At 44.1% G+C, this 461,373-nt stretch carries 361 protein-coding genes and 9 tRNA genes (2 of these 370 running past the window's edge); 239 read left to right on the forward strand and 131 right to left on the reverse strand.

The window, feature by feature from the left end; genetic code table 11:
- The 10 genes from QEP08_RS07495 to mobA form a co-directional block, all read left to right on the forward strand.
- Positions 1–204: the 3' portion of a D-TA family PLP-dependent enzyme gene (locus QEP08_RS07495; protein ID WP_285056998.1), read on the forward strand. Its footprint begins 918 nt before the window's first position; 204 of the gene's 1,122 nt are visible here — the last part of the coding sequence; its start codon lies off the left edge, out of view; its stop codon occupies positions 202–204.
- 108 nt (positions 205–312) lie between these two features.
- Positions 313–1,263, forward strand: a complete 951-nt coding sequence (gene moaCB / locus QEP08_RS07500) for a bifunctional molybdenum cofactor biosynthesis protein MoaC/MoaB (RefSeq protein ID WP_285057000.1) — start codon at positions 313–315, stop codon at positions 1,261–1,263.
- Positions 1,264–1,265: 2 nt separating this feature from the next.
- The gene (locus tag QEP08_RS07505) at positions 1,266–2,450 is read left to right on the forward strand and encodes a molybdopterin molybdotransferase MoeA (RefSeq protein WP_285057002.1); all 1,185 of its coding nucleotides are present in this window, start codon (positions 1,266–1,268) and stop codon (positions 2,448–2,450) included.
- Positions 2,451–2,929: 479 nt separating this feature from the next.
- Positions 2,930–4,243 (forward strand): MFS transporter, encoded by a 1,314-nt coding sequence (locus tag QEP08_RS07510; RefSeq protein WP_285057004.1) that lies wholly within the window; start codon positions 2,930–2,932, stop codon positions 4,241–4,243.
- A gap of 17 nt (positions 4,244–4,260) precedes the next feature.
- Entirely contained in the window at positions 4,261–7,755 is a 3,495-nt protein-coding gene (locus tag QEP08_RS07515; RefSeq protein ID WP_285057006.1) for a nitrate reductase, read from the forward strand.
- An 11-nt stretch (positions 7,756–7,766) separates the two neighbouring features.
- Complete coding sequence (locus QEP08_RS20870) at positions 7,767–9,236, forward strand: rubredoxin (protein ID WP_349019026.1); 1,470 nt, start codon at positions 7,767–7,769, stop codon at positions 9,234–9,236.
- Positions 9,237–9,328: 92 nt separating this feature from the next.
- The gene (locus QEP08_RS07530; protein WP_285057008.1) at positions 9,329–10,246 is read left to right on the forward strand and encodes a GTP 3',8-cyclase MoaA; all 918 of its coding nucleotides are present in this window, start codon (positions 9,329–9,331) and stop codon (positions 10,244–10,246) included.
- Positions 10,247–10,250: 4 nt separating this feature from the next.
- Positions 10,251–10,484, forward strand: coding sequence for a MoaD/ThiS family protein (locus QEP08_RS07535; protein WP_285057010.1), 234 nt, complete (start codon positions 10,251–10,253; stop codon positions 10,482–10,484).
- Complete coding sequence (locus tag QEP08_RS07540; protein ID WP_285057011.1) at positions 10,444–10,962, forward strand: molybdenum cofactor biosynthesis protein MoaE; 519 nt, start codon at positions 10,444–10,446, stop codon at positions 10,960–10,962. The genes QEP08_RS07535 and QEP08_RS07540 overlap by 41 nt, the downstream gene beginning before the upstream one ends.
- A complete protein-coding gene (gene mobA, locus QEP08_RS07545; RefSeq protein WP_285057013.1) occupies positions 10,952–11,521 on the forward strand; it encodes a molybdenum cofactor guanylyltransferase in 570 nt (189 codons plus the stop codon). The genes QEP08_RS07540 and mobA overlap by 11 nt, the downstream gene beginning before the upstream one ends.
- Here mobA and QEP08_RS07550 read toward each other — a convergent pair.
- Positions 11,505–12,380 (reverse strand): 1-aminocyclopropane-1-carboxylate deaminase/D-cysteine desulfhydrase, encoded by an 876-nt coding sequence (locus QEP08_RS07550; protein ID WP_285057015.1) that lies wholly within the window; start codon positions 12,378–12,380, stop codon positions 11,505–11,507. The genes mobA and QEP08_RS07550 overlap by 17 nt on opposite strands.
- Positions 12,381–12,685: 305 nt before the next feature.
- On the opposite strand from QEP08_RS07550, the gene QEP08_RS07555 reads away from it, so the two are divergent.
- Together QEP08_RS07555 and QEP08_RS07560 are read left to right on the forward strand one after the other, a co-directional pair.
- Complete coding sequence (locus QEP08_RS07555) at positions 12,686–13,720, forward strand: RluA family pseudouridine synthase (protein ID WP_285058347.1); 1,035 nt, start codon at positions 12,686–12,688, stop codon at positions 13,718–13,720.
- A 13-nt stretch (positions 13,721–13,733) separates the two neighbouring features.
- Positions 13,734–14,567 (forward strand): aminotransferase class IV, encoded by an 834-nt coding sequence (locus tag QEP08_RS07560; protein WP_285057016.1) that lies wholly within the window; start codon positions 13,734–13,736, stop codon positions 14,565–14,567.
- Here the strand turns inward: QEP08_RS07560 and fmt are convergent, their stop codons facing one another.
- A complete protein-coding gene (gene fmt, locus QEP08_RS07565) occupies positions 14,568–15,476 on the reverse strand; it encodes a methionyl-tRNA formyltransferase (protein WP_285057018.1) in 909 nt (302 codons plus the stop codon).
- A gap of 207 nt (positions 15,477–15,683) precedes the next feature.
- On the opposite strand from fmt, the gene QEP08_RS07570 reads away from it, so the two are divergent.
- Positions 15,684–16,760 carry a DNA topoisomerase IB gene (locus tag QEP08_RS07570; RefSeq protein WP_285057019.1) on the forward strand — a complete coding sequence of 359 codons (1,077 nt, stop codon included), beginning with the start codon at positions 15,684–15,686 and terminating at the stop codon, positions 16,758–16,760.
- A 19-nt stretch (positions 16,761–16,779) separates the two neighbouring features.
- On the opposite strand, the gene QEP08_RS07575 is transcribed toward QEP08_RS07570, so the two are convergent.
- Both QEP08_RS07575 and QEP08_RS07580 read right to left on the reverse strand, forming a co-directional pair.
- The gene (locus QEP08_RS07575; protein ID WP_285057020.1) at positions 16,780–16,992 is read right to left on the reverse strand and encodes a hypothetical protein; all 213 of its coding nucleotides are present in this window, start codon (positions 16,990–16,992) and stop codon (positions 16,780–16,782) included.
- A 186-nt stretch (positions 16,993–17,178) separates the two neighbouring features.
- Complete coding sequence (locus QEP08_RS07580; RefSeq protein ID WP_285057022.1) at positions 17,179–18,444, reverse strand: exo-beta-N-acetylmuramidase NamZ family protein; 1,266 nt, start codon at positions 18,442–18,444, stop codon at positions 17,179–17,181.
- A 98-nt stretch (positions 18,445–18,542) separates the two neighbouring features.
- Here QEP08_RS07580 and QEP08_RS07585 point away from each other — a divergent pair, with 98 nt between their 5' ends.
- From QEP08_RS07585 to QEP08_RS07650, 14 genes are all read left to right on the forward strand, one after another.
- On the forward strand, positions 18,543–21,425 hold the full coding sequence (locus QEP08_RS07585) for a PVC-type heme-binding CxxCH protein (RefSeq protein ID WP_285057024.1): 2,883 nt from the start codon (positions 18,543–18,545) through the stop codon (positions 21,423–21,425).
- Positions 21,426–21,734: 309 nt separating this feature from the next.
- Positions 21,735–22,955, forward strand: a complete 1,221-nt coding sequence (locus QEP08_RS07590) for an ABC transporter permease (RefSeq protein ID WP_285057026.1) — start codon at positions 21,735–21,737, stop codon at positions 22,953–22,955.
- 345 nt (positions 22,956–23,300) lie between these two features.
- On the forward strand, positions 23,301–25,883 hold the full coding sequence (locus QEP08_RS07595; protein WP_285057027.1) for a TonB-dependent receptor: 2,583 nt from the start codon (positions 23,301–23,303) through the stop codon (positions 25,881–25,883).
- Positions 25,884–25,913: 30 nt separating this feature from the next.
- Complete coding sequence (locus tag QEP08_RS07600; RefSeq protein ID WP_285057029.1) at positions 25,914–27,257, forward strand: PepSY-associated TM helix domain-containing protein; 1,344 nt, start codon at positions 25,914–25,916, stop codon at positions 27,255–27,257.
- A gap of 58 nt (positions 27,258–27,315) precedes the next feature.
- The gene (locus QEP08_RS07605; protein ID WP_285057030.1) at positions 27,316–28,029 is read left to right on the forward strand and encodes a DUF4198 domain-containing protein; all 714 of its coding nucleotides are present in this window, start codon (positions 27,316–27,318) and stop codon (positions 28,027–28,029) included.
- Between the two features lie 528 nt (positions 28,030–28,557).
- Positions 28,558–31,806: a SusC/RagA family TonB-linked outer membrane protein gene (locus QEP08_RS07610; RefSeq protein WP_285057031.1), complete on the forward strand. Its 3,249-nt coding sequence runs from the start codon at positions 28,558–28,560 to the stop codon at positions 31,804–31,806.
- 11 nt (positions 31,807–31,817) lie between these two features.
- On the forward strand, positions 31,818–33,719 hold the full coding sequence (locus QEP08_RS07615) for a RagB/SusD family nutrient uptake outer membrane protein (protein WP_285057033.1): 1,902 nt from the start codon (positions 31,818–31,820) through the stop codon (positions 33,717–33,719).
- 23 nt (positions 33,720–33,742) lie between these two features.
- Positions 33,743–34,915, forward strand: coding sequence for a DUF5000 domain-containing lipoprotein (locus QEP08_RS07620; protein ID WP_285057035.1), 1,173 nt, complete (start codon positions 33,743–33,745; stop codon positions 34,913–34,915).
- Positions 34,916–34,923: 8 nt separating this feature from the next.
- Positions 34,924–37,689, forward strand: a complete 2,766-nt coding sequence (locus QEP08_RS07625) for a glycoside hydrolase family 2 protein (RefSeq protein ID WP_285057036.1) — start codon at positions 34,924–34,926, stop codon at positions 37,687–37,689.
- Positions 37,690–37,750: 61 nt separating this feature from the next.
- Complete coding sequence (locus tag QEP08_RS07630; RefSeq protein WP_285057037.1) at positions 37,751–38,926, forward strand: LacI family DNA-binding transcriptional regulator; 1,176 nt, start codon at positions 37,751–37,753, stop codon at positions 38,924–38,926.
- A gap of 191 nt (positions 38,927–39,117) precedes the next feature.
- Positions 39,118–40,833, forward strand: coding sequence for a sodium:solute symporter family protein (locus QEP08_RS07635; protein ID WP_285057038.1), 1,716 nt, complete (start codon positions 39,118–39,120; stop codon positions 40,831–40,833).
- Between the two features lies 1 nt (position 40,834).
- The gene (locus tag QEP08_RS07640; RefSeq protein ID WP_285057039.1) at positions 40,835–43,111 is read left to right on the forward strand and encodes an FAD-dependent oxidoreductase; all 2,277 of its coding nucleotides are present in this window, start codon (positions 40,835–40,837) and stop codon (positions 43,109–43,111) included.
- A 30-nt stretch (positions 43,112–43,141) separates the two neighbouring features.
- Entirely contained in the window at positions 43,142–44,545 is a 1,404-nt protein-coding gene (locus QEP08_RS07645) for a sialate O-acetylesterase (protein ID WP_285057041.1), read from the forward strand.
- A 47-nt stretch (positions 44,546–44,592) separates the two neighbouring features.
- Entirely contained in the window at positions 44,593–46,899 is a 2,307-nt protein-coding gene (locus tag QEP08_RS07650) for a TIM-barrel domain-containing protein (RefSeq protein WP_285057042.1), read from the forward strand.
- Between the two features lie 95 nt (positions 46,900–46,994).
- Here QEP08_RS07650 and QEP08_RS07655 read toward each other — a convergent pair whose 3' ends face one another.
- The 4 genes from QEP08_RS07655 to QEP08_RS07670 form a co-directional block, all read right to left on the reverse strand.
- Complete coding sequence (locus QEP08_RS07655; protein WP_285057044.1) at positions 46,995–48,077, reverse strand: winged helix DNA-binding domain-containing protein; 1,083 nt, start codon at positions 48,075–48,077, stop codon at positions 46,995–46,997.
- Positions 48,078–48,117: 40 nt separating this feature from the next.
- Positions 48,118–48,912 (reverse strand): SDR family NAD(P)-dependent oxidoreductase, encoded by a 795-nt coding sequence (locus QEP08_RS07660; RefSeq protein WP_285057046.1) that lies wholly within the window; start codon positions 48,910–48,912, stop codon positions 48,118–48,120.
- A gap of 88 nt (positions 48,913–49,000) precedes the next feature.
- Positions 49,001–49,273 carry a 4a-hydroxytetrahydrobiopterin dehydratase gene (locus tag QEP08_RS07665; protein ID WP_285057048.1) on the reverse strand — a complete coding sequence of 91 codons (273 nt, stop codon included), beginning with the start codon at positions 49,271–49,273 and terminating at the stop codon, positions 49,001–49,003.
- A 48-nt stretch (positions 49,274–49,321) separates the two neighbouring features.
- On the reverse strand, positions 49,322–50,644 hold the full coding sequence (locus QEP08_RS07670) for a MutS-related protein (RefSeq protein ID WP_285057050.1): 1,323 nt from the start codon (positions 50,642–50,644) through the stop codon (positions 49,322–49,324).
- A gap of 45 nt (positions 50,645–50,689) precedes the next feature.
- Here QEP08_RS07670 and QEP08_RS07675 point away from each other — a divergent pair, with 45 nt between their 5' ends.
- Positions 50,690–52,225 carry a L,D-transpeptidase family protein gene (locus QEP08_RS07675; protein ID WP_285057052.1) on the forward strand — a complete coding sequence of 512 codons (1,536 nt, stop codon included), beginning with the start codon at positions 50,690–50,692 and terminating at the stop codon, positions 52,223–52,225.
- A 47-nt stretch (positions 52,226–52,272) separates the two neighbouring features.
- Here QEP08_RS07675 and QEP08_RS07680 read toward each other — a convergent pair whose 3' ends face one another.
- Positions 52,273–53,100, reverse strand: coding sequence for a murein L,D-transpeptidase catalytic domain family protein (locus QEP08_RS07680; protein WP_285057053.1), 828 nt, complete (start codon positions 53,098–53,100; stop codon positions 52,273–52,275).
- Positions 53,101–53,384: 284 nt separating this feature from the next.
- On the opposite strand from QEP08_RS07680, the gene QEP08_RS07685 reads away from it, so the two are divergent.
- Positions 53,385–54,689: a DEAD/DEAH box helicase gene (locus QEP08_RS07685; protein WP_285057055.1), complete on the forward strand. Its 1,305-nt coding sequence runs from the start codon at positions 53,385–53,387 to the stop codon at positions 54,687–54,689.
- Between the two features lie 17 nt (positions 54,690–54,706).
- Here the strand turns inward: QEP08_RS07685 and QEP08_RS07690 are convergent, their stop codons facing one another.
- The 5 genes from QEP08_RS07690 to QEP08_RS07710 form a co-directional block, all read right to left on the reverse strand.
- Complete coding sequence (locus tag QEP08_RS07690) at positions 54,707–55,273, reverse strand: DUF4256 domain-containing protein (protein WP_285057057.1); 567 nt, start codon at positions 55,271–55,273, stop codon at positions 54,707–54,709.
- A gap of 9 nt (positions 55,274–55,282) precedes the next feature.
- A complete protein-coding gene (locus tag QEP08_RS07695) occupies positions 55,283–55,666 on the reverse strand; it encodes a DoxX family protein (protein ID WP_285057058.1) in 384 nt (127 codons plus the stop codon).
- A 6-nt stretch (positions 55,667–55,672) separates the two neighbouring features.
- Positions 55,673–56,140, reverse strand: a complete 468-nt coding sequence (locus tag QEP08_RS07700) for an SRPBCC family protein (RefSeq protein ID WP_285057060.1) — start codon at positions 56,138–56,140, stop codon at positions 55,673–55,675.
- 6 nt (positions 56,141–56,146) lie between these two features.
- Positions 56,147–56,470, reverse strand: coding sequence for an ArsR/SmtB family transcription factor (locus tag QEP08_RS07705; RefSeq protein WP_285057062.1), 324 nt, complete (start codon positions 56,468–56,470; stop codon positions 56,147–56,149).
- A gap of 99 nt (positions 56,471–56,569) precedes the next feature.
- Positions 56,570–57,193: a M23 family metallopeptidase gene (locus QEP08_RS07710; RefSeq protein WP_285057063.1), complete on the reverse strand. Its 624-nt coding sequence runs from the start codon at positions 57,191–57,193 to the stop codon at positions 56,570–56,572.
- Between the two features lie 149 nt (positions 57,194–57,342).
- Between QEP08_RS07710 and efp the strand changes: the two genes are divergently transcribed.
- Positions 57,343–57,903 (forward strand): elongation factor P, encoded by a 561-nt coding sequence (gene efp / locus QEP08_RS07715; RefSeq protein ID WP_285057065.1) that lies wholly within the window; start codon positions 57,343–57,345, stop codon positions 57,901–57,903.
- Positions 57,904–57,950: 47 nt separating this feature from the next.
- Here the strand turns inward: efp and mazG are convergent, their stop codons facing one another.
- The 5 genes from mazG to mnmC2 form a co-directional block, all read right to left on the reverse strand.
- Positions 57,951–58,757 carry a nucleoside triphosphate pyrophosphohydrolase gene (gene mazG / locus QEP08_RS07720; RefSeq protein WP_285057068.1) on the reverse strand — a complete coding sequence of 269 codons (807 nt, stop codon included), beginning with the start codon at positions 58,755–58,757 and terminating at the stop codon, positions 57,951–57,953.
- A 52-nt stretch (positions 58,758–58,809) separates the two neighbouring features.
- A complete protein-coding gene (locus tag QEP08_RS07725; protein ID WP_285057069.1) occupies positions 58,810–59,109 on the reverse strand; it encodes a hypothetical protein in 300 nt (99 codons plus the stop codon).
- Positions 59,110–60,222: an AI-2E family transporter gene (locus tag QEP08_RS07730; protein WP_285057071.1), complete on the reverse strand. Its 1,113-nt coding sequence runs from the start codon at positions 60,220–60,222 to the stop codon at positions 59,110–59,112.
- A gap of 19 nt (positions 60,223–60,241) precedes the next feature.
- Positions 60,242–61,195 carry an aldo/keto reductase gene (locus QEP08_RS07735; protein WP_285057073.1) on the reverse strand — a complete coding sequence of 318 codons (954 nt, stop codon included), beginning with the start codon at positions 61,193–61,195 and terminating at the stop codon, positions 60,242–60,244.
- Between the two features lie 221 nt (positions 61,196–61,416).
- A complete protein-coding gene (gene mnmC2, locus QEP08_RS07740; RefSeq protein ID WP_285057074.1) occupies positions 61,417–62,085 on the reverse strand; it encodes a tRNA (5-methylaminomethyl-2-thiouridine)(34)-methyltransferase MnmC2 in 669 nt (222 codons plus the stop codon).
- A gap of 70 nt (positions 62,086–62,155) precedes the next feature.
- Here mnmC2 and QEP08_RS07745 point away from each other — a divergent pair, with 70 nt between their 5' ends.
- The 3 genes from QEP08_RS07745 to QEP08_RS07755 all read left to right on the forward strand — a co-directional run bounded on the left by QEP08_RS07745 (position 62,156) and on the right by QEP08_RS07755 (position 64,560).
- Positions 62,156–62,491 carry an MmcQ/YjbR family DNA-binding protein gene (locus QEP08_RS07745; protein WP_285057076.1) on the forward strand — a complete coding sequence of 112 codons (336 nt, stop codon included), beginning with the start codon at positions 62,156–62,158 and terminating at the stop codon, positions 62,489–62,491.
- Positions 62,492–62,626: 135 nt separating this feature from the next.
- Complete coding sequence (locus tag QEP08_RS07750; RefSeq protein ID WP_285057078.1) at positions 62,627–63,751, forward strand: Gfo/Idh/MocA family protein; 1,125 nt, start codon at positions 62,627–62,629, stop codon at positions 63,749–63,751.
- A 161-nt stretch (positions 63,752–63,912) separates the two neighbouring features.
- Complete coding sequence (locus QEP08_RS07755; RefSeq protein ID WP_285057080.1) at positions 63,913–64,560, forward strand: TetR/AcrR family transcriptional regulator; 648 nt, start codon at positions 63,913–63,915, stop codon at positions 64,558–64,560.
- 533 nt (positions 64,561–65,093) lie between these two features.
- Here the strand turns inward: QEP08_RS07755 and QEP08_RS07760 are convergent.
- Positions 65,094–65,981, reverse strand: coding sequence for a DMT family transporter (locus QEP08_RS07760; protein ID WP_285057082.1), 888 nt, complete (start codon positions 65,979–65,981; stop codon positions 65,094–65,096).
- A gap of 93 nt (positions 65,982–66,074) precedes the next feature.
- Here QEP08_RS07760 and QEP08_RS07765 point away from each other — a divergent pair, with 93 nt between their 5' ends.
- Entirely contained in the window at positions 66,075–68,225 is a 2,151-nt protein-coding gene (locus tag QEP08_RS07765) for a S9 family peptidase (protein ID WP_285057084.1), read from the forward strand.
- Positions 68,226–68,270: 45 nt separating this feature from the next.
- On the opposite strand, the gene QEP08_RS07770 is transcribed toward QEP08_RS07765, so the two are convergent.
- Together QEP08_RS07770 and QEP08_RS07775 are read right to left on the reverse strand one after the other, a co-directional pair.
- Complete coding sequence (locus QEP08_RS07770; protein WP_285057086.1) at positions 68,271–70,952, reverse strand: valine--tRNA ligase; 2,682 nt, start codon at positions 70,950–70,952, stop codon at positions 68,271–68,273.
- A gap of 59 nt (positions 70,953–71,011) precedes the next feature.
- Complete coding sequence (locus tag QEP08_RS07775) at positions 71,012–71,473, reverse strand: type I restriction enzyme HsdR N-terminal domain-containing protein (RefSeq protein ID WP_285057088.1); 462 nt, start codon at positions 71,471–71,473, stop codon at positions 71,012–71,014.
- A gap of 43 nt (positions 71,474–71,516) precedes the next feature.
- On the opposite strand from QEP08_RS07775, the gene holA reads away from it, so the two are divergent.
- From holA to QEP08_RS07790, 3 genes are all read left to right on the forward strand, one after another.
- On the forward strand, positions 71,517–72,542 hold the full coding sequence (holA, locus tag QEP08_RS07780) for a DNA polymerase III subunit delta (protein WP_285057090.1): 1,026 nt from the start codon (positions 71,517–71,519) through the stop codon (positions 72,540–72,542).
- 88 nt (positions 72,543–72,630) lie between these two features.
- Positions 72,631–75,192, forward strand: a complete 2,562-nt coding sequence (locus QEP08_RS07785) for a zinc-dependent metalloprotease (protein ID WP_285057091.1) — start codon at positions 72,631–72,633, stop codon at positions 75,190–75,192.
- Positions 75,193–75,260: 68 nt separating this feature from the next.
- Positions 75,261–77,933 carry an outer membrane beta-barrel protein gene (locus tag QEP08_RS07790; RefSeq protein ID WP_285057092.1) on the forward strand — a complete coding sequence of 891 codons (2,673 nt, stop codon included), beginning with the start codon at positions 75,261–75,263 and terminating at the stop codon, positions 77,931–77,933.
- Between the two features lie 6 nt (positions 77,934–77,939).
- Here QEP08_RS07790 and QEP08_RS07795 read toward each other — a convergent pair whose 3' ends face one another.
- Both QEP08_RS07795 and QEP08_RS07800 read right to left on the reverse strand, forming a co-directional pair.
- Complete coding sequence (locus tag QEP08_RS07795; RefSeq protein WP_285057094.1) at positions 77,940–79,169, reverse strand: carboxypeptidase-like regulatory domain-containing protein; 1,230 nt, start codon at positions 79,167–79,169, stop codon at positions 77,940–77,942.
- A gap of 14 nt (positions 79,170–79,183) precedes the next feature.
- Positions 79,184–80,590 (reverse strand): carboxypeptidase-like regulatory domain-containing protein, encoded by a 1,407-nt coding sequence (locus QEP08_RS07800; protein WP_285057096.1) that lies wholly within the window; start codon positions 80,588–80,590, stop codon positions 79,184–79,186.
- Between the two features lie 321 nt (positions 80,591–80,911).
- On the opposite strand from QEP08_RS07800, the gene QEP08_RS07805 reads away from it, so the two are divergent.
- Positions 80,912–81,316, forward strand: coding sequence for an EVE domain-containing protein (locus QEP08_RS07805; RefSeq protein WP_285057097.1), 405 nt, complete (start codon positions 80,912–80,914; stop codon positions 81,314–81,316).
- A 13-nt stretch (positions 81,317–81,329) separates the two neighbouring features.
- On the opposite strand, the gene QEP08_RS07810 is transcribed toward QEP08_RS07805, so the two are convergent.
- The 4 genes from QEP08_RS07810 to QEP08_RS07825 are packed head-to-tail and all read right to left on the reverse strand — an operon-like array spanning position 81,330 to position 86,295.
- Complete coding sequence (locus tag QEP08_RS07810) at positions 81,330–82,523, reverse strand: cation:proton antiporter (protein ID WP_285057099.1); 1,194 nt, start codon at positions 82,521–82,523, stop codon at positions 81,330–81,332.
- Positions 82,524–82,541: 18 nt separating this feature from the next.
- Positions 82,542–83,063 carry an acyl-CoA thioesterase gene (locus QEP08_RS07815; RefSeq protein ID WP_285057101.1) on the reverse strand — a complete coding sequence of 174 codons (522 nt, stop codon included), beginning with the start codon at positions 83,061–83,063 and terminating at the stop codon, positions 82,542–82,544.
- A gap of 41 nt (positions 83,064–83,104) precedes the next feature.
- Positions 83,105–84,370: a type IX secretion system plug protein gene (locus QEP08_RS07820; RefSeq protein WP_285057103.1), complete on the reverse strand. Its 1,266-nt coding sequence runs from the start codon at positions 84,368–84,370 to the stop codon at positions 83,105–83,107.
- Positions 84,367–86,295, reverse strand: coding sequence for an ABC-F family ATP-binding cassette domain-containing protein (locus tag QEP08_RS07825; RefSeq protein ID WP_285057105.1), 1,929 nt, complete (start codon positions 86,293–86,295; stop codon positions 84,367–84,369). Before QEP08_RS07825 ends, QEP08_RS07820 begins: the two co-directional genes overlap by 4 nt.
- A gap of 39 nt (positions 86,296–86,334) precedes the next feature.
- Here QEP08_RS07825 and QEP08_RS07830 point away from each other — a divergent pair, with 39 nt between their 5' ends.
- The gene (locus tag QEP08_RS07830) at positions 86,335–87,372 is read left to right on the forward strand and encodes a quinone-dependent dihydroorotate dehydrogenase (RefSeq protein WP_285057107.1); all 1,038 of its coding nucleotides are present in this window, start codon (positions 86,335–86,337) and stop codon (positions 87,370–87,372) included.
- A 240-nt stretch (positions 87,373–87,612) separates the two neighbouring features.
- The gene (locus QEP08_RS07835; RefSeq protein ID WP_285057109.1) at positions 87,613–88,239 is read left to right on the forward strand and encodes a hypothetical protein; all 627 of its coding nucleotides are present in this window, start codon (positions 87,613–87,615) and stop codon (positions 88,237–88,239) included.
- A 58-nt stretch (positions 88,240–88,297) separates the two neighbouring features.
- On the opposite strand, the gene QEP08_RS07840 is transcribed toward QEP08_RS07835, so the two are convergent.
- The 3 genes from QEP08_RS07840 to QEP08_RS07850 form a co-directional block, all read right to left on the reverse strand.
- Entirely contained in the window at positions 88,298–88,474 is a 177-nt protein-coding gene (locus QEP08_RS07840; RefSeq protein WP_285057110.1) for a spore protein, read from the reverse strand.
- Between the two features lie 26 nt (positions 88,475–88,500).
- Positions 88,501–88,574: transfer RNA gene (locus QEP08_RS07845), tRNA-Cys, on the reverse strand.
- A 49-nt stretch (positions 88,575–88,623) separates the two neighbouring features.
- Positions 88,624–89,373, reverse strand: a complete 750-nt coding sequence (locus tag QEP08_RS07850) for a TrmH family RNA methyltransferase (RefSeq protein WP_285057112.1) — start codon at positions 89,371–89,373, stop codon at positions 88,624–88,626.
- Here QEP08_RS07850 and tamL point away from each other — a divergent pair.
- The gene (tamL, locus tag QEP08_RS07855) at positions 89,364–91,763 is read left to right on the forward strand and encodes a translocation and assembly module lipoprotein TamL (RefSeq protein ID WP_285057113.1); all 2,400 of its coding nucleotides are present in this window, start codon (positions 89,364–89,366) and stop codon (positions 91,761–91,763) included. The genes QEP08_RS07850 and tamL overlap by 10 nt on opposite strands.
- Here the strand turns inward: tamL and QEP08_RS07860 are convergent.
- Genes QEP08_RS07860 through QEP08_RS07870 form a run of 3 tightly spaced genes read right to left on the reverse strand, consistent with a single transcriptional unit; the run spans position 91,760 to position 95,105 of the window.
- On the reverse strand, positions 91,760–92,290 hold the full coding sequence (locus tag QEP08_RS07860; protein ID WP_285057115.1) for a hypothetical protein: 531 nt from the start codon (positions 92,288–92,290) through the stop codon (positions 91,760–91,762). The genes tamL and QEP08_RS07860 overlap by 4 nt on opposite strands.
- Positions 92,287–94,602: a patatin-like phospholipase family protein gene (locus QEP08_RS07865; protein WP_285057116.1), complete on the reverse strand. Its 2,316-nt coding sequence runs from the start codon at positions 94,600–94,602 to the stop codon at positions 92,287–92,289. Before QEP08_RS07865 ends, QEP08_RS07860 begins: the two co-directional genes overlap by 4 nt.
- 29 nt (positions 94,603–94,631) lie before the next feature.
- On the reverse strand, positions 94,632–95,105 hold the full coding sequence (locus QEP08_RS07870; protein ID WP_285057117.1) for a TspO/MBR family protein: 474 nt from the start codon (positions 95,103–95,105) through the stop codon (positions 94,632–94,634).
- 145 nt (positions 95,106–95,250) lie between these two features.
- On the opposite strand from QEP08_RS07870, the gene QEP08_RS07875 reads away from it, so the two are divergent.
- From QEP08_RS07875 to QEP08_RS07895, 5 genes are all read left to right on the forward strand, one after another.
- Positions 95,251–95,565, forward strand: coding sequence for a hypothetical protein (locus QEP08_RS07875; protein WP_285057119.1), 315 nt, complete (start codon positions 95,251–95,253; stop codon positions 95,563–95,565).
- Positions 95,566–95,861: 296 nt separating this feature from the next.
- On the forward strand, positions 95,862–98,246 hold the full coding sequence (locus tag QEP08_RS07880) for an ATP-binding protein (RefSeq protein ID WP_285057120.1): 2,385 nt from the start codon (positions 95,862–95,864) through the stop codon (positions 98,244–98,246).
- Positions 98,247–98,587: 341 nt separating this feature from the next.
- A complete protein-coding gene (locus QEP08_RS07885; RefSeq protein ID WP_285057122.1) occupies positions 98,588–101,842 on the forward strand; it encodes a SusC/RagA family TonB-linked outer membrane protein in 3,255 nt (1,084 codons plus the stop codon).
- A gap of 10 nt (positions 101,843–101,852) precedes the next feature.
- Positions 101,853–102,143 carry a helix-turn-helix domain-containing protein gene (locus QEP08_RS07890; protein WP_285057124.1) on the forward strand — a complete coding sequence of 97 codons (291 nt, stop codon included), beginning with the start codon at positions 101,853–101,855 and terminating at the stop codon, positions 102,141–102,143.
- Between the two features lie 35 nt (positions 102,144–102,178).
- Positions 102,179–103,519: a RagB/SusD family nutrient uptake outer membrane protein gene (locus QEP08_RS07895; RefSeq protein WP_285057125.1), complete on the forward strand. Its 1,341-nt coding sequence runs from the start codon at positions 102,179–102,181 to the stop codon at positions 103,517–103,519.
- 41 nt (positions 103,520–103,560) lie between these two features.
- Here QEP08_RS07895 and QEP08_RS07900 read toward each other — a convergent pair whose 3' ends face one another.
- Positions 103,561–103,869: a hypothetical protein gene (locus tag QEP08_RS07900; protein ID WP_285057127.1), complete on the reverse strand. Its 309-nt coding sequence runs from the start codon at positions 103,867–103,869 to the stop codon at positions 103,561–103,563.
- Between the two features lie 482 nt (positions 103,870–104,351).
- Between QEP08_RS07900 and QEP08_RS07905 the strand changes: the two genes are divergently transcribed.
- From QEP08_RS07905 to QEP08_RS07920, 4 genes are all read left to right on the forward strand, one after another.
- Positions 104,352–104,717 carry a hypothetical protein gene (locus tag QEP08_RS07905; protein WP_285057128.1) on the forward strand — a complete coding sequence of 122 codons (366 nt, stop codon included), beginning with the start codon at positions 104,352–104,354 and terminating at the stop codon, positions 104,715–104,717.
- A 98-nt stretch (positions 104,718–104,815) separates the two neighbouring features.
- The gene (locus QEP08_RS07910; RefSeq protein ID WP_285057129.1) at positions 104,816–105,898 is read left to right on the forward strand and encodes an efflux RND transporter periplasmic adaptor subunit; all 1,083 of its coding nucleotides are present in this window, start codon (positions 104,816–104,818) and stop codon (positions 105,896–105,898) included.
- 28 nt (positions 105,899–105,926) lie between these two features.
- Positions 105,927–109,094: an efflux RND transporter permease subunit gene (locus QEP08_RS07915; protein WP_285057131.1), complete on the forward strand. Its 3,168-nt coding sequence runs from the start codon at positions 105,927–105,929 to the stop codon at positions 109,092–109,094.
- On the forward strand, positions 109,087–110,520 hold the full coding sequence (locus QEP08_RS07920; RefSeq protein ID WP_285057133.1) for a TolC family protein: 1,434 nt from the start codon (positions 109,087–109,089) through the stop codon (positions 110,518–110,520). The genes QEP08_RS07915 and QEP08_RS07920 overlap by 8 nt, the downstream gene beginning before the upstream one ends.
- A gap of 44 nt (positions 110,521–110,564) precedes the next feature.
- On the opposite strand, the gene QEP08_RS07925 is transcribed toward QEP08_RS07920, so the two are convergent.
- Both QEP08_RS07925 and QEP08_RS07930 read right to left on the reverse strand, forming a co-directional pair.
- Entirely contained in the window at positions 110,565–111,626 is a 1,062-nt protein-coding gene (locus QEP08_RS07925; protein ID WP_285057135.1) for a glycoside hydrolase family 43 protein, read from the reverse strand.
- Between the two features lie 22 nt (positions 111,627–111,648).
- On the reverse strand, positions 111,649–111,987 hold the full coding sequence (locus QEP08_RS07930) for a cupin domain-containing protein (protein WP_285057137.1): 339 nt from the start codon (positions 111,985–111,987) through the stop codon (positions 111,649–111,651).
- A gap of 276 nt (positions 111,988–112,263) precedes the next feature.
- Here QEP08_RS07930 and QEP08_RS07935 point away from each other — a divergent pair.
- From QEP08_RS07935 to QEP08_RS07970, 8 genes are all read left to right on the forward strand, one after another.
- Positions 112,264–112,338, forward strand: a tRNA-Val gene (locus tag QEP08_RS07935).
- A 106-nt stretch (positions 112,339–112,444) separates the two neighbouring features.
- Complete coding sequence (locus tag QEP08_RS07940; RefSeq protein WP_285057138.1) at positions 112,445–115,138, forward strand: glycoside hydrolase family 78 protein; 2,694 nt, start codon at positions 112,445–112,447, stop codon at positions 115,136–115,138.
- 35 nt (positions 115,139–115,173) lie between these two features.
- Complete coding sequence (locus QEP08_RS07945) at positions 115,174–117,834, forward strand: glycoside hydrolase family 78 protein (protein WP_285057140.1); 2,661 nt, start codon at positions 115,174–115,176, stop codon at positions 117,832–117,834.
- Between the two features lie 98 nt (positions 117,835–117,932).
- On the forward strand, positions 117,933–118,964 hold the full coding sequence (locus QEP08_RS07950; protein WP_285057142.1) for a GntR family transcriptional regulator: 1,032 nt from the start codon (positions 117,933–117,935) through the stop codon (positions 118,962–118,964).
- A 99-nt stretch (positions 118,965–119,063) separates the two neighbouring features.
- A complete protein-coding gene (rhaT, locus tag QEP08_RS07955) occupies positions 119,064–120,158 on the forward strand; it encodes an L-rhamnose/proton symporter RhaT (protein ID WP_285057143.1) in 1,095 nt (364 codons plus the stop codon).
- 26 nt (positions 120,159–120,184) lie between these two features.
- Complete coding sequence (locus tag QEP08_RS07960; protein WP_285057144.1) at positions 120,185–122,305, forward strand: bifunctional aldolase/short-chain dehydrogenase; 2,121 nt, start codon at positions 120,185–120,187, stop codon at positions 122,303–122,305.
- A gap of 13 nt (positions 122,306–122,318) precedes the next feature.
- Positions 122,319–123,593, forward strand: coding sequence for a sugar isomerase (locus QEP08_RS07965; RefSeq protein ID WP_285057146.1), 1,275 nt, complete (start codon positions 122,319–122,321; stop codon positions 123,591–123,593).
- A 16-nt stretch (positions 123,594–123,609) separates the two neighbouring features.
- Complete coding sequence (locus QEP08_RS07970) at positions 123,610–124,974, forward strand: FGGY-family carbohydrate kinase (RefSeq protein ID WP_285057147.1); 1,365 nt, start codon at positions 123,610–123,612, stop codon at positions 124,972–124,974.
- A gap of 23 nt (positions 124,975–124,997) precedes the next feature.
- On the opposite strand, the gene QEP08_RS07975 is transcribed toward QEP08_RS07970, so the two are convergent.
- Both QEP08_RS07975 and QEP08_RS07980 read right to left on the reverse strand, forming a co-directional pair.
- Complete coding sequence (locus QEP08_RS07975) at positions 124,998–125,936, reverse strand: EamA family transporter (protein WP_285057149.1); 939 nt, start codon at positions 125,934–125,936, stop codon at positions 124,998–125,000.
- Positions 125,937–126,010: 74 nt separating this feature from the next.
- Positions 126,011–127,033: a basic secretory protein-like protein gene (locus QEP08_RS07980; protein ID WP_285057150.1), complete on the reverse strand. Its 1,023-nt coding sequence runs from the start codon at positions 127,031–127,033 to the stop codon at positions 126,011–126,013.
- Positions 127,034–127,133: 100 nt separating this feature from the next.
- Here QEP08_RS07980 and QEP08_RS07985 point away from each other — a divergent pair, with 100 nt between their 5' ends.
- The 5 genes from QEP08_RS07985 to QEP08_RS08005 all read left to right on the forward strand — a co-directional run bounded on the left by QEP08_RS07985 (position 127,134) and on the right by QEP08_RS08005 (position 132,523).
- Positions 127,134–127,721, forward strand: coding sequence for a Crp/Fnr family transcriptional regulator (locus QEP08_RS07985; protein WP_285057152.1), 588 nt, complete (start codon positions 127,134–127,136; stop codon positions 127,719–127,721).
- Positions 127,722–127,798: 77 nt separating this feature from the next.
- Positions 127,799–128,278: a DoxX family protein gene (locus QEP08_RS07990; protein WP_285057154.1), complete on the forward strand. Its 480-nt coding sequence runs from the start codon at positions 127,799–127,801 to the stop codon at positions 128,276–128,278.
- A complete protein-coding gene (locus QEP08_RS07995; protein ID WP_285057155.1) occupies positions 128,275–129,375 on the forward strand; it encodes an oxidoreductase in 1,101 nt (366 codons plus the stop codon). The genes QEP08_RS07990 and QEP08_RS07995 overlap by 4 nt, the downstream gene beginning before the upstream one ends.
- 61 nt (positions 129,376–129,436) lie before the next feature.
- Positions 129,437–130,804: a sulfatase-like hydrolase/transferase gene (locus QEP08_RS08000; protein WP_285057156.1), complete on the forward strand. Its 1,368-nt coding sequence runs from the start codon at positions 129,437–129,439 to the stop codon at positions 130,802–130,804.
- A gap of 21 nt (positions 130,805–130,825) precedes the next feature.
- Positions 130,826–132,523 carry an arylsulfatase gene (locus tag QEP08_RS08005; protein ID WP_285057157.1) on the forward strand — a complete coding sequence of 566 codons (1,698 nt, stop codon included), beginning with the start codon at positions 130,826–130,828 and terminating at the stop codon, positions 132,521–132,523.
- Positions 132,524–132,774: 251 nt separating this feature from the next.
- On the opposite strand, the gene QEP08_RS08010 is transcribed toward QEP08_RS08005, so the two are convergent.
- The 4 genes from QEP08_RS08010 to QEP08_RS08025 all read right to left on the reverse strand — a co-directional run bounded on the left by QEP08_RS08010 (position 132,775) and on the right by QEP08_RS08025 (position 138,544).
- Positions 132,775–132,846: transfer RNA gene (locus tag QEP08_RS08010), tRNA-Arg, on the reverse strand.
- Positions 132,847–132,919: 73 nt separating this feature from the next.
- Positions 132,920–133,816 carry an aldo/keto reductase gene (locus tag QEP08_RS08015; RefSeq protein ID WP_285057158.1) on the reverse strand — a complete coding sequence of 299 codons (897 nt, stop codon included), beginning with the start codon at positions 133,814–133,816 and terminating at the stop codon, positions 132,920–132,922.
- Positions 133,817–133,997: 181 nt separating this feature from the next.
- Positions 133,998–135,506: a RagB/SusD family nutrient uptake outer membrane protein gene (locus QEP08_RS08020; protein ID WP_285057160.1), complete on the reverse strand. Its 1,509-nt coding sequence runs from the start codon at positions 135,504–135,506 to the stop codon at positions 133,998–134,000.
- A 17-nt stretch (positions 135,507–135,523) separates the two neighbouring features.
- Positions 135,524–138,544, reverse strand: a complete 3,021-nt coding sequence (locus QEP08_RS08025; RefSeq protein WP_285057162.1) for a SusC/RagA family TonB-linked outer membrane protein — start codon at positions 138,542–138,544, stop codon at positions 135,524–135,526.
- 567 nt (positions 138,545–139,111) lie between these two features.
- On the opposite strand from QEP08_RS08025, the gene mgtE reads away from it, so the two are divergent.
- Entirely contained in the window at positions 139,112–140,482 is a 1,371-nt protein-coding gene (gene mgtE, locus QEP08_RS08030) for a magnesium transporter (RefSeq protein WP_285057164.1), read from the forward strand.
- Positions 140,483–141,024: 542 nt separating this feature from the next.
- Here the strand turns inward: mgtE and ychF are convergent.
- Complete coding sequence (ychF, locus tag QEP08_RS08035) at positions 141,025–142,119, reverse strand: redox-regulated ATPase YchF (protein ID WP_285057166.1); 1,095 nt, start codon at positions 142,117–142,119, stop codon at positions 141,025–141,027.
- Positions 142,120–142,225: 106 nt separating this feature from the next.
- Between ychF and QEP08_RS08040 the strand changes: the two genes are divergently transcribed.
- Positions 142,226–142,732 carry a DUF5362 family protein gene (locus QEP08_RS08040; RefSeq protein WP_285057168.1) on the forward strand — a complete coding sequence of 169 codons (507 nt, stop codon included), beginning with the start codon at positions 142,226–142,228 and terminating at the stop codon, positions 142,730–142,732.
- A 197-nt stretch (positions 142,733–142,929) separates the two neighbouring features.
- Here QEP08_RS08040 and QEP08_RS08045 read toward each other — a convergent pair whose 3' ends face one another.
- Positions 142,930–143,613 (reverse strand): SRPBCC family protein, encoded by a 684-nt coding sequence (locus QEP08_RS08045; RefSeq protein ID WP_285057170.1) that lies wholly within the window; start codon positions 143,611–143,613, stop codon positions 142,930–142,932.
- A 227-nt stretch (positions 143,614–143,840) separates the two neighbouring features.
- Between QEP08_RS08045 and QEP08_RS08050 the strand changes: the two genes are divergently transcribed.
- The 4 genes from QEP08_RS08050 to dnaE all read left to right on the forward strand — a co-directional run bounded on the left by QEP08_RS08050 (position 143,841) and on the right by dnaE (position 150,575).
- Positions 143,841–145,277: an alpha-L-fucosidase gene (locus QEP08_RS08050; protein ID WP_285057172.1), complete on the forward strand. Its 1,437-nt coding sequence runs from the start codon at positions 143,841–143,843 to the stop codon at positions 145,275–145,277.
- Between the two features lie 106 nt (positions 145,278–145,383).
- Positions 145,384–145,830: a KTSC domain-containing protein gene (locus QEP08_RS08055; protein ID WP_285057173.1), complete on the forward strand. Its 447-nt coding sequence runs from the start codon at positions 145,384–145,386 to the stop codon at positions 145,828–145,830.
- A 412-nt stretch (positions 145,831–146,242) separates the two neighbouring features.
- The gene (dinB, locus tag QEP08_RS08060) at positions 146,243–147,400 is read left to right on the forward strand and encodes a DNA polymerase IV (RefSeq protein WP_285057175.1); all 1,158 of its coding nucleotides are present in this window, start codon (positions 146,243–146,245) and stop codon (positions 147,398–147,400) included.
- Between the two features lie 88 nt (positions 147,401–147,488).
- Positions 147,489–150,575: a DNA polymerase III subunit alpha gene (gene dnaE / locus QEP08_RS08065; RefSeq protein ID WP_285057177.1), complete on the forward strand. Its 3,087-nt coding sequence runs from the start codon at positions 147,489–147,491 to the stop codon at positions 150,573–150,575.
- A 199-nt stretch (positions 150,576–150,774) separates the two neighbouring features.
- Here the strand turns inward: dnaE and QEP08_RS08070 are convergent, their stop codons facing one another.
- Positions 150,775–151,251, reverse strand: coding sequence for a MarR family winged helix-turn-helix transcriptional regulator (locus QEP08_RS08070; protein ID WP_285057178.1), 477 nt, complete (start codon positions 151,249–151,251; stop codon positions 150,775–150,777).
- A gap of 63 nt (positions 151,252–151,314) precedes the next feature.
- Positions 151,315–151,824 (reverse strand): GNAT family N-acetyltransferase, encoded by a 510-nt coding sequence (locus QEP08_RS08075; protein ID WP_285057180.1) that lies wholly within the window; start codon positions 151,822–151,824, stop codon positions 151,315–151,317.
- Positions 151,825–152,052: 228 nt separating this feature from the next.
- Here QEP08_RS08075 and QEP08_RS08080 point away from each other — a divergent pair, with 228 nt between their 5' ends.
- Positions 152,053–154,434, forward strand: a complete 2,382-nt coding sequence (locus QEP08_RS08080) for an ABC transporter permease (RefSeq protein ID WP_285057181.1) — start codon at positions 152,053–152,055, stop codon at positions 154,432–154,434.
- 3 nt (positions 154,435–154,437) lie between these two features.
- On the opposite strand, the gene QEP08_RS08085 is transcribed toward QEP08_RS08080, so the two are convergent.
- The 3 genes from QEP08_RS08085 to QEP08_RS08095 form a co-directional block, all read right to left on the reverse strand.
- On the reverse strand, positions 154,438–154,620 hold the full coding sequence (locus tag QEP08_RS08085) for a hypothetical protein (protein ID WP_285057182.1): 183 nt from the start codon (positions 154,618–154,620) through the stop codon (positions 154,438–154,440).
- 11 nt (positions 154,621–154,631) lie between these two features.
- The gene (locus QEP08_RS08090) at positions 154,632–155,789 is read right to left on the reverse strand and encodes a PepSY-associated TM helix domain-containing protein (protein WP_285057184.1); all 1,158 of its coding nucleotides are present in this window, start codon (positions 155,787–155,789) and stop codon (positions 154,632–154,634) included.
- A 97-nt stretch (positions 155,790–155,886) separates the two neighbouring features.
- A complete protein-coding gene (locus QEP08_RS08095; protein ID WP_285057186.1) occupies positions 155,887–156,366 on the reverse strand; it encodes an Lrp/AsnC family transcriptional regulator in 480 nt (159 codons plus the stop codon).
- A gap of 284 nt (positions 156,367–156,650) precedes the next feature.
- Between QEP08_RS08095 and QEP08_RS08100 the strand changes: the two genes are divergently transcribed.
- The 12 genes from QEP08_RS08100 to QEP08_RS08155 all read left to right on the forward strand — a co-directional run bounded on the left by QEP08_RS08100 (position 156,651) and on the right by QEP08_RS08155 (position 170,019).
- Entirely contained in the window at positions 156,651–157,511 is an 861-nt protein-coding gene (locus tag QEP08_RS08100; RefSeq protein WP_285057188.1) for a sigma-70 family RNA polymerase sigma factor, read from the forward strand.
- 12 nt (positions 157,512–157,523) lie between these two features.
- Entirely contained in the window at positions 157,524–158,477 is a 954-nt protein-coding gene (locus tag QEP08_RS08105; RefSeq protein ID WP_285057190.1) for an NAD-dependent epimerase/dehydratase family protein, read from the forward strand.
- Positions 158,478–158,578: 101 nt separating this feature from the next.
- On the forward strand, positions 158,579–159,073 hold the full coding sequence (locus QEP08_RS08110) for a DinB family protein (RefSeq protein WP_285057192.1): 495 nt from the start codon (positions 158,579–158,581) through the stop codon (positions 159,071–159,073).
- Positions 159,074–159,204: 131 nt separating this feature from the next.
- Complete coding sequence (locus QEP08_RS08115) at positions 159,205–159,984, forward strand: NYN domain-containing protein (protein ID WP_285057193.1); 780 nt, start codon at positions 159,205–159,207, stop codon at positions 159,982–159,984.
- Between the two features lie 25 nt (positions 159,985–160,009).
- A complete protein-coding gene (locus tag QEP08_RS08120) occupies positions 160,010–161,110 on the forward strand; it encodes an acyltransferase family protein (RefSeq protein ID WP_285057195.1) in 1,101 nt (366 codons plus the stop codon).
- A 95-nt stretch (positions 161,111–161,205) separates the two neighbouring features.
- Positions 161,206–163,773, forward strand: coding sequence for a DNA ligase D (ligD, locus tag QEP08_RS08125; protein ID WP_285057197.1), 2,568 nt, complete (start codon positions 161,206–161,208; stop codon positions 163,771–163,773).
- 103 nt (positions 163,774–163,876) lie between these two features.
- A complete protein-coding gene (locus QEP08_RS08130; RefSeq protein ID WP_285057199.1) occupies positions 163,877–164,482 on the forward strand; it encodes a TetR/AcrR family transcriptional regulator in 606 nt (201 codons plus the stop codon).
- A 78-nt stretch (positions 164,483–164,560) separates the two neighbouring features.
- Positions 164,561–164,992: a DoxX family protein gene (locus QEP08_RS08135; RefSeq protein WP_285057201.1), complete on the forward strand. Its 432-nt coding sequence runs from the start codon at positions 164,561–164,563 to the stop codon at positions 164,990–164,992.
- A gap of 46 nt (positions 164,993–165,038) precedes the next feature.
- On the forward strand, positions 165,039–165,638 hold the full coding sequence (locus QEP08_RS08140) for an LEA/WHy family protein (RefSeq protein ID WP_285057204.1): 600 nt from the start codon (positions 165,039–165,041) through the stop codon (positions 165,636–165,638).
- Positions 165,639–165,734: 96 nt separating this feature from the next.
- Positions 165,735–168,176 carry a PIG-L family deacetylase gene (locus QEP08_RS08145; RefSeq protein ID WP_285057205.1) on the forward strand — a complete coding sequence of 814 codons (2,442 nt, stop codon included), beginning with the start codon at positions 165,735–165,737 and terminating at the stop codon, positions 168,174–168,176.
- Positions 168,177–168,187: 11 nt separating this feature from the next.
- Positions 168,188–168,328, forward strand: coding sequence for a hypothetical protein (locus tag QEP08_RS08150; RefSeq protein WP_285057206.1), 141 nt, complete (start codon positions 168,188–168,190; stop codon positions 168,326–168,328).
- The gene (locus QEP08_RS08155; protein ID WP_285057207.1) at positions 168,325–170,019 is read left to right on the forward strand and encodes a sodium:solute symporter family protein; all 1,695 of its coding nucleotides are present in this window, start codon (positions 168,325–168,327) and stop codon (positions 170,017–170,019) included. Before QEP08_RS08150 ends, QEP08_RS08155 begins: the two co-directional genes overlap by 4 nt.
- 40 nt (positions 170,020–170,059) lie before the next feature.
- On the opposite strand, the gene QEP08_RS08160 is transcribed toward QEP08_RS08155, so the two are convergent.
- On the reverse strand, positions 170,060–170,908 hold the full coding sequence (locus QEP08_RS08160) for a DUF2911 domain-containing protein (RefSeq protein WP_285057209.1): 849 nt from the start codon (positions 170,906–170,908) through the stop codon (positions 170,060–170,062).
- 92 nt (positions 170,909–171,000) lie between these two features.
- Between QEP08_RS08160 and QEP08_RS08165 the strand changes: the two genes are divergently transcribed.
- Positions 171,001–173,628, forward strand: a complete 2,628-nt coding sequence (locus QEP08_RS08165) for a M1 family metallopeptidase (RefSeq protein ID WP_285057211.1) — start codon at positions 171,001–171,003, stop codon at positions 173,626–173,628.
- Here QEP08_RS08165 and QEP08_RS08170 read toward each other — a convergent pair whose 3' ends face one another.
- On the reverse strand, positions 173,629–174,414 hold the full coding sequence (locus QEP08_RS08170; RefSeq protein WP_285057212.1) for a hypothetical protein: 786 nt from the start codon (positions 174,412–174,414) through the stop codon (positions 173,629–173,631).
- Between the two features lie 115 nt (positions 174,415–174,529).
- On the opposite strand from QEP08_RS08170, the gene QEP08_RS08175 reads away from it, so the two are divergent.
- The 12 genes from QEP08_RS08175 to QEP08_RS08230 all read left to right on the forward strand — a co-directional run bounded on the left by QEP08_RS08175 (position 174,530) and on the right by QEP08_RS08230 (position 195,725).
- Positions 174,530–175,858, forward strand: coding sequence for a cytochrome ubiquinol oxidase subunit I (locus tag QEP08_RS08175; RefSeq protein WP_285057214.1), 1,329 nt, complete (start codon positions 174,530–174,532; stop codon positions 175,856–175,858).
- A gap of 3 nt (positions 175,859–175,861) precedes the next feature.
- Positions 175,862–176,881 (forward strand): cytochrome d ubiquinol oxidase subunit II, encoded by a 1,020-nt coding sequence (locus QEP08_RS08180; RefSeq protein WP_285057216.1) that lies wholly within the window; start codon positions 175,862–175,864, stop codon positions 176,879–176,881.
- 253 nt (positions 176,882–177,134) lie between these two features.
- Positions 177,135–178,007, forward strand: coding sequence for a hypothetical protein (locus QEP08_RS08185; RefSeq protein WP_285057217.1), 873 nt, complete (start codon positions 177,135–177,137; stop codon positions 178,005–178,007).
- Between the two features lie 38 nt (positions 178,008–178,045).
- Positions 178,046–180,910 (forward strand): TonB-dependent receptor, encoded by a 2,865-nt coding sequence (locus QEP08_RS08190; protein ID WP_285057219.1) that lies wholly within the window; start codon positions 178,046–178,048, stop codon positions 180,908–180,910.
- A 92-nt stretch (positions 180,911–181,002) separates the two neighbouring features.
- Entirely contained in the window at positions 181,003–183,912 is a 2,910-nt protein-coding gene (locus tag QEP08_RS08195) for a ligand-binding sensor domain-containing protein (RefSeq protein WP_285057221.1), read from the forward strand.
- Positions 183,913–184,133: 221 nt separating this feature from the next.
- Positions 184,134–187,259 carry a SusC/RagA family TonB-linked outer membrane protein gene (locus QEP08_RS08200; RefSeq protein ID WP_285057222.1) on the forward strand — a complete coding sequence of 1,042 codons (3,126 nt, stop codon included), beginning with the start codon at positions 184,134–184,136 and terminating at the stop codon, positions 187,257–187,259.
- 96 nt (positions 187,260–187,355) lie between these two features.
- The gene (locus tag QEP08_RS08205) at positions 187,356–188,891 is read left to right on the forward strand and encodes a RagB/SusD family nutrient uptake outer membrane protein (protein ID WP_285057224.1); all 1,536 of its coding nucleotides are present in this window, start codon (positions 187,356–187,358) and stop codon (positions 188,889–188,891) included.
- Between the two features lie 294 nt (positions 188,892–189,185).
- Positions 189,186–190,586: a glycoside hydrolase family 30 protein gene (locus QEP08_RS08210; protein WP_285057226.1), complete on the forward strand. Its 1,401-nt coding sequence runs from the start codon at positions 189,186–189,188 to the stop codon at positions 190,584–190,586.
- Positions 190,587–190,596: 10 nt separating this feature from the next.
- Positions 190,597–192,360: a cellulase family glycosylhydrolase gene (locus QEP08_RS08215; RefSeq protein ID WP_285057228.1), complete on the forward strand. Its 1,764-nt coding sequence runs from the start codon at positions 190,597–190,599 to the stop codon at positions 192,358–192,360.
- Positions 192,361–192,449: 89 nt separating this feature from the next.
- Positions 192,450–193,559, forward strand: a complete 1,110-nt coding sequence (locus tag QEP08_RS08220; RefSeq protein ID WP_285057230.1) for a cytochrome c3 family protein — start codon at positions 192,450–192,452, stop codon at positions 193,557–193,559.
- Between the two features lie 8 nt (positions 193,560–193,567).
- The gene (locus tag QEP08_RS08225; protein ID WP_285057231.1) at positions 193,568–194,749 is read left to right on the forward strand and encodes a multiheme c-type cytochrome; all 1,182 of its coding nucleotides are present in this window, start codon (positions 193,568–193,570) and stop codon (positions 194,747–194,749) included.
- Positions 194,750–194,960: 211 nt separating this feature from the next.
- Complete coding sequence (locus QEP08_RS08230; protein WP_285057233.1) at positions 194,961–195,725, forward strand: PI-PLC domain-containing protein; 765 nt, start codon at positions 194,961–194,963, stop codon at positions 195,723–195,725.
- Between the two features lie 115 nt (positions 195,726–195,840).
- On the opposite strand, the gene QEP08_RS08235 is transcribed toward QEP08_RS08230, so the two are convergent.
- Positions 195,841–196,170, reverse strand: coding sequence for a DUF3276 family protein (locus QEP08_RS08235; protein ID WP_285057235.1), 330 nt, complete (start codon positions 196,168–196,170; stop codon positions 195,841–195,843).
- Positions 196,171–196,243: 73 nt separating this feature from the next.
- On the reverse strand, positions 196,244–198,034 hold the full coding sequence (locus QEP08_RS08240) for an ABC transporter ATP-binding protein (RefSeq protein ID WP_285057237.1): 1,791 nt from the start codon (positions 198,032–198,034) through the stop codon (positions 196,244–196,246).
- Between the two features lie 113 nt (positions 198,035–198,147).
- On the opposite strand from QEP08_RS08240, the gene QEP08_RS08245 reads away from it, so the two are divergent.
- The 9 genes from QEP08_RS08245 (at position 198,148) to QEP08_RS08285 (ending at position 204,247) form a co-directional block, all read left to right on the forward strand.
- Positions 198,148–199,236: a Glu/Leu/Phe/Val family dehydrogenase gene (locus tag QEP08_RS08245; RefSeq protein ID WP_285057239.1), complete on the forward strand. Its 1,089-nt coding sequence runs from the start codon at positions 198,148–198,150 to the stop codon at positions 199,234–199,236.
- A 34-nt stretch (positions 199,237–199,270) separates the two neighbouring features.
- Positions 199,271–200,221 carry a transcription antitermination factor NusB gene (nusB, locus tag QEP08_RS08250; protein WP_431844607.1) on the forward strand — a complete coding sequence of 317 codons (951 nt, stop codon included), beginning with the start codon at positions 199,271–199,273 and terminating at the stop codon, positions 200,219–200,221.
- Positions 200,222–200,224: 3 nt separating this feature from the next.
- The gene (locus QEP08_RS08255; protein WP_285057241.1) at positions 200,225–200,680 is read left to right on the forward strand and encodes a DUF1573 domain-containing protein; all 456 of its coding nucleotides are present in this window, start codon (positions 200,225–200,227) and stop codon (positions 200,678–200,680) included.
- 13 nt (positions 200,681–200,693) lie between these two features.
- Positions 200,694–201,038, forward strand: coding sequence for a preprotein translocase subunit YajC (yajC, locus tag QEP08_RS08260; RefSeq protein ID WP_285057242.1), 345 nt, complete (start codon positions 200,694–200,696; stop codon positions 201,036–201,038).
- Between the two features lie 95 nt (positions 201,039–201,133).
- Positions 201,134–202,081, forward strand: coding sequence for a CdaR family protein (locus tag QEP08_RS08265; RefSeq protein ID WP_285057244.1), 948 nt, complete (start codon positions 201,134–201,136; stop codon positions 202,079–202,081).
- Positions 202,081–202,677: a dephospho-CoA kinase gene (coaE, locus tag QEP08_RS08270; RefSeq protein WP_285057246.1), complete on the forward strand. Its 597-nt coding sequence runs from the start codon at positions 202,081–202,083 to the stop codon at positions 202,675–202,677. Before QEP08_RS08265 ends, coaE begins: the two co-directional genes overlap by 1 nt.
- Entirely contained in the window at positions 202,678–203,619 is a 942-nt protein-coding gene (locus QEP08_RS08275) for an MBL fold metallo-hydrolase (protein ID WP_285057248.1), read from the forward strand. It abuts the gene before it with no gap.
- A complete protein-coding gene (locus tag QEP08_RS08280; RefSeq protein ID WP_285057250.1) occupies positions 203,619–203,780 on the forward strand; it encodes a C1orf53 family protein in 162 nt (53 codons plus the stop codon). Before QEP08_RS08275 ends, QEP08_RS08280 begins: the two co-directional genes overlap by 1 nt.
- A gap of 17 nt (positions 203,781–203,797) precedes the next feature.
- On the forward strand, positions 203,798–204,247 hold the full coding sequence (locus QEP08_RS08285) for a MarR family winged helix-turn-helix transcriptional regulator (RefSeq protein WP_285057251.1): 450 nt from the start codon (positions 203,798–203,800) through the stop codon (positions 204,245–204,247).
- Here QEP08_RS08285 and QEP08_RS08290 read toward each other — a convergent pair.
- Genes QEP08_RS08290 through QEP08_RS08300 form a run of 3 tightly spaced genes read right to left on the reverse strand, consistent with a single transcriptional unit; the run spans position 204,244 to position 206,260 of the window.
- Positions 204,244–204,969: a ZIP family metal transporter gene (locus QEP08_RS08290; RefSeq protein ID WP_285057254.1), complete on the reverse strand. Its 726-nt coding sequence runs from the start codon at positions 204,967–204,969 to the stop codon at positions 204,244–204,246. The genes QEP08_RS08285 and QEP08_RS08290 overlap by 4 nt on opposite strands.
- Positions 204,969–205,532, reverse strand: a complete 564-nt coding sequence (locus QEP08_RS08295; protein WP_285057256.1) for a phosphatase PAP2 family protein — start codon at positions 205,530–205,532, stop codon at positions 204,969–204,971. The genes QEP08_RS08290 and QEP08_RS08295 overlap by 1 nt, the downstream gene beginning before the upstream one ends.
- Positions 205,529–206,260 carry a class I SAM-dependent methyltransferase gene (locus QEP08_RS08300; protein WP_285057258.1) on the reverse strand — a complete coding sequence of 244 codons (732 nt, stop codon included), beginning with the start codon at positions 206,258–206,260 and terminating at the stop codon, positions 205,529–205,531. Before QEP08_RS08300 ends, QEP08_RS08295 begins: the two co-directional genes overlap by 4 nt.
- Positions 206,261–206,432: 172 nt before the next feature.
- Here QEP08_RS08300 and glmM point away from each other — a divergent pair, with 172 nt between their 5' ends.
- The 5 genes from glmM (at position 206,433) to QEP08_RS08325 (ending at position 212,455) form a co-directional block, all read left to right on the forward strand.
- Positions 206,433–207,821, forward strand: a complete 1,389-nt coding sequence (glmM, locus tag QEP08_RS08305; RefSeq protein WP_285057259.1) for a phosphoglucosamine mutase — start codon at positions 206,433–206,435, stop codon at positions 207,819–207,821.
- 3 nt (positions 207,822–207,824) lie between these two features.
- Positions 207,825–208,973: a cysteine desulfurase family protein gene (locus tag QEP08_RS08310; protein ID WP_285057261.1), complete on the forward strand. Its 1,149-nt coding sequence runs from the start codon at positions 207,825–207,827 to the stop codon at positions 208,971–208,973.
- A gap of 69 nt (positions 208,974–209,042) precedes the next feature.
- Complete coding sequence (locus tag QEP08_RS08315; protein WP_285057262.1) at positions 209,043–209,246, forward strand: hypothetical protein; 204 nt, start codon at positions 209,043–209,045, stop codon at positions 209,244–209,246.
- Between the two features lie 192 nt (positions 209,247–209,438).
- The gene (locus QEP08_RS08320) at positions 209,439–210,134 is read left to right on the forward strand and encodes a basic secretory protein-like protein (protein WP_285057263.1); all 696 of its coding nucleotides are present in this window, start codon (positions 209,439–209,441) and stop codon (positions 210,132–210,134) included.
- 23 nt (positions 210,135–210,157) lie between these two features.
- Positions 210,158–212,455 (forward strand): GH92 family glycosyl hydrolase, encoded by a 2,298-nt coding sequence (locus tag QEP08_RS08325; protein WP_285057264.1) that lies wholly within the window; start codon positions 210,158–210,160, stop codon positions 212,453–212,455.
- Between the two features lie 312 nt (positions 212,456–212,767).
- On the opposite strand, the gene accD is transcribed toward QEP08_RS08325, so the two are convergent.
- Complete coding sequence (gene accD / locus QEP08_RS08330) at positions 212,768–213,613, reverse strand: acetyl-CoA carboxylase, carboxyltransferase subunit beta (protein ID WP_285057265.1); 846 nt, start codon at positions 213,611–213,613, stop codon at positions 212,768–212,770.
- Between the two features lie 208 nt (positions 213,614–213,821).
- Between accD and fbaA the strand changes: the two genes are divergently transcribed.
- Positions 213,822–214,901 (forward strand): class II fructose-bisphosphate aldolase, encoded by a 1,080-nt coding sequence (gene fbaA, locus QEP08_RS08335; protein ID WP_285057266.1) that lies wholly within the window; start codon positions 213,822–213,824, stop codon positions 214,899–214,901.
- 167 nt (positions 214,902–215,068) lie between these two features.
- Positions 215,069–215,494, forward strand: a complete 426-nt coding sequence (locus tag QEP08_RS08340; protein WP_285057267.1) for a GNAT family N-acetyltransferase — start codon at positions 215,069–215,071, stop codon at positions 215,492–215,494.
- 13 nt (positions 215,495–215,507) lie between these two features.
- Here the strand turns inward: QEP08_RS08340 and QEP08_RS08345 are convergent, their stop codons facing one another.
- The 4 genes from QEP08_RS08345 to QEP08_RS08360 all read right to left on the reverse strand — a co-directional run bounded on the left by QEP08_RS08345 (position 215,508) and on the right by QEP08_RS08360 (position 220,874).
- Positions 215,508–216,365, reverse strand: coding sequence for a hydroxymethylglutaryl-CoA lyase (locus QEP08_RS08345; RefSeq protein ID WP_285057268.1), 858 nt, complete (start codon positions 216,363–216,365; stop codon positions 215,508–215,510).
- A gap of 108 nt (positions 216,366–216,473) precedes the next feature.
- The gene (gene secDF, locus QEP08_RS08350) at positions 216,474–219,443 is read right to left on the reverse strand and encodes a protein translocase subunit SecDF (RefSeq protein WP_285057269.1); all 2,970 of its coding nucleotides are present in this window, start codon (positions 219,441–219,443) and stop codon (positions 216,474–216,476) included.
- 154 nt (positions 219,444–219,597) lie between these two features.
- Positions 219,598–220,083, reverse strand: a complete 486-nt coding sequence (locus QEP08_RS08355) for a dihydrofolate reductase (protein WP_285057270.1) — start codon at positions 220,081–220,083, stop codon at positions 219,598–219,600.
- On the reverse strand, positions 220,080–220,874 hold the full coding sequence (locus QEP08_RS08360; RefSeq protein WP_285057271.1) for a thymidylate synthase: 795 nt from the start codon (positions 220,872–220,874) through the stop codon (positions 220,080–220,082). Before QEP08_RS08360 ends, QEP08_RS08355 begins: the two co-directional genes overlap by 4 nt.
- A 342-nt stretch (positions 220,875–221,216) precedes the next feature.
- Here QEP08_RS08360 and ispE point away from each other — a divergent pair, with 342 nt between their 5' ends.
- The 3 genes from ispE to QEP08_RS08375 all read left to right on the forward strand — a co-directional run bounded on the left by ispE (position 221,217) and on the right by QEP08_RS08375 (position 223,781).
- Positions 221,217–222,020, forward strand: coding sequence for a 4-(cytidine 5'-diphospho)-2-C-methyl-D-erythritol kinase (gene ispE / locus QEP08_RS08365; RefSeq protein WP_285057272.1), 804 nt, complete (start codon positions 221,217–221,219; stop codon positions 222,018–222,020).
- 115 nt (positions 222,021–222,135) lie between these two features.
- Positions 222,136–222,561: an OsmC family protein gene (locus QEP08_RS08370; protein ID WP_285057273.1), complete on the forward strand. Its 426-nt coding sequence runs from the start codon at positions 222,136–222,138 to the stop codon at positions 222,559–222,561.
- A 53-nt stretch (positions 222,562–222,614) separates the two neighbouring features.
- Complete coding sequence (locus QEP08_RS08375) at positions 222,615–223,781, forward strand: trans-sulfuration enzyme family protein (RefSeq protein ID WP_285058349.1); 1,167 nt, start codon at positions 222,615–222,617, stop codon at positions 223,779–223,781.
- Between the two features lie 14 nt (positions 223,782–223,795).
- Here the strand turns inward: QEP08_RS08375 and QEP08_RS08380 are convergent, their stop codons facing one another.
- The 5 genes from QEP08_RS08380 to tgt all read right to left on the reverse strand — a co-directional run bounded on the left by QEP08_RS08380 (position 223,796) and on the right by tgt (position 230,484).
- Entirely contained in the window at positions 223,796–224,092 is a 297-nt protein-coding gene (locus tag QEP08_RS08380) for a LapA family protein (RefSeq protein WP_285057274.1), read from the reverse strand.
- 58 nt (positions 224,093–224,150) lie between these two features.
- The gene (locus QEP08_RS08385; RefSeq protein WP_285057275.1) at positions 224,151–226,817 is read right to left on the reverse strand and encodes a TolB-like translocation protein; all 2,667 of its coding nucleotides are present in this window, start codon (positions 226,815–226,817) and stop codon (positions 224,151–224,153) included.
- A gap of 541 nt (positions 226,818–227,358) precedes the next feature.
- Entirely contained in the window at positions 227,359–228,249 is an 891-nt protein-coding gene (locus QEP08_RS08390; RefSeq protein ID WP_285057276.1) for a DMT family transporter, read from the reverse strand.
- A complete protein-coding gene (locus QEP08_RS08395; protein WP_285057277.1) occupies positions 228,250–229,353 on the reverse strand; it encodes an LptF/LptG family permease in 1,104 nt (367 codons plus the stop codon).
- Positions 229,354–230,484, reverse strand: a complete 1,131-nt coding sequence (gene tgt, locus QEP08_RS08400) for a tRNA guanosine(34) transglycosylase Tgt (protein ID WP_285057278.1) — start codon at positions 230,482–230,484, stop codon at positions 229,354–229,356. It abuts the gene before it with no gap.
- A 232-nt stretch (positions 230,485–230,716) separates the two neighbouring features.
- Here tgt and QEP08_RS08405 point away from each other — a divergent pair, with 232 nt between their 5' ends.
- Both QEP08_RS08405 and rsmG read left to right on the forward strand, forming a co-directional pair.
- Positions 230,717–231,736: a glycosyltransferase gene (locus tag QEP08_RS08405; RefSeq protein ID WP_285057279.1), complete on the forward strand. Its 1,020-nt coding sequence runs from the start codon at positions 230,717–230,719 to the stop codon at positions 231,734–231,736.
- Positions 231,727–232,359: a 16S rRNA (guanine(527)-N(7))-methyltransferase RsmG gene (gene rsmG / locus QEP08_RS08410; RefSeq protein WP_285057280.1), complete on the forward strand. Its 633-nt coding sequence runs from the start codon at positions 231,727–231,729 to the stop codon at positions 232,357–232,359. The genes QEP08_RS08405 and rsmG overlap by 10 nt, the downstream gene beginning before the upstream one ends.
- An 18-nt stretch (positions 232,360–232,377) precedes the next feature.
- Here the strand turns inward: rsmG and QEP08_RS08415 are convergent, their stop codons facing one another.
- Positions 232,378–234,093: a M56 family metallopeptidase gene (locus tag QEP08_RS08415; protein WP_285057281.1), complete on the reverse strand. Its 1,716-nt coding sequence runs from the start codon at positions 234,091–234,093 to the stop codon at positions 232,378–232,380.
- Positions 234,090–234,461, reverse strand: a complete 372-nt coding sequence (locus QEP08_RS08420; RefSeq protein ID WP_285057282.1) for a BlaI/MecI/CopY family transcriptional regulator — start codon at positions 234,459–234,461, stop codon at positions 234,090–234,092. The genes QEP08_RS08415 and QEP08_RS08420 overlap by 4 nt, the downstream gene beginning before the upstream one ends.
- Positions 234,462–234,620: 159 nt before the next feature.
- Between QEP08_RS08420 and dprA the strand changes: the two genes are divergently transcribed.
- Entirely contained in the window at positions 234,621–235,712 is a 1,092-nt protein-coding gene (gene dprA / locus QEP08_RS08425) for a DNA-processing protein DprA (protein WP_285057283.1), read from the forward strand.
- 153 nt (positions 235,713–235,865) lie between these two features.
- Positions 235,866–237,227: a pyridoxal-phosphate dependent enzyme gene (locus tag QEP08_RS08430; protein WP_285057284.1), complete on the forward strand. Its 1,362-nt coding sequence runs from the start codon at positions 235,866–235,868 to the stop codon at positions 237,225–237,227.
- Positions 237,228–237,317: 90 nt separating this feature from the next.
- On the opposite strand, the gene murA is transcribed toward QEP08_RS08430, so the two are convergent.
- The 5 genes from murA to QEP08_RS08455 all read right to left on the reverse strand — a co-directional run bounded on the left by murA (position 237,318) and on the right by QEP08_RS08455 (position 243,907).
- On the reverse strand, positions 237,318–238,643 hold the full coding sequence (gene murA, locus QEP08_RS08435; protein ID WP_285057285.1) for a UDP-N-acetylglucosamine 1-carboxyvinyltransferase: 1,326 nt from the start codon (positions 238,641–238,643) through the stop codon (positions 237,318–237,320).
- A gap of 32 nt (positions 238,644–238,675) precedes the next feature.
- Positions 238,676–239,347 carry a DUF4290 domain-containing protein gene (locus QEP08_RS08440; RefSeq protein WP_285057286.1) on the reverse strand — a complete coding sequence of 224 codons (672 nt, stop codon included), beginning with the start codon at positions 239,345–239,347 and terminating at the stop codon, positions 238,676–238,678.
- A gap of 95 nt (positions 239,348–239,442) precedes the next feature.
- Positions 239,443–241,770 carry an ATP-dependent helicase gene (locus tag QEP08_RS08445; RefSeq protein WP_285057287.1) on the reverse strand — a complete coding sequence of 776 codons (2,328 nt, stop codon included), beginning with the start codon at positions 241,768–241,770 and terminating at the stop codon, positions 239,443–239,445.
- 110 nt (positions 241,771–241,880) lie between these two features.
- A complete protein-coding gene (locus QEP08_RS08450; RefSeq protein ID WP_285057288.1) occupies positions 241,881–243,386 on the reverse strand; it encodes a PH domain-containing protein in 1,506 nt (501 codons plus the stop codon).
- A gap of 2 nt (positions 243,387–243,388) precedes the next feature.
- Positions 243,389–243,907 carry a PH domain-containing protein gene (locus QEP08_RS08455; RefSeq protein ID WP_285057289.1) on the reverse strand — a complete coding sequence of 173 codons (519 nt, stop codon included), beginning with the start codon at positions 243,905–243,907 and terminating at the stop codon, positions 243,389–243,391.
- Between the two features lie 110 nt (positions 243,908–244,017).
- Between QEP08_RS08455 and QEP08_RS08460 the strand changes: the two genes are divergently transcribed.
- Positions 244,018–245,391: a dipeptidase gene (locus QEP08_RS08460; RefSeq protein WP_285057290.1), complete on the forward strand. Its 1,374-nt coding sequence runs from the start codon at positions 244,018–244,020 to the stop codon at positions 245,389–245,391.
- 74 nt (positions 245,392–245,465) lie between these two features.
- Positions 245,466–245,600: a hypothetical protein gene (locus tag QEP08_RS08465; protein WP_285057291.1), complete on the forward strand. Its 135-nt coding sequence runs from the start codon at positions 245,466–245,468 to the stop codon at positions 245,598–245,600.
- 102 nt (positions 245,601–245,702) lie between these two features.
- Here the strand turns inward: QEP08_RS08465 and QEP08_RS08470 are convergent, their stop codons facing one another.
- From QEP08_RS08470 to QEP08_RS08480, 3 genes are all read right to left on the reverse strand, one after another.
- Entirely contained in the window at positions 245,703–247,328 is a 1,626-nt protein-coding gene (locus QEP08_RS08470) for a M56 family metallopeptidase (RefSeq protein ID WP_285057292.1), read from the reverse strand.
- Positions 247,329–247,342: 14 nt separating this feature from the next.
- Positions 247,343–248,794, reverse strand: a complete 1,452-nt coding sequence (locus QEP08_RS08475) for a M56 family metallopeptidase (protein WP_285057293.1) — start codon at positions 248,792–248,794, stop codon at positions 247,343–247,345.
- Between the two features lie 146 nt (positions 248,795–248,940).
- Positions 248,941–249,312 (reverse strand): BlaI/MecI/CopY family transcriptional regulator, encoded by a 372-nt coding sequence (locus QEP08_RS08480; RefSeq protein ID WP_285057294.1) that lies wholly within the window; start codon positions 249,310–249,312, stop codon positions 248,941–248,943.
- A gap of 239 nt (positions 249,313–249,551) precedes the next feature.
- Between QEP08_RS08480 and QEP08_RS08485 the strand changes: the two genes are divergently transcribed.
- The 16 genes from QEP08_RS08485 (at position 249,552) to QEP08_RS08560 (ending at position 269,691) form a co-directional block, all read left to right on the forward strand.
- Complete coding sequence (locus QEP08_RS08485; protein ID WP_285057295.1) at positions 249,552–252,284, forward strand: TonB-dependent receptor; 2,733 nt, start codon at positions 249,552–249,554, stop codon at positions 252,282–252,284.
- Positions 252,281–253,045, forward strand: coding sequence for a GLPGLI family protein (locus QEP08_RS08490; RefSeq protein ID WP_285057296.1), 765 nt, complete (start codon positions 252,281–252,283; stop codon positions 253,043–253,045). Before QEP08_RS08485 ends, QEP08_RS08490 begins: the two co-directional genes overlap by 4 nt.
- A gap of 21 nt (positions 253,046–253,066) precedes the next feature.
- Positions 253,067–253,951 carry a glycoside hydrolase family 25 protein gene (locus tag QEP08_RS08495; protein WP_285057297.1) on the forward strand — a complete coding sequence of 295 codons (885 nt, stop codon included), beginning with the start codon at positions 253,067–253,069 and terminating at the stop codon, positions 253,949–253,951.
- A 69-nt stretch (positions 253,952–254,020) separates the two neighbouring features.
- Positions 254,021–254,926, forward strand: a complete 906-nt coding sequence (locus QEP08_RS08500) for a helix-turn-helix domain-containing protein (RefSeq protein WP_285057298.1) — start codon at positions 254,021–254,023, stop codon at positions 254,924–254,926.
- A gap of 262 nt (positions 254,927–255,188) precedes the next feature.
- Positions 255,189–255,953 (forward strand): SDR family NAD(P)-dependent oxidoreductase, encoded by a 765-nt coding sequence (locus tag QEP08_RS08505; protein ID WP_285057299.1) that lies wholly within the window; start codon positions 255,189–255,191, stop codon positions 255,951–255,953.
- A gap of 288 nt (positions 255,954–256,241) precedes the next feature.
- On the forward strand, positions 256,242–258,335 hold the full coding sequence (locus tag QEP08_RS08510; RefSeq protein WP_285057300.1) for a HEPN domain-containing protein: 2,094 nt from the start codon (positions 256,242–256,244) through the stop codon (positions 258,333–258,335).
- On the forward strand, positions 258,332–259,120 hold the full coding sequence (gene cobA, locus QEP08_RS08515; protein WP_285057301.1) for a uroporphyrinogen-III C-methyltransferase: 789 nt from the start codon (positions 258,332–258,334) through the stop codon (positions 259,118–259,120). The genes QEP08_RS08510 and cobA overlap by 4 nt, the downstream gene beginning before the upstream one ends.
- A gap of 5 nt (positions 259,121–259,125) precedes the next feature.
- Positions 259,126–260,622, forward strand: coding sequence for a TSUP family transporter (locus QEP08_RS08520; protein ID WP_285057302.1), 1,497 nt, complete (start codon positions 259,126–259,128; stop codon positions 260,620–260,622).
- A gap of 2 nt (positions 260,623–260,624) precedes the next feature.
- Entirely contained in the window at positions 260,625–261,329 is a 705-nt protein-coding gene (locus tag QEP08_RS08525) for a phosphoadenylyl-sulfate reductase (RefSeq protein WP_285057303.1), read from the forward strand.
- A 14-nt stretch (positions 261,330–261,343) separates the two neighbouring features.
- A complete protein-coding gene (cysD, locus tag QEP08_RS08530) occupies positions 261,344–262,249 on the forward strand; it encodes a sulfate adenylyltransferase subunit CysD (protein ID WP_285057304.1) in 906 nt (301 codons plus the stop codon).
- Positions 262,249–263,496 (forward strand): sulfate adenylyltransferase subunit 1, encoded by a 1,248-nt coding sequence (locus QEP08_RS08535; protein WP_285057305.1) that lies wholly within the window; start codon positions 262,249–262,251, stop codon positions 263,494–263,496. The genes cysD and QEP08_RS08535 overlap by 1 nt, the downstream gene beginning before the upstream one ends.
- Positions 263,497–263,752: 256 nt before the next feature.
- Positions 263,753–264,622: a carboxypeptidase-like regulatory domain-containing protein gene (locus QEP08_RS08540; protein ID WP_285057306.1), complete on the forward strand. Its 870-nt coding sequence runs from the start codon at positions 263,753–263,755 to the stop codon at positions 264,620–264,622.
- Between the two features lie 2 nt (positions 264,623–264,624).
- Positions 264,625–265,296 (forward strand): hypothetical protein, encoded by a 672-nt coding sequence (locus tag QEP08_RS08545; RefSeq protein WP_285057307.1) that lies wholly within the window; start codon positions 264,625–264,627, stop codon positions 265,294–265,296.
- Positions 265,297–265,404: 108 nt separating this feature from the next.
- The gene (locus QEP08_RS08550; RefSeq protein WP_285057308.1) at positions 265,405–266,898 is read left to right on the forward strand and encodes a glycoside hydrolase family 43 protein; all 1,494 of its coding nucleotides are present in this window, start codon (positions 265,405–265,407) and stop codon (positions 266,896–266,898) included.
- 103 nt (positions 266,899–267,001) lie between these two features.
- On the forward strand, positions 267,002–268,408 hold the full coding sequence (locus QEP08_RS08555; protein WP_285057309.1) for a glycogen synthase: 1,407 nt from the start codon (positions 267,002–267,004) through the stop codon (positions 268,406–268,408).
- Positions 268,409–268,419: 11 nt separating this feature from the next.
- Positions 268,420–269,691: a glucose-1-phosphate adenylyltransferase gene (locus QEP08_RS08560; protein ID WP_285057310.1), complete on the forward strand. Its 1,272-nt coding sequence runs from the start codon at positions 268,420–268,422 to the stop codon at positions 269,689–269,691.
- On the opposite strand, the gene QEP08_RS08565 is transcribed toward QEP08_RS08560, so the two are convergent.
- Positions 269,692–271,050, reverse strand: a complete 1,359-nt coding sequence (locus QEP08_RS08565) for a sensor histidine kinase (RefSeq protein WP_285057311.1) — start codon at positions 271,048–271,050, stop codon at positions 269,692–269,694.
- A complete protein-coding gene (locus QEP08_RS08570) occupies positions 271,050–272,420 on the reverse strand; it encodes a sigma-54-dependent transcriptional regulator (RefSeq protein WP_285057312.1) in 1,371 nt (456 codons plus the stop codon). Before QEP08_RS08570 ends, QEP08_RS08565 begins: the two co-directional genes overlap by 1 nt.
- A gap of 182 nt (positions 272,421–272,602) precedes the next feature.
- Here QEP08_RS08570 and QEP08_RS08575 point away from each other — a divergent pair, with 182 nt between their 5' ends.
- Genes QEP08_RS08575 through QEP08_RS08635 form a run of 13 tightly spaced genes read left to right on the forward strand, consistent with a single transcriptional unit; the run spans position 272,603 to position 297,630 of the window.
- Positions 272,603–273,847, forward strand: a complete 1,245-nt coding sequence (locus QEP08_RS08575) for an efflux RND transporter periplasmic adaptor subunit (protein WP_285057313.1) — start codon at positions 272,603–272,605, stop codon at positions 273,845–273,847.
- Positions 273,848–273,857: 10 nt separating this feature from the next.
- Complete coding sequence (locus QEP08_RS08580; RefSeq protein WP_285057314.1) at positions 273,858–274,556, forward strand: ABC transporter ATP-binding protein; 699 nt, start codon at positions 273,858–273,860, stop codon at positions 274,554–274,556.
- Positions 274,557–274,577: 21 nt separating this feature from the next.
- On the forward strand, positions 274,578–276,929 hold the full coding sequence (locus tag QEP08_RS08585) for an ABC transporter permease (RefSeq protein WP_285057315.1): 2,352 nt from the start codon (positions 274,578–274,580) through the stop codon (positions 276,927–276,929).
- A gap of 11 nt (positions 276,930–276,940) precedes the next feature.
- Positions 276,941–279,313, forward strand: coding sequence for an ABC transporter permease (locus QEP08_RS08590; RefSeq protein WP_285057316.1), 2,373 nt, complete (start codon positions 276,941–276,943; stop codon positions 279,311–279,313).
- A gap of 11 nt (positions 279,314–279,324) precedes the next feature.
- The gene (locus QEP08_RS08595; RefSeq protein WP_285057317.1) at positions 279,325–281,703 is read left to right on the forward strand and encodes an ABC transporter permease; all 2,379 of its coding nucleotides are present in this window, start codon (positions 279,325–279,327) and stop codon (positions 281,701–281,703) included.
- A 17-nt stretch (positions 281,704–281,720) separates the two neighbouring features.
- A complete protein-coding gene (locus QEP08_RS08600) occupies positions 281,721–284,093 on the forward strand; it encodes an ABC transporter permease (protein ID WP_285057318.1) in 2,373 nt (790 codons plus the stop codon).
- Positions 284,094–284,111: 18 nt separating this feature from the next.
- On the forward strand, positions 284,112–286,481 hold the full coding sequence (locus QEP08_RS08605) for an ABC transporter permease (protein ID WP_285057319.1): 2,370 nt from the start codon (positions 284,112–284,114) through the stop codon (positions 286,479–286,481).
- A gap of 11 nt (positions 286,482–286,492) precedes the next feature.
- Complete coding sequence (locus tag QEP08_RS08610; protein ID WP_285057320.1) at positions 286,493–288,856, forward strand: ABC transporter permease; 2,364 nt, start codon at positions 286,493–286,495, stop codon at positions 288,854–288,856.
- An 18-nt stretch (positions 288,857–288,874) separates the two neighbouring features.
- Positions 288,875–291,259: an ABC transporter permease gene (locus tag QEP08_RS08615; protein ID WP_285057321.1), complete on the forward strand. Its 2,385-nt coding sequence runs from the start codon at positions 288,875–288,877 to the stop codon at positions 291,257–291,259.
- A 22-nt stretch (positions 291,260–291,281) separates the two neighbouring features.
- Complete coding sequence (locus QEP08_RS08620; protein WP_285057322.1) at positions 291,282–293,675, forward strand: ABC transporter permease; 2,394 nt, start codon at positions 291,282–291,284, stop codon at positions 293,673–293,675.
- Between the two features lie 35 nt (positions 293,676–293,710).
- Complete coding sequence (locus QEP08_RS08625; RefSeq protein WP_285057323.1) at positions 293,711–294,400, forward strand: ABC transporter ATP-binding protein; 690 nt, start codon at positions 293,711–293,713, stop codon at positions 294,398–294,400.
- Between the two features lie 16 nt (positions 294,401–294,416).
- Positions 294,417–296,795 (forward strand): ABC transporter permease, encoded by a 2,379-nt coding sequence (locus tag QEP08_RS08630; RefSeq protein WP_285057324.1) that lies wholly within the window; start codon positions 294,417–294,419, stop codon positions 296,793–296,795.
- A gap of 37 nt (positions 296,796–296,832) precedes the next feature.
- Positions 296,833–297,630 (forward strand): ABC transporter substrate-binding protein, encoded by a 798-nt coding sequence (locus QEP08_RS08635; RefSeq protein ID WP_285057325.1) that lies wholly within the window; start codon positions 296,833–296,835, stop codon positions 297,628–297,630.
- 26 nt (positions 297,631–297,656) lie between these two features.
- On the opposite strand, the gene QEP08_RS08640 is transcribed toward QEP08_RS08635, so the two are convergent.
- On the reverse strand, positions 297,657–298,190 hold the full coding sequence (locus QEP08_RS08640) for an OmpA family protein (RefSeq protein ID WP_285057326.1): 534 nt from the start codon (positions 298,188–298,190) through the stop codon (positions 297,657–297,659).
- 24 nt (positions 298,191–298,214) lie between these two features.
- On the reverse strand, positions 298,215–300,692 hold the full coding sequence (locus QEP08_RS08645; protein WP_285057327.1) for a M1 family aminopeptidase: 2,478 nt from the start codon (positions 300,690–300,692) through the stop codon (positions 298,215–298,217).
- Positions 300,693–300,858: 166 nt separating this feature from the next.
- Here QEP08_RS08645 and QEP08_RS08650 point away from each other — a divergent pair, with 166 nt between their 5' ends.
- From QEP08_RS08650 to QEP08_RS08665, 4 genes are all read left to right on the forward strand, one after another.
- The gene (locus tag QEP08_RS08650; protein ID WP_285057328.1) at positions 300,859–301,362 is read left to right on the forward strand and encodes a hypothetical protein; all 504 of its coding nucleotides are present in this window, start codon (positions 300,859–300,861) and stop codon (positions 301,360–301,362) included.
- Positions 301,363–301,416: 54 nt separating this feature from the next.
- A complete protein-coding gene (locus tag QEP08_RS08655) occupies positions 301,417–301,974 on the forward strand; it encodes a hypothetical protein (protein ID WP_285057329.1) in 558 nt (185 codons plus the stop codon).
- A gap of 168 nt (positions 301,975–302,142) precedes the next feature.
- Positions 302,143–304,278, forward strand: a complete 2,136-nt coding sequence (locus QEP08_RS08660; RefSeq protein ID WP_285057330.1) for a prolyl oligopeptidase family serine peptidase — start codon at positions 302,143–302,145, stop codon at positions 304,276–304,278.
- A 116-nt stretch (positions 304,279–304,394) separates the two neighbouring features.
- A complete protein-coding gene (locus QEP08_RS08665) occupies positions 304,395–305,417 on the forward strand; it encodes a WD40/YVTN/BNR-like repeat-containing protein (RefSeq protein WP_285057331.1) in 1,023 nt (340 codons plus the stop codon).
- A gap of 18 nt (positions 305,418–305,435) precedes the next feature.
- Here the strand turns inward: QEP08_RS08665 and QEP08_RS08670 are convergent, their stop codons facing one another.
- Positions 305,436–306,323: a VOC family protein gene (locus tag QEP08_RS08670; RefSeq protein WP_285057332.1), complete on the reverse strand. Its 888-nt coding sequence runs from the start codon at positions 306,321–306,323 to the stop codon at positions 305,436–305,438.
- A 910-nt stretch (positions 306,324–307,233) separates the two neighbouring features.
- Here QEP08_RS08670 and QEP08_RS08675 point away from each other — a divergent pair.
- The 11 genes from QEP08_RS08675 to QEP08_RS08725 all read left to right on the forward strand — a co-directional run bounded on the left by QEP08_RS08675 (position 307,234) and on the right by QEP08_RS08725 (position 317,196).
- Positions 307,234–308,502, forward strand: a complete 1,269-nt coding sequence (locus QEP08_RS08675) for a pepsin/retropepsin-like aspartic protease family protein (RefSeq protein ID WP_285057333.1) — start codon at positions 307,234–307,236, stop codon at positions 308,500–308,502.
- A 77-nt stretch (positions 308,503–308,579) separates the two neighbouring features.
- Positions 308,580–309,182, forward strand: a complete 603-nt coding sequence (locus tag QEP08_RS08680; protein WP_285057334.1) for an RNA polymerase sigma factor — start codon at positions 308,580–308,582, stop codon at positions 309,180–309,182.
- Positions 309,179–309,637 carry a hypothetical protein gene (locus QEP08_RS08685; RefSeq protein ID WP_285057335.1) on the forward strand — a complete coding sequence of 153 codons (459 nt, stop codon included), beginning with the start codon at positions 309,179–309,181 and terminating at the stop codon, positions 309,635–309,637. Before QEP08_RS08680 ends, QEP08_RS08685 begins: the two co-directional genes overlap by 4 nt.
- 43 nt (positions 309,638–309,680) lie before the next feature.
- Positions 309,681–310,976, forward strand: a complete 1,296-nt coding sequence (locus QEP08_RS08690) for a hypothetical protein (protein ID WP_285057336.1) — start codon at positions 309,681–309,683, stop codon at positions 310,974–310,976.
- A gap of 47 nt (positions 310,977–311,023) precedes the next feature.
- A complete protein-coding gene (locus QEP08_RS08695; RefSeq protein WP_285057337.1) occupies positions 311,024–311,458 on the forward strand; it encodes a hypothetical protein in 435 nt (144 codons plus the stop codon).
- Between the two features lie 48 nt (positions 311,459–311,506).
- Positions 311,507–311,995 (forward strand): nuclear transport factor 2 family protein, encoded by a 489-nt coding sequence (locus QEP08_RS08700; RefSeq protein ID WP_285057338.1) that lies wholly within the window; start codon positions 311,507–311,509, stop codon positions 311,993–311,995.
- Positions 311,996–312,163: 168 nt separating this feature from the next.
- Positions 312,164–312,245: transfer RNA gene (locus QEP08_RS08705), tRNA-Leu, on the forward strand.
- A 99-nt stretch (positions 312,246–312,344) separates the two neighbouring features.
- Positions 312,345–313,691: a trigger factor gene (gene tig, locus QEP08_RS08710; protein WP_285057339.1), complete on the forward strand. Its 1,347-nt coding sequence runs from the start codon at positions 312,345–312,347 to the stop codon at positions 313,689–313,691.
- A 207-nt stretch (positions 313,692–313,898) separates the two neighbouring features.
- A complete protein-coding gene (gene clpP, locus QEP08_RS08715) occupies positions 313,899–314,594 on the forward strand; it encodes an ATP-dependent Clp endopeptidase proteolytic subunit ClpP (RefSeq protein WP_285057340.1) in 696 nt (231 codons plus the stop codon).
- 2 nt (positions 314,595–314,596) lie between these two features.
- Positions 314,597–315,838: an ATP-dependent Clp protease ATP-binding subunit ClpX gene (gene clpX / locus QEP08_RS08720; protein ID WP_285057341.1), complete on the forward strand. Its 1,242-nt coding sequence runs from the start codon at positions 314,597–314,599 to the stop codon at positions 315,836–315,838.
- A gap of 494 nt (positions 315,839–316,332) precedes the next feature.
- Positions 316,333–317,196 carry an AMP nucleosidase gene (locus QEP08_RS08725; RefSeq protein WP_285057342.1) on the forward strand — a complete coding sequence of 288 codons (864 nt, stop codon included), beginning with the start codon at positions 316,333–316,335 and terminating at the stop codon, positions 317,194–317,196.
- 17 nt (positions 317,197–317,213) lie between these two features.
- Here the strand turns inward: QEP08_RS08725 and QEP08_RS08730 are convergent, their stop codons facing one another.
- The 5 genes from QEP08_RS08730 to sppA are packed head-to-tail and all read right to left on the reverse strand — an operon-like array spanning position 317,214 to position 322,950.
- The gene (locus QEP08_RS08730) at positions 317,214–317,717 is read right to left on the reverse strand and encodes a SixA phosphatase family protein (RefSeq protein ID WP_285057343.1); all 504 of its coding nucleotides are present in this window, start codon (positions 317,715–317,717) and stop codon (positions 317,214–317,216) included.
- Positions 317,710–318,861, reverse strand: a complete 1,152-nt coding sequence (locus tag QEP08_RS08735) for a glycosyltransferase family 9 protein (RefSeq protein ID WP_285057344.1) — start codon at positions 318,859–318,861, stop codon at positions 317,710–317,712. The genes QEP08_RS08730 and QEP08_RS08735 overlap by 8 nt, the downstream gene beginning before the upstream one ends.
- A gap of 5 nt (positions 318,862–318,866) precedes the next feature.
- Positions 318,867–319,469, reverse strand: coding sequence for a DUF4254 domain-containing protein (locus tag QEP08_RS08740; protein WP_285057345.1), 603 nt, complete (start codon positions 319,467–319,469; stop codon positions 318,867–318,869).
- Between the two features lie 19 nt (positions 319,470–319,488).
- Entirely contained in the window at positions 319,489–321,165 is a 1,677-nt protein-coding gene (locus QEP08_RS08745; RefSeq protein ID WP_285057346.1) for a DNA polymerase/3'-5' exonuclease PolX, read from the reverse strand.
- Positions 321,166–321,174: 9 nt separating this feature from the next.
- The gene (gene sppA / locus QEP08_RS08750) at positions 321,175–322,950 is read right to left on the reverse strand and encodes a signal peptide peptidase SppA (RefSeq protein ID WP_285057347.1); all 1,776 of its coding nucleotides are present in this window, start codon (positions 322,948–322,950) and stop codon (positions 321,175–321,177) included.
- Positions 322,951–323,010: 60 nt separating this feature from the next.
- On the opposite strand from sppA, the gene folK reads away from it, so the two are divergent.
- The gene (folK, locus tag QEP08_RS08755; RefSeq protein WP_285057348.1) at positions 323,011–323,505 is read left to right on the forward strand and encodes a 2-amino-4-hydroxy-6-hydroxymethyldihydropteridine diphosphokinase; all 495 of its coding nucleotides are present in this window, start codon (positions 323,011–323,013) and stop codon (positions 323,503–323,505) included.
- An 18-nt stretch (positions 323,506–323,523) separates the two neighbouring features.
- The gene (locus tag QEP08_RS08760; RefSeq protein WP_285057349.1) at positions 323,524–323,901 is read left to right on the forward strand and encodes an Hpt domain-containing protein; all 378 of its coding nucleotides are present in this window, start codon (positions 323,524–323,526) and stop codon (positions 323,899–323,901) included.
- A gap of 7 nt (positions 323,902–323,908) precedes the next feature.
- Here the strand turns inward: QEP08_RS08760 and pssA are convergent, their stop codons facing one another.
- Both pssA and rho read right to left on the reverse strand, forming a co-directional pair.
- On the reverse strand, positions 323,909–324,601 hold the full coding sequence (gene pssA / locus QEP08_RS08765) for a CDP-diacylglycerol--serine O-phosphatidyltransferase (RefSeq protein WP_285057350.1): 693 nt from the start codon (positions 324,599–324,601) through the stop codon (positions 323,909–323,911).
- A gap of 4 nt (positions 324,602–324,605) precedes the next feature.
- Positions 324,606–326,306, reverse strand: coding sequence for a transcription termination factor Rho (gene rho, locus QEP08_RS08770; RefSeq protein WP_285057351.1), 1,701 nt, complete (start codon positions 326,304–326,306; stop codon positions 324,606–324,608).
- Positions 326,307–326,575: 269 nt separating this feature from the next.
- Between rho and pyrF the strand changes: the two genes are divergently transcribed.
- The 6 genes from pyrF (at position 326,576) to QEP08_RS08800 (ending at position 332,111) form a co-directional block, all read left to right on the forward strand.
- Positions 326,576–327,406 (forward strand): orotidine-5'-phosphate decarboxylase, encoded by an 831-nt coding sequence (pyrF, locus tag QEP08_RS08775; RefSeq protein ID WP_285057352.1) that lies wholly within the window; start codon positions 326,576–326,578, stop codon positions 327,404–327,406.
- 134 nt (positions 327,407–327,540) lie between these two features.
- Positions 327,541–327,762, forward strand: coding sequence for a PspC domain-containing protein (locus QEP08_RS08780; RefSeq protein ID WP_285057353.1), 222 nt, complete (start codon positions 327,541–327,543; stop codon positions 327,760–327,762).
- A gap of 226 nt (positions 327,763–327,988) precedes the next feature.
- Positions 327,989–330,526, forward strand: coding sequence for an FtsK/SpoIIIE family DNA translocase (locus QEP08_RS08785; RefSeq protein WP_285057354.1), 2,538 nt, complete (start codon positions 327,989–327,991; stop codon positions 330,524–330,526).
- Positions 330,527–330,543: 17 nt separating this feature from the next.
- Positions 330,544–331,203: an outer membrane lipoprotein periplasmic chaperone LolA1 gene (lolA1, locus tag QEP08_RS08790; RefSeq protein WP_285057355.1), complete on the forward strand. Its 660-nt coding sequence runs from the start codon at positions 330,544–330,546 to the stop codon at positions 331,201–331,203.
- A 39-nt stretch (positions 331,204–331,242) separates the two neighbouring features.
- On the forward strand, positions 331,243–332,007 hold the full coding sequence (locus QEP08_RS08795) for an MBL fold metallo-hydrolase (protein ID WP_285057356.1): 765 nt from the start codon (positions 331,243–331,245) through the stop codon (positions 332,005–332,007).
- A gap of 20 nt (positions 332,008–332,027) precedes the next feature.
- A tRNA-Leu gene (locus QEP08_RS08800) sits at positions 332,028–332,111 on the forward strand.
- Positions 332,112–332,259: 148 nt separating this feature from the next.
- On the opposite strand, the gene QEP08_RS08805 is transcribed toward QEP08_RS08800, so the two are convergent.
- Positions 332,260–332,883: a serine hydrolase gene (locus QEP08_RS08805; RefSeq protein WP_285057357.1), complete on the reverse strand. Its 624-nt coding sequence runs from the start codon at positions 332,881–332,883 to the stop codon at positions 332,260–332,262.
- A 311-nt stretch (positions 332,884–333,194) separates the two neighbouring features.
- Between QEP08_RS08805 and QEP08_RS08810 the strand changes: the two genes are divergently transcribed.
- On the forward strand, positions 333,195–333,524 hold the full coding sequence (locus QEP08_RS08810; protein ID WP_285057358.1) for a four-helix bundle copper-binding protein: 330 nt from the start codon (positions 333,195–333,197) through the stop codon (positions 333,522–333,524).
- 123 nt (positions 333,525–333,647) lie between these two features.
- On the opposite strand, the gene QEP08_RS08815 is transcribed toward QEP08_RS08810, so the two are convergent.
- Both QEP08_RS08815 and QEP08_RS08820 read right to left on the reverse strand, forming a co-directional pair.
- Positions 333,648–335,945, reverse strand: coding sequence for a TonB-dependent receptor (locus QEP08_RS08815; protein WP_285057359.1), 2,298 nt, complete (start codon positions 335,943–335,945; stop codon positions 333,648–333,650).
- A gap of 181 nt (positions 335,946–336,126) precedes the next feature.
- The gene (locus QEP08_RS08820; RefSeq protein ID WP_285057360.1) at positions 336,127–336,546 is read right to left on the reverse strand and encodes a hypothetical protein; all 420 of its coding nucleotides are present in this window, start codon (positions 336,544–336,546) and stop codon (positions 336,127–336,129) included.
- Positions 336,547–336,799: 253 nt separating this feature from the next.
- Here QEP08_RS08820 and QEP08_RS08825 point away from each other — a divergent pair, with 253 nt between their 5' ends.
- The 11 genes from QEP08_RS08825 (at position 336,800) to QEP08_RS08875 (ending at position 348,105) form a co-directional block, all read left to right on the forward strand.
- On the forward strand, positions 336,800–337,531 hold the full coding sequence (locus QEP08_RS08825) for a hypothetical protein (protein WP_285057361.1): 732 nt from the start codon (positions 336,800–336,802) through the stop codon (positions 337,529–337,531).
- 5 nt (positions 337,532–337,536) lie between these two features.
- Positions 337,537–339,561 (forward strand): plastocyanin/azurin family copper-binding protein, encoded by a 2,025-nt coding sequence (locus QEP08_RS08830; protein WP_285057362.1) that lies wholly within the window; start codon positions 337,537–337,539, stop codon positions 339,559–339,561.
- Positions 339,562–339,702: 141 nt separating this feature from the next.
- Positions 339,703–340,134, forward strand: a complete 432-nt coding sequence (locus QEP08_RS08835; protein WP_285057363.1) for a DUF2147 domain-containing protein — start codon at positions 339,703–339,705, stop codon at positions 340,132–340,134.
- A gap of 1 nt (position 340,135) precedes the next feature.
- Complete coding sequence (locus tag QEP08_RS08840; RefSeq protein WP_285057364.1) at positions 340,136–341,155, forward strand: WD40/YVTN/BNR-like repeat-containing protein; 1,020 nt, start codon at positions 340,136–340,138, stop codon at positions 341,153–341,155.
- Between the two features lie 153 nt (positions 341,156–341,308).
- Positions 341,309–341,926 (forward strand): TetR/AcrR family transcriptional regulator, encoded by a 618-nt coding sequence (locus QEP08_RS08845; protein ID WP_285057365.1) that lies wholly within the window; start codon positions 341,309–341,311, stop codon positions 341,924–341,926.
- Positions 341,927–341,981: 55 nt separating this feature from the next.
- The gene (locus tag QEP08_RS08850) at positions 341,982–343,265 is read left to right on the forward strand and encodes a TolC family protein (protein WP_285057366.1); all 1,284 of its coding nucleotides are present in this window, start codon (positions 341,982–341,984) and stop codon (positions 343,263–343,265) included.
- Between the two features lie 11 nt (positions 343,266–343,276).
- Positions 343,277–344,170, forward strand: a complete 894-nt coding sequence (locus QEP08_RS08855; protein ID WP_285057367.1) for an HlyD family secretion protein — start codon at positions 343,277–343,279, stop codon at positions 344,168–344,170.
- A 31-nt stretch (positions 344,171–344,201) separates the two neighbouring features.
- Positions 344,202–345,116 carry an ABC transporter ATP-binding protein gene (locus QEP08_RS08860; protein WP_285057368.1) on the forward strand — a complete coding sequence of 305 codons (915 nt, stop codon included), beginning with the start codon at positions 344,202–344,204 and terminating at the stop codon, positions 345,114–345,116.
- Positions 345,117–345,118: 2 nt separating this feature from the next.
- Positions 345,119–345,877: an ABC transporter ATP-binding protein gene (locus QEP08_RS08865; protein WP_285057369.1), complete on the forward strand. Its 759-nt coding sequence runs from the start codon at positions 345,119–345,121 to the stop codon at positions 345,875–345,877.
- A gap of 6 nt (positions 345,878–345,883) precedes the next feature.
- Positions 345,884–346,990 carry an ABC transporter permease gene (locus QEP08_RS08870; RefSeq protein ID WP_285057370.1) on the forward strand — a complete coding sequence of 369 codons (1,107 nt, stop codon included), beginning with the start codon at positions 345,884–345,886 and terminating at the stop codon, positions 346,988–346,990.
- Positions 346,987–348,105, forward strand: a complete 1,119-nt coding sequence (locus tag QEP08_RS08875; protein WP_285057371.1) for an ABC transporter permease — start codon at positions 346,987–346,989, stop codon at positions 348,103–348,105. The genes QEP08_RS08870 and QEP08_RS08875 overlap by 4 nt, the downstream gene beginning before the upstream one ends.
- Before the next feature lie 268 nt (positions 348,106–348,373).
- Here the strand turns inward: QEP08_RS08875 and QEP08_RS08880 are convergent.
- Positions 348,374–348,447 (reverse strand) — tRNA-Cys (locus tag QEP08_RS08880).
- 229 nt (positions 348,448–348,676) lie between these two features.
- Between QEP08_RS08880 and QEP08_RS08885 the strand changes: the two genes are divergently transcribed.
- The 4 genes from QEP08_RS08885 to QEP08_RS08900 all read left to right on the forward strand — a co-directional run bounded on the left by QEP08_RS08885 (position 348,677) and on the right by QEP08_RS08900 (position 355,922).
- Positions 348,677–349,243, forward strand: a complete 567-nt coding sequence (locus QEP08_RS08885) for an RNA polymerase sigma factor (RefSeq protein WP_285057372.1) — start codon at positions 348,677–348,679, stop codon at positions 349,241–349,243.
- 86 nt (positions 349,244–349,329) lie between these two features.
- Entirely contained in the window at positions 349,330–350,397 is a 1,068-nt protein-coding gene (locus tag QEP08_RS08890) for a FecR family protein (protein ID WP_285057373.1), read from the forward strand.
- A gap of 168 nt (positions 350,398–350,565) precedes the next feature.
- Complete coding sequence (locus QEP08_RS08895) at positions 350,566–354,009, forward strand: SusC/RagA family TonB-linked outer membrane protein (RefSeq protein ID WP_285057374.1); 3,444 nt, start codon at positions 350,566–350,568, stop codon at positions 354,007–354,009.
- 26 nt (positions 354,010–354,035) lie between these two features.
- A complete protein-coding gene (locus tag QEP08_RS08900; RefSeq protein ID WP_285057375.1) occupies positions 354,036–355,922 on the forward strand; it encodes a RagB/SusD family nutrient uptake outer membrane protein in 1,887 nt (628 codons plus the stop codon).
- A 78-nt stretch (positions 355,923–356,000) separates the two neighbouring features.
- On the opposite strand, the gene QEP08_RS08905 is transcribed toward QEP08_RS08900, so the two are convergent.
- The 4 genes from QEP08_RS08905 to QEP08_RS08920 form a co-directional block, all read right to left on the reverse strand.
- Complete coding sequence (locus QEP08_RS08905) at positions 356,001–356,852, reverse strand: bifunctional helix-turn-helix domain-containing protein/methylated-DNA--[protein]-cysteine S-methyltransferase (protein ID WP_285057376.1); 852 nt, start codon at positions 356,850–356,852, stop codon at positions 356,001–356,003.
- A gap of 82 nt (positions 356,853–356,934) precedes the next feature.
- On the reverse strand, positions 356,935–357,525 hold the full coding sequence (locus QEP08_RS08910) for a DUF502 domain-containing protein (protein WP_285057377.1): 591 nt from the start codon (positions 357,523–357,525) through the stop codon (positions 356,935–356,937).
- Positions 357,526–357,545: 20 nt separating this feature from the next.
- Positions 357,546–360,071: a bifunctional UDP-N-acetylmuramoyl-tripeptide:D-alanyl-D-alanine ligase/alanine racemase gene (locus QEP08_RS08915; protein WP_349019028.1), complete on the reverse strand. Its 2,526-nt coding sequence runs from the start codon at positions 360,069–360,071 to the stop codon at positions 357,546–357,548.
- A 179-nt stretch (positions 360,072–360,250) separates the two neighbouring features.
- Positions 360,251–360,937: a substrate-binding periplasmic protein gene (locus QEP08_RS08920; protein WP_285057378.1), complete on the reverse strand. Its 687-nt coding sequence runs from the start codon at positions 360,935–360,937 to the stop codon at positions 360,251–360,253.
- 265 nt (positions 360,938–361,202) lie between these two features.
- On the opposite strand from QEP08_RS08920, the gene QEP08_RS08925 reads away from it, so the two are divergent.
- The 3 genes from QEP08_RS08925 to QEP08_RS08935 all read left to right on the forward strand — a co-directional run bounded on the left by QEP08_RS08925 (position 361,203) and on the right by QEP08_RS08935 (position 362,044).
- Positions 361,203–361,691 (forward strand): regulatory protein RecX, encoded by a 489-nt coding sequence (locus QEP08_RS08925; RefSeq protein WP_349019029.1) that lies wholly within the window; start codon positions 361,203–361,205, stop codon positions 361,689–361,691.
- 131 nt (positions 361,692–361,822) lie between these two features.
- A tRNA-Gly gene (locus QEP08_RS08930) sits at positions 361,823–361,895 on the forward strand.
- Between the two features lie 64 nt (positions 361,896–361,959).
- Positions 361,960–362,044: transfer RNA gene (locus tag QEP08_RS08935), tRNA-Leu, on the forward strand.
- A gap of 142 nt (positions 362,045–362,186) precedes the next feature.
- Here the strand turns inward: QEP08_RS08935 and QEP08_RS08940 are convergent.
- From QEP08_RS08940 to QEP08_RS08955, 4 genes are all read right to left on the reverse strand, one after another.
- The gene (locus QEP08_RS08940) at positions 362,187–362,591 is read right to left on the reverse strand and encodes an alpha/beta fold hydrolase (RefSeq protein ID WP_285057379.1); all 405 of its coding nucleotides are present in this window, start codon (positions 362,589–362,591) and stop codon (positions 362,187–362,189) included.
- Complete coding sequence (locus tag QEP08_RS08945) at positions 362,591–363,076, reverse strand: SRPBCC family protein (protein WP_285057380.1); 486 nt, start codon at positions 363,074–363,076, stop codon at positions 362,591–362,593. Before QEP08_RS08945 ends, QEP08_RS08940 begins: the two co-directional genes overlap by 1 nt.
- Before the next feature lie 7 nt (positions 363,077–363,083).
- Positions 363,084–363,401 carry an ArsR/SmtB family transcription factor gene (locus QEP08_RS08950; protein WP_285057381.1) on the reverse strand — a complete coding sequence of 106 codons (318 nt, stop codon included), beginning with the start codon at positions 363,399–363,401 and terminating at the stop codon, positions 363,084–363,086.
- A 138-nt stretch (positions 363,402–363,539) separates the two neighbouring features.
- Positions 363,540–364,748, reverse strand: a complete 1,209-nt coding sequence (locus QEP08_RS08955; RefSeq protein WP_285057382.1) for a S41 family peptidase — start codon at positions 364,746–364,748, stop codon at positions 363,540–363,542.
- A 270-nt stretch (positions 364,749–365,018) separates the two neighbouring features.
- Here QEP08_RS08955 and QEP08_RS08960 point away from each other — a divergent pair, with 270 nt between their 5' ends.
- Both QEP08_RS08960 and QEP08_RS08965 read left to right on the forward strand, forming a co-directional pair.
- Positions 365,019–366,266 carry a hypothetical protein gene (locus QEP08_RS08960; RefSeq protein WP_285057383.1) on the forward strand — a complete coding sequence of 416 codons (1,248 nt, stop codon included), beginning with the start codon at positions 365,019–365,021 and terminating at the stop codon, positions 366,264–366,266.
- Between the two features lie 242 nt (positions 366,267–366,508).
- Positions 366,509–366,581: transfer RNA gene (locus QEP08_RS08965), tRNA-Gly, on the forward strand.
- A gap of 78 nt (positions 366,582–366,659) precedes the next feature.
- Here the strand turns inward: QEP08_RS08965 and QEP08_RS08970 are convergent.
- Positions 366,660–367,367, reverse strand: coding sequence for an LOG family protein (locus QEP08_RS08970; RefSeq protein ID WP_285057384.1), 708 nt, complete (start codon positions 367,365–367,367; stop codon positions 366,660–366,662).
- 18 nt (positions 367,368–367,385) lie between these two features.
- Positions 367,386–368,894 carry a sodium:solute symporter gene (locus tag QEP08_RS08975; RefSeq protein WP_285057385.1) on the reverse strand — a complete coding sequence of 503 codons (1,509 nt, stop codon included), beginning with the start codon at positions 368,892–368,894 and terminating at the stop codon, positions 367,386–367,388.
- An 84-nt stretch (positions 368,895–368,978) separates the two neighbouring features.
- On the opposite strand from QEP08_RS08975, the gene recR reads away from it, so the two are divergent.
- The 6 genes from recR (at position 368,979) to trpA (ending at position 374,252) form a co-directional block, all read left to right on the forward strand.
- Positions 368,979–369,596 (forward strand): recombination mediator RecR, encoded by a 618-nt coding sequence (recR, locus tag QEP08_RS08980; RefSeq protein ID WP_285057386.1) that lies wholly within the window; start codon positions 368,979–368,981, stop codon positions 369,594–369,596.
- 4 nt (positions 369,597–369,600) lie between these two features.
- Positions 369,601–370,416: an SDR family oxidoreductase gene (locus QEP08_RS08985; protein ID WP_285057387.1), complete on the forward strand. Its 816-nt coding sequence runs from the start codon at positions 369,601–369,603 to the stop codon at positions 370,414–370,416.
- Between the two features lie 266 nt (positions 370,417–370,682).
- Positions 370,683–371,675: an anthranilate phosphoribosyltransferase gene (trpD, locus tag QEP08_RS08990; protein WP_285057388.1), complete on the forward strand. Its 993-nt coding sequence runs from the start codon at positions 370,683–370,685 to the stop codon at positions 371,673–371,675.
- Positions 371,672–372,304 (forward strand): phosphoribosylanthranilate isomerase, encoded by a 633-nt coding sequence (locus tag QEP08_RS08995; RefSeq protein ID WP_285057389.1) that lies wholly within the window; start codon positions 371,672–371,674, stop codon positions 372,302–372,304. Before trpD ends, QEP08_RS08995 begins: the two co-directional genes overlap by 4 nt.
- Complete coding sequence (gene trpB / locus QEP08_RS09000) at positions 372,301–373,482, forward strand: tryptophan synthase subunit beta (protein WP_285057390.1); 1,182 nt, start codon at positions 372,301–372,303, stop codon at positions 373,480–373,482. The genes QEP08_RS08995 and trpB overlap by 4 nt, the downstream gene beginning before the upstream one ends.
- Before the next feature lie 2 nt (positions 373,483–373,484).
- The gene (trpA, locus tag QEP08_RS09005; protein WP_285057391.1) at positions 373,485–374,252 is read left to right on the forward strand and encodes a tryptophan synthase subunit alpha; all 768 of its coding nucleotides are present in this window, start codon (positions 373,485–373,487) and stop codon (positions 374,250–374,252) included.
- Here the strand turns inward: trpA and nhaA are convergent.
- Both nhaA and QEP08_RS09015 read right to left on the reverse strand, forming a co-directional pair.
- A complete protein-coding gene (nhaA, locus tag QEP08_RS09010) occupies positions 374,242–375,414 on the reverse strand; it encodes a Na+/H+ antiporter NhaA (RefSeq protein WP_285057392.1) in 1,173 nt (390 codons plus the stop codon). The two genes, trpA and nhaA, sit on opposite strands and share 11 nt — an antisense overlap.
- 18 nt (positions 375,415–375,432) lie before the next feature.
- Positions 375,433–376,053: an L-threonylcarbamoyladenylate synthase gene (locus QEP08_RS09015; RefSeq protein WP_285057393.1), complete on the reverse strand. Its 621-nt coding sequence runs from the start codon at positions 376,051–376,053 to the stop codon at positions 375,433–375,435.
- A 75-nt stretch (positions 376,054–376,128) separates the two neighbouring features.
- Between QEP08_RS09015 and QEP08_RS09020 the strand changes: the two genes are divergently transcribed.
- The gene (locus QEP08_RS09020; RefSeq protein ID WP_285057394.1) at positions 376,129–377,787 is read left to right on the forward strand and encodes an FMN-binding glutamate synthase family protein; all 1,659 of its coding nucleotides are present in this window, start codon (positions 376,129–376,131) and stop codon (positions 377,785–377,787) included.
- Positions 377,788–377,859: 72 nt separating this feature from the next.
- Here QEP08_RS09020 and asnS read toward each other — a convergent pair whose 3' ends face one another.
- The 5 genes from asnS to QEP08_RS09045 form a co-directional block, all read right to left on the reverse strand.
- Positions 377,860–379,308, reverse strand: a complete 1,449-nt coding sequence (asnS, locus tag QEP08_RS09025) for an asparagine--tRNA ligase (protein ID WP_285057395.1) — start codon at positions 379,306–379,308, stop codon at positions 377,860–377,862.
- 610 nt (positions 379,309–379,918) lie between these two features.
- On the reverse strand, positions 379,919–381,109 hold the full coding sequence (sucC, locus tag QEP08_RS09030; protein WP_285058354.1) for an ADP-forming succinate--CoA ligase subunit beta: 1,191 nt from the start codon (positions 381,107–381,109) through the stop codon (positions 379,919–379,921).
- Between the two features lie 94 nt (positions 381,110–381,203).
- Entirely contained in the window at positions 381,204–381,953 is a 750-nt protein-coding gene (locus QEP08_RS09035; protein WP_285057396.1) for a ferritin-like domain-containing protein, read from the reverse strand.
- Between the two features lie 150 nt (positions 381,954–382,103).
- Positions 382,104–382,400: a winged helix-turn-helix domain-containing protein gene (locus QEP08_RS09040; RefSeq protein ID WP_285057397.1), complete on the reverse strand. Its 297-nt coding sequence runs from the start codon at positions 382,398–382,400 to the stop codon at positions 382,104–382,106.
- 2 nt (positions 382,401–382,402) lie between these two features.
- On the reverse strand, positions 382,403–383,038 hold the full coding sequence (locus QEP08_RS09045; protein ID WP_285057398.1) for a hypothetical protein: 636 nt from the start codon (positions 383,036–383,038) through the stop codon (positions 382,403–382,405).
- A gap of 145 nt (positions 383,039–383,183) precedes the next feature.
- On the opposite strand from QEP08_RS09045, the gene QEP08_RS09050 reads away from it, so the two are divergent.
- The 4 genes from QEP08_RS09050 to QEP08_RS09065 are packed head-to-tail and all read left to right on the forward strand — an operon-like array spanning position 383,184 to position 386,386.
- A complete protein-coding gene (locus QEP08_RS09050; protein WP_285057399.1) occupies positions 383,184–383,834 on the forward strand; it encodes an ABC transporter ATP-binding protein in 651 nt (216 codons plus the stop codon).
- The gene (locus QEP08_RS09055; protein WP_285057400.1) at positions 383,831–384,145 is read left to right on the forward strand and encodes a hypothetical protein; all 315 of its coding nucleotides are present in this window, start codon (positions 383,831–383,833) and stop codon (positions 384,143–384,145) included. Before QEP08_RS09050 ends, QEP08_RS09055 begins: the two co-directional genes overlap by 4 nt.
- Positions 384,146–384,162: 17 nt before the next feature.
- A complete protein-coding gene (locus QEP08_RS09060) occupies positions 384,163–384,777 on the forward strand; it encodes an HAD hydrolase-like protein (RefSeq protein ID WP_285057401.1) in 615 nt (204 codons plus the stop codon).
- Between the two features lie 46 nt (positions 384,778–384,823).
- Positions 384,824–386,386, forward strand: coding sequence for a S41 family peptidase (locus QEP08_RS09065; RefSeq protein WP_285057402.1), 1,563 nt, complete (start codon positions 384,824–384,826; stop codon positions 386,384–386,386).
- Positions 386,387–386,389: 3 nt separating this feature from the next.
- Here the strand turns inward: QEP08_RS09065 and QEP08_RS09070 are convergent, their stop codons facing one another.
- Positions 386,390–387,325, reverse strand: coding sequence for a M20/M25/M40 family metallo-hydrolase (locus QEP08_RS09070; protein ID WP_285057403.1), 936 nt, complete (start codon positions 387,323–387,325; stop codon positions 386,390–386,392).
- Between the two features lie 156 nt (positions 387,326–387,481).
- On the opposite strand from QEP08_RS09070, the gene QEP08_RS09075 reads away from it, so the two are divergent.
- Positions 387,482–387,748 (forward strand): hypothetical protein, encoded by a 267-nt coding sequence (locus tag QEP08_RS09075; protein WP_285057404.1) that lies wholly within the window; start codon positions 387,482–387,484, stop codon positions 387,746–387,748.
- A 203-nt stretch (positions 387,749–387,951) separates the two neighbouring features.
- On the forward strand, positions 387,952–389,148 hold the full coding sequence (locus QEP08_RS09080) for a glycosyltransferase WbsX family protein (protein ID WP_285057405.1): 1,197 nt from the start codon (positions 387,952–387,954) through the stop codon (positions 389,146–389,148).
- A 143-nt stretch (positions 389,149–389,291) separates the two neighbouring features.
- Here QEP08_RS09080 and QEP08_RS09085 read toward each other — a convergent pair whose 3' ends face one another.
- Positions 389,292–390,152 carry a sigma-70 family RNA polymerase sigma factor gene (locus QEP08_RS09085; protein ID WP_008242129.1) on the reverse strand — a complete coding sequence of 287 codons (861 nt, stop codon included), beginning with the start codon at positions 390,150–390,152 and terminating at the stop codon, positions 389,292–389,294.
- A gap of 374 nt (positions 390,153–390,526) precedes the next feature.
- On the opposite strand from QEP08_RS09085, the gene QEP08_RS09090 reads away from it, so the two are divergent.
- Positions 390,527–390,703 carry a helix-turn-helix domain-containing protein gene (locus QEP08_RS09090; protein ID WP_431844611.1) on the forward strand — a complete coding sequence of 59 codons (177 nt, stop codon included), beginning with the start codon at positions 390,527–390,529 and terminating at the stop codon, positions 390,701–390,703.
- 76 nt (positions 390,704–390,779) lie between these two features.
- On the opposite strand, the gene QEP08_RS09095 is transcribed toward QEP08_RS09090, so the two are convergent.
- The 3 genes from QEP08_RS09095 to lpdA all read right to left on the reverse strand — a co-directional run bounded on the left by QEP08_RS09095 (position 390,780) and on the right by lpdA (position 393,579).
- Positions 390,780–391,109, reverse strand: coding sequence for a YegP family protein (locus QEP08_RS09095; RefSeq protein ID WP_285057407.1), 330 nt, complete (start codon positions 391,107–391,109; stop codon positions 390,780–390,782).
- Between the two features lie 89 nt (positions 391,110–391,198).
- Positions 391,199–392,047, reverse strand: coding sequence for an MBL fold metallo-hydrolase (locus tag QEP08_RS09100; RefSeq protein ID WP_285057408.1), 849 nt, complete (start codon positions 392,045–392,047; stop codon positions 391,199–391,201).
- A 143-nt stretch (positions 392,048–392,190) separates the two neighbouring features.
- Complete coding sequence (lpdA, locus tag QEP08_RS09105; RefSeq protein WP_285057409.1) at positions 392,191–393,579, reverse strand: dihydrolipoyl dehydrogenase; 1,389 nt, start codon at positions 393,577–393,579, stop codon at positions 392,191–392,193.
- A gap of 335 nt (positions 393,580–393,914) precedes the next feature.
- Here lpdA and QEP08_RS09110 point away from each other — a divergent pair, with 335 nt between their 5' ends.
- Positions 393,915–397,070, forward strand: a complete 3,156-nt coding sequence (locus tag QEP08_RS09110) for a TonB-dependent receptor (protein ID WP_285057410.1) — start codon at positions 393,915–393,917, stop codon at positions 397,068–397,070.
- Positions 397,071–397,119: 49 nt separating this feature from the next.
- Here QEP08_RS09110 and QEP08_RS09115 read toward each other — a convergent pair whose 3' ends face one another.
- Entirely contained in the window at positions 397,120–397,920 is an 801-nt protein-coding gene (locus QEP08_RS09115) for a hypothetical protein (RefSeq protein ID WP_285057411.1), read from the reverse strand.
- 450 nt (positions 397,921–398,370) lie between these two features.
- On the opposite strand from QEP08_RS09115, the gene QEP08_RS09120 reads away from it, so the two are divergent.
- Positions 398,371–398,589: a hypothetical protein gene (locus QEP08_RS09120; protein ID WP_285057412.1), complete on the forward strand. Its 219-nt coding sequence runs from the start codon at positions 398,371–398,373 to the stop codon at positions 398,587–398,589.
- On the opposite strand, the gene QEP08_RS09125 is transcribed toward QEP08_RS09120, so the two are convergent.
- Positions 398,586–400,028: an aminotransferase-like domain-containing protein gene (locus QEP08_RS09125; RefSeq protein ID WP_285057413.1), complete on the reverse strand. Its 1,443-nt coding sequence runs from the start codon at positions 400,026–400,028 to the stop codon at positions 398,586–398,588. The genes QEP08_RS09120 and QEP08_RS09125 overlap by 4 nt on opposite strands.
- A 105-nt stretch (positions 400,029–400,133) precedes the next feature.
- Here QEP08_RS09125 and QEP08_RS09130 point away from each other — a divergent pair, with 105 nt between their 5' ends.
- Positions 400,134–400,655 (forward strand): GNAT family N-acetyltransferase, encoded by a 522-nt coding sequence (locus tag QEP08_RS09130; RefSeq protein ID WP_285057414.1) that lies wholly within the window; start codon positions 400,134–400,136, stop codon positions 400,653–400,655.
- Positions 400,656–400,660: 5 nt separating this feature from the next.
- Positions 400,661–401,458: a PhzF family phenazine biosynthesis protein gene (locus tag QEP08_RS09135; protein WP_285057415.1), complete on the forward strand. Its 798-nt coding sequence runs from the start codon at positions 400,661–400,663 to the stop codon at positions 401,456–401,458.
- A 61-nt stretch (positions 401,459–401,519) separates the two neighbouring features.
- On the opposite strand, the gene QEP08_RS09140 is transcribed toward QEP08_RS09135, so the two are convergent.
- Positions 401,520–401,870 carry an SPW repeat domain-containing protein gene (locus QEP08_RS09140; protein WP_285057416.1) on the reverse strand — a complete coding sequence of 117 codons (351 nt, stop codon included), beginning with the start codon at positions 401,868–401,870 and terminating at the stop codon, positions 401,520–401,522.
- A 3-nt stretch (positions 401,871–401,873) separates the two neighbouring features.
- Complete coding sequence (locus QEP08_RS09145) at positions 401,874–402,236, reverse strand: vitamin K epoxide reductase family protein (protein ID WP_349019033.1); 363 nt, start codon at positions 402,234–402,236, stop codon at positions 401,874–401,876.
- A gap of 183 nt (positions 402,237–402,419) precedes the next feature.
- Here QEP08_RS09145 and QEP08_RS09150 point away from each other — a divergent pair, with 183 nt between their 5' ends.
- Both QEP08_RS09150 and tal read left to right on the forward strand, forming a co-directional pair.
- A complete protein-coding gene (locus QEP08_RS09150) occupies positions 402,420–404,282 on the forward strand; it encodes a transketolase (protein ID WP_285057417.1) in 1,863 nt (620 codons plus the stop codon).
- Between the two features lie 48 nt (positions 404,283–404,330).
- The gene (gene tal, locus QEP08_RS09155; protein ID WP_285057418.1) at positions 404,331–405,434 is read left to right on the forward strand and encodes a transaldolase; all 1,104 of its coding nucleotides are present in this window, start codon (positions 404,331–404,333) and stop codon (positions 405,432–405,434) included.
- A 107-nt stretch (positions 405,435–405,541) separates the two neighbouring features.
- On the opposite strand, the gene QEP08_RS09160 is transcribed toward tal, so the two are convergent.
- Positions 405,542–406,621, reverse strand: coding sequence for a universal stress protein (locus tag QEP08_RS09160; protein ID WP_285057419.1), 1,080 nt, complete (start codon positions 406,619–406,621; stop codon positions 405,542–405,544).
- 274 nt (positions 406,622–406,895) lie between these two features.
- On the opposite strand from QEP08_RS09160, the gene QEP08_RS09165 reads away from it, so the two are divergent.
- Positions 406,896–407,255, forward strand: coding sequence for a response regulator (locus tag QEP08_RS09165; RefSeq protein WP_285057420.1), 360 nt, complete (start codon positions 406,896–406,898; stop codon positions 407,253–407,255).
- 33 nt (positions 407,256–407,288) lie between these two features.
- On the opposite strand, the gene QEP08_RS09170 is transcribed toward QEP08_RS09165, so the two are convergent.
- Entirely contained in the window at positions 407,289–408,449 is a 1,161-nt protein-coding gene (locus tag QEP08_RS09170) for a YncE family protein (protein WP_285057421.1), read from the reverse strand.
- 230 nt (positions 408,450–408,679) lie between these two features.
- Here QEP08_RS09170 and QEP08_RS09175 point away from each other — a divergent pair, with 230 nt between their 5' ends.
- Positions 408,680–409,534: a universal stress protein gene (locus QEP08_RS09175; protein ID WP_285057422.1), complete on the forward strand. Its 855-nt coding sequence runs from the start codon at positions 408,680–408,682 to the stop codon at positions 409,532–409,534.
- Between the two features lie 9 nt (positions 409,535–409,543).
- Here the strand turns inward: QEP08_RS09175 and QEP08_RS09180 are convergent, their stop codons facing one another.
- Together QEP08_RS09180 and QEP08_RS09185 are read right to left on the reverse strand one after the other, a co-directional pair.
- On the reverse strand, positions 409,544–410,233 hold the full coding sequence (locus QEP08_RS09180; RefSeq protein ID WP_285057423.1) for a zinc metallopeptidase: 690 nt from the start codon (positions 410,231–410,233) through the stop codon (positions 409,544–409,546).
- 172 nt (positions 410,234–410,405) lie between these two features.
- A complete protein-coding gene (locus QEP08_RS09185; protein WP_349019034.1) occupies positions 410,406–410,720 on the reverse strand; it encodes an SAM-dependent methyltransferase in 315 nt (104 codons plus the stop codon).
- Positions 410,721–410,857: 137 nt separating this feature from the next.
- On the opposite strand from QEP08_RS09185, the gene QEP08_RS09190 reads away from it, so the two are divergent.
- The 7 genes from QEP08_RS09190 to QEP08_RS09220 all read left to right on the forward strand — a co-directional run bounded on the left by QEP08_RS09190 (position 410,858) and on the right by QEP08_RS09220 (position 421,199).
- Positions 410,858–412,141 carry a glycoside hydrolase family 99 protein gene (locus QEP08_RS09190; protein ID WP_285057424.1) on the forward strand — a complete coding sequence of 428 codons (1,284 nt, stop codon included), beginning with the start codon at positions 410,858–410,860 and terminating at the stop codon, positions 412,139–412,141.
- Between the two features lie 18 nt (positions 412,142–412,159).
- Entirely contained in the window at positions 412,160–414,352 is a 2,193-nt protein-coding gene (locus QEP08_RS09195) for a GH92 family glycosyl hydrolase (protein ID WP_285057425.1), read from the forward strand.
- 158 nt (positions 414,353–414,510) lie between these two features.
- Positions 414,511–414,897 carry a c-type cytochrome gene (locus QEP08_RS09200; protein WP_285057426.1) on the forward strand — a complete coding sequence of 129 codons (387 nt, stop codon included), beginning with the start codon at positions 414,511–414,513 and terminating at the stop codon, positions 414,895–414,897.
- Between the two features lie 91 nt (positions 414,898–414,988).
- A complete protein-coding gene (locus QEP08_RS09205; RefSeq protein ID WP_285057427.1) occupies positions 414,989–415,720 on the forward strand; it encodes a ThuA domain-containing protein in 732 nt (243 codons plus the stop codon).
- A gap of 43 nt (positions 415,721–415,763) precedes the next feature.
- Positions 415,764–417,983 carry a DUF7133 domain-containing protein gene (locus tag QEP08_RS09210; protein WP_285057428.1) on the forward strand — a complete coding sequence of 740 codons (2,220 nt, stop codon included), beginning with the start codon at positions 415,764–415,766 and terminating at the stop codon, positions 417,981–417,983.
- Between the two features lie 13 nt (positions 417,984–417,996).
- Positions 417,997–420,489 carry a glycoside hydrolase family 95 protein gene (locus tag QEP08_RS09215; protein ID WP_285057429.1) on the forward strand — a complete coding sequence of 831 codons (2,493 nt, stop codon included), beginning with the start codon at positions 417,997–417,999 and terminating at the stop codon, positions 420,487–420,489.
- A gap of 14 nt (positions 420,490–420,503) precedes the next feature.
- Positions 420,504–421,199 carry an SGNH/GDSL hydrolase family protein gene (locus QEP08_RS09220; RefSeq protein WP_285057430.1) on the forward strand — a complete coding sequence of 232 codons (696 nt, stop codon included), beginning with the start codon at positions 420,504–420,506 and terminating at the stop codon, positions 421,197–421,199.
- A gap of 200 nt (positions 421,200–421,399) precedes the next feature.
- Here the strand turns inward: QEP08_RS09220 and QEP08_RS09225 are convergent, their stop codons facing one another.
- The 3 genes from QEP08_RS09225 to QEP08_RS09235 form a co-directional block, all read right to left on the reverse strand.
- Complete coding sequence (locus QEP08_RS09225; RefSeq protein ID WP_285057431.1) at positions 421,400–422,581, reverse strand: AIR synthase related protein; 1,182 nt, start codon at positions 422,579–422,581, stop codon at positions 421,400–421,402.
- Positions 422,582–422,661: 80 nt separating this feature from the next.
- Positions 422,662–424,836 (reverse strand): glutamine synthetase III family protein, encoded by a 2,175-nt coding sequence (locus QEP08_RS09230; RefSeq protein ID WP_285057432.1) that lies wholly within the window; start codon positions 424,834–424,836, stop codon positions 422,662–422,664.
- On the reverse strand, positions 424,837–425,142 hold the full coding sequence (locus QEP08_RS09235; protein WP_285057433.1) for a hypothetical protein: 306 nt from the start codon (positions 425,140–425,142) through the stop codon (positions 424,837–424,839). It abuts the gene before it with no gap.
- Between QEP08_RS09235 and QEP08_RS09240 the strand changes: the two genes are divergently transcribed.
- The 3 genes from QEP08_RS09240 (at position 425,141) to QEP08_RS09250 (ending at position 428,716) form a co-directional block, all read left to right on the forward strand.
- On the forward strand, positions 425,141–426,481 hold the full coding sequence (locus QEP08_RS09240) for a sugar MFS transporter (protein ID WP_285057434.1): 1,341 nt from the start codon (positions 425,141–425,143) through the stop codon (positions 426,479–426,481). The genes QEP08_RS09235 and QEP08_RS09240 overlap by 2 nt on opposite strands.
- Before the next feature lie 281 nt (positions 426,482–426,762).
- Entirely contained in the window at positions 426,763–427,782 is a 1,020-nt protein-coding gene (locus QEP08_RS09245; protein WP_285057435.1) for a carbohydrate kinase family protein, read from the forward strand.
- A gap of 88 nt (positions 427,783–427,870) precedes the next feature.
- A complete protein-coding gene (locus QEP08_RS09250; RefSeq protein ID WP_285057436.1) occupies positions 427,871–428,716 on the forward strand; it encodes an energy transducer TonB in 846 nt (281 codons plus the stop codon).
- A 36-nt stretch (positions 428,717–428,752) separates the two neighbouring features.
- Here the strand turns inward: QEP08_RS09250 and QEP08_RS09255 are convergent, their stop codons facing one another.
- On the reverse strand, positions 428,753–429,202 hold the full coding sequence (locus QEP08_RS09255; protein WP_285057437.1) for an SRPBCC family protein: 450 nt from the start codon (positions 429,200–429,202) through the stop codon (positions 428,753–428,755).
- A gap of 201 nt (positions 429,203–429,403) precedes the next feature.
- Here QEP08_RS09255 and QEP08_RS09260 point away from each other — a divergent pair, with 201 nt between their 5' ends.
- The 6 genes from QEP08_RS09260 to QEP08_RS09285 all read left to right on the forward strand — a co-directional run bounded on the left by QEP08_RS09260 (position 429,404) and on the right by QEP08_RS09285 (position 444,930).
- On the forward strand, positions 429,404–429,976 hold the full coding sequence (locus QEP08_RS09260) for an RNA polymerase sigma factor (protein ID WP_285057438.1): 573 nt from the start codon (positions 429,404–429,406) through the stop codon (positions 429,974–429,976).
- Positions 429,977–430,072: 96 nt separating this feature from the next.
- Positions 430,073–431,173, forward strand: coding sequence for a FecR family protein (locus QEP08_RS09265; protein WP_285057439.1), 1,101 nt, complete (start codon positions 430,073–430,075; stop codon positions 431,171–431,173).
- Complete coding sequence (locus QEP08_RS09270; RefSeq protein WP_285057440.1) at positions 431,174–432,643, forward strand: carboxypeptidase-like regulatory domain-containing protein; 1,470 nt, start codon at positions 431,174–431,176, stop codon at positions 432,641–432,643.
- Positions 432,644–432,703: 60 nt separating this feature from the next.
- Positions 432,704–438,010 (forward strand): carboxypeptidase-like regulatory domain-containing protein, encoded by a 5,307-nt coding sequence (locus QEP08_RS09275; RefSeq protein WP_285057441.1) that lies wholly within the window; start codon positions 432,704–432,706, stop codon positions 438,008–438,010.
- A gap of 16 nt (positions 438,011–438,026) precedes the next feature.
- A complete protein-coding gene (locus QEP08_RS09280) occupies positions 438,027–443,486 on the forward strand; it encodes a carboxypeptidase-like regulatory domain-containing protein (RefSeq protein WP_285057442.1) in 5,460 nt (1,819 codons plus the stop codon).
- 31 nt (positions 443,487–443,517) lie between these two features.
- Positions 443,518–444,930: a GDSL-type esterase/lipase family protein gene (locus tag QEP08_RS09285; RefSeq protein WP_285057443.1), complete on the forward strand. Its 1,413-nt coding sequence runs from the start codon at positions 443,518–443,520 to the stop codon at positions 444,928–444,930.
- Here the strand turns inward: QEP08_RS09285 and purL are convergent.
- Entirely contained in the window at positions 444,890–448,561 is a 3,672-nt protein-coding gene (purL, locus tag QEP08_RS09290; protein ID WP_285057444.1) for a phosphoribosylformylglycinamidine synthase, read from the reverse strand. The two genes, QEP08_RS09285 and purL, sit on opposite strands and share 41 nt — an antisense overlap.
- Positions 448,562–448,780: 219 nt before the next feature.
- On the opposite strand from purL, the gene QEP08_RS09295 reads away from it, so the two are divergent.
- Positions 448,781–449,485 (forward strand): tRNA1(Val) (adenine(37)-N6)-methyltransferase, encoded by a 705-nt coding sequence (locus QEP08_RS09295; RefSeq protein ID WP_285057445.1) that lies wholly within the window; start codon positions 448,781–448,783, stop codon positions 449,483–449,485.
- A gap of 9 nt (positions 449,486–449,494) precedes the next feature.
- Here QEP08_RS09295 and QEP08_RS09300 read toward each other — a convergent pair whose 3' ends face one another.
- The 3 genes from QEP08_RS09300 to QEP08_RS09310 form a co-directional block, all read right to left on the reverse strand.
- Positions 449,495–450,052, reverse strand: coding sequence for a dihydrofolate reductase family protein (locus tag QEP08_RS09300; protein ID WP_285057446.1), 558 nt, complete (start codon positions 450,050–450,052; stop codon positions 449,495–449,497).
- Between the two features lie 14 nt (positions 450,053–450,066).
- A complete protein-coding gene (locus QEP08_RS09305) occupies positions 450,067–450,942 on the reverse strand; it encodes a glycoside hydrolase family 43 protein (protein ID WP_285057447.1) in 876 nt (291 codons plus the stop codon).
- 293 nt (positions 450,943–451,235) lie between these two features.
- On the reverse strand, positions 451,236–451,439 hold the full coding sequence (locus QEP08_RS09310; RefSeq protein WP_285057448.1) for a hypothetical protein: 204 nt from the start codon (positions 451,437–451,439) through the stop codon (positions 451,236–451,238).
- Positions 451,440–451,614: 175 nt separating this feature from the next.
- Between QEP08_RS09310 and QEP08_RS09315 the strand changes: the two genes are divergently transcribed.
- From QEP08_RS09315 to QEP08_RS09345, 7 genes are all read left to right on the forward strand, one after another.
- Positions 451,615–452,106 (forward strand): metallophosphoesterase family protein, encoded by a 492-nt coding sequence (locus QEP08_RS09315; protein ID WP_285057449.1) that lies wholly within the window; start codon positions 451,615–451,617, stop codon positions 452,104–452,106.
- A 21-nt stretch (positions 452,107–452,127) separates the two neighbouring features.
- Positions 452,128–453,159 (forward strand): class 1 fructose-bisphosphatase, encoded by a 1,032-nt coding sequence (gene fbp, locus QEP08_RS09320; RefSeq protein WP_285057450.1) that lies wholly within the window; start codon positions 452,128–452,130, stop codon positions 453,157–453,159.
- Positions 453,160–453,561: 402 nt separating this feature from the next.
- The gene (locus QEP08_RS09325) at positions 453,562–456,690 is read left to right on the forward strand and encodes a SusC/RagA family TonB-linked outer membrane protein (RefSeq protein ID WP_285057451.1); all 3,129 of its coding nucleotides are present in this window, start codon (positions 453,562–453,564) and stop codon (positions 456,688–456,690) included.
- Between the two features lie 12 nt (positions 456,691–456,702).
- Positions 456,703–458,610, forward strand: coding sequence for a RagB/SusD family nutrient uptake outer membrane protein (locus QEP08_RS09330; RefSeq protein ID WP_285057452.1), 1,908 nt, complete (start codon positions 456,703–456,705; stop codon positions 458,608–458,610).
- A gap of 39 nt (positions 458,611–458,649) precedes the next feature.
- On the forward strand, positions 458,650–459,822 hold the full coding sequence (locus QEP08_RS09335) for a DUF5000 domain-containing lipoprotein (RefSeq protein WP_285057453.1): 1,173 nt from the start codon (positions 458,650–458,652) through the stop codon (positions 459,820–459,822).
- Positions 459,823–459,854: 32 nt separating this feature from the next.
- Positions 459,855–461,054: a DUF4998 domain-containing protein gene (locus tag QEP08_RS09340; RefSeq protein ID WP_285057454.1), complete on the forward strand. Its 1,200-nt coding sequence runs from the start codon at positions 459,855–459,857 to the stop codon at positions 461,052–461,054.
- A 63-nt stretch (positions 461,055–461,117) separates the two neighbouring features.
- Positions 461,118–461,373 carry the start of a GH36-type glycosyl hydrolase domain-containing protein gene (locus QEP08_RS09345; protein ID WP_285057455.1) on the forward strand. The gene runs 1,052 nt beyond the window's last position, so 256 of the gene's 1,308 nt are visible here — the first part of the coding sequence; it begins with the start codon at positions 461,118–461,120; its stop codon lies off the right edge, out of view.

Here is a 461,373-nt window from a genome sequence, read left to right on the forward strand (position 1 = left end):
CTTAATATCATTAGCCAGAGCGAGGAGCATCTGGTGCTGGAAGCAGGTGAACATCATCAATGGAAAATCGGAGACCTCCTTTATGCTTTGCCCTTTCACATCTGCCCGACCTGTGCTTTATATGAATATGCCACATTGATAGAAGAAGGAGAGTTGTCGGGTACCTGGAAAATTATCGCACGTGACAGAAAAATAACGATTTAGCTATTTATTGATTTTTTATTTGTGATTTATCAGATTTTAGTAGTTGTTTTGACAATGTGATTTTAAATGATCACCTGAATTTCAAAAAGACCGAATCAACACAGCTACATGAGAGACATTACGGGTAAGCAGATCACTTTAAGGACGGCAGATGCAGTAGGGATAATTTATTGCTCTCCCGAAACATTGGACCTCATCTCCAGGGATGAGCTCCCCAAAGGCAATCTCTTTGGCGTGGCCAAAGCCGCTGGGTTTATTGGCGCAAAATTGACTCCGCAGCTGCTTCCGCATTGCCATCCTGTTACGATCGACGGCATGGACATTACTTTTGAATATTTGCAGAAAGACATTCATCAGGAGCTATTTGAAGAAGCTGTTTTTAGCCGGACCGGAATTGTCATAAGAGGCACCGCGAAATCGATAGGCCGTACTGGTATAGAGATGGAAATGCTCACAGGCGTATCTGTAGCGGCACTGGAAATTTATGACATGCTCAAGCCGGTAGACAAAGAACTGGAAATAGGAAATGTTAAATTACTCAAAAAAACAGGCGGTAAGTCTGACCGGCAAAAATATTTCGCCTCAGCTCCTGTATGCGCTGTTTTAGTTTGTTCAGATTCCACTGCCGAAGGTAAACGTGAAGATAAAAGCGGTAAAATTATTATAGAGATGCTCGAAGGTGTAAACGCCCGGGTCAAACATTATGCTATAGTTCCGGATCAAAAACACCAGATCCAGGAAAAGATTAAAGAATGGGTAGCTGAAGATATTCATTTTGTATTTACCACAGGCGGTACCGGCCTCGGTCCACGCGACAATACGGTAGCCGCAGTAACAGAAATTCTGGAACGTGACGCCGACGGTATTACTGAAGCCATGCGTACATTCGGGCAGATGCGCACACCTTTAGCCATGATGAGCCGGGGTGTAGCAGGTTCAATAGCGCAAACGCTTATTGTGACTTTGCCTGGCAGTTCGGATGGCGCAAGGGAGTCTCTTGAAGCCATATTGCCCGCCGTATTTCATGCCCGTAAAATGATGAAAGGCGGAGGGCACTAGCCATGATCAGTTTTGATGGGGCCATCCGGGTAATTGCAGCGCACTCCCGGATTTTAGGTGCTGAAACTGTTCCTGCTGATGACGCGGATGGCAGGGTACTTGCAGAAGACATTTTTGCCGATCGGGACTATCCGCCTTTCAACCGTGCCGCGATGGATGGCTACGCCATTATTTATGAGGATTGGGTGGGCGGCATCAGGGAATTTATCGTATCAGAAACCATTTTGGCAGGTCAGCCAGCTTCAAAAAAACTTGTAAAAGGATCCTGTTATAAAATTATGACCGGTGCAGCAGTACCCGGGCCGGCAAATGTCGTGATCAGAGTGGAGGATTCGGTCATAGCGGGTGATAAGGTTAGACTGACCGCGCTGTCAATGAAACCTTATCTGAATATTGCACGCCAGGGAGAGGATCTGCTTTCAGGAAGTACCGTAGCTCATAAATACGCAAAACTTACGCCTCAACTGATTAGTATTCTTGCAGTGGTCGGGCGTGAACGTATACTGGTGCAAAAACTTCCATCCGTTGCCGTGGTTACTACAGGAGACGAGGTAGTGCCTCTGGGACAAAGCATACTGCCTTATCAAATTCGAAACAGCAACGCTTACCTGATCCGGTCCATGTTAAAAAATAACGGCATTGTTCCCGCATTTGTCCAGCATGTCAGGGACGATAAAGAAATGATAAAAGAGGTTTTAAACGAGGCCCTGCGCAGTGATATTGTCGTCATTAATGGCGGCGTTTCCGCAGGGGAAGCAGATTATGTGCCTCAATTGCTGGAAGCTCTCCATGTTCAAAAGTTATTTCATAAAGTAGCCATCAGACCCGGCAAGCCGATATGGGTAGGGGCAAAACCCGACGGAGGTCTGGTGTTTGCACTCCCTGGCAATCCTTTTTCCTGTTTAGTCACCTTCAACCTTTTTGTCAAGCTTTTTCTGAACCTGTCCCAGGGCCTGGAAGCACCACAATATTTTAAATTGCCGTTTAAAGGGACAAGATCGAAAAAAGTAAACCTTGACGAATTTTTTCCGGCACGGATTGATGCTGACTCCATGACAGTTCAGCCTGTTTCCATAAATGGGTCTGGTGACATCAGGCTTGGTCTTAATGCAGAGGCTATTGCGCTGCATCCGTTGGAAACCGATGTGCTATCGAGCGGAGATCTGGTGAATTTCTTCTTTCTGTAGCTTTATTTTGGTGAAAATTTCCTATTTTTTTGGTAAATGTTCGATTTTGTCGACTTTTTAGGGATGTTTTGTTTTTTTTAGTTATAATTCAATGGATTTTTTCATTAAACCATGTGTTGTTGTTTATTTATGCTGTGTGATATGATCGTTAGTTGTATAAAGCTGAATTTTTTATTGAAATGTTACTAGATTTTTATTGTATTTGTCATTTTATACAAGTTTTTATTATTTAAAATTCTTTTTATATATGATTTTTAATATATTTATCGCATTAAACTTATTTATATCGTTATTTAGTTGTTAAAAATTGATAATATTTGAATGTATTTGGTTAGATGTTTGATTATTTGCTATTTTTTTGACTTATTGTATTAAGATTTATAAGTTTTTGTATTGTTTTATGTGCTGACAACGGATTTAAGTATTCAGATTGTAATGTCTGCATCAGTGTTTAAGCGTAACCACTAAATCAAAAAAATATGGCAATTACTGATATCCCACAACCGCTCAAAGAGCTGCAGATCTTTTCATGGAAAGGAATCCAGATGAAAACTTTTCACATCACATGGATTACTTTCTTTTTTTGTTTCTTTGGTTGGTTCGGCATAGCTCCATTGATGCCTGTAGTTCGGGAACAACTCCATTTAAGTAAGGAACAGATTGGTAACATCATCATTGCCTCAGTTTCTGCTACTATTTTTGCACGGCTCGTCATTGGAAAACTATGTGACAGTATTGGCCCGCGACTGTCTTATACTATTCTCTTATTGCTTGGCGCCTTTCCGGTTATGCTTATCGGCTTGTCAAACAGTTATGAAAGTTTTCTCATCTTTCGGTTTGTGATCGGGATTATAGGTGCATCTTTCGTCATCACACAGTTCCATACCTCCATGATGTTTGCACCAAATATCATAGGCACTGCCAATGCAGTTTCCGGTGGCTGGGGCAATTTGGGTGGTGGTGTAACTAATCTGGTTATGCCCCTGGTCGCTTCTGCTTTTGTTGCCCTTGGCTACAGCAGCAGTGCAGATTCATGGAGATACGCCATGGTGGTGCCCGGAGTTATCTTGCTGATCATGGCATTTATTTATTATAAATACACCAAAGACACACCCGCCGGTAATTATGCCGATATCGAAAGGGGGCCAAAAGCAGAAAAAGCCAAAGGTTCTTTTGCTGCGGCAATGAAAGACAGACGGACCTGGGTTTTGGCGCTTGCTTACGCTGCCTGTTTTGGTATAGAAATAACAGTTGATAACGTTGCAGCCATTTTCTTTGTCGATAATTTTAATGCTACCTTGATTCTTGCCGGTGCACTCGCCGCCATCTTTGGTTTCATGAATATCTTCGCCCGGGCGCTTGGGGGTATAGTGAGCGACAAGGTCGGTAAAGTCTATGGATTGAGAGGAAAAGGTATTCTTCTGGGGTCCTTCCTGGTATTGGAAGGTATCGCGATCACTTTCTTTGCGCAGGCAGGCACACTCACTGTAGCCATTATCTGTATGCTGGTCTTCGCGTTGTTTCTGAAAATGGCAAACGGAAGCACCTATTCCATAGTGCCTTTTATCAATAAAAAAGCAATAGGGTCTGTAAGTGGCATCGTTGGTGCCGGTGGCAATCTCGGAGCAATGCTGGCAGGATTTCTTTTCAAATCCAAATCCCTTACCTATGCCGATGCATTTTTATATATAGGGATAGCCGTTGCCGTAATAGGTCTGCTTGTTACCATGACCCCTTTTCACAAAGAGACCGCAAAGAGTAATAGTCTCAAAGCAGAATTACAACCGGCCTAAGCCAAAATAATAACCTTATGGAAATTGGAGAACGATCTTATAAAAGTACCTGCTGTTACTGCGGTGTCGGATGCGGAGTAATTGTCAATAAGGAGAAGAACGGTTCTGTAGTGATAAGCGGCGATGCAGATCATCCTGTAAATAAGGGCGCGCTGTGCAGCAAAGGTTTAAATCTTCAATACACTGTAAACGATCAGAGCGATCGGTTGCTGTATCCGCAAATGCGGTACAATAAGAACATGCCGCTGCAAAAGGTAAGCTGGGATGCAGCCCTGGAACGCACTGCCGCTGTATTTAAAACATTTATAGACAAGTATGGCCCTGATTCGGTAGCTTTTTACGCTTCCGGTCAATGCCTCACTGAAGAATATTACGTCATCAATAAGCTCATCAAGGGCTTCATAGGCAGCAACAACATAGATACCAATTCAAGGTTGTGTATGAGCAGTGCGGTTGCTGCTTACAAAATGAGCCTTGGCGAAGACAGCGTGCCCATCTGCTATGACGATATCGAACTTGCAGACTGCTTCTATGTCACCGGTGCCAACCCAGCCTGGTGCCATCCCATTTTATGGCGCAGGGTAGAAGCCCACAAAGCTAAAAACCCGGATGTGAAGATCATCGTCGTCGACCCCCGTGTCACCGATACGTGTTCAAACGCCGATCTTCATTTGCAGATCAATCCCGGCACCGACATTACACTCAATCACGCCATTGGCAGACTGCTCATCGAAAGAGATAAAATCGATCATAAGTTTGTGGCCAATCATACTGAAGGTTTTGAGAAATACCGTACGCTCGTATTTGAGAAAAGTCTGAAAGAATCGGCAGAGATCTGCGGACTGGATCCATATGATATCATTACCGCGGCAGAATACATATCTGATGCTAAGGGCTTCATCAGCATGTGGACCATGGGCCTAAACCAAAGCGTGGTCGGGGTGAACAAGAATCTAAGTCTGATCAATCTGAACCTCATCACTGGACATATCGGAAAACCGGGATCCGGACCATTCTCCCTTACCGGGCAACCCAACGCAATGGGCGGCCGGGAAGTTGGCGGCCTGGCCAATTTGCTGCCGGCACACCGCAACCTTAATGACCCCCTGCACCGCAAGGAAGTTCAGGACTTTTGGAAAGGCAAAGAAATCTCGCCCAGACCGGGATTAACAGCTACTGAAATGTTTGAAGCCCTGAACGATGGCCGTCTTAAAGCCATATGGATCATTTGCACCAATCCGCTCACCAGTCTGCCCAATGCGCGTATTGCAGAAGATGGGCTCAAAAAAGCCAAATTTGTTGTAGTGCAGGAGATCAGTAACAAGCCAGAAACATTGAAATATGCAGACGTGATCCTTCCTGCGGCCGCATGGGCGGAAAAGGAAGGCACCATGACCAATTCAGAGCGGCGGATCAGTTATCTGCATAAAACAACAGAGGCACCAGGTGATGCACTTCCGGATTCGGAGATCATCTGCCGCTTCGCGGAAAAAATGGGCTACCCCGGCTTTGATTTCAGTTCCTCCGAGGAGATCTTTAAAGAGCATACCCGGCTGACGGCGAAAACAACACTGCGCATGGACGGACTTGACTATGGCGTGATCAGGCGTAAGAATACCGTGCAATGGCCATACAGTAAACGTATGGATTCGGGGACCGCACGCTTGTTTACAGACAAAAAATTCCATACTGAAAGCAAAAAGGCGATCATTCATGCCGTTCCGGATGATTTTAGCAGTGAAAAGGCCGGGCCTGATTTTCCATATGTGCTCACCACCGGAAGGATCCGGGACCAATGGCACACCATGAGCAAGACGGGGAAGGTCAATAAGCTTAAAAAACACATTCCTCAGGCATTTTTAGAAATTCATCCTGACGACGCTGATGAACTTGGCATTCAGGATTCCGATATTGTAGTGGTCAGATCTCTGCGCGGAGATGTGCGTGTAAAAGCAAAACTATCACCGGCGATTAAAAAAGGAGTGGTGTTTCTGCCCATGCATTGGGGCAAAATACTGGGCAGCGACCTGAACAGGACCAATAACCTGACCAGCACGCTGATCGACCCGATCTCTAAAGAACCTGATTTTAAATATTGCGCGGTTAGCATCGAAAAATATAAGAAACCAAAACAACACATCGTGATCGTAGGGGCCGGTGCCGGTGCCTATGGCTTTGTGAAATCATACCGGGAGCTGAACACTGAAGACGAAATCACCATTTTTAGCAAGGAGAACCTTCCATTTTACAACAGAGTGATGCTCCCGGATTATATCAGTGGTGAACAAACCTGGGAGCAGCTGGTAAAAATGAAAGACGAAGAAGAGCCTGAGTACAACATTAACCTTTTGCGGGGGATCAGTATAGAAGAGATAGACCGGATAAATAAATATGTGGTTGATTCCAGAGGAATAAGAACTGCCTATGATGTGCTGATCATGGCCACAGGTAGTCGTCCGGCCATTCCTAAAAATGTGCCATCATTACCGGGCATTTTTAGTATGCGGACACGCACCGATGCCGACAATTTTAAAAAACACATCTCCAAAAAAGCAGAAGTGGTTATCGTAGGCGGCGGCCTTCTTGGACTGGAGATGGCGGCGTCATTAATTGAGACCGGAATAAAAGTGACCATCGTACAGCGCGTGTCCCGCTTTCTGAGCCGGCAACTGGATTCACTGGGCAGTCAGCTGCTTAGCGAACAGATGGCGGGAATGGGTTGCGACATCTATTACAATGAAGAAGTGCAGTTGTTTTATGGAAGATCAAAACTTACCGGCATAGGACTAAAAAGCGGTAAAAAGATCAGTTGCGATGCGGTGATCATGGCCATAGGTACCAGCCCAAATATTGAGCTCGCCAAAAAATCTGACATTTTGTGCAAGCGCGGAGTTGTGGTGGATGAAAGGATGCAGACAAGCGATCCGGCTATCTTCGCCATTGGCGAAATCGCCGAATTTGAGGACATGATGTATGGCATTACCGCGGCGGCAGAACAGCAGGCCGAAGTGGTAGCTCAATACGTCAATGGCGACATCTCCAGCTATTATGAAGGAAGCACTTTAATGAACATCATTAAGATCCAGGGCTTTGACCTGTGCAGCATTGGTTTGTCTGAGTCTCCGGACGAGAAAAATTACGAAGAGATCGTATTCATTGACAAAGCCAAACGCTATTATAAAAAATGCATTATACATCAGGACAGACTGGTAGGGGCGATCCTCATCGGCGATAAAGCAGAATTTCAGGAATTCAGGAACCTCATAGAAAACAAGATTGAACTGAGCGAAAAGCGAATCCAGTTGCTCCGGAGCGGGAATAAGCCAGACCCTGTAATGGGTAAGCTGGTATGCAGCTGTAATAATGTTGGTCAGGGCAATATCGAAACAAAGATCACCGAGGGGTGCTCCGATCTGAAACAGCTCTGTGCTTCAACTGGTGCAGGGACTGGCTGCGGATCCTGCAGACCGGAGGTGAAACGCATACTTGAACAACTGTTAAGCGCAGTGTAAATAAACAGGATATGGCCGAGGAAAAAATACATACCATCAAAATCAATCTCCCGGGAGGGGTAGTAGCTGCAGGTGATATGCTGGAAATACTGGATGCGGCAAAGAACGCAGGCATAACAGAGGTCCGTTTTGGCACACGCCAGCAGTTGTTCATCAATGCCAATGCAGAGCAGCTTGAATCGCTTGAGCATGAGTTTTTTGTCGCCAACATAGATTTTGAGCTCGATGCCGGCCAGTATCCAAACATACTCAGTTCTTATGTGGCCCAAAATTTATTTGGCAATCCGAACTGGCTTGGTGAGGGTGTTTATAAAGATGTTCTGGATCTTTTTGATTACAAACCTCAGCTGAAGATCAACCTGATCAACAGCAATCAGACCTTTGTCCCTTTTTTTACTGGCAACCTCAATTTCATCGTTTCAGCGGTAAGCAATTACTGGCACCTGCACATCAGGTTTCCCAAGACCAGTATCTTTTATGTATGGCCGGTATTGGTCTATACAGAAGACATTGCCATACTGAGTAAAGATATTGAAGAAGCGATATTAAAAAAGCCTGATATTTACTGCAACCAGGAAGATATAAATGGTACGGTACTCTATCAAAAAGTCGGGAATGAAACTAAATTTATCCAGTACCACAGTACAGTTCAGCTTGAACTTCCGGATTTTAGCCTTCCTTATTATGAAGGGTTTAACCGGTATGACAGCAATAAATTCTGGCTGGGCATTTACCGCAGAGACGAATCCTTTTCCTGCGACTTTTTAGAAGATGTCTGCACACTATGCATCAGGTCACGGATTGCCCAGTTTTACATTACTCCCTGGAAATCCATTATCATAAAAGGAATAGAAGAACAATTGCCCTGGAATATGGTCATGGCCAAACACCGCATCAATATACGCCATGCTTCTAACGAGCTCAACTGGCAGGTGGAAGACCTGTGCGATTACGGACTTGGCCTGAAGCAATACCTGGTTAAACAGTTTGATAAAGAAGACCTGCGAACCTTCAAGCTTTCATTTGCAGTTAAGGTGAATCCCAAAACCGGGTTATTCGGCTCAGTAATCATCAGAAAACAGTTGAATACCGATAAAGAAATTTTTGATATACTGCATACCCGTAATTTCAATCCAAACTCAAAAGATTTCGTAACTTTCAGAACGGATATCAGTTTGAGCGAACTCACACCGGCATTGATCACACTTTGTGATCATTATTATGACCTGCAAACAAAAGATGCCTTGCTGTTGCGTGCCGAACATATCCCTGAAGAGGAAGAAGATCACAAATCGCTGATTATGGTTCATCAGTGTAAAAACTGCAGATCTGTATACGATGAAGAATTTGGTGACGAAATCAATGAGATAAACCCCGGCATTGGGTTTGATGATTTGCCGGATACCTATAAATGTCCCATCTGTAATTCAGAAAAGATGGATTTTTTACCGGTAAGCAAATACATGCTTATGCAATGTTAAAAGAAGTATAAATAAATATTACCGATACTTGCTATTTTTACATCATGATTGAGCCAGGGGATATATACGACCGAAAATTCAAAACCCTCCGGGTGAGTTTGATCAATACCTGCAATCTGGGCTGTGTATACTGCGCCTGTGGTCAGGATGAAATGCGGGAAAGTTATATACTGCAGCAATCGCAAGCCCTGCCTGCTGAGAAAATGCTGAGCATTATCGGGCGATTGCACCAGCAGCTGGATCTGCAGACACTGCGCCTTACCGGCGGCGAGCCGCTGCTATACAGGGATCTGGCAACGATCGTTAACGGAGCGCTTCAATTTGGAATTGAAGACCTGGCATTGACTACAAACGGAGTACTGCTTGAACAGCAGGCAGAAACATTGCGAAAAGCAGGTTTAAAATCCATCAATGTATCACTGGACGCCATAGACGAAGCGACATTTTTTAAAATAAGCCGCCGCCGCGGACTGGACAAAATACTCCGTGGTATTGATAAGGCACAGGAATGCGGAATTGAAGTCAAACTAAATACAGTAGTCATGCGCGGAATCAACGAGCATCAGGTTCTGCCATTGCTCGACCATGCGTCCGGTAAAAATCTAAAGATCCGTTTCCTGGAGGTCATGGCCATGGGACATTTACATGAAAACTCCAAAGATTATTTCTTTTCCCAGCAGGAAATCCTTTCGATTATAGAGACGAGGCACAGTATTGCCAGGCTGCCGCGGAAGATAGCTGCTACAGCCAATTACTGGCAGACCGCCAAAGGGCATATCTTTGGCATCATCGCAAACGAAACTGCCCCTTTTTGCGGGGATTGCAACCGTCTGAGGCTGGATTCTTTTGGCAATATTTATGGATGCCTGAGCAGCAATACCCCGATCCCGATCGGAGGGGCTGCAGCAGACAGCGCCGAACTTACCGGTAAACTCGAACAGGCCATGTTACAGAAACAAATATTTAAATTTACAGGAAGCGATTTGAGCATGATGCATATAGGAGGATAGAATTATGAAGATTGAAGTATTTGCAGTGCTAAAGGATTTCTACGACAAACAATTTACGATCGGAGAAACATTGAAAGACATCAGTGAGCTGAAACGCTACCTGATCACACAGAAGCCGGAGGCAGAAGGAATACTTGGTGCCTGCCGCTTCGCGGTAAATGATGAATTGGTCGGTTCACACTATAACTTAAAAGCAGATGACCGGATCTCCGTTATCCCGCCAAGCAGCGGGGGCTGAAAACATACTCTCTGACCAGCCGCTGCAACTTGCAGAGCTGCTTGCTGCCTCACACCACCCGGGTGCCGGCGCAGTTGTGCTTTTTAGCGGAGACGTCAGGATCAATAACCTGGGAAAAGAAGTAGCCTATCTGGAATTTGAGGCCCAGGAAAAGCTGGCTGTAAAAATGATCCGGGAAATATTGGATCAGGCCACCCAAAAATGGCAGCTGAATATAGCGGTAGCACAGCACCGGCTGGGTAAAGTCGGGATCTCTGAGTGTGCGGTGGTGGTCATTACCGCATCACCCCACCGAAAAGAGGCTTACGACGCAAACCGGTATATCATGGACAGGCTAAAGCACGAAGTACCGATCTGGAAATGTGAATACTTCACTGATGGTACGCATAAATGGGGCGGAAACTGTAATTGCGCCGAGATCACCGGAAATCCCGCTGAGCACATCTATGAATTTAACAGCACAGCTCATGAAAAATAAACTAATGGGCGTAGTGTTGTGCGGGGGCGAAAGCAAGCGCATGGGCCTGGATAAAGGCTTGTTGCAGAAAGACGGGCAGCCATGGGCAGCGGTCATTGCCGATAAACTTGCACAACAGGACCTGGAAGTTGTCATATCTATAAGCGAACTGCAAAAGCAATCTTACCGGAACATTTTCCCTAAAAGAACGCTGATTATCGATCATATCCCGATCCGGGGACCTTTAAACGGGTTATTAAGTGTCCATCAGCGCTTCCCTGATCATGATCTTTTGTTGATGGCCTGTGACCTGACTGAAATGGACGAAGGCACCCTGAATGTCCTTATCGGAATCTACAGGCAGCAGCCCGGCCATGAATTTTATGTGTATCGTCACAACGGTTTCGCCGAACCGTTTTGCGCGATCTATACAGCCGCTGCACTGGCTGGAGTTTTACAACAGCAGGAATCCGGTGAACTCAAAAGATACAGCCTGCATGAGCGTTTTGAAACCGGAAACACAAAATATCTGACAATTAACGAATTGTCAGTTTTTAAGAACTTCAACCATCCCCTCTGAACTTTTCCTTCATTCCCCAGATACCCAACAGCCCACCCGTATGAACCGCGGCTATCTTGTCAGTGGTTTTAAAATATTGTTTCTTAACAAGATCGTCAATTGCAAAGAACAGCTTGGCCGTATATACCGGATCTATGAGCATACCTTCCTCAGCTACGAAGCGCTTTATAAATGAAATCAATCCAGGCTGTGTTTTGCCATAGCCCCCAAAATGATAATCCGTGTGCAGGATCAGCTGATCCGAGCTGCCGGTATATCTCGCAATCTCATCCGCAATGAAATCCCCGCCCTTTAATACGGGAACCACATGAAGTATAGTTTTTGACCCGGATTCTAAAATGCCTTTAAGGAGGCCAGCAGCGGTGGTTCCGGTTCCGGCAGCGCAAAAAAGGTGGTCAATATCAGGTGGAAGCTCAGCAATGAGTTCGGCACAGCCTTTCACAGCAGCTATTCCGGCACCTCCCTCATCTACAAAAAAGGCACAGGAATCTTCGGCAAAGTGTCTGCGGAACAATTTATCCTTTTCTTTATAATCCCTTCTGTCCGTGAATATAAGCCGCATGCCAAAAAGCCTGCAAAGCAAAAGCATTTCGTTTTCTACCGCCTCCCCACGCACAAACGCAGTGCTTTTTAAACCATTTCCAGCGCAGGCAGCAGCCGTAGCTACGAGGTGGTTGGAATATGCACCACCAAAAGTGACCAGATGATCTTTTTTAAGATTTTTAGCTTCTTCTAAAATGTATTTGAGCTTGCGCCATTTATTCCCTGAGATATAGGGATCAATTAAATCATCTCTTTTAACCCAAATGTTTATTCTGGAAGGATGCTTTAATTGCTGTATAGGGCTGTAAATCTTCATAACCGTGGTTACAAATATATAAGCCGGGGAGTTAACCTTGAATAATTAATGTTTGAAATAAATCTTTTTGATCAGATATGGGAAAAAGTTAAGAATTATCTTTACATTTTGAGTAAAATTTTTCATAAGCAGGGTTGTTAGGGTACAGGAAGCCTCTTAACAAAAAATAGGCCAATTTGTTTATCCGATATGTTGTTCTTAAAGATTAGCTTTGCACTATTCCTGATATTATGAAAAAAAAGCCCCTAACTACATTAAAACGCGATACTTTCCCTCGTCCGGAATTGAAAAGAGAAGATATTTTAATGGAAAATATTAACACGCTGCAAGAATCAGAAGATCAGGATCTTTATGAACATTTGAACATTGTTGTTGATAAAGGACAGTCTTTGCTGCGGATTGACAAGTTTTTAATGCACCGTGTGGAAAACGCGTCAAGGAGCCGGATCCAGAATGCAATCGAGGCGGAGAACGTCCTGGTCAACAAAAAGCCGGTAAAATCCAGCTATAAGATCAAGCCGGCTGATGAAATTTCCATAGTTTTTCCACATCCGCCACGGGATACCGAAGTTTATCCTGAAGACATTCCCATTGATATCGTATATGAAGACCAGGATCTGTTGATTGTCAATAAATCTGCAGGGATGGTCGTACACCCGGGCTTTAACAATTACACAGGCACACTGGTCAATGCGCTGGCCTTTCATTTTGAGCAGCTGCCTCATTTGCCCGGCAATGAAGGCAGGCCCGGGCTGGTACACCGGATAGACAAAGACACCTCCGGTCTGCTGCTCATCAGCAAGAACGAGATCACCATGACCAAGCTGGCCAAACAGTTCTTTGACCACAGCATCACCCGCAAATACATCGCGCTGGCCTGGGGGGATATCGCCGAAAATGGAACCGTAACCGGATATATTGGACGCAGTGCAAAAAACCGGATCATTATGGATAATTATGACGATGAAGAAAAAGGTAAGTGGTCAGTAACACATTATACCGTTTTAGAACGTTTAGGTTATGTGACTTTAATCAGCTGCCAGCTGGAGACCGGTCGCACACACCAAATCAGAGCACACATGAAACATATAGGCCATCCGCTGTTCAATGATGCCAATTACGGCGGCGACAAAATACTAAAGGGCACAACCTTTAACAAATACAAGCAATTTGTGCAAAATTGCTTCAATATTTTGCCCCGTCAGGCCCTTCATGCGCAGACATTAGGATTTATCCATCCAACTACCCGGACATACATGGAGTTTGAAGCACCTTTGCCTGCCGATTTTGATGAGGCCCTCAGCAAGTGGCGAAATTATATAGTACAAGCACCAGAATAATCCAATTGGCTTCATGGAGTATATTTTACACAACGACGAATTCGTTCCTGCGGACCAGCCCATACTAACCGCCCATAACCGTGGATTCAGGTACGGTGACGGACTATTTGAATCCATGAGGATGTGCAATGGCAAACTAAAATTTGCCGAACAGCATGCCGACAGGCTAAAAGCCGGTATGAAAGCGCTTAAAATTGAAGGGGGAAACCTTCTTGACGAATATTTTTTAAGACAAAAGACCACCGAACTTTGCAGGAAAAACAAGCTCAGGGACAATGTACGGTTCAGGCTCTCAGTTTATCGTGCAGGAGAGGGTCTTTACACCCCGGAAAACAACAAATCAGGGTACATCCTAGAAGCATCTGCCCTGACAGAAAACAACTACGAACTCAATAAAAAAGGCCTGATCGTTGATGTATACGACGAACTGACCAAACAAATAGACAAGCTGGCCAACTATAAGACAAGTAATTCCCTGCTTTACGTCATGGCCGGATTGTACAAGAAACAGCACCGTTTGGACGAAGCATTTATACTGAACCAAAATGGCTTCCTCTGTGAAAGCATCAGTTCAAATGTTTTTGTGGTTTACAATCAGCAGATTTATACCCCTGCGCTGTCAGAAGGCTGCATTACAGGTGTAATGAGGGGTGTGGTGATGAACATTGCGAAGATGAACAGCATTTCAATGGTCGAAGCACAGATCAATCCTGAGGTTTTAAAGGAAGCAGACGAAGTATTTGTTACCAATGCAACAGGTGGTGTTCGCTGGGTAATGGGCTATGGGCGAAAACGCTACTTCAATGAAGTGTCAAAAGAACTTAGCGCAAAACTGAACCTGCTGTAACTACAACCGCATCCCCCTTAAAAATTCATCAGTCCTCATTCTTTTTTTACCCTCGTATTGCAGATCGGTCAATTTAATGAAACCGTCTTTGGCGGCAAACTTCAGATAAGTCTTGCCATCAGACAGGAAGGCCCCGGCGGAAATGCCCGGCTCCTTATCCTCAAGCTCCGCCTTAAAGATCTTCAGGACCTTATCATTCAGCTTGGTAAACGCCGTCGGATAGGGACTCAGGCCCCTGATCTGATTATATATTTTTAAGGCAGGCTGGTTCCAGTCAATCAGGCAATCCTCTTTAAAGATCTTGGGCGCATGCTTCAATTCAGCGCTTTGCGGCTGCGGCTGCTCCTGATAATCACCATTGGCTATCGCCCTTACAGTTTTAACCAGCAATCCCGCCCCGGCATGCATCAGCTCATCATGCAGCTCCCCCGCAGTCTCATCAGACCTTATTTCCACCCTTTCGGAAAATATCACATCACCCGTATCAATCTCATGTTTCAGGAAAAAAGTAGTCACACCGCTTTCCTTTTCTCCGTTGATGATGGCATGATTGATGGGAGCGGCACCCCTGTATTGAGGAAGTAAAGACGCATGCAGGTTGATCGTACCACTCGGAGGCATATTCCACACCAGCTCCGGCAGCATCCGGAAAGCCACCACCACCTGCAGGTCCGCATTCAGCGATTTCAGTTCCTCCAGGAAAATAGGATCTTTCAGTTTCAGCGGCTGCAAAACCGGGATGCCTTTTAATACTGCGTATTGCTTTACAGCACTTTCCTGCAATTTCTGGCCCCTGCCGGCAGGCTTATCTGCAGCGGTAACCACGCCAACGACCTCAAAACCAGCTTCAACCAAAGCATTAAGAGATGCCACTGCAAAATCGGGAGTGCCCATGAAAACTATTTTCATAATTTTATTGTTTGGTTCTTCAGTAGTATTAAATTTTTTATTGTCTTCAAGCTGCCTTCAGGGGTTTTATTGTAATGAAGCGATCGTGATCCGGTCATTCTCTGTTTGATTTGAAAGATCCTGAGGGCTTCATATGTTTTTGTTTGAGATTAACGGCAAAATGAGCCTGCAAAATAAAAAATTAAACGCATATTTTAGGAAAACTATATGGTACAAACCATCGAGGAGATCAGATCAAGCGGATTGACATATGCAACTGATAGTCAGCCAGGCATATACAGAAAAGGGAAGCCGGGAGCGTTTTATTATGAAGATAAGGACGGAAACCGGATTGCCGGTGAGGATCAATTGGCCAGAATAAAGGCGCTCGTGATCCCGCCAGCATGGACCAATGTATGGATTGCGAGCAGAAAGAGTGCCTACCTGCAGGTCACCGGCTTTGATGCTGCAGGTAGAAAACAATACAAGTATCATCCGGAATGGACCTCAAGACGGTCTGATAGCAAATATTTCCGTTTACTGGAATTTGGCAAAGTCCTCCCGCAAGCACGGAAGCAAATAGCAAAAGACTTAAAGCGTAAAGAATTTGATGAAACAAAAGTATTGGCCATCTGCATGCGGGTGATGCTAAAAACATTGATAAGGGTAGGAAATGAATCCTACAGAGAATTGTACGGCAGCTACGGACTCAGTACCCTGAAAAATAAACACGTACAGATCAACGGGGACCGTCTTAAACTTAGCTTTACCGGGAAAAAAGGAGTGCGGCAAAACGTAGACCTCAACGACAGGACACTCGCGAAACTGGTGAAGAAATGCAAAGAAATTCCCGGACAGAATCTCTTTCAGTACTACACCGATGGGCAGGAACACCGACCGATTGATTCCGGAAAGATCAACAACTATATCCGCGAGATCACCGGAAGTGACTTTACCGCAAAGGACTTTCGCACATGGGGTGGGACACTGGAGGCCCTAAGGCAATTGGCCAAATGCAGTGTACACGATATTGAAAGGCCGAAAAAGAAAATTATCGTCGAAGTGCTGGACTGCGTGGCCGGCAAACTTGGAAACACCAGGGCAGTCTGTAAAAGTTCCTATGTCTACCCATTGCTCCTGGAAGCCTTCGAAAACGATGAGCTTTCCACATACCTCAAAAAAATCAATATTCAATCATCTATCAGCGATACTGCCCTGGAAAATGATGAAAAAGTACTGATGCAATTCTTAAGAGCCGCTCAAAAGTCAAAAACTCAAAAGCCGAAACACGGGAAGGCCGCTTAAACTACCAATGACAGCATGCTTAAATTTTTGGTGCCTTTTTTATAGGGTGCACAGGCTGCTCACCCTGTTCCCGTTGTTTGGCCGGATTTTTAAAATGAGGCTCTTTCCTGTCATAATCCATATCTTCAGGTTTTTTAACAGCCTTATCACCAGCGGATACCTTTCCTTTTGGAACTTCTTCCCTAAAGTTGCTGCTGGGTTTGTCATTTTTCTTTTTTGGTTCGCTGTTCATATTTATTGGTTGTTTAAAATAAGCGGTCGTCATCCCGATATTAACACGGTCGTCATCCAGGTATTAACACGGTCGTCATCCCGAGGAACCGAGGGATCTCTTGAATTATGCTTAACCAGGAGATCTCTCCTATCGTCGAGATGACGGGCCTGCGATCATTACCATCATCCTCTCCCGCCGTCCTCACTAAGGATACAACAAATACTTCTTGCGCATTGTTTTATAACTGCTCAGGCCCGGCTCCCAGCTTGCCCTGATTTCCTTTTCGGACTTACCATCAATAATCTGCTGGCGAAAAGCAGAGGTCCCGACCAGTTTCTCGATCGTACCCATTTCCTTGCTCAGTTTCGAATTAAAAAAATCAGCTTTATTCGGTGCAGCTTTGTACAATTCAATGATCCAGCCCAGATTGATCTGTTTAGTTTTTCTAAAAATAGAAGTATCATAATTTCTCAGGTCTAGCCCATAACAGACTTGGTTCATAAACAAAGGCGTCTCCGACATTCCCTTAATGCTCACCGGCGTATAAGAAAAATCATATTTACCCTTCAGGTAAGGCGCACCCACTACAGTAAAAGGAAACTGCGTTCCCCGGCCATGGTTCAGATAAGTCCCCTCAAACAGGCAGGTGGTTGGGTAAAGCAAGATCGACTGCGCCGTATTCAGGTTCGGAGATGGCTTTACCGGAAGCACATACGGCATATCGTGTGTATAATTTGCCACCCTGATCACCCTGATCTTACACCTCAGCTTATTGTCCAGCCAGCCCTCGCCGTTCAGCATCTGCGCATATTCACCTACTGTCAATCCATGAACAATAGGAATAGGCTTCAGACCAATTCCCGACTTGTGCTGAGGCTCTAGTATCGGCCCGTCAATATAAAAACCGTTCGGATTCGGCCTGTCGAGGATCAAAAGTTCCTTGTTGTGCTCCGCACAAGCCTCCATTACACGCTGTAAAGTATTGATATAGGTATAAAAACGGACGCCAACATCCTGGATGTCAAAGATCATAATATCGACATCAGCAAGATCCTCTTTGGTAGGCGTCGAGTGCTTGCCATACAACGAGATCGCCTTGATACCGGTTTTTGCATCCACATCATCACTCACATGCACACCCGCACTGGCGTTGCCGCGAAAACCATGCTCAGGTCCGAAGATCTTTACAATTTTCACCCCCAGTTTTAGTAAGCTGTCTACAGTTGTCTCCCTGCCGATGACCGACGTAGGATTGACCACCATACCAACCCGTTTCCCTTTCAGATAAGGAACATAAAGCCCCGTCTGCTCAGCTCCGGTGAGCAGTTTTTTCGGCTTGTCAATGTCCTCCGCTTTGACCTTATAAGGATCAGGAACACCAGGATTAAACTTGAATTTAGGAGAGCCACAGGCATTAAGCCCAAGTACCAGCAGCGTAATACTGAAAATCTGAGTTAAAGAATTTGTCATTATAGGTAAGTTCTTATCATTGTGTATCATGTACACTATAAAGGTAAAAATTTCAAGCAAAGTTTATTATATTGGGCTGACAAAACCAAATGATAACCATGAAGATCAAAATCATTGCTATTGCTGCAGCGGTTGCAGTAATTTCAGGCTATACCCTGAAAAAAAACCTCGACCTGAAAGTCCCTGACAAATACCTTTCAGATGAGACCCAGCTGTTTCTTCCGGATGACCTGGAAGGCACCCTTTGGGCAGAATCCCCAAAATTTTATAACCCCACCAATATCGACGTAGACATCAAAGGACGTCTTTGGGTAACAGAGGCTGTAAATTATAGAAAATACAACAACAAAGCACCTCATTTCAAAGACAGGGCAGAAGGTGACCGGGTAGTGATCCTCGAAGACAAAGACGGCGACGGCGTGGCCGAAACCTCCAAAATATTCGTACAGGACAAGGATCTTGTCGCACCGCTTGGCATCTCTGTGATCGGCAACAAAGTGATCGTATCCTGTGCCCCTTCACTGATCGTTTATACAGACGAAAACGGCGATGACAAACCAGATAAAAAAGAAGTATTCCTGACAGGATTTGGCGGTCTGGACCATGACCACAGTTTACATGCAGTTTTTGCCGGTCCGGACGGTAAATATTATTTCAATGCAGGCAACGCCGGACCCCATATTGTAACCGACAAAGCCGGCTGGCATTTGCGCTCCGGAAGTAACTATAACGGCGGGTCTCCTTACAACAATACCAACAAAGGTGGCCTGGTCAGTGACGACGGAAAAGTCTGGGTAGGAGGAATAGCCATGCGCGTAAACCCGGACGGAACCGGACTGAAAGTACTGGGCCATAACTTCCGTAACTCCTATGAATTTACCATGGATTCTTACGGCAACATGTGGCAGAACGACAATGACGACGACGGAAATAAAGGCGTCCGCGTTTCCTGGCTGATGGAAGGCGCCAATATGGGCTATGCCAGTGCAGACGGTACCCGCAGATGGGAAAATGACCGTCGTCCAGGCATGAGTACCCCTGCGGCACACTGGCACCAGGAAGATCCGGGAGTACTCCCTTACGGAGACAATACCGGCGCAGGCTCACCAACAGGAGTAGCCTTCAATGAAGGCGATGCACTTGGCGAGAAATACCGCGGTATGCTGCTGGCCTGCGATGCCGGACGTAACGTCGTATTTGCCTACAAACCCGGAGTCAATGGAGCCGGATATGACCTGAACCGTCAGAACCTGATCACTTCTCTGTCTGATGACGAAGTAGCCGTAGCGAAAAGCTCGGTAGGTCAGGATGAAAAAACCAAATGGTTCCGCCCGAGTGACGTAGCCATAGGCACAGACGGAGCGATCTATGTCGCTGACTGGTACGACAGTATGGTCGGTGGCCACCGGATGACAGATACAACAGGCACAGGCCGTATCTACCGCATCGTACCAAAAGGCAAAAAGCTGACCAGCCCTAAACTGAGCCTGAAAACTACAAAAGGACAGATAGAAGCCTTGTTGAGCCCGGCGATCAATGTGCGCAACTCCGGCTTTGTACTGCTTGTAGCACAAGGCAGCAAAGCTATAAAAGACGTTAAAAAACTTTTGACTGCCACCAACCCTTACCACAGAGCAAGAGCCATCTGGCTGCTTTCCAATATGGGGCCTGAGGGCGTTAGCACTGTAGAAAGCCTGCTTAAAGACAACGATCCAAACCTGCGCATCGCCGCATTCCGTGCTTTAAGAGAAGCAAAACCAGATATTATTCCTTATGCTGATCAGCTCAGCAAAGATCCATCCGCGGCAGTACGCCGTGAAGTGGCCGTAGCATTGCGCGACGTGCCATTGGATAAAACCCAAAGCATCATCACTGCCCTGGCAGAACAATATGATGGCAAAGACCGTTATTACCTGGAAGCCTTAGGTCAGGCAGCAATGGGCAAAGAAGAAGCACTTTACCCTGTTTTGAACACCAAACTCGGCGGCGATCCGTTAAAATGGAGCCCAGCATTCAGCGGCATCGTATGGCGCCTGCATCCAAAAGCAGCTTTACCTGCATTGAAGCAGCGTGCCGCATCCAGCCAGCTTTCTGCTGAGCAGCGCAAACAGGCCGTTGTAGCTATTGGCTTTGTCAAAGACCAGCAGGCAGCCGATGCCATGCAGGAACTGATGACCAATGCAGATGCCTCAGTAAAAGAACAGGCTCTTTGGTGGCTGCGTTACCGTCAGGGCAATGAGTGGGCCGATTATAAAATCACAATTCCTGAAGCCGCCTCATCGGTAAACGTAGCAGCACAAAAGAAAATGCTGGCACTGAAGCAGAAGCTCGAAAACAGCGCGACCTCACAGAAAGATAAAATAGAAGCTGCCAAAGCAATGGCCAAAGATAAGATCGGCGGAGAGATGCTGATTGGTATGGCGGTCGATAAAAAACTGTCCAAAGAACTGACTGATGAGATCAGTACCGTGATCTTCAGCAATCCTGAACAGACCGTGCGTGTGCTGGCCAGCGATTATTTCAAAAAACCAGGTGTGACGACTGTACTTTCCATTCCTAAAATTGCTAAGCTGACCGGTGATGCAAAAGCAGGCCGCCTGGTGTTCCAGAACAAATGTACCACTTGTCATAAAGTGGGCAATGAAGGTGCAAACATTGGCCCTGAACTGACCCTGATCGGCAAGAAGTTTGAAAAAAATGGCTTACTTGATGCCATCATCAATCCGAGTGCTGGTATGGCCTTTGGTTATGAGTCCTGGCTGATCACCAAAAAAGACGGAACTACGGTTTCCGGGTTCTTACAGGCTGATGGACAGACGGTAGTGCTCAAAGGCATGGCTGGTGAGAAGTACAACATCAAAGCATCAGACATTGCCTCGCGCAAGCAGTTCTCTACCTCGATCATGCCGGAGCCATCAGGCCTGCAGCTGAGCGAGAAAGACCTGGCGAATGTGGTGCAGTATTTACTGACGATTAAGTAAGAAGTTTCCGTCATCTCGACGATAGGAGAGATCTCTTGTTCAACTATAACAAGAGATCTCTTTTTTATGGCTAGGGGGCAATTTGTTTTTAACCGCTTGGAGCAGGAAAAAATAACCGTTCTCTTCGAAGACTGGACCTAGCGCGCTGAAAAAGCGCACAGAGTCCTATGTCTTCTCTGAGAAGGTGATTTTTCTGCTCCCCGCTAGCGTAAAGAAGATAAGCCTCGGATCAAATAGGATAAGCCCGGAATCAAAATTTTATTTGCATTTTTGCCCTGTCACTTTTGAACAACTTAACGGCGCATAAGATTGAATACAGAATATTTCATAGCAGGGCGCATTGCGCTCAAGTCAGAACGTACATTTTCCAAACTCATTGTCCGCATCGCTATAGCAGGAGTGATGCTCAGTCTGGCCGTGATGATGCTTTCTGTAGCGATCATTAAGGGTTTCAAGACTGAGATCCAGGAAAAGGTGAGGGGATATATCGGTGATGTGCGGATCTTCAAGTTTGACCTCAACAATTCATTTGAACTTTCTCCTTTTGTTCCTGCGCCGGAGACCATCAATAATCTGAAAAAGAACCCGGAAGTAGAATATTTCCAGCCATACGCCACCAAGCCGGCCATTATTTCAGCCAACAATGAAGTAGAAGGGATCAACTTTAAGGGCATAGATAAAACCTTCAACTGGGATTACATCCGCAAGCACCTGGTGAGTGGTACGGTCATTGACTTTAGCGATAGTACCAAAGCCACGCGGCAGATCATGATCTCGCAGTTTACGGCCAGCCGGATGAACCTGAAGATCGGCGACAACTTCATCATGTATTTCGTACAGGACCCGCCGCGTAAACGGCCTTTTAAAATTGTCGGTATCTATAATATCGGAGTAGAAGAGATCGACAAAAACTTTGTCATCGGCGACCTCAACCTGATCCGGAGGCTGAACAACTGGAAGGCCGATGAAATAGGGGGAATAGAGATCAGGATCAAAGATTTTTCCAGGCTGAAGCAAACCTCTGCCGACATTTACAAGGGCCTGGAGATCAAGCTCAAATCTGAATCTGTACAGGAATATTTTCCAGCTATATTTACCTGGCTGTCTCTCCTTGATGTCAATACGACTGTCCTGCTGGTACTGATGATGGTAGTGGGGGTTATCAACATGATCACAGCATTGCTCATTATGATCCTGGAACGTACCAATATGATCGGCCTGCTCAAATCTATGGGTATGACCGATGTGAGCATCATGAAGATTTTTCTGTACAACGCCATTTACCTGGTCGGCATCGGCCTGCTGCTGGGCAATATACTCGGCCTGGGTCTTGGTTTTATCCAGCAATATACCCATGTATTTAAGCTGGACCAGTCATCTTATTATCTTTCTTATGTGCCCATAGAAATTCATTTCCTGGATGTGCTGCTTTTAAATATAGCTACTGTGGTCATCTGTTTCCTGGTACTCATCATCCCTTCCATGCTCGTCAGTAAGATCAGTCCGCTCAAAGCCATCAGGTTTAAGTAATTCCCCCCAGTTCATTTAGCCCTTAGCTTAAGATAGGCTTACCTCACAAAGGGGTCACACCCATATTACATTCGGGATTCACCCGGGGTTGAAAGGGCCTGAAGCGTTTCGACCTTGGTTGGGATCCGGTTGTGACATGGCTTTATGGTTATTCTGAGTAAAAGCAGAATGCCTTGAGTTCAGCATCTGATCTGCACTATACCGGGAAAATATAAATGTTTTATGTTCTTATTTGGACTTGATCTAAATAGTTCTATATTTGTGGTGAAATAAAAAGCCACACGGTTCGGACCCGTGTGGCAAAAACCGGCGAAGCCGGCTCACCTTTAATCGTAGTTAAAAGTCATGCAAATTAAGAAATTTTTGCCATTGGGCATACTATGTGCCTGCGTATTTGTTACAAATGCCCAAACGACGCCAAACGGCGCATTGGATGAATCGTCCCAACATCATTCAACTGATCAAACGACTCTGAAAAAAAACGGCAGTGCGGCGCCATTCGTTGTGCAAAAACGATTGACAGATCCAGAAGACGAGCAGAAATCCGGCAGCATTAAGGGCCGGATCACTACTGCAGATGGCAGTGTGGCGCCGTATGTATCGGTTGTCTTAAAAGGAACTTCACTTGGCGCTGTCACTGATGAAGATGGGCAGTACCAGATCCGCAGGGTACCTGCCGGCGATTATACCATCGTGGTATCGGCAGTAGGTCTTTATCCAAAAGAAAAGGAAGTCCGGGTAATTGGCAGGGGAACTGTTGTAGCAGATTTTTCTTTGAATGAGAACGCTTCACAACTGGATGCAGTAAATGTCAAAGCCTATAAAAAGAAATATAAGGCAGACAAAGTTTCGCCTTCGCTGCGTTTGCAATCCCCGCTGATCGAGGTGCCCCAGAACATTAAGGTAGTGACAGGCCAGCTGATCGCGGACCAGATGGTATTTGATATTGTGGACGGGGTCACCCGTAACGTATCGGGTACGACCCGCACCGGTCACTGGGATGCGCAGTATGCCAACATCTCTACCCGGGGTACTTCTATTCCTGCATTCCGAAACGGGATGAACATGAAGATGCCCTGGGGCCCGCTGACTGAGGATGCAGCAACCATTGAGCGCGTGGAGTTTGTAAAAGGCCCTTCTGGTTTTATAATGGCCAATGGCGAGCCTGGGGGTATTTATAATATTGTAACTAAGAAGCCTACAGGTGAGAACCGCAGTTCTGCTACTTTGAGTGGTGGCGGTTTTGGCCTGGGCCGGGCTGCTGTAGATATCGACGGTAAACTGTCTAAAGACGGTCGTTTGCTGTTCCGTTTCAACGCTGCCGCACAGACCAAGGGCAGCTACAATAAATACAACTATACAGATAAATATGTGATTGCCCCGGTGATCAGCTATCAGATCGATTCCAATACTTTGATCACTGCTGAATATACGACACAGCATGTGGAAGCGCAGGCTTTGGGTACTTACGGTTTTTCTCCTAAGGGACTGGGCGATACTGACCCGAGTTTTTTCCTTGGAGATCCTACACTTGATCCTGCGAAATTGTATGACCACAATGCAACTTTGTACTTCAATCACAAACTGGACAACAACTGGAAAATAAATGGTCAGGTTGCTTATGTAAAGTATGGTCTGGCCGGTGGTACGCCCTGGATGACCACGCTTGCGCCTAATGGGGACATGAGACGTAATGTGAACATCAGCGAGGAGCTGGCGATCAATAAAAATGCGCAGCTGAGCATAATGGGCGATGCGCGTACTGGAGATGTGGTACACCGGATCATGACGGGTGTTGATTTCGGGAACCTGAAAACATGGGGGGATTTTGCGAGTGTGCAACAGCCTGACCTGCAACTGGTCGGTAATGCTACTTTCAATATCTATAACCCGACTTATGGTTCATTGGCGAATATCCCGGTTTTTGACCGTTCAAAAAGTATTCAGATCCGGTCTGCAATTCCTGCTAACCTTTCTTATCTAACCAACCTGACTTATACGGGTGTTTATGTTCAGGATGAGATCAGGATGCTGGAAGAAAAGCTGCGCCTGACCCTTGCCGGACGTTATACGCATGCAGTTACTGTAGGAAGAACCAATCTGGCCCAGGTTTCTGACAATGCTTTCAGCCCGCGTGTGGGGTTGAGCTATTCTATCCTGAAAGATTTCTCTGCCTATACGCTTTATGACCAGAGCTTCCTGCCTACTGCGGGACAGGATTATGAGGGCAACAACTTCAAGCCTGTCAGGGGAAATAATATGGAGTTTGGTCTGAAAAAAGACTTCTTTGACAGCAAATGGAATGCAACTGCTGCCGTTTATCAGATCACTAAAGAAAACGTACTTACTGCAGATCCAAGGGCTGGACTGGAGCTGTCAGCCGGCCCTCCCGCTACTTATTATCCGACAAACATCCGTGTCCAGACTGGTGAGCAGCAGTTCAGGGGTGTGGAGCTGGACATCTCCGGAGAAATCGTGAATGGTCTGAACGTGGTGCTCAACTACGCTTATACCCATGCTAAGGTGACTGAAGACAACAATCCGCTGTATGTGAACAAACCTGTTCCGGGTTCTGTGAAACACATCACCAATGGCTGGTTGTCTTACCGTTACAGAAAGCAAGGTTCATTGCTGAATGGTTTCGGCCTGACTGGCGGTTATCAGGTGCAGCTGGGCAGAAACTCAGGAACGATTGCGCTTCCGCTGCAATTGCCGGCCTACTACCGTTTTGATGCGGGTGCTTCTTATGAAAGAGGCAAATTCGGACTTTCTGTTTTGGTGAACAATCTGCTTGACCGCAGGCTGCTGACCCAGGGTTCTTTCACAGATCTGGGTGCTAAGGCTACTGCGACTTCTGTGTCTTACTATACTTATATCTACGAAGTGCCTAGAAACGCAAGGGTTTCCCTGACGTACAGGTTTAAATAATTAATGCTTAAAAATTAACTCATCAGGACAATGGTTACTGTAAACAGGCAAACGGCTGTAAAGAAAAAGGGCAGGGGTCCTCTTTTCAACAGGATCAATAAATGGCTGCACTTGTGGCTGGGGCTTAGTTCGGGGATCATTGTTCTGATCGTTTGCCTGACCGGCTGCATCTGGGTTTTTCACGATGAAATTGAAGGGCTGCTAGAGCCGGAGACGAAGGTAGAAAAACAGGATAAACCTGTACTTACACCATCTCAGCTGACTGCAATCGCTTTCCAGAATTATCCGGATAAGGTACCTGCTTATGCTAATTATCAGCAGGGACGGGCCATCAACCTGACGCTGAAAGGCCCAACGGATGAGGGCAGAAGGGGTGGTGGCACTTTAATGAAGATCAATCCGTACACCGGTGAGGTGATCAGCAAGGTAGTACGCCAGAAAGATGAGGTTGATTTTTTCAGGTTCATCCTGAATGGTCACCGCTTTTTATGGTTGCCTTTGGAGATCGGAAGGCCTGTTGTAAATTATGGAACGCTCGTTTTTGTGGTGCTGCTCATCACCGGGCTGATCTGGTGGTATCCGAAGAAATGGAATAAATCTACGCGGGATAAAAGTTTTAAGATCAAATGGGGCGCTTCTTTTAAAAGAGTGAACCTGGACCTGCACAATGTGCTTGGCTTTTATTCTTTGCTGTTTTTGCTGGCCATCGCCCTTACGGGAATGGTCTATGGCATCAAATGGTACAGCGAAGGTTTATACTGGGTCACTTCAGGTGGGGAGAAGCTGGCGGAATATAAACGCCTGGAGTCAGATTCGCTGCAGGCAGGCAAGCATTATTCGCCAAAACAGGCGATGGATCTGGCCTGGAACAAGGTCATCGGTAAACACCCGGAATCAATGGGTTTTTATTATAATTTCCCGGATATTTCGAAAGCTAAATCCAGTATTAACATTACGGTTTACCCCAGTGCGGGTCAGTTTTATAATAGTGAGGGCTATACTTTCGATCAGCATACGCTGAAGGAACTGAAGCGCGAAGACGCGTATTCGGTGGCCTATGCCAATGCTTCTTTCGGGCAGAAGCTCCGCAAGATGAACTATGACATTCATGTGGGCAGTATCCTTGGTTTTCCGGGGAAGGTGCTGGCATTTTTAGTGACACTGATCGGGGCGAGTTTGCCGGTTACGGGCTTTCTGATCTGGTTTGGCCGCAAGTTTAAGAAAAAGAAAGGCAAAAAAGGGGATGATACTGGAACAGGCGCTGCGGACGAGGTCGCTGACAAGCCTGCAGTGAAGCCGAGGCCGGGGGTAATTACCAAAGAGCAGGAGCCTGTGCTGGCTGCGAACGCCCGTATTGACCGATCGTATAATTAAATCATTTTAAAGTGGCCGTTGTGGTCGCTTCATTACCAATAAAAACAGATACAAACTCATGAAAAAAATGATCTTTTTATTGCTGACTTTATTTCTCAGCTTCGTAACTACCAGCATTTTCGCCCATGCATTGTGGATTGAGACGGCGGCAACCGGAAAAGTTGGCCAGAAACAGCCGGTAAAAGTTTTTTATGGCGAATATGCGGATCTGGGCCGGGACAGTGTCGCTACCTGGTATTCTGATGTAAAGGAATTCAGCCTTTGGCTGGTAGGTCCGGACAATAAAAAAACGCAGCTGACTTTATCCCCCGGACTGAATTATTTTGAAGGTAGTTTTACTCCCTATCAAAATGGTTCTTATACGCTGATGGTTAGTCATGAAGCTAAAGAGCTTGGCGGCACCACAAAGTATCATTTCCTCTCCAGCGCAAGTGTCAGCGTCGGTAATGTGGCACCTGCGTTAGCTCAGAATGACAATGCGCTCAGACTACACCTGGATGATGTAAGTTCACTGAAGGCAAAAAAGGCCATCAAAATGACCGCTTTCCTTCAAACGGCTGCTGCTCCAAAAAAAGTGGTAACTGTTTTCTCGCCTGTTGGCTGGTCCAAAGAATTTTACACTGACGCAAACGGCGCGTTCGAATTTACCCCGCTTTGGGCAGGGCGGTATGTGGTTGAAATAAGTGACATGGACAAGACTCCTGGCCATCACAATGGTAAGGATTATAAAGCGACCTGGAAAGGTGCGACTTATAGTTTTGAGATTAAGTAGGTTCCGATCAATATTTTAAGTCTTTTTTAGGTTTTACAGACCATCATTTATAGTTAATGTAGGAAGCCGGGCTTGATGCCCGGTTTTTTTGTAGGCGATGTGCTGGTGTTGGCCTGGTTTTATTGAAAAATGTTTTACTATCACAAGCGTTTGCGCAAACGCTTGTGATAGTAAAAATCTCTATATACATTTCTAAAGTTTGTATTTTATGCTGATGTACAATATTTTAGCATAAGTGATAACCAAAAAAAATATTGTTCCATATTTAAGACTATCTTAAAATACAGGAAATAACGGGTATAAACCAAAGATAACATTGAGCTGATGATACAAAAAAATCAGGGGATACAAATATCCCCCCGGGGACTTTTTTGTCCTTGTTGAAGCAGCTGGAGAGGAGAACTTTTATGTAATAAACGGATACAATAGGAACAATCCCCTGCCGGCCTTTGCCTGTAGTTTGTGTGAACGGCCTGCCTGCGGAAAGGATAAATGATTAACCAAGTATATAACCAAAGTAAACCAAATATGAAATTTTGTGCTTTTAATCCGCCCGTTGTTTCCGGGACGGATGAGAAATCCATTTCGAATATCAAACGACAGTTCATCCTGGCCGGCCTGATTTTCTTTTTTTTGCCGGGATTGATGCAGGTACATGCTGCTGAAATGCGGCATTTGTCTGTTGAAAAGACAAATGAGGCCATTAATGCCCGGGCTATTATCAGGGGAAGGGTACTGGATGAAACGGACCGGCCGATCCCGGGGGCGGTCATAAAAGTCAAGGGGACAAAAATTGCCACGAGTACAAACACGGAAGGGGAGTTTATGCTGGACCTGGACAATGCTGGTGTAACACTGGTGGTTTCTTTTGTAGGCTATCAGCTTCAGGAAGTCGCTGTGTCGGTGGACAAAGCTAAAGAACTGCTGACGATAAAGATGGTACAGGAAAACAATTCGCTGGATGATGTGGTAGTTGTGGCCTTTGGCAAGCAAAAGAAAACGGAAGTTGTTGGTGCCATGACCACGATCAAGCCTTCTGAATTAAAGATCCCTTCGAGTAATTTAACGACTGCGCTGGCGGGCCGCTTGTCGGGTGTGATTGCCTATCAGCGAAGCGGAGAGCCGGGTGCTGATAATGCGGATTTCTTCATCAGGGGTGTTAATTCCTTTGGATATAAGGTAGATCCGTTGATCCTTGTTGATAATCTTGAGGTGAGTAAAGAGGATTTTGCAAGGCTGACTACTGAAGATATCGCCAGTTTTTCCATTATGAAGGATGCGTCTGCAACTGCCTTGTATGGTGCCCGAGGTGCCAACGGGGTCATACTTGTGACGACAAAGCAAGGATCAGACGGGAAGGCCAAGATCAGTTTCCGTATTGAAAATACAGTTTCTACCCCTACTAAGGACCTTGAACTGGCTGATCCGGTAACTTATATGAAACTGCACAATGAGGCGGTGGCTACACGTGATCCTCTGGGAGTCAGGCCCTATTCGAGGGAGAAGATTGACAATACCGTCGTAGGGTCGGGTTCGTTTATTTATCCCAGTACGGACTGGCAGGAGGAGATATTGAAGAAATCAACGATGAACCAGCGTGCGCATCTCAATATCAGCGGCGGTGGGAAAGTCGCCAGGTATTATGTGGCCGGTGCGTTTGCGAAAGATAATGGCATGCTGAAGGTAAACGGGAACAGCAATTTTAACAATAATATTGACCTCAAAACGTATCAGCTGCGGTCCAATACCAATATCAATGTAACGCCGAGCAGTGAGATCATTGTGCGCCTTAGCGGTATTTTTGATGACTATACGGGCCCGATAAACGGGGGTACAGGGGTATATAAGAATGTGATGCAGACCAACCCGGTTCTGTTTCCCGCTTTTTACCCGGTCGATGAGGCTCATATGGGGGTAGAGCATACGCTGTTTGGAAATTATGACAGTGGCAGGTACCTCAATCCTTATGCAGAGATGGTAAAGGGATATAAGGATTATTCGAGGTCATCGATGAGTGCGACCATCGAGTTTAAGCAGGATTTAAGTTCGGTCACCAAAGGGCTGAGCTTGTCGGCGATGGGAAGTACAAACAGGCAGTCTTACTTTGACATCAGCCGTTATTATAACCCGTTCTATTACCAGTTGCTGCCGGGATCTTATGACAGGAAGACGGGTGAATACGCGATCAATGTCATCAATCCGCTTGGTGGTACCGAATTTTTAGGCTTGGGCGGCGGCTCTAAGGAGGTTTCTTCTGTGTTCCACCTGCAGTCGATCTTAAATTACAACCGGATCTTTGGTGAAAAACATGCCATCGGCGGATTGCTGGTCTACCTCATGCGCAATAACCTGGTGGGCAATGTCAGCAATCTCCAGGAATCGCTTCCTTACCGCAATTCGGGTTTGTCCGGACGGTTTACTTATGCTTATGACAACCGCTATGCGGCGGAGTTCAATTTTGGCTATAATGGTTCGGAAAGGTTTTACAAGACCAACAGGTTTGGGTTTTTCCCCTCGGCGGGTGTTGCTTGGACGGTGTCTAATGAGAAATTCTGGAAACCGGATTTTGCTTTGTCGAAGCTAAAACTAAGGGCTACCTACGGGCTGGTTGGGAATGACCAGATCGGCAGTGCGCAGGACAGGTTCTTTTACCTCTCGGAAGTCAATATGAACGATCCGAATAGGTCCGGAATATTCGGAGAGGACAGGGGGTACAGTAGAAACGGGATCACGGTGTCGAGGTATGACAACAGGGACATCACCTGGGAGACTTCAAAAAAGCTGAACCTGGGGCTGGAACTGGGCTTTTTGAAAAATAAGGTGGAGATTCTGGCTGACTATTTTACGGAACACCGGTACAATATTTTGATGACGCGTGCGTCTATACCAGCTACGATGGGCCTTTCTGCTTCTTCCAAGGCTAATGTAGGTGAGGCCAACAGCCATGGCGTCGATATTTCTGTGGATGGAAACCATTATTTCACTCCGGCTTTTTGGGTGAGTGCAAGGGGGAACTTTACATACTCGACCAGCAAATTCAAGGTGTATGAGGAACCGCTCTATCCCAATGATTATTCATCACGTGTGGGACATCCGCTGTCCCAGCAATGGGGATATATTGCGGAACGTCTTTTCATTGATGAGGCGGAAGTGGCAAATTCGCCGCGCCAGACTTTTGGTACACGTTCGGCGATGGCAGGGGATATCAAATACAAGGATATTAATGGTGATGGCACGATCACTGAGCTGGATAAAATGCCTGTCGGTTATCCGGCTACTCCGGAAATCATTTATGGTTTTGGATTGTCGGGAGGATACAGGGATTTTGACCTTTCCTTTTTCCTGCAGGGATCTGCCCGTTCGTCTTTTTGGATAGACCCGGCGGCGACTGCGCCTTTTATAGGCGGGACCAGTGATTTTATCAGACAAAATCAGTTGCTCAAGGCTTATGCTGATGACCATTGGTCTGAAGAAAACAGAAACTCTTATGCGTTGTGGCCAAGGCTTGATAATCTGGTAAACAGCAATAACAACCAGACGAGTACCTGGTTCATGAGGGATGGTTCTTTTCTGCGCCTGAAACAGGTTGAGTTTGGATATACGCTGCGAAAAAACTTTGCGAGAAAACTGTTGCTCCAGAGTGTAAGATTTTATGTGAACGGTACTAATCTGGCCAGCTTGTCTTCCTTTAAGCTCTGGGATATTGAGCAGGCGGGCCGGGGGTTGGATTATCCGGTCCAAAAGGTTTATAATTTGGGTATTCAAGTGTCATTTTAACAATAATAACTATGAAATATTTATTAATAGCGTCTGTAGTGTTGCTGAGCTTGCTGAGTTCATGTGCTAAATACCTGGATGTGGTCCCGGACAACGTGGCTACTATCGATAATGCGTTTAAAATGCGGGCAAATGCGGAGCAGTATTTATTTACATGCTATTCGTACATGCCGAGTTCAGCGTCGATCTCAGAAAATCCGGCCCTGTATGGCTCGGATGAAATGTGGCACTATGATGATACATATGCGGGGATCCGTATTGCTAAAGGGAATCAGGGTATTGTGAGCCCGCTCATGAATTACTGGAGCGGGAGTGATGCTTCGGGTACCACTTCGCTCTGGAGGGGGATCCGCGACTGTAATATCTTTTTGGAGAACATATCGAGGGTAAGGGATATGAACAAGTATGAAAAGGATCGCTGGATTGCGGAAGTGAAGGTGCTGAAGGCTTATTATCATTATTACCTGATGCGGATGTATGGCCCGATCCCGCTGGTCCGTCAGAACTTGCCGATATCTGCTGATGTGAATGAGGTCCAGGTGTTCAGGGAACCGGTAGATGAGTGTGTCGGTTATATTGTTGAATTGTTGGATGAGGCTGCTGCAGAAGATGCGCTTCCGGTGAGTATTCAGGATGTGACCACAGAGCTGGGAAGGATCAGCAAGTCAATTGCGCTGGCTTTAAAAGCAGAGGTTTTGGTCACTGCTGCAAGCCCTTTGTACAATGGAAATCCGGATTATGCCAATTTTGCGAATAAGGATGGTAAAAAGCTTTTCAGTTTGGCTTATGATGCTTCAAAGTGGGAACGTGCTGCTAAAGCCTGTAAGGAAGCGATCGACTTTTGTCACAATGCTTCTTATAAATTGTATACTTACAATTTAAGTTCCAATCCTCAGAATATCTCTCCTGAGACGTATACCAAGATGAGCGTTCGGGGCAGCGTGACGGCTAGAGGCAACCCCGAAATGATCTGGCCTGACTCACGGAGTTCGACCGGTACTTTACAGAGAGAGGCCCAGGCCAGACTCGATGCGGGTATTGCCAATGCGTCGGTAGTGGGAAAGGGGATGTCCCCGACGCTTAAAATGGCAGAGCTGTTCTACACAAAAAATGGAGTTCCTATTGATGAGGATAATTCCTGGGACTACGCTGGCAGGTACGGACTTAAAACCGCCGGTGAAGCTGAAAAGAACCTGATGCAGACCAATTACCAGACCGCGACGCTGCATTTTGACCGGGAGGCCAGGTTTTATGGTAGTCTGGCATTTGATGGTTCGGCCTGGTATGGGCAGGGCAAGTTTACAGAGTCAAGTATGTGGTATGTAAATGCAAGACTTGGTCAGTACGCGGGAGGCCCTCCGGGAGGCAACAGGTATTCCATTACTGGTTACTGGCCTCAGAAGCTGGTCAATCCGGCGAGTACTTATTCTGCTACGGTGGCTTTTGTGTCGGTAGAATATCCATGGCCGATCATCAGACTTGCAGATCTGTATTTGCTGTATGCTGAAGCGCTGAATGAATGGAGCGGGCCTGGCGAGGAGGTCTACCATTACCTGAATTTGATACGGGAGCGGGCAGGGCTGAATACGGTGCAGTATTCCTGGGAAAACAGCAGTAAGACGGCGAATAAATATCAGAATAAGGATGGCCTCAGGGAAATTATCCATCAGGAGCGGACTATTGAGCTGGCTTTTGAGGGTCACCGTTTTTGGGACCTGAGGCGATGGAAGAAAGCTGTGGAGGAAATGAACAAGCCGGTTTACGGATGGGATGTGGGACAGAGTGAGGCCAGCTTATATTATACGCCCAAGGTTATATTTAACCAGGTTTTTAAAACGCGTGATTATTTCTGGCCGATAAAGGAGAGTGATATGCTTGTGAACAGAAACCTGGTACAAAATCCAGGCTGGTAGTGAACTTCTTAAAACATATAGAGATGAAAAATATAAAATATTTGCTGTTGTCCTGTCTGGTTCTGATTTTTATTTCCTGCCAGGAGGAGAAACATACTCCTTTTGAAAAAAATCCCTGGGTGCCGGAAAGGGTGACCAATGTGGTAGTGGAGAACCTGAATGGTGCTGCTAAACTTACTTATGATGTGACCAAACATCCGGAACTGATGTATGTGACGGCGGAGTTTGAAACTCAGGGCAAAAAGCGGAATGTCAAGGCTACACATTTTAATAATTCCTTGTTGCTGGAAGGGTTTGGTGATACCATGCCGCATGAAGTTAAGCTCTATGCGGTAAGCAGGAGTGAAGTTTTTTCGGAGCCGGTTACGGTGATGGTAAACCCGCTTACACCACCCGCAACACTGGCTTTTGAGAGCCTGGACATTATAAATGATTTTGGTGGTGCATGGGCTACCTATAGCAATAGGGTCAAAGCCGATCTGGGGATTACCATTATGCATAAGGACAATGCCGGAGCATGGGTGGTGGATGAGGTATTGTATACGGAAAAGGAAACGGGCGGTGTTTCGGCAAGAGGGCTGGAAGCGAAGCCTACAGTGTTTGGCGTATTTGTGCAGGACAGGTGGGGTAATTATACTGACACTCTGGTCAGGACGCTTACTCCCTTGTATGAACGGCTGATACCGAAACCTTTCAGGGCTTTTTTGCTGCCAACAGATAATATGACTTCTTATAATTCCAACAACAAAATTGAGAAGCTGTGGGACGGTACTGTCAGTTCACAGAACATCTATTACACTGCGGTAAACAGCGGTATGCCGACCTGGTTTACTTTTGACCTCGGGGTGACCACTCAGCTGAGCCGGTTCCTTTACCAGCAGAGAAATGATGTGGCGATCGTACAGTGGGGGCATGGTAATCCGCGGTATTTTGAGATTTGGGGCAGTGCCGGTACGCCAAACCCGGACGGCAGCTGGGACGGATGGACTAAATTAATGGATGTGGAGTCTGTGAAACCCTCGGGCTTGCCTGTCGGACAGAACTCAGATGAAGATCTGGCGCTGATGTACAAAGGTGAGGACTTTAATTTCCCTAAGGGTATACCTAAGGTACGGTATATCAGGATCAAGGTAAACGAAACCTGGAACAAGACGACCTTTATGCACATTGGTGAGCTAACTTTCTGGGGGCAATAAGACGGATCATGAAAATTATAAGAACGGCGGGTATTCTTTTTTGGTGTCTTTTGTGCTGTAATGTTCATGCGGCTGGTAAGCCCATATTTGAACTGGATGATTTTTTTATTACTACGACCATGAACAGTATTCAGGTGGAGTTCTCAGTTAAAAATACCGGCGTGAATAGCAAACAGGGTTTTGTCAGCCTGACAGTTACGGACGCTTTTGGGAAATTATTTTTAGAAATATCCCGGCAGCAGGTTGTCCTGGCTGCCGGGGCTAGTAAAAAGATGAAGCTGGGCAGGATACAATTGAAGCCAAGACTTTGGTCCCCTGAACAACCTGTTCTGTATACGATGCGGGTCCTGACAGGATCTGATCATAAAAGTGATGTGGCGGATGTCCGCAAAATAGGTTTTAAGTCTTTTGAGATTCGGAATAACCTGTTTTATTTAAATGGCAATCCTTATTACCTGAGGGCCTTATCACAGTGGCCGGTATCCAGAATTGTGGATGCGAACGGTAAGGCTGCGCCTGAAATGTGGAATGACGAGCGTTTTGTAAAAAAGTTCTTTGAAAAGATGAAGGCCCTCCATATCAATGCGGGAAGGGTGGGAGACCATGAGCTTTGGGTCAGGTATGCTGATGAAATGGGGATACTGAATATAGCCGGAAGTTATTCCGGTGCAGGTGCAAGGGAAGACGAGGTCTTTGCCAGCAACAGGAGGGACTTTACGCCAAAGATCTCAAGGTTGCGGAACCATGTGTCTACGGCGATCTACACATTGTCCAATGAAATACAGTGGACAGCGAACCCGGATTTCCTGAGATTGAGCCAGGAAAATTATGAATTTGCCAGAACACTTGACGCTTCGCATCCGATGATCGCTAATGCCGGTTTTGGGAAAGGGAAGGTGGGCGATATTGAGGATATGCACGACTACACAGGCTGGTACGGAGGTACGGTGCTGGATATGGATAAATATGAGCTGCAGGATATCTATAAAAAAGACGGCGGTTCGGGGCAGCCGGTGACGTTTACCGAATGCGTAGGTACCTACACCGCTGAAAGGAGCGGTCGTTTTCATTTGCTGGTTAATAAAGGCCTTTCCAATGCATTGAGACACGTGGGCAGGGGCGGGCAGCATCCGGATGACCCGCTTTGGTACCAACGGTTAATTACCAAAGAAATGATGGAGGGCATGCGCAGGGGTAGAGGTATGGACAGTCGGCTCTCCGGCTCTTTTCCATACTCTGATTACTGGACCTGGGACGTTCCAAGCCGGACATTTTCGGCCAAGCCCGCTGCGGAGGTCTTAAGGCAGGTGTACAGTCCTGTACTGCTGTCACTGAGGTCATGGGACCGTCATGCCTTCGCTGGCTCACAGATCAGGGGTGAGCTGTATGTCGTCAATGATGATGTTTTGCTGGGTCGGCTTTCAGGGGCCACGATATCTGTACGCCTCGAACAGAATGGTAAAACACTGGACAGCCTGGTCGTACCTGTTCCGGATGTGGCCTATTACAGTACGGCAAAAATTCCCCTGAGCATTGTTGTGCCGCAGGTCATCACGGCCGGACCGGCAAAAATAGTCATGAGTTTAAACCATGCAGCAGCGAGGTCAGTTCCCAATGAGATGGATGTTTTTGTTGCTGCCAGGGATTTTGCTACTGCTGATGCCGGGGTTAAGTTTATGTTATATGATCCTGAGGGTAATACCGACAAGGCGCTGAAAGACATAGGGTCGGGCTTTGAGCGGGTGCAGGATTTTAAAGGGATGAGGGATAAGCCTCTGGTCATTGGGGCCGGAGCATTGCACGGGCTTTCGGGCGATCAGGCGGGGGATGTCATGGCATTTGTGAAAAACGGCGGACGGGTACTCGTTCTGGAACAGCAGGCAGATCAGCTGGGCAAATCGCCTTTATTGCCGCAGGGTGTGAAGGCGAGGACATATAATTCTCTTTTTGTAAATACGGAACGCCCCGGATTGCTGGATAAGGGTCTTGCTAATCGTAATTTTTTCCTTTGGAACCAGGTAAAGGGGGGGTCAAACTTTCCTGTAACGGGGGTTTTTAATATCCAGGCTGATGTGCTTAGAGAAGCGACGGTATTGGCCAATTGTGGCCCCGCATTGGAAAACCCTGTTGTTCTGGAATATTTTAAGGAGTTGGGCAGCATCACTTTTTCTCAGTTTGAGGTAGTAGAAAGGTCGGCTAATGATCCTGTTGCCGCAAAGGTATTGCAGAATTTAGTCGAATACCTCCAGTCGGGAGACCATGCTTTTGGCCGGCAGCTGACCGAAGATATTACTTTTGCCGACCTTGACTCTGAGGCGGGCCTTTTTGCAGCTTCCTTAAAGCAGGGTATGGTGCTGAACAGTCACAATTACGGAAGAGTGAGCTGGGCAAAAAATACCTGGCCGGACGGCAGGCGGGTCACCGGTGAACAGCGGATCATCAATTCTCTGGGATATACAGGTCAGGTTAAAAAATCAGATATTGCCAGCGGGTTCTTTTATTTCAGACCGCCGGTCGGTGCGAAGTCTTTCTTTTTACAGGTAAAGAACCCGGTCAGCAAGGAGCTTTGGTTTAGTGTACAGGTCAATGATAAAGCAGCTGGTGATCTGGTCTTTGTATTGCCAGGTACGGCCGGGCAATATGGTCCCTGGTCAATTCCTGAGGGTGGCGGGACCATAAAAATTACCATAAAGTCTCATTCTGATCTGCTTACACCCAAACGTGAAAAGCCGGTGATCGAAGAGCTGGTCTTTCAAAGAATGATATTTAAATAATTGAACCGGCGCCGGATTACCGGCGCTTTTTCTATTTTGCATAAATCTTTATACGATAACAATGCCGAGAGTCAAATGTAAAAAGTGCCATAAGGACGAAACAATAATCAGGTCCGGTTTTATCAGGGGAAGACAAAGGTTCTTTTGTAAGGAGTGTGATTATTATTTTACCATCCAATTAGATTTTCAGAAACGTAAGCCATCGAGATTAAAAGACCATTCGACGACGATTATTGATATAGCCAAGGTGATAGGGGTTTCGGTATCAACGGTGTCGAGAGCCCTCAAAGACCATTCTGACATCAGCCTGGAAACAAAAAATGTGGTCAAGCAGGTAGCTGCTGAACTGAACTATCAGCCAAACACGCTTGCGCAAAGCCTGACAAGAAGGGAAACGCGAACCATCGGGGTGATCATTCCAGATATAGAGACTTATTTTTTTGCTTCTATTCTTACTGGCATTCAGAGTATTGCATCTGCCGTAGGCTATAAGGTGATGATCAGCCAGTCAAGGGAATCGCATGAGACAGAAGTGGCAAATGTGCATACCTTTATCACTAATTGGGTAGATGGCCTGCTGATCTGCCACAGTAAGGAGACCAATACGTTTGACCACATTAAGCTTAACCTGAAAAGGGGCATACCTATTATTCAGTTTGACCGGGTCTGCGAGGAACTGAATACTTCCAAGGTGCTGCTTGATGATGTGGACGGATCATTCCAGGTGACGGAACATATGATCGGGCAGGGTTTTAAAAGAATTGCGATCATTGCGGGACCTGAACGCTTGTATGTGACCAGAAAAAGGCTGGAGGGCTATCTTAAGGCATTTAGGAAAGCCGGTACCTCTGCAGATCCTGCGTTGATCTGCTACACTGACCTGACGAAGGAAGCCATTTTAAAGCAGGTAGATGAGCTGCTGGAAAGGGACAGGACGATTGACGCATTCTTTTGTATTTCTGATATTGGGGCAGTGAATATTATTGTTCATTTAAAGAAGAAAGGCATCAGGATCCCACATGAAATCGGTGTTGCGGGTTTTGGCAATGATCCTACTGGTGACATCATTGAACCAAGCCTGACCTCCTTTAATCCACAGACTTACAAATGCGGAGAAACGGTCGCACAGATGTTCTTTGACCAGATCCTGGATGGCGATGATCATGTGGCGCAGACCAAAATGGTTAAGGGCAATTTGATCGTCCGTTCCTCTACTTTCAGGAGGCCTGAACCCTAGTGCCTGACGTGCAATTTTTTTTACTATCACAAGCGTTTGTGCAAACGCTTGTGATAGTAAAAAGACTTCTTAGGGTCCTCTGTTATTTGTATTTTATGCTGTTGTAGAATAATTTAGGGCAATAGTTAGTGAATGACGCTTTCAGAAATAAGTTTCAGACTATCTGTAACAATAACCAGATATAGCCTTTTATGAATTTATCCTTAGACATTATTGTCATCTTTATTTTTTCCGCTTTTATACTTTGCATAGGCTTACTTTTTTCCCGGACGGGGGTGAATATGAAGTCTTTTTTTGCCGGTGGAGAAGCTGTGCCCTGGTTTATCGGGGGACTGTCCCTTTTTATGAGCTTCTTCTCTGCGGGGACTTTTGTGGCATGGGGCTCTGTGGCTTATAAATATGGGTGGGTATCAGTCACTATTCAATGGACGATGGCGCTCGGTGCATTGGCTGCGGCCTTATTTATAGCACCCCGCTGGAAAAAAACGGGAAACCTTACCGCTGCAGAGTATATACATGAGCGGCTTGGCGCGGGGGTTCAGAAAATGTACATCTATATTTTTATGGGCGTATCTCTGTTTATTAAAGGAGCTGTCCTATATCCGGTGGCGAAGCTGGTCAGTACTTCCCTCGGATTTCCACTGGCGGAAACTACAGTTGTTCTTGGCCTGATCATGATCGCGTATACTGCTGCGGGTGGGTTGTGGGCGGTCATGGTTACAGATATCCTGCAGTTTGTAGTGCTTTCGGCTGCCGTGCTGATCATCCTTCCCTTGTCACTGGAAAAGGTTGGCGGCATCAGCGCTTTCGTAAACAATTCCCCTGATGGGTTTTTTAATGTTTTCAATGGGGAGTACACTTTGTGGTTTGTAGTTGCCTTTACCATTTATCATATTTTTTACATCGGTGGAAACTGGACATTTGTGCAGCGGTACACCAGCGTAGACAGTCCTAAATCGGCCAGTAAGGTGGCTTACCTCTTTGCCGCCCTGTATCTGATCAGTCCAATGATCTGGATGCTGCCCCCGATGATATTCAGAGTGATCGATCCCTCCCTTCAGGGCCTGGATACCGAAAATGCCTATCTTAAGATATGCCAAATGGTGCTACCTCCGGGACTAATGGGCCTGATGCTCACCGGAATGTATTTTTCTACATCGGCGACAGCCAATACCACTTTAAATGTGGTGGCTGCGGTGTTTACCAATGACATTTATAAAAATATGATCAGACCCGAAGCAAATGAGCGGCAACTGATGCGTATTGCGCGTCTTTCTTCCTGGGCACTTGGAATATGTATGATCCTCATTGCACTGGTCGTACCGGTAATGGGCGGGATGGTAGCTGTCGTACTTACCGTCGCAGCCATTACTGCTGGTCCTTTGCTGGCGCCACCGGTATGGGCATTGTTTTCAAAGCGGCTCACAGGTGCGGTTACGCTTTGGGTCACCTGTATCTCGCTGATGATCAATTTGCTGTTTAAGCTGGTGATTCCATTTCTTAGCGGATTTAAGCTGGACCGGGCAGAGGAGATGATGGTAGGAGTAGGTATTCCTGTTTTAATGCTGGTCATCAACGAGCTTTTTTTTGCAGATAAATCTGAGGCCTCAGCAGATTACCTGAACTATAAGGAAGTTAAGGCACGGCATAAAGCCGGGGCTGTCGCACGCGCAGCAGATATTGAAGAGATCATCCTGACCAGGAAGCAGAACCAGTTTGGTCTTAAGATCATCGCATTTTCACTGCTGGTTACGGCTTTGATCCTGTTTGTCCTTTGTCTGATTACTCCGGTCGGAAAGGTGCCGACCGGTATTGTGGGAGGACTGGTGCTGCTGATATCAGTGATTCCCTGGCTGGCGTCCAGGAAAGCGACAAGAGAAATAAATCAAATAACTAAAGAAGATTAATATGATCATAGGAACGCCTGCTGAAAAAAGGCGAATTAAGCAAATAGATTTAACTGCAGACCTGACGGTGATAGGAGGAGGCCTTTCGGGTACCTGTTGCGCCATCACTGCAGCACGTCAGGGCATTAAAGTCGTGCTCATCCAGGATCGGCCTCTGCTTGGTGGAAATTCATCAAGCGAGGTCCGGTTATGGGTACTGGGCGCTACTTCACATATGGGTAATAACAACCGCTGGGCAAGGGAGGGCGGGGTGATCAATGAGATCCTTATCGAAAATACTTACCGCAATGAGGAAAGCAACCCACTTGTTTTTGATACCATCCTGCTCGAAAAAGTTGTTGCTGAAGCCAATATTACTTTGCTGCTGAACACGGCGGTATCGGACCTGGATATGAATGGCGGCCATATTGAAAGGGTAAAAGCGTTTTGCAGCCAGAACAGTACTGCCTATACGGTTACATCCCCCTTGTTTTGTGATGCTTCCGGTGACGGGATTGTCGGATTTCTGGCTGGTGCTGCATTTCGTATGGGTGCAGAGTCCAAAAGTGAATTTGGCGAAAAATTTGCACCTTCTGCAGAATATGGTGAGCTGTTGGGGCATTCACTGTATTTCTATACTAAAGATACCCATCGCCCGGTCAAATTCGTTCCGCCGGCATTCGCCTTGTCTGATATCACCAAAATACCAAGATACCGGAAGTTTTCTGTTAAGGACCAGGGGTGTAACCTCTGGTGGATTGAGTACGGTGGCAGACTGGATACTGTTCATGATACGGAAAAGATCAAATGGGAACTTTGGAAGGTAATTTATGGCGTGTGGAACTATATCAAAAACTCGGGAGATTTCCCTGAAGCGGAGACCATGAGCCTGGAATGGGTCGGTACAATTCCCGGTAAACGGGAAAGCAGGCGCTTTGAGGGTGACTATATGCTGAAACAGCAGGATATTGTTGAACAAAGGGAATTTGAAGATGTGGTCGCTTTTGGCGGTTGGAGCATCGATCTGCATCCGGCGGATGGTATATTCAGCGAGTTGCCGGGCTGCAACCAATGGCATAGTAAAGGGATCTATGGTATCCCGTACCGATGCTATTACAGCAGGAATATTCAAAATCTTTTCCTTGCCGGGCGCATCATAAGTGCAACACATGTCGCATTCGGATCGAGCAGGGTAATGGGTACCTGCTCTCATGGGGCGCAGGCTGTGGGCGTGGCAACATCTCTTTGCAAGAAATACGGCGTTAGTCCTTCCGTGCTGGGCAGGGAGCATATTAAAGAGCTTCAGCTGGAGCTCCTGAAGACGGGTCAGCATCTGCCGGGTGTACCTTTGAATGACAGTCTGGACCTGGTCAGATCAGCACAATCCATTACTTCGAGTTCGACGATGGTGTTGTCACGGATACCGGGAGGAGATCTGTGGAAACCAATTGCCCAGTCTGCGGGGCAGATGCTCCCGGTACAGCAGGGAAAAATGCCTGAAATTACCTTGCGGCTCAATGTACTTGGACCTACAGAACTGAGGATAGAGCTGCGCAAAAGTTCCAAGCCGGAAAACCACACTCCGGATGTGACGCTTGATTCCTGTGTTAAATATTTAAAAGCCGGGGTACAGGACCTGGTATTGGATTTCGATGTACATTTTACAGAGGCTTGCTATGCCTTTGTCTGCATTATGAAAAATGAACTGGTTCAGATAGAATATAGTAAAAAACGAATTTCGGGTATACTCTCGGTCTTTAACAGCATTAATCCGGCGGTGTCTAATTATGGCAAACAGGAGCCGCCAGAGGATATCGGGGTGGATGCATTTGAGTTCTGGTGCCCCCAGCGCAGGCCTGAAGGTCAGAATTTCGCCCTGAGCATTAACCCGGGACTGACGGTCTTTAGCCCAGAAAACCTGCGCAATGGATGGCATCGACCGGTATCTTCGGTCAATGCCTGGGTAGCAGATTATACCGACCGGGAGGCTAAAATTACCATTTCATGGGGCCGTGAGGTCACTATAAAAACGCTTACGCTAAGTTTTGATTGTGACTATGACCATCCGATGGAAAATGTGCTGATGCGACAGAATGAAGATGTGCAGCCGTTTTGTGCGACGGAGGTGAGGGTGTATAATTGCAATGACGTAGAAGTGGGCAGGATTACACGAAACCATCAGGCGCTGAGCACCATTCATTTTGAGACGGCGGTGACGGTGCAGCAATTGAAACTGGTCGTTTCCAATTCCAATGAGGATGTGCCGGTTTCCCTGTTTGAAGTGAGGTGCTATAATTAAATATATCAATGGAGCTTTAATAGAAAGAGAATGAAACTCATTACAAAAATATTGCTGATCATGCTGTTGGCTTCACTGCCTGCTGCCGCGCAGGTAAAACTGCCTGCTTTTTTTTCAGACCATATGGTACTCCAGCAAAAGAGCAAGGTAAAAATATGGGGCACCGTGTCTGGTGACGGCCTGGTGTGCGTTGTTACTTCCTGGAGTAATAAAAGTTATAGAACAAAGGCAGGTGTTGATGGCAAATGGCTGCTGCAAATAGAAACACCGGCAGCCGGGGGGCCTTTTACACTGGAAATTAAACAAAAAAACAGGATAATCTTGAATGATGTGATGATTGGGGAGGTATGGCTCTGCTCGGGACAATCCAATATGGATATGCCGGTCAAGGGTTACCTGAATTCACCGGTACTTGGTTCCAATGACCTGCTGATAGAAGCACCCAACAAAAAAATCAGGCTTTTTCATGTCGGTAGAAATACGTCTGCGACAGCTTTATCAGATGTGAAAGGGGCATGGATGGAAGCAGACGTTTCTGCGGTTAAGGAATTCAGCGCTGTCGGTTTTCAGTTTGCAAAGTTTATACAGCAGCATCTTGGTGTTCCGGTTGGTATGATCCAGTCGACCTGGGGGGGCTCTCCAATTGAAGCTTGGATGGATAAGTTTGCTCTGGAGGAGGGACTGAAGGAGGGACTTGACGGAGACAAAGCCATTAGTAAAGCTGCACATCAAACGCCGTCCAACCTTTTTAACGGGATGATTGCGCCCATCGTCGGGTATGGCATAAGGGGGGTACTTTGGTACCAGGGTGAGCAGAACCGGCATAATTATGCTTCTTATCTGACCTTGCAACCGGCAATGGTGAGTTCATGGAGAAAGCACTGGGGCATAGGTGACTGGCCCTTTTATTATGTCCAGATCGCACCCATGCAATATTCGGAGTCGCAAAGTGCGCTGATCCCAAGGTTGAGGGAGGTTCAGTCTAAGGCGATGGGCCTGATCCCTCAATCAGGAATGGCGGTTTCCATTGACGCCGGAGAAGAGCGGAATATCCACCCTGCAAATAAAACGGTCATCAGTAAGCGTCTTGCGTACTGGGCTCTAGCCAATGCCTATCAAAAGCAGGGGATTGTTTTCCGGGGACCGGAATACGAATCTTTCAAGGTTTCAAATGATACCGTCGAACTGCAGTTTAGAAATGCGGAACTTGGGTTTTCGACATTCGGGAAAAAGCTGACCCAATTTGAAATTTCGGGGGCAGATAGAAAATTTTATCCTGCTGACGCTGTTCTGAAAGGACGGAAGGTTTTGGTATACAGTGAACAGGTAAAGAAACCTGTTGCGGTGAGGTATGCATTTAAAGACTGGGCGGTAGGAGAACTTTATAATACAGAAGGCTTACCTGCTTCCTCATTTCGTACGGACAACTGGTAGGATTCTGACAGACAATTAAAATCATATAAACATAGACACAGGTTTCAATGAAAATTTTTAAGAGCGCTTTACTGATGCTGATTTGCTTCACTTTCTTATCTGTCAAAGCAGTTAAACCGGATGATGCGGTGATTGTCATCAAAAAGAAAAGTTACAAATTGCTCATTCGCAAAGAAAAATTTGCTTTTTCTTTTCAGGATGCCAGTGGCCATCTGGTTGCTGATTTTCATCCGGTATCTGGCATAAACATAGGGTTGTCGGGAGAACCGCCAGCACCTGCACCAGTGTATATCCGGACCGTTTCTTCAGCAGACACTTTGTTCTCATGTATAGTAGCAAATGCCGTCGGGTTGAGGGCCAGGGTAGATTTTTATTTGTCGGATGCGGTGATCAATCTGAGGATTGCACCGGAAGACAGGACAGGAGTCGCTCAAAAAGCAAATCTGAGTTATACGATCGAGGCGCGTACAGCCGGATTCGGTCCGGTTTACGGTCTTGGGGATCATGGGTCTTATGGTCAAAGTACTAACCTGTTTGGCTATAGCAATGATAATTTTATGAATACCACGGACAAGTCCCGGTTTATAACAAGTTTTGCTGTGTTTCCAAAACAGCAGTTTGCTGAGGTCGTTTTTGAAAAGGCCAGTAAACGTGTTGGTATCAATAGCAATGAGAACAAATTGGGGGCTAATCAGGTAGGGTCAGTCAATATTTATTATTTCTTTGGCGATATGCAGGAGATTTATGCCGGTTATGCGAAGGTGAGAATCGCAGAAGGCTATCCTGATTTTAAGCCTAAATATGATTTTTTTGATCTCGGATATGAAGCTTTCGGCTCGCTGGGCTGGAACACTGCACAATCCACCGTGCAAAATGATGTGTCGTCATACCTGCAGCGGGGATATCCTTTAAAGTGGGTCGTGGTTGGCTCCGGGTTTTGGAAGGGAGACAGGAAATCACCGTCTGAAGGCTCCACCAATAGCTTTGGAATCTGGGATGATACTTTTCAGCAGAACAGAAAGGATGACCTGCCAAATCCCCGGTATCCAGATGTAGCGGGGTTTAAAAAGTATTTCCGTGATCGGAACATCAGCCTGATCCTGGGCATCAGGGTTAATTTTAAAGCACCTTCTGATCAGGGTGGTTTTGATAATCCGGTAAATGACGGTCCTTATACCAATGAAGGAATCAGGAATGATTATTTTATAAAGGATACGGAGGGTAAACCCAAAGTATTTTCAGCAGTCTTTCCTAAAGGGAATGTCTATATTCTTAACGGAAACAACCCTGCGGCTGTGCAATGGTTCTATAACGGGTCAAAGAAATGGGGCGTTATGGGTTATAAGGAAGATACCATGATGAAAGACGGGCGTCTTGTAATGGACGATGGAAAGGCCAATAAAGCCGATGAAATTCTGATGAAGAATGGTTACCATGTGATGGTACGCAATGCGGCTTATTCTGTGCCAGGGGAAATCATCAGGATCGAAGATACCCAGTATGGCCAGGATCAGGACCGCCCGCTGATCAATGTACTGAGTTTTGCGGCAAGTGCCGCACCCAATACTTATCCGGACATTGTTGGCGGAAAATATCATAAACTGCCTCTGAGCGAAGATGTGAAAAGATATTATGTGAGAAATTCGCTGTTTGCTGCAGTTTGCCCCGCAATGTCGCTTGGATTGGGCCCCTGGCACCTGGAAAATAAACTGTATGAACAGGTCATCAAAAAAACAGCGGACTGGCACCATCAGTTTGCGCCATATATTTACAGTGCGGCTTTGGAAAGTTATTATACGGGGTATCCGGTTACGATGACGCCTCTGCAAATTGCGTACCCTAAAGATACAGCAACTTATGATCTGGCCAGCAAGATGAAAAAACAATATTCCTGGATGCTGGGCCCGTCATTGCTGGCTGCTCCAGCTTATGGAAATGACTATGCTACCGTTGTTTCAAGAAATGTATACCTGCCCGAAGGAGTGTGGCTGGATTATGAATCGGGCGAGAAATTTAAGGGGCCTCTTGTTTTGAAAGATTATCCTTTTCCTGATGATAAGATCCCGGTCTTTGTCGGTGGTAAAGGGGTGCTGATTAAAAAATCAAATGATGCTGATGAGTTTATTGCAACGGTATATCCCGTTAGCCACCCGAATTCAACCTATAAATTCTACTACCCTGATGGTAAATCAGAATCGGTGATCAGCAATAAGAATGTAAACTGGGATGCGGAGATCGTAATTATGGATGGTATTTCAAAGAAACAGATTGCCCCGGTTTATTCTGAAAAATTTCATGCTTATAGTTTTCCTGTACAAAAAGGTCACCACTATAGCATTAAAAACAGAAACTAATACGATGATGCTGTTTAATCTTATCTCAGTGGCAGATAGGAAAGCTTTCAGAGCTTCACCTTCGGGATGGGATGATTACTGCTAAGAAATGTTTACTAATGGTGTGCGGAAAACTTTTGAAACCGCTTTACCATTTTTTCAAGTTCTGAAGTTTGTTTCTTGTTTAATGTTTTAAAGGGTGATGTCTCTACCAATACAGATTTCCCTTTTAGGATACGTTTCCAACCACCTTCAATCACGCCATCCAATATGATCAACCTGTTGAACACAGGATTGTCCCGGCTCATCCCGGCGGGTGCTTTTGACGGATCATAAATAGCACTGCGGTCTATATAGCTCATTCCGTATTCGTCATAGTCGGGCATGAGGAAGTCGCGCTGTATCTTTTCAGAAGAGAGTTCTGTTACTTTATCCAGGGTTTCCCGGTGCAGGATATAGGTTGCATCACCAACTTGCGTTTTTGCGAAAACCGTGGTATCCAGCATGGATTCCCCTTTTTTCGCGTCCGTGATGCTCAGTCCTGACCAGACAGAAAAGTCTTTTAGCGTTGCGGGCCCTCTGCTGCGGAAATACCGGCTGCCCAGCTCGTACAGGGCTTCTTCTTTGGAAAGTGATTTTGACTGTGGCGCCCTGCTGTTAAACAGGGCATAGGTAAACTGTTTACCCTCGCGGGGACCACTGGTCACCAGGCATTCGGTCTCTGCGTTCATCATCACATGGCCCATCTGCAGGCCGTCCAGTTTAATGTTGTGCTTTTCCAGTTCCTCTGAAAGGGCATTTCTGGTCATATGCCCGCCGTCTTCCAGCGATCTGCCGATGATGTCGCTACATTTGCTGAAAAGTTTGCTGTCCAGATTGAGCTCACGCTCATAATAGGCCATGGCCTGCCTGATCCGCGGAGCGCTGAGCTCAGTAAGCCACCTGATGTCCTCAGGGGATACAAAGTGCCAGGTCGGCCGCATGAGGTGTGTCCGGAGGATCAGGCCTTCATTGTAAGCCTTTTCAACTTCAGTTTCCGTCGTGTCCTTCAAGCGCAGGCCGATCGCCCATTTGGCCATCGAATATTCCTGCGCCTGCATGGCCACCATCCAGTTGACAACCTCTTCGGGTTTGTCGAGGCGGGTCTCTCCGATCTGCTGATTATATAAGCGGTAGTTGATGATGTCGGCGGGTTTCATGTTTCCAAATTACGAAACTGAAAGGAAATATCCACTTCTGCTAGAGAATCGACCTCACCAGCCCGCCTTCTGCTCTTATCGCCGCACCGTTGGTAGCCGATGCCAGCGGGCTTACATAATAGGTTACAATATTGGCGATCTCTTCGACAGATGCGAAACGCTGCAGGAGTGAAGTCGGTCTTAAATTCTTAAAGAAATCAGCTTCTACCTCATCAGTTGAAATACTGCCTGCTCTGGCCAGGTCTTCAATAAAGGTACCCACGCCTTTAGATTTTGTAGGTCCTGGCAGAATTGCGTTTACGGTAACACCAGTGCCCTTACTGAGTTCGGCAAGACCTCTGCTTACTGCAAGCTGCGCAGTCTTGGTCATTCCGTAGTGGATCATTTCATCAGGTATAAACACCGCGGATTCGCTGGAGATGAAGATGATCCGGCCCCAGTTCTTTGCCAGCATCTTTGGAAAGATATTTCTTGATAAGCGGATTCCGCTCATGACATTCACTTCAAAGAAGCGAAACCAGTCTTCATCAGGGATTTCTTCAAAGGGTTTAGGCTCAAAGATCCCGGCGTTATTGACCAGGATATCGATATCCGGCAATTGTTCTATCAGTGCGCTGACTTCTTCTGCATTTGAAAAGTCCGCCGCCAGGCCAGAGACATCTGCATCTTTTACCAGTTGCTGCAGCTCTTTTACGGCAGTAGCGACGCCTTCTTCTGATCGGCCGTTGATGACAACTTTAGCGCCTTCTTGCAGTAAACTTTGGGCTATTGCAAAGCCGATGCCGGCTGTTGAGCCGCTAATAAATGCGGTTTTATTACGAAGTTGTAAATCCATAGTTTTAAATTATAATTTCAAAACTACAGCTATATTATTCACAATGTTTCGGGGCCTTACAATTGTGGCACAAAACTGACTGCTTTCCTTATATGGCCAGGTTCAACAGTTCATCAATCTGCTTGGCAAGCTGCCTGTCTTTGTCTGTTACAATATCTCCGGCGTCATGTGTACTCAGCCAGATTTCTACTTTATTCCACTCATTGGTCCACTTTGGATGGTGGTTGTTCTTTTCAGCCACAAAGGCTACCCTGACCATAAATGCGAAAGCCTCCTGAAAATCTTTAAAGAGCAGAACCTTGTATAGCTTTCTATCTATTTCTTCCCATTGTTTCTGAACCACATTTTCCATTTTCTTCATTTTATCCGGCCACTGAATTGCAGCACTTATAAAACAAATAACCGGAGATTAGGTTTTGGCAGCTTTCCTGATGGTGTCGATAATGCCTTCATTCAATACAATATACATCCCCAGGCGTTCGGTAGAAATTCCTTTGGACAATTTATAAGTAAATACCGGTTTGTTGTTTTCAAAAAAGGTTTCCATTTGCTGAAAGGAGATATTGGGGTATTTCTGAAGTTCGTCTGCCAGCTCTACAATATGGGTGGAGATAAAAAAAGCAGAGTTTCTAATGTGGGACAGCTCTGAAATGATCATGAGGGAAGCGTCAAACGCGTCTTTTACATTGGTGCCCCGGAAAAGCTCGTCAAAGACCACAAACAAACGGTCATTTTCTGTGAGTTTCAGGGCCACGTCCTTTACCCGTTTTACCTCGCTGTAATAATGGCTCAGGCCGTCACTGATGTTGTCTGGAAGGTTGATGGTGGTCACCAGGCCATTAAAGATGGTGGTCTTCATGGCCTTTGCAGGTACTGGAAAGCCAATGTGCGCCAGGTAGATCGCCAAACCAAGCGACTTGAGTAAAGATGATTTACCGGCCATATTTGATCCGGTAAGAAAGGCCATGTTTAGACCGCCGTCAAACCGGACATCATTTGCAACGGGGTTTTTGATTCCAGGATGAAAAAGGCTCCCGACGCTAAAATGCATGCCGGGTCCGCTGATATATCCGGGGAAAGAGAAGCCTCTGTTTTTTGCCGTGAAGCCTACGTATTCAAGAACATCCAGTTCATAAACGAGCTGTAACAGTTCTAGTATATTTTGTTTTTTACTGCCGCGGAATGCATCATCCAACCAGCTCACCTGGTAAAATTTCAGGTTACTTTCATTGAGCTTCAGCGCTTGGCTTAGCTGGCCCTCCGCAGTCAGTTCAGTGATCCGGTTGAAAATAACATTTAAATATTCAGGGAGGTTTTCAGGCCGGTTTTCCGTGATAAACAGGTTCAGGTACTTCACGAGCTTGATCAGGTATTTGAGCCCTGTTTTGATGATGTAATAATCGTTGCTCGAGTTCCTGGTTACATAGTCTGACACCGCATCGATCAGGTTGCCCTTTGATCTTCGTCTGGTCGATTTCAGATAGAACTCAATGAGGTCCAGCTCTTCATTCCTGATGTCGAGCTGGATCTCCCGGTCAAAAAAATACCTGATGGCTTCGCTTCTGCGGGTAAGGAGATCTATATCTGTTGAGGGATTTGACATCATTTCCCGCAGTTTTTCCCTGCCGCCAATGGTCCGTGTACGTTTGAAGATATTGAATACGGAGCCGGATGTTTCCGAAAATACATTCAGGTCTCGGAGGGTTTGCTGGTCAATGATGAAGCCGTTCATTGATGAAAGATAAAACAAAATTGCACTAATTCTTATTAGTGCTGTATGGTGAATATAAATTATCGTTGTGGAGCAGTTCTCCTGCTCATGTTTTTTGTGGCTGCGACATTTCAATCCTGTAAAAAAAGTAAATCTGAGATTGGCAAGGAGCTTTTTAAGGAAACGAAGAACAGGGTATTTAAAAAGGTCGAAAACGAGGCTTTTGCCGGTGTGTTTAAACAGGTGCTGGCCGATAAAAAATTGGGACTGAACAACCCGAAACTGATCAGTGCTTTTTATGAGGACAATGGTTACGATCCCGTATTGCTGATGCGACACCTGCCGGTGAAAGGATTAAGCGTACTTGGAGATCATTTGAACAAAGCAGGGGCCCATGGTCTTTTGCCTGAAATGTTTGATGCTGCACGTTTTGGGGAACTGCTCGGGAAACTCTATGATAAGAAGGCCATTAAGACTGTAGAAGAAGCTTATCGTGTCATTGCAGAGCTGGAACTGGCGGCTGCCAATTCACTGATCGGCTACACCAACGCCCTGCAATACGGAATTGTAAGCCCAAGGAAGATTTACGCGCATTATTATACAAAGACCAAAAGACCGGACAGTGCCGGTATCATGTCTGTCTTTGCCGTTAATGACCTGAAAGTTTATCTGGACAGCATTCAACCCAAAAGTAAATCTTACCTGACCCTGCAAAAGGCATTGGCCGAAGGCATGACGGCTCCAGGAATGACCAAAGAGGAAACCGCACGTATTTTGGAGGTTAATTTAGAGCGCCTGCGCTGGAAAAACAGGAATGATGACCGGAAGCTGGTTTTGGTCAATATCCCTGATTACAGGCTGGATGTGATAGAAAATGGTAAATCGGTGCTGAACATGAAAGTTTGTGTAGGAGAGGGCCGTGAGATAAAAGCAACAGATCGTCTGAGGGAATATGATGAGAATGATTTGAAAAAAGACAGGCCGTTTAACCGGGAAACACCCCAGCTCGGCAGTATGATCAACAGCGTGCAGGTGAACCCGGTCTGGAATATTCCTGAAAGTATTGCTACCAAAGAGATTACTAAATATGCGGCGGCGGATCCGTATTACCTGGCCAATAACAATATAAATGTATACCGGGAAGGTAAACTGATCGAAGATCCGGAAACGATTGACTGGACTGCCGCTGATGCCGGCAAGGTTTATACCTTTAAACAACAGCCGGGAAACGACAATTCATTGGGCAAGATCAAGTTCTTATTTCCCAATGAGAGTTCTGTATATCTGCACGATACGCCTGCAAAGGAAGCTTTTAAATTGCCTGTCAGGGCGATTAGCCATGGTTGTGTCCGTGTCGAAAAACCTCTGGAACTGGCCCGTGCGCTTTTCGGGGAGGGTGATAAATTTGAGCTGATCAAAAAAGAGATGGCCGAGACCACTGCGCAAACGGCCAGGGATATTGCGCTGCCGGAGAAAGTTGCGGTGTATCTGACTTATTTTACCTGCTGGGCAGATGAAAACGGGACGCTGCAGTTTAGAAAGGACGTTTACGGACTGGATGTGGTGCTGTATTCTTACCTGGAAAGGATCAAGTCAAGCTAGACAACTGATTTTTGTGAGCCGTATCCGGCCGGATACGGCTCATATTCTTATATATCTAAAGAATCAATAGTTTCAGCAGTTTGCTGATCTGTATTTTCTGCCCCCGTGCTTTGCGCTAATGTTGCTGCCAGATGCTCGTTCAGATATTTGGAAGTATAGTCTTGTGTACTTGAATTGATGAACAAAACGGTTTTACCTTCAATGGTGTTGATTACTTTATTGGCCAGTTCCGGTGCGACAGCCGGGCAGCCCTGACTGCGGCCTAATCTGCCCAGTGCGTTTATCGTTCCCTGACTTACATAATCTGCTCCGTGAACCACAATCGCTCTTTTGCGGGCATTGTCGTTAAAGCCGTCGTCCACGCCATCCAGTCTCAGGGAACGGCCATGCTGGCCATTGTACGTCTCGCCAGTTACATAAAAGCCTATACTACTTTGAAAGGAATTATCGGTATTAGAGAACTTTACTGCTTTATCTGCTCCGCTGCGCTGTCCATGTGCTACCCAGGTATTTAGCAGCAATTCTTTTTTGTCCAGATCTACGATCCAAAGGCGTTTTTTCGTGCTGTTCATGTCCATGTCGGCAATGGTCAAAACAGACTTTTCATCGCTGATCTTACCGGAGTTTTTAAGGTTGTAAAATCCGGTCACGGCTTTTTCAAAAACATGTATGTCCAGTCCGCTCTGGGCCAGACGAGCACTGTTGTAAACCCCCTGCAAATAAGAGTTGTACAAAGTATCCTCAGATAAACTTATATTTTGTTTTCTTTTTTTTGTTTGTGTATGCCGGCCGGTGCTGTTTGGAACCCAGCTGATAAAGGTTAGGGCAAATGAAACTAAAATTAATCCTGCTATTCCTAAAATGTATCTTCTCATCCTGATTTGGTTAAAGCGTTAGCTGTAAATATTACGTTAATTCATCAAGTTTATTATATTGATGGTCATTTTGTTTAATTGTTGTTATTAAATCCTCTACAAATATACTCGGTCTGATTTATCTAAAGAACTCATTTTTAATCTATTACTTAAAAATGACTAAAAAGGGAATTAGAACGCTTAAAGACGCGCTATGCTTTAAATGACAGCAGAATATAAGTTAATGATTTTTACCTAGCTTTGCAGGATCGTTAAATTTGCATCAGCAATAAAATAAAAGAACTGTGTCGTTAGATAAACTGAAACTAAGCAAGTCACTGATATCGGCTATGACCGATGCCGGATACATCTCTGCTAAAGAGATCCAGGCCAGGACGATGTCGAGAATAATAGGTGGACAGGACATTATTGCCGTAGGCCCTGAAGGGAGCGGTAAGACCACCACCTATGTGCTTGGGGTTTTGATGAAACTAAAATACAGTACAGATGAGGCGCCAAAAGTGCTGATCCTGGTTCCGGACCAGGAACGCGTACTTGCGGTGATCGACCAGTTTAAAATGCTGAGTGGCAACAGGAGTCTTCGCATCATGGGCCTTTATGGCACAGGCGGTATGGAAGAAACTGTACTCGAACTTCTGGAAGGAATAGACATCGTGGTTGCTACACCGCCAAGGGCACGTGCGGTCTACCTGAAACTGGGACTGAACCTGAACAGGCTGCAGATCTTTATCGTTGATGATGCCGAACTGATCGTAAAGCAGGGCATGCAACTGCCCGTTGCAGAACTGGCAAGAAGTGCGGGCAAAGTTCAGCACCTGATTTTTACCACTGTGGTCCATGACAAGCTGAACCTGATGATCGATCAGTTTATGAATTTTCCCGTGACCCTTGAGGTGGAAGAACTTGGCGAAAGCAAAGCTGTGACCCATGAATTGCTGCTTTACCAGGTGTCTAATTTTAAGACCAAGATCAGTTTACTGGATTCGTTGCTGCGGGATGATGAGGTATTTGAAAAAGTGGTGGTGTTTGTAAACAGCCGCCTGACCGCACAAAAGCTAAATCAAGCACTGGTTTCCTATAAGCCCGGTACCATATCTGTACTCAATCCCCTGTTTTTTGACGAGGAAGGTTTTGATCATATCGAAGATTTTAAAGATACGCCTGAGGCGCGGGTACTTATCGTGGCCAATGAAGGTTTGACTGCTTCTGCAGCTCCGCCGGACCTCTCAGGAATCCCTTTTATCTTTCATTTTGAAGTTCCGGAAAAGAAAGAACTGTTTCTGAGCCGTGTGGTAAAATCGGGCGACGAGGAAGTGGTGGCGATTACTTTTGCTACTGATACGGAACTGGTAGAGCTGCGCAGGATCGAAGTATCGATCGGTTTCAAAATTCCGGTAATGGATCTGCCTGAAGACCTGATCATCGAAAAAACGGCGAAGCCTGCAAAGGTAAAGACTGTAAAAGAAGACAGTCTGGACGCTCCAAAAGGAGGTGGGGCATTTCATGAGAAAAAGGAAAGCAATTCAAAGAATTACAATTACGGCATAGGGCAGAAGGCCAAAATGACCATGAAGAAAAAACACGGGTAGTCCGCTGGCACAGCCAGCTAGACTCTGAGCACCCCCCGGAAACCCCTGGCAGCATAGTACGATTCTGCGCCATTGTGATAGATAAAAATGGTTCCGTAACGGTAATCTGCAAAGATAGCGCCACCGAGCTTTCTAATCCCGGCAGGTGTTTTCAGCCAGCTCGACGTCTTAGTGTCAAACTTTCCGAATTGCTGCAGCTCCCGGTATTGTTCTTCATCTAAAATCTCAATTCCCATTTCTGCGGCCATGCCGATGGCACTATTTCCGGGTTTATGTTCTTTCCTTGACTCGAGTGCTTCCGGATCGTAGCATATGCTTCTGCGGCCTTTAGGGCTCTCCGCAGCGCAGTCATAGAAGATGTATTCGCCTGTCTTTTGATCATAACCGACCACATCCGGCTCACCACCGGTGCTCTCCATGTCATCCAGTGACCACAGCTTTTCAGCACTGGCTTCCAGTTTCGCTTGCACCCTGGCCCATTCCATACCCTTATGACGGTTCATGTTTTTTTCAAAACGGTCTTTTAAAGTTTTGAGCAGTTCCTCACGCTGCTCTTGCAGCAGCTCCTTTTTATTGTTTTTCATGTTGATGTTTTATTGGTGAACTGAAATGATTTTCCGGTCTGCAGGCCGGAAATACCAGGATACAAAAGTAAGGATCAATAATAATACTGGTCCAAAAAAATCAATTGCGCCATCTCCGGCCGCTAAGTGGGAAAATACAGCGCCCGACATGACAAAGAAAAATCCCGCATAGGCCCATTCCTTTAATAATGGAAATTTAGGAACCAGTATTGCCACAACACCCAATATTTTCCAAACACCCAATAGGGTCAGCATATAGAGGGGATAGCCCAGATGTGTCATCATAGCTGCTTCTTCCTTCATTTTGATTAACTGTACGATTCCGGTTGATGTCATTCCCAGTGCAAGCCAGATGGTAGCAATCCAATAGATAATTTTGTTTGTCTTTGTCATCACGTGTTATTTTAGTTTGTTTACGATGTCCTGCAACCTGTTATGTGCCATATTGATGCCTTGCACAAAGGGCAGCTGCAGTATTTGGTCTCTGAGGGCGACTGACTTATACACGATATGCATAGTGAGCCGGCTGCCCCCTTCAGTGAGTGTTTCAAATTCCAGAAACTCGAGCTGAGGTGCAAATGGTGTATTTTCCATTTCAAATGTCCGGGTGATTTTCTGGTTGGTAACAAAGTCATGAATTACGCCGCTCATCACAAATGCAAAGTTTCCTTTAGGGCCGGATGTCTCAAACTGGTAACTGCCATGCTTTTTATTTTCCAGTTTCAGTACTTTTGTACCCATCCACTGCTCCACAATTTCAGGCGTTACATAAGCTTTAAAAAGCAATTCCACGGGCAGATCAAATTCTCTTGTAATCACCAGTTCCTGTTTGCCGTCTTCAGCATTGACTTTTGTTTTTCGTTCCATACGATGTTATTTTTCCGGTTTGTAATTTTTCATAATGGCCTCCAGTTTGTTAAACCTGTCATCCCACATTTGGCGAAATGGTTCGATAAAGTCAGCTACTTCTTTCATCTTTTTTGCATTAATGTGATAATAGATCTCCCGCCCGGCTTGCTCTTGTTTAAGCAATTCACACTCAGTAAGTATTTGCAGGTGTTTTGAAACTGTTGGCCTGGCTGTATCAAAATTCGCAGCTATGACACCCGCGGTCATGGATTGCGACGCAACCAGCATAAGGATAGCCCTTCTTGTTGGATCCGCTATGGCCTGAAATACATCCCGTCTTAAATTCATTGCGTAGTTATTTGACTACAAATATATATGTAGTTATTTAACTACGCAAATATTTGTGTATTTTTTTGCGAATGTGTCTGATGAGGCCGCAGGCGAAGATTAAAGCTTTTCCCTGAGGAAGGTCAGCGGGTTATAAAATCTGAGGTTTAACTGCTGCTTATTCATCGTAAGCCAGCTGGCGCAGCCATAGTCGTCAAAGGCTTTGCGGATTTCCAGGTGGAGGTGATGGTAATCTCCACCATACTTCTTTGATTCCTGCACCGTAAATAACCTGGCCAGTTTTGTCTTTTGATCTACCTGCTGACCTTGCTGCACATATGCTTCCTTCAAATGTTTGTAGGAAGTGAACATTGCGCTGCCATCTGCAAGCTGATGCCTTACTACCACCGTTTTCTGGTTTTCACCCAAATGCACCGAACAGACTACACCCCTTGCCATAGCGTATACAGGTACCAGTTTATCTTTAGGCCTGGCAGGATTGATGTCGATAGCGGTATGAATATGACCTTTCAGGTAACTGTCCCTGTGATCACCAAATATGCTGATTACTTTTATCTGCTTCAGGTCCTTGCGGTTGGTCACATCGAAAGGCAAAAACCAATTTGTCGCCCTGCCATTCGGCGCGATATCCAGATAATAGGGTTTCCACCTGGCCTTATCACTCTCGATGGTCGGGTTGATAAATGTAGTGATTAAAAAAAAATAGAAGAGCAGGGTGTTCATAGGAGTAAATCGGTTAATACAGGCATTGTAGTTACTAATATACAAGAATAGTCGATAGCAGAAATTGTTCGTTAGTAATCCCGGCAAAGAACATAGCTGACTTCCCCGAAAAGAATATATATTTGCGCTCAATTTTTACAGTAACATACATGGCAAAGACATCTGAAGCGAAAGTAGGAAATATTTTAAGGTACAATGGTGAACTGGTGACGGTTATAGAGCTTATGCACCGTACACCGGGTAAAGGGGGAGCTTTTTACTTAGGTAAATTTCGCAATATCAAAACGGGACGAATTGTGGAAGCCCGCTTGGGAACCGATGAGCAGATAGAAATTTGCCGGGTAGAAACCAACGATTTTCAATATTTGTACGAGGACGGCGATTATTTTGTAATTATGGATAATGTCTCTTTCGAACAATTTACTATTCCTAAATCACTGTTCGGACCGGCTGCTAAGTTTCTAAAAGAAGGAATGGATGTAATCGTATCGTTTGAGAGTGAAGAACCCATCATGGCACAGGCACCAAATTTTGTAGAGCTGGAAATTACTTATGCCGAGCCGGCCGTTAAAGGTGACACTTCATCAGGTGCACAGAAGCTGGCGACTACCGAAAATGGTATTGAAATCAGAGTGCCTTTATTTGTAAATCAGGGTGATAAAATCAAAATAGATACCCGTACGGGAGACTATGTAGAGCGGGTAAAATAGATGATCTGAGCAAGACGTCATGGCCTTCAGGTTAAAATTCAGCATCCTTACAACTTCTTCGCCTCGTTCCAATATATGTCCATCTCTGCAAGCGTCATATCCTGCAAAGCCTTACCGTTTTCTTTTGCTTTGCTTTCCAGATACTGAAAGCGCCTGATGAATTTCTTATTGGTCTTTTCCAGCGCGTTCTCCGGATTGATATTGATGAAACGTGCATAGTTGATCAGGGAAAACAACAGATCTCCAAATTCCTCTTCTGCTTTTTCGATGTCGACTTCCCGGTCACCGGTAATGTTGTATTCTTCTTTAAACTCCTGCAGTTCTTCCTCCACTTTTTCCCAGACCTGTTCCTTGTTGTCCCAGTCAAAGCCTACACCGCGGGCTTTTTCCTGGATGCGGCTGGCCTTTACCAGTGATGGCAGTCCTGCAGGCACACCGGCCAGCACAGATTTATTGCCCTCTTTAAGCTTTAGCTTTTCCCAGTTGCGCTTCACATCATGTTCGTCCTGTACCTCCACATCGCCATAAATGTGCGGGTGACGGCTGATCAGCTTGTCGCATACGCTGTTCAATACGTCTACTATCGTAAAATCATTGGTTTCTGAAGCGATGCGTGCGTAAAACACCAGGTGCATCATCACGTCACCCAGTTCTTTTTTTACTTCCTGCAGGTCACCTTCCAGTATGGCATCAGACAGTTCATAGGTTTCTTCAATAGTCAGGTGACGCAGGGTCTCCATGGTTTGTTTTTTGTCCCATGGGCATTCTGTGCGTAAGGTGTCCAGTACGGTCAGTAATCTTTGAAAAGCAGAAGATGGGTCTGCTGCGGTAATGGGAGGTATGTTGTTGGGCATTATAGTGCTTTATTTTGTATTGAATTATAATTGGATGTGCTAACGTATGTTCTTATTTGATGATGTTAAAGGTAACGATCATCGTCGTTAAAAAAAGAACAATCAGTCCGGACAAAAATAAGATATCTGCCAGTTTTTCTAAGCGGTTATTGCCGGACCCGGAATCTTTTCTCATGGCCAGGAAGGAAAAGATACAACTGCTCATGAACAGTACAATGGCGATTGCAGTAGTTTCGTCGATGACACTCACATCATCCATTTTTGATACCTTGATAGAGGTGAGCACAATAAAGCACAGACCTAGCAGGTTGGCAGAGGTATTGAGGATATGCGGGGATCTTTTATCGGCCATTTATTCCTGTTCTTCGAGTTTGATCTTTTTGGTAATGCGGTAGATCTTACGTTTTTTATGTGGTTTTTCTTCTCCGCCAAGTAGTATACCCCAGGGTTTCAATGGATCGACACGGTCAAATATGATCTTGAGCATGGCCAGGTAAGGGATGCAGAGAAACATGCCTGATATGCCCCAGATCATTTCACCTACTACAATGCCGATAAAGGCAAAAAGTGCGTTGATCTTTACTTTAGAGCCGACTACAAGCGGCATCAGGACGTTGCCGTCTATGGTATGAACAAACAGAAAGGCGACGATGACCAGCAGCATTTTGGCTGCCCCGGCTGTGGCGAAGGTAATGAGTGCGCTGATCAGCAGGGCGCTGAAGATGCCTAAATAGGGAATGATGTTGAATATCCCTGCGATGAGGCCCAGCAATACGGCATACTTAACGCTGAGGATCCAGAGTATAAAGATCATCAGGGCGGTGACGATGATCATTTGAATGAAAAGCCCGGTAATGTATTTTTTGATGATGAACTGGATGTGTCTTACAATTTCACTTACTTTTTCGGTATGCTCATCTGCAAATACTGAGGTGAGGAACCTGAAAAGTGTGCCTCTGTAGTTGAGGATGAAAAAAGTAAAGAGCAACAGGAAAGAAAGAAACAGCAGGGTGGAGGACAGGGTGAGTATTGTAGCACCGAGAACCGTCGCACTGGTGGCCAGCGCGCTGGTAGCACTATCCTTGAGGTAATCTATCTGCTTGTGGGTATTGATGTGAAAAGTGCGGGAGATCCAGTTTTGCACATCGTGAAAAGAAGTCTCTGCCTGTTTTTTTAATAGGGGCCAGTCCTGCCAGAGATCGGTCAGCTGATTGGCCAGAAAATAAAGAATGCTCGAAAGTAAAGCAATCATCAGCACCACGGAGATGATCGAGGCCAGGCTTCTTTTTAAGCGGCATTTCTTTTCCAGATAATTGGCCAGGGGCAACAGCAGCAATGCCAATAAAAATGAAGTGAGCAGGGGCGCGAGCAGCGTCTGACCCAGTATGGCCAGGTAGCCGATGCAGATGATGGAAAACAACACCATGGCAAGCCTGGTGTAAAAGGGGGTGAAAGATTGGTTCATAGGTCAGATGGTGCATGAATTACTTCCATGCACTGGCATCATCTAATATAGCAATATCTTCTGTATTTAATTTTAGTTCTGCTGCCCTGACCAGATCATTGAGTTGACCGAGACTGGTTACACTTGCTATTGGTGCGGTGACTGAGGGGCGGGCAATGAGCCAGGCGAGGGCAACGCTGGCCTGGTTGGCGCTGTATTGTTCAGAGACTTCATCAAGTGCTTTCAGGATCCTGGAACCCCTTTCGTTCATGAAGCTTTTTACCGCGCCGCCACGCTGACTTTTATCCACGTCCTCTTCTGAACGGTATTTCCCGGTCAGGAATCCGCTGGCCAGTGAGTAATAACTGATGACCCCCAATTGATTGTCGAGTACGATCTGTTCGTAATTGTTTTCGTAACCCTCGCGCTGGTAAAGATTGTATTCAGGCTGCAGGGTCTGATATTTAGGCAGGTTGAGCCGGTTGGCCAGTTCCAGTGACTGAAGCAGTCTTGCCGGTGACATATTGGAAGCGCCTATCCACCTTACTTTTCCTGATCTGATCAGCTCGTCATAGGCTTCAAGAGTTTCCTGTATCGGCGTCTCCGGGTCATCGTAATGGGACTGATATAAGTCTATATAATCTGTTTGCAGTCTTTTCAGGGAATCTTCAGCGGCCTGGATAATGTATTTTTTGGACAGGCCTTTTTTGCCGGGCCCCATGCCTCCGCCAACTTTAGTGGCGATGACCACTTTTTCGCGGTTCTTTCGTTGCTGCATCCAGCTGCCGATAATGGTTTCTGATTCGCCGCCTTTATTGCCTGGTGCCCAGGCGGAATATACATCGGCGGTATCTATTAAGTTAAAGTCTGCATCGGTGAAGCCGTCCAGTATCTCAAATGATCTGGCCACATCGGCGGTCCAGCCAAAAACGTTGCCGCCAAAGGCGATGGGGTATACCTGTAAATCTGAATTGCCCAGTTGTCTTTTGTTCATAAGATTGATTGTTGTAGTGAAGGTTTAACAATGTAGGGCTCCAGATGTTTAGGCAATGTGTCGCTCATTTGTAAAGAGTGCAGGAGAACCATGGTCGCGGTTGTTCCACGGCTTCTGCGTACTTTCTGCGCAGCTTCTGCGCTTAAAGTACCCTTTATCACAGCTGGAACGCAGAAACTGCGCAGAAAGTGCGCGGAGTAGCGCAGGAATTAGTTATAAAACTAGTTTTTCGTTGCCCTCAACATCTCTCTTTTTCCGGGTGCTCCGGGAAGTTTCTCGATCGTAAAGCCTATACTTTTTAAAGCACGTTTAAGCTTCCCTGTAATGGCATAAGTAACAAAGATCCCACCGGGTTTTAAAAACTGGCAGGTATAGGCGATGATCTCGTCACTCCACATTTCCGGCTGGTGCTGTACAGAAAAGGCATCGTAATAAACCAGGTCAAATCGCTGTTCGGTATGGTACCTGTGCAGCCAGGTATGGACAATTCTGAGCTGCTGCTCCGGCTGGATATTTACCGTCTGCTGCATGGCCTTTCCATAATTGTGGATCATGTTGTGCCAGATCTCTGCAGGGATGTAATTGTTGTAGCCTGTGGATTCGAGTTCGTCATTTGTCAGCGGGAATGCTTCTAAAGAGGTGTATTTTAGTTTGATCTTGTGCCATGCGCAGTAAGCGGCACTCAATAAGAAGTTCAGACCGGTGCCAAAGCCTACTTCCAGGATACTGATCTCCTGGCCGGGAATCCTGACGGCGGCATGTTCCAGACCTGCGGCGATAAATACATGTTTGCTTTCCTGAAGTGCACCATGTTTGGAATGGTAATGTTCGCCAATCTCTTCATTGTAAAGCGTGTTAGAGCCATCAGCGGTCGGGGTGATCTTGTTCATTGGTACAAACTTAGTAAAATTGGAGAATGGTTGCCGGATTACTGTTAACTTTAGCTATTAATGACCGGTTATGAATATTGAAACGTTAAGAGATTATTGCCTGAGTTTGAACGGTACAACAGAAGGGATGAAATGGGACCACCTTTGCTTTATGGTCGCTGAAAAGATCTTTGTGCTGGCTTCGCTGGAAGATGCTAACCTTTGTCTGAAGTGCGATCCTGAGGACTTTGATGAACTGGCTGCCAGGCCGGGGATAAAACAGGCACCGCATTTTGCACGCCGGCAGTGGATCGCGATCGAAAGTATGGATGTGATGACTGATAAGGAACTAATGGAACGGGTTGCTGAATCAAGAAAACTGGTGCTGAGCAAGTTGAGTAAAAAGCTGCAGGAAAAGTATGCTTAGTGCTGCCCGCTGTGACTGTGGTGCATGCTTTTGTAACTTATATGCGTGAAAGGCGCTGCCTTGCTTTCGATTAAGAAATTTTATTTAATCTTATATCGCCAAATTAAAGGAACACATTTTAATTCGTCATTTGATATGAAACGACATCACTTCATTACTGTATTGTTGATTTGTCTGCTGACCGTTTCAGGGTTGCGGAGTTATGCCCAGGCTGCGGGAAAGGGACCGCTGAGGGTGGCTGTAGTTGGTACAAGCCATGGCCATGTGCCCTGGATTTTGAACAGGAAGGATAAGTCAGACGTGACCCTGGTTGGGGTCTATGAGCCGGATCAGGAATTGGCGGACAAACGGATAAAAGGGTATAAACTTAGCCCTGATCTGTTTTACACCGATCTCAGTAAAATGCTGGATAAAGTGAAGCCGGAGGCAGTTGTGGCTTTTGGTTCGGTTTATGACCATGCGATGGTGGTGGAGGCTTGCGCGCCTAGGGGCATCCATGTCATGGTGGAAAAGCCTTTGGCCACTACGCTGGCCCAGGCCAGAAAAATGGAGTCGCTGGCGAAGAAGTATAAGATTCACCTGCTGACCAATTTTGAGACTTCATGGTATCCGAGTAATGCCAAAGCGTTTCAGCTGGTAAACGACAGCAATTATGTGGGTGCTGTGAGAAAGGTAGTGATCCATGACGGGCACCAGGGACCGAAAGAGATTGGGGTGGGCAAAGAGTTTTTTGATTTTCTGACAGATCCGGTGCTGAATGGTGGAGGTGCGCTGATGGATTTTGGCTGTTATGGGGCCAATTTAATGACCCATTTGATGCATGGCCAGCAGCCTGTTTCTGTAACCGCGGTAACCAGGCAGTATAAGCCGTCTATTTATCCGAAAGTGGATGATGATGCCACAATCATTGTCAATTATCCTACTGCGCAATGTGTTATCCAGGCTTCCTGGAACTGGCCGTTTAACCGGAAGGACATGGAGATTTACGGGGAGACGGGTTATGTATTTGCTTTGGATAATAATAACATGCGGCTCAGGGCAAAGAATGATAAGAAAGAGCATAGCCGGGTGGTGACGGTAAAGGAAATTCCGGTTTATGAAGATCCTTTTGCATACCTGGCTGATGTGGTGCGGGGTAAGATCACTGTGCCTGAAAATGGCTTGTATTCTCTGGAAAATAATGTGACGGTGGTCAGGATCCTTGAGGCTGCCAAAGAGTCTGTTAAAACCGGGAAGACGGTAATGCTGGATACTAAATAAAAATTAGGGGGACTCCGACGTTAGATTCCCCCTGGTTTGTTTGAGCGTTGCGAGTATTATGGATTGGACCTTGTTCGGTGTTTCTCTCTTTTCTGTAAAAATAAAGTGTGCAACTTTGAAAAGTGGTGACATATTTTATTTTTTATGTTATTTTCGAAATTATGGAAACTAAGCCGAGAAAGCGTGTCTCTGGCACGATAAGAGATAAAGAGCGTACCATGCTGAAATTGATTGAGGCGGTAGGTGAAATCATTAAAACTGAGGGCTATACGGCTCTGGGCGTAAATAATATAGCGAAAAAAGCGGAAGTGCATAAGAAATTGATCTACCGGTACTTTGATAATAATGTCAATAACCTGATCGAGGTCTATGTGAAGCGCAAGGATTACTGGCTGGAACTGGCTAAGGATATGGAGGGTATTGAAGAAGTGATCAGTACTTATGGCGGAGAGCCCTTGGTCAGGGAGATTCTGAAAACACATCTTGATCATTTCTACAGAGAGGAAGAAATGCAGAAGATCGTAATATGGGAAACGAGTGAAAGAAATAAACTGATGAAGGAGGTCGGGTTGAAACGGGAGGCTTTTGGTGAGGAAATCTTCAAATTGCTGGAGCCTGCTTTTGAAAAATCTGATCTTGATTTCCGGGGGATTATGGCGTTGCAGGTTTCTGGGATTATCTTTATGGTATTGCAGGCTAAGGCAAACGGCAATCCGTTTTGCGGAATAGACATCAATAAGCCTGAGGGGATGGCGAGGATCCATAAGGCATTGGGCCAGATTGTGGGCTTGACTTATGCAAATAGATAAGAGTCGTTTGCAGTCTTGAGTACTGGTTCAAAAAATAATAGCCTAAGAAATTAAGGTATGTTTTTCGGGCTGCATCTTTTTAGGCTCCCTGAAGGAGGAGCAAAAAAGCGCTTATGCCCGAAAAACATACCTTAATTTCTTAGGCTTTCAGGATGCTTAGCCTGTAGTACGATAAACGGAATGAAAAACTATTTATGCGTCATGCAAATTTTGTGATCTGAGAGAGGACATCAGTGTCCTTTGCCCGATCTTTTCCCGATGAAATCGTGACGGGCTATCGGGCCTAAGGAACGCAAGTCCGAATCCAGATTGCGAAATTTGTGAAACAGAAATCAGCCCCCCACATATTACTTGTTAAACCAATAGTAGATCTTGGTGAGGCCAAGTCTCCTGAAAATCGTGTTGGTAAAATAAAAAACTTTAATGGCTTTCATTGCTAAGTTAGTTTATATGTATTTAACATATTTTAACATACTTTATTGTGTGAGCGCAGAAATTTGCATGTGATATTTATGATTAACCTGAGCTTGTGATTAATTTGAGCTTGCCTTCTTTTTAAGTTTCTGCCGCTGGCCCAGATATAGACCAAAAACAACAAGAATTGTACCCCCTACGGTGTATAGCGTAATGGGTTCGTCCAGGAGCCACCAGGCATAGAAAAAACCAAAAAGGGGGCAGAGGAACAACCAGAGGGAGGCTTTGACAGTGTCTATTTTCAATAAATAGAACCAGCAGATCAGTCCGATCACGGATACCGCCAGACTGAGCCATAACGCAGAGTAAACAAAGTGGTTGTCTATGGTCAGGGTAGAGAAATCACTGAAAGCAAAAGTAAAAGGGAGCAGGAACAATCCGCCAAGAGCTACCTGCCAGCCGTTGATGAGGATGTTGGGTAATGTCCATCTGACCCGGGCATAGTATACGCTGGCAAAGGATACGGAGATCATACTGAGCATGAGTATGATCACTCCAAATAAACTGCTGCTGCTGTTTTTGAGCAGGGGATAGGTAGCTATTGCTATGCCGGTCATGCCGATGATGATGCTGAATATTTCAGCTTTGGCAGGTTTACGTCCTATGAGCCATGAAGAAAGCAATACGATAAGCAGCGGATTGGTGGAGGTGGCCAGACTGCCGATGCCTGCAGCGGTATACTTCATAGCATAGACAAACAGGCCCAGGTAAACAGTGGTGTTGAGGAAGCCGAACAGGGCAAGGTGTTTCCATTCCCCGGCAGTGGGCAGGCGGTAAGACTGATCTTTTTTAAAGGAATATCCGTAGAGCAATAAAACAATACCTGCTATGAAAAACCGGGTATTCCCAAGTATGAGGGGCGGCGCGGAAAGCAATCCAAATTTAGTTGCTACGGAGGCAGAGGCCCAGAGCATGGCAAAAAGCAGGCCGATAATGATATTTTTCACACTCAAAGGTAAGACAAGAAAACACTATATTTCGCCAGTCAATCTTAACAAATTTTTCTAAGTTTGACACAACTTATTATTCATCGAGATTTTATGAAGAGATTTATCTTGTCTGCCCAGCTGGTACTGATTACGGTTTGTGGCATTGCGCAGCAGAAACTACTGACCATGCAGGATGTCATTGGCAATGCACGCACTACTTTGGCGCCGCAAAATCTGACCCAGATACAGTTTTTATATGGTACAGAAAATTATGTGTATGCCAAACGCGCAGGCAATGAACCGGTATGGATGAAGGGGGGATTTAAGGAGGAGGAAAAACCATTTTTATCACTGGCAGAGCTGAATGTGAGACTAAAGGCTGCCGGGCTGGATTCGGCAAAGAATATGCCTTTGATCCAGTTTAACCAGGGTGCTGATTGGATCATCGGTCTGAATGGCGCTAAAGTAGCACTGAACCCGGTCAGCAATAAAGCTATTATATTGGTAGAAGCGGCACTTGCAGGCAAGGCGGGTCTGGAAGAAAGTAAGGCTGGCTATGTGGCTTATCTGGATAATTTTAATTTGTTTGTGGCCAAAAATGGAGACCAAAAGCAGGTAACCACTGACGGCAGTGCAGATATTGTGTATGCGTCATCGGTGCACCGGGAAGAGTTTGGGATTACTAAGGGCACATTCTGGAGCAACAGTGGAAAACTGCTTGCTTTTTACAGGATGGACCAGAGTATGGTAACCGATTACCCGGTCATTGACTGGACTACAAAACCGGCAAAGAATGTAAATATTAAGTACCCGATGGCGGGTGATAAAAGCCACGAGGTGACGGTAAGGGTTTATAATGCAGAAACAGGTGCTGTGGTTTACCTGAAAACCGGTGAGCCGGCGGAGCAGTACCTGACCAATATTGCCTGGAGTCCGGATGATAAATATGTGTATATAGCTATTCTGAACCGCGGACAGAATCACATGAAACTAAATCAGTATGATGCGGTGAGCGGTGCATTTATTAAAACTTTATTTGAAGAAAAGGATGAGAAATATGTGGAGCCTTTGGTGCCCATGCTGTTCCTCAAAAATGATCCGGGTAAATTCATCTGGCAAAGTAACCGTGATGGCTGGAATCATTTGTATCTGTATGACAGGAATGGAAAAGTATTGAAACAGCTTACCAAAGGTAGCTGGGAGGTGCTGGAGGTAAAGGGTTTTGATGCCAGAGGAGAACGGTTGTTTTACACCTCTACAGCGGGGTCGCCGATAAGCCGGAATTTATATGCGCTGAATGTGAAGTCTGGTAAGTCGGTTCAGCTGACTCAGGGACTGGCGGTTCATGTTACCCAGGTAAGTGCCTCCGGGAATACTGTGATCGATAATTTCAGCAGTCCGGAACAGCCGAGAGTAGTACAGGTTATAGAAACGGGCTCACTAAAGACTAAGGTGCTGCTTAAAGCAGCAAATCCGCTGGCAGGTTATGCTACTGAAAATTCCAGCATCTTTACTTTCAAGAGTAAATCCGGAGATGACCTGTATGCGAGTTTATACAAACCCGTCGGGTTTGATGCCGCTAAAAAATATCCGGTGATCGTTTACTGGTATGGAGGTTCACATGCGCAGCTGGTACTGAACAGCTGGAACGCCGGTGCCGGTGATTATTGGTTCAGGTATATGGCTGAGCATGGTTATGTGGTACTAACCATCGATACCAGGGGCAGTGACAACAGGGGAAAGGCATTTGAACAGTCTATGTTCCGACGGGTAGGTGATGTGCAGATGGAAGACATGATGGCTGCGGTTGATTATCTGAAAAGCCAGCCCTATGTGGATGCTGCCAATATGGGTTTGTTTGGCTGGAGTTTTGGCGGGTTCAATACCGTGGATTTTATGGTGAACCATCCGGGAGTCTTTAAGGCTGCGGTAGCCGGCGGACCGGTGATCAACTGGGCTTTTTATGAAGTAATGTATACGGAACGCTATATGGATACGCCTCAGGAAAATCCTGAGGGATTTGCAGCGACTTATCTGAGTAACAAGGCAGCTCAGCTTAAAGGAAAGCTATTGCTGATCCATGGTCAGCAGGATCCGGTGGTGGTCCAGCAGAATTCGGTTGATTTTGTGAAGAAAGCAGTGGATGCGGGAGTGCAGGTTGATTATATGATCTATCCGGGCCATGAACACAATGTGACCGGCAAGGATAGGGTACACCTGTATCAGAAAGTGACGGATTATTTCATGCAGAACCTGAAATAGAAAAGGGGCCGGTAGGCCCCTTTTTCGTTTTATAGTTTAAGATGCTTAGCCCTCCAAAGCCGCAAGGTTTTCTTCAATAATTCTTATCTTGCCTTCTGCATCAGCCTGCTTATTCCTTTCATTTTGGATGATTTCGGGCCTGGCGTTCTGTACAAAGCGTTCATTGCTCAGTTTGGCATTGACCGATTTCAAAAAGCCCTGCAAATAGACGAGTTCCGCATTCAGACGTTCCCTTTCCGCATCTGGATCAATGGCCTCATTCAAATGAATGAAAAATTCATCATTACCGATCATGAAACTCACGGCACCTGGGATCTTGTCATTTACAAGTTCAACCTGACTGATATTGGCCAGTTTAAAGACGATATTTAACCATTTTTCGTAATCCAGTGAAGAGTTTACTTTTATCGCCAGCGGCAATGCTTCTTTTGGAGAGATCTGTTTTGTATTTCTTATGTTCCTCACTTCCGCCACAAGACTTTTGATCACTTCCACCTCTTTGAGTATAGCCGCATCAGCAGTTCCAACTACCGGATAACCAGCAACAATACAGCAGTCCATTTCGTCTTTTTCGCCAAATAGCTCATCGTGCCACAATTCCTCAGTAATGAAAGGCATGAAGGGATGCAGCAATGTTAAGATCTTTTCAAAAAATCCAATGGTTAATTCTAAGGTCCCTGAATCGATTGGGTGCTGATAAACCGGTTTCACCATTTCCAGATACCAGGCACAGAAATCATCCCAGACCAACTTATAAGTAGCCATCAGCGCCTCAGACAAGCGGTACTGTTTAAAGTTGTCTTCGATCTCGGCCAAAGCTTCGTTAAAACGGTTTTCGAACCACGCAATGGCCTGTTGGTTCGGGTTTTCGAGATTCGCATCCACTTCCCAGCCTTTTACCAGGCGGAATGCGTTCCAAACCTTGTTTGCAAAATTCCGTCCCTGCTCACAATAGCTTTCATCGAACATCAGATCATTCCCGGCAGGAGAGCACAGCAGCATGCCGACCCTAACTCCGTCGGCACCATATTTTTCGATCAGTCCGATAGGATCAGGGGAATTGCCCAATGATTTAGACATTTTTCTGCCCAGCTTATCCCTTACTATACCGGTTAGATATACGTTGGTAAAAGGTTTCTGGCCCCTGAACTCGTGTCCGGCCATGATCATGCGCGCTACCCAGAAGAAAAGGATCTCCGGTGCGGTTACCAGGTCATTGGTCGGATAATAATAATTAATATCCGGATTATCCGGATTTTTAAATCCGTCAAATACAGAGATAGGCCATAGCCATGAGGAGAACCAGGTATCCATCACGTCAGGGTCCTGTTTAATAAATGAGGAAAGCTGATTTTTGCAGCCTGTTTGTTCTTCAGCTGTAAATGTGCCGTCCGGATCTTTGAGTTTCAAAAACTCGTTGAGCGCTTCTTCTTTGGTTTTGGCAACCACCCAGTTTCCCTGATTGTCATACCAGGCGGGAATTTGCTGTCCCCACCACAACTGCCGGCTGATGTTCCAGTCGCGTACATTTTCCATCCAGTGGCGGTAGGTGTTTACAAACTTTTCCGGGATCAGCTTCACATCTCCATTCAGCACATCTTCCAATGCAGGTTTGGCCATCTGGTCCATTTTGCAGAACCATTGCATGGACAGCTTAGGTTCGATCACCGCATCTGTACGTTCCGAGAAGCCGATCTGTGATTTATAATCTTCTACTTTTTCAAAATGCCCGGCTTCGTCAAGTAATACGGCAATCTTCTTTCTCGCCGCAAAACGGTCTTCGCCTACCAAAACAACGGCAAGCTCATTCAGTGTGCCGTCGTCATTTAAAATATCTATTACCGGCAGTTTATGTTTAACGCCAAGCTCATAGTCATTCAGGTCATGCGCTGGTGTTACCTTTAAACAGCCTGTACCAAAGTCCATGGTTACATACTCATCCTGGATCACCGGGATCTCCCTGTTGATCAGCGGGACAAATACCGTTTTTCCTTTCAGGTGTGTATAACGTTCATCATTTGGATTGACACAGATCGCTGCATCAGCCATAATGGTTTCCGGCCGGGTAGTGGCAATGGTGATGAACTCCGGTTCTGCCTGATACTTGCTGTCTGCTACTAAATATTTAATATAATAGAGTTTTTGGTTGACCTCCTTACGGATTACTTCCTCATCTGAAACCGCAGTTTTGCCCGCCGGGTCCCAGTTTACCATCCTGATGCCCCTGTAGATCCATCCTTTTTTGTATAAATGGATAAAACTGTCGATCACCGCATCAGACAGATCGTTTTCCATGGTGAAGCGTGTTCTCTGCCAGTCGCAGCTGGCACCAAGCTTTTTCAATTGGTCCAGGATGATCCCGCCATATTTCTCTTTCCATTCCCAGGCATACTTCAGGAACTCTTCCCTGCTGAGGTCTGCTTTGCTGATCCCTCTTTCCTTGAGCATGGCCACTACTTTTGCCTCTGTCGCTATCGATGCATGATCGGTACCCGGTACCCAGCATGCATTTTTGCCCTGCATACGTGCTTTGCGGATCAATACATCCTGAATGGTGTTGTTGAGCATATGGCCCATGTGCAGTACACCGGTCACATTTGGCGGCGGGATTACAATGGTGTACGGTTCACGCTCATCGGGTTCAGAGTGGAAAAAGTTTTTAGACATCCAGTAGCTGTACCATTTGTCTTCGGTTGCTGCCGGATCGTATTTTGTAGAAATGCTCATTATATCAAAAAAAGTATCAGATTGAAATGGCAAAAATAAGAATAAAAAAGATCAATAATCTATAATGAGGTATATTCCGGCAGGTCTTTAACAAAGATAAATTTTTCTTCCTGGTGGTTTATTTGCGCATAACAGTGCATCAGGCCGTTGGTGACGACCAGCCATTTGGTTTTATGTACGGAATTATACCTCGCGGCCTGGTCAAAGGTGGCCTGACTGATCTTCACTGCGGGTGCTTTACATTCAATAACCATAATCCTTTCACCATGCGTGTTAAATATCACGACATCTGTTCTTTTTTGCAGCTTGTTGAGACTCAGGCCGCCTTCTATCTGAATGAGGGATCTGGGAAATTTTTTTTCAAGGATCAGATATTGGATGAAATGCTGTCTGACCCATTCCTCAGGTGTCAGGACCAGGTGCTTTTTACGGATTTCGTCAAAGATAAAGTGCTGGCTATCTTTTAATGTGATCTTAAAAGGATAAGGAGGCAGGTTAAGCGGTCTTGGTGTAAATGACATTTGTGTAAAAGTAGACAAAATTTTTATCTAAGTTTGCCATCATATGAGTGCTGCTGAGATCATAAAAGACATTAAAGCCAGAAAATTTAAGCCTGTTTACCTGCTGCATGGTGAAGAGCCTTATTATATAGACCAGATCATTCATTACATGGAAGACAATGTGCTGAATGATATGGAGAAAGGCTTTAATCAGACGGTATTGTATGGCAAGGATACGGACATGGCTACCATTATGAATGCTTCTAAGCGTTATCCGATGATGTCCGATTATCAGCTGATCATTGTAAAGGAGGCGCAGGACCTGAAATGGGCAAAGGAAACGGAAGGCAGCAGTAAAGAAGCCGGGTTCGTACTCAGTTATTTTGAAAATCCTTTGCCTTCCACCATCCTGGTACTGGGGTACAAGTACGCCAATTTTGACAAGCGCAAGAAGATCTATAAAGCCATAGACAAAAATGGAGTTGTTTTTCAATCGGAACTGGTCAGGGATTATAAGCTGGCAGGCTGGATAGATGACCTCGTCAGGGAAAAAGGGTATAAGATCGCGCCGCAGGCCTCTGCGCTGATGGCTGAATACCTGGGTACTGATCTTTCCAAGATAGAGAATGAGGTGGACAAGCTGATTCTCAACATCACAAAAGAGACCACCATAGATACAGATCTGATCCAGAAAAACATAGGGATCAGCAAGGAATATAACGTTTTTGAGCTGCAAAAAGCACTTGCAGTGAAGAATGTATTGAAATGCAACCAGATCATCAATTATTTTGCGGATAACCCGAAGGCGAATCCAATGGTCATGGTCATGGCCAATCTTAATTCATATTTTTCCAAGATCCTTAAATACCACTACCTGAAAAATAAAGGTGATGCTGCCAAGGAACTGGGCGTGAACCCCTATTTTGTAAAAGATTTTGAGACTGCGTCACGCAGTTACAGTCTTGGTAAAACTTTCGACATCATCAGCCTGCTTAGAGAATATGATTTGAAAAGCAAAGGGGTGGACAGTACCGGAAACGTTGCCGACGGCGAACTGCTTAAGGAACTGCTGTTTAAAATGATTCACTAATGTAACTGTAAAGTTATAGGACATAATTTCTACTCCCGGCTAACTACTGTACATTTGCCGGTAACCAACTAACCACTTATCATTCAACATGAAGAAATCAGTATTTTTTGCAATGCTGGGCATCGTTGCAGCGTCTTTTGCTGTTGCCCAAACAAAGCCTACGGCACCGCCCACCACACCGCCAGCGGCAACAGACACGACAAAGAAAGTTCCCGGAGCTCCTTTTGGCCCGGGTGCTAAGCCACAACCAAAACCTTATGCGCAGGTAATTACGAACAAAGCCGTTACCCGGCGGGGGATGATCACGACGCACAGGCTGGAAGATAAATACTTTTTTGAGATCGCCGATTCAACCCTGGGACGGGATATATTGGTGGTAAGCCGTTTGTCTAAAGCAGGTGCTGAAGTTCGTTCCGCTTCCGGGTATGCCGGAGACCAGATCGGGAGCAGTGTGATCCGTTTTGAAAAAGGACCAAACAATAAGGTATTTATGCGGAAGGTGTCTTACAGGACTTACGGGCCGGACAGTACCACTGCGATGTATCAGAACCTGCAGCGTTCAAATATCCAGGCTATCTCGGCTTCGTTTGCGGTAGCAGCTTACACTCCTGACAAAAAAGGGACGGTGATAGACATGACCGATTACATCAGCAGTGACAATGACATCTTCTACTTTGGTTCGCCGGCGGTCAAAAGTAATTTTAGACTGGGTGCATACATGGCTGACAGGAGTTATATACTGGGTGTGAAAAGTTTCCCGACCAATGTGGAGATCAACGTCGTCAGAACTTATTCACTGGCGCCAGCTCCTGCGTCACCTTTTGGTCCCCCGTCTATCGGCGGCGGTGCAACAGGTTCTGCGACAGTCGAACTGAACGCATCATTGGTTATACTTCCTAAAGTACCGATGAAACCCCGTTTTTTTGATCCCCGGGTGGGATATTTCGCTGTTGGTTATACGGACTTTGATGCAAACCCGCAGGGTGTCAAAGAAATCGAGATCGTAAAGCGCTGGAGACTGGAGCCAAAAGCTGAAGATATCGCCAAATACAAAAGAGGTGAGCTGGTTGAACCCAGGAAACCAATCATATTTTACATAGATCCCGCAACTCCTAAAAAATGGGTTCCTTACCTCATCGCTGGTGTAAATGACTGGCAAAAGGCGTTTGAAAAAGCAGGTTTTAAAAATGCCATTGTAGGTAAGATGGCGCCTACTGCCCAACAGGATTCTACCTGGAGTCTGGATGATGCGCGCCATTCGGCGATCGTGTATAAACCCTCGGAGATCCCCAATGCCAGCGGCCCCAGCATTTCTGATCCGCGCAGCGGAGAGATCATGGAAAGCCATATCAACTGGTACCACAACGTGATGAAACTGGTGCATGACTGGTATATGGTACAGGCTTCGGCAATAGATCCGCGGGCGCAGAAAATGCAGTTCAGCGATGAGCTGATGGGCGATCTGATCCGCTTTGTGTCTTCACATGAGGTTGGTCATACCCTGGGACTGCGCCATAACTATGGTTCAAGTTCTACTGTTCCTTCAGAAAAATTACGTGATAAGGCATTTGTGGAAGCCAATGGTCATACGCCTTCCATTATGGATTATGCACGTTTCAATTATGTGGCGCAGCCTGAAGATAACATCAAGCCCAAAGGTATTTATCCGAGAATAGGAGATTATGATGTATGGGCAATAGAATGGGGATATAAATTGCTTCCTGAGGCCAAAACAGCTCAGGCCGAAGTGCCGGTGCTGAATAAGCTGACTATAGAAAAGCTCAAAAATAACAGGCTGTGGTTTGGAACCGAGACAAATCCAGACGATCCACGTTCACAAAATGAGGATTTGGGCGACAATGCCATGATCTCAAGTGATTATGGTATTAAAAATCTAAAAAGAATACTGGTCAAACTACCGGAATGGACGAAATCGGATAATGAAGGTTATAGCAATTTAAGCACCATGTATGGTGAAATTGCCAATCAGTTCATCCGTTACATGGGGCATGTAGCCAAAAATATCGGGGGTGTATTTGAAACGCCTAAAACTGTGGAACAGCCTGGTACTGTATATGCCCGCACTACCGCTGCGCGCCAGCAAGAGGCAATGGCGTTTTTGGATAAAAATTTATTTACTACCCCTGTATGGTTATTAAATCAGCCAATACTTGATAACATCGGCCAGAGTTCTGTAGATGTGATCAATAAAGTCCAGGCTCCGGCACTCAGCAGACTAATCAGTACGAGCACGTTGACCAAGCTGATTGCTGCAGAGGCTGCGGATGGCGCTGCTGCTTACAAAATCACAGATTTGTTTACTGACATCCAGGGCTCCATTTTCAGTGAACTGAAGGCTGGCGCGTCAATTGACGTATATCGCCGTAACCTGCAAAAAGCATATGTGGAAAAGCTGATTGCGCTTGTAAAGCCAGCTGCTCCCGCACAAACATTGGCGGTTAGCGGAGGTTCATTGAGAAGTGTCCCCAGCAGCACCTCGCAAAACGATGTGATCTCTGTGGTGAAAGCCCAGCTGCACGAATTAAATACTCTGGTAAAGACTGCTTCGGCAAGCGCCGCCGGGATGAGCAAATATCATTTGGAAGACCTTTCAGACCGGATTGATATTGCTTTGAAAAATAAAGATTAACGAAGGGTTTCATGGGTCTGACTGCGATACTGTAACATGTTAATTACGCTAAAAGCCTTTAGCTATGCATGTCGTACTTTTACGGCACACACAAACAACTCATGAAGCTCTTTACCAAATTAGCTTTGCTATTATTATTTGCCACAGGTACATTTTTCAATAGCAAGGCGCAGAATTATGTCGTCAAAGGAACAGTGCTGGATACTGCGGGCCTTCCTTTGCCCGGTGCAGTTGTCAGAATTAAGTGGGGTACGGACAGTTTGGGCATTTCAGCTGGAACCGATGGCAAATTTACCCTCGGCAAAATCAAATCGAAGCAATTTACCTTATCGGCAGCATTCATAGGGTTTCAGACTTTTATTAAACAGTACCTGATCGAAAAAGGCAATACACTGGAGGTTCCTCTGATAAAGTTAATGCCGGAATCCAATACTCTGGATGCAGTAGTGATTTCTGGTGTTCCGCCGGTAAAGGTGATGGAAGATACGGTCAGCTTTAATGCAGCTGCTTTTCCTGTCAGGGCAGGGGATGCGGTAGATGAGGTCTTAAAAAAGCTACCAGGCATAAAAGTGGATAAAGACGGGAACGTCACCAACCAGGGCACTCCGGTAACCAAGATCAGGGTGAACGGAAAGGATTTTTTTGGGACAGATGTCGCTACTGCGATCAAGAACCTTCCTGCGGATATTATCAAAAACCTGCAGTTTATTGATGATTATGGTGATCAGGCCAAGCTGACCGGGATTAAGACCGGTGAGCCCGAGAAAATCCTGAACCTGACCATTCAGGAGGATAAAAAAAAGGGATATTTTGCCAGGGCTTCAGGTGGTGTTGGTAATGCCGACAGGTACAGCACCAGTTTAAGAGGTAACAGCATGAAAGGTGAGCGTCAGATCTCCTTTGATGGAACGGTTGCCAATGCAAATATGCGTGGCGGAGGTGGTGATGGGATTACTACGCGGAATGCGGCTGGTCTGAATTATAAGAATGAATTTAGTACGAAATTGTCGGCAGATGCGGGATATAATTTCACCAACAATAAGAACAATACGATCAGTTCAACTTATACCCAGAATTTTCTGAAGGACACTTTACAGAATCCATATACAAGGCTGGAAGATTCCCGTAACAACAGCCAGAGTGATAACTATAACCACTGGTTTGGCGGTAATTTGGAATATAAAATAGATACGATGAATTATCTTAAAGTGTCCCCGAATTTCTCCTACAATGCCAATAACGGAAGTAGCAATGGGGGTTCCTTAACCTCTCAGAATGACCTGACCACCCGCAGAGCCAGCAGGAATTTCAACAATTCTGACAACCTGAGCCTTAGGACTAACATCTTCTATAATCATAAGTTTTCAAAAAGAGGCCGTAATTTCAGTTTCTGGAGTAGTGTCAATTACAACAATAGCGGAAATTTCAGAGATGTCTACAACGAATATGTGACCATTCGTGAAGTGAGTTCAGATTCCACCCTGCAAAACCAGCTTAACGATCAGAGCACTCGGAATTTCGGGTTAAATGCAGGCGGATCTTATATGGAACCGCTCTGGGCAAAGACCTTCGTCGAGTTCAATTACAACTGGAACCGTTCTGCTACAAACAGCACCAGGGATGTGCATGATATATTAAAAGGCGATCAGGTATTTAACCCTGACCTGAGCAATATTTATGATTATCAGTTTATCACCAACAGAATTGGAGTGAACTACAGGTTCATAGGCGAGAAACTGAATTACACCGTAGGTGTGAATGGACAGCCTGCAGTTTTACGCGGGCAAAATCTGAGTAAGGATGTGACCACCGTCAACAGGACTTTTAATGTGATCCCTTCAGCCAGGTTATCTTATAAATTCTCTAATCAGGAATCTTTTGATATCAATTACTGGGGCAGAAATAATCAACCGGGTTTCTTCCAGTTGCAGCCTATATCTGACAATTCAAACCTCCAGAACATCGTCACCGGAAATCCAAATCTAAATCCCGAATTTATTCACAGTATAAACGCGCATTATAAGCAGTCAGATTGGAATGCGGGACATGTCTTATTCGCCAATATGGCTTATGATAAGACCAATAACAAGATTGTAACGACAAAGGTGCAGGTGCCTGGCTCTGTAAATCAGTTGACCAGTTATACCAATACAGATGGCTTCTATACTTTAAGGGGCGATTATTATTACAGCAAACCTTTTGCGGAGCGGAAGTTCTCTATAGGCTATTCGGGCTGGGGACAATTGAACAACAACGTGGCATTTACGGACAACAACAGGATTGTAGCTAAAAATACGGCATGGAGACAAGAGGCAGAATTTAAAGTAGATATTGAGGATATTGTAAACCTGGAATTTGAAACCTCTTATGCACAGAACATGACGACCTATACGGATACTTCGTTTATAGACCGTAAAACTAACCGGGTTGAATTTCAGCTTGAGGGGCGCAACTACTTCTTTAAAGACCTGACCTTAGGATATGATTTTACGAAGCAACTCAATAACGGTTATGACAATGGCGCGGTAAGGAACCCGACGATATTCAGGGTTTCCCTGGAATACCGTTTCCTCAAGGGGGACATGGGTACGCTTCGTCTGGATGGCTTCGACCTGTTCGATCAGAACTCTGGTATTTCCAGGGATGTGTTTGATAACGTGATCGTAGATAGGCAAGTAAACCGTCTGGGCCGGTATTTTATGCTTTCATTTATTTACAGGGTGCGGAAGTTCGGCGGTTAGGGGTATCTATTTTGGAGAAATATAGTCCATTGGTACCATGTCTGCTACCTTCTCGTAGCCCCAGTATCCTTCAAATAATAAAGAACTTGGGTCAAATACCAGGCCATTCTGATAAAATGCAATAGGGGTTTTTAACTGATGTATGATGGATACCTGGCTGGATGCGAGGTCCATGGGCCTGTTTACTTTATAACTGGCCTGCTTGCTGTACTCTTTTGGCTCTTTTTCAGCAGTATAGATGACATAAAGCTTGTCTGTAAAATTTATCCATCTTAAATTGTTCATTTCTCTTTTTACCAGTGTGTCGGTCAGTACTCCGGCCCGGTTCAGCACATCTATCGAATCGGGTTCTCTTTTTATCCTGTTATAATAAGCCAGGGAGTCTTTACTGCTGGCAGTGATGCTTGCACCCCTGACGGAAATCTGTGAAAATAGTTTGATTTTCTCGCTCAGTATGCTGTCGGGGAGCTTTTTAGGGTTGGGCCTGCCCTGCATCTTATTGATGATAAAGCCGCTGGATTTGGAGATGTTGTTGAATAGTGTAGAAAAAAAATGCTGGGGAGAACCCAGATAGGCATCGTCTCTTGTGCGTTTGTACTGGCGCTGCTTTGATTTGGAGCTAGCAAGGTCTTCAAATGAAGGGTAACCATAATACATGACAAGATTGAGCCTGTCATTCTTTTCAAAATACTTTAGCAAATACTTGATGCGGTAACCCAGCGCTTTGTTTTCAACGATGATAAATTCATCAGCGGAGGCATTTAATATACGGGTATCCCGGTCATAATCAAATCGGATCACATCCGGATTGATGATCTTCGACTTTGCTGCGTTAGGGCTTGTCCCGATAAAATTGGCCTTGAAGATCTCCAACCGCTGTTTCCGGTACGGGTCGGTGCGGATCACCACTTCTTTTAGCTGATTTACATGCTCTTTCATAATGATGTCAACGACTACAGATTTATTGTTGACAATGACATTCACATTTGCGGGCAGGAAGCCGATCATTTGTACCAGTATGTCATAGTTGCCGGGTTTGAGCTGTGTGATGAGGTATTTTCCCTGATTATCGGTCACCGTGCCTTTCTGGTATCCGCTTAATAGCACATTAGCGCCGGGAAGGGTTTCGCCTTTGTGGTCTTTTACGGTACCTGAAATGGAGTAGAACTGCTGAGCAACGGCATTCGGGCCTGTTAGTACTCCGCATGATAAAAAAAGTATGATAATAAATCTCATATATATAAGTAATTTTAATCAAGTGACATATAATCCATCGGCACCATGTCCGCGATCCTTTCGTAAGCGCTGTAGCCTTCAAAGACAACAGCTGCAGGGTTGAAGATCCTTCCGTTTCGATAAAAACGTATAGGAGACTTAAGTCTGTGAATGACGGAGATCTGATAGTTTGAGTACTCCGGTGGTCTGTTGATTTTGAAACTGGAATTCTTGAAATAAGTTTTGTTTTCCTTTTCACCTGTAAAAACAACATATAGTGCATCTGTAAAGCTTATGCGTTTTAACCCTATGGAATCTTGTTTTACCAAAGTATCTCCCAAAATCTCAGTTCTGTCCAGGAGCCGTAAGGTATCAGGCTCTTTGGTGCTGTTTGCTGGTTTATTGGTATTGACTCTTTTTACCAGTTTATTAAGGAGGTAACCCTCCTGCTGATGGCTATTGTTATAGAGGGAACTAAATAAATGCTCTGGTGATCCTTTATAGGCTTCCATTCGCTTCGCCTGATAACGTATTTTATCGCGTTTAGATCCTGTCATCTCTTCAAAATAAGGATAACCGTAAAAATAGACCAGCTTATTTTTCCCGTCCTTTTTGAAAGATCTGAGCAGGTACCTGATCCTGTATCCTAATGCCTTATTTTCAACAACAATGAATTCATCTGTATGGGCAGACAACATCTGCTTTTCCTCGTCATACTCAAAATCAATGACATTTGGATTGAGGATTTTACATTTTAATGCATTGGGAGTTGTTCCTAAAAAGCTTTCTTCAAATACCTTCAGGAATTTGCTTCTGCGCGGGTCTGGTCTGACCACCACTACGTTCAGCAGTTTTATGTTTTCTGTCAGTATAATTTGGGTGTCAACAGATCCGGTGCTAATCAGAAGGCTTTTGTTTGCTGGAAAATATCCTACCATCTGGATCAGCAGGTCATACTTGCCTGCCCTCAGGTTGCTGATCTGGAACTTTCCATGAGTGTCGGCGACTGTTCCGATCTTGTAGCCCCCCAGAAGTACCGCAGCTCCGGGCAGGGCCTGTCCGTCTTTATCTTTGACCGCACCGCTGATTGTATAGGTCTGCGAGACACTGGCAACTTTAGGTTTGGCCTTAATCATAATGATTTTGTCACTAATTGTGTAAGTGAGCGGCATTCCGGCCAGAATTGCGTTCAGCGCCTCGTTAATGTCAGCATCTTTTACAGATATGTTTACCGGTTTCAGGTCTTCTGTCAGGGCATTGTTGTAAAGGAAATCATAGCCGCTCTGTTTTCGTATTTCACCAAAGACAAACTCCAGTTTAACCCTATTGAGCTGGATGTTTATTTTCTGGGCATTGCAGGCATTGCTGTACATGAGGAACAGGAGGAAGACCACAGATCCCGGCGAAAATATCAGGTTGGGGAGTTTTCCTAAATACCCCATTTCAGACAGGCAGTCTTCGTTACCATTAGTTTTTTCCGTCGGTTGGGCAATGAGATTGAGCGTTTCATCAGTTCAACTGGGTTTGTATCTAAAATTAAGATATTTTTTTCAGAATACATTATTATTCTGTATGTCTTACTGGGCATTTTTGTCAATATGTTTTCTAATCCGCACTTGTTTAGTAGCTTTGACGTTGAAAAATAGAACAAATAAAAGGCTTGTTTGGATGGTTTCATAAGATGTTTTTGTCGGCGCTTTTGTCGGCAACTCGAAAATTGACTAAAAACTTGGCTTTTTAAAATACTTTAAACATATAAAATAATGAAACATTGGTTAGTCAAATCAGAACCTTTTAAATACAGCTGGGACAAATTCAACAAGGACGGAAGGACGTTTTGGGATGGAGTGCGCAACTACCAGGCTAGAAATAACCTCAGGGAAATGAGAGAAGGCGACCTGGTTTTGTTCTATCATAGTAATGATGGTAAGAATGTAGTAGGGATTGCCAAAGTCGTCAAAGAATTTTACCAGGATCCGACTACTGATGACGCCAATTGGGTAGTAGTGGACCTGGCTCCTGTGGAAGCGCTAAAGAATCCCGTTTCACTGGAACAAATCAAGGCTGAGGAAAGCCTGAAAGACATTTCACTGGTCAAACAGGGCAGGTTGTCTGTAATGCCGTTAAGGGCGGCGGAATTTGACAAGATCCTGGAAATGGGAAGCTGATCTTTAAAAATAACTACACAGCTTTATGAACTTCTTTTCTTTTTCTTTTGGAAGTCAGCAGTCCTATGCTCATCACGAGGCTTGTACCCAGCACCACCACAAACAAAAAAGGTGTGCCTATTTCAGGTAATTTGATGGCTTCGGGAAGATTGAAATAAAGAAGAATGCTAATTAGTCCCCTGGGCGCAATGAAAATTTCCTGTCCGCTGTTTTCTTTTCTGAATAGTTTTAAATAAACCAGCCGTATCACAAAAATGCTTACCAGCAGGATAAATCCGTTGGCAAGTACAATCTGATCGTCCAGCTGGTGAATATTTATGGTAAAACCAAAGATCACGAAGAAGAAAGTCCTGATGATAAAAGCGCTCTCCGCACTCAACTGATGCAGCTGGGTTAAGTCGGTAGATAGATTCTTATAAATAAATATACCCCTGAACCAGGCGTGGCGTATGGTATCGGCATTGTTTAAAAACAGTCCAAACGAGAGTACCAGGACCAGGGAGGAAAGATGGTAAGACTGGCCGATGGCATATACCATGATCAATATGGAAATGATCAGGAAAAACTTGATGTGGTGAGCAATCTTACCCATTACATACAGCAGCAGGACACATGAGACCACCGATACCAAAAGGATCAGGAAAGTACTTAGCGCCAGTCCCGTAAATGAGGAAACAGAAATATGAGGGTTGGATACAGTAAAATTGAATAATACGATTCCGAGGATATCGGAAAAGGATGACTCATAAATGATGAACTCTTTACTTTTTTTATTTAGCAGCCCTGCTGTTGGTATCGCTATTGCGGAACTGATCACACTAAATGGTATTGCATTTGAAAAACAGGTATGGAAGTCTTTTCCCGTGATCTGGTAAATGATAAAAGTGATGACCGAAACTGTAATAAGAAGGATAACGGCAGCTGAAGCGAATGCGCCTTTGATCACTTTATTTTTGCCGGGATCGTATTTGAGTTCGAGTGAGCCTTCAAACACAATCAGTATCAGACCAACGGTTCCCAGTGCGGGCAGGATCTTTAAAAAATCAAAAGTTTGAACCTGCAGGTTATCTACCAGCAGGCGCAGTCCGATGCCCAGCAATAATAGAAGCATTACAGAAGGTAATTTCGTCTTGCTGGCAACAAGGTCAAATAAGTAAGAAAAAATGACCAGTCCGCTTAAAACGATCAAAGTGGTGTAAGTCGTCATCGAAACTTCTTTTGTTTACTAATCTTTAAAGAACAATGCTTTCAATTCCAGTGCATCATTCGGCTGCATTTTTCCGCTGAGTATCAATCTCAGCTGCCTTCTGCGAAGGGCTCCGTCAAACAAATCTTTTTCTTCCGGCGTTACAGGTTCCAGCTGGGGAACGGGTACCGTCTTTCCTTCCTTGTCCAGCGCCACAAAGGTATAATAGGCCTCATTGGATTTTGCTCTGCTGCCAGAAGGAATGTTCTCTGCCCACACATCCAGCCTTACTTCAACGGAAGTATTAAACGATCTGGTTACTTTTGCCTCGATGGTAATTACATCGCCAAGCTTAATGGGATGTTTAAAAGAAACATTGTCTACAGAGGCAGTCACCACAATACGGTTGCAATGTTTTTGAGCAGAAATAGCAGCCGCAATATCCATCCAGTGCAGTAGTCTTCCCCCCATTAAATTGTTCAGGGTATTGGTGTCATTTGGCAATACCAGTTCATTCATGATGGTATGGGAATCCTCCGGTTTTTTTACTTTTATACTCATAGCGTTGCAAAAGTAACTAATATTGAGGAGAGAAACCTAAACTAGCGCTTCAATGTATTGATATCGCCGTAGCCGATCAGCTCCTCCCAGCGTGAGCCTGGTTTTTTATAATAGGCAAATACCTGGTAGGTATTGCCAGTTTCAAAAAAAGAGCCTTCAAATATCGTCTGATCTATTTTATTCGTCTCTTTATTCAGCCATATGTACTTATAGTCGTACAGACCCTGTTTTAACTTGATGTTGGTGTAGAAGCGTTTTCTGGAGGAATCAAAATGGAGTTTTGAGACTTCGCTGAGCTGATAATCGTTGAAGCGGCCCACTACATAAGCATCGCCGTCCGGGGTTGGGGGAACGGCATTCAGGGTAAAAGCGACATTGGCGTAATCGCTTTCTGTGCCATTGTCCCTGCCGTCCTGATTCCTGATGAAAAAGCTTCCGTTTTCATCTATCTGGTTGCTGTATTTCGCCTTATTGGTGTTGACATCCTGGAACAATATGACATTGACCGCAGTATCTCTGATAATATCCTGTACGTTTTCTGCCTTAAAGCGCAGGCTGCGGATGTCAAACTTCCTGAATTCATTTCCCGCAGGAAAATCATTGCTGTTGAGTTCGTTGTACACCAGTGATCCTGGCTTGATAAACTGAGGCTTGGTATTCAGGATAGCCGTCTGGGGGTTGCCGTTTTGCATCACGACAGCCTTCAGGTCAGTGTAGGGGTTTTGTATGGGTGTTTTATGGAATATTGTAAAGTTGACTTTTTGATGGTTGAAGCGAAGTGATACCTGCGTGCTTGCCACCACGTCAATACCAATATTTACTATCTGCTCCACTACATAAAACCGCTGGGAAATTACCGGTTTTTGTTGATTCCCTTCTTCATAGACCTTTAACAAATAATTGCCTGATATCTTAGGTTTAATCTGGTTATTGGGAAGACTGAGCCGGTAATGCGTATATTTTTGCAGCGTACCAAAGGAATATTTATAATCCGTAATCCGGTCTTCGGAAAGGCTTTCCAGATAATCGAGGATTGACAGTCGTGACGACTTCCAGTCAGATGTGCAATGTTCTACCGTATACCAGTAGTTCTTGCTGCCGCCATTCAGGTCATCAAAAGAAAATATGAGCTGTTCATTCGATTTAAGCGTAATAACCGGTATCGATTGCTCTTTTTGCGCGTTATAGCACTGTACAGTTTTGATATTTGGCTGGTATACCTTGTTGTCGTATACAAACTGCTGGTTCTGTGCCACAGCAATTTGTACACTAAAACACAACAGTAGTATATAACCAGCCTTTATCATTTGCTTTCCAGTTCCATAATCTCAGATGCAAGGCCTTCCCAGCTATTCTGAGCCGCATCCAACTGTTGTTTGGCAACTTTGTATTTGTTGTTTGCTTCGGCAAGCTTACCGGCGTCAGAATAAATAGTCTCATCGGCAAGCAAAGTTTCAATTGCTTTCAGGTTTTCTTCAAAAGCCGTGATCTCCGATTCGATCTTTTTCAGCTGATCGTTCAGTTTTTTCAGTTGCTGCTGCTGGTTTACCGGAGCCGGGGCTGGCGCAGGCTTTTTTTCCTCTACCTTTTTTACTTCCTTGTCCGGCCTAACCGGGATGTTTGAAGGTTTTGCAGGAGGTCTCTTGCTGTTCCATTCCTCATATTCTGCATAAGTCCCCGGATATTCCTTAATGTCCTGGTCTTCAATGAACCAGATTTTGTTGGCTACATTGTCCAGGAAATACCTGTCATGGGAAACCGCAATAAAAGTCCCTTCATACTGCTGCAATGCCTGGATCAGGATATTTACAGATTGGATATCGAGGTGGTTGGTCGGCTCATCCAGGATCAGGAAATTGGAATCAGTGGTCAGCGATTTGGCAAGTGCCACCCTTGATTTTTCACCACCGGAAAGTACCCTTATTTTTTTAAATACATCATCACCGGTAAACAGGAAGCAGCCCAATATACCGCGCAATTCCGTGTCTGTATGTTTAGGCGCAAAAGCCTGAAGTTCTTCCAGTATGGTATTTTCCAGGTGCAGGGATTCCAGCTGATGCTGGGCAAAGAAAGTCGTGGTCACATTGTGTCCGGTCTCGCACGTTCCTTTGAAATCTTCGGTACCCGCAATAATTCTGAGCAAAGTAGATTTACCCTTACCATTGGCGCCGATCAGCGCAATCTTGTCACCCTTTTCAATAACGCCTTCCGCGTTGGCCAGGATGTCAATGTTCGGATAGCTTTTGTAGGCGTTTTCAATCCTGACAACGTGGCGCCCCGAAGGTTTGGAAAACTTAAACTGAAAGTTAACTGTGGGATTATCGTCGTCGACATCTTCCACACGTTCCAGTTTATCCAGCGCTTTCATTCTTGACTGCGCCATTTTAGCTTTGGAAGCCTTCGCTTTAAAACGCTCGATGAGACGTTCCTCTTGTTTGATCTTGGCCTGCTGATTTTTGAATTCTCCCTTCTGGATTTCGCCTCTCAATGCTTTTTCCTCAAGATAGAAGCTGTAATTCCCTGCATAAGGTGTTAGTTTTCCTTTGCGGGATTCTACGATTTTGTTCACCACTTTATCCAGGAAGTACCTGTCATGGGAAACGATCACTATGGCACCTTCAAAACTGCCCAGATAAGTTTCCAGCCATTTGATAGAAGGCAAGTCCATGTGGTTGGTCGGCTCATCCAGCAGTAAAATATCAGGAGTCTGCAACAGGATCTTAGCCAGCATCACACGCATCCGCCACCCTCCTGAAAAGGTATTGAGCGGCCTGTGCTGATCCTGTGTACTGAAACCCAGACCTGCCAGGATCTCATTGGCCCTGTATTCGATGTTGTAACCATCCAGAGATTCAAATTCCTGTTGTTTGTCGCTCAGTTTATTTAAAACCTCTTCTGAATAATCGGTCTCAATTTTCTTTAATAATTCTTCGATTTCATCATGCAGCTGGTTCTGACGCTCAAAAGCCTCCATGGCGACATGTAAAATGCTATGGTGGGAATCGTAAGAAAGCAGATCCTGGTTCAGGTATCCGATTTTTACGTCCTTAGACATAGAAATGTTGCCGGAAGTTGGAGCGTATTCTCCGACAATTATTTTAAGCAATGTGGATTTTCCGGTTCCGTTGGCGCCTATTAATCCAACCCTGTCGCCTGGCTTTATGTGCCAATCTGCTTCGTCGTATAAAGCCCTTGCGCCTATAAGAAATGTTAAGTCGTTTATTGAAATCATTTGGGCGCAAAAATACGTTTTTTTCCTATCTTCGTAGCTATGTATCGTTTGATTAAGCCCATATTCTTCAAATTTGACCCGGAAAAAGTACACTATTTTGTGGTGAAGCGCCTGAAATGGTTTCATGATCACTTTCCGTTGGGTAGCACAATTCTGAGAGGCAGTTTTGATGTTAACATTAAAGGGCTTGAACGTGAGGTGTTTGGCATTAAATTTAAAAACCCTGTTGGCCTTGCTGCCGGGTTTGATAAGAACGGCGAATATATAGAGGCGCTTAGTGATCTGGGCTTTGGATTCATCGAGGTCGGTACGGTTACCCCATTACCCCAGCCGGGTAATGATAAGCCGCGAATGTTTAGACTTGAGGCAGACAGTGCGCTCATTAACCGGATGGGTTTCAACAATAAAGGGGTAGATACATTAGCAGAACGCCTGAGATTGCTGCGGTCAAAGAACACTGACATTGTCATAGGCGGGAATATCGGTAAGAACAAAAGTACACCTAACGACCAGGCTACCAGCGATTACATCAAGTGCTTCGACAGGCTTTTTGACGTAGTGGATTATTTCGTGGTTAACGTGAGCTCACCCAATACGCCCGGGCTGCGTGAACTGCAGGAAAAGGGGCCGCTCACGGAGCTTTTAAATACCCTCCAGCAACGCAATGATATCAATGGGATATCCCGGCCAATTCTTTTAAAAATCGCACCTGACCTCACTGATGAGCAACTGGATGACATTGTGGAGATTGTAATGGAAACCAAAATTGCCGGAGTTATTGCTACCAATACCACTGTAGACAGGAATGGACTGTATACACCAGAAAAGCTCAAAAATGAGACCGGCGGGTTAAGCGGCAAACCTTTGACCCTTCGCTCGACAGAAGTGATCCGGTATATTTCTGTCAAATCAAATAACGCATTTCCAATAATTGGAGTAGGCGGTATTCATTCCCCTCAGGATGCAAAAGATAAGCTGGATGCCGGCGCCTCACTGGTTCAGTTGTATACAGGCTTTATCTATGAAGGTCCGGGCCTGATCAAAGCCATCTGCAAAGAGCTGGTCAAAAAAGCTTAGTGCTTTTGAAATTAAATGCCTGTTAAGTATATCGGGCAAGCGGCTTCAGTCCTTTTAATATGTATGTTATTAATTCTGCTGACCTATTTGAGTAAATTGAAGGCGCTGTGAAAAAGACTGGCCTGGATTTGGTTTGAAATCCTGAACCAATTCGAATCCTGATTGTTGTTTTAATGTCCGGTTAAGTTCCGGTATTGATTTTCAACCAGATAGAGAGTTTTTTCAATAACAGACAGGCAGATGAAAAAAAGCACTGAAAATAAACCCGGAGAGGAGTATGTTCCCCCTCAGCAGATTGGCACTGAAATGAATGCTGTGGAGAAAATAGAATTGCCATCGGAAGCCGAGGCCATACATTTTTTTAGGACAGTTAAAATGCGTTTGCTGGATGTGAATCGCTGGGCTGAAGTAGCGGGAGTACCCTTATCGACATTCAGGCTTACCGATTGCCACGGGAATGAGGTTCACCGGAGTGTTGTGGAAGGCGATTATCTAAAAATAGATATTCCCGGTCCCGGGACCAAAACAGGCAGTGGTTATGACTGGGTAGTGGTTGAGCAAATCAGAGAAGAAATACGAGATGGGGCTGAAATACTCACAATGACTGTCCGGCCTGCAGCAAATCCGCTAAATGAAGATGCGCATATCGCACATTTTCTAACCGATCAGGCCACATCTACCTTCCAGGTGAAACGCATTGAAAATACGATATATGCTGAAGAGCATGGCCGAAATGAAACTCCAAACACGGATACAGGACACGTTCTGGATAATGTCCGGAATGCTTTTGTCGGCTGGACCGCTAAGATCGGGTTTTCTTATCCGCAGTGGAAAAGCCTGGTTAATGGTTTAATAAATGAAGAATAAACGAAAAAAGGCACCCTGCTTTAGCAGAGTGCCTTATGTCTTTCCCTCTAAACCAGGTTTAGGCTTTTGCAGTCAATTGAAGTAAAACCGCATTGTTTTTAGCCAACTGATCTTTAGTCGATTGTTGTGATCGGCTACCTAATTCTATATTAGTAGCTAACTTCAAGTTTTTCACATCTTGTTTTGCGAAAGTCTTGTTCCTTCTGTCTTTTCTTTTTAATCTGGTAACTGCCATGTCTTTTTAATTTAAAGTATTAAATCTGGAGGTCGAGAGCGGATTCGAACCGCTGTACGAGGTTTTGCAGACCTCTGCCTAGCCACTCGGCCACTCGACCCTGTTAAAATTCAGGCTGCAAAAATAGCAATTAATACTTACTATGCAATTTATTTCTGTAAATTTCTGCTGATGTCAGCACATAATATTGCAGCGGATACAGCGACATTGAGTGATTCTGCACCGCCTATACGTGGAATGGTCACCGGATGGCTGATCAGATCCATGATTTCAGGGGATATTCCCTGGCCTTCATTGCCAAGAATAACCAACCCTTCCTTACCCCAATCTGTATTATAAATGTGGTTGCCATTTAACACTGCTCCGAAAACCGGAAGTTTGACCGCAGAGAGCAAGGTGCGCAGGTTTTCATAAAATACATTGACCCTGCTCAATGAACCCATGGTGGCCTGAACGGTTTTAGGATTGTACACTTCGACGGTGGAAGGCGAGCAAATGACCTGCCCGAACCCAAACCAGTCGGCAGTGCGGATGATCGTGCCGAGATTGCCCGGGTCCTGAACACCGTCCAGTACCAGTGAAAAGCTGCCAGCAAGTTCAGAAACAGATAAAACAGGATTTTTTGGAGTGTTTACCAATGCTAAAATTCCCTGCGGGGCCTGTAGTGTACTAATCTTATCCAGTTCAGCGTTGTTTACTTCAAATAACTTTATATTTGCAGGCAATTTTGGAAGTAAAGATTGATATTGGGGCAGATAATATATGCTGTGGACCTGGTATGGCGAATGAATAAACTCTGTAATAGATTTTATACCTTCAATAATAAATATCCCATTTTCTTTACGGTACTTTTTTTGATGTAATGATTTTATAAAACTGATCTGAGATTTTGAAAGCATACTATAATTATAAAAGCAATATCCTGTATGGTGCAATATTACTATTTATTCTTGTTTTTGTCGTAGGATGCTCGTCAACAAAGTATATTGAAGACTATCAGTCCATCGTAAAAAGGGTCAAGATAGACAGTGTCGACAAGATTTTCGAAGAGGAGGCTTATAATTATATTCAGAAAGACATTCGCCCTACATCAACAATAGGGGTCAATGTGCTCATTTATAACATCTTTAATACTAAAAACGGACGATATAAGACGAGTGGCATTAAACCACTGGGCACGCCTCCACCGATACTGGACAGTACGCTGGTAGAGATCTCCAGAAATCAGATAGAGCGGTTTTTGAACAGTAAAGGATATTTTAATGCCAGGGTGAAATCAACGATAACCGTGAAAAAGCAGCGAGCCTTAGTATATTTTGAGGCAGAACAGGGCCCGGCTTTTAAAGTCAGTAAGATAGACTATGAAATTCCTGATACAGTAGTAAAAAACATCTATTTGTCCAAAAAATCAGCATTTACACACCTTAAAGAAGGTCTCCGGATCGATGAAGATTCACTAAGTTATGAGCGTGATCAGATTTATCAGCTGATGCGGGAGAACGGTTATTTTGATTTTTCGAGGCCATATGTGAAATACTCCATAGATTCCAACTCCAATGCGAGCATGGCTAAAGTGACCTTGATTATTGACAATCCAGCCGATCAGTCTGCCCATGTTAAGTACAATATAGGCGAAGCAAATGTGATCATTGCACCGGATGCAGATGGTTTTCCGGATACTATAGTTGCCAATAGCCGGGTGTTCAGGGACATCAGGTATACCGACCTGTCGGGGAAATTCAGGAGAAACCCGATCGTAAGGTATAATTTTTTATACTCACCGGATTATTATGACATCAGGAATGAGCAGCTTACCTACGACAGAATGTATGAACTCAATGTCTTTAAGAACGTTAAGATAGACTACAACAAAGCACAGGACAGCTCAAACAAGGTGTTGCCTGTCATTAAACTCATCCCTCAAAAAATCATGAGCAACCGGATAGAGGGCGAAATACCTTTTAACGGCAACACGGTGGGCTTTAATTTGAGCAATACTTATTCAAATAATAACCTGTTCAGAGGGGCGGAGCGTTTTGAATTTCAAGTCAAAGGAGGGCTGCAGTCCCGGATAGGAGATGGTAGTGGCTTGTTCAGCGACATCAATCAGCGCGATTTTTCTTTGAGTGCCAATTTGAGCGTACCCAGGTTAATGATACCTTTTATTACGGCAAGGCCGGGCAGAAGGGGTGGTATGCCGCATACCATTTTTTCTACCAGTTATGTGTATGCACTGAATACAGAGGCATTTAGCAGGCAGGTGTTTCTAAATTCGGTGACTTATGAATTTGTAGAATCAAAGTCTAAATATCATTCCCTTACACCGTTGAATTTTGAGTACAGATTTGGTAGCCTGCTTCTGGATACGACTGTTATAGAAAACAAAAAGCTTGCAGAAGCCAACCGTTATAGCATCAACTTGCTGGACAGGAAAAACATTACACTTGGTATTAAGTATGTTTTTTCAATGAATGCAAACAGGTTACTGGAAAATAACAATTTCATCTACCTCAGGGCGAGCATGGATATGGCAGGAAATATGCTTCAGCTGGCTTCAAAAATCGGCGGTGCCCAGCATGACCCAAAGAACGAAGATTTTGCGACCATATTGGGGCTGCCCTTCAATCAGTACCTGAGACCTGAGGTTGACTTCAGGTGGTATAAAAGTTTGGGCGGCGAACGGCAAATGGTATCGAGGATAAATGCCGGTATAGGTTATGCCTATGGAAATTCAATTGCCCTCCCTTTTGAAAAGCTGTTTTTTGCCGGTGGCTCCAGCGGAGTGCGGGCATGGCAGGCCAGGACCCTTGGACCGGGTAATTACAACAGAGGCGAAAGGATTACAGATACCGCTGCCAGAAAGGCTTTTTATGGGATAGATCAGCTCGGCGACATGCATATTGAAGCCAACCTTGAATACCGGTATAAATTGTTGAACAAATTCTTTGGCGCTAAACTAAAAGGGGCCGTGTTCCTGGATGCCGGAAACGTTTGGAACGCTTCTTCCAACAGGAGCGACTACAGCGAAACTTATTTTGATATCAAAAAGCTGGGTAAACAGATCGCACTGGGAACAGGTTTTGGATTCAGGTATGATGTGCAGTATTTCGTATTCCGTTTTGACGTCGGTATTAAGCTTAAAGATCCACAGTTCCAGGGATCAGACCAGTGGGTCATCTGTAAGTTCCTAAACGGAGGTAAGGACTTTAGAAGAGCCTATGATGCAGCAAATGCACCAGACAGTTACCGTTTTGTACAATACAATTTTGGCATAGGAATGCCTTTTTAAAACAAGTTTTTTAATCCGTCAAATATTGTTTCAAAGAAAGTGGACAGGTTCATTCCGCTGCTGTGGTTGAAATAGATGAAAATCAGCAATATGATCACTGCTACTATGATGAATTTTCTGAACAGGAAGGCCAGCAATATAACAATGACAGGGAAAAGTATGAGCCAGAAGCTATTGATTGCATAAGGGTTTAGTGTACCATCCTTTTTATACACGTAGAGCAACTTACTATGTGTTCCTTTATCATTTTGATGTTTGATGTATACAAAAGCAGAACGCTCCAGTTGGAGGGGCAGTATGGCGACTCCGTCATTAAATTTGACTTCCTGCGTGAAACCGCTTACTGTAAATGTATAGACTCCGTTAATCTTTTCCAGTGGGTTTTCCAGCGAGTCGGTAGCTATAATGGCCAGCTTGCTGTTTTTGAGCAGGCTTTCCTTTACTATAAAATTATTGATCTCTGCAGTTTGGGCGAAGCCCGGAGCGATGCACAGCAAAAGTAAGATCAGCAGGTATATGGTTTTCATTCTATAGATCGTTTATTGTAAATCAGATACCCCAAATGTAATAAAACACCGTTTCTTTTTATGGGATCATCATATATATTATAACTCAGACTAACCGGACCAACAGGGGTATGATATACCAGGCCGGCAGTAGCGGCATATTGCCACGTAGTCAATGCCTTTCGATGTCCGATCCCCTGAAAATCAATCTTTCCAAATTTTTCATAAGGCAGGAACGCATAACCTTCCAATCTCAGATCCAGGTTCCGTTTTATTTTGTACACGTTTTTTATCCCTCCGGCAAGATAACTGGTAGCCCTGAAGTTTTCCAGGAATATGGATTTGCTGTCCTGAAGCGGATAAAACGCAGGGGCCGACAGCAGTGTGGAATAATAGTTGGAAAATAGTGGCTGATTTGAAAAAACACCTTCGAGAAGGTATCCAAGAGCGTATCTGCGGCCTCTCAAAAAATAGTTGTCATCGCTGATTTTGAGATTAAGCCACTCCCGGCTTTTTTTTGTTGTGGGGTTCTTGTCAGCAGCTAATGTGACGTTTTGTTCGTCCCTGATATTTCCCGGAGTATAACTTTCGCGTCCTGTATAGTAATTCAAACTCAGCAAAAAGTTTCTTCCCCGGTTGGGATACTGTTTACGATTGAAAGTGTTTTGTTCAAATGTCAATGTCGAGCGGGAACCGTTGAATACGGTCTTATCCAGTATATCACCAAGGGAAAACCGGCTGCTCGGACTATAACGGTCGAAATTATTGATGAATGCCGAGCTTAGGATAACCCTTGTATTTCTATTAAGAGGGAAACCAATCTTGAGTTCTACTTTTCTGTCTGCCTGTTCAATATAGGTAGGATGTGGGTTTTCTATAAAAATGGAACTTGTATTGTAATAATCAAAGTGATTGTAGGTCAGTTCTGCCGCAAGGAACAACGGTAGCCGGGAAGGATAATCAATCCTGCCATTTAACTGGACCGATTCGTAAAATCTCCCCGAATAAAGATTTGCTCCAAAAGTGTAGGACTTCCTGTTCAGGTAATGGTATTGTGCTCCCAGGAAAACATTGCTGATGGGCCGCGTTGCTATATTACCACCGAAATCTATTTTAAAACTTTTTTGCGGACGTGCGGCGATCTCAAAATTATAGCTGTCTGATGCAGGGTGGTAAACTATTTTTGGATAGACGGTTTCAAAGGTCTCATCGGCTACGAGTTTATAGTAGCCCTGCTTGATGTCGCCCAGATCGAAAACCTTTTTATCATGTCTAAACAACCGTTCTACATATCTTTTTTGATCACTGTTTACTCCGGTTACTGTTACTCCGCTAAACACCAGGCTCGGTTTCTTTTTGTTAAATGCATTTCTCCGGCTCATGATCTCATTAATACTTATCCTTCTGGCTATTCTTTCCTTAATCTGCGGCATTTCAGCTATTGTTGCATCATATCCCTGTTTAATGAGATCTGCTACAGGATTGAAATTGGTGGCGGAGTAGTTTTTTAGATCGGGTTGTATGTAAATCCCGTTTTCTCCAATAAGTGTAGAGTCGGATTTGGAAAGGAACATAAACCTCATAAGCCGGTTCATCAGCCGGTCATCGTCATTTTTGGGATATTCATTGTAATTTTTGGCGCTTACATTTGAGCCGATGATCACATCCGGCTTAAAGTCTTTTTTCATAATATCGGCCGGAAAATTATTATAAAGTCCACCGTCAAAAACATATTTATCGTCCAGTTTGATGGGGCGGTAGATGAGCGGAACAGTCATTGTCGCCCTGACTGCCTCTGCCAGACTTCCCTTTGCTACCGTGATACTGGTTTGGGAAAATACATCTGAGACCATACACCGGTAGGGAACAAAGAGATGATCGAAATTGTCTTTTGCGATCGCAGAAGCTTGTGAAAACAGCTCCATCAGCGCAAAATTTAACGGGATATCATTGATCAGGTTAGACCGGAAGCTCAGCCTTAGATTGGAATCTACGGAAAGCTTGGCGGTAAGCACCGACGGGTTTGTGCTTTTCTTTTGAAAAAAGAAACTGAAATCGCTGTTGTACCTGCCGCTGACCCAATCCTGAAAATCTGTACTCAGTGCTACCATTTCAATCTGGTTGGGCGAGTATCCAGCTGCGTACATGGCACCCACAATGCCTCCCATAGAAGTGCCCGTAATGTAATCTATCGGGATATTGTTCTCTTCAAGTGCTTTTATAATGCCGATGTGTGCCAACCCTTTGGCTCCGCCGCCGCTCAATACCAATCCAACCTTTTGAGCATGCAGGGGCAATGCAAAAAGGGTAAGGGCAAATATCAGCAGTTTCATTATAGGGGTCACATCTTGAGGGTTTATGGTTAGTTTAAGCTAAAGATGCTCGCAGTAAGCAGAGTGGCAAAGCCGACCCATAGTATGTATGGAACAAACAACAGCCCTGCAGTTTTATCAACTTTGTAAAATACCCGGGCATTGATGATGACGATGACCAAAAGCAGCACGATTTCCACAAGTGCGACGCCAATCTGATGTGCATAAAAGAAAATGAAAGACCACATCAGGTTTAAGATCAGCTGCATGAGATAAATGGCAATCGTGCGCGGAAAATGTAAAATCTCTTTTCTTTTCTGCCAGACCAGGTAGGCTGAGATCCCGATGAGGATGTACAGTGTAGTCCATACTGGTGCAAAGATCCAGTCGGGCGGATTGAATGCAGGTTTTGCAAGGGTGGGATACCAGGTTTTGACAGAATGGGCAGTAAAAAAGCCGCCAAGAACTCCGATTGCAAGCGGTATAACGATGTTGATGATAAAGGCTAAGGGATTGAACTTCATGGGCGGACTATAAATCAGGTATGTAAAAATAAACTATATTTAGCTTCTCAGGTTGATTTTTTAATTATTTACCTGTTGGTGTCAATTCCTATTCAGGAATTGATTACTTTTGCTAATATTTGTAGTATTCCGAGATATTAGATAGATGACCGTTACCGTACTCCCGATTATAGAACAAGATGCAAAGCCAGCCGTTCCGCTGGCAAAAGTAATGAATGAAAGGCTTAAACGCCTGGCCGCTGAGCTTGAAAGTATTCATCTCAAGGACCTGAAGTCAGTGGAGCCAATGTTTGAGGATGTGGTGATCTATATGAGCTACAACAGCAAATACAGTGTCCGCTGGAAGATTGTGAACGATGTGCCTGAGCACGTCAGCTCGCTGGTGACAGCGCAATGTGATATGCTGGGGTACATTAAATGGAAAGAGGCTTCTCTGTACAACTTTAATGGCAAATCTTAGGGGTTATTAGTTGCAGGTCTTTCATCCGGAAGATTATTCAAAACTGGAAGGCGCGATAAACAAATAAAAAAAACTTAGTTATGATTTGTATAATTCGAAAAAAGTTATATATTTTTGTATCGAGAGCGTTAATTTAATGGCCAGTCCAGTTATGGTTAGTCATTGGAGGGGTTGAATCTAATTCAACCCCTTTTTTTACATCTTTTCTCGGGGATAATTCTTTATCTTAGCAGTTAATATCCATATGTTTTAATCACTCCCTGTTTGTTAGCAAATTGAACGCTTAATAATTTCTAATGAAGATCAGAACTCTCAGTTATATTCGTTTTTTATTGCTTTTAAGTAACGCCATATTTTATGGCTGTGCCTTCGGCTCTGTTACGGTACCCACAGCAAAACGCGGGCTGCTGGATCTCAGGCAAGAGACTTTTGATGAACAGGTCGCACTTAACGGCGAGTGGGAGTTCTATTGGCAACGGCTTCTTAGACCCAATGATCGGGTTGACAGTCCTGGAGTACTGGTCGAATTCCCCTTTATGTGGCGAAATTATGTATTAAATGGTAAAAGATTGCCTGGATTCGGCTATGCCAGTTATAGACTTACAGTGCTGCTGCCAAAAAAAAGGAAAGAGCTGCGTGTGAGTATGCCCGATGCCTATACTGCGTACAGGCTCTTTGTAAATGGAAAGCAGGTGGCGGCAAACGGGAAAGTGGGTACAACACCCGAACGCTTCATACCCCACTGGCAGTACCAGGCCTTTGACGTTGATAACAACATGGATACGCTTCACCTCATTTTGCAGATAGCGAATTTTGTGCACAATAAAGGCGGAATAAAAAAACCGATTTATATCGGCGAAAAAACCGCGGTCGAACTGGGGAGGCAGCAATCGGTGGCGATCGATCTGATATTGACCGGTTGTTTATTCATGGGCGGTCTTTTCTTTCTTGGACTGTATCTGCTTGGCAACCGGGATAAAGCGATCTTACTATTCTCGCTGTATTCTATCGTTTACTGTTACCGAATCATCGGCATAGACAATTACGTCCTTCACACCATTATGCCCAATCTCGACTGGTTCATTACCGTCCGCCTCGAATACACTAGTTTGTTTCTGGGCATTGGCCTGTTTGGGCTTTACACCCGGTATTTATATCCGGAAGACGTAAGTAAAAAAGTAGTTGAAACCATAAGTCTGATGTGTTTTTCATTTACAGCAGCTTCCATTTTCCTTTCACCTGCTTTCTTCACCCAACTGATCAACCCATTTTTGGTGATCATGCTTTTTTGTATTGTGTATACACCGTATGTGTATTTTAAGGCCTATCAAAAGAAACGGCCCGGAGCAGTATACGCACTTGCCAGCTCGGCGGCAGTAATGTCTGTTTTTACCATTACCCTGCTTCATTACTGGTCTTTCATTCCACAAATGCAGGGGCTTAGTTTTATCGGATACATTGGTTTTTTCTTTTTGCAATCCCTGGTTCTTTCACATAAAGTCTCTTTTGAATTAAAAAAGGCCAGGCAGCAGGCAGAACAGGGACTGAAAGCGAAGAGTGAATTTTTGAGTACCATGAGCCATGAGATCCGTACGCCTCTCAATTCAGTAATTGGCCTGAGCCATCTTCTGCTAAGAAATGATCCACGTGAGGACCAGGTGAAACAATTCGACGTGATGCTTTTTTCTGCAAATCATTTGCTGACAATTGTAAACGATATTTTGGACTACAACAAGATTGAAGCAGGCAAAGTATCATTTGAGCACATAGATATGGATCTGGCCGGCATCGCTGACAATGTAATTGCCGGTCTCAAAGCAGATGCGGAAAATAAACACATTGCGCTGAACCTTGAAATTGATCCCGACCTGCGTGAACATGTGCTGGGCGATCCCACGCGAACTTTTCAAGTGCTGAGCAACCTGGTCCACAATGCAATAAAATTTACCATAAAAGGTTCCGTATCGGTAAGTATCAAAATCATAAGCCGTACGGAAAAATACCTTAACTTAAAGATGGAGGTCAGAGACACAGGTATCGGCATTTCAGCCGAGGATCAGAAAATTATTTTTCAGCGGTTTACCCAGGCGGATTCCTCGACTTCGAGAAGCTTCGGCGGTACTGGCTTGGGACTTGCCATTTGCAAAAGGATTTTAGAACTTCAGGGAGCGACCCTGCATTTGATCAGCAAAGAAGGAGAGGGATCTGTATTTTACTTCAATCAAATTTTTGAAAGAAGCTTAAATGCGGTCAAACAAAACAACCCGGATGTGCTGTTGCCATCCCCTAAAGAAAAGCCACTTCAGGACATAGCTATCCTCCTGGTAGAAGATAATCCAATGAATGTGCTGGTTGCTCAAAACTTTCTGACCGCCTGGGGCGCCGTGGTAGATGTGGCTGTCAATGGACAGGAGGCACTGAACGCTATAGATTTGAACCGGCACAAGCTGGTTTTAATGGACTTGCAAATGCCGCTGATGGATGGATATGAATCTGCAAGAACAATGCGGGCCAATGGGGTCACCATACCGATAATAGCGCTTACGGCCAATCTTCCAGATGAAATAGAGGAAGACGTCAGACAGGCCGGGCTCAACGATGTTGTGACCAAACCCTTTCTCCCGGATGAACTGTTCAAAAAAATAATGCGCTGCCTGTCTGATAATTCTGCTGATGTGTAGGCGGAATGCCTCTCTGCGGCCTTATTGTTACCGATGTGATGCTATTACCAGCTATTCAATAAACCAACACTTGGCCAGCGTTGCGGAGAGGTTGCACAATCCGCCGGACCATCCAACCACCTTGCAACGATGTTGGAAGGATTATGATAAGACTATGAGGATATAGTATCACTAAGGTATCAGGATAGAAGTATGAACTTAGCATACCGGGAACACATTAATTATTCTCATTGCTTTTTTATTTTTTTAATCAGTATCTTCAAAAAATGAAAACCAGGGTTGAAAAATGGTTAAGGGAACAAATAAAAGTATATTCATTCGAAGCGGGAATTAAGTAGATAATGCGGTTGATTGCGGTTTTTATGGTGTCGGCATTGTTGCTGCTGAATGTGTGTGTCTCTGCTCAGAAATTAAATTACACGAAGAAAAAAGTAACGCTTGCATGGCTTTTTAAAGAACTTAAAAAGCAAACCGGATACAGGGTGATCTGGAGCGAGGAAGTAATAGATGCAGACCAGGTTATTGATGCGGATTTCAAAAATGCTGATCCAAAGGAAGTAGTAAGAGAAGTGTTAAATCGGCTGTCCATTGAATATCTCGTTAATGACAAAACTAAATCGATTAGTCTGACGCCAAAGATACCGACTGCTGCAAAGAACACGGGTGAACAGGTTTTGGTCGCCAGGGAATTGCAGGAAGTTGAAATTGTAAGTACAGGATATCAGCAGGTACCAAAAGAACGCGCTACAGGCAGTTTTGCATTGGTAGACAAAAAGCAACTGGACAGACGGGTGAGCAGCGAAACCTTTAGCAAACTGGAGGGAATTACTTCCGGCTTACTTTTTAACAGGAATACCCGCAACAATTATCCCGGAAATTTTGATTTTTCCATTCGCGGCAGGAGTACCATCTATGCCGATGACCAGCCATTGGTCGTTCTCGATAATTTTCCTTTTAACGGTGACTTTAATTCGATCAACCCAAATGATGTTGCCGGCATTACAGTACTCAAAGATGCCGCTGCTGCTTCGATATGGGGCGTGAGGGCCGGAAATGGGGTCATTGTGATAGATACAAAAAGAGGAAAGATGAGGCAGCCTTTAAGCATATCTTTTAATACAAACCTGACTGTTTCGGCGAAGCCTGATCTTTTTTATAATCCAAATTACATCACTTCATCAGATTTTATTGACGTAGAAACTTTTCTGTTCGACAATGGGAAGTACGATGCCGCATTGACTGACGTAACAAGGTATCCGGTAGTGTCTCCTGTCGTGCAGATCCTGGATAGGCAGCGTAAAGGACAGTCTGCAGCTGAGACCAGCAGGCAGTTGAATGCCCTTCGTGGCAACGACATTAGGAACGACGAGCTAAAGTATTTTTACCGCAATCAGATTGCCCAGCAATATGCGCTGTCGCTGAGTGGCGGTTCAGCTAAGCGCAGTCACTTCTTTTCTGCCGGTTATGACAGGAGATTAGCCAGCCTGGTCGCAAACAACAACGACAGACTTACGCTGAACAGTCAAAATACTTTTAAGCCATTAAGGAACCTGGAAATTGAGGCGGGGATGTATTATATCAGGTCGAATTCCAAGGTGGACAGCACTTTGAACAGCGCTTCTGCCACTCAATTTCTGCCTTATAGGAGGTTTAAAGATATGGACGGCCAGCCTGCTGTTTTTGACAGGGACTTTAGTGCTGCTTATAAACAGGATGCTTTGGACAGAGGGTTTATGGACTGGTCATACAGGCCGCTGGATGAACTAGGTAGGTCTCCGTTTAAGATTGGAAAGAACGACCTGAGGATAAATACTGCGTTGCGGTATACGTTTATTGAAGGGTTAAGTGCAGCATTGAAATATCAGTACCAGCAGGTTGACCAAAAAACTGCCAGATATGCTGGTATTGATGATTATCAGACGAGGAACATGATCAATCAATACTCTATTTTGAGTGCAGGCAAGGTGTCCGGCTACAATCTTCCCGTCGGAGGAATTTTGTATACTGCTGATGGAAGGGGTGTTTCGAACAACTTGAGATTGCAACTGGGCTATCAAAAAGATTGGCGCCGGCATTCGGTCTCTGCAATTGCTGGTTATGAAATATCCTCATTTAAATCTGATCTGGACAGAATGTTTAAGTATGGATATGACAGGTCTGAAGGAAACCCATCTGTAGTGGATACTAACACCATCTTTGACTTGAATCCCTCGGGTACAGGCCGTATCTTTGAAAATTTTGAAGAGTTGGGAAAGGTGGATAGAATCCGTTCATCATTTGCCAATGCTGCTTATACTCTTGATGGCAAATATACGGTATCAGGCAGCGCTCGTGTAGATGGATCAAATTATTTTGGATTGAAAACCAATCAGAAGTATGTGCCTTTATGGTCGGCTGGTGGACTTTGGCACCTGGGCAAAGAGAAGTTTTACCATCTGGATTGGCTCCCGGTATTAAAGCTTCGTGCTTCATACGGCTATAATGGGAACCTTGATAAGAGTGCCACTGGAGTGACCACTTTCGGTCATTCAGGGTTGGATAAGGTTACCGGGTTGCCGTATGCAGTTATCGGGAAGATTGGTAACCCCGAACTGAGATGGGAAAAGATAGGAATTGCCAATTTCGGTTTGGACTTTGAACTTAGGAACCAGTTGTTTACCGGACGGCTGGAGTATTATTTTAAGAATGGTTCTGATATACTGGGCGATAAAGCCTTTCCATCCAATGCCGGGATCTCTGTGTTGCGGGGCAACTATGCGAAAATGAAGGCCAGGGGCGTTGACGTAGTGCTAACTGCGCAGAATTTTCGGGGTAAGCTGGGATGGAAGACCAGTTTGTTATTTTCCGCGGTGCGCGACTGGGTGAGTTCTTACGATTTGATTGAACCAGGTGTGACTTATTACCTTGGTTCTGCCAGTGTCAGGCCGGTAAAAAACAGGCCAGTTAATAGTGTTTATAGCTTTCAATGGGCTGGGTTAGATCCGATGACCGGGGATCCTCAAGGTTATCTGGAGGGGGAAATTAGCAAAGATTATCATGAAATCACTAACAGAGCGACGATAGATGAATTACAGTACCATGGCTCTGCAAGACCTACTGTCTTTGGCGGACTGAGCAATACTTTCACTTTTTTAAGGTTCAGTTTGGGTGTTAACATCAGTTATAAACTGGGATACTATTTCAGAAAGTCCTCCATAAAGTATTACCAGATGTATAACGGTCCCGGCGGTTCAATGAACGCTGATTTTTCGGGCCGCTGGATGAAATCCGGTGACGAGGCTTTTACCAGTGTACCTTCGATGGCTGAATATGGTGCTGATTCCTTTAGAGACGGTTTTTATAGCAATACCTCAGCTACAGTGGCCAGGGGTGATCACATCCGCTTGCAGGATGTCAGTTTCGGTTTTGACCTTGACCGTAACAATTGGCGCGAAATTCCTGTGAGGCACATCAGGCTCTATCTTTATGCCAACAATCTGGGAATAATTTGGAAAGCAAACGATTTTGGGCTGGATCCGGACTTTGTTCCTCTTAGTGACAGGTTTCTGAGCCCGGAGCCCAGAAGCATCGCTTTTGGGCTGAAGGTGGATTTTTAATTCCAAATTATTGGATAAAAATCCAGAAATTAGGCATAACTGCCTAATTATTATTACTGCTCCTATCGCACCTTTGAATATGGTTTTGCAATCGAATGATTCAGATGAGCTAAGGAATTTCGGCAATAATCTTCGCAGGATAAGGAAAGAAAAAGATTTGTCAATGGAGGCGCTTGCTAATCTGGCAGAAATTGAACTTTCACAGATCTTTAGAATTGAAACCGGGAAGATTAATCCAAAACTGACCACCATTCTGACTATTGCGAGGGCACTTGGCATCAATCCTAAAGAATTATTTTAGTGTATAACAGGCATTTGTTTCTTCTTATAATTGTATTGAGTTCACTGGTAGTCTGCCAGTCCTGTAATGACAGCTGGCTCGATGCGAAACCAGATAAATCAATGGTGGTACCGGAAACGATTATGGATTATCAGGCACTGTTGGACAATAGTACCCAGACATTTAATGTGTCACAACCATCAGGCCTTGGTGAAATATCAGCTGGCGATTTTTACATCAGCTTTGCTTCCTGGAGCTCCCTTTTTACGAAGCAGGAAAAGTCTGCTTATGTTTGGGCTCCTACTGAGCGGTTTTATGAGGGGGAGCTAAGTTCGGGTTGGGAGCAGGGATATAAAAGAATTTTAACGGCCAATCTGATTTTAGAAGGGATTGAAAAAATAAAGCCTTCACCAGCGGAGCGTCAGGTCTGGAACAATGTAAAAGGAAGTGCTCTGTTTTTTCGTTCCTTTGATTTTTTCAATCTTTCTCAGGAATATTGTAAACCGTATACTTCCGCTTCCGCTCATACCGATCTGGGTTTGCCGCTACGAACCGAATCTAATGTAAACAGCCAGGTGAGACGTTCATCAGTTCAACAAACATATGACCAGATTATTAAGGATCTAAAACAAGCAAGCCAATTACTCGGTAAAACACCCTTGTCTAAAACCAGACCATCGAAACAAGCTGTATTCGCATTACTTGCCCGAACCTATCTGAGCATGGAAAATTATGATCAGGCAGGAGTTTACGCCGACTCTGCTTTGCAGATTCAGAATGAGCTGATAGACTATACAACACTTAATACCAATGCAGCTTATCCCATAGGACGATTCAATACGGAAACCATCTTTCACAGTTCATTTAGTTATGGCATTTTTAATGCTTCCAGGCTGATTGTGGATCCGGCTTTGATTTCAATGTACGCTGGCGATGACCTGCGGCGGGTAATATTTTTCAAACTGGTTCCCAATGGAGGGATGACTTTTAAAGGGAATTATAGCGGCGATAAAAATTTGTTTGGCGGACTGGCCACGGATGAACTATACCTGATCAGGGCAGAATGCAAGGTGAGAGCGGGTAATCTCAGTGCTGCGCTTTCAGACCTGAACAAACTTTTGCGAAGTCGCTGGAAAGGAAAGTATCAGGACATTGTGCTGCAGGATCAAGAGGCTGTGTTGTCCATTATCCTCAAAGAAAGGAGAAAGGAACTGGTCTTCAGAGGGCTCAGATGGGGAGACCTGAGGCGCCTGAACAGAGACAGCAGGTTTGCGGTGACTTTAACAAGAACACTAGACGGCCAGGTCTACCAATTGTTGCCCCGAGACAAAAGATATGTCTTACCTATTCCTGAGCAAGAAGTTACACTCGGTGGGATAGTGCAAAACGAGCGTTAGGTATAGCAGAGGAGACTAAAATAAGTGCCCTCTGCTATTTGTTACTCAAAATGACCGGCTATTACGGAATTTGATTTGAAAATGACACCAGTTAAGGGCAGGAAGTCCCCTTCGCCAGGCGCCGGATTTGATCCTATATCCCATTGAGCAGAGCACAAGCTGCCTCCACCTTCACACCTGTCATCAGAAAAATATTGATAACCCTGTGGATCATTCGCACTTGGGTAACTGGATATATCTGTTTTATAATACCTAAAAACCATGTTCTTTTTTCGGGTTGTATACGCACTGATACCAAACACCAGCAATCCAATGAGCGTCCCCAATACTGTTTTTTTAATGTTGTTCATAATGTAAATTTTAGATTAACATATATTGCCTGATTTTCTTTATACAGGTTCCGGGCCTTTTTCCTGTAACAGGGAGGATTATATTTTTAAGATGAATACTTTAATTGATGTATCGCTGATAATTGACCTGACGATCAGGGACAATTGAACCCAGCTTTTGATTGACATGATTTGCATAACTTTAATTGAATTCCCAGTTCAAATGTGCAGCATCTTTTTATTAGTATTTGTGAAAATGTGTTAAATAATTGAGATATAGCACGATGAGGTTTTCTTTTTTATTGCTAAGACAAAAATTGAACAAATAGCTTAAGAATTAATTTGTTTCGATATCGTTTTTGTGCTTCTGACCTACTCATAAATAGACTAAGGAAGTGAGCCACAGTGGAAATGTGCCGGTCAATTGTTGACAAAATTATGACGGTTAAAAAATGTTAAGCGTACGATAACTTTCATGGCTAATATTATTTTTGCGCTCGAATATGAGAGTTGCCATTGTATTTTTCTTATCTCTGTGTCTCTTTGTGTTAAAAGGACATGGTGATGTTTATGGCAGCACCCCGCGTCTTGAAAAATTGCAGCATATCAAACCTGAACATGCTGGTCCTGGTCTCAAGCTTTCTAAAAATAATGGCCTGACTGAAAAAAAGGAAGACCTAATCGGTATTGAAGATGATGAAGATCTAGCATCTTCCAGGAAATATATGCCTCCGGTCATCTGCTTCATTATCCTAGCCTCCATTTCACTTTATTGCTACAGCTTTCTTAAAAGCAGCTTGCCCTTTTGCTGGCATTTATCTTACACTTCCTCTTATAAATATATCCTGCAAAGGGTGTTAAGGATATGATCCTCAGTAAAGACAGTTTGTTCTAAACTGTTTCCATCTTTTACTGCCGGAATCGCTGGTTCCGGATTACTGAATCGTTAAAAACCATTTTTAATATTATGAAGAGAATTGTAATGCTCGCGAGCTTGTGTGCGGTATTGTGCCACAGCAGTTGTACATCCCAAAAAGAAGAAAAAGAAGAAGCAGGTAGCTTTACAGTGACGAGTCCCATGGTCATGGATACCTCGGTCACTAAAGAGTACGTTTCCCAGATCAGATCGGTACGGAATATCGAGGTCAGGGCCCTGGAAAAAGGATTTCTCCAGAATATTTATGTAGACGAAGGCCAGCCGGTCAAAGCAGGTCAGCTGCTTTTCCGCATCGTGCCGAAAATGTATGAAGCGGAAATGCAAAAATCGGCTGCAGAAGTCAGGGCCTCAGAAATCGAACTGCAGAACACCAAATTACTGGCAGACAAAAACGTAGTTTCCAAAAATGAACTGGCTATGGCCAATGCGAAACTCGATCAGGCCAAAGCTGAACTGTCGCTGGCAAAATTTCATCTTTCTGCAACGGAGATCCGGGCCCCGTTTGACGGGACCATCGACCGCATCCCGAAAAAACTGGGCAGTCTGATCGATGAAGGAGAACTGCTGACCAGCCTGTCGGATAATGGGCAGATGTTTGCCTATTTCAACGTATCGGAACCAGAATACCTGGATTACAAAACCAATGTAAGCGGTCGCGGAAGTAACAAAGTAAGCCTCCTTTTGGCCAACAACCAATTGTTCCGGTCGAAGGGCGATGTAGAAACCATAGAAAGCGAATTTGACAGTGAAACAGGCAATATTGCCTTCAGGGCAAAGTTTCCCAACCCCGATCAGCTGCTGAAAAACGGAGAAACCGGCAAAGTAAGGATGTCTGTACCACTTAAAAGTGCAATGATCATTCCTCAAAAAGCTACCTATGAGATCCAGGACAAGATATATGCCTTTGTGGTCGGGAAAGATCATGCCGTGCATTCCCGGGAGCTCACGATTGGCAGCAAGATTCCCGATCTCTATATCGTTTCTTCAGGAATCTCCAAAAACGATAAAATCCTGCTCGAGGGTGTACAAAAAGTAAAAGACGATGACAAGATCGAATACAAATTTGTAGCACCAAAAGAGGTCGTTTCCCAGCTGCAGCTGAAGGCAGAATAAGTGTTACCATTCTTAAAGCAGAAAATCAATGTTTAATAAATTTATACACAGGCCTGTCCTGTCTATCGTAATCTCCCTGATCATCACTTTCCTGGGGCTGCTGGCCATCATGCAGTTGCCGGTAACCCAATTTCCGTCCATTTCTCCTCCCAAAGTAAACATCACGGCAGAATACCCGGGAGCAAACGGGGAGTTGATGACCAAATCGGTCCTCATTCCACTGGAGAGGGCAATAAATGGAGTCCCTGGAATGAAATATATGGCATCCGACGCCGGCAACGATGGTGAAGCTACGATCCAGGTCATCTTCAACCTGGGTACCGACCCCAATCAGGCTTCAGTCAATATCCAGAACCGTGTGGCCTCGGTAGTCAATAAACTACCACCACTGGTCGTACGGGAAGGCGTCAAGATCACCAGGGAAGAATCGAATATGCTGATGTACATCAACTTATTCAGTAAAGATCCCAAAATGGATCAAAAATTCCTCTTCAATTTTGCCGACATCAACGTTTTGTCGGAGCTCAAAAGGGTCGATGGAGTTGGTGTGGCTGACATTCTGGGAAACAGGGAATATGCCATGCGGATCTGGTTAAAACCAGACAGGATGCTGGCCTACAAAATCTCCGCAGAGGAAATCCTGGAATCACTGAACCAGCAAAGTCTGGAAGCCTCGCCGGGCAAAACAGGTGAAAGCTCCGGAAAGCGCTCTCAGGCATTTGAATACGTGCTGAAATATCCCGGCCGTTTCACCACCAAAGAGGGTTATGAGAACATCGTCGTAAAATCCAGTCCAAATGGGGAAATCCTCCGGCTGAAAGACGTTGCCGATGTAGAATTCGGGAGTTCCATGTACGATCTGTACTCCAATCTGAACGGCAAAGCATCCGCGGCGATTACCGTTAAGCAATCCTATGGAAGCAACGCCAGTCAGGTAATCAAGGACATTAAGAAAAAAATGGAAGAGATCAAGAAAAGTTCTTTTCCTAAAGGAATGGATTATGAAATCAGCTACGACGTTTCTAAATTCCTGGATGCATCTATTGAAAAAGTAATCCATACACTCGTAGAGGCCTTTATACTTGTTGGATTGGTGGTATTCATCTTTCTGGGAGACTGGCGTTCCACCTTGATCCCGGCCATTGCTGTACCTGTCTCATTGATCGGAACGTTCATGTTTATGCAGTATTTTGGGATCACGCTCAACCTGATTACCCTGTTCGCACTCGTGCTTGCAATCGGAATTGTGGTGGACAATGCCATTGTCGTCATTGAGGCTGTACACGCAAAGATGGAAGAAAAAAACCTGTCCCCGCTGGCGGCAACAGAAGAGGCCATGCACGAAATCAGCGGCGCTATTATCGCCATTACCTTTGTTATGGCTGCCGTCTTTATCCCTGTAGCCTTTATGTCCGGACCCGTCGGTATTTTCTACCGGCAGTTTTCCATCACTATGGCGACGTCCATTGTCCTTTCAGGAATCGTAGCATTGACACTGACCCCTGCGCTATGTGCCATGATGCTCAAGAACAACCATGGAAAAGCCAAAAAGAAAACCTGGCTCAACAGTTTGCTCGACGGTTTCAACAACTGGTTCAATAACCTGACAGGCAGATACCAGAACCTGTTGAAACTCATTGTCAACAGAAGGTCTGTCACTTTCATTATGCTCATTGCATTCTGTGCCGGCATTGGATTACTGAACAGTACACTGCCCTCAGGCTTTATTCCCAATGAAGACCAGGGAATGTTTTATGCAGTTATCCAAACTCCACCAGGCTCATCGCTCGAAAGGACCAACCAGGTTGCTGAAAAGCTGCAAAAGATCGCGGAAGGCGTTGAAGGCGTACAATCAGTCTCCTCGCTGGCAGGTTATGAAGTACTTACAGAAGGAACAGGAGCAAACACGGGAACCTGTCTGATCAACCTCAAAAGTTGGGAAGACCGGAAACACTCCGTGCAGGAAGTCATCACCGAACTAGAAGAGAAGTCCAAAGACATTACAGGTGCGACCATAGAATTCTTTCAGCCACCTGCTGTTCCGGGCTATGGGGCAGCGGGAGGATTCGAACTGCGTCTGTTGGACAAAGCCGGTTCCGGCGACTACAAGAAAATGGAAACTGTCAGCAGGGATTTTGTCAAAGAATTGAGCAAACGTCCTGAGCTGTCATCGGTATTTACATTCTACAGTGCCAGTTTCCCACAATACATGCTGCGGATCGACAACGACATCGCCCAGCAAAAAGGCGTCACTATAGAAAATGCAATGAACACCCTGTCCACGCTGGTCGGCAGCAATTACGAAACCAGCTTCATCAAGTTTGACCGCCAATACAAAGTGATGGTCCAGGCATCACCGCAATACCGGGCCTTACCTGAAGACATCCTTAAACTATACGTGAAGAACAACCGCGATGAAATGGTTCCGTTTTCGGCATTTATGAGAATCGAAAAAGTATACGGCCTTTCAGAAATCACCAGGCACAATATGTACAATGCCGCAGAGATCAGCGGGTCTGCAGCACCAGGCCATAGCAGTGGCTCGGCCATACAGACTGTTGCCGAAGTGGCGAAAAAAACATTGCCGCGTGGTTTTGGTATTGATTGGGCAGGTATCTCTGCAGACGAAGTTGCACGTGGAAACCAGGCCATTTATATCTTTTTGATCTGTCTGGGCTTTGTGTACCTGATCCTTGCAGCACAGTACGAAAGTTTTCTGCTGCCATTCCCGGTGATTCTGTCGCTGCCCGCCGGTATATTCGGCGCATTCCTGCTGCTGAAGCTATGCGGACTTGAAAACAACATCTACGCTCAGGTCGCTATGGTGATGCTCATTGGTCTGCTGGGCAAAAATGCCGTGCTGATCGTAGAGTTTGCCGTTCAGCGGCACCGTGCAGGAGACACCGTGCTTCAGGCGGCCATAGAAGGCTCCACAGTGCGGTTCAGACCTATCCTCATGACTTCCTTTGCCTTTATCGCAGGTCTGATACCGCTGGTATTCGCATCGGGGCCCGGAGCGACCGGTAACCGTACCATTGGTTCCGCCGCCGCCGGTGGCATGCTCATCGGGACGATATTTGGTGTGGTCATCATTCCGGGGCTCTATTACATATTCGCGAGGATAGCAGAGAAAAAAATCCTCGTCAAAGACGAAGAAGAAAATCCATTAACAGAAGAAATCGATCACAATGTATAAAATCAAGTCAATTCTATACCTCATCCCGCTGGGCATTTGCCTGGCGGCAGCCGGTTGCAAGATACCGCAGATCGTGCCGGCAAACGAAAACAAGACGATGCCCGGATCTTATGGCTTTAACACAGACACTGCCAACAGTGCAACCGGTGACTGGCACAGTTTCTTTACAGATAAAAACCTGGTCAGCCTGATCGATACCGCATTAAAGAACAATCAGGAACTGAAAATCACACTGCAGGAACTCGAAATTGCGAAGAACGAAGTCCAGGTAAAAAAAGGAGCCTTGCTGCCGGCAGTGGGTGTAAAAGCCGGCGCCGGACTGGAGAAAGTAGGGCGGTATACCAGTCAGGGCGCAGGTGATGCCTCCACAGAAATCGCGCCCGGCAAAGAAACCCCGGATCCACTGGGAGATTTCAACATAGGCGCTTATGCCAAGTGGGAAGTCGACATCTGGAAAAAACTGCGTACCGCAAAAAAAGCAGCATTGACGCGGTACCTCTCCACTATAGAAGGCAAGAATTTTCTGCTGACAAACCTGATTGCGGAAGTCGCCAATTCCTATTATGAACTTCTGGCACTCGACAACCAGCTGGCGGTCGTCAAGGAAAATATCGGCCTGCAAAAAAGTGCAATGGACATTGTCAAAATTCAGAAAGAAGCTGCCAGGACGACAGAGCTGGCTGTACAAAAGTTTCAGGCAGAGCTGTACAAATCGCAAAGCCTTGAGTTTGAGATCCTGCAAAAAATAAAGGAAACAGAGAACAGGATCAACCTGCTCCTGGGCCGCTATCCACAGGAAATAACCAGGGACGAAGCCGGCTTCCTGAATCAGAACCCCACAGTCGTTCATACAGGGATCCCCTCACAATTGCTGGCCAGCCGTCCGGATGTTAAACAGGCAGAACTCGAGCTTGCAGCTGCAAAGCTGGATGTAAAAGCAGCCCGGGCAGAATTTTATCCATCATTTGACATTTCTGCAGGTTTAGGATTTCAGGCATTCAAACCCTCGTACCTGTTTAGGACACCCGAATCATTACTCTATTCACTGGCGGGAGACCTTGCATCGCCGCTGATCAACAGAAATGCTATCAAAGCAGAATTCAAAAGTGCCAGCGCGCGGCAGCTGCAGGCCATGTACAACTATGAACGTACCATTCTCAACGCCTATCTTGAGGTGTCCACCAGCCTTTCCAGCATCAGCAACCTGGAAAAGAACTATGATCTCAAAACCAGGCAGGTCGACGCACTCAATAAGTCCATCGAAGCTTCAAATGACCTTTTCAGGTCCGCAAGAGCAGATTACTTTGAGGTATTAATGACACAACGTGATGCACTTGAAGCCAAACTGGAACTCATAGAAACCAAAAAAGATCAGCTCAGTGCCGTTACCCTTATTTACAGAAATGTAGGCGGCGGCTGGAAGTAGCAATGTTTGAATGAAAATGGCCGGTTATTGCAACCGGCCATTTTTTATTTATCACCAGGATAAGCTGCCCGCAGGGCCTTAGCTTCCGCTGCTGTTAGCTTTGAAATACTGCCATGCCTTGCATCAGGGGGCATACTGATGTCCTTTTCTATAGTCCAGTGCCTCAAGTCAGGTGATGACGAAATACCGTAGCGGTCTACCATTGGATAATCATACAGCAATAACCACCCTGGCTTGACAGGGTCCTTCATCACACTTGGGCCTTCGGTAATCACCGGGGCGATCTGGCCGCTATTCAGTGGCCCCTCATAGATCTTGTAAGGCCCTTCTATATTTTTAGATGTTGCCAGTCTGATTCCCCTGCGTTCACCCGTTTTAACACCAAATTCTTCTTCCTTGTGAAAAAGATAGTACATTTTTTTGTGCTGAATCAGCGTCCCGTCTATTACAGAATAAGGTGGCGCAAACAATACTTTGGCTGTAGTAAAGGTTTTCCAGTCACTTGTTTTGCAATACCAAAGCCTGCTTTTTTTCCATCCCGCATCTTCAAACGAAGATGACCAGAAGAGTGTATATTCTTTGCTGGCTTCATCGTAAAAGAATTCAGGAGCCCATATGTTACGTACCAAATCACCAGAGTCATTCCGTACATCTTTCATTAAGTGCAGAAAGTTTTCCACTTGCCAGTGGATTAAGTCTTTGGATGTAGCATAAAGACAGCTCGGACCAAATTTCCTGCGGTCTTCTTTACTGCTGCCGCCACCTGTCGCTATCAATCGCCACAACCCGTCTGGACCGCGGTGAATGAACTGGTCACGCATAAACTGGTTCCATATCGGTTTATTGCCATTTAATGGCGTCCAGTGACGGCCGTCTGTTGATAAAGCAATGTGCAGTTGTGCGGCCAGCATGGGATCGGGCAGAGGAACTTCAACGGTTTCTCCTTTGGCATTGATCTCGATACGTGTAGGATAACGCTGACGGAAGTAGGTCAGCATCCACGTTACTTTGTCATCATCTTTAGATTGCGCCCGGGTAGATTTTAAAGGAGCGATCAGAGAAATAAGTAGAGAAAATCTTATGATAAACAGGAGTTTTATCTTCATATTGCGGTTTCATTATGGGTTTTTAAAAATCAATCCTCACGGTTTCCATATCCGCCAGCTCAAAGGTGATGTTAACAGAACGTTCCGTAACTGGCCTGGTTCTGTGAACGGTACCCATTGGTACAGTATACATCTGGCCCTGAGACAATTCAAGAGTAGTGTTTAGAAGATCCAGTGCTATAACACCTTCGAGTACCATGAATGTTTCGTCAGAATTGGGATGCTGGTGCCAGTAAAAAGGCTCTGTCATAACACTGAGCCGGATGAGGTGATTATTAGTTCTGTCCAGGATCATATTCGTGTATTTTCCGGAAGCTGAGGCAGTCAATTTTAGTGTGTCAATGATATTTTGTGCGTGCATAAACAAGGAGTTGTTTGATGAATAGGATTCAGAATAGATCGATATGCCTGGTGCTAAAATAACCATTTTTCCTTTAAAATTTCCAAAAGAACCATCCAGACCTAGCCACAGGAGACTTGTTCACCAGCAAGTTCGCGCCGCTCCATGAAAGGGAAGAAGCGTATGTCAAGGCCTTTGGATAGAAGTATTTGACGGATTGATTTGGGTGAGAGAAAAAATATTCTCAACTTACTTGTTCAATGAGGCAACAAAATTGTATTATTGCGGAAAATTAAAGGGGACTTAGCTCAGTTGGTTTAGAGCATTACCTCGACAAGGTAAGGGTCATCGGTTCGAGCCCGATAGTTCCCACTTAAAAATCTTTTGATTTTTCCTGCAACCAGGGCGCCAGCAGGACAGTACATGATGGCCGTTTGAAAAATATTGCGGATACTAGTAGCATCCGAATATAAGACATATGAACATTATTTCTACTAAATGCTTTTTGCTTAGTGCATTACTCACCCTGAACCTTACTGTATTTGCTCAAAAGATCAGTCTGACTGACCTTGAAGTTGAACATTTGAACAATCCTTTGTCGGTAGAGACATCTGCGCCCAGGATGAGCTGGAAAATTAATGCGACAGCGAAAGAGACAAAGCAAGCTTCTTATGAAATACGTGTAGGCACAGATAAAAATGAAGTGTCAAAGGGAAAGAACATTTTCTGGAAAAGTGCAAAAAACACAGATCAGTCTGTGCTGATTGCTTATGATGGCCCTGCATTGGAGTCGAAGAAGCGCTATTACTGGCAGGTGAGAATAAAAGATAACCATGGCAACACCTCTCCCTGGAGTGCAGTGCAATATTGGCAAACCAGTTTAAAGCCTGCTGACTGGACCGCCAAATGGATCACCGTATCAGGCAAAGATACTTCTGCCAGAAGTCCGCTGTTCAGAAAGGAATTTTCCCTGAAAAAACCGTTTAAGTCTGCCATGGCTTACATCACTGCAAAGGGCTTGTATGAAGCCAATATCAACGGTCAGCGTGTAAGCGACACCTATTTTGCACCGGGTTGGACAAGTTATAAGAATCACCTGCAGTACCAGGTATATGATGTGACTGCTGCTTTAAAAAGCGGTGTCAATGCGCTGGGTGTTACACTTGGAAACGGCTGGTATAAAGGAAGGATCGGTTTCAACAATCAGAAGAACTTTTATGGGGATACCCGCGGACTGCTGATGCAGATAGAAGTGGAATATAACGATGGTACAAAGGAAACGATAAACACAGATGAAAGCTGGAAATATGCTTACGGCCCTATTATGGCTTCAGACATTTATGACGGTGAGACCTATGATGCCAGGATGGAAAAAGCAGGCTGGGCCAATACAAGATATAAAGAAGACGCTTCATGGACAGGGGTAGGGATGATGGAAAAAGGGCCTGAACGGTTGGTGGCGATGAGTGGGCCACCGGTCAGGAAACGCGAACAGTTTAAAGCGCTTAAAATTTTCAAAACTCCTGCCGGTGAAACAGTTGTTGATTTTGGACAGAACCTGGTTGGCTGGGTAATGCTCAAAGCAAAAGGTGCTGCAGGAACAAAGATTACGCTGAGCCACGCCGAGGTACTGACCAAAGAAGGCAATTTTTATACTGTGAACCTGAGATCGGCAAAGGCACAGGATATTTATATCTTAAAGGAGAATACAGAACAGATTTTTGAACCGCACTTTACTTTTCAGGGATTCAGGTATGTGAAGGTGGAGGGTTATCCGGGTGAACTGAAGCCTGAGGACCTGACAGCAGTGGCCCTCTATTCAGATATGGAGGTAACCGGTAAGTTTTCGACTTCCAATGCGCTGTTAAATCAACTGCAGCACAACATCCAGTGGGGACAAAAAGGAAATTTTGTGGATGTGCCGACGGATTGTCCGCAACGTGACGAGCGCCTGGGCTGGACTGGTGATGCTCAGGCCTTTGCCAATACGGCAGCGTACAACATGAATGTGGCCGGATTTTTCACCAAGTGGCTGAAGGATGTAGCGGCAGATCAGCAGCCTAATGGTCTGATCCCGCATGTGATCCCGAATGTGCTGGGCCCGAATGATGGTGCTTCCGCCGGATGGGCGGATGTATCGACCATTATTCCCTGGGATATGTACGTTGCTTATGGAGACCGGAGAATACTGGAAACTCAATATGAGAGCATGAAAAAGTGGGTGGGCTATATTTCATCTGTGGCAAAGGATAACTTATGGAATTCAGGCGGCCATTTTGGCGACTGGCTTTTTTACCGCCCTGATGATGATAACGATGGCAGGGCTGCGGTAACCGATAAGTACCTCATCGCACAGACTTTTTATGCGCATTCTACCCAGCTGGTGATCAATGCTGCAAAGGTATTGGGCAAACAGGAAGATGCAGACCGTTATGCGAAACTGCTGGCCGATATCAAAGCGGCTTTTGTGAAGGAATACCTGACACCGAGCGGCAGACTGGTTTCCGGAACGCAGACTGCTTATGTACTGGCACTGAATTTTGATATGCTCCCTGAGGCTTTAAGGGCTTCATCAGCGGAGCGCCTGGTAGCAAATATTCAAAATTACGGAAATCACCTGACGACCGGGTTTTTGGGAACACCTTATTTGTGTCATGTCCTGACACGGTATGACCACAATGATGTGGCTTATAAATTACTTATGCAGGAGAGCTACCCTTCATGGTTGTATCCTGTGAAAATGGGCGCAACTACGATATGGGAAAGATGGGATGGTATCAAACCAAACGGATCTTTCCAGACACCTGACATGAACTCTTATAACCACTATGCTTATGGTGCTATAGGCGACTGGATGTACCGCAATATGGCGGGGATCAATGGAGATGAATCTGCACCGGGATACAAGAAAATTACGATCAGGCCTAAACCGGGTGCCGGCATAACCAGCGTTGCCGGTGAACTGGATACACCGTATGGTTTGCTGAAATCTTCATGGAAGATAGAAAACGGCATATTTAAGCTGGACGTACTGGTCCCTGCAAACACGACTGCAACGGTAATATTACCTGCTGCGGAGTTAAAAGATGGTAAAGAAACCAGCAATAAGTCAGAAATTGGTTCGGGTGTTTATCATTTTGAATGCAGGATGGCACAGGTTGCCGCGAAGTAGCTCAAAAATTAATATTGCAGAACACACGACGAAATATGAGATATAATTATTTGCTGATGCTTTTACTTGCATTGCCATTTACCCAAAAGGTATATGGTTTTGCAGCAGTTAAACCCGCGGGTTTGCAATGTGAACATTTGGAGCGCCCTTTGGGCATAGATGCGGCAAGTCCCAGGCTATCCTGGATGATGACCGATGAACGCCAGGCGGCAAAGCAGACCGCTTACCGTGTGATAGTTGGCAAGGATTCGCTGGCTGTAGCCGGGAAAAAAGGTCTGGTTTGGGATTCTGGAAAACAGAACTCTTCTTTGAGCCTTGTGACTTATAAAGGAAAAGCACTGGAGGCTTTTACCAGGTATTACTGGCTGGTAGAGGTATGGGACAAGGACGGTAAGCCCTCCTCGTCAATATCCAGTTTTGAGACCGGGATGATGACCATGGCAAACTGGAAAGGTGCCTGGATCAGCGATGGTACGGATGTGAAGACCAAGCCTGCTCCTTACTTCAGGAAAGTATTTCCTGCGGCTAAAAAAATAAAATCCGCCAGGGCGTATATCGCCTGTGGCGGCCTGTATGAATTGTACCTGAACGGCAAAAAGGTTGGTAATCACCGGATGGATCCGATGTACACGAGGTATGACAGGAGGACACTTTATGTGACCTATGATGTCACATCGCAGCTGCAAAACGGCAAAAACGCTGTAGGTGTACTGCTGGGTAATGGCTGGTACAACCATCAGTCTACTGCAGTATGGGATTTTCATAAAGCACCCTGGAGGAACAGGCCAACTTTCTGTCTGGACATTAGAATCAGCTATGCTGATGGTACCGTAGAAACGGTGTCCACAGACCGCGACTGGAAGACAACTTTGAGCCCGGTGATTTTCAACAGTATTTATACCGCCGAACATTATGATGCGCGTCTGGAGCAGTTTGGCTGGAACATCGTGAACTTTGATGATACGAAGTGGAAAAATGCCAGTTTGAGAACTGCGCCGTCCGGCAACGTGGTCGCCCAGGTCATGCATCCGGTTAGAAACGTAGAAAGTATACCAGCCATAAGCATGAATAAGATCAATGATACGGCGTATGTATTTGATTTGGGAAGAAATATTTCGGGTGTAAGCCAGATCACTGTGAAAGGTGAAGCAGGTACTGTAATCCGGTTAAAACATGCAGAGCGTTTATATAAGAACGGCCGTGCAGATATGTCCAATATTGATCAGCACTACAGGCCGACTGATGATACTGATCCATTTCAGGTAGACATCGTTACTTTGAGCGGACGGGGTGAGGAGTCTTTTATGCCGCATTTCAACTATAAAGGTTTTCAGTATGTCGAGGTGACCAGCAGCAAGCCGGTGCAGCTGACCAAAGAAAGTCTGACAGGTTATTTCATGCACAGTGATGTTCCGGTAGCAGGCCGGATTAAATCGTCTAACCCTACACTGGACAAAATCTGGTTTGCGGCAAACAATTCTTATTTGTCCAATTTGTTTGGCTATCCGACAGATTGTCCGCAAAGGGAAAAGAATGGCTGGACGGGTGATGCGCATATTGCTGTGGAAACAGGTCTTTATAGTTTTGACGGCATTACCATTTATGAAAAATGGATGGGCGACCACAGGGATGAGCAGCAGCCAAACGGTGTTTTGCCATCTATAATCCCTACTGATGGCTGGGGTTATGATTGGGGCAACGGACCCGACTGGACGAGTACCATCGCGCTTATCCCCTGGAATATCTATCTGTACTATGGGGATGACCAGATCTTAAGGAACAATTTTCCAAATATGAAGCGCTATGTGGACCACATCACTGACATCAGCCCATCCGGACTGACCACATGGGGTTTGGGAGATTGGGTTCCGGTAAGTGATAAGCCGCCGGTGGAGTTCACTTCTTCGGTCTATTATTACGCAGATGCGGTGATCCTGGCAAAAACTGCTAAACTCCTCGGTAAAACCGAGGATCATCAGAAATATACGGCGCTGGCTGCAAAGATAAAAGCTGCTTTTAATGCCAGATTTTTAAACACGGCAACCGGCATTTATGGAGACGGAAGACAGACGGAACTGTGTATGCCTCTGTACTGGGGTTTGGTTCCTGACGACATGAAAACTAAGGTGGCCGGTAATCTTGCTGAAAAAGTGGAGGCCGGCAACAATCACCTCGACGTGGGTTTATTAGGTACGAAGGCGATCTTAAACGCTTTAAGCGAAAACGGTTATGCCGATCTGGCTTACAAAGTAGCTGCACAGGAGACCTATCCTTCATGGGGCTGGTGGATTGTGAACGGTGCTACGACTTTATATGAAAACTGGCGAATTGATGCTAAAAATGATATTTCCTTAAACCACATCATGTTTGGAGAGGTGGGCGCGTGGTTATATAAAGGGTTGGGCGGGATCAGGACAGACGAACAGCAACCGGGTTTTAAGAATGTACTGCTGAAACCAAATTTTGTAAGTGGACTGGATCATTTTGAGGCCAGGCATGATGGTCCTTACGGAGCCATTATTTCTTCCTGGACAAGAACAGGCAATAAAGTGGTTTATGAGGTAACGATTCCGGCCAATTCATCGGCTACAGTGTATTTTCCTTTGACCGGATCACAAAAAGCTTATAAGGATGGTACGATACTGACGGCAAAAACCCAAATAGCGGCGGGAAAATACAAATTCGAAATAAAATAATGTTCTCAATTATATGTTTAGGTTGCTTATTGCCGGCGGATGGCTCCCGCCGGCAATTTCTACACCTGTCGTTGCCATAAAAATCTGTACTTTTAAACATGAAATCACCTACCTTTTTCGATTTTATACTGATTGCTGAATATTCAGCTACGCCCAAATATCTTCAGCTGTCTAATGCGATCATAAAAGCTGTCGAGCAGGGAAAACTGAAAAAGGAAACCTTGCTTCCTTCGATTAATGAACTGAGTTATAAATTGGAAATATCAAGGGATACCGCCGAAAAAGGATATAAGTACCTGAAAAACATCGGCGTGATCAATTCAGTTCCCGGTAAGGGATACTACATCGCTAATATAGATTTCAAGCGGAAACTGAAGGTATTTCTCCTGTTTAACAAACTGAGTGCACATAAGAAGATTGTTTATGATGCTTTTATTGCCGCTCTTGGTAATGATGTGTCGGTGGATTTCTACATTTACAACAATGACTTTACCTTGTTTAAGCGGTTTCTGACCAACAAAAATGAAGATTATTCACATTATGTGATCATACCGCATTTTATAGAAGGGGAAGAATATGCCCGGGACATCATCAATACCCTGCCAAAGGAAAAGTTGGTTCTGCTGGATAAAAAAATTCCGGGAATAGATGGACAGTATGCGGCGGCATATGAAAATTTTGAGAAAAATATTTATGACGCGCTGGAGCAGGCACGGACTCAATTGAGCAAATATCATACGCTGAAGATCATTTTTCCTAAGGGAAGCTATTTCCCCAAGGAAATTCTGGATGGCTTTCACCGCTTTTGTCAGCAATATGCTTTCTCTCATAAGGTAGTGAGCAACATTACTGAGGAACCGATTAACGAAGGTGAGGTGTTCATCAACCTGATGGAAGATGACCTTGTGATTCTGCTGGAGCGTGTAATCGGCATGAAGTTTAAGATCGGCAGGGACATAGGTGTGATCTCTTATAACGAAACACCGCTGAAAAAGATTATACTGAATGGCATTACGACCATATCAACCGATTTTAGATTTATGGGAACTGTAGCTGCAAACCTCGTTCTGGACAATTCCTGCAGACATATAGAAGTGCCATTTTACTATACCAGGAGAGCTTCCATTTAAAAATCTTATTTTTCTTTGATCTCCCATGATGGTACATGACAGTTTTAAGGAACATCATCTATAAATTAGTCCTTCTAAACCAAATAAAACTCATTTGATATGAATGCAATCTTAGGTGTAATTTTCCATTTTATCGGCGGTTTTGCGTCCGGTAGTTTCTACATCCCCTATAAGAAAGTGAGAGGCTGGGCCTGGGAAAGTTACTGGATTGTTGGTGGCATTTTTTCATGGCTGATTGTTCCCCCATTGGCAGCGTATTTAACAATTCCGAACTTTGGTGACATCATTGTCAGCACTGATGGAAGAACCTTAAGCCTGGCTTATTTTTTCGGGATATTGTGGGGGATTGGCGGCTTAACTTATGGCCTGGGGGTCCGTTATCTGGGTGTTTCCCTTGGGAGCAGTATAATCCTGGGGCTCTGCATGGTTCTGGGGTCTATATTGCCATCTATTTATTTCGATGTTTTCCCGCAGGCAGGAAAAGATACATTTACCATGTTCCTGCATACTGACTGGGGCAGAATGGTGCTATTGGGATTGCTGGTCTGTGTTCTGGGGATTATTATCTGCGGCAGAGCGGGTATGATGAAAGAAAAGGAGATCAGTACCGGTGTAACGGATCCGCATGGATTGGAAGTTAAAACTGAATATAAGTTTGGCCTGGGCTTATTTGTCGGGATAGTTTCAGGGGTATTAAGTGCCTGTTTTAATTTCGGTATTGAAGCAGGTAAGCCGATGGCCGATGCGGCGAATGCAATATGGAAAGCTGCAAATCCATCGGAGACGGGCAATTTTTTGTTCTCTAATAATGTGACTTATATTATTGTGCTTTGGGGTGGTTTGACCACCAACTTCATTTGGTGCATGATCTTAAACGCAAGGAATAAAACATTCAGCGATTATACGAACAAGTCAACACCATTGTTAAAAAACTATATCTTTTCTGCTTTGGCAGGCACAACCTGGTTCCTGCAATTCTTTTTCTACGGAATGGGGGAGAGCAAAATGGGTAACGGCGCAAGCTCCTGGATATTGCACATGGCATTCATCATTTTAATTGCAAATGTTTGGGGACTGGTACTGAAAGAATGGAAAGGTGTTTCTAAAAGAACTTTAATAACTGTGTTAGTCGGTATCCTTACCATTATTTTGTCAGTACTTATTGTTGGTTACGGCAATTCAATTAAAGGTTAAATTATAAAAAATAAATAAATACTATAATGTCTATCGAAACGAAAAGTTATAATCACGTAAGCTATTTGTGGAATGAAGAGGAGGCGGCAAAACTGGCTGGTGATGAAGTTGCCTTATTGATCTATCGTTCAAATTTACTGGGTGCTGATTTGCGCCTGACCAATTATGGCGGTGGGAATACTTCCTGCAAAGCCATTGCTAAAGATCCGCTGACCGGCGCTGACACTGAGGTAATGTGGGTAAAAGGGTCTGGGGGCGACTTGGGTACCTTAAAGCGAAACGGTCTTGCTGCTTTGTACGTGGACAAGCTTCGCAACTTAAAGAACATCTACAGGGGGCTGGCCTACGAGGATGAAATGGTGGAACTTTTCAACCATTGCATTTACGACCTGCAGTCCAAGGCCCCTTCGATTGACACGCCGCTGCATGGTTTTTTACCATTTAAACATATTGACCACCTTCACCCGGATGCGGCCATCGCCATTGCTGCTGCAAAGGATGGTGAGCAGATTACAAAAGAACTCTTTGGCGGAACCATCGGCTGGGTGCCCTGGCAAAAGCCTGGCTTTGAGCTGGGATTGATGCTGAAGGCTTGCCTGGATGAGAATCCTGGTATCAGGGGGATTATGCTGGGGTCGCACGGTTTATTTACCTGGGGTGATACCGCCTATGAAAGTTACATCAACACGCTGGACGTTATTGAAAAATGCGCGGAATATCTGGAAGCCAACTATGGCAGGAAGGGCCCGGTATTCGGTGGTCAGAAGATAGCGAGTGCAGAATCCACCGTACGTTTGAGTCAAGCTGCGACTATTGCACCGTTATTAAGAGGCTTTTGCTCCAGCGAAAAGCACATGATAGGTCATTTTACCGATGACGCAAGGGTACTTGAGTTCATCAACTCGAATGACCTGGACAGGTTGGCTCCATTGGGTACCAGCTGTCCTGACCACTTCCTGCGCACAAAGATCAGCCCGCTTGTGCTGGACCTGCGACCCGATGAAGACCTGACGGACATGAAGGCCCTCAAAGAAAGACTTGCCCCTGAATTTGAAGCCTATAGAAAGATGTACAGTGAGTATTACAATGCCTGTAAACACGACAATAGTCCTGCAATAAGGGATGCTAATCCGGTGATCATTTTGTATCCGGGGATAGGGATGTTCTCGTTTTCTAAAGATAAACAAACTGCCAGAGTTGCTGCCGAGTTTTATACCAATGCAATCAACGTGATGAAAGGCGCCGAAGCCATATCTGAATATACTTCTTTACCGAGACAGGAAGCATTCAATATCGAATACTGGCTTTTGGAAGAGGCTAAACTGCAAAGGATGCCAAAGCCTAAGCCCCTGACCGGAAAGATTGCTTTGGTGACCGGTAGCGCCGGCGGAATAGGCAAGGCCATAGCCAAACGGTTTGTAGAAGAAGGCGGCGTCGTAGTACTGAACGATATGAATGCAGAAAGGCTTCAGGGTGCTGCAGATGAATTCAGAAGCAGGTACGGCCAGGACAGTTATACCACCGCTGTGCTGAATGTAACCAGCCCGGAACAGATCGGAGCAGCTTTTGATATAGCTGCGCTCGCTTTTGGAGGGATTGATATAGTAGTGAACAATGCTGGTCTTTCCATTTCGAAAACAATAGCGGACCATACGGAGCAAGACTGGGATCTGCTGTATGATGTGCTGGTAAAAGGCCAGTTCTTTGTCACGCAAGCGGCCGCTGCGGTCATGCAGAAACAGGGTACCGGGGGCGATGTCCTGAATATCGTGAGTAAAAATGCGCTGGTCAGCGGCCCGAATAATGCTGGATATGGCAGCGCGAAAGCAGCCCAGTTGCACCTGAGCAGGTTGAATGCAGCAGAACTGGGTGCCGATGGTATCCGGGTCAATGTAGTTAATCCTGATGCAGTGATCAGTGACAGTAATATCTGGGCAGGCGGATGGGCAGAAGGCCGTGCGAAAGCCTATGGGATAACCGTTGCAGAGTTGCCTGCGTATTACGCAAAACGTACTTTGCTGAACGAAGTAATTTTACCTGATGATATTGCCAATGCATGCTTTGCTTTTGTAGGCGGTTTGCTGAATAAATCTACAGGTAATGTGTTGAACGTGGACGGAGGAGTAGCACCTGCCTTTGTCCGTTAAAACTTATTGAAACATGAAAATAGAAAACTATCATATCAAATCGTTGAACAGCGAGCAACTCACCAAACACAACAGCAGGCTTTCTTTTGTGAAATCGGAAGTAAACGATGCGGAAGCGATCATTCAAAAACTGGTAGATTTCCAGATTGCCATACCAAGCTGGGCATTGGGTACAGGTGGTACACGTTTTGGCCGTTTCTCTTCTGGAGGTGAGCCCCGCAACATTGAAGAAAAAATTGAAGACATTGGCTTATTGCATAGATTAAACGGATCAAGTGGTGCCGTTTCCCTGCACATTCCCTGGGATACCGTAGAAAACACTGCCGGAATAAAAGCACTCGCTGCACAACATGGGCTGCGCTTTGACGCGATGAACTCCAATACCTTTCAGGATCAGCCGGACCAGGCAAAGAGCTATAAATTTGGTTCGCTGCAGCATGTCGACAAAGCGGTAAGGAAGCAAGCTGTTGACCATAATATTGAAGTGATTCGCCAGGGCGTAGAACTTGGATCAAAAGCATTGACGGTTTGGCTTTCGGACGGCTCCTGCTTTCCAGGGCAGCTAAATTTCAGAAAGGCCTTCCAAAATACACTGGAAGGTTTGAGAGAAATCTATGCCGCATTGCCTGCAGACTGGAAGGTATTTGTCGAGTACAAAGCCTTTGAACCTAATTTTTATTCAACAACGGTGGGTGATTGGGGCCAATCTTTACTGTATGCCTCTAAACTCGGGCCTAAGGCCTTTACACTGGTAGATCTGGGTCACCACCTGCCGAACGCAAATATAGAGCAGATTGTTTCCTTATTGCTCATGGAAGAAAAGCTGGGCGGTTTCCACTTTAACGACTCCAAATATGGTGATGATGACCTCACCGCAGGCAGCATGAAACCATATCAGCTGTTTCTCATTTTTAATGAGCTGGTAGAAGGAATGGACGCCAGAGGCATGAACCATCGCGAAGATCTGGGATGGATGATCGATGCTTCACACAATGTGAAAGATCCGCTGGAAGATCTGCTGCAATCTGTAGAAGCCATTATGATCGCCTATGCGCAGGCGCTGTCTGTAGACAGGGTAGCATTGCAGGAAGCGCAGGCTGTTAATGACGTGGTGCGTGCCCAGGAGATTTTACAAAATGCTTTCCGGACAGATCTTCGGGCGCTGGTTGCAGAGGCCCGTTTGCGTTCAGGTGCCGCCTTATCGCCGATCGATGTGTATAGAAAATATAATGTGAGAGAGGAACTGATTAAAAACAGAGGAGCTAAGACAGTGGCAACGGGACTCTAGTTTAATGGGATTGGAAATGAAAAGAACTCCGGTTATAGCGGTTTTTGATGTAGGTAAAACAAATAAGAAGCTGTTTCTTTTTGATGAACGTTATAAGATCGTTTTTGAAAAATCGGCAAGGTTTATCGAAACACTGGATGAAGACGGTGATGCCTGCGAGAACCTGGAGAGCCTGAGGCTGTCGGTTTTTGATTCACTTCGCGAAGTATTTAAGAACACGGAGTTTGAGATCAGGGCAATTAACTTTGCGACTTACGGAGCAAGTTTTGTGTATATCGATGAAGATGGAAAACCGTTGGCACCGTTGTACAATTACCTGAAGGAATATCCGGAGGAATTAAAGAATAAGTTCTACAGTGATTATGGGGGCGAGGAAGTCTTTTCAAACCTGACTGCTTCCCCTGTTCTGGGCAGCCTGAATTCAGGAATGCAGATTTACCGGATCAAACACGAAAAACCGGAATTGTTTAAGCAAATTAAGTATGCACTTCATTTGCCGCAGTATTTGAGTTGCCTGATTTCAGGGGAAGCTTATTCGGATATCACAAGTATTGGCTGCCATACCAATCTCTGGGATTTCAGTAAGAACAGGTACCATGAATGGGTGGAGAAAGAAGGCATTTTAGAAAAACTGGCACCTATTGTACCTTCGGACAGTGTAATGCCGGCTGCCTTTCCAGGCAACAATTATGGTGTGGGTGCTGGCCTGCACGACAGTTCAGCTGCGCTGATACCTTACCTGGTGAGTTTTAGCGAGCCATTCATATTGCTGTCAACCGGAACCTGGTGCATCAGTTTAAACCCTTTCAACTCCTCGCCGCTAACGGCGGAAGAGCTGAAGAATGATTGTCTCTGCTATTTGCAGTATGAGGGTAAACCGGTGAAGGCTTCACGCTTGTTTACAGGTTATGAACATGAGCAGCAAGTGAAAAGGATTGCTGCGCATTTTGGTACTGATGTGATCAGCTATCGCTCTGTATCTTACGAGGCAGCTTTAATTGAAGAGCTGGAAAGAAGGAACGACGGCCTGGTTGATGGGGCTTCATTTGCCGGCAGAGACCTTAATGAATATTCTTCAGACACCCTGGCCTATCATCAATTGATTCTTGATCTGGTGAACCAGCAGTATGTTTCTACAAATATGGTACTCAGCGGAACTAATGTAAAGCGGATATTTGTGGATGGTGGTTTTAGTAAGAATGCTATATTCATGAATCTGCTTGCACGGGCATTTCCTGAACTGGAAGTTTTTGCCGCCTACATGGCCCAGGCCACCGCTGTAGGAGCAGCACTGGCCATTCATAAATCATGGAATACCCAGGCATTGCCCAATGATATTGTCGACCTCAAATACTACGCGATCGCTCAAAAACAACATTAAGCAAGCCTGCTGCTTTGTTTGTTTTAAGCGGCAGGCGCTTTTTTATATTTCGAAAGGTTGATGAGCAGGACACTACCGAGAATGACCACCAAACCGGTAATCTGTGTAGCACTGATCACTTCATCCGCAAAAAATACTGCCAGCAATACCGCGACCACGGGATTCACATAAGCATAGGTGCTGACCTGGGTGGCGGGCCTGACCTGCAGCAGCCAAACATAAGCACTGAAAGCCAGTATGGAGCCAAACCCGATCAGATAGGAAACAGACCACCAGGCACTGGCAGGTACATCCTGAAAGCGGAACTGGCTCAGTTCTCCTGAAATGATACTGGCCGGGAGGAAAAAGAGCCCGGCGATGAGCATTTGCCATCCTGTAGACACAGCTGCGCTGGTGTTTGTACCAGGGTGATATTTGGAATACAGTGAACCGCCTGCCCAGCCGATTGGTCCTATAACCAGCAGGGCCATGCCCAATATAGTTCTTTTGTCTTGCCCCACTTCAAAACCAGAGAGTTGCTCCCAGAACAAAAGGATGACGCCAAGGAAACCGATGATCAGCCCGGCTACAGTAAATTTGTTGCTGAAGTTCTGTTTCCAGAGTTTTTTGTCCAGGATGACAAACCAGATGGCCGCAGAGGAGACCATGATCGCCACCAATCCGCTGGTCATAAACTGTTCGACCCAGATGACGATCCCGTTGCCCACACCAAGCATCAATACCCCGCTGATCCCGGCACTCCACAGGTTTCTCCGGTCAAAGATGGCTGTGCCGCTAAGCTTGCACCATCCCAGCAGAAGCAAACCCGCCACAATAAAGCGAAAGGTGCCTAAAAAGAAGGGCGGAAAGCCCTGAAGTGCTCTCGCTATGAAAAAATAAGTTGAGCCCCATACCGCATAAACTATGAGAAAGGCCAGGACAACAAGTAAAATAGAAGATGCTTTTTTCTGATCAGAGGGCATGATTTTTTTTCAACAAATGAACATTTATTGTAGAAAAATCATGTCATCAAAATGTTATATAACATTTCTATTACTTATTTCGCTGACCCGCTGTATTTAAGCTTTACTGCAGGGGATTTGGAATAAGCCAGCCAAAGTTCATCAACAGTTTTCCCGGTCAGGTTTGCCCAGGACTGTTCTGTATACTCATGCTTTCTCAGCTGATCGTCCAGGGTCGCAATGAGGCCTTTTTTAACATTTTGCTCCAGCCATTCAAAAAAGCGGGCAGTGATGCGGTAGCTGTTTTTATAGCTCTGTGATTCTTTAAACTCCGGCAGCGCCCATTTGGAGCCAATGTTGTCTACTCCAAATTTATAACGGACATAGTCGGCAATTCCTTCTGTAAGCCATACCGGTCCGGATCCATAACCATATCCCTGCACGATGTGCATGGTTTCGTGGGTCACTACGTCAATGTCTGTAGGGTGTGATTTCATATAAGCGGCACTAAAGAGGATTCTGTTGCCGCTGGCCTCAGCTACTCCTTTGTAGGCGGTGTCTACCACAAAAAGTACATTTCTGGTAGAACTGTCATTGAACATTTTAACAAGTTTAGGATAGATCTTGAAATAGGTCCTGATCAGGTTTTCTTTGACAGCCGGATCAAATTCAGGGGCTTTACTGATGAAGACCAGCTGGTATTTGCCTTTCTTAATGGTATCGGCTGAAACCCAGTTTTTAGAGAACTGGGACATCAGTGCCTTTTCCAGTTTATCCGGATTGTTTTTTAACCAGTTGCTATTGATGATGATTTCACCTGCCTTAGCACTAATAGCCCCCTCAAATTTATCGGATACTTCCAGTGTGACTTCGCGTTTGGTACGGTATCCGTCTGCCTGCGCAAATGCCGGATAAACCTTGTTAAACACGGTTTTTAATACCCCGTTTGCACTGGTGTCTACTGCTGTGCCGGAATTGTTGATGATGCTGAGCTGAAAGGGCCTTGGACCCCGTCTTTGCCGGGCAGGAGGATTGGTTTGGGCTGGTACTGTCTGCTGTGCGGCAACTTCTCCTGCAAGTGCTAAAAGCAACGCTGGTATCAAAAATATTCGGGCCATAATATCGGTGAGTTTATTCGGGATAAAGATATTTCATATCCGTCAATGATGATGTAAAAAAGCGGTGACTTGGCTATATTTACCTTATGAACCACAAAAGATGAGCGCGGAATTGCTTGAACATATTCATGCACATGCAGATATAGACCAGGATGAGGCGGAAATCATTCTGCGGGCATTCAAGTCAAAAACTATTCACAAGCATGAACATATCCTGTCGCCGGGTGAAATCTGCAGACATGAAACCTTTATCATCAGCGGGTGCTTCAAAATGTCCTATGTGGACAGCCAGGGTGCAGAGCATGTAGCCAGCTTTGGTGTGGAGAACTGGTATATCAGTGATTTTTACAGCTTTTTAAGTGAAAAACCTTCTATCTATACCATAACCGCCCTGGAGGATAGCCAGATTCTCCAGATCTTTAAACCTGATCTTGATCGTTTGCTCAATACCATCAGGGGAATGGAAAGGTATTACAGAATTTTGTTTCAGAATGCATTTGTCTCCCTGCAATCCAGGACCATGGAACAGATCAGCGCTACCGCAGAGGAGCGGTACAGTACTTTTCTAAAGCGCTATCCGGGATTTCAAAACCGCGTGCCTCAGTACCTGATTGCCTCTTATCTGGGTATTAGTCCGCAATTCCTCAGTAAGATCAGAAGACGAGCAGCACACCGAAAGCAGATTTAAGCCGCTCTGTTTTATTAACCTGGTTTCATGAGATTAAGATTTTAAGCCTGGAACTTTGTGGTATAAAAACACAGGTTATGCTTAATAAAATCACAAAGAACAAATTGCGGGCTGCTGAAGATTACTCAGCACTGATCATCCGTCTGACTTTAGGTTTAATATTATGGGCTCATGGTGCCCAGAAATTGCTGGGCATATATGGCGGCCACGGATTTGGTAACACCATGAATTATTTTACAGAGACAGTGCATCTGCCGGCACTGATCGGGTTTCTGGTCATCGTGATGGAATTCTTTGGTTCTATAGCCATTGTACTGGGGTTGGGAACCAGGATACTGAGCTTAGTGGTCATTATGCTGTTCACTGGTATCATCATTACCCATCACTGGCAGGCCGGGTTTTTCATGGACTGGTTTGGGGCAAACCCTCCTGGTTTTGAAGGCTTTGAGTTTGACTTGCTGATGATGGGCATGGCGCTGTCACTGGTAATCAGTGGCGGTGGTAAATATGCCGCAGATCATTTTTTTGGAAAACCTAATACAAGACCGGAACTATGAAACATCAAATTTTCTCTTCATTAAATCAAGGTAAATTAAATTTAGAAAACAGGCTGGCGGTAGCACCAATGACCCGCAATAGTGCCGAAACATCTGGTGAGCCAAATGACCTGATGGCCGCTTACTATGAAAACTTTGCAATAGGTGGTTTCGGGATGATCATCTCGGAAGGCACCTATACCGATGACCATTTCAGTCGCTGCAACCCAAATCAACCGGGTATTGTAAATAAAGGCCAGGTCAGCGCGTGGAAAAAAATCACATACCGTGTAAAAAAACATGGTGCACTTTTCATCTGTCAGCTTATGCATGCCGGATCCCTTTCAGAAATGCTGGAGCAGACCATTTCTGCGTCACCCTTTCAGCCTCAGGGAGAACGAAATACAGGCTCTGGCGGAAAGCCCGGGCCTTATCCGGTACCATTGGAAATGAGCAATGAAGACCTGGAGAAAACAACAGAAGGGTTTGTGCTTGCGGCACAGCATGCGAAAGAAGCCGGGTTTGACGGTGTGGAAATCCATGCCGCCAATGGTTATCTCCTGGATCAGTTCCTCACGGGCTACAGCAACTTCCGGACAGACAATTACGGCGGTCGGATGGCCAATAGATTCCGACTGATCGCAGCCATTATTGATGGGATCCGGGAAAGGACAGGCGCTGATTTTATCATCGGCCTGCGCCTATCAGAAAGCAAGGTCAACAATCTTCCTTACCGTTTGCCCGGTGGACCCCAAACAGCAACTGAAATCCTTGAGGAAGCAGCAAAAACGCAGCTTGACTATATACACATTGCAGCAGAAGGTGGCAATTGGGCAAGAGAATGTCTTTATGAGGATGGATCCTCCTTCAGCGGGATCGCCAGGCAGATTACCGGGCTTCCGGTGATTGCAAACGGTGGAATGCATGATCTTCATAAAGCAGAACAGCTTCTGAGCGAAGGTCATGGTGATATCCTGGCACTGGGAAGAGCCGCCCTGGCGGACCCGTCATGGCCTAATAAGATCCTGGCAGGTGAAAAGCCTCTGGCTTTTCACAAATCGATGATTCAGCCATATCTGACGATCCGGCACAGTAATTCAGTAATCAGTTCGTTGTAAGCCCGTTATTTCTTATATTTATTTTGGTATTGTTCTTTAAAGACCGATCATCCCTGATAATATGAAGAAACTTGTATTAAGCCTCCTGCTGTTGTATTGTATACTGATTCCGTTGCTCGTCATTTCCCAGACCAGGCAGCCCAATGTGATCATCATACTGACGGATGATATGGGGTATAGTGACGTCTCTGCATTTGGTGGCAACTTCGTGCCCACACCAAACATCGACCGTTTGGCAAGAAATGGTTTAATGCTTAATCAGTATTACAGCGGTGCGCCCATATGTTCTCCATCCCGGGCAAGTTTGCTGACCGGAATGTATCCAGGCAGGTGGAATTTTAGCACCTATCTTGACAATAGAAAACATAACAGGGAAGCTGAACAGGCTGATTTTCTCAATCCTGATGCGCCTTCCATAGCCCGGATTTTTCAAACCGGGGGTTATGCTACCGCTCATTTTGGTAAATGGCACATGGGTGGCGGCAGGGATGTTAAAGATGCACCCGGGTTTGAAAAGTATGGTTATGATGCGCATGCAAGCACTTATGAGAGTCCGGATCCCGATCCGTTGATTACAGCTACCAACTGGATCTGGTCTGACAAGGACAGCATTAAGCGATGGGGCAGGACAAAGTATTTTGTAGATAAAACGCTTGATTTTATGAAAAGCCGCAAGGGTAAGCCGTGTTTCATCAATTTATGGCCAGATGATGTACATACGCCATGGGTGCCGATGGCCGGAGAAGGATATAACGGAAAATTTCCAATGGGGCCGGAGACTGAAGCCGCATTTAAGCTGGTTTTGAAGGAGCTGGACAAACAGATCGGCCGGCTTATGGCGGGTTTAAAGGAAATAGGAGAGGATAAAAATACCATCATCATTTTCACCAGCGACAATGGCCCTTTGCCAAGTTTCAGAGGCAGCCGTACCGCCAGCTTAAGGGGGTCGAAGCTTTCGCTTTATGAGGGAGGAATAAGAATGCCGTTCCTCATCAGCTGGCCGGGCCACATTCCGGCAGGTAAAACAGATAGCCTTTCTGAAATCAGTGCGATTGACTTGTTGCCGTCATTGGCCAGTATGGCGGGCGTAAAACTTCCTGCAGGCTATAAGGGCGATGGGATTGACAGGAGCAAGGTATTTACAGGGCGCCCTTCTCTACGAAAAAAGAACATGTTTTGGGAGTATGGCAGAAATGATATAGCGTATAAGTACCCGAAAGCTCCGAACCGGAGCCCTAACCTCGCTGTGCGTTCCGGGGAATGGAAGTTACTGATGAACATTGACGGTTCTGATGTGCAACTCTACAATATAATAAAGGACAAAGATGAAACCACCAATGTCAGTACAGAAAACGTTGGGATTGCAAAACAATTAAAATCGGAGCTATCCTCCTGGTGGAAGTCACTCCCATCATTTAAACATTTTTGAAGCATTTTATAATTTAGAAAAATGGGGATTAAAGCACATATAAATAATTTTATCGCAGTCTGTCTTTTAACCGGGCTAACTGTCATAAGCGCTGCAGAAGCAATGGCGCAGAAAAAGAAAAACGAAAAACCAAACATTGTCCTGATTCTGGCAGATGATCTGGGATACTCTGATCTGGGTTGCTACGGCGGAGAGATCAATACACCAAACCTGGACCGTATTGCAAAACAAGGTATGCAATTTACCCAATTCTATAACGTTTCCAGATGCTGCCCCACACGCGCCTCTTTGCTTACAGGTTTATACAACCATGATGCCGGTATCGGAGATATGACCACTCCGCAAAATGACACGGGTTACCGGGGGTATCTGGGCAAAAATACAGTGACCATTGCCGAGGTGCTGAAACAATCGGGATATCATACAGCGATGACCGGTAAATGGCATGTGTCTAATACCATTGTCCAGGGCAATCATGAAGACCAGATGAAATGGTTGAATCACCAGGCCGAGCATCCCCTGTTCTCACCAGCAGATCAATATCCGGTAAGCCGGGGATTTGAGAAATTTTACGGCACGATTTGGGGGGTTATTGATTTCTATGATCCCTTCAGTCTGGTAGAAGGTACCACCCCGGTTAAAAGTGTCCCAAAAAACTATTATCATACGGATGCAATCAACGATAAAGCAGCCGGGTACGTGCGCGAGTTCAGTAAAACTGGCCAGCCGTTCTTCCTCTATATCGCGCACAATGCGCCGCACTGGCCTATTCAGGCACCTGCCGAAGACATAGAAAAATATAAGGATACCTACAAAGCCGGCTGGGATATAATCAGGGAAAACCGTTATAAAAAAATGGTGAGCCTTGGTCTCATTGATCCAGAAAAGGTAAAACTATCTCCCCGTAATCCTTCCCAGATGACATGGGAGGCTAACCCCAATAAAGAATGGGATGCCAGAGCAATGGCGGTTCACGCAGCGATGATTGACCGGATGGACCAGGGAATTGGCCGGGTCATCAAAGCCCTCGAGGAAACGGGTGAGATGGACAATACCATTTTTGTATTTTTAAGCGACAATGGTGCGAGCGCCGAACTTTCAGACAAATACGGACCGGGTTTTGACAGGCCGGGGCAAACCCGCGACGGCCAGAAAATTTCTTATGCAACAGACAAAACTGTGATGCCCGGACCGCAGACTACTTTTTTTTCAATCGGACCGGCCTGGGCAAATGTATCCAATACTCCTTTCAGGCTGTGGAAGTCCCAGTCTCTTGAGGGCGGAGTGCATACGCCGATGATCGTTTCATGGCCTGCCGGCATTAAGGCAAAAGGAAGCAAAACAGCACAGATCGGTCATGTGATGGATTTCATGGCCACATTTATTGATGTGGCAGGAGTCAAATATCCCCGGGAGTACAATGGGAATGCGATTACACCGCTCGAAGGAAAAAGTCTTGCGCCATTATTCGCCGGGAATAAAGCTCCCGGGCACGTGGCTTTATTTAACGAACATGAAGGCAGCAAGTATGTAAGGGTGCAGAATTGGAAGCTTGTAGTAGCAGGGCCGAATAAAAAATGGCAGCTATACGATCTGTCCAGGGATTACAGCGAACTGAATGACCTGGCTGCCCAATACCCGGATAAAGTAAAGGAATTGAGCGAAATGTGGAATGAATGGGCTGTTAAGCACCATGTTTTGCCGAAACCATCCAAATGACAATTCCTTCAGCAAAAAAACGCTATCCCTGGGGTAATGTGGCATCGAGTGACGATCTGCCCAGTGGCTGGAAGGTGAAAAAGGATGCGTAAGTACAGGCTAGTGCGGAAATAGATACCAGTAGTGTCATGACCGGAAAAAATGCATTACGGGTTAATATGGTTATTTAGAAAAAAGGGGTTCCGGATACAAATCCGAACCCCTTTTTTCTAAAAAACTTGTACACCATAATATTTCAGTGTTAAACTATGTGTCCCCGACGAGATTCGAACTCATATCGCTGGTACCGGAAACCAGAATTCTATCCATTGAACTACGGAGACAATGGGATGCAAATATATAAAATGATATGATTGATCTCTATGGCTTTTTCATATTTATGCAGAAGTATGCAATTTATTTAATTTGGTTTTCAACAGAAACATTATACAGGTCATACCAGTCCTGATGATCTAATTGAATGGAAAAAGCATTGACCGCATTTTTTATCCTTTGCTCATTAGTAGTACCGATCAAAGGCAGTGCACCCAGTTTTACCAGCCATGCCACCGCAAGAGACTCAATATCAGCATTATATTTAGTGCTCAGTTCCTCCAGTTTTTCCCTCACTTTAACAGCCTGCTTGTCTGTCCCGGTAGCTATTCTTCCCTCAGCCAGCGGTGCATAGGCCAGAGGCCGCATGTATCGCTGCTTGATATAGTCGATCTGGCCGTTGTCCAGCGCCTGTGTGCTCAGCAGGTTGAGTTCTATATGATTGGTTACAATAGGTTTTGTGAGGTAGGAAGTCAGCAGCTGGTGCTGGAATACAGAGAAATTCGCCACGCCGATGTTCTTGATCTTTCCCGAATCTTTCAGTTTCTCCAGGGTCAGTGCAGTTTCCTCCAGGTTCGATATCGCATCCAGTTTGTCCAGCAAAAAGATATCTATATAATCCGTTCTCAGTTTCTTTAAAGAAGACTCTACACTTTTAGTGATATGGTCAGCTGAAGTATCATAATGCCGGATCCTGATCTCCGGGCTTAGCGGATTGGGAACCTTCAGGCCGCATTTGGTGAAAAGGATTATATCTTCTCTTTTAAAGGCACCTTCACTCAGCAGGTTTCCAAAAAACTCTTCGCATTTATAGGAACCGTAATTATCTCCGTGTTCGAAAGTATTGATCCCCAGTTCCAGACAGAGGTGTACAATTTTCTTTAAGACCGTATCGGCATCTTTAACATCATTCCATCTGTAAAATCCGTAAATAGCAGGAGAAACTTTAGGGCCCACATCCCCCATATATATTTTTTGCATATACTTTTTCTATAACACAAATTTAATCAATTGCCCTCGCTTCAGCAATGTTAATTATTGGTAATCGAAACGTATCTGTATTTGCTTTAGCAAGCCAGCTGATCTTATCATAACAGATCCCGCCGGAATCAAAAAAATTAATCCCGGGACCATAAAGCCCGGGATTAATCATCAGCTCCATTTAATAACCAGGATTCTGGGTATAATTTGGATTTGCAAGCTGATTAGACGGTATCGGGAAAACAAGGTTTTTTGGATCATCAGTTGGTTTTTCCTGCCATGGAGTAAGGAATTTTCCAAAACGGATCAGGTCCTGCCTTCTTACACCTTCCCAGAAAAACTCACGGCCACGTTCATCCAATAACTTATCAAGCGTCAAATCGGCCCAAATTGTTGCACCTCTTTTCGTTCTTACCTGGTTGACTAGAGGCAAGGCCAATACAGCTTGCTGCGTTCTCAGCAGCGCCTCGGCTTTCATCAGTAAAACATCTGAATAGCGGTAATAGACCCAGTCATTTTCCGGCTTTCCTGAGCCCGAGTTGGCATAATCTATCGGATATTTGATGACACGTATTCCCGCAACTTCCAGACGGTTCTGATCCCGTTCAATGATGTTGACTTCAGGCGTGAAAATCAAATTATTGCCCCTTCTGTCCTTTAAAGCCACCCCATTTTGATTCAGCTGCTGACCAATCAAGAAACCAACCCTGACACCCGATACATTGGTCACTCCGGGATATGCACCACCTCTTCTGGAATCCGCACTTTCAAATTTGCCATAAAAGTCAGAGAGTGTACAAAAACCATTGTTGCCGCTTGGATTTTGATTGTAATGCAGAGGCGCTACCCACATGGCATTCAGGCCCCCTGCATCGGAGCCCCCCGCGTTACGGCCTGTAAAAATGTTCTCTTTTGATACGTCGTTGGCAGGCGCAAAATTGTCAAAATAATTTGGCGCTAAAATATATTTATTAGTGCCAATGATTTCGTCAGCAAGAGTAATGACTTTAGCCATATCGGCAGCATCAAACGTTGGTGCTGCGCGGTTCAGAAACGCGCCCTTATTGAGGTAGCATTTCATTAATAATATTCTCGCCGCATCTTTATTTGCGCTGGTTACCGGGCCTTCGGGTAAATCAGGAAGAATCGCCGTCAGCTCTGCGATCAGATAGTCAATCTCCGCCGCCGCATTCCTCACCCTTGATGGTTTCGTGACATCTTCCCCCGGATCACGGTAGGGCACCTGCCCCCAGCCATCCAGAACAGCAAATTCAGAAAACGCCCGGATAAACCTTGCTTCAGCAGCTTGCTGAGCTGTTGGGTTGAACTGAAGTACGCTGGTCGCCACATAGTTTGCACTGCCGAGATCCCTGAAAACGCTATGAATACGGGTATGGTCAGAATCCCATTTGTGCAAGTGAAGTGCTCTCCATGCGCCATCGTCATCCCAATCACCACCGCGGGTAGGAGCCATCGCTTCGTCCGTTGGGAATTCCTGTAAAGCCCAGAAACCGTAAGGGCCCTGAAATGGTGCGCGCATCGCATTATAGCTCGCATTTAATACTGCAGCCACGTTTTCGGAACCTACCGCACCTTCATTGATCTCGCCATTAAGTGTTTCATCAAGTTTTGTACAGCCTGCAATTGACAATGCAGCAATCAACAGGATTGTTATATATCTATTTTTCATGTCTGAGAATATTTAAATTAAAGAGAGAAATTTACCCCGAAATTGAACGTTCTGGCTGATGGATAGGGTATGTACTCAATACCGGCAGAGGGAACGCCATTCACGCTTTTGTCCACATTTACCTCTGGATCAAAACCGGAATAATTGGTCAGGACAAATAAGTTTTGACCGTTCACATAAATGTTTAAGCCTTTCACTGTATTGCCTATGTTGCCAATACTGTAGCTGATAGTAGCATTTGCCAGCTTGAGATAATCACCTTTCTCAATATACCGCGAAGAAGCAGCTATAGGATTGGCCAGTGATTCCTGTATGCCGGAATTTAACAGTGCCGATGCTACGTTTCTTGTGCCCAGATTGGTAATCGGCAATACAGAATTTGCAGTATTGTTATAAATGTCATGTCCGAGGGAACCATTAAAATTCAGTCCTAATGATAGTTTTTTATACCTGAAATCTGTACTGATGCCCAATATCACACTTGGGTTAGGATTACCGACGTAATAACGGGTAAATCCGTCATCTGTATATTTAGAGAAACCATTGCCATCCAGTCCCTCATAACGGCGGGTCACCATGGCAAACAAGGGCAGGCCGTTCTGGATCACTTCCAGAGTTACGTCACTCATCCCCTGCCCATGCAAAGCGCCCGTCTTGATGATTCCTGTAACGTCTTCCACTTTATTCTTGATAAACGTGGCGTTGCCTCCCAATGACCAGCTGAAATTCTCCCGGTCAATGATGCTTCCGTTTAATGTCAGCTCAAGCCCGTTGTTTTTGATCTTTCCCGGTAAATTTACCCAGGTTACAGAAGCACCTGCTGCTGAGGGATAAAAGGGGATCTGCGGAAACAACAGGTCTGTGGTGGTTTTTCTAAAATAATCTGCCGAACCTGTTAACCTGTTTTTAAAAAGTCCGAAGTCGATCCCAATATTAGTTTGCTCATCAGCCTGCCACTTTAATTTGTCGTTCTGGTTGTTTACACCTCTCAAAGTCTGGCCTCCCTCATAATTAAAGGCATAGCGCTCCTGCGAAGATCCGGACGGAAATTCCTGGTTCCCGGTCTTTCCATACCCGGCTCTGATCTTCAGCTGGTCCAGCCATCCGGTTTCAGAAAGAAAGGCCTCATTCTTTATATTCCAGGCTGCCGAGAAAGAAGGGAAATACCCATATTTATTATCAGCGCCAAACTTAGTTGAACCATCTGCCCTAAAAGTAGCAGTCAACAAATATTTGTCCGCATAATTGAAGATTGCCCTGGCAAAATAAGACTGCAGCTGCGTAGCAGGGTCATTATAGGAACTCATTCTCCTGTTTGCAGGTTCAGTAGCCTGTAATGCATCCGTATAATCTACAGGTATATTGCCGAAACCTGTAGCGTTCATGTTGCTGCCCTTATTGATATAATTGGTATATTCATAACCGACGAGCGCATTTAAGTTCAGGTCTGACGCAATTTCTTTATTAAAATTAAGCGTATTGGTAAACTGCTGTGTGATCAGTTCGGAATTTGAATAACTGGCATACCCACCAAGAAAGCCCTCCTCCGGTTTTTCATGCACACCCTCCACATTGATAAAATTTCGGGTAGACGACCTTCTGACCCCGGTGCTGTAATTGATGCTCGCAAGCATGCGGTATTCCAGCCAGGGAGCAATTTTATAATAAGGAGAAATACTGCCCAATATGGTCGAAGTCTTTGATTTATCACTGTAAGCTTCAGACATCGCCAGCGGATTAATGATCCTGCCCTCTTCGATGAATAAGGAACCGTCAGGATTTCTCATGGATTGAGTAGGGTTCCAGGAAAGGGCCTGACTGATCAGACTGCCCGTAAACCCAGCAGTCGTAGTTATAGGAGCAATATTTTCATTAAACTGGCTGCTCAGCAGGTTTACATCAAGCCCCAGGTTTTTACTTTCCAGGAACTTGAAATTTCCATTAAAAGAACCAGTATATTTTTTCAAACCTGTCTTCCTGATGATCCCTTGCTGGTCCTGATAGCCCAAAGACGCACGATAGGTATTGCCATCGCCGCCGCCACTCAGACCAATTGAATAATTTTGATTGTAAGCCGTACGGGTAATGACATCCATTGCGTCTACATTGTCACCAAAATCGCCACTTGTAAGGCCGTATTTTCCCAATGCCGCCCGATATTCATTGCCATCAAGCACATCAATCTGCCGCATCATATTACTTATGCCAGTAGATCCGTTTACATCCAGCTTTACCCCGCCGCTCGCACCACGTTTGGTGGTGATCAAAACCACCCCATAAGCCGCTCTGGAGCCATATATCGCAGTAGCCGAAGCATCTTTGAGGATTTCCATTGAGGCAATGTCATTTGGATTGATGAAATTTAACGGATTTCCACCAGGGGAAACTCCAATACCACCACCGGCATCGGTTTTAACACCGCCAACACTGGCTGGACTGGCCGATGGTCTCGCTGAACGGCCATCCAAAGCAATTCCATCTACCACGTACAAAGGTTGCCCCGAACCGGTCATGGCAGTATTTCCCCTGATTCTTACCGTAGTAGAACCGCCTGGCTGCCCACTGTTATTGATCATTTGCACGCCGGCAATTTTGCCCTGGATCAGCTGATCAGGAGCGATCAAAGGACCTTTGTTAAAATCCTTTGCCGCTAAAGTCGCTACAGCACCGGTCAGGTCCTTCTTCCTAACAGATCCATAACCGACTATCTGCACTTCAGTCAGGTTATTTGCCGACTGCATCACCGCGTTAATCACGCTTTTCCCACCAATATCGAGCGTCAGCGTTTCCATGCCCACATAACTGAAAACTAGTCTTTTCGCATTTTGAGGAGCATTAATGGTGTATTTTCCACTGGCATCCGTCAGACTCTTCACCGTCGTGCCCTCAGCGGTAACGGTCACACCAATCAGCGTATTCTTGTCGTTGTCCGAAACAGTTCCGGTAATAACCGATTGCGCATACGCAGCCGAACTGAGGACGATCAGGATTGACAAAGCTACTGCGCGCTGCAGTATACTTCTGAATAAATAATTCATTGTAAAATTTGATTTAGTTAATAAATAGAGTGATTTACAGAGGTTTTGCGGGTCTGCAGCAAAGACAGGACATACCAATTCAGGGACACAACGGTGCCGGAAAAATTCATACACTGAATTTTGCAGGAGATATTACCCTAGAAAATCAATACGGGGAATATCAATACAGATCCTAAGATTGGATTAGCTACTCCTTATGTGGTTTGAAAAGATAAGATAACTGAATAATCGGAATAGGCTTGGTCAGCTTCAGCTGAATAAAAGATAGATTCATAATGGTTAGATTAGGGATGATTAATAATAATTTAGGGATTTATGGGTAATACCGACGATCTTATTTAGCCATATTTGTTCGTTTTTTTTAAATAAAAATTCAGTCAATTAAAATTATAAAAAAAATCGGTATTGCACTAATATTAAATGTTTCAGTTTTCATTCAAATATATCGGTGGTATATTGCCCGGATATATTCTAATCTTTTTCGCATTATAACTGTCATTTTTAAAAATAAAAAGACACTTTTGCATCCGGCAAAGCAATAAGAGATCATGTAATAAATCAGGGCATATGGAAGAAATGATCGTTGAGGATATCGTAAAGCTTTTAGAGCAGGAAAACGACGCACAATTGAAAATTTATTTGGATGACCTCAATATTTCTGATGTTGAGCACCTCATAGATGAACTCCCCCAGTATGCCGTAAAATTCATAGATACCCTGTCCGCTAAAAGAGCCGTCAACGTATTCCGTATCCTTGATTTTCCTACCCAGGAGAAGATCATTAAAAAGCTATCCGGCAATAAACTCGCCGAACTGATCAACCTGCTGCCCCCGGATGACCGGACTTCCTTATTCAGCGAATTGAAAGGTGATGCGGTAGCCAAGCTAATCGTTCTGCTTCCTGCCAAAGACAGGGTAGAGGCCTTGTCGCTGCTGGGGTATGAAGAGGACAGTGTGGGCAGGCTGATGACTCCGGATTACGTAGCGGTGAAGAAAGACTGGACCGTAAACCGCGTCCTGAGCCATATCCGGCGCTATGGCAAAAACTCTGAAACGATAGACGTGATCTATGTGATTGATAAAGATGGTGTGCTGCTTGACGACATCCGTATCCGGGAAATACTGCTTGCAGATCCTGAAGCAAAGATTGGTGACCTGACAGACCGGCGTCTGATCGCTTTGAAAGTAAATGACCACCAGGAAGAAGCCATCAATACCTTCAGAATGAACAACCGGGTCGCCCTGCCGGTAGTAGACGACAATAACATATTGCTCGGCATAGTGACTGTTGATGATATTTTGTGGATCGCCAATGAAGAATACGCGGAAGACATTCATAAAATAGGGGGTACCCAGGCATTGGATGAACCTTACCTTGACGTGCCCGTCTTTGAACTTTACCAGAAAAGGATCGTATGGCTAATCGTACTGTTCTTTGGCGAGCTGCTGACCATTTTTGCGATGTCAAACTTCGAAGATCAGATCAAAAAGGTGGTGATCCTGGCTACTTTTATCCCGTTGATCATATCAAGCGGAGGCAATAGCGGATCACAGGCTGCTACACTCATTATACAGGCCATGGCGATGGGAGAGGTGACCATCAAAGACTGGTGGCGTGTCATGCGAAGGGAGATCGTGTCTGGTATTTTTCTGGGCACTACGCTCTGCATCCTGAGTTTCTGCGTGATCCTGGGCTGGCAGCTCATCTCCGGATCTCTCGCCCAGCCGGCATTGATAGGGCTCGTTGTCGGCTGCTCCCTGATCGGTGTAGTACTTTGGGGAACACTGATGGGGTCGATGCTTCCTTTGCTGCTTAAAAAGCTGGGCGCTGACCCTGCTGTATCGTCAACGCCATTTGTAGCGACGCTGGTTGATGTGACGGGCTTGCTGATCTATTTTACTATGGCGATGTTGTTTTTAAAAGGCGTTTTGCTTTAGTTTTTGTTGCTTATTTGGTGCAAAATTTAGTATTCTCTTCGAAGACTGGACCTAGCGCGCTGAAGAAGCGCACAGAGTCCTATGTCTTCTCTGAGAACACTAAATTTTGCTGGGCATGATGCAAAAAAAACTAAAAGGATACACTTTTAAAAGGGGGTGAAGGGAAAGGGACAAAATTTAGTATTCTCTTCGAAGACTGGACCTAGTGCGCTGACCATTGCGAAGCAATAGCTACGTCACCGATGAAAACATTAGATAACTGATGTAAACAGCGCACAGAGTCCTATGTCTTCTCTGAGAACACTAAATTTTGCTGGGCATGATGCAAAAAAAAACTAAAAGGATACGCTTTTAAAAGAGGTGAGGGAAAGGGCAAACGAAGTGTCAACCGTCATGCATAACATAAAAAGGCAGGTTGGAGCGCCCGGGTTTAGGCGAAAGAAAATAATGCGTTCTATGAAAAGGCATAAGCGCTTTTTGCTCCCCCTTCAGGGAGCCTAAAAGATGCAGCCTTTGAATAGTAATGCTTTATTTTCTAATAACTAAACGTTAAAACGGAAATGCATAATGTCGCCATCTTCAACGACATACGTCTTGCCCTCGACACCCAGCTTACCAGCATCCTTACAAGCATTCTCAGAACCGAGAGTCACAAAGTCATTATACTTGATCACCTCCGCACGGATAAAGCCTTTCTCAAAATCAGTATGGATCACACCAGCCGCCTGAGGAGCAGTAAACCCTTTGGTAATGGTCCATGCCCTGACTTCCTGCACGCCAGCAGTAAAATATGTATACAGATCCAGCAAGCGGTAAGCCGCCCTAATTAGTTTATTTACACCAGATTCCGTCAGACCAAGATCAGCGAGAAACTCCTGACGCTCTTCATAACTGTCCAGCTCAGCAATCTCAGACTCTATTTTGGCAGAAATAACCAGTACTTCGGCATTTTCATCCTTAACCGCTTCCTTAACACGCTCTACATAGGCATTGCCGGTTACAACAGAACCTTCGTCAACATTACAAACATACATCACAGGTTTCTGCGTCAATAAACCCAAATCCTGAATAAAGTCAAAATCCTCTTCAGCAAGCGGCGCAGAGCGCACCGATTTCCCGCTTTCCAAATGAGACTTTACCACAGACAAAATCTCAAAAGTACGCTTCGCGTCCTTATCAGTTTTAGCCAGCTTCTCCACCTTCTGAATACGTTTTTCAACTGTGTCCAGATCTTTCAGCTGCAATTCCGTATCGATAATCTCCTTATCACGGATCGGATCAACAGAACCATCCACATGGATGACATTGCCATCATCAAAACAACGCAAAACATGGATAATGGCATTAGTAGCGCGGATGTTTCCCAAGAACTGGTTACCCAGACCTTCACCTTTAGAAGCACCCTTAACCAGCCCGGCAATGTCTACAATTTCAATGGTATTCGGAACAACGCGGTTCGGTTTCACCAATTCCTCGAGTTTTGTCAATCTGTCATCAGGAACAGTGATCACCCCAATATTGGGCTCTATAGTACAGAACGGAAAATTAGCAGCCTGCGCTTTTGCGTTAGATAAGCAGTTAAATAAAGTAGATTTCCCCACGTTTGGTAAACCAACTATACCACATTGTAATGCCATGTATTGTTTTTTTCTTGATTTGCCCGCAAAGGTATCAATTTTTTAAAAATATTCTTTATGTTTAGAGGAGCTAAAACCCTTTTAAAAAATTAACACAATCAACATTATGCAGAATTTTGAAGAAACCAAGCCGGAAGAAAATACACCCGCACATCAGGAACCTGAAATGGAGCCCCTTGTCATTACTGAAGACATCCGGAGCTATATCTATGAATCAGCCAAATGGTCAAAGTTTCTGTCCATTGTTGGGTTTGTATTCACCGGCTTCATGGTTTTGGTGGCATTTTCGGCCGGAGGAATCATCTCTACCATGAACAGCATAGTAGGGGAAGCCAACAACCCATATGCCAAGCTTGGCGGCGGCGCACTTACAGTAATCATGCTGTTGTTTGCACTTTTGTATTTCTATCCAAGCCTTTTGCTCTTTAATTACAGCAGCGCAGCCAAAAAAGCAGTACTCTTTGGAGATCAGCCAAATCTGGCCGTTGCCATGAGTAAAATGAAATCATTTTTTAAATTCTGGGGCATCCTGACCATAGTCGGGCTCGGTTTTTATTTGCTGATTATACTGTTTGCGGTCATTGTCAACATCAGCGCTTCAGTAGCAGCATAAGAGGGGCGTTCATTGTCGCGGTGAGCCTTAACCGGTCTCTTTAGTCAGCCTATAACAGACTGGTAAGCAGCTCATTTCTCCGCAGAAATAAGCCGCAGGCCTTTCCAGGAAGGACCTATAAGGTTGATTGTATACCTATTAAGATTGACTTGTAAGATTGATTGTACGCCCGTTAAGACCAGCTGTATGCCATAAGGTTAATTATTTTCAATAACATGCTTAAAATTCCTGATCTCCTTCTTCAGTAATCCCTCAAAATAAGGATTAGCCAGCCTTGCCAGACCGATTCCCACACCACCCGCAAACGGCTGATAAGACAGTACTACCTTTAAAAGCGTTCTGCTGCCGTCCCCGATTTCCTCAAAGATCACTTTTCCGACATGATTCAGGAGCGTGTCTGAAGACGCTTTCCAGCCAATGAGCCGTCCAGGTTCATCTTTTACGATTTCCGCATCCCACTTTACCGGCAAAAGATCATTCAATATTTTAGACTTCCAGTGCGAGTGGTTTTCATCAACGACATCAACGTCCAGCAAATAGTCAATACTTCCCGGCAGGTTGTTAAGATTTCGCCAGTAATCATAAACTTCTTTTGCAGGCCGGTCTATCTCAAACTCACCCCTGATATTAACGGCCTTTGTATGCCTGGCGTCAATGCCGAGCTGTTCGTAAAAGAAACACTGGCCGGTAAAACCACGGTAGGCCAGATAAGCACCATATAAAAACTTCGATTTAAAAGGCCTTGTTATTCCCCTGCTGATCAGCACCCCAGCCAAAAACATAGACACCAGTCTTTCGGTCAGGCCTAAGTTTTGATCGTGCTGCCGTTCGATAGAAAATCTCCCGGATCTTAATTTTAAGTGATGTTGATGAACTTCCATACAGTTAATTTTCCTTTATAACAGTTATTGGGATCGGAAGTTTTTGCCGGACACTATATAATGCCAAAATCTTTTAGTCTAATGACAAATTAATATAACTATTAGTAGTTGTTATATTGCAATTTTAGGCAGCTAATAAGGCATTATGAGCCGTTATGATCTTTCAAATCACCTGATGTGATGACCAGGTCATGACAGCTCAGGCGCAAAAACAAAACTTAACCAGAATGAAAAGCATACAAAATCTTATTACGGCAGCGGTGTTTTCTTTAGTAAGCATGACAAACACCTTCGCGCAATCTGCCGCCGCACCTAAACCATACGGTGCGATTCCTACAAAACATCAGCTCGAATGGCAGGATATGGAATACTATATGTTTATCCATTTTGGCCCGAATACCTTTACCGATAAAGAGTGGGGGCATGGCGATGAAGACCCGAAAGTATTTAATCCTACAAAGCTGGATGCCCGCCAGTGGGCACGTACTGCCAAAGCAGCGGGCATGAAGGCCATCATCATCACGGCCAAGCACCATGATGGATTTTGCCTGTTCCCTAGCAAATACAGCACGCATACAGTAAGAGAAAGCGCCTGGAAAAACGGTAAAGGTGACGTACTAAAAGAACTTTCGGCTGCCTGTAAAGAATACGGGCTGAAATTTGGCGTATATCTCTCGCCATGGGACCGCAACCATCCCAAATACGGTACACCAGAATATAACGACATATTTGCCAAGACCTTAAAAGAAGTGCATACGCAATACGGGCCTATCTTTGAACAGTGGTTTGACGGGGCAAAAGGGCAGGGAGAAAAGAAGCAGGATTATGATTTTCCTTTATTCAACAGCATCGTTTATGCGCACAACCCGCAAGCAATCATATTCAGCGACATTGGCCCCGGTGCCCGCTGGATGGGCAATGAAAACGGCATAGCCGGCGAAACGAACTGGTCAACGCTGAACACTGACGGTTTTGGAGTAGGCGCCGATGCGCCTAAGGCGTCAGTACTGAATACAGGAGATGAAGACGGTAAATACTGGATTCCCGCAGAAGTGGATGTATCGATCAGACCAGGCTGGTTCTACAGCGCCAGCACAGACGATAAAGTGAAAACCCTCGAACAACTGGTGTCGATCTACAATACTTCTGTTGGCCGTAACAGCAATTTGCTGCTCAATGTACCGGTAAACAGGGACGGGCTGATCCATCCGAACGATTCTACCCGGCTGATGGAACTGAGGAGATACCTGGACGCTTCATTTAAAACAAACCTTGCCAAAGGTAAAAAAGTGACAACCAGTACCGAGGCAGGAAAAGGGTACAGTGCGCAAAATCTGACAGATGGAAACCCCAAAACTTACTGGACTACAGGCGGAAAGGTAAAAAATGCCACCATCACAATAGATTTGGGCAAACCTACCGAACTCAACCGCATCGTGTTACGGGAATATATCCAATTGGGGCAAAGGGTGAGATCATTTATGGTACAATACTGGGACGGTAAGAATTATAAGCTTCTGGACGAGCAAACTACGATAGGGCATAAAAGAATACTTGCTTTTCCTGCCATTACAAGCAGCAAGATTAAAATAACAATTACAGAGCCTAAGGCCGCCCCGGTACTTTCTGAAATAGGAATTTATAAAGCGCCACCATTGCCGTAACCCGCAGTGCCCTAACTATGTTCCTTCAGTTCAAAGTCTTTTAATATATAATTAATTGAAAATAATGTGATTAGATTAAAATTTGGACTACCTTTGCGCAAATTTTATGAAGAAGATCACTGATTACAGAAAACTATTGGGTGTACAGAAGGATGCCGAATTGAAGGAATTAAAGACCATATACAGGAATTTAATGAAAGACTGGCACCCTGATAAGTTTCAGGATAGCGAAGAAGCAAAGGTCGAAGCAGAAACGAAGAGCAAAGAGATCATTGAAGCTTATCATTTTTTGGTAAGCATAGCTCCCGAAACGATTGCCCTTTCTAAAGAAGAATACGACCAGACCACGGGTGTATGCGGTATCGCAGATTTTAACTGGGCAGGTCTGGTGCTGACCGTTCATTTCCTGGATGGCAGTGCGTATGAATATTTTGGTGTTCCTAAAGCAGTTTATGTAAAGCTGGTCAATGCAGATTCTCCGGGAAGGTTTGCCCGCAGACATATCTTTAATGAATTTCCGTATAGAAATATAGCAAAGCTGGCTACGGCTTAGTTCCTGATTAAAATATAAAAAAGGCCCTTTGATCATTCAAAGGGCCTTTTTTGTTTCGGTTTATATGCTCTAAACTGCTGCCAGAGTTCTTATAAACTATATGTAAAATTCTTATAAACTATATATAAAGACCGTAAGTAATAAGTACTAAACACAGCGCAACTATATAATTGACCTAGGGTTGGTATAGCTCTAGATATGTCAAGGCTATACCAACCCTATACCAAGCACTTGTCAAGGCTATTTTAAGATAAAAGTTTATAAGGTCTTTTTCCGTCATTTATCAGTTCTTTATTGCTGCTCATCTTTACTTTTGATCCTCTTTTAATGCTTAAAGCTAAATAATTTAGTAAATAACTTTTAATACTAATATTATTAGTTTACTTTTGTTTTAAGCTAAATTCATTTTCTTATGAGGGAGGAAAAGCAGATCATCCATATGGATCAGGATGCGTTTTTTGTAGCCGTGGAGGTGCGAAAAAACAAAGACCTGATTGGCAAACCGGTTATCATTGGCGGCACCTCCGACCGCGGAGTGGTAACTTCGTGCAGCTATGAAGCCCGGAAGTTTGGCGTCCATTCGGCAATGCCCTCACGTATGGCTAAACAGCTGTGCCCGCATGCGGTGTTCATTAGGGGTAACATGGATGCTTATTCAGAAGCTTCTCATGAAATTACGGCCATCATCAGGGAAAAAGTCCCGCTTTTTGAAAAAGCAAGTATCGATGAACACTATATCGACATGACGGGCATGGACAGGTTTTACGGCAGTATGAAATTTGCCCGTGAACTGCGGGATACCATTAAAAAAGAGCTGCACCTTCCCATTTCCTTTGGGCTCTCGGTCAATAAGACGGTCTCTAAAATGGCCACCAATGAGTGTAAGCCAAATGGTGAACTGGATATAGAAGCCCCTGATGTCCAGCCTTTTTTAAATCCGCTTTCTATCCGGAAAATTCCCGGACTGGGAGAAAAGAGTTTCATCAGGCTCAGCGATATGGGTATTAGAAAGATCTTTACCCTGGCCCAGATCCATCCGGACCAGATGAATGCGCTGATGGGAAAAAGTGGTCTGTCCCTGCTTCAGAAGGCAAAGGGCATAGATTATTCTCCGGTTGTGCCTTATACGGAGCAAAAATCGATTGGTACCCAGTGTACATTCAAAGCGGATTCCATCGACATCAATACCATCAATAACCTGCTGATCTCTATGGTGATGGACCTTGCCTTTCAGCTCAGGGATAAAAATAAGCTGGCGTCCTGTATCACGGTGACCATCAGGTACTCCAATTTTGAGGATGTGACCAAACAGGCAGTTATCCCTTATACTTCGCTGGACAGCACGCTGATCCAAAAAGCTAAGGACTTGTTCAAACAGGTCTACACGAAACGGATGCTGCTCAGGCTGGTAGGTGTTCGTTTATCCGGCCTGGTCAGCGGTTTTGAGCAGATCGATATGTACAGTGAATCTGCGGAACAGTATAGTTTGGTGCAGGCGATGGACCGGATAAAAAAGAAATATGGTGAAAAATCGATCACCAGGGCCTCTGTTTTAAATCTGGAGATTTGAGCTTTGTAAGCTGCTTTAATTTTTGCTGCTGCGGCTAATGTATACGCCAGCTAATATGTACCTCAACTAAACATACCTCAATTGAATTATGTACCTCAACGTCCACTCCCATTATAGCCTGCGTTACGGCACCATGCCAGTCGAAAAACTGGTACAGGAAGCGTTGAGCTGCGGGGTGACGCAGATGGCCATTACCGACATCAACAATTCTACCGGTGTAATGGAGTTTATGCGGGAATGCAATAAACTGGGGGTTAAACCGATCGGTGGCATTGAATTCAGAAGGGATAAAAAACTGCTGTATATTGGCATTGCCCGGAATAAAGAGGGCATGAAGGAACTTAATGATTTTCTGACCTGGCACAATTTAAACCAAAAAGAGCTGCCGGACAGGCCCGCTGGGTTTAAAAATGCAGTTGTGATCTTTCCTTTTGGCGCGTTTGGTAACAATGCTTACAAAGATCCTGGCCGGTCTAAAGACCTCTATTCAATTGACAAAAGAGATCTTAATTTGGTTCATAAAAAAGACTTTAATTCTGTTTGTAAAGAAGCGCTTAACGCTGTTGATGAAAAGGATGGTCTTCAGGTTGGTCTTCTCGAAAATGAATTTCTCGGGATCCGTTTTGATGAACTGCATGCTTTGCATGGAAAGGACATCAGCGTGCTGAAAGACAAACTGGTTGTGCTGCAGCCTGTCTTTGTCGCAGACCGGATTGAGTATCGTTTGCATGAATATTTGAGGGGTATAGACCTCAATACGCTGATGACCATGGTGGAAAAGGAGGACAAATGCAGCAGTACGGACAGGTTTCTGCCAGTTGATGAACTGGTGGCCAGGTTTGCCAAATACGCTTTTATTTTGGACAATACCCGAAAATTGATGGACAGCTGTGTAATGGATTATGCGCAGGGTAAAGTCCGGCTGAACCGCAAGACCTTTACCGGAAACCGGGAGGATGACAGGGCGTTGCTGGAAAAACTGGCCTTGTCGGGTGTGGAATACCGGTACGGAAAGGCAAATAAAAAGGCTTTGAAAAAAGTGAAAGAGGAATTGCAGGTGATCTGGGATCTGGACTTTTGTGCTTATTTTCTCATTACCTGGGACATCATCATGTATTCGATGTCTAAGGGGTATTATCATGTAGGCCGGGGCTCCGGGGCAAATAGTACGGTAGCGTTTTGCCTGCTGATCACTGATGTGGATCCCATGGAACTGGATCTTTATTTTGAACGGTTTTTAAATGCACAGCGCAGCTCGCCGCCTGATTTTGACATCGATTATTCCTGGGATGAAAGGGAGGATGTTCAGGATTATATTTTTAAGCGCTATGGCAGGGAGCATACGGCCTTGCTGGGTACGATGTCCACCTTCAAAGACCGTTCGGTGATCAGGGAGATCGGTAAGGTGATGGGTTTGCCCAAGGCAGAGATTGACAGTTTTACTGACCCTTCAAAGGTTGCGGAGAACCAGGACAATGCAACTTTTAAAAAGATACTGGCCATACAGGAAATGATGAGTTCAATGCCTAATCAGCGCAGTATCCATGCGGGTGGTGTGCTGATTTCGGAGGAGCCGATCACCTATTATACGGCCCTGGACCTGCCGCCGAAGGGAATGCCTACGGTGCAATGGGATATGTATGAGGCGGATGAGATGGGATACGACAAATATGATATCCTGAGCCAGCGGGGCATCGGTCATATTAAGGAGGCGGTCAGGCTGGTGGAGGAGAACCAGCAGCGTAAGATCGACATTCATCAGGCGAAGCTTTTTATGAAGGACCCGAAGCTGAATGAGCGGCTGAAGTCGGGGAATAGTATTGGCTGTTTTTATATTGAATCGCCGGCCATGCGCCAGTTGCTCTGTAAACTGGGATGTGACAACTACCTGACCCTCGTGGCCGCCAGCAGCATCATTAGGCCGGGGGTAGCCCAGTCGGGTATGATGAAGATGTATATCCGGAATTACCACGATCCGGCAAATGTGCAGTACCTGCACCCGGTGATGAGGGAGCAGCTGGAGGAGACTTTCGGGGTGATGGTGTACCAGGAGGATGTGATCAAGATCTGTATCCATTATGCGGGGATGGATGGTACGGATGCGGATATTCTGCGGCGCGGTATGAGTGGCAAGTACCGTTCGAGGGTCGAGTTTGACGGGCTGGTCGATAAGTTTCATGAGGGTGCTATGGCTTTGGGCAGGCCGGAGGGGGTGACCAGGGAGGTCTGGCGGCAGGTTTCTTCTTTTGCGGGCTATAGTTTTAGTAAGGCGCATTCGGCCAGTTTTGCGGTGGAGAGTTACCAGAGTTTGTTTTTGAAGACGTATTATCCGAAGGAGTTCATGGTGGCGGTGCTGAACAATTATGGCGGGTTTTATAACCGGCCGTTGTATGTGCATCAACTTAAAAAAACCGGGGCGGTAGTGCACCTGCCCTGTGTAAACCGGAGTGTGGATGTGGTCTCGATCAGGGGTAATGATGTGTTTTTGGGTTTCATAGGCATTCAGGGGCTGGATGGAAAGCTTTTTACACTGGTCCCTGAGGAGGTAAGACGCAATGGGCTATTTAAGGACCTGGAGGATTTTTTAAACCGTACCGGAATTGGTCTGGAGCAGGTGATTATTTTGATCAGGGTGGGGGCATTGAGGTTTACAGGTAAAAGTAAGAAAGCCTTGCTTTGGGAGGTGCATACGCTATTGGGTAATAAGGTAAAGCGGGTCAATCATGCGGAACTTTTTCATACGGAACGTAAGCATTATGTGCTTCCGGAATTGGTCAACACCAAGCTGGAGGATGCTTATCACGAGTTGGAATTGTTGGATTTTCCGTTGAGCATGTCGATGTTCGATTTGCTGAAAACCGATTATCGCGGGGATGTGTGCGCCTGTGATTTGATGGGGCATGTGGGGCAGGTCGTAAAGATGGTGGGCTTGTATGTTTGTGAAAAGACGGTGCGGACCAAAAATAATAAGAAGATGTGGTTTGGGACTTTTCTGGATGTAAACGGTGATTTTTTTGATACTACGCATTTTTCTTTGAATACGCCGGTTTATCCTTTTGAGGGTACGGGTTGTTATCTGATTTTGGGCAGGGTTGTGGAAGATTTCGGGTTTCCGAGTGTTGAGGTGACGAGGTTTGCGAAGCTGCCGATTGTAGAGAATCCTGTTATGGCGTAAAAAATGACCGTTCTCTTCGGAGACTCGAGTGCTCAGGCGCTCCCGATTTTTGATCGGGACAGGCTATCAGGCCTAAGGGATGCAGACTCCGAAGAGAATGGTCCTTTTTTAAAGTGGGGGAAATGAGGCTTAGGGAAACAATAGGAAAAAATGCGGTCTTCTGTAAAGCAGGAAAACTGCCAGGATCTTTGTAAAGATATTAAAGGCTTTTTTGTCTTTTGACTCTTTCAAAGAAGCTGAGTTCGCTGAGGTTTTCTTCCACTTCGGTGATGGCTTTCATGATGTTATTGGAGGTGTTGGTCAGTTCTTCTAAGGCAGAAATCATGTTTTTCCAGACTGGCTGCATTTGCTCTAATAGGTTTTTGCCTTTTTCTGTAAGCTGGATGAGACGTTTGCGTTCGTCCTGTTTGTCTTTTTTGGAGCGGATGATCTTCTCTTTTTCCAGCTCTTTTAAAAGGCTAATGGTGGAGGGGTGTGTATATCCGATTTCTGCGGCAAGTTCTACGACACTCAGAAGAGGTCTGAAATGTAGGGTATAAATCACAGGAAACCATTTAGGTTCGAAATCGATATGGTTGGCCTTGTAGATTTGGAAGCCGTCTTTTCTAAGCTGTTCGCTTAGTCGTTGCAGCCTGGTGGCAATGGCCAATATGCCTGATTCATTAATTACATTCATGGTGCCGGGTATTTGTGATTGTTCAGGGATTTGTGTATTTGATGATTCAGATTTTTTGCTCTGCTATTGCAGTTTTAAATGATAGAATTTGTTGTCTGCCATCATTCTTGGGAAAATAGCAGGGAGTTCATCCACATTGATTTCCCGGAAGCCGTTTTTTTCATAAAAGCGGTGGGCGGCTTTGAGTATTTCTACGGTGCCAAGGTAAAGATCGGTTATTTCATGAGTGTTGCAGTAGGAGATCAGGGTGTCAAGCAGGTTCTGTCCTATCCCAAATTCTTTTCCCCTGTATTCTTTTTTGACAAACATTTTCCGGATCACACCAATGTATTCGCCAACATTTATTAATCCAATAGTACCTGTCAGTTCTTCTCCATCCGGCTTGGTTTTATTCAGTGCGCCCCAAAATCCACCACCGTCTTTGTGGTAGTTTGTTTCGATATCCAGAAGGTCAGGCTGTCCTTCGAGCGTAACAGGTACATTGAATTCAATTTGCTGTATGGGCAGGATGAGTTCCTGTACTTGCTTGCAATAATTGTTGTAAATGGGACTGATTATAAGTTCATTTTCCATAATGATTTATTTATGTACAAGTATACGTAGTTAACTACATATATTCCAAATTTGAATGTCATTTTGTTCTTCCCAGACTATAAGATGGATTGTTCAATTGTGCACAAATACTGTCCAATATCGTACATTTGTTTTGTGGATGTTAATTTAAATATTTGATAAACAATGTAATATGGATTCAATTGTGGCTGGCATAGGTTTTGGCTCAGGAAGTGGAAAATTGCAGATATGTTTAGGTTAAACTTAAAAATTGCTTTGCGGAACCTTTGGAGAAACAAGGGATTTACACTAATTAATGTTGGCGGCCTGGCAATTGGACTGGCTTGCTGCCTGATGCTGCTGCTGTATGTGAACTATGAGTGGAGCTATGACAGGCAGTATAAAAATCTGGATAATATTTATATAGCCAAGTTGAAATTAAAATTTAATGGTGAGGTCGCGACCACTGAAGCGGTGCCTTATAAATTGGCGGGTGCTGTAACCCAGGAGATTCCAGGTGTGAAAAATGCGGCACGAATTTCAATGTATCATGGTGCTAAGCTGTTTAGCCATAACGAAAATAAGTTTAAACTGATATCTGCTTATGTGGACAAGTCGTTTATCGAGATCCTGACCTATCATTTTATTTATGGAAATGCCGCCACTGCACTCAATGACCTCGGTTCAATAGTTTTGACGGCTTCAACTGCGGAGAAATTGTTCGGAACTAAAAATGCTGTCGGGCAAAGTCTTAAATGGGATAATGTTAAAGTGTTGAAAGTATCTGGTGTCATAGCCGATCTGCCTAAAAATCAAAGCTTACAGTTTGAGGTTTTACAACCATGGACGTTCTTCGAACAAATCAATCCGGATATGGTCAATGCGGGCTGGGGAAGCATAGATTGCAGCACAATTTTTGAATTGAAGGACAAGGTGTCTGTGAATGATATTAATGCAAAGTTGAAGAATTTCATAGTCGCCAAAGATCCGGGGGTCAAATCTTATATGTATGAGCCTTTTCTGTTTCCTGTTGCTAAAACTCATCTGTATAACGAGTTTAAAAATGGGGAAGTAGCAGGAGGAAGGATAGATCAGGTACAACTGTTTGCTTTCCTGGCCGTGTGTGTATTGTTTATCGCTTGTGTCAATTACATGAACTTGTCTACGGCCAGATCGGAAAAAAGAGCTAGAGAAGTGGGCGTCAGGAAGGCGCTGGGTTCTGCAAGAGGATCTTTAATGGGGCAATTTATTCTGGAATCTGTTGTGCTTTCTATTTTTGCGATGATGATTGCCTTTGCGTTACTGGAGGTTTCACTGCCTTATTTTAATCGTCTGCTGGACATCACGATTCTGATTGATTATCGTTCTTACTCATTCTGGGGCGTACTGACCGGCCTTGCTTTAATTACCGGGTTGCTGGCAGGCAGTTACCCAGCATTTTATCTGTCTTCTTTTATACCAGTAAAAGTCCTCAAGGGTTTTAAAGGCAGTGCGGGTTCCCTCAGTATTCGCAGGGTGCTGGTTATTCTTCAGTTTAGTCTTTCAATTTGCATGATCATTTCCGCAATTGTGGTTTATCGTCAAATTCAATACCTTAAAGATAAGCCACTGGGTTTCGATCAGAACAATATGGTGCAACTGGACCTGGAAGGCGAGCTGAGGAACCCTTCAAAATTAGAGTTGTTCAAGAGTCATTTGATAAAGGAAGGTGCGGTTATTTCTGCCTCAGAGTTTGCAGGCAAGTTTACGAATGGAGGTACCATTACCGGAGACATCAGCTGGCCGGGTAAAGCAGCAGACGATCATTCTATCATCAATTACAGAAGTACAGGATTTGACTACACGGCAACTATTGGTGCTAAAATCGTTGCCGGCAGGGACTTCTCCCGGAAATTCCCTGCGGATACCAGTACCTCTGTTTTGTTGAATGAAACTGCCGTCAAGCTGATGAGTCTAAAGAGTCCTGTTGGAACAATAATCCGTTGGGGCGATAACCCTCCTTTGAAAATAGTTGGTGTCATCAAGGATTATTTCAATGAGCAATTGGGTAAAGCGGTTCAGCCAACGATTTTCTATTATAATGTGAAAACAAGCGGTGTGCTGTTACTTCGGTTGAATCCTGATCTGTCGTTGAGCAAGTCCATTGAGACCATAAAAAGAATTGGTCAGCAGTTTAACCCGGCTTATCCTGCCCAGATCAATTTTGTAGCCGAAGGAATGAAAGAAAAATTAGATAGTGAACGGCTGCTGAGTGTGCTTTCTAATATTTTTGGTGGTTTCGCAATTTTTATTTCCTGCCTGGGACTGCTGGGACTGGCTTTGTATATGGCGGAACAGCGAAGTAAAGAGATCAGTATCCGAAAGGTCCTGGGTGCAGATATACAGAGTATCCTGGTTTTGCTGAACAGGGATTTTATAAAACTGGTGATATTGTCTAATATGATTGCTATTCCTGTCGCTTTTATCATCGTCACCAACTGGCTGCGCAAGTACGATTTTAAAGTCGACCTGACGGCCTGGCCATTCATTGCAGCCTTAGTCTTATCCATACTGATTGCAATATTGACCGTAAGCTTCCAGACGCTAAAGGTGGCAAGGGCCAATGCGGTTGATGCGTTGAAGTATGAATAGCACTCAGGATTTGCCGGATTTCCAGAATGACCAGCAGATTGTAAGCAAAGGAATACCCAGCGTGATCCAGGACAGGACATCCCATAAGGCGTCGCCGGTAAGTGCAGATAAGAGCCCGAAAATGCTCAGCACAAAGAGTACAATAGGGATGCCCCATGTGGAGGAAAGCAGGTGTTTTGAGTTCATGATTTCGTGGGTTAAACTGTAAATTCTGGTTCCTGGACTCTTTCTTCTATGCGTGCGAGCTGGTTTTTCAGGGACCTGACGCGTGCGATCCAGAGGTATAAACCGCTGATCAGTACGATAATGGTGGCAATGTCAAACAATGCCCAGATGATCTTAAGGGGTAGTCCGCCATAGTCGCCAAAATGGAGGGGTTCGGATATGAAAAGGGCGTTCACGAACCAGGGCATGGACCGCATATCGGTTAGTTTTCCGTCTTTGGCGTCAATCAGGGCCGGTTTTAACAAGCGCGAGGTCAGGGGGGTATTGCCGCGCATAAATATGGCGTAATGGTGGTTGCTCGAAAAAAGGGTTTCGGGGTAGGCAATGATGGAAATGTTCATTCCGGGCGCCGCGTTTGAGGCAGTTTTTAGTGCATTGTCTAAAGAACTGAGCCGGCCTTTTAAAGGCGCGGCATTTTTATAGGGTGCTGTCATTTCTGCCAGTTGCCCCTGTTGCCATAGTCCCAGCACAACATCTGAGAGTGTATTGATCACTCCTGTTAGTCCTACAACAAGCGTCCAGGCCAGTACTACTATGCCCAGCATATTGTGCATATCCAGCCATTTTAAGCGTCTGGATTTGTCTTTTCTAATCATTCCGAAATCATATTTCTTCATGATCGGCCCATATAGCATCACACCAGAGATGATGGCGATGACAAACAATATACCCATCAGGCCCAGGAACAATTTACCGGGAATTCCTGCGAACATGTTGATGTGCAGCTGCAGCATGACATACATAAAACCTGATCTCGGATCCGGCCGGTTCAGTACAGTGCCTGTTTTTTCGTTCATGACAACATACTTGCTGCTGTCCGGAATTGCCTTCATGGAGGGTGCAACGTCCATCGTAACGAGATCGGGTTCGTCTTCATCCCAAAATATATAACGCACTACTTTTCCGGGATTGAGGTCGAGTGCCTTCTGGTGAAGGGCATCCAAACTTAGTTTAGGGCTGCCTTCAGCAGTATTGACCTGCGCTGACTTTTCTTCGGTCAGCTCTTCTATTTCATGGTAAAAAACCAGCGGCAGACCAGTGATGCATAACATTAACAGGAAGATGGTACAGATCAGGCTGGTCCATTTGTGCCATAAAAACCAGCGTCTTGCGCTTTTAAGAGTAATCATTTATTGCCGGAATAATGGTGTCGGTTTATTCTATTTAGACCAAATATAAATAAAAAAGACACAATGGAAAATAATAATGAATAAATCTAAGGTAAGCTCAGACCCGGTTTTTTAATGGATACGCCAGGTCCCTTTTGGCTTCTTTTACTACAAAACAGCTTTGCAAACCGCCTACGTTTTTAAGGTTTGCCAGTTTTTCAACGATGATTTCGTTGTAGCTGGTCATGTCACTTACGACGATCTTCAGCAAATAATCAAAAGTTCCGGTGGTGTGGTAGCACTCCATGACTTCAGAAAACCGGATGACCTCATTTTGAAATGCACTAAGTGCTTCGCCGCTATGGTCTTTTAGCTGCACCAGTGTAAAGGTGATCCACAGGTAATTAAATTTTTCAAGGTCAATGATCGCGACGTTTTCTTTTATAAAACCCTTGTCTTTTAAACGATTGACACGCTCAAATATGGTACTGGGCCCCTTGTGCAGTTTTACTGCAAGTTCTTTATTGGTAAGCCTGGCGTCTTTTTGCAGGAGGCAAAGAATATCCAGGTCGATCCGGTCCAAAATGGTATTGTCCATATGACTAATGTTATTGTTTTAAAATTAAAAAACGATAAAATTTAGGTAAACATGAACATGGTTTGCAGTTCAGCGCGCCGCAAATTAAGGATATATATATTAAATGCAAAAATTTTTGAGCTAACAAAATTTGGATCGGCCGGTAGCGGATTCGGTTGCCTCAAAATTAAGTTTTGACAGAGATGGCTGGTTCTGAATAATTTGCGGAAAATCCGGAACTCCATGGATTTAAAAATGGGACTGCTGACCTTAGCCGCATTAAAAAACCAAATTAACCTGTTATTATGAGAACACTCAAAATAGATAAATCTATTACCCACAGGGATCACGACACGCTGATGAGGTATCTTCAGGATATTAAGAAGTATCCTTTGCTTACCGGTAATGAGGAGGCGAAGCTTGCCCTGAAAATTAAAGAAGGGGATAAGGCAGCGTTAGACAGACTAGTCAATTCTAACCTCAGGTTTGTGATTTCTGTAGCCAAAAAGTATGAAAGGCAGGGCATATTGCTTCCTGATCTGATCGCTGAAGGTAATACTGGTCTGATGAAGGCTGCGGTCCGGTTTGATGCTACCAAGGGGTTTAAGTTTATCTCTTTTGCCGTATGGTGGATCAGGCAGTCCATCATGTTTGCCATTAATGAGTACAAACGGATCGTAAGGCTTCCCGGAAACCGTATTGTTGAGATGAATGAGGTTTGGAAAGCTGAGCAGGAACTGGAGCAAAAACTGGAGAGAGTGGCGACTTTGGAGGAACTGGCTGAGTATACGAAGCTGAACCTGGATACAATCAGGGCATGTTATTTTAATGGCTCATATACTTCGTCGCTTGATGATGCGGACCTTGAAGCTGACCAACCAGGAATGCTGGCTGTGCTGGAAGACGATATGTTTGCGCCTGCAGATGCCGGGCTGGATCCGGCAGACCTTGCTGCAGAATTGAACCGTGTTCTGCTTTCGTTACCGAACAGACAAAGGCAAATTCTTAGATTAAACTACGGTCTTGACGGAGAAAGCGCAATGTTTGTAGACGACATCGCTCTCTTATTGGGAGTATCCAGTCAATGTATATTGATGAACAAGGCAAAAGGACTGGAAGCGCTGCGTAATAATGATAAGGTAAAGCACTTGGTGGCTTACCTGTAATTTTAATTTAATATGAAACAAACTGAAAAAATGTTAGTGATAGGGGCCTGTGGCCAGATAGGCAGGGAATTGACTGTAGCGTTGAGAAAACAATTTTCCAGACATTGTGTGATAGCAGCAGATATACAGCCCGAAGATAAAATTGATCTGGAGATATATCCTTACAAGCAATTGAATGTATTGGACAAAGAAAAGCTGGAGGCGTTGATCATGGAGGAGAAGATCACACAGATCTACCACCTCGCTGCGATGCTTTCAGCAAATGCTGAGCTTAATCCGCAGGCAGCCTGGCGGCTGAATATGGACAGCCTGCTCAGTGTATTGGATCTGTCCGTAAAATATCGGGTAAAAAAGGTATTCTGGCCAAGCAGTATCGCGGTTTTCGGACCGGATTCGCCGAAGAAAAATTGTCCCCAGCAGGGCATTACCGAGCCAGCGACCATTTACGGGATCAGCAAAGCTGCCGGAGAGTACTGGTGCAAATATTACTTTGAAAAATATGGACTGGATGTACGCAGCTTACGTTATCCCGGACTGATTGGTTATACTGCCGCACCGGGCGGTGGCACTACCGATTATGCGGTTGATATTTTTCATCATGCGATAAAAGGAGAAACTTTTACGTGTTTTTTAAAAGAAGATACCGCATTGCCCATGATGTATATGCACGATGCCATACGCGCCACTTTGGAACTCATGGATGCCTCCGGAGATCAGCTTCAGGTACGGACATCTTACAATCTCGGGGCATTGAGTTTTACTCCGAAGGAAATTTATGAGGAGATTGAAAAGGAGGTTCCCGGGTTTATGATTCATTATGCTTCTGATTTCAGACAGCAAATAGCGGAGAGCTGGCCGCAAAGTGTCGATGATTCGCAGGCCACAAAAGATTGGTGCTGGCAACCCGCTTATGATCTGAAAAGAATGGTTTCAGAGATGTTGAGCAAGCTCAGTATTTTGTCATGATCACCCCCTTTGTTTGTCGTTTTGCGACCGTGTTATTTTAAGACAGGATGTCTAATTTAGAGGTAAATAATCACATCAGTTTAACCATTAAATAAAAACTTATGGAAACCAAAACCGCTAGCAGCAGAATGGAAGGATTACTAACATTATTTGACATGCAGACTACTTTTTTTGCACGTGCGATCGAAGGAATCTCAGAAGAAGATATGCACAGCCGGCTAAACACGAAAGCAAATCATATGGCCTGGCTTACAGGTTCGTTGGTGGCGCAGCGCTATTATATCATTAAAGAGTCGCATCCTGAACTTAAACAGACCGGAGCGGATCTTTTTGAAGACAATAAGGGCATTCAGGATGGAGCAAGGTATCCTTCCAATGCGGAATATTTAAAGGATTGGGAAAAAGTTAGCCCTATCGCCCGCGAGGTACTGGTTAGTGCTACCGACGAAAAACTGGACAGTGTCATTGACATGGGATTCATGAAAATGAGCTATTATGAGTTGATCTCTTTTACGATATACCGGGAGGCGAGTATCATTGGTCAGCTGGCGTTGTGGCGCAGGCTTTTGGACTACCCTGCATTGCGGTATGATTAGGATATCATAGCGCGTTACCCGTAGCCAGTTTCGCGGGCGCTTGATAGACTCCATCTTAAGATATGGCTGAAGGTTTCTGATGTAATTTAATAAAGAATGATTTATATATTGCATTACCTTAACTAAGTTTTATGGAGAAGAAAACAGAACGCATCGCAATTCTCATAGATGGTGACAACGCACAGGCAAAATTATTGAAAGCGATTTTAGAGGAGGTTGCCAAGTATGGCAAGGTCACGATCAGACGAATATACGGTGATTGGACACAGCACAATATGAATAGCTGGAAGGATCTGCTAAACGAACTGTCTTTTACGCCCATTCAAAAATTTAGCTATACCTCAGGTAAAAATTCGACGGACGGGGCCTTGATCATTGATGCGATGGATATTCTGCACAATGGGGTTGTGGATGGTTTTTGTATCGTATCTAGTGACAGCGATTATACCGGACTTGCAAAAAGAATAAGAGAAGAAGGCGTTTTTGTGATGGGGATAGGGGTTAAGACAACTCCGACGGCGTTTGTACAGTCTTGTGAGATATTCACTTTTACTGACAATATTGTTCAGGAGGCCGTTATAGAAAAGCAAATAGAGGCTTCGTCAGCTAAAAAGGTAAATAAGCGTGTGAAGGCAGTCAGTAAGGCGGTACCGGAAGCTGTCAAGTTTACCAAAGTCAAGCTTGATCTGATAGACAGGGCTTATTTTATGGCTACTCCTGAAGATACCGGAATTTTGGTTGCGGTCCTTGGAACTAATCTTAGGAAAATTGATCCCAGTTTTGATACCAGGGCACATGGCTTTCAGACCCTGACAAGGTTACTTGAAAGTTTAGATCAGTATGAGATTTATAAGCCGGATAGCAGTGGGTTGGGTCAGCCGTTTGTAAGAAGAAAGCAGCGGGGAAAGTGATCGTGCACATATGAAAACTGACAGCATGGATTTGAAACCCAACAGACTTTTATCCCTTGATTTTATGCGGGGACTGATCATGGTGCTGCTTGCACTGGAAAGTACCAGTTTGTACAGGCGATTGACAGTGCAGGCGGAGGGAACCTTTCTGCATGGCGTTATGTTGCAGTTTGAGCATCATGAATGGCATGGTTTGCGTTTTTGGGATCTGATACAGCCGGGTTTTATGTTTATTGCAGGTACTGCACTTGCTTACTCGCTGTCAAAGCAATATCAAAACGGATTGTCCTGGGGACAATCACTGATAAAAGCTTTGAAAAGAAGCGGCTGGCTGTTCTTTTGGGGTGTGCTGGATTATGCGGTTCGCGAAAACGGATTGTCATTTGAACTGTGGGATGTGCTCACCCAGTTGTCGTTCACCCTATTGATCGCTTTTTTAATCTACCGCTGGTCAGCTTTATCGCAATTGCTGGTCAGCATTGGATTTCTTCTGCTCACTGAAATATTGTACAGGTACACGCATATCAGCGGTTTTGACCAGCCGTTTACCGATCAGAAAAATTTTGGAAATTATATGGATCTGATCTTAATGAATAAGATCAATTTGGGTGGTTGGGTGGCCATTAATTGTTTGCCTACGGCAGCTCATACCATTTGGGGGATGATGGCTGGAAAAATCTTATTGAATAGCCGGTTGGTTTCAGGAAAGCTAAAGACCCTGGTCATTGCCGGCATCTGCTGTTTGTTATCGGGATACGTTTTGGATGTGGCTGACATTACCCCTATAATCAAAAAGATTGCTACAAGTTCGTTTGTCCTGGTTTCGGGTGGCTGGTGTCTGTTAATGCTTGCATTTTTATATTGGTGGATCGATGTGCTTGATCATAAAAGTTATTTGTCTTTCTTTCTGATCATCGGGATGAATTCCATCTTTATTTACCTGTTTTTCGAAATTGTCGGTGCACGCTGGTTCAATGGTTATGTTTTTGCAGTAACCGGAGGTCTGATGGAGCTGGTCAGTATTCCGGGACATATTTCGGAACTGATATCCTGTTTGTGCATTTTCGCTTTGGAATGGGGACTTTGTTATTTTCTTTACAAAAAGCGAATCTTTTTTAGGGCGTAACCGCAGGGCTTTTTGTTAATTTAGTGGTGATGGAGGTTTGGAGAATGCAAACCATAGTCTTTTTTAACTGTTGTAACTGATGTAAAACGTCGGTTATGAGCCTGGAAAAATACGTCAAAAAAAGAGATTTCACCAAGACCAAAGAGCCCGGTTCAGGGAAAAAAACGATCGGGGCTGATCAATCGGCAGCAAAATCTAAATTGATATTTGTTGTACAACGACATCATGCGTCAAGATTGCATTACGACTTCAGACTGGAAATGGCCGGAGTGCTCAAGAGCTGGGCCGTGCCCAAAGGACCTTCTTTAAATCCTCAGGACAAACGGTTGGCTATGATGGTTGAAGATCATCCTTATGCCTACCGGACCTTTGAAGGTACTATTCCTACCGGAAATTATGGTGCAGGTGCGGTGGATATTTTTGATCAGGGCTGGTATGAGGCACTGGATAAGGGATCGGAAAATGATCTGCTGAAAGATCTTCATGCGGGAAGTTTGAAATTTAAATTGCATGGCAAGATTCTGAAGGGGGAGTTTGCCCTGGTGAAAATAAAAAGCGCCGAAGATAACGCATGGCTCTTAATCAAACATAATGATGACTATGCGGTTAAAAAGGCATTTGACAGCGAAGACCTGGTCAGTGCAGCGGTAAAGAAAAAAGGACTTGATTTTAAAAAGGAAGCTAAAAAAGAAAAGAATACAGTTGTACAGGACGTAGCGGATCAGGACGCAGAAGAAAAAATTCAAGAGGCCCCTGCTGAAAATATGGAGGAGATCGATTATAGGCCTATGCTGGCGAAGTTGTCCGACAGACTGTTTGATGATGCAGCCTGGATATATGAGAAAAAGCTAGACGGATATCGTGCGTTGGCTTATGTCAAAGCTAGAGGCGGTGTGAAACTGATTTCGAGAAACGGGATAGACTTTGGAACAAAATACAAAGCGGTGTCTGATGCGCTTGCTGGATTAGGTTTGGATGCGGTCATAGACGGGGAACTGGCTGTAGAGGATAAAAATGGTCGGAGCTATTTTCAGAAATTGCAGAACTATAAGGCAGATACCGAAAAAATAACGCTTAAGTTCTATGTGTTTGATCTGCTGGCTTTAAACGGTCATGATATCAGAAATATGGAACTGCTGAAGCGCAAAGAGCTGCTGCAAAAGCTGATCGGGGGCCTGAATAATCCATCCGTAATTTATAACGGGCATATTCAGGGAAAAACCAGGGACCTTCTGGCCGAAGCTGAGAAACAGGGTTGGGAAGGAGTTATAGCCAAGCATGCGGAGAGTACTTATATAAGTAATAAGCGCACAGACCTGTGGCTTAAGTTTAAGCTTCAGAACACGCAGGAAGCCGTGATCATCGGCTATTCTAAACCTTCAGGGGGCAGGCATTATTTTGGCTCGCTTGCCCTGGGGATGTACCAGGGGTCTGAGCTGATATATATAGGAAATTGCGGTACTGGATTTAATGAGGAAACGCTAAAGGATGTATTCGGTAAAATGAAGCGACTGGTGCAGAAAAGCAAACCTGTAAAGGATGATGTGCATAAGGAAAGAGAATTTACCTGGTTGAAACCGGAACTCGTATGTGATGTGACTTATTCTGAATGGACAGAAGATGAGCACTTGAGACATCCGGTATTTAAGGGGCTGCGTATTGATAAAGAACAGGATAAAGTGGTGAGAGAGGTACCTGCTGAAAATAAGAATAACGATGCAAATGATATGGAAGGTCTAACGGATAGTATTAAGAAGGAGGAAAAGGAACTGGTTTTTGGTAAGAAAAAGGTGAAGCTGACTAATCTGAACAAAATTTACTGGCCAAAAGAGCAGATCACAAAGGGCAGGCTTATCAAGTATTACGGTGAGGTGAAGGATTACATTTTACCTTATCTGAAGGACAGGCCGCTGTCGCTGAACAGACATCCTAATGGTATTGGGGAACCCGGCTTTTTCCAAAAAGACCTGGATCTGGATAAGGTACCGAAATGGATAAAATCAGTACCGCTTTATTCGGAAAGTAATGATAAGGATATAGATTACCTGGTTTGTAATGACGAGGCAACATTGTTATGGATGGTCAACCTGGGTTGTATAGAGATCAATCCCTGGCTTAGCAGGTATAAAAAGCCCGATCATCCGCTGTATGCAGTGCTGGACCTGGATCCGCATGATATTGATTTTAAAGAGGCCGTCAAGGTGGCGCTTTCGGCCAAGTCATTGCTGGATAAAATGAAGATCACGGCATTTATTAAAACATCGGGCTCAAAAGGACTGCATATATTTATTCCCGTGGGGGACAAATATGATTACGACATTACCAAGGATTTTATAAAGTACCTTGGACAATTATTGCTGGATAAACATCCGGATACGACCAGTCTGGAGCGTAGTCCTTCCAAACGGAAAAACAAGATCTACCTTGATTTCCTTCAAAACAGAAGGGGGCAAACTATAGCCGCGCCTTATTCTGCAAGGCCGAAACCAGGTGCTATGGTTTCGACTCCGCTGGATTGGGAGGAAGTGAATGAGGACCTTGATCTGAAAAATTATACCATATTTAATACTATGGACAGACTGAAAAAGAAGGGGGACCTGTGGAAGAATATCTTGGTTATAAAAAATGATCTTTTTAAGGCTTTAAAAAAGTTAAGAGAATAAATGTGGATGATTTGTTGGATTAACGTCAGAAATCCGTAAACGCTTTTAATAATGTGATGAAGATGTTACTTTTGTTAACACTGTTAATTAATTTTAAAGTAGTATGGGCATCGCAGAACGCAAAATAAGGCAAAAGGAAGAATTCAGGACAAGTATACTCGAAGCGGCCTGGCTGCAGGTACTTGCTGACGGCTGGCAGTCTTTATCCATCAGAAAAATAGCAGATGCGATAGAGTATAGTATCCCGGTGATCTACAATCATTTTGAAAATAAAGAAGCTATTTTGCTTGAGTTCACGAAAGAAGGCTTTCAGAAGCTGGCAGATGCCTTGCAATCTGTAAAAGATCAGCACACTGATCCTTCTGCACAGCTCGAGGCCATTGCCCATGCTTACTGGGATTTTGCGTTTGAAAATAAAGAGTATTATCAGCTTATGTTTGGATTGGGAATACCCGCTTGTGACCGGGTAAATCAGGTTGTGGAGATGAAGACCATGTCCATGGTCATGATCACGACAATACAGGACGCGATAGCTGGCAGCAAGAACAGGGATGTCGATTATTTTTTAAAATACCATACTTATTTTTCTATACTTCACGGACTGGTGTCTATACAGATGATTGAAAAAGCAGGCAAGCCGGATGCGGAGAAAAAAATGATCCTTCAGGATGCAATTTCAGGCTTTATTAATTCTCTTGTTGTCAGATAGTACCTAATTTCATTATATTCCCCTTCAAAAATAATATGATACCAAATTGTCTGTTAAACCAATAAAATAAACGCCTATATGAGAAGACTATTCAATACCAATTTTAACAACGAAAGTGTGCACTTTATGCTGTTGATCCTGCGTGTAGCAGTTGGAGCTTTCATGCTTGTTCACGGTTATCAGAAACTGCAGTGGATTTTAGCGGGCGGAGAACTTCAGTTTGCTAATCCAATTGGCCTGGGTGTTCCGGTGTCTTTGTACCTAACGGTATTTGCAGAATTTTTCTGTTCCATATTACTGATCCTTGGAATGGCAACAAGACTGGCGACAATTCCATTGATCATTCTCATGCTGGTTGCAGTCTTTATTGTGCATGCTCCTGATGGTTTTGATAAGAAAGAGCTGGGCTTACATTTTCTGGTTGTCTATTTATTTCTGCTGGTAGCAGGTCCGGGAAAATACAGCATCGACCGGTTTATCAATCCGGGTCCGGGCAGACGCAGACGCTAATTTGACCTGAGCATCATTTAATGTATATTATTTCGTTATAGCTGTTATGAAGAGGATTTTATTAGTTTGCCTGACGGCTATCGCAGTTTCTGGTTGTGGAATTAACAAGCAGGCGCAACAGATCAAGGCACTTGAAAAATGTAAATACAGGATTACTTCAGCTGAGCAGATCATGGTGGCAGGTACTGATGTAAAAAAGTTGATGGGTGGACAGGATATGGACCTGGGAAGTTTACCGGGCCTGGCTTTCGGTCTGCTAAGAAAAGATGTACCCCTTAAGGCACGTCTGAACCTGGAGGTTACCAACCCGACGGCTAATGATGCAGCGATTAATGAGTTTGAATATAAAATCCTGATCAACAAACAGGAATTGGCCAATGGTTTTATAAACCAGGTGGTAAATGTCGTTGCGGGCGGCTCTACTACAGTACCGGTGGCTATGGAGGTGAATATTTATCCTTTTATCTCCAATAACAAAGTGATGGGAGAGATCAGCGAGTTCATTAAAAGCAGTAAAGGCGGCCCTGAAAAGAAGGGAATGCTTACGCTCAAAATCAGGCCTAGTATTAAGGTAGGCAATGCGCTGATCAAGTACCCCGGTTTTATTACCATAGATAAAGAAGTAAGCAGCAAAATTCTCCTATAAGAACTGTAGTATTTTTGCAGGATTGTTACGGAGTTTAATTTGCATTGAACAGGAGATTAAGGATTTTTAAGTAATTTCGGACTTTACGATCCGAATATGAGACTTAATATATACCTGTTCTTCATGATTGCAACATGCCCGCTTTTTGTCAAAGCGCAGAGCATGCAGCAATTAAATGCTGCGGAAATCAAACAAGGCCTGCAGGCCTTGAATGTAACCGGTAGTGTGCTTTACATTGCGGCCCATCCTGATGATGAAAATACCCGTTTGTTAACTTATCTGGCCAAGGAAAAGAAAGTACGCACGGGTTATTTGTCCCTGACAAGGGGTGATGGTGGTCAGAATTTAATTGGCAACGAACAGGCGGAATTGCTGGGGCTGATCCGTACACAAGAATTGCTCGCGGCACGTCGTATGGATGGTGCTGAGCAGTTCTTTACCCGTGCCAATGATTTTGGCTTTTCCAAAAATTCTGAAGAAAGTTTCAAGATATGGGGCAAGGCAAAGATTCTTGCTGATGTGGTCTGGGTGATCCGTAAGTTTCAGCCGGATTTGATCATCACCAGGTTTCCCGAAGATTCCCGTGCCGGGCATGGCCATCACTCTGGGTCAGCTATCCTGGCGCATGAAGCCTTTGCTGCTGCTGCTGATCCAAAACAGTTTCCGGAACAGCTTGCCTTTGTGAAGCCCTGGCAGGCTAAACGTATCTTTTGGAACACATTTAATTTTGGCGGCAACAATACGACTTCGGATGACCAGTTGAAAGTTGATGTGGGTTCGTATAATGCACTGTTAGGCAAAAGTTATGGTGAGATCGCCGCGGAAAGCCGTTCTAACCACAGGAGCCAGGGTTTCGGTTCATCAAGACAGCGGGGGTCCGGACTGGAGTTCTTTACCCCCGTGGCGGGTGATGCGGCTCAGAAAGATATTTTCGAAGGGATTGATTTTACGTTAAACCGGAATCCGGGAAGTGCTGCCGCACAGCAATTACTGGATGATATCAACGCGACATATGATGTGGCTGATCCCTCAAAATCGGTTATCAAATTGTTAAAGCTTAAAGCACTGGTTAAAGGTAAACCTTTTAAACAGGCGCAATTGGATGACCTCATCCTGGCATGTGCGGGCATCTGGCTGGAAAGTGCAGCAGAAAATTCGGCTTATGCAATTGGTGATGATGTTAGTGTCAGGGTGCAGGGGATAGCCAGGGTCAAAGAAGGGTTTGCATTGCCCATCAGTGTCATAGAAAGCAATTCGGGTGCTTCTTTTGCGCTTAAGCCCAATCAGTTTGTGTCCCAGGATAAAAAAATCTCTTCTGTCAATGCAAGAATTACTCAGCCTTACTGGCTGGAAAAGGAGCACGGTATTGGTGCTTATGTCGTTGATTCCCTTTCAAAAATAGGACTGGCGGAAAATCCTGTAGGTTTAAGTGGTTTGTTTGAAGTAAAGATAGGTGATGAAGTGATAGAAAAACAGTTGCCTGTTGTTTATAAATACACAGACCAGGTGCGGGGTGAGATCTATCAGCCGCTTGTTATTGCTCCTCCGGTAACAGCAACACCTGGAGACAGGTCTTTTATCTTTAATGGCAATGAACCTAAAAAGATCAGCCTGATGTTAAAGGCTTTTAAGGATAATGCTTCCGGGGTGCTTGAGCCTAAGGTTCCGGCAGGATGGAAAGTAGTACCTGCAAAGATGGATTTTACGATTGCAGGAAAAGGCGAGGAGCAGCGTGCTGATTTTACAGTTACTCCGGCCGGAGGAGTTTCGGAGGGTGTTTTTTCGCTCAATGTGGTCGTAGGTGGTAAAAATTATCATCAGGGTCTGCATGTTATCAATTATGAGCATATCCCGGTTCAGACCTTATTTCCTTTAACACAGGCAAAAATGAGCAGAATAGACCTGAAGTTTGCCGGTAAACGCATCGGATACATCGCAGGTGCGGGAGATATGGTAGCTGAGTCAATGAAACAAGTAGGATACAATGTTGAGAATTTGAGTGTAAATCAGCTGATTAACGGAGACCTTTCTATTTATGATGCGATATTGACGGGAGTGAGATTGTATAATGTGGATGAACAAATGCGGATCATACAGCCACGATTGATGAAGTATGTGGAAGAGGGCGGGACCTTGCTGGTCCAGTATAATGTGAATTCACCGCTGCGGATCAATAACCTGGGTCCTTTTCCTTTCGGATTGTCAAGAGACCGTGTGACGGAAGAGGATGCGAAAGTGACTTTACTGTCTCCGGACCATCCGGCATTGAATTATCCCAATAAGATCACTAACAAGGATTTTGAGGGCTGGGTCCAGGAAAGGGGTTTGTATTTTGTGGCCAATATGGACCAGAAATACACACCGTTGCTGAGTATGAATGATAGTGGTGAATCTGCTAAGAATGGTTCGCTGATCGTAGCAGAATATGGCAAAGGAAGATATGTATATACAGGGATTTCATTCTTCAGACAGCTGCCCGCCGGGGTGCCCGGGGCTTATCGTTTGTTTGTCAACCTGTTGTCCGGAAAGAAAAATTAACAGAACTAGCCATGAAGCCTGAAAACCAATTGCAAAATGAACAGGAACTGCCTCCATTCGTAAAAACCTGGCGCCAGTTTTACAGGCTGCTGATTAGCTGGCTGGTCTTCCTGATCTTTATATTTTACGCATTTACAAAATACTTCGAATGAGTGCTATAGACTGGGCAGTATTGGTACTTACACTCGTCGTAATTGTGGTGTATGGCATTTATAAAAGCAGGGGTGAACAGAACATTCATGGCTATCTGCTCGGAAATCAAAGCCTGCCATGGTACCATGTCTGCCTGTCTGTAATGGCAACGCAAGCCAGTGCAATCACTTTTTTGTCTGCACCGGGACTTGCGTATTCCTCAGGGATGAGCTTTGTTCAGTTTTATTTTGGACTGCCATTGGCCATGATCGTGTTGTGTATCACGTTTGTTCCTATATTCCACCGGTTGAAGGTCTATACCGCATATGAATACCTGGAGCAAAGATTTGACTTGAAGACCAGGGCGCTGACCGCTTTTTTGTTTTTGGTACAAAGAGGGCTTTCTACAGGAATTACGATCTATGCGCCTTCCATTATCTTATCTACTATATTAAATATAAATACTACTTACACCACTTTATTTATTGGCAGTCTGGTGGTATTTTATACCGTATATGGGGGGACCAAGGCAGTTTCCTATACTCAAATGCTACAGATGAGCATTATTTTTTGCGGTCTGTTTGCAGCCGGAGCCATGGTGGTGCATTTGCTGCCTGCCAATATAGGTTTTGTAAAGGCCATTAGCATTGCCGGTAAGATGGGAAGGACCAATGCAATAGACCTGACTTTTGACCCCAATAACAGGTATACCTTATGGACTGGCCTGCTTGGCGGTTTCTTTTTGCAGTTGTCTTATTTCGGAACGGACCAAAGCCAGGTAGGCCGGTATCTTTCGGGAGCATCGGTAAGTCAGAGCAGGCTGGGCTTGCTGATGAACGGGTTGGTGAAAATCCCCATGCAGTTCCTGATCCTGCTGATCGGTGTATTGGTGTTTACATTTTATCAGTACAACAAGCCTCCTGTTTTCTTTAATAGCTTCGAGCTTAACAAGCTGGAAAAAAGTAAATATAATCCTGAGCTGAATAAGATCAAAGCAGAATACAGTCTCATTCATAAGGAAAAAGAAATTGCCGTCAATAAGATGAATGCGGCGTTGGATAAGGATGATGCAGGATTGGTAGATGACCAAAGAAAGGTATTGCAGGAAGCTGATCAAAAGGAAAAATCGATTAAGAAGCAGGTTACTGACTTAATGGTTAAGAATGATAAACACGCAAACACCGATGACAATAACTATATCTTTTTGAGTTTTGTGACCCAGTACCTTCCCCGGGGCCTGATCGGCTTGCTCATTGCTATTATTTTCCTGGCTTCCATGGGATCAACCGCAAGTGCGCTGAATTCGCTGGCTTCTACAACGGTGATCGATATCTATAAAAGGCTGATAAAAAAAGACGCTTCAGACCATGAATATCTGCAGGTATCCAGACTGGCAACGGTATTTTGGGGCATAGTTTGTATTGTTATGGCTTTGTACGCAAGCAAGATTGGTAATTTACTGGAGGCAGTAAATATACTTGGGTCATATATTTATGGGACAATCCTTGGTGTTTTTCTGGTGGCGTTTTATGTAAAGTCTGTCAACGGCCGGGCAGTTTTTTTTGGTGCTGTCCTCACAGAGATTGTGGTGACCCTGTTGGGCTGGAATGAAGTGGTGGCTTATTTATGGCTGAATGTCATCGGATGTATGCTGGTGATATTTTTCTCCCTGATCATTCAGGCTGTTATAAAACATAAAAAAAGTGCCTGATGCCTTTCATAGCATCAGGCACTTTATCCTTATATTGATCTTATTTCTTTGCTTCTGTCAGCAATGCATTGTTTAGTCTGATGTACTCAGGGTTTTTAATCTCAGTAGCAATTTTCAAACCTTCTTCCGCAGTTTTCGCAGCGGCTTTTTTATCACCCATTTTAAGCTGGACACGGGCCTTCCATAGTTTAACCCATGGTGCTTTTGTGTTGTCAGCGTCAGCAGCATTCATCCACTCCAATGCTTTGTTCAGGTCTTTTCCGTTCTCCAGGTAATATTGTGCAGCTTGAAAATAGGGCTTCTTGTCTCCTTTCATGGCTTCATCTATACCGGCCATCACTTTAGTGTCAACATCGGTGCTCAGGCCAACTGAAACAGCCGTGTTTTCCCAGGACAATAGCAGTCTGGCGCTGGTTGGATATACATCAGCCAACTGAATGGTAAAAGTCTCCACTTTATCTTTGAGCTTTGCAGCTTTTACTTTAACCCGCAGCACATCATCACTTTCTTTATACTCATAAGCGCCCCACTGTTTAGCGCCTTTATTGATGATGATCGTCCATTCGTTTTGGCCTGGAATGGTAAACAAGCCATATTCGCCGGCTGCTAAATCTTTACCTTCGATCTTTACAGCTTCGGTAAATGCAATTGTAGTTGCCGAGTTTGCTCCCGTGCGCCATACCGCATCATAGGGTTCCAGTCCGCCAAAGATCTTGCGCCCTTTAACATTTGGACGCGAATAGTTAATAGAGATTGTTCCTAGTCCGAAGGCTTGGGTGAGGGTTTGAGTAGTGCTTGCCTGCGGCATTTTTAGATTTTGTGCCTGAAGGTCAAACTGTAAACCGACTGCCATTGCTACAAGCAACAGCGTTTTCAATGTAGTTTTCATACGAATTAATTATTATGAGTTTGTTTCTGCTAAAATAAGCTTAATAGATGATTAGTTGATCAAAATTTCGTGTCCTCTGATAAACTGGGGGGATGAATTATAAAATCATTACCTATTTTCGCCATATGGCTAAGCGTAATAATTATTTACTGGTCTTTCTTTTGTTTCTGTGCGCCTGCGACAGTGTCAAAAAAGGAATGATTTACAAGGAGATAGCAGTTGCTCCCGGTCCTGAATTAGAATCAGGAGTTTCCCGCCGGCTGGCAGAATACCGCAAAATGGTGATAAAAGACATCAGCTACAACCTGGCACTGGATATTCCGAGGCTGAAAAAAGATAAAATTGGTGCATTGGAGGTGATCAGTTTTCACCTGAACATTAATCGGTACCCTTTACAGTTAGATTTTAGAGAAGATGCATCAAAAATAAAATCGTTTAGGGTGAATGATAAGACTGTAGCAGTAAAATACCAGGACGAGCATCTGATCATAGCACCGGAATACATGGTATTGGGCAAAAATAAAGTTGAACTGAATTTTGAAGCTGGTGAAGGTGCGTTGAACCGAAATGAGAACTATTTATACACTTTGTTTGTTCCGGACCGGGCCAGGACTGTTTTTCCCTGTTTTGACCAGCCTGACCTCAAAGCGACTTATACACTGAAGCTGGAGCTGCCAGCTAACTGGAAAAGCATCGCTAATGCAAGCGTTAAGGATTCGATAGTAACCGGTGACAGAAAAACTGTTTATTACAATACTTCAGATACAATCAGTACCTACCTGTTTGCTTTTGCAGCAGGTAAGTTTGAAAAGGCCACCGGACAGTTGGCAAAAGGAGAAGCTGAGTATTTATACCGGGAAACAGACACTGCAAAAATAAAACAAAGTATAAAGGAAGCGTTCGCTATCCATACCTCTTCATTAAAATTCCTGGAAGAGTGGACAGGGATTCCTTATCCTTTTCAAAAGTTTGGTTTTGTCGCTATACCAGATTTTCAGTTTGGGGGTATGGAGCATCCGGGTGCGATCCAGTATAAAGCATCCGCAATGTTTTTGGACGGAGGAGCAACTAAAGATCAGCTTGATGTCAGAAGTAATGTCATTGCCCATGAGACTGCGCACATGTGGTTTGGCGACCTGGTCACCATGAACTGGTTTACTGACGTCTGGATGAAAGAGGTGTTTGCCAATTTCATGGCGGATAAAAGCATGGAATCTGTTAGGGGTAAAGCTGTTTTTGACCTGAAGTTTTTATTGGATCATTTTCCGGCAGCCTATGCAATAGACCGCACTCAGGGTTCTAACCCGATAAGACAGGACCTAAATAATCTGAAAGATGCCGGGAGCTTGTACGGAAACATCATATACCACAAAGCGCCGATCATGATGCGACAGCTGGAACGACTGATGGGTAAGGAGAGGTTTCAGCAGGGGGCGAGAGAATACCTGCATAAGTTTGCTAATGGCAATGCGTCCTGGCCGGATCTGATTAGCATCTTAGATAAATATTCGGATGCCGATCTGCAGAAATGGAACAAAGTATGGGTAAACGATACCGGCAGACCTGTCATAGACTATGTGCTGGAGCAAAAGAACAATAAAATCACTAAACTTACAATCAGTCAGACACCTGAATATGGGGATAACCGGGTTTGGCCGCAATTGTTTGAAGTTAAATTTTATTATGCTGATCATAGCAAAGAGCTCATCATAAACCTGAACACTGATAAGACCGATATAAAGGAAGCAGAGGGTATGGCTGTGCCGCTATTCGTGCAGTTTAATTCCTCAGGCCAAGGATACGGACTATGGCCGGTTGATGAAAAAATGCTTACGGTGCTTTATGATATCGCCGACCCGCTCAACAGGGCATCCGCTTATATCTCTTTGTACGAAAATATGTTGAGCCGACGGGCTGTTACACCAAAGCAGCTTCTTGATTTATTTACAGCCGGCTTAAAAAAAGAAAAAGAAGAACTGAACGTCAAACTGCTGACCGGTTATCTGGCCAATGTGTACTGGGAGTTTCTTACAATGCAAGAACGAAAAGTATGGTCTGCTAAACTGGAGGAATCACTTTGGGAGGCAATAAAATATCAGACCTTACCGAATAACAAAAAGTTGTTATTTAAAGCCTTCCAGGATGTTTTTTTATCTAAACGTGCCTGGAGCAGGCTCCATGAGGTTTGGGCTGCCCAGGAGGCTCCTCAGGGAATAAAGCTAACAGAAGATGATTATACATCGCTGGCTTTCTCCTTAGCTTTAAGAGCAGATACAGGTGCTGGAATACTAAAAAAACAATTGGCAAGAATTACAAACGCAGACCGAAGGAAACGGTTTGAATTTATAGCCCCGGCAATTTCAGCAGATGAAGCCATCAGGGACGATTTTTTCCGAAGCCTTGCGCAGAAGACCAACAGGGAAAAAGAGTCTAATGTAGTTGCTGCATTGTATTACCTGCATCATCCTTTGCGACAGGCAACGTCGACAAAATACCTGTCTGAAAGCCTTGCTTTGCTCACTGAAATACAGGCAACGGGTGACATCTTTTTCCCTCAAAACTGGCTGCAGGCCATCTTCGGTTATTATCAGAGTGCTGAAGCAGCCCAAATCATCAAAGAGTTCTTAAAGCAAAATCCCAATTATAATCCGAAGCTGAAAACGAAGATACTGCAAGCTACGGATCATGTTTTCAGAGCTCAGGAACTGTTAAGAAATTAGTTACTGCTTAAGTTCTGCGTAGGTTATTTTAAATGTTTGCTTCCTGTTATGTGTTGTGATCATGAGCTTTGATGGGTAGTTATCCGCGTTATATTCATAACTATAAGTTATATTTTCCAGGGGAGTCTCAGTTCCGGAGCTACTCAATATATTATTTTGACTGGCGCTAAAGAATGGATATCTGATTTCCAAAACCAGTCTTTCCAGACAATTAATATGTTTAAATATTCCATTTTTAAGGTCGTATGTGTACTGCAGATTTTTTGATCTGCCCGGGTAATTTGACTGGATCTGAGCCGTGACATTTCCCAACGAGTAAGTCAGGGCCGATTCGCAGAAAAGTTCTCCGTTATCCTTATAAAATCTGATTTTGCCAAGCTGCTGGTTCTGGTCATAATCGAGTATATAATAACCTGTTGGCGTGAACACCGGACCGTTTTCATCAAAGGACCTTGCTTTGGGCATCCCTTCCTTGTCTTTCACATAATCAATGAGCTGAATAGGCTTGTTGTTCTTCATTTTTTTTATTTCATAAGGCTGTTGATTTTTATAGGTGATGGTCATCATATGGCCATCGGATCCTGAAATTTCAATCAGATTCGCAGTTTTTTCCTCGTATTTAAAAGTGAGCTGCAATTCATCAGACTCAAATTTTAAGGGTACAAATCTTTTTACAGGTTGTTCGGTCGGAATCCCGGTTTCCTCTTTTTTTTTGGAAGAGATCTTTTTACAGGCTGTAAAAAATAAAAAATGCCCGGCAAGCACAAGTTTCAAAGTCAGTTTCATAGAAATTCGTTTTTTATGATAAATAATAATTCGGGTAAACTATATACAACTGGTCCAACCTGGCAAGTTTATTTAATCATTTTGTTTATTTTTGTGGCTCCAATCTTACCCTTCTATGGATGATTTCTTAGCTGCCCGCCTTCAGATGGCTTTTTCCCTTGGCTTTCATATCGTATTTGCTTGTATCGGGATGGTCATGCCCTTTTTTATGTCTGTTGCTCACTTTTATTGGCTTAAGACTAAGAAAACGGTTTATAAAGATGTAACAAAGGCATGGAGTAAAGGAGTGGCTATATTTTTTGCCACCGGAGCAGTTTCAGGCACGGTGCTGTCATTTGAACTGGGCTTGCTCTGGCCAACATTTATGGAGCACGCAGGACCGATATTCGGAATGCCGTTTTCTCTTGAGGGAACGGCTTTTTTTATAGAGGCCATAGCACTTGGATTTTATATGTATGGCTGGGACAAGCTCAATGTCTGGTTTCACTGGGTCACCGGTGTCATTGTAGGCATCAGCGGATTGTTATCAGGAATACTGGTAGTTGCAGCAAACGCCTGGATGAACAGTCCCTCCGGATTTGACTATTTGGACGGCAAATACCTGAATATCGATCCGATAGCAGCTATGTTTAACGATGCCTGGTTTTCGCAGGCACTTCACATGTCACTGGCGGCATTTGTCTCCACTGGTTTTGCTGTGGCAGGAGTTCATGCATTAATGATATTGAGGGGAAGAAACGTAACTTTTCACAGCAAAGCTTTTAAGATAGCCGCTGCATTTGGGACAGTTGCAGCTTGCCTGCAGCCCATCAGCGGCGATATATCTGCAAAGGATGTAGCGCAACGGCAGCCTGCAAAGCTGGCGGCTATGGAAGCGCACTTCCATACAGAAAGGAACGCCGCCCTGCTGCTGGGAGGAATACCTGACACCGCAGGCAAAAAGGTTAATTACGCCATAAAGATACCCGGACTGCTGAGTTTTATGGCCACTGGCGATTTTAATAAAGAGGTAAAAGGTTTAGACAGCATTCCCAAAGATGAGCATCCGCCGGTCGCTGTAACTCATTATGCTTTTCAGATCATGGTAGGACTGGGGATGCTGATGGTACTGATCGCCATATTATACTTTATTGCTATATTTAAGAAAAGGCAATGGCTCAGCAGCAAGTGGCTGTTGAGACTCTTTATAGCGGCAACCCCGATCGGTTTTATAGCACTGGAGGCAGGCTGGACAGTCACTGAAGTTGGCCGGCAGCCGTGGATCATTTACGGAGTAATGCGTACTGCTGATGCCATGACCCCAATGCCGGGAATAGTTTATTCATTTTACTTGTTTACGGCTGTGTATGTCTCCCTGGCTATTATAGTTACTTTTTTATTATACCGGCAGATCACAATGGTTGGAAAACTATACGATTCATCCTTAAAACAAACTAATTCCTAAGCTATGATCTATGTTGTAATTGTATTTCTCTGGACATCAATTTTACTTTATATCCTGCTTGGGGGCGCCGATTTTGGTGCAGGGATCATTGAACTGTTTACTTCAAAAGCCAACCAGGCTAAGACGCGTAAGACTATGTACAATGCCATAGGGCCGATATGGGAGGCAAACCACATGTGGCTGATCATTGCTATTGTGATCTTATTTGTCGGTTTTCCAAAAATATATACCACTGTTTCTATTTACCTGCATATTCCATTGGTATGCATGCTGTTGGGGATCATCGCACGCGGGACAGCATTTGTGTTTAGAAATTATGACGCTGTTAAAGACGATATGCAAAGACTATATACCCCGATATTCATGTATTCCAGTCTGATTACGCCCTTTTTTTTGGGGATCATAGCTGCAAGTTCAGTTTCAGGAAAGATTGATCTGCAGGCAAAGGACTTTTTATCGGCATATGTTTACAGCTGGTTAAACTGGTTTTCAATTTCAGTAGGTGTTTTTACTGTGAGCATATGTGGTTTTTTGGCGACAATTTTCATTATTGGCCAAACTGATACTGAACAGAGCAGACTTCATTTTATAAAAATGGCGAGAAGAACGATTTATGTTGTCATGTTTTCCGGAGCATTGGTGTTCCTCGCAGCTTACCTTGAGCGCATCCCGTTAACCGACTGGATCTTTGGTGATATTCCCGGACTGATTGCCATTGTTGCAGCTAGTATATCCCTTGTGATCATGTTTATAGCACTGAACCGGGACAAACCGATTCTTTTACGGCTACTGGCCGGATTTCAGATCACGATGATCCTTTTTGCTGCTACTTATACACATTTCCCTGATATTGTTTTGTTGAAAAACGGACAGAACCTTTCCTTGCTGAGCCACCAGGGTCAGGCAAGGGCCATCGAATCCCTGGCATATGCCCTGCTTATCGGAAGTGTATTTATCTTACCTGCTCTGGTTTACCTGATTTACATTTTCCAGGTGAGAAAGGATAATGCCGGAAGTCATTAATACACCTGATTAATTTGTAACAAATTAAATGATGTTATACCGGTTAATGGCTTAGATAGGAGAGGCAAACATATGCAATTCCCGTTTTTTATGGTCTTTTTGTAACAAATTAGACTGATAAAGTGTGAAAGATTATTTTTATAGTTAATTCGCAGCCTCATTCGTAAACTGAAACTTCAGATGAGAATTAAACCTAAACAAGTTTGATAAGTCATATTACGAAACCAACTAAAAGCAAACATTTTCGCTGAATATGAAAAAGGGATTTTTTAAAATTACAATAGGTACATTAGGCATTACGGCTCTTAGTTTGACGGCACATGCTCAAAAGGTCAATGAATTGCAGGAGGTGAGTATACTAGCCCCGCATGCGATTAAAATTGACGGAAAGAATTTTGAATGGAAAGACGCTGATTTTTCGGTAAACAAACGTACCTCAATCTCCTATATCATGAGTAATGATGATAAGAATCTTTATCTCGTCATCAAGTCTACTGATGTACCTAATAATTCAAAAATAATGGCAGGTGGCATTACTTTGTCAATAAATCCTGACAGTAAAAAGAAAGAAAAAGAGAGTATCACGCTTACTTATCCCGTAATTAACAGGACAGGTGGAAGGGGCCAGGGTGGTGGCATGAGAAGGATCGGCGGTTTCGGTGGGGGTGGCGCGCAGCCAAATGCAAAGGAAAGGGACTCTATGATGGCTGCTATGCAAAAAACTCAGCTTGCACAGGCCAAAGAAATTAAAATCAAAGGGTTTAAAACTACCACTGATACACTGATCTCGATTTATAATGAGTATAGTATAAAGGCATTCGCAAATATAGACAAGGACAACGCTTTCTTTTATGAACTGCAGATTCCGTTGGATGCCCTGGGCATTTCTAAAGACGTACCCAAAGAATTTGCTTATAATATTAAGTTAAACGGTTTGCATCTGCCCGGATTAGATGGAGGTGGTTTTGGTAGCGGTGGCGGCCGGGGTGCAGGCGGAGGTGGTTTTGGCGGAGGCGGCAGAGGTCCTGGCGGAGGAGGTGGCCGTGGTCCGGGTGGCCGAAATTTCGATTTTCAGGCCATGATCAGTCCGACAGACTTCTGGGGAAAATACACCATCAAAAAGTAACCGCTTCAAAAAGACACACAAATTAACCATACATACAGATGAATTTTCTCTACCAGGTCACGGCCCAAAAGCTGCAGCCCATTTTTTGCGCCTGCATGCCTGTTAAGGCTTTCAGGAATGGCTCCTTTTTTTGCCTCGCCATGCTTTTTTCCAACGGTCTTATGGCGCAGGACAGGCCAAAAACTGAAACACCTCCGCCTTTGCCGACCAGAGAGATCAGCGGAATTGTAAAAGACAGTACCGACCTCGGTGTAATTGGCGCTACCGTAAGCCTTACTTCGGCCAAAGACACCGTCAAAACCAGTACAAACAGTGACGGTATATTTATATTTAAAAACATAAAATCAGCAACTTATACCATTGTTGTTCAGAGCATAGGATACGCCAGTACGCCTCCGATGCGTTTCAAGCAAAATGACCTGGCTCCAAGGATTGTGATGGATCCCATCATCCTGAAAGAGAAGAAAAACACACTGAATGAAGTAGTGATCAGCGGTACACCTTCTATTACCTACAAAACGGATACTGTTGAATATAAGGCGAGTGATTATATTGTTAGAAAGAATGCTACCGTTGACGAATTGCTGAAAAAAATGGAAGGTATGGAAGTGGGCAGTGACGGCACTCTGGTCCATAACGGGGAATCGGTGGTAAAGGCAAAAGTGAATGGTAAAGATTTTTTAGGTGGTGATATCGCAAATGCCATCAAGAACCTGCCTGCTGAAATCGTAGACAGAATTCAGATTGTGGATGATTATGGGGATCAGGCTGCACGAACGGGGGTTAAGGACGGTGATCCGTCCAAAATTTTGAATATTACAACACGAACTGATAAATCTGTTGGTAATATGCTGCGGTTAAACAGTTCAGCGGGCAATAAGGACCGGTTTGAAGCAGGGCTATTTGGCACCCGTATCAACGGTAACCAGCAAATTGGCGTAAGGGGCAATTTCGAAAATACGGTAAACGGTATAGCAGGTTCTGAAGGTGGAGGTGGTGGTAATGGTACCACCAAGGCTGGGGGTGGGTCTGTAAGTATCCGTGACAAGGTAGGCAAGAAATTAGAATACAATTTCAATTACCGTTTCAATGGCCGGGGTACCAATTCACTGAATGAATCTGAGTCCCTCCTTTACAGTACCACAGAAGACGGAACTTTTTCGACCCATACATTAAGCGCCAGTCAGGGAGATAATAATACAAGTAGTCATGATCTCAAATTGGAGCTTGAAGCTGAGCTGGATTCTAATAATTTTCTGCGTTTTATCCCTACTTTCAGGTATAACTCCTCTTCTAATGTGAGGACTTCAACAACGTTTCAAACCGGACTACGCCACCAAAACCGTACAAGTAATAGCAACAATGACAACAAAACTCCCGAAATTGGAGGTTCAATCTTTTATCAGCATACCTTTAATGGGAACAGGAGAAGAAATCTTTCTATTCAGGCAGACGCGAATAACAATGATTATGAAGCGGAGCAAGCCCAACTGCAAAACATCCTTTTTCTGAATGATGCCGATTCGGTAATACTTGATTCCCTTGTAAACAGGATAGTGGCCCGAAAGAACCTGAGGAACAATTATCGGGGAAGTTTAACTTATGTGGAGCCTCTGGGTACAAATACGCAACTGGAGTTCAACGGCCAGATCAACTACAACGGATATGACAATAATGCTACTACGAGGAACGTTACACCAGCAGGACTATCTCAGGTCATAGACTCATTGAGTAACATTTACAAATATTCATTTACCCAGGGTCGTGTGGCCCTGAATTTCAGATACGGCATGAGCAGCAGCTCAAAAATCAGATTTTCAGCGGGTATAACCGGCGTTCCTGCTGTATTATCAGGTACAAAACTGAGCTTAGGTACGACTATTAACAGGCATAGCTTCAATCTGATACCGATCGCAAGACTTGAATATCTCTGGTCCAGACAACACAGAATTTCTATGAACTATTCGGGTAATGCCAATGAACCTACATTTGACCAGATCCAACCGGTAAGGGATGTGACCAATCCGCAAAATCCTGTAATAGGTAATCCCGATCTGATGGCTTCATTTACTCATACCATAAGGGCAGACTACAATAACTATATCGCGAATTCAAAACTGAATTTTAATGTGAATTTAAACGCTAATTTCTTTGATAATTCAGTGATCCGTAGCAATGTCGAGATTCAGGATCCGGGTGTTGTCCTAAAACCTGGCGAGAGACCGGTTTACATTACTGAAACCCGTTTTGTAAATATGAACGGAGCTTATCGCTTAGGCGGTAATTATAACATCAGCAAACAGCTGGACAACAGAAAGTATAACCTGGCCTTCCGTGGTTCAGTGAATTACGACCACAGACTTTCACTGAATAAGCAAATACTGAATGTAAATATACTGAAGAGCTTTCAGGAACGATTTGGACCGAGGATCACACCAAATGACTGGCTTGAAGTGGCACCAAGTGTTTCATATAACGTCACTACATCAAGTAACTCGAATCCAGACTTCAGAGGCTTTACAACCCGGACTACCGCTTTAAATATCGAGGGCCGGTTTTATTTGTGGGAAACCAACATTTTTGGTTATGATGCCAGCAAGAATTTTGTTAGCGGAATAGCTCAGAATGTAACGAAGAACCCTTTTGTGATTAACTTTTATGTAGAGAAAGAACTATTTTCGCGCAGAGGGAAAGTTACATTGCTGGCCTATGATATCTTAAATCAGAACAATTTCCTGATTCAGGAGCAACCGACAAACGGCGGTTACATCAATACCAAAACCAACCCTAACAGTCGCTATTTTATGCTTCGGCTCAGCATGAACCTCCAAAAATGGACCGGAGCACAGGGCCGCGGCGGCAGAGGAGTAATGCGCAGGGGCGACGGCAGCTTCATGAACTAGGCACCTGCTTTAGGACTTAAGTAATTTATTGTTAAAAAATCCCGTATTTTGTGTCCTCACATAAAATGCGGGATTTTTGTTTGCAGCCAAATATGAGAAGAACCCTATTGTATATTTGTTTATTGTGCTGTTTCGTTCACTATAAGAGTCAGGGACAAATAGCTACACCGCAGATTATCAACTATAACAACGACCAGTACAAAGCAGGTATCCAGAACTGGGATCTGGCCCAGGATAAGAACGGAATCCTGTATTTTGGGAACAACGAGGGTCTGCTCACATTTAACGGGAAATTTTGGAACCTCATCCGGCTCCCGAATCTTACCTCTGTAAGATCTGTGGAAATAGATTCAAAGAACAGGATCTTTGTTGGCGGTCAGGATGAAGCCGGATATTTCTTCCCCGGTAAGAACGGCATCCTGGAATACCACTCAATTGTCCCTTTATTACCAGAGAAATACCGGAAATTTGCGGACATTTGGAATGTTTGTATTCTGAATGATGTCGTTTTATTCAGGTCAACAAACATAGTCTTTTTCTATAAGGATGGGGCAATAAAGGCATACAAACCTGAATCGTCCTGGAAATTTGCAGGAACTGCCAATGGTCAGTTTTATGCAGAATCGAGACACAATGGCTTGATGGTCTACGACAACGGCAGCTGGAAAAACTATTGCAATGACCCTATATTTAATAAGTCTGCTGTTACGTCCATAATGCCTTACAGCGGAGATACGCTGCTGGTCTCCACACTAAAGAGCGGCCTTTTTCTAATGCATAAAGGCAAGCTTACGTCCAAACCTACCGATTTCGACCAGGTCTTCTATAACGACAGGATCTATTGTGCCAGTCAGATCGATAAGAACAACTACATTATCGGTACTACCTCCGCAGGGGTCATCATGATGAGCAAATCGGGCAAGCTCATTCAGAAATACAATTACAAGGATGGCCTGCAAAATAACAACGTAAGGGCCTTTATAACCGATAAAAGCAAAAACCTCTGGCTGGCACTTGATGACGGTATAGACTACGTTGGAATCAACAGCGCCATTAAGAATATCTTTCCGGATAAAAACAAGCAGATCACCAGCTATGCTATACGTATCTTTAAACAAAAGCTCTTTATCGGAACCTCAAATGGCCTTTACATTACGGGCATAGACCCAAAGCAGCAAGACGTAAGCTTGTCGAAAGCGTCTTTTTCTGAAGTAAGTAATTCAAAAGGACAAGTATGGAATCTTGACGAACTCAACAATCAGTTGCTGATGGGACATGAGGATGGCTTTTATGTCGTTGAGGACAACCAAGCCCATCAGATCTACAACATACCTGGGACTTGGCTCTTTGAGCCTGTTTCCCGTGTATTTCCGGCACATGATGTCATCGCAGGAACCTATATGGGCTTGCAGAAGATCACTTTTGACGGTGGTAAATTCAGCAATGGCGGCGTTATTCAGGGTCATACAGAATCACTGAGGTTTATTGCTTTCGATGGCGAAAGCAATCTCTGGGCTTCACATCCTTACCATGGCGTGTATAAGATCCAGCTGTCCAGGGACTTGAAGAGAATAATCAAATATACTTTATACGCTGACAAGGACGGTCTCCCATCTCATTTGTACAATTACCTATTCAAAATAAAAGACAGGATCGTAGTCGCGACTATAAAGGGCGTCTACGAATACGATCCGAAAACCAATAAGTTTAAGGTTTTCTCTCTGCTGTACGCGGCATTTAGAGACATGAATCTCCAGTACCTCAAGGAAGACAATAAAGGGAACATCTGGTTTGTATCCAACAAGCGAGTGGGCGTACTTGATTTTAACCGGCCAGGCAAAAAACTTCCCTATTCGGTTCAATTTTTTCCTCAGTTAGACGGAAAAGTCGTAGGTGGTTTTGAAAACATTTACGCACATAATAATGAAAACGTTTTTATAGGTGCCAATAAGGGGGCTTATCATCTGAATTATAGCAAATATCTTCACAATTCTTCAAAACCTGATGTGCTAATCGGAGACATCAGGTTAATGGGTAAGAAGGATAGCCTGATCTTCGGAGGGTACTTTATAAAAGACGGTCAGGTAATAAACCATGAGATGGTTAAATCGGAAATAGAGCTCGATAATGAATTCAACTCTCTTCATTTTGAATACTCCTCTACTTTATTCGAGCAGCTGGGAAATATTGAATATAGCTATCAGCTGAGGGGTTTTGATAAGGACTGGTCACCATGGAGCCAGAAAAGTGAGAAAGACTATACCAACCTGCCTGCGGGGAGGTATATCTTTAAGGTAAAGGCCAGAAACCGATTGGGCAATGAGTCTGAAATAAAGAACTATTCCTTTGAGGTTTTACCTGCATGGTATGACACCATCTGGATGTACCTGTGCTATGTCTTTCTATTGGGAGTGGTCATCTATCAGTTCTTTAAATGGCAAAAGAAAAAACATGTTTTGGCCCAGGCCCGATTGAGCTACCTACACCAGCTCGAAATGGACAGATCTGAAAAAGAGATCGTACGCCTGGAATATGAAAAGCTGGAAGCTGATGTCAATTATAAGAACAGGGAACTGTCTACCATGACCATGCACCTGCTGCAAAGGGGCAAGGTGTTGGCCAAAATTAAAGACGTCATTTCACTGGTGATCAAAAACCACGACATCAACGACAGCTCACCAAGTTTCAGACACCTGATCCGGCTGATCCGCGATGTAGAAAAAAGCGATCAGGACTGGGAAAATTTTGCTATGCATTTCAATACAGTAAATACCAACTTCTTCAATAAGCTCAAAGACCAGTTCCCAGACCTAACGCCAAATGAACTCAAGCTTTGCGCTTACCTCAAAATGAACCTGTCTACCAAGGAGATCGCGCAGCTGATGAACATCACCATTAAAGCAGTAGAGGTCGGCAGGTACAGACTGAGGAAAAAACTCCACATTCAGCCGGAAACGAATCTCTACGATTTCCTGATCCAGGTGTCCCGCGGTGCTGAGTAGATGACAATATTTTAAATATTTGTAAATCAATTGTTTGTATGATCTATGTAGTGGCGATGTAGTATTCGTTATTGCATGAATTTACCAAAATTCAGGTTGTTGTAGGGGTGGTGTAGGGGTATGTATATGTTACAATTCCCCAATCCGCATATAGATTTGGTATTACTGTAACCGCCAGGTAACAGTGAGCTAACCAAATATATTAACCAAAAACAAATCGTATGAGCCAAAGAATTACGTTTATTTTTCTCATCTCCTGTTTGTTGATTTTTCCTGTTGCACTTCACGCGCAGAACATCAATGTAAAAGGAAAGGTGACAGATCAAAGTGGATCTCCATTGCCCGGAGCAACCATTAAGGTACAAGGTACCAACATCGGAACATCAACAGATGCTACCGGAAGTTTTACAATTTCGGCACCTTCAGGCGCAAAGCTAACCATCACGCAATTGGGGATGGTCCCACAAACGATTACAGTCACTTCAGCAGGACCGCTTACCATCTCCCTTACTGAAGATTCTCAGGCACTGGGAGAAGTCGTGGTTGTAGGTTATGGTACACAAAAGAAGAGCCTGGTTACTGGATCAATATCAAGTGTAAAGGCCAAAGATCTCGAGACCATGCCAATTAACAGGATTGAACAGGCATTACAGGGCAGAACTTCGGGATTGACTATTGCTGCCAATAATGGTCAGCCTGGCAGTGCATCTACCGTGCGGATCCGCGGCTTCACTTCTTTTGCCAGAGATGGTAATAACAATCCACTTTGGGTGGTCGATGGAGTGATTGTGGACAATGGCGGTATAGGCTATTTAAATCAATCAGATATAGAGTCAATCGAGGTACTTAAAGATGCCGCTTCACAGGCGATCTATGGTGCAAGAGCGGCAAACGGGGTTATCCTTGTCACAACTAAGCGTGGTAAAGCGGGTGCTCTCCAAGTGAATTATAATGGTTTCTACGGAACTTCATCAGCTGCAAAAAAGCTGGACCTGTTAAATGCAAGAGATTACGCAATGATCAGGAATGAAGCAGCCTTAAACACGAATCCTGCTGCTGCGGTTCCTTTTGCTAACCCTTCTGCTCTTGGAGAGGGCACAGACTGGCAATCGACAATCTTTAACGACGATGCACGCAGACAGACCCATGAATTCAGTATTTCAGGAGGAGGGGATAAATCTACATTTTACACTTCTTTTGGTTACATCGCGCAGGACGGCATTGTCGCCAGTGAAATCTCCAAATGGAACAGGGCAAACGTCCGGTTAAATTCTACACACAAGCTGGCCAAATGGATCACGGTGGGTGAGAATCTTGGTTACAGCCATTCAGTAAACAGCAGCCTGGGCAATACCAATAATGAATTCGGAGGCCCCCTGAGTTCAGCGATAGGACTGGATCCAACAACGCCATCCATTATTACCGATCCGGATGTGGCGTCAAAAGCGCCATATACAACACCAAATGCGGTAAAAGATGCCAGCGGCAATTTTTATGGGTTATCTCCATGGGTAGGACAGGAGCTGATCAATCCGCTGGCATACATCCAGACCAGGATAGGTAATTATAATTGGGATCACAATATCGTGGGTAATGCATTTGCGGAAATTAGGCCGATTGCAGATCTGACCTTCAGATCTACACTTGGAACCAAGATTGCCTTCTGGGGTGATGACGCATTCAACCCGGTAGCCTATTTCAATTCTTCAAATAACAGGACAAAGAACTCCTTCGTAAGAAGATGGAGAAATGCACTGAACTATAACTTTGAAAATACTTTAAGCTACAGTAAGAAATTCGGAGAACATAACTTTACTGCCCTTGTTGGTCAGGGTTTTTATCTCGATGAGAACAATAAGGAGATGAATGTCACCTACAACAATGTCATAGCCACAAACTTTAAAGAAGCGAACCTAAATTACCTTCCGCTGGCAACAGACCGGTCAGTTGACGGAAGAGACAATACCGTTCATAAAGTGAACTCCCTGTTTTCACGTATTTCTTATGATTATGCAGAAAAATACCTTTTTACAGGTATCATCAGAAGGGACGGTTCCTCAAGATTCGGCCCGGACAACAAGTTTGGATATTATCCTTCCTTCTCCCTAGGATGGGTACCAAGCAATGAAGGATTCTGGAAAGAAAACAAAGTTGTCAATTTCTTAAAGCTGCGCGGCGGCTACGGTGTGACGGGTAACGACCAGATTGATGACTTCAGATACGTGGCACTGGTAAACAGTGGCAGAAACTATACTTTTGGAACAGGTGATGCCAGTTCAATCGGATGGAGCCCGGCAGCTCCGTCCAATCCGAGTCTGAAATGGGAAGAAACAAGGTCTACCAATATTGGATTTGACGCAACATTGTTAACCGACTTTACGCTGGCTTTTGAAGTTTACAAGAAGAAGACAGTAGGTATCCTTCAATATCCATTTATTCCGCAATATCTCGGATATGCAGGCGCACCAGCACAGAACATCGGTGACATGGAAAACAGCGGTCTGGAGATCGAGCTGGGCTACCGTAAAAAACTTGGCGAAGTGGATTTTAACTTAAACGGTAACATCTCCTTCCTTAAAAATAAGATCACCAAGCTTGATATTGGCAAAACCTTTATTGAAGATGAAGCACAAAGCTTTCAGGGAATGGGCAACATCACCAGGACAGGGCTGGGAAGGTCATTTAATGAATTTTATGGCTATGAAACTCTTGGGATTTTCCTAACTCAGGCCGAGGTGGACGGCTATTTGAGCCCATCGGGGGCTAAGCTTCAGCCAAATGCTAAACCCGGTGATGTAAAATTTGCGAATCTGAACGGCAACGATCAGATTGAGGCAGGAGACAGGACATACCTGGGGACCCCGCTTCCTAAATATACCTACGGACTGACTTTGAACCTTGGTTACAAAAACTTTGACTTTGTGGCATTCGGCAGCGGGGCGGGCGGAAACATGATCTTCCAGGGGTTGCGACGTCTGGACGTGACATTCGCAAACTGGCAAACAGATATTTTGAGCAGGTGGACACCGTCAAATCCTTCTTCAACCATGCCCAGAGTAGTCGAAAAAGACGACAATAAGAACAATACCAACTTTACAAGAAGGTACCTCGAGAAAGGTGATTACTTCAGGTTGAAAACACTTCAGGTCGGGTACAATATTCCAGGAAATGTTACACAGAAAATCGGAGCGCAGAAAGTACGCGTGTATATAATGAGTGAAAACCTGTTTACCGTTACAAAATACACTGGTTTTGATCCTGAGATCGGCGGGACGGTATTTGGTATCGACAAGGGGATCTATCCTCAGGCACGCTCATTCATGATTGGCCTTAATGTTGGATTTTAATAAGCAATAGTATGAAACCATCATGATTTTTCAAACCAAACAGCAGGATGAAAATCCGATAGCTTCATCACAGTTGAACAACAAATTATTAAACAGATGAAAAATAACATAAAATATATCATTGCGCTCCTTGTAAGTGCACAGCTTTTAGGATCGTGTAAAAAAGATCTTGAAACAAACCCCCGGGAGCGGATTCTGGAATCTAATTATTATGAAACTCCCGAGCAGGCTTTTAACAGTTTGGTATCTGTATACGACATCGTTGGAAACCAATCCAGCGGGTACTTGACCAGGCTCAATATATTTGCATCCGGATCGGACGATCACTATGCAGGCGGTGACTCACCTTCAGATCTTGGTGACCTTCAGGCGATGAACAATTATACTGTCAGCTCGCTTTCAGGTGCCCCTTCACATTTGTGGTCTAAGGGATTTACGGGGGTTTACCGTGCAAATACCTTTTTATCAAAAATAGAAGGGATCGCAATGGACGCAAATGTGAAAAAAAGATACATTGCAGAAGTGAAAATGCTGCGTGCATACTTTTATTTTGACTTGGTCAGGATATTCAAAAACATCCCGCTGATCCTGCAACCGGTAGAGCCAAGCCAATGGTATAACATAGAGCAGGTGCCGCCGGCCGATGTTTACAACCAGATTGAAGCAGATCTTAAACTGGTCACACCGGATTTGCCGCTTACCGTTCCTAGAAATACGGAAGGTGGAAGGATGACTCAGGGAGCTGCGCACGCATTGCTCGGCAAAGTATACCTCTGGCAGCAAAAATATTCGGAAGCAGCAGCGGAATTTCAGGAGATCAACGGACCCACGCCGGGTGCCGCCGCAAGCAAATACGGTTATAAGCTAATGGATAACTTCGCTGACCTCTTTAAGCTTGCCAATAAATTTAACAGCGAATCGATATTGGAAATCTCTTATAACAGTACATCCAATATGGCTTGGGGAACAGTGGGCAGCGGCGAAGGCAACGTGGCTGGCATCATGTCCGGTCCAAGAAACTATGTAGCCAAAATTCCTGATCAGGCACCCGATTATGTATCAGGTTGGAGCGTCATGCCATTTACCCAGGAATTTTTTGATCTGATCCATTTTGATCCCCGCAATAAACCTACGGTAGCGAACCTGGACAGTCTGGAAAAGGCAGGAATTGTGACCTATAAGCATGCAAATGACAACACGGGTTTTTTTGTAGAAAAATATGCGGGGAGACAGTCTACAAAAGCAAACATTGGCCAGCTGGAATTGAACTTTCCATATAACCTCTATGATATCCGGCTTGCAGATACTTATCTGATGGAGTCAGAGGCTTTATTGAAAAGCGGGGCCGCTGTCGGGGCCGGAAGCCGAGCCTATATCACCTTAAACGCAGTCCGGGCGCGGGTAGGATTAAATCCTGTAGCGGTAACCATGGATAACATCATGAAAGAGCGCCGCATTGAACTGGCAGCAGAAGGACAACGCTGGTTTGACCTTGTTCGCTGGGGCCTCGGGCCGGCTAAACTTGGCTTTAAGGGATTTAAGGCCAATAAGAATGAAACCCTGCCAATTCCCAACGCGGAATTGAACAATACAAAAATTATTCAAAGCAAAGAATGGGGCGGAACTAAATAAGATCACAATTTGATCTGTTTGTCATTGCGAGGCACTCATGAAATAAGTTCAGGGTGCCTCTTAATGACGACATCGTCAGAAAAACAGCGACACACCAAAACAAATCAGACCAGCACATCATATGTTTGACATCACGAACATTTCAAAAATCAAATTATCAGGAGTCCTGGCCGTCATTGTCATGAACCGGACAAAAGACGAAATTCCTTACTATCTTTGGATAAATGGGGAGGCAGCAGAAACCAAAAGTCTGCCACATTCAATATCAACATTCATCATACAATAAGGACGCTCATGAAATTGAAGAATACTGCCGTTTTATTTGGTTTGCTGTGCACTCTTTCAGCATTTAATGTCGCCGCCCAAAAAGAAGTGGATGTCTGGCTCACCAGTTCGGACCGTTCCGCGTTATTTACGCAGCAAAAGAACCTTGCTTTTACCAACCAAACCAACAATAATCCTAGTATTGAAATCAACGAAAAAGAGACATATCAATCTATTGATGGCTTTGGCTATACGCTGACAGGCGGCAGCGCGCAGCACATCATAAAAATGACTGCGCCGGCCCGGGCAAAGCTCTTAAAAGAACTGTTCGCTACTGATGGCAATAACATAGGTGTAAGCTATATCAGGTTGTCCATAGGCGCTTCAGACCTCAACGAAAAAGTATTCTCTTACAATGATCTTTCCGAAGGACAAAAAGACCTTGAACAAGCTAAGTTTGACCTGGGGCCGGACCGTGCCGATGTCATCCCTGTCATGAAAGAGATCCTGGCCATCAACCCGAAGATCAAGATCCTGGGTTCGCCCTGGTCGCCGCCTTTGTGGATGAAGACGGCCTACGATGCCAGGGGCGGACAGCTAAAGCCGCAGTACTATCAATCTTACGCCTCTTACTTCGTAAAGTATGTGCAGCAGATGAAAAAGGAAGGCATCCGGATTGATGCAATCACCGTTCAGAACGAGCCTTTGCATCCGGGAAATAACCCGAGCATGCTGATGGTCGCTCCGGACCAGGCCACCTTTATTAAAAAACACCTTGGCCCCGCTTTTAAAAAAGCAGGTATAACTGCCAAGATCATCTTATACGACCACAATGCCGACCGGCCGGATTATCCGATCAGTATTCTGGATGATCCCGAAGCCAATAAATACATCGACGGATCAGGTTTTCACCTGTATGGCGGAAGCATAGAAGCCCTGACCGATGTGCACAATGCGCATCCGGACAAGCACATTTACTTTACCGAGCAGATGGTCATTGAAAATCCAAACGACAAAGAGATCAATATCACCAACCCGGTCCGCAGGCTGATCATCGGCGCGACCAGGAACTGGAGCCGGAATGTGCTGGAATGGAACCTTGCTGCTGACCCGGAAAACAAGCCCTTTACTGACAGGGGCGGCTGTCCGATGTGCCAGGGTGCAGTGACAATCAACGGTGACAATTATACCCGGAACCTCGCCTATTACTCCATCGGCCATGCTTCCAAATTTGTTCGCCCGGGTTCCGTACGCATTGCTTCAAATGACCTGAAGGGCCTTCCTAATGTGGTATTCAGGACACCAGACGGCAAAAAGGTGTTAATCGTGGCCAATACTTCAAATGAAAGCCAAACCTTCAACATCAGCCTCGGTGGAAAAACAACGACAGCGAGCCTCAACAAAGGCTCGGTAGCGACTTATATCTTTTAAACATCAGAACATGCGCTTTAAAACATTAGAAATCATTTTTTCCGTCGCTGTGGTGATGCTCCTCGCATCCCCTGAGGTTCAGGCACAGGGCTTTCTGAAAGCCGATGGAAAGCGAATTGTGAATGAAAAAAAAGAAAACGTATTGCTTAGGGGCGTCGGGCTGGGCGGCTGGATGCTCCAGGAAGGGTACATGCTGAAAATTCAGGATGAAGGCCAGCAATACCGAATCAGGGAAAGAATAACGGAACTGATGGGCGAAAGGCAGACACAGGAATTTTACGACTTGTGGCTGAGTAACCATACCCAGAAAATCGATGTAGATTCTATGAAAGCATGGGGCTTCAACTCCATCAGGCTGCCCATGCATTTTAATCTCTACACACTACCTGTCGACAAAGAACCTATAGCCGGGCAAAATACCTGGCTGGATAAAGGATTTGCACTGACAGACAGCCTCCTGTCCTGGTGCAAAGCCAATCAGATGTACCTGATCCTGGACCTGCACGCAGCGCCCGGCGGACAAGGAAATGACCTCAATATTTCAGACCGGGACCCTTCCAAGCCCTCTTTATGGGAAAGCGAAGCCAATCAGCAGAAGACCATAGCCCTCTGGAAGAAACTCGCAGAAAGATATGCCGATGAACCATGGATAGGTGCCTATGACATCATCAATGAGCCCAACTGGGGCTTTCAGGACCTGAAGAACGATAAGAACGGTATAAAAGAAAAGGGTAATGTTCCTTTGAAAAAACTAATGGTCGACATCACCAAAGCCATCCGTGAAGTAGACAAAAAACACATCATTATTATTGAAGGCAATGGCTGGGGCAATAACTATAGTGGTATTCTGCCTGCCTGGGACGATAATATGGTACTCAGCTTTCACAAATACTGGAGTCATAACGATCCTGCTTCTGCAGACCACATTGTTAAAATGCGGGACCAGTACAACATGCCAGTCTGGCTTGGTGAGACCGGAGAGAATTCCAATGTCTGGTTTACCGAAGCCATACGTCTGTTTGAAAGCAACAACATCGGCTGGGCCTGGTGGCCCCTGAAGAAAGTTGGAGCCAACAATCCCATGGAGATCAGGTCCAATCTGAACTACAATGCTGTAGTCCGATACATGAACGGCAAAAGCAATAAGCCGAAAGAAAGTAACGCCTACAGCGGCTTGATGGAACTTGCGGCCTATACCAAACTGGAGAGCACCATTATCCACCGCGATGTGATCGATGCCATGATGCGTCAGCCTTTTTCCGCTGAAACCAAACCCTTTAAGCAGCACATCATTAAAAATAATTCGATAGTGAACGCAGTGGATTATGACCTTGGCAGAAACGGAATGGCTTATTTCGACAAAGATACGGCCGATTACCATGTATCAACGGGCAAATACAGTGCAGGCAATAAAGGCCGTGTATATAGAAACGACGGTGTCGACATCAGCAAAGATTCGCTGAAATATGAAACTTATTATGTGAGCAGCATAGAGCCTGGAGAATGGCTGCAGTACACTGTCGATGTTAAAAAAGCAGGAAATTATACACTAAAGCTGTGTATCGCCTCAGATGACGATAAAGCAAAGATCTCGGTCCTCCTGAACGGAAAAGCTGTAACAGCGGAAACCCAACTCCCAAATACCGGCGGATTAAAAACTTTTCAGTCTGTCGAACTTAGAAACATTCCATTTAAAGCTGGAAAACAGGTTTTACGGGTGCGAGCAGATACGGGTTATTTCAATTTTAGCTATATTCAGTTCGTTGAACAATAAAAGCTACAAATTGGATTATGAAAGGTAAAGGACGTCTACTCCTTATATTAAGCATTATATCAGTACTGGTGATCATTTTTTCACAATGTATGAACTCAGAGCCGGAACTTAAAGCTGCCGAAACCACCCGTGCAGGTGCAGAGACCTGTAAACAATGCCATCAGAAAGTATATGACAACTACCTTCATGACAAGCATTCTATAACTTCCCGGCCGGTAAAAAACGATGACATTGTGAAAAACGCAATACCCAAATCTGATGCTTATCCGTTTACAAAAGAACTGAAAGTTGTGGTGGAAAAACGGAAAGATGGAATGTACCAGGTAGCTTATTTTAATGGCGAAAAGGGTATAGCAAGACGTTTTGATGTCGCTTTCGGATCGGGCAAGAATGTTTATACTTATGGGTCATGGACCGGCAATGGTATGGCACAATTGCCTTTGTCATATCTGAGGTCAATCAACGACTGGGTAAACAGTCCAAAATTCCCTAAAGACAGACCCTATTACTTTCAGCCGGTAGAACCGAGATGTTTTGAATGCCACAGCTCAAAGCTCGAATATACGCCTATTGAAAATAAGGGCCTTTCCGTAGGTGTGAAAATGGAAGAAAAGTCATTGATCTATGGTATAGATTGCGAACGTTGCCACGGACCTGCCGGTCAGCATGTTGAATTTCACATCAAAAATCCTGAAGAGAAGCAATCCAGATACATCACACTTTATAAGTCGCTGACCCGGAAACAGAAAATTGATGCCTGTGCGGTATGCCATTCCGGAAATTCCCAGCATAAACTGCAGCCGACTTTCGGTTATAAACCCGGCGAGGACCTTGCTGCGTACTACGCAGAGCGGGCTGATCCAGTTTACGCAGGAGCGGAGCCTGACGTACATGGAAACCAGGTACACCTGATGGAAAAAAGCCAGTGCTTCATTCAGAGCAAAAGTCTAGACTGTAGTACCTGCCATAACCCTCATTCGTCTCAAAAAGAAGGGCTTACGGTTTACTCTAAAAAATGTATGTCCTGTCACGCAACTATAAAACACTCAGAAAAAACATTGTCCAATGCCATGGTAAAAACCAATTGTATTGATTGCCATATGCCTTTGCAGCCCTCAGAACTGATCAGTTTCCAGCAGGCCGGGCAAAAGGATGTGACGCCGTACATGCTGCATAACCACCGCATCGCGGTATATTAACCGGAAATATGAAGGGCGGGGGACGTTTGGTGCTGATATTTGGCTTGATAACAGCCCTGATCATCTGCTTTGCTCAATGTATGGATTCCGGAAAAGAACTAAAGGCGACAGAAACCAGTATTGCCGGAGCGGAGACCTGCAGGCAGTGTCACCAGCAGGTTTACGCAAATCACCTCCGAGACCCGCATACCCATACTTCGCACTCTGTATTGGTTGATGATCCTTTAAACCATACAGTTCCCCGGTCCAATACATTCGAATTTAATAAACGGCTGAAAGTGCTGGTCGAAAAAAGAAAGGGTGCCCTATACCAGGTGGCTTATCTCGATGGGCGGGAAACCATGGCTAGGCCCATGAACATTGCCATAGGCTCCGGCAAACATTCTTTTACTTTTGGATCCTGGAACGGCTCTATACTTCATCAGCTGCCTTTGTCCTATTTCAGGTCGGTAAACAGTTGGGCCAACAGCCCGGGTTTTCCTTCAGATAAAGCTTATTTCACGAGATCACTGCAGGTAAAATGCCTCGAATGTCACAGTTCCTACATCCGGCACACCATCGAACAGACTTCGGCCCTAGCGGTAAAAGAGAAGCTGGTCAAAAAATCCCTCGTTTACGGTATAGATTGCGAACGCTGTCACGGCGCGGCAGGCAAGCATGCAGAATTTCACCTCAAAAACCCTGAGGTCCAGCAGGCAAAGTATGTGGTGCTATACCGCTCGCTGACCCGCAGGCAAAAGCTGGACGCCTGTGCAGTCTGTCATTCGGGTGCCGCACAGGAAGAACTCAAATCTACGTTTGGCTACCAGCCTGGTGAAGATCTGAATGAATATTTTGGTCATGTACCCGGGGTTAGTGCAGAATCAGAGCCGGATGTACACGGCAACCAGATCCAGATGCTGTCACGGAGCAAGTGCTTTACCAATAGCACCACTATGGATTGCGGTACCTGTCATAGTCCTCATTCTGTTCAGAAAGAGGGATTTGCAGTATATTCAAAAAAATGCATTTCCTGCCACGCGGAAATAAAGCATTCTGTAAAGACCCTGGCCAATGCCATGGTAAAAACCAATTGCATAGATTGTCATATGCCTTTGCAATCTTCAAAAGTCATCAGTTTTCAGCAGGCTGGACAACAGGGTGTGAGCGCTTACAAGCTTCATACCCATCGTATTGCGGTGTACCATTAGCGAATATGCTGAGTTTAGCCTGTGGTAATATCCATAACGACTTCACTGTGGTTTAATGACGGCTTCATTACAGGTATTGGACGGCTTTAGCCGAGGAAAACCCGTTATGGACCCGTTATGGAGCCGATATAAATATTAACGCAGGCATAACACATTACATTTGGTAGTAGAGAAATAATAACGGTATTTTGTTATAAATAAGAAACCATATATGCGGTCACTACTTTTTTTAACAATTGCCTGTCTGCTCTGCACCACGGGACTAGCGCAGGTCAGGCCCCTGTCAAATGCGCACGCACACAATGACTATGAACATAAGCGCCCGCTTTTGGATGCACTGGGTTTCGGCTTTACCAGTGTCGAGGCTGATATTTACCTGATCGGCAATGAGCTGTATGTCTCCCACAATTACCCAAAGGAACTGAAGGGGATTACCTTGAAAGAGCTCTACCTCGATCCGTTGCAGGCAATCTTACAGAAAAACAAAAATAAGGTTTATCCAGGTTATAATGGTGTTTTTTATCTCATGATCGACCTGAAAAGCGATGGTGTGACCACATACAATAAGCTGCATGAACTGGTTTCAAAATATCCGGAGTTTAAGAAAAATCCCAATTTCACGATTTTTCTGAGTGGGAAGGACCTGACTTATACCTTTAAAATGGAGGACAGGATTATGGCTGCCGACGGCAGGCCTAAAGACATTGGCGCTGGGTACGCCATCAGCGAGATGCCGGTGATCAGTGAATCTTTTTCAACGGTAACGGGTTGGAAAGGGAAGGCTGAACCCTCTGAAGCAGAGTGGGGGAAAGCGGAGGCATTTATAAATGCAGTACATATGGATGGCAGAAAATGCCGGCTTTGGGCAAGTCCGGATAATGAGGCGGCATGGACAAGGTTCCTGGGCTATAAAATGGATTTTATCAATACAGATAAGCTGAAAGAACTTGCTGAGTTTCTGGGCCGCACCAGGTAAGCTAAGCCCTGAGGAGAGGCATAGCCGCAGGAGAGCTGGACATATAATGTTTGTAAAATAAAAATCCCTCCTTCTTTACAAAAGGGGGGATTCTTTATTTCTTGTTTAGGAGATTTTAGAATGAAAAATCGTCGCTTTGAACTCTGCTGGGTACTCCTTCGTGGTTCTCTGAGTACTCATAACGTTTTTCAACTACTTCCTGGTGGTTTTTAATGTAATCAACCGTTTCATTTAAGCCTTCGGCAAATTTCTCAAAATCCTCTTTGTATAAAAAGATCTTATGTTTCACGAAAACGCCGTCTTCAAGTCTTTTCTTACTTTCGGTCAAGGTTAGGTAGTAATCTCCTGATCTAGTGGCCTTTACATCAAAAAAATAAGTTCTTTTACCAGCTCTTACTTTCTTTGAAAAAACCTCTTCTCTCTCTTTGTTGTCAAATTCTCCCATGGTTGCTTTAGCTCTTGGTTTTGGTTGCTTGGGTAAATATAAAGGATTAATTGTTAAAGTTCAAAATAGAAAATTAAACAGACTGGTTTTCCTCCTCCAGCAGCTGGTTTTGGTACATTTCTGCATAAGCACCCTCCTGACCCAGCAATTCGCTATGGGTTCCCTGTTCGATGATCCTGCCTTCGTCGAGGACAAGGATCTTATCTGCATTCTTAATGGTTGAGATCCGGTGCGCAATGAGGATACTGGTCTTGCCATGCATCAGCCTGCCCAGATTGTTGAGTATCTCCTCTTCCGTACGGGTATCAACCGCTGACAGGCAATCGTCAAAAATGAGTATTTTGGGCGCTTTTATAAGGGCCCGGGCTATGGAGACCCTTTGTTTTTGTCCGCCGGAAAGCGTGATGCCCCGCTCACCGAGCATGGTTTCAAATTTATGCTCGAAATCGACAATATTGTGGTAAACAGCAGCATTTTTTGAGGCGGTTTCTACGTCTTCCCGGGTAACATTGTCCATACCAAATGCGATGTTGTTTTTTATGGTATCGGAAAAAAGGAATACTTCCTGGGGTACAAATCCTATCTGGTCTCTGTAATGCTGCAAGTTAAGGGTGTTTATTGGGGTATCGTCTATCTTTACAGTTCCACTGTCAACATCATACATGCACATGATGAGGTTTGCCAGTGTGGATTTGCCGGAGCCCGTTCTCCCGATGATGGCTACGAACTGCCCGTTTTCAATTTCGAAGCTAACATCCCTGATGGCTTCGATGCCTGTGTCCGGATAGGTAAAGCTCACATTTTCAAACCTGATATTCCCCTTAAGCGGTAAGGCAAGGTTGTCTTTTGATGTGATGTCGGACTTGAGCTGCAAAAACTCATTGATCCTTTTTTGAGAGGCGGAGGCCCTTTGAATTAGTGTGGTGACCCAGCCTAGCATGGAAACAGGAAAGGTGAGCTGGTTTACATACACGATGAACTCGGCAATGTTTCCCGGAGTAATGGAGCCACTGATTACCTGCCTGCCGCCCACATATACTGTAAGTATGGTGCTCAGGCCAACCAGCAGGACCATTGTCGGATAGAACAGTGCCTGCACCTTTACCAGGCTCATGGCATTCTTTTTATAACCATGGCTCTCCGCGGCAAATACTTCCTTGGTATGAGCTTCCCGTACATAAGACTTAATGACCCTGATCCCTGAAAAACGTTCCTGTACAAAGCTGGAAAGTTTGGACAGCTGCTCCTGGATCTGTTCGCTTTTCTGGTTGATCATCGTATTTACAAAATAAATGATGATCACCAGAACCGGTAATGGCAGTAAACAAAATATTGCGAGGGTGTTGTTTACAGAGAACATGGCATATATGACCAGTACAAACAGGACGGCAGTGTTTATCGCATACATGATTGCCGGACCAACGTACATACGCACGCGGTTTACGTCTTCGGTGGCCCTGTTCATGAGGTCTCCGGTATTGTTGCGTCTGTAAAAACCAAGACTTAGCTTTTGATAGTGGGCATAGATCTCATTCTTCATGTCAAACTCAATATGCCTGGACATAAGGATGATGGTCTGCCGCATGAAGAACAGGAACAAGCCCCTGAGCAGGTAGAGTACAAGAACAATCAGACCGAAATAGAACAGGCTGTTGCTAAAGATGCTGTAAATGATGTCCCGGCGTTCAAATCCCTCAAACAGACGATAGATTTCGATATTTTCAGTGATCAGGTTGAATGCGTGACCGATCACCTGCGCCGGTATGACACCGAAGATATTGGAGATGATCACAAAGAAAATCCCTGGAATAATCCACCATTTGTATTTATAAAAGTACTTGTTTAAAAAACGAAGGTGTTTCATGAGCAGGTAAAGTTAACCAAATGAAGATAATTTTTTTAAACACTTTGGTTAAAACAATGTAAATACTGCTTTTTTTATACTAGTTTTGCGGCATATCTGATAAACAAAATAATATGTTGGCCAATAGCTCAGTTGTGAATTCAGTTTTAGATCAAATAGGTGCCTCTGGGCATAAAAAGGTTGTTTTTTGTAATGACCCGGACACCGGTTTAAAAGCAATTATTGCTATTCATGATACCACATTGGGGCCAGCTATCGGTGGTACCCGGATGTGGAACTACGCTACAGAAGCCGAGGCGCTTGAAGATGTGCTGAGGCTGAGCAGGGCCATGACCTATAAATCAGCCATTACGGGGATCAATCTCGGCGGCGGAAATGCGGTGATCATCGGCGATTCCCGTAAGGGAAAATCTGAAGCGATGATGAGAAGTTATGGCCGCTTCATCAAAAACCTGAATGGTGAATTCATTACAGCAGAAGATGTGGGTACAAATACCAGGGATATGGAATATATCCGTATGGAAACTACGCATGTAACCGGTGTTCCTGAATCATTGGGCGGTGCCGGAAATCCTGCGCCGACTACTGCCAAAGGGGTTTACCTGGGGATCAAAGCTTGTGTAAAAGAAGTATTTGGCACGGATATGCTGGCCGGACGGTCTGTGGTGGTGCAAGGCATCGGAAACGTAGGTGAGCATCTGGTTGAGCTGCTGAGGGCGGAGAACGTGGAAGTTTATATCAGTGACATTAACGAGGAACGTTTGCAGCATGTAGCCCGCACTTATAAGGCCAAGCCGATTGCAGCTGATAAGATCTTTGGCCTGAATGCTGACATCTACGCACCTTGCGCACTTGGAGCTACGGTAAACGACAAGACCATTGATAAAATGAAGTTTGCCATTATCGCTGGTTCGGCCAACAACCAGCTTGCTGATGAGCAGATTCATGGAAAAATGCTGCTGGATAAGGGTATTTTGTTTGCTCCGGATTACCTGATCAATGCGGGTGGTCTGATCAGTTGTTATTCCGAATTGACGGGTTACGGAAAAAAACGGACCATACAGCTCACTGAAAATATTTATAATGCAACAAGAGACGTAATCAGGATGTCTAAAAAAGATAATATCCCAACGATATGGGCAGCCAACCGGCTCGCAGAACAACGAATAATTGACATCAAAAAAATAAAATCATCATTTTAATAAACACGGTAATTTACCACTCGTTCTTACATTCATGTTAAACAGAAGGCACTTAAGAATAAAAGCTCTGCAAAATATATTTGCTTGGCACATGACAGACAAAAAGGATCTAGCTTCTTCAAAAAAGGCGCTGATGCAAAGTATTGACAATGTATATGAAATGTACATCTGGATGCTCTCACTCCTGGCAGAAGTCACCGAATATACCGGTGTTGACGCAACGGAAAGGGCCAATAAGCATTTGCCTACGGAAGAAGACCTCAACCCTAACCTTAAACTGCTGAACAATAAGTTTGCAGTTACGCTCAGGGAAAACCCGGAATTCATCGCGGCGGTAAAGAAATACAGGATCAACTGGATGGCAGATCCGGAATTTGTGAAGGCAATATTCAATACCCTGAAAGTGACACCTGAATACGCGGCTTATCTGGCCGATCCTGACAACAGCCTGGAAGAATCTAAGACCATTATCAAATACATCTTTAGAAAAGTTATCCTGAAAAGCCACAATATCATCCAGGCTTTTGAAGACAAATTCATCAACTGGAGCGTGGACAAAGAGGTAATGCAGGGTATGGTGGCTAAAACCATCAAAAATTTTACATCTGAGGATCCTTTTGCCAACAAGCTGACGCCGATAAGTCAGGACTGGGACGAAGATGGTAAATTTGTTGAGGACTTGTTTGTGTATACGCTTAGAAACGACAAAGATTATCAGGCACTTATCGCGGAGCGGACAAAGAACTGGGAATCTGAAAGGATTGCTTTAATGGATACCATACTCATGAAAATGGCCATCTGTGAGCTGATGAATTTTCCGTCTATCCCGGTAAAAGTAACCATTAATGAATATCTGGATCTGTCAAAAGATTACAGTACACCAAAAAGTAATTCATTTATTAACGGTATCTTGGACAAAATTATGGGCGACCTTAAAAGAACCAACAGTATTAAAAAGGTTGGCCGGGGATTAATAGAAGAATAAAAAATGAAAAAAATCTTATTAGTAGCATTAACTGCTTTAGCATTTGCTTCATGTCAGCAAAAAACCGACGGCACATCAACTGGCTCAGATAGCACTGTTGTTGCTGCTCAAACAATGAACACCGACACGTTAAATCCGGGAGGTCCGGTACTTAACTTTGCTGTCGAAAATTACAACCTCGGAAAGGTAAAAAGAGGAGAGAGCGTCTCTTACAGCTTTAAGTTTAAAAACACTGGAAGAATTCCGCTGATCATTAAAGAGGCTGTTGCTATGTGCGGCTGTACGGTACCGGAGCCGCCGAAAGAACCAATTCAACCTGGTGCGTCAAGTGAACTCAAGGTGGTGTTTGACAGCACTGGCAAGCCTGTCGGGGAATTTAAAAAAGGAATTACGGTTACCTCCAATGCCCTCAACAGTACTGTACAGCTTTTGATAACAGGAGAAATTATAGAAAAATAAATATAGGACAGATATGATATCAACAGTAATATTACAGGCCGCAGGTGGAAGCAGCAGCATGCTGAGCACTTTAGTACCGATGGTTTTGATCATGGTAGTGTTTTATTTCTTTATGATCAGGCCCCAGGTTAAAAAGGCTAAAGACCATAAGAAATTAATCGGTGAGTTAAAAAAAGGCGATAAGATTGTGACTACTGCAGGAATTCACGGAAGGATTGCAGATATGAACGATACGACTTTTTTAATTGAAGTAGAAGGTGGTACTAAAATCCGTTTTGATAAAACGGCGGTATCTTTAGATGCGACAAAAGCTGCCGCTCCCAAAGTAGATCTTGCTAAGACGGATGCTAAAGCCTAACGGCAGCACTTATTTTAAAAAGCCGCCCATATTTGGAGCGGCTTTTTTGTTTTAGTAAATTCGAACCTAAAAATATTTTTGTTTACTTTACCATCATGCCGTTTATAAAACTTACAAAAATAGAACGAAAGCGTATACTGACGTTGCTGACTTGTCTGTTGATGGCAATCGGGGCCTGGCTGTTCCTGTCTTTAAAGAATAAATATGTTTATACGGCCAAAACGGTATTGGTCTATAAGAATTTCCCCCAAAAACGTGCATTTCATGCCCTGCAGTCTGATACTGTTGACCTGCAGGTTGAGGGTACGGGATGGCAGCTGTTGTTTGCCAGGTTGAGAATTAACCCCCAGTCTATTGCCATTAGCCTGGAAAAGCTGAACAGCCGGAATTTTATTTTATTTTCAGAGCAACTCTATAACGTAAACAAACAGCTCGAGAGCTCACAAAAGATCATTTCTGTAAGACCGGATACACTCTACTTTGACTTCTCTGAAAGGACTGTAAAACGGGTCCCGGTAAAACTGGTCTCGGATTTTACATTTGCAAAGCAGTATGACATTTCCAGTGATATTGAACTTGTCCCGGAATATGTAACCCTATCAGGCCCTGAAGAGGAACTGGAAAAAATAAAATATTGGGCGACGGATACGCTGAGATTGAAAGACCTGCAGCGTACAGCTGTGTCAAGGGTAACGACGCTGGGCAACAGGATGAAAAATGTGAACATTTTTCCTGCCAGCATTGAAGTAAAAGTTCCCGTTGATGAATTTACTGAAAAGACAATAGAGATTCCAGTAACGGTCATTAACAACAAGGAATATTATGACATCAAACTTTTTCCGAAGAAAGTTAAGGTCACTTTTCTGGTTGCGCTTTCCAAGTATCAGACCATCAACGAGAATTTTATGGATGCTGTGGTCGATATTGACGATTGGAAGATACGTAAGCACAGTCAGCTTAGGGTTACGCTCAGCCGTTTTCCGGACTATTGCAGGCTGATAAGGATTAGTCCTGGCAAAGTAGATTTTATTATAGAGAAATAATGCTTAAAGTAGGAATCACAGGAGGTATAGGCAGCGGGAAAACTACGGTCTGCAGGATTTTTGAAACATTGGGCGTTCCGGTGTTTTATGCTGATACGGCTGCGAAACAAATCATGGTTGAAGATGTCATCCTTATGGAGGGGATAAAAAATACTTTTGGAAAGGAAAGTTATTTTGATAACGGAGTTTTAAATAGCAAGCACATCGCAAGTATCGTTTTTAACAATACTGCGGAACTGGCGAAATTGAATGCCCTGGTTCATCCGGCTGTATTCAGGGCCTTTGATAGCTGGACAGCGGTTCTGCCGGCTGATACATTCTATGTTCTTAAAGAAGCGGCACTCTTATTTGAAAGTGGTTCGTACCAACTGTGCGATCTGAATATCCTGGTTGTCGCGCCTGAAAAATTAAAGCTGGACCGTGTGATGCAGCGTGATGGGGTTAGCGCTGATGCAGTAAAAGCGCGGATGGACAAGCAGTTTACGGACCGGCAAAAACTCAAACTGGCAGACCACATCGTCCAAAATAACGAAAGCGAATCTTTGATTGAACAGGTACTGCGGCTGCATCAGGTATTCTTAAGCACAAATATATAGATGATATTAGATGATTTTATTGTGATCGACAATATCGGTCTGTATTGCAGTTATGGGAAATTTTACCTGGATCCCAAAGAACCGGTAAAACATGCCGTCATCTCGCACGCCCATGGTGATCATGCTGTAGGCGGCAACCTGGAGGTTTACTGTACTGAAGCTACTTCACTTTTTATGCTGCACAGGTATAAGAAGTTTGCGGGTGGAGCATTTCACATTAGTAATTATCATGAAGTATTTGAGGTAAACGGAGTAAAGATCAGCTTTATTCCTGCCGGGCATATACTGGGTTCGGCAATGGTACTGATGGAATACAATGGCGTAAGATATCTTTATACCGGGGATTACAAGCTGCAGCCTGATAAGACTTGTGAGCCGGTTGAATTTGTCAATGCAGATGTGCTGATCACGGAGACGACTTTTGCGGACCCGGATACGCAACATCCTGTCGCGGAGCAGGAGATCTTAAAGCTCAGTTCAACACCAAACAACATCATGCTGGGCGCTTATGCGCTCGGAAAGTGCCAGCGCCTGATCAGCCTGATCAGTGATCATTGTACTGAAAAAAGGATATTGCTGCACCATAGCATGATGCCGTTTGTGAAGATATATGAACATATGGGTGTAAATGTGGGCAGGTATGAGGTTTATGACCGTAAAGTAATGAAGAACAATGTTACGGGAATGGTCTATATGGTGCCGCCAATGGTATTCAGAAGCTATTTTAAGGCTATCAATGTTGTAAGGGTATTTGCTACTGGTTGGAAGCACTTGCAAAGCGCCCATGAAATTCAGTTGTACATCTCCGATCATGCGGACTGGAACGACATCGTCACAACAATAGAACAGGTTAAACCTCAGCAGGTTTGGACCAATCACGGGAATGGATTCCAATTGCAGAAGCATTACGAAAAAAGTTTGGTCGTTAAATTGCTTAACTGATGAAGGAAGGTATAGACTTTTATTTCAATGAAAATGGTTTTATGGTTTTCACTGAGGCCTACCATTTAAAGAGGGGCTATTGCTGTAAGAATAAATGCAGGCATTGTCCATGGGGATTTGGCAAGGAAAAAGTAAAAGATGCACCGGATAAAAAGCAATAAAGTAGAAGTAACCAGACATGCAATTGCAGAAAGAAACCTATACTACTCAGTTTGAGAGTGAACATCAGCAGGCTATAGTGAATGTTTTATATACCTATTCCTGGTGCATTGACAGGTTAAAACAGATCATTGTGCCCTATGAGATTACCACACAGCAATTTAATATATTAAGGATACTTAGAGGTCAGCATCCCAGACCCTCGACTATAAACCTGCTCAGGTCCAGGATGCTGGATAAAATGAGTGATGCTTCGAGGATCGTGGACCGCCTGGTGCAAAAGGGTCTTGTATTTAAAAAAGCAAACGGGTCTGACAAGCGCGCAGTTGACATTTTGATCAGCGCTAAAGGGCTGGGGCTGCTTGACCAGATGGATAAGGAGGTCAATATCTCCGGTATTATTTCTTCAAATCTGACCGAGCACGAAGCCGCACAATTGAATGTCCTGCTGGATAAAATGAGAGGTTAGTGTGTATGTGCTGAGGTAAAGTAACCGATCAGCGCGATGCCTATGCCGCATAAAACAGCAATCATTTTTCTTTTGCTCACCTTATGGTCTACACTTGATTCAAACAGGATCGTGGTAGAGATGTGCAGAAAGATACCAATCACTATACCCATGATCTTATTGAAATAATCTTCCACACCGCCGATGGTGCCGTTGCTAAGGCCATAGCTTACATAGAAACCCAGTGGCGCCATCAGTGCAAAAACAGAAATATAAATAATGATATTCTTTTTGTTGAAATGGTTTTGCATCAATATACTGGCTAACGCGAATGCCGCCGGAATATGGTGCAATGCGATACCGAATATCAGTGCATTGTGCTGATCCTTAGCCAGAGGCATTCCTTCCAAAAAGGCATGTAAACACAGGCTGACCATAATGCCATACGGAAATGCATGGCTCCCGTGGTGTTTGTGGATGTGGCCGTGTTCAACTCCTTCTGAAAACTGTTCCAGGAAAACCTGAAGTAAAAAGCCTACCAATATAAATATTCCGATTTCTTCACCATCTGAGCTGTTGTAGGCATCGGGGATGAGGTGCAGCACAGTGATGGCAAAAAGGTACGCTCCGCTGAAAGAAAGAATAAGCTTTAAAAGCTGGGATTTATCGCTTTTAACCAAAAAAATGGCGGCCCCGCCTGAAAAAGCACTAAGAAATAATATAAATATCTTCCAGATTTCCATTATAATGTCGGTTGTAGCGTTTTGTATAATTTTGAGGTCGTAAGCCCTATTAGTGTTCCCAGAATTGCCCCTGCCAGGGTATCCAGCGGATAATGGACACCCACATAGATCTGAGAGAAGGAGATGATAAAAGCCCAGGCCAGGCCAAGGGGAAGAACCGGTTTCCACCTGCTGTAAAATACAACGATCAGGAATATCGCAATTGCAAAATGATTTGTGGCGTGTGCAGAAGGAAAGCTGTAGCCGCTTCCGCAAGGTATGCGGTGAATGATCTCATCGACAAGATCAGGCTCGTTGCAGGGCCTTAGTCTGAATACAAAAGGTTTGATCAGTCTTGATGCCAGCAGATCGCCCATGGCAAATGTAAAGAGCAGCATTCCTATAATGTACCAGCCTTTTTTTTTGTATTCCCTAAAACAGAAAATGATGATGAACAAGTATAAAGGTGCCCAGGTAAACCTGTTGCGCATGATCGGAAAGAGCCAGTCAAAAAACGGATTGCTGAGTCCCCTGTGGATCTTTAAAAAAAGATCCGTATCAAATTGCATCAGGCTCTCTATCATGCTTTTTTACAGATTAAGATCAAACGATCAGATTTTTCTGCATCGTAAGGATCCAGGCCATAGCTGCCGAATGTCGCACTGATGTGAAGGCCGCTCTTCTCAAACATACGTTCAAAATCTGCCAGGGTAAAGGCCTGTACCCGCTCTTCGAAAGCATAAACTTTGTTTCTGTGCTCAAAGTTAATATGCTTGATGATTTTTCCGTCTGACACGAATTTATGCAGGTGGAACTCTATGCCATCCAGTGTTTTGATTTCCTGGCTGGTCAGGTTTTTGATGATCTTTTGGGTATTGAAATAATCTATGACTAAAGTTCCGTCAGCCTTGAGGCCTTTTCTAAAGGATTTCAGCGCATTCACATGATCTTTTTCTGTTTCAAAGTATCCAAAACTGGTGAACATGTTGAGAGCAATGTCAAAATAATTGATAAATGCCAGTCTCCGCATGTCGTGAACAAAGAAATGCAGGTTCTTTTGCTCAAATTGCTGCGCATATTTAATGCTTTGCTCTGAAAGGTCAATACCGGTTACATCATATCCTTTTTTGTGGAGATATACAGCATGCCTGCCTCTGCCGCAGGCAATGTCAAGAATCCTGGAATTTGCTTCTGGTTTTAAATAAGCGGAAAGGTTATCAATCAGAAATTCTGCTTCGGCATCATCCCGCTGGCTATATAATATATGATAAAAAGGCGAGTTGAACCAATATTGAAACCATTTTCGCTGCATAGAGCTGTATTTTTGATGTTTTAGAAAAATACAAAGATAGCATTTTGAAATGCATACGGCAGGATTATTTGGGGAGTAGTTAAAGTTTTAATCGTGTAATTTTCTTTACAGGGACAAACCTAAAATAAGTCGTTTCCTGTTTTTTTGCTACTTTTGAAAAAAAACAAATACTTTGACACTTATAAAATCTATCTCTGGTATCAGGGGAACGATCGGTGGTATCGCCGGTGATGGTTTAACCCCAATTGACATTGTAAAATTTACTGCTGCTTATGGTTCATGGGTAGTCAGCAAGACCAATAACAGAAAAATCGTGCTGGGCAGAGATGCCAGGATCTCTGGTGAAATGGTGAATAACCTGGTTATAGGCACCTTACAGGGTTTGGGTATAGAAGTGATTGATCTTGGTCTTTCCACCACACCTACTGTAGAGATCGCGGTGCCAATGGAGCAGGCTGGCGGTGGTATTATTTTGACGGCCAGCCACAATCCCAAACAATGGAACGCCCTGAAACTGCTGAATGCCGATGGCGAGTTTATCAGTGATGCTGATGGAAAAGAGGTTCTTGACATTGCAGAAAGAGCTGAATTTGCATTTGCAGATGTAGACGACCTGGGCAAAGTAACCGGCAACGATACCTATCTTCAAAAACATATAGATGTGATCCTGACACTTCCGCTTGTGGATGTGGAGGCGATAAAGGCAGCCAACTTCAAGATCGCTATAGACTGCGTAAATTCCAGCGGCGGAATATTTATTCCTGCGCTGCTGAAAGCCCTTGGGGTAAAAACCGTCTATGAATTGTATTGTGAGCCGAACGGTCATTTTCCGCATAATCCTGAGCCGCTGCCGGAAAACCTTACTGAAATCGCTAAGATAGTACAAAGCAAGAATGCAGATCTCGGTATTGTCGTGGATCCTGATGTGGACCGCCTTTGCTTTGTCAATGAAGACGGAAGTATGTTTGGCGAAGAATATACGCTGGTTGCTGTAGCAGATTATATATTAAAAAATACACCAGGCAATTCAGTTTCCAATCTGTCATCGACCAGGGCATTGAGAGATGTGACTGAAAAGGCCGGAGGCGAATACAATGCTGCGGCGGTGGGTGAAGTAAACGTAGTCAACAAAATGAAGGCGACCAATGCGATCATAGGCGGCGAAGGAAATGGCGGTATCATCTATCCTGAGCTGCATTACGGCCGTGATGCGTTGGTTGGAATTGCCTTGTTCCTGACACATCTTGCGAAATTTGGCAAACCAATTTCGGTGTTGCGCAGTACCTATCCGGCTTATCATATTTCAAAAAATAAAATCACGCTGACTCCGGAAATGGACATAGATGCCCTCTTGCTGAAAGTACAGGAGCGCTATAAAAATCAGCCGAATTCTACGATTGACGGTTTGAAAATAGAGTTTGACAAGGAGTGGGTGCATTTAAGAAAATCAAACACCGAACCGATCATCAGGATCTACAGTGAGGCCGGTACTGAAACAGTGGCGGAGAACCTCGCCGCGAAGATCATCTCTGATATCAAAGAGATATTAAAGCTGAGTTAAGCAATGGAAAGGATTTATCTGGACAATGCAGCGACAACACCTTTGGATCCCGAGGTCATAGCAGAGATGGTAAACGTGATGCAGAGGTACTACGGCAACCCTTCTTCTATACATGCCCAGGGCCGCGAAGTACGTACCCTGATAGAAAAAGCAAGGAAGACTGTTGCCGGCTTGCTGAACGCCACACCTGCAGAGATCTTCTTTACGTCGGGAGGTACCGAAGCCGATAATACCGCTATTCGCAGTGGTATTGCTGCATTTAACATCAAACATGCCATTACCTCAAAAATCGAGCACCATGCGGTAGAGCACACGTTAAACATGCTGTTGCAGCAGGGTGTTATCGATAAGCTGAGTTTCGTCAATGTAGATGCCAAAGGAAACATTGACTATGGGCACCTGGAAGAACTGCTGAAGAACAATGAGCGTTCTTTTGTTTCACTGATGCACGCCAATAATGAGATTGGAACATTGACGGATATAGAGCGGGTAGGAGACATTTGTGAAGCTTACAATGCCATTTATCATTGCGACACAGTACAGACCATGGGACATTACAAACATGATGTTAGGAAACTTAAAGCTCATTTTATTGTTTGTGCTGCACATAAATTGCACGGGCCCAAGGGTGTCGGTTTCCTATATGTGAATCATGCCATCAAGATCAGCCCGATGATTTCCGGCGGCGCGCAGGAACGCAACATGAGAGGGGGGACAGAGAATGTGTATGGTATCGTTGGTCTTGCGAAAGCATTGCAAATGGCCTATGCAGAAATGGAGGCGCATCAAATATATATACAGGAGCTGAAGACTTACCTGAAAGATAAACTGAGTTCAGAAGTTCCCGATCTTTTCTTTAATGGGGAAACAGATGCCGACAAGAGTTTATATACAGTGCTTAATGTTTCGTTCCCGGCAATGGACATGTCTGATATGCTATTGTTCAATCTCGATATCAGCGGTGTTTCTGCATCAGGTGGCAGTGCATGCTCTTCAGGCTCAAATATTGGCTCGCACGTCCTTACTGGCATCGCTGCCGATCCCAACCGCCCATCCATAAGGTTTTCTTTTAGTAAGTATAATACCCGGGAAGAACTGGATTTCGTGGTGGATAAGGTAAAACAGATTGTCAGTCAGAATGTATCTGTTTAAAATAATTAAACAATAAATATTCAAAGGTGTTATTATAAACAAACGTTTATTGATCACTAAACCTTTGAAATGATGAACAATTCAGTTAAAGATAATCAGGAGAAAAAGAGAAAGGTGTATAAGGAAACCGACGACCGGAGCGAAAATCAGACCAGTGGCGAAACTTCATCAGCCAATAGCTTTGACAGGTCTTCACTCACTAAAATGCCCGGACGCAAGAATAAACCGCTGGGATCCAGCCATGAGCCGGGCGTAACGCCGGGAACAGAATAAAGGAAATAAAAGATAGCAGAAAAGGAACGGCGTGCAGTTCCCCGAAACACAGTCCAAAACAGGGCTGTGTTTTTTGTTTTATTAAATAGAGTTAAAACTCTATATTGCTTCTAAATTTTTACCTGTGGAATTGAGTTTTTTCTTTTTAATTCTGTTTATTTGTGTGCTAAAACGTTTTATAATTTAACCAATATGAACAAAAAACTTACGCTATTGTTTATAGCCGGACAGTTTATCCTGGGTACAGGAGGTCTTCGCGCGCAGGAAAAGGAAACTGTGACAAAAGACGGGCTTACGCTAAACTTTTCGAGTAATGATGCTTCATTTGATCCTGTATTGAAGAAAAGAATGATCGAAACCTTTTTTAAGGTATATCCCTTGTTAAAAAAGGAATACAACGACACCGCTGCAACAACTGTAAATTTTGAGATAGATACTGCATACAAAGGTGTGGCCGCGACCGGAGGCGGCAGGATTGTTTACAATCCTGCGTATTTCAGAAAGAAACCGGGTGATGTAGACGTGGTTACGCATGAGGTTATGCATGTAGTGCAGAATTACGGAGGCCGCCGCCGCTCAGGCGGTACCAGGGGACCAGGCTGGCTTACCGAAGGCATTGCCGATTTTGTGCGTTATAAGTTCGGAGTGGACAACCCCGGCGCGGGCTGGACGCTGACTGAGTTTAATCCTGCACAGAGTTACACCAACAGTTACCGGATTACTGCCAGATTTTTGGTATGGCTTGAAAACCATGGCAATAAAGATCTGGTTAAAAAATTAGATGCCAGCCTCCGTGCGCGCACCTATACTGATGACATCTGGAAAAAAGAAACAGGCAAAACCCTAGATGAGCAGTGGAAAGCGTATACTGAAAATCCTGTATTGTAGCACATAAGATGAACCTTAATAATATGATTAAACAAATTTTAATCGCCTCACTTGTTGTGGCGTCGTTTGGTGCATCCGCACAAACAGTTGGGAAGGTTACCGACCCCGTTGAATGGATCAATCCGCTGATGGGGACCGCAAGTAAGCCTTCTTTGTCTAATGGAAATACTTATCCGTCGATAGCAGTGCCCTGGGGCATGAACTTCTGGACTCCGCAAACCGGTAAAATGGGCGACGGATGGGCCTATACCTATGATGCGGACAAGATCAGGGGGTTTAAACAGACTCACCAGCCTTCTCCTTGGATGAACGATTATGGTCAGTTTTCGGTCATGCCGGTGACCGGTAAACTTCGGTTCAACCAGGACGACCGTGCAAGCTGGTATTCTCATAAATCTGAGACTGTCAAACCTTATTACTACAGCGTTTACCTTGCCGACGCAGATGTAACTACCGAAATCGCCCCTACTGAAAGGGCTGCGCAATTTCGTTTTACGTTTCCAGAAACTGATGACTCTTACGTAGTTATCGATGCTTTTGATAAAGGCTCTTACATAAAAATCATTCCATCGGAGCGTAAGATCGTTGGCTATAGCACCAGGCATTCTCATAAGGTGCCGGAAAACTTCAAGAATTACTTTGTCATCTATTTTGATAAACCTTTTACTTCCGCAAGTTCATGGAAGGGTAATGATCTTCAGAAAGATGTGCTGGAGCTGACCGCTGATCATGCCGGAGCGGTTGTGGGATTCAAAACTGCTAAGGGTGAACAGGTAAACATGAAAGTTGCTTCTTCTTTCATCAGCATTGAGCAGGCAGATATTTCTTTGAAAAGAGAGTTGGCGAATGACAGTTTTGAGGCGACCAAAAACAAAGCAAAAGCAGTCTGGAATAAAACACTCAGCAGGATCAGCGTTGAAGGCGGAACAATCGATCAGGCCCGCACTTTTTACTCTTGCCTTTACCGTACCCTATTCTTTCCGAATAAACTATATGAATTGGATGCCAACAACAAAATCATGCACTGGAGTCCTTATAATGGCAAAATATTGCCTGGGTATATGTTTGGCGGAACCGGCTTCTGGGATACTTTCAGAGCGCTTTACCCATTCCTGAACCTGATGTATCCTTCAATAAACAAAGAGATGCAGGAAGGTCTTGCCAATGACTTTAAAGAAGGAGGCTGGCTGCCTGAATGGTCCAGTCCTGGCTTGGCGAGTGTCATGGTGGGCAATAACTCCGCTTCGGTGGTGGCTGATGCTTATATAAAAGGATTGCGCGGGTATGACATCAATACACTTTGGGATGCGGTAAAACATGGTGCAGATAATGAAGGCCCGATGCCGGCTGTTGGCCGTTTGGGTGTTAAATATTACAATGAACTAGGTTATGTGCCTTATGATGTGAAGATCAATGAAAATGCGGCCAGGACACTTGAGTATTCTTATGATGATTTTGCCATTTATCAATTGGGTAAGGCATTGGGAAAACCAGCTTCTGAGATCGATATTTTCAAAAAAAGAGCAATGAACTACAAAAAGCTGTTTGATCCGGCAAGCGGCCTGATGCGCGGTAAAAACAAAGACGGTAGTTTTCAGTCGCCGTTCAATCCGTTTAAATGGGGAGATGCGTTTACTGAGGGCAACAGCTGGCATTATTCCTGGTCAGTATTCCAGGATATTGATGGCTTGTCTAAATTAATGGGCGGTAAGGAAAAGTTTGTTCAGAAGCTGGATTCTGTGTTCACGCTTCCGCCGATATTTGACGACAGTTATTATGGTGGTGTGATCCATGAGATCCGTGAGATGCAGATCGCCAATATGGGCCAGTATGCGCATGGCAATCAGCCGATCCAGCACATGATCTATTTGTACAACTATGGCGGCGCACCATGGAAAACCCAGTATTGGGTACGTGAGACCATGAACAGGATGTATAAGGCAACACCTGATGGCTATTGCGGCGATGAGGACAATGGTCAGACTTCTGCCTGGTATGTATTCTCTGCACTTGGTTTCTATCCGGTTACTCCGGCTACGGACCAGTATGTTCTGGGTACGCCCTATTTTAAGAAAGTGACCCTGAACCTGGAGAATGGCAAACAGATCGTGATCAACGCACCTGCTAACAGTGATGCAAATAAATATGTGAACGGACTTAAGGTCAATGGCGCGGTGCACAGCAAGAACTGGCTGAGCCATTCTGGTTTATTGAAAGGTGCAGTATTGGATTTTGACATGTCGGCCAAACCGAATATGACAAGAGGGACAACGGAGGCTGCTTTTCCTTATTCACTTTCTACTGATCCTGCTAATAAGTAGTAAAAGGTAAAATTGAGTGATAGGTAAAATTGAGTGATCTTTTTTCGGACTGGACCTTGTGCCCTGAAAAAGGGCACAAATCCTATGTCCTCTCAAAGACACTAAATTTTAGGGAAAGCAAAGTGGAAAGGCAGGGAGATAAATAAACAAACTGAATAATAAGCTTCACGTCATTGCGAGGCACGAAGCAATCTCATACATGATGAGATTGCTTCGTGCCTCGCAATGACGGATGTTTAACGAAGAAGGCCGGTTCAATTGAGCCGGCCTTCTTTATTAATATAGTTTAAGATCTTCGCAGATCCTTATCATTTAGTGTTTCATCATTTTAATAAAGGCAGCCAGTTTTGCTTTCATCGCCCGGCGGTCTACTATAAAGTCCAGGAAACCATGTTCTAAAACGAATTCAGCAGTCTGGAAGCCTTTAGGCAGGTCTTTCTTAATGGTTTCTTTGATGACCCTTGGTCCGGCGAAGCCTATCAGGGCACCGGGTTCAGCGATGTTGATGTCTCCGAGCATCGCATAGGATGCCGTTACGCCGCCGGTAGTAGGATCAGTAAGTAAAGAGATGTATGGAATCTTTGCCTGGCTCAGCAGCGCTAATTTAGCTGAGGTTTTGGCCATTTGCATTAACGAAAAAGCCGCTTCCATCATCCGGGCACCGCCGGATTTGGAAATCATCAGGAAAGGGATTTTGTGCTTCATTGAATAATCGATGCTGCGGGCGATCTTTTCACCCACCACAGAGCCCATGGAACCGCCTATGAAATTAAAATCCATACAGGCTACAACCAGATCTTCACCTTCGATCTTGCCGTGTGCGGCTCTTATGGCGTCTTTCAGGCCAGTTTTAGCGATGCTTTCCACCAATCTGTCTTTATAAGGTTTGGTGTCTGTGAAATTCAGCGGATCGGCGGACTTGAGGTCCGGAAACAGTTCAGTAAACTGGTTTTCATCAAACAGTACCTGGAAGTACTCTTTGGAACCTACCCTCAAATGGTAATCACAATATTGACAAACGTATTTATTTTCTAAAAGATCAGCGGTGTGTAATGCCTTTTTACAATTAGGACATTTGTTCCATAAACCGTCTGGTGCTTCTTTTTTTTCTTCTGTAAGGGTACTGATACCTTTTTTTTCTCTCTTAAACCAAGCCATGTTATTTCCTGAAAAATGCGACTACAAAGAAACAAAAAAAAATGAGAACAGTTTAAGGTTGTTTTTAATGACCGGAAAGTGCCCTGCCGTTTATATCGGTCTGGGATGAAAATGTGCTGAAAGAAAGCATATTAATGCAAAATAATGCGCTTTACCTTTGCCAAAAATGATATTTTTCCTAACTTCGGCGTACATTAAAATATTAAAGATGAGTTTAAAAGGTTACAAGGGCGTAGTTTACGGAGATGCCGTTCAGGAATTGTTTGAACAGGCAAAAAAACATCAATTTGCATTACCAGCAGTAAATGTTACCGGCACAAACACCATAAATGCAGTGATGGAAACTGCCAAGGCGGTTAATTCACCGGTAATTATACAATTATCTAATGGCGGAGCACAGTTTTATGCTGGTAAGACATTAAATAATGATGGTTTGAAAGCCTGCATCTTAGGTGCAGTATCTGCAGCTAAGCACGTTCATTTATTGGCTGAACACTATGGTGTAGCTGTTGTATTGCACACTGACCATGCTGCCAAAAAACTTTTGCCATGGATAGACGGATTGCTGGATCATGGCGAGCAGTTCTTCGCAGAACACGGAAAGCCATTGTTCTCCTCGCACATGCTGGATCTTTCTGAAGAGTCAATTGAAGAAAACATGGAGATCTCTGCCAAATACCTGGAGCGTATGTCAAAAATGGGAATGACTATTGAGATCGAGCTTGGTGTAACAGGCGGTGAAGAGGACGGCGTTGATAACAGTGATGTAGACAGTTCCAAACTATACACCCAGCCTTCTGAAGTAGCTTATGCTTACCAGGAACTGAGCAAGGTCAGTGATAAGTTTACGGTGGCCGCCGCTTTTGGTAATGTTCATGGTGTATATAAACCGGGTAATGTGAAGCTTCAGCCGGTTATCCTTAAAAACTCTCAGGATTACATCAAAGAAAAACTGGGATTGACCGCTGAAAAACCTATTAATTTTGTATTCCACGGTGGTTCAGGTTCTTCTCAGGAAGAGATCAGAGAAGCCATTTCTTACGGTGCCATCAAAATGAATATTGATACAGATATGCAATGGGCATTCTGGGAAGGTATCCTGGATTATTATAAAGCCAATGAAGCCTATCTTCAGGGCCAGATCGGCAACCCGGATGGTGAAGATAAACCCAACAAGAAATATTATGATCCGCGTGTCTGGTTACGTAAAGGCGAAGAGCAATTTGTTGCACGCCTGAAACAGGCATTTGAAGATTTAAACTGTAAGGACGCCAGTGATAAACTGTAATTGTCTATAGGATATGGAATACGAAGCGCCTTGAGAATTACTTAAGGCGCTTTTTTTGTTTATGGCTTGACATTAATTATGGATGCCTATCATGACGAACATATAACCATTAAGAAACATGGGAAACATTATCTTTATATCATCTCTTTAATTAAGCAATTGCCACTATGGAAACACTTCAGGTAAACAAAGTACATAGCAAAGACGATTTGGAAAAAGTCTTTGCGGTAAGAAAAACTGTATTTGTAGATGAACAGAACTGTCCGCCTGAACTGGAATGGGAGCATGAGGGAGAATCTGTACACTTTCTTGCGTTGTTAAACGGCGAACCCTGTGGCGCCTGCCGCTGGCGTAAAACAGATAACGGTTATAAGCTGGAGCGCTTTGCTGTTTTAATGGAACACAGAGGCAAGAGAATAGGGCAGGCCCTCGTTGCCGCAGCCTTGTCTGACCTGCCCGGAGACGCTGGCTACATTTACCTCAATGCCCAGCTTGATGCCATGCGCATGTACTCCAGGTTTGGTTTCATCGCCGAAGGCGAGCAGTTTGAAGAAGCCGGTATTCAACACTTTAAAATGGTAAAAAGATTGTAAAGGGCTTTCCCTCCTATGAAAAGACCTTCGAAGAAAAAGCCAGGGCTTCCTGCCATTTATCCATATCAAGATCTAAAGACAGACCTCTGGTGTTCAGATAACTGATCAGATCTTCTGTGGCCAGGTTACCTGTCAGAGCATCTGCTGCCATAGGACAGCCCCCAAAACCTTTCAGCGCACTGTCAAAGCGCGTACAGCCGCATTCATATGCAGCTGCTATTTTCTCCTGCCGGGTCGAAGGAGTACTGTGCAAATGCAGGCCAATTTCTGTCGAGTTGAATTTTGACACCAGTGCCGGCAATATCGTCTTTATTTTCTCGGGCGACGAGACCCCGGTAGTGTCCGACAAAGAAAGGACCTTCACACCGTTGTCTACCAGTTCAGTTGCCCATTGCTCGAGTATCTCCACATTCCAGGGATCCCCGTAGGGATTTCCAAAACCCATAGAAAGATAGACCACAGCAGTCTTGTCATTCCTATCACACAATTCCATCATCTGTTTTACAATATCCATGGATTGCGAGATTGTCGTATTGGCATTTCTTTGCTGGAAGGTCTCAGAGATAGAGAAAGGAAAGCCCAGGTAATCGATCTCTTCAAATGATACCGCCTCCTGGGCGCCTCTTAAATTGGCTACAATGGCAAGAAGGCTTGAAGAGGTAACAGAAAGATCAAGCTTTGCTAAAACTTCCCTGGTATCGCGCAGTTGAGGTATGGCCCTGGGCGATACAAAACTTCCAAAGTCTATGGTATCAAATCCCACCTGCAGGAGCAGGTTGATGTATGCGGCCTTGATATCGGTAGGAATAAAATCGTGGATGCCCTGCATGGCATCTCTCGGGCATTCAATCAATTTAACCGGTTGCTGCATTTATTCGTCTTTTATGGAATTTCCTGTGTTAGTTAGGACAAAGATACACAACAAACAAAAAGGCATCCAAACCGGATGCCTTTTTTATTAAAGAAGCCTTTAAAACTCTTATTTGTAAACCTGATCTTCTCTTTTGCGCGTAAACTCCACCACAAATGGGGTTGCTACGAACAATGATGAATAAGTACCGAAGATTACACCAATTAGCATTGCAAACGAAAACCCTCTCAGGATATCGCCACCGAAGAAGAACAATACCAATAATGCAAGCATCACACACAATCCCGTAACTACGGTCCGGTTTAGCGTGCTGTTCAGTGCATTGTTTACAATGGTAGGCATATCTTCGTTTTTGTGACGGCTTTGCCCCAGGTATTCCCTTACACGGTCAAATACAACAACCGTATCGTTCATAGAATAACCCATTACGGTTAGAATTGCCGCAATGAACTGTTGGTCAATGTCCAGGGAGAATGGCAGCCAGCCATTGAATATAGAGAAGATCGCCAGCAATACCAGCACGTCATGAGATAATGCAATCACCGCTGCCAGGCCAAACTGAACATTTTTAAACCGGATCACGATATAAATAAATACTGCAACGATGGCAAGTAATACTGCCCATATCGCAGAGGTTTTAATGTCATTGGCCATTGTCGGGCCGATCTTCTGGGCATCCTTAATCTGATACGGGTTTTTTAAACTTTTCAGACCGGCGGCCAGTTTTTGTTCCACCTGGTCATCAATGTTTTCATCGGTTTGGTCTATCAGATAAGAAGTAGTGATCCTGACCTGATTACCGATCCCAAAAGTTTTCACCTCCGGCGCCTGGCCAAACTCGTCATCCAGCGCATCTCTCACCTCAATTGTGCTGATGTCTTTTTCAAACTGAACCACATACGCACGTCCACCTTTAAAATCCACACCCAGACTAAATCCTTTAGTAAAGATGGAAATGATACCTGCTATAATGATGACAGATGAGAAAATATAAAACTTACGGCGGCCACTTACAAAATTAAAGTTCGAGTCTTTAAAAATGTTTGCGGTAAAAGGAATTGAGAAAGATATCTTACCATCTTTTTTCAGTAAGCCTTCGAATACCAGACGGGTGATGAAGATCGATGTGAAAAGAGACGTAATGATACCGAGTACCAATGTAGTAGCAAAACCCTTGATCGGTCCTGTACCCAGGTAGAATAAAATAATACCTGTTATTAAGGTTACAATATTAGAATCAATGATTGCAGAATATGCATTACTATAACCATCGGCAATTGCCTGACGGACAGCCTTACCGGCTGCCAGCTCTTCCTTGATACGCTCATAGATCAATACGTTGGCATCTACTGCCATACCGATAGTCAATACCAGACCGGCAATACCAGGCAGGGTCCACACGGCTCCTAATGAGGTCATGGCACCGATCAGGAAGAATAAATTGGTCACCAAAGCGATATTGGCAACCCAACCAGCTTTACTGTAATAAATGGCCATGAAGATCAGTACTACGACCAAGCCGACAATAGATGAGATCAGACCACTGTTGATAGACTCCTGACCAAGGGTTGGGCCCACCACATATTCACCAACGATGTGCGCAGGCACAGGTAATTTACCAGCCTTTAACACATTGGCCAAATCTTTGGTTTCCTCTGGTTTGAAGTTTCCGGAGATCTGGGAAACACCACCCGGAATTTCTCCATTCACCGATGGTGCGGAATAGACCTGATTATCCAGTACAATTGCAATAGCACCTTTGGCCGCAAAAGCCTCAGCAGTCATTTTTTTCCATTTGGCAGCACCTTCACCAGTCATATACATGGTAACCTCGGGCTTGTTGTCTTCGCTGCTAAAATCGTCACGTGCATTGCTTACTGCTTCTCCACCAAGATCCGGTTTTCCGTCAAGGGAAGTTACTTTTATTGCATACAGTTCAAAAATCTTGCTGGTATTTGCAACACCCAGGTCAGCAGGTTTTACACCCCACATAAACTTATAGGTCTGAGGGATGATGGATGCAATTTCCGGCCTTTTGAAGAATGCGTTTACTTTAGCTGTATCTTTTTGAGCAACCCAACCCACAACTGGTCCCGGACGCAAAGATTGCTGTCCGTTTTCCGCTGTAAAAGAAGGAGGGGTTAGCACGGCAAACAAAGGATTGGATTTTGTCTGCTCCAGTATTTTGGCGGTAGCTGACGTATCTTTAGTATCTTTTGCTTTAGCCAGCCCTGCCAGTTTACTTTCTGATTTAGCAGCAGTATCCGCCGCACCTTTAGCAACAGCTGCAGTATCAGTGCTTTTCAATGAAGCGGCAAGTGTCCTGTTGATGTTATCCATAATCGGATACACTTCCTCGTTATTGTAAACATGCCAGAATTGCAGCTCCGCAGAGCCGGACAACAATTTACGTACACGTTGTTTGGCACTTTCGTCAACACCGGGCAATTCGATCAGGATACGGTTTGTGCCTTCCTGCTTTTGCATATTCGGGCTCACCACTCCGAATCCATCAATACGGCTGCGGATGATGATAAATGAACGGTCTATCGCGTTATCTGCTTCTTTCGTAAGGAAATCTTTTACTTCTTTGTTAGTGGCATTTGGTTTTAAAACTGAAGCGTTATCCTGGTTTGAAAAATAATCAGCCAGTTTTCCGTTTGGATTTATTTTTTCAAACTCATTTACAAAAGCAGAAATAAAATCTTTACCGCCGGCACTGGTCTGTGCCTGTGCGTTTTTTATTGCAAGGTTTAAATTGGCGTCATCAGATTCGTTTGCCAGTGATTTAACCAGGTTCGCCAACGATATCTCCATCGTTACGTTCATACCACCCCTAAGGTCAAGTCCAAGGTTGATCTCTTTTTCTTTACAAAACTGATAGTTGAATCCCAAAAGCGGATAAACCGGTACAGTGGCCATAGAGTCTAAATAAGCTTTTTCCTTATTTGGATCGCCTTTGGCAAAAGCCTTTGCGTCTTTTTCAACCTTTGAAGTAACAAAGTTGAATGAGAGAGAATACACACAGACAATACCCAGTAGTATTGCCAGAAATTTAATAAAACCTTTACCCTGCATTTGTTTGTAGTTATTAGTCTATATCAGCTATATCTGTTTTTTAACAAGTCGGCAAATCTAATTATTTTTTTAAATAATAGGCCACGTTATGAATTTTTTATTATGGAACTCAAAACTATTCGCGCCGGCAAATGTTTGGTAATGTTTGGCTGTGCTAAACACGCTCCAATGTGGAGAATGTGAAGGCCACACTGTTAACTTCGTCTGGCTCATGCCGTTCCGAAGCTGTTTCCTTCCATAGGTTATGATTTATCCCGGGGAAATAAGCGTCAGCCTCATAGGACTGGTGTACGGTAGTCAGATAAATACGGTCTGTTTTTTCCATCGCGAGTTTATAGATCTCGGCGCCGCCTACTATAAAAACCTCTTCCTCACCGGCGCAGAGCGCCAGGGCCTCATCTATTGTATTGACAACTTCTGCCCCCTCAATCTTCAGATCTCCGGACCGGGTGATCACAATGTTGCGCCGGTGCGGCAGCGGCTTTCCAATAGAATCAAAGGTCTTGCGGCCCATGATGACCGTATGTCCTTTGGTGATCGTTTTGAAATGTTTCAGGTCTGTAGGGAGGTACCATAGCAGCTCGTTGTCTTTTCCTATGGCATTGTTTTCAGCGATGGCTACTACTATACTGACCATCATACTGCTACTGCTCCTTTAATGTGCGGGTGCGGATCGTAACCTTTCAAAGTGAAATCTTCAAATTTGAAATCAAAAATGCCCTTTACCTCAGGATTGATCTCCATGACCGGAAGCACTTTGGGCTCACGGCTCAGTTGCAGCTTTGCCTGCTCGATGTGGTTGTTGTACAAATGTGCGTCACCAAGCGTGTGGATGAAATCTCCATACTGCAGGCCACATACCTGGGCGACCATCATGGTCAGCAGTGCATAAGAAGCAATATTAAAAGGTACACCTAAAAATATATCAGCACTTCTTTGGTAAAGCTGGCAGCTCAGTTTGCCGTCAGCCACATAAAACTGAAAAAAAGCATGGCAGGGCGGCAGGGCCATATTGTCAACTTCCGCAACATTCCAGGCAGAAACGATGATCCGTCTGGAATCGGGGTTATTTCTAATGGTATCAACAATCTTGGTAATCTGATCAATGTGTCCGCCGTCAGGCCTGGGCCATGAGCGCCATTGAGAGCCGTATACAGGTCCTAGGTTACCATCTTCATCTGCCCATTCGTCCCAGATCCTTACTCCGTTATCTTTTAAATATTTGATATTGGTGTCACCGCTCAAAAACCAGATGAGTTCATGAATGATCGATTTTAGATGCAGCTTTTTTGTAGTCACCATCGGAAAGCCGTCCTGCAGGTTAAACCGCATCTGGTATCCGAATACGCTGATAGTGCCTGTTCCGGTACGGTCGTGTTTTTGCGTGCCCTGGTCCAGCACGTGCTGCATTAAATCTAAATATTGCTTCATTGAAATACTAAAAAAATGTTTTTGTCCACGTATACAAAAGTACGGAATATCTTCGAGAACTTCATCGGGTACGCCCTGCTTTTACTTTGCTGCTTATATGCTTCCGATTGCACTTCGTGCCCGCCGGAAGACCTGGTAGCCGTCTCTGAAAGGTTAGAAGGTTCAGGGGACCATTCAACCCCCTAGAGACCCCTTTGAAGAAATTGTGAAGAATTCATAAAGATAAGGTGTCATAAAGGAGTCTTATCAACAGCAGAAAGCATTAGAAAATCAACCGCAAATGCATTGGTCTTAAGACGACCTTTTCGTAAGTTTGGCAGATTAAACAAAATCAGGTCATTTATGCTCGCATTTGCCAATGCCAAAATTAACCTTGGCCTTCATATTACTGAAAAAAGACCCGATGGTTACCACAACCTGGAAACTGTATTTTACCCGGTAAAGATCTATGATGTGGTCGAACTCACCGATGCAGAGCAGAACAGCTGCGGGGTCAGGGGAACCGATATTCCCGGAGACGCCCGGGACAACATTTGTATTAAAGCTTTTCAGGTATTGCAACAGGATTTTGCTTTGCCTCCGCAAAAGATTACTTTATTGAAAAATATTCCTGTTGGGGCCGGGCTTGGCGGCGGTTCTTCTGATGCTGCTTTTCTGATTAAACTGGTCAATGATAAATTTGGGTTGGGCTTGTCTGTCCCGCAAATGGAGGATTATGCCAGGGCACTGGGGGCTGACTGTGCTTTTTTTATCCAAAACAGACCGGTGTATGCCTTTGGCAGGGGCGATCAGTTTGCGCCCCTCGACATAGATTTGTCAAATTATTACCTCGTATTGGTGAAACCGCCCGTACATGTGTCTACTGCAGCTGCTTACCTTGGAATTACACCTTCAATTTCTAGTACTTCGCTGAAAGATTTAATACATTTGCCTTTGGAAAACTGGAAAACGGATCTGAAGAATGATTTTGAGGGGCCTGTTTTTATGAAATATCCGGAAACAGAACAGATTAAAACCAGGCTTTATGATGCAGGTGCTGTGTATGCGGCGATGAGCGGAAGCGGTTCATCTGTATTCGGGATCTTTAGATCCGCGATCAGGCTGACTGATCTGGAAAAGGAAAATCAGGTTTTTTATAACGTTTAGGAACACTATAATGTGTGTTTACCTCAGCTACTCTGTCATGAAGGCACCTGCAACGAAGGACGGAAAACATAGGTGATAACAGAACAACGCAAGAAATAACATTGAACTAGCAATAATGGAAATCAATTTAGTACGTAAAAGCGGCAAATTTAATTTTGAAGCGGAGAATTCATCAGGTTTTAAAGTAGAGCTGGATGCCAAGGAAGCCATAGGCGGTACGGGCAAAGGTTTCAGGCCAATGGAAATGCTGTTGGTAGGCCTCGGTGGTTGCAGCGGGATCGATATGGTCAATGTGCTGACCAAGCAAAAGGAACCGCTGGATGATCTGAAGATCAGCATTAAGGCCACGCGAAAAGAGGAAGAGATGCCGCCGATTTTTGACGTCATCGATATTCATTTTGACCTTTACGGGGAGCTGAGTGCGCAAAAAGTGGAGCGGGCTTTGGCTTTGACCTTTGACAAATACTGCTCAGTGTCCAATATTCTGGGCCGTTCAGCGCAATTGAACTTTACTTATACAATTAACAATAGCAGCAAATAGCACCGCGTGTGTTAGCTCGATACTTGATACTTAATATTTTGATACAAAATAAAATGCAGGAAGAGAATTTTGAAACCCTGGCCATCCGTTTACAGGCCGAAAGAAGCCATTATAAAGAGCATTCTGTGCCCTTGTACCTTACCTCAAGTTACAAATTTGACGATGCTGAAGAAATGCGGGCCCTGTTTGCCAATGAAAAAGAAGGCAATGTGTACAGCCGCTATGCCAATCCGAATACTGACGAGCTGATCGAAAAGATGGCGGTTTTGGAGGGTGCGGAAACAGGCTGGGCTACCGCAAGCGGAATGGCTGCGATCTTCACTACTTTTGCAACTTTCCTGAAATCGGGAGACCATGTGTTGTCGAGCCGTTCTGTATTTGGTTCTACGCACCAGCTGCTCAACAATATTTTTGCCAAATGGGGCATTACATACGACTACGCTGACCTGGATAAACCGGACCAGTGGGAAAATGGCATTAAGGAAAATACGAAAATCATCTTTGTGGAGACTCCTTCCAATCCGGGAATTGATATTATTGACCTGGAGTGGCTGGGTAAGCTGGCTAAAAGGCACAATGTGCTGCTGGTCATTGACAATTGCTTCGCGACACCTTACCTTCAGCAGCCAATAAAGCTGGGCGCAGATATTTCTATCCATTCAGCTACCAAGTTCATCGACGGACAAGGACGTACACTGGGCGGGATCATTTTAGGTTCAGCTGTATTGATGAAAGAAATAGAGGGTTTTGCAAGACACAGCGGACCGGCGATGTCACCGTTTAATGCCTGGTTGTTGTCCAAAAGCCTGGAGACACTTGCCGTGCGTATGGACAGACATTGCGAAAATGCGCTGAAAGTCGCTGAGTTTTTAGAGGGTCATGCAAAGATCAAGCGTGTGATGTATCCTTTTCTGCCTTCACATCCGCAATATGCCATCGCTAAAAAGCAGATGAAACAGGGTGGCGGTATTGTTACACTAGTTATTGAAGGGGGTGTTGCTGCGGCAAGCAGCTTTATGGACAAACTGAAAATGTTTTCGATCTCCGCGAATCTGGGAGACACCAGATCTATTGCCACGCACCCGGCCACGAGCACACATTCAAAATTGACTGAGGAACAACGATTGGAAGTAGGAATAGAGCAAGGTACTGTGCGGTTGTCTATCGGCCTGGAACACATCGATGATATCCTCGGTGATATTAAACAAGCTTTAGATTAATTCAGCCTGAACCGTTACCTGATGTAGTCTCGGTCTTCATCACTCAGCTCATTTTTAGGGCTGTAATCTTTTTGACGGTCCTCAGGGTAATCCCGGGGACCGTTTTTGTCATACGTGCTTACTGTAGTGCGGGGCCGGCCGGCCAGAAAGCCAAGTATAAATCCCACAAGGGTACATACACCGACGATCACCAATTTGGAAATATCCTTCTTTACAAAAATAAAGTCAAAGGATACAGGATCTGTATTGACCATCAGGAAAATGGTGATCAGTACTGTAAATATGATAATGAAAATGGTTTTTGCGCTCATGTTTACCAGAGGTTAGTTTTTGGATTGACTCGTTTCTTAATTGGATTGGCTGATTTCTTTAAAAGCTGTAATTGAAAATTAATTCTAATATAGGATTTTGGTTGTACACTTTGTTTACAAAAACAAATCTTCCGCCGACATCTACCAATGGCATGTAACGGAGCAAGTGCATGCTGCTGCGCAATTCAAAACCAAAGGTTTTAGGTTCTGCGAGGTTTGTTTCTGTACCGATGTTTTCATAGTGGCAAAACAGGCTGGCCCTCAGGTTTCTGATATAAGCAACCGGTCCCAGCTCAGCATCCGGAAATGCAAAGGGAAAGCGGTAATTGAACAACAGGGTGTTGTTTAGTCCGCTTTTTGCTTTGATGTTATTGTAGCCGTAGACCGTGTTGATCTCCTGATCAAACCTTCGGATTCCTGTTGCGGTCTGGTAATTGAAGTTGGCCAGGAAGGAATGATTTCTAGCCAGGCCCGGAAAATAAAGGAACCCCTCGGCAGCAAAGAGGCGGCCGCCCAGCTGGCTGTCAAATGGCTGGTGCACGTAGACAAATCTCAGTGTCTGTGCCCATCGCGGGGCGATATCTCTCTGTGCAAGCCTCGTGGTATGGGTAAAGGTCATATTGTATTCCATGGGAAAGATCACCGTTTTGATGAAATTGGATGGAAGGTTCTCTGCATCGTACCGCTGGGTATAACTGGTCAGGGTATTGAATGAAAAGTTGTAGGAATGGTTGAGGGCGTTGATGCTCAATGGAACCGAGGCCTGCAGCTGTATGTTATTTTCACGCCAGTCGCCCTGCTGTATGCCTGTCTTGCTGTTGTAAAATGTGCGGCGGGGCCTGTTTCTGTAAGTGGCCCTAAGGATCGGGTAGAGGGCTTTGTAGGAGACGCCGGCGTTGTATTCAAAACGGTTGAGGTCACGGTAGTAGTCGGCCCCGGCAAAAAGGTCGAAGGTGTTGAGCAGGTTATTGGACCGGAACTGTATTCCGCCCCTGTACTCGTTTTCTATAACCGGGATGACGCTGTGCAGATTGAACAGGTTGCCAAAAGTACGGTAGGGTTTGGAGGCATAGCTGCTGTCGGGAATATTGCTGAACACGCTGCCTGTGTTTTCCTGTGTTTCTGCTGCGGCACCAAAATATACAAAATTCCCCGGATATCCAGGTGCCGCCGTGAACCCCTCAGGATTCTGTTTATCCGTTTTGGTTTCAGCAATTTCATAACCGTTAACACCGTAATTGCTGAACAGGAATGACTGCTGGCCCGTTCCGGCATTCGGACTGATATTCTGCGCGCCGTATTTAGAGGCGCTCAGGGCGCTTATCTTTTTGGAGACGGTGTCGATATGGTAAATGTTGTCAATTCCGTTGTAGTGGGCATTAAAAGCTATTCCCTGCTGAAAATAAACAGGCCTGCTCAGTTGCTGCCGGCTTTCCGCGATCAGCTGTCGGATACTGTCCGTTCTCTCGGTTGTCCACAGCGCCTTGCCCTGTTCGCTAACGCTGATGTAGGTGATGTGGCTGCCGCTGGGATCATAGGCAGGGGTCTGAAGGATCAGGTTTTCCGGGTTGGGGATCGTATTTATTATTTTTCCAGTTCCGGCGTCGAGCTCTACCAGGTTACATTTGTTGCTCAGGTCAAATTTTACAGCAACGATCTTTTTTTCATCTGCGGACAGGGAAGGGGAAAAGAGGCGGCTCCTGCCGGTCAGCTTTTTTGTCTTCCGGGTTTTCAGGTCGTAAGAGCAGATTACGCTGTAGCTTCTTTGCTTGTATCTGGGGTCGTACCTGGTCTCGTCCCATACAATGGTATTCCCTGCATAACTGAACCATGGTTGTTCCTGTTCTGCGATGCCGCAAAGGCGACGCTCATTCTTGTTGCTGTCGATGATCACAAAATGATCTGTCTCCGCTTTGCTTTGCTTTAGGGCAAGGATCCGGCCGTCAGCAAGCCTGACCGGCAGAAAGTAGCTGGTGGCAATGTTTGCTTTCTTGTTAAGGACAGGGTAGGATTGAGACGTTGTGTTTTGGTCCTGCTGCATCCACTCCTTTTTGAGGAGGGCTGTTGTTTTATCAAACCATGCTTTCGTTCCGGAACCAGTATATTTTTTCAGACTGTTCGAAAAAGGGTAAAGTCTGAGTGGCCTTTTCCGGATGTCGGTCAGCACGCTGTCGAAGATATTTTTTCCATACTGGCTGCGGATACCGGAAGCCATCAGGTAGCCGAGCTGGTAGTAGCCTGGTGTGACATCTTTGTCAGATCCGAAATAGGCTTTGGAGTACGGGATTTTTTTGCCATCAAGCAAGCTGGCCCGGTACGGCATGATCCATGAAGGCTGTCTTCCGCGGCCTGAGTTTGTCAGTGCTGTTTCGATACTGACCGCATCGCCTTCAAAGAACCAGATCGGGATGCTTATCCCGAACCAGGCGAAGTAAATATCTTCCGGAAAAGGATGGGCTTTTCCGCCGGTCAGCTTGTCAAACTGGGCGACGTGCCGGAGCTCGTGAACAGCGAGATTGTTGAGCCAGTCCTGACTGTCAAATTGCTGGGGTGGGGTGGTGTAGAATTCCGACTTTTTCGGGGCCAGCTGGACGAACCCGTTGGCCACTACTCCGCGGTTTTGGAGTACGATCGGAATGCTGGTTTTCCGGATGCTTAAACTACTGCCTGCATGGGGGTAAATGAGGGGCAGGGTATTTGCCATTCTTTGCGCCTCTTTTTCCATTTCGTCCGGATAGATCAGACGGAATCCGGCTGACTCGATCTGACGCCATTTTACACTAAGTGGATTTTGTCCGGTACTAAAAATCTGTGAAAAAGCTATATGTGAAATTAAACTTAAGTTTATTGTTGTTAAAATGCTGAATAACAGTTTATTATTATGTTTTAAAAATGCCATTACGGGAATATGCTAAAATAATTAGTATTGCTTGCCTGATAAAGTGTAATTTATATTTTTTTGTAATTTAAATAATTGCATATAAATAATTGATTTTTAATTTTTTATGTAAATAATGTAAAGAACTTTTAGTGCTTGTTTTTTGGCTTTTTTAATAGCTAAGTTTCGGTTTTTATTTCTCGGGTGATTATAAGCAGGTCAGGCCTATTAATCTGCTATTAAGATACACTATTTATGTTCAAAATAAAGAAAAAAATTAGGCTGTTTTTTTTAAAGTGTATGCAGATCAACTATTTTTTTTCGCTGGATTTTCTGCTGTTTTTAATGGAAATTCTCTCCCCTGCCCTGCTAAAAAAGAGCGGCAGTACTACTGTAAATTCTTTCTTTTTTTGTAGATCGGATACAGAAAAACAGCACCTAAAATCAGGGCAGTACCGATATAAAATCCAGCGGACATTGCCTCTTTAGTGCCGAAGAAAATGAAGGCCAGAAGGATGCCGTATACCGGCTCAAGATTGGTGATGAGCGCCACCCGGAATGCCGACAAAGTACGCATCACAGAGACGCCGGCAACGTAGGCAAGAGCAGTACATATGGTACCGAGAACGCCCAGGTAAATCCAGTCTTTCAGACTAAGATTAAATGTCTCATTCATGAGGTCATGATCCAGAAAACGATAGCCGGTGATCCAGATAAAAGCTCCGGTAATCTCGTAAAATCCAATGATCTTCGGGTCGCTTTTTTGGACTAAGGTAGAGTTTATCGTGGCAAATAAACTGGAGGCAAGTGCCGACGTGAGTCCGAAAATAATACCCAGGGTATACTGCGATTCGAATTTAAAGATGAGATAAATGCCCAGAATAATGACCAGCCCGATGAGTACATCTGGTATCAGGATGCGCTGTTTTTTGATCAGCGGTTCAAGTATTGCGGTGAAAAGTGTGAATGAGGACAGGCATACCAGTGTCACTGAAACAGTTGAAACCTTGATGGCGTGAAAGAAGAGGATCCAGTGCAGCGCAACTATACCTCCGGTAAAGAAGAACTGCAGAAATTGCTTTTTGCTGATTCTAAGGCTGGTTTTGGTAAACAGGAAATAGGCAAATAAAGTGATTCCCGCGATCATCACACGATACCAGACCATTTGTACAGCGTTGATGGAAATAAGTGCGCCCAGAATGCCTGTAAAGCCCCATATAAAAACTGTAAAATGTAAGATCAGCAGGTTTTTATTGATTGAGGGCTGGCTGTTGCTCATTTATTTTGGCGCTTTTTTGAGCAAATATAAGCCCAAAAGACCAAAGAAAAGTGTCGGTGCAATAACAGCAAAAAAAGGAGATGCACCCCCCCTTAAGGAGAACATCTTGGCAAATTGATTAAATACGATATAGCCAAAACTCAGTAGTATACCTATCCCAAGCGGTAAACCGACACCTCCGCGTACCTTCCTTGAGGACAGCGCAACACCGATCAGTGTGAGTACAAAGGCAGACAGAGGGTGTAAATAACGCTTATATTGCTCAAAAAGAAGGTCGTTCATAATACCTGTACCCCTGATCTTTTCCTTACGGATCTTTTCAGACAATAACTTGTTGCTCATGTTCTCAAATATATTATCATACGCAGAGAAGTCATCAGGACGCATGTCCAGGATGGTGTCCTTGGTTTTGCCGGTACCATTTACCATCGTCTCTTTCAGCCCGTTCACATACCTGATGGAGTAATTGGTAATCTTCCAGGTCCGTTTTAGAGAATCCCATTTGATTTCATCTGCGACCAGCTTTTTAGTGAGTTCATCACCCTTAAAGTTGTCGAGGGTAAACTTTGTCCCGACCTTGGTCTTGTTGTCAAAATAATCCATATAGATATAGGTCTTTTCGTCCAGCTTCATATGGATGTCCCTTTTGCTGGGAGAAGTATTTTTCTTTACATAGCTGTTTTCAAAGCTGTTTTTCAGCTGATTGGTATAAGGCAGGATGTAAAGATTGGAGGCAAGGTTGACGACAAAAATAATAAACGCTGATACGAAATAGGGCATCAGAAACCTATTGAAGCTTACACCGCCGCTCAAAATGGGTACAATTTCCGTCTGGTCAGCCATTTTTGCGGTAAAGAAGATTACCGCAATAAAATTGATCAGTGGAGAGAGCATGTTTACATAAAAGGGAATGGATCCTGCGTAATACAGGGTGACGACCTGCCAAAAAGTAAGGTTGGCGCTTAGAAAGTCGTCCAGCTTCTCAGAAAGGTCAAATATGATGATGATGATGACAAACAGCGTCAATGTATACAGGAACGTGCCCAAATACTTGCTGATGATGTACCAGTCGATGATCTTTATCCTGCCCCTGATGAAATTCATTTATAATTTATTGCCTAATATAGTCACCATTTTGTTTTTCCAGGCGTAAAATTCACCATTGATGATCTTTTCGCGTGCTTCTTTGACCAGCCACAAGTAAAAGTGGAGGTTGTGCAGGGTGGCTATCTGTGCGCCCAGCATTTCTTTGGAATGCATCAGATGCCTCAAATAAGCTTTGGAATAAACCTGGTCTGCAAACAGATCACTCTCTGCATCAATAGGCGAGAGGTCGTCAGCCCACTTTTTATTGGTAATGTTAATCATACCATTCCTGGTAAAGAGCATCCCGTTCCTGGCATTCCTGGTAGGCATGACACAATCAAACATATCTACACCCAGGGCGATATTTTCCAGGATGTTGACCGGTGTACCCACGCCCATAAGGTAACGTGGTTTTTCTTCCGGCAGTATGTCGCAAACGACTTCGGTCATCCCATACATCTCTTCGGCGGGTTCGCCTACTGACAAGCCGCCTATGGCATTGCCCTCGCGACCCATCGAAGCGATGAATTCTGCGGATTTTACCCTGAGGTCTTTGTAAACAGAACCCTGTACGATAGGAAAAAGAGTTTGGTTGTAGCCATATTTAGGTTCGGTTCCGTCAAATCTTGTACAACAGCGTTTTAACCAGCGGTGAGTCATGTTGATGGAGTTTGCCGCGTATTTATAGTCACATGGATATGGTGTACATTCATCAAAAGCCATAATAATATCAGCCCCGATGGTGCGCTGGATGTCCATGGCATATTCCGGAGTAAATAAATGTTTTGACCCGTCAATGTGGGAGTGGAAAGTAACGCCTTCTTCTTTGATCTTGCGCACTTTACTTAAAGAATAGACCTGATAACCTCCGCTGTCGGTAAGGATCGGCCCGTCCCAGCCAATGAATTTATGCAGTCCGCCTGCCCGTTCCAGGATATCTAATCCCGGTCTGAGGTACAGGTGGTAGGTATTGCCCAGGATGATCCGGGCCTCGATATCTTCCTTTAATTCCCGCTGATGTACGGCTTTAACCGTTCCGGCTGTGCCTACGGGCATGAATATAGGTGTTTGTATCTGGCCGTGATCTGTGGTAATTGTTCCCGCCCTGGCTTTGGAATGGATATCTTTTGCCTCTAAAGTAAAGTTCATATAGTGCGCTCCCTCAAAAAATCTGGCCAAAAGTAGCAAAAAACCAGCTATTTAAGTGCTAAATTTTTTATCAACATAAATCGACATTACAGATTAAAAATGAGAAATTTGCGCCCTACTAAATGACACCGTGGAACTAACCCTAATAGAGAATTGCCTGCTGGGCTGTTTAATTTTTTGCTTTTTAATACAGCTATATTTTGTCCTTTTTGTTCATCTGAGGCTGTCGCTGATGAGAATTGAGGTACCCGATAACGGTACCGCCAGACCTTTGAGTGTTGTCATTTGCGCGCGCAATGAAGCACTGAATCTCAGAGAATATCTTTCTGTCGTATTGGAACAGGACTATCCGGCATATGAAGTTGTAGTGGTCAATGACAGGTCATGGGATGGTACAGAAGAAGTGCTGAAGGATTTCGGAACACGGTATAAACACCTCAAAATCGTGAACATTGCAGATGGGGAGAAATTCATAGCGGGAAAGAAATTTGCAGTGACGATGGGCATCAAGGCGGCTCAATATGAATGGCTTGTGTTTACAGATGCAGATTGTATGCCCGCATCAGCAAACTGGCTGAAAGGCATGCAACAGCCAGCAAACGAGCAAACTGAATTTATACTGGGATATTCACCGTACCTCAAAAGAAAGGGGATTTTAAATGCGCTGATCCGTTTTGAAACTTTCTTTACTGCAGTCAACTACCTTTCATTTGCGCTTAAAGGCATGCCTTATATGGGCGTAGGGCGGAACATGGCCTACAAAAAATCAGTGTTTTTCAAAAATAAAGGCTTTGCGGCGCACATGCACATTCCATCCGGAGATGATGATCTTTTTGTGAATGCCAATGCCGGCAAGCGCAACACCGAAATCCGCATTCACAAAGATACCCAGGTCTGGAGTGAACCAGATACTAGTTTCGGGGCTTACCTCAGACAAAAAAAGAGACATTTTGGTGCGGGTAAACTATACAAGGGCAAACATAAGTTCATCCTTTCCTGCCAGATCGTTTTCCAGTTTCTGTTCTACGCATTCTTAATTGCCCTGATGTTTTTTAAACCTGCTATGTACATTGCACTGGGGATCTTTGCTTTGAGCATCATGATCAGGTGTTTTGTTTATCCGCGCCTGCTGAAACGCCTGAGTTATGGGGGGTTGAGCATCTGGTTTCCCTTGCTGGATATCCTGTTGTTCATTTTTCTGGTGTTTAATGGCATAGTATCTATATTTGTTAAAAAAGTACAGTGGAAATAAAGTCAGCATTAATACAAAAATACTTTGAAGGGTTAACTGAGCAGCAGGTCAGACAGTTTGATCAGTTGTATGACCTGTATAGCTTCTGGAATTCACAGATCAATGTAATCTCCAGGAAGGATATTGATGAGTTGTATGAGCGCCATATTTTACATTCTCTGGGAATCGCGAAGTTCTGCAGTTTCAAAGCGGGTACAAAGATCCTGGATGTGGGAACGGGCGGTGGCTTTCCCGGTATTCCATTGGCCATTCTTTTTCCGGAGGTGGAGTTCCACCTGGTTGATTCTATCGGAAAAAAGATTAAAGTAGTGACTGAAGTGGCCGCTGCTTTAGGACTTAAAAATGTAAAAGCCAGTCATTTGCGCGCGGAGCAGATTGCAGATAAGTATGATTTCGTGGTATCAAGAGCGGTGACCAGGCTGATCGATTTCTATCCCTGGATCAAAGGCAAGTTTATTAAAGAATCTAAAAATGCGATTGCTAACGGGATACTATATCTTAAAGGGGGAGACTTAAAGGAGGAGATTGTTGAATCACGACTAAAAGCGGAACTATATCCGCTTTCAGCTTACTTTGAAGAAGCCTTTTTTGAAACTAAATTTGTGGTGTATATTCCTCAGTAAATTGAATTGTTTTTGTTATTAGTCTTTTTTAACAGGTTTAATTACTTCTTTTTCTTTTTCGACATACTCGATTTTTACCTCTTTCTGGTCTGATTTCACTTTTTCAACTGCCTTTTCAGGCTTCTCAGAGATCTGGTAACTAAAAGTCGTGGTTGCATTTTTATCTTTATTCGCATTGATTCTTACTTGTTTAATCCCTTCCATGTCTGCATTTACAGCCTTCGCTTCCTTTATGGAATAGCTATAAACTTTTTTCGGCTCTGCAGCTTCTACCGCTTTAATGACCTCTTCTTTTGTATTCTTACCCTCAAATTTTACAGCTGTGGATTTGACTTTTGCTTTAGGCGGCGCAGGTGGCGGCGGTGGCGGAGCAAGTTTTACATCAGCAGGCGGAACGGGAGGTGGCGGTGGAGGAACATCTTTTGTAACTATTGGCGGCGGAAACTTGATTTTCGCTGTCTTTGGTTTTTGTGGAACTGGTGGTGGGAAAGTTACCTTTTTTGCTTGCTGATCCGGTGCAGGGGTTACCCGCTGTTTTTTAACCGGCCTCGGTGGCGGGAATTTTATGGTAATCCCGGCATTTTTACCGGTAAATTCCAGTGCACCTTTGCTTGCACGTTTTCCATATTTTGCTACAGCTTCACTACTGTTCAGTTCTTTCACCTCATCGTAGCCGGAAACAGAACTGAAATTTTGTGCCTTGGATACCTTGCCGTTAATTACGATCAGTTTGACGGGACGATCGTTTCCTGTATCGGCATCATAGACGCTTTCAATCGGATAGGTTTTTTTCTTTTCCTGTTTGGGTTCCTGAAGCATGACGGGAATTACCAACGGAGTTTTCCTGGCATAGAGGTCCACGAAGGCATAGTCTTTGGCAAAACCCAGAGTTGAGGCGCAAAGCATCCCTCCGGTGAGCGGGATTACATACAGGAGCCGGAGCCTGGCCCGTCCTGCAGATCTTTTTTGGTTTAACATGCTGATTCTGTTTTTTAGTATGGATTGGTTGAACATTTGGCTGGTGAGCGGGTTGGAGGATGATCCGAATGAGTTATTGATGAGGAACAGGGCATAATCATGTTTGACGAGACCTTGTTTGGTGGTGGCTTCGTCGGCGATGTATTCGTGAACAAGTTTAATATCCTTTCTGATCAGCCAGCAGATGGGGTTGAACCAATTGCAGATCAGCAGGATTTCAAAAAACAGGACATCCAGACTATGTTTTTGATGGATATGGATCATTTCGTGTTGTAAAATGAGGTGCTGTTTGTCCGTACCGGGATTGATGAACAGCAGGTTAAAAAATGAAAATGCAGTGTCTGACTTGCTGAAATGCACCTGTACAATGCCGTCCTTATGTGTTTTATCTGCACTGGCTGCCATTCGGAATATCCCGTAGAGACTGCTAGCCAGGCGAAAAAGGAAGAATGCGGCTACCAGAAGATAACAGGTAATGAAGACATCTTCTAAAGAATAAACCGGGGCTGTGTTGACGACCGGTATCAGTTCTCCGGAATATCGGACCGTAACCGGGATCTGGTCATGGACAGGGTGGAACAGGCTGTTCAGGTAGCTGATCTGGAACATAGGGAGCAAAAATGCCAGCACTGAAGTAGCCAGGAGGTAATATCTGTTAAGCTCATAGAACGTTTCTTTGTGCAAAAACAAACGATAAAACCCATAAAATACAGCCAGATACAGGTTGGCTTCCAGTAAATAATATAGCCAGTTCATGATTCCTTGTTTTTAAGTTTTTCCGCCAGTTTGATCAGTTCATCCAGCTCGTCCATGTCCATATTCTTTTCCTTTACCAGAAAGGAAACAAGGCTCTGGTAAGAGTTTTCAAAATAATTGTTCATGACTTTGTCAAAGGCAAAGTGCTTATATTGTTCCTCGGAGATGACCGGAAAGTAGATGTGTGTATTTCCGACGGCCTTATGATCAATAAAGCCTTTGCCCTCCAGTACCCTGATCACAGTCGACACGGTATTGTAAGCGGGTTTCGGCGGCGTCATCCGGTCTATTACATCTTTAACCAGACCCTCTTTCATTTCCCATAAAATGAGCATGATCTGCTCTTCTGCTTTTGTAAGTTCTCTCATTCTGTATACCAAATTATTTACGTTAATTAAAGTTACTACTATTTTTATAGTTTACAAACTATTTTTGTAGTTTATTATTAATGTGTTGATTATGAGTGGTGTAAAATAATTTCAATTGCCGAATTAACGCAGTTTACTGGGATTTATATAATTTAGCCTATGAGTATCAGACACCAAATAGCCCTTACATTTATCAATTCTGTAGGGCATGTACATGCCAAAAACCTCCTGGACCACTTTGGTTCTGCCGAGGCCGTATTTACTGCAAGCCCTGCAGCGCTGATGGAAGTGCCTGGAATAGGGAATGTCATCGCGGGGGAAATCCTAAAAACTAATGCACTGAAACTGGCTGATGAGCAGCTGAGTTTTATAGAAAGGCACAATGTTCAGGTGCTTTTCTACACCGATGAAGCCTATCCGCACCGGCTTAGAAATTGTTTTGACGCACCAGTCCTGCTGTATTATAAAGGGAATGCGGATTTGAACCACCCCAGGATCATCAGCATAGTGGGTACGCGGAAGGCAACCGAATATGGCAGGCAGCTGTGTAAACAGCTTTGTGAGGCCTTAGCAGCTTACGATGTTTTGGTAGTCAGTGGTCTGGCCTATGGCATTGACGTGGCAGCCCATAAGGAAAGCCTTCACCAGAATATTCCTACTGTAGGTGTCCTGGCGCATGGTCTGGAAAGAATTTATCCGCCACTGCACCAGCCCATAGCCCAAAAAATGGTACTGAACGGAGGACTGCTTACAGAATTCCCGCTGAACACCATTCCTATAAAAGAGAATTTTCCTCAGCGCAACCGCATTATTGCCGGGCTTTCAGACGCAACTATCGTCATAGAAGCCGCTGCAAAAGGCGGGGCCCTCATTACCGCTGAGATTGCAAATTCCTACAACAGGGACGTATACGCTTTTCCAGGGAGAACAACAGATACCAGTTCCCAGGGCTGTAATTTTCTGATCAGAACAAACAGGGCGGGACTGATCAGCAATGCTAAAGACCTGATCTATAACCTCGGCTGGGAAGAGACTCTGCAACATAAAAAAGCCGGGCAGCGGCAAATGCCGATCGGCTTATCTGCCGAGGAACAGAGAATAGTTGAACTGTTAAAAATGTCCCCTGTCCGGATAGACGAGTTGTCCATACAGTGCGGATTGTCGCAGAGCCAGCTGGCTATGCATTTGTTAAGCCTTGAAATGCAGGGGATTCTGGTGTCTTTACCAGGGAAGGTCTATCAATTGAATTAGAATATTTTTTATACACCTATATAATAGATTGTTTGTAAGTCTATTGATATAATAGAATAAAATATTATTTTGTTTGTGGTGTAAATTCAATATTATGTTTTAATTATTGAATTATAAATAGAATTCCAATCTCCAATTTGTATTTTTGTGTCTATGTGGTACAATAACATTTTGGAGACCATCGGCAATACGCCATTGGTAAAATTGAACAGTATAACAAAGGAAATTCCTGCAACTGTACTCGCCAAGATTGAAACGACCAATCCTGGAAACTCTATCAAAGACCGCATGGCGGTGAAGATGATAGAAGATGCAGAGCGCAGCGGAAAGCTGAAACCCGGAGGCACAATTATAGAGGGGACTTCCGGAAATACAGGTATGGGGCTTGCAATGGCGGCCATTGTCAAAGGCTATAAATGTATATTCACAACAACTGATAAGCAATCTAAAGAAAAGGTGGACGCTTTAAGGGCATTTGGCGCCGAGGTGATCGTATGCCCTACCAATGTTAATCCGGAAGATCCGCGTTCCTATTATTCGGTTTCTTCACGCCTGGAAAGGGAAGTCCCCAATTCCTGGAAACCCAATCAATATGATAATCTCGCCAATACACAGGCGCATTATGAACAGACCGGACCGGAAATCTGGGCACAAACCGAAGGAAAGATCACTCACCTGGTAGTAGGGGTAGGCACCGGGGGTACCATCTCGGGTACCGGAAAATATTTAAAGGAACAAAACCCCAATATCAAAGTGTGGGGAATCGATACTTACGGATCTGTATTCAAGAAATATAAGGAAACCGGCATTCTGGATAAGAATGAAATCTATCCCTACATCACCGAGGGAATCGGAGAGGATTTCTTACCAAAGAACGTTGATTTTGATGTCATAGATCTTTTTGAAAAAGTAACGGATAAAGATGCTGCACTGATGACCCGTGAGATTGCACGGAAGGAAGGCATTTTTGTAGGCAATTCTGCGGGGTCTGCGGTTGCCGGCCTGTTGCAGCTGAAAGATAAACTGAAGCCGGAAGACGTGGTTGTCATCATTTTCCATGATCATGGCAGCAGATATATGGGTAAAATGTACAATGAAGACTGGCTCAGGGAAAGGGGCTTTCTGAAAGATGAAAAATTGACCGCTGCCGCTATCATTTCCAAAAAGGACAGCACAGAAATCGTCACCATTGACTGCGAAAAGACAATACTGGAGGCCATAAATACCATGCACATGCTCAATATTTCGCAGATACCCGTTACCCAGAAAGAGATGGTTGTCGGCAAACTTGCTGAAGGAGATATTTTGAAAGCATTGATGGAAAATCCTTCCCTGAAATCAGCAAAAGTGGAGGAGATCATGACCAGCGGATTTCCTTTTGTAGATCTGAATACGTCTATCGATAAGATTTCCGCCCTGATCAATAAAGAAAACAGTGCGGTATTGGTGGAAGATGTAAGCGGGAAGATTGAGATCATCACACAATACGACATCATCAATGCCATTTCAGGCTGATATAAGATAAAAACCGAGACAAAAACCACTACTAAAACAAAGAAAGCCCCGATCCGGGGCTTTTCTTTTATCATTATTTCGTATTTTCAGTTAATGACTCGGTGCGGAAGCTTCTACACGCTTGATCTGTGCCCCCAATGCACGCAGGCGGATGTCAATGTCCTGATAACCGCGCTCAATTTGCTCGATATTGAAGATGGTGGATTTTCCTTCGGCAGATAATGCTGCAATCAATAAGGAAACCCCGGCACGGATGTCAGGAGAGGTCATGCTGATGCCCCTCAGTTTATATTGTTTATCGATGCCATTTACAGTAGCCCTGTGCGGATCACAAAGAATAATCTGCGCACCCATATCGATGAGTTTATCAACAAAAAACAGCCTGCTCTCAAACATCTTCTGATGGATCAATACATTTCCTTTGGCCTGGGTAGCCACCACAAGCACGATACTTAGCAGGTCCGGCGTGAAGCCCGGCCATGGGGAATCAGCAATAGTGAGCATAGAACCATCGATAAATGACTCGATCACATAGTGTTTTTGAGAAGGAATGTAAATGTCGTCACCCCGCAGTTCAAACTTGATGCCCAGCTTTCTAAATACATTCGGGATGATCCCCAGCTCAGCATAACATACATTTTTGATGGTGATTTCAGATTCTGTCATGGCAGCAAGGCCGATGAAAGAACCGATCTCGATCATATCGGGCAACATCCTGTGTTCTGTACCACCCAGTTTTTCTACTCCTTCAATGGTCAGTAAGTTAGAACCTATACCGGAGATCTTAGCGCCCATGCGGTTCAGCATTTTGCACAACTGCTGCAGGTAGGGCTCGCATGCCGCGTTATAGATGGTGGTGATGCCTTTGGCCAGCACAGCAGCCATGACAATGTTGGCTGTACCCGTCACAGAAGCCTCATCCAGAAGGATATAAGTACCTTTTAAATTGGTGGCATCGACATTAAAAAACTCCTTTTTGGAGTCGTATATAAATTTGGCACCGAGCTTCTCAAAGCCTAAGAAATGGGTGTCCAGTCTTCTTCTTCCTATTTTGTCACCACCCGGTTTAGGAATGGCGGCAGTACCGAAACGGCCTAAAAGAGGGCCGACAATCATGATAGATCCCCTTAGGCCACCCCCTTTTGCCTTAAAGGTATCAGAAAGGAAAAACTTCAGGTCAATATTCCTGGCTTCAAAGGAATAAGTGTCTTTTGAAAGGCGTTCAACCGTAACGCCCATATCGCCAAGCAGTTCAATCAGTTTGTTTACATCCTTAATGTCAGGGATATTACTGATGGTGATTTTCTGGTCAGTCAATAAAACGGCAGCGATGATCTGCAAAGCTTCATTTTTTGCCCCCTGGGGATGAATTTCACCTTTCAGTTTTTTTCCACCAATGATTTCAAATGCATTCATATTAATAATAAGGATCTAATTAAATATTGGTGTTAGTATCTCTGTTTTCCGGTATTGCGCTGCTTGTTACTGCTGTTGTTCTGCCTGTTTTTACCGTTGTTGTTTCTTCCGCGGTTGTTGTTGTTGTTGTTTTGCTGGCGGACCGGAGCTGGTTTGAACTCAACTTTATGAAGATTAACATTTTCACCCAGCTGAAGCTCACCTCCGGACAGTTCACGCAGGTTTTTGATGATGGTCTCGTCAGCTACGCTGTCCTTGTTCCAGGTTACGTACGACATTTTCATAAAATTGGCAATGCCCTGCACCATTTCCGCACGGCGTTCCGGGTCATCTACAGCCTTGGCTTTCTCAATCATCGCCTCCACGGTTTTGCCATAATGCTTGTATTTGATCCTTTGCTGCGGATACCCGATGTGATCAGGTTTGATCAGCGCCGCTTCAGGTGTAGGTTTAGGATAGGGGCTGTCCACATCGATCTGGTAACCGGATATAATGTGCAGATGATCCCAAAGTTTGTGTTTGAAATCCGCCACATCACGCAGGTGCGGATTCAGGAAACCCATCAGGTCTATCACTGCCTGGGCATATTTATTACGTTCCTCACGATCGGGCAGTTCAATAATGTACTTTACCATGTTTTGTACATTACGGCCGTATTCGGCAAGGATTAAGTCGTTCCTGGTGGTATTATAATCGAAATTCATGCAAGTTATTTCTATGATTGCTGTTTTAAGCTGAGTATGCAGGCCTGCTGCAATATAGCAAGTTTAAATATAAACAGATTTGACAAATATAAGGCTTATTTAACAATTCGCAATTTAGCAAATTTTAATAACAACTGTTTGTTGCCCAAACCCTGGAAAAATACAGTTGCTTTTACATCCGGTAAAGTGCCCTCCAGGCTTACGATCTTGCCAAAGCCAAACTTTTCATGTTCTACGTCCATTCCATTTTGAAATGCACTGGCTGCATCAGGGGCAAAACCAGGGCTGGGTACGTGTGCTTTGGGCAAAAGACTGCTTGTCTTTGGCCGCGGAGCAGAAGAACTTGCTGTGCCCGTACCTGAAGCTGAAGGGCCTGAAGACATCGCAGGTTTAGGCTTGCTGAAACTGTCCCTTTGCTGGGTCCAGCTGCGGCGCTCATTTTCAAAACTATCACCTCCCAAAACACTTTTAGCAGGTTTTGCGACTTCTATTTCCAGATACCGCGCATTGATCTCCTGGATGAACCGGCTGGGCTCGCAATTGGTCAGCGTACCCCACCTGTACCTGGAGGTAGCATAAGTCAGCGTCAGTTTCTTCTCCGCACGGGTAATGGCGACGTAAAAAAGGCGGCGTTCTTCTTCCAGATCGGTACGGGAGTTTAAGCTCATTTGCGAAGGGAACAGGTTTTCTTCCAATCCTACTACAAATACATTTTTAAATTCAAGCCCTTTCGCAGAGTGTATGGTCATCAGCGAAACCGTGTCTTTATCCTTGTCATCACCACGGTCATCATTGGTCAGCAAGGCAATATCCTGCATAAAAATAGCCAGACTGCGGTCTTCAATGTCTTCACGCTCCGCGAATTCCTTGATCCCGTTCAGCAATTCCTGTATGTTCTCATACCGGCTGCGGCCTTCAATGCTGTCATCCGTGTGCAGTTCCTTTAAGATCCCGGAATGCTGCGCAATATACAACGCCGTTTCATAAGCATCCAGTTTTTTGGATTCCGCAGCAAAACTCTGGATCATCACTGCAAAATCGTTGAGTTGGTTTGCAATGCGGCCCTCAATGTATTGCTGAGGATTACAGATGACCTGCCACATCGTGATGTTGTGCTTATCGGCAGCCACAATGATCTTATCAACAGTGGTATCGCCCAATCCGCGGCGCGGATAATTGATTACCCTTTTTATGGCCTCTTCATCCGCCGGATTGAAGGTCAGACGGAAATAGGCGATCAGGTCCTTGATCTCCTTGCGCTGATAGAAGGAGAGGCCTCCATAAATTTTATAAGGAATATTGAGTTTTCTTAAAGCTTCCTCCATTGCCCTCGACTGGGCATTGGTGCGGTAAAGTATGGCGAAATCATTGTACCTGTAACCTTTGGAAGTCCGTTCCTGGATGATCGATTCAGCGACCAGCTTACCTTCCTCGTTGTCGGTAAAAGCACGCTGAACTTTTATCCTGTCGCCAGGCTCGTTGTCAGAAAATACATTCTTTTCCAGCTGGTTCTTGTTGTTGGCAATGATACTGTTGGCCACCTCTACTATATTCTGTGTAGACCGGTAATTTTGTTCCAGCTTATACACCTGCAGGTCAGGATAATCGCGTTCAAAATTTAAAATATTCTGAATGTTTGCACCCCTGAAGGCGTAAATACTCTGCGCATCATCACCCACCACACAGATGTTCTGATAAGCCGCGGCAAGTTTTTTAACGATCGTATACTGCGAAAAGTTGGTGTCCTGATACTCATCCACCATCAGGTATTTAAACTTCTGCTGGTATTTATTCAATACATCAGGATGCGTTTTCAGTAAAACGTTGGTTTTGAAAAGCAGGTCATCAAAGTCCATCGCACCTGCTTTGAAACAGCGTTTGGTATAGGTTTCATAGATCACCCCCAGCAAAGGGCGCTTGTTGCTCACATCTTCCGACTGTATTTCAGGGCTTTCCAGGTATTCAGAATAGGAAATGAGGTTGTTTTTTGCCGATGAAATCCTGTTGTAGACAAAATTTGCGTTGTACAGCTTATCATCCAGCTGCATTTCCTTTAATATCGAACGGATCAGGCTTTTGCTGTCGTCGGTATCATATATGGTAAAGTTTGAAGGATAACCGATCTTTTCCGCTTCCACCCTCAGGATCTTGGCAAACACAGAGTGAAAAGTACCCATCCATATGTTTTTTGCCTCAGAACCAACTACTTTCATAATCCGCTCACGCATATCTTTGGAAGCCTTATTGGTAAAGGTCAGCACCAGAATGTTGAAAGGATCTACGCCTTTCCGGATCAGGTGGGCCACCCTGTAAGTGATGACACGTGTTTTCCCGGAACCGGCACCTGCTACGATCATTGCCGGACCTTGTGTGTTTTCTACTGCTGCGCGTTGTTGGGGGTTTAAACCTGCTAAATAATCCAAAATCCGTTCCTGCTGTTTAGTATATGCGAATGAATAGTATGCTACCTGGCAAAAGTAAGAAATTCTGTGCTTTATTGGAAGATGTTGATAAATACAGCGGGCATGCTTATCTACATCCAGTCTTTTTTTGAAGACTCCACCTTGTAGATCCAGTAGTTCACCAGGTTTTTGATGTGGGTGTAATTGCCATATTTAAAATGGATTACACCCGCTGCCGTATGTATGGTCAGGTGCCCCACATCGGCCTTTTTATGCCAGAAATATTGTTTTGCAGTAATCGCCTGGATTTTGTGCGGCTCAATGATCTCATGTTCAATGTCCCAGATCCCGCTTCTTTTGATGACGAAATTGTCATTGGTATACAGCCTGTGGTGCTTGTATTCAAAATACAACAGCGTAACAACGATAAACACATAAGGTACTGCCAGTACAAAGTGAGGTTTGATCACCGTCAGGAAGAAAGACCCAAGGAGAAATACAGCCAGCAATGGCAATATGATGCAGAGCATGATCCTTAAGAACAGGAAGCGGTAATTGGGCAGCAAAGGTTTACCTTTGGCCGGGATATGGTCAAATATCATTTTTAAGATCTCATCACGCTCCGTTTCATCACAGCCCGGTATTTCCACAGCTGATTTCTTTTCGTCCTCCTCATCTGCACTGCTGTATGAAGCCTGTTTTACCTTGATATTGAGCATACCGAGTTTTTTCTGAAAATAGTTTTGGCTGTATGCGCTCAACTGTACTTTGTCGGGCTTCAGCAAGGTATTGTGTTTGGTAAACAGGCCTGAACTCACAGCCAGAGCACGTTTTTGCTTAATGATCTTAAAATCAAAATATTTGATGAAAGTACGGATGATATTGGTGCCAAGAATAAGAACCAGGGCGGCAATGAGTAAAAAGCAAAGCGAAAAAACGGAGAAGCCCCTGTTAAAAGCCTGGCTGAGCTGATTTTCTTCAATCTCAAATGCAGAATTGTAATCCTTGATCAGCTCAAACAGACCAAATATAAAACCTGTAAGCAGTGCGATGCTTGCGCCGTAATTGGAAGTGATCCCGACTTTTAAAAGTGTAAAATTACTGAGTTTAAGAAATGGCGGCATTACAGATTCCGCTTCAGAAGCAGCCAGCTGACCGGATTCGGTAGTAGAAGTATCTCTGCTCAGCAATTTTTGTCTGAGTAGTGTAGCCGTCGTATGGTCTACGGCTTTGATGCTGGCTTCTTTTTTATCGCTTCCCGCGGTATCAATATCCAGACTGTAAACCCCGATCATTTGCTGCAGCAGCGATTGGTTGATGTTTACCTGCTGGATCTTATTGAGCTGTATGGTCAGCGTAGTCCGGCTGAAAACCCCTTTGTTGATGATAAACTCTTGTTTGTCCTCATCCAGGAAAAAGGTAAATTTGACATAGCGGATATAGGCAAACACCGCTAAAATCAGGATTAACGCAATTGAACCGGACACCATTGCCCATGTGTGCTGACCACCCGATTTGATAAAGATAAAGAGTACAGGAAGCGCCGCGGCCCTGATCACTTTTTGCAGGGTGTTTGCAAACATGATGATAATTCCGGAGGCAGATTGCTTTTGAGGCTTGGAAAAATCGTGATCCATCGTCATTCCTCAGTTTTGGTGATCTGTTTCATCAGCATTTCCTTAATGCGTCTGGCCTCTCCAATTTCGATTCCTGGTATGTGTAGGCTGCCTGAACTTCCGCCAGCGGTAAAAATATTTAAGGCAGCCAGGCCAAACATCCTCGCAAAAAGACCTTCATGCAGTGCAATATGCTGGATTCTTGAAAAAGGAACAATAGTGGTGGTCAGGGCTATGACGCCATTCCTGTAAATGATGTCTTTGTCACGCACCGCGAAGCCCCTTCTGCTGATGTCAGCCCGGTTAAGTGCGATCAGTAAGACGGCCAATACGATATATAGCGCGGAGAACAAAATAATATGCTGCTTTGCCTCCGAATTGAACACCACAAGAGCTGCGATACCTGCCGCCAGCAGAAACAGGAAAATACCGATATGGATCATGACTACATTCCAATATTTGGGATGTAACGTCTTTAACTGCGCCTGCTCATAATTCGGTAAAGCTTCAATATCAATAGGATCATTGGTGAATTCCTGCATAGTTGAACTGAAAATGGTTTCTCTGGCTAAGGTAACTTTTTTTTGAAAGCCTGGACTGAGATTAGGGAAACTTCGGCAGTTTTACATAAGTTTGTCCAAACTAATTTGTTATGCAAGAGATCAAAAAATATGTTGAAGAAAACAAACAGCGCTTTTTGGATGAGCTGTTTGAACTGTTGCGCTTTCCATCCGTTAGTGCAGACCCCAAATATAAAGGCGATGTGCTTAAAACAGCCGATTATGTAGCTGAAAAGCTGAAAGAAGCAGGCGCTGATCATGTGGAGATTTGTCCTACAGCGGGTTATCCTATAGTCTATGGCGAGAAAATCATTGATGCAAGCTTACCAACAGTTTTGATTTACGGACACTATGACGTGCAGCCGGCAGATCCGCTGGAACTGTGGAAAACACCGCCTTTTGAACCTACGGTACGCGATGGCAAGATCTACGCACGCGGCGCCTGCGATGACAAGGGCCAGTTTTACATGCATGTTAAAGCATTTGAGCTGATGATGAAGACCAACACTTTGGCATGTAATGTAAAGTTCATGATAGAAGGCGAGGAAGAAGTGGGTTCAGCGAACCTTGGTATTTTTGTGAATGCTAACGTGGATCGCCTAAAGGCTGATGTGGTACTGATCTCTGACACATCAATGATCAGTATGGAGAACCCGTCTATAGAGACTGGTTTACGCGGGCTGGCCTACATGGAAGTGGAAGTTGTCGGTCCAAACCGTGACCTGCATTCTGGTGTATATGGCGGCGCGGTGGCCAATCCGGCTACCATTTTGTGTAAGATGATTGCTTCATTACATGACGAAAATAACCACATTACCATTCCTGCATTTTATGATAAGGTAATTGAATTGACTGATGCGGAGAAGAAAGCATTAAATTCCGCTCCCTTTGATCTGGAAGAGTATAAATCTGATCTGGACATCGCTGCTGAATGGGGTGAAAAAGGATATTCTACACTGGAACGTACTGGCACAAGGCCTACGCTGGAGGTCAACGGAATCTGGAGCGGATACATAGGAGAGGGCGCTAAAACGGTACTTCCTTCAAAAGCCAACGCCAAAATTTCTATGCGTCTGGTGCCCAACCAAAGCTCTGAGGAAATTGCTGAGATCTTTACCAAACACTTTGAAAGCATCGCACCTGACAATGTGAAGGTGAAAGTTACCTCGCATCATGGTGGTGAGCCTGTAGTGACCCCAACAGATAGTATAGCTTATAAGGCTGCTGAAAAGGCCATTATTGATTCTTTTGGCAAAGCACCAATTCCTACACGTGGTGGTGGCAGTATTCCTATCGTCGCATTGTTTGAAAGTGCACTGGGCATCAAATCTGTATTGTTTGGCTTTGGTCTGGATAGTGATGCACTGCACTCACCAAATGAGAAATATGACATTTATAACTATTATAAAGGTATCGAGACCCTGCCTTTGTTTCACAAGTATTTTGCGGAACTGAGTAAAGGGTAATTACCTTTTGACTGCTTATTTAATAAAAACACCAATATTCCTTCTCTCCTCACAGCAGTGAAAAACTGCTGCACATGTCGATCAGGAACATTGGTGTTTTGTTTTCTGTTGCCGGGCACTTTCTGCATACTTTCTGCGTAACTTCTGCGCTAAAAGTACCCTTTATCGCGGCCGGAGCGCAGAAGCTACGCAGAAAGTATGCAGAATAGCGCAGGAAATACAAAGTCTGTCTTACCCTGATATAGCTATACAGGTTGTATTACCCGATTTAGCTTTGCAGCTGTAAACCTTTTTTCCGCATAGGGCAATTTTTATTCTTTAGGCTGGCCGGGTTCCTTTGTTGTAATCATAATTAAACCTTTTCTGGCAGTTTCATTATGTTTTGCTACAGCCTCATCACCCATAAAAATACGAATCGTTTTTAGATTTCTAGGATATACTACCTCATCGAGTTTATATCCTGATTTTGCTTTGGTATAAGTTGCTTGCTTGCCGTCAATAACAATTACAGGATCTATAAGTGGGGTTTCGGTAATGTAGTTTCCGATTTTTCCGGATTCTTCTTCCGCAGTGACAAATGAAGGCATTCTTTTAATGTAACTGCCGAATACCATTTTTGGACTGCCGTTCTTTAAAGTTTTATCATCCGGATATTTGTCTTCATTACCGGCAAGAATAAACCCTTTATAGAAGTGATAAGTGCCTTTTTGCATGGCAACTGTGTCATTAAAATTATTCATGTAAGCCAGATAATCGTCCTGCCAGTTAAAGTTATCCGATTTTGTGATTTTGAAATTGCCCGGTTTTTTATCCTCTTTAACTTCGAATGATATTAGGATCAGACCTTCTTTAAAATCCGTAATAGAGCCTTTTTCTTTAAAATTGAAAGCATAATCAACCAGGTTTTCCGGGTATTGATCGGGTTTTGACTTCTTATGTACTGCTGCGATTGTTTTTTTCTTTACTTTCTTCGATTTTGGTAACGGCTCTGTGTGGCGAACTGCATTCTTAATGGGGTTTAAGTCAATGTTTGAAATACGGGCAATAACTGGTACAGCCTTTTTCGTTATTTCATTGACGATTTTTGCATCTGCACCGGTGGCAGATGAAAAGATGATCATTCCTGCAAAAAGAGGTACTGAGAGCCCATACTTCAGTATGGCAATCTTGCGAGATTTAGTTTTGTGTAACATGATAATTCTCCTTTTTAATAAAGATTGGTTAAAAAAATTGTTAGTTAATCGTTGCGGTTGTGTGTTGAAAACACTGGAGACCAGCAAGAGCGCATATGCTGATCTGTCTTCCAGTGTCGATGCCGCTGAATCATCTGCGATGAATTCATGTATGTTTTTTATGGCGTTCCTGTAAAAATAGGCGATTGGATTGAACCAGTTCATCGCCAGAAAAAGTTCAAAAAAGATCACGTCGGCTGAGTGCCATTGCCTGGCATGTACCAGCTCGTGGCTAATAATCGTATCCTTCCCCTCCAGGTCCTGATCCACAGAGATCTTGCCGAAGAATGAGAAAGCCTGACCGCTAACCTTCGCGGCAAGCAGTTTCCTGACGATGTAGAGCTTCCTCAAGAAGTTTAGTAAAAGGACCAGGCTAACCGATAGGTAGATTACCAAAAGCCATTCCATGGGACTAAACATAACCTGTTCCTGGACGGTAAGAGAAGGGATGTTTATTTGAGTAACTGTTGGTTCGATTGCCCTATAAGTCACAATCTCAGTAAAATTTTGCACCTTCTCTGTAATGAACAAAGCACTAACCCATTTTGCTTTCACAAATGGTATGCAAAGAGATAGTAACGCTGAGCCTACCAGATAAAACCGGTTGGTTTTAAAGAAGGTTTCATTTCGGAGTAACACAACATAAAATAGGTAAAACAGGAGCAGGTATAGATTGACCTGCAAAATATAGATGAGTGCATTCATAGCCGATCTTTTTTTTAATACTTTTCTTTTGTCTCGATTACAATAATTCCCTTCCTGGCCCGTTCACCGTAAATTTCCACCGCTTTGTCACCCTTGAGGGCTTTTGATACTCCCTCTTTCGGATAAATGCTTTCGTTCAGTTTCAAACCCATTTTTGTAGGTACATAGCTTACCTCTTTTTTATCTACCATTACGATTGGCTCTGGAAGTGTCGTAAAACTTACATATGTATTATGTACTTCTTTGCCCTCTTCAATTTCAGTGGCTGTCCCGACTGCCGGGCCAACTACCTTCCATCTGTGGAATAACGGAGTTTGTTCTGCCTTACCAATCTCTACAAGATTTTCGTTTCCGCCGTAAGCGAAACCAAGTGAGAAGTGATATTTTCCGGCTGGCATGTCAACTGTATCTGGAAAAGCTGCTAACCCGGCAATCAAATCTTTCTCCCAACTGGAACCTATGGATTTCATAATTTTAAAGCCTGTCGGATGCTTGTCTTTGCCCACCTTAAATGATACATAGATGTTACCTTCCTTACCCACTTTCGTCAAGGAGATGGGATCATACAAAGTTCCCACATAGTCATATAAGTTTTTTGGTGCCGCGACAGCTTTTTGCGCTTTCTGAGTAGTATCTGTCAGCTTGGTCGCTTTTGCTGGTAACGGCGCTTCCTTTACCGCGACCGGCTCAGTTTTAGCGATTTCAAGCTTTTCGATCAAGGGTTCTACCCGTTCCTTCACCATTTCAAGCGTTTGGATATCTGCTCCTGTGGCAGATGAAATGATCAGCATTGTGACCAATAACGGTACTGAGAGCCCATACTTTAATATGGCAACCTTGCGAGATTTAGTTTTGTGTAACATGATAATTCTCCTTTTTAATAAAGATTGGTTAAAAAAACTGTTGGTCAATTTTTGAGGCTGAGTGTCAAAAACATTGGAGACCAGCAAGAGCGCATATGCTGATCTGTTTTCTAATGTCGATGCTGCTGAATCATCTGCGATGAATTCATGGATGTTTTTTATAGCATTTCTATAGAGATATACGATTGGGTTGAACCAATTGAAAACAGTAAAAAGTTCGAAAAAGATTACATCTAATGAATGCCACTGTCTGACATGAACCATTTCATGATTCAATATAGTTTCTTTGCCTCTTAGCTCCTCATCAATTAATACTTTCTTAAAAAAAGAGAAAGCATGGTGTTTGGATCCGCTTTTGAACGCCCGGTTTACAAGGTAGAGTTTTCTAAAAAAGTTCAACAGGAGCAAGAGGGCAATGCTTCCGTATATGATCCAGAAAATTTGATTTGCATTTAAGCTCGCGCTTCGGTTGACAGCAGCGTAAGTGCCAGAATACACAGTTTCGCTGATTAAAGGAGTACCAGATATTAAGTTGCTTGCTGTTTGGGTTACCCGATGAACCTGTTCAGTTACGAAAAATTCCCTTAGCCATTCTGCTTTCAATAGTGGTATTGACATGGCTAACAGTGCCGAACCCACCAAATATAATCGGTTCATTTTAAAGAAGGTCTCATTGCGCAGCAGCGCAAGATAAAACAGGTAAAAGAGGAGCAGGTACAGGTTTACCTGCAATAAATATGTGAGCGCGTTCATTTTTGTTTCTTTTTGAGGTCTTCAATCAATTTCAATATCTCATCAGCTTCTTTGAGATCCACTTTTTCCTGCTTAAGAAAGAAGGAAAACATTTTTTCTACAGAATTGCCAAAATAGCTGTTCAGCAGTTTGCCTGCGGCAAAAGCCTTATAGTCTTCAATACTTACAATAGGGAAGTAGCGATGGGTTGTTCCAAAAGCTTCGTGGTCTACGAAACCCTTGCCTTCCAGGATGCGGATGATGGTGGAGACTGTAGTCGTAGCAGGTCTTGGCTTTGGTAAGTGTGCGATTACATCTTTGACAAATGCCTGCTTCAATTCCCACAATACCTGCATGATCTGTTCTTCTGCTTTTGTTAATTCTTTCATCTTTGTGCTATATATACTATATATAATGTCTCTTAAAAATATCTACTGGTTCAAAGCTCTTTTAAAACAGGTGAAGAGCGCATGTCGAAACCTTAAATCTAATATAGAACTAATATGTTAGTTTCGCAACTAAAATATTAGTCGAAATGAAATATCGATGTTTTTGTTACACAACATCGCGCTTCAGAATCAGTGATGACCTCTGCAATTTGTATATTGTGTTCACCAAATATGCTCTCATGAAATTCAAAATTGCAGTATTCATTATTTGTTGCTGTTTTACTTTGCCTGCGTTTACGCAAAACCATTATACAGTAAAGGGTGTCGTCATTGACACCGCCTCAGGTAGTAAGATCACCGATGCCACAGTCACTGTGCTTAGCGAGAAAGATTCCATCCTGCAAAAATTCACCTACAGCAATAAAGGTTCCTTTGAGATCAATAACCTTCAACCCGGCAAATTTCTGCTCATGGTTACCTACCCGGATTATGCTGATTTTGTGGAGCATTTTACACTGGATGAGGCACATCCGGAATACAGTTTTGGAAATATTGGAATGATATTGAAATCAAAGCTGCTCAATGAGGTCATTATCAAATCTAAAGTGGCGGCAATTAAAATAAAGGGAGACACTACAGAGTTCAATGCCGCGGCTTACGCCACTCAAAAAAATGCGAAGGTAGACGATTTGCTAAAGCAATTGCCTGGAATGAAGATCAACCAGAGCGGGGCGATTATTTTCCAGGGAGAAGAAGTCTCTAAAATCCTGGTTGACGGGGAGGAATTTTTTAGTGATGATCCTGCACTGGTCTCGAAAACGGTACGGGCAGACATGGTTAGCAAGGTGCAGGTATATGATCAGAAAAGCGAGCAGGCCAAGCTGACGGGCATGGAGGATGGGGTGAAGGTCAAGACCATTAATATTGTGCTCCGGGAAGATAAGCGGAAAGGGCTGTTTGGAAAAGCAGAAGGGGGCTATGGAACCGATGATTACTACATGGGACAGGCTGCCCTGAGCAAGTTTAGCCCAAAAGAAAAGATATCGGCGTATGGCAACATGGGGAATATAGGCCAGAGCGGATTGAATGGGGCCGCGGCAAATAAATTTTCTATCGGATCGGCAGCTTTTAGTTTTGGTGGGTTCGGCTTGCCGGTTGCCAGGGATGGGGGGATACATTACGACAGGAAATGGAACAAAGATAAGCAGTCGGTCAATGGTAATTACAACATCAACAGGCTGAAAACCGAAGACCGGAGCAGCGCCCTGGTTCAGAATAACCTTCCGGGGAATTTTAATACGAGTATCCGGAACAGTGGGTCAAACTATGTTTTTAACAGTCAGGTGGCAGATCTGAACTTCAAGTCCAAAATTGATTCGGTGTCTGATCTGAGCATGCAGATCCGCGGTTCGGCCAGTAACCGGCAGTCAGTTGGTTTCAGTAATGGGTCTACAATGCGGGGTAATGGAGTTTTGCTGAACGAGAGCGACAGAATATCGTCAGGTAGCAGTGAAAATCAAAATGCAAGCCTTAGCATGAACTACACCAGACGGTTTAAGAAGAAGGGAAGAAGCCTGTCTGCCAACGCAGCATCCTCTTACGGTGAATCCGAAGGGGAGAGTAGTCTGATCTCGGATCTCCGGTATTACAATGCTCAGGGGCTGCTGGACAGCACAAGCCGTATTGACCAGTATAAGCCTGGTTTTTCGCGCAGCCGCAACCTCTCCGGCGGGTTCTCTTATACTGATGTGCTGAGTAAAACTCTTAGCATGAGTGCCGGTTATAATTTCTCTGCGGCAAATAGTAAGGATGAGCAGCGTGCTTTTGACCGTTCTGCTGCTCTGCCGGACAACGTTTTGGATTCTGCATTCAGCAGTGATTTCAGGCTGAAAACACTTACCGGTAATTACAACGCGGCACTAACCTATTCTAAGGATAAGGTTTACGCCAATGCGGCCATCAATGTGGCCGATATCAGTTACAGGCAGCATGATGAGCTGCAAGGCACACAGCTCAACCGGGATTTTACCAACTGGCTGCCCAATGCGACTTTCAGGTACCAGTTGAACAAGGCGGCTTCTTTGTCCTTTGCCTACAATGGAGAGAGCAGGCAGCCCCAGGCCTCACAGTTGCAGCCGCTGCGGCAGAATTCAGATCCTTTGAACATCTACCTGGGCAATCCGGATCTTAAACCAGAGTTTTCAAACCGTTTCAGTTACAATTACAGGGTCTATCAGCCTACGCAGGACAGGGGGATCAATTTTAGAGGGAACTATTTGACAACTTTCGACGCAATTGTCAGCAACAGGATGACGGATTCTGCCGGGGCGAATATTTATCAATCTTCCAATTTAAGCAGTGCGAGACCCAGTTCCTGGAATATCTACACAGAATTCTATGGTCATGCGACTAAGCTGGATTTTATTGTGAGCATTAATTTGACGGTCAATGGATATACCAGTTTCAATTATATCAATAACCAACTGAACAAATCTAAGCGGGTGAGTTATGCGCCCCAGCTCGACATCTGGAAAAACAAGGGCACGTATTCTTATTCTTTTAGTATTGGGCCAAACTATACCACAGGTTCGAGCTCGCTTCAAAAAGCGATCAACAACAACACCAGGGGATTTTTTACCAGCTTGAATTATTATACCAAACTGCCGCTTAATTTTTTCATGGGCTCAGACATTAATTATAAATACACTGCCAAAAATCAGGTATTTGACCGAAGTTTTGAGCAGCTGCTGATCAAGTCTTATGTCGGCAAGACCTTCCTGAAAAGCGAGGGCTTAAAAGTAACGCTGAGCGGCAATGACCTGCTCAACCAGAATTCCGGTTATAGCCGCTACAGCTCCGACGGCAATTTTAGTGAAAGTCGTTCAGCAACGATCAAAAGGTATTTTATGTTTTCCCTCAGCTGGGATTTCAGCAAGTTTGGTAAATCACTTCAACCACAACAAGGATCATGAAAGTATTTCTGTTTTTTATTGGCATTTGTTTGCTCCAGGAGACGGCTTCAATGGCACAGAATCGACATTTCATTACCAGTGGGATTATTGAATTTGAAAGAACTGTCAATATGTTTGCCCTGGTTAAAAAGAAAGTGACTAAAACTACCATGGAAAACAAACCGTATTATGAGAAGTACCTGCAGACCGAACCACAGTTCAGAAAGCTGAACAGTGTTTTGATTTTTGATGCAGATGCTACACTTTTTACTCCCAGGCCATCAGAAAATGTCCACTGGTGGTACGACACGCCAATGGCCAATCAGCTCAATATCGTATTTTCGGATTTAAAAGGCCGGAAGAGTACCATTCAGAAGGAGTTTTATGAACGTACTTTTTTGGTGACAGATAGCATCAGGAAGATCAAATGGAAAATCACGGAAGAAACCAGGGAAATTGCCGGTTACAAATGTCGCAGGGCAAACGGAATAATGCTGGACTCTATTTATGTTGTTGCTTTTTATACAGATGAAATTCATATTTCCGGTGGCCCGGAATCTTTCAATGGTTTGCCGGGAATGATTCTTGGTGTGGCTGTCCCCCATGAAAATGTGACCTGGTTTGCGACTAAAGTAACTGAAAAAGCAATCGAAAGTAAAGCAATTGAGCCGCCAAAAAAAGGCAGGCAGGTTAATAACAAAGAACTATACGACGAGATCATGAAAGCGATTGTTATCCACGGAGATTATGCCGTTACTGTTTTAAAAGGACTTTTGCTATAAAGTTGTACTTTTGCAGCCATCATGCCGCCTGCAAAACGAAAAACTGTAAACTCCGCATCATCTCCAGCACTCCGTAAAAAACCCGTCGCAAGAAAACGGACTGCCAAAAAGAAAAAGGGTCTGTCACTTGAATGGAAATTTGCCATAGTGGCCGTGCTGCTTGTGTTGTTCTCTCCTTTATATTATGGTTACATTATAAAGGGTTTTACTTCCAGCTGGCGCTGGATCAGGGATATTGGCGAAGACCCAAACTATCGTACGTACAGCAGTTTTGATATCCGCATTCCCAAAGGGTATGCGGTACACGGTATAGATGTTTCTTATTACCAGGGCAAGATTGACTGGAAAAAGGTGAAGGAGATGGAAGAGGATGATGTCAAGGTCCGGTTTGCCTTTATCAAGGCTACTGAAGGTATGTTTAGTGTGGACCCTTATTTTCAGAGGAACTGGAGGGAGGCGCCAAAGGCAGGTATCATTTGTGGTGCTTACCATTATTTCAAACCTAAAAAATCAGGTGAATGGCAGGCTAAGTTCTTCTTGCAGACTGTGAAATTTGAGACGGGGGACCTGCCGCCGGTAGTGGATATTGAAGAACTGAATGGCGTTACTGCTTCCAAAATGCGGGTTGAGCTGCAGGTATTTCTGACACATATAGAAAAGAAAACAAAAGTGAAACCCATTATATATACCGGGTTGTCTTTTTATAACGATTATTTAAAAGGCTATTTTGATGAATACCCGCTGTGGGTAGCGCACTACCATCAGCCTAAATTAAAAGTGGATAAGGCCGACTGGCATTTCTGGCAGCATTCCGATAAGGCGAGGATTTCCGGTATCAGCCATGTGGTTGATTTTAATGCCTTTAATGGGGATAGTCTCGCATTCGAGCAGATGCTGATCCGTTAGGCGGGCTTAATTCCGGGATTCAAACACTGGCAATTTTCTTTATATTTGAATTTTGCAATTCTATGGCTTATGGAACCGACATCACTGGAACAATTCTATAAAGAAACCGCTTCTCTTATCCCGGAAGGGATCAACAAGGAAATTGGCCACTTCAATGTGTTTAAGCTGGATGAACTTCTTGCCAGGAAGAAAGATAAACAGGAAATGCCTTACAATAGGAGGGCTTATTATAAGATCAGCATGATCAGTGGCCGCAACAGGGCTGAATATGCCGATAAGGTAATTGATATTGACAAGAACTGCCTGTTGTTTGCGACGCCAAAGATTCCTTATCACTGGCTCCCGCAGGATGAAGATCAATCCGGCAATTTCTGCATTTTTACTCCTGACTTTCTGGTCCAGCACAAAAGTGGCATTCAATTGGAGCAGCTTCCTATTTTCCAGCCGGGAGGATATCCTGTCTTCCAGCTTTCGGATGACGAAGCGGAGGAAATTGCATTCATATTCAGGAAAATGCATAAGGAGCTTTCTTCAGATTATTTGTATAAATATGACCTGCTCCGCAACTATGTCCTGGAACTGATTCATTACGGGCAAAAATTGCAGCCCGCTACTGCTTTATATCCTTCGCATACGGCCTCCGCAAGGGTATCTTCCTTATTTATTGAACTCCTGGAGCGACAATTTCCGATAGAATCCCCACACCAGAAGATTGGCTTGCGTACTGCTAAAGATTATGCAGAAAGGCTGGCAGTGCATGTCAACCACCTCAATAAAGTACTTAAAGAACATACCGGAAAAACCACTACAAATATCATCAGCAGCAGGGTTTTGCAGGAAGCCAAGATTCTTTTGAAACAAACTGACTGGAACATTTCAGAGATCGCTTATTGTCTTGGTTTTGAAGAGGTTGCCCATTTTTCAAATTTCTTCCGAAAGCAGACTGCGCTGACGCCCCTTGCCTTCAGGTCTTAATGAGGTTGTTTGACGATCCATGACAGAGTTCGTTTTAAGCGGTCATTGCGAGGTACGAAGCAATCTCTGGTGCATGATGAGATTGCTTCGTACCTCGCAATGACGTGAAAGCTATAGCATGATGTTATGAAGATCATCATTATGATGAAACTGGTTGTGCCAGATATGATTTGATTTTTGCAAACATTGGATTGATGCTTGCAAACCTCCTGACACCAATGCTGCTGATATTTGTCCTGTAATCATTAAAAACAAAATTACAATGGCAAATAACAGTAAAATAGCTTTGGTAACCGGCGGCAGCCGTGGCCTTGGCAAAAATATGGCTTTAAGCCTTGCGAAAAAAGGAATCAATGTGATCCTTACCTATAACAGTAAACATGATGAGGCGCAGCAGGTTGTTGCAGAAATTGAGCAGCTTGGCCAGAAAGCAGCGGCGCTTCAATTTAGTGCGGGCGAGACCGGAAGTTTTGATGCCTTCATCACACAAGTACAGGAGGTCCTGAAAAAAACATTTGATACAGACCGGTTTGACTTCCTGATCAACAATGCAGGAACTGCGCTTTACGCTCCTTTTTCCGAAACCACAGAGGAGCAGTTTGATACTGCACTGAACATCCATTACAAGGGCGTATTTTTTCTGACCCAGAAAGCGCTGCCGGTCATCAATGACGGCGGCCGTATCATCAATATTTCATCTGGTCTCGCACGTTTTTCTTTCCCGGGCTCTTCCGCTTACGGTTCCATGAAAGGTGCTGTTGAAGTGCTTACAAGATACCTGGCCAAAGAACTGGGTCCTAGGCGTATAGCCGCAAATGTCGTGGCCCCCGGAGCAATAGAAACAGACTTTGGAGGTGGCCATGTACGGGACAACGACGAAGTAAATGCGAACATCGCAGGTTTAACCGCTTTGGGACGTGTTGGTTTGCCGGACGACATCGGCGGTGTAGTTGCATTCTTATGTACCGAAGATGCCCGCTGGATCAACGGACAGCGCATTGAAGCATCGGGCGGGATGAATCTGTAAAAATCCCGAATTAAGAGCGGCAAGTTGAGCGGTAAAACAAAGTATAGAATCATTCTGTATTATAAAATAAATATCTGTATTTTAGTGTGTTATAATAATTTGACATTATTAATATACTACTAAGTCCCTATACTTTATATATTTGCTTTATGAACAAAACAATCAACAGGCTGAACTATCCGAATGTGCATTGCATGTACTGGTAATCCTGCAGGCTGTTGAAATTTAATATTTAAAGCTTCTCCGGTCCAAAAGACGGAGAGGCTTTTTTTAAAATAACCAATTGACATGCAAAGCTTTAGAACAGAGTTAGAGAATCCTATTGTCGAAAAAGACATCATAGATCTGGAAAAAAAGATCAGGGAATTTCGCGAAGGTAAGATCCATGATGAGAAATTCAGAAGTCTGCGCCTTGCGCGCGGAATCTATGGCCAAAGACAGCCGGGAGTTCAGATGATCCGCATCAAGCTGCCTTTTGGTAAGGTAACTTTCAAACAGATCCTGCGCATTTCAGACGTCTCTGATAAATATGCCAGCAGGAACCTGCACCTGACCACTCGTCAGGACATCCAGATCCACTATGTAAGTCTGGACAGGACTCCTGAACTCTGGGAAGAACTGGAGCAGGACGATGTGACCATTCGCGAAGCTTGCGGAAATACGGTCAGGAACGTAACTTCTTCGCCTGACGCAGGGATCAATCCAAATGAACCTTTTGACGTATCTCCTTATGCGCATGCTTTTTTTAGTTATTTCCTAAGAAACCCGATCTGCCAGGAAATGGGAAGGAAGATTAAATTCTCTTTCTCTTCTGATGAGAGCGATTCAGCTTTCAGCTATATACATGATCTTGGATTTATTCCAAAGATCAATGACAAAGGTGAACGCGGTTTTAAGGTAATGCTGGGCGGTGGCCTTGGTGCACAGCCTTTTTTAGCTAACCTGGTTCATGAGTTTTTGCATGAAGACCAGATCATTCCGTATGCTGAGGCGATGCTAAGGGTATTTGACCGTTATGGCGAGAGAACAAACCGTAATAAAGCACGTCTGAAATACCTGATTCAGAAACTCGGACTGGATGAAGTGCTGAGGCTGATCGAAGAGGAGCGTATCGCCAATAAAGTGAAATCTTTTAAAATAGACCGTGACACTGTGGCACAACCATCGGTTCCTGAGGCTATCGAATATCCCGTACTGGATGATGTGATCAGCAGCCTGGATTATCAAGTGTGGAGGGCCACCAATGTGGTTCCGCAGAAACAGGAAGGCTTTTTTGCAGTATACATTAAAGTAACCAAGGGCGATATCCCTACAGAAGAGGCGCGTAAACTGGTGGCGGCGATCAGCCCGTATGTAGCTAACGAGATCAGGATCACCCAAAACCAGGGTCTGATGCTGAAGTTTGCCCGAGAAGCTGGTCTGCCGGGTTTATTTGTCGCATTGAAAGAGCTGGGTTTTGCTAAAGCAGGTTTTGACAGCGTGGCCGATGTGACCACCTGCCCGGGTACGGATACCTGTAACCTTGGGATATCAAATTCGATGTCACTTTCTGTGGCATTGGAGGAAGTGATCTATGATGAATATCCGGAACTGATCTATGATAAGGACATTAAAATAAAAATAAGCGGCTGTATGAATTCATGCGGACAGCATGGTCTGGCACAGATCGGTTTTCACGGAAGCTCTGTAAAGGCCAATGGCAAGGTGGTACCTGCGGTGCAGGTGATGCTGGGCGGTGGTACTGTTGGCGATGGTGAGGGGCGGGTAGCAGAAAGGGTGATCAAAGCGCCGTCTAAACGTGCGACTGACGTGCTGAGAATCCTGCTGGATGATTTTGCCGCAAATTCCCCGGATACAGAAAACTTCAATCAGTATTACGACAGACAGACCAAAGATTATTTCTACCAGTTACTTAAACCACTGGCTGACCTGACCAATCTTAAAGATGAGGAGTTTGTAGACTGGGGCCATGAGGAAACTTTTGTTACTGCTATCGGTGTCGGAGAATGCGCGGGTGTGGTCATTGATCTTGTAGCAACCTTATTGCTAGAGTCGGAAGAAAAACTGAGCTGGGCAAGGGCGTCTTATGAAGCAGGTGCGTGGTCGGATGCGATTTACCATACCTATGCAGTCTACGTAAGTGCTGCTAAGGCTTTGCTTCTGGATAAAGGAGTGAACAGCAGTACTCAAATCGGTATCATCCGTGAGTTTGACAATCACTACGTACAAACAGGAGAGGTACACCTGGACAGTTCATTTAGTGACCTGGTACTGGAGATCAACAAACATGAGCCTTCTGAAGAATTTGCTACAGCATACCTCGCATCTTTGGAAGAGTTTTACAATGGTATAAAAGCTGCGAGAGCAGAAAAAGTGTCATGATTGATAAAAAAATAAGCAGGAAGGAACCAAGGATTACGCTGGTAGGCGCTGGTCCGGGCGATCCTGAACTGATCACCATGAAAGGTGCGAATGCATTGAAAAATGCGGATGTGATCTTATATGATGCTCTGGTGAATGAGGGTGTGCTGGATTATGCGGGGCCAAATGCCATAAAAGTATATGTCGGAAAAAGGTCCGGCGAACATTCTTATGGTCAGGACGCGATAAACAAGCTGATGATAGACTACGCGCTCAACTACGGGCATGTGGTGCGCCTGAAGGGCGGTGATCCGTTTGTATTCGGAAGGGGATATGAGGAGCTGGATTTTGCCGCCGGATATAGCATCCCTGCAACTGTGATACCCGGTTTGTCGAGTTCTATTTCCGTACCGGGATTGCAGCAGATCCCTGTAACACACAGAGGTTTAAGCGAAAGTTTTTGGGTAGTGACAGGTACTACTGCTTCTGGCAAGATCTCCAATGATCTGTATGAAGCCGCCCGGTCTAAAGCCACTGTAGTGGTATTGATGGGGCTTGGCAAACTTAGGGAGATCGTAAAGCTGTTTCAAAATGAAGGTAAGGGTCTATTGCCTGTTGCTGCGATACAAAGCGGTTCTACTGAAAACGAGAAGCTGGCCGTAGGGGTAGTGGATACGATAGTGGAAGTGGTTGAGGAAAAGGGTATTGAAGCTCCGGCTTTGCTTGTCTTCGGGCAGGTCGTGTCATTGCATCCCTCTTTTCAGCCAATCAGGGATTTCTACGAAGCACTTAAAGAAGAATTGTAGTTTTTATGGAAGGCAACCAGTTATTTCCTGTCTTCATAAAATTGGATACCATACAAACTGTACTGATTGGTGCCGGACCAATTGGTCTGGAGAAATTATCGGCCTTATTGAACAACAGCCCTGAAGCCAGGGTGACTGTCATAGGATTGGAAATTTTGCCGGAACTTAGGGAACTGGCCAGTGGTTATGAATGTGTTAAGGTAGTTCAAAAAGCATTCGAACCGTCTGATCTGGACGGGGCGGACCTTGTCGTGGCTGCTACCAACAACACCATACTGAACGACGAGATCAGACTGCTGGCAAATGAGCGTAACTTGTTGGCAAACTTTGCTGATAAACCCGATTTATGCAATTTTTATCTGGGTTCTGTGGTAAAAAAAGGCGATCTGAAAATCGCAATTTCTACTAACGGTAAATCTCCGACGATTGCGAAAAGACTGAAGGAAGTTTTAACTGACAGTTTGCCAAACGAATTGAACGACACGCTTCAGCAGATGGAGGCTTTGAGAAATACCCTTAATGGTGATTTTGCTTCCAAGGTGAAGAAACTGAATGAGGTGACGTCACTGCTGGTAGAAGAGGCTGCGGCTGGAAATCCTGTTGCAGCTGTTGAACCGGATAGGAAAAGGCTGAATTTAAAGTGGCTGATCTGGCTGGCAATTGTGTTTTCAGGAGTTATAGTAGTGACTGCTTTTTGGCATAAGGAGCCTGAATTTCAGGCTTATGTAGAGAACCTGAACCCGATCTTCTATTGGTTTTTACTTGGCGGGTTCATTTTCTCTATGATAGATGGGGCCATAGGCATGTCTTATGGTGTCACTTCCACTTCATTCTCGCTGGCAATGGGTGTTCCGCCTGCTTCGGCAAGTATGGGCGTGCATTTATCAGAAATATTGAGCAATGGCATAGCGGGCTGGATGCATTACCGCTTTGGCAATGTAAACTGGAAGCTGTTCAGGTTATTGCTCATTCCGGGTATTGCAGGTGCGGTCACCGGAGCCTATTTATTGTCCTCCCTAGAGCATTACAGCAATTATACCAAACCGGTAGTCTCACTATATACCCTGACACTTGGTTTTGTGATCCTTGCTAAAGCTTACCAGTCTAAAGTAAAAAGAACCGGTAAGAACGGAAAGATCAAGAAGATCTCTTTGCTGGGATTGTTTGGTGGTTTTGTGGATGCTGTAGGCGGCGGGGGCTGGGGTTCTATTGTATTGTCAAGCCTGATTGCAGGGGGGAGAAATGCCAGGTTCTCTCTGGGAACTGTAAAGATCACCCGCTTTTTTGTGGCACTGATGAGCTCACTGACTTTCATCACCATGCTAAATGGTGCACACTGGGAAGCGGTGGCGGGTCTGGTGATCGGCAGTGCGCTGGCATCACCGATAGCTGCGAAGGTCTCCAATAAGATCTCTGCGAAAACCATTATGGTTTCAGTAGGTATTCTCGTAATTTTGGTGAGCCTGCGCAGTATTATAAACTTTATCCTCAAATTAATATAGTCATGAAGGAGAAATTGGAAGAAATAGCAGAAAAAATAAGAGGCCTTGACCCGGTTGATGCGTTAAAACACTTCGCATCACAATATCCGGGACAGATCGTTTTTTCAACAAGTTTTGGCTGGGAGGATCAGGTGATCACACACATGATCTTTGCAAATGATATTCCTATAGAGGTTTTTACACTTGAAACGGGAAGGTTGTTCCCGGAAACTTACTATGTCTGGAACCGGACACTGGAAATTTATAATAAACCGATCAAAGCTTATTTCCCGCAGGCCGAGGCTGTGCAGGCAATGGTCAGCAAGAAAGGCCCAAACAGCTTTTATGAATCGGTAGAAAACAGGAAGGAATGCTGCGGCATCCGCAAGGTAGAGCCACTCAAAAGGGCCTTGAACGGTAATAAATTATGGGTGACGGGTATTCGTTCGGAACAATCACTGAACAGGCATGACATGACGGATCTGGAATGGGATGAGCAAAACCAGATGGTCAAGTTCCATCCGATCTTTTACTGGTCGCTGGATGAAGTGAAGTCCTACATTAAGAAGAACAATATCGTTTACAATACATTACATGACAAGGGTTTTCCAAGCATAGGATGTGCACCTTGTACCAGGGCAGTGAGAGAAGGTGAAGACTTCAGGGCGGGCCGCTGGTGGTGGGAAGACCAGTCGAAAAAGGAATGTGGTTTACATGCCACAACGTAATTGCAAAACAGAAAATGAGTAAGTATAATTTAGATTATTTAGACGAATTAGAGGCCGAGGCGATTCACATTATGCGTGAAGTAGCAGGGCAATTTGAAAAACCGGCCCTGTTGTTTTCAGGAGGTAAAGATTCGATCACTTTGGTAAGGCTTGCCGAAAAGGCATTCCGGCCGGGTAAATTTCCTTTTCCTCTGGTACACATTGATACCGGGCACAATTTTGAGGAGACCATCACTTACAGAGATAAGATGGTGGAGCGCATCGGCGAAAAGCTGATCATAGGCCATGTTCAGGATTCTATTGATCAGGGTAAAGTGGTAGAGCAGACTGGTAAAAACGCCAGCCGGAATGGCCTGCAGACGGTGACTTTACTGGACACCATTGCATTGCATAAGTTTGATGCCTGTATTGGCGGTGCCCGCAGAGATGAGGAGAAAGCACGTGCCAAGGAGCGGATCTTTTCTGTAAGGGATGAATTCGGACAATGGGATCCTAAACGCCAGCGGCCTGAGCTTTGGAACATCTATAACGGCAAGATCCATAAAGGTGAGAACGTGCGGGTATTCCCGATCAGCAACTGGACCGAACTGGATGTCTGGAATTACATCAAGAGGGAAAAGATCGAGCTGCCTTCTATCTATTTTGCGCACAACCGTGATGTGATCACACGCAACGGTCAGCTGATGGCGGCATCTCCGTTTTTAAATATGGACGACGAGGACATTGTAGAGCACAAAAAAGTAAGGTTCCGCACAGTAGGTGATATGAGCTGTACGGCTGCGGTTGAATCGGATGCTGATCAGCTGGATGACATCATTGCTGAGATCAGCGCATCAAAAATTAGTGAACGCGGAGCCCGCATGGACGATAAAGTTTCAGAAGCTGCTATGGAAGACCGCAAAAAAGGAGGATACTTTTAATGAATATACTTAAATTTTTTACTGCCGGAAGTGTTGATGATGGCAAGAGTACGCTGATAGGCCGGTTGTTGTATGATACAGATTCTATTCTGGCCGATCAGCTGGAAGCTTTGCAGTCCAGCAACCGTAAAAATGACGATGGTTCTATTGACCTGGCTATTTTAACGGACGGTCTGAGGGCGGAGCGTGAGCAGGGAATTACGATTGATGTGGCTTACAAGTATTTTCAGACTGATAAACGCAAATTTATCATTGCTGATACCCCGGGACATATCCAGTATACCCGTAATATGGTGACTGGTGCTTCTACGGCAAAGCTGGCTATCATTTTGATCGATGCCCGTAATGGTGTGGTGGAGCAGACCATCAGGCATTCTTACCTGGTTTCGTTACTGGGTATTGAGCATGTGGTGGTATGCTTGAATAAAATGGACATGGTAGGATACAGTGAAACAGTCTTCAATGCGATTACAGACAGATACAAGACACTTGCTGCCGATCTGAACCTGAAGGATGTAACTTTTATTCCGGTGAGTGCGCTTAAAGGCGATAATGTGGTCAATGAATCTGAGTACATGCCGTGGTACAAAGGGCGCAGCTTGCTGCACTTCCTGGAGACTGTTGATGTGGCAGAGGAAGATTATGGCCTGGCACGTATGCCGGTCCAGTGGGTAGTCAGGCCGCAAACGGAAGCATTACACGACTACAGGGGGTATGCCGGCCGGATACTGAGCGGTTCATTTAATGTCAATGACCGTGTAACTGTATTGCCTTCCGGCAGCAGTTCTGTGATCGAGCGCATTGAGATCTTTGACCAGGAGCCTGCACAGGCTCATGCCGGCCAGTCGGTAACACTTCACCTGAAAGATGATATTGACATCAGCAGGGGTGATGTACTGGTAAATTCTGACCATCTGCCGAAACGCGCCCAGCTGATCGAAGCTGATATCTGCTGGATGGATGCCCGTCCCATGGACGACAGCATTACTTACCTGCTGCAGCACAACAGCAAGCTGACCAAATGTAAGATAAGAGAGATCATCCATAAGGTGGATATCAATACTCTGGAGAAACAGGACGCCCATGAGTTTAAACTCAACGACATCGGCCGCGTGGTCATTAAAACTGCTGATGAGCTGGCGTTTGACGTTTATTCTGAAAATAAAGCCAATGGTGCGGCGATATTGATCGACAGCCGGACCAATTTGACTGCAGCTGCGCTGATGTTCAGGGCGGTAGCGGATTAGGTTATTATTTCTGCATTGCGCATAGGAAAAAACGAATATACTATTCGCAGGCTGGACCTTGTCCTGAAGAAGGACAAATCCTATGCCTGCTTTTAGTAGATTCGTTTTTTTTGTTGGGCGGCTAATTTGGAAGGCGTTATGGTGGTAGTTATTTGCTGCTGCCCGCCTTTTTAGCGATTTAAGGGGTTTTATGAATATAGGGAGCGTGGTGTAAATATATTTCTTAAATTAGTGTTATCTAATCCTCATTGACCGTATGAAAGCTCTCATCTTACTCATACTTTCTTTTACTAATGCGTATGCTCAAAAGACGATAAAGGGCACAGTCATAAATGAAAGAACAAAGGAGGCTGTACCATTTGCCACAGTAACGTTCCTTAATGCGAAAAATGGTGCCAATGCTGATGTCAATGGGGTTTTCACACTCAAAAGAACTGATAACGGCGCCATAGATACTTTACTATTTGCGGCCATAGGTTATACCCCCTTAAAACTGACTGTAGGTGAGGTGATCAGGTCACCAGAGGTTTTCCTGCAAGAAGACGTAAAAACGCTGAAGGAAGTAAACATCAGCGACAAACGCAAAGAACTGACCATCGGGAGTTACAATATCGGCAATCATCTGTATTTCAGAAATAATGGCGGGCAACTTGCAAAAAGATTTGAAATGCCGGCCACGCACCAATATTTGAAAGAAATCTGGATCAACAGGAATCTGACTTATTTTCCTTTTCGAACCGAAACAAGGTTCAGAATTAAAATTTACAAGGAAAATCCTAAGACCAAAGGTCCCGGAGAAAGTATCTGCCTGGATACCATTGAGGTTCACGATTTGAACAACAGGGAGATCAAAGTCGATGTTACAAAGCACAATATTTCCATTACCAGCAATCCATTTTTTATAGGGGTTGAAACGATCCCGATTCCATATAATGAACGGTATTATATCTTTAGAGCCGGTAATGGTGGTGCGCGTGAATCTACTGCATATTACGAAATATTTTATCAGCCATTTGTCAGCATTGGACGTCCAAAGGATAACGAAGGCTGGTCATTACCACTTACTCCCGGTTCAAAATGGATAAAACTCGATATTGTTCCAGCGATAAAAATTGTAGTCAATTAATTATGAGATACCTGCTATTTATCAGTACCCTGTTTAGCGTGTTTGCTACGGTAGCCCAGGAAAACTTGGTTCTCAACGGTATCCATAAGGACAGCGTCCGTTTTTATATCGGCTTTCAAAAAGTAAATGAACAGTTTAATTATTTACAGGCCGCGCAGAAATTCAGCACTGAAAAGGCTGGAAGCACACTGCAGCAAGTAGAGCTGGGCAGATTGATTATACCAGTTAACGGCGGCGAAGCCAGGATAAGTGAACCGACTAATACAACCTTCCTTTTACATATTTACGATTTGGATAGCTTGACCGGCGCTCCCGGCAACTCCTTAATGAAGGAACCGCTAGAGGTTAAAAACCGTGCGGATCAAATTGTTAAGATCGATCTTAGAAAATACAAAATCAGGATTCCAGGTAAAACGTTTTTCGTCAGCATCGAGTGGATAACAAACTCAAGAAACCAGAGATTTATGAATTTGTCCGGAAATATTGAACTTGTACCAGGAAAGCGTTTCAGGAAAACAGCCTTTATTTACCAGCCTTTTATTGGCATGGTAAAGAACAACAAGACGGTATCCGATGCATGGGTCATGACACCCGAACGGCAATGGAAGTTGTACACGCACAACATGCCCTATATGACTGACCTGGCCATATCTGCTCAAGTTTCCGGACAGTAGCCAAGACATTATATCTTCAGAATCCAGCGTTGCATTCGCGAAGTCAATATCTTTCTAATTTCAGGGTTTTTATTAAATTCACGGATATTTAAAAACCAAAAAAGATCAATGAAATACTTAAAATTACCGGTCCTCTTCTTCTTTATTTTATTATATGGCAACGCATACTCGCAACAGCTTGTTTTGCCTGGCGATCATCCGGATCCTTCTGTGGTTAAGATAGGCGAGAATTATTGGGCAGCCGCTACGACATCCAACTGGATGCCTGCATTCCCGGTTTACCAATCTAAAGACCTGAAAAACTGGACAAAAAAAAGCGTAGTGTTTAAAGAAATGCCAACCTGGGCCGATTTTTATATGTGGGCTCCGGAGATTACTTACGATAAGGGGAAGGTTTACATGTATTATACAGCACATAAGAGGGGTGGTAATCTGTGTATAGGAGTGGCTGTGGCCGACAAACCCGACGGTGTTTATACAGACCTGGGGCCTCTGATGTGTCAGCCTGCAGGTTCAATTGATGCTTTTCCTATGCGTGACAAGGATGGCAAGCTTTATATGATCTGGAAAGAAGACGGCAACAGCATTAAGCAGCCGACGCCGATCTGGGCAATGGAAATGAAGGAAGACCGTACAGCTTTGATCGGCGAGAAGAAAGAGTTGTTCAGGGGCGATCAGGCCTGGGAAAATGGCTTGGTAGAAGGTGTTTCGATGATCAGGAACGGTGAATATTTTTACGCCATTTATGCAGCGGCCGCTTGCTGCGGAATCAAATGTAATTATGGCGCAGGAGTAGCGAGGAGCAAGAGCCTTCTTGGACCATGGGAAAAATATGAAAAGAATCCCGTGCTGGCCAGTACCGACAACTGGACCTGTCCCGGACATGGTACGGCTGTTCAGAAAGACGGGAAAAATTACTTTTTGTACCATGGATATAGTACCCAGGAAAGCGTATATGCCGGAAGACAGGGACTGCTCATCGAGTTTGAGTTTACCCCTGACGGCTGGATCAGTTTTAAACAGGACAGCGGTAAATCAGCTGCAAAGAGAATTACAAAATCAGATGCGTTCTCTGGAAAAGATTTGAGCCTGGACTGGCAGTGGAGTATTTTTAAAGATTTTAAAAGGCAGCAGTCAGGAAAATCACTTCAAATCTCCGCACTGCCTGATGCATCAGGAGCTTACATCGGACAACCTGTTTATCATGCAGCTTATACTGCCGAGACGGTGATCAGCGAAGCCACGGCTGAGGCGGGTATTGCCATCATTGGTGATGATAAAAACATTATTTTTGCATCGGTCAAAGAAGGGAATGTGCTGTTAAAACAGGTGAAAAATGGCAATACTACTGTCCTCAAGACACTTCCGTTGCCATCCGCCTCATCTGCAAAAGTATTTCCTTTGAAGCTGAGACTGAAAGCTCAGCAAAACCATTATTTTACGTTTTCATATGCCCTTGGTAATGGTGCATTTAACGATATAAACACCGATCTTGCAGACGGTGGTTTCCTGCCACCCTGGGACAGGGCGCTTAGGGTAGGGCTTACCGTGCTGGGAACAAGGGATCAATCTGCTGTATTTAAAAGTTTTAGTCTTAAGTAATTCAAACTGCTTTAAAAAAAGGAATGCAAATATTTATTTACTTTAAATATTTGCATTCCTTATTCTAATCCTTAATTTAAGATACTTTTTAAATTCTTAAATTATGGAGATTATACACCTTAGCGCAGAATGTTATCCTATTGCTAAAGTAGGTGGTTTAGGTGACGTTGTAGGTGCATTGCCAAAATATCAAAATAAGCTGGGCCACGTCGCAAAAGTTGTCATGCCGGCTTATCAGACCAAGTTTCTCCGTGAAAATGAATTTGAAGTAGTTTATGACGGCTGGGGCAAACTGGGTTTTCAGAATTTCCCGGTCAGGATTTTCAGGGAAAAGACCAATAAACTTGGTTTTGATGTTTTCCTGGTGCACATCGCCGGGTTGATGGACAGGGAGAACGTATATGGTTATGGTGATGATACAGAACGTTTCCTGGCCTTTCAGATCGCAGTGCTGGACTGGATGGCACAATGGGAGCACAAGCCTGACGTGATCCATTGCCACGATCACCATACCGGCCTGGTTCCTTTTATGACGGCTTATTGCAGCCAGTTTAGAAAGCTGAGCAGTGTGCCCACCGTGCTGACCATTCACAACGGGCAGTACCAGGGACAGTTCGGTTGGGACAAACTACATTATATACCTCCATTTGACCTCTGGAAGGCCGGTCAGCTGGAATGGCAGGGTGCTATAAATCCATTGGCTGCTGCGATTAAATGTGCCTGGAGGGTAACCACCGTATCTCCAAGTTACCTGGAGGAGATCCGCTACAATGCAAATGGTCTGGAAAGTCTGTTGTCACAGGAAAGAGGTAAGTCCGTGGGGATATTAAACGGGATAGACAACGAAGTATGGGATCCGTCAACGGACACAATGTTGTATAAGCCGTACGGTATTAAAATACTGGAGGCCGGAAAAAAAGCAAACAAAGAAGCATTATGCAATGTTTTTAATCTGGATCCCGAAAAACCATTGTTTACTTTTATCGGAAGACTGGTAGGAGAGAAAGGTGCAGATCTGCTGCCGGATATATTCTATAGCGCTTTGCTGCAAAGCAATGGTGAAATGAATGTACTGGTGCTGGGCTCCGGAGATCCGCAGGTAGAAGGGCGGTTAAATCATTTAAAGGAAGCCTTCCCGGGAAATTACAATGCTTACATCGGTTATAATGAGCAATTGTCGCATCAAATATATGCAGGCGCAGATTTTCTGCTGATGCCAAGCAGGGTAGAACCCTGCGGGCTGAACCAGATGTATGCATTGAGGTACGGCACCATTCCAATAGTGAGAAGAATCGGTGGTTTGAAAGATACAGTTATAGATATCGGGGACAATGGTTTTGGCATCTGCCATGACCAGACAAGTGTCTGGGATGTTGGGCATGCCATAGACCGTGCTTTGGAGCTCTATGCCGATGCTAAAAAAGTGAAAGAAATTCGTAAGTTTATGATGCAGCTGGATCATTCATGGGACAAGGCTGCTCAGCAATATATAAATCTGTACCAAATATAATATGAAACTAGATGACTGAAAAAGTATTGGGTGTAATTCTTGGCGGGGGCCAGGGCTCTAGGTTAGCTCCACTTACACAAACTCGCTCCAAACCTGCAGTGCCGATTGCAGGAAAATACAGATTGGTTGACATTCCGATCTCTAATTGTTTAAATTCAGGAATACACCGCATGTTTGTGCTGACGCAGTTTAACTCTGCCTCTTTAAACAAACACATTAAAAATACCTATCATTTCAGTACATTCAGTTCGGCTTTCGTGGATATTCTGGCGGCAGAGCAGACGCCTGAGAATCCTACCTGGTTTCAGGGAACAGCGGATGCGGTAAGGCAAACGATGCACCACCTGCTGAACCATGAGTTTGAATATGTGCTGATCCTCTCCGGAGATCAGCTGTACCAGATGGATTTTAATGAGATGGTAGAAGCACACATTAAAAGCGGCGTTAAGGTTACGCTGGCTACCATCCCCGTAAATGCGAAGGACGCGCCGAGCTTTGGGATCTTAAAAGCCAATGAAGAAAATATCATCACTTCATTTATAGAAAAACCTAAGACCGAACTGCTAAAAGACTGGACTTCTGATACAGGGCCTGAAATGCAGGGGGAAGGACGTGATTTTCTGGCTTCAATGGGGATTTATATTTTTAACAAAGACCTTTTGGTAAAGATCTTTTCTGAGAATGCCGACGAGAAGGATTTTGGTAAAGAGATCATCCCGAGGATGCTTACCGAACATGATGTGCTCAGTTTTCAGTACGAAGGTTACTGGACGGATATAGGTAATATAGCTTCATTCTTTGAAGCCAACCTTGGACTTACTGACGATATTCCCAAATTCAACCTGTTTGACCATCACCACAATATATTTACCAGGGCGCGTATGCTTCCGCCTTCAAAAATATTGGGTACCACGCTGGATAAAACCATCATCGCAGAGGGATGTATCTTGCAGGCCGAAAGTATCAGGCATGCTGTTATTGGCATCCGTTCACGAATTGGTGTCGGCACGCATATTGAAAGCTGCTATGTGATGGGTAGCGATAAATACCAGACGCTGGAAGAAATTGCCGAAGATAAAGCCAAAGGCAAACCAATGATCGGTATTGGTGACAGATGCAAGATCGTAAATGCCATCATTGACAAGAACAGCCGCATCGGAGATGATGTGAAGATCATTGGCGGAGACCATCTTGCAGATGGTGAATTTGAGCTGTATACAGTTAAAGACGGGATAGTGGTCGTCAAAAAAGGCGCCGTTATACCCGATGGCACAGAAATATAATTACTGATATCTAAACACCAGGGAAAAAGTAGTATGCTCAAAAGGAACTGAGTTTACTTCCAGATTTCCCTGGTGCATTTTCATAATGTTGCGGGTAATGGTGAGGCCGATGCCCGAACCATTTTTCCTGGTGGTAAAAAAGGGAACAAATATCTTTTCAAGCAGTTCTGCCTCGATCCCCTTGCCGTTGTCCCTAACTTCCAGATACAATTTATTCTGGTCTAACTTGTAGCTGATCTCAATTACCGGGTGTGCTATGCCTTCTAATGAATAAATGCTGTTGGTTACCAGGTTAATCAATGCCTGTTCCACAAGCTTCAGGTCTATACGGATGCTGATCTTTGATGAGGTCTGCTCTACCTTCAATATAATATTTCTTCCGCTGGCAAATGGTTGCATGAGTACTTTGATGTGCTGAAGGATTTCGCCGATTGTGTGGTACTCAAGCACGGGTGTCGGGAGTTCGGCGATGAGGCGATAGTCTTTAACAAAATCCAGCAAACCTTCTGATCTCCTTTTGATGGTTTGTAAGGCAGGTTTAAGGTCCTGGAGATCCTCGCTGCTCAGAAATTCCTTTTCCGAAATCATGCCGTTTACCGTATCAGACAAAGAACTGATTGGGGTAATGGAATTTAAAATCTCATGTGAGATCACCCCGATCAGCCTGTTCCAGGCTTCAGATTCTTTCTGTTCGATCTCATCTTTAATGTTCTGAAAAGAAATGATGGTATAGTCTGTCTGATAAAGGTTCAGGGGGATGATCTCCGCAGACAGCTGGACCAGTTTATCCTGTATCTTAAGTTCTACGAATTTCTTTCCTCCCTTTCCTATCGATTCAATTTCTTCTGCAAACTGCGGGATGTGCTGTACCAGCCGGTGCCAGTATTTATAGGCGGGTATGCTGAGCAGGCTGGCTGCTGCCTGGTTAAAGAAGACGATCTCAGCTTGTCTTGTATTTTCCCTGTCGTCTTTTACAACAATCACGCCCACGGGTACCTGTTCCAGGATGGTCTTGATCAGCTGGAACATCGAGTCTTTTTCCAGTTGAATGTCCTTATGGATCTGTATGATTTCGTTGAAAGAGTCATACAGTTCCGGAAAGCTGCCTTTAGTGGCCTTGTTTTTGAAATTTAAGGTGCCATCACGTGTTTTTACAGCCAGGATAAATCTTTTAATGTCCTCTTTGATCTGGTTAATGTAATGATATAAACTGATCAGCGTCCCCACAAGAAAAATGCCTAGTCCTATAATGGTAAACCACAGTTGCGTGTTCCTGATCAGGTATATGAGCAGAAATGCCAGTACATTGATCACCAGCATCCGGGTAAACAGGCGGAATGTAAACCTCTGATAAAACATTACAGGTCAAATTTTTCAATACGCCTGTAGAGCGCAGCCCGTGTCAGGCCAAGATCAGAAGCGGCCCTGGAAATATTTCCTTTGTGTTTGTCAATGGCTTTTTGTACCATAAGTTTCTCCATTTCTTCAAGGGGAATGTCAATCTGCACGGGCGAGCTGTTACCAAATTTCTGCGGACTGAGCTGAAGGTCAGCAGGGCTGATCTCATGACCATCGGCCATGATCACTGCCCTTTCAATGACGTGCTGGAGTTCCCTTACGTTTCCAGGCCAATGGTACTTCAGCAATGTATCTTCAGCTTTGGCATCCAGTTTTAAAAGGCCTTTGTGGTATTTTGTCCCAAAACTGCTCAAAAAATGGCCGGCCAGCAAGAGAATGTCTTCGCCCCGTCTGGCAAGACCAGGGAGATCCAGTTCAACTGTGTTTATTCTGAACAGCAAATCTTGCCTGAAAGTTCCTTTTGCGACCATTTCATTCAAAGGCATGTTGGTGGCTGTAATCAGCCGTACATTGATCTTTCTTTCCTTGCTTTCGCCCAGCCGGGTGACCGTGCGGTTTTGCAGGACACTTAATAGCTTGGCCTGGAGCGGCAGGGAAAGATTGCCGATTTCATCCAGAAATATCGTTCCGCCTTCTGCCATTTCAAATCTGCCGGGTTTGTCGTCTTTAGCATCGGTAAATGCACCCCTGGCATAGCCAAACAATTCACTCTCGAACAGGTTTTCATTTAAAGAGCCAAGGTCCACATGCATAAAGATCTGATTTCTGCGGTTGGACAGTCTGTGCAGTTCATAGGCAAATACTTGTTTGCCGGTACCATTTTCGCCAAGAATTAATACATTGGCATCAGTAGGTGCAACTTTAATCAGCGTGTTTTGCAGCTGTCTGATGGGTTCCGAACTGCCCACGATATTCTCAAACTGCCTGTTGATGTCTTTCTGCAAAGAGGAGTGGATCTTCTCCAGTTTCTTTACTTTTTTGTTGGACTGGCGTAACCGTGACGCAGCAGACAATGTGGCAAAGAGTTTCTCATTTTCCCATGGCTTCAATATAAAGTCAGTTGCGCCTTTTTTTATCGCCTGTACGGCCAGTTCAACGTTTCCATATGCTGTCATCAGGATGACTACATAGTCTTTATCGATGGAAAGTATATGTTCCAGCCAGTATAAACCCTCCCGGCCATCGCTGGCCCCTTTTTGATAGTTCATATCCAGCAGGATGATGTCCACTTCATTTTTGCTCAGCAGTACATTGATCTCTTTTGGAGATTTACAGGTCACCACATGGTCAAAGTGCTGTTTCAGAAATAACCTTGCGCTGAGCAGGATATCGTCGTCGTCATCGATCACCAAAACTGTTGCGTCTATCATAGCTATAAAGGTTTATTGATCAAAAATAATAAAAGTGTTCGATGATGTACACGGAGTGTCCGATTGTGAACATATTTGAAACTGAATTTTAATTAAACTTCTGTAATACAACTAGATAAATCTGTATTTCTTGATTGGCATAAGCTTGGTGTACCGATCAGTGTCAAAGCACTTGTTATAAAATGGATAAGATAATAGAAAAAAAGAGGTTCAATAAAAAAACGATCCTAATGCTCACAGGAGGAATATTATTTGTTGCTCTTGTTGCATATGGATACAGTTTGTCATTGAATAAGGTTTATAAAGCTGATGCGGATAAAATTACCGTGAGTAAAGTGATTTATGGCGATTTTGAGGATGTGGTATTGTTAAATGCAAGTGTAGTTCCACTGACTTCTGTAATTGTAAGTTCGCCGGAGGGCGGAACGGTTGCCGAGATATTCACAGAAAATGGTGCCAGTGTAGTCAAAGGGACGCCGCTCCTCAGAATTGCAAATCCCAATGCTTTATCGGGCTATACCTCTTCGGAAACCAGCATTACGGAGCAGATCAACCAGCTGCGAAAGCTGAGACTGGATCTTGAACAAAACCAGCGTGTCATGAGCCAGGACATGATGGAAATTGAAAACAGCCTGAGAACAGCTACACGCAAATACAAAATAGACAGCACTTTATATTCAAAAAAAGTAATTACCCTTCAGGAATTTAACATTTCCAGCCAGGACTATGAATATTACCAGGGACGTAAGAAGATCCTGAAAGAAGCTGTAAAACAGGAAAATCAAAGCCGGGTGATGCAGTTGCAGCAAATAGATTTTTCCATAGGCAGAATGAACGAGAGCCTGGAGACCATCAGGCAGAATATCGAAAACATGACCATCAAAGCCCCGGTAGCCGGCAGACTCTCTTCTTACGATCCGGTAATTGGCAAATCCTATAATACCAATGAAATGCTGGGTAAAATCGATGTGATGCAGGGTTACAAACTGCAGGCGGGTGTGGATGAATATTATGTGAACCGGGTGAAAGAAGGGCAGACGGCCAATTGTGAATTTAATGGCAAAACCTATCAGCTGACGGTTAAAAAAGTAATTCCTGAAGTTACAGCCGGGCAGTTCCAGGTAGAGCTGGTTTTTAACGGCAAGTCGCCTGAGGAATTGAGAAGAGGTTTATCTCTGCAGGTTAAGCTGACCCTTTCAGACAACAGCAAATCGTTGCTGCTTGCACAAGGACAATTCTTTCAGAGCACGGGCGGCTCATGGGCTTTCGTACTGAAAGACGGCAAAGCCACCAAAAGAAATGTAAAAATAGGGCGTAAAAACTACCTTTATTATGAGGTTCTTGAAGGCCTGCAAAAAGGGGAGGAAGTAATCACTTCATCTTACGATCAGTTCACACAATACGATATCATAGAAATAGACAAATAAAAATACAGCCATGATAAAAATTGAAAATCTGGAAAAAGTTTACAAGACTGAAGAAATAGAGACGACTGCCCTGAACGGTATCAACCTTCACGTAAAAGAAGGAGAATTTGTTTCTATAATGGGGCCGTCAGGCTGCGGGAAATCTACACTCCTGAATGTGATGGGTCTTTTGGACAAGCCCGAAAGCGGTAGTTACAAGTTCATTGATACAGAATTACTGAAGCTGAATGACAGGGAGCGTTCCAATTTCAGGAAACGCAATATGGGTTTTGTATTCCAGAACTTTAACCTGATCGATGAACTGACTGTGTTTGAAAACATAGAGCTTCCGCTGATCTACAATAAGGTCCCCGCCACAGAGAGAAAACGCCTGGTCAATGAAATCATCGAAAGGATGAATATCGTAAACCGGAGCGGGCATTTTCCTCAGCAGCTATCAGGGGGGCAGCAGCAAAGGGTGGCAGTGGCGCGTGCGCTGGTGACCAAGCCTAAGCTGGTACTTGCCGATGAGCCGACTGGAAACCTCGACAGCTCCCATGGCAATGAAGTTATGGAGCTGCTGTGCGAGCTGAATGAAACCGGCACAACCATAGTAATGGTGACCCACTCTTCGCATGATGCCAGTTTCTCCAACCGGATCATCAACCTGAAAGATGGACATGTCATCTCTGAAAAGATCAACAAAGGAAGAACTGAAGAGTTGATTTAACACATTTAAAACCGGGCGGCTATGTTTAGACTGAACCTCAAAATCGCTTTGCGGAATCTTTGGAAAAACAAAGGCTATACTGCACTTAACATCTTTGGCCTTTCGGTTGGTCTGGCAGGATTTATTATGATCTTGCTATTTGCAAACAACGAGAAAAGCTATGATACCTGGAATCCGAATGCCAAAAATATTTATCGCCTTTCTATTAAATGGGCACCAGACGAAGAGGAATATTCATCGAGCCCGGCTGAACTTGCCCCGGCGTTAAAGGAAACGCTGCCCGAAATTCTGGATTATGGTCGTTTTTATGTCTGGGATATGAAACAAAGGCTGGTAAGTAAGGGAAAGAACGAGATCTATGTAGACCATATTATGGGGGTTGATAGCTCATGGTTTAAGCTATTTCCCTATAAATTTATTTACGGCGAGGCCAGTAAGGCACTATTATCAGGAAATCAGGTTGTTTTGAGCCAGAAAACCAGTGAGCAGTTTTTTGGCAAAACCAATCCTGTAGGACAGACATTGCAGGTGGATAAGGAGAAACAATACATAGTGAGCGGGGTTTACGAGGAACCAAATACCCCCGAGCATATGGAATTTGATGGTTTTATAAAGAAATCATCTAAAGGAGATGGCTGGAATAACGGAAATTTTTTCACCTATCTTCTGATAAAGGAAGGCATAGATAAACATACCTTAAAGAAAAAGATCAATCAGGCTTTTCAAAGGATGCCTGTTATAAAAGAGAAAACGTGGCTAAAAACTGCAGAGGTTTTTATTACGCCAGTGCCTGATATTTACTTACATGGAACATCGGCACAGGATCCTGCAAAAAGAGGCAATGCAGTAATTGTTAATATGCTGCTTTTGTTTTCCGGCCTTTTACTGGTTATTGCCTGTATCAATTTTACCAACCTGTCTATAGCACAATCGGTAAAGCGGGCAAAAGAAACAGGTGTGCGCAAGGTTTTGGGGGCTGGTAAACGGAATCTGATCACCTATTTTTTAACAGATTCGGCCATACAGTGTATTGTGGCCTTGCTGTTGGCATTTGTACTGGCAGAGGTATTTATGCCTGTGTTAAACAACTTAATGGACCTGCATCTGTCGCTGCTAAATTATGAGAACCCCGGCAAGCTGATCCTCCAGATCTCTGTTGTGATGCTGGCAGTAGTTATACTGGCTGGAGGGTATTCTTCCTTTTTTCTTTCCAATTATGAACCGGTAAAAGTTTTAAAAGGAAATTTTTCAAGAAGCACCGGCAGTTTGTGGATGCGCAAAACGCTGATCTCTGTTCAGTTTATTGTGGCCACAGTGTTTATGGTTTCCCTGATGATCATCAGGCAGCAGGTTACTTATATTCAAAACCAGGATGTAGGCTTTAATAAGGACCATGTGCTGATCTTTAAAATTAGGAATGGGGAAAACAGGGTGAACTTTGATCAGATAAAGCGGCGGCTTGAAAAAATAAACGGAGTAGAAGCCGTAAGCCGGGTAAATTATTATCCTGGTGTGAAGGGAATGCAGGTAATTGGCAGGGAATTTAATGGACAGAGTGTACAAAATCTGAGCGTGGTAACGGTAGACTTCAACTATTTTCAGGTGATGGGCATGCCGGCCCAGACAGGGCGTGTATTTTCTGAGCAATTTGGAACAGACAGCACCGGTATCGTAGTAAATGAATCGGCAGTTAAAAAATATGGCTTGCAGAAACTCATTGGCAGTAAATGGATTGAGGACAGAACGATAGTAGGTGTTGTTAAAGATCATATTCAAAAGGGTATGGAAACTGCAGCCGAGCCCACGGCTTTTGTAATTGAGGGCAGGGGCACCAATGGTGCAGAGAATGTGGTGCTGAAGATAAAGGGGCAGCACCTGCAGGAAACGATAGCAGAAATAAAGAAAACCTGGGAGTCTGTTGAGCCATTTCTTTTTCAGTACACCTGGCTTGATCAAAGTTTTGCCAATGTATATGTACAATATGTGCGGTTAGATAAGCTTTTTAACATTTTTACCTATGTTACATTATCGATAGCCGTTCTTGGTTTATTTTCGCTGGCATCTTTTACCGTCCAGGAACGCACCAGGGAAATTGGGGTCAGAAAAGTGCTGGGAGCAGAAACAGGTGATATCTTACAGTTGGTTAATAAAGGGTTTTTAATACTTGTAATCATAGCAAATCTGATAGCCGTCCCGCTGGCTTATATTTTATCAAGCAACTGGCTTTCAGGGTTTGCTTACCGTACTACCATTACCGTCTGGCCATTTCTTGCAGCTTCAATAATTTCTGTTGCGATCACCATTGTTACAGTAAGCTTGCAGACTTATAAAACTGCCCGGGCCAAACCTGTTGATGCATTAAAATACGAATAAACAAGATAAACATGTTCAGACTGAATTTAAAAATCGCGTTGCGCAGCATTTTCAGAAATAAGGTTTCTTCTTTCATCAATGTTATCGGGCTGGCTATCGGTCTTGCTGCTTGTTTAATGCTGCTGCTGTATGTTTCCTACGAGTGGAATTTTGACCGGCAGGCAAAAAACGCAGCACAGGTTTACAAAATAATGTCAAACCTCAAAGGTGATGACGGAAAAATTTCCATGACACACGATGGAACCGTTCCCGCACTGGCCCCGGCCATTAGGCAGGGTATTCCTGAAATAAAAGCGATCTGCAGATTGAACTATGGCAAAAAGCAGTTAATTTCCAACGGGAACATTAGCTTTAAGAAAGATGCCCGCTTCGCCGAGCAGGACATCTTCAAAATGTACGATTATCAGTTTATTGCAGGTGATCCTGCAACTGCAATGGATGAAGTTCATTCTGTGATTTTGACCGAGAGTACTGCAAAGGTGCTTTTCGGTACTGCAGATGTGTTAAATAAGTCGGTTCGGTACCAGGATAAGACTGATTTGAAAATAACAGGAGTCATCAAAGACCAGCCGGACAATAGTTCCAATAAGTTTGATTATTTGATGCCCTGGTCGTTTTATGAAACAGTAGATAAAAATGCCGCTCAGCTCGTCTGGGACAATTTTAGTTACATTACATTGTGTTTACTTGCGCCCAATTCTGATATAGATGCTGTCAATCAAAAAATAGGGATTATTGCCGGGAAAAACACAAGCGATCTGAAAGATGCGTTTTTCATTTATCCGCTGACTAAAATACATTTATACGGAAAGTTTGAACAAGGTAGAAGCGTAGGTGGTGACATCACACAAATCTGGCTTTTTATGGGACTTGCAATCGGAATTCTTCTGATTGCCTGTATCAATTTCATGAACATGGCCACTGCCAGGTCAGAAAGAAGAGCAAAAGAAGTTGGCATAAAAAAAACAATTGGTGCAAACCGCAGGTCATTAGTTTTTCAGTTTTTAACAGAGTCAATGGTGCTGACATTTGTAGCAGTTGTTCTGGCCATTGCCATACTGGAAATTTCCCTGCCAACATTCAATCATTTGCTGGATATCAAACTTGGCCTGTTTTATTTCGATGCAGCAAACTGGCTGTATTTAATAGGGATTGTTTTTGTGACCAGTTTAATCGCCGGCAGTTATCCGGCATTCTATCTGTCCTCATTTAGCCCGGTTCAAAACCTGAAGGGTAAGATCAGATCTGCTGGCTTTTTATCAGTCAGTTTAAGGCAAGTACTTGTCGTAGGCCAGTTTTGTTTTGCCATCATCCTGATCATTTCCACAATGGTCATCTACTGGCAAATTAAATACATTAAAGATAAACCGGTTGGATTCGATATTGATGCCTTGGTAGAGCTACCGCAGGAAGGAGAATTGAAAACCAAATACGATTTGTTCAAAACTGAATTGTTACGTTCAGGGGCGGTGTCCTCGATGTACCAGTCGTCCGTCAGTCTATCCCACCACAATTCCAATTTTATAGACATCCGCTGGGATGGGATGGCGCAGGCAGAAAACAGAATTGTGTTTAACAAAGTAGCCACAACATACGATTTTGTCAAAACAAATGGCATCAGGCTGATTAAGGGCAGAGATTTCTCTGAGCAATACGCATCAGATTCCACGGCGATCCTGATCAGTGCATCGGCGGCGAAGACAATTGGATACAAAGAACCAGTGGGCAAAACCGTCAGCATTTTTGGTAATAAATGTACGATTATCGGTGTTTTTAACGATTATATCTGGGATTCTCCTTACCAATCAAATAATCCTATGGTGGTATACCTGGATAAAGGGCACACAGGCACCATTACCATGCGGTTAAATAAAGAGCTTGGCTTATCGCAAAATATTGGTGCAATAAATAAAATAGCCAAACAAATTAACCCGGCCTACCCTGTAGAAATTAACTTCTTGAACACCATATATTCAGAGAAATACAAAAGCGAGAAGACTTTAGGTATCTTGTCAAATCTGTTTGGAGGGCTTGCCATCTTCATTTCCTGCCTTGGCTTATTTGGCCTGGTAGCGTACAGTGCCGAACAGCGTACAAAAGAATTTGGTGTGCGCAAGGTGTTGGGTGCCTCCGTTTTTAATCTGATGGGATTACTTTCCCTGTCCTTTGTAAAATTGATATTGGTGGCTATAATTATTGCTGTCCCACTGGCGTACTATGCCATGAACAAATGGCTGCAAAATTTTGAATTCCATGTTTCGATATCCTGGTGGGTTATTGCACTTGCTTCTGCTGGGACGCTCCTCATTGCCCTGCTTACTCTGAGCTTTCAGGCTTACAAGAGCGCAGTATCCAATCCGGTAGATGCTTTAAAATACGAATAAAGAAGATAGACATGTTTAGACTGAACCTGAAAATCGCTTTGCGAAACCTTTGGAAAAACAAAGTTTATACTGCCATTAATATTGGAGGTTTAGCCATTGCACTCGCTGCTTTTATCATAGTGATTTTGTATGTTACCTATGAAACCAGCTATGACAAGGACTTAAAGAGTTATGACCGTATTTACCAGGTAGGAAGAAGCCTGCCGGATTTTAAAACTGAATATACGCCCGCACCGCTGTCCAAATTGATTAAGGATAATTTTCCGGAAGTTGAAGTGGCTGGAAAGATGAGCACCACATGGTTTGAATTCCCGCTTAATACGGAAAAAGGCAGGGTCTATTCGACCAAGGCTTTGTTGATGGATTTTAAAGTGGCTAAAATGTTCAACATATGGCCCGACGCAAAGTCAGTTGATGAAAACGATCCCGGGTTTCAGTTGTATGTACCCAAATTATTTGTCAAAGAACTATTCCCAAATCAGAAAGTAGTATTTCCTATAATGGTTGGCCTTGGGCCCAAAAAAGATGCACAACCTGTTAAATTATTTGGTACAATTGAAAGGACAGATGAACATTCTAATATAAAGTTTGATGTCATATCGCTTTCAAAGGACATAGGTTTAGACAATAAGGATTACGGAACAAACAATTATAGAACCTTTATACAGGTTAAGGAGGGCGTAAATATTGAAGCGCTTCAGCAAAAAATAGATCATCTTTTTAAGGCAGAGCTGATTAAAGGAGGTATGCCTGCAAACGATCGTAGAATTGCAGCGCGATCGGTTATATTTCTGGATCCTTTAAAGAACCTGCATTTAAGACCAATGGCAGGCAACGATGCCAGTTATAAGATCGTTGTTGCGCTTTTTGGTTTAGGCGTGCTGATTATTATTATCGCCTGTATCAACTTTACAAATCTTACTATTGCTCAGGCTACCAAACGTGCAAAAGAAGTTGGGGTAAAGAAGGTGTTGGGGGCCTATCGTTTTAACCTTACCTTTCAGTTTCTTGCAGAGATTTTTATGCAATGCCTGCTGGCTTTGATAATGGGGCTTATTATCGCGGAGATGCTGCTTCCTGTATTCAACAAGCTATTTGGTATCCCATTGTCTATATGGCATGGAAGTACGGCTCTTTTTGGTCAACTTCTATTGATATGGATAGGGGTTACTCTGATCTCGGGTATTTACCCTGCGCTGGTACTTTCCGGTTATAAACCGGCATCAGTATTGAAAGGTAACCTGCAAAGCAGTTACAGCACATTATGGCTACGGAATTCGCTTTTGGCGGGCCAGTTTGTAATTGCCATCATCTTTATTGCAGGATTGCTGATCGTAAACAATCAGCTAAAATACATGCGGGCTGAGGACAAAGGGTTTAAACCATCGCAAGTGGTTTTTATAAAAAATATCCAGTTCTATAATACTCCTAAAGATTTTGAGGCCGCCAGAAACAAAATCATGAAAATACCTGGAGTGAACAATGTAACTGTAGCTTCAGACATACCTGACGGATCTAAACCGGGCACAAATAATTACAAACTGGAAAATCAGGAGATATCAATGGACTTTCTGGATGTGAACTTTGATTACTTCGAAACGCTGGATATCAAGCTGAAAAATGGACGCTTTTTCTCCCGGGATTTTATGGCTGATACGGCCGGTTCTGCAATTCTGAACGAAACTGCCGTGGCACGCTATGGAGTAACTAATCCGGTAGGTAAGATCATCAGAGGCTGTGATATGGATTATAAAATAGTTGGAGTCGTAAAGGACTTTAAAGCCCAGGGATTTGAATCAGCCGTAGCGCCAACAATATATGCGATAAAAAATCCATGCAATAATAAGAAAGTAAAGATCATGGTGAATATCGATCAAAATAGCATGACTTCTGCACTTGCGGCACTTAAGTCGCAATGGTCGGATATTAATACGCTTGATGGTGAGGATTTCAGATATGAATTTTTGGATGAGTTATATGGCAAGCTATTTAAAAAACAGGAACAGCTTCAATCTGTATTTTTCTTTGCGGCATTGCTAACCATATTTATTGCCGTACTAGGTCTTTTTGCATTCTCTGCCTTTACAACCAACAATAGAATTAAGGAAATATCTATCAGAAAAATACTTGGTGCTACAGATTTCCAAATGTTTAAAATGCTAAATACGTTTTTTATCTGGATCGTGCTGATTGCTAATCTTATTGCCTGGCCATTGGCTTATGTATTGGCAAAGAAATGGTTAGAAACTTTTGCTTATAGAATAGATATTCCGCTTTTTCCCTTCTTTATTGCAGCATTGCTATCAACGGTTCTTACTGTGCTTACAGTAAGTATCCAGGCCAGAAAGGCAGTTAAAACAAATCCTGCTGATGCATTAAAATATGAATAACCTTTAAATAACACAAAATGTTCAAACTCAACCTAAAAATAGCCTTACGTAACCTTTGGAAACATAAAACTTCATCGATAATTAATGTTGTCGGTTTAGCAATAGGGCTTGCATCATGCCTTTTGTTGCTACTGTATGTATCTTATGAATGGAGTTTTGATAAGCAATTTAAAGGCTCGGAAAATGTTTATCAGGTAATGACCAATTTTGTGGATGCAAAAGGTAATATTCAGGAAACCGGAGATGCCACAAGTAATGCAATCGGCCCGGCTATAAAACTTGAAATTCCCGATATTGCGGCTGTAAGCCGCATCTGTAATGCCGGACAACAGTTAATAGCCAATGAAGAAAATAGTTTTAAAAAAGAGGCTAAATATGCTGATCCTGATAATCTGAAAATCTTTAATTATGAATTTATTGCTGGCAATCCCTCCACAGCTTTAAACACAGCTAAATCTGTTGTTTTAACCGAACGGATGGCAAAGTTGCTGTTTAAAGATGGCGATGCACTTAACAAATCAGTTCGTTATAACAACGAGATAGATTTAAAGGTTACAGGTGTTATTAAGGATTTGCCTGCCAATTACTCAAATACATTTGATTTTCTAATGCCATGGTCTTTATTTGAAACACTTGTAGATTGGGTAAAACGCCCTCAGTGGGGCAATTACAACTGGCAAACTGTAGTTCGGGTAAATGAGCAGGCCAATATTTCTTCCATAAATGCTAAACTGAAGGGAATAATAAAAAGGAACAATGAAGATGCAACAGACGAAGCTTTTATATTTAAGCTATCTGACAGACACTTGTTCGGGAATTTTGTAAATGGGAAAAGCGTGGGTGGTGATATTGAACGTATTTACTTATTTATCGCATTAGCCGTTGGCATCCTGCTTATTGCCTGTATTAACTTTATGAACATGGCAACAGCCAAATCGGAGAGAAGGGCGAAGGAAGTGGGTATTAAAAAAACAATAGGTGCAAGCAGGGCTTCCTTAATTTCACAATTCCTGACAGAATCTATTCTGCTAACGGTTATTAGTGTATTGGTTGCTGTTGTATTGACGGAAATCTTATTGCCGACATTTAATAACCTGCTGAATATAGAACTTAGTATTAATTATTACAGCAGCAGGTATTGGATTGGTATTTTAAGTGTAATTCTGCTGACAGGATTGCTGTCAGGAAGTTATCCTGCATTATATCTTTCTGCTTTTAATCCTATACAGACTTTAAAAAGAAAAATTACAAGAACAAGAGTTATTCCTGTTAGTTTAAGGCAGGTGTTGGTTATTGGTCAGTTTAGTTTTGCTATTATTCTGATTATTGCCACACTGGTTATTTATAAGCAGGTTCAGTTTATTAAAGACAAACCGGTGGGTTATGACATTAATCTTCTGGCCGAGATGCCTCAGGATGGTGAATTGGGAAAGAAGTTTGATCTTTTTAAGACAGAGCTATTAAAATCTGGTGCCGTTACGGCCTTATATCAGTCGTCCTTAAGTTTATCGAATAGCGGCTCTAGTTTTTGGAATTTCGAATGGCCTGGAATGAGTAAGGCAGATAAGGATGTAATTTTTAATCAGATAGCTACTACCTACGACTTTACCAAAACAAATGGAATAGAAATAGTTTCTGGTCGTGACTTTTCTAAGTCATTTGCGTCGGATACTGCCGCGCTAATGTTAAGCACTTCTGCAGTGAAATTAATGGGCCTTAAAAATCCGGTTGGTACGCCAGTAAAATACCATGGAAATGACTTCACTGTGGTGGGGGTATTCAAAGATTTTATCTGGGGATCTCCATACTTTACAGACCGGCCTATGGTGGTTGCTTTTAGCAAAGGCTGGGGAGGTCAGATCACTATGCGCCTGAATCCAAAAAATAGCTTAACAAAAAACGTTGAATTGATTACACAGATCACCAAACAAATAAATCCGGCTTATCCTGTTGATTTGAAATTTGTTGACGATCTGTATGCAAAAAAGCTACAGGGAGAAAGAGTTCTTGGTATCTTATCTAACTTATTTGGCGGACTGGCCATATTCATATCCTGCCTGGGGCTTTTTGGTCTGGCAGCCTATAGCGCAGAGCAGCGCACCAAGGAATTTGGTGTACGTAAGGTTCTTGGTGCTTCAGTGGCAAGTATTATGCAGTTACTCTCTGTGTCATTTATGAAAATGATTTTGGTCGCAGTTATAATCGGTGTACCAGTGGCTTATTACGTGATGACTAAATGGCTGGGTAATTTTGAGTTCCGAACAGTGATTTCCTGGTGGATTATAGCTCTGGCCATATTTGGAACAAGTATAATCGCCTTTCTAACAGTGAGTTTTCAGGCATTTAAAGCCGCAAAAGCAAATCCTGTTGACGCCCTTAAATATGAATGATCCCTAATTGACAACGCTATGTTTAAACTCAACCTCAAAATCGCTTTACGTAACCTTTGGAAAAACAAGGGCTTCACACTCATTAATGTGGGTGGTCTGGCCATTGGCCTTGCCAGCTGTATGGTTTTGCTGCTATATGTAGCTTATGAATGGAGTTTCGACAAACAATTTACAGATGCTGATAAAACTTATGTAGTTTATCAAAACGGGGCTGCTAACGGCAAAATATATAGCTGGGCCTGGACGCCAGCTGTAATGGCAAATGAGGTAAAGGAAAAAATACCCGGAGTCAAATATGCATCGCATTCTACTTATCCGGGTTCTCAGCTCATCAGTTATGGAAATACAAAATTGCAAAGCAGGGCTGTTTTTGCAGACCAGTCTTTTGTGAAGATACTGGATTATAAATTTATCAGGGGAAATCGGGATCAGGTATTAAATGATGTCAACACGATTATCCTTACCGCATCTTTTGCCAAAAAATTATTTGGTAACGATGATCCGATAAATAAAACGCTAACGCTTGAAAACCAGGATGTGTTAAAAGTAGAGGGTGTAATCGAGGACCTGCCTGCCAATAACAGTATAACTTTTGAATGCCTCATGCCCTGGGCCCTGTTTGAGAAAAGAGAACCCTGGTCGAAGGGGATCAATTGGGGCAGTAATATGTGTCTTACCCTGGTGCAACTGAAAGACAATAAGTTTTTTGCGGAATCAAATGCCGCTATGAAAGGCATCTATAAACGAAATCAGAAAGAAAATAATTCAGAAGCATTATTTCACCCGTTGACCAAGTGGCATTTGTACAGCGATTTCGAAAACGGGAAATCTGTCGGGGGAAAAATTGAACAGCTTAAAATATTCCTGCTGCTTGCCTTTTGCATTCTTTTGATTGCCTGTGTGAACTTTATGAATTTATCGACTGCACGCTCTGAACGCCGTGCAAGAGAAGTCGGTATACGCAAAGCAATAGGATCCACACGCAAATCGTTGATAAGTCAGTTCCTGCTTGAATCTGTATTTATAACCTTTATCTCCACCGTTTTAGCACTTATCCTGGCAGAGGTCAGTTTGCCTTATTTCAACAATCTCTTAAGCATTGACCTGCATGTAGATTACCAGGACATTATTTTTTGGATCACACTTTTTGGCTTGGTTCTGTTTACAGGTTTTGCAGCCGGAAGTTATCCTGCGCTATATTTATCGTCTTTTGAGCCAATTAAAGTGCTGAAAGGTTTAAAACTTAAATCGGACTCCTCAGTCTCTGTCCGTAAAGCCCTGGTTGTTTTTCAGTTTGTTTTCGCGGCATGTTTAATTGTTTGCACTACCGTCATCTATCAGCAGCTGAGGTATGTTCAGAATAAGCCAATCGGTTATGATAAAAGCAATTTAATTCAAATTGAGGTAAAAGGTAAAATGGGCAGCGACAGCAAGTTAGCGCTGCTTAAATCGCAGCTCCTAAAATCTGGTGCAGCGACTGACATTACGTTTTTTAGCACAAGCATCACGGAAGGCGGTAACAATACTACAGATCTTTCCTGGGAAGGGAAAATCCCCGGCGAATCCATTTTATTTAACAACAGAGGTATAGGAAGTGATTTTATAAAAACCATCGGTACGGAATTGGTTAATGGCAGAGAATTTTCTGCAACATCCCAAAAAGACAGCAACAGCATCATGCTGAATGAGGCTGCGGTGAAAATGATGAGGCTTAAAAATCCGGTAGGCGCCACCATATACTGGGGCGACGTTAAATTTACAAATGTTGGTGTTGTTAAAGATTTTGTAGTTGAAAGCGCCTATCAGAAGGTCTCTCCAATGTTCTTTTACCCGAGTTACAGGTATGGGGCGTCGGTGATCATTGCCCGTTTGAATCCTGATCAAAACGTCAGTACATCGCTCGAAAAAATAGACCATTTGATCAGGCAAATAGAGCCCGACTTTCCGGTTGACCGAAAATTTATTGATGAAGTCTTCGAATTCAAATTCAGAAATGAAAAACTTTTGGGAACACTTTCCAACTGGTTTGGCGGTTTCGCTATATTCATTTCCTGCCTGGGATTGCTCGGCCTGGCATTGTACATGGCAGAGCAGCGCAAAAAAGAGATCAGCATTCGCAAAGTTCTTGGAGCAACTAACACCAATATCCTGACTTTACTCAATAAAGACTTCCTCAAGCTGGTTGCTATTGCCAACGTGATCGCTTTTCCAATCGCCTATATTGTTATCAACAAGTGGCTTTCGGCGTATGAATTCCGGATCAGCATCTCCATATTGCCTTTTGTCATTGCTATTGGACTTTCGTTCCTCATTGCCATACTTACAGTAAGCATACAATCAGTGAAAGTAGCAAAATCCAACCCTGTAGATGCCCTTAAATATGAATAAACCTGAAAACTATGTTTAGACTGAACCTTAAAATCGCATTACGTAACCTTTGGAAAAACAAAAGTTTCACCCTTATCAATATTGGCGGGCTTTCCATTGGACTGGCAAGTTGTATGATATTGCTGCTCTACGTAAAGTATGAATGGGGATATGATAAGCAATTTACAAATTATAAAAATACCTATATCATCTACACCAATCACGATACCGGAACAGATAAAACCAGTTATGCATGGACGCCTGCCTTGCTTGCTCCGGAACTTAAAGCAAAAATTCCTGGTGTTAAATACGCCTCTCATTCCAGTTATCCTGAAGCCCATTTGATCGGAAATGGTGAGAACAGCTTCAAGACAAATGCTGTTTTTGCAGACAATGATTTTTTGAAGATGCTTGATTATAAATTTCTCCAGGGCAATCCTGATCAGGCGCTGCAAAAGGTAAATACAGTCATCCTTACAGCAACGCTGGCCAAAAGACTTTTCGGAAATGAAGATCCGATAAACAGATCGGTAAAATTAGATAATCAAGATGTTCTGAAAGTAGAGGCGGTTATTGCAGATCTGCCAAAAAACAGCAGTATACAATTTGAATACCTACTACCCTGGGTCCTGTTTGAAAATAAGAACCCATGGATGAAAGACGCGGGCTGGCAGGCGATGATTTGCCTGACCATGCTCCAGCTTGATGATGAAAAAACGTTTGGCGCCGCGAGTCAGCTCATTAAGAGCATTTATGAGCGGAGTGATCCCAAATCCGGAAATGAAGCACTCCTGCACCCCTTATCGAAATGGCACCTGTACGCTGATTTTCAGAACGGAAAATCCGTAGGGGGTAAGATCAGTCAGGTAAAGACCTTTTTTCTTTTGGCATTTTGTATTCTTTTAATCGCCTGCGTAAATTTCATGAATCTTTCTACAGCCAAATCAGAAAAAAGAGCAAAAGAAGTGGGTGTACGGAAAGTTATAGGCTCTACAAGAAAAATGCTAATCGCCCAATTTATTGTAGAATCATTTCTGCTCACCATATTGGGACTGATCCTGGCATTTATTTTAATAGAAGCCAGCATTCCTTATTTTAACCAACTGTTAAATACTGACTTAATCATTGACTATACAGATTGGACATCATGGACGGCACTGATGGTGTTAACCCTGTTTACTGGTCTCATAGCCGGCAGCTATCCGGCATTTTTCCTGTCCTCATTTGAACCGGTCAAAGTACTGAAAGGATTTGGAAAAGCAGGAGGATCGTCGCTGCCGGTAAGGAAGATCCTGGTTGTATTTCAGTTCGTATTTGCGGCATGTCTTATTATCTGTACCACTGTCATTTATCAGCAGATTAACTACATAAAAGACAAGCCCATTGGTTATAATAAAGATAACCTGATGGAGATTAATCTCGTCGGTGCCCTGCAGGGAGAAGGTAAATTTAAACTGCTAAAAGAACAGCTGCTAAAAACCGGATCGGTGACCAGCGTCGCCAGTTTTAGCCGTAGTATAAACCGGATGGGACAAAGGGCCTTTAATATAAGCTGGCCTGGGAAACCAAAAAATGGGGATATTTTATTCAACTACCGGTTTGCAGGCTATGATTTTATCAAAACAATTGATGCCGGAATTATTATGGGCAGAGATTTTTCAGCCAATTTTAACGACGAAAAGAATGTATTGCTCAATCAGACAGCTGTAAAAGTAATGGGTTTAAAGCATCCGGTCGGAAGTATGATCAAATGGGGGGATGGGAATGTGACCATAGTCGGGGTCGTCAAAGATTTTGTAATTGAATCACCATTTGAAAAGACATTGCCAATGATCATTGGTCACAATGACAATAACTCAGCAGTTGCTGTATTACGGCTCAGCCCAGATCAGAACCTGAGCAATTCAATCGCACAAATTGATGCGGTTGTCAACGGGATTAATCCCGGTTTCCCGGTAGAAAGGAAATTTGTTAATGACAATTTCGAAGAGAAATTTAATAATGAGAAACAATTGGGCATTGTTGCGAATTGGTTTGGCGGCTTTGCGATTTTTATCTCTTGTTTAGGATTACTTGGACTAGCCCTTTATATGGCAGAACAGCGAAAAAAAGAAATTAGCATCCGTAAAGTTTTAGGTGCCAGTAATATAAATATCCTTAGCCTGCTGAACAAAGACTTTATCAAACTGGTAGCAATAGCCAACCTGATTGCTTTTCCCGCGGCTTATGTAATCGTCAGCAAATGGCTTTCAAATTATGACTTTCGGGTACCAATTACACTAATACCTTTCTGCGCCGCCCTGTTGATCTCATTAGTTATAGCGAGTCTCACAGTAAGCATACAATCAGTGAAAGTAGCAAAATCCAACCCTGTAGATGCCCTTAAATATGAATAACCTCTAATTGACAATGCCATGTTTAAACTGAACCTTAAAATCGCTTTACGTAACCTTTGGAAAAACAAAGGTTATACCGCAATCAATATGCTGGGGCTATCAGTCGGGATGGCCAGCTGTATACTTATTTTCCTGTTTATCAGGTTTCAGCTGAGTTTTGATGAAGGGTACAAAAACGAAGACCGGATCTATAGGTTCGTGACCGACTGGAAATACAACAGTTTTGACGATTACTCCAAAGGTGTGGCAATTCCCCATGGCGCTGCCGCAAGAAACGAAATAGCAGGACTGGAAAAAGTCGCAGCGGTATTCAGAGCCTGGGGCATCTTTACTGTGAAAGATTCGCAAGGCAAAGAAGTACAGAAGGTTGACGAAATGATATTTTTTACTGAGCCTGATTTCTTCGATATATTTGATATTCCCTGGTATAGCAGTAAGCCGGGAAAGGCATTCAACGAACCCAACACAGTTGTACTTTCTGAATCAATGGCCACTAAACTTTTTGGTAGTGCTGATAAAGCAGTTGGCAGTCCATTGATGTGGGGAAATACCAGTGTAAAAGTTGTCGGTGTCATTAAAGATATGCCTGAAAACAGCAGCTTTCCTTTTAAAATACTGCTCAGTTATGAAACCTTTTTGGGCAAGCACGACAAGTCCTGGGATTCTGTGGATTCTGGAAAGGAAGTTTATACATTGCTAAAAGGAGGGCTGACGCTGAATGACCTGCAAGGTCCTTTAAAAGCCTTCAATGATAAATATTACCACAAACCAGACATTTCCGGTAACCAGACGACTGCCCTGCAGCCGCTGAGGGATATTCATTTCAATGACCGGTACGGCAGTTTTAAGGGAGATGGCATCACAAAAAAAGAAGTTTATGCATTGGCAATAATCGGCCTGTTCCTCATCCTCACCGCCTGTATCAACTTCATTAACCTGGCTACCGCCCAGGCCATCAACCGCTCCAAAGAAGTCGGCGTACGCAAGGTCATGGGAAGCAGGCGCAGCCAGCTTGTGGTGCAGTTTCTTACTGAAACAGTTGCTATTACACTTATGGCACTGCTCATTGCTTGTGTTGTGGTAGAACTGGTGATACCAGGATTGCAGAATCTGCTCGAGATACATTCCGCATTCAGCCTGTTCAAGTACCCGGTTATCTTTCTGTTTTTCGGAATATTGGTGGTCGGAGTGGCAGTTCTTGCCGGATTTTATCCTGCTTTGGTAATATCCGGTTTCAGTCCCGCTCTGGCCATCAAAAACAAGGTTACTGTAAACAACGGAAACTTGAGCCTGAGGAAAATTCTGGTGGTGGTTCAGTTCGCAATAACGGTCATACTCATCATCAGCACTCTGGTCATTATACGCCAGATGGAATACGTGAGAAACCAGCCGATTGGGTTCAATTCCGAAGATGTGCTGATGGTCAATGTGCCCAGTGACAGTCTGGGCAGGATCCAAAAGAATACCTTCAAAAACAAATTGGCTGGTATTCAAGGGGTGAAAATGATCAGCAATTGCTCACAGGCGCCCATGTCCAACAGAAACAATACCACCAATTTTTTCGTCAATGGAGTGGAGAACAAGGATTTTGAAGTGCGGCTGTCACAAGCAGATCCCGATTACTTTAAGTTCTTTGACCTGCAGGTAATCGCCGGAAAGATCTATGCAAAAAGCGACACTATGAATGGCTTTATGGTCAACGAGACTTTTTTAAAGAAGATCCATATTAAAAATCCCCAGGATGCTCTAGGTAAAATAATTACCATCGGGCAAAGTGCACCCATTGTCGGTGTAGTTAAAGATTTCAATGACCATTCCTTAAAAGAAGAAATATCACCCCTGCTGATCTTTCAGCGTGCGACGAGCTACCAACAAATGGCGATAAAGATCGACAGCAGGGAATCAATGAAGGTAAACCGGGAAATAGAGCGCTTGTGGACGATTTCCTTCCCTGAAGGCATGTATCATGGTATATTTTTAAATGAGGACATCAATAAATTTTACAAAGGCGAACAGGTCATGGGGGTCATGTTCCGCGCCTTTGCAGGAGTCATCATCTTCATCTCATTCATAGGCCTGTTTGGGCTCATCTCTTTTGTTGCCAGTCAGCGCACCAAAGAAGTGGCCATCCGTAAAGTACTGGGTGCATCTACATTAGAATTGGTTAAGATGCTAAACGGTTCCTTCCTGCTGATGGTGTTTATCGCAAACCTGGTGGCCTGGCCACTGGCTTACCTGTTCGTCAAAAAATGGCTGGCAGGCTTTGCCTACCGGATGGATCTGAACATCTGGCCCTTTGCACTGGCCATGTGCATCTCAATGCTGATCACGCTGATCACAGTAAGCATCAGGTCTTACAAAGCAGCAGTTTCCAATACCATTGACGCCCTTAAATATGAATGATCAATCCTAAAAACGACCCATTATGTTTAGACTGAACCTCAAAATTGCACTAAGAAACCTTTGGAAATACAAAGGGTATACTTTTATAAATATTGCCGGACTATCCATTGGACTGGCCGCCTGTTTACTAATTTTTATCTTCTTAAGATATCAGCTGAGCTTTGACAAAGGTTACGAGAATGAAGACCGGATCTATCGTATCGTATCGTCCTGGACATACCCTTCCGAAGGGGAATTCTATAGCAAAGGCGTGCCGAGGCCAATGGCAGCGGCAATACGCAACGACTTTCCGCAGGTGCAGCAGGTCGCAGCAGTTCAGGAATCGGGCGGCATCATCAAGGTTCCGGCCACAGCAGGAAGCCCCGAAATCAAAGAAGCATCAAGCGTTTATTATGTCGAGCCCCAGTTCTTCGACATCCTGAAGATCAACTGGCTCGAAGGCAAGCCTCATCAGGCACTGTCAATGCCAAACACTGTTACCCTGTCAAAGAAAACGGCAGATAAATACTTTGGGAGATGGCAAAATGCCGTAGGCAGGAACATTAGATTTGCCAACAGGACAGACCTCAAAGTGACCGGCGTGTTCGAGGACTTTCCCGATAACAGCAGCTTCCCTTTCAACGTCGTCATTTCTTACCTGACCTACAAAGATGAAAGCCTGCACAACTGGCAGTCAGTAAGCTCCAGTTCCGAATGCTATGTCCTGTTAAAGAAAGGTACCGATGCATCCGCACTTAAAGCCCCAATGCTAAAACTGATCGACAAATACTATGAAAAGGGGAGTGTAGGAAAGGAACATCATTATTTTCAACCCTTAAGCGATATTCATTACAGCGAAAAATTCGGCAATTTCACCAATAAAGTAATGCCGGAGAGCCAGATCATCGGGCTGATCGTCATCGGTGCGTTTTTATTGCTCACAGCATGTATCAACTTCATTAACCTGGCGACGGCGCAGGCCGTGAGCAGGTCCAAAGAAGTTGGTATCCGCAAGGTAATGGGGAGTATGCGTAAGCAGCTCATATGGCAGTTCCTGAGTGAAACAGCGTTAATTACCATCATTGCGCTGTTGCTCGCAAGTGCGCTTACAGAACTCGCTCTTCCCGGAATGAGGAATCTGTTTAGCGGGGATATCTCTTTTAGCCTCTTTGGACACCCGGTGATCTTTATTTTCATGATCCTGCTGGTTCTGGCAGTAAGTTTCCTCGCCGGCTTTTATCCCGCAATGATTGTATCCGGTTTCAGCCCTGCACTGGCGATAAAAAATAAGATCAGTGCCTCAAGCACAGGAGCGCTCGGACTCAGGAGAGCACTGGTAGTCCTGCAATTTGCCATCACCTCTGTACTGATTGTAGGAACCCTTGTAGTGATCAATCAGATGAGCTTTATGAGATCCAAGTCCCTGGGGTTTGATACCAAAGCCATTGCATTGGTCAATGTACCCTCCGACAGCCTGAGCCAGTTAAAATTCAATACCTTGAAAGAGAAAATGCTTCATATTAATGGAGTAAAAGGGGTAAGCTTTTGCAATGCGGCACCTTCATCAAATAACAACAATACATCCAGCTTTAAATATAACAGTACCAAAGACGAGAATTTCCAGCTGAGTGTGAAATCAACGGACGAGGATTACATCAATACCTTTTCATTGAAACTGATTGCGGGGAGGACCCTGTCTAAAACCGATACTGTCAGAGAAACCATTGTAAATGAAACCCTGCTGAAGAAGCTCAACATTACAAACCCGAATGAGATCCTCGGAAAATTTATCGAAACACAAGGCCGTAAAATGCCGGTTGTCGGCGTCATCAAAGATTTCAATAACTTTTCTTTGCATGATAAAATAGAGCCCACTGCATTGTTCTCATTTAAACCAGTCTATAACCTGATGGCCGTGAAAATGGAACCAGGACAGCTCCTGCCCGCCATGAAGGCCATAGAAAGCCAATGGAACAATACCTTCCCTGACTACGTGTACAGTTCCGGATTTATGGATGACCAGATCGCCTCTTTTTATGAAACAGAGCGGGTAATGAGTGTGCTCTTTAAAGTATTTGCCGGGGTAGTCATATTTATCTCTTTTATCGGCCTGTTCGGACTGATCTCTTTCATCGCTACACAAAGGACAAAAGAAATTGCCATCAGGAAAGTACTTGGAGCCTCCACCTTAGAACTGGTGAAAATGCTGAACAGTTCATTTCTCTGGATGGTGCTCATCGCCAACCTCATCGCATGGCCGGTTTCCTATATCTTTGTATCGAAATGGCTGGAAGGCTTTGAATACCGGGCACCACTTAGCATCTGGCCTTTTATGGTCGCCATGCTGCTTTCCATTGGCATTACCCTGATCACAGTCAGTCTGAGGTCTTACAAGGCAGCCAATACCAATCCTATTGATGCGCTCAAATACGAATAATAAAATAATATTGAATCCGATTTAACCTGAATATCATGATAGAATTAAAAAACATTGAAAAATACTACGCCAATAAAGGAGTCAAAAGTTACATCCTGCGCCACGTGACCGCCAGTATAAAACAAGGGGAGTTTGTCTCGATAATGGGCCCCTCTGGTGCGGGCAAATCAACTCTGCTCAACATTTTGGGGATGCTTGAAGAGCCTACCTATGGCCAGTATGAATTTATGGGCGAAGACATTACTTCACTCAACGAACGCAAGCGGATCGAATTGTACCGCAACCACATCGGCTTTGTCTTCCAGGCCTACCACCTGATCGATGAAATGACCGTAGCTGAAAACATTGAGGCCCCGCTGCTGTACAAGAAAGTGAGCGGAGCGGAGCGCAAAAGCCGTGTTGCAGACGTTCTGGACCGGTTCAATATGGTCGCAAAAAAGGATCTGTTTCCAAATCAGCTATCCGGCGGACAACAGCAACTGGTAGGCATCGCACGTGCACTGGTAGCGCAACCCTCTGTTATTTTAGCTGATGAACCAACTGGTAACCTGCAATCTGCACAAGCATTGCAGATCATGGATCTGTTCAAAAAACTAAACCAGGAAGAAGGAATTACGATCATACAAGTCACCCATTCGGAAGTAAATGCAGGTTATGGCAGCAGGATATTGCATTTACTGGACGGGGTTATTAAGGAAGATGTAACTGTTGAGCAGACTGTTTAAAGAATAACCGACAACCATGTTCAGGATCAACCTAAAAATAGCCCTCCGAAACCTGCTGAAGCACAAGACCGCCTCGCTGATCAACATCAGCGGGCTCGCGATCGGACTAGCAGCAAGTCTGATGCTGCTGTTGTACGTGCAGTACCAGTGGAGCTATGACAAGCAATTTGGCAATACCGAAAACACCTATCACCTGATGGTGAACTTTTATGGAGCCGATAAAAGCATTACCGGCACCACACCGCAGGCTTCCAATGTGCTGCCAGCTGTATTAAAAGAAGAACGCCCGGAGATTGAGCACATCAGCAGGGTATTGTGGGCCAGCAGGCGACTGGTGGCCAGTGGCCAGAGTTCTTTTAAGGTGGAAGGACGCTATGCTGACCCGGATCTGCTGCGGATCTTCAAGTTTAACTACATGAGTGGTAATCCTGATAAGGCCTTTGACGATCCGAACTCCATCGTACTTACAGAAAGTACCGCAAAACGGCTGTTCGGCAGCGCAGACGTACTCAACAGGACAGTGCGTTTTGAAAACCAGGCCAATTTGAAGGTCACCGCCGTGATCGAAGACCTCCCGCCAAATTTCACTTATGGATTTGAATGCCTGACCCCCTGGAAGCTTTATGAAAACCTCAACGGATGGCCTGCAGAACCCAATTGGGGCAACTATTCCTATTTTACCCTGCTGACCCTTAAAAACGGCACGGACCACAATGCGTTCAATCAAAAAATAAAGAACACCATAGCCAGGCATACCGGTACAAAAAACCTGGATGCAGCTCCATTTGTATACCCTCTGGAGAAATATCACCTTTATGGTCATTTCACTAACGGCATCGCCGACGGCGGACAGATCGAACAAGTACGTATTTTCATTATACTGGCATTGGGCATCCTTGCCATAGCCTGTATCAATTTCATGAACTTGTCTACCGCCAGGTCTCAGAAGCGCGCAAAGGAAGTAGGCATCAGGAAAACCATCGGCGCCAGCCGGGGATCACTAGTCATGCAGTTCCTGCTGGAATCATTCATCCTGACGATTGTCAGCGTGCTCATCGCGATCGTTCTGGTTGAACTTTTCCTGCCCGCGTTCAACGGGCTGCTCAATACCAAACTGGAGATCAGCTATGCCAGTCCTGCAAACTGGATGGGTTTCATCGCGCTGATCACCCTCACTGGACTCACCGCCGGTAGTTACCCCGCATTTTTCCTGTCTTCATTCAACCCTGTCCAGGCATTAAAGAAAGCAGTAGCTCTTAAGAACAACTTTGGCCTCAGTCTGAGACAGACACTCGTTGTCATCCAGTTTGGCTTTGCCATTGTCCTGATCGTGTCCACGCTGATCCTCTATCAGCAACTACAATACTTAAAGAACCGGCCTCTTGGCTACGATACCAATGCACTGGTCGAAATGCCGCATGAGGGCAATCTTTACCTTAAATTTGACCTGTTCAAAGACAGGCTGCTCAACTCAGGAGCGGTCTCAGCCGTTACCCAGTCTTCAGGAAGTATCGCCTTCCAGAATTCTAACAGCACCGGATTCGAGTGGAAAGGCATGGCCCAAGCAGATAAGAAAGTATCCTTCGACCTCATTCAGACCACTCATGACTTCCTGAAAACCATGAACATCAGGTTAATTGCCGGGCGCGATTTTACTAAAGGCAGGGCTTCAGATTCCTCAGGGATCATGCTCAATGAAACCGCGGTAAAACGAATGGGAATAAAGGACCCGCTTGGTCAGCTGGTATTTTTCAACGGCAAACAAAGACCAGTAACAGGCGTGTTCGCCGATGTGCTCTGGGATGAACCCACCAGAAACCAGCACCCGATGGCCATTGTCTTTAACGCTGAGAACAGCGATGTAATCACGATGCGCCTAAACAACAGCAGGGGCATTCAGGAAAACCTGGATCAGATCACGAAGATCACAAAAGAGATGAACCCTGATTTTCCGGTGGAGCTCAAATTTGTAGACACCCTGGTTGCAGAAAAAGTCGAGCATGAGCAAATGCTGTCCGTGATGTCAAACCTGTTCGCGGGCCTGTGCATCTTCGTTTCCTGCCTGGGTTTATTCGGATTGTCTGCTTTTAGCGCCGAGCAGCGCACAAAAGAGATTGGTGTACGCAAAGTATTGGGTGCAAGTGTCACTGGCATCATTACCCTGTTGTCGGTTAGCTTTGTCAAAACAGTAATGATCGCCATGCTGCTGGCCATGCCGGTAGGCTACCTGGTCATGGACAACTGGCTGATGCAGTTCGATTACCGTATTGTCATCGGCCCGGTCGTGTTCATCATCACAGGGCTGTCCAGCATTTTGATCGCCCTCCTGACTGTCAGCTTGCAGGCCTATCGAGCTGCCCGGACAAACCCGGTCGATGCATTGAAATACGAATAAAATCAGGAGTATGTAAACAAGCATGTATCTTTGCACAATGCAGCGGAGATTTACAGACCAGCTGGGCCATGCCGTCACCATCAATTATCCCCCAAAGCGGATCATTTCACTGGTGCCTTCACAAACCGAGCTGCTGTTTGACCTCGGGCTCGACAAGGAGATCATCGGCTTGACCAAATTTTGCATCCATCCTATAGAAAAGTTTGCAGAGCGGACCAAAATAGGAGGGACCAAAAAGCTGGACATAGAAAAGATCCGCAGTCTGCAGCCGGACCTGATCATTGGAAATAAGGAAGAAAATCAGCAAGAGCAGATCGAAGCGCTCATGGAAGAATTTCCGGTTTGGATGAGTGACATTTATACACTTGATGATGCCAAAGAGACCATTACACAAATTGGCGAACTCGTAGACCGGCAGCCCGAAGCGGCCTACCTCAACCACTTGATCACCTCAGGGTTTAATGACCTGCAAACCCTTGCCGCACAAAACGGGCTGAATAAAAAAGTGGCCTATCTGATCTGGAGGGAACCATTCATGGCAGCCGGAAAAGATACTTTCATAGACGACATACTGATGCTTAACGGGCTGCGCAATGCGGTAGAAATAAGCCGTTACCCCGAGCTGACACTCCCCGAGCTGGCTTCCATAAAACCTGATCTGGTCTTTTTATCGTCCGAGCCTTACCCCTTCAAACAAAAACATCTGGAAGAAATAGCTGCATTTCTTCCAGATGCCAAAATTATGCTGGTGGACGGAGAGATGTTCTCCTGGTATGGCAGCAGGCTGGTCAAGGCGGTGCAATACCTGTTTCAGCTCCAAAAAGAGCTGTACTGAGCCTTTGGATGCTTGGCTAAACAATTCTACTTCAGCAACGTCACCTCAACCCGTCTGTTCTTCAACCTTCCCTCCGGCGTCTTATTACTGGCAACAGGCTGAGTACTGCCATATCCCGCAGTTTTGATTCTTTGTTCATCAATACCCTGTGTCACAAGAAATGTCTTCACCGAAACCGCACGTTTCTCGGAAAGCCATTGGTTATAATTGGCGGTACCCGTGGCATCACTATGACCATCAACCAGGATCTTACGGCTGCTGTCCTTCGTTTTTAAGATCTTGGCCACATCTTCCAGCTTACTTTTTGCCACATCGCTCAGGTAAGAAGAATTGATAGGGAACAGCACCTCTGAGTTAAAAGTGAACTTTATTCCATTTTCCGTCCGTTCCACCTGGTCATCAGGCATCTCTTTTTTGATGTTGTCCAGTTCGGTGTCGCCTTTTGGATTGTCCGTCTCCGGCACCTGAGTCTTGGCCGGAATTTTTTTGGTTTTGCAGGAAGGGGCCAGAAGCGTGGCGCCTGCCAGCATTGCTAAAAATAAAATGGTTCTTTGTTTCATTGTATATAGTTTTAGTTGTGTGTGCTATTTCAATTCCGCAATGGCCTTATCAATATAAGCTACACTGACAGCATCATTTTGTTTAACTCCTTTCAGCTGGTTCAGGAAATTTGCTACATAATTATTGATGCCATACTGCCTGTATTTCAAACCAAGTGCTTTCACCATATCCACTCCTTTTTTTACCGCTTCAGAGTCATTGACCTTACCTAAAATATTCAAATAAGCCGGAACCAGACTAACCTGTTCCTGTGCACCCATCCCTGCAAACTTCTCCGTGATAAAAGGAAGTTCCTTTTCCGTTCCGAATTTCGAATAGACATTTACAATGGCTTCAGTAAGGCCTTTGCCCGTATCTTTTTCCAGTTTCCTGGCTGCGGCAAGCGCTTGTTCAGGTTGCTGAAAGGCAATGGCCATCAGGGCAGCACCCTGAACCGCGTATGACCTGCTTTCGAGGCTTTTGGTAAACAACGGCAGATCAGCAGGATTTTTATCCACTCCGATAATGGATATCGCTTTTGCCTGAACCATGGTATTCGGATCGGCGGCAGCCATCTTCTGGATCAAAGGCAGCGCAGCTTTGACCAGTTCGGTGTTCCTGACATCGATCGAGTCCAAAGCCTGAATCCTTAACGAATAATATTTGTCACTCAGTGCAGCAAGCAATACCTTACGGCCCTCAGGAGTCCGCTGGTTCTTTCCGGCCGCATCGATGGCCTCCAGACGATCCATGAATAACGGTGCATGTGCATACTGGTAAGCAAATTCGCCGATAGACTTCTGGTCATCCTTCTCCCAAAGGATAATCTTATCTCCGTCCACATTGACCAGATCTGGTTTAACTGCTACAGGGAAAGTAAAAGTCTGCTCCATGGTATTGAAAGTTACAGCATGACGGGTTTTAGTCCCGCCGCTATAAATGTCTATTGCCAAAGGCAGGCTGAAAACTACACCACCCTGGGTTTGTTTCAGTGTCACCTTTTGTGTTTTAGAAGCCTCATCCCAGGCATAACTGATCGATACCTTTGGATGACCCGCGTTAAAATACCACTGGTTAAAGAACCAGTTCATGTCCTGACCACTGGCTTCTTCCATCGCCAGACGCAGCTGGTGCGCTTCGCCATTCTTAAAAGCATTTTGCTTCAGGTAAATGTTCAGTCCCTTGAAAAATACCTTTTCACCCAGGTAATTGCGCAGCATGTTCAGTATTCTACCGCCTTTCTGGTAAGACACCAGGTCAAACATTTCTTCCTTATCCGCATAATGAAACCGGACCAGATTTTTCATTACATCCTTTTCCGATCCCATGTATTGGCTCATGGCGTCATAATTGTGCTCATCAGCCGCGTCCTTACCATATTTATGCTCCGCCCAGAGTACCTCACTGAAATTTGCAAATGACTCATTCACTGTCAGATTACTCCAGCTTTCCGCAGTTACATAATCACCGAACCATTGGTGGAACAGCTCATGCGCAATCGTGCTTTCCGCCTGTCCGAAGTTCTCATCCAGCATTTCCCTTGGCGTGCGCTGCACGTAAGCACCATGCAAAGTCGCTGTCGTATTTTCCATCGCACCGCTTACAAAATCACGGACCACGACCTGGCTGTATTTATTCCAGGGATAATCGATCCCGAGGATCTTACTAAAGAATTCGATCATTTCAGGAGTAGTGCCAAAGATCTGTTTCGCATAAGGCGCATAAGCAGGCTCCAGGTAATAGTTCACCTCTTTGGTTTTCCATTTATCCCGGTAAATCTTAAAATTACCGACCGCCATCATAAACAGGTATGGCGAATGCGGCAGGTCCATCTTCCAGGTATCCGTGCGCGTGCCATTGGTGTTTTTCACCTGCGATATCAGTTTTCCGTTAGATAAAGTTACGTATTTGGAAGGTGCCGTAATCGCGATCTCTGCAGTAGTCTTTTGGTTGGGTTTGTCAATGGTAGGGAACCATGCCGAAGAAGCTTCAGTTTCGCCCTGCGTCCAGATCTGTACCGGCTTGCCTTTTTCTGTACTGTCAGGATTGATGAAATAAAGACCTTTGGCATCGGTGATGGCCGCACTGCCTTTTACTTTCAGTTCATCCGGTTTGGCTGTATAATCGACAAATACGGTATAGGACTGACCAGGCTGTATTGTTTTTCCGAGGTTAACCTTCAGCTGTTCGTCGTCATAAGTATATTTCAGGGTTTGCAGCGCTTTGCCGTTTACCAGCGCAACAGATTTAATGTCCATGCCCTTTGCATCCAGGGTCAGTGAATCCGTGGCATAGGCATAAGGTTTCAAAGTGAGCCAGGCCTTGCCCAGCAAATGACGCTTTGCATAATCGAACTTTACGTCGAGTTTAGTATGGACCAGGGCATTTATTTTTGGAGCAGAAGCCCGGTAATCTGTGGCGGCCTTTGCATCTTCCGTCTTTTCTGTCTGTGCTTGTGCAAATCCAGCACTCATTATTGCCATCAGGCACCCGCAGGTTAATTTAATCAGTAGTTGTTTCATGAAAATTCAGTAAGACTGCCAAGTTAAGGAATCGCCGCAATAAAGAAAAGTGACACAGGCAAAGATTCTGGTAGTTTGATGTTTTATATATAATTGTTTTCTTATATTTAGTTACAATAGTGCGGGGTTTATGACTGGCTATTGTCACAAATTAGAAAGAATCCTTATGTTCGAAAATTTAAAACAACTGGTTAAAGAAAATGCGCAGCATGCTATTTTAGAAAATAGCGAGGTGCCCAACGATCAAAACGAAGCGGCGGTAGACGCAGCTTCCGGTTCAATCATGGATGCACTTAAAGGTCAACTGGCTTCAGGAAATCTGGGTAGCCTGGTCGATATTTTTAAAGGAGGGAGTTCTCAGGATAACTCGGTTGTCCAGGAAGCCACGTCGAGTTTTGTTGACAAATTGGAAGGTATGGGTGTGAATATCGATTCGGCCAAAAATATTGCCGCATCATTCATCCCTGAAATTATGGCCAAATTTGCAAATAAAACGAATGATCCGAATGACAGCAGTTTTAATTTGAGTGACATTATGACCAGTATCTCAGGTCCGGACGGGAAGTTCCAATTGTCGGATCTCAGCAACTTGATAAATGGTAATGGTGAAGACGGTGCAGGCATCAGTCAGGGCAGTATAGTTGATAAATTGAAGGGGTTCTTTAAATAAGCGTTACGCTTATTTTTGATGAGTATAATTGATAACCTATAAAAACCGATAAAGATGAAAAAGCTATTTTCTCTTATTGCTGTGTTAAGTTTGTGTATAAGCTTAGCAGTTGCGCAAACAAGTGCTAAACTAAAAAAAGATGGAACTCCTGATAAGCGGTATGCTACTGCAAAAAAGGCAACAAAAGCGCCTGCCGCTAAACTAAAGAAGGACGGAACTCCGGATAAAAGGTACACCACTGCAAAGCCGGCTGTAAAGGCAGCTAAAGTAGTAAAAGAAACCAAAACTGTAAAAGAAAGCAAAACCGTAAAAGAACCTAAGACAGTAAAAGAAACCAAAGCAGCAGTAAAAACATCAGGTGTCAGGCTAAAAAAAGATGGAACTCCGGACAAAAGGTACACCACTGCTAAACCAGAGGTAAAGGCAACTAAAGTAGTCAAAACGGTGAGGCCTGCTGCTACTACGGCCCAGGCCTCAAAAACCTATAAACCTACTGTTGACCGAAGCCTCTCGGGCCCTAACGGTGAACAAATTCTTACAGGCCCGCGCGGCGGAAAGTACTATATCAATAAAAATGGCAATAAAACATATGTAAAAAGAGAAGGCAACTAAGCTTACATGCTATAACCCTGTCTTAAATACTGAAGAGAGTTTTGTAAACTCAATAGCTGAGCCTGCCTTTCCGGCAGGCTCTTCTTGAGTCTATAGCATAGCTAAAAAGTAAGCCAGGCTACGGATTAAAATCAGCAAAGAAAATTAACGTAATAAAACAGCAGGGTCATGAAAACATCATTTAAAAGCAGCCTCTTATTAGTTGTCCTGATGATTCCTATTTTTGTCAAGGCCCAAAACATAACAAAACAGCAGAGATCCTCAATGACATATCCGCAAACCAGGAAAGAAACCATCACAGACAATTATTTTGGAACTACAGTAGCAGACCCGTACAGGTGGCTGGAAGATGACCGTTCAGCGGCAACAAAAGAATGGGTCATTGCCCAAAATAAGGTAACGCAGAACTATCTTTCTAAAATTCCTTTCCGGCAGACCATCAAAGAACGGTTGAAAAAACTGATGAATTATGAGAAATATTCACAACCGTTCAAAGAAGGTGAGTATACTTATTTCTATAAAAATACCGGTCTGCAGAACCAAAGTGTGCTGTACCGCCAGAAAGAAGGCGCTGAAGCTGAAGTATTTCTAGATCCCAACACTTTTTCAAAAGATGCGACCACTTCCCTGGCGGGGATCAGTTTTTCAAAAGACGGAAGCATTCTGGCTTACCAGCTGTCCGGCGGCGGTTCTGACTGGACGGATGTGGTTGTGATGAAAGCCGCCGATAAGCAGATCGTCGGCGATACACTGACCGATGTGAAGTTTTCAGGCATCGCCTGGCAGGGCAATACCGGATTTTATTACAGCACTTATGACAAACCACTGGAAGGCAGTCAATTGTCAGGCATTACCCAATATCACAAGTTGTACTATCATAAAATAGGAACGTCGCAAAAAGATGATGTAATGATCTTTGGCGGCGATCAAACACCAAGGAGATACATCAGTGCCGGACTCACAGAAGACCAGCGTTACCTGGTTATTTCAGCCGCCAATTCTACATCCGGCAATGAATTGTACATCAAAGACCTTCAGGGGAAAGACAGCCCGATTGTCAATATTGTCGATAATTTTGAACAGAACCATAACATTATAGACAATGAAGGCAGCAAACTTTATATCTATACCAATCTGAATGCGCCAAATGGCCGGATTGTTACTGCTGATGCGAAGGACGCCAAACCTGCAAACTGGAAAGACCTGATCAAAGAGACCGAAAACGTCCTTGAACCGTCCACTGGCGGCGGAAAGATATTTGCCAGTTACATTGTCGACGCAGTATCCAAAGTACTGCAGTATGACAGGAACGGTAAGCTGGAGCATGAGATCGCATTGCCGGGGCCAGGCACGGCAGTAGGCTTCGGCAGCAAGAAAGAAGAACAGGAACTGTACTATACCTTTACTTCTTATACCTACCCGACTACTATATTTAAATACGATGTCAATACCCGGAAATCAGCACTCTATAAAAAATCAGGAGTAGACTTCGATCCGTCTAAATATGAGTCGAAACAGGTGTTTTACACTTCGAAAGACGGCACAAAAATACCCATGATCATCACCTTCAAAAAAGGGACCCCGCTAAACGGGCATAATCCGACGGTGCTCTATGGTTATGGCGGTTTCAACATCAGCCTGACCCCGGCTTTCAGTACCTCGGTCGTTTCCCTGATCGAGCAGGGCGGCGTCTATGCGGTAGCCAATTTACGGGGCGGAGGCGAATATGGCGAGAAGTGGCATCTCGCAGGAACTAAACTGAAAAAGCAAAATGTATTTGATGATTTCATCGCGGCAGCTGAATACCTGATCGCACAAAAATATACTTCCAGTGACTATTTAGCAATTATGGGTGGCTCCAACGGCGGCTTACTGGTCGGCGCTGTGATGGCACAGCGCCCCGAACTGTTCAAAGTTGCATTCCCGGCAGTGGGGGTGATGGACATGCTGCGTTATCACAAATTTACTGCAGGAGCGGGCTGGGCCTATGACTATGGAACTTCTGAAGACGCTAAAGAGATGTTTGACTACCTGTACAAGTATTCTCCTGTACATGCCCTGAAGGCTGGTGTTAAATACCCTGCAACCCTGGTGACCACGGCAGACCATGACGACAGGGTAGTACCGGCGCATTCTTTTAAGTTTGCGGCTACCCTGCAGGAGAAGCAGGGCGGAGAAGCCCCGGTACTGATCAGGATAGAAACTAATGCCGGGCATGGGGCAGGTAAACCGACGGATAAAGCCATTGAGGAAATTGCCGATAAATGGGCTTTTATGTTTTATAATATGGGGATAGATCTTTGATTCATCAATAAACTATTTACAAAATTTACAATTTAATTTACAATCTAAGTTCCTCAGGATGACAGGTATCCAGGTAGTTTTGCTAAATCAATATGTTTTACTTTAAACTTAAAATGATGAAAAGACTATTTGTGTATGTTCCAGTCATCCTGCTGGTATTATTTCTACTCAATTCTTTTGTAATAAAAGAAAAGGAAAACACCCTTTACAAATCGACTGACGGCGGACAAACCTGGCAGGACGTCAGCGCCGGGCTGCCTGAAATTGAAAGATCTGCTAATTTTTTTGCAGGGCAGTCTGATCTCTATTTACAGGAAAAAAATGTAGTGTACCACAGTAAGAGCAATCTTAAAACTCCGGTCTGGGAAAAAGAAAATGTTCCTGATGTGCAAAGTTCGTCCTCCAGGCCTCCCACAGCTATTGTTTTCAATCGTTCCGGTGTCATGGCCTATAACTATCAGGGACAGATTTATCAAAAGAGTCCAGATGCGGAAACCTGGGCACCGGCATTCGCAAATTTCAGAAAACCTTCGATGCGCACGCTTTTAGAAACCGCTGACGGAACGATATTCCTCGGTTATGACCACGGGCTTTACAGATCTACCGACAAGGGAAATAACTGGACGCAAATACAAAAGGGCACGGTATTTAATATCGTGGAGTCAGATGGAGTGCTCATTGCGACAGGTGGAAAAGGAATTATGCGTTCGACAGACAATGGCGAACACTGGCATTGGGTAATCAGCGAGGGTGGAGTAGGTATAGGCATTGAACGCATCGATGGCGGATTTGCAGCCATCACCTATAGCACCAAAACCGAATCCAGAAGGATCCGCACTTCAATGGACGGTGGAAAAACCTGGCAAGCCATCGATGCCGGACTTCGGCCTTCTCCGTCCATTTCATCAATCAAACAAATGGGCAAATATTTAATAAGTGGTCATCCGGACGGGATATTCCGATCAGCTGATAAAGGCAAAACCTGGAACAGCGTTCATCCCGCTGTTGATAAAATGGATAGCAACGCGTTTAAATTTGTACTGCCATGGGACAAACCTTCCGATCAACCAGGAAAAGTATTCAAGATCTTCGTTTCCGGTAAAACATTGTATACTGTTGCGGTGAGTGCCGGGTGCTAAAACCAGGCCAGACTCAGATTATTTACCATCATAAGCACGCTGCAAAGTTGCGACATCAATTTTCTTCATCGGCAGGAAGGCCTGCGTAACCCGGTCGATCTGCTCTCGTGTGCCGTTCCTGAACACTTCATCTATTAAAGTGGAGGTGATTTGCCAGGACACGCCATATTTATCCTTCAGCCAGCCGCATTGCTCAGATTTGGGGTCCGCAGAAAGCGCAGAGAAATAATGGTCGATCTCCTCCTGGGTATCGCATTGGATCAGCAGCGATACAGCCTCGTTAAACCCGAAGCCATGCGGGTGGGCACTGTCCATGGCTGCCAGCCAGGTTTGGTCAATATAAAAGTCGGCATACATCAGTGTGCCTGCTTTGTCGGGCCCCATGTCTACCGGGCGTGGGGCGGCCGTACCGCGCCTGCCATCTTGAAATACAGAGCAATAAAAGGCGATGGCTTCATTCGCCTTGCCAACTACCGGCTCGGTAAACATTAACGACGGAACAATCACGGGCCTTTTTTCGCTGTCCGGTTTCGTAAGCATCAATTGCCAGGAAACGCCGTATTTATCAGCCAGCCAGCCATATCGGTCGCTGAAGGGATACTTGTCCAGCGGCATCATCACTTTGCCCCCTTCTACCAGCTTGTTCCATACTTCATCCAGCACGGCTGCCTGGTCAAAGTGCATCATAAAGGAAATGGATGGGTTAAACTTAAATAGTGGCCCGGCACTGATCGCCATAAACGGCTGCCCGGCTAAAGTAAACTCCACGATATCACAATCGCCCGATGGCGTATTGTGCAGTTGGTTAACGTAAGTGATTGCCGAATCCGGTAGTAAGGTCGTATAAAATTCGGCAGCTTCCTTTGCCTGGCTGTCGAACCATAAATGAGGTTTGATCTGTAACATAATTTTTAATTTAGTTTTTTCAGATACTTAATTAACTCAAAAATAAAGGATTTGTTTCCCTTTTTTCGACACCACGTTCAAGAAATTAGCTGGTCAAACATCCGGTTTTATGAGCGTCAATCCTCCGGTTCCTCAAGGTTTAGATTCCATTTACTATGGATAAAAGAAAACGGGGAATGACCTGGAGACCATCCCCCGTTAAAATTAATACTCTTGGTGACAAATATAATGTGTTTAAATGAAAACGCAAGGGTCAATGTGAAATTATAATTAATCAGGTTACTGGTTTTCTTTTCATAGCAGTCTAATTGATTTCCCTGGATTACTGATGTACTTAAAGGTATACATTTCGATTGGTTTTTGCAATCATCGAGCCTTTCTTCAGTCCCGGAACTTTAATTATGGCAATTCAGGAGAGAATATGTTTGCCCCATAGAAGATCCTGACGGACTGGCAGTTCAGTGCAAGGACCGATTTCTCCGAAAGCAATCAAGTGTGAACGGACAGCAGGGATAGGCAGGGAACGGTAGTACATCAGCTCACATACAGCATATAAATATTTAATATATAATCCGTGTTTTTAGCGCAAAACGTGGACTATAGGTGGACTATACATGGACTATAGGTGGGCTATGGCAAAGCAATGTCTTATCTGTATCTTACCCGATTATAACTCCCGGCAGGGTTTCATTGCTTGCATGGATTTTTTAGCCACCAGCGACTAATATCCAATCCGGATGCCAGACGGGTTTAACAGGGTCTCTTGCCTGTCAAACCCGTGTAAGGACCGTGTGGGATATGGGTGTAATGTGTTTTTGGGGTAAAGAAGGATTACACTGGATATTAAATTGGTTCGCACCAAATTGCAACCTAATTATAGCAAACCGGTCTCATCATAAAAAGCGAATAAATGAAATCTTCAAGAACCACAGGGATGCAGATTATTGCACAAGGATTTGCAATTGCTCTTCTTTTAATGTCAGGACAATTTACCTTTGCCCAAAATGTTCTGCCTGTTGTGCGGGCTACATCTAAAACCGCCAGTATCAGGGACGGCAAACACTTCAAAAAAGACTATTGGGCCATCATGCCTGAAAGAAAACCTGACTATTACTATGCGGAAATTCCGCAAAAAAATAACACCATCACCTTCATTACCGATCTGGATTCTATTTCCTTCAATACGACTTATGGGAAGGATTATGATTTTATCATTTTACTGAACGGAAAGGACAGCTGCTATACCCGCATTTCGGCCAGTTACAGAAATTTTAATGCGTTCACACGAAAAAATACCGGCACGGGGCCGGATACTATCCCATTTACTTTGGGCGACAATCGCAAAGTATATGTTAATGCAAAACTAAATGGCTCAGACGTCACCAATATCCAGCTTGATCTGGGTGCAGGAGGAACCCTCATCAATAAAACTTCTGTTAAGAAAGTTAAAATGAACTTTGACGAAAAAGTTAACCTTGCCAATTCAGATGGTGTGAACCTGGTCCCGGCGGCAAGCAAGAATTTGTTGCAGATAGGAAACCTGGTCTGGGACAGCATCCCCATTGCCGTTGCCAGTAATATGAAGGACTACGAGGACCTGCTCATCGGCAATTCCTTGTTCAGGGATAAAATACTGGAAATCAATTATGACAAGAAAATACTAGTGGTACACAATGCCTTACCTCCTCAAACAGCCGCTTATTCCCGTCACGACGTGATCCTTGATGGCGGTGTTATCCCTTACATCACTGTAAATCTCTGCATCAACGGCAAAACGCAAACTGGTTGGGTCATGTTTGACACTGGTGCCCAGACCTCCATTTTGAATAGCGCTGATGTGCCTATGAGTTACCGGATAAAGAATGAACTGGCAGGTATGATTGGTGTGAATGAGGCCATCAGGCCAAAATTAGGTATTGGAAATTACCAACTTTCAGGGTTTAAATACAAGACAAGGGACATGAGCGGAGAAGGACTGCACATGCTCCTGGGCAACGACCTGTTAAAAAGGTTTAACCTCGTACTCGACAATAAAAACGGCTATATGTATATGCAACCCAATTCGCTTACAAACGTTCCTTACAGAAAACGTGATGAATATTATGTGGTTAGGATAATGACAGGATTAGTTATTGTTTTGGCCGGAATCGTGATATATGCAAAAACAAGGGGAAAATAAATCGCGGATGGGTAACCGGGGCAAACAATTCTGACGTTTTCTGCAACTTTTTTTTAAGCATTGCGTCCAATCATATAGTGAGCTCAGGACAATCTGTTATTCTTTCCGACAGAGACGTGGTCAAAAAGATCATGGATGGGGACCGGCATGCTGCTGCCTTACTGGTTCGCCGTACCGAGAAACTGGTGGCACAAATTGTATTTAAAATGTTGGGCAACCATCCGGACAGAAAGGATCTTACGCAGGATATTTACCTGAAAACTTTCAGATATCTGCCGCGGTTCCGTTTTCAATGCAAATTGTCTACCTGGGTAGCACAGATCAGCTACACGACCTGTCTGGATCATTTGCAAAAATACAGACCGGAACTGACAACCATTTCTGCCGGTGAGGAACTCTTGTTAAGCAACACTTGCGCTCAGGAGATCGCAGGGGATATACCTGATGCCAGCCAGTTGCTCTCTATAAAAGAAAGGTCGGTGATCCTGGAAAAGCTTAGTACTACATTACCACCGGTCTACCGCACGCTCATTACTTTATTTCACAAGGAAGAATTGAGCGTCGAAGAGATCAGGGACATCACCGGGCTTCCTGTTGGAACGGTCAAAAACTACTTATTCCGGGCAAGAAAAGTGTTGAAGGAAAGTTTACTCAATCATTATTCAAAGGAGGATTTATGAATCAGGTACATTTAAATGAAGAACAGTTCCAGGACTATGCCATCACTGGCATCGCAGATCCCGGTGTTATGCAACACGTCGCAGGTTGTGCCCGTTGTCAGATGCAGATCAAGGCTTACCAAACATTATATAGTTATATCCGGGAAGCGGAAACGCCCACACTGGATTTCAAAACAGATGATCTCATTCCAGAGCGTTTGCCTGCGATTAATAAGGAGGACAGCGAAGAGGCCTGGTATCTTTATGGATTCCTATTCGGCACAGTTGCGCTCCTGGTCGCCGGACTGATAGGGTTTTGGGGTACGATCCGCTGGGTATTTATGGATATTACGCCTTTTGCCATTATCATTGGCCTGTTGTTGCTTTCCGGGATACTGATGACGCAATCACTGGAAATGTACCGCAATTACCAAAAGAAGCTAACGGCCTTAAATAGGAAGGAGATTGCAACCTAAAAGGACCCGGTCCGTCTAATCTTGAAAGAAAAGAAGTGAAAAAATGAAACCATCAATAAATATCCTTACAAAACCCTGGTTGACCAGCCAAATCCTATTGATGTTCCTGTGCCTTTCCCTACAGGTCGTCTGGGCCCAAAAGCAGCTGCCCATAATTAAAGCTTCATCAAAAACAGTAGACATCAGAGACGGAAAACACTTTAAGAAAGGCTATTGGGCGATTATGCCGGAGAGAAAGCCGGATTACTATTACACTGAAATTCCCGAGCAAGCCCATACCGTAACCTTCATCACCGATCAGGACTCTATTTCGTTCGATATAACTTATGAGGAAGAAATGGATTTTATCATCCTCCTTAATGGCAAAGACAGTTGCCTGACGCGGATCTCAGCCAGATACAGGAACAGGCTCCCGCTTACCCGAAAAAAAATCAGCGTTGGTCCGGATACCATTCCATTCAGCCTGGGTGATAACAGTAAAATTTACCTTAAGGGCAGGATCAACAACTCGCGTCTCCTGGATATACAATTTGACCTGGGAGCAGGAGGACCGGTGATCAAAAAATCATCTGTGGCTAAAGTAAAAATGAACTTTGACCAGAAAGTTAACCTCGCCAATACGGATGGGGTTCATCAGGTACCCTCGGCAAGCCGTAATGCACTGCAAATGGGAAATCTGGTATGGGACAGTGTCGGCGTAGCAGTAGCTGATAACATGACCCACCGAGAAGACCTGATCGTAGGCAATTCGTTATTCAAAGGCAAAATATTGGAAATCAACTATGATAAAATGATAATGGTGATCCATGATACGCTCCCGGTTTTTTCGGTATCCTGGTCAAGGCAAGACCTGGTGCTTGACGGCGGCGTCATCCCCTTCATAGAGGTAGGTATGACCAGCAGCGGGCAAACCAAAAAAGGATGGGCCATGTTCGATACAGGCGCGTATACCAGCATTCTGAATAGCCAGGATGTCTCTGTTCCCTACAGGATAATGGGGGAACTGCTGCTGATGCTCGGGTTAAATGATATGGGGTTCAGGCCAAAGCTCAGTATTGGCAATGATGAATTTTCAGGGTTTAATTACAATGTTCAGAATATGGGTAAAAATGACTTGCACCTGATCCTTGGAAACGATGTGCTCAAGCGGTTCAATATAATACTGGACAACCGAAGCGGTTATGTGTATCTGAAGGCTAATTCCCTTGCCAAAACGCCCCATGGAAAACGTGGTGAATACTATCTTGTGATGGCGGGCTTAGCTTTAACCGTGGTTTTAACCGGACTGATCATTTATAAAAGATCCAAAAGGAAGCTCAAAGGATTAACTATTAGCTAAAGGGCATTCTGAAATTGAGATCACTGTCATATCTTTAAAACTCGAATATGAAAGCAATATTATTTATAACACCCCGGAATATCCAACCAACAGATCCTGCCAAAGGTCAGGGATTCACCCTCGCTGATGGTATGTATATTCCCGATGTATTTATCCGTACCATTATTGTCATCCTGCTCTTTTATGTGGTGACCAGCTTTTTATTGACACTGGTCCGCATGTTGTTGAACCATCGCCTTAAAAGCAAGATGATCGGTATGGGCATCACGGGTGATGAAGCAGAGAAAATGTTGAAGACCGGTGCGGAAAACAAAAATCATGCGGTTAAGTGGTTCCTGCTCCTGCTTGGTGCGGGTGCCGGCTTTGCCCTGATCAGCAGTTTCCCCTTTGGCTGGCTGTCGGTTGCGGTGGTCGCATTTAGTCTATCGCTGGGCTACGCAGGCTATTATGTTTATCTGAAAAAAAGAAAAGGCACACTGTAAGTCATGTAACCTCCGGGCTATTGGGTTTGTCTAATAAAAAAAATAAATATGAAATCTTTATTTATCTGTGCTGGTTTGATCGTGTTGATTGCTGCGTTTGCATTTCCGGCGTCTGCCCGGCAGCAAAGCAGTATCGTTCAAAAAACTGATCCATTATATCAGAAAGTAGCTGAACTGGATAGTGCAATGTTCTCTGCCTACAATAAACGTGACTTGAATGGCTTTATGAGTTTCTTTTCTCCCGACTTGGAATTTTATGATGACCGGAGCGGTCTAACCGATTACACGCACAATCTGGCAGCCTTTAAAAAGAATTTTACCGATCCGTTTCATTCTTCAAGACGGAAGTTGGTGAAAGGCAGCCTGGAAGTATATCGGTTGGGCGATTTTGGGGCATTAGCTATTGGTGTACACAAGTTCTATGGGACAATCAATGGCAAAGAAGAATTAGAAGCTACTGCTAAGTTTACTGAGATTTGGGAAAACAAGGATGGTACCTGGAGAGTAAAGCGCGAAATGAGTTATGACCACATTTAGCATAGCCATATTATGTTTGGCAGTAGAGATGGCAGACACTACACATAGAATTTAGTAATTATTTAATTGGTTATCAGCTCCCTGAACACTCCCTTCCAAAATAATCAGTAAACAATTTTTAAAATTGAAAACATTCTCTATCTTTGCAGTCCTAAATAAATCCTAACTGCGGAAGTGGCGTAATTGGTAGCCGCACCAGACTTAGGATCTGGCGCTTCACGGCGTGGGGGTTCGAGTCCCTTCTTCCGCACAACAGTCAAAAGCAGCTCGATCGGGCTGCTTTTGGTTTAGATAGGCCAAATTTAGCCACAATGCATAGTTTGACAAAACAAAATATTGATTCAAAAAGATGAACATTACACAGGAAAAAGTTAACGACCTGAATGCAGTTGTAAAGATCAAAATCGCGCCTGCAGATTACACTGAAAAGGTTGAGAAATCTATCAAAGAACAAGCTAAAAAAGCAAATCTTCCAGGTTTCCGTAAAGGAATGGTTCCTCCTGCACACATCAAGAAGATGTATGGCAGAAGCATTTTGGTAGAAGAGATCAACAACCTGCTGAGTGAGTCATTGAACAAACACCTTACTGACAATAAAGTAGAGATCCTGGGCCAGCCTTTGCCGGTAATGGATGATTCTAAAGAGTTCAAATGGGATTACACAGATGAGTTTGAGTTTGACTATGAACTGGGTCTTGCTCCTGCGATCGATGTGAACATCACTTCTAAAAATAAATTTACTGACTATAAAGTTAAAGCTGACGGGGAGACCCTTGCTTCAAGGATCAAAAATATCCGCAAAAGCTATGGCAAAATGACAAACCCTGAAGTTTCGGCAGAAGATGACGTCATATATGCCGAATTAACACAACTTGGCACTGATGGTTCAGTTTTTGAAGATGGCATTAACGCAACCGGCTCTATTCGTTTAGATCAGGTTACGGATAAAAAGATTTTAAAATCTTTGATCGGTTTAAAGAAGGATGATGTTTTGGAACTGGATGTTCCTAAAGCTTTTGACAAAAATGCGGGGATTATCGCCAAATTGCTGAACATTAGCGAGGAAGATGCAGCTGAGCTGAAGTCTAAATTCCGCGTAACGGTTAAAAACGTAAACCGTCTGGAGGAAGCTGATTTAAACCAGGAGTTCTTTGATAAATTGTTTGGTGAAGGTACAGTAACGGATGAGGCTGGCTTTACAGCCAGGATCACTGAAGAGATCGAGGGCATGTTCCAGCAGGATGCTGACCGCAAATTGCAGAACGACATTTATACTGCTTTAATTGAAAGTGTAAAAATCGATCTTCCTGATGAGTTCCTGCGTAAATGGCTGAAGGCTACTAACGAGAAACTGACTGAGGAGGAACTGACTGAAGGATACGATGATTTTGCTAAAAACCTGAAATGGACTTTGATCGAAAATAAACTGATCAAAGACAACAACATCGAGATCAAGTATGAGGATGTGTTCCAGACTGCTAAACAGCGTTTGGATGCGCAGTTCAGGATGTACAGCCCGGCCCCGATGCCTGAGGACCAGCTTGCCCAGTATACGGCTACTTTCCTGAAAGAGAAAGACAATGCAAACCGTATTTTTGATGAGGTAAAAGCGATCAAGGTTTTTGAACTGATCAAGTCTGTTGCTACTCTCGAACCAAAAGAAATCACTTATAATAAATTTATAGAGTTGAAGTAATTTGCCGGTAACGGCAGAGCCGGTTTTAACGGACCGGTGCTTTTAATGAAATAATGAAGGTAAGGCGGCTTGTGGAAGGCCGCCTTACGTATATAACAGATATTCAAATTTTACAATCCCACAATAAATTCCCAACTTAGTTTAATTACTTTGGCGGTGAGATTTGAGGGCTTAATGCTTTATAACCACGAAAAAAATAGAAATACTATGAAGATCGATAAAGACGAATTTAGAAAATACGCAGTTAAACATCATCGCATCAACGGTTTGAATGTAGACCGTTATATCGGGGCAACGAATGTTTCTCCAAAAAGTATGACTCCTTATATCATCGAGGAGCGCCAGTTGAACGTGGCGCAGATGGATGTGTTCTCACGTCTGATGATGGACCGCATTATCTTTTTGGGTGATGCGATTTATGACGGGAATGCGAATATTATCCAGGCCCAGTTGTTGTTTTTACAGTCTGTAGACAGCAACAGGGACATACAGATCTATATCAACTCTCCGGGCGGTTCAGTTTATGCTGGTCTGGGTATTTATGATACAATGCAGTACATTACTCCGGATGTGGCGACAATCTGTACGGGTATGGCGGCTTCTATGGGGGCGGTATTGCTGGTTGCCGGTGCGGCTGGTAAACGTGCGGCTTTACAGCATTCACGCGTGATGATCCACCAGCCTTCCGGCGGTGCCCAGGGTGTGGCCTCTGATATGGAGATCAACCTGAGGGAGATGCTGAAACTGAAAAAAGAATTGTATGACATCATTTCTAATCATTCCGGACAGACCTACGAGTGGGTGGAGAAGGCTTCGGACCGTGATTATTGGATGAAGGCGGAGGAAGCGAAGGGTTTTGGAATGATTGACGAAGTACTTGGCGGTACTAAGAAAGAAAAATAAATATGGCTAAACAAAGTAAAGATTCCCGTTGCTCTTTTTGTGGCTCTGGTAAGCAGGATACCTTAATGCTTATTGAGGGGTTGGATGCATACATTTGTGATAAATGTGTAACCCAGGCCAATCAGCTGCTGGTTCAGGAGCTGGGGAGTAAGAAGGGTAAACCTCTGGATTCTTCAATAACTTTATTGAAGCCGCAGGAGATCAAGGCGCACATTGACCAGTATGTGATTGGTCAGGATGATGCAAAAAAGGTGCTTTCTGTGGCGGTGTACAACCATTATAAGAGATTGAGCCAGAAAGTGGACAAGGGTGATGAGGTGGAGATCGAGAAGTCCAATATCATGCTGGTGGGTGAGACGGGTACGGGCAAGACTTTGCTGGCCAAGACGATTGCCAAGATTTTGCATGTGCCGTTTTGTATCTGTGATGCGACGGTTTTGACTGAAGCGGGTTATGTGGGTGAGGATGTAGAGAGTATTCTGACGCGTTTGCTGCAGGCTGCGGATTATGATGTGGCTTCTGCTGAGCGTGGTATTGTCTACATTGATGAGGTGGATAAGGTGGCGCGTAAGAGTGACAATCCTTCGATCACACGTGATGTGTCCGGTGAGGGTGTGCAGCAGGCTTTGCTGAAGATCCTGGAGGGTACGGTTGTGAATGTTCCGCCTCAGGGTGGCCGTAAGCATCCGGACCAGAAGATGATTCCGGTGAATACGAACAATATCCTCTTTATTTGTGGTGGTGCTTTTGATGGCATTGAGCGCAAGATTGCCAACAGGTTGCGTACGCAGGCGGTTGGTTATAAAGTGAAGAAGGATGATGTGGATCTGGATCTGAAGAATTTGTATAAGTACATTACGCCGCAGGATTTGAAGTCTTTTGGTTTGATTCCTGAATTGATCGGGCGTGTTCCTGTGCTGACGCACCTGAACCCGTTGGATAAGGCTGCTTTGCGCAATATTTTGACGGAGCCTAAGAATTCTTTGCTGCGCCAGTATGTGAAGCTTTTTGAGTATGAGAATGTGAAGCTGGTTTTTGATGATGATGTGCTTGATTTTATTGTCGATAAGGCAATGGAGTATAAGTTGGGGGCCCGGGGGCTGCGTTCGATTTGTGAGGCCATTATGCTGGATGCGATGTTTGAGATTCCGTCTGAAACGGGGATAACGGAGCTGGTCATTAATCTGGACTATGCGGTCGAGAAGTTTGAAAAGGCTGATTTTAAAAAGCTGAAAGCGGCATAAAAGATATGAGGATCCCCGGTAAATTACCGGGGATTTTTTTTATATTAAGAGTTTGGAGAATCGCTTGGAGCTGGAAAAAATAACCATTCTCTTCGAAGACTGGACCTAGCGCGCTGAAGAAGCGCACAGAGTCCTATGTCTTCTCTGAGAAGGTGATTTTTTCTGCTCCGCGCTAGTGCAAAAAAGAAAAGAGGAGATTGTATCGCCCGTCATTGCGAGGAGTTCTTACGACGAAGCAATCTCAAAGAAAAGTATGGAGATTGCTTCGTTCCTCGCAATGACGGGAGGGTTGAAAGCAATGACGGGAGGGTTGAATTATAGCGGTAATGAGTTGAATATAGTGATTGGAGTTGAATATAGTGATTGGAGTTGAATTAGGTGGTGTGATTATAGTGATTGGAGTGAATTATAGTGATGTGAGTGAATTATGATGATGTGGAGTTGAATAATAAGAATAGATAAAATAAGAATAGATAAAAAGAAAGGAGAAACATATGAATGAAGAAAAGGACGTAAAAAAAGATGAAGAAATCGTTTCGAAGGCGAAAAAGGTAAAAGAGGTAAATTCTCCGGTGAGGAAGGGATTGAAGAGTAAGACGGATATCGTGAATAACTGGTTGCCGCGTTATACCGGGAGGCCATTGGACCAGTTTGGGCAGTATATTTTGCTGACCAATTTTAGTCAGTATGTTTCTATGTTTTCTGAATGGAACGACAACGCGCCGATTATGGGGCTGGATAAACCGATGCAGAGTTGTACGGCCAATGGGATTACGATCATCAATTTTGGGATGGGCAGCCCGATGGCGGCGACCATGATGGATTTGCTGACTGCGATAACTCCAAAGGCGGTGCTGTTTTTGGGCAAATGCGGCGGTTTAAAGAAGAAAAATCAATTGGGTGACCTGATACTGCCTATTGCAGCGATCAGGGGTGAGGGGACTTCTAACGATTATATGCCTGCCGAGGTTCCGGCATTGCCTTCTTTTGCTTTGCAGAAGGCGATATCTACTACGATACGTGACCATTCGAGGGATTACTGGACGGGTACTTGTTATACCACCAACAGGAGAGTCTGGGAGCATGACAAGGATTTTAAAAAGTACCTGAAGACCCTGAGGGCGATGGCGGTGGATATGGAAACGGCGACTATTTTTACGACTGGTTTTGCCAATAAGATCCCGACGGGTGCTTTGCTATTGGTTTCTGATCAGCCAATGATTCCGGAGGGTGTGAAGACTGCTGAAAGTGATAGCAGTGTAACTACCAATTTTGTGGAAACGCATTTAATGATTGGGATTGATTCTTTGAAACAGCTGATCAATAATGGACTGACGGTGAAACACCTCCATTTTTAATCTGTGTCCTGGCATTTTTAATCTGTGTCCTGGCTCTTGGGGTAATCAAACAGGACCAGGGATCCTGTAGAGTGGCTGGCTTCCTGCCAGTCGTCTGTCATGAATTCGATCAGCACCGCTCCGCAGGTGGGGATGTTGTAAATGCCTGCGTCTGTGAGGTAGTTGGCAAAGTCGGTAAAACCGGGATTGTGTCCAAATAGTGCGATCTTATTGTACTTGTTGTCAAAATGATTGACCACTTTCAGCAGTGCTTTTGTATCTGCTTCGTAAACTGATGCCTCTTCTCGTATCTGCTCTGCGGGTATCTTCCATACTTGCGAGAAATGTCTTGCTGTGGTAATGGCCCTTAAGGCTGGGCTACTCACTATTAGTTCTGGTATGAATTGTTTGTAAGCAAGTCTTGCTGCCATTTCCGGTGCGTTTCTATGGCCCCTTGGGTTTAATGGCCTGTCAAAATCTGCCAGATGGGCATTCCCCCATTCTGATTTTCCATGTCTGATTAAAAGCAGCTGTTTAGTCATCGTTCAGTTTGTTTAATACTTTATTTACAACAGTTTGAGGTGCCAGATTGTTCATGCAGGCAAAATCTCCGCGATAGCAGGGAATGTTGCCGTAAACGGAGCAGGGGCGGCAGTAAAGGTCTGTCTGCACTGCATCGCTTATTGACTGGCCGTAACCTAAAAAACCTGCATAGGGGTGAGTGGCCCCCCATACGGAAACCACCGGGATATTTTTTAAGGAGGCAAGGTGCATGCCTGATGAGTCCATGCTGAGCATGAGGTCCAGGTTGGAAATGAACCTGAGCTCATCAGCAAGCTTCATCTTTTTGACTAAGCTGGTGATGTTTTGGTGTTTGGCGGACCAGGCTTCGGCTATTCTTTCTTCTTCCGCGGAGCCTCCGAAGATGAACAGTTGATGGCCGTGACCGGCCAAAGTCAGCAGTACTTCTTCTAATTTGTGTAAGGGGTAGACTTTCTGGAGGTGCTGGGCAAAAGGGCTGATACCGATCCATTTAGTACTTACCTTTGTTTTTGTCGCAGCGGTTTCTGTGATAGCGGGTTGTTCAGTCGCTAAGCGCATTGCCGGGTGCTCCGTTTCAGTTTGCTTTGCTGCTGATTGTTTTGCTGTTAGCAAATCAGCCAGTTTGGGATCCACACTGTCAATATCTGGTACTTCAGGCTGCGGTTTTTGGAGTGTATTCCGGAGCGTGAATGGGTAGCCGAGTTTTTTAAAGACATCGGCGTAGCGCTGTACGGTGAGGGGTAGCGGAATGAGTTGTTTATCGGTTTTACGGGTAAGCAGTTTTTTTTCGGCCCTGCCTTTATCAAGGATTACTGTTCTGATGCCTGCCAGGGAAAAAAAGGTGGTAAGTATCCGGCTCCGGAGGTTGTTGTGCAGGTCCGCTACGGCAGTTACATTTTGTGCTTTCAGTTCTCTGAAGAGCTTGTATAAGCCGAAAAATCCCTTGTGTTTTCCTTTTGGATCGATGCCATGAAAGCTGAGGTTGTTCATCCCCTCAAAAAAAGGACTGAAAAGATTACGGCTTACGATGAGTAGTTCTGTTTCTGGATAGGCGGCGGTAAATTCTTTTAAAACGGGCTGGACCATGGCTACGTCGCCCATGGCAGAGAAGCGTATGACTAATATTTTAACGGGCCCTGCCATTAAAATTATTTTGGGTTGTAGAGTACGGGGTTCAGACTTGGGTCGTTGTACATCTTCATCTGCTTGTAGACTTTCATGTATTTGTCGCCGTTGTGTATGTCGGTGATCAGTTCGTCAAGGCTGGTGGAGAGGTCTGTTCTTTGGGCCAGCAGGATGTTCAGCTTGTCTGTACAACTGCGTTTATGCTCTTCTGAGGCACCGGTCCTGGTGGTCTCTTCCTGCATGTGATAGATCTTGAGCGCCAGGATGGAGAGGCGGTCTACCACCCATGCAGGGCTTTCAGAATTGATCTTGGCAGTGGGTTTTGCGGTGATGTTTTTATATTCCTCCAGGAAATAGCTGTCGATGTATTCCACGACATCGGTGCGTTCCTGGTTGGAAGCATCGATGCGTCTTTTCCACTGCAGTCCTTCTGCAGGGTCGATATCCGGGTTGCGAACCACGTCTTCCATGTGCCATTGAACGGTATCTATCCAGCATTTGAGGTATAAAAGGTGCTCAATCGTGCTAATGCGATAAGGGTTTTGAATGGGCTGGTCTATGTTGTTGTGAACATGGTAGTCACTGATGGCGTCCTGAAATATCTTATTGCAAAGCTTACTAATCATTTGGTAAAGGTATGGATTACTATTTTTTATTGTGGAAGTATTGGGAGATATCTTGCAGGGAGAATGCATTTAGGCATTGCTGTGGCTGCAGACCGCCTTTTCGTGCGACCAGTATGCCATACCGCATGTCATGAAACCCTTCTGTCCGGTGTGCGTCCGGGTTTACAGATAGTAATACTCCTTTTTCCAGGGCGTAGCGGTGCCAGCGCCAGTCCAGGTCCAGCCGGAGCGGGTTGGCGTTGATCTCGATCACTACTTTATTGGCTGCACAGGCATCGATGACTTTTTTGTAGTTGATGGGGTAGCCTTTTCGGCTGAGCAGCAGGCGGCCGGTTGGGTGGCCCAATATGGTGGTATATGGGTTTTCAATGGCGGTGATGAGTCTGGAGGTTGCTTTTTCCTCATCCATTCGTAAAATGCTGTGTACGGATGCGACGACAAAGTCAAAGGTTTTGAGGATGTCATCGCTGTAGTCAAGGGAGCCGTCGTACAGGATGTCGCTTTCTATGCCTTTAAATATTTTGAAGGGTGCGAGCCTGGCGTTCAGTGCATCAATTTCCTGGTGCTGTCCGAAGATCCGCTGTTCGCTGAGCCCGTTGGCGTAAAATGCGGACTTGCTGTGGTCGCACATACCCAGGTATTCGAGCTGGAGGTGGTCACGGCAATAGAGTGCCATTTCCTCGAGGGTATGTACGCCGTCGCTCCAGGTGGAGTGGTTGTGCAAACTGCCTTTGAGGTCTTCGTATTTGATGAGCTGTGGCAGCTTTCCGGTCTGTGCGAGTTCGATTTCATTGAACCCTTCTCTGAGTTCCGGTTCGACGAAGTCGAGTCCTGCTTTTTTATAAATGGCCTGTTCGTTTTCAAAGGGACCTTCGCCGCTTATTTTAAGTACTGCTGCGACATGTTCGTCATTGCCGGTCAGTTTGAACCAGTTGAGGTAGAAGTTTGATTTTGTGCTGAGGTGGAGCCGGATTTTTAACCCGAAGGGGCTGAGGGCTACCAGTGTGTTTTCGTCCTGCCTGTCAAACTGGAGCGGCTGAAATTGTTCGATCTGGTCATAGATTTCCTGAGGTTGGCCGGCGCCTATGACAAAATCTATTTCTTCGATGATCTCCAGGCACCGCCTGTAGGCTCCTGTGACGCCCAGCAGCGGCTTGGCCGGAAACCCGTTGAGCCATATGGCCAGGTCTTCATACAGTTTATTGACCAGTGGCTCGGCCTGTGCATACAGGAATTTGCCATGGGCCGCCATCTGGAATTCGATTACTTTTTTGATCTCTTCCTGTGTCTTTAAGCCAAAGCCTTTGGCCTCGATCAGGCGGTTTTCATTGCAGGCATAATAGAGCTCGCCAATGTTTTCTATGGCCAGGTCTTTCCAGATGATCATGATCTTTTTTGGGCCTATGCCTTTGATGCCCAGCATTTCGACAATCCCATCTGGGGTTTCTTTTAGAATGTCCTGAAGCTCGGCCATGGTGCCTGTTTGCAGCAGTTCCCAGACTTTGCCGGATATACTTTTGCCCAGTCCGTCGATTTGTGCGATCTCCTCAAGGCTTTTGGTTTTTATGGCAAAGGGCAGCTTGTCTACTTTAAAGGCAGCGTTGGCTACTGATTTGATCTTGAAAGGGTTCTGGTCGTGCAGTTCCATCAGCTGTGATAGCAGGCGAAGGGTACGTGCAATGGCTTTATTTTCCATAGAATGGTATTATTGGATGACGATCTGGAATGGCATGCGGGTTTGTACGCCTGATTTTGCGATTGCCGATTTCAGCTGCTCATAAATACGGTAGCTTTCACCGAGTTCGGCTTTGGCATAATGTGTTTTTATTTTGTCGGTGCCGTCCTTAATCAGGGATTTGAGGGGACTCAGCATTTCGGGATATTCTACGATGGCGTAATCCTTTACTTTGGCTTTTTTTGCTGCGGCATTGATGGCGTCCCTGAAGCTTCCGGTGCGGTCTGCAAGGCCTATTTTAACGGCGTCATTGCCCACCCAGACACGGCCGCCGCCGATGCTGTCGATGTAGGCCTTTGATTTTTTCCGGCCGTCGGATACACGGCTGATGAAACTCTCGTATACCCGGTTTACATCGTTCTGGATGATCAGCCTTTCGCCTGCGGTCATTGGCCTGTTCACGCTCATGATGTCGGCGTACTGACCGGTTTTTACACCGTCGAATGTGATGCCCAGTTTAGTGTTCAGCAGGTTCTGGAAATTTGGGATGATGCCGAAAACACCGATGGAGCCGGTTATGGTATTTGGCTGCACGAAAATAGAGTCTGCTGCACAGGCTATGTAGTATCCGCCGGAGGCGGCAACGTCTCCAAAAGATGCAATGACTGGTTTTACTTTTTTAGCAAGTACAATTTCTCTCCAGATCACGTCTGAAGCAAGCGCACTGCCACCTGGTGAATTTACACGCAATACTATTGCTTTGATGCTGCTGTCCTGGCGGGCTTTTCTGATGCTTCTGGAGATCTTTTCTGATCCGATCGTCTCGTTGTCGCCTTCACCGCCATTGATGTCGCCGTTGGCGAAAATTACAGCGATTTTGTCTTTGCTACCGCCGTCTTTGTGGTCTGAAAGACTTTTTGCGTAGTCATTGATCGTTACGGAGGAAATGTTGTCTTTCTTCTTCTTTCCGCTTAAGGATTTGAGTTCGTCGAGAACTTCATCCTTGTACTTTAGTCCGTCAACCATCTTGTAGCTGATGGCGTCTTTGGGTTGCCGGATCTTGTAGTCGTCAGCGATCTGATGAAGCTGGATGGTATCTATTTTTCTGCTTTCCGAAATGCCCTGCAAAAACGTACTGTACAGCCCTGTCAAATAAGCGGTAACCTGTTCGCGGTTCTTATCGCTCATTTTGTCGGTGATAAAAGGCTCAACAGCGCTTTTGTAGTTTCCTACACGAATGATCTGTGCTTCTATGCCCAGTTTGTCTAAAGCGCCTTTGAAGAACATCAGTTTGGAACTCAGTCCTTTAAATTCTAAAGCGCCTTCAGGGTTCAGATAGATTTTATCTGCAACTGAGGCCAGGTAATAGGCACCCTGGGTATATACTTCGCTGTAGGCGATGATCTTTTTGCCGCTGGTTTTGAAATCTATCATGGCGTTTCTAACTTCTCTCATGGTGGCAAAGCCGGCGTTTGGAGAAGATACACTCAAATAAACACATTTGATCCTGTCATCGGTTTTCGCCTTTTCAAGGGACCGGATGATGTCGTTGAAGCCAATACTTTTTTCCCCCTCTGCGCCAATGATGGCTAAATTTGCAAAGCCGTCATGCGGTGTGCGTTCTACTATGGCCTGATCCAGATTGAGGTAAAGTACCGAATTGTCGCTGACCAAAACAGCGCCGTTGTCGTCGTCTATTGACGAGACGATGCCTGCTATTATACCGATTGCGATGGCGGAAACAATCACCAGTGAAATGATAAATCCTATGATCGTAGCAAAAACATATTTGAAAAATTCTCTCATGTGGGGGTTATATATTTAATTTGTAAATATAAATAAAAAAATACCCCTCCGGGGGCCTCTATGGAGTTGGATAATAAAAAAGTTTATTTGTTACTTGGGAGTAATCTGGGTGACAGGATGCAGCTGATCAATGCCGCGATCGGCAAAATCAGAGACAGGATAGGGGTTATTTTTAGCCGGTCATCCTTGTATGAGACTGCTGCATGGGGAAAACAGGACCAGCCTTCATTTTTAAATGTAGCATTGGGGGTCAGTACCACACTTTCTCCACTGGAGGTGCTGGAAAAGGCACTTGTTATTGAAGAAGAACTGGGCAGGGTGAGGCATGAAAAATGGGGCTCAAGACTGATAGATATTGATGTGATCCTTTATGGAGACCTGATCGTGAATGAGCCCCGCGTGCTTCAGGTACCGCATCCTCAAATGCAGCACCGGAGATTTGTTCTGGAGCCTCTGGCGGAAATAGTCCCGGATTATCTGCATCCGGTGTTAAAAAAGACGGTATCAGAGTTATTGCAAAGTTTACCGGATGATTTAACGGTTTCAAAGATTTAATTTTATAGTTTTGTTTAGATGATTGACGTGCAAAAAAATAATGAGCCTCTGGATCTTTCTTATCTGAAAGATATGTGCGGGGACAGTGTTGAATTTATTATAGAAATGATAGACCTGTTTAAAGTGCAGACACCGGTTTATATGGAAGAACTTGAGCAGGCGGTAGCGAATAAAGACTGGGCGAAAGTGTCTGCAAGTGCACATAAAATGAAGCCAACTTTTGTGTATGTGGGGAGGGAAGACGCTAAAGAATTCCTGCAAAGTATAGAAGATAATGCCAAAGAGCTTAAAAACCTCGATCAGGTGCCTGCGGATTGCGCAGAGATGGCCGCATTTACACAGATACTTTACCGGCAGCTTGACATCGCCAGGGCAGAATTGGAAGGGAGACTATAGTTTTTTATTAAGCTTCTATTGCCGGGTTTTGTCTGAAATGTATGATGGATAAGGCAATGTAAAGTACCAGGATAAATGGAACAGCTGCAAATTTTAAAAAGGGTATCAGCAAAGCGGACAGGATCAAAAAGATGTATTTGAGTTTATTGAGCTTCCAGCTGGTTGAACTAAATTTTAGGGAGAAAATCCGGATCTCACTGACCAGTAATGTACTTAGGATTGCGGTAAGTGCAAGGAGCAAAACGGTTGAACCGGTCAATGCAGGATAATCCTGCTGAATGAACGGCAATGATACCACAAACAGCGTATTCATGGGGGTATTTAAACCTATAAAGTCTTCTGTCTGACGTGTATCGATATTGAATTTGGCAAGCCTCAAAGCGGAGAAGACTGTAATGATGAAACCCAGGTAAGGCAGGTATTCTGATGTATAATCACTTTGTTTGAGCAATTGGAACATGACTGCTCCCGGAAGGAAGCCAAAACTCACCATATCAGCCAGGGAGTCCAGCTCCTTGCCAATGTCTGATTTGACGTTCAGCGCTCTTGCTGCAAGGCCGTCAAAGAAATCAAAAATACCGGAAAGTAAGACGAAGTAGGCCGCGGTTTCGAGCTGGCCGTTAAAAGCATAAACAATCCCGATGCAGCCTGAGAACAGATTTGCACAGGTTATTGCATTCGGGATGTGTTTTTTTACCATTGAATTAGCTGTTCATCGATATTAAGAACTCTTCGTTGGATTTGGTGCCTTTTATTTGTGCCTGTACAAATTCCATTGCTTCCTGGGCGTTCATGTCTGCCAGGTGGTTGCGCAGGATCCATACACGCTGTAGGGTGTCTCTGTCGTGAAGAAGGTCGTCTCTTCTTGTGCTTGATGCGGTAATGTCAATGGCCGGGAAGATCCGTTTGTTGGATAGTTTACGATCCAGCTGAAGTTCCATGTTACCGGTACCTTTAAATTCTTCAAAGATCACCTCGTCCATTTTAGAACCGGTATCTGTAAGTGCTGTTGCCAGAATGGTCAGTGATCCGCCTTTTTCAATGTTACGTGCAGCACCAAAGAAACGTTTTGGTTTGTGCAGCGCATTGGCATCCACACCACCCGACAGGATTTTTCCTGATGCTGGGGCGGTAGTGTTGTATGCTCTGGCAAGCCTGGTGATAGAATCCAAAAGGATCACTACATCATGACCGCATTCTACCAGACGCTTGGCTTTTTCCAATACGATATTGGCGATCTTTACGTGACGTTCCGCTGGTTCATCAAAAGTAGAAGCAATTACTTCTGCGCGTACGCTTCTGGCCATATCTGTCACCTCTTCCGGACGTTCGTCGATCAGCAATATGATCAGGTAAACTTCAGGGTGGTTTTTTGCAATGGCATTGGCGACTTCTTTCAGTAAATTGGTTTTACCGGTTTTAGGCTGCGCTACGATCAGACCACGCTGACCTTTACCTATGGGGGTAAAAAGGTCAATGATGCGGGTAGAGTAGTTGTTGGTCTCTGTAAACAGGTTTAATCTTTCTGTAGGGAACAGCGGGGTCAGGTAATCGAAAGGAACACGGTCTCTTACATCTGCAGGTAAACGTCCGTTGATGGTTTCCACCCTTACCAGCGGAAAGTATTTTTCACCTTCTTTCGGCGGACGGATACTTCCTTTTACTGTATCGCCTGTTTTCAGTCCAAATAATTTGATCTGGGACTGGGATACATAAATGTCATCAGGTGAAGAAAGGTAGTTGTAATCGGCTGATCTTAAAAAACCGTAACCATCAGGCATGATTTCCAGTACACCTTCGTTGGTGATGGTATTGTCAAAATCAAGATTGGAGTAGCTGTTTTCTATTTGTTTGCTGGTCTGACCAATGGTGTTGCCTTTTTGTCTGATCTCGTTATTCTGAGGTTTGTTCTTTTTATTGTCAAAGGCAGGAACTGCAGGTGCAGAGACAGGTGCCGGCGTAACTCCGGGCGCAGATTCTGCCGGATCTGTTTTAGCTACCTCAGTAATTGCTTCGGCAGACTCAAAACGGGATGGCATTTCTTCATCAACTATTATTTCAGGAAAGTTTTCAGAAGATGCAGGCTGCGGATCAAACAAAGAGGCTCTGTTGAACGGTCTTTGACTATTGCTTTCTTTTTCTTCCTCTTTGGGGATGCGGATTCTTTTTCTGGCGGGTTTTTCGGCAGTGCTTTCTTTTGCAGTTTTAGCAAGTTTTGCTTTTGGTGCTTTTGGCTCAGGTTCTTCACCCGGAGCTTCTGTGGCAGATTCCAGCTCAGCAATTTGAGCGATGATCTCCACTAGTTCAGCCTTGCGTAAGTCTTCTGCGTTTAGTATACCCTTAGTTTTTGCAATCTCACGCAGTTCCGCAGTGAGTTTTTCATTTAATTCTGTTTTATTAAACATTATATCGGTGTAGAGAATTTTTTAAAAAAGATTTTACCAATGAACCAAGCAGATTATGCTTCTAAAAAATAGTTGAAAACAAATTTTAATGAGATTTTCTGGAATGGTCAGATAAGGCTTTTTGAGAATTATGTTGCAATTGTATGTATTTGAAAACTATTCTCCAAGAAAAACTTAAAAATGTTTAAAATAAATTGCAGTAAAAAGACCGAAGGTCACATTAAATCATTGTTAAATTTGACATCTTTGCACACAAATATTACGCCCTGATGAACAAGACGCAGTTATTCGAACAGATAAAAACAAAGAGATCTTTTTTATGTGTAGGCCTTGATCCTGTATTGGAAAACATACCGAAACACCTTTTAAAGTATGAAAATCCTATTTTGGAATTCAACAAACAGATCATTGACGCGACAAAAGATCTTTGCGTCGCCTATAAACCCAACACTGCGTTTTATGAATCAATGGGTTTGAAGGGCTGGGATACTTTGATTAAAACCTGGAAATACATGCCCGGCAATATTTTTAGCATTGCTGACGCAAAAAGAGGGGACATCGGCAATACTTCGGCTATGTATGCAGATGCTTTTTTCAACGAAGAAAAGTCGGGGATGAGCTTTGACGCCGTCACGGTAGCGCCGTATATGGGCAGTGATTCTGTAGGGCCGTTTTTAAATCATGCAGACAAATGGGTGATTTTACTGGCGCTGACTTCAAATTCAGGACACAGCGATTTTCAGCTGCACAAAACTCCGCAGGGGAAACTTCATGAAGAGGTGATCCGTATTTCTTCCCAATGGGCGGGCAGTGACCAGTTGATGTATGTGGTCGGTGCGACGAGAGGTGCGGAGTTTGAAAATATCAGAAGATTGGCACCGGACAATTTCCTGCTGGTTCCGGGTGTTGGCGCCCAGGGCGGTAGTTTGCAGGAGGTATGCAAATACGGTCTGAACAAGGAATGTGGCCTGCTGGTCAATTCTTCAAGAGGGATTATTTATGCAGGTAAAGAAGAGGATTTTGCTGAAAAAGCAAGGGCGGAGGCCCTGAAGCTACAACAGGAGATGGAGCATATTTTAATTGCCGCCGGACTGGTATAAGGTACTCACAGCAGGAAATCTCCTTAGCAGGACAATGCATTCTTTTCGCAGGCGTTAATACATTAAATAATTGATGATGCTTTGGGAAAAAATGCTTAAATTGTGTATCGGAATCAAAATATTAAATAAATAAGATGTTCCAGAGAATCGTTACATTTTTTGAAAAAAGGAGTTTTGGGGTCTGTACCTACCTGGCAGAAAGGCTAAACATGTCTATCAGCAAAATCAGGCTTTTCTTTATCTATTCTTCTTTTTTGGCGGTTGGCTTTCCCATAGTATTCTATATATTGGCTGCTTTGGTACTGGATGCGAGACATTATGTGAAAAGGATCCGTCTGAGGATCTGGGATGTTTAGCAAGTAATTGCATCCAATTGCCGGGGACAAAAAAATCCCGCCTAATTATAAACTAAGCGGGATCAACCTAAAACAAAACTATCTAAAAATCAAAACTTACTTGTTTTGTATAGGTATGACTTTCAGAGCTACAAAAGGTTTAAGATTTCAGAATATTTTTTTATTGTGTAACCAAATGATACACACTTTTATCTAAGTTTGTTGATTATTAATATTAGTAACGAAAATGTCGGTAAGGGGAAACCAATTTAAGTCCAACTCATTTAGAAACGAATCGTCTGACAAGCCGGGCCAAAAAGCAGCGGGTGCCAGAAAGTTTAAGGAACATCAGGACATAATGCCGAAACTGGACCTGAAGGATGGAAGGATCGTGAAAATAGCCGGCCTGGTTTTTATTATTCTGTCACTGTATCTTCTGATTGCTTTTACTTCTTATTTGTTTACCTGGGAAGATGATTACAGCTATGTAATTGACGCCAACGGCGGCTGGAGTAACCTGTTTAAAACCTATGAGGAACTGCAGCAGGTAAATATACCACCTGTAGTACAAAACTGGCTTGGTAAGATTGGTGCTCTGCTGTCTCACCAGTTTATCTATGAATGGTTTGGCGTTGCTTCGTTTCTGTTCATTTTTGTATTCTTTGTGATCGGTTACCGGTTATTGTTCAAGGTCAGGATCTTGTCAATAGAAAAGACCCTGGGTTATAGCTTGTTCTTTCTTTTATTCGTGTCGCTGACCTTTGGATTTGGGCATGCTTTTTTGTCTGATACCCCGCATTTTCTGGAAGGTGAATTCGGATATTGGTCTAATAAACTGCTGGTGGCACAGATCGGGGTGGCAGGTGTAGGGGGATTGATCGCTTTCCTGGCATTGGCGGTCCTGATCATCGCTTACAATATTGACTTCAAATTGCCCGGAAGAAAACAACGTGCGGAAGATGGTATTGTGCCCGAGGTTCCCGGAGATATTGAACTGGAGAACGAAGTGCGTTCTGAACCGGTTGAGTTTACCCTCAATGACAGATTAGGGGCCAGTCAGCGTAAAAAGGATCAGAATATTGTCATTACTCCATCCCGTTTCGAAGAAAGGACTGAGGATGAGGAAGTAATCCCGTCTGTATTTACACCGGCTGTAAATGTAATGCATACGCCGGTGGTGGTTGAGTCTGTAGTTGCCAAAGCAGATCCGGAACTGACGATCGAGAAAACCGAGGAAGATAAGAAATCGGACGAGCTGGTAGAGCAGTTTGGAAATTATGACCCGACGCTGGACCTGGCCAGCTATAAATACCCGCACCTGGACCTGCTGGAAAATCACGGTTCAAATAAGATCTCAGTAAATTCAGAGGAGCTTGAAGCCAATAAGAACAAGATCGTGGAAACCCTGAATCATTACAATATAGAAATTGATAAGATTAAGGCCACGATAGGACCGACCGTCACCCTTTATGAGATCATTCCTGCTCCAGGTGTAAGGATCTCCAAGATCAAGAACCTGGAAGATGACATTGCGTTAAGCCTTGCTGCCCTGGGGATCAGGATCATAGCGCCTATGCCGGGGAAAGGCACCATTGGTATTGAGGTGCCTAATATGCATCCTGAAATGGTGTCAATGCGCAGTATACTGGCGACAGAAAAGTTTCAGACTACGACTATGGACCTGCCTATCGCTTTAGGAAAGACCATTTCTAATGAAGTTTATATTGCGGACCTGTCCAAAATGCCGCACTTACTGGTAGCGGGTGCAACTGGTCAGGGTAAATCGGTTGGAATCAACTCCATCCTGGTGTCACTGCTTTATAAAAAACATCCTTCGCAACTGAAGTTTGTACTGGTTGATCCGAAAAAGGTGGAGCTGACACTGTTCAATAAAATAGAGCGGCATTTCCTGGCCAAGCTTCCGGGAGAGGCGGACGCCATCATTACCGATACGAAAAAGGTAATCAATACTTTAAATTCGCTGTGTATCGAGATGGACCAGCGTTATGACCTGCTGAAGGATGCGCAGGTGAGGAACCTGAAAGAGTACAATGAGAAATTCATTAAACGCAAGCTGAACCCGAATAATTCACATCGTTTCCTGCCGTATATCGTATTGATCGTTGATGAGTTTGCTGACCTGATGATGACTGCGGGTAAGGAGGTGGAAACGCCTATAGCCAGGCTGGCCCAGCTGGCACGTGCGGTAGGTATACACCTGGTGCTGGCTACTCAGCGGCCATCTGTTAATATCATTACGGGTACCATTAAAGCCAACTTCCCTGCGAGACTGGCCTTCAGGGTACTTTCCAAAATTGATTCCAGAACCATTCTGGACAGTGGTGGTGCGGATCAGCTCATTGGAAGGGGAGATATGCTTTTGTCTACTGGAAATGACCTGATCAGACTGCAATGTGCTTTTGTCGATACGCCCGAGGTTGACCGGATCTCAGATTTCATTGGCATTCAGCGCGGCTATCCTGAGGCGTATCAGTTGCCTGAATATATTGATGAGGCTGCTGAATCCGCCAAACTTGACTTTGACCCTAACGACAGGGATTCGATGTTTGAAGATGCCGCAAGATTGATTGTTATGCACCAGCAGGGATCTACTTCGTTGATTCAGCGCAAACTGAAACTGGGCTACAACAGGGCGGGCCGTATCATTGACCAACTGGAGGCAGCAGGTGTAGTTGGGCCTTTTGAAGGCAGCAAAGCCAGGGAGGTTTTAATTCCCGATGATTACGCTTTGGAACAGTTCTTGAATGACCTGAACAACAATTGATAATTAATTCCGAAAAGATGAGAAAGAGATTAGTGTTGATGATAGCTGTTTCCTGCATTGCTTTTTTTGTGAGTGCACAGACAGAATCAAAAGATGCAAAAGCTAAAGCGATACTTGCGCAGGTAAGTAAAAAATACAGGTCTTATGATGTAGTGAAAACAGAATTCACTTTTGTACTGGACAATCAGCAGGCTAAAATTAAGGAGACCCAGCAGGGTATCCTTTTTGTAAAGGCCAACGCAAATAAATACAAGGTGGAAATGACTGGTCAGGATTTGATCAGTGATGGTAAAAGCCAATGGACTTATCTGAAGGATGATAAAGAGGTTCAGGTTTCGGACATCGACAATAGCGAGGATGCGATAAATCCGGCTAAGATCTTTACCATTTATGAAAAAGGTTTTAAGTATCTGTATACTGGCGAAACCCGGTCGGGAGGCAAGGTATATCAGATGATCGACTTGTCACCAAATGATACCAAAAGATCCTTCTTCAAAATTCGGCTGAGTATTGATAAGGTGGCTAAGCAGATCGCCAATGTGGTTATTTTTGATAAGAACGGGAATAAATATACCTATCACATCAAAACATTCACACCGAATGTTAAAGTGCCTGAAACCACATTTGCGTTCGATGCTAAAAAATATCCTGGTGTAGAGGTTGTTGATTTGAGGTAGTTTATCTAAGTTTGGAGACACGATCTTAACAAATCAATTTTGAAAATCACGTTTTTAGGTACAGGTACTTCTCAGGGAATTCCGGTTATTACATGTAACTGTGTGGTCTGCAGATCTGATGACTACAGGAATAAGCGCCTTAGGGTTTCTGTTTTGATTGAAACGGCTGATAAAACTATTGTGATTGACAGTGGCCCTGATTTCAGGTACCAAATGCTCCGGGCCAATGTGCAGAATCTCGACGCTATATTGTATACGCACGAACATAAAGATCATGTTGCCGGGCTTGATGACATCAGGCCTTTTAATTATCTGCTCAAAAAAAATATAGACATCTATGCTACGGAACGTGTTCAGCATGGTCTGAAGAAGGAGTTTTCCTACATTTTTGCAGAGGTGAAATACCCGGGGCTGCCTCAGATCGAGATGCATACCATATCTGATCAGTCTTTCTATATAGGAGAAACGAAAATCGAACCCCTTGATATCATGCATTACAGATTGCCGATATTGGGATTCAGGATCGGTGATTTTACATACATCACGGATGCGAAGACAGTGCCTGAGGAAACAGTCGAAAAGATAATGGGTTCTAAGATATTGGTAGTCAATGCGCTACAAAAAGAACACCACATTTCTCATTTTACTTTGGATGAGGCTATTGAGTTTGCGCGAAAGATAGGGGCAGAGGCAACATATTTTACACATATGAGCCATAATTTGGGTTTACATGAGGACGTGGAAAAAGAATTACCGAAAAATATCAAATTGGCCTATGATGGCTTGACATTATTCTGCGAATAAGTATATATTTGCGGAAGTATACCCGGGTGGCGAAATTGGTAGACGCGCCAGCTTGAGGGGCTGGTGCTGGCAACGGCGTGGCAGTTCGAATCTGCTCTCGGGTACTAACCAGATTCATGTTTAATTTTTTGAAGGGTTGCTCATTAAAAAGCAACCCTTTCTTGTTGACTTTCAATAGGTTGTCATGAAAAGTTCTGTCCAAAGATTTAGTTCGAAATAAACCTTGTCCCCATAACCTTAAGAGCTGAATGATCAATATGGATAGGGTTCATCCAAAAAGGCAAGCACTTTTTTGGCGAAACCTGATGAAAAAAAATTGTCACTGTTGCAAAATAGGACGAGCCCTATCCCTTGATTTTTATAAAAGTGGCAATAGGCCCTTGCGTCACCGTTGTCTCCAGAATGGTAATACCTCACTTTATCGCCGATCAGTTTGTAGGGAAAGCCAAGGCTGCGGAACAGGCCATCTCCCTCGGGCGGGAGCTGACCCTGCAGCTGTAAAAGCCGGCTGACCACAGGGTCTGTGCTATCCATTAGTTTCACCATAAACCTGGCATATCCCTCTGCATCTGTATGCAGGCTGCTTGCAGCATCAAATTGGCTGGGATCACCGTGCGGGCCGTTATCTGTCGGCCGGCCTTTGATGTGGCCAAAGGCCTTGTTCTTTCTCATCCCCTCAAGCCAGGTATAATTCATAGACCTGATATGTAATGGGTCCACTACCACCTCCTGAAAATAGCCGTTGAGATGAACGTCATCTGTACTCAAGCGATAGTTAAGGACACGTTTCAAATGCTGATAGCCTTCCCCGGAATATCCGGACTTTAGGGACAGCTGTTGCAGAAAGTTCTTATTTCGTTTCGATTTTAAGGACATTCAATTTGGTAGTTCCGATAATAATTACCTATCTTTGTCGTGAGAGCGTTAATTTAAAGCCGGGCTATTGTCTCCTGACGATGCCCGGTTTTTCTTTATTAATATTTTTCCATCTCAAATCCGCCATACAAAGCCATTTCAATAGTATGACGGACAATCAAGTTTGAAATTGGTATCCTTCTGAGTGGTTTAGATAGTATGGTATAGTTCTGTCTGAGGAATAAATCTGAAACTGAAGGGAGCTTAAGTTTTTTAAATCAATTGGTAAATGCGATTGTTAGATAAATATGGTCTAACTAAAATATACTATTATGGGATATCATGAATGGAAATCATGCATAGATTCTTGTCTGGCATGCGCAGCAGTCTGCAACTACTGTGCAAGTTCCTGCACCAAAGAAGAAGATATTCAAATGATGGCACATTGTATCGATCTGGACATGCAATGTGCCTCCGTTTGTTATACAGCTGCACAGCTCATGAGTATGGGAAGCCCGCATGCAAAAGTGCTATGCGGAATTTGCGCGGAAATCTGCGATGCCTGCGGAACAGAGTGTGGCAAGCACAATACTTCACATTGTGAAGAATGTGCTGAGGCCTGTTTGCATTGTGCACAAGAGTGCCGGAAAATGGCTGCTTAATGTATTGAGCTGTAAGTTGTATTATATCTAAAGTTGCAAGAATAAAAAATTAGTCCTGCCCGGGCCTTTCAATACCTGAGATTTAGCTGGATGTATGAAATTATAGTATTAAAAGCGAACCAGCTAAAACTCCAGCCTGTAGTTGAGCGTTGGGATGATGCCGCTCCATTTGGAGGGCTCAATGATACTTTTGCTCGAATTGTAATGCATGCCCATTGTATTCTCCTTGTTTAGCAGATTCTGAATATCCATAAGGATCATATGACTCACTTTTTTACTGTTGATGCGGTAACTTGCTGAAAAGTCTACACGCATATAGGGTTCGGCCGTCAGGGTATTGATCTTGTTCTGGTCAATGACCTCTTCATCAAGCCGTATCGATTCTTCCACCAGAACCGGTGTATAACGCCTTCCACCTGCATAAATAAGCTTTCCGTTTAACCCAAATAAATTGTTCCTCCGGGTTTTCCATTCTTTACCCAACAATAAGTTGCCAACATAGCGGGTGTTGAAGGCAGTATTAAACTCCTGCTTACTTAGCGCTTCAAATTTTGAGTCAAAAAGAGAAGAAGTGACCATAAAATAATATCCCCTGCTTAGTGATTTTTCAAGTGAAAGCTCTACACCGTAATTCTTTCCTGTGCCTTTGTTGACCAGTGAACGGTAAGCAGAAGAAGATATGGCAGAGTTGTCCGACTCATTGAGCAAAGAAAAATTCACCGCAGGGTCGGCAGACACCGGAACATTGTACAAATGCTGATAGTAAACTTCTGTTTTAAATTTCAGGCTGCCGCCGAATAATTTTTCATAACCAAGTACGGCCTGGGCAGATTTAGTTGGTTCCAGTTTATTGGCTGATGTTTCATTTACTTTTTCTGACGACACCGCACTTTTGGCAAAATAATAAGAAAGCGGTTCCAGCCGACTGTATAAGCCCGCGCCGAATGACAGTTGCTGATCGGCAGGCAGCTTTATGTTCAATCCCACACGCGGTTCAATGGTCCAGCTTTTACTCATGTTAAAGTAATTTGTATGCAAACCGGTATTTAGCGTTAACCTGCTGCCCAGTTCTGCTTTATGCTGGACAAAAGCGTCATAACTGCTCGTATTTCCCTTTTGGTTGATGAGCTCTTTCAGCGCTTTTAGTTCCGTATTGTATTCCTGCCCGTAAAGGTTGTAACTTAAAAAACTGGCGTTAACACCCGTACAGATCACGTTGCTGCTGTTGATGTTATAATTGACTGTGCCAGCATAACGAACAGCCGTATTGGTATACAGATTTCTGTCAGAAAGGCTGCTGCGGTAGTCACGGTCGAGGGTGTCAATACGGTTGGAGCTTCGGTTTCCTGAAATGGAAATCACATTGTTAAAATAAAGCTTGCTGCTGGCAATATAGAGGTGTTTTAACCCGGTACTACCAGCGTTGTAGCCAAATCTGATGTCTTGACCGTCCATTCTTTCTTCCCATTTGCTATAGTCACGCTCTGCATCTTTACTGAGTTTGCTCAATCCCCCGATTCCGAAAAGTGAAAAAGTTCCTGCTTTTTTTGTCGGAAATACAAAATTAAAGGACAAATCCTGATATTTTGGTACTCCTTCATCTGAGACTTTAACACCTACCTTTTCCAGCAGGCTTAGCGAAGAATAACGATAGCTGATCAGGTAAGAAGAACTGCCGCCTTTTTTAAACGGTCCTTCCAGTGTAGCTCCGGCACCCAGGATGCCAATATTAAAAGCGTACTCGCGCTTGTCGGTATTTCCTTTCCTGAATTTCAAGTCGAAAACACCAGACAAGGCATTGCTGTATTCTGCGGCTAAGCCTCCGGTGTAGAAATCAGAAGTACTTAAGACTGTGGTATTGATCATGCTCACGGCACCACCCGAAGCTCCTTCGCTGCCAAAATGGTTGGGGTTTATAATTTCTATTCCTTCCAGCCGCCACTGCAGGCTCTTTGGTGAGTTGCCTCTCACAATGATTTCATTGTCATCGCCACCGGCAACCACACCTGCAAAACTCTGAGCCATGCGTGCAGGATCAAAGAAAGCACCTGCATACCGGTTCGTTTCCTCAGGTGAAAACGATCGCCCGCTGGTTAAAGCCATTTGGTTAATGGGCTTTTTGCCTGCACCAGCATTGATCACCACCTCATTGAGTTTATTGTTTTGGGCATCCAGTTCCAGATTGAGTACCAGTTCTTTACCGCTGGTGATCAATAATTCAGCAAGCGTTACCTGCTGATAACCCACCAGGCTTGCCTGGAGTATCTGACGGCCCAAAGGTACATTGACCAGGCGGAACGTCCCGGTGATGTCGGTACTTACGGGTTTTACGCCGGGACTTGAATTGAGCACGACTGTTACACCCTGAAGCGGAAGTTTCGTGGACCTGTCGGTCACCGTTCCTTTAATGGTTTGCTTCAAGACATGTTTGTTAGATATTGTAATGGAATCTTTGTTTTGGGCAATAAGATGAAGACCTTGTAAAAGAAGTGCCAAAAGGAAAACCGGGAGAAGTTTCATAGTCATTTATGGATTTGTTTCTCCTATGACAACCGGTTTGGTGTTTACCCCCACGCAGGGGATAAAATAATTATTTACTCTGTTATTTTAACCTAACATAACCCGACGTAAATCCATCGTAAACATTATCTGCTATAGTCAGCGAATCATTTCTTAAGGTGATGATGCTGCCCCTGTTATGCGGATCGGCTGCCGCGTTAAATTGTACGGCATTTTCCTCTTTGCCGGAATAAATGCTTTTGAGTCTGGTGAGCGTATAAGTACCCTGCACTTTGACCTCATTGTTTTCCGATCTTAAAAAAGTGTTGTCTCTTTTAAATTCAAGAACAATAGCCACTGCAGGATCTGCCTTTTGAGATTTGCCGGCATAACCGCCGCTTTTTCCGGTGTATTTCCATTTTCCAAGCAGTTGTTTTTTGACATCAGGAGTTTCCTGTTCTTTTTTGCAGGTAGAGGAGCTGAGCAGCATAAATGCCAAAATTGTATAGATCGTAACTTTCATATTTTATATAACGTTAAAATCATTTAACGCGCTACAAAAATTAATGCTATATTTTTCTATAAATTTATTCGTATAATCTCCGAAACCCTAAAAAGACTTGAATTTCTATGCAATAACATCCCGCCTCTTTCAGTCGGAATTGGCGGACAAATGCTTTCATTAAAACAGATGGTTGATTATTAAAGATCTTTTATATATTTACTGTGCAATCGATTGTATTGTGGCCGTATAACCAAAATCTTAAATTATGAACATGTGTAAACGAATAATGTGTAGCCTGGCGTTTTTTTTCTCCTGCGCAAGCTATACTCTGGCCCAAACCGCCAGTCCATATATCCTCACCGTTGGAAGTAAGCCTTATTTATTGCGCAGCTACCTGATGTTTGAAGGCAAAAAACGGACACATGTAATCTCTGTCGGTACTCCGGAAAAAGTAAGTTATTCTTACGACCTTAAGCAGGGTGCTTTATTGCAGGTTTGGCGCGGACAGTTTATCGATGTGACAGAAATGTGGAAGGACAGGGGAGAACCTCAGCTGGCCAAGCCATTAGGTAATGTATTGCCGCTTTCTGCTGCTCCGGCTATTGCAACTCTGGCCGATAAAGATGCTGCATGGCCAGATTCTATAGCATTTGATGACTTTCAGAACAAGGCTTATGTATTGGACAAGAACAGAATGCCCACTTTTTTATATTCTTCAAATGGTGCTGATGTCAGTGACAAAATCGCGGTGCGAAGTGATGGAGCGTCCATTGACCGGACCATAAGTGTAAGCAACAGCAAGGGACTCCTGTATTGCAGGCTCGCAGCGGCTCCGGTTATAAAAGCGGCAGAAGACAATATTTATAGTGTTGGAAATAAAGCTTACTCGGTGAAAGTGCCTGCTGATGCTAAGGCTTTCATCAGGACAACAAAAAATGGTCAGGAGCTGCTTGCTCCATTGGCCAAAGGCACTGCTTCATTAACTTATTCGCTAATCTGGTAATCAAAATGAAACACTCGAAATACTTACTGTCTTTTTTATTGACGGGCGCTTGCATGATGACAGCAGTTGCGCAAACAGAAAATCAAATATTTCCAATTGTTACGGTTCCTATTCCTAAAGAAATAGCCCTTGAAGTGGGTGGAATGACTTTTTTACCTAATGATGAACTGGCTGTGGCTACCCGCCGCGGCGAAGTATGGATCATTACCAATCCATATATGAAAGGCGGACAGCAACCCAAATACCGCTTATTTGCCCATGGTATGCATGAAGTGCTTGGCCTGAATTACATTAAAGGAGATCTGTACCTGACCCAGCGCGCCGAGCTTACACGTCTCCGCGATCTGGACGGCGATGGCGAGGCTGACGAATACCGTACAATGTACTCCTGGCCACTATCGGGCAATTACCATGAATATGCCTATGGGCCTATGCTGGACAAGGACGGCAATATGGTAGTTACGCTAAACTTAGGCTGGATCGGTTTTGGAGAGAGTTTGTCTAAATGGCATGGCTGGATGCTGAAATTTACTCCTGATTTTACAATGAAACCTTTTGCTACAGGTTTCCGTTCGCCCGCGGCTTTCGAAATGAACGGCAATGGTGATATATTTTATGCAGAGAACCAGGGCGACTGGGTTGGCTCTGGTAATATTACTCATGTGGCAGAGGGCGATTTTGTGGGAAATCCGGCAGGTTTGATCTGGGCTGATCAGCCCGGCTCTCCGGTCAAGCTTCGTAAAAAAGATATTCCGGATACAGGTGAACCGAAATACGAGGTGGCCAAAAGGGTGCCAGGACTAAAGGCTCCCTCGGTTTGGATCCCGCATTCTATTATGGGCAATTCGACTTCCGGTATCCTGAATTATTCAGATCATGGAAATATGGGGCCTTTTAAAGGACAACTTTTTGTTGGTGATCAATCTCAGAGCAAGATCAGCCGGGTATTCCTGGAAAAGATCAAAGATGTATATCAGGGAGCGGTGTTTCCATTCCGGGAAGGTTTTTCATCGGGCATATTGAGGATGAACTGGGGCTCTGATGGCAGTATGCTGGTCGGCATGACTTCCAGAGGATGGTCATCGACGGGAAAAGAAGAGTATGGCCTGCAGCGTTTGACCTGGTCTGGTGTTGTGCCTTTTGAGGTGCAGACTGTAAAGGCGCAGCCTGATGGTTTTGAACTGGAATTTACCATGCCGGTAGATGAAAAGACTGCCCGTAATGCCGGATCTTACCAGCTCTCAACCTTTACCTACAAATACTATCACATTTATGGAAGCCCGGCAATAAACCAGTCTGCACGTAACATCAAGGCAATCGTAGTTTCTCCCGATCATAAACGTGTGCGTTTGGTGCTGGATAGTTTAAAAGAAGGGTATATTCATGAGATCAGAACAGCAGGACTGAGGTCGGAAAGCGGCAATATTCCTTTGCTTCACAATTATGCGTATTATACCTTAAACAGGATTCCAGATGGGGAAAATCTTGAGGTTACGGCTGAAAATAAACCAACTGGCGAAATGGTGGCCGGTAAAAAAGCCGGAGCAGCGAATCATGACCATATGGGCAACATGTCTGCGGCTGCCACAGGCAAAGTAACCGGCAGTACAGCCGCTGAAAAACACGTAATTAAGCAGCCGGCAAGCTGGAAAAATGGCCCTGATAAGACCATTTTACTTGGAACTAAACCAGGCTTAAAGTTTGATATCACCAATCTGACGTTAAAAGCCGGCACCAAAGTGAAACTGACTTTTGCCAATACAGATGATATGCTGCACAATTTTGTGCTGACTGCTCCTGGATCGGGCAATCTGGTAGGGGAAATGGCAACGAAGATGGGACTGGATGGTGAAAAGTATAATTTTGTCCCCAATAGTGTTAAAGTTTTAGCACATACTACTTTATTGCAGCCTGGAAAATCAGATACCATTTATTTTACCGTACCCAAAACACCAGGTATATATCCTTTTATCTGTACTTATCCCGGCCATTATATGGTCATGAAAGGACAGATCAAGGTACTGAAATAAAACACATTGTTTTTCGGTTTGTTATTGATCCGTCAGGTGCGTTGTAATTGCCGGCTGAACTGGATGGAGTCGTAAGGAATCGGACTATTTGTTTTTCTGCCGGACATTATGCATTTTGTATTGCTATTCATAAAGTTTGCCATGAAACACTTGTCTCTTCTAATGCTTTTTGTTGCGTCTTCTTTCTCAGCTTATACCCAGGATAAGGATGCTATTCTTGGCAAATGGATCAATTCAACCGGTGAAGCCCATGTCATGATATACAAAAGGTCTGATAAATATTTTGGTAAGATCGAGTGGATCAAGGACCAGAAGGGAACAGAGGGCACGACGAAAACTGACTTAAAAAACCCGGATCCCGCTTTAAGAAAACAGCCTATTCTAGGTATGGAGATATTAAAGAACTTTGTTTATGAGAATGGAAAATGGACCAACGGAACCATATATGACCCTAAATCGGGTAAAACTTATAGCTGTAACATGAGCATTAAAGATAATGGAAACTTGAGCATGAGGGGCTATATCGGTATATCTTTAATCGGCAGGTCTGAGATCTGGAAAAGAGTTAAATAGTATGAAAACACTTTTAATTTCAGCCCTGTTTTTTCCTGTGCTGTGTCTGGCACAGAGTTATAACCTAAAACCTGTTACTACTGGCGAAAATACAAGCATCAGGGGCATGTCAGTCGTCTCCGATAAGGTAGCATGGGTAAGCGGGAGCAACGGCAGTATTGGCAAGACACTGGACGGGGGGATGACCTGGATCTGGACAAAACCTGCAGGTTACGAAAAGCTTGACTTCAGGGATATTGAAGCATTTGACGAAAACAAGGCCGTAATCGTAAATGCGGGCTCACCGGCTTTTATATTGCTGACCAGTGATGGCGGCAAGAACTGGCGGGAATGCTATAAAAATCTGGACTCGGCTATATTTTTAGATGGTATGGGATTCTGGGATGCTCAGAACGGGATGATTTTTGGAGATCCCATTCGCAATAAAATGCAACTCCTGAAAACCAGGGATGGCGGGATGAACTGGCAGGATGTATCCGGAAATCTGAAAACGGAAATGAAAGTAGGGGAAGCCGGATTTGCGGCCAGCGGTACTACTATAACGACATACGGAAAGGGGAATGTCTGGATTGCTACCGGCGGGTCCGTCTCTAATATTTATTTTTCTGATAACTTCGGGTACAGCTGGAAGGTATATAAATGCCCTATTATACAAGGTGAAAGCAGCACAGGCCCGTTTTCCATGGCTTTCTTTGACGCAAAAAATGGCGTAGTAGTAGGTGGTAATTACCTGAAAGATACTGAGAATACGAACAATGTTCTGCTCACGGGCGATGGCGGAAAAAGCTGGAAGAAGCCAGCCAGGCCCGTTACCGGTTATCGATCGGGTGTTACATATATTAATAAAAAGGTTTTGCTGGCCACAGGCTCATCAGGAACGGATGTATCTAATGACGGCGGCATGACCTGGCACAATATATCTGGTTTAAGTTTCAATGTGATCCAGAAGAGTAAAACCGGAGGCCTAATACTCCTTGCAGGAAACAAAGGGGAGATCTACCAACTCATTATTGGGCGGTAAAGCACATTTACCGGCTAAAAAAATATCGGGTTTCTTGAGGAATATCCTATATTTTAAAAAAATAATGACGATTTAATCATTTGATTAAAATAGTTGTTTGAAATATAATTATTGTTTTCTAATTTTACTGAACCTAAATAACAGTTGATCACAATGGCTAAGAACGTGAGAGCAGAAAGCGATACTTCTACAGAAGAGAAGATAAAAAAAGCAGCACATGTTGTTTTTAAAAGGAAGGGTTTTGCTGCTACACGTACAAGGGACATTGCTGATGAAGCGGGGTTTAATTTGGCCTTGCTGAACTATTATTTCAGAAGTAAAGAAAAGTTATTCGACATTGTAATGAAGGAAAGTATCCAGCAATTTCTAAAGGGTATAGCAGGTATTTTAAATAATACTGCACTTAGCTTAACAGAAAAGGTAAGTCTGGTTGCTGAAAATTATACCGATATGCTCAGCGCCAATCCTGATCTCCCCTTATTCATTTTGAGTGAGATCAAGGCCAATCCGGAAAAACTGGCTTTAGACCTTAATTTTAAGGAGATCATCATGAGGTCTCATTTGTTTGAACAGATACAAGAGGCCACAGGCAAAACAATTAATCCTATCCATTTTATTATTAACATCATTAGCCTTACTGTTTTTCCTTTTGTAGCCAGCCCGTTGCTGCGGGTCATCGGCGACTTAAACCCTCAGGACTTCAATAGCCTTGTAGAAGATCGAAAAAAATTGATCCCGGTGTGGATTGAAACTATGCTAAAAGCTCATTAAAAAAATTTAGACAAATATTAATCAAATGATTTAAACAACATAATAAACCTTAGAAATGAAGTCAATATTTTTCACTTTCATCATTTGTTTTATACGGTTTTGTGCCAGTGCACAGTTGCTTTCTGTTGAAGATTGCTATAAAGCCGCCCGGCAGAATTATCCGCTGGTGCAACAGTTGGAACTGATCTCAAAAAGTACCGGCTACTCGATTGAAAATGCTGCTAAAGGTTATTTGCCTCAGATAAATGTCAATGGGCAGATCAGTTATCAAACTGACGTTACCAAAGTCCCCTTGCAATTGCCTGGGATGAATATTCCGGAAATGGACAAGGGCCAGTATCGCATCTTTGCAGAGGCCAATCAGATTTTATATGATGGCGGCGCAATAAAGCTGCAGCAAAAGCTGGGGAAGGTAAACGGCGCAATTGAAGCCCAAAAACTGGAAGTCGAACTATACAAACTGGAGGAACGTATAAACCAGCTTTTTTTTGGCGTGCTATTCATTACAGAGCAATTGCAGCAAAATGACCTGATTAAAAAAGACATCCAGCTTGGAATTGATAAAGCAAATATAGCGGTAGCGAACGGCAGTGGACTAAAAAGCAGTGTCAGTATGCTGAAAGCTGAATTGCTCAAGGTAGAACAACGGGGAATTGAACAGCGCTACTCCAGAAAAGGATTTCTGGACATGCTGAGTTTGTTCATCAATAAAACCCTGCCTGAAAATATAAAGCTGCTGAAACCGGATATGAAGTTATTGAAGCCTGAAGCAGAGCCTCTTGCCTTTGCTCAAATTCGCAGGCCCGAATTGAAACTTTATGATGAGCACCTCAGTGGACTTGATGAGCAGGAACGTTCCATTGGTGTTAAGAACAGGCCTAAGTTTAGTGCATTTTTGCAGGGTGGTATAGGTAAACCGGCCTTGAATATGCTGAGTACCGGTACCGAACCTTTTGCCATAGGCGGTTTGAAAATGAGCTGGCCCTTATCGGGACTATACACACTTAAAAAGGAAAAAGCCATTGTTGATGTGAACAGGAAAAGCATCGGACTACAAAAAGAAACTTTTCTGCTCAATACCAATATACAGCTGAAACAACAGCATGCTGAATTGGAAAAGCTGCGTGAGCTGACGGCCTCCGATGAAGAGATCATTGCATTGCGTGCCAGCGTGAAAAAGGTCTCTGCTGTACAACTGGAAAATGGTGCCATCAATACCAGCGATTACCTGAGAGATGTAAATGCCGAAGACCAGGCCAGGCAGATCAGATTACTTCATGAAATCCAGCTGATCATAGCTGAGTACAATATACAAAACACAACAGGAATAAAATATTAAACCAACAAACGATGAAAAGAATCTCAATATTTGCTTTCGCAATAATACTGGCTGCCTGTGTGAAAAAAGAAACGATAAGCGATGCTTCGGGTACATTCGAAGCTGTTGAAACTATTGTTTCTGCTGAAGCTTCAGGAAGCATAATGGCGTTAGACCTCGAAGAAGGAAACCAGCTAAAACCCGGACAAGTGGTGGGTTATATAGATACAACACAGCTTTATCTGAAGAAAGTTCAGCTCGAAGCGCAAATTTCAGCGGTGCTGAGCAGGAAGCCCGATGTTTCAGCACAGCTTGCTGCCTATCAGGAGCAATTGAAGCAGGCTTTAACAGAACAGCGTCGCATCAGCAACCTGCTGCAGGGTGATGCGGCCACTCCCAAACAGATGGATGATGCAAATGCACAGGTTGCTATCATCAGAAAGCAGATCAGTGCTCAGCAATCGGTGCTGAACATTACGTCGTCCGGTCTAAGCAAGGAAACCTTGCCACTGAATGTGCAGATCAGGCAATTGAATGACCAGATCTTAAAAAGTAAAATAGTAAATAAGGTAAATGGTACAGTGCTTACCAAATATGTTGAGGCCAATGAAACCGTAATACCGGGTAAGCCATTGTATAAAATAGCGGATCTTTCTTCGATTATTCTGAGGGCCTATATTACCGCAGATCAATTATCAGTCGTAAAACCGGGCATGAAGGTGAAGGTGCTGGTTGATGCGCCGGATCAAACGTATAAAAACTATGATGGTGTTTTGGAGTGGATCAGTGACAAGGCGGAGTTTACTCCAAAAACCATTCAGACAAAAGCGGAGCGTGCGAATCTGGTCTATGCTGTAAAAGTTAAGGTGAAAAATGATGGCTATTTGAAAATCGGTATGTATGGCGAAGTGTCGCTAGCCAAATAAAGCAGGAAATTTCATCAAAGACAATAAGACTATGGAAATTTCGGTAAGCGTGAACCAATTGCTCAAAAGCTATACCAAAGGAGAAAAAACGGCAGTAAATCATGTCTCCTTTGAGGTCAAAAAAGGTGAGTTGTTTGGACTGATCGGCCCCGATGGTGCGGGCAAGACCAGTATTTTTCGGATGCTGACTACACTTATTCTCCCGGATGGCGGCAACGCATCTGTAAATGGATTGGATATCGTGAAAGACTACGGGAAGATCAGGATGAGCATTGGCTATATGCCTGGTAAATTCTCCCTCTATCCTGATCTTACAGTGGAAGAAAATCTCGGATTTTTCGCTACGCTGTTTAATACCAGGGTCAATGAAAATTACCACCTGATCAAAGACATCTACGAACAGTTAGCTCCATTCAAGAACAGGAGGGCAGGGAAGCTTTCCGGCGGAATGAAACAGAAACTGGCATTGTGCTGCGCACTGATCCATAATCCGCCTGTTATCTTTTTAGACGAGCCAACGACCGGCGTTGACCCTGTTTCGAGAAGAGAGTTTTGGGAGATGCTCAAACGCTTGAAAGATCAGGGTATTACCATCGTGGTGTCTACGCCTTATATGGACGAAGCTACCCTATGCGACAGGATCGCACTGATACAGGAAGGACAGATTTTATCAATTAACACACCAAAGAATATGGTTAGTCATTATCCCGATCAGTTGTTTGCCATTAAAGCAGACAACATGTATCATTTGCTTAAAATCATGAAAACATATAAAAATGTGTTGAATATTTATGCTTTTGGTGAATATGCACATGCATCGTTCAGAGAAGACATGGATACCAATGAGTTGTATCGCTATTTAGAAGAAAAGGGTTTCAGGGATATTTTGATCATCCCGGCAAAGCCCACTATAGAAGACTGCTTCATCAAACTTTTAAACAATTAGTTATGGACACCAGGGCGTTAAACAACGAGAAAGTAATCGTAGTCGATAAACTGACCAAGCGTTTTGGAGACTTTGTTGCTACAGATGCCATCTCATTTGATGTGTATAAAGGAGAGATCTTTGGCTTTTTAGGTGCGAACGGGGCAGGCAAAACCACGGCTATGAAAATGTTATGCGGATTACTCACACCTTCATCCGGTACAGCTGTAGTTGCAGGTTTTGATATCCATAAGCAAGCACAGGAGCTGAAATGGAACATCGGTTACATGGGACAGAAATTCTCTCTCTATGATGATCTGACGATCATTGAAAACATCAGGTATTATGCTGGTATTTATAATCTGAGCAATCAGCAGATCAGCGATAAAAGTGAAGGGCTGATCACCAGACTCGGCCTGCAAAAGGAAGCGAAGAAACTTGTGGGCCAATTACCCACAGGCTGGAAGCAAAAAGTTGCTTTTTCAGTTGCGCTGCTGCATGAACCCCGTATCGTATTTTTGGATGAGCCTACAGGCGGCGTGGATCCGATCACACGCAGACAATTCTGGGATATGATCTATGAATCTGCGGAAAAGGGGACAACCATATTTATTACCACCCACTACATGGACGAGGCTGAATACTGCGACAGGGTATCTATCATGGTCGATGGAAAGATTGAGGCGCTGGATAAGCCTGCTGAACTGCGCAGGCTTTATGAAGCAGAAAGTATGGATGAGGTTTTTTATCAGCTGGCAAGAAGAGCTAAACGTTCAGAATAAGAGATCATGAGACAATTCATCACATTCGTAAAAAAAGAATTTGCTCATATTCTCAGGGATAAGAAAACATTACTGATCCTGTTTGGAATGCCTATATCTCAGATTCTGATCTTCGGTTTCGCACTCACCAATGAGGTGAAAAATGTTAAAATAGCCATCGTAGACCGGGCAAGAGATGAACAGTCCAGGCGGCTGATCTCAAAAATAGATGCGAGTAAATATTTTGAAGTAAAAAAAATCCTGGGCAATGCCGTGCAGGTGGATAATGAACTAAAAAAAGGAACCATTAAAATGGCTGTCATATTCCCGGCAAACTTTAGCAGTGATCTGGCGCACTACAATACATCTCAGGTTCAGATCGTCCTGGACGGCTCAGATCCCAATACGGCGAACACCATTAAAAATTACATTACCGCGATTGTAACAGACCATCAGCGCCAACAGCAATCTAACGTGCCGGCTCTTTACCAGATTATTCCTGAGGTCAGGATGCTCTATAACCCGCAATTGCTTGATGCCCCTAACTTTGTTCCGGGGGTTATGGCTCTGGTATTGATGCTGGTCTGTGTCATGATGACTGCTGTATCGATCGTCAAGGAAAAAGAAATGGGCAATATGGAAATATTGCTGGTATCGCCAATCAAACCGGGCATGGTTATCCTGACCAAAACATTTCCGTACCTGGTGCTTTCACTCGTTAACCTGACCATTATCTTGTTACTAAGCATATTTGTCCTGAAATTGCCCGTCAATGGCAGTTTAGTGCTGCTTTTTGCTGAAAGTATCCTTTTTATCATTACCTGCCTTACACTGGGGATCTTTATATCCGTAAAGACAAGTTCACAGGAAGTTGCCATGCTGATCTCTTTGATGGGGATGCTTATCCCCACAATCTTATTCAGCGGCTTTATGTTCCCGATAGAAAATATGCCTTATCCGCTGCAAATGATCTCCAATATTATCCCCTCAAAATGGTACTATATTATTGTAAAATCGATCATGATCAAAGGTTTAGGTTTTAGCGCAATATGGAAAGAAACGCTGGTACTGGCCACAATTACGTCGGTACTTTTAGCAGTCAGTTTAAAAAGTTTTAAAATACGCCTGGAATGAGGACAATAAGATTTCTGCTGGTCAAGGAATTTAAACAGATATTCCGGAACCGTTCGATACTGGTAATGATCATCGGGATGCCTGTCATTCAATTGATGATACTTCCATTGGCTGCAAACTACGAAGTGAAAAATATTAATATTGTCATTGTAAATCAGGATCATTCTCCCGTCTCGGCTAAACTGGTTTCAAAAATCAACGCCTCTACATACCTTAACGTACTTAGCCATTTGACATCTTATGATCAGGCTTTAAAGTTGGCAGAAGATGATAAAACAGATTTAATTCTTCAGATTCCACCTCATTTTGAGAAAAATCTGATCCGCGACAACCAACAAAAGCTTTTTATCGCAGTAAATGCGATCAATGGAATGAAAGCAGGGTTAGGATATGGATATCTCAGCAATATTATTCAAATGTTTAATGAGGAACTGCGTGGGCAGATGATGCCCCGGTCAAAATTTAATGTTGCGCAGGAGATAGAACTGGAGTTTACGAGCAGGTTCAATCCGCACCAGGTTTACTATCTTTTTATGGTGCCTGGTATTCTGGCATTCCTGGTAACTATGATCACCGGATTCCTGTCCGCCTTGAATATTGTGAAGGAAAAAGAGATGGGTACGATAGAACAGATCAATGTAACACCAATAAAAAAATATCATTTTATTTTAGGGAAACTAATCCCGTTCTGGATTATCGGAACAGTAGTTTTCACTTTAGGGTTGATGGTCTCCTTCTTTGTTTATGGAATTGTTCCCGCCGGCAGCATATTATTGCTTTATGGTTTTATGTGGGTGTATTTGCTGGCTGTGCTTGGTTTTGGCTTGCTGGTCTCAACGTATTGCGATAAGCAGCAACAAGCGATGCTCATTATGTTTTTCTTCATGATGATCTTCATTTTGATGGGCGGTTTGTTAACTTCTATCGACGGAATGCCTTACTGGGCAAAGATGATCGCGGCCTTAAATCCTGTCAGTTATATTATAGATGTAGTCAGAGCGGTGGTATTAAAAGGCAGCGGACTCCAGGATATTTTACCTCAACTGGGAACAATAATTGTCTTTGCAATTGTGTTAAACAGCTGGGCGATTTATAATTACAAGAAGACGAATTAATTAATTTTAAGATGATGATCCCGGCCAGCGTGCTATTGAATTTTAAGAAATTTAATTTTTTTTAATACCATATATAATAAAACAGAATTTTGCTCGTCTATATATACGAGAGCGTTAATTTAGATAGCGGGGATACGGCGGATTGCTGTATCTCCGTTTCTTTTTTAAAAAGATTTTAAAAAGAAAAGCCAGGTCATCCAACCTGGCTTTAAAACAAAACTTAGATCTAACCAAACATCTAAAATTTCAGACAATATAGAAATTGAACTGGACGTCAAGGGCGGATTCGAACCGCCGTCAAAGGTTTTGCAGACCCTTACCTAACCACTCGGCCACATGACTATATGTTTTCAAATGCTTATTCCGGCATGTGATGATACAAATGTAAATAAAAGACTACTGATTTACTAGACTTTATTTATATTATTTTTTATTTTGCCTTATTTGATATGTATTGTGTTGAAAATCAACTATAAATAATTTAAAACTGTTGCGTTTTTTCGGTTATCGGATACTTAGATTTGGATGGTATCGTTAATTTCATACATTTGAATTAATCAAATATATCCCTATGTCCAATTATTTACCCGACTTAAACGGTCTGATAAAGCATATCGCCTTGCATAACAGCGAGAATGCCTATGAGAAACTATTCAAGTATCTGTTTCCCTCTTTATACCGGTTCTGCTTTTATTTGCTTAAGTCCCGGGAACTTGCCGAAGAAGCTGCGAGTGACGTCATGATCACGATATGGCGGAACAGGGAGAAATTATCTGATGTCAAAAACGTTAAGGTATATGCTTTCGTAATTGCCAGGAATCTGTCTTTAAATATTATCAACAAGCAAGCCAAACAAGAGTGGGTAGCCATCGACGACTTAGATATGGAAATCATCCTGGATAACTTAAATCCAGAACAGCTGCTGATCAATGGCGAACTGAAAAAGAAGTTGGAGCGCGCAGTCGAAACCTTGCCGGCTCAGTGTAAGCTGGTCTTTAAACTGATCAAAGAAGATGGCCTGAGCTATAAAGAAACGGCTAATATTTTAAACATCTCGATAAAAACGGTTGATGCTCACCTGGTATCGGCGATTAAAAAGCTAACCACCGTACTTCAGGCCGAGTTTAATCTTACATAAAAAAATATGACGAAGGACTAGGGAGTTTACTTAAAAATTTTGTCCTATACATACAACCCGATATAAAACCTATTTGGAATACCTGTATGTCTAAAAACAGAATTATAGAACTCCTGGCTCGTAAGCAGGCTGGTGAAGCTACTCCAGCTGAACTGGAAGAACTGAACAAGCTGACAGCTTTGTATCAGGATTCTGTTTATTATGAAGAATTTTTAAAACAACTTTGGTTAAATCCACAGCAAGAGCTTGAAATTCCAGATACCGAACAGGCTTATCTCCTGCACAAACTTAAATTTGCTGATGAATTTTCCGTTCCTGAGGAAAAGCGCAAAACCATTAGTTTCAGGAAGGCAATTGTCCTCACAGGGATTGCAGCCATGCTGGCTGTTGTGGTATCGGTTGTCATTTTTTATTTTAACGGACGGGATAAATTTGTTCCGGACATAGAGATCGTTGCCGGGAAAGGAATAAGGAAAAAGATTAAGCTGCCAGATGGCACAATGGTGTGGTTAAACTCTGACAGCAAATTATCTTACGACAGTGACATTAAAAAAAGGAAGAAGCGTGTAGTCTACCTCGTTGGTGAAGCTTTCTTTGACGTAGCCCATGATAAAGTCCATCCTTTTATTGTCCGTACAGATAAGATCTGTGTTAAAGTACTTGGCACTGCCTTCAACATCAAAGCCTACCCTGTTGACAAAAAATCTGAAACTACTCTGCTGAGGGGTTCTATTGAACTTTCGGTAAATGACCGCTCTGCACAAAAGATCATCCTAAACCCCTCAGAAAAGTTTGCGCTTGTAGAAAATAAGAAAGAAAGAAGCCTAAAGCCGGAACGTTCCCCAAAGTCTCTAAAGGACATCACATTGACCATACAGCACGTGGTGCCGGTTCGCATAGGTCAAAACGAGTACATACAGGAGACCTCCTGGAGAGACAGCCAGCTGGTATTTCAAAATGAATCTTTGGAGGACCTGCAGCCAAAGCTGGAGCGCTGGTTCAACATCAATATTAAATTTGACAACGAAAAACCTAAACTATACCGCTTTACAGGTGTATTCAAAGATGAAACCATCGAAGAAACCTTAAAAGCGATGCAATTAATCAAACCTTTCCACTTTAACCTAAAAGACCATGACCTGATCATTTACTAACAAAAAAGGGAGTTAAGTGCGGCAAACACTTTTCTCCCTCCAAACCTTCATGAGTAGCTGAAGCTACTATTACAGATTTTTAACTTTGAAATTCACAAATCTATGAAAAAAACAGAACTGTGCAATAAAGTTCTATGTGCCAACTTTTCCAAAAAAAAAATAATACTGATGTTAAACTGGATCTTTGTTTCATCGTTTGTATTTTGTCTCCAAGTATCAGCATCTACCTACTCACAGGGTACAAAGGTTGATTTGGAACTCCATAAGGTAAATCTAAAAGACGCACTAAAGATTTTGGAGAAGAAAGGCAATATCCGCCTGCTCTATAGTGAGGACGACCTGATAAGCAGTAAGAACGTAACACTCGTAAAAGACCAGATCTCAGTTACCGATGCCCTCCGGATACTGTTAAGAAACACCGCCCTTGAGTTTCAGTCTTTGGAGGATAACCTGGTCGTCATCCGGCTTAAGAACCCGCCTGGAGCAGACATTGTAGTTAGCGGACAGGTCACTGAAAATGCCGGTATCCCGATGCCGGGTGTAAGCATAAAAGTAAAAGGCGGCACTATTGGAACCACTACAGATGCCGCCGGCAGGTTTACACTCAAAGTTCCTGATAATGCCACGCTTATATTTTCATATATGGGATATGACAGCCAGGAGATAGCCGTGAACGGGCAAAAAATGATTAATGTTAAAATGTTGGAAAACAGCCAGGCGCTCTCTGAGATCGTCGTGGTAGGTTATGGAACACAGAAAAAAGCCGTGGTTTCCGGTGCCGTAGCTTCAGTAAAAGGCACGGAGCTGGCCAAAACACCAACTGTCAACCTTTCCAATTCCCTGGCAGGACGTTTACCCGGTGTGACTGCCGTACAGGCGAGTGGAGAACCAGGTTATGACGGATCAACAATCCGTATCCGGGGAGTTAACTCTTTGGGGAATAACAATGCGCTGATCGTGATAGATGGGGTGCCAAACAGAGCCGGTGGTCTGGAACGCCTAAATCCCAACGACATAGAAAGTGTTTCAGTGCTAAAGGATGCTTCTGCAGCCATTTATGGTTCGAGAGCAGCGAATGGTGTGATCCTCATCACCACCAAACAAGGCAAATCCGGTAAACCTCAGCTTTCCTACGACTACGGGTACGGCTTGCAGCAACCAACGCGGACGCCAAAAATGTCCAGTTCCCCGCAATATGCCGAGATCTTAAATGAGCTCAATATATTTGGCGCGGACTTGCCCCAGGACCAGTGGAGTGCCGCATGGGCTGCTTTCAAGTCGACAGGATCTTACAAACGCACCGACAACAATACCACCATTACTGCCGCTTACAGTCCTGAGGAAATGCAAAAGCTAAGGGATGGTTCAGATCCGCTAAGATATCCGAATACAGACTGGTTCAACACCACACTAAAAGACTGGTCACCACAGCAACGCCACAACCTCCAGATCAATGGCGGTGCTGAAAACATCAAATACCTGATCTCGGCAGGTTACCTGGACCAGGATGGTTATTATAAAAAATCGGCCACCGGATATCAGCAATACGACCTGCGTGTCAATCTGGAAGCCAACATCAATAAATACATTACTGCGACGCTTGGCGTGACCGGCAGGGAAGAGGTGCGTAATTTTCCTACAGTATCCGCTGCAGATGTATTCCGGATGATCATGCGCGGCAAGCCGACTGAAATTGAAGTATGGCCAAATGGCCTGCCAGGACCCGATATCGAGTATGGCTACAATCCTTATGTCACCACAACGGATCTAACCGGCTATAACCGCGACCGCAGGGACTACCTGCAGTCAACTGGAAAAGTAGAAGTCAGGCTGCCATGGGTAGAGGGACTTAAATTTACAGGTACTGCCTCAATCGATAAATTCTCAGGCCGTCAAAAGAACTGGCAAACACCATGGACACTTTACTATTGGGATAAACAATCATTTGAAGCAGATGGAGTTACACCGAAGCTCACCGGTTCGGTACGATCTGACCGCAAAGACGCAAGTTTAACAGAAACCGCAGGTTCCCAACTGGCAGTCAACCTGACAGGTATGGTCAATTACGATAAAAAAATAGGCGAACACAACCTGGCGCTGATGGCCGGAGTAACCAGGGAAAAGGTTGATAATGATGGCTTCTCCGCTTTCAGGAGATACTTTATTTCTACTGCTCTGCAGGAACTTCTGGCAGGTAGCGACAAAGAACAGAACATTACCAACCCCGGCGATCCGAACAACCTTTACAAAAGAGCGCGTTTGAGTTATTTTGGAAGGGTCGGCTACAATTATAAAGAGAAGTACCTTGCTGAATTTCTCTGGCGGGCTGATGGTTCTTATATCTTTCCGGAAGACAGGCGCTTTGGTTTCTTTCCCGGAGTATCATTAGGATGGCGGCTGTCAGAAGAACCTTTCTTTAAAGACAACGTGAAGTTTGTCAGTAATTTGAAGCTTAGGGCATCATGGGGCCAGATGGGTGCCGAAGCCTACTTTGGCGATGCATTACAGGAATATCAATACCTGAGCACCATGGGTTTTGGAAATTATGTGATCAATGATCAGCAGACCCAGACCCTGGTGGAAAACAAAGTTCCCAACCTGGATTTCGGATGGGAAGTGGCCAACAACTCCAACGTCGGTTTGGATGCGTCGTTTCTGGACAATAAACTGAGTTTTGAGTTTGACGCGTTTTACAACAAAAGAACCAAAATCCTGATCTCCAGAGGCAATTCCATCCCTGGAAGTTCAGGGATCACCGACAAACTTCCTCCGGTAAACCTTGGTAAGGTAAACAACAGAGGTTTCGAGTTTAAACTGGGCTATACAGACCAGGTGGGGCAGCTCACTTACGGAGTCAGTGTAAATGGTGGTTATGCCAAAAATAAGATCGTATTTTGGGATGAGACAGCTGGAGCCCCTGAGTGGCAGCGGTCTACAGGTATGCCTACCGGAACAGAACTTGCTTACGAATATGATGGTGTATTCAGAGACCAGGCTGAAATTGAAGCCAATACCATTGACTACAGCGCATTCACCGGCAATCTCTTGCCTGGTGATATGAAGTTTAAAGACAGGAACGATGATGATAAGATCAACGGTGACGACCAGATCCGCATGGACAGGACCAGCACTCCAACCTTTACCGGAGGATTTAACCTGAACCTGGCTTACAAAGGTTTTGATTTCTCTGCGCTAGTTCAAGGTGCAACCGGTGGAATCCAGATTGTCGGGCTTACCGAGTCCGGCGATATCGGTAACTTTCTGGAATGGTCTTATAAAAACCGCTGGAGCATCGACAACCCAAGTAATGTAAATCCACGCCTGTCCAACCGGGGTAAAACTTATTACACAGATTTTAACAGCGCCGCACGCAATACGTACTGGATGCGCAGCAACAATTACATCAGGCTTAAAAACGTTGAACTGGGCTATACTATAGCTCCGGAGTTGTCGAAAAAGATCGGCTTTAGTGCACTTCGTGTTTATGTGAACGGGCTGAACCTGGTTACCCTGGACAAGATCAAGATCTGGGATCCGGAATCTACCAACAGCAGTGCGCAATATTATCCTCAGGCAAGGGTGATCAATACCGGAATTAAAGCTACTTTTTAAGGTTGGACAGCATAAAAACATTTTATATGAAACTGATAAATAAAACTACATACATATTTACACTCGTATTTCTGGCCATGCTGGGTTCGGGCTGTAAAAAGGATTTCCTGAACGTTGAACCGCCAACCAGTATACCTGCAGAAGATGTTTGGAAGGATCCGGCATTGGTTTCGGCATTTGTTACCGAGATTTACAATGGCTTGAGCTTAGGTGGATTTTCTGAGGAAATGCTATCCTCTGTATCAGACGAATCACTTTTTACCCACCCTACAAGGGGTATAGATCTGGTCAACTCCAGCAGTATAAATCCTACCACATTGGGTTGGATTAATGCGAGTTCGGGCTATAACCAAATGTACAACCGGATCCGGTCCTGTAACCTTACGGTCGAGCATTTGACCGCCGCGGATAATGCGATTACTGATCCGAACACCAAGGATATGCTATTGGGGCAGGCATATTTCCTCAGGGCGTACTTTTATCAGCAGCTGCTTCGCTTTTACGGCGGTGTGCCACTGATCACAAAAAGCTATGTGCTTGATGAAGATTATACCGTACAAAGAGGCACCTACGAAGAGTGCGTCAATTTTATTCTTAAGGATTGCGAAGAGTCGATTAAACTGCTTACCGGTAAAGCAATGCTAAAAGGTCAGGCTACCTCATTGGCAGGTCTGGCGTTAAAATCACGGGTATTGCTTTATGCCGCAAGTGATTTACACGATATGGCAAAGGCAAAAGCTAAGTTGAAGACCATGGAGAACTATCCGGTCGAGCACCTGCCATTCCTGGTATATACGAACGGAAGCCAAACCCCCCGTTGGCAGGCAGCCTGGGAGGCAGCAAAAGCTGTAATGGATGCGGGGACCGGCTATAAGCTGAATCTTACCGAAAAAGTTCCGGACAGTGTCGGTAAAATGAATTATAAAAGCATTGCGATGGGCGGTGGGAGCAAAGCACCAGGAATAGATGCTGCCGCTGCCTCAGAACTGATCTTTGCCAGGTACTTTATAGACAGGAGCGATATGCGCTACGGAAGAGCCAACGGGCCCAACGGTTATCACAACTGGGCAGGGAATACACCAATAGGATTACTTGTAGACGATTATGAGATGGCCAACGGAACAAAATTCAGCTGGACAAATCCTATACACAAAGCCAATCCCTATCAAAACCGTGACCCCCGCTTTTATGCGACTATTTTGTATGACGGAGCAGGCTGGAAGCCCCGTGATAAGGTATCAGGTGATGTAGATTCTCTCAACCAGATCCAGACAGGCGAGTACGATCTGATTGACGAGAAAGGAGCTAAGATTCGTTTTAAAGGATTGGATACACGCGGCAGTTCTATAGAAAACTGGAACGGCAGCTGGACAGGTTATTATACCCACAAGTTTATAGATCCGGATCCAAATATTGTTGATGCTACACAACCTCAATTTGTGCCCTGGCCATTTTTCAGATATACCGAAGCTGTCCTGAACTACATAGAAGCCAGTATAGAACTCGGGCAATTTTCAGAGGCTGTATTATGGCTCAACAGGATACGCTTCAGGGCAGGCATGCCTGCCATTACGGGCAGCTCGAAAGAAGTGCTCACGGAAATTTACCGCCATGAACGCCGTATCGAAATGGCTTATGAAGAACAGCGTTATCACGATGCACGGCGCTGGATGATTGCACCGGAAACTTTGGGAAGAAAAACCACTTATATTAAGGTCTCGGGAACATTTAAACCAGGAAAATCTTTAGCGAAGACATATCGTTATGATCCGGCAATATATGACTACACCTACACCCCAACTACGGAAACTGCCCAGGAAAACCGTAAATGGGATGATAAGATCTACTACAGGCCATTTAGCCGCGATGAGATCAACAGAAACAATAAACTGATACAAAACCCGGGTTATTAAATAAGAAAATTCTCATTATACATCCCTAATACCTGTCCCCTGCTTTATCATGTCTTCATGTTATCGCAGGGGATTTTTTTAGCCGGATACCTCAGATTTTGCAGCCTCCCAGCCTATCATAGCATTTTTACGCTGACTGTTCCAATGGTACTCTCCAATCTCTCCATTGGATTTGATCACCCTGTGACAGGGAATAAGAAAGGCGACCGGGTTACTGGCCACAGCAGAACCTATAGCGCGTGAAGCTTTGGGGCTCTGAACCATTCCGGCCAGCTTACCGTAGGTCGTCAATCCGCCTATAGGTATCTTCAGCAAAGCTTCCCATACTTTGAGTTGAAAAGCTGTCCCTTTCAGGTGGAGTTTGATCTCGGCCAGTTTACTCCAGTCCTGCGTAAATATAAAAACCGCGTTTTGCTGTATCCTGTCCAAAAACCTTTTGTATGCTGCATTTGGGAAACGTCTTTTCAATTCTTCAAAAGCAACATCATCACCCTCATCAGCAAAAGCAATATGGCAAATGCCTTTTGCGGTGGAGGCCACTATTATTGTTCCAAACGGACTCTCTGCAAAACTGTAATTGATCTGCAGCTCCTGTCCGCCGTTTTTATATTCACCCGGCGTCATACCTTCCACCTTAACAAAAAGATCATGCAGTCTGCTGGTGCCGGAAAGCCCGGTTTCATAAGCTACATCAAACAGTGTAGATTGCTGCGCATTCAGAATGCTTTTTGCATGCTCTATACTCAGGTATTGTAAAAATTGCTTTGGCGTTACCCCGGCCCAATCCTTAAACATACGCTGAAAATGAAAAGGGCTCAGGTTCACATGTTCCGCTATGTCTTCTAAAGAAGGCTGAAGTTTGTAATTGAGCTTCAAATATTCAATCGCTTTTTGTATCCTGCCGTAATCAATCTCGTTTTGTGTTTCCATAACTTTAACATTTCAGCTGCAAATTTAGACCCCTCAGGCATGATTTAACACCCGATTCTTGCTGATTTGGAATTAAGAAAAACTAAAGCCCGCTTACACCACCGCTTACCACAAGTTTCATCGCATCAGCAGCACTCATCTTGAGGTCGGTTACTTTTTCACGTTTTACAATACAGAGCTGACCTGCGAAAGAATAGGACAGCGGAAAATACACTGCCACTTCATCCGGCAGATTTATTTTTTTCAGATCAGGCTGAGTCAGAAAGCCAATCTTTTTCAGGCCACCTTCAACCTCTACAAGTACTGGATGGTTAAATTTCTTTTCATCTCCGACGAATGCCTCTGTAAGATCTTTAATAGATGAATAGATGAATTTTAATATGGGCAGGCGATCCAGAACTCTTTGAAACCAATTGTACATCGGTTCTGTAACGAAGTTCGTCACAAAGATTCCGGCAACCAAAATGATTGAGATGACCAGCACAAGGCCCAGCCCGGGGATATTCCTGCTGGCACCCGTATTGGGATCAACACCCAGGATGTTGTTGATATTCAGCCAGCTGTCTACTGTAGTTACGGCACCAACGACAATAAAGATACTTAGCGCAATGGGAAGCACAATCAATAAGCCTTTGATGAGATATCTTAAAAATGCCCTGCCAATTCTGTTCATGCTGCAAACTTAGATAAAATTTACTCGTAAAAATAGACTCTTTTTACACGCTGGGATACGTTTGTGAGGATCTCATACGGGATAGTATCTATTTGTTTGGCCAGTTGTGCAATTGTCAGTTCACCGTTAAAGACAATGACTTCATCACCTGTCTTTACATTCAAACCCGTTACATCAAGCATACACATATCCATAGAGATCACACCTATCGTTGGAACCAGGGTGCCATTTACCAGCATTTTTCCAACACCGTTACCAAACTTGCGGTTGTATCCGTCTGCGTAACCAATTTTTACAGTGGCTATTGTTCCGCCTTCTGGCAATACACCTTTTCGGCCATAGCCTACCGTTTCATTTGGCTTGATGTGCTTGAGCTGAGTCACTGTGGTTTTCAGCACAGCAACTGTCTGCAAGCCCTTATTGTTGGCGATTCCGCAGTCGAAGCCATAAAGACCTATTCCGATCCGTACCATATCCAGCTGGGCTGCCGGATGACGCGAAATGCCGGAAGTATTGGAAATGTGCCTGATAAAAGTATAGTTCAGGCCACTTTGGATCTGATCAGCTATAGCCGTAAAACGCTGCAGCTGATGATTTGTAAAATCATCATGCTCGGGATCTTCACTAGCTACAAGGTGAGAGAAAACCGAAATGATCTTTACTTTATTTGATTCCTGCAGTATTTTCAAAAGATCACTCAGGTCAGGTTCTTCAAATCCGAGGCGATGCATTCCGGTATCAATCTTAAGATGTACCGGATAGTCAGCAGTGTGTTCATTTAAAAATCCCGTGAAGCTTTTTAATATATCCAGGCTATAGAGCTCAGGTTCGAGCTGGTGCCTGATGATCGCCTCAAAGCCTGACGACTCCGGGCTCATGACCATTATCGGCATTGAAATGCCTGCTTTTCGCAGAGCGACGCCCTCATCTGTGTAAGCAACTGCTAAATAATCTACCTTATGGTATTGCAGTAAATTCGCAATCTCAAAACTTCCGCTTCCATAAGAGAATGCCTTTACCATCGCCATCACCTTTACGCCGGGCTTTAGTTTATTTCGGTAGAATTGAAGGTTTCCTGACAAAGCATTGAGGTCAATCTCGAGGACAGTATCGTGAATTTTTTGAGAAATAAGCTTACTGATGCGCTCAAATTCAAACTTCCTGGCACCTTTGACAAGTATCGTTTCATTGTTGAAATGTATAGCAGGAAAATTGTCGATAAAATCTTGTGTGCTTTCATAAAAAGAGCTTTCCATCTCAAAACTTGCTGCTGACTGAGAAATGTGAGGGCCTATACCGATCAGCCTGTTCAGGTTTTTTTGTTTGAGCAGGGCCGCAATCTCGGTATACAGGTCCTGATCATTTTTGCCAGTCTCAACAAGGTCCGAAAGGATAAGGGTCTTTTTAGGGTGCTGGTTCTGCAGGTTTAAAAAATCAAGCGCTATCGCCAGTGAGGAGGTATCGGCGCTATAAGAATCGTCGATCACCGAACATTGGTTGATGCCGGTCTTCAGTTCCAGCCGCATACCTACATGTGTCAGTTTTTCCAGGCGAAGGTCAGCCTCATGAGGCGTATAGCCAAGCGCCAGTAGCGCAGCCCAGCAAATGATGCCGTTCTCCAGGGAAGCTTTGTCCCGAAAAGGGATCAGGCATTCTATTTCCTCTCCTTTGAACTTTGCCCGTACATAATTTCTGCCTTCAATGGGTTCCGTGAATAAAATGCGGAGATCCGCTTTCTGTTTCAGGCTCCACGAAAATTTAGTCTTTCCGGGCAGTTCATTCGGGTTCAGGCCCTCTGTATATTCCGGCGAGTATATGAAGAGGCCGGTATCTTTAAATAGCTTTAATTTTTCGAGCAGTTTTTCTTTATGTGATGAAAAACCCTCAGCATGTGCTTCTCCGATATTTGTCAGGATTCCTATGCCAGGTCTGATGATAGTCTCCAGGCTTTCCATTTCACCGGTCTTTGATATCCCTGCTTCAAATATGCCCATATTGTGTTCATTTTCTATCTGCCATACAGAAAGCGGTACACCGATCTGCGAATTGAAACTCTTTGGACTCCGGACGATGTCAAAATCGGCAGCCAGCAGCTGGTAGAGCCATTCTTTCACAATCGTTTTTCCATTACTGCCGGTTATGGCGATGACCTGCAGATCGTGCTGTTTGCGATTGGAGGCTGCGAGCGTCTGCAAGGCAATAAGTACATCCTTTACCAGGAGGACGTTTGCGTCGGGAAATTGCTTCAAATATTTTTCATCGCTGATCACGAAATTCCTGATGCCATTATCGTAGGCATCTTTAAGGTATTCATGCCCGTCTCGTTTAGAATTCAGGGCAAAGAACAGGGATTCTTCAGGATCTATTATGCTCCGGCTGTCGATCACCAGCTTACTTATCTTTGCATCATTCCAGGCGGAAAATGAAGTAGGGTTTAGTATTTCGGCAATCTGCCCGATGCTGTAAATGGCATGGCTCATGCTCCAAAAATAGTCAACTAAATCAGGATAACCAATGGGATATAATTCGTTAGGGTTCTGTTTCATAAATACTATATAACAACAGGGTGCTAACAGGGTCTTAACAGGGTGATAACAGGGTCGTTGATATAATTATTATCTTATTACGATATGGTAAAGACATCATATTTATATGGTTTCTGTAAAACAAAACCTTAGATTGTCCCTGGCCATCTGATAAGATAACAATAAGAATGTGATGTGGTTTAAAATTGGATATCAGTAAACCATTTTTTATAAATGGTCTGGTATACTCCGTTTTCCCGGAGCAAGGTCAGCACTTCATTGAACTGGTCTTTCAATTGCACATCTCCTTTGCGCATGGCTATGGCATATTGAGAATCTGTTTCAGGAAGAAACATGCCCACTTTCAGTTTTTTATTTTTCTGCAGAAAACCACCGGCTATTGGCGAATCGTCAATCAGTAAGTCTATTTTGCCCGCCTGAAGTTTTCTGTAAAGTTCTTTATTGGTTTCAGCGTGAACCATATTGTTGCCGGGAAAGTTGATATGTACATACTTTTCCGCCTCGGTAGCCTCCCGTATGCCTATGGTTTTATTCTTAAGGTCATTGATATTCCTCAGGTTGTCTTCCTGGTTTACCACTGCACAAAGTCTGAAATGGAGATAAGGATTGGTGAACTCAAGAATATGGCGGCGGGAGGGTGTTACGGTAACCGCAGAACAGATCAGGTCTAGCTCACCTTTAAATAACTTTTCAAGGATAGTTTGCCATAAGGACACTTCGTATTGGATTTCCAGATCCAAATGGTCAGTAATGGCTTTTAATAAATCGACTTCGAAACCCTCAAATTTCTCTGAATTGTAATCAGAATGCATAGGAAACGGCGCTGCCGAATCCAGTCCAACTTTTAATGCCTTTTTTTCAGCCATAAGGGTGGGGGTCTGTTGGTTCTATTTTGAGCAAATTTACATCTTTTTAAGAATAATTTAACATATCTAAGTTGAATTCCTTGCCAGATGTTTGAAAAATAAGAAGTTGTTGAATAATAATCGGTAAAACTCCGGATATTTTGAGATCCCTGTAGAGATTTCTGTTTTTTTTTAAAAAAAGGATAATCTCCTGGACAGGTTTTGTGTTTGTTGTTCAAAAAATAATATTAAGATAAAGCACTGCATTTTAGTATTATTGCAAATCGTGGAAGAACAAAAAAAACAGATCATTAAACTCAGCCGAAATGCTGCTTTAGCAAAAGCTGAACATTATTGTGCCTACCAGGAGCGTTCGCAGCAGGAGGTAAGGGATAAACTCTACGAGTGGGGGTTGTGGAAGGACGACGTGGAAGAGCTTATTTCTGAATTGATCCAGACTAATTTTTTAAATGAAGAGCGGTTTGCAATGGCTTATGTGTCCGGAAAATTTAAGATAAAAAAATGGGGAAAAGTTAAAATAAAGCAGGGACTTAAAATGAAAAGGGTTCCTGATAAGATGATTGCGAACGCGCTTAAGACCATAGATGCCGATGAATATTTGAAGACCATTCTGGTTCTGGCTGAAAAAAAAATAGGATCAATTCATGAAAAAGATGCTTATAAGAGAAAGTATAAACTGACCACTTACCTGATTGGCAGGGGTTTTGAAAATGATCTGATAGCAGATGTCTTGAAGTCCAATGACTTAGCGTAAGGGCTTCATTTTTATCAAAAATAACTTGACGTTATACTAAAAGTATTTATATTTGCAATCCCAAACGGAAACAAGGTTGTTTTGCAGCCTCCGCCCGTAAAAGGTGGTGCCCGGAGGGTACTAAAAACAATGCGAAAGTAGCTCAGTTGGTAGAGCACGACCTTGCCAAGGTCGGGGTCGCGAGTTCGAATCTCGTCTTTCGCTCTAAATGCATTCATACCAGGAAGCATTTATAAAATTAATCATACTGAATTTTAGTAGAGATTATGCTCAGATGGTGGAACTGGTAGACACGCAGGACTTAAAATCCTGTGACCTTAAAAGTCGTGCGGGTTCGATTCCCGCTCTGAGTACAAGATAGGACTTCTATCAAAAACGCCATTTCTGATATCAGAAATGGCGTTTTTATTTTTATCCTGTTTTCATTTAGTCTTTGTCTTATTTCTTTGGCATTAGGTTATCGTTTCTCTAACGGTTTATTAAGAAAAGTTTCAATCAATGGAATAACGAAATTTGACTGGTGTGTAAAGTTGTTGTTCCACCATTGCTAAAACCGAAAAAATCGGCTCTGTCAATCTTTAGGTGATGCAATAAACCAACCACGTCATCCGCATCTTGCTCAAAGGAAAGATCGCTATTTCTATCGCTGGTTCTCCCGTGAGCCTGGAGTTCAACGGCAATCACTTTACGGTGCTTTGATAGCATTGGAATCACCCTGCCAAAACTACTTTCGATTGTGGAGCCACCGCCGTGTATAAGCACCAAGGGTTTACCTTTTCCATAAACCTGATAAAACATTTTGATTCCATTAACCGGAGCAAAGCCGCTTTCTAGGGGTGATTGCGCATGCAATGATAATATTGATGCTGCTAAGAAGCCTGAAATTACAAACCTCTTCATTAATATGTTTTTTGCACTAGCTGATTTAATTTGTTGAACATCTTCACCCAGCTTTGGTAAGCACCTGTTTCTTTTGCCTTTTCTTCAGATACAGTCTGATGAATGGTCATTTTGGTACGCTGGCCTATTGACTCAAAAGTGACTGTTGCAACCTGACGTTCTGGCCAGTCTTCAACCTTGCCATTAGCAACTGAGCTCACCACATCTCCAGCTTCATTTGACATAACCATGGTAAATACTAGCTTTTCATCTTGCAGGATTTCTAAGTAAGTTCCAATGATCCAACATGGTCCGTGTATCGGATCCTGTATGCAGTAATGAAAATGTCCATCTGTTTTAATATCTATCGCTTTAAATTCAATACTACAACCATCTGGCGCATACCAGTGCCTTAATTGATCAGGATCTGTCCATGCTTTAAACACCACATCCCGGGGTGCATCAAACAGGTGGCTAATTAATAATTCATTTTTGTCTGACTTCATATCTATATTATTTTTTTGTGGAGGCAAGAAACCGGTCAAGCTTTTCAAATCGCTGGTTCCATAATTTACGGGATTGCATCACCCAATCAGTCACTTCATCAAGTTGGGCAAGTTGAGCTTCGCAAACCTGTTCCCGCCCTTTTTGATTCATGACAATCATTCCGCATTCTCTCAATATCTTAATATGCTTGGCAATAGCCTGCTTGCTCATATCAAGGTCTTCGCCAATCTGCGTAATATTTAGCGGTCCCTGCGACAATCTACTAATGATGATTCTCCTTGTCGGATCAGCAATGGCTTGAAATACATCTCTTCTTTCTATCATTATACAACCAAATGGTTGTCAAATATAAAGACAACCATTTGGTTGTGCAAATATTTCTGTGATTTAATTTTCACTACAATATTTGTACAGAATGTCTTTTAAAAAAAATGGTGACAGGTATCAATAAGCCATTCAACACTACCGTGTATAATGAGTAGCGACCATTGCCTCATCAACTCCCTTTGAAAAGTTTTTTACCGAATAAGTAATGGAAACATCCGGCACGAGCGGCCCGTCATGTCCTTTCCAGGTTTCCCAGTAACGGGTCGAATACGCAATGACAAATTTAGTATGAGGAAGCTTAAATCCCCTTACTTCTCCATAGTGATTCACACTACCGCTTGTTGGTTCGCCTAACAAGGTAGCATAGGTGCCCTGTTTAAGTGCGACTGCATTCAGCAATGCCGAGGAGAAGGTTTGCCTGCCAATCAATACAAAGAGCTTTCCTTTACTGTTCAGGTAGCTTTGCTGGATGCGATCAATAAAAGGCCTTAAAATGCCAGAGTTACCACCGCCGTTGTTACGCAGATCAATTACAAGACGCTGAGGCCTATTTTTAGCGATAGTGGCAAAAAGTTCATCGTTAAATGCGGAAAACGGATGTGAATTTTGTCCCTGGCATTTGTTGTAGTTAAAATAAAGAGTGCCACTTTTCGGATCATAGTTATACCAGTAATTCTCATTTTTTCCGGGCGAAAGCGGTCTGTTTTTTACTTCTATCAGCGGCAGGTTCATGGCCTCCTTGCCGGCAACAGATCTGATGATCCGTCTAATTGTTTTGCCATTGGGTGCGGTCAAATCAAATGTGGTCTCATCTGTGCTCCCGGTGATGTGTAATCCTTTCAAAATAACCGGATTGTTGATGAAATGAAGAAACCTGACGTTAAAAAAAGAAGCGTTTTCGCTTTGAATGATCTCCTTGAACCGGCTGGTGACCTCGGTGATGGAATGTCCGTTTACTCCGGTCAGCCGGTATAGCAGGACATCTGCGTTGGCAGTATCAGTTGCTGTGACATATATTCCCTCGGTAAACTTATTAAACCTGATGGGTATCACTTTGGTGAAATCCCGTTCGACATGGGTGTGTTCATCGCCTATGGCAACAGTAAGTTTAAAAAGCTCTGTAGTAAATGTCTCCTCATCAGGGAAGGTTAAACGTGATTCAATTGCAGCGATGTTTTTCTCGAAATCTGCTTTGCTGATCTTGGCAAAGAGATTAATGTGCTTTTTCGGCAGCGTATCTTTCAGGTACTTTAGATCTTCCAGATAATCGGCTCTGGAAAGTTGCTGGCAAAAGGCTAAACCGCTGTGGAGTAAAATAAAACCGAGTATAAATATTCTTTTCATCTAACTGTTCTTGGTCATCTGGTTTATAAGACACTGCAAGCATGCAAATGCTGCAGACAGGATTAGTACAGGATGCTGGTCGCATTTAGCTCTCGATAGCTTGAGATCATCAGGTGACGGATAAAGTAAAAACTTTTTATACAAATACTTTGCAATTCAAAGTATTTGTATTTAACTTTGAATTGCAAAGTGCTTTTTGTTGATATTTTTTTATATCTCAGGGGCTTAGTAAAAAACATACAAAAATATTTATCACATAAACCAACTGTTATGACACAAGATGAAATGCTCAGCCATCTAAACGATCCGGGGGAACTTGAAAAGATGTACAGATCTGATAAGGCAAGTTTTAAACGGATTTTCCGCGCACTATATCCGGACCTGAAAAACAATAGTCTTGCTGATTTTTGGAATGAAAGACTAAATTACGAAGGTGATGAAATCTACTGGGGTACCGGCAAGGACTTATTATTAGTGATGATTGCCTCGCTGCTGGCTGGCCTTATTGCAAAGTTGCCGGCGTTTTTTCCCCTGGGTGAGGAATTCTTTTATACGAGGAACTCCGGGTTTATCGTTTTCCCGCTGCTGACAGGCTATTTTACCTGGAAGAACAAATTATCTGCGGGTAAAATCGCTTTTATTGCTGGTTTAACTCTGGCAGGATTGATTTTTATCAATTCCTTTCCCGACGTTAAAAAAAGTGATACCCTTACTTTATCCTGTATTCATTTGCTCTTATTTCTATGGTCGATACTGGGTTTTGCCTTTGCAGGCGGGCAAAAAGACCTTGAGGGGAAGCGGCTTGGCTTTTTGAAGTATAATGGTGACCTGGTCGTTATGGCTGCTCTTATCGTGATAGCGGGTGGGATCATGAGCGGTATCACCGTCGGGCTTTTCTCGCTGATCGGTTTTAACATTGAAGAGTTTTACTTCAAAAACATTGGGATATGCGGACTTGCGGCCGTACCGGTTGTGGGCACTTACCTTATACAGACCAATCCACAACTGGTAGGCAGGGTTTCCCCCGTTATTGCGAAACTATTCAGTCCCCTGGTACTGGTGATGCTTGTAGTTTATCTTACAGCAATAGTTTATTCGGGTAAGGATCCTTATAACGACAGGGAATTTTTACTGATGTTCAATGCGCTGTTAATCGGCGTCATGGCCATTATTTTCTTTTCCGTTGCCGAAACATCTAAAACAACTAAAAATGACGTGGCGGTATGGGTGCTCTTTCTGCTATCTATTGTAACCATAATAGTTAATGGTGTCGCACTTTCTGCCATTTTGTTCCGGATTTCAGAATGGGGATTTACACCAAACAGGGCCGCAGTTCTGGGTGGAAATGTCTTGATTCTGATAAACCTGCTGCTGATCACCCTGCAGCTATTCAGGGTGCTTTCAAAAAAGAAGGACTTAAGCGCGGTTGGGAAAGCCATTGCCTTTTACCTGCCGGTCTACTTTGTGTGGACCATTATCGTGACTTTTATATTTCCGCTAATATTTGGGTTTAAATAAAAAGCAGATTTTTTAAAAAATATTATACTGATCACTAAAGCAATTGTTTGATTGAAATTGGTTGTCTCACAGTTATTTCTGTTTGAAAATCGAAAGAGTGGGTTTATAGACAGATATTGAAAAAGGGTTTTTGGATGATTAAATTGGCTAAAAAGTTTCAAATCATTTTCAAAATGGTTTGGAACTTGTATATTTGCAAGCACAATAAAAATGCCTGACCTATTTACAGGATAAATACCAATGCGAAAGTAGCTCAGTTGGTAGAGCACGACCTTGCCAAGGTCGGGGTCGCGAGTTCGAATCTCGTCTTTCGCTCATTAAAAAAAGCCTTCCCGACAGAAGGCTTTTTTTTATTGGTTGTTTTTTTAGTGGAATTACCAGTTTTTAAGATAACTAGAAGTTTGGCTTTAATACATATTTCTCGTAGAACCTGAAGATGTGTTCGGTCGCTTCTTCTGCTGTATCTACCAGTCTGAACAGATTTAAATCTTCTGCGTGAATGTTATGTTCTTTTTCCAGCATCGTCGTTTTAATCCATTCTACCAGGCCGCCCCAGTATTCTTTGCCGACAAGGACGATCGGGAACCTGGCGATCTTTCCGGTCTGGATGAGCGTGATTGCTTCAAACATTTCGTCCATGGTACCCATGCCACCCGGCAGTACGATGAAGCCCTGTGAGTATTTCATGAACATTACTTTTCTGATGAAAAAATAATCGAACTCGAGCAGTTTATTGTGATCAATATATTTATTGTGAAACTGCTCAAAAGGCAGTTCTATGTTTAATCCGACTGATTTACCGCCGTTGGTGTGCGCACCTTTGTTACCGGCTTCCATAATGCCCGGACCACCGCCGGTGATCACACCATAGCCTCTGTCGGTCAGGAGCCTGCCGCATTCCACCGCTATCTCATAATACTTATTGGTTTCCGCTGTTCTCGCTGATCCAAATATGGATACACAGGGACCTATTCTTGCGAGTTTCTCAAAGCCGTCAACGAATTCGGCCATGATCTTAAAGATCTGCCAGGAATCGGTTACCTTTATTTCCTGCCAGTTTTTGTTTTCAAATGCACTTCTTATTTTCTCTTCACTTGTCATGCGATAGGTATTTCAGAATTAAAATTTGGTTTGCTGGTCCGTTCTTTTGCTGATCAGCAGTAATCCGATAAAGGTAATCAGTCCATTTATTAAAATGAGTTCAACACTAAATGTATAGCCGCCCAGCAATGTTGCAGAATTGTCATTCAATATGTAGCACAGGGCCGGGGACAGGATGCAGATGACAGGGACGAATTTGTCATGCAGGCCTCTGTTTCTTACAAACAATCCGAAACTGTACAAACCTAACAACGGACCGTAGGTGTAAGAGGCTACTTTAAAGATGCCCTTCACCACAGATTCGTCATTAAACGCATTGAACAGGATAATGGTGACGAACATCAGCAGAGAAAAGGCAACATGCACAGTATGGCGTTTGCTGACAGATTCTCTGGAGTTTTGCTGATCCCCTTTATCCATTTGAAGAAAGTCAACACAAAAGGAGGTGGTGAGCGCGGTCAGCGCAGAATCTGTCGTTGCAAAAGTGGCTGCCGTGAGCCCCAGCATAAAAATAATGGCTGGTACAACACTCAGGTGGTTCAGGGCAATTTCCGGAAAAAGGAAATCTGTCCTTGGTTTTCCGGTGATATGGTCCAATGGGATCTCTATTCCGTTTTTGGTGGCAAATATATACAGCAACGCACCCACACTAAGAAAGAAAATATTGAGCACGACAAAGATCCCGGTGAAGGTGAACATGTTCTTCTGGGCTTCACCGATAGTTTTCATACTCAGGTTCTTTTGCATCAGGTCCTGGTCAAGGCCGGTCATCGCGATGGTCACAAATATACCCCCGATAAATGCTTTGCTGAAATGAAAGCCGTTGGTCAGGAAGTCATCAAAGAAAAAGATCCTGGAATAGCCACTGTTTTTAATGGTTTCAAAAGTTTGCGGAATGTCCAGGTTCAGACTGCTGCAAATGAAATAAAGGGTCAGGAAGACAGAAAGCACCAGGAAAAATGTCTGCAAGGTATCAGTGATGATGATGGTCTTTAAACCTCCTTTAAAGGTGTAGGACCAGATCAGCAGAAGTGAGATCAGAACTGTAGCCCAGAAGGGAACTCCATAGCTGTCAAAAATAAAGCGTTGAAGGACGATAACCACCAGGTACAGTCTGAACGCGGAACCGATAGTGCGGCTGATCAGAAATATGGATGCTGCAGTTTTATAACTGTAATGTCCAAGCCGCTGCTCTATGTAGCTGTAAATAGAGGTGAGGTTCATCCGGTAATAGAGCGGCAGCAACACCGTTGCAATAATGATAAATCCTACAGCGTTTCCCAATATGAACTGGAAGTATTGAAATTGGTTGCCGGCAGGCGCGCCAACTTCTCCGGGTACGGAAATGAAGGTCACTCCGGATAGTGCGGTGCCGATCATTCCGAAAGCCACCAGATACCATTTGGAGTTTCTATTGGCCACAAAAAAGGTAGAGTTATCTGATGACTTTTTTGAAGTTGCAAATGCAATAATGATCAGAATAAGGAAGTAACCAATTAAAAAAGACAGTAGTATCGCCGGACTCATAAGCTGGGTTTGTTAAGGTTCTAAATGTAAGAAACCATCATGAGTTTCCGCACATAATTGCTCAAATTTATCTAAGTTTGTAAAATGAACTTTTCTTCTAAACTGCTTGAAGACGCTGTTAATGAATTCTCGAAACTGCCCGGTGTAGGTCAGAAGACTGCGCTGCGGTTGGTTTTGCATTTGCTGAACAAAGATCAGGAAGAGGTGTCACATTTCGGCAATTCGATCATCCGGCTTAGAAATGAAATCAAACACTGCACTGTCTGTCATAACATTTCTGATCATCAAATTTGTGAGATCTGTACAGCAGTTAAACGCGACAAAGAAGTGATTTGCGTAGTGGAAGATACCCGGGATGTGATGGCTGTAGAAAACACGTCTCAATATTTTGGAGTATATCATGTACTGGGCGGACTGATCTCTCCGATGGACGGCATTGGTCCTTCTGATCTGTTTATCGATTCCCTGGTGCAGCGTGTGGCTACTACCCCTGTAAAAGAAGTGATCCTGGCACTTAGTGCGACCATGGAAGGCGATACGACTCTTTTTTATCTGTATAAAAGACTAAAGGACTTTCAGATCCCAATCACGACCATTGCCAGGGGTATTGCTTTTGGAGGCGAGCTGGAGTATGCCGATGAGATCACACTGGGCAGATCAATAGTGACCAGGGTGCCTTATGAAAACTCATTAATTAAATAGCTGAATGGATTTTAAGAATAAAGTAGTCATCATCACCGGGGCATCATCAGGTATCGGCAAAGCTTGTGCTGAAGAATTTGCCAAACGGGGTACAGATCTGGTGCTTGCTGCCAGGCAATATGTTACGCTTTGTGAAATCAGTGCTGACCTGGAAAAAAGATACGGCATCAGAGCAGTTGCTGTGCAGACAGACGTAAGTAAGGAGGAAGATTGTGAATTGCTGGTAAAACAGTCGATAGTCACTTATGGGAAAATAGACATTTTGGTGAACAATGCGGGCCTGTCTATGCGGGCACTGTTTAATGAAGTAGATCTCTCTGTGCTGAAGCACCTGATGGATGTGAATTTCTGGGGAACGGTCTATTGCACAAAATATGCTTTGCCTGAAATTTTGAAAACCAGAGGCAGTGTGATTGGTGTATCTTCTATTGCGGGTTATAGAGGTTTGCCCGGACGCACGGGTTATTCTGCTTCCAAATTTGCCATGAACGGTTTTATGGAGTCGCTGCGCACTGAACTGTTGAAATCGGGGGTACACGTGATGGTGGCATGCCCGGGTTTTACGACCTCAAATATCCGCGTAGCGGCACTGGCGAAGGACGGTGCGGTACATGGGGAAACGAGTATGGAAGAAGGTAAAATGATGACCCCGGAAGAGGTGGCAATCACAATAGTGGATGGAATTGCTGCGAGAAAACGGACGCTGGTGATGACCGGACAGGGCAAACTTACGGTTTGGATCAATAAGTTGTTACCTGCGTTGGCCGATAAACTGGTGTTTTCTCATTTCACAAAAGAGAAAAATGCCCTCATCAAATAATTTTTTCAAGAAACATTTGTTGTTTCGCAAAAACAATTCCATATTTGCTGCAGAAATGATACAAAAAAACGGACATAACATTTGGTGGTGGCACAGCGCAATAGCGTAGTGTAACCCTGTATTTGAACGTTTTATTTTATATAAAAAGATTTTGAGGGTTGCTATAAGGCAGCCCTTTTTTTGTTTCGGACAATTTGAAGCTGCTGCAAACCATTTAGCATAGCGTAAAAAAACAATTAAAAACTTCCGGTGAGGAAGAAACGGATATGAAAAAGATATTAAACCATTTATTTGAAAACAAGACTTTTAGCAGGAACGAAGCACAAAAGATACTGACTTCGATCGCATTGGGTGAATTCAACAGCTCACAGATCGCAGCTTTTATTACTGCCTATGGCATGCGAAATATTACCGTAGCAGAATTGCAGGGTTTTCGTGATGCGATGCTTGACCTTTGTGTGAAACTTGATTTTTCTGATTATGAACTGGTAGACCTTTGCGGCACGGGGGGCGACGGTAAGGATACTTTTAACATTTCGACACTTGCTTCATTTGTAGTTGCCGGAACAGGAAATAAAGTAGCGAAACATGGCAACTATGGTGTATCCTCAGGCTGCGGGTCTTCTAACGTAATGGAATATCTGGGCTATACATTTACCAATGATCAGGATACTTTAAAGCGCAGTCTGGATACAGCCGGTATTTGTTTTATACATGCACCGCTGTTTAATCCGGCAATGAAAACGGTAGCACCGATCCGTAAGGAGTTGGGTGTGAAGACATTTTTTAATATGCTTGGGCCAATGGTGAATCCGGCGCAGCCAAAAAACCAGATTGTTGGGGTATTCAGCCTGGAACTTGCCCGTTTATATGCCTATTTGTATCAGGACACCGACAAGAACTATATGATATTACATGCGGTGGATGGTTTTGATGAAGTGTCGCTTACCTGCGATTTTAAAACATTCAGCAAGAGTGGTGAGGCATTGGTAACTACAGCTGATCTGGGGTTTACCCAAATTGAAGAGGGTGCGATAAAGGGTGGTGACACTGTAGAATCATCTGCAAAGATCTTTATGGATGTGTTGAATGGTGCAGGTACTGAGGCGCAGCAAAATGTAGTGCTTTGTAACGCTGCGCTGGCTCTGCAGACCATTGACAGCACTAAATCCTTTGCAGATTGTTTTTACGCAGCGGAGGAATCGCTAATTGGTAAAAAAGCATTAAGCAGCTTTAAAGCGCTGACAGGAAGGTCATGAAGCTCAGACTGAAAATATGCGGAATGAAGGTGCCTTCAAATATTTTAGAGGTGGCTGCTTTGCAACCGGACTATATGGGTTTTATATTTTATAAGCAGTCAAAAAGGTATGCAGGCGGACTTTCTGCTGAACTGCTGGAAGATTTGCCTCTGAATATAAAAAAGACCGGGGTGTTTGTGGATGAAAGTTTGTCTGTTGCAGCGAAATTCGTGACAGAATTTGGTTTCAGTGCAATACAGCTTCACGGTGCCGAGACTCCGGAATATTGCCTGGAGTTAAAAGAGGTTCTTCCCCAGGGAACAGAAATCATTAAAGCCTTCGGAGTGGATGAACGCTTTGATTTCGCTCAGCTGAGGGCTTATGAGGCTGTGGTTGACTATTTTTTGTTTGATACCCAAACACCCGGTCATGGCGGCTCAGGTAAGGTGTTCAATTGGAGTCTGCTGGCCCGGTACGAACTGGGTAAGCCTTATTTTCTGAGCGGAGGAATAGGACCGGAACATGCCGAAGACATCGGCAACCTAAAAGATAAACGGCTTTATGCCATAGATGTGAACAGCAGGTTTGAGCTGGAGCCGGGTTTGAAGCAAATTGATAAACTGAACGATTTTAAGAATAAACTACTATGAGTTATTTTGTAAATGAAAAGGGCTACTATGGTGATTTCGGAGGTGCATATATTCCGGAAATGTTGTATCCTAATGTAGAAGAGCTGAGACAGAATTACCTGAAGATCATGGCAGATGAAGATTTCCAAAAGGAATTTCATCAGCTGCTGAAGGATTATGTCGGAAGGCCCTCGCCTTTGTATCTGGCCAAACGCCTGTCGCAAAAATACAATGCCAATATCTTTTTGAAAAGAGAAGACCTGAATCATACCGGGGCACACAAGATCAACAATACGATAGGACAGATCCTGCTGGCAGAGAAGCTGGGCAAGAAAAGGATTATTGCCGAAACTGGTGCCGGCCAGCATGGTGTAGCTACAGCTACGGTCTGTGCTTTACGCGGACTGGAGTGTGTGGTGTATATGGGAGAGGTAGACATTAAACGTCAGGCGCCTAACGTAGCCAGGATGAAAATGCTCGGAGCCAGGGTAGTTCCCGCGACTTCCGGAAGTAAGACTTTAAAGGACGCGACCAACGAGGCCATGCGTGACTGGATCAATAATCCGGTAGATACCCACTACATCATTGGTTCTGTTGTGGGGCCGCATCCTTATCCGGATATGGTAGCGAGGTTTCAGTCTGTTATATCAGAAGAAACTAAAAAGCAGCTGATTGAACAGACCGGCAGCGATCAGCCTGATTATGTACTGGCCTGTGTAGGCGGAGGAAGTAATGCCATAGGCATGTTCTATCATTTTATTGATGATGAAAAAGTAAAACTGGTAGCTGTCGAGGCAGCTGGTAAAGGGGTAGATAGCGGTTTTTCCGCGGCTACAACGGCTTTAGGACAAGAGGGGGTGCTACATGGCAGCAGGAGCATTTTAATGCAGACACATGACGGACAGGTAGTGGAACCACATTCGGTCTCCGCAGGGCTTGACTATCCGGGCATCGGCCCTCAGCATGCGCATCTGTTTAAGACTGGACGCGGAAGTTATGTTTCGATCACTGATGATGAATCTTTGCAGGCAGGGCTGCTGCTGACGCAAATGGAAGGGATCATCCCGGCGATTGAAAGTGCCCATGCCCTTGCGTACCTGGAGAAAATGAAGTTTACGGGTAATGAGAATGTGGTGGTGTGCCTTTCAGGCCGCGGCGACAAAGACATGGATACCTATATGAAATATTTTGGCTTATAACAATGAACAGAATTAAAGAGTTATTTCAGAAAAAGAAAGATATATTATCGATTTATTATACAGCAGGTTATCCTTCATTGGGAGATACCGTGGCCATTGCGGAGGCTTTACAGGAGTCGGGGGCGGATTTGCTGGAGATTGGCTTCCCGTATTCCGACCCGGTTGCGGATGGTCCGACAATACAGGCCAGCAGTAAGCAGGCACTAGATAACGGAATGGATCTGAAGCTGCTGTTTGAACAGTTAAAGAACCTTCGTGCCAAAGTAACAATACCTGTTTTGTTAATGGGCTATGTAAACCCGATGTTGCAATTTGGCGTGGAAAATTTCTGCAAAGCCTGTGTGGATGCAGGGGTGGATGGTTGTATCGTACCTGATCTGCCTATGGTAGAATATGAGGAGCTTTACAAAGCTGTATTTGCAGATCATGGGCTAAGCAATATTTTTTTAGTAACACCCCAAACCTCTACGGAAAGAATCCATAAGATTGACAGTTTGAGCAATGGCTTTATTTACCTGCTTTCTTCTTCTGCGACTACCGGTCAAAATCTTCAGGTTGGCGATACTACAGAGGCTTATTTTTCAAGGATAGCGAATCTTAAGTTAAAGAACCCTACTATGATCGGCTTTGGAATCAGCAGTAAAGAGACTTTTAATAAAGCTTGTCAATATGCTAATGGTGCAATTATAGGCAGTGCATTTGTGAAGGCGCTGGATAAAAGCGATGTTCAGGGCAGTGTAAAAAGATTTATAAAGGAGTTCAGGCCTTAGTTTTCTTAATCGATTTCAGAAACATAAACCCAATAAGTCCGGATATAACCGAGGCGCAAAGGACAGCAAATTTTGCTTCGGTTATGTCCATCTCATTGCTGAATGAAAGCAGAGATATAAATATTGACATGGTGAATCCAATGCCGGCAAGCATTCCCAGTCCAATAATGTGTTTCCAGCCCGAGCCCGAAGGCAAGCTGCCCAGCTTAAACCTGACAGCCAGCCATGAAAATAAGGTCACTCCAATTGTTTTGCCAGCAAAGAGACCCGTGACGATGCCTAATCCTAAAGGCGATACCAAGCCTCCCAGCATTTCTTTTTGAAAAGTGATATTGGTGTTTGCCAAAGCGAATATTGGCATGATAAAGTAGTTGACTGGCCCATTCAGCAAATGTTCCAGTTTTTCCAGCGGAGATTCTGTATTTGTGGTGTTGGTCGGTACCGTAAGTGCGAGCAGTACTCCGGCAATAGTAGCATGGATGCCTGAATGATGAATAAAATACCACAATACCATGCCAGGAACCAGATAGAAATAAAGTGGCTTCACCTTGAAGTAGTTAAATATTAAAAGCACCAGCAATACTCCGCCAGCCCATATTAAATAATCAAAATGGACCTGGTCAGTATAAAAAATGGCAATAACCAATATGGCACCCAGATCATCGACTATTGCCAGTGCCGCAAGAAATATCTTTAAGGAGGCCGGCACACTTTTGCCCAGCATAGCGATTATGGCCAGTGCGAAAGCGATGTCTGTAGCCATGGGGATACCCCAGCCGGAGGCTGTCGGGCTGCCACTGTTGAAAATAAAATAGATGAATGCCGGAACCAACATTCCACCTAAGGCAGCTACAACAGGTAATGAAGCTTTTTTTATCGAGGAAAGCTCGCCTTCAACCAGTTCCCTTTTGATTTCCAGTCCGACGAGCAAAAAGAAAATAGCCATCAGTGCATCATTTATCCATGCCGCCACAGTAAATGAGTAGGCTTTTGTTCCAAAAGTAAAACCAAGATCAGTGGAAAGAAGGTTCGAAAACTCTTCTTTATATCCTGAATTTGCAATAGATAAAGATATGATTACGCAGACCATAAGCAGTATGCCGCCAATTTGACCGGAGCGGAAAAAATCTCTGAATGCCTGCAGATTAAGTAGTTTGGTCATGTAAATGAATATAAGAGATTATAAATAGCTGTTGAGGTCGCCTTTTCCTTCACGAATGATCTCAAAGTCTCCGGAGGTACAATCTACTACGGTTGAAGGTTCGTTGTCTCCATAGCCGCCATCTATTACAATATCCACATGTTCTTCATACTTTTCATGAATCAGTTCGGGATCAGTAGAATATTCGACTAAATCATCATCGTCGTGAATGGAGGTGGAGAGGATGGGATTGCCCAGCTGCTTTACAATTTCCCGGGCGATGTCATTATCCGGCACCCTGATTCCTACTGTTTTTTTGTTGGAACTCAGTAACTTGGGGACATTGTTATTGGCGTTGAATATAAATGTAAACGGACCCGGGAGTGCTTTTTTCAGTAACCTGAATACGGTGGTATCTATTGGTTTGATGTAGTCTGAAATGTGTCTCAGATCCGAGCAGATGAATGAAAAATTCGCTTTTTCAGGTTTAATGCCTCTTAGACGGCAGATCTTTTCTATTGCCTTTTGATTGGTAATGTCGCAGCCCATACCGTATACCGTGTCGGTTGGATAGATGATGATACCGCCTTTCTTCAATACCTCTGCAACTTGTTCAATTGCTTTTGGGTTGGGATTTTCAGGATAGATTTTTATGAGCATATGTAAATTTACAAAATCCTGATCCGAAATCAGATATTTATTGTTCTATTGGTCTTTTTAATAAATTAAAGCAATATGAGAAAAGCATTTATCGCTATTGCAGCCTTTTTAGTGGCACTTACTATAATGTTGGGCCTTACTTATCCGCCATTATGGTGGATGGCCATTTTTACTTTTCCTCTGGTAATTTTGGGCATTTATGATCTTTATCAACCGAAGCATAGTATCGTTAGAAATTATCCGGTTGTGGGCAGGCTCAGGTATTTTATGGAAGATCTCCGGCCCAAGGTTTATCAGTACTTTGTGGAAAGTGATACCAATGGTAAACCCTTCAGCAGATTGAACCGCTCCCTGATCTATCAGCGTGCCAAAATGGAGAACGATACTATTCCTTTTGGCACCCAGCTGGATGTTTATGAAAATGGATATGAATGGCTGAGTCACAGCATAGCGGCCGTTAGCCATCACGAACTGGATGAAAATCCGCGGGTGCTGGTGGGGGGTCCGGATTGTGCCCAGCCTTATGCCGCTAGTATTTATAACATTTCTGCGATGAGTTTTGGTTCTTTGAGTCAGAATGCTATTCTGGCTTTAAATGGCGGTGCCAAAATGGGCGGCTTTGCCCACAATACAGGAGAAGGAGGTATCAGTGATTATCATTCACTGCCCGGTGGAGACCTGATCTGGCAAATCGGAACTGGTTATTTTGGCTGCAGACATCATGATGGTACCTTTAATTACGAAGCATTTGCCGAAAGGTGTAAATCTGAGCAGGTAAAAATGATTGAGATCAAATTGTCACAAGGGGCAAAACCGGGACATGGCGGCATATTGCCGGCTAAAAAAGTTACGCCTGAGATCGCCAGGATCAGGTTGGTTAAAGAGGGGTTTGATGTCATTTCCCCACCTGCCCATTCCGCTTTTAAAACACCTCTTGAGCTGATTGCATTTGTGAAGAAACTGCGTGAATTGTCCGGAAGCAAACCCGTAGGCATAAAGTTATGTATTGGCAGGAAAAGCGAGTTTTTTGCCATATGTAAGGCAATGTCAGAAACAGGCGTGTATGTCGACTTCATCACCGTAGATGGGGGTGAAGGCGGAACCGGAGCATCCCCACAGGAGTTTTCCAATGCAGTCGGTATGCCTTTAAGGGAAGGGATAGCTTTTGTGTACGATGTACTGACCGGGTTCAATCTGAAGAAACACATCAAGATCATTGCTTCGGGAAAGATAGCTTCAGGCTTCGACCTGGTCAAGAACATAGCGTTAGGTGCAGATCTGTGCAATTCAGCAAGAGGAATGATGTTTGCTCTTGGCTGTATACAAGCACTGGAGTGCAACAGCAATACTTGCCCGACAGGTGTGGCGACACAAGATCCCAGCTTAATGAAAGGACTTGTGGTTGAAGATAAAACGGTAAGGGTATTTAACTTTCACAGACTTACTGTAGCGAGTGCGGTCGAACTGCTTGGTGCGGCTGGTCTGCACCATCCATATCAGCTGACAAGAGTTTATATCAACAGGAGAATTGCGCCAAATGTGATGCAGTCTTATATGGAGAGTTTTCCATACATACCGGAGGGTAGTTTGCTCCAAACACCATATCCGCTGAGATTTGAGCTGGGTATGGCACTCAGTACGTCAGCTAGTTTTGCACCAACAGATTATAAAGTTTCCAGGGTAGATTATGCACATGCCAGCTCATTTAATGACGATTTGGAAGATAATAACTGAATCTAAGCATTAACAATACGAACGGCCTGGTAATAAAAATTACCGGGCCGTTCGTATTGTGTAATATGTTCGTTAAAACTCAGCATTTTTAGGGAAACGGGGGAACGCGATCACATCTCTGATGTTGGTCATTCCTGTTACAAAAAGCACAAGTCTTTCAAAGCCAACGCCAAAGCCGGAATGTGGTGCCGAACCAAAGCGTCTGGTATCTAAAAACCACCAAAGCTCTTCTTGCGGGATTCCCAGTTCTTCCATTCTGCTTACCAGTTTATCCATACGTTCTTCTCTTTGCGATCCACCAACCATTTCTCCAATACCAGGAAAAAGGATGTCCATAGCGGCCACCGTTTTTCTGCCTTGTGCATCCGGCTCATTTTGTCTCATATAGAACGATTTGATGTCAGCAGGATAATCAGTCAGGATCACCGGCTTTTTAAAATGTTTTTCAACCAGGTAGCGTTCATGTTCTGATTGCAGATCATCACCCCATTCGTCAATCAGGTATTTGAACTGTTTTTTCTGGTTAGGTTTTGATGATCTCAAAATTGCTATGGCCTCGGTATAGGTTAACCTTTCGAAGTCGTTGTTCAGGCAGAAACTAAGCTTGTCTATCAGTGACATTTCACTCCGTTCATTCTGAGGTTTTGTTTTTTCTTCTTCTTGTAACCTGCCGTTCAGAAAATCGATTTCTTCCTTACAGTTGTTCAGTGCATAATCGATTACATATTTCAGCATGTCTTCTGCGAGTTGCATGTTGTCTTCCAGATCAGCAAATGCGACCTCGGGCTCAATCATCCAGAATTCTGCAAGGTGACGCGTGGTGTTGGAGTTTTCCGCTCTGAATGTGGGTCCAAAGGTGTAAATCTGCCCAAAGGCCATTGCAGCCAGTTCACCCTCAAGCTGACCCGATACTGTCAGGTTGGTGGAACGGGCAAAGAAATCTTCAGAAAAGTCAACTTTTCCATCTTCGGTACGTGGTGGATTTTCAAGATCAAGAGTGGTGACTCTAAACATTTCACCTGCACCTTCAGCATCGGACGCTGTAATGATCGGCGTATGCATATAGACAAAACCCCGTTCATTGTAAAACTGATGGACTGCAAAAGCAAGCGCATGACGCACTTTGAAAATGGCGTTGAAAGTATTGGTCCGGAAACGCAGGTGGGCAATTTCTCTTAAAAATTCCAAACTGTGTTTTTTGGGTTGTAAAGGGAATTTTTCGGGATCGCTGTCGCCTAATATTTCAATTGAAAGGGCCTTGATGTCCACACGCTGGCCTTTGCCTAAGGATTCAACAACAGTTCCTTTTACAGAAATCGCTGCTCCAGTAGTGATGCGTTTTAGTAAACCTTCAGGTGTATTGTTAAAGTCGACTACGATTTGGATGTTTCCCATACAGGATCCATCATTTATTGCGATAAACTGGTTGTTGCGAAAGGTGCGCACCCAACCCATAACGGTTACTTCTCTGTTAAACTCAGTTGTCTCTAGCAGACTTTTTACTTTTTCTCTTTTAATCATGGTTTTATTGTGGAGAGGGTCAAAAATAAGGAAATACTTCAAGAAATAACAGGGCTTATTTTAATGCACCTATTTTATCAGATTGGTGTTTTTATTGTGTGATTTTTTAATATTTTGATGATAATAGCTATGATATTGGTGTGTTTTTGTGGTTTAATGTTGATTATTTGTGTTTATTATTATAATATAGATGAGTTTTTGATTTTTTCATATTTATTTTGGCAATTTCTTGTGGAATTTATCTTGTTTTGTGGGTATATCTTGATTTTTGTTAGTTTATTTCGGTATATTGTTGTGTGTAAATTGAATTTTAACCAAAATATTTTAAAAAATAAATGAATTTTTATGTTTTTTTAATAAAAGTTTCTATATTTGTAATGCTCGTTTAATTTATATTTGGTTAGAGAGGCCAACAATTGGATAGTTGTTGGCCTCTTCTTTTTAAGAGCGTATAATTTTTGATAAATACAAAAGGGACATCTGGTGCGAGACGTCCCTTTTATTTTTTCGGTGTTATCAGCCGGCCGATGATAAAACCTATTGCCAGGCTGACTGAAAAAAATAAGGGATACCTGATTAAGGTATCCCTTATTTTTTTAAGATTTATTAATTATGCCAATACTTCAGTTACCAGGGCAGCCGCATCTTTTAACGCGATAGCTGAATATACCTGCAGTCCCGAATCGTCAATTAGTTTTTTAGCTTCTACAGCGTTTGTACCTTGCAAACGGCAGATAATTGGGACGGGAACGTTTCCGATTTCTCTATAAGCATCGATAACACCCTGTGCAACACGATCACAACGAACAATTCCACCGAAAATGTTGATCAAAATAGCTTTTACATTTGGATCCTTAAGGATGATATTAAATCCGGCCTTTACAGTCTGGGCATTTGCAGTACCACCTACATCAAGAAAGTTAGCAGGTTCACCACCGGCAATTTTAATGATGTCCATAGTCGCCATTGCCAAGCCAGCGCCATTTACCATACAGCCAACGTTTCCATCCAGTTTTACATAATTGAGGTTTGATTCACTTGCTTCCACATCAGTCGGGTCCTCTTCCAGTTTATCGCGCATGGCTGCATAATCCGGATGACGGAACAAGGCATTTTCATCGAGATCAACTTTAGCATCAACCGCAATGATTTTATCATCAGATGTTTTTAAAACCGGATTGATCTCAAACATTGCCGAATCAGTGTTGTCGTAAGCTTTATAGAGTGCAGTTACAAATTTTACCATCTCTTTAAAAGCGTTGCCGCTTAGACCTAAGTTGAAAGCAACCTTACGTGCTTGAAAACCTTGCAGGCCTACTTTTGGATCAATTTCTTCTTTGAAGATCAAATGAGGAGTGTGTTCAGCCACTTCTTCAATATCCATACCGCCTTCAGTAGAGTACATGATGATGTTTCTTCCACTGGCACGGTTTAATAAAACACTTACATAAAATTCTTTAGTTTCTGAAGCTCCGGGATAGTAGACGTCCTGCGCAACCAAAATTTTATTGACCTTTTTACCTTCCGGACCTGTTTGAGGAGTTATAAGTTGCATACCCAATATTGCAGCAGCTTTTTCCTTGACCTCATCGAGGTTTTTGGCAAGCTTAACGCCACCGCCTTTACCGCGACCACCTGCGTGGATCTGAGCTTTAATTACAACCCAGTCAGAATTGTAATCAGTTTTCATTTTTTTAGCCGCTTCTACAGCCTGTTCAACCGTATCGGCAACAATGCCTTCTTGTACGGCTACACCAAAACTTTTAAGTATTTCTTTACCTTGATATTCGTGGATATTCATTCGCTGAAAAAATTTGTTCAAATCTACAATTTCAAACGCTTTATACAAATAAAGAAGAGCCGATTGTTCAGACTATTTTTACAAGCTCGACACTTTAATAGTTTAGAGGCAGGCCGATCTTCGGATTTTTAGGTTGGGGCTTTAGCCTTTTGATGGTCTTGTTAAACTTGAGCTTCATTTTGATCCAGTAACGTTCAAAATTGACGTGACCAGCCTTAAACAGTTTTGCATGTGCAAACCAGACAACCAATGCGGTACTGAAAAAAAATACACCGTACGCATAATAGCTGATGAATCTCGCAAAAGCATTTTTTTGGTGGTAAATCAAACCAAGTCTTTCGATCTGGAAGGTAATATGGGCAGCTTCATCCACTAGTATGTCGGTACAGATTTGTTTCAAGAGTTTGCATCCTGTCGCGTCTTTAAGGCACTGATAAAAAATCTGTGCGGTGCTTTCCACTGTAATTACTGCAATGGTCCAGAATTCCATATTGTTATTTAAACCTCTTATTTTTCTGAACATGCTGTCACCCCAATCTTTTTTGATCCTTTCTTCTTTAATCAGATCGAGATATCTGCCCAGGTTGTTGCCATGCTTCTGTTCTTCCTTAATGAATAACCTGATGGCTGAAGTATAATCGGGATCTCGCAACCGACGGGCATGTTTAGTAGCGGCGTCGATTAGGTTTTTACCTTCTGAAGTCTCACCCAGCTGCCATGCCTGTAATGACTTTAAAATGCTTTCCTTTTCTGTTTCACTAAGAGACGGTTTGATCGTCCAGTCTATTCTTTTGTTTTTAAGATTGCGATCAAAATAATTTATCCAGTATTTGGAGTCATGCATATTCCAGAGTTTTAAGTTTATTAATTTATAACTGTGATTTAAATGAATACTTCGCCGAATCACGCTGAGTTTCCTTAATGCCCAACTGTATAATCTTTAATTGGCTTTTTTAAAAGCACTTTGAATTTCAAAGTATATGTGTAAAAAAAATTAAAGCCCCTTTATCATTTTTTCTAATGCATCCAGGTGAGCCTTAAAAGCCTGTTTCCCCAGGTCTGTGATGCTGTAGGTGGTATTGGTCTTTTTGCCAATAAAGGCCTTCTGCACTCTGATGTACTCTGCCAGTTCTAATGTACTTAGGTGAGAGGCAAGGTTCCCATCTGTCAATTCCAAAAGTTGTTTAAGTTCATTAAAACTAATGTGCTCATTAACAATCAATACCGACATTACGCCAAGCCTGATTCGGCTGTCAAATATCTTATTTAAGGCTTCAATGGGATTTTTCATATCTATTTAGCCCGTTCATATTTAAAGTACATTATCAATCCATAAAAAATATGGAGTATACCAAAACCAATCGTCCAAAAATGAAGCCCATAACCGATATTGAACATAGCGACCAAGCCCAGAGCGATTTCGCAGATACCTAAAAAACGGATATCGCTGTAAGTGTATTTGCTGGCATTGATCAGTGCCAAACCATAAAACAACAGGCAAGAAGGCGCGATCAGTCCGTAAGTGCCAGGATGAACTAATAGCAAAGCGATAATAAAGAGCCCGCCTGAAATCAATGGAATGGCGAGGTTAATAAGCAGGTTCTTTGCGGTCTTGTCCCAAAGCGGCAGGCTTTTCTTACGGCTTTGGCGCAATGTAAGCAGAAGCCCGCCAACTAAAGCTATCACCAGTACGCTCAAACCTATTTTTATCAGAGAGAATTCAAGGTCATCCAAATCTAAAGAAATGCCATATCCATAGCGGTTATTTGAATAATTGTCTAGCTCTCTGTGTGCCAGAAATGCACCGCCCAGAGCAGTAATTCCAGCAAAAACCCCGGACAATCCGCTTAAAGAAATAAATCTTGACGAACGGTCCATCATTTTTCTGATGTCGTTCAATGCGCTAAGTTGTTCTTCTTGATTACTCATTTTAAAAGCACTTTGTTTTCCAAAGTTATTCTTATTTTTTTTAAATCAAAATTATTTTTCACAATATCTTTTATGCAATTACACATTCTGTTTTAGGTTTCAGCCGCTGCTTTTTAACCTCCCTACTTTTTACTAAGTTTGCAGCATGCTAAAAGCCACTGGTATAAAAAAAGCGTATGGTAATCTGCCCATATTAAAAGGGGTAGACCTTTCGGTAGAAAAGGGAGAGATCGTGAGTATCATTGGTGCATCAGGAGCGGGAAAAAGTACCCTCTTACATATATTGGGTACGCTGGATAAACCAGACGGGGGCACGGTTGAACTGAATGGTACAAAGGTTAGCGGCCTTAGCGGCGAACTGCTCAGTGTGTTCCGCAACAAAAATATTGGTTTTGTTTTCCAGTTTCATCATTTGCTACCTGAATTTACCGCACTTGAAAACATCTGTATACCAGCGTTTATTGCTAAAACAAGTAAAAAGCAAGCCGAGCACAGGGCAGCAGAGCTTTTGGAGTTACTGGGGTTGAAAGACCGGGCCCATCACAAGCCGAATCAGCTTTCAGGCGGCGAACAACAGCGTATCGCTGTCGCCAGGGCATTGGTGAATGATCCGTCAATTATATTAGCAGATGAACCTTCAGGCAATCTGGACTCTGCAAACGCAAGCTCACTTCATCAGTTTTTTATTACGCTGAGAGATAATTTTAAACAGACCTTCGTTATCGTGACACATAATGAAGATCTTGCTAAAATAAGTGACAGGGTGGTAACTATGAAAGACGGTTTAATCATATGAGGATATTGATCACAGCAGGAAAATCTGCCAGGGCGTTTAAACTACTGAAAGAATTCAAAACGGATGAGATAATAATGGCGGATTATGGTGAAATGCCTCAATTTCCGTCCAAAGAATATCAGTTTATTTCGTTAGGGACTCAAAATCAGGATACAATTGCACATACCCTTTTAACTTCATGTCTCGACAATGCTGTCAACGCCATATTGCCGGTAAACGATTTTGAAATTGAAGCCGTTGTCAAATCCTGTACATTGTTTAAAGAATTCGATATTCAAGTGCTCACGTCTGCTGAATTAAACAATGTATAAACACATAATCCAGCCATATGTCTTTTGAGCAATACATTCAGGATAAACGAGCGTTTGTGTTCGAACTGGATGACGTAATTTATCCTGAAAAAGACTACCTGTTGCAGATTTACTATTTATTTGCACAGTTCATGGAATATGGAGAACAGATGGATGCCGGTGCCATGATCAGGAGTATGCAGGAAACCTATTTTTCTGAGGGAGCCGACGCCGTATTTGATAAGACTGCAAGATTATTTAATATTCCATCCAAATACAAGATCAATTTTGACATGCTGCTGCACAGTGGTCGTCTGCCCCTAAAATTGCTAATCTTCAATAAGATATTAAAGTTTATGCAGGAAATAGTTGTCGAACGCAAGCAGATATTTATATTCACCAACGGACAGCCCGCACAGCAGCTTAACAAGATCAAACAAACAGAATGGCATGGTCTCGAAAATTACCTGGAAGTTCACTTTGCCCTTGAATCGACGGCCAAGCCTTCAGCTAAAGGGTTGAAAATGATTATGGAAAGGCATAAATTTAAAAAAACAGATGTATTGCTGATCGGTAAACTGGATGTCGATAAGGTGTGCGCAAAAAATGCAGGGGTGGAATTTTTAGAAGCTGATAAACTATTGCTACCTTAAACCAGTTTATACCCCAGACCAGGTATTTGAGCCTAAAAATTTATCAATGAAAAATAGCCTTTTAAAAAGATATGCGATCTGTTCAGTATTCCTGACCTGCTTTTTGTTTAGCGGATGCAAAAAGAATAAGCCAGACAAAGATCCCGAAGCTCCGCAAAATACCAAACAAACCCCTACAACAAACAGGGTTGAATTAACTAATGACTCCTTATTTCTTTATGCAAAAGAAGTTTATTTCTGGAATGAAGCCTTACCAACATATGACGCATTTGAGCCAAGGCAATATGGCTCAGGAAGCGGGACTGATTTAGTTAAATACGAGACTAACTTGTACAATATAGTCAAAACTTCAAAATCCCCTGACTATTTAAACAACGTACCTTATCCAAAGTATTCGTACATTTTTGATAAAACTGATAAAAATCCGAGTGAAAGTGCTCCTGCTGCAAGTTCTTCAGTCGATTTAGAAGGAAATGGGAATGATGTTGGGTTAAGGTTTGGGTATTTTGGCACTAACTCGGGTTATTCAATTTTTGTTACAGCAGTTTATCCCAATTCACCTGCGGCTCAGTCCGGCTTTACAAGAGGTGATGAAATTCTGGAGATCAATGGCAAGACTTATGGAACTAATTTTAATGCGGAAATAGATGATATCGAAGGAGCGGTTGCAGGGGCCAGTATAATACTTAAAGGATTAAAAGCCGGGGTTACTTTTACCAAGACCCTTAACAAGGGTGTTTATTCAAGTAGTCCGATCTATAAAAATACAGTATTCACAGCCGGGGTCAAGAATATTGGCTACCTGGCTTATGCACGTTTCTCAAACCAGGTAAATTCTGAAAGTGCTTTAACAAATGTATTCTCCGACTTTGCTGCTAAAGGGGTAACTGATCTGATTATCGATCTAAGATACAATGGTGGCGGCTATATCAGCACGGCACAGCACCTTATTAATCTGATTGCTCCATCTGGTACTTCAGGTGTTATGTTTACTGAGCATTATAATTCAACTATGCAAAGTAAAAAAGCTACAATTTTAAAAAATCAACCAGCAATTAATGATCAGGGACTGGTCGTCGGAACTTATTTTGATGAAGATTATTCGGTTAGTGGCAATACAACCACCTTTCAAAAAACCGGAAGTTTAACAGGTGTTAGAAATGTGGTATTTATTGTTGAAAGATACACCGCTTCTGCAAGTGAACTGGTGATAAATAGTTTAAAACCTTATATGAACGTTAAACTGGTTGGAGAGGCGTCATATGGAAAACCAGTCGGATTTTTTCCCATTACTTTGGAAAACAAATATGAGGTGTACTTTTCAATGTTTGAAACAAAAAACTCTAAAGGAGAAGGGGGTTATTATAATGGGATGATTCCTGATGTTTCTGCCGGAGAATTTGCTAATGATGTAATGTACGATTTTGGGAACGCCAATGACAACTGTACAGCAAAAGCCATTAACCTTTTAGCTCCGGGAGTTACAGTTACAGGTCAGGCAAAGATAGCAGCTGCACAGAAAAGATCAACTTCAGTTTCTTTGCAGGCTATTGGGGACAGGGCAAACAATGAATTTGTAGGTATGATAGAGAACCGAAAATCTAAATAATCACTACTGTTTCATCAGTTTTTTTTCGTTCATCACCGATTTTATATAAAGCTGATGATCCAATCTCCCTGCGATTTCAAGAATCGCATTGCTGGCATTAGTAAAAAAAGACGGATTAATGTTTTTAAATTCATCACTGGCCTTGTGGTAATCTTTATGGTCCTCTACTCCAAAATAGATAAATGGAATGTCTTTGTTATTAAATGCTGAATGATCGCTTTGATCGGTCCAGTCATCGCGACCTGTTTTGGGGTCGTCATGACCTAAAAGTACCTTTATCTTAGCATTGTTACTGAAAACAAATGGCCTTAACTGTGGATATTTAAACGTACCACAGGCATAAAGTTCTCCTTTGTCATTATGGCTTACCATATCGAGATTTATGTTGAGCTTGATCTTGTTTAGTGGTACAGGAGGATTAGCAATAAAGTTCTTAGAACCCTGCAGGCCCATCTCCTCTGCATCAAAGGCAGCAAAAATTAATGTATGGTCAGGTTTGTTTTTTTTGAAATGCGCAGCGAGCATTAATAAAGCAGCCACGCCCGAAGCATTGTCATCTGCGCCATTGTAAATTTGATCATTTATGATTCCAATATGATCATAGTGAGCCGATATTACGACAATGTTTTCGCTTTTCCCTGCAATGTATGCGAGCAGGTTTTTTCCGTTAACATTAACGCCCTTGTTATTTTTAAAAGAAAATGGGACTTCATAACCTGGAACAGCCGGTACAGGTGCCAATCCAATATTTTTAAACCGGTTTGCAATATATATGCGAGCCATTTCGGCTCCTTTAGTCCCTGTTTTTCTTCCTTCATAAACATCCGAGGACAATATTTCTACGTCTTTAAGCAGCTGACTCCCAGCTTGGGCATCGGTATTTTTGACAGAAGTACAGCTTAACATTAAGCTTAGAGGTATCAACAGGTAAAATTTCATTTTATTGCTTTTGTTCTGGATGATATATGCTACGGTAAAGATATGGAACGATACGGCGACATTGTAATAAAACTGTGAATCTTTTATAACTCTTTACATCCCCTATTGCTATTTAGATAGTTTTAATGCATATTTAAGTAACAAATGCACCACCATATGTTAGGGGAATTAATACAGAAAGAATCGATAGAGGTCAATAAAATCATACCTGCTGATCAAAATCATACAGAAGAATTAAGGAATAAATTAAACTCCGCCCAGCGATTGGGTAACGAATTTAAATCCAAAGCAGACATCACATTCAATACGAGTGAAGGCGCGAAAACGGTAAGTACTACCGTATGGTCGGTAACCGAGAAATATCTTCAATTGAAGAATGGAATACACATTCCTTTGAATAGCCTGATAGATATTGACTTCTAAAATTTCTACAGGTCAGACCATAACAGTACGGGTTGCCACCGAAAGATTATTTGGATAATATTGGGTTTAGAACCAAATAGTCTGTCATGCCACATAACGCTGAGACCGTACATCAACATTTCTTGCAGGCAGAGTTTTCATGCCGTTTTCTGAAACCGGCATGTTATGAAGGCTCCATTAATTAGATGATGAACAATAAGACAATGAGATTAATCGCATTACTAGCCATCTGCCTCTTTATCTGTGGCTGCAGCCCGATAATACACAAAAGTGTTGCTCAGAAAAAGGAGAATTACGACGTTGCGGCGTTTTACTGGCCAGCATATCATTATGAACCAAAAGCTGAATTCCTGTTTCCCGATAAAAGGGGCGAATGGGAAATCATTTATAAATCGACACCTAAAGAACCTGGACACGCACAGCCAAAAGTTCCAATGTGGGGCTATCTGGATGAGGCCAGTCCAAAAGATATGGATAAAAAGATCAGTGCTGCGGTCGACCACGGCGTCAATACATTCATATTCGACTGGTACTGGTATAATGGGGAGCCTTTCCTGGAAGATTGTATCAATAACGGCTTTTTAAAAGCAAACAAAGGCCGCATGAAATTTTACCTGATGTGGGCCAACCACGATGCGACAACTTATTGGGCAAAAGATAATCCCAGGAAAGATTCGGTAATCTGGAAGGGCGCAGTAGACCGTAAGCAGTTTGACATAGTAGTCGGCCGTGTGATCAGCAAATATTTTAAAGATCCTTCTTATTATAAGATCAATGGAGCTCCGGTGTTCTGTATCTATGAACTGCATACGCTGATCGCCGGATTGGGTGGCGCAGAGCAAACTAAGGAGGCGCTCAATTATTTTAGAAAGAAAACAATAGAAGCCGGTTTTCCGGGACTGCATTTGCAGGGAATCCTTTGGCAAGCATTGCCTTCAACTATCGCTGGTGTACCAGGTGAAAAAATAGAGACACAAAACAAGGTGATGGAATACTTTGGGTTTAACAGTCTGACAAACTATTGCTGGGCGCACCTGCAGAACCCTGACGGCGATTACGAAAAATGGGCTGACCTCTCTACCAATATGTGGGAGGGATTCAGTAAAGATTTTACCATTCCGTATTTTCCCAATCTTACCATAAGCTGGGATGCCAATCCAAGATTTCCCTTTAAAACCGGATATATCAATAACTCTTCCCCGGCGAAGTTCTCGAAGTATGTAGAAAAAGCAAAGGCTTTTACCGATGCACACCCCGGTCAACCCAAAATAATTACGGTCAATGCATGGAACGAGTGGTCAGAGGGAAGCTATCTCGAACCAGATACTCTTCATAAAATGGGTTACCTGGAAGTTATGAAGAAAGCATTTATTCGCCCAGCCGCTGACATGCAAAAATGACAGCGGGAATCCGGCGGCAGGGCAATAAACAACGAACCTGCGAAATTCTATTTTTGATGTCCCAAAATAAAAAAGATTGAGTACCCGCTCAATCTTTTTTATTATGATCTTACCGTTCCGCTAACGGAGGGGAAGAATATATTTTATCCTAAATATGATTTTAATATTTTGCTCCTTGAGGTATGGCGCAGACGCTGCAGCGCTTTGTCCTTTATCTGGCGAACACGTTCACGGGTTAAATTAAATTTTTCACCAATCTCTTCAAGAGACAAAGGATGATTTGTACTTAAACCAAAGAACAGCACAATGATCTCACGCTCACGTTCAGTCAAAGTAGACAAAGAACGTTTGATCTCCTCAGAAAGAGATTCGTTGATCAGACTGCTGTCAGTATTTGGCTCGTGGTTTTCCAGTACATCTAATAAAGTGTTTTCTTCACCCTGAACAAAAGGCGCATCCATAGATACATGTCGCCCAGAATTGCTCAGCGTATCAGATATCTTATCAACTGTGGTTTCTAAAATGTCGGCCAGTTCTTCCGGAGAAGGTTCGCGCTCATATTCCTGCTCCAGCTTGGAAAATGCTTTACTGATTTTACTCAAAGAGCCTACCTGATTTAAAGGTAAACGTACAATGCGGCTTTGCTCAGCAATTGCCTGTAAAATAGATTGACGAATCCACCAAACTGCATAAGAGATGAACTTAAAACCCTTGGTTTCATCAAAACGCTTTGCTGCTTTAATCAAACCCAGGTTACCTTCGTTAATTAAATCTCCCAGAGTTAATCCTTGATTTTGATATTGTTTAGCAACAGAGACCACAAAGCGAAGGTTGGTTTTAGTTAAACGTTCCAGTGCGGCCTGATCCCCCTCGCGTATTTTTCTTGCTAATATTACTTCTTCTTCTGCGGTAATTAAATCTACTTTGCCAATCTCGTGAAGATATTTGTCAAGGGACTGACTTTCGCGATTGGTAATCGATTGCGTGATTTTGAGTTGTCTCATTTATATGCTTTGGTACTCGTTATGTGTCTTGAACGTGCAAAAGTAAGGATTTAATGGCAATTAGAAAAGATAAATTACTGAAAACGTTACACTTTACACCTGTTATTTATACAATATTTTAACAGCAAAAATTATTCCAAAGTACTTTTGTCAGTATCTTTGGAGATGTATCGCAAAACAGGATTTTATTATTGAATAACAATATGTATATTGTGTTTTGCAATAATAATCGATATCGATGGATGCCGAAATAAATGTTTGTCTTCATGATGTCAGGAAATAAAACAGAAGAAAGCAATTTAAAAGTGTCAAAACAGCACAATAACTGACCTGTAATTAAACTCTATATGCCAATAATTATAAATCTGGATGTAATGCTCGCAAAAAGAAAAATGTCCTTAACCGAGCTTAGTATAAGGGTAGGAGTAACTATGTCTAATCTTTCAATATTAAAAACGGGGAAAGCTAAAGCAGTCAGACTGGAAACTATGGATGCCATATGCCGTGTTTTGGACTGTCAGCCTGGAGATATTTTAGAGTTTCGAAGGTAAAGCGCAATCATAAAAAAAAAGCCTGTTAACAACTGAAATGCTACTTAACAGGCTTAAATGATTTATTATTTATGAATTAAGTCAAATCCGAGGTTTCCGCATCAGGAGCATTCTTTTTAACCGACTCAATACCATTATCCCTGCTTGCCTCACTTTCATACATTTCGCTATTACCAATAATTTGTCCGTTGGAAGCTTTTAAATTGAAGTATGGTTTGCCATTGGAGGAGGTTTTCTTTTCGTAATTGCCGTCTACCGGAGCATTTTTTTTCACCGATTCTATGCCGTTTGTACAGCCGCTTTTACTGGAATATCCCTCACTCGTTAAAATTACCTGTCCATTTCCTGCCTTTAAATTGAACTGGAACTCGCCATTCTTTCTGGTTGTGATTTCAAATTTGCCCATAATCTTTTTAATTTAGTTTTATAAATAGAATCTTATTTAATTCAATTTATAAAAAACTAAACAAAACCAAATAATAATTATTTTTTTGTTTACGAAGCAGTGATGCGCGCCAAATCAAAAGTTTGGTCCAATCTTATTCCCTTTTCCGTTTGCTGTAAAGTACAGCATTCATTAACAGCATCATGCTCGAGATAAAGAATATATCCATTGTCTGCAGCTTCCTGTAAAAAAGACCGTTTTTCTTTTAAAGTCTGCAGCGGGAACATATCATACGCCATTACATAAGGTAAGGGGATATGTCCGACGGAAGGCAGCAGATCAGCCATGTAAACAATTGTCTTGTCCTTATACCGGATTTGTGGCAACATCATCGCGTCGGTATGCCCATAAACAAAGCGGATATTGATACCTTCATGAAATTGAACCCCATCAGTATCCTCAACAAACCTAAGCTGACCACTTTCCTGAATGGGCAAAATATTATCTTTTAAAAAAGAAGCTTTTTCTCTTTCATTTGGATGGACAGCCCAGTCCCAGTGTTTTTTGTTACTCCAGTAAAATGCATTTTTAAATGCCGGCCTGAGTTTGTCGCCGATGCGTACTATGGCCCCGCCACAATGGTCAAAATGCAAATGCGTCAAAAAGACATCAGTAATGTCATCCTTGCTGAATCCTTTTGATGCAAGCGATTTATCCAGTGTATCATTACCGTGCAGATAATAATGGCTCAAAAATTTCTCATCCTGTTTATCGCCGATACCAGTATCAATTAAGATCAGCCGGTCCCCATCCTCAATGAGTAAACACCGCATGGCCCAGGTGCACATATTATTTGCATCTGCCGGATTGCTGCGCTGCCATAAAGATTTGGGAACCACGCCAAACATAGCGCCGCCATCGAGTTTAAAAAGTCCGGTCTCAATTGTATGTAAATTCATATCTGGAATAAGTAAGCTGTGGTAAAACTAATAAAAAAGGCCGCGCAAGCGGCCTTTTTTATTAGTTTTTTGGCGGTAATTTTAGTGCTTGAGAGATGGCATAAGATCAGCGAAAGATGCAGCCATCGGGCAGATCACTAAAATTACAAATGTATCACCTCTCCATACGCATCAGCAGCAGCTTCCATGATTGCTTCACTCATGGTAGGATGCGGATGTACAGATTTAATCATTTCATGGCCTGTGGTTTCCAGTTTGCGGGCTACAACGATTTCAGCAATCATTTCCGTAACATTGGCGCCAATCATGTGCGCACCCAGCAATTCACCATATTTCGCATCAAAGATCAATTTCACGAAACCATCTTTAGCACCCGCCGCGCTCGCCTTGCCAGATGCGGAAAAAGGAAACTTGCCGATCTTCAGTTCGTAACCCGCTGCTTTCGCGGCTTTTTCCGTATAGCCTACAGAAGCGATCTCAGGGCTGCAATAGGTACAACCAGGGATGTTGTTGTAATCCAAAGGCTCAGGCTTATGACCAGCTATCTTCTCCACACATATAATGCCTTCCGCAGACGCCACATGAGCAAGGGCCTGTCCACCCACAATATCGCCAATGGCATAATATCCTTTTACAGAAGTATTGTAAAATTCGTCCACAACTACTTTACCTTTTTCTGTTTTGATACCTGTCTCTTCCAGGCCAATGTTTTCGATGTTGGCGACAACACCAGCAGCAGAAAGAACGATATCGCATTCCAGAGTCTGCATGCCCGAAGCAGTTTTCACCTGGACCTTACAGCCTGCGCCGCTGGTGTCCACAGACTCCACACTGGAAGAAGTCATAATCTCTATGCCTGCTTTTTTGAAGCTGCGCAATAACTGTTTCGATACATCCTCATCCTCAACAGGAACCACATTGTCCATGAATTCAACTACGGTAACTTTAGTGCCCAAAGTCGCATAAAAATACGCAAACTCAACACCGATAGCTCCGGACCCTACCACTACCATAGATTTAGGCTGTTCAGGCAATACCATCGCCTGTCTGTAACCGATCACTTTTTTGCCGTCCTGTTTCAGGTTTGGCAATTCCCTTGATCTTCCGCCTGTCGCCAGTATGATACTTGTTGCTGTATATTCCTTAGCGGACCCATCAGCCCCTTTAACTTCAATCTTATTTCCCGGCTTAACCTTACCGGTACCCATGATCACTTCGATCTTATTCTTTTTCATTAAGAACTGAACGCCTTTGCTCATGCCATCAGCCACTCCGCGGCTGCGTTTGATCACTGCGGCAAAGTCGGCTTCAGCCTCAGCCGTTTTAATTCCATAATCCGAAGCATGATTGATGTATTCAAAAACCTGCGCGCTTTTCAATAAAGCTTTAGTGGGGATACAGCCCCAGTTCAGGCATATACCGCCAAGTGATTCACGCTCTACAATTGCAGTTTTCAAACCTAACTGAGAAGCCCTTATTGCAGCCACATATCCGCCCGGACCGCTGCCAATTACTATTACATCGTAGTTCATATCTTTAAATAAAGGAATTTTAACTTTAGTCAGCGCCAAAATTAATAAAAATGTTTGTTAAACCATGGGCTTTGCGTTTTATGACATACCGCATATCTGCATACCTATATATAATAGTGTACATATTACACTAATCACAAAGAGCTCTGTAGCCTGGAATGATTACAAATTACTGAAAGGCTGTTGGTTGCAAATATATTTATGGAGTTAAATGTTGAAAAATAGTGCCATTCTTAATAATTATTTAACATTGAAACCAAAATCCTGGTTATTTTAATATTTATCTTTGCGACGATATCATTAGGTGATATCTGCACATAAAAAAACAAAAAAATATGAAGAAATCTTTACTACTTAAATTTGTGGTATTAGTTATGTTCTTTGCAGGCGCTGTTTCTTCGGCAAATGCACAGGTAACTACCTCTGCAATCAATGGGGTTATTGCTGACGGCAAAGGCCCTTTGCCAGGTGCTAGTGTTAAGGCAGTCCACGAACCGACAGGAACAGTTTACGGCGCAGTTACAAATGCTGAAGGACGTTATGCGATATCCAACATGCGCGTTGGTGGCCCATATACGGTAACTGTCACATATGTTGGTTTCGAAGCCGAAACATTTACCGATGTCCGGTTGAAACTGGGTGAGTCTTTCCCAATCAACGTTAAATTGGGTGAAGACGGCAAACAGCTTCAGGAGGTTGTGGTAAGAGGCAGAAAGAGCCAGATCTTTAACAGTAAGAAAACCGGCGCAGCTACAAACATCAGCAAAGAGCAGATAGAATCGCTGCCTACTTTAAGCCGTTCTTTGTCAGATTACTACCGTTTAACCCCTCAGGCCAACGGAAACTCATTTGGTGGGGCAAATCCAAGATACAACAACATTACAATTGACGGTGCTGTAAATAACGACGTTTTCGCAGCTTCGAGCAGCGCCATCACCCCCGGAAGCGGAGCAAATACACAGCCCATTTCTCTGGATGCAATCCAGGAGATACAAGTAGTACTTGCACCATATGACATCACTTATGGTAACTTCACAGGGGCTGGTGTAAACGCTGTAACCAGGTCAGGTACCAACAAATTTGAAGGTTCGGTATATGCATTTGGCAGAAACCAGAATACAGTAGGCAAGCAGCCGGATGGTGTAAAGTCAGGGGATTTTACAGATTATCAATATGGTTTCCGTTTTGGCGGCCCTATCGTGAAGGATAAATTATTCTTCTTCGTAAACGGGGAGATGGGAAGAAAAAAAGTGCCAACTACCTATGGCGCCGGTGATCCAAGTGCCTTATTAACTGTAGCTGAAGCACAGGATCTCGCATCATTTGTAAAGACAAAATACGGATATGACGTAGGCGGGATTACTTCCGAGCCGACAGAAACCCAAAACGATAAAATCTTTGCGAGACTGGACTGGAACATCAATTCTAAAAATCAGCTGATGCTGCGTCACAACTACATTACTGCTTTTGACGACGCATTCTCCAGATCAACATCCAACTTTAAGTTTGGCAATAACGGCGGACGAAATAACAGTAAACAAAACATTACTGTTCTGGAGCTAAGGACCAAATTTAATGAATCATTGTCTAATAACTTTTTAGCTGGTTTTACCACAGTAAGAGATGCCCGTTCGACATTTGGCGCACTTTTTCCTCATGTGCAGATCAACAACATTAATGGTAAATCTACAAATCAGGTCAACTTTGGGTCGGAGAGAAGCAGTACTGCCAATCAATTGGATCAGGACATCTTAGAGATTACTGACAATTTCAAGATCTACGCGGGTAACCATACTTTTACCGTAGGTACACACAACGAGTTCTTTAAATTCAGGAACCTGTTTGTAAATAACCGTTACGGATATTGGACATTCAACTCTATACAAGATTTTAAAGACGATAAGCCACTAACCGGTGAGGCTACATATCCGATTACAGACAACCCGGGTGAGGCACGTTTCTCAGCTGCCCAGCTATCTTTCTATGGTCAGGATGAAATCCAGGTGTCTCCTGAGTTCAAACTTACTGCGGGATTAAGGATAGATGTGCCCATCTTCTTTGACAAGCCGGCTAGAAACCCACTTGCAGAGACTGCTTTTGGATATAGAACTGACATTACACCTAAAAGCAGACCGCTGGTGTCACCGAGGGTAGGTTTCAACTATGATGTATTTGGAAACAAAACGTTACAACTGAGAGGTGGTTCAGGTATTTTCACAGGCCGTGTGCCATTTGTATGGTTATCCAACCAGTTTACCAACAATGGTGTGCTGTTTGGTACTGTCAATCAAAGAACCCCGCCGCCTGTTAAATTTGTGCCAGATCCTAACCAGCAACAGACTTTAGGAAGTTCTAAGGTAAGTACGTATGAGTTAAACCTGGTGGACCCTAATTTTAGGTTGCCGCAAACACTGAGGTCTAATTTGGCTGCCGACATAAAATTGCCAGCTGGTATTGTTGCCACTCTGGAAGCAATTTACAACCAGTCACTAAATAACGTCAATTACGCAGATATTAATATTAAAGGTCGTACGGGTACACTAAACCCTTCACTCAGCGGTGGAAATGACACCAGACCGACTTATGGAGGTAAGGTGAATTCCACAGTGACAAACGCGCTTTTACTAAGCAATACCAGCAAAGGATCATCATATTCTTTAACTGCTCAATTGCAGAAAACATTCCTGTTTGGACTGGACGCATCATTTGCCTATACCTATGGAGAGGCAAAGGAGAAAAACAGTGGAGCAAGTTCAACCGCCCGCTCAAACTGGCAGTTCAACCAGATCGTTCTGGATCCCAACAACGCCCCGTTATCTTATTCCAAATTTGACATCAGGCACCGTGTTGTAGGTAACCTTACCTATGGGGTGAGATACGGTAAAAGCAAATTGTTTGGAACATCACTAGGCATATTTTATGCCGGCCGATCAGGCGAGGCCAATACTTACTTGTACAATGGAGACCTGAACGGTGATGGCTCTAATGCCAATGACTTGATCTACATTCCAAGAAATGCTTCAGAAATTAAATTGGTGGTGATCCCCGCTGTACCAGCAACACCGACCACAGCTGAAATTCCGGCGATACCTGTTGCAGATCAATGGAATGCCTTAAATGCCTACATTGAAAACGACTCATATCTGAAAAGCCGCAGAGGTAAATACGCCGAACGCTTTGGTGCAAGAGGGCCATGGGAACACGCTTTTGATGCCAGGTTATTACAGGATATTGGTGGATTGATCAAAGGTTCAGCCAATAAAATCCAACTGTCAGTTGATGTATTTAACATCGGAAACCTGATCAATAAAGATTGGGGACGTGGATATTCAATCGGAAATTCTAACGGTGCTACTACTTTGATTGGATATAGTGCCAGTAACGGTGGAGGATTCACATTCAGAGCACCCAACGGCAATACCATTTACGGAGTTGACCAGATACGTTCCCGCTGGGCTGCCCAGTTTGGCGTAAGATATTTATTTAACTAATCCAGTATGGATAAAAAAAGCGCCGTTCCTCACTGGAACGGCGCTTTTTTTATACCTCCTTCTTATACCCAAAATCCATTTTTTTCCAGTGCTTTGTTTTTAACTCATCGACCTGGCCGCCGGCTATCGTGGCGCTTAGTATCCCGCAAGGACTAAACTGCTTGTCGTTGATCAGCATTTTACCGGCAAAAGTTGTCTTCAGGTATTGCAGGGAAATCACAACAATACAAAGACAACCCGGCTCAATTTCAAAGTCAAACTGTTTTGCGGGGATAACCACACCATCGGGACTATTTATTATTTCAACCGACTGCACCGGACTCAGGATCATTCGGCCATAGCTGAGGTCGTACATCCCTACTGCTACACCAAGCATACAGATATTGGAAGTCTTTGGGAATTTTAAATCCCGTGGAATGTGTATATCCGGAAACTGGACCTGGAGATTTTGACCTATAAGCATAGTGGCAGGCTGTACAAAAAGATTGTCCCTCACCGGCGACTCCTCATTAAACTCAAAACCGTTTAACCTGCTAAAGCTTTCGCTGTCAAAATTAAATGTATCAGTCTCCTGATCCAAAGATTGTCCAAGTATAATCCGGACTTCTTTCAGCAACCTGTTGATCATAGGACCGTCGTATAACTGTACGATCACGTTGTAAAAGTTACCTCTTATAGAAGCAGCGAGATTACTGGCCACTCCAAACTTTACCGCCGCTTTTTTTGACGGCTCAGTTCGTTTATTCGGATCATACCTCGGTGACTGGGTGATCACCTGTATACCCCTGTATTTTTTATTCACGACAGGGCCGATCATGCCCCGCAGAAATTTACCATCGAGTTTTGCCATTTTATGTATATTTATAAGTTAGTTATGCTGACGAACACCTCGGAAACCGTCCCGGTACAGTAGCACATCAGTTCATATACAATATACTAATATTTAATGTATAGTCCATGTTTTTTATGGAAAACGTGGACTATAGGTGGACTATACGTGGAGTATAGGTGGACTATGGCAAAGCAATACAGGTTTTGTCCTGCGCTTTCAATGCAGGCGGAAGACAGTACATACTCTGTCTATTTCAATACGCAGATTTTTCATGATCTCTTATTATCACCATTTTAAGAAACTTTATAAATCATAAACGTAAGTAAATAATGTAAAATATTAACTACCCCGATATAATGAATCTGTTTTAGTTATTTTATGTGTCCACAGAAATTTCGGCATAACATTTATTAGTGATAATCGTTAATAAGTAGCGCTCAGGCAAAGGGAATAATAATTGATAAAAGTATGAGAGTACAAATCAACAACGGGAAAAATAAAGAGGCGCAGGTTAAGGAATTTCTCAGTGAACATTCATTTGAAGAGATCCATGAAATGCTGGATAAATTATATAGTGGATGGGCTTTGTCAGCGGCAATTACTTCAGAGCGGAACGAAAGGCTCAGGACACTCATTTTCTTTGATGAACTTAAACAGTTTTTCGAGCAGATGGAAGAAAACGATTAATAAAAAGCACCCGGTATTAGTCTGCCCAGTATTTTGATCTTTTTTTCAAGTTCTTCATTCCATGGTAGTCCGAAACTTAACCGCAGGCAGTTGCCGAACTGTTCCTGCAACGTAAACATTCTGCCCGGCGCAATACTGATCCCGAATTTGATGGCCTTGTTGTAGAGTTCAGTGGTGTCTACGCGCTTGTCCAGTTCGATCCACAGAAAATATCCGCCTTCGGGCTGCGTCACCCTGGTTCCTTCAGGAAAATAACTGGCGATAGCGGCAATGTATTTCATGCTGTTGTGGTGCAGGGTCTGGCGCATTTTCCTGAGGTGGTGCTCATACCTGCCATTTTTCAGAAACTCTGCGACGACTTCGGAAGTGAGCGTTGCAGAAGAGATGGAATGGTTCAATTTTAACCGGATTATTTTGTCGGTGAACTGACCTGCTGCCACCCAGCCGACCCGGTACCCGGGAGCCAGGGTTTTTGACACAGAATTACAGTAGAGTACCATTCCGCTCTCGTCATAGCTTTTGCAGGTTCCGGGCCTGCTGCCGCCAAAATAGAGGTCGCCGTAAATGTCGTCTTCTATCAATGGAATGTGATGGTGCTCAAGGAGTTTCACCACTTCCTTTTTATGTATAGCAGGCATAGAGGAGCCACAAGGATTGTTGAAGTTGCTGACCAGCAGACACACTTTGATCTTATGCAGGCTGATCGCTTTTTTCAATGCATCAATTTCGATTCCGGTAACCGAATTGGTGGGTAGTTCCAGTACACGGAGACCCATTCCTTTTGCCAGTTGTAAGATGCCAAAATAAGCCGGGCTTTCAATGGCAACGGTATCACCTGGCTTGGTCAGCGCCAGCAAACAATAGGACAATGCGTTCATACATCCGGAGGTTGTCACCAGATCCAGCTCATTTAATACACCGCCCCAGTTCAGCGACCACTTCGCGATTTCCCTCCTCAGGTTTTCATTTCCCTGCACGTGGTCATAACCTGTTCCGCTGCCCGGAACCGTCCGGGTGGCCTGGAGCATGGCTTTATTTAGTTTTGCAACCGGTAACAGACTGGTGTGGGGTACGCCAAGAGATAACAATGTGACTGCTTTATTTGACCCGTCACGATGTACCTTGGTAATGAGGTCGTCCTGATCTTCATTACTTCCATTCAGGGCCGGGCTGCTCGGCTTGGGCGCTTCAAGTCGTTTTCCGGGTGGCAGGCACACGTAATATCCTGATCTGGGCCGTGTCTGAATCAGTGAACGGCTTTCCAGTTCATAGTAAGCTTGTGTAATGGTGCTCATGTTATGACCCAGTTCTCTGCACAATGTTCTTACAGAAGGAAGTTTATCCCCAACCTTCAAAACCTGCTCCATGATCTGTTTTTCAATCCGGGATGCGATCTGCAAATATAAATAAGGGCTTGTTTTTGAACTGTTTGCTGGCATGATTTAAGATAAAGCTGTAAACTGTATTGGTCAAATTTAATAAAATTGTATCTGTATCGGTTCTTTTTTTCTGTGGATATTTGTGCAGGTCAGAAATAAAACACTATGGTCATTTTGAACAGTACCTTATCAGACATCGATTCTTTATTTAAATTGTACGACGATGCTACTGTATACATGAAGCAATTCACGAACACTTATTGGCGGGGTTTCGAGCGTTCGCTCATTGAAACTGAAATTAAAGAAGGCAGGCAATATAAGATTGTCGAAAACGGAGAGATCGCCTGTGTCTTCGTCATCACCTTCAGTGACGCTACGATCTGGGGGGAAGCAGATACCGGTCAGGCCATTTATATACACCGCATTGCAACCAACAAATCATTTCGCGGGAATAACTATGTACAACATATTGTAAATTGGGCAATGGTCTTTGCAGCCAAAAATGGAAAAGATTTTGTGCGGCTTGATACAGGTGCCGGCAATGAGAAGATTAACAATTACTACAAAAGCTGCGGTTTCACTTATAAAGGCGTCACCGGCATAACCTATACGGACGATTTGCCTGAACATTACAGGGATGGTAAGTTCAGCCTGTTTGAAATCGATTTAAAAAACCTAAAACCTTAAAAGCAATGTACACAAAGAAATTAGCCTGTTATCAGATAGATGCTTTCACAGATCAGCTTTTCGGTGGAAATCCCGCTTGTGTTGTGGTGCTGGAAGAATGGCTGCCGGATGAAACCCTGTTGAAAATCACACAGGAGAATGCGGTGGCTGAAACTGCATTCTTCATTCCGGAAGGTGATGGGTTCCACCTGAGGTGGTTTACACCTGAATATGAAATGGATCTTTGTGGTCATGCAACTTTAGCAACGGCGCATGTATTGAAAACAGAACTGGGTTATGCTGGAGATACCATTCGTTTCAGTTCCAAAAGCGGAATATTGGAAGTAGGAATTGAGAATGACCGGTATACGCTTAATTTTCCGTCAAGGAGGCCTGTTGCTGCTGAATTGCCTGATGCAATCGCCACTGCATTGAGCAAACAGCCTCTGGAGGTCTTAAAATCGAGAGATTATTTCCTGGTATATGAAAACGAGCAGGATATTCTGGAATTGGCAGCTGACCGGGAAAAGCTAAGTACTGCCGATATTGCACCGGGAGGGATCATCGTGACGGCAAAAGGCAATAAAGCCGATTTTGTATCCCGGTTTTTTGTGCCGGGGGCCTCTATTTTTGAAGATCCGGTAACCGGATCAGCACATTGTTCCCTGATTCCCTACTGGTCCGGGCAATTGGGTAAAAAAGAACTGTCAGCATTGCAGTTGTCTGAAAGGGTGGGTAAACTGGATTGCACGCTCCTTGATGACAGGGTTTTGATCAGCGGAACGGCTAAAACGTATTCGGCGGGGTATATTTTTATTTCTTAATTTCTGATCAAAGTCAGCCCGGAGCATAAAATTTTTGTTTACAGGCATTGTGGCGAAACCATCAAACATTCTGCCTGCGCTTCCATATTTTCCAGCCTTCCCCGTACTTTCCTTTTATTTGTCCCCGGACAAATGCCAGTGTTATTACCAGGATCCCGCATGCCATATCGTTGATGATGGGAAACGGATCCTGGTATCCTAATATCCATGGGGCAGCCCAGACCCATAGTCCCAGCGGAATATTGAGCTTGCGAAGCCCCCTGGTTGTCTCCCAGCAGGCTACCATTGCGATGGTGGCAATGACCGGTCCGATGATGTGGTTGCTGTCTGCTCCCGAATCTTTATAGTTGAATATGCCCGGGCTAGCCGTCAGCCATATTCCAATTAATGTATTTATAATTTGCGCCCACATAATTTATTGATTAAACCCCCAAAATGCTTTCCATCCCGATTTGCCTGAATCTTTTACACCTTTTATATATTGCATGGAAGCAAGTGTCTCGTCCATAGCCGGCCCTATCATCCAAATAGAAATTACTGCCGAGGTAAGGCACAGGGTACACCAGGAATTGAAGAGTACGGGCTGAAGGATGACCAGTAAAATACTGACCAGACCAAGCGGCCCTACGGCTATTCCAAACAGGATGACCATCCAGGGCATAGTCCGCCAGCGCCTGGTGCCGCCGATGATACCTGTAACCGCGTCTATTACGTAGGCGATGGCTCCCAGCGCTGCATCGGGGATGGGCAATATGTCGGAGATGCCTGAATTCAGGATGGTGTTTTATCTGAACCAATTAAAATTCCAATTGTTATAAAATGGTCTACATGATCGTTCTCAGCAATCGAGTGAGAACTTAAAATATCATTGACATGGAATCTTACCTTAAGCAGCCGCGCCTCAGTTTATAAAGACGACGGCACAACTGCCCTTATAAATAAATTTTAAAACAACAAGATTATGGAAAACTATGCAGAATTAAAGGAAAAAGCTGACCTGATCCGCAAATGGTGTCTGACTGCTACTACAGCTGCAGGATCGGGACATCCTACTTCCTGCTTATCGGCTGCTGATCTCATGGCGGTACTTTTTGACCGGTATTTCAGGTATGACATCAAAAATCCGCTTAATTTATATAACGACCGCTTCATACTATCTAAGGGGCACGCGGCACCGCTGCTGTATACGCTATTTGGGATGGCTGATGCTTATCCGCTGGAAGAATTAAATACACTGCGAAAGTTCAATAGCCGTTTTGAAGGACATCCTACACCGAAGTTTAGGTATGCAGAGGCGGCTACAGGGTCGCTGGGCCAGGGACTTTCAGTTGGTGCCGGGCTTGCATTGCTGGCCAAAAGAGAGTCTCTTCCGTATAAGAGTTATGTGCTTATGGGCGATGGTGAACTGGCAGAAGGGCAGATATGGGAAGCTGCCAACTTCGCTACCTGTCACCGTCTGGACAATCTTGTGGCCATCGCGGATATCAACCGTTTGGCGCAAAGCGGTGAAACTATGTTTGGATGGGATGTAGAGAAATATGAGCAGCGGTTCCGGGCATTTGGTTTTGAAACGATTGTGATCAATGGTCATGATCTTAAAGAGGCAGATCTCGCATTTGAACAGGCGTTTTATCATCAGGGCGACCGGCCCCTGGCCATCATTGCGCAGACAATTAAAGGGAAGGGGATCTCTTTCCTGGAAGACAAGGAGGGCTGGCATGGGAAAGCCCTGAATGAGGAAGAATTGCAAAAAGCGCTGAAAGAATTAGGCGAAACCGATGATAGCCTCAGGTTCAATCTAAAGCAACCGGATTTAACCAGGTTACCAGAGCAGGCAGTTGCGGGGCCGGTTACAGGATTTTCCTTTGAAAAGGACCGGGAATATGCTACACGGGAGGTCTTTGGTCAGGTGATGGCCGAATTGGGACACAAAAATACGGATGTTTACGTACTGGACGCTGATGTGAAAAATTCGACCTTTACTGAAGATTTCTTTAAAACGCTTCCTCAGCGCTTTGTAGAATGCTATATCGCCGAGCAAAATATGGTATCCGCGGCAGCGGGCCTGTCCCGCTTGAAAAAAATCCCTGTGGTGGCTACTTTCGGTTCATTCCTGACCAGGGCTGCTGATCAGATCCGTATGGCAAGAGTGTCGGAAGCGAATATCAAATTTGTGGGTTCTCATGTGGGTGTTTCTATCGGTGAGGACGGACCATCGCAAATGGGGCTGGAAGATATTGCGCTATTTGGTACCCTGCCGGATACGGTCATTTTTCAGCCGGCAGATGCGCTGTCAACAATGCGGTTGACCGCTCTGATGATCGACCATCAGGGTTTTGTTTATATGCGGACACTGCGCCCTAAAACGCCTGTACTTTATGATGATCATGAAGAATTTAAAGTGGGCGGTTCAAAATTGCTGAGACAGTCCGAAGATGATCTGCTTACGATCGCTGCTACTGGCATTACTGTATTTGAAGCGCTGAAGGCGGCTGACAGATTGAATGAAGAAGGGATCAGGGTCCGGGTGCTGGATTGTTATTCGGTTCATCCAATTGACAAGGATACACTGATTAAATGCATACAGGAAACCAGGCACGCTATCCTGATTACTGTTGAAGATCATTTTGCGCATGGGGGGATGGGTGATTTTGCAATGGCTGCGCTAGCAGCATCTGACAAAGGGGTATATGTTAAAAAAATGGCGGTAAATCGAATTTCCCAATCTGGAAAAATGGACGAGTTGCTGGAACATGCCGGTATTAATGCCCAGGCTATTGTCAATGAGGTCCGATCCCTGATACCGGCACCGGCGTTTCATTAAATATAGAACTGTCCACATTGATTTGACAAAAAAAATAAGAATTGTATCATGGAAACTAGCAAAGTAAAACAATTACAGGACTTCGGCCAGAGTATCTGGCTGGATTTTCTAGACCGTCATCTGATCGTTTCCGGTCAGCTAAAAGAATATATTGAGAATGACGGCCTGAGGGGGCTGACCTCTAACCCGGCTATTTTTGAGAAGGCCATCAGCGGCAGCGCTGATTACGATGAGCAGATCAGGACACTTGCTGCTGCATACCAGGATAACGAGGCGATCTTTTACAACCTGGCTGTAACTGACATTCAAAACGCCGCAGATGTATTCGGCCCCACTTTTGCGAAAGGGGCGGATGGTTATGTTAGTCTGGAAGTTTCGCCGCGCCTGGCGCATGATACCAACCGTACGATCAAACAGTCAGTGGAGCTTTGGAAAAAGGTGAACCGGGAAAACGTGATGATCAAGATACCGGCAACGCCAGAGGGCCTGCCGGCCATTCGTAAAACGATTGGCGAAGGGCTGAACATCAACATTACCCTGCTGTTTAGCCTCGATCGCTACGAGCAGGTCACCGATGCTTATTTGTCGGGACTGGAAGACCGGGTTGCTGCTGGCCAGCCTATTGACCATATTGCATCGGTAGCCAGCTTTTTCCTGAGCCGTATAGATGTATTGGTTGATCCGGTCCTGGAAACAAAGGGTCATCCGGAAATGAAGGGGGAGGTTGCCATTGCCTGCGCTAAACAAGCTTATCAGATCTATAAACGTGTTTTCAGCAGTGACCGTTTTAAAAAGCTACAGGTCAATGGCGCTATGCCTCAACGCGTTTTATGGGCAAGTACCGGAACTAAAGACCCTTCCTTTCCGGATACCAAATATGTAGAAGCACTGATCGGCCCCGAAACAATCAATACCATCCCTCCGGAAACGCTGGATGCTTACCGGGATCATGGACGTCCGGCAAGCCGTCTGGAACATGACCTGGACAGTGCCGGCCAAACTCTGGTACAACTAAAAAAGATCGGCATTGACCTGGCTGAAATTGGTGCGCAACTGGAAAAAGAAGGTATAGAAAAATTCAACAAGCCTTATGATCAGTTATTGCAGGCGATCGAGGAAAAAAAGAGCAGTATTGCAACTGCCGCCAGTTAGGCTATTTCAATTCCAGCTGCCTTGTAAATCGCAGTAGTTGGCTGTGTCTTTCTGATTGCTTTTTCGTGGCTTTGACGAAGAAATAATTTTACCAATCTCCGCCGTACCTATATGTCTTCTTTAAACACTAATAAGGGCAGGTGCGTATGAAAGGCAAGTCTTTTAGCCATACTCCGATGAAAAATGCCTTCAAAAAAACCATATTGTTTCGGAACAGTAATCACCAGTTCTGCCCGCTGCTGTCCGGCAAACTCCATAATACCAGCTACCGTATCTTCGTGGTCGATGTAATGATATTCCGGTTGCTCATCATCCCAGAGCTGATGGAGGTCGGTCATTTCGTTGATGGTATCCGGATTAAAATGCGCTCCGTCACGATCAACATTTAAGATGAGCAACCTGGCTTTCAATGCATGAACAAAAGTTTTTATTGCCCTAACCGGGGTTGACGCAGAAACCTGTTTCAGGTCACAGGCAAAAACTACTGTTTTTATCGGGTGAAATGCTGCCACCGGGGGGATTATCAGCAATGGAGCCAGGCAATCTTTTGCCAGGCTGATGGTATTACTGCCAACCAGAGTCCGTTCCAGACTGCTTTTTCCGGTAATCCCGGTTATCACGAGGCCAATGTGCTGTTGCTCCACGAGTGTATTAACCGCGGAAAGCAATGTTCTTTCGTCAGTCCGGATCTCTATATTGGTTTGTTCGGGGACCCGCTCTTCCAAATCGTTTTTCAGTTCCGTGATCAGTTGCAGGCTTTCATCAGCAGACTCCGTAAAACCTCCTGAGGCAGGTGCAAAAGCAGTCGGCGGTACAGCGATTGATACATAAGAATGGTACAATATGATATTTTCAGTATTTAGCTCATGGGCCAATGCAGTCGCGTACCTGGCAGCATTGGTGGCTGAATCGGAAAAGTCAGTAAGCACGAGCATATTTTTCACTCTATAAATGTCTTCAAGCTGCCGTTCTATCGCATTTTCCAACTCCTGAAAATCCTGGTCAGAAAAGTTCCGGGGCCCCCGCTGAACAATATCCCAGGCACCTTCTGCTGATCTGTTTAATAAAATTGGCTCCTTCTCATTGGTGACCATCTCAACCTTAAACTGCCGGTGATGATCATGCTGAGTAACAATGGCATCCAGATCCAGGCTTCCTGCTCTGAATTTTATAGAAAATGTATCCATGATATTTTCCTTTACTAATCTTACGGATGAATTCCGCGGAGCATAACCAGATGCAAAAACAATGTGTTAAGATAACAATCGGGACAAAGATTGGTTCAAAATCTTTCAAACAAAGCCTGTCAGACCGTTACACTGGCTTCATCCGGAATGCATGACGAAATCAAGTGGTTAAATTTTGCAGAAATATTCATTTATTCTTATATTTATTTTAAATCCGTCAAAAAGGTATAGCTTCGTTTTAAGTTTCTTTTTTTTGGGTCATAAGCAGTTGATCATGGAGACTATAATTGTGCAGGATACTGATGAAGCCGTATTAGACGTTCTGACCCTTGCTTTACAAATGGAAGGTTTTGAAGTATTCTCCCTTACAGATATCAATGGAAATTTTTTAGATGTTATTGATGAGGTCAGACCTCATGTTGTCATGCTGGATTATAAATTGCACGGGGATGCCTGTATTGAAGTCTGCCATCAGATCAAAGGGAAATACCCCCATTTGCCGGTACTGGCATTAAGCTGCAACAGCAATATCAACCAGGAATACCGGATCAATGGGTTTGATGGTTACATCGAAAAACCCTTTGATCTGAGTCTGCTTTATAAAATTCTGAGAAAATACATTCCAAAACATTAAAACAGGTACCCGTTTCACTAGATAGCGCTGCATCTATAGTTTTTTCTCAAATTCATATGCTTTCAGGTGATCTGACAGATAACAGCTAACCCAGGCTTCGAGTTTGTCCTCGTTCTCGTAAAGGGCTATGCCAACGGGCTTTCCGCTGCAGCGGAAAGAATAGATCCTGGTAAAACCCTTTCTGTTGATTTTAAAAACATCTACCCTGTTTCCGGCGTAACAGGCAGCAAAGAGAAACCGCTGATCTTTTGAAAGTGCAATGGTTCTTGGTTGCTGATGTGTATTCACTTTAAATAATGATTTCCCTGTGCTTGCTTTAAAGCAACCGATTTGAGCGATCGTGTTAAAAGAAATGAGCAGATTTCCGTTGCTGTCGAGCAGCAGGTGGCGTGGATTGGTGAGAACAGGGAGGTTCTTTTCGATTTTCCAGTTTTTATTATTGATCACAGCGACTTTATTCCCGCCCATAATCGCCACGTATGTCTTCTCATTTTTGTCATCTACGGCGATTCCTCTCGGGATTTCGGGTAAATTTATAGTCGCTATTTTTTTCCCGTACGGCGCTAGTGTGTCATTCAGCTTTAAAATGCTTACTGATTTTGAACCCCAGTTGCTTACTGCCAGAAATTTGCTGTCTTCAGTCCTGGCAATAACTTTGGGTATTTCTCCTGTCCTGATCAGGGGAAGGTACACTGTATCCCGTTTCTGCCTTTCAAAATCAGTAATATAAGCAACTTTGCCAGGTAAAACAGATAGTGATTTCCGCTGAGGTAAAGTATCCATTGCTATCGGGACTATGCCGCCGGCATTGTGCAATGAGACCCATAAGATCTTATCCTGATGACTGAAACAAGCTTCAACAGGTTTTTCTGCAAAAGAAGGAATGCCTCGGTTCAGGGAGTAATCCCATCCCCTGGCTTTGGTGGGTTTAAAATTAATTTCCCTGAGAAGTTTTTTGCTTTTCTGGTCAAATTCATAAATGCACATCCCTTCAAGGCTGAGCGCGTACAGTTTCGTTCCGCAGGAATTAAATAATACAGATTTTACACCCATGGATACGGGAAGATCCTGTGATTCTTTGAAAATCAATGAATATGCTCCCGACTGCAGGAAGGCGTCCTGAGATAGTGGTTTTAGAAAGGAACTGAATCCCAGGAAACAAACAATATACGCCAAATTCAAAAAGTTCTTCATCTGAAGTATGTTAACGCATAAACATGGCCGTTTCTTCGTCTCTTTCAGGGATATGCCTCCCCTTGAAAACAGAATAAACAAATAATTACTGACTTTGTTTAACTTTCTCTTTTCATGTAAGCGGCTTCTTTTTATAAAACCGGAACAATTTCGAAGTACATCTGTTATCTCTCTATCTGGTTGTGCATTTTATTAAGAGGGCCTGAAAGCCTCTGGAAAGGAGATAGGGAATGGATACATTATATAGCGTAAGGCGTATGCTGGTGCTGACCGATTTTTCAGTTCCTGCATGGAATGCTGCCCTTTATGCGGCCGGATTAACCCGGCAGCTAAAAGCAACAGACTTTATGCTGTACCATTCCGATGAGTGGATTTTGATGCCCCCGATGGCAACCACTCCGGCTGGAACAGGGTTTGTAGAATCGCCTGAGCAAAGCCCGGAGAGGATTTCAGAACTGAAAAACGAGCTGGAAAAATATATGGACCCGGAAATCAGGATAGAAGTCCGCACTGATGAAAGAACTCTGGTTACTGCAGTGAACACGCTCGTCGGGCAGCAGCATATTGGACTGGTTGTTGCCGGCGTGACAGGCAAGAGCAAGCTGGAGCGGGTCCTGATTGGCAGTAATGCCCTGGATCTGGCCAGGAACTGTGTGGCACCCTTGCTGATTGTACCTTTCGGAGCGTTTTTTAAAAGCATTAAAAAAATAGTTTTTGCCTGCGATTTGAAGCAGGTCTCTCAAACAACTCCGTTCTATGCGATTAAAGCTTTTGTAAAGGCTTTAGATGCAAATTTGCTCATCTTAAATGTCGACCGTGACGGAGCGCATTTTGATCCGGATACCATTAACGAAATGACTGACCTGCACCAGTTATGGGATGCCCAGCATCCTGAGTACCACTATACGGATCATAAGGACACGGCAATTGGGATCATGGAATTTGCGAAAAAAAATAAGGCTGATCTGGTGATTACGGTGCCCAAAATATATGGGTTTTTTGAAAGCCTGTTTCACAGGGGTGTAACGGAGCAATTGGCCTTCCATACTGATCTGCCCTTATTGTTGTTCAGGGAAAACATATAAGAGGAATTATCAGTTCCGGTCCCTGCTATTTACAAATAAGAGAATGTAATAAAGTAAAGTCGCAACTGAACTGATGGCTGCGACCACATAAGTGCGTGCAGCCCATTTGAGCGCATCTGCTGCTTTATCATATTCGGCGGCAGTTGTCATATGATTACTTTCCAGCCATTTTAAGGCACGGTTACTCGCGTCATATTCTACAGGAAGTGTAATAATAGTGAAAAGTGTTGTGATGGCGAACAGTACGATGCCAACAAGTAAAACAGTAGGGTTTGCGCTTCCGACTAAAAAACCAAGGCCGGCTAATATTACCCACTGAGAAAGTTGGGAGCTTATATTCACCAACGGAACAATGGCGCTGCGGAATTGCAGCATGCTGTATGCCCGGGCATGTTGTACAGCATGCCCGCATTCATGTGCCGCCACTGCTGCAGCTGATACGCTTCTTCCCAGAAAAACATCGGAACTTAAATTCACAGTTTTATCCTGAGGATTATAGTGATCGCTTAAGTGTCCTTCCACGGAAATGACACGCACATCATAAATCCCGTTATCTGAAAGCATTTTTTCAGCGATCTCCCTGCCGCTGAGTCCATTGGAGAGGCCGATCTCACTATATTCCTTAAATTTGCTTTTCAGTCTGTTGCTTACAATAAGGCCAATAACAAACATAATACCTGCTATCAGGTAGTAACCCATTAAACCCATTTTTCTCTGTCTATAACTGTTAAATTAAATCAATAACAACTGACAGGTAAAATTAGTTCTGAACGTGACCAAATCGATGTCATAAAATAAAAAAATAAACAACCCGAAGCAGGATTGGTTTAAAAAGAAAGGTGAAGGACTGTCTGTAAAGTCCTAGCCTAAATCAGAGGGATAGCATGCGAGCCCGGATAACTTTGTATTTGTTTCCCATATCCATCAGTAGTGTATTGCTTATAGTTGCTGCTTTTTGAGCCGCCTTGACGATGTCGGATTCGCCTTCCAGGCTTTTTATCAGATGTTCCCGGAATCCCAGGGAAATTAAAAAATAGCCCTGACTGGTAAAACCAGTTTCCCTTAAATCACTTTTTGCTCCCCAATGGCTCAGTGCAGAAAAATTCACATGAGAGGTGATATCTTGTGCGCCAATACGCTCGTAAAACGAATCGTTCACTGAATGTTTCCAGATTAATCGGGGGATTTTTTTGTTTTATCGTTATTTTGTTGGGTTTAATGAATCATTAATGTTTTGTTAAGCATTTACACGGTACTTTATAACTGAGGTAAACCAGATGCGGTTTGCTGTATGAAGAAATTCTGCTAAAACCCAAATTAATTATGAAATCAATTCCAAAATTCTTAAGCTATTCGGCGCTGGTATGCATCTGCATGCCGTTTTACGGCGCCGCTCAATCCAAACACAGCAAGCAGACCGAATATCCGTCTTACAAAGGCCTGGTCATGGCGGGCTACCAGGGCTGGTTCAGGGCCGAAGGCGATGGAACCAAGTCCAAGCGCTGGGCATACGGTACTGAAAATCGTAACGGAATAGACATGTGGCCCGACGTCAGGGAATATGAAAAGACCTACAATACGCCTTACAAACTCAATAATGGCGAAACTGCGAAATTCTTCAGCTCGCACGACAAGAGCACGGTAGATCTTCATTTCAAATGGATGAAGGAGTACGGCCTTGACGGTGTGTTTATGCAGAGGTTTTTTGGCAATGCAAAAAACAGGGACATGGAATCAGTAACTGTGCTAAAAAATGCATTTGAAGCGGCTTCAAAGAATGTAAGGGCAATCGGGGTCATGTATGACCTTTCCGGACTGGGCGCTTCAAATGAGGACTGTTCTGCGCTGATCGCCGACTGGAAATACTTGGTCGATGAGCTTAAAGTAACCAATCAGACCGGTAAAAAAACCTATATTCACCACAATGGCAAGCCCCTGGTAACTATATGGGGAATCGGATTTCCTGACAGGCCTTACAATATGCGCAATATCGGATTGGATAAATTCATAGATTTTCTTAAAAATGATCCTGTTTATGGCAATTGCTCGGTTATGCTGGGTGTCCCTATGGCCTGGCGTACGCTCAATGCTGATTGCGTAAATGATCCCTACCTGCATGAGCTGATCAAAAAAAGCGATATAGTGCTGCCATGGTCGGTACAGCGTTATTCGCCGCTGCTCCATAATGACATGGACAGACTGAGGGACAATACTATAGCGGATATCAAATGGTGCCGCGACAATAAGGTCGACTACGTACCTTGCATTTATCCTGGTTTTAGCTGGCACAACCTGAGCAAATACGAGTTTCCTGATGACGTGAAACCGGTGGGCTCCATTCCGAGACAAGGAGGCCGCTTTTACTGGCAGCAAATCGCTACTGTCATCAATGTAGGTGCGTCGATGCTGTATGTGGCGATGTTTGATGAGGTAAATGAAGCTACTGCCATATTCAAGGTTACGGACAATCCGCCTGTAAGTAAAGTGACTTCTTTTGTAAATAATGATGGAAAGCCCTCAGACCACTATTTGTGGCTGACGGGAGAAGCAGCCAAAATGCTGCGCAATGAAAAGTCCCTGAGCATAAAAATGCCGGAGCGTAAATAAAATTATTACTTTTATGATATGAACACACGATTTAAACCTAAAACAACCATTTTAACCCTGGCGTTCGCCTGTTTACCGGTTTTGTTTGCGCAGGCACAACAGCCAAACTATAGCGGTGAAGGAAATCTGAAATATGTTGATCCCCGGATCGGAAACGTAGGTGCAATTTTGGAACCTACAAGACCAACCATCCAATTGCCCAACCAGGTGATCAGGATGACGCCTCAAAGGGCTGATTATATGGACGATCAGATCTCTAATTTTCCTCTAACGGTGGTCTCGCACCGGAACGGGCAGGTCTTTTCGGTTAAGCCCGCCCTAAGTGCGCAGGATACGAAGAGAATGACCTATGACCATGATCTGGAGATCAACCGTCCCTGGTATTATTCTACTTATCTGATTGACAGTGATATTAAGGTAGAATTTGCCCCTGGTAAAAAGACAGGCATTTTTAAGTTTGATTTTCCTCATAATAGTTCAAAAGCACTGATCTTTGATAAATATAACAGGGGTGAAGGTAATATTCAGCTGGCATCGGCCAGAGAGGTCAGGGGTATGGAGACCTGGGATGGTGTTAAGGTCTATATGTATGGCACGTTGAATGCCGATGCATCAGCAGAAAAGAATGGAAACAAATTGCTGCTTACCTTTGATAAAGGAGTAAAAACCATAGAGCTTAAGTATGCACTATCGTTTATCAGTGCTGATCAGGCAAAAAAAAATTATAGCAACGAACTAAAGACTGCTACTTTTGATCAGCAGATTAAACTTGGTGAGGCGGCATGGTCTAAGGTGATTAACCAGATCAAGTCGACGGGTGGAACTGAAGCTCAGAAACGCAGCTTTTATACTGCGCTGTACCGCTGCTACGAGCGTATGGTAGATATTACTGAAGACGGACAGTATTACAGCGGTTATGACAAACAGGTGCATAAGACCAACCGTCCTTTTTATGTAGATGACTGGGTTTGGGATACCTACCTTGCTCATCATCCGCTAAGAACGATTCTCAACCCCGCTCAGGAAGGTGACATGCTGAATTCGTATGTGCTGATGTACCAGCAAAGCGGATGGGTTCCTACATTTCCGTTGCTGTACGGTGATAACCCTTGTATGAACGGATTTCATTCTACCATTACTTTTCTGGACGGTTACCGCAAAGGCATCAGGAACTATGATGTAGATGCAGCCTATGAAGGTATGCTTAAAAATGCCACACAGGCCACCATGCTGCCCTGGAAGAATGGACCTAAAACTGACCTGGAGGACTTCTATTATGAAAAAGGTTATTTTCCTGCTTTGAAGATTGGTGAAGAGGAGACCAATAAAACCGTTCACGGTTTTGAAAAGCGCCAGGCAGTTGCCATTACTCTGGGCCACAGTTATGACGACTGGGCGCTGGGCGAGTTTGCAAAGGAACTGAAAAAGGACCAGGATTATAAGAGATTTAACGCGAGAGGCAACAACTATAAAAACCTTTGGGACAATAATTCCCAGATGTTTTTGCCAAAAGACAAGGATGGTAACTGGATTAAGATAGATCCTAAATTTGATGGCGGTATGGGTGGCAGGGACTATTATGATGAAAACAATGGCTGGACTTATCTATGGCAGGTACAGCATGATGTAAAAGGCTTAATAGGTCTCTTTGGCGGGGTAAACAACTTTGAAAACAAGCTAGACCAGCTTTACCGTGAGCCTCTTGGCAGGAGCAAATATGAGCTCTGGGCCAAATTTCCCGACTTTACCGGCATTGTTGGTCAGTTTTCTATGGGCAATGAACCCAGTTTCCATATCCCTTATCTTTATAATTTCAGCAGTTCGCCCTGGAAAACGCAAAAACGAATCAGGTTCTTGCTGGATACCTGGTTTAAAGACAATGTGTTTGGTATTCCCGGTGATGAGGATGGGGGCGGAATGACTGCTTTTGTGGTCTTTTCATCAATGGGCTTCTATCCGGTCACGCCTGGTATACCTGCGTACACCATTGGTAGTCCGGTGTTTGAAAATGTGACTATCGATCTTCCTAACGGAAAACAGTTCCAGATGATCGCCAATAAGTGCTCTGTGCAAAACAAATATATTCAGAGCGCCAAATTCAATGGAAAAGTGATTAATACACCATGGTTTAGTCATGAACAGCTCATGGCCGGTGGTAAACTGGAACTGGAAATGGGTCCGTTGCCGAACAAAAAATGGGGAGTGAAATAAACTGTTATAATGCCCGTTATCAAAAGAAGGATAACGGGCATTTTTTCAAAAATGTCACGTATTCTTGTAACTTATCAATGAGATTAATCATTTTTTAAGGTTTTTTTAACTTTTCTGACTAATTTCACGTTTAATAATTTAAATCAATAACACACCTAATGAAGAGGACCTTAATTATTCCGGCAATTGTATTTGCCGTTGTTTCTGTATGTGCATCACAGGGAGTTGCACAAACTAAAAAGCCGGCGGCTGCCGCAAAAAAAACTACAGGGGCTGCACCTTCAGCGGATGCTGCTGCGGGTAAAGCACTTATTGCCAAGTCAGACTGTATGGCCTGTCACAAACTGGATGTCAAATTGGTAGGGCCGGGTTTCAAGCAGATTGCAAAAAAGTACCCTGCCAATGAAGAAAACAAAAACGCACTGGCCAAAAAAGTGGTTGAAGGCGGATCAGGAGTTTGGGGTGCTATACCAATGTCGCCGCACCCGGCGCTGTCAGTTGATGACGCAAAGAAAATAGTGACGTACATATTGTCAGTTAAATAATTAGCCAGATGAAACCATCATGATCTTTCAAATCATAAATGAAATGATTAAGATCATGATAGCTTCATCACCGAAACAAAATATTAACCAGATGAAAAAACACTTAGCCTTATTCCTCCTGATGGGAGGAATATTGCTGGGCTCTTCGGCCTACGCAAAGAACAAAAAAATCCTGATCTTCTGTAAAACTGCAGGTTTCCATCACGATGCCATCAAAGAAGGTATTGCAGCCATTCAGAAGCTTGGAGCTGAAAACAAATTTGATGTCGACAGTACGGTCAATTCGGCTAAGTTTACGGATGCCAATTTGAAGCAATATAATGCAGTAGTCTTTTTGAGCACGACCGGAGACGTATTGAATGATAATCAACAGGCTGTTTTTGAAAGATACATCAAAAATGGTGGTGGCTTCATAGGAGTACATGCGGCAAGCGATACAGAATACGACTGGAAATGGTACGGTAACCTGGTGGGTGCATATTTTGCCTCGCATCCTGCCCAGCAGATGGCTACCATAAAGGTAACCAACCGTGATCATATCTCTACCAAACACCTGCCTGCTGAGTGGAAAAGGAAAGACGAATGGTACAATTTTAAATGGATGGCAGAAGGGCTTAATGTGCTGATGTCTATCGATGAAACAACCTACGACGCGGGCAACGGGAAAATGGGTGATAAGCATCCTATGGCATGGTACCATGAGTATGATGGCGGAAGAGCTTTTTACACGGAGCTAGGGCATACTGCTGAATCTTACCAGGAGCCATTGTACCTCCAGCATCTTTTGGGCGGTATCAAATACGCGCTCGGTCTAAAGAAATAGACCAGCCCCCTCAAAGCCAGCATACAAACAAACCAAATATAAAATGAAACGAACCAAACAATGGGTATTGGGTATACTCGGGCTGTTTACGTTCATCTATGCCTGCAAGGTAACCCAGAGCTCGCTGAAGCGCGATGCCGAAGGGAAGATCATCGTAAATACCAGTCCCTCATCTCAATACCTTTCTCCGCAGGAAAGTCTTAAAGCCATTCACCTTCAAAAAGGGTATCATCTGGAACTGGTGGCCAGCGAACCTATGATCCATGAACCTGTTGCCATTGCATGGGACGGAAACGGCAGAATGTTTGTTGCCGAAATGAATACCTATATGCAGGATGCTGATGGCTCTGATGAGATGAAGCCGGTTTGTAAGGTCAAAAGGCTCGAGGATACCAATGGTGACGGCAAAATGGATAAATCGGTCGTTTTCATTGATAATTTGCTTTTACCACGACTGATACTGACGCTGGATGACCGCCTTTTGGTCAGTGAAACCAATTCCAATCACATTTACAGTTACCGGGATACCAATGGTGACGGCGTAGCTGATGAAAAGAAAATGGTGTACCGTAATGATGAGGTCAGCACCAATAACCTGGAGCACCAGAAAAGCGGGCTGATCTGGAACCTGGACAATAAAATCTATGTGACTTATCAGGATGTGCGTTATAAATACGATAATGGCATGCTGAAAACTGAAAAACTGATCAATGGCTCCGGCGGGCAATGGGGCCTGGCCAATGACAACCATGGCCGGCTGTTTTACTCGGCAGCCGGTGGCGAGACTCCGGCACTTGATTTTCAGCAAAATCCTTATTTCGGAAGGCTGGATGTGGGTGGTCAGCTGGATAAAGACTTTCAGTCTGTATGGCCGGTCATCTCCACACCTGATGTTCAGGGAGGTCTCGGACGTCTTAGGGCAGACAGTACGCTCAATCATTTTACAGCCTGTGCGGGGCAGTCTGTTTTCAGGGGTACCGCATTGCCGGCTGATGCGGTAGGAGATCTGTTTATACCTGAGCCCGTAGGCAGACTCATCAGAAGGGCAAAACTAAGTAACACAAATGCCAAGATTACTTTGACTAATGCGTATCCGGGTGAAGAGTTCATTGCTTCCACGGACATGAACTTCAGACCGGTCAACAGTGCCACCGGACCCGACGGCTGTCTTTATATTGTAGATATGCACCGTGGCATTATTCAGGAAGGAAACTGGACCAGGAAAGGGACTTATCTGCGCAATCAGATCGATCAGAAGAAACTAGACAAAAACATAGGCAGGGGTCGCATTTACAGGTTGGTTTATGACGGCATCAAGCCAGATAAAACCGTTCCAAGGATGCTGAGCCTGCCAAATGCCCAGCTGGTTCAATACCTGAGCCATCCAAATGGCTGGTGGCGTGACAATGCACAAAAGTTACTGGTAGTACGGGGAGATAAAAGTGTGGTTCCGGCTTTGGAAGCACTCGCTCTTAAATCTACTGTTCAGCTGGCCAGGATCCATGCTTTATGGACATTGAACGGATTGAATGCACTTGAACGTCCGGTATTGCTCGCCGCGTTTAAGGATCAGGATGCTGAGGTGAGGAAAACCTCGCTTTGGATCGCTGAAGAGGCATTAACAAATGGTGATCAGGATCTGTTGGCTTCGGTAGAGGCACTAAAAAATGATCCGAGTGCCGATGTACGCTTGCAGCTTGCCCTTTCTTTGAGGTTTAATAAATCTGAAAAGGCAGAGCAAATCATCACAGGTCTGCTGAAGAGCTATCCTGATGATAAGCTGCTTGCTGAATCGCAGAACAGGTATCAGGGTAAGCTCAGGGAAAGCGCTGAATCGGAGCAGAAAGCCAAACTCATGGCTGCCGCTGATCAGAAATTAATAAAGGACGGGGCGGTGATCTTCAAACAGCTCTGTGCGACTTGTCATGGAGCAGATGGAAAAGGAATAAACAATGGCGGTAAGGATATGCCTGCACCGGCACTGGCGGGTGCCAGAGATGTCAATGCCGATCCGGAAAAATTGATCAAGATCTTACTGCATGGACTATCCGGCCCCATTGAGGGTAAAACTTATCCGGATATGATGCCGGCACTGGGCGCAAACAGTGATGAATATATCGCCTCGGTGCTGAGTTACATCAGAAATGACCTTGGCAATAAATCTTCCGTAGTGAAGCCTTCGCAGGTGAAAAAGGTAAGGGCTGAAAACGCAAACCGGTCAAACCCCTGGACCATTAAAGAACTTGAGACTGCACAAAAATAACCAAACCTATCCTATGTTTAATAGTCAAACCAACAAACCGAAATATCAGGTATTTATCAAAACGGCCTTGACAAGTGTGGTACTGCTTATCTGCGCTGCGGTAGCAAATGCCCAGCATGCCAATATGAAATTGTGGTATGACAAGCCTGCAGATAAGGTTTGGGAAGCTGCAATGCCTGTAGGGAACGGCCGTCTGGCCGCCATGGTGTATGGCAATCCACAGGAGGAGCTGATCAAATTGAATGAAGCGACCATTTGGTCAGGAGGGCCAAACCGCAATGACAATCCAAAAGCTTTAGCGGCCCTGCCTGAGATCAGAAAATTGATCTTTGAAGGCAAATATGATGAGGCCAGCAAGGTTGCAGCGGCCAATGTAGAATCAAGGATCAACGGTATGAATTACCAGTTGCTCGGTAACCTGAAACTGACCTTTCCGGGTCATGAAACATTTTCAGATTATTACAGGGAACTGGATCTAGATAAAGCCATAACCAAAACAAGCTATGTGGTCAATGGTGTGAACTATACAAGAGAGATCTTTGCTTCTTTTACTGATCAGGTTATCGTTGTAAGACTCAGTACAAACAAACCTGGGATGCTGAGTTTTTCAGCAGGAATGGAAAGTAGCCAAAAATCACAGGTTGCTGTTAAAAACGGTAGTGAGCTGGTTTTAAGTGGTATCTCCGGTGATAAGGACGGGGTGAAAGGAGCTGTAAAATTCATTTCTATTGTCAGGGTTAAAGCCGAAGGGGGAAAGATTGCATCGACTGAAAACGTCATCAATGTAAACAATGCTAATTCGGTAACCCTTTTGATCTCTATCGCTACCAACTTCAACAGTTATAAAGATCTGAGTGGAGATGAAAGCAAAAGGGCTGCAGACTATTTAAGCAAAGCCGGTTCAAAGGCCTACACAGCGATGGTGAAAAACCATGTCTCTGCGTATCAAAAATACTTTAAACGCGTTAAACTGGATCTTGGTCATACAGATGCCATCAAAGATCCTACAGATATTCGTCTGGCGAACTTTGCCAAAGGCAATGATCCTCAGCTTGCTGCGTTGTACTTCCAGTTTGGCAGGTATCTGCTGATTTCCTCTTCGCAGCCTGGTGGGCAGCCGGCGAATCTTCAGGGCATCTGGAATGATAAGATGAACCCGCCGTGGGGTAGTAAGTATACCATCAACATCAATACAGAGATGAATTACTGGCCGGCCGAATCTACCAACCTGACTGAAATGCATGAGCCATTGATCAAAATGGTAAAGGAACTGTCCCAAACCGGACAAGAAACTGCAAAAGTAATGTATGGAGCTAATGGCTGGGTTACACACCACAATACCGATCTTTGGCGCATTACCGGCCATGTCGACGGTGTGTACTCGGGTATGTGGCCAATGGGCGGTGCATGGTTGAGCCGTCATCTTTGGGATAAGTATCTGTACAGCGGTGACAAGAAATATCTGGAATCCGTGTACGATGCCATCAAAGGCTCCGCTCAGTTCTACAGCGATTTTCTTGTTGAAGAACCAACGCATAAATGGCTGGTCGTAGCACCTTCAAATTCACCTGAAAATGCACCTGCTGTTGCTAAAGGTAAATCTATACAGGCTGGAACCACGATGGACAACCAGATCTTATTCGAACTCTTTTCCAACGTGATCCGTGCATCGGAAATATTGGGCAAAGACAAGGATTTTGCGGAACGGCTCCAAACACTGAGAAGCCGTCTGGCGCCTATGCAGGTAGGACAACACAGCCAGTTGCAGGAGTGGCTGCAGGATCTGGACAATCCAAAAGACAAACACAGACATGTATCCCATCTGTTCGGCGTATTCCCGGCAGGGGAGATTTCACCATACCGTACACCAGAACTCTTCGATGCCGCACGCACTTCTCTGATTTACCGCGGGGATGTTTCTACTGGCTGGTCTATGGGCTGGAAGGTCAACCTGTGGGCAAGGTTCCTGGACGGTAACCATGCCTACAAACTATTAACTGACCAGCTAAGTCCGGCAAGTAACCGTTCGGAATCCGGAGGTACTTATCCTAACTTATTTGACGCGCATCCGCCGTTCCAGATTGATGGTAACTTTGGCTGTACCGCAGGCATCGCTGAAATGCTGATGCAAAGTTACGACGGTAACATTCATTTATTGCCGGCATTGCCAGATGTTTGGGCAAACGGAAGCGTTGGCGGATTACGTGCCAGGGGAGGTTTTGAAATTGTGAGCCTGAAATGGGAGGATGGAAAAGTAAAACAGCTGGTGATCAGATCAAACAATGGCGGAAACTGCCGGATCCGTACACCAAATGCATTGAAAGGAAGTATTGCACTTAAAGCAGCAAAGGGTGAAAACACAAATCCCTTTTACGCCGTGAACGTGACGCCAAAGCCAATTATTTCTGAAAAAGCCAAATTGAATACAGTTTCACTTAAGGAAACCATTCTTTACGACTTCGCTACAAAAGCAGGTCAGACCTACACATTGAACAGCACCAACTAAGCCATATAAAACTTATGAAAACCACACTCAAACTTACTGCAATTGCCGCCATGCTTTTTTCTTCATTGTTTTCACAGGCTCAGGACTGGCCAAATCTCAAGCGTTATCAGGAGGAAAATGCTAAATTGAGTGCTCCAGCAGCGGGCGAAACCAGGGTCGTTTTTATGGGCAATTCCATTACGGAGGGCTGGAAGAATTCTTCTCCTGAGTTTTTCTCTTCCAATCCTTATATCTGCCGGGGGATCAGCGGCCAGACTACACCTCAAATGCTCATCCGCTTTCACCAGGATGTGGTGGCTCTAAAACCAAAGGTTGTGGTACTGCTTTGCGGCATCAATGATATCGCCGGAAATACCGGGCCTTCAACCCTTGAGATGATTCAAGACAACATTGCTGCGATGGCAGAAATTGCAAAGGCCAATAAGATCAGGGTGGTTTTATCTTCTGTACTGCCGGCTTTCGCATTCCCATGGAAGCCAGGAATAGAGCCCGCTGACAAAGTGATTGCCCTGAACAAATGGATCAAAAGCTACGCAGACGAAAATAAATACACTTATGTGGATTATTTCAACGCGATGAAAGACGAACGCAATGGTTTGTCAAAGAATTTAGCTGAGGACGGCATTCACCCCACTAAAGCCGGTTATGCAATCATGGAGCCTCTGGTGCAGGCTGCAATTGCGAAAGCTTTAAAGCAGAAAATCAAATAGTCTTGCTTTAAAAAAGCAGCTTTACAACATCGCTATATGCATCCAGGAAATTCAATGTCTGGGAGAGGGCATCAGCGCTCTTTGCGCTCCCTTCAGAGCGCCTAAGAGATGCCAGCCCGAAAACAGAGCATTGAATTTCTTTAATAAGAAAACCCTGCCATTTCCCAACAAGAAATCCTGCAATTCTCTAAAAAGAAAACCTAGTTGTAAACAAACTCTCCAAACTCAGAAACAACCGTTACCTGTTTCTTATCCAGAGATTCAACCCGCCCAATAACCTGTGCATCAATACCAAAACTTTCTGAGATCTCAATAATAGAAGCTGCTATAGATGCTGGAACATACAGCTCCATACGGTGCCCCATATTAAACACTTTATACATTTCTTTCCATTCCGTGCCCGACTGCTCCTGTATCAGCTTAAACAGCGGTGGAACGGGAAACAGATTATCCTTGATCACATGTACATCATCATTTACAAAGTGCAGCACCTTAGTCTGTGCGCCACCACTGCAATGCACAATCCCGTCAATCTGGTCGCGAAACGCTTCGAGTATCCTCTTAATCACCGGTGCATAAGTGCGCGTAGGAGATAAGACGAGTTTTCCCGCAGTAACTGCAGCACCATTTCCGACCTCAACCAGATCCGTCAGTTTTTTGCCACCGGAAAAAACCAGGTCATAAGGAACAGCGGGGTCAAAACTCTCCGGATATCCTGAAGCTACCGACTTATCAAACACATCATGACGGGCAGAAGTAAGCCCGTTAGAACCCATACCCCCGTTGTACTCGCTTTCATAAGTCGCCTGGCCATAAGAAGACAAACCAACAATCACATTGCCTGGTTGTATTTTATGGTTGCTGATGACCTTGGAACGCTCCATACGACATGTTACAGTCGAATCCACAATGATTGTTCTTACCAGATCACCCACATCAGCAGTTTCACCACCAGTAGAATAAATAGAAATACCCTGCTCACGAAGATCCGCAAGTATCTCTTCCGTGCCATTGATGATCGCAGCGATCACCTCACCCGGTATCAGGTTCTTATTGCGTCCAATGGTCGAAGACAATAAAATATTGTCCGTGGCACCCACACAGATCAGGTCATCAATATTCATGATAATGGCATCCTGGGCAATACCTTTCCAAACAGAAATATCACCCGTTTCCTTCCAGTAGACATAAGCCAAAGAAGATTTTGTACCCGCACCATCCGCATGCATGATGTTGCAAAAAGCATCGTCACCGCCCAGTATATCTGGAATGATCTTACAGAAAGCCTGAGGGAAAATACCTTTATCTATATTCTTGATGGCCTGGTGCACATCTTCTTTGGAGGCAGAAACGCCGCGCTGGTTGTACCTGTTATCACTCATGTACCGCAAAGATAAAAAAATAACCCCTACTAATTAAAGCAGGGGCTACAAAACTAAAAATTTGGTTATTAAAGGTTGAATTATTTCATAAACAACAATTCCCTGAATTTAGGCAATGGCCATACGCTGTCGTCAACGATCTGCTCCAGCTTGTCTGCATGGTAGCGGATGTTATCGAAATGAGATTTTACTTTCTCATCATAGCCAATCGCTTTCTCGCGGGTATCTTCAACAGCATTCACTTGCTTGCGTGCTTCAAGCATCGCGTCAACACTGTTTTTAACTATAGTCAGGTGCTCAGTCAACTTATTGATGATGCCTGTAGGGATGTCAGCACTTACGCCAAGATCTTTTAATCCCTTTGCATTTTCAATCAGAGAATTTTGGTAAGCGATAACAGCAGGAATGATCATGCTGTTGGACACTTCGCCAATAACCCTTGCTTCGATCTGAAGTTTTTTGTAATAGTTTTCCAGTAGGATCTCATGACGGGCATGAAGTTCACGTTTGCTGAATATATTTGTTTTGGTAAACAGCTCTGTAGATTTTTCACTTACATAAGCATCAAGCGCTAGCGGAGTAGTTTTGATATTGGCTAAGCCGCGTCTTTCTGCTTCATCAGCCCATTCCTGGCTATAACCATTTCCTTCAAAACGGATGTCTTTAGATTCTTTGATGTATTTTTTGATGACGGTCAATAGCGCGATGTCTTTTTTCTCGCCTTTCTTGATCAGTTTATCTACATCAACTTTGAATTTAGTCAGCTGATCAGCTACGATTGCGTTCAATACAGTCATAGGAGCAGAAGAGTTCGCAGAAGAACCTACCGCTCTCAATTCAAACTTGTTTCCAGTGAAGGCAAAAGGTGAAGTACGGTTACGGTCAGTATTGTCAAGTAGGATTTGAGGGATTTTAGGGATACCTAACCATAAAGCATTGTCTTCTTTGATTTTTTTGCTAATGCGTGAGTGCTCGATCTCATCAAGGACCTCATTCAGTTGCTGACCAAGGAAGATAGAGATGATCGCTGGAGGAGCCTCGTTTGCACCTAAACGGTGATCGTTGCTTACCGAAGCGATAGAAGCTCTCAACAAGTCTGCATGCTCGTGTACAGCTTTAACTGTGTTCACGAAGAAAGTTAAGAACATCAGGTTGTTTTTAGGCGTTTTGCCCGGAGCAAGAAGGTTTTTACCAGTGTCAGTAATCAGAGACCAGTTGTTGTGCTTACCAGAACCGTTGATGCCTGCATATGGTTTCTCGTGCAATAACACTTTGAAGTTGTGTCTCAAGGCTACTTTCTCCATCAAATCCATCAGCAATTGGTTGTGGTCGATTGCTAAGTTGATTTCTTCATAGATAGGAGCACACTCAAACTGAGAAGGAGCAACCTCATTGTGACGGGTTTTCAAAGGAATACCCAGTTTCAAAGCCTCATTTTCGAAATCTACCATATACGTGAATACACGCTCAGGAATAGAACCGAAGTAGTGGTCTTCCAGTTGCTGTCCTTTAGCAGACATGTGACCGAACAATGCGCGGCCAGTCAAAGCTAAGTCAGGACGTGCATTGTGCAACGCAAGGTCAACCAGGAAATATTCCTGCTCGATACCTAAAGATGCATTTACTTTAGTGATGCTTTTATCAAAATACTGGCAAACGTCAACAGCAGCTTTGTCCATAGCAGCAAGTGCTTTCAATAAAGGAGCTTTGTAGTCAAGCGCTTCGCCTGTGTAAGAAACAAATACAGTAGGGATACAAAGTGTTTTACCAGCTTTGCTTTCCATGATGAATGCCGGAGATGAAGGGTCCCATGCAGTGTAACCGCGGGCCTCGAAAGTATTGCGGATCCCGCCGTTAGGGAAGCTTGATGCATCAGGCTCTTGCTGAACAAGTGCACTTCCTGCAAATTTCTCAATTGCACCATCGCTGCTAGGCTCAAAGAACGCATCATGTTTTTCAGCGGTAGTTCCTGTCAAAGGCTGAAACCAGTGCGTATAGTGCGTGGCACCTTTGCCCATTGCCCAGCTTTTCATAGCTGTAGCGATCTGATTGGCATCTTCATGATTAATCAATTCGCCCTGGTCAATGGCTGACACAAGTTTCTCAAATACCTCTTTCGATAAGAAATCTTTCATCTTTTTCTTATCAAAAACATTCACGCCAAAAAACTCAGAAATTCTGTTCGACGGAGCTTTTACCTCAGGTGAAACTCTATTCTGAGCTTCTTTTAATGCAATTGTTCTTAAGCTTTTCATTTATTTGTTTAAAATTTCATCAAAAATAGAATATTTTTTAAATATTTCCCTGCAATTGTTTGTAAAAATACTAATGTCAGTAAACATTCCAAGATTTTTAAGAGTTTTTTTGCCTGTTAATGCAAATTTGTTTCCGAAAACAGACATTTTCGTGGTTTCCCTAAAATATCGAATTTCTGGTCTCAGATCGAATAATTTTACCATATTTGTTAATAAACCATAATATTTTAATCGCAATATGAGCAATAACTCAGAAAATAAAGGATATACCGTTCCTTTTATCAGCCTAACCACCTTATTTTTCATGTGGGGCTTTTTAACCTGCATGAATGATGTTTTGATCCCGCATCTCAAAGAACTCTTCCAGCTCAGCTATTTACAATCAATGCTGGTGCAATTTTGCTTTTTTGGTGCCTATTTTACAGGTTCTCTAATTTATTTTGTGATCTCTTATTTTAAAGGTGATCCGATCAACAAGATTGGTTATAAAAACGGAATGCTCCTTGGGCTCATCGTTGCAGCTATCGGTTGTTTTCTTTTTTATCCTGCCGCCCGCTACTCAGTGTACGGTTTGTTCCTGAGTGCCCTGTTCATTCTGGGCTTAGGTTTTACTTTACTGCAAATTGCAGCCAATCCTTACGTCTCTCTGCTGGGCAAACCAGAAGGTGCATCCAGCCGCCTGAACCTGGCACAGGCTTTTAATTCACTGGGTACTACCATCGCACCCATCATCGGCGGATACCTGATTTTTGAATTCTTTGCTATAGACGGCAAGATCACCGCTGCGGCTACAGAAATACCATACATTATATTTACCGGAATTTTTCTTTTACTGGCTTTTTTGCTGTTCAGAATTAAACTGCCCGATTTCAGATCTGAAGAAACCGCTGAAAAAGGCCTGGGCGCACTCCAGTTTCCCCAGCTTAAACTGGGTATCCTGGCCATATTCTTTTATGTGGGCGGTGAAGTCTGTATCGGAAGTTTCATCATCAACTTCCTGGCACTTCCGGACATTATGGGTCTTCCTGAGGCGGTTAGTAAAAATTATTTGGCCCTCTACTGGGGTGGTGCCATGATCGGAAGATTTCTGGGCTCGATATCACTGAACCAGGAATTCGCTGCCGGAAAGAAAGCCTTATATATGATTGTTACAGCTGCGGCAGTATTCCTGCTGATCTTTTTTATTGTAGACCTTAATTTCGCTCAGATATCAACGTTCCTTATATTTATAGGCATTAATCTGCTGGGCTTCTTTATTGGTAAATCTGCCCCTGCCAGAACGCTTTCTATATTTGCGCTGATCAGCGGCGGCTTAATCCTGTTTACCATTTTCTCAGACGGTGCTGCTTCTATGTGGACCATCCTCGGCGTAGGCTTGTTCAATTCCATCATGTGGTCAAACATATTTACCCTTTCTATACACGGTCTTGGAAAATATACCAGTCAGGGTTCATCGCTGCTGGTTATGGCCATCCTTGGGGGAGCCTTGCTGCCACTGGTGCAGGGTGCACTGGCAGATGCTTACGGAATCCAGCATTCCTTCTTTGTGCCTGTGTTCTGCTACCTGTACATCGCTTTCTTTGGATTTTACTGCCAGGCAAAACTGGGCCAGGTGAAAGCGGAGCAAATTGCAGGGGGGCACTAAGCCTGTCTTCCGTTAACCAAAAGACCCGGGCTAAGATTCTTCTGTATCACGATATAAGAAGGAATTAGCCCGGTTTTTTTGATTTAAACAGCAATCCGGATACTGCATGAAAAAAGTTTTTATTTCAACTTATATATACAAGTTGTTTTGTTATGTTTGAATAACCGTGCATTTTAAAAGATGAAACTGCTTGGGATTTGACTCATTTAGGTGCAGGTGCTTTTCCAAATGGCCGCGGATGGGCCTGCGCTCATTACAGTAATAAGTGAATAAAAGATTTTATGAAAAACGGAATATTGGTTGGTGGCAACTGGATAATAGACCAGGTAAAAGTTGTAGATGCTTTTCCTGAGGAAGAGAAGTTGGTTAATATTTTGATGGAATACAGCAGTAATGGAGGATCCGCCTACAACATTTTAAAGGCGCTTGTTAAACTTAAAGCTGATTTCCCGCTATATGGACTTGGCTTGGTCGGTGATGACGAAAGGGGCGCTGGCGTTATTCAGGAGTGTCTGGATATGGGTATTGACGCCACTCAGATTAAAAAACTGCAGAACGAAAACACTTCCTATACAGATGTAATGACCGTAAAGTCAACCGGGAAAAGAACTTTCTTTCATCAAAGAGGTGCAAATGCACACCTTGACAGGAAGCATTTTGATTTCTCTGGCTCAACAGCCAAAATTTTTCACCTGGGTTATCTGTTGCTGCTGGATAAACTTGATATCATAGAACCTGATGGAGAGACCGGGGCCGCAAAAGTTTTAAAAGAAGCGAAGCAAAAGGGATTGATCACATCTGCTGATATTGTAAGTGAAAAATCGAACCGCTTCAAAGATGTGATTCCCTCTTCATTGAAATATATCGATTATCTTTTTGTAAATGAATTTGAAGCCGGAATGATAGCAGGGGTCAACACGGTAACGGATGATGGCTACTTAATACCGGATAAATGTTATGAGGCGGCATCAACCATTCTGAAAATGGGCGTGAATAAATGGGTGATACTTCACTTTCCGGCAGGCACGATTGCAGTTGACCATTTGGGTAATACATTGTTCCAGCCATGCATTGACCTGCCCCCGTATAAAATTCAGGGTTCAGTAGGTGCCGGTGATGCTTTTGCTGCCGGTGTGCTATTGGGTATCCATAACGATTGGCAAATGAGAGCTTCCCTGGAACTTGGCGTTTGCGCAGCTGCGTCCAGTCTCTTTTCCGCTACTTCTTCTGATGGAATAGTCCCCGCAGATGAATGCCTTTTACTATCAGAGGTTTATGGATATAAAACTCAGTTTTATTAATAAGGCATAGGATTTTAACAACAAGCGAAGAAATTTATGGAATTCGGATACTGGTATCATCATCTGATTAAACCAATATCAGAAAACCATGCTAAACACTTCATCAAATTTGTACAGGACTGAGTGGCTCAATCTTGTATTCAAAAACAGGAACCAGTCTTATGGTGCTTACGAGCTCAGATCACAATCGGCCAGCAATACCCTGCGTGCGCTTTTTATTGCTGCACCGCTGTTTATCTTATTATTTGCCAGTCCGAAAATCTACAGTCTGATCAAAGGCGAGAGGACTGTTGACAATAGCTTGCCGACAAGCCGGATAGTGGAACTTGAAAGGCCTCCAATAGTTGAGGTTCCCAAGCCTGTAGAGAAAATAGAGCTGCCCAAATCTGAACCCATCAAGGAAAAGATCAAAATGGTCAAGCTTCCGTCAAACCCGGTAGTAGTCAATAAGCCCCTGATTGTCGAACCGCCAACCGTGGATGAAATGGAAAACGCTGTTGTAGGCCCGGTGACACAAACCGGTAAAGAAACCAATCTGACCTCGCTTCCAGCTGAAGGCGACGGCAATGGTGCAGGTCTGGGTGCTGACTCCGGATCAGGAACCGAGGAAACCATTTATGACGGAACATCCGTTGAAATCTATCCCGATTTTGAAGGCGGAATGAAAGGCTGGGAAAAATACCTGAGAAGAAACCTGAGGTATCCTTATGATGCGCAGGAACAGAACAAACAAGGAAAAGTCTATATCAGTTTCGTAGTAGAAAAAGATGGTTCTATCTCAAATGTGACACTGGTCAGAGGCGTCCACAAATCGCTGGATGAAGAAGCGGCACGCGTGATCAAAAAATCACCTAAGTGGAAACCGGGGATACAAAACGGCAGAGCCGTAAGAGTAAGGTACAATATGCCGATCTCTTTCGCACTTTCCCAATAGATTTACTGCGCTGACCACAATGCCGGAAGCCTGTTTTCAGGCATCCGGTATTTCAGGTTCTACCAGCTTGATCAGTTTTTCCAGGGACTCCTGCCAACCCAGGTAACACATTTCGGCTGGTATCACAGCAGGTATTCCTTCCTGCAATACTTTTAATTCTGTACCTACGGAAGTTTTCTGGAACCAAACTGAAGTAGTCATTATACCAGGCAGATTTGGGTCGTCAAACTTGTCTGTGTACTTTAGAAACTCATTGGGTTTTACCTCTATATATTCCCCGCCAAACGAATGGCCGTTACCGGTTGTAAAATTGTGAAACGACATTCTAAAACTACCGCCTTCTTTAACATCCATTTTGTGTACGGTACAAAGGAAACCGTAAGGAGGCAGCCACGAAGCGATAGCTGTGGTCTCGGTAAAGGCACGATATACCTTTTCAGGTGAGGCCTTAATGACTCTGTGCAATGAAACTTTGTTGTCTGACATAAAAGTAATTTTTAGTGTTGATTTATGGTTGTATTAATTTGCTTTAACAAATATGCAAGTAAAAACAGCCATTGGACAGGGGCATATACGACAATTGTAGAGCGGATTTACGACAGAGTTCCATTTTTTTGATCAGAATAAAGATTCAATATTAGGGTAAGAATTAATTTTATATCTTTATGGTAACCAAATATTCGCAGGATGCCCAGTTACAGCAGCTATAACGATCAGGAATTAATTGCACTATTTAGCTCCGGGGATGATGCTGCATTTAAGGAAATTTACCTGCGTTATGACAAGCCGCTTTACCTCTATGCCTATCATAAACTGGGCAATAAAGAGGAATCGAGAGATGTCATTCAGGATGTATTTGCCTGGATGCTCACGAACCGGAAAACTCTGAATTTTACCGGAAGTCTTGCTGGTTATTTGTACAAATCTGTGCTCAATAAGATCTATAACATCTATAAGCATAAGCAGGTGTTGAGTAAATATGCTGAGGAAGGGACTTTTTACATCGATATTGAAAGTCAGGGTACAGATTACCTCATCAGGGAAAAAGACATCTCTGCAATGATTGAAAAGACCATTGCCGAAATGCCGCCGCGAATGCGGGAAGTCTATGAGCTAAAAAGCAAAAGGTATATGTCTGCAAAGGAAATCTCTGAATATACCGGAGTCGCTGAATCTACAGTAAATACCCAGTTGAAAAGGGCCATGAAGCATTTAAAGCTGAAACTTGGCCTGCTCATTTACATTACTTACATTATTTGAGTATTTTTTTTCATCCGTTGTCCCCATTTACTATTCCTGAGTTGTCTTTGTTTATGAATGCGGAATTTATGGGTTCCGCCATACCGTAGACAAGTCATGGAAAAAGAAAACAAAGAGGAACAGACAGCAAAATACAGACTGCATTATTTTCGAAGAAAAGATGTACCCGTGCTATCAGAGGCTGAACTGGAAGCCGAGAGTGATCTGATCTACAGGTCTCTGATGAAAACACAGGCTATCCCTTCGAAAACAAGAAAGCTGTGGTATCCGGCAGTGGCGGCCGCTGCCGTACTTATTGTTGCCGGTGCCTATCTCTTTAGTTACGATTCAAAAACCAATATCAAACCCGTCACCAATTCCCGGGTCTCAAAAAAACAGTCCAATGACATAGCACCAGGTATACAAACCGCAACCCTTACCCTGGCGAATGGAGTCAAAATTGCTTTGTCTGAAGCAGCCAACGGAAAAATAGCGGAACAGAACGGCGTATCTATCTCCAAGACTGTCGACGGAAAACTGGTTTATAGTTTTGCTGGATTTAACAAAGAAATTAATACGCTCTCCACCGTATTCAATACGCTCTCGACTGTCAAAGGGCAGCAATACCAGGTAATTCTACCTGATGGATCGAAGGTCTGGCTCAATGCCGCTTCTTCCATAACTTATCCTGCAAATTTTGTTAACCTCAAAAACCGTATGGTGCAACTTAGCGGTGAGGCTTATTTTGAGGTTGCAAAAGACAAAAGTCATCCATTTATTGTTAAAACAGACCGGCAGCAGGTCGAAGTACTGGGTACGCACTTTAACGTCAACTCTTATGGTGACGAAGGTGCTACCAGAACGACACTGCTGGAAGGTTCTGTAAAAGTATTAAGTGACAAAGGACAAAAAGTATTGCTGCCCGGACAACAGTCACAGCTTGCGGAAAATACGCTGAAAGTGAGCAGTGCTGATGTAAATGAAACTGTGGCCTGGAAGAATGGGGACTTTATTTTTAACAATGAAGCGTTCGGCAGCATCCTGCGCCAGTTGTCAAGGTGGTACAATGTCGAGATCATTGACAACGGGGACCACAGTGGGCTGCACCTTAGCGGTACAATCTCCAGATCAAAAAACATGTCGACCGTACTCAAAGCACTGGAGGTCACCGGAAAGGTTAAGTTTAAAATTGAAGGAAAGACCGTAGTCGTGGAATAAATGAAGATAGCGTTGATCATTCTTTTCACGGCAATCATTTATACCGGCGCTTTTGCACAGAAAATCACGGTAAAAAAGACGGAGGTAAGGCTGCAAAATGTATTTAAAGAACTCAGAAAGCAAAGCGGTTACGATTTTCTATATAACGAGGAAATAATGAAAAATATAAAACCGGTAAGTATTGATGTGAAGAATGCAAGCATTGAGCAGGCACTGGATTCGGCTTTTTCGGACCTTCCGTTAAAATATGCTATACACGACCGGCTGGTCATGATCAGCGCAAAGGATACGATGCAGATAAACGCAAAGAAATTGAGCATTTCAGGGATGATCAAGGACCGGAAAGGGCAGCCGCTTCCAGGTGCATCGGTATATCTGAGCCATTATAAAATCGGAGTTTCAGCTGATAATAAAGGACGGTTTTTGATCGCTAACTTAAATCCCGGAAGCTATACTGTACTGGTTCAGATGATCGGGTATTTGCCCGCCAGTCAGAATGTAACGCTGTCCGTCAGATCTACAGATTTTGACCTTGTGCTGGAAGAGTCGGTGAGTGTGCTGAAGGAAGTGATTGTGCGGCCTGACCCATACAGGGCACGGCGGCTCAGGGCCTTTAAGGAAGCCTTTTTGGGGACCTCAAAGAATGCCAAAAGCTGTAGGATACTAAATGAAGATGCTCTTTTTTTTGAATATGATGCCAATAACCATACCCTGATGGCCAGTGCAAATGAATTCATTACGATAGAAAATAAGGCGCTGGGCTACCGCATACACTACCTGCTGCAGTATTTTCAAAAGGACGAGGAGACCAATTATGTGCATTATTACGGTTATCCTTACTTTGAAGAACTTGAAAAAGACTCTTTGAGAAGGAAGAGATATAATGAGAAGCGCAGGCTGGCCTATGCAGGTTCACCACAACATTTCTTTACTTCGCTGTACAGGGGCACAAGTAAGGCGGAGGGTTTCCTGATCAATAAGATGGTCAAAGCTCCTAATGCCAAAAGACCTGCGGACCCTGTGATTGACAAAAGAATTAAGCTTTTTTCTGAAAACCTGCGTAAAGGTATCAAGGTAAGGAAAGCGAAGGATTCACTGAAGTATTGGCTGAATATGAAGAAAGAGCCAGATACACTGGAGGTCCTCGTGAGAAAAGAAGTGCCTTTGGATTCACTGGTCAGCCCCAGATCAGCGCACATGAAAACAATGAGTTTTAAGGATGCGCTGTATATCGTCTATGAAAAGGAAAGGGAAACCGCAGATTTCAACAGGCACCCCGAATATAAGATCAAAAGGCCTGATGATTTGAAAAGGAAGCAGATTTCGCTGGCCTATCAGCTCGGTAAATGGGTGGGCTTTTATGAAAGCGGTGCTGTGAACAATCCGAGTTCGCTTTTATATGAGGGTGTATGGGCTTACAAAATGGTAGGTGATATGGTTCCCCTGGATTACTTAATGCCTTATAAATAAGATGCAATAATGTAATTCGCTGTCATAAAATAATTATTAACCTCTCAAAAAATAACAGTTATGAAACGTCGATTATTTGTTTTACTGTTTACTGCTGCCTCCGCTTTGCTGGCCTTTGCACCGCGTATGGAAGAACCTGTGGAAAGATTTGTAACCGCACTTCAGCGCTGGACAGACAACAATCCTCAGGAGAAAGTATACCTGCACCTGGACAAGCCCTATTATGCAGTTGGCGACACAGTTTGGTTTAAAGCTTATGTCACTGTTGGCAGCCGCCACCAGTTGTCCAAATTGAGCGGGGCGCTTTATGTAGAGCTGATCGACGAAAAGGACTCTTTGCTCAACTCGGTCAAGCTGCCACTGACCGCGGGAATGGCGATGGGTGATTTTACCCTGGGTGATGAATACAAGGCTGGTAATTTCAGGATCAGGGCCTATACCCAATGGATGCGCAATGCGGGACCGGAGTATTTCTTTGACCATACTTTCGCTGTCGGCGATCTTTTAGGCACAGAAGGCCCTGGCAATGCTACAGAAAAAAGCAGGACAAAGACCGGCCAGGCCGGAAAGGGAAATAAGTCTAATGCAGACCTTCTACCGGATTCTCTTTCCAAAAGCGATGTCCAGTTTTTTCCTGAGGGAGGCCATCTGCTCAATGGGGTTAACTCGCGCATAGGGTTCAAAGCAGTAGGGGTAAATGGACGCGGGGTTGCGGTAAAAGGCACGGTTGTAGATCACACCGGGGAGGAGGTCATCAGTTTTGAAAGTTTGCATGCCGGGATGGGCGTGTTCAACATCAGGCCGCAGGCTGGTAAGAACTATAGTGTCAGGACGACCTTTACCGATGGTTCTGTAAAAACCATTGCACTGCCCCGGGCCGCCGACCAGGGTTATACGCTGGCTGTTTTCCAGCCCAACAGGGACAGTGTTTTGGTGCGGATCAAAACGGTGTCAGGAACTTTTCAGACACCGCGATCGGTAAGCCTGGTGGCGCAGTCGGGTGGAGAGACCATTTTTGCATCGCAGGTGACGATCGCCAAAGTGATCACTTCGGTATGGATTCCCAAACGGGAATTCCCGACAGGGATTGCCCAGTTTACGATCTTTGACGGAGGGGGCGAACCTGTCAACGAACGGATCGCTTTTATCAAGAGCAATGACGGTATGGAGCTGCATGTCAGCTCTGCTAAAAAGATTTACAAGAGCCGGGAAAAGGTCACTATTGACCTGGAGTCCATTAACAGGTTTGGTGACGCCGTTCCGGGCAACTTTTCGGTGTCGGTGGTCGATGAAAGCAAGGTTCCTTTTGAGGAGGCAAATGAAAACACCATATTGTCCAGCTTGCTCCTTAGCTCGGATATCAAAGGCTATATCGAACAGCCCAACTATTATTTTACAAACGATACTTATGAGGTAAATAAGGCCCTGGACAACCTGATGCTGACGCAGGGTTACCGGCGCTTTGCCTGGCAAGAAATAACCAGCACAACTTCTGCAAACAAACCATTGTATAAAGCAGAGTCTCTCGGCACAGAAATATCCGGCAGGGTCCTTACCCTGTCGGGTACGCCTGTGGTTAATGGGGAAGTTACGCTGATGTCGCTGTCACCTGGGTTTATTGAAAAGACAAAGACAGACGCGGATGGCCGGTTTGCCTATAAGCCGATTGTGCTGGCAGACAGCCTGAAATTTGCCGTGCAGGGCCGTACTGCGAAGAACGGAAAGAAGACAGAAGTTATTCTGGATGAGGTTTCAGAGCAGAAAATAACTCCAAACAAAAACAGATCGGGTTTAAGCAAAGACATTTTGCCGGATATGACGGCGTACCTGGAAAACAGTAAGAAACAGGATGAGCTTTTGGCAAGGACCGGTGGACTGAACAGGGTGAACAGATTGAAAGAAGTACACATCAGGGCCACCAAAACACCTTTTGGAAGCACGATCAGGGAGAGCCAGGCGGACCAGGTGTTCAGACCTAAAAAAGGGCTGCCATGCCGAACGCTTAAAGAGTGTATCGAGGAAATGGACAACAACAGGAGTGTGAATTTTGTATTCGCAGCAGGTGGCTGGATACCATTGACAAAAGACGGCAAGGCATATACAGTAATGGCGGATGGTTTCATGCTTGATTCCGGAGATTACGACAATCTTTTAATGAGTGATGGCTCAAATATCGATAAGATCTACTTTTCATTCATTAGCAGGGGTGTCAGTTTCAGACTGGCAGGGGGGCGTGACGTAAAGTACGTGATGGCCATTTATACCAAATCTGGCAATTACCGGTCGAAATATACCCCTGGTATTGCCAATATTAAACCCAAAGGATTCAACAAGGCCAGGGAATTTTATTCATCGCGTTACGACAGGTCAGCTTTAAGCAATCAGCTACCTGATTTACGGTCCACCATTTACTGGAATCCTAAGGTCAAGACTTTTGCAAGCGGCCGGGCAAGCTTCAGCTTTTTCAATGCTGATGGTCCTGGAAATTATAAGGTCATAGTTGAAGGAATTAATGCGGCCGGTGAGCTGGCCAGGCAAGTGTACAGGTATGAGGTCGAAGGCGGCACACAGGCACAGTTGCCCGATGTGCCCGTCTCCAAAAATAATGATCTGGTAAAGGCCATTCAGGGGATGCAGCAAAGAATGCCTGCAGAGAAACTTTATGTGCATACAGACAAGTCTTATTATAACCTTGGAGACACCATTTGGTTTAAGGCTTATCTTTTTGATGCCGCAACACTTACCGCATCCAAAAGAAGCGGTTTGCTGTATGTCGAATTGAACAGTGATACAGCGGAATCGGTGAGAAAGATCAGTATTCCGATAAAAGAAGGGACTGGCTATGCGCAGATTGGATTGAGCAGGAAGGTATTCCGGGAGGGTGGCTATACATTGAGGGCCTACACCAACTGGATGCAGAATTTTGGAGATGATTATTTCTTTACCAAAAGGTTTTACCTGGGCGTACCAAGTGATGACAGCTGGCTGGTTAGGTCAGCCTCTAAGATTGGGAAGTCGAAAGAAAAAGAGTATTTGCAAACGGAACTTTTTCTAAGTAATCAGGATCAGTCACCTGCTGGTCTTAGAGACGTGGAGGTGCGACTGCTTGAGGGCGACAGGCTGAGGTATAAAGAAGTAATGCGAACCGGCGCTGACGGAAAACTGAACCTGGGTTATGAATTGAAGGAAAAAGCAGACGGGCGTAACATAAGACTGGAGATCATCACCATAAATAACAGTGATGGCAGGCAACGCCTGATCGTGCCGCTGAATGTGAGAAGGAACCAGAATATTGATCTGCAGTTCCTGCCGGAAGGCGGTAAATTGGTAGCAGGGTTAAAATCAACTGTCGGCATTAAGGCGCTTGGTGAAGACGGAAAAGGCATGTCTGTTTCAGGAGCACTTTTTGACAGCAAAAACAACCAGGTTGCTGCTTTTTCCAGTCTTTATAAAGGAATGGGCTCGTTTGAATTTATACCCGGACCCGGCGAAACCTATACTGCAAGGTTAACAGTGCCGAAGGATACAGAAAAGACATTTAAGCTACCGTCGGCCGCTGCGTCAGGGACTGTATTGGCGGTGGTCAATCCAGAGCGGAACGACTCTCTTATAGTAAATGTACAGGCTTCCCCGGGAATAAACCTTTCCGCAGATCAAGGGTATCTAATAGGCACTTCAAGAGGCATTGTCACCTACGCGCAACAACTTGACGGGGATATTAATAAATACAAGATTGCGAAAAGCCTCTTTCCAGCTGGAATTACACGATTTACTGTTTTTATCAATAAAATTCCGGTTAATGAACGTATTGTGTTTATTGATCAGCCAGAGCCCCTCAGGATAACAGTTAGTACAGAGCGGGCACATTATCATAAAAGAGAAAAGGTTGACATGGAAATATTCGTGAAAGACAAAAACGGCCTTCCTGTGAAAGGAAGTTTCTCGGTAGCGGTAACGGACAGCAGCCAGGTGAATGCAGATACGCTGGGCAATTACGGAATTTCAGCGAGCCTGCTATTGAACGCCGACCTTAAAGGAGACGTGGAAAATCCGGGATATTACCTCCGAAGACGCGATACACAAAGCTGGTACGCACTTGACAATCTCATGCTTACTCAGGGTTGGACCGGTTATGACTGGAAGGATGCGTTTGCAGAACCCAGGAAACCTGAGTTTGAGGGCAATCCCTATTTCCGCCTTAAAGGCACTGTAGTAAATGCATGGAATAAACCGGTGCGGGGTGCTCAAATGTTGATTTCTTCACAAAAACCCACCTTCATCGCACAGAGCCTCACGGATACGGCCGGACGCTATGTTTTTGAAAACCTGCCCCGGATAGATTCAGGTTCATTTTTCATCCAGGCACGTACACCAAAAGGGAGGTCCATGAACTTTGGGGCAGTCTCGGTAGATAAATTTAAAGCAATGCCTGTGCCGGAGAACTTCAGGGACCAGATGGAGCCCTGGTATGTCAATAGCGATGAAACACAGTTGAATTATGTAAGAAATATGGCCGGCGTGGAAAGAAGGGAGTTGAAGTTGACCGGAAACCTGTTAAAAGAAGTGAAGATCAATTCTCAGAAGACCATCAGGGGCTCTTATCGCAAAGGGGGATCAGATATCGTATTTGATGAGGCCGATATCAAGGCGGCGGAAGTAATGGATCTTTATGAATTACTCAGGCAAAAATTACCTGGGTTCAAGGTGATTATGAAGGATGGGTTTCCGGCTGTAATGTTCAATAATTTTTATGTCAAGATTAGTATTGATGGAAACGGTCTTCCTTTCGAACTGCCGCCTTTTCCTTCAACTGAGGAGGTAATTTCGGAAATGAAGAGGTATCAAGTCGCATCATTTATTGGGGTACAGGTCATTTATACCAGAAAATATACGAACTCCTATTTTATGAATTCACCAGTACAAGGGGTAAGGGCGAGAGCAGAAGGTTACCAGGGCAATGTAAACTTTAACACGCCGGGCGGTCAAAGTTATACAGACTGGAGATTGGATATAGTAAGAGGCGATGGAGACCGGGCTGTGATTGAAATCACTACCCGGAATAAAAGTGGCTGGATCAGAAACAACAGACCGGATTTTGCTACTTACAGGCCTTTACCGGTAACTTATCCTAAGGATTTTTATAGTCCAAAGTATGCTACCGCTGCCAGAGATAATGTCGCACCCGATTACCGTTCCACGATCTTCTGGAAGCCGGATGTGATCACCGATGCTGGCGGAAAGGCAAGGTTTAGTTTTTATACCTCAGATGTTACCGGAAATTATACGATAAACCTGCAGGGAAGTGATATGGATGGCAATATAGGCAGTACAGCTTCTAGTGTTAAGGTTGTTGATCAGGCTCCGTAACCACAAATCTATTTTTATGAAACGCTCCTCATTAATTTTAATATTGACGCTGATGCTGACCCTGCTGGCATTTGCACCACGGGTTGAAGAACCTGTTGAAAGATTTGTAACCGCGCTGCATCGCTGGATGGATAATAATCCCCAGGAAAAAGTGTACCTGCATATGGATAAACCTTATTATGCAGTAGGCGATACAGTTTGGTTTAAAGCTTATGTAACTGTCGGGAGCCGTCACCAGTTGTCCAAACTGAGCGGGGCACTGCATGTAGAACTGATCAATGAAAAGGATTCCCTGATGCATGCTGTAAAACTCCCACTAACGGCCGGTATGGCCATGGGTGATTTTACCCTGGGTGATGAATATAAGGCTGGCAATTTCCGGATCAGGGCCTATACGCAATGGATGAGGAACGCGGGTGAGGAGTATTTTTACGACCATACTTTTGCGGTCGGCGATCCTTTGAGTATCGACGGACAAGGTGATGGCAAGGATAAAGATAAATCAGATAAAAAAGCCAGAAGCCAGAAGAAGACAGACCCTTCCACGGATTCACTTTCCAAAAGCGATGTCCAGTTTTTCCCCGAAGGCGGAACCCTGCTCTATGCCATCAACTCCCGCATCGGCTTTAAGGCAGTAGGGGTAAATGGACGCGGAGTTGCCGTAAAAGGTAAGGTTGTAGACGAAGCCGGAGAGGAAATCACCAGTTTTGAGAGTTTGCATGCAGGCATGGGCGTGTTCAACATCAGGCCGCAGGCCGGTAAGACCTACAGTGCCAGACTGACCTTTGCGGATGGTTCGGCAAAAACAATCGCCCTGCCCCATGTTGCGGACCAGGGTTATGTGCTTTCTGTATATCAGCCCAACAAGGACAGTATCCTGGTCAGGATCAAGGGCATGCCCGGGCAGTTCCAGGCACCAAGGTCAGTAAACCTGGTTGCCCAGTCCGGTGGCGAAACCATTTTTGCGTCACCGGTAGAGATCGTAAAAGTGATGAACTCTATCTGGATACCAAAACGCGACTTCCCTACCGGTATAGCCCAGTTCACGGTTTTTGACGGACGAGGCGAGCCTGTCAATGAAAGGATCGCTTTTATCAAGAGCAATGACGGTATGGAGCTGCATGTCAGCTCCGCTAAAAAGACCTATAAGAGCCGGGAAAAGGTCACTATAGACCTGGAGTCTGTCAACCGTTTTGGCGAAGCTGTTCCCGGCAATTTCTCGGTCTCAGTGGTCGATGAAAGCAAGGTGCCTTTTGAGGAGGCCAATGAAAGCACAATGTTGTCAAACCTCCTTTTGAGCTCGGATATCAAAGGGTATATCGAGCAGCCAAATTATTATTTTACTGACGATACTTATGAAGTAAACAAGGCACTGGACAACCTGATGCTGACGCAGGGTTACCGCCGGTTTGCCTGGAAAGAAATACTCAGCACAACTCCTGCAAACAAACCATTGTACAAAGCAGAGTCTCTCGGCACAGAAATATCCGGCAGGGTTCTTAGCCTGTCGGGTACACCTGTGGTCAATGGTACGGTAACCGTGATGTCGCTGACACCGGGATTTCTGGAACAGACAAAGACGGACGCGGATGGCCGGTTTAAATTCGAACCGATCATGCTGGCAGACAGTCTTAGGTTTGCGGTGCAGGCAGTAACCGCTAAAAAAAGCAAAAAAGTTGAGGTGATTCTGGACAGTATACCCAGACAAGTGATCGGTAAAAACTGGAACATACCCGGTTTTAATGAAAATATTGCCGAAAGCTTTAATATATACCTGCAAAATAGTAAAAAGCAGGATGAACTCTTGGTCAGGACAGGCAGGCAAAGCCGTACCAACAGGTTGAAAGAGGTTAGGATCACAGCGAGAAAACTGGCCAAATCTGAAATGACTTCACAGGGTATTTTCCAGATCCCGGAGGACCATGCCGACTTTACCTACATGATGAAAGACGAAAACTGTGCTAACCTGGGACTCTGTCTCCAGGGGAGGCTTGGTTCGGTCAGCTTCAGGCCTTATCCTGAAACCCAGCCAGAAGTTCTAAACATGCCCATGTATAGAAATGCACCCATGCAGGTATTTTTAGATGGCAGAAGGCAGGATTCGCTTATGGAAATCAGCCAGTTATTTGATCAAAACAGTGTTGATCCAAAAGACATCATTAAGATAGATGTAGTGACCACAAATATGGCACTGATGCAGTTGTTTAGTATACCTGTCAAAGGTTTATCCACACCTACTCCCGGATTGTTCATTTATACACGGAAAAAACGCACACCAAGGTACAATCCAAACGTCGTCAATATCAAACCCAAAGGTTTTAACAAGGCCCGCGAATTTTATTCGCCCCGTTATGACCGGCCAGACGTCAGCCATCAGCTGCCTGACATGCGTTCTACCGTTTACTGGAACCCCAAGATCAAAACATTTGCCAGCGGACGGGCCAGTTTCAGTTTCTTTAATGCAGACGGTCCCGGTACTTATAAAGTGACTGTCGAAGGTATCAATGCAGCAGGGGAACTTGCAAGGCAGGTATACCGGTATGAGGTCGAAGCAGGCCCGCAGGCGCAGATCCCCGTTGAGGAGACGGGCAATACCACCGAAATTGTAAAAGCCATGAAGGCGCTGCAGGAAAGAATGCCGGCAGAAAAACTTTATGTGCATACTGATAAACCTTATTACAATCTGGGCGATACGATCTGGTTTAAAGCTTATCTTTTTGATGCAGCTACACTTGCCGCTTCGAAACGCAGCGGATTGCTATATGTGGAGCTGAATGACGATACTGCGGAAGCCGTCAGGCGGATCAGCATCCCGATAAAAGAGGGTGTGGGCTATGCCCAAATTCCATTGGTTCCAAAGATATTTCATGAAGGCGGCTATACCATGCGTGCCTATACCAACTGGATGCAGAATTTTGGCAGCGATTATTTCTTTACCAAACGGCTTTATCTTGGTGTGCCCACACAGGACACCTGGCTGGTCAGGTCAAGTTCAAAGATGACCAGAGTGACAGATAAAGATGAACTGCAGACAGAGGTTTCACTGACCCGCTCTGACCAGTCGGCTGTGGGCCTGCGTGATGTCGAGGTGAAAATTATGGATGGAAACAAGCAATTGTACAAAGAGAACCTGCGCACCAGTGCAGACGGCAGGCTTGTGGTTAATAATCAAATCAACCGGAAAGCAGATGGACGCAACATCAGAATGGAAATCCGGAACCTCAGTAAGAACGATGGCAACCAGCGCCTGCTCATTCCGCTAAACATCATTAGAGACCAGAACATAGATCTCCAGTTCTTGCCCGAAGGCGGAAATCTGGTTGCAGGGTTGAAATCAACAATCGGGTTTAAGGCTGTTGGTGAAGATGGCCGGGGAATTCATGTAACCGGAACGATCTATGACGGTAAAAACAATTCCGCAGGCGAGTTTTCAAGTCTGTACAATGGGATGGGATCGTTTGAGTTTACGCCAAAATCAGGGGAAAGCTATTTTGCAAAACTGACGCAGCCCGCCGGTCTGGATAAGGTATTTAATCTGCCAGCGGTTAAACGTGAGGGTATCATTTTACATGTTGTCAATGAGGAGCAAAAAGATTCACTGGACCTGAATATTTCTTCGACCAGCGATGTCACAAATAGCAAGAGTACGTATTATCTTACTGCTATCTCAAGAGGCGTTGTCACCTACGCGCAGATCATCGACCTTCAGCAGACAAAGCTGAAGATTCCAAAAAACAGGTTTCCATCAGGCATTACCAGATTTACTTTGTTAAGAGATAAAACTCCTTTGAACGAACGGTTGGTGTTCATTGATCACCAAGAAGGCCTTCAAATTACCCTGAAAACGGATAAGCTGGCTTATTATAAAAGAGATAGCGTTAACCTGGTTTTGGAGGTCAAAGACAAGGACGGCAATCCTGTAAGTGGGAACTTTTCAATAGCGGTTACAGACGACAGCCAGGTCAAACCGGATACAGCCGGCAGCCACGGGATGACTTCGGCTTTACTGATCAGTTCAGAACTAAAAGGGACCATTGAAACTCCGGGGTATTATCTGAACAAAAATAACAAGCAACGCTGGCGGGCTCTAGATCACCTGCTGCTCACACAAGGATGGAGAGGTTACGACTGGAAGGATGCATTTGCCGCACCAAAGCCAGTTGAATTTGCTGCGGAGACACACTTCAGGCTTTCAGGTTCGGTCACTAATATTTTAAAGAAACCCGTCGCCGGGGCTCAAATGCTGATCTCTTCACAAAAACCTTTTTTCATCACCAGCACCATAACTGATGACAAGGGGAGATATGTCTTTGAAAATCTGCCCCAGATAGACTCAGGTGCCTTTTTCATCCAGGCAAGGACACCTAAGGGCAAAACCATGAATTTTGGTGAGGTGACTGTCGACAAGTCCAAGGCCGCCACAGTGCCCGAAAGTTTTCGCGACCAGGTACTTCCATGGTATGTGAATACCGATGTTGCCCAGCTCAATTACGTGAAGCGCGTTGTTGCCAAAGCTCAGGAAAATAGTCTGAGACAATCAGGGATCACATTAAAAGAAGTGAAAATTACAACCAAAAAGGTCATCAAAGGTTCTTATAACCGGAACATCTCAAAGGGCGCCGACCTCATATTTGATGAACAGGACATTAAAGAATCCGGCGTTTTGGACCTGTATCATTTGTTGAAACAGAAAGTTCCTGGTTTAAATGTGGTGATGGAGGATGGTCTGGCGACACTGAAATTGAACAATTATCTGGTAGTCATTGAGATAGATGGTGGCGGCCTCCCGGTAAGAATGAACGGCAATCCTGCTGTTAAAGAACTGATTGAAGAATTAAGTGAATTTAAGATTGAAGGCTTTTTAGGAATGGAAGTCATGTACAGCCGGAAATATACAGGCAATTACGCGAGACAAGGTAGCGTTGATACTTACAAATCGAAATACATCATTGCATCGGAAGTAGCGCTCCGCTCAGGATCACAGTATGTTTTAGACCCAGAAACGTTTATACAATTACAAGACAAATACGGGAATCCCGTTCCCTTATACACAGTCCAGCCATTTTATAGAATTAACCATGTACAGTCGGCAGGATACCTGGAGCTCCGCGCAAATGTACTCACCAATAGATTAAGGGAGATTGCAGTGATTGGGATCACCACAAAAGGCGGGCGCGGCTGGTATAAGAACAACAATCCGGATGTAGCTATATACAGGCCATTGCCGCTCATGTATCCGCAGGAGTTCTACAGTCCGAAGTATACGGTCAGCGAAAAGGATAATGCCGAACGGGATTACCGTTCAACCGTTTACTGGAAACCAGATGTTATTACCGATGCCACCGGTAAGGCCAAATTGAGTTTTTATACTTCAGATATTACGGGAAATTATACGATTAACCTGCAAGGAAGTAATATGGATGGTCTGATCGGCAGTGCAGATGCTACCATTAAAGTCGGGCAAAAAGTGCAATAATTAATATATTAGGGTTTTAAACCTCACCAAGATGCGTAAAATCCCTTTTTTTCTGCTGAACTTATTTTTTTGTATGATGCAATGTGGTGCCCAGGTAAAGGTGGCCTGCATCGGTGCCAGCATCACTTACGGTCATGGTATCCAAAAGCGGGAGACCTTTTCTTTTCCCGGGCAGCTTCAGATCCTGATGGGCAGCGGGTATCAGGTTGACAATTATGGCGTCAGCGGAACTACTTTACTGACAAAGGGCGATAATCCATATGTCAAAACCGCTCTGTACCAGCAGGCGCTCAAAAGCAACCCTGATGTGGTTTTTATAGACCTTGGCGGCAACGATGCCAAACTGGTCAACAGGGTACACCTGGATGAATTTGAAGCTGACTACAAGAAAATGATCAGAGCTTTTCAGGAACTGCCCTCGCACCCGCGGGTGATCCTGATGCTGCCTATGGTTTCCTTTGTCAAAGATACTACCGGCATTTGGGACCAGGTCATCGTAAACAAGATTGCACCAAAAATAAGAAACGTGGCCTATGAGACCGGAGTTGAGGTACTCGACATACACCAGCTTTTGATAGACCATCCGGAGATGGTACCAGACCTGATCCATCCCGATGTACACGGCTCTGCTATACTTGCCATGCGGATGTACGAAACACTCAGTAAAAAACAAGACAAAGCGTTTGATGTATTTAAAGGATTGAAGGACTTTACCAAAGAATCCTTTTATGGATATGAATGCGCCAACTTTAAACTGAAAGGCCGGGAATCTAAGGTGGTAAAACCGAAATGGGCAACTGAAGGCCATCCCTACATCTGGAGGGCAAGGTTCTGGGGCCATGAACCACAGGCAGATATTGCCTTGCTGGAACGTGGATTTCATGTGGTGTACTGTGATGCTTCTGAATTACTTGGGAACCCTGAGGCCATTGCCCTATGGGATGATTTTTATGCCCTGCTCGTCAAAGCCGGACTGTCTAAAAAAGCGGCAATGGAGGGGATGAGCAGGGGAGCAATCTATGTGTACAACTGGGCTGCGGCTAATCCTTCGAAGGTGGCTTGTGCTTATGTAGATAATCCTGTTCTGGACATGAAGACCTGGCCCGGGTCTAAGGAAAATGCTTTAAAATACAAGCAGGAGCATGAACAGTTTATGAAGGATTACCGTCTGAAAACAGATGAGGATATTCAAAACTTCAAGGGCAGTCCTGTGGATAAGATTGAGCAGATCGTCAAAGGGAAATATCCCAGCCTCATCCTTTGTGCAGATGCAGATGAAGCGGTTTCACCGGAAACGAATACGCTGGCTTTTGAAAAGAAGATAAAAGCAGCGGGTGGCATGATTACCGTAGTTCACAAACCCGGCTTCAAACACCACCCGCACAGTATGCCAAATCCGAAAGTTATCGTTGATTTTGTCCTTCAATCCACTTCCTCGCATTGACAAAGGCTTCCATCCATGGAGTAACTTCATCTTTGCGGCCTTTAGGATAGTTTGCCCAGTGCCACTGGAACAACGAACGTTCAATGTGCGGCATCATGACCAAATGACGGCCTGTCTCATCACATAGCATCGCTGTGTTGTAATCAGATCCGTTCGGGCTGGCAGGATAGGTTTCGTATGAATATTTCGCAACGATCTTATATTTTGCCTCTTCAAGCGGCAATTGGAAGCGACCTTCACCATGTGATACCCAAACACCTAATGTGCTGCCTGCAAGCGTAGAAAGCATTACAGAATTGTTTTCCGGGATGGTCAGCGAAGTAAAAATACTCTCATGTTTGTGACTGGCGTTGTGCAGCATTTTAGGTTTTACCTCATGGTCTTTATTGATCAGGCCAAGTTCAACAAACAGCTGACATCCATTGCAGACACCTACTGAAAGCGTATCCGGACGGGCAAAGAAGTTTTCCAGCGCAATGCGGGCCTTTTCATTGTACATAAATGCGCCAGCCCAGCCTTTGGCTGATCCTAAAACATCTGAGTTGGAGAAACCTCCGACAGCGCCAATAAACTGAATGTCTTCCAATGTCTCACGGCCGGCAATGAGGTCGGTCATGTGTACATCTTTAACATCGAAACCCGCGAGGTACATGGCATTGGCCAGTTCACGCTCGGAGTTGCTTCCTTTTTCACGGATGATTGCTGCTTTCGGACGTGGTTTGCTTTCGTCGATTACGGGTTTCTTTCCGTCAAACTGTGCAGGGAAATTGTATTTTAAAACGTGGTTCTTATAGTTGTTAAAACGTTCTTTTGCTTTAACCGGACCACTTTGTTTTTGATCTAATAAATAAGAAGTTTTGAACCAAACATCGCGTAAGTGATCGATGTCAAGGTTCAGGCCTTCGTTGCTGCCATTTTTGATGTTCAATATGGCTTTAGAAGTCACCTCACCAATTTTATGGAATGGAACACCATTTGCCGAAAGCACTTCTTCAGCAGCAGCGTCTGCCTGGAATACCACGCCTATGTTCTCTGAGAATAATACTTTGATCAGGTCCTTTTCACCTAGGACTGAAAGATCCAAAAAAGCACCCAGATCACGGTCTGCAAAACAAAGCTCGAGTAACGTCGTGATCAGACCACCACTGCCGATATCATGACCAGCCTGGATCTGACCCGCTTTGATCAGTTGCTGTAAAGTATTGAAAGCCGTTTTCAATGCAGCGGCATCCTTCACGTCAGGAGTTTCGTTACCGACCCTGTTCAGGATTTGGGCAAAAGATGAACCTCCCAGTTTATAAGTATCATTGGAAAGATTGATGTAGTAAATTGATCCGCCGTTTTTCTGCAATACCGGCTCAACAACTTTAGTGATATCGTCACAATTTCCTGCTGCAGAAATAATTACTGTGCCCGGTGCAATCACATCACCATCTTTGTATTTCTGTTTCATCGACAGGGAATCTTTTCCTGTCGGGATGTTTATGCCCAGCGATATCGCAAAATCAGAACAGGCTTTTACCGCATCATACAACCTTGCATCTTCGCCTTCATTCTTACAGGCCCACATCCAGTTGGCCGACAGCGAAACACTTTTCAGGCCATCTTTCAAAGGTGCCCAAACAATGTTTGAAAGTGATTCAGCAATTGCGATACGGCTTCCGGCTGCTGCATCAATTAAGGCGGATACCGGTGCATGACCTATAGAAGTCGCGATGCCTTCTTTGCCCTGAAAATCCAGAGCCATTACACCCACATTGTTCAAAGGCAATTGTAACGGACCGGCACATTGCTGTTTGGCCACACGGCCACCTACGCAACGGTCCACTTTATTGGTCAGCCAGTCTTTACTCGCTACTGCTTCCAGTTGCAATACCTGCTCTAAATATTCATTAAATTTTGGGGCATCGTAAGTAACAGACTGGTATTTTCTGTCTACGGTCTGGTCTTCCATGACCACCTTTGGCGAGCTGCCAAACATGTCTTTCAGTTCCAGGTCCATTGGTTTAACACCGCTGGTCGCCGATTCAAAGGTAAACCTGTGATCGCTTGAAACGGTACCTACAGTATACATCGGTGAACGCTCCCGGTCAGCAATCTTTTGTAAAGTATCTATATCTTTCTGGCCGATCACCAGGCCCATGCGCTCCTGGGATTCATTGCCGATGATTTCTTTTGCAGACAGGGTCGGGTCACCAACCGGTAATTTATCCAGGTCGATCTTGCCACCGGTTTCTTCCACCAGTTCCGATAAGCAGTTTAAGTGACCGCCGGCACCATGGTCATGGATAGAAATGATCGCATTGTGATCTGATTCTACCATACCCCTGACCGCATTGGCCGCTCTTTTCTGCATTTCCGGATTTGATCTTTGCACGGCATTGAGCTCAATGCCTGTGCCGAGCTCACCTGTATCAGCAGATGAAACTGCTGCACCGCCCATACCGATTCTATAGTTTTCACCACCCAGAATGACAATTTTATCGCCTTCGGCGGGTTTAAGCTTTTGAGCCTGACTGGCTTTTCCGTAACCCACACCACCAGCAAGCATAATCACTTTGTCGAAACCCAGCTTCCTTGAATCCTCTTCATGTTCAAAAGTCAGCACAGAACCCGTAATGAGCGGCTGGCCAAACTTGTTTCCAAAATCGGTAGCGCCATTAGAGGCTTTGATCAGGATATCCATTGGTGTCTGGTACAACCATTGTCTTTCTTCAACACCTTGTTCCCATGCACGGCCTTCTTCCAAACGGGATAGTGCAGTCATGTAAACCGCAGTACCGGCCAAAGGCAACGATCCCTGTCCGCCTGCAAGCCTGTCCCGGATCTCGCCACCTGAACCAGTAGCCGCACCGTTAAAAGGTTCTACAGTTGTCGGGAAGTTGTGGGTTTCCGCTTTTATCGAAATCACCGATTCAAAATCACTTAACGCATAGTAATCAGGCACATCTGCACGTTTAGGTGCAAACTGTTGAACTACAGGACCTTTTATAAAAGCGACATTGTCCTTGTAAGCAGAAACAATATCATTTGGGTTCTCTTCTGAAGTCTTGCGGATCAGCTTGAAAAGAGAGGTAGGCTTCTCTTCACCATCGATTACAAATTTGCCATTAAAAATCTTGTGGCGGCAGTGTTCGGAATTCACCTGGGAAAAACCAAATACTTCAGAGTCTGTAAGCGGTCTGCCCAGGCTCTCAGCCAGCCCTTCCAGGTATTGAACCTCCTCGTCGCTAAGTGAAAGTCCTTCCTGTTTATTGTATGCAGCCACATCTGTAATCTGCAGTATGGGTTCAGGCTGTATATTTATGGTATAAATCTCCTGATTCAGCTGTGCATATTTCTGTGAAAGCATTGGATCGTAACCGGAAAAATCTTCTTTCACCAGTTGAAATTCTTCGATCCTGATAATCCCTTCTATGGCCATGTTCTGAGTGATCTCTACTGCATTGGTACTCCATGGTGTGATCATCGCTGCGCGCGGACCTACAAAGAAGCCGCTTAAGGTGCTTTCTTGTTGTAATTTGGCGCCGCCAAACAGCCATTCCAGTTTCGTAATATCAGTTGAAGAGAGGTTTCGTTCTATTTGTAAAGCGAAAACAGTATCAGATTGACCTAAGAAAAAATAAATCATGCTTTTTTTTTGAAGATGCAAATTTAGCTTTTAAATTTTAAAATAGGGACTATCGGCGGCATTATCTGCGTGCTTTTATCGGCAACAGGCCCCTAGAATTGGCGGTTGCACTAAGATTCTACATTTTCATTACATTTGGCGCAGCTCGTACACTACAGGGGCAGGTTTCTGATCTATGTGTAAAATGAACGGATCAGCCGGCAAAACGAAACAAAAGAAATGGGCAGCATTTTTAGATTTAAACAATTTGAAGTAAACCAGGAGGGTTGCGCCATGCGGATTAATACAGATGGCGTGCTTTTGGGCGCCGCAGTTCAGCACAGCAATCCCCTTCGCATACTCGATATCGGTACAGGGACCGGTGTGATTGCTATGATGATGGCCCAGCGTTTCCCGGATGCTTTGGTTGACGCCGTGGAGATCGATGAACCGGCAGCAGTACGTGCGGAACAAAACTTTAGTGCATCTCCATTTGCCGGCAGGTTGCAGGCTGTCCATACCTCAATGGAAGCATACGATACTTCTGAAAAATACGATCTGATCATTTCCAATCCGCCTTTTTTTGTCAACGATCTGAAGAATCCCGAAGGCCGAAAAAGCACTGCCCGGCATGCCGATGAAAATTTCTTTGAGGCACTGGTGTTGAAAACAGGCAGGCTTTTAAGTACTGAAGGTTTGCTATGGCTGATACTGCCGGTAAAACAGGCTGATTTTGTGATCGATAAAGCCCGGAAGCAAGACCTTTCACTCCTTAAAGAGATCAGCATTTGCTCTGATGTCAGCAAACCGGTGATCAGAAAGATCATTTGCATTGGACGTGTTCCTGCTCCGCTGGAGCAGAAACGGTTTTATATTTACGAAGCCGAAGGCGTATATGCGGAAGCCTACAAGCACCTGCTAAAAGATTTCTTTCTGGCTTTCTGACAAACGCACTTAACGTCTGGTCTCATATTTGAGCAGCAGCACGCCATCATCTGCAGGCTTAACGTCAATCAGCTTCAGATTGGTTCTGGTTTCTATGTTCTCAAACAGTGGTTTTCCCGAACCCAGGATCACCGGATAAACGGCCAGTCTGTAAACGTCTATAAGACCCAGATTGATGAAGGTTGTAGTCAGTTTCCCGCCGCCATAGAGCCAAATGTTTTCACCTGGCTCTTTAAGTATTTCCAGGACTTTTTCCCTGACATCTGATCTGATTATGGTAGCCTTGCCATCATCGGCCATTGTGGTAGAGAATACATATTTTTTCTTACTGTGCAGCAACTCGTAGGCTTCCTTCAATTTTGTACCGGCTTTTTCGTCAGGGCGGTAATTGCCCCATAGCTCATAGCTGACCCTGCCGTAGAAAATCGCGTCAATACCAACCAGTATGTCCTTGATGATGTCTGCGAAATCGGTCTGTGCATCGCTCGTAATCCAGTCAATTTCACCATTTGGCCCTTCAATGTACCCGTCAAGGGTTACGGCCAGATCCAAAATAATCTTCCTCATTTTTAAAATAAATTTTAGGCCCCTAATATACCATTATCTGTCATCATAACAGGTGCAATAGTGCCATCTGGTCGATAGTACAACTCATCTGCGCAGACAGATCTCCGGTGACTTCCTCCGTTTTTTAGCTTGCCGTTATGATAGAAGAAGTAGTTTTTACCCTTAAAACTGATGATCGCCGCCCTGTTGGTTTCACAGTTTTCCGGCACCTCATTGATGATGCCTTTAAATTCCCAGGGACCGGTAACAGTTTTGGACATCGCATATGCTACCTTTTCAGGCATCCCATATCCATAACAGAGGTAATACCAGTCACCATGACGGTGCAGGTTCGCGCCCTCACTAAATCCGGGCAGGACTATACTTTGAACCGGCCCGTCCAGTTCTGTCATGTTGTCCTTCAGCTCAGCCAGAAAACAATTTTTATTGCCCCACACGATATACGCCTGGTTTCCGGCGTCGATGATTACAGTAGGGTCGAGGTTAGCTTTGTTGTTGCCGGTTGAAGGGATCATATCGCCGGATATCTGCGCCCGGCCTATAGCGTCCGTAAAAGGGCCGGCAGGATGATCCGAAACGGCAACGCCTATTGCCTTTCCTGCTATGGAGGCGTGTGAGACCGCAACGTACCAATAAAATTTATTGTTCCGCTCAATGACCTTGGAAGCATAGGCATCTCCGCTGGCCCATTTAAAATCAGTAGCCTTAAGCCGGAACGGATGTTCCTGCCAGTTCAGCAGGTCAGGTGAAGAAAAACAGAGCCAGTCCTTCATGACATAGTCATCTACGCCTTCGGGCGGTTCGTCATGGCCGGTATACAGCCAGACCTTGTCAGCATAGGTCAGTACAGTGGGGTCCGCGGTAAAATGGTTTTTGATTATAGGATTCATTTAAAACGGATATTTTATTGAAAATGGTCATTACTAATTTGTATTAAACAAGCATAACCATTGTTTTGTTGTGGCATGTTCGTTCACACTTTCTTCACGCCTCGTTCACACCAAAGCCACAAATAGGTACCTTTTTGTGAAGAAAGTGTGACTCAGGTGTGTTTTATGTGAGTCCATGCCATTAACAGTATCTTATTTCAGTCGCAGCCTGCCCCGACCTGACCATAGTGAAAAAAAGAGCCTGTTCACGTTTAAGAACAGACTCTCCATTAGCTAATTTATTAAAACAGGTCTTATTTCGTGGTGTCGGTTACCGTAGTGTCTGTTGAATCAACAGCGGTATGGTCAGCTGAAGTGGAATCCACAGGGACAGTGGTTGAATCCACTACAGTAGAGTCTAAAGTATTTGTGTCTGTTTGCTCAGAAGATCCGCCGCAGGCTGTAACTGATAAAGAAATTATCAGTGCCAGAAAGCCAAATTTGAATGCATTTTTCATGATATTTTGTTCTAGGTAAATGGTAACTTTTATAGATTAATACCTCAATTCCTAAAAGGTAACCATCCTTATTAAGCATAGTGCAACTATGCCTTCTCAATTCTTTCAGGGGGGACTAGGTGGACATAAGGCCGGTCGGTTATGCAGCAAACCGAATAATGATTAGGTTTGTATAATGGTAACAATAGGCCTTCTTTCCGATACGCATGGTTTTTTGGATGACGCGGTTTTTAAGCATTTTGCCGACTGTGATGAAATCTGGCATGCGGGGGACTTTGGTCCCGAAGTAGCAGATAAGCTTGCGGCTTTTAAACCTTTGCGGGGAGTTTACGGAAACATAGATGGAAAAGAGATCCGTGCTGAATTTCCAGAGCATATACGATTTAGCATTGAAGGTTTGGATGTTTGGATTACCCATATCGGTGGTTATCCCGGTAAATATTCGTTACAGGTAAAGGGTGAAATATACACTAAGCCTCCAAAATTATTTATCTGCGGGCATTCACATATTTTGAAGGTGATGTACGACAAAAAAATCGACTGCCTGCATATAAATCCGGGTGCTGCGGGAAATTCGGGCTGGCACCGGGTAAAAACTTTAATTAAATTTAGTGTTACAGACGGAAAAATACATAACTTAGCAGCCATAGAAATAGGCAATAGATAACGTATTAATTACACTAAGTATATGTCGGGCATCAAAACGCTGGGTCAGTTCATCATTGAGAAACAGGCAGATTTTCCGTACGCCAAGGGCGAGCTCTCCAGGTTGTTGAGGGACATCGGGATCGCCGCTAAGATTGTAAACCGTGAGGTAAACAAGGCAGGGCTGGCTGATATTTTGGGTGCCGCCGGAACGATCAATGTCCAGGGGGAGGGTCAGCAGAAACTGGATGTATTTGCAAATACTCAGTTTATCAGCGCCCTTACCAGTGGCGGCGAGTGCTGCATTGTCGCTACTGAAGAAGAGGATGAATTTGTGCCGATCGATTCTCCGGTATCAAAAAATGCCAGATATATTGTTTGCATTGATCCGCTTGACGGTTCTTCTAATATTGATGTAAACGTTGCTGTTGGAACTATTTTCTCTATTTACAGAAGGAAATCTATTGGAGGAGTGGCAACACTTGAGGATGTTTTGCAAAAAGGTACGCAGCAGGTGGCGGCGGGTTATGTCATTTATGGCTCTTCGACGATGCTGGTCTATACAACCGGAAAGGGTGTCAATGGCTTTACTTTAGATCCTTCGATAGGCGAGTTTTGTCTTTCGCATCCAAATATGAAGGTGCCTGCTGCCGGTAATATTTATTCTCTGAATGAAGGAAATTATGTGCATTTCCCGGAAGGGGTAAAGAAGTACCTGAAATATGCCCAGACACAAGATGTCGCTACAAACCGGCCTTATACTTCCAGGTATATAGGATCAATGGTTGCCGATATTCACAGAAATCTAATCAAAGGGGGGATTTATATCTATCCGACCACAGCGGGCTCGCCTAAAGGGAAGCTGAGGTTATTGTATGAGTGTAACCCTATGGCTTTTATTGTAGAGCAGGCAGGCGGGGTGGCTTCAGATGGCTTTAACAGGATCCTGGATATTGAACCAACTGAACTTCACCAGCGCACAGCAGTTTTTATTGGTTCTTCAGAGATGGTGAAAACCGCTGAAGAATTAATGAAACAATATTCTTCTGAGCAGCGCGCCGGAGCTGTAGCTTAATCTTTTTAGTCTTTACAGGATTACTTTAAGTATAGGCCAGCTTACTTTTCGCTGAACATTGCCTGTTTATTCCCGTATGTCACTACTTTTTTTAATGATTTCGATCCCGGATATTTAAAAAATTGCTGGATTGAAAATGATATGCTGGTAATGTATTAACATTGTCTGTCTATTATTTCTTTTTTATTTTCATTAAAAAGCTGTTTAAATGGTTTTTAAATAGACTGTTAGCATTTTTGTTACTAAAATTTAATGAAAGATGTTTTTTATTACAATCATAATATGTAACTATGTATGTACAAATAATATAACCAAATATCTAACCAATATTCCAACCATTCACCAAAAACTATGATGTATCGAAAAATTTTTACTTATCTGAGGATTAGATGCCTCTTATGCATGATTCTGTTTGCCGCATCTGCAACGGAATCAATGGCCCAGACCACAGGGGTCATTACGGGTAAGGTAACTGACACTGCCGGGATTGGACTTCCCGGAGTAAGTGTGTTGCTAAAGGGAACTAAGAACGGTGTTACCACCGGAACCAGCGGAACTTATTCAATTTCTGCGCCTGATGGAAAAGGCATCCTTGTTTTTTCTTTTGTTGGTTACAGACGGATTGAACAGGATATCGCCGGACGAAAAGTTGTCAATGTAAGCATGCAGGAAGACAACGGTGCGCTAAACGAAGTTGTGGTTGTGGCCTACGGACAACAAAAGAAAGAGAGCATGGTGAGTTCGATCACGACAATCAACCCAAAAGAGTTAAAAGGACCAACCAGTAACCTGACCACTATGCTGGCCGGCCGTTTGTCAGGTGTCGTGGCTTACCAGAGAAGCGGGGAGCCGGGCGCTGATAATGCCCAATTCTTCATTCGCGGGATCACCAGTTTTGGTTCAGGAAAGATTGATCCGCTGATCATGATCGATGGGATGGAGTCTACACCAAATGCGCTGGCCAGGATCCAGCCTGATGATATCGCCGGGTTTTCTGTGCTGAAGGATGCTGCGGCTGCGGCACTTTATGGCGCACGCGGTGCAAACGGCGTGGTGCTGGTCACCACCAAATCGGGTGTGGATGGGGCAACTAAATTTGGTGTGCGTTTCGAGAATTCCCTTTCTACTAATACGCAGAACTTTAAGCTGGCCGATAACATTACGTATATGAATCTGGCCAACGAGGCTGTACTGACGCGAAACCCGCTTGGGGTGTTGCCTTATTCGCAGACCAAAATAGACCGGACAGCTGCGGGTGTCAATCCATACCTCTACCCGAGCAACAACTGGATAGACATGCTGATTAAGGACCATACCATGAACCAGCGGTTTAACATGAATCTTACCGGGGGTGGTAAAGCAGCGCAATACTATCTTGCCGCTACTTTCAACCAGGACAACGGGGTGCTGAAATCGGAGTCAGGCAATAATTTTGACAACAATGTCAACCTGAAAAGCTATGAGGTACGGTCGAATGTGAACGTGAGATTGACGCCTACTACTGAAGGTGTCGTCAGGACTTCGGGTGCTTTTGATGATTACAATGGCCCTGTGGGCGGGTATGATGCCAATGGCAACAGGATAAATGGGGGTGCGCGTGTATTTGCAAGTGCCCTGGCATCTAACCCTGTCTTGTTTCCTGCCACTTATCCTGCTTCGGCATTATCTACAGTAAATCATCCGTTGTTTGGAAATGCCACCCTCTCGAACGACCAGCCGGGATATGTGAATCCTTATGCGCAGATGGTATCCGGTTTTCAGCAGTACAACACTTCTACGCTCAACGTACAGCTGGAACTGAAACAGGATTTTAAATTCGTGACACCGGGTCTGACTGCAAGAGTAATGGCCTACACCCAGCGTTATTCCTATTTTGATCTGGCAAGGGCCTATTCTCCTTTTTATTATTCTGCGAGTCCTACAAGTGCAGATGGTCAGAACTATAACCTGAGTTTGCTTAATGAAGAAACTGCTACCGAGTACCTTAACTATAGGGAAGGTGGCAAGGTGCAGAACACCACTACTTATATGGAGGCGGCTGTCAACTACAACAAGACATTTAAAGAAAAGCATGCCATTAGTGGACTTTTAGTGACGATACTCAGAAACTACCTGACCGCCAACGCTGGTAACCTCCAGGCTTCATTACCTTTCAGGAACCAGGGGCTTTCTGGTAGGTTTACTTATGGTTACGACAACCGTTACATCATGGAAGCCAATTTTGGTTATAATGGTTCAGAACGTTTCGCAGAAAATCACCGTTTTGGGTTTTTTCCGTCCGTCGGAGTAGCTTGGAATGTTTCCAATGAGAAATTTATGGAGCCGGTAAAAAACGTAGTTTCCAAGCTGAAATTCAGGGCGACGTACGGATTAGTCGGTAACGACCAGATCGGAAGGAACGAGGATCGTTTCTTTTACCTCTCTGATGTGCTGTTGAATGATGGCGGTAGAGCGGCATGGTTTGGAACTAATTATGGTTATCTCAGGCCCGGGGTGTCGATCCGCAGATATAGCAACGAAGACATCACCTGGGAAAAGGTCAAGACCACCAATATCGGGATGGATCTTGGGTTGTTCAACAATGCTGCCAACCTGATAGTGGATGTGTACCATTCGAACAGAAGCAATATGTTGCTGAGCAGATCTACTATTCCTACTACCATGGGACTGGCTGCCGGTATTTCAGCCAACGTAGGTGAGGCTGAGGGCAAAGGGGTTGACCTTTCATTTGATTACAATAAGAGCTTTGGCACGATGTGGCTGCAGGGCAGAGGAACCTTTACTTATGCAACGACTAAGGTCCTGGTAAACGAAGAGCCTGACTATGATCAGAATATTGCTTACCTGTCGCAGGTAGGAAACCCGTTGAGCCAGGTTTATGGTCTGATTGCTGAGCGTCTTTTTGTGGATGATGCAGAAGTAAAAAATTCTCCTTTTCAGAATTTTGGTGAGGTGAAGGGTGGAGACATTAAATACCGTGATGTAAACAGGGACGGGCAGATCAGTTCGCTGGACGTCGTGCCGCTCGGTTTGCCGATCACTCCGGAGATCATTTACGGTTTTGGACTTTCGGCCGGATATCACAATTTTGATGTTAGCGGGTTCTTCCAGGGATCAGCGCGCTCTTCCTTTTGGATAGATCCCGGGAAGATCACCCCATTTGCTTTCAATGGTGGCGCGCAGAATGGCCTGCTGGAGGTGATCGCCAATGATCATTGGTCTGAGGATAACCGTAACGTGCGTGCATTCTGGCCTCGTCTGGACCAAAATGTAAGTTCTAATAACACACAGACTTCTAATTGGTGGATGCGCAACGGCGCCTTCCTGAGGTTAAAATCTGTCGAGATCGGCTATAACATTAAAGACAATTTTCTGAAAAAATATGGCCTGACTGCGGTGCGTGTATATGCCAATGGCACCAACCTGTTCGTAAAAAGCAGTTTCAAACTGTGGGACCCCGAGCAGGGAAGCAACGGCTTGGGCTACCCGGTACAAAAGGTGTTCAACTTTGGTCTTAACGTTCAATTCTAATTCAAAGAAGACATGAAAACATTCCATAAATATTATTTTCTTATTGCGCTGCTCGCTATTTCATGCTGCGCTGCCTGTAAGAAAAGCTATCTCGATGTGGTTCCCGATAACGTGGCCACCATTGACAATTCTTTCTCCAATCGCAACGAAGCGGAGAAATTCCTCTTTACTTTATACAATAACCTGCCGCAGGACGGACATCCTGAAGTAAACCCCGGTATGAACGCCGGTGATGAGTTCTGGATCTACTGGCCGATCAGCGGGGAAGATTACTGGTCGCTCGATTCTTATAGCATTGCCAGGGGATTGCAAAATAAAGTAGGCCCAAAAATGAATTACTGGGACGGATTTGATAGCAAGACCATGTGGCAGGGGATCCGCAACTGTAACATCTTCCTCGAAAATATTGACCGTCCGGCTGATCTGGAGCCTTATGTGAAAACCAGGTGGATTGCTGAAGCCAAGTTTCTGAAAGCCTATTTTCACTGGCAGCTGTTCAGGATGTACGGGCCGATCCCGGTAGTGGATAAAAATCTGCCGATCACTACTGATATTGAAAGTGTAAAAATAAAGAGACAGCCGGTAGATTCGGTGGTAAATTACATTGTCAATTTATTGGATGAGGCCGCCGGAGACGGCAATACCGGTTTGCCGGACAAGATCTCGAGTCTGGCTACTGAGCTGGGAAGGCTTACCAGGCCTGCTGCCCTGGCCATCAAGGCACGGGTGCTGGTTACTGCTGCCAGTCCGCTGTTTAATGGCAATACAGATTATAACAATTTTAAAGACAAGGATGGCATGGCCCTGTTTCCGGCAGCTTACGATGAAAAGAAATGGGAAAGGGCGGCCGCTGCGAGCAAGGCAGCGATAGAGGCAGCAGAGGCAGCGGGAACACGTTTGTATCGTTTTATACCGGGTGCAACTGCGGTTGACGACTTCGTGAAAAAAGAAATGGACATCCGCAATGCGGTCTGTGAAAAATGGAATACGGAGCTGATCTGGGGTCTGACTTCATATGGCGCGCCTACCAGCGCGCTGCAGCAATATGCCTGCCCGCAACTGCAGACTGCTTTTGTCAACCTCGGCCTAAAGGGGCAGCTGGCACCTACCATGAAAATGGCGGAGTTATTCTATACAAAAAATGGGGTGCCGATCAATGAAGACAAGACCTGGGATTATGCAGGCAGGTTCAATCTGAGATCGACAACAGCTGCGGATAAAGGCTTGCAGGCCAATTACCAGACCGTTGGGCTTCACTTTGATCGTGAGCAGCGATTTTACGCGGACATCGCATTTGATGGTTCAAAATGGTTTATGGCCGACGGTAACCATGACATACAAAGTAAATCTGAGCAGTTTGCCGGAAAGAAACAAAGCCGTTTGTATTCAGTTACGGGTTATTACGCGAAAAAACTAGTGAACTGGAACCTTGTGGAGACACAGACTTCACTTACAATTGAATCTTATCCGTGGCCAATGATGAGACTGGGCGATCTGTACCTGTTGTATGCTGAGGCTGCCAATGAGATGGGCGACCAGGCAACCGCGCTGACTTACCTGAACAAGATCAGGGAGAGGGCTGGTCTGCAAACTGTAGAGACATCATGGTCAGAATATTCTACTAATCCGACAAAATATACCTCAAAAACCGGCCTCCGGGATATTGTCCGTCAGGAGCGTCTGATCGAAATGGCGTTTGAAGGAAGCCGTTTCTGGGACCTGAAGCGGTGGAAAACTGCCGGACAGATGCTGAACCAACCGATCTATGGATGGGACATCATCAGACCGACATATGAGGATTATAACAGGCGGATATTGCTTTTCAATCAGTCATTTGTAAGCCCGAGAGATTACTTTTGGCCGATCAGGGAGAGCAATTTCCTGACAAATCCTAAGCTGGTTCAAAATGTAGGCTGGTAATGACAGCAGTATGAATGATGATATTAATTTGATAACGCAATGAAAAAAATAACCTATATCATGAGCCTTGCAGCGTTGATTACCGCTACTGTGCTGTCATGTAAGCAAAGTGAGCTGACTACCTTCGTTGACGATGGTAAAGCTCCTGGCCCCGTAACCAATGCTACGGTACAGAATCTGAGTGGTGCAGCGAAGATCAGCTACAATGTGCCTTCGGATGAAGATCTTTTGTACATAAAGGCCATTTATACGTCCAGGCAAGGCGTGGAAAGAGAAACTAAGGTCAGTTACTACAACAATAGTCTGGTTGTACTGGGCTTTGGCGATACCGATGCCTATGAAGTAAAACTGTATGCAGTGGACCGCGGAGAGAATATTTCTGAGCCGCTTTCTGTTACAGTGCACCCGACAAGAGCTCCATTCATGATTGTAAGAGACAGTCTGAGCATCGTTTCTGATTTTGGTGGTGTCAATGTAAAGTTTGTTAATTTGAAAGAAGACAATATTGCAATTGTGGTTCTGGCAAATGACTCGCTCGGCAATTTTGTACCCATCAACACCAATTATACGAATCTTAAAAGAAGTAGTTTCAGCACCCGGGGCCTTCCTTCGGTGGAAACGAAGTTTGGACTGTATGTCCGTGACAGGTGGGGTAATTTGTCCGATACACTGATCACTACGCTAAAGCCATTGTTTGAGACCCAACTGGACCGTACCAGAATGAAGGGAGTAAACTTACCTACAGATGCACCACTGGGCTATAGCGGGACCATCAGTTCCCTATTTGACGGGAACCTGGGCAACAACGGCTATTACCACACAGGTGATGCCGCGAAAATGCCGCAATGGTTTACCTATGACATGGGCGTTACCGCGAAACTAAGCCGCCTTGCATGGTTTATGCGCCAGACCTTCTATTACAACCTGCACAATCCGCGCAAGGTAGAAATCTGGGGCAGCAATAACCCGGCAACTGACGGCAGCTTTACCAACTGGACATTACTGACGACTCATGAGCAGATCAAGCCTTCGGGCCTGCCTGCAGGACAGTTGTCTAATGCCGATAATGAGGCTGCTGCCTTAGGTGAAACCATTACTTTCCCGCTGGATGTACCGCCGGTGAGGTACATCCGGTTCAAGACACTAAGGAACTGGTCTGACGGCACCTATGTGAATTTTAACGAGATCCGTATGTGGGGCGCCCCGCAGTAATGGCAAACAGTTTATAACTTAATAAGAAGATAATGAAAACGATAAAATATATTTCTTGTGTGCTGGTGACGGGACTGTTTATGATGGCCTGCACCAAGCAAGATGACTATAAAAAGTTCACGGAGGGCGGCGAGATCGTATATCCGGCCAGGGTCGATTCGATAATTGTGCGGCCGGGCAACAAGCGTCTGCAATTGAGACTCGCACTAGGTGCTGATCCTTCAGTAAAGAAAGCCAAGATTTACTGGAGTAACCGTCAGGATTCCCTGCTTTTGGATGTGGTGCGTACTCCAGGAAATGATACGCTCAATGTGCTGATCAGCAATCTGACCGAAGGGGTATATAATTTTGAAGTGTATACCTATGACGCTAAGGGCAATACTTCTGTAGTACGGAATGCCACCGGTACAGTCTATGGCGACGATTATGCCGGTACACTGGCCAACAGGGTGGTCAAGTCACTGGTGAAGGCACCTAACGGCAGTGTGGTGATTACCTGGAACGCCCCGCTCCCGGGGGAAAGGACTATAGAAATGAAATACAGGGATTTTAACGGAATTGACAAAACCATTAACCTTCCCGCCGGACAACTGGTTACTGAAATTTCAGATTATCAGGACGAGGCGACACTGTCTTACCGTACCATTTTTGCACCCGACAGCAATGCATACGACACTTACATGATGCCGTACATCGAGAAAAAATTGCCTGTATTTGAACGACAGTTCCCGAAGTCCGATTTTAATGAGCTGATTCTTCCGACAGATGTGCTGGAAGGTGGTTTTGGCTGGTTTATGCGTTTCTTATGGAACGATACTTATACTGGAAACGGATTTGCAACCCAGAGTGGTAAACCTTTACCGGTATGGTTTACCTTCGATATGGGTGTGTCTTACCGTATAAACCGGTTTATTTTCTGGATGCCAAGTGACCGGATATTTGCCAAGGAAGCGGTGAAATCATTTGAGATCTGGGGAAGCAATGATCCGAACCCCGATGGAAGCTGGGACAGCTGGACCTACCTGAGGACTTGTGAAAGCATCAAGCCATCAGGTCAGCCTGTGCCAGATAATTCTGATGCTGATAAGGCTGCAGCTGCTTCCGGACAAGAGTTTGTCATGCCGGACGGCATTCCAAAAACCAGGTACATCAGGATCAAGGTGCTGTCAAATTGGGGTAACGGACCTTTTCAGGCGATCGGTGAATTGACATTTTATAGCAAAGACCGGTAATTTTTCGATTAAATTGGAGTGGTTTTGAATATTTACACACAAATAATAGATTTTAAAACAAGAATGAATATAAGAGGAGCTGTAGTATTATGTTTTGTGTCTTTGTTTTCTTTTGAAATTGCCTATGGCCAACTTTCTTTGTCTGCAGATGCAGCAAAGAAAGTTGAAGCCATTATGCCCTTAGCCGATTCGGTGAAACATATGGCAGAGCGTTTGATAAAAAGTGGTTTTACTGCGGGGGACGGGTATGGCGAGGTGTGGATCAGGGATCTGAACACTTTTATGAACGTAGCCTGTAAAGTCAATGATAAAGCGGCGA

Origin of the sequence: Pedobacter ginsengisoli (assembly GCF_030244015.1) — a bacterium.
GTDB lineage: Bacteria > Bacteroidota > Bacteroidia > Sphingobacteriales > Sphingobacteriaceae > Pedobacter > Pedobacter ginsengisoli.

Coding starts and splice junctions, on each gene's coding strand:
- mgtE (WP_285057164.1), top strand. CDS start 139,112: ATGGAAGAAATGATCGTTGAGGATATCGTAAAGCTTTTAGAGCAGGAA.
- pyrF (WP_285057352.1), top strand. CDS start 326,576: ATGAACAAGACGCAGTTATTCGAACAGATAAAAACAAAGAGATCTTTT.
- ispE (WP_285057272.1), top strand. CDS start 221,217: ATGCTCGCATTTGCCAATGCCAAAATTAACCTTGGCCTTCATATTACT.
- QEP08_RS09050 (WP_285057399.1), top strand. CDS start 383,184: ATGCTAAAAGCCACTGGTATAAAAAAAGCGTATGGTAATCTGCCCATA.
- QEP08_RS08645 (WP_285057327.1), bottom strand. CDS start 300,692: ATGAAACAACTACTGATTAAATTAACCTGCGGGTGCCTGATGGCAATA.
- sucC (WP_285058354.1), bottom strand. CDS start 381,109: ATGAATATCCACGAATATCAAGGTAAAGAAATACTTAAAAGTTTTGGT.
- QEP08_RS09205 (WP_285057427.1), top strand. CDS start 414,989: ATGAAAAAACACTTAGCCTTATTCCTCCTGATGGGAGGAATATTGCTG.
- QEP08_RS08840 (WP_285057364.1), top strand. CDS start 340,136: ATGAAAACACTTTTAATTTCAGCCCTGTTTTTTCCTGTGCTGTGTCTG.
- QEP08_RS08610 (WP_285057320.1), top strand. CDS start 286,493: ATGTTTAGACTGAACCTTAAAATCGCATTACGTAACCTTTGGAAAAAC.
- QEP08_RS07510 (WP_285057004.1), top strand. CDS start 2,930: ATGGCAATTACTGATATCCCACAACCGCTCAAAGAGCTGCAGATCTTT.
- tgt (WP_285057278.1), bottom strand. CDS start 230,484: ATGAACTTTACTTTAGAGGCAAAAGATATCCATTCCAAAGCCAGGGCG.
- QEP08_RS07655 (WP_285057044.1), bottom strand. CDS start 48,077: ATGAAACCCGCCGACATCATCAACTACCGCTTATATAATCAGCAGATC.
- QEP08_RS07595 (WP_285057027.1), top strand. CDS start 23,301: ATGCAAATTAAGAAATTTTTGCCATTGGGCATACTATGTGCCTGCGTA.
- QEP08_RS08670 (WP_285057332.1), bottom strand. CDS start 306,323: ATGTTACAGATCAAACCTCATTTATGGTTCGACAGCCAGGCAAAGGAA.
- QEP08_RS08040 (WP_285057168.1), top strand. CDS start 142,226: ATGCAGAATTTTGAAGAAACCAAGCCGGAAGAAAATACACCCGCACAT.
- lpdA (WP_285057409.1), bottom strand. CDS start 393,579: ATGAACTACGATGTAATAGTAATTGGCAGCGGTCCGGGCGGATATGTG.
- clpP (WP_285057340.1), top strand. CDS start 313,899: ATGAAGATCGATAAAGACGAATTTAGAAAATACGCAGTTAAACATCAT.
- cysD (WP_285057304.1), top strand. CDS start 261,344: ATGAGTAAGTATAATTTAGATTATTTAGACGAATTAGAGGCCGAGGCG.
- QEP08_RS09115 (WP_285057411.1), bottom strand. CDS start 397,920: ATGGCAAAACTCGATGGTAAATTTCTGCGGGGCATGATCGGCCCTGTC.
- QEP08_RS07600 (WP_285057029.1), top strand. CDS start 25,914: ATGGTTACTGTAAACAGGCAAACGGCTGTAAAGAAAAAGGGCAGGGGT.
- QEP08_RS08345 (WP_285057268.1), bottom strand. CDS start 216,365: ATGCAGCAACCGGTTAAATTGATTGAATGCCCGAGAGATGCCATGCAG.
- QEP08_RS09265 (WP_285057439.1), top strand. CDS start 430,073: ATGGAAAAAGAAAACAAAGAGGAACAGACAGCAAAATACAGACTGCAT.
- pssA (WP_285057350.1), bottom strand. CDS start 324,601: ATGGTAAAAAAACACATCCCGAATGCAATAACCTGTGCAAATCTGTTC.
- QEP08_RS08315 (WP_285057262.1), top strand. CDS start 209,043: ATGATGAACAATTCAGTTAAAGATAATCAGGAGAAAAAGAGAAAGGTG.
- QEP08_RS09230 (WP_285057432.1), bottom strand. CDS start 424,836: ATGAAAAGCTTAAGAACAATTGCATTAAAAGAAGCTCAGAATAGAGTT.
- QEP08_RS08450 (WP_285057288.1), bottom strand. CDS start 243,386: ATGGATCACGATTTTTCCAAGCCTCAAAAGCAATCTGCCTCCGGAATT.
- QEP08_RS07575 (WP_285057020.1), bottom strand. CDS start 16,992: ATGAACAGCGAACCAAAAAAGAAAAATGACAAACCCAGCAGCAACTTT.
- QEP08_RS08165 (WP_285057211.1), top strand. CDS start 171,001: ATGAATTATAAAATCATTACCTATTTTCGCCATATGGCTAAGCGTAAT.
- QEP08_RS08600 (WP_285057318.1), top strand. CDS start 281,721: ATGTTCAAACTCAACCTAAAAATAGCCTTACGTAACCTTTGGAAACAT.
- QEP08_RS09045 (WP_285057398.1), bottom strand. CDS start 383,038: ATGAGTAATCAAGAAGAACAACTTAGCGCATTGAACGACATCAGAAAA.
- QEP08_RS08370 (WP_285057273.1), top strand. CDS start 222,136: ATGGAAATCAATTTAGTACGTAAAAGCGGCAAATTTAATTTTGAAGCG.
- QEP08_RS08255 (WP_285057241.1), top strand. CDS start 200,225: ATGAAAAAAATCTTATTAGTAGCATTAACTGCTTTAGCATTTGCTTCA.
- QEP08_RS07810 (WP_285057099.1), bottom strand. CDS start 82,523: ATGACGACTTACACCACTTTGATCGTTTTAAGCGGACTGGTCATTTTT.
- QEP08_RS08910 (WP_285057377.1), bottom strand. CDS start 357,525: ATGAACAGAATTGGCAGGGCATTTTTAAGATATCTCATCAAAGGCTTA.
- QEP08_RS09095 (WP_285057407.1), bottom strand. CDS start 391,109: ATGGGCAAATTTGAAATCACAACCAGAAAGAATGGCGAGTTCCAGTTC.
- holA (WP_285057090.1), top strand. CDS start 71,517: ATGAGTGCTGCTGAGATCATAAAAGACATTAAAGCCAGAAAATTTAAG.
- QEP08_RS07635 (WP_285057038.1), top strand. CDS start 39,118: ATGAATTTATCCTTAGACATTATTGTCATCTTTATTTTTTCCGCTTTT.
- QEP08_RS08920 (WP_285057378.1), bottom strand. CDS start 360,937: ATGGCTGAAAAAAAGGCATTAAAAGTTGGACTGGATTCGGCAGCGCCG.
- trpD (WP_285057388.1), top strand. CDS start 370,683: ATGAAAAAGATATTAAACCATTTATTTGAAAACAAGACTTTTAGCAGG.
- QEP08_RS07840 (WP_285057110.1), bottom strand. CDS start 88,474: ATGGCAGTTACCAGATTAAAAAGAAAAGACAGAAGGAACAAGACTTTC.
- QEP08_RS09135 (WP_285057415.1), top strand. CDS start 400,661: ATGTACACAAAGAAATTAGCCTGTTATCAGATAGATGCTTTCACAGAT.
- trpA (WP_285057391.1), top strand. CDS start 373,485: ATGAACAGAATTAAAGAGTTATTTCAGAAAAAGAAAGATATATTATCG.
- QEP08_RS07790 (WP_285057092.1), top strand. CDS start 75,261: ATGTCGTACTTTTACGGCACACACAAACAACTCATGAAGCTCTTTACC.
- QEP08_RS09250 (WP_285057436.1), top strand. CDS start 427,871: ATGCTAAACACTTCATCAAATTTGTACAGGACTGAGTGGCTCAATCTT.
- QEP08_RS08690 (WP_285057336.1), top strand. CDS start 309,681: ATGAAACCATCAATAAATATCCTTACAAAACCCTGGTTGACCAGCCAA.
- QEP08_RS07795 (WP_285057094.1), bottom strand. CDS start 79,169: ATGAGATTTATTATCATACTTTTTTTATCATGCGGAGTACTAACAGGC.
- QEP08_RS07585 (WP_285057024.1), top strand. CDS start 18,543: ATGAAGATCAAAATCATTGCTATTGCTGCAGCGGTTGCAGTAATTTCA.
- QEP08_RS07960 (WP_285057144.1), top strand. CDS start 120,185: ATGTCTATCGAAACGAAAAGTTATAATCACGTAAGCTATTTGTGGAAT.
- QEP08_RS08200 (WP_285057222.1), top strand. CDS start 184,134: ATGAGCCAAAGAATTACGTTTATTTTTCTCATCTCCTGTTTGTTGATT.
- QEP08_RS08140 (WP_285057204.1), top strand. CDS start 165,039: ATGAAGAGGATTTTATTAGTTTGCCTGACGGCTATCGCAGTTTCTGGT.
- dinB (WP_285057175.1), top strand. CDS start 146,243: ATGAGGGAGGAAAAGCAGATCATCCATATGGATCAGGATGCGTTTTTT.
- QEP08_RS08830 (WP_285057362.1), top strand. CDS start 337,537: ATGAAACACTCGAAATACTTACTGTCTTTTTTATTGACGGGCGCTTGC.
- QEP08_RS08240 (WP_285057237.1), bottom strand. CDS start 198,034: ATGAAACACCTTCGTTTTTTAAACAAGTACTTTTATAAATACAAATGG.
- QEP08_RS08130 (WP_285057199.1), top strand. CDS start 163,877: ATGGGCATCGCAGAACGCAAAATAAGGCAAAAGGAAGAATTCAGGACA.
- QEP08_RS07990 (WP_285057154.1), top strand. CDS start 127,799: ATGCTTAATAAAATCACAAAGAACAAATTGCGGGCTGCTGAAGATTAC.
- sppA (WP_285057347.1), bottom strand. CDS start 322,950: ATGAGAGAATTTTTCAAATATGTTTTTGCTACGATCATAGGATTTATC.
- QEP08_RS08420 (WP_285057282.1), bottom strand. CDS start 234,461: ATGAGAGAACTTACAAAAGCAGAAGAGCAGATCATGCTCATTTTATGG.
- QEP08_RS07965 (WP_285057146.1), top strand. CDS start 122,319: ATGAAAATAGAAAACTATCATATCAAATCGTTGAACAGCGAGCAACTC.
- QEP08_RS09235 (WP_285057433.1), bottom strand. CDS start 425,142: ATGAAAAATAAGGTGGTTAGGCTGATAAAAGGAACGGTATATCCTTTA.
- QEP08_RS08525 (WP_285057303.1), top strand. CDS start 260,625: ATGAAGGAGAAATTGGAAGAAATAGCAGAAAAAATAAGAGGCCTTGAC.
- QEP08_RS08325 (WP_285057264.1), top strand. CDS start 210,158: ATGATTAAACAAATTTTAATCGCCTCACTTGTTGTGGCGTCGTTTGGT.
- QEP08_RS09020 (WP_285057394.1), top strand. CDS start 376,129: ATGAGAAAAGCATTTATCGCTATTGCAGCCTTTTTAGTGGCACTTACT.
- QEP08_RS07865 (WP_285057116.1), bottom strand. CDS start 94,602: ATGAAACTGCTGATATTTGCCCTTACCCTTTTTGCATTGCCCCTGCAT.
- QEP08_RS07985 (WP_285057152.1), top strand. CDS start 127,134: ATGAGCGCGGAATTGCTTGAACATATTCATGCACATGCAGATATAGAC.
- QEP08_RS07630 (WP_285057037.1), top strand. CDS start 37,751: ATGCCGAGAGTCAAATGTAAAAAGTGCCATAAGGACGAAACAATAATC.
- QEP08_RS08285 (WP_285057251.1), top strand. CDS start 203,798: ATGCAATTGCAGAAAGAAACCTATACTACTCAGTTTGAGAGTGAACAT.
- QEP08_RS07555 (WP_285058347.1), top strand. CDS start 12,686: ATGGAAAATATTAACACGCTGCAAGAATCAGAAGATCAGGATCTTTAT.
- QEP08_RS08485 (WP_285057295.1), top strand. CDS start 249,552: ATGAAATTCAAAATTGCAGTATTCATTATTTGTTGCTGTTTTACTTTG.
- QEP08_RS08375 (WP_285058349.1), top strand. CDS start 222,615: ATGCAGGAAGAGAATTTTGAAACCCTGGCCATCCGTTTACAGGCCGAA.
- QEP08_RS08110 (WP_285057192.1), top strand. CDS start 158,579: ATGGAAACCAAAACCGCTAGCAGCAGAATGGAAGGATTACTAACATTA.
- QEP08_RS08020 (WP_285057160.1), bottom strand. CDS start 135,506: ATGAAAAATAGATATATAACAATCCTGTTGATTGCTGCATTGTCAATT.
- QEP08_RS08180 (WP_285057216.1), top strand. CDS start 175,862: ATGATCTATGTTGTAATTGTATTTCTCTGGACATCAATTTTACTTTAT.
- QEP08_RS07775 (WP_285057088.1), bottom strand. CDS start 71,473: ATGTCATTTACACCAAGACCGCTTAACCTGCCTCCTTATCCTTTTAAG.
- QEP08_RS09150 (WP_285057417.1), top strand. CDS start 402,420: ATGGAAAACTATGCAGAATTAAAGGAAAAAGCTGACCTGATCCGCAAA.
- QEP08_RS08650 (WP_285057328.1), top strand. CDS start 300,859: ATGTTCGAAAATTTAAAACAACTGGTTAAAGAAAATGCGCAGCATGCT.
- QEP08_RS07540 (WP_285057011.1), top strand. CDS start 10,444: ATGACCGGATCTCCGTTATCCCGCCAAGCAGCGGGGGCTGAAAACATA.
- QEP08_RS07915 (WP_285057131.1), top strand. CDS start 105,927: ATGTTTAATAAATTTATACACAGGCCTGTCCTGTCTATCGTAATCTCC.
- QEP08_RS09315 (WP_285057449.1), top strand. CDS start 451,615: ATGGTAACAATAGGCCTTCTTTCCGATACGCATGGTTTTTTGGATGAC.
- QEP08_RS08885 (WP_285057372.1), top strand. CDS start 348,677: ATGTCCAATTATTTACCCGACTTAAACGGTCTGATAAAGCATATCGCC.
- QEP08_RS08640 (WP_285057326.1), bottom strand. CDS start 298,190: ATGAAACAAAGAACCATTTTATTTTTAGCAATGCTGGCAGGCGCCACG.
- QEP08_RS08340 (WP_285057267.1), top strand. CDS start 215,069: ATGGAAACACTTCAGGTAAACAAAGTACATAGCAAAGACGATTTGGAA.
- QEP08_RS08560 (WP_285057310.1), top strand. CDS start 268,420: ATGACTGAAAAAGTATTGGGTGTAATTCTTGGCGGGGGCCAGGGCTCT.
- QEP08_RS07505 (WP_285057002.1), top strand. CDS start 1,266: ATGATCAGTTTTGATGGGGCCATCCGGGTAATTGCAGCGCACTCCCGG.
- rho (WP_285057351.1), bottom strand. CDS start 326,306: ATGTTTAATAAAACAGAATTAAATGAAAAACTCACTGCGGAACTGCGT.
- QEP08_RS08860 (WP_285057368.1), top strand. CDS start 344,202: ATGGAAATTTCGGTAAGCGTGAACCAATTGCTCAAAAGCTATACCAAA.
- tal (WP_285057418.1), top strand. CDS start 404,331: ATGGAAACTAGCAAAGTAAAACAATTACAGGACTTCGGCCAGAGTATC.
- QEP08_RS08550 (WP_285057308.1), top strand. CDS start 265,405: ATGAAATACTTAAAATTACCGGTCCTCTTCTTCTTTATTTTATTATAT.
- nhaA (WP_285057392.1), bottom strand. CDS start 375,414: ATGACCAAACTACTTAATCTGCAGGCATTCAGAGATTTTTTCCGCTCC.
- QEP08_RS08415 (WP_285057281.1), bottom strand. CDS start 234,093: ATGAACTGGCTATATTATTTACTGGAAGCCAACCTGTATCTGGCTGTA.
- nusB (WP_431844607.1), top strand. CDS start 199,271: ATGTTAAACAGAAGGCACTTAAGAATAAAAGCTCTGCAAAATATATTT.
- QEP08_RS09285 (WP_285057443.1), top strand. CDS start 443,518: ATGCGTAAAATCCCTTTTTTTCTGCTGAACTTATTTTTTTGTATGATG.
- QEP08_RS08440 (WP_285057286.1), bottom strand. CDS start 239,347: ATGAATTTCGATTATAATACCACCAGGAACGACTTAATCCTTGCCGAA.
- QEP08_RS07640 (WP_285057039.1), top strand. CDS start 40,835: ATGATCATAGGAACGCCTGCTGAAAAAAGGCGAATTAAGCAAATAGAT.
- dprA (WP_285057283.1), top strand. CDS start 234,621: ATGAGTATCAGACACCAAATAGCCCTTACATTTATCAATTCTGTAGGG.
- recR (WP_285057386.1), top strand. CDS start 368,979: ATGAACTTTTCTTCTAAACTGCTTGAAGACGCTGTTAATGAATTCTCG.
- QEP08_RS08915 (WP_349019028.1), bottom strand. CDS start 360,071: ATGAAACAGAACCCTAACGAATTATATCCCATTGGTTATCCTGATTTA.
- QEP08_RS09160 (WP_285057419.1), bottom strand. CDS start 406,621: ATGGATACATTTTCTATAAAATTCAGAGCAGGAAGCCTGGATCTGGAT.
- QEP08_RS07970 (WP_285057147.1), top strand. CDS start 123,610: ATGAAAAGAACTCCGGTTATAGCGGTTTTTGATGTAGGTAAAACAAAT.
- QEP08_RS08490 (WP_285057296.1), top strand. CDS start 252,281: ATGAAAGTATTTCTGTTTTTTATTGGCATTTGTTTGCTCCAGGAGACG.
- QEP08_RS08570 (WP_285057312.1), bottom strand. CDS start 272,420: ATGATAGACGCAACAGTTTTGGTGATCGATGACGACGACGATATCCTG.
- QEP08_RS09280 (WP_285057442.1), top strand. CDS start 438,027: ATGAAACGCTCCTCATTAATTTTAATATTGACGCTGATGCTGACCCTG.
- QEP08_RS08090 (WP_285057184.1), bottom strand. CDS start 155,789: ATGATTACTCTTAAAAGCGCAAGACGCTGGTTTTTATGGCACAAATGG.
- QEP08_RS08235 (WP_285057235.1), bottom strand. CDS start 196,170: ATGGGAGAATTTGACAACAAAGAGAGAGAAGAGGTTTTTTCAAAGAAA.
- QEP08_RS08145 (WP_285057205.1), top strand. CDS start 165,735: ATGAGACTTAATATATACCTGTTCTTCATGATTGCAACATGCCCGCTT.
- tig (WP_285057339.1), top strand. CDS start 312,345: ATGAACATTACACAGGAAAAAGTTAACGACCTGAATGCAGTTGTAAAG.
- QEP08_RS08625 (WP_285057323.1), top strand. CDS start 293,711: ATGATAGAATTAAAAAACATTGAAAAATACTACGCCAATAAAGGAGTC.
- QEP08_RS08660 (WP_285057330.1), top strand. CDS start 302,143: ATGAAAACATCATTTAAAAGCAGCCTCTTATTAGTTGTCCTGATGATT.
- QEP08_RS08855 (WP_285057367.1), top strand. CDS start 343,277: ATGAAAAGAATCTCAATATTTGCTTTCGCAATAATACTGGCTGCCTGT.
- QEP08_RS08825 (WP_285057361.1), top strand. CDS start 336,800: ATGTGTAAACGAATAATGTGTAGCCTGGCGTTTTTTTTCTCCTGCGCA.
- QEP08_RS09295 (WP_285057445.1), top strand. CDS start 448,781: ATGGGCAGCATTTTTAGATTTAAACAATTTGAAGTAAACCAGGAGGGT.
- QEP08_RS07975 (WP_285057149.1), bottom strand. CDS start 125,936: ATGCCCTCTGATCAGAAAAAAGCATCTTCTATTTTACTTGTTGTCCTG.
- QEP08_RS09075 (WP_285057404.1), top strand. CDS start 387,482: ATGTTAGGGGAATTAATACAGAAAGAATCGATAGAGGTCAATAAAATC.
- QEP08_RS08820 (WP_285057360.1), bottom strand. CDS start 336,546: ATGAAAGTTACGATCTATACAATTTTGGCATTTATGCTGCTCAGCTCC.
- QEP08_RS09215 (WP_285057429.1), top strand. CDS start 417,997: ATGTTTAATAGTCAAACCAACAAACCGAAATATCAGGTATTTATCAAA.
- QEP08_RS08405 (WP_285057279.1), top strand. CDS start 230,717: ATGAGAATTGAGGTACCCGATAACGGTACCGCCAGACCTTTGAGTGTT.
- accD (WP_285057265.1), bottom strand. CDS start 213,613: ATGGCTTGGTTTAAGAGAGAAAAAAAAGGTATCAGTACCCTTACAGAA.
- QEP08_RS09330 (WP_285057452.1), top strand. CDS start 456,703: ATGAAAACATTCCATAAATATTATTTTCTTATTGCGCTGCTCGCTATT.
- QEP08_RS08310 (WP_285057261.1), top strand. CDS start 207,825: ATGGAAAGGATTTATCTGGACAATGCAGCGACAACACCTTTGGATCCC.
- QEP08_RS07950 (WP_285057142.1), top strand. CDS start 117,933: ATGAAATCACCTACCTTTTTCGATTTTATACTGATTGCTGAATATTCA.
- QEP08_RS07820 (WP_285057103.1), bottom strand. CDS start 84,370: ATGATAAAGGCTGGTTATATACTACTGTTGTGTTTTAGTGTACAAATT.
- QEP08_RS09170 (WP_285057421.1), bottom strand. CDS start 408,449: ATGAAGAACTTTTTGAATTTGGCGTATATTGTTTGTTTCCTGGGATTC.
- QEP08_RS09220 (WP_285057430.1), top strand. CDS start 420,504: ATGAAAACCACACTCAAACTTACTGCAATTGCCGCCATGCTTTTTTCT.
- QEP08_RS08975 (WP_285057385.1), bottom strand. CDS start 368,894: ATGAGTCCGGCGATACTACTGTCTTTTTTAATTGGTTACTTCCTTATT.
- QEP08_RS08085 (WP_285057182.1), bottom strand. CDS start 154,620: ATGAACTCAAAACACCTGCTTTCCTCCACATGGGGCATCCCTATTGTA.
- QEP08_RS07700 (WP_285057060.1), bottom strand. CDS start 56,140: ATGGAACGAAAAACAAAAGTCAATGCTGAAGACGGCAAACAGGAACTG.
- QEP08_RS07800 (WP_285057096.1), bottom strand. CDS start 80,590: ATGGGGTATTTAGGAAAACTCCCCAACCTGATATTTTCGCCGGGATCT.
- QEP08_RS07805 (WP_285057097.1), top strand. CDS start 80,912: ATGAAACATTGGTTAGTCAAATCAGAACCTTTTAAATACAGCTGGGAC.
- QEP08_RS08205 (WP_285057224.1), top strand. CDS start 187,356: ATGAAAAATAACATAAAATATATCATTGCGCTCCTTGTAAGTGCACAG.
- QEP08_RS08950 (WP_285057381.1), bottom strand. CDS start 363,401: ATGATAGAAAGAAGAGATGTATTTCAAGCCATTGCTGATCCGACAAGG.
- QEP08_RS07870 (WP_285057117.1), bottom strand. CDS start 95,105: ATGAAGTTCAATCCCTTAGCCTTTATCATCAACATCGTTATACCGCTT.
- QEP08_RS08075 (WP_285057180.1), bottom strand. CDS start 151,824: ATGGAAAATGAACTTATAATCAGTCCCATTTACAACAATTATTGCAAG.
- QEP08_RS07905 (WP_285057128.1), top strand. CDS start 104,352: ATGAGAGTTGCCATTGTATTTTTCTTATCTCTGTGTCTCTTTGTGTTA.
- QEP08_RS08545 (WP_285057307.1), top strand. CDS start 264,625: ATGAGATACCTGCTATTTATCAGTACCCTGTTTAGCGTGTTTGCTACG.
- QEP08_RS07830 (WP_285057107.1), top strand. CDS start 86,335: ATGTATCGTTTGATTAAGCCCATATTCTTCAAATTTGACCCGGAAAAA.
- QEP08_RS09325 (WP_285057451.1), top strand. CDS start 453,562: ATGATTCTGTTTGCCGCATCTGCAACGGAATCAATGGCCCAGACCACA.
- QEP08_RS08185 (WP_285057217.1), top strand. CDS start 177,135: ATGAAAAAGGGATTTTTTAAAATTACAATAGGTACATTAGGCATTACG.
- QEP08_RS09225 (WP_285057431.1), bottom strand. CDS start 422,581: ATGAGTGATAACAGGTACAACCAGCGCGGCGTTTCTGCCTCCAAAGAA.
- QEP08_RS09060 (WP_285057401.1), top strand. CDS start 384,163: ATGTCTTTTGAGCAATACATTCAGGATAAACGAGCGTTTGTGTTCGAA.
- lolA1 (WP_285057355.1), top strand. CDS start 330,544: ATGAGAAAGAGATTAGTGTTGATGATAGCTGTTTCCTGCATTGCTTTT.
- QEP08_RS08300 (WP_285057258.1), bottom strand. CDS start 206,260: ATGCAGCGAAAATGGTTTCAATATTGGTTCAACTCGCCTTTTTATCAT.
- QEP08_RS09305 (WP_285057447.1), bottom strand. CDS start 450,942: ATGAATCCTATAATCAAAAACCATTTTACCGCGGACCCCACTGTACTG.
- QEP08_RS08520 (WP_285057302.1), top strand. CDS start 259,126: ATGGAAGGCAACCAGTTATTTCCTGTCTTCATAAAATTGGATACCATA.
- QEP08_RS08495 (WP_285057297.1), top strand. CDS start 253,067: ATGCCGCCTGCAAAACGAAAAACTGTAAACTCCGCATCATCTCCAGCA.
- QEP08_RS08810 (WP_285057358.1), top strand. CDS start 333,195: ATGGGATATCATGAATGGAAATCATGCATAGATTCTTGTCTGGCATGC.
- QEP08_RS08940 (WP_285057379.1), bottom strand. CDS start 362,591: ATGAAGAGGTTTGTAATTTCAGGCTTCTTAGCAGCATCAATATTATCA.
- QEP08_RS07745 (WP_285057076.1), top strand. CDS start 62,156: ATGAATATTGAAACGTTAAGAGATTATTGCCTGAGTTTGAACGGTACA.
- QEP08_RS08745 (WP_285057346.1), bottom strand. CDS start 321,165: ATGGAAAATAAAGCCATTGCACGTACCCTTCGCCTGCTATCACAGCTG.
- QEP08_RS07610 (WP_285057031.1), top strand. CDS start 28,558: ATGAAATTTTGTGCTTTTAATCCGCCCGTTGTTTCCGGGACGGATGAG.
- QEP08_RS09245 (WP_285057435.1), top strand. CDS start 426,763: ATGAAAAACGGAATATTGGTTGGTGGCAACTGGATAATAGACCAGGTA.
- QEP08_RS08995 (WP_285057389.1), top strand. CDS start 371,672: ATGAAGCTCAGACTGAAAATATGCGGAATGAAGGTGCCTTCAAATATT.
- QEP08_RS07920 (WP_285057133.1), top strand. CDS start 109,087: ATGTATAAAATCAAGTCAATTCTATACCTCATCCCGCTGGGCATTTGC.
- QEP08_RS07550 (WP_285057015.1), bottom strand. CDS start 12,380: ATGAAGATTTACAGCCCTATACAGCAATTAAAGCATCCTTCCAGAATA.
- QEP08_RS07875 (WP_285057119.1), top strand. CDS start 95,251: ATGACCGTTACCGTACTCCCGATTATAGAACAAGATGCAAAGCCAGCC.
- QEP08_RS08000 (WP_285057156.1), top strand. CDS start 129,437: ATGAAGAAACTTGTATTAAGCCTCCTGCTGTTGTATTGTATACTGATT.
- QEP08_RS08460 (WP_285057290.1), top strand. CDS start 244,018: ATGCAAGAGATCAAAAAATATGTTGAAGAAAACAAACAGCGCTTTTTG.
- QEP08_RS08105 (WP_285057190.1), top strand. CDS start 157,524: ATGAAACAAACTGAAAAAATGTTAGTGATAGGGGCCTGTGGCCAGATA.
- QEP08_RS09300 (WP_285057446.1), bottom strand. CDS start 450,052: ATGAGGAAGATTATTTTGGATCTGGCCGTAACCCTTGACGGGTACATT.
- QEP08_RS07535 (WP_285057010.1), top strand. CDS start 10,251: ATGAAGATTGAAGTATTTGCAGTGCTAAAGGATTTCTACGACAAACAA.
- QEP08_RS08275 (WP_285057248.1), top strand. CDS start 202,678: ATGATATTAGATGATTTTATTGTGATCGACAATATCGGTCTGTATTGC.
- QEP08_RS08735 (WP_285057344.1), bottom strand. CDS start 318,861: ATGGCAGGGCCCGTTAAAATATTAGTCATACGCTTCTCTGCCATGGGC.
- QEP08_RS07940 (WP_285057138.1), top strand. CDS start 112,445: ATGAACATTATTTCTACTAAATGCTTTTTGCTTAGTGCATTACTCACC.
- QEP08_RS08115 (WP_285057193.1), top strand. CDS start 159,205: ATGGAGAAGAAAACAGAACGCATCGCAATTCTCATAGATGGTGACAAC.
- QEP08_RS08535 (WP_285057305.1), top strand. CDS start 262,249: ATGAATATACTTAAATTTTTTACTGCCGGAAGTGTTGATGATGGCAAG.
- QEP08_RS08615 (WP_285057321.1), top strand. CDS start 288,875: ATGTTTAAACTGAACCTTAAAATCGCTTTACGTAACCTTTGGAAAAAC.
- purL (WP_285057444.1), bottom strand. CDS start 448,561: ATGATTTATTTTTTCTTAGGTCAATCTGATACTGTTTTCGCTTTACAA.
- QEP08_RS08095 (WP_285057186.1), bottom strand. CDS start 156,366: ATGGACAATACCATTTTGGACCGGATCGACCTGGATATTCTTTGCCTC.
- QEP08_RS08905 (WP_285057376.1), bottom strand. CDS start 356,852: ATGGAAACACAAAACGAGATTGATTACGGCAGGATACAAAAAGCGATT.
- QEP08_RS08050 (WP_285057172.1), top strand. CDS start 143,841: ATGAAAAGCATACAAAATCTTATTACGGCAGCGGTGTTTTCTTTAGTA.
- QEP08_RS07850 (WP_285057112.1), bottom strand. CDS start 89,373: ATGCTTTCAAAATCTCAGATCAGTTTTATAAAATCATTACATCAAAAA.
- QEP08_RS07580 (WP_285057022.1), bottom strand. CDS start 18,444: ATGACAAATTCTTTAACTCAGATTTTCAGTATTACGCTGCTGGTACTT.
- QEP08_RS08665 (WP_285057331.1), top strand. CDS start 304,395: ATGAAAAGACTATTTGTGTATGTTCCAGTCATCCTGCTGGTATTATTT.
- fmt (WP_285057018.1), bottom strand. CDS start 15,476: ATGAAAATAGTTTTCATGGGCACTCCCGATTTTGCAGTGGCATCTCTT.
- QEP08_RS08280 (WP_285057250.1), top strand. CDS start 203,619: ATGAAGGAAGGTATAGACTTTTATTTCAATGAAAATGGTTTTATGGTT.
- QEP08_RS07750 (WP_285057078.1), top strand. CDS start 62,627: ATGAAACGACATCACTTCATTACTGTATTGTTGATTTGTCTGCTGACC.
- QEP08_RS08135 (WP_285057201.1), top strand. CDS start 164,561: ATGAGAAGACTATTCAATACCAATTTTAACAACGAAAGTGTGCACTTT.
- mnmC2 (WP_285057074.1), bottom strand. CDS start 62,085: ATGAACAAGATCACCCCGACCGCTGATGGCTCTAACACGCTTTACAAT.
- QEP08_RS08890 (WP_285057373.1), top strand. CDS start 349,330: ATGTCTAAAAACAGAATTATAGAACTCCTGGCTCGTAAGCAGGCTGGT.
- QEP08_RS08740 (WP_285057345.1), bottom strand. CDS start 319,469: ATGATTAGTAAGCTTTGCAATAAGATATTTCAGGACGCCATCAGTGAC.
- QEP08_RS08245 (WP_285057239.1), top strand. CDS start 198,148: ATGTTGGCCAATAGCTCAGTTGTGAATTCAGTTTTAGATCAAATAGGT.
- QEP08_RS08595 (WP_285057317.1), top strand. CDS start 279,325: ATGTTTAGACTGAACCTGAAAATCGCTTTGCGAAACCTTTGGAAAAAC.
- QEP08_RS08360 (WP_285057271.1), bottom strand. CDS start 220,874: ATGAAGCAATATTTAGATTTAATGCAGCACGTGCTGGACCAGGGCACG.
- QEP08_RS08480 (WP_285057294.1), bottom strand. CDS start 249,312: ATGAAAGAATTAACAAAAGCAGAAGAACAGATCATGCAGGTATTGTGG.
- QEP08_RS08805 (WP_285057357.1), bottom strand. CDS start 332,883: ATGTCCTTAAAATCGAAACGAAATAAGAACTTTCTGCAACAGCTGTCC.
- QEP08_RS08900 (WP_285057375.1), top strand. CDS start 354,036: ATGAAACTGATAAATAAAACTACATACATATTTACACTCGTATTTCTG.
- QEP08_RS08395 (WP_285057277.1), bottom strand. CDS start 229,353: ATGAATTTCATCAGGGGCAGGATAAAGATCATCGACTGGTACATCATC.
- QEP08_RS07860 (WP_285057115.1), bottom strand. CDS start 92,290: ATGAAAACCATATACCTGCTGATCTTACTTTTGCTGTGCATCGCTCCG.
- QEP08_RS09255 (WP_285057437.1), bottom strand. CDS start 429,202: ATGTCAGACAACAAAGTTTCATTGCACAGAGTCATTAAGGCCTCACCT.
- QEP08_RS08045 (WP_285057170.1), bottom strand. CDS start 143,613: ATGGAAGTTCATCAACATCACTTAAAATTAAGATCCGGGAGATTTTCT.
- QEP08_RS08585 (WP_285057315.1), top strand. CDS start 274,578: ATGTTTAGACTGAACCTCAAAATCGCTTTGCGGAATCTTTGGAAAAAC.
- QEP08_RS08470 (WP_285057292.1), bottom strand. CDS start 247,328: ATGAATGCACTCATCTATATTTTGCAGGTCAATCTATACCTGCTCCTG.
- folK (WP_285057348.1), top strand. CDS start 323,011: ATGGAGTTGGATAATAAAAAAGTTTATTTGTTACTTGGGAGTAATCTG.
- QEP08_RS08220 (WP_285057230.1), top strand. CDS start 192,450: ATGAACTCAGAGCCGGAACTTAAAGCTGCCGAAACCACCCGTGCAGGT.
- rhaT (WP_285057143.1), top strand. CDS start 119,064: ATGAATGCAATCTTAGGTGTAATTTTCCATTTTATCGGCGGTTTTGCG.
- ligD (WP_285057197.1), top strand. CDS start 161,206: ATGAGCCTGGAAAAATACGTCAAAAAAAGAGATTTCACCAAGACCAAA.
- QEP08_RS08175 (WP_285057214.1), top strand. CDS start 174,530: ATGGATGATTTCTTAGCTGCCCGCCTTCAGATGGCTTTTTCCCTTGGC.
- QEP08_RS07785 (WP_285057091.1), top strand. CDS start 72,631: ATGAAGAAATCAGTATTTTTTGCAATGCTGGGCATCGTTGCAGCGTCT.
- QEP08_RS07695 (WP_285057058.1), bottom strand. CDS start 55,666: ATGACAAAGACAAACAAAATTATCTATTGGATTGCTACCATCTGGCTT.
- QEP08_RS08290 (WP_285057254.1), bottom strand. CDS start 204,969: ATGGAAATCTGGAAGATATTTATATTATTTCTTAGTGCTTTTTCAGGC.
- QEP08_RS08865 (WP_285057369.1), top strand. CDS start 345,119: ATGGACACCAGGGCGTTAAACAACGAGAAAGTAATCGTAGTCGATAAA.
- QEP08_RS07725 (WP_285057069.1), bottom strand. CDS start 59,109: ATGGCCGATAAAAGATCCCCGCATATCCTCAATACCTCTGCCAACCTG.
- QEP08_RS08565 (WP_285057311.1), bottom strand. CDS start 271,050: ATGTTTTATCAGAGGTTTACATTCCGCCTGTTTACCCGGATGCTGGTG.
- efp (WP_285057065.1), top strand. CDS start 57,343: ATGGCAAAGACATCTGAAGCGAAAGTAGGAAATATTTTAAGGTACAAT.
- QEP08_RS08505 (WP_285057299.1), top strand. CDS start 255,189: ATGGCAAATAACAGTAAAATAGCTTTGGTAACCGGCGGCAGCCGTGGC.
- QEP08_RS07910 (WP_285057129.1), top strand. CDS start 104,816: ATGAAGAGAATTGTAATGCTCGCGAGCTTGTGTGCGGTATTGTGCCAC.
- QEP08_RS07930 (WP_285057137.1), bottom strand. CDS start 111,987: ATGCACGCACAAAATATCATTGACACACTAAAATTGACTGCCTCAGCT.
- QEP08_RS08385 (WP_285057275.1), bottom strand. CDS start 226,817: ATGGAAAAAGAGGCGCAAAGAATGGCAAATACCCTGCCCCTCATTTAC.
- QEP08_RS08575 (WP_285057313.1), top strand. CDS start 272,603: ATGGATAAGATAATAGAAAAAAAGAGGTTCAATAAAAAAACGATCCTA.
- QEP08_RS08700 (WP_285057338.1), top strand. CDS start 311,507: ATGAAATCTTTATTTATCTGTGCTGGTTTGATCGTGTTGATTGCTGCG.
- QEP08_RS07665 (WP_285057048.1), bottom strand. CDS start 49,273: ATGAAGAAAATGGAAAATGTGGTTCAGAAACAATGGGAAGAAATAGAT.
- QEP08_RS08055 (WP_285057173.1), top strand. CDS start 145,384: ATGAAGAAGATCACTGATTACAGAAAACTATTGGGTGTACAGAAGGAT.
- QEP08_RS20870 (WP_349019026.1), top strand. CDS start 7,767: ATGGCCGAGGAAAAAATACATACCATCAAAATCAATCTCCCGGGAGGG.
- yajC (WP_285057242.1), top strand. CDS start 200,694: ATGATATCAACAGTAATATTACAGGCCGCAGGTGGAAGCAGCAGCATG.
- clpX (WP_285057341.1), top strand. CDS start 314,597: ATGGCTAAACAAAGTAAAGATTCCCGTTGCTCTTTTTGTGGCTCTGGT.
- QEP08_RS07670 (WP_285057050.1), bottom strand. CDS start 50,644: ATGAACGGCTTCATCATTGACCAGCAAACCCTCCGAGACCTGAATGTA.
- QEP08_RS08025 (WP_285057162.1), bottom strand. CDS start 138,544: ATGAATTATTTATTCAGAAGTATACTGCAGCGCGCAGTAGCTTTGTCA.
- QEP08_RS08895 (WP_285057374.1), top strand. CDS start 350,566: ATGTTAAACTGGATCTTTGTTTCATCGTTTGTATTTTGTCTCCAAGTA.
- asnS (WP_285057395.1), bottom strand. CDS start 379,308: ATGATTAAAAGAGAAAAAGTAAAAAGTCTGCTAGAGACAACTGAGTTT.
- QEP08_RS08970 (WP_285057384.1), bottom strand. CDS start 367,367: ATGACAAGTGAAGAGAAAATAAGAAGTGCATTTGAAAACAAAAACTGG.
- QEP08_RS08465 (WP_285057291.1), top strand. CDS start 245,466: ATGTCGATCAGGAACATTGGTGTTTTGTTTTCTGTTGCCGGGCACTTT.
- QEP08_RS07885 (WP_285057122.1), top strand. CDS start 98,588: ATGCGGTTGATTGCGGTTTTTATGGTGTCGGCATTGTTGCTGCTGAAT.
- QEP08_RS08945 (WP_285057380.1), bottom strand. CDS start 363,076: ATGAAGTCAGACAAAAATGAATTATTAATTAGCCACCTGTTTGATGCA.
- QEP08_RS09310 (WP_285057448.1), bottom strand. CDS start 451,439: ATGAAAAATGCATTCAAATTTGGCTTTCTGGCACTGATAATTTCTTTA.
- QEP08_RS09195 (WP_285057425.1), top strand. CDS start 412,160: ATGAACACACGATTTAAACCTAAAACAACCATTTTAACCCTGGCGTTC.
- QEP08_RS09085 (WP_008242129.1), bottom strand. CDS start 390,152: ATGAGACAACTCAAAATCACGCAATCGATTACCAATCGCGAAAGTCAG.
- QEP08_RS07605 (WP_285057030.1), top strand. CDS start 27,316: ATGAAAAAAATGATCTTTTTATTGCTGACTTTATTTCTCAGCTTCGTA.
- QEP08_RS07835 (WP_285057109.1), top strand. CDS start 87,613: ATGAAAAAAAGCACTGAAAATAAACCCGGAGAGGAGTATGTTCCCCCT.
- QEP08_RS08835 (WP_285057363.1), top strand. CDS start 339,703: ATGAAACACTTGTCTCTTCTAATGCTTTTTGTTGCGTCTTCTTTCTCA.
- moaCB (WP_285057000.1), top strand. CDS start 313: ATGAGAGACATTACGGGTAAGCAGATCACTTTAAGGACGGCAGATGCA.
- QEP08_RS08210 (WP_285057226.1), top strand. CDS start 189,186: ATGAAATTGAAGAATACTGCCGTTTTATTTGGTTTGCTGTGCACTCTT.
- QEP08_RS08955 (WP_285057382.1), bottom strand. CDS start 364,748: ATGAAAAGAATATTTATACTCGGTTTTATTTTACTCCACAGCGGTTTA.
- QEP08_RS09130 (WP_285057414.1), top strand. CDS start 400,134: ATGGTCATTTTGAACAGTACCTTATCAGACATCGATTCTTTATTTAAA.
- QEP08_RS08005 (WP_285057157.1), top strand. CDS start 130,826: ATGGGGATTAAAGCACATATAAATAATTTTATCGCAGTCTGTCTTTTA.
- QEP08_RS08080 (WP_285057181.1), top strand. CDS start 152,053: ATGTTTAGGTTAAACTTAAAAATTGCTTTGCGGAACCTTTGGAGAAAC.
- trpB (WP_285057390.1), top strand. CDS start 372,301: ATGAGTTATTTTGTAAATGAAAAGGGCTACTATGGTGATTTCGGAGGT.
- QEP08_RS07755 (WP_285057080.1), top strand. CDS start 63,913: ATGGAAACTAAGCCGAGAAAGCGTGTCTCTGGCACGATAAGAGATAAA.
- QEP08_RS09110 (WP_285057410.1), top strand. CDS start 393,915: ATGAAGAAATCTTTACTACTTAAATTTGTGGTATTAGTTATGTTCTTT.
- QEP08_RS07560 (WP_285057016.1), top strand. CDS start 13,734: ATGGAGTATATTTTACACAACGACGAATTCGTTCCTGCGGACCAGCCC.
- QEP08_RS07710 (WP_285057063.1), bottom strand. CDS start 57,193: ATGAACACCCTGCTCTTCTATTTTTTTTTAATCACTACATTTATCAAC.
- QEP08_RS08295 (WP_285057256.1), bottom strand. CDS start 205,532: ATGATAGAGAGCCTGATGCAATTTGATACGGATCTTTTTTTAAAGATC.
- QEP08_RS09275 (WP_285057441.1), top strand. CDS start 432,704: ATGAAACGTCGATTATTTGTTTTACTGTTTACTGCTGCCTCCGCTTTG.
- QEP08_RS08230 (WP_285057233.1), top strand. CDS start 194,961: ATGCGGTCACTACTTTTTTTAACAATTGCCTGTCTGCTCTGCACCACG.
- QEP08_RS07900 (WP_285057127.1), bottom strand. CDS start 103,869: ATGAACAACATTAAAAAAACAGTATTGGGGACGCTCATTGGATTGCTG.
- QEP08_RS08215 (WP_285057228.1), top strand. CDS start 190,597: ATGCGCTTTAAAACATTAGAAATCATTTTTTCCGTCGCTGTGGTGATG.
- QEP08_RS07645 (WP_285057041.1), top strand. CDS start 43,142: ATGAAACTCATTACAAAAATATTGCTGATCATGCTGTTGGCTTCACTG.
- secDF (WP_285057269.1), bottom strand. CDS start 219,443: ATGCAGGGTAAAGGTTTTATTAAATTTCTGGCAATACTACTGGGTATT.
- QEP08_RS08455 (WP_285057289.1), bottom strand. CDS start 243,907: ATGCAGGAATTCACCAATGATCCTATTGATATTGAAGCTTTACCGAAT.
- QEP08_RS09015 (WP_285057393.1), bottom strand. CDS start 376,053: ATGCTCATAAAAATCTATCCTGAAAATCCCAACCCAAAAGCAATTGAA.
- QEP08_RS08725 (WP_285057342.1), top strand. CDS start 316,333: ATGAATGAAGAAAAGGACGTAAAAAAAGATGAAGAAATCGTTTCGAAG.
- QEP08_RS08015 (WP_285057158.1), bottom strand. CDS start 133,816: ATGCAAAAAATATATATGGGGGATGTGGGCCCTAAAGTTTCTCCTGCT.
- QEP08_RS08190 (WP_285057219.1), top strand. CDS start 178,046: ATGAATTTTCTCTACCAGGTCACGGCCCAAAAGCTGCAGCCCATTTTT.
- QEP08_RS09100 (WP_285057408.1), bottom strand. CDS start 392,047: ATGAATTTACATACAATTGAGACCGGACTTTTTAAACTCGATGGCGGC.
- fbaA (WP_285057266.1), top strand. CDS start 213,822: ATGAGTTTAAAAGGTTACAAGGGCGTAGTTTACGGAGATGCCGTTCAG.
- QEP08_RS08150 (WP_285057206.1), top strand. CDS start 168,188: ATGAAGCCTGAAAACCAATTGCAAAATGAACAGGAACTGCCTCCATTC.
- QEP08_RS09120 (WP_285057412.1), top strand. CDS start 398,371: ATGAGAGTACAAATCAACAACGGGAAAAATAAAGAGGCGCAGGTTAAG.
- QEP08_RS08100 (WP_285057188.1), top strand. CDS start 156,651: ATGAGAACACTCAAAATAGATAAATCTATTACCCACAGGGATCACGAC.
- QEP08_RS08780 (WP_285057353.1), top strand. CDS start 327,541: ATGTTCCAGAGAATCGTTACATTTTTTGAAAAAAGGAGTTTTGGGGTC.
- QEP08_RS08760 (WP_285057349.1), top strand. CDS start 323,524: ATGATTGACGTGCAAAAAAATAATGAGCCTCTGGATCTTTCTTATCTG.
- QEP08_RS08390 (WP_285057276.1), bottom strand. CDS start 228,249: ATGAGCAACAGCCAGCCCTCAATCAATAAAAACCTGCTGATCTTACAT.
- QEP08_RS08630 (WP_285057324.1), top strand. CDS start 294,417: ATGTTCAGGATCAACCTAAAAATAGCCCTCCGAAACCTGCTGAAGCAC.
- QEP08_RS08155 (WP_285057207.1), top strand. CDS start 168,325: ATGAGTGCTATAGACTGGGCAGTATTGGTACTTACACTCGTCGTAATT.
- QEP08_RS09165 (WP_285057420.1), top strand. CDS start 406,896: ATGGAGACTATAATTGTGCAGGATACTGATGAAGCCGTATTAGACGTT.
- QEP08_RS08695 (WP_285057337.1), top strand. CDS start 311,024: ATGAAAGCAATATTATTTATAACACCCCGGAATATCCAACCAACAGAT.
- QEP08_RS09190 (WP_285057424.1), top strand. CDS start 410,858: ATGAAATCAATTCCAAAATTCTTAAGCTATTCGGCGCTGGTATGCATC.
- QEP08_RS07690 (WP_285057057.1), bottom strand. CDS start 55,273: ATGAAAAACAATAAAAAGGAGCTGCTGCAAGAGCAGCGTGAGGAACTG.
- QEP08_RS08655 (WP_285057329.1), top strand. CDS start 301,417: ATGAAAAAGCTATTTTCTCTTATTGCTGTGTTAAGTTTGTGTATAAGC.
- QEP08_RS09125 (WP_285057413.1), bottom strand. CDS start 400,028: ATGCCAGCAAACAGTTCAAAAACAAGCCCTTATTTATATTTGCAGATC.
- QEP08_RS08580 (WP_285057314.1), top strand. CDS start 273,858: ATGATAAAAATTGAAAATCTGGAAAAAGTTTACAAGACTGAAGAAATA.
- mobA (WP_285057013.1), top strand. CDS start 10,952: ATGAAAAATAAACTAATGGGCGTAGTGTTGTGCGGGGGCGAAAGCAAG.
- QEP08_RS08500 (WP_285057298.1), top strand. CDS start 254,021: ATGGAACCGACATCACTGGAACAATTCTATAAAGAAACCGCTTCTCTT.
- QEP08_RS08730 (WP_285057343.1), bottom strand. CDS start 317,717: ATGACTAAACAGCTGCTTTTAATCAGACATGGAAAATCAGAATGGGGG.
- QEP08_RS08685 (WP_285057335.1), top strand. CDS start 309,179: ATGAATCAGGTACATTTAAATGAAGAACAGTTCCAGGACTATGCCATC.
- QEP08_RS08430 (WP_285057284.1), top strand. CDS start 235,866: ATGTGGTACAATAACATTTTGGAGACCATCGGCAATACGCCATTGGTA.
- QEP08_RS08635 (WP_285057325.1), top strand. CDS start 296,833: ATGCAGCGGAGATTTACAGACCAGCTGGGCCATGCCGTCACCATCAAT.
- QEP08_RS08620 (WP_285057322.1), top strand. CDS start 291,282: ATGTTTAGACTGAACCTCAAAATTGCACTAAGAAACCTTTGGAAATAC.
- QEP08_RS07995 (WP_285057155.1), top strand. CDS start 128,275: ATGAAACATCAAATTTTCTCTTCATTAAATCAAGGTAAATTAAATTTA.
- QEP08_RS07925 (WP_285057135.1), bottom strand. CDS start 111,626: ATGAAGATAAAACTCCTGTTTATCATAAGATTTTCTCTACTTATTTCT.
- QEP08_RS09210 (WP_285057428.1), top strand. CDS start 415,764: ATGAAACGAACCAAACAATGGGTATTGGGTATACTCGGGCTGTTTACG.
- QEP08_RS07615 (WP_285057033.1), top strand. CDS start 31,818: ATGAAATATTTATTAATAGCGTCTGTAGTGTTGCTGAGCTTGCTGAGT.
- QEP08_RS07765 (WP_285057084.1), top strand. CDS start 66,075: ATGAAGAGATTTATCTTGTCTGCCCAGCTGGTACTGATTACGGTTTGT.
- QEP08_RS08540 (WP_285057306.1), top strand. CDS start 263,753: ATGAAAGCTCTCATCTTACTCATACTTTCTTTTACTAATGCGTATGCT.
- QEP08_RS08120 (WP_285057195.1), top strand. CDS start 160,010: ATGGATTTGAAACCCAACAGACTTTTATCCCTTGATTTTATGCGGGGA.
- QEP08_RS09335 (WP_285057453.1), top strand. CDS start 458,650: ATGAAAAAAATAACCTATATCATGAGCCTTGCAGCGTTGATTACCGCT.
- QEP08_RS09090 (WP_431844611.1), top strand. CDS start 390,527: ATGCTCGCAAAAAGAAAAATGTCCTTAACCGAGCTTAGTATAAGGGTA.
- QEP08_RS07730 (WP_285057071.1), bottom strand. CDS start 60,222: ATGAACCAATCTTTCACCCCCTTTTACACCAGGCTTGCCATGGTGTTG.
- QEP08_RS09065 (WP_285057402.1), top strand. CDS start 384,824: ATGAAAAATAGCCTTTTAAAAAGATATGCGATCTGTTCAGTATTCCTG.
- QEP08_RS08845 (WP_285057365.1), top strand. CDS start 341,309: ATGGCTAAGAACGTGAGAGCAGAAAGCGATACTTCTACAGAAGAGAAG.
- QEP08_RS09035 (WP_285057396.1), bottom strand. CDS start 381,953: ATGCATGACTCCAAATACTGGATAAATTATTTTGATCGCAATCTTAAA.
- QEP08_RS08850 (WP_285057366.1), top strand. CDS start 341,982: ATGAAGTCAATATTTTTCACTTTCATCATTTGTTTTATACGGTTTTGT.
- QEP08_RS08170 (WP_285057212.1), bottom strand. CDS start 174,414: ATGAAACTGACTTTGAAACTTGTGCTTGCCGGGCATTTTTTATTTTTT.
- QEP08_RS07980 (WP_285057150.1), bottom strand. CDS start 127,033: ATGGCCCGAATATTTTTGATACCAGCGTTGCTTTTAGCACTTGCAGGA.
- QEP08_RS09180 (WP_285057423.1), bottom strand. CDS start 410,233: ATGGGTTACTACCTGATAGCAGGTATTATGTTTGTTATTGGCCTTATT.
- QEP08_RS08605 (WP_285057319.1), top strand. CDS start 284,112: ATGTTTAAACTCAACCTCAAAATCGCTTTACGTAACCTTTGGAAAAAC.
- QEP08_RS08195 (WP_285057221.1), top strand. CDS start 181,003: ATGAGAAGAACCCTATTGTATATTTGTTTATTGTGCTGTTTCGTTCAC.
- QEP08_RS08985 (WP_285057387.1), top strand. CDS start 369,601: ATGGATTTTAAGAATAAAGTAGTCATCATCACCGGGGCATCATCAGGT.
- QEP08_RS07570 (WP_285057019.1), top strand. CDS start 15,684: ATGGTACAAACCATCGAGGAGATCAGATCAAGCGGATTGACATATGCA.
- QEP08_RS08070 (WP_285057178.1), bottom strand. CDS start 151,251: ATGAATGTAATTAATGAATCAGGCATATTGGCCATTGCCACCAGGCTG.
- QEP08_RS08355 (WP_285057270.1), bottom strand. CDS start 220,083: ATGATGGTCAGTATAGTAGTAGCCATCGCTGAAAACAATGCCATAGGA.
- QEP08_RS09200 (WP_285057426.1), top strand. CDS start 414,511: ATGAAGAGGACCTTAATTATTCCGGCAATTGTATTTGCCGTTGTTTCT.
- QEP08_RS07880 (WP_285057120.1), top strand. CDS start 95,862: ATGAAGATCAGAACTCTCAGTTATATTCGTTTTTTATTGCTTTTAAGT.
- QEP08_RS09070 (WP_285057403.1), bottom strand. CDS start 387,325: ATGAAATTTTACCTGTTGATACCTCTAAGCTTAATGTTAAGCTGTACT.
- QEP08_RS07815 (WP_285057101.1), bottom strand. CDS start 83,063: ATGAGTATAAAAGTAAAAAAACCGGAGGATTCCCATACCATCATGAAT.
- QEP08_RS09055 (WP_285057400.1), top strand. CDS start 383,831: ATGAGGATATTGATCACAGCAGGAAAATCTGCCAGGGCGTTTAAACTA.
- QEP08_RS07675 (WP_285057052.1), top strand. CDS start 50,690: ATGGTGAATATAAATTATCGTTGTGGAGCAGTTCTCCTGCTCATGTTT.
- QEP08_RS07680 (WP_285057053.1), bottom strand. CDS start 53,100: ATGAGAAGATACATTTTAGGAATAGCAGGATTAATTTTAGTTTCATTT.
- QEP08_RS07620 (WP_285057035.1), top strand. CDS start 33,743: ATGAAAAATATAAAATATTTGCTGTTGTCCTGTCTGGTTCTGATTTTT.
- QEP08_RS09240 (WP_285057434.1), top strand. CDS start 425,141: ATGTGGGGCTTTTTAACCTGCATGAATGATGTTTTGATCCCGCATCTC.
- QEP08_RS09080 (WP_285057405.1), top strand. CDS start 387,952: ATGAGATTAATCGCATTACTAGCCATCTGCCTCTTTATCTGTGGCTGC.
- QEP08_RS08320 (WP_285057263.1), top strand. CDS start 209,439: ATGAACAAAAAACTTACGCTATTGTTTATAGCCGGACAGTTTATCCTG.
- QEP08_RS08510 (WP_285057300.1), top strand. CDS start 256,242: ATGCAAAGCTTTAGAACAGAGTTAGAGAATCCTATTGTCGAAAAAGAC.
- QEP08_RS07825 (WP_285057105.1), bottom strand. CDS start 86,295: ATGATTTCAATAAACGACTTAACATTTCTTATAGGCGCAAGGGCTTTA.
- QEP08_RS07660 (WP_285057046.1), bottom strand. CDS start 48,912: ATGGATTTACAACTTCGTAATAAAACCGCATTTATTAGCGGCTCAACA.
- QEP08_RS07770 (WP_285057086.1), bottom strand. CDS start 70,952: ATGAGCATTTCTACAAAATACGATCCGGCAGCAACCGAAGACAAATGG.
- QEP08_RS07625 (WP_285057036.1), top strand. CDS start 34,924: ATGAAAATTATAAGAACGGCGGGTATTCTTTTTTGGTGTCTTTTGTGC.
- cobA (WP_285057301.1), top strand. CDS start 258,332: ATGATTGATAAAAAAATAAGCAGGAAGGAACCAAGGATTACGCTGGTA.
- QEP08_RS09270 (WP_285057440.1), top strand. CDS start 431,174: ATGAAGATAGCGTTGATCATTCTTTTCACGGCAATCATTTATACCGGC.
- QEP08_RS08675 (WP_285057333.1), top strand. CDS start 307,234: ATGAAATCTTCAAGAACCACAGGGATGCAGATTATTGCACAAGGATTT.
- QEP08_RS08265 (WP_285057244.1), top strand. CDS start 201,134: ATGCCGTTTATAAAACTTACAAAAATAGAACGAAAGCGTATACTGACG.
- QEP08_RS07650 (WP_285057042.1), top strand. CDS start 44,593: ATGAAAATTTTTAAGAGCGCTTTACTGATGCTGATTTGCTTCACTTTC.
- QEP08_RS09140 (WP_285057416.1), bottom strand. CDS start 401,870: ATGTGGGCGCAAATTATAAATACATTAATTGGAATATGGCTGACGGCT.
- QEP08_RS08160 (WP_285057209.1), bottom strand. CDS start 170,908: ATGAAAACTACATTGAAAACGCTGTTGCTTGTAGCAATGGCAGTCGGT.
- QEP08_RS09040 (WP_285057397.1), bottom strand. CDS start 382,400: ATGAAAAATCCCATTGAAGCCTTAAATAAGATATTTGACAGCCGAATC.
- QEP08_RS09175 (WP_285057422.1), top strand. CDS start 408,680: ATGGATACATTATATAGCGTAAGGCGTATGCTGGTGCTGACCGATTTT.
- murA (WP_285057285.1), bottom strand. CDS start 238,643: ATGAATGCATTTGAAATCATTGGTGGAAAAAAACTGAAAGGTGAAATT.
- QEP08_RS08555 (WP_285057309.1), top strand. CDS start 267,002: ATGGAGATTATACACCTTAGCGCAGAATGTTATCCTATTGCTAAAGTA.
- mazG (WP_285057068.1), bottom strand. CDS start 58,757: ATGCCCAACAACATACCTCCCATTACCGCAGCAGACCCATCTTCTGCT.
- QEP08_RS08960 (WP_285057383.1), top strand. CDS start 365,019: ATGACACAAGATGAAATGCTCAGCCATCTAAACGATCCGGGGGAACTT.
- QEP08_RS08590 (WP_285057316.1), top strand. CDS start 276,941: ATGTTCAGACTGAATTTAAAAATCGCGTTGCGCAGCATTTTCAGAAAT.
- QEP08_RS08785 (WP_285057354.1), top strand. CDS start 327,989: ATGTCGGTAAGGGGAAACCAATTTAAGTCCAACTCATTTAGAAACGAA.
- QEP08_RS07705 (WP_285057062.1), bottom strand. CDS start 56,470: ATGAATTTAAGACGGGATGTATTTCAGGCCATAGCGGATCCAACAAGA.
- QEP08_RS08870 (WP_285057370.1), top strand. CDS start 345,884: ATGAGACAATTCATCACATTCGTAAAAAAAGAATTTGCTCATATTCTC.
- QEP08_RS07515 (WP_285057006.1), top strand. CDS start 4,261: ATGGAAATTGGAGAACGATCTTATAAAAGTACCTGCTGTTACTGCGGT.
- QEP08_RS08380 (WP_285057274.1), bottom strand. CDS start 224,092: ATGAGCGCAAAAACCATTTTCATTATCATATTTACAGTACTGATCACC.
- QEP08_RS07735 (WP_285057073.1), bottom strand. CDS start 61,195: ATGAACAAAAGACAACTGGGCAATTCAGATTTACAGGTATACCCCATC.
- QEP08_RS09260 (WP_285057438.1), top strand. CDS start 429,404: ATGCCCAGTTACAGCAGCTATAACGATCAGGAATTAATTGCACTATTT.
- coaE (WP_285057246.1), top strand. CDS start 202,081: ATGCTTAAAGTAGGAATCACAGGAGGTATAGGCAGCGGGAAAACTACG.
- QEP08_RS08875 (WP_285057371.1), top strand. CDS start 346,987: ATGAGGACAATAAGATTTCTGCTGGTCAAGGAATTTAAACAGATATTC.
- ychF (WP_285057166.1), bottom strand. CDS start 142,119: ATGGCATTACAATGTGGTATAGTTGGTTTACCAAACGTGGGGAAATCT.
- fbp (WP_285057450.1), top strand. CDS start 452,128: ATGTCGGGCATCAAAACGCTGGGTCAGTTCATCATTGAGAAACAGGCA.
- dnaE (WP_285057177.1), top strand. CDS start 147,489: ATGTACCTCAACGTCCACTCCCATTATAGCCTGCGTTACGGCACCATG.
- QEP08_RS08225 (WP_285057231.1), top strand. CDS start 193,568: ATGAAGGGCGGGGGACGTTTGGTGCTGATATTTGGCTTGATAACAGCC.
- QEP08_RS07945 (WP_285057140.1), top strand. CDS start 115,174: ATGAGATATAATTATTTGCTGATGCTTTTACTTGCATTGCCATTTACC.
- QEP08_RS09340 (WP_285057454.1), top strand. CDS start 459,855: ATGAAAACGATAAAATATATTTCTTGTGTGCTGGTGACGGGACTGTTT.